Source organism: Halomonas sp. N3-2A, from assembly GCF_002216165.1.
Lineage (GTDB): Bacteria > Pseudomonadota > Gammaproteobacteria > Pseudomonadales > Halomonadaceae > Vreelandella.
Genome location: NZ_CP022286.1, coordinates 2795176 through 3256548 on the forward strand (window position 1 = coordinate 2795176; position 461373 = coordinate 3256548).

General features: G+C 52.8%; 412 protein-coding genes, 6 tRNA genes and 1 riboswitch (1 of these 419 only partly in view). Of the genes, 181 read left to right on the forward strand and 237 right to left on the reverse strand.

What is annotated here, in order from left to right; all coding sequences use genetic code 11:
* Nucleotides 1-59: 59 nt before the first annotated feature.
* Both CEK60_RS13100 and CEK60_RS13105 read right to left on the reverse strand, forming a co-directional pair.
* Nucleotides 60-1103: a threonine aldolase family protein gene (locus tag CEK60_RS13100; RefSeq protein ID WP_038476998.1), complete on the reverse strand. Its 1044-nt coding sequence runs from the start codon at nucleotides 1101-1103 to the stop codon at nucleotides 60-62.
* A 151-nt stretch (nucleotides 1104-1254) separates the two neighbouring features.
* Nucleotides 1255-3276, reverse strand: a complete 2022-nt coding sequence (locus tag CEK60_RS13105) for an NADPH-dependent 2,4-dienoyl-CoA reductase (RefSeq protein ID WP_089039389.1) — start codon at nucleotides 3274-3276, stop codon at nucleotides 1255-1257.
* A gap of 192 nt (nucleotides 3277-3468) precedes the next feature.
* Between CEK60_RS13105 and CEK60_RS13110 the strand changes: the two genes are divergently transcribed.
* Nucleotides 3469-4386 (forward strand): DMT family transporter, encoded by a 918-nt coding sequence (locus CEK60_RS13110; protein ID WP_089039390.1) that lies wholly within the window; start codon nucleotides 3469-3471, stop codon nucleotides 4384-4386.
* Nucleotides 4387-4428: 42 nt separating this feature from the next.
* On the forward strand, nucleotides 4429-5997 hold the full coding sequence (locus tag CEK60_RS13115; protein WP_038477009.1) for a carbon-nitrogen hydrolase family protein: 1569 nt from the start codon (nucleotides 4429-4431) through the stop codon (nucleotides 5995-5997).
* Between the two features lie 204 nt (nucleotides 5998-6201).
* Here CEK60_RS13115 and CEK60_RS13120 read toward each other — a convergent pair whose 3' ends face one another.
* The 3 genes from CEK60_RS13120 to CEK60_RS13130 form a co-directional block, all read right to left on the reverse strand.
* Nucleotides 6202-6501, reverse strand: coding sequence for an MGMT family protein (locus tag CEK60_RS13120; protein ID WP_038477012.1), 300 nt, complete (start codon nucleotides 6499-6501; stop codon nucleotides 6202-6204).
* A 27-nt stretch (nucleotides 6502-6528) separates the two neighbouring features.
* Nucleotides 6529-7134, reverse strand: coding sequence for an FMN-dependent NADH-azoreductase (locus CEK60_RS13125; RefSeq protein ID WP_089039391.1), 606 nt, complete (start codon nucleotides 7132-7134; stop codon nucleotides 6529-6531).
* Between the two features lie 181 nt (nucleotides 7135-7315).
* Nucleotides 7316-8767, reverse strand: coding sequence for an alanine/glycine:cation symporter family protein (locus CEK60_RS13130; protein ID WP_089039392.1), 1452 nt, complete (start codon nucleotides 8765-8767; stop codon nucleotides 7316-7318).
* Between the two features lie 209 nt (nucleotides 8768-8976).
* On the opposite strand from CEK60_RS13130, the gene CEK60_RS13135 reads away from it, so the two are divergent.
* Complete coding sequence (locus tag CEK60_RS13135; protein WP_089039393.1) at nucleotides 8977-9672, forward strand: TVP38/TMEM64 family protein; 696 nt, start codon at nucleotides 8977-8979, stop codon at nucleotides 9670-9672.
* A 9-nt stretch (nucleotides 9673-9681) separates the two neighbouring features.
* On the opposite strand, the gene CEK60_RS13140 is transcribed toward CEK60_RS13135, so the two are convergent.
* Together CEK60_RS13140 and CEK60_RS13145 are read right to left on the reverse strand one after the other, a co-directional pair.
* Nucleotides 9682-11919 (reverse strand): glycosyltransferase, encoded by a 2238-nt coding sequence (locus CEK60_RS13140; RefSeq protein WP_089039394.1) that lies wholly within the window; start codon nucleotides 11917-11919, stop codon nucleotides 9682-9684.
* 51 nt (nucleotides 11920-11970) lie between these two features.
* Nucleotides 11971-12399: a secondary thiamine-phosphate synthase enzyme YjbQ gene (locus CEK60_RS13145; RefSeq protein ID WP_089039395.1), complete on the reverse strand. Its 429-nt coding sequence runs from the start codon at nucleotides 12397-12399 to the stop codon at nucleotides 11971-11973.
* 227 nt (nucleotides 12400-12626) lie between these two features.
* On the opposite strand from CEK60_RS13145, the gene CEK60_RS13150 reads away from it, so the two are divergent.
* Together CEK60_RS13150 and CEK60_RS13155 are read left to right on the forward strand one after the other, a co-directional pair.
* Nucleotides 12627-13142, forward strand: a complete 516-nt coding sequence (locus CEK60_RS13150; RefSeq protein ID WP_089040923.1) for a lipocalin family protein — start codon at nucleotides 12627-12629, stop codon at nucleotides 13140-13142.
* Nucleotides 13143-13159: 17 nt separating this feature from the next.
* Nucleotides 13160-14233 carry a tartrate dehydrogenase gene (locus tag CEK60_RS13155; RefSeq protein WP_089039396.1) on the forward strand — a complete coding sequence of 358 codons (1074 nt, stop codon included), beginning with the start codon at nucleotides 13160-13162 and terminating at the stop codon, nucleotides 14231-14233.
* A 64-nt stretch (nucleotides 14234-14297) separates the two neighbouring features.
* Here the strand turns inward: CEK60_RS13155 and wrbA are convergent, their stop codons facing one another.
* On the reverse strand, nucleotides 14298-14897 hold the full coding sequence (gene wrbA / locus CEK60_RS13160; RefSeq protein WP_089039397.1) for an NAD(P)H:quinone oxidoreductase: 600 nt from the start codon (nucleotides 14895-14897) through the stop codon (nucleotides 14298-14300).
* 315 nt (nucleotides 14898-15212) lie between these two features.
* On the opposite strand from wrbA, the gene CEK60_RS13165 reads away from it, so the two are divergent.
* From CEK60_RS13165 to CEK60_RS13185, 5 genes are all read left to right on the forward strand, one after another.
* Nucleotides 15213-16196 carry a succinylglutamate desuccinylase gene (locus CEK60_RS13165; RefSeq protein ID WP_089039398.1) on the forward strand — a complete coding sequence of 328 codons (984 nt, stop codon included), beginning with the start codon at nucleotides 15213-15215 and terminating at the stop codon, nucleotides 16194-16196.
* A 237-nt stretch (nucleotides 16197-16433) separates the two neighbouring features.
* A complete protein-coding gene (locus CEK60_RS13170; protein WP_089039399.1) occupies nucleotides 16434-17204 on the forward strand; it encodes an ABC transporter ATP-binding protein in 771 nt (256 codons plus the stop codon).
* A 15-nt stretch (nucleotides 17205-17219) separates the two neighbouring features.
* Nucleotides 17220-17921, forward strand: coding sequence for an ABC transporter permease (locus tag CEK60_RS13175; protein WP_089039400.1), 702 nt, complete (start codon nucleotides 17220-17222; stop codon nucleotides 17919-17921).
* A 1-nt stretch (nucleotide 17922) separates the two neighbouring features.
* The gene (locus CEK60_RS13180) at nucleotides 17923-18654 is read left to right on the forward strand and encodes an ABC transporter permease (RefSeq protein ID WP_089039401.1); all 732 of its coding nucleotides are present in this window, start codon (nucleotides 17923-17925) and stop codon (nucleotides 18652-18654) included.
* Between the two features lie 183 nt (nucleotides 18655-18837).
* Nucleotides 18838-19608, forward strand: coding sequence for a transporter substrate-binding domain-containing protein (locus CEK60_RS13185; protein WP_089039402.1), 771 nt, complete (start codon nucleotides 18838-18840; stop codon nucleotides 19606-19608).
* Nucleotides 19609-19938: 330 nt separating this feature from the next.
* Here CEK60_RS13185 and CEK60_RS13190 read toward each other — a convergent pair whose 3' ends face one another.
* Nucleotides 19939-22668: an AAA family ATPase gene (locus CEK60_RS13190; RefSeq protein WP_089039403.1), complete on the reverse strand. Its 2730-nt coding sequence runs from the start codon at nucleotides 22666-22668 to the stop codon at nucleotides 19939-19941.
* 215 nt (nucleotides 22669-22883) lie between these two features.
* Between CEK60_RS13190 and CEK60_RS13195 the strand changes: the two genes are divergently transcribed.
* The 4 genes from CEK60_RS13195 (at nucleotide 22884) to CEK60_RS13210 (ending at nucleotide 28459) form a co-directional block, all read left to right on the forward strand.
* Nucleotides 22884-24176: a serine hydrolase domain-containing protein gene (locus CEK60_RS13195; RefSeq protein WP_089039404.1), complete on the forward strand. Its 1293-nt coding sequence runs from the start codon at nucleotides 22884-22886 to the stop codon at nucleotides 24174-24176.
* Complete coding sequence (locus CEK60_RS13200) at nucleotides 24173-25849, forward strand: ShlB/FhaC/HecB family hemolysin secretion/activation protein (RefSeq protein WP_157698038.1); 1677 nt, start codon at nucleotides 24173-24175, stop codon at nucleotides 25847-25849. Before CEK60_RS13195 ends, CEK60_RS13200 begins: the two co-directional genes overlap by 4 nt.
* Before the next feature lie 57 nt (nucleotides 25850-25906).
* Nucleotides 25907-27535 carry a serine hydrolase gene (locus CEK60_RS13205; protein ID WP_089039406.1) on the forward strand — a complete coding sequence of 543 codons (1629 nt, stop codon included), beginning with the start codon at nucleotides 25907-25909 and terminating at the stop codon, nucleotides 27533-27535.
* 105 nt (nucleotides 27536-27640) lie between these two features.
* Entirely contained in the window at nucleotides 27641-28459 is an 819-nt protein-coding gene (locus CEK60_RS13210) for a TraX family protein (protein WP_089039407.1), read from the forward strand.
* Nucleotides 28460-28512: 53 nt separating this feature from the next.
* On the opposite strand, the gene CEK60_RS13215 is transcribed toward CEK60_RS13210, so the two are convergent.
* A complete protein-coding gene (locus CEK60_RS13215) occupies nucleotides 28513-29688 on the reverse strand; it encodes a 5-(carboxyamino)imidazole ribonucleotide synthase (protein ID WP_089039408.1) in 1176 nt (391 codons plus the stop codon).
* Nucleotides 29689-29700: 12 nt separating this feature from the next.
* Entirely contained in the window at nucleotides 29701-30213 is a 513-nt protein-coding gene (gene purE, locus CEK60_RS13220) for a 5-(carboxyamino)imidazole ribonucleotide mutase (protein WP_038477065.1), read from the reverse strand.
* Between the two features lie 218 nt (nucleotides 30214-30431).
* On the opposite strand from purE, the gene CEK60_RS13225 reads away from it, so the two are divergent.
* From CEK60_RS13225 to CEK60_RS13240, 4 genes are all read left to right on the forward strand, one after another.
* Complete coding sequence (locus CEK60_RS13225; RefSeq protein ID WP_089039409.1) at nucleotides 30432-30704, forward strand: XRE family transcriptional regulator; 273 nt, start codon at nucleotides 30432-30434, stop codon at nucleotides 30702-30704.
* 256 nt (nucleotides 30705-30960) lie between these two features.
* Nucleotides 30961-31737: a sulfate reduction electron transfer complex DsrMKJOP subunit DsrO gene (gene dsrO, locus CEK60_RS13230; protein ID WP_089039410.1), complete on the forward strand. Its 777-nt coding sequence runs from the start codon at nucleotides 30961-30963 to the stop codon at nucleotides 31735-31737.
* Nucleotides 31721-32908 (forward strand): NrfD/PsrC family molybdoenzyme membrane anchor subunit, encoded by a 1188-nt coding sequence (gene nrfD, locus CEK60_RS13235; RefSeq protein ID WP_089039411.1) that lies wholly within the window; start codon nucleotides 31721-31723, stop codon nucleotides 32906-32908. The genes dsrO and nrfD overlap by 17 nt, the downstream gene beginning before the upstream one ends.
* Nucleotides 32901-35996 carry a molybdopterin dinucleotide binding domain-containing protein gene (locus tag CEK60_RS13240; RefSeq protein ID WP_089039412.1) on the forward strand — a complete coding sequence of 1032 codons (3096 nt, stop codon included), beginning with the start codon at nucleotides 32901-32903 and terminating at the stop codon, nucleotides 35994-35996. Before nrfD ends, CEK60_RS13240 begins: the two co-directional genes overlap by 8 nt.
* A 19-nt stretch (nucleotides 35997-36015) precedes the next feature.
* Here CEK60_RS13240 and chrA read toward each other — a convergent pair whose 3' ends face one another.
* The 3 genes from chrA to CEK60_RS13255 all read right to left on the reverse strand — a co-directional run bounded on the left by chrA (nucleotide 36016) and on the right by CEK60_RS13255 (nucleotide 40167).
* On the reverse strand, nucleotides 36016-37209 hold the full coding sequence (gene chrA, locus CEK60_RS13245; protein WP_089039413.1) for a chromate efflux transporter: 1194 nt from the start codon (nucleotides 37207-37209) through the stop codon (nucleotides 36016-36018).
* A 240-nt stretch (nucleotides 37210-37449) separates the two neighbouring features.
* Nucleotides 37450-39126, reverse strand: coding sequence for a dihydroxy-acid dehydratase (ilvD, locus tag CEK60_RS13250; protein WP_089039414.1), 1677 nt, complete (start codon nucleotides 39124-39126; stop codon nucleotides 37450-37452).
* Between the two features lie 144 nt (nucleotides 39127-39270).
* Nucleotides 39271-40167: a LysR family transcriptional regulator gene (locus CEK60_RS13255; RefSeq protein ID WP_089039415.1), complete on the reverse strand. Its 897-nt coding sequence runs from the start codon at nucleotides 40165-40167 to the stop codon at nucleotides 39271-39273.
* Nucleotides 40168-40283: 116 nt separating this feature from the next.
* Here CEK60_RS13255 and CEK60_RS13260 point away from each other — a divergent pair, with 116 nt between their 5' ends.
* The 6 genes from CEK60_RS13260 to recC all read left to right on the forward strand — a co-directional run bounded on the left by CEK60_RS13260 (nucleotide 40284) and on the right by recC (nucleotide 49379).
* The gene (locus CEK60_RS13260; protein WP_089039416.1) at nucleotides 40284-41291 is read left to right on the forward strand and encodes a TRAP transporter substrate-binding protein; all 1008 of its coding nucleotides are present in this window, start codon (nucleotides 40284-40286) and stop codon (nucleotides 41289-41291) included.
* A 23-nt stretch (nucleotides 41292-41314) separates the two neighbouring features.
* Nucleotides 41315-41866 (forward strand): TRAP transporter small permease subunit, encoded by a 552-nt coding sequence (locus CEK60_RS13265; protein ID WP_089039417.1) that lies wholly within the window; start codon nucleotides 41315-41317, stop codon nucleotides 41864-41866.
* A gap of 1 nt (nucleotide 41867) precedes the next feature.
* Nucleotides 41868-43166, forward strand: a complete 1299-nt coding sequence (locus tag CEK60_RS13270) for a TRAP transporter large permease (protein ID WP_089039418.1) — start codon at nucleotides 41868-41870, stop codon at nucleotides 43164-43166.
* Nucleotides 43167-43206: 40 nt separating this feature from the next.
* On the forward strand, nucleotides 43207-44703 hold the full coding sequence (locus CEK60_RS13275; RefSeq protein WP_089039419.1) for a M81 family metallopeptidase: 1497 nt from the start codon (nucleotides 43207-43209) through the stop codon (nucleotides 44701-44703).
* On the forward strand, nucleotides 44703-45590 hold the full coding sequence (locus CEK60_RS13280) for a carbon-nitrogen hydrolase family protein (protein ID WP_089039420.1): 888 nt from the start codon (nucleotides 44703-44705) through the stop codon (nucleotides 45588-45590). Before CEK60_RS13275 ends, CEK60_RS13280 begins: the two co-directional genes overlap by 1 nt.
* A 162-nt stretch (nucleotides 45591-45752) precedes the next feature.
* Complete coding sequence (gene recC / locus CEK60_RS13285) at nucleotides 45753-49379, forward strand: exodeoxyribonuclease V subunit gamma (protein ID WP_089039421.1); 3627 nt, start codon at nucleotides 45753-45755, stop codon at nucleotides 49377-49379.
* 55 nt (nucleotides 49380-49434) lie between these two features.
* Here recC and CEK60_RS13290 read toward each other — a convergent pair whose 3' ends face one another.
* Entirely contained in the window at nucleotides 49435-49899 is a 465-nt protein-coding gene (locus CEK60_RS13290; RefSeq protein WP_089039422.1) for a helix-turn-helix domain-containing protein, read from the reverse strand.
* Nucleotides 49900-50108: 209 nt separating this feature from the next.
* Between CEK60_RS13290 and CEK60_RS13295 the strand changes: the two genes are divergently transcribed.
* The gene (locus tag CEK60_RS13295) at nucleotides 50109-50597 is read left to right on the forward strand and encodes a DUF2938 domain-containing protein (RefSeq protein ID WP_089039423.1); all 489 of its coding nucleotides are present in this window, start codon (nucleotides 50109-50111) and stop codon (nucleotides 50595-50597) included.
* Nucleotides 50598-50614: 17 nt separating this feature from the next.
* Here the strand turns inward: CEK60_RS13295 and pncB are convergent, their stop codons facing one another.
* Nucleotides 50615-51796: a nicotinate phosphoribosyltransferase gene (pncB, locus tag CEK60_RS13300; RefSeq protein ID WP_089039424.1), complete on the reverse strand. Its 1182-nt coding sequence runs from the start codon at nucleotides 51794-51796 to the stop codon at nucleotides 50615-50617.
* 145 nt (nucleotides 51797-51941) lie between these two features.
* Here pncB and recB point away from each other — a divergent pair, with 145 nt between their 5' ends.
* Nucleotides 51942-55640 (forward strand): exodeoxyribonuclease V subunit beta, encoded by a 3699-nt coding sequence (gene recB, locus CEK60_RS13305; protein ID WP_089039425.1) that lies wholly within the window; start codon nucleotides 51942-51944, stop codon nucleotides 55638-55640.
* Nucleotides 55637-58030, forward strand: a complete 2394-nt coding sequence (gene recD / locus CEK60_RS13310) for an exodeoxyribonuclease V subunit alpha (protein WP_089039426.1) — start codon at nucleotides 55637-55639, stop codon at nucleotides 58028-58030. Before recB ends, recD begins: the two co-directional genes overlap by 4 nt.
* A 145-nt stretch (nucleotides 58031-58175) precedes the next feature.
* On the opposite strand, the gene CEK60_RS23045 is transcribed toward recD, so the two are convergent.
* The 19 genes from CEK60_RS23045 to CEK60_RS13415 form a co-directional block, all read right to left on the reverse strand.
* Entirely contained in the window at nucleotides 58176-58334 is a 159-nt protein-coding gene (locus tag CEK60_RS23045) for an IS3 family transposase (RefSeq protein WP_089039427.1), read from the reverse strand.
* A gap of 145 nt (nucleotides 58335-58479) precedes the next feature.
* Entirely contained in the window at nucleotides 58480-60174 is a 1695-nt protein-coding gene (locus tag CEK60_RS13320; RefSeq protein ID WP_089039428.1) for an AIPR family protein, read from the reverse strand.
* 109 nt (nucleotides 60175-60283) lie between these two features.
* Nucleotides 60284-61099: a hypothetical protein gene (locus CEK60_RS13325; RefSeq protein WP_089039429.1), complete on the reverse strand. Its 816-nt coding sequence runs from the start codon at nucleotides 61097-61099 to the stop codon at nucleotides 60284-60286.
* A gap of 204 nt (nucleotides 61100-61303) precedes the next feature.
* Entirely contained in the window at nucleotides 61304-61627 is a 324-nt protein-coding gene (locus CEK60_RS13330; RefSeq protein WP_089039430.1) for a DUF427 domain-containing protein, read from the reverse strand.
* Between the two features lie 145 nt (nucleotides 61628-61772).
* A complete protein-coding gene (locus CEK60_RS13335) occupies nucleotides 61773-62822 on the reverse strand; it encodes a DUF2235 domain-containing protein (protein ID WP_089040924.1) in 1050 nt (349 codons plus the stop codon).
* Between the two features lie 397 nt (nucleotides 62823-63219).
* Nucleotides 63220-63627: a hypothetical protein gene (locus CEK60_RS13340; RefSeq protein WP_089039431.1), complete on the reverse strand. Its 408-nt coding sequence runs from the start codon at nucleotides 63625-63627 to the stop codon at nucleotides 63220-63222.
* Between the two features lie 747 nt (nucleotides 63628-64374).
* Nucleotides 64375-65298, reverse strand: a complete 924-nt coding sequence (locus CEK60_RS13350; protein ID WP_089039433.1) for a phosphatidate cytidylyltransferase — start codon at nucleotides 65296-65298, stop codon at nucleotides 64375-64377.
* A complete protein-coding gene (locus CEK60_RS13355; RefSeq protein WP_089039434.1) occupies nucleotides 65295-65933 on the reverse strand; it encodes a lysophospholipid acyltransferase family protein in 639 nt (212 codons plus the stop codon). The genes CEK60_RS13350 and CEK60_RS13355 overlap by 4 nt, the downstream gene beginning before the upstream one ends.
* Nucleotides 65934-66021: 88 nt before the next feature.
* On the reverse strand, nucleotides 66022-66636 hold the full coding sequence (locus CEK60_RS13360; RefSeq protein ID WP_089039435.1) for a CDP-alcohol phosphatidyltransferase family protein: 615 nt from the start codon (nucleotides 66634-66636) through the stop codon (nucleotides 66022-66024).
* Nucleotides 66637-66818: 182 nt separating this feature from the next.
* Complete coding sequence (locus tag CEK60_RS13365) at nucleotides 66819-67385, reverse strand: DUF6891 domain-containing protein (RefSeq protein WP_089039436.1); 567 nt, start codon at nucleotides 67383-67385, stop codon at nucleotides 66819-66821.
* 369 nt (nucleotides 67386-67754) lie between these two features.
* Complete coding sequence (locus CEK60_RS13370; protein WP_089040925.1) at nucleotides 67755-68156, reverse strand: PaaI family thioesterase; 402 nt, start codon at nucleotides 68154-68156, stop codon at nucleotides 67755-67757.
* Between the two features lie 62 nt (nucleotides 68157-68218).
* Nucleotides 68219-68845 carry a LysE family translocator gene (locus CEK60_RS13375; RefSeq protein ID WP_089039437.1) on the reverse strand — a complete coding sequence of 209 codons (627 nt, stop codon included), beginning with the start codon at nucleotides 68843-68845 and terminating at the stop codon, nucleotides 68219-68221.
* Between the two features lie 287 nt (nucleotides 68846-69132).
* Nucleotides 69133-70557 (reverse strand): bifunctional diguanylate cyclase/phosphodiesterase, encoded by a 1425-nt coding sequence (locus tag CEK60_RS13380; RefSeq protein WP_089039438.1) that lies wholly within the window; start codon nucleotides 70555-70557, stop codon nucleotides 69133-69135.
* Between the two features lie 422 nt (nucleotides 70558-70979).
* Entirely contained in the window at nucleotides 70980-71267 is a 288-nt protein-coding gene (locus CEK60_RS13385; protein ID WP_089039439.1) for a helix-turn-helix domain-containing protein, read from the reverse strand.
* 423 nt (nucleotides 71268-71690) lie between these two features.
* The gene (locus tag CEK60_RS13395) at nucleotides 71691-72026 is read right to left on the reverse strand and encodes a zinc ribbon domain-containing protein YjdM (RefSeq protein WP_089039441.1); all 336 of its coding nucleotides are present in this window, start codon (nucleotides 72024-72026) and stop codon (nucleotides 71691-71693) included.
* 141 nt (nucleotides 72027-72167) lie between these two features.
* The gene (locus CEK60_RS13400; protein ID WP_089039442.1) at nucleotides 72168-73802 is read right to left on the reverse strand and encodes an ABC-F family ATP-binding cassette domain-containing protein; all 1635 of its coding nucleotides are present in this window, start codon (nucleotides 73800-73802) and stop codon (nucleotides 72168-72170) included.
* Between the two features lie 245 nt (nucleotides 73803-74047).
* Nucleotides 74048-75001 (reverse strand): homocysteine S-methyltransferase, encoded by a 954-nt coding sequence (gene mmuM, locus CEK60_RS13405; protein ID WP_089039443.1) that lies wholly within the window; start codon nucleotides 74999-75001, stop codon nucleotides 74048-74050.
* The gene (locus CEK60_RS13410) at nucleotides 74998-76440 is read right to left on the reverse strand and encodes an amino acid permease (RefSeq protein WP_089039444.1); all 1443 of its coding nucleotides are present in this window, start codon (nucleotides 76438-76440) and stop codon (nucleotides 74998-75000) included. The genes mmuM and CEK60_RS13410 overlap by 4 nt, the downstream gene beginning before the upstream one ends.
* 240 nt (nucleotides 76441-76680) lie before the next feature.
* Nucleotides 76681-77829: an MFS transporter gene (locus tag CEK60_RS13415; RefSeq protein ID WP_089039445.1), complete on the reverse strand. Its 1149-nt coding sequence runs from the start codon at nucleotides 77827-77829 to the stop codon at nucleotides 76681-76683.
* Nucleotides 77830-77973: 144 nt separating this feature from the next.
* Here CEK60_RS13415 and CEK60_RS13420 point away from each other — a divergent pair, with 144 nt between their 5' ends.
* Both CEK60_RS13420 and CEK60_RS13425 read left to right on the forward strand, forming a co-directional pair.
* Entirely contained in the window at nucleotides 77974-78861 is an 888-nt protein-coding gene (locus CEK60_RS13420; RefSeq protein ID WP_089039446.1) for a LysR family transcriptional regulator, read from the forward strand.
* Nucleotides 78862-79001: 140 nt separating this feature from the next.
* The gene (locus CEK60_RS13425) at nucleotides 79002-79970 is read left to right on the forward strand and encodes a zinc-binding metallopeptidase family protein (RefSeq protein WP_089039447.1); all 969 of its coding nucleotides are present in this window, start codon (nucleotides 79002-79004) and stop codon (nucleotides 79968-79970) included.
* A gap of 65 nt (nucleotides 79971-80035) precedes the next feature.
* Here CEK60_RS13425 and CEK60_RS13430 read toward each other — a convergent pair whose 3' ends face one another.
* Nucleotides 80036-80929: a dihydrodipicolinate synthase family protein gene (locus CEK60_RS13430; protein ID WP_089039448.1), complete on the reverse strand. Its 894-nt coding sequence runs from the start codon at nucleotides 80927-80929 to the stop codon at nucleotides 80036-80038.
* Between the two features lie 192 nt (nucleotides 80930-81121).
* On the opposite strand from CEK60_RS13430, the gene CEK60_RS13435 reads away from it, so the two are divergent.
* Both CEK60_RS13435 and CEK60_RS13440 read left to right on the forward strand, forming a co-directional pair.
* Nucleotides 81122-81952 carry a helix-turn-helix transcriptional regulator gene (locus CEK60_RS13435; protein ID WP_089039449.1) on the forward strand — a complete coding sequence of 277 codons (831 nt, stop codon included), beginning with the start codon at nucleotides 81122-81124 and terminating at the stop codon, nucleotides 81950-81952.
* 42 nt (nucleotides 81953-81994) lie between these two features.
* The gene (locus CEK60_RS13440; protein WP_089039450.1) at nucleotides 81995-82627 is read left to right on the forward strand and encodes a LysE family translocator; all 633 of its coding nucleotides are present in this window, start codon (nucleotides 81995-81997) and stop codon (nucleotides 82625-82627) included.
* 59 nt (nucleotides 82628-82686) lie between these two features.
* On the opposite strand, the gene CEK60_RS13445 is transcribed toward CEK60_RS13440, so the two are convergent.
* The 5 genes from CEK60_RS13445 to CEK60_RS13465 all read right to left on the reverse strand — a co-directional run bounded on the left by CEK60_RS13445 (nucleotide 82687) and on the right by CEK60_RS13465 (nucleotide 85113).
* A complete protein-coding gene (locus tag CEK60_RS13445; RefSeq protein ID WP_089039451.1) occupies nucleotides 82687-82923 on the reverse strand; it encodes a helix-hairpin-helix domain-containing protein in 237 nt (78 codons plus the stop codon).
* 91 nt (nucleotides 82924-83014) lie between these two features.
* Nucleotides 83015-83374 (reverse strand): VOC family protein, encoded by a 360-nt coding sequence (locus tag CEK60_RS13450; protein ID WP_089039452.1) that lies wholly within the window; start codon nucleotides 83372-83374, stop codon nucleotides 83015-83017.
* 23 nt (nucleotides 83375-83397) lie between these two features.
* Nucleotides 83398-83862: a YpsA SLOG family protein gene (locus CEK60_RS13455; RefSeq protein ID WP_089039453.1), complete on the reverse strand. Its 465-nt coding sequence runs from the start codon at nucleotides 83860-83862 to the stop codon at nucleotides 83398-83400.
* Between the two features lie 79 nt (nucleotides 83863-83941).
* Nucleotides 83942-84262 carry a hypothetical protein gene (locus CEK60_RS13460; RefSeq protein ID WP_089039454.1) on the reverse strand — a complete coding sequence of 107 codons (321 nt, stop codon included), beginning with the start codon at nucleotides 84260-84262 and terminating at the stop codon, nucleotides 83942-83944.
* Nucleotides 84263-84372: 110 nt separating this feature from the next.
* On the reverse strand, nucleotides 84373-85113 hold the full coding sequence (locus CEK60_RS13465) for an ArsR/SmtB family transcription factor (RefSeq protein ID WP_089039455.1): 741 nt from the start codon (nucleotides 85111-85113) through the stop codon (nucleotides 84373-84375).
* 75 nt (nucleotides 85114-85188) lie between these two features.
* Here CEK60_RS13465 and CEK60_RS13470 point away from each other — a divergent pair, with 75 nt between their 5' ends.
* Nucleotides 85189-85539, forward strand: a complete 351-nt coding sequence (locus CEK60_RS13470; protein WP_089039456.1) for an NIPSNAP family protein — start codon at nucleotides 85189-85191, stop codon at nucleotides 85537-85539.
* A 60-nt stretch (nucleotides 85540-85599) separates the two neighbouring features.
* Entirely contained in the window at nucleotides 85600-85947 is a 348-nt protein-coding gene (locus tag CEK60_RS13475) for an antibiotic biosynthesis monooxygenase family protein (RefSeq protein ID WP_089039457.1), read from the forward strand.
* Nucleotides 85948-86120: 173 nt separating this feature from the next.
* Here the strand turns inward: CEK60_RS13475 and CEK60_RS13480 are convergent, their stop codons facing one another.
* From CEK60_RS13480 to trpB, 3 genes are all read right to left on the reverse strand, one after another.
* Nucleotides 86121-86741, reverse strand: a complete 621-nt coding sequence (locus tag CEK60_RS13480; RefSeq protein WP_089039458.1) for a LysE family translocator — start codon at nucleotides 86739-86741, stop codon at nucleotides 86121-86123.
* 154 nt (nucleotides 86742-86895) lie between these two features.
* Nucleotides 86896-87735, reverse strand: a complete 840-nt coding sequence (gene trpA / locus CEK60_RS13485) for a tryptophan synthase subunit alpha (protein ID WP_089039459.1) — start codon at nucleotides 87733-87735, stop codon at nucleotides 86896-86898.
* A gap of 20 nt (nucleotides 87736-87755) precedes the next feature.
* Entirely contained in the window at nucleotides 87756-88961 is a 1206-nt protein-coding gene (gene trpB / locus CEK60_RS13490) for a tryptophan synthase subunit beta (RefSeq protein ID WP_089039460.1), read from the reverse strand.
* Between the two features lie 143 nt (nucleotides 88962-89104).
* On the opposite strand from trpB, the gene CEK60_RS13495 reads away from it, so the two are divergent.
* Nucleotides 89105-90007 carry a LysR family transcriptional regulator gene (locus CEK60_RS13495; protein ID WP_089039461.1) on the forward strand — a complete coding sequence of 301 codons (903 nt, stop codon included), beginning with the start codon at nucleotides 89105-89107 and terminating at the stop codon, nucleotides 90005-90007.
* 13 nt (nucleotides 90008-90020) lie between these two features.
* On the opposite strand, the gene CEK60_RS13500 is transcribed toward CEK60_RS13495, so the two are convergent.
* Nucleotides 90021-90926, reverse strand: coding sequence for a LysR family transcriptional regulator (locus CEK60_RS13500; RefSeq protein ID WP_089039462.1), 906 nt, complete (start codon nucleotides 90924-90926; stop codon nucleotides 90021-90023).
* A gap of 119 nt (nucleotides 90927-91045) precedes the next feature.
* Here CEK60_RS13500 and CEK60_RS13505 point away from each other — a divergent pair, with 119 nt between their 5' ends.
* Nucleotides 91046-91816, forward strand: a complete 771-nt coding sequence (locus tag CEK60_RS13505; protein ID WP_089039463.1) for an NAD(P)H-dependent oxidoreductase — start codon at nucleotides 91046-91048, stop codon at nucleotides 91814-91816.
* Between the two features lie 126 nt (nucleotides 91817-91942).
* Here the strand turns inward: CEK60_RS13505 and CEK60_RS13510 are convergent, their stop codons facing one another.
* Both CEK60_RS13510 and CEK60_RS13515 read right to left on the reverse strand, forming a co-directional pair.
* Nucleotides 91943-92545 carry a glutathione S-transferase N-terminal domain-containing protein gene (locus CEK60_RS13510; protein ID WP_089039464.1) on the reverse strand — a complete coding sequence of 201 codons (603 nt, stop codon included), beginning with the start codon at nucleotides 92543-92545 and terminating at the stop codon, nucleotides 91943-91945.
* A complete protein-coding gene (locus CEK60_RS13515) occupies nucleotides 92545-93765 on the reverse strand; it encodes a YbfB/YjiJ family MFS transporter (RefSeq protein ID WP_089039465.1) in 1221 nt (406 codons plus the stop codon). Before CEK60_RS13515 ends, CEK60_RS13510 begins: the two co-directional genes overlap by 1 nt.
* Nucleotides 93766-93948: 183 nt before the next feature.
* Here CEK60_RS13515 and CEK60_RS13520 point away from each other — a divergent pair, with 183 nt between their 5' ends.
* Nucleotides 93949-94818, forward strand: a complete 870-nt coding sequence (locus CEK60_RS13520) for a LysR family transcriptional regulator (protein ID WP_089039466.1) — start codon at nucleotides 93949-93951, stop codon at nucleotides 94816-94818.
* Between the two features lie 5 nt (nucleotides 94819-94823).
* Here the strand turns inward: CEK60_RS13520 and CEK60_RS13525 are convergent, their stop codons facing one another.
* Together CEK60_RS13525 and CEK60_RS13530 are read right to left on the reverse strand one after the other, a co-directional pair.
* Nucleotides 94824-95423: a class I SAM-dependent methyltransferase gene (locus tag CEK60_RS13525; RefSeq protein WP_089039467.1), complete on the reverse strand. Its 600-nt coding sequence runs from the start codon at nucleotides 95421-95423 to the stop codon at nucleotides 94824-94826.
* A gap of 40 nt (nucleotides 95424-95463) precedes the next feature.
* Complete coding sequence (locus CEK60_RS13530) at nucleotides 95464-96405, reverse strand: LysR family transcriptional regulator (RefSeq protein ID WP_089039468.1); 942 nt, start codon at nucleotides 96403-96405, stop codon at nucleotides 95464-95466.
* Nucleotides 96406-96463: 58 nt separating this feature from the next.
* Here CEK60_RS13530 and CEK60_RS13535 point away from each other — a divergent pair, with 58 nt between their 5' ends.
* Nucleotides 96464-97447 carry an aldo/keto reductase gene (locus tag CEK60_RS13535; RefSeq protein WP_089039469.1) on the forward strand — a complete coding sequence of 328 codons (984 nt, stop codon included), beginning with the start codon at nucleotides 96464-96466 and terminating at the stop codon, nucleotides 97445-97447.
* 24 nt (nucleotides 97448-97471) lie between these two features.
* Here CEK60_RS13535 and CEK60_RS13540 read toward each other — a convergent pair whose 3' ends face one another.
* The gene (locus CEK60_RS13540) at nucleotides 97472-98275 is read right to left on the reverse strand and encodes an AraC family transcriptional regulator (RefSeq protein WP_089039470.1); all 804 of its coding nucleotides are present in this window, start codon (nucleotides 98273-98275) and stop codon (nucleotides 97472-97474) included.
* 92 nt (nucleotides 98276-98367) lie between these two features.
* On the opposite strand from CEK60_RS13540, the gene CEK60_RS13545 reads away from it, so the two are divergent.
* On the forward strand, nucleotides 98368-99762 hold the full coding sequence (locus CEK60_RS13545; protein WP_089039471.1) for an SLC13 family permease: 1395 nt from the start codon (nucleotides 98368-98370) through the stop codon (nucleotides 99760-99762).
* 219 nt (nucleotides 99763-99981) lie between these two features.
* Here the strand turns inward: CEK60_RS13545 and CEK60_RS13550 are convergent, their stop codons facing one another.
* Nucleotides 99982-100371 carry a VOC family protein gene (locus CEK60_RS13550; protein ID WP_038477195.1) on the reverse strand — a complete coding sequence of 130 codons (390 nt, stop codon included), beginning with the start codon at nucleotides 100369-100371 and terminating at the stop codon, nucleotides 99982-99984.
* A 333-nt stretch (nucleotides 100372-100704) separates the two neighbouring features.
* Between CEK60_RS13550 and CEK60_RS13555 the strand changes: the two genes are divergently transcribed.
* From CEK60_RS13555 to CEK60_RS13580, 6 genes are all read left to right on the forward strand, one after another.
* Nucleotides 100705-101253, forward strand: coding sequence for an adenylate kinase (locus CEK60_RS13555; RefSeq protein ID WP_089039472.1), 549 nt, complete (start codon nucleotides 100705-100707; stop codon nucleotides 101251-101253).
* 161 nt (nucleotides 101254-101414) lie between these two features.
* A complete protein-coding gene (locus tag CEK60_RS13560) occupies nucleotides 101415-102350 on the forward strand; it encodes a glycerophosphodiester phosphodiesterase family protein (RefSeq protein WP_089039473.1) in 936 nt (311 codons plus the stop codon).
* A gap of 439 nt (nucleotides 102351-102789) precedes the next feature.
* Nucleotides 102790-103314 (forward strand): hypothetical protein, encoded by a 525-nt coding sequence (locus CEK60_RS13565; protein WP_226912961.1) that lies wholly within the window; start codon nucleotides 102790-102792, stop codon nucleotides 103312-103314.
* On the forward strand, nucleotides 103283-104518 hold the full coding sequence (locus tag CEK60_RS13570) for a hypothetical protein (protein WP_198361364.1): 1236 nt from the start codon (nucleotides 103283-103285) through the stop codon (nucleotides 104516-104518). The genes CEK60_RS13565 and CEK60_RS13570 overlap by 32 nt, the downstream gene beginning before the upstream one ends.
* Nucleotides 104519-104533: 15 nt before the next feature.
* The gene (locus CEK60_RS13575) at nucleotides 104534-107404 is read left to right on the forward strand and encodes a bifunctional diguanylate cyclase/phosphodiesterase (RefSeq protein ID WP_089039474.1); all 2871 of its coding nucleotides are present in this window, start codon (nucleotides 104534-104536) and stop codon (nucleotides 107402-107404) included.
* A gap of 26 nt (nucleotides 107405-107430) precedes the next feature.
* Nucleotides 107431-108234 carry a PEP-CTERM/exosortase system-associated acyltransferase gene (locus tag CEK60_RS13580; protein WP_089039475.1) on the forward strand — a complete coding sequence of 268 codons (804 nt, stop codon included), beginning with the start codon at nucleotides 107431-107433 and terminating at the stop codon, nucleotides 108232-108234.
* A 32-nt stretch (nucleotides 108235-108266) separates the two neighbouring features.
* Here the strand turns inward: CEK60_RS13580 and CEK60_RS13585 are convergent, their stop codons facing one another.
* Both CEK60_RS13585 and nfsA read right to left on the reverse strand, forming a co-directional pair.
* A complete protein-coding gene (locus tag CEK60_RS13585; RefSeq protein ID WP_089039476.1) occupies nucleotides 108267-108896 on the reverse strand; it encodes a hypothetical protein in 630 nt (209 codons plus the stop codon).
* A gap of 142 nt (nucleotides 108897-109038) precedes the next feature.
* Nucleotides 109039-109770, reverse strand: coding sequence for an oxygen-insensitive NADPH nitroreductase (gene nfsA / locus CEK60_RS13590; protein WP_089039477.1), 732 nt, complete (start codon nucleotides 109768-109770; stop codon nucleotides 109039-109041).
* 167 nt (nucleotides 109771-109937) lie between these two features.
* Between nfsA and CEK60_RS13595 the strand changes: the two genes are divergently transcribed.
* Entirely contained in the window at nucleotides 109938-110705 is a 768-nt protein-coding gene (locus tag CEK60_RS13595; protein ID WP_089039478.1) for a class I SAM-dependent methyltransferase, read from the forward strand.
* A gap of 180 nt (nucleotides 110706-110885) precedes the next feature.
* Here the strand turns inward: CEK60_RS13595 and CEK60_RS13600 are convergent, their stop codons facing one another.
* Entirely contained in the window at nucleotides 110886-111311 is a 426-nt protein-coding gene (locus tag CEK60_RS13600) for a VOC family protein (protein WP_089039479.1), read from the reverse strand.
* Between the two features lie 182 nt (nucleotides 111312-111493).
* On the opposite strand from CEK60_RS13600, the gene CEK60_RS13605 reads away from it, so the two are divergent.
* Nucleotides 111494-112366, forward strand: a complete 873-nt coding sequence (locus CEK60_RS13605) for a LysR substrate-binding domain-containing protein (RefSeq protein WP_089039480.1) — start codon at nucleotides 111494-111496, stop codon at nucleotides 112364-112366.
* A 40-nt stretch (nucleotides 112367-112406) separates the two neighbouring features.
* A complete protein-coding gene (locus CEK60_RS13610; protein WP_038477229.1) occupies nucleotides 112407-112619 on the forward strand; it encodes a DUF3820 family protein in 213 nt (70 codons plus the stop codon).
* A gap of 46 nt (nucleotides 112620-112665) precedes the next feature.
* On the opposite strand, the gene CEK60_RS13615 is transcribed toward CEK60_RS13610, so the two are convergent.
* Nucleotides 112666-113016, reverse strand: coding sequence for a hypothetical protein (locus tag CEK60_RS13615; RefSeq protein WP_089039481.1), 351 nt, complete (start codon nucleotides 113014-113016; stop codon nucleotides 112666-112668).
* A gap of 195 nt (nucleotides 113017-113211) precedes the next feature.
* On the opposite strand from CEK60_RS13615, the gene CEK60_RS13620 reads away from it, so the two are divergent.
* Complete coding sequence (locus CEK60_RS13620) at nucleotides 113212-113979, forward strand: DUF1499 domain-containing protein (protein ID WP_089039482.1); 768 nt, start codon at nucleotides 113212-113214, stop codon at nucleotides 113977-113979.
* Between the two features lie 85 nt (nucleotides 113980-114064).
* Here CEK60_RS13620 and CEK60_RS13625 read toward each other — a convergent pair whose 3' ends face one another.
* From CEK60_RS13625 to CEK60_RS13635, 3 genes are all read right to left on the reverse strand, one after another.
* Nucleotides 114065-114427, reverse strand: a complete 363-nt coding sequence (locus tag CEK60_RS13625; RefSeq protein WP_038477238.1) for a ribbon-helix-helix domain-containing protein — start codon at nucleotides 114425-114427, stop codon at nucleotides 114065-114067.
* A gap of 153 nt (nucleotides 114428-114580) precedes the next feature.
* Entirely contained in the window at nucleotides 114581-115150 is a 570-nt protein-coding gene (locus CEK60_RS13630) for a DJ-1/PfpI family protein (protein WP_089039483.1), read from the reverse strand.
* A 143-nt stretch (nucleotides 115151-115293) separates the two neighbouring features.
* Nucleotides 115294-115905, reverse strand: a complete 612-nt coding sequence (locus CEK60_RS13635; RefSeq protein WP_089039484.1) for a flavin reductase family protein — start codon at nucleotides 115903-115905, stop codon at nucleotides 115294-115296.
* 200 nt (nucleotides 115906-116105) lie between these two features.
* On the opposite strand from CEK60_RS13635, the gene arfB reads away from it, so the two are divergent.
* Together arfB and CEK60_RS13645 are read left to right on the forward strand one after the other, a co-directional pair.
* Entirely contained in the window at nucleotides 116106-116522 is a 417-nt protein-coding gene (gene arfB, locus CEK60_RS13640) for an alternative ribosome rescue aminoacyl-tRNA hydrolase ArfB (protein ID WP_038477244.1), read from the forward strand.
* Nucleotides 116523-116589: 67 nt separating this feature from the next.
* A complete protein-coding gene (locus tag CEK60_RS13645; RefSeq protein WP_089039485.1) occupies nucleotides 116590-116811 on the forward strand; it encodes a DUF1289 domain-containing protein in 222 nt (73 codons plus the stop codon).
* Here the strand turns inward: CEK60_RS13645 and CEK60_RS13650 are convergent.
* The 6 genes from CEK60_RS13650 to CEK60_RS13675 form a co-directional block, all read right to left on the reverse strand.
* The gene (locus CEK60_RS13650) at nucleotides 116808-117857 is read right to left on the reverse strand and encodes a proline racemase family protein (protein WP_089039486.1); all 1050 of its coding nucleotides are present in this window, start codon (nucleotides 117855-117857) and stop codon (nucleotides 116808-116810) included. The two genes, CEK60_RS13645 and CEK60_RS13650, sit on opposite strands and share 4 nt — an antisense overlap.
* 11 nt (nucleotides 117858-117868) lie before the next feature.
* Complete coding sequence (locus CEK60_RS13655) at nucleotides 117869-119035, reverse strand: alcohol dehydrogenase catalytic domain-containing protein (RefSeq protein WP_089039487.1); 1167 nt, start codon at nucleotides 119033-119035, stop codon at nucleotides 117869-117871.
* A 132-nt stretch (nucleotides 119036-119167) separates the two neighbouring features.
* On the reverse strand, nucleotides 119168-119746 hold the full coding sequence (locus CEK60_RS13660) for an NnrU family protein (RefSeq protein ID WP_089039488.1): 579 nt from the start codon (nucleotides 119744-119746) through the stop codon (nucleotides 119168-119170).
* A gap of 116 nt (nucleotides 119747-119862) precedes the next feature.
* On the reverse strand, nucleotides 119863-120831 hold the full coding sequence (locus CEK60_RS13665) for a magnesium transporter CorA family protein (RefSeq protein WP_089039489.1): 969 nt from the start codon (nucleotides 120829-120831) through the stop codon (nucleotides 119863-119865).
* A gap of 34 nt (nucleotides 120832-120865) precedes the next feature.
* Nucleotides 120866-122254, reverse strand: coding sequence for a sodium:solute symporter (locus CEK60_RS13670; protein ID WP_089039490.1), 1389 nt, complete (start codon nucleotides 122252-122254; stop codon nucleotides 120866-120868).
* Nucleotides 122244-122351, reverse strand: a riboswitch (TPP riboswitch). (Overlaps the previous gene by 11 nt.)
* Nucleotides 122352-122450: 99 nt before the next feature.
* The gene (locus tag CEK60_RS13675) at nucleotides 122451-123032 is read right to left on the reverse strand and encodes a peroxidase-related enzyme (RefSeq protein WP_089039491.1); all 582 of its coding nucleotides are present in this window, start codon (nucleotides 123030-123032) and stop codon (nucleotides 122451-122453) included.
* A gap of 199 nt (nucleotides 123033-123231) precedes the next feature.
* Between CEK60_RS13675 and CEK60_RS13680 the strand changes: the two genes are divergently transcribed.
* Entirely contained in the window at nucleotides 123232-123927 is a 696-nt protein-coding gene (locus CEK60_RS13680; RefSeq protein WP_089039492.1) for a hypothetical protein, read from the forward strand.
* A 49-nt stretch (nucleotides 123928-123976) separates the two neighbouring features.
* Here CEK60_RS13680 and CEK60_RS13685 read toward each other — a convergent pair whose 3' ends face one another.
* From CEK60_RS13685 to CEK60_RS13705, 5 genes are all read right to left on the reverse strand, one after another.
* Nucleotides 123977-125476 (reverse strand): CoA-acylating methylmalonate-semialdehyde dehydrogenase, encoded by a 1500-nt coding sequence (locus tag CEK60_RS13685; RefSeq protein ID WP_089039493.1) that lies wholly within the window; start codon nucleotides 125474-125476, stop codon nucleotides 123977-123979.
* Between the two features lie 217 nt (nucleotides 125477-125693).
* The gene (locus tag CEK60_RS13690; protein ID WP_089039494.1) at nucleotides 125694-126959 is read right to left on the reverse strand and encodes a TRAP transporter large permease; all 1266 of its coding nucleotides are present in this window, start codon (nucleotides 126957-126959) and stop codon (nucleotides 125694-125696) included.
* 28 nt (nucleotides 126960-126987) lie between these two features.
* Entirely contained in the window at nucleotides 126988-127551 is a 564-nt protein-coding gene (locus CEK60_RS13695; protein WP_089039495.1) for a TRAP transporter small permease, read from the reverse strand.
* Between the two features lies 1 nt (nucleotide 127552).
* Nucleotides 127553-128539: a TRAP transporter substrate-binding protein gene (locus CEK60_RS13700; RefSeq protein ID WP_089039496.1), complete on the reverse strand. Its 987-nt coding sequence runs from the start codon at nucleotides 128537-128539 to the stop codon at nucleotides 127553-127555.
* Between the two features lie 127 nt (nucleotides 128540-128666).
* Nucleotides 128667-129374, reverse strand: coding sequence for a DUF3581 family protein (locus tag CEK60_RS13705; RefSeq protein ID WP_089039497.1), 708 nt, complete (start codon nucleotides 129372-129374; stop codon nucleotides 128667-128669).
* Nucleotides 129375-129481: 107 nt separating this feature from the next.
* On the opposite strand from CEK60_RS13705, the gene CEK60_RS13710 reads away from it, so the two are divergent.
* Nucleotides 129482-132445, forward strand: a complete 2964-nt coding sequence (locus tag CEK60_RS13710) for a hypothetical protein (RefSeq protein WP_089039498.1) — start codon at nucleotides 129482-129484, stop codon at nucleotides 132443-132445.
* Nucleotides 132446-132518: 73 nt separating this feature from the next.
* Here CEK60_RS13710 and CEK60_RS13715 read toward each other — a convergent pair whose 3' ends face one another.
* Complete coding sequence (locus tag CEK60_RS13715; protein ID WP_089039499.1) at nucleotides 132519-133235, reverse strand: trimeric intracellular cation channel family protein; 717 nt, start codon at nucleotides 133233-133235, stop codon at nucleotides 132519-132521.
* 179 nt (nucleotides 133236-133414) lie between these two features.
* Here CEK60_RS13715 and CEK60_RS13720 point away from each other — a divergent pair, with 179 nt between their 5' ends.
* From CEK60_RS13720 to CEK60_RS13730, 3 genes are all read left to right on the forward strand, one after another.
* Nucleotides 133415-133909 carry an NfeD family protein gene (locus CEK60_RS13720; RefSeq protein ID WP_089039500.1) on the forward strand — a complete coding sequence of 165 codons (495 nt, stop codon included), beginning with the start codon at nucleotides 133415-133417 and terminating at the stop codon, nucleotides 133907-133909.
* 14 nt (nucleotides 133910-133923) lie between these two features.
* Complete coding sequence (locus tag CEK60_RS13725; RefSeq protein WP_089040928.1) at nucleotides 133924-134973, forward strand: SPFH domain-containing protein; 1050 nt, start codon at nucleotides 133924-133926, stop codon at nucleotides 134971-134973.
* 296 nt (nucleotides 134974-135269) lie between these two features.
* Entirely contained in the window at nucleotides 135270-137069 is a 1800-nt protein-coding gene (locus tag CEK60_RS13730) for a GGDEF domain-containing protein (RefSeq protein WP_089039501.1), read from the forward strand.
* A 19-nt stretch (nucleotides 137070-137088) separates the two neighbouring features.
* Here the strand turns inward: CEK60_RS13730 and CEK60_RS13735 are convergent, their stop codons facing one another.
* The 4 genes from CEK60_RS13735 to CEK60_RS13750 all read right to left on the reverse strand — a co-directional run bounded on the left by CEK60_RS13735 (nucleotide 137089) and on the right by CEK60_RS13750 (nucleotide 140464).
* On the reverse strand, nucleotides 137089-138441 hold the full coding sequence (locus CEK60_RS13735) for a DUF2252 domain-containing protein (protein ID WP_089039502.1): 1353 nt from the start codon (nucleotides 138439-138441) through the stop codon (nucleotides 137089-137091).
* Between the two features lie 81 nt (nucleotides 138442-138522).
* A complete protein-coding gene (locus tag CEK60_RS13740) occupies nucleotides 138523-138903 on the reverse strand; it encodes a DUF1294 domain-containing protein (protein WP_089039503.1) in 381 nt (126 codons plus the stop codon).
* Between the two features lie 30 nt (nucleotides 138904-138933).
* Complete coding sequence (gene bluB / locus CEK60_RS13745) at nucleotides 138934-139629, reverse strand: 5,6-dimethylbenzimidazole synthase (RefSeq protein WP_089039504.1); 696 nt, start codon at nucleotides 139627-139629, stop codon at nucleotides 138934-138936.
* 199 nt (nucleotides 139630-139828) lie between these two features.
* Nucleotides 139829-140464 carry a glutathione S-transferase family protein gene (locus tag CEK60_RS13750; protein ID WP_089039505.1) on the reverse strand — a complete coding sequence of 212 codons (636 nt, stop codon included), beginning with the start codon at nucleotides 140462-140464 and terminating at the stop codon, nucleotides 139829-139831.
* Nucleotides 140465-140651: 187 nt separating this feature from the next.
* On the opposite strand from CEK60_RS13750, the gene CEK60_RS13755 reads away from it, so the two are divergent.
* Nucleotides 140652-141629, forward strand: coding sequence for a helix-turn-helix transcriptional regulator (locus CEK60_RS13755; protein ID WP_089039506.1), 978 nt, complete (start codon nucleotides 140652-140654; stop codon nucleotides 141627-141629).
* Nucleotides 141630-141637: 8 nt separating this feature from the next.
* On the opposite strand, the gene CEK60_RS13760 is transcribed toward CEK60_RS13755, so the two are convergent.
* Nucleotides 141638-142393: an NAD(P)H-dependent oxidoreductase gene (locus tag CEK60_RS13760; RefSeq protein ID WP_089039507.1), complete on the reverse strand. Its 756-nt coding sequence runs from the start codon at nucleotides 142391-142393 to the stop codon at nucleotides 141638-141640.
* A gap of 88 nt (nucleotides 142394-142481) precedes the next feature.
* Between CEK60_RS13760 and CEK60_RS13765 the strand changes: the two genes are divergently transcribed.
* On the forward strand, nucleotides 142482-143378 hold the full coding sequence (locus tag CEK60_RS13765) for a LysR family transcriptional regulator (protein WP_089039508.1): 897 nt from the start codon (nucleotides 142482-142484) through the stop codon (nucleotides 143376-143378).
* Nucleotides 143379-143433: 55 nt separating this feature from the next.
* On the opposite strand, the gene CEK60_RS13770 is transcribed toward CEK60_RS13765, so the two are convergent.
* Nucleotides 143434-144357 (reverse strand): LysR substrate-binding domain-containing protein, encoded by a 924-nt coding sequence (locus CEK60_RS13770; protein WP_089039509.1) that lies wholly within the window; start codon nucleotides 144355-144357, stop codon nucleotides 143434-143436.
* Nucleotides 144358-144464: 107 nt separating this feature from the next.
* On the opposite strand from CEK60_RS13770, the gene CEK60_RS13775 reads away from it, so the two are divergent.
* On the forward strand, nucleotides 144465-145301 hold the full coding sequence (locus CEK60_RS13775; protein WP_089039510.1) for a PhzF family phenazine biosynthesis protein: 837 nt from the start codon (nucleotides 144465-144467) through the stop codon (nucleotides 145299-145301).
* A gap of 131 nt (nucleotides 145302-145432) precedes the next feature.
* Here CEK60_RS13775 and CEK60_RS13780 read toward each other — a convergent pair whose 3' ends face one another.
* The 3 genes from CEK60_RS13780 to CEK60_RS13790 form a co-directional block, all read right to left on the reverse strand.
* The gene (locus CEK60_RS13780) at nucleotides 145433-146194 is read right to left on the reverse strand and encodes a class I SAM-dependent methyltransferase (RefSeq protein ID WP_089039511.1); all 762 of its coding nucleotides are present in this window, start codon (nucleotides 146192-146194) and stop codon (nucleotides 145433-145435) included.
* Between the two features lie 87 nt (nucleotides 146195-146281).
* A complete protein-coding gene (locus CEK60_RS13785) occupies nucleotides 146282-146755 on the reverse strand; it encodes an NUDIX hydrolase (RefSeq protein ID WP_089039512.1) in 474 nt (157 codons plus the stop codon).
* 50 nt (nucleotides 146756-146805) lie between these two features.
* Nucleotides 146806-147705, reverse strand: a complete 900-nt coding sequence (locus CEK60_RS13790; RefSeq protein ID WP_089039513.1) for a LysR family transcriptional regulator — start codon at nucleotides 147703-147705, stop codon at nucleotides 146806-146808.
* Nucleotides 147706-148012: 307 nt separating this feature from the next.
* On the opposite strand from CEK60_RS13790, the gene CEK60_RS13795 reads away from it, so the two are divergent.
* Nucleotides 148013-149104, forward strand: coding sequence for an alkene reductase (locus tag CEK60_RS13795; protein ID WP_089039514.1), 1092 nt, complete (start codon nucleotides 148013-148015; stop codon nucleotides 149102-149104).
* Between the two features lie 39 nt (nucleotides 149105-149143).
* The gene (locus CEK60_RS13800; RefSeq protein WP_089040929.1) at nucleotides 149144-150160 is read left to right on the forward strand and encodes a zinc-binding alcohol dehydrogenase family protein; all 1017 of its coding nucleotides are present in this window, start codon (nucleotides 149144-149146) and stop codon (nucleotides 150158-150160) included.
* A 242-nt stretch (nucleotides 150161-150402) separates the two neighbouring features.
* On the opposite strand, the gene CEK60_RS13810 is transcribed toward CEK60_RS13800, so the two are convergent.
* Nucleotides 150403-150903: a MarR family winged helix-turn-helix transcriptional regulator gene (locus CEK60_RS13810; RefSeq protein ID WP_089039516.1), complete on the reverse strand. Its 501-nt coding sequence runs from the start codon at nucleotides 150901-150903 to the stop codon at nucleotides 150403-150405.
* A 100-nt stretch (nucleotides 150904-151003) separates the two neighbouring features.
* Here CEK60_RS13810 and CEK60_RS13815 point away from each other — a divergent pair, with 100 nt between their 5' ends.
* The gene (locus CEK60_RS13815) at nucleotides 151004-151939 is read left to right on the forward strand and encodes a DMT family transporter (RefSeq protein ID WP_089039517.1); all 936 of its coding nucleotides are present in this window, start codon (nucleotides 151004-151006) and stop codon (nucleotides 151937-151939) included.
* 43 nt (nucleotides 151940-151982) lie between these two features.
* Nucleotides 151983-152621, forward strand: coding sequence for an NAD(P)-dependent oxidoreductase (locus CEK60_RS13820; RefSeq protein WP_089039518.1), 639 nt, complete (start codon nucleotides 151983-151985; stop codon nucleotides 152619-152621).
* Nucleotides 152622-152677: 56 nt separating this feature from the next.
* On the opposite strand, the gene CEK60_RS13825 is transcribed toward CEK60_RS13820, so the two are convergent.
* The 9 genes from CEK60_RS13825 to fabV form a co-directional block, all read right to left on the reverse strand.
* Nucleotides 152678-153172 (reverse strand): DUF523 domain-containing protein, encoded by a 495-nt coding sequence (locus CEK60_RS13825; RefSeq protein ID WP_226912875.1) that lies wholly within the window; start codon nucleotides 153170-153172, stop codon nucleotides 152678-152680.
* A 204-nt stretch (nucleotides 153173-153376) separates the two neighbouring features.
* Nucleotides 153377-154759 carry an N-succinylarginine dihydrolase gene (astB, locus tag CEK60_RS13830; RefSeq protein WP_089039520.1) on the reverse strand — a complete coding sequence of 461 codons (1383 nt, stop codon included), beginning with the start codon at nucleotides 154757-154759 and terminating at the stop codon, nucleotides 153377-153379.
* A complete protein-coding gene (gene astD / locus CEK60_RS13835) occupies nucleotides 154756-156231 on the reverse strand; it encodes a succinylglutamate-semialdehyde dehydrogenase (RefSeq protein WP_089039521.1) in 1476 nt (491 codons plus the stop codon). The genes astB and astD overlap by 4 nt, the downstream gene beginning before the upstream one ends.
* Before the next feature lie 144 nt (nucleotides 156232-156375).
* Nucleotides 156376-157407 (reverse strand): arginine N-succinyltransferase, encoded by a 1032-nt coding sequence (gene astA / locus CEK60_RS13840; RefSeq protein ID WP_089039522.1) that lies wholly within the window; start codon nucleotides 157405-157407, stop codon nucleotides 156376-156378.
* Nucleotides 157407-158471, reverse strand: a complete 1065-nt coding sequence (locus CEK60_RS13845) for an arginine N-succinyltransferase (protein ID WP_089039523.1) — start codon at nucleotides 158469-158471, stop codon at nucleotides 157407-157409. The genes astA and CEK60_RS13845 overlap by 1 nt, the downstream gene beginning before the upstream one ends.
* Before the next feature lie 35 nt (nucleotides 158472-158506).
* On the reverse strand, nucleotides 158507-159721 hold the full coding sequence (locus CEK60_RS13850) for an aspartate aminotransferase family protein (protein WP_089039524.1): 1215 nt from the start codon (nucleotides 159719-159721) through the stop codon (nucleotides 158507-158509).
* Between the two features lie 100 nt (nucleotides 159722-159821).
* Nucleotides 159822-160796 carry a GlxA family transcriptional regulator gene (locus CEK60_RS13855; protein ID WP_174412707.1) on the reverse strand — a complete coding sequence of 325 codons (975 nt, stop codon included), beginning with the start codon at nucleotides 160794-160796 and terminating at the stop codon, nucleotides 159822-159824.
* 178 nt (nucleotides 160797-160974) lie between these two features.
* Entirely contained in the window at nucleotides 160975-161190 is a 216-nt protein-coding gene (locus tag CEK60_RS13860; protein ID WP_089039525.1) for a hypothetical protein, read from the reverse strand.
* A gap of 69 nt (nucleotides 161191-161259) precedes the next feature.
* Complete coding sequence (gene fabV, locus CEK60_RS13865; protein ID WP_089039526.1) at nucleotides 161260-162465, reverse strand: enoyl-ACP reductase FabV; 1206 nt, start codon at nucleotides 162463-162465, stop codon at nucleotides 161260-161262.
* 158 nt (nucleotides 162466-162623) lie between these two features.
* Here fabV and CEK60_RS13870 point away from each other — a divergent pair, with 158 nt between their 5' ends.
* The gene (locus tag CEK60_RS13870) at nucleotides 162624-163007 is read left to right on the forward strand and encodes a DUF7079 family protein (protein WP_089039527.1); all 384 of its coding nucleotides are present in this window, start codon (nucleotides 162624-162626) and stop codon (nucleotides 163005-163007) included.
* A gap of 16 nt (nucleotides 163008-163023) precedes the next feature.
* On the opposite strand, the gene CEK60_RS13875 is transcribed toward CEK60_RS13870, so the two are convergent.
* Nucleotides 163024-163509, reverse strand: coding sequence for a glutathione peroxidase (locus tag CEK60_RS13875; protein WP_089039528.1), 486 nt, complete (start codon nucleotides 163507-163509; stop codon nucleotides 163024-163026).
* 77 nt (nucleotides 163510-163586) lie between these two features.
* Nucleotides 163587-164204, reverse strand: a complete 618-nt coding sequence (locus tag CEK60_RS13880; protein ID WP_051626348.1) for a LysE family translocator — start codon at nucleotides 164202-164204, stop codon at nucleotides 163587-163589.
* 188 nt (nucleotides 164205-164392) lie between these two features.
* Here CEK60_RS13880 and CEK60_RS13885 point away from each other — a divergent pair, with 188 nt between their 5' ends.
* Nucleotides 164393-165124 carry a YebC/PmpR family DNA-binding transcriptional regulator gene (locus CEK60_RS13885; RefSeq protein ID WP_038477348.1) on the forward strand — a complete coding sequence of 244 codons (732 nt, stop codon included), beginning with the start codon at nucleotides 164393-164395 and terminating at the stop codon, nucleotides 165122-165124.
* Between the two features lie 65 nt (nucleotides 165125-165189).
* Here the strand turns inward: CEK60_RS13885 and CEK60_RS13890 are convergent, their stop codons facing one another.
* Nucleotides 165190-166020, reverse strand: coding sequence for a mechanosensitive ion channel family protein (locus CEK60_RS13890; protein ID WP_089039529.1), 831 nt, complete (start codon nucleotides 166018-166020; stop codon nucleotides 165190-165192).
* An 8-nt stretch (nucleotides 166021-166028) separates the two neighbouring features.
* The gene (locus CEK60_RS13895; protein ID WP_089039530.1) at nucleotides 166029-167243 is read right to left on the reverse strand and encodes a hypothetical protein; all 1215 of its coding nucleotides are present in this window, start codon (nucleotides 167241-167243) and stop codon (nucleotides 166029-166031) included.
* Nucleotides 167244-167382: 139 nt separating this feature from the next.
* Between CEK60_RS13895 and CEK60_RS13900 the strand changes: the two genes are divergently transcribed.
* Nucleotides 167383-167649: a hypothetical protein gene (locus tag CEK60_RS13900; RefSeq protein WP_038477356.1), complete on the forward strand. Its 267-nt coding sequence runs from the start codon at nucleotides 167383-167385 to the stop codon at nucleotides 167647-167649.
* Nucleotides 167650-167740: 91 nt separating this feature from the next.
* Here the strand turns inward: CEK60_RS13900 and CEK60_RS13905 are convergent, their stop codons facing one another.
* The 6 genes from CEK60_RS13905 to ybaK all read right to left on the reverse strand — a co-directional run bounded on the left by CEK60_RS13905 (nucleotide 167741) and on the right by ybaK (nucleotide 174913).
* Complete coding sequence (locus tag CEK60_RS13905; protein WP_089039531.1) at nucleotides 167741-168748, reverse strand: zinc-dependent alcohol dehydrogenase family protein; 1008 nt, start codon at nucleotides 168746-168748, stop codon at nucleotides 167741-167743.
* Nucleotides 168749-168814: 66 nt separating this feature from the next.
* The gene (locus CEK60_RS13910) at nucleotides 168815-170725 is read right to left on the reverse strand and encodes an ABC transporter ATP-binding protein (protein ID WP_089039532.1); all 1911 of its coding nucleotides are present in this window, start codon (nucleotides 170723-170725) and stop codon (nucleotides 168815-168817) included.
* 36 nt (nucleotides 170726-170761) lie between these two features.
* Complete coding sequence (locus CEK60_RS13915) at nucleotides 170762-171802, reverse strand: AbrB family transcriptional regulator (protein WP_089039533.1); 1041 nt, start codon at nucleotides 171800-171802, stop codon at nucleotides 170762-170764.
* Between the two features lie 185 nt (nucleotides 171803-171987).
* Complete coding sequence (locus CEK60_RS13920; protein ID WP_089039534.1) at nucleotides 171988-172845, reverse strand: PA4780 family RIO1-like protein kinase; 858 nt, start codon at nucleotides 172843-172845, stop codon at nucleotides 171988-171990.
* A gap of 50 nt (nucleotides 172846-172895) precedes the next feature.
* The gene (dbpA, locus tag CEK60_RS13925; RefSeq protein WP_089039535.1) at nucleotides 172896-174293 is read right to left on the reverse strand and encodes an ATP-dependent RNA helicase DbpA; all 1398 of its coding nucleotides are present in this window, start codon (nucleotides 174291-174293) and stop codon (nucleotides 172896-172898) included.
* 143 nt (nucleotides 174294-174436) lie between these two features.
* On the reverse strand, nucleotides 174437-174913 hold the full coding sequence (ybaK, locus tag CEK60_RS13930; RefSeq protein WP_089039536.1) for a Cys-tRNA(Pro) deacylase: 477 nt from the start codon (nucleotides 174911-174913) through the stop codon (nucleotides 174437-174439).
* Between the two features lie 151 nt (nucleotides 174914-175064).
* On the opposite strand from ybaK, the gene CEK60_RS13935 reads away from it, so the two are divergent.
* On the forward strand, nucleotides 175065-175235 hold the full coding sequence (locus tag CEK60_RS13935) for a DUF3008 family protein (protein WP_232471523.1): 171 nt from the start codon (nucleotides 175065-175067) through the stop codon (nucleotides 175233-175235).
* A 25-nt stretch (nucleotides 175236-175260) separates the two neighbouring features.
* Here CEK60_RS13935 and CEK60_RS13940 read toward each other — a convergent pair whose 3' ends face one another.
* Nucleotides 175261-176124: a cation diffusion facilitator family transporter gene (locus CEK60_RS13940; RefSeq protein WP_089039537.1), complete on the reverse strand. Its 864-nt coding sequence runs from the start codon at nucleotides 176122-176124 to the stop codon at nucleotides 175261-175263.
* Between the two features lie 107 nt (nucleotides 176125-176231).
* Between CEK60_RS13940 and CEK60_RS13945 the strand changes: the two genes are divergently transcribed.
* Both CEK60_RS13945 and CEK60_RS13950 read left to right on the forward strand, forming a co-directional pair.
* A complete protein-coding gene (locus CEK60_RS13945; RefSeq protein ID WP_089039538.1) occupies nucleotides 176232-177101 on the forward strand; it encodes a LysR family transcriptional regulator in 870 nt (289 codons plus the stop codon).
* Between the two features lie 196 nt (nucleotides 177102-177297).
* Nucleotides 177298-178707: a PhoH family protein gene (locus CEK60_RS13950; RefSeq protein WP_089039539.1), complete on the forward strand. Its 1410-nt coding sequence runs from the start codon at nucleotides 177298-177300 to the stop codon at nucleotides 178705-178707.
* 96 nt (nucleotides 178708-178803) lie between these two features.
* Here the strand turns inward: CEK60_RS13950 and CEK60_RS13955 are convergent, their stop codons facing one another.
* From CEK60_RS13955 to CEK60_RS13980, 6 genes are all read right to left on the reverse strand, one after another.
* Nucleotides 178804-179802, reverse strand: coding sequence for a YihY/virulence factor BrkB family protein (locus CEK60_RS13955; RefSeq protein WP_089039540.1), 999 nt, complete (start codon nucleotides 179800-179802; stop codon nucleotides 178804-178806).
* Complete coding sequence (locus tag CEK60_RS13960) at nucleotides 179803-180468, reverse strand: alpha/beta hydrolase (protein WP_089039541.1); 666 nt, start codon at nucleotides 180466-180468, stop codon at nucleotides 179803-179805.
* Nucleotides 180469-180541: 73 nt separating this feature from the next.
* On the reverse strand, nucleotides 180542-182311 hold the full coding sequence (locus CEK60_RS13965; protein WP_089039542.1) for an SLC13 family permease: 1770 nt from the start codon (nucleotides 182309-182311) through the stop codon (nucleotides 180542-180544).
* 274 nt (nucleotides 182312-182585) lie between these two features.
* Complete coding sequence (locus tag CEK60_RS13970) at nucleotides 182586-182789, reverse strand: cold-shock protein (protein ID WP_009101184.1); 204 nt, start codon at nucleotides 182787-182789, stop codon at nucleotides 182586-182588.
* 202 nt (nucleotides 182790-182991) lie between these two features.
* On the reverse strand, nucleotides 182992-184647 hold the full coding sequence (locus CEK60_RS13975; RefSeq protein WP_089039543.1) for a GMC family oxidoreductase: 1656 nt from the start codon (nucleotides 184645-184647) through the stop codon (nucleotides 182992-182994).
* Nucleotides 184648-184673: 26 nt separating this feature from the next.
* Entirely contained in the window at nucleotides 184674-186185 is a 1512-nt protein-coding gene (locus CEK60_RS13980; RefSeq protein ID WP_089039544.1) for a CoA-acylating methylmalonate-semialdehyde dehydrogenase, read from the reverse strand.
* A gap of 137 nt (nucleotides 186186-186322) precedes the next feature.
* Between CEK60_RS13980 and CEK60_RS13985 the strand changes: the two genes are divergently transcribed.
* The 3 genes from CEK60_RS13985 to CEK60_RS13995 all read left to right on the forward strand — a co-directional run bounded on the left by CEK60_RS13985 (nucleotide 186323) and on the right by CEK60_RS13995 (nucleotide 189532).
* Complete coding sequence (locus CEK60_RS13985) at nucleotides 186323-187225, forward strand: LysR family transcriptional regulator (RefSeq protein ID WP_089039545.1); 903 nt, start codon at nucleotides 186323-186325, stop codon at nucleotides 187223-187225.
* Between the two features lie 89 nt (nucleotides 187226-187314).
* Complete coding sequence (msrA, locus tag CEK60_RS13990; protein WP_089039546.1) at nucleotides 187315-187950, forward strand: peptide-methionine (S)-S-oxide reductase MsrA; 636 nt, start codon at nucleotides 187315-187317, stop codon at nucleotides 187948-187950.
* 199 nt (nucleotides 187951-188149) lie between these two features.
* Nucleotides 188150-189532, forward strand: coding sequence for an NAD-dependent succinate-semialdehyde dehydrogenase (locus CEK60_RS13995; protein WP_089039547.1), 1383 nt, complete (start codon nucleotides 188150-188152; stop codon nucleotides 189530-189532).
* Nucleotides 189533-189630: 98 nt separating this feature from the next.
* Here CEK60_RS13995 and CEK60_RS14000 read toward each other — a convergent pair whose 3' ends face one another.
* The 5 genes from CEK60_RS14000 to CEK60_RS14020 all read right to left on the reverse strand — a co-directional run bounded on the left by CEK60_RS14000 (nucleotide 189631) and on the right by CEK60_RS14020 (nucleotide 196984).
* The gene (locus tag CEK60_RS14000; protein ID WP_089039548.1) at nucleotides 189631-190110 is read right to left on the reverse strand and encodes a phosphatidylglycerophosphatase A family protein; all 480 of its coding nucleotides are present in this window, start codon (nucleotides 190108-190110) and stop codon (nucleotides 189631-189633) included.
* Nucleotides 190110-190883: a tellurite resistance TerB family protein gene (locus CEK60_RS14005; protein WP_089039549.1), complete on the reverse strand. Its 774-nt coding sequence runs from the start codon at nucleotides 190881-190883 to the stop codon at nucleotides 190110-190112. Before CEK60_RS14005 ends, CEK60_RS14000 begins: the two co-directional genes overlap by 1 nt.
* Before the next feature lie 105 nt (nucleotides 190884-190988).
* Complete coding sequence (locus CEK60_RS14010; protein ID WP_089039550.1) at nucleotides 190989-194054, reverse strand: AAA family ATPase; 3066 nt, start codon at nucleotides 194052-194054, stop codon at nucleotides 190989-190991.
* On the reverse strand, nucleotides 194051-195199 hold the full coding sequence (locus tag CEK60_RS14015; protein ID WP_089040930.1) for an exonuclease SbcCD subunit D: 1149 nt from the start codon (nucleotides 195197-195199) through the stop codon (nucleotides 194051-194053). Before CEK60_RS14015 ends, CEK60_RS14010 begins: the two co-directional genes overlap by 4 nt.
* A gap of 144 nt (nucleotides 195200-195343) precedes the next feature.
* The gene (locus CEK60_RS14020; RefSeq protein WP_089040931.1) at nucleotides 195344-196984 is read right to left on the reverse strand and encodes an SLC13 family permease; all 1641 of its coding nucleotides are present in this window, start codon (nucleotides 196982-196984) and stop codon (nucleotides 195344-195346) included.
* 271 nt (nucleotides 196985-197255) lie between these two features.
* On the opposite strand from CEK60_RS14020, the gene CEK60_RS14025 reads away from it, so the two are divergent.
* Together CEK60_RS14025 and CEK60_RS14030 are read left to right on the forward strand one after the other, a co-directional pair.
* A complete protein-coding gene (locus tag CEK60_RS14025; protein WP_089039551.1) occupies nucleotides 197256-197864 on the forward strand; it encodes a CDP-alcohol phosphatidyltransferase family protein in 609 nt (202 codons plus the stop codon).
* 137 nt (nucleotides 197865-198001) lie between these two features.
* Complete coding sequence (locus CEK60_RS14030; RefSeq protein ID WP_089039552.1) at nucleotides 198002-206770, forward strand: GH36-type glycosyl hydrolase domain-containing protein; 8769 nt, start codon at nucleotides 198002-198004, stop codon at nucleotides 206768-206770.
* A gap of 119 nt (nucleotides 206771-206889) precedes the next feature.
* Here the strand turns inward: CEK60_RS14030 and CEK60_RS14035 are convergent, their stop codons facing one another.
* Complete coding sequence (locus CEK60_RS14035) at nucleotides 206890-207219, reverse strand: hypothetical protein (protein ID WP_089039553.1); 330 nt, start codon at nucleotides 207217-207219, stop codon at nucleotides 206890-206892.
* A gap of 244 nt (nucleotides 207220-207463) precedes the next feature.
* On the opposite strand from CEK60_RS14035, the gene sstT reads away from it, so the two are divergent.
* From sstT to CEK60_RS14055, 4 genes are all read left to right on the forward strand, one after another.
* Nucleotides 207464-208699: a serine/threonine transporter SstT gene (sstT, locus tag CEK60_RS14040; protein WP_089039554.1), complete on the forward strand. Its 1236-nt coding sequence runs from the start codon at nucleotides 207464-207466 to the stop codon at nucleotides 208697-208699.
* A gap of 69 nt (nucleotides 208700-208768) precedes the next feature.
* Nucleotides 208769-209299 (forward strand): helix-turn-helix domain-containing protein, encoded by a 531-nt coding sequence (locus CEK60_RS14045; RefSeq protein WP_089039555.1) that lies wholly within the window; start codon nucleotides 208769-208771, stop codon nucleotides 209297-209299.
* Complete coding sequence (locus tag CEK60_RS14050) at nucleotides 209296-210021, forward strand: AzlC family ABC transporter permease (protein ID WP_089039556.1); 726 nt, start codon at nucleotides 209296-209298, stop codon at nucleotides 210019-210021. The genes CEK60_RS14045 and CEK60_RS14050 overlap by 4 nt, the downstream gene beginning before the upstream one ends.
* A complete protein-coding gene (locus tag CEK60_RS14055; RefSeq protein ID WP_089039557.1) occupies nucleotides 210014-210349 on the forward strand; it encodes an AzlD domain-containing protein in 336 nt (111 codons plus the stop codon). Before CEK60_RS14050 ends, CEK60_RS14055 begins: the two co-directional genes overlap by 8 nt.
* 15 nt (nucleotides 210350-210364) lie before the next feature.
* On the opposite strand, the gene CEK60_RS14060 is transcribed toward CEK60_RS14055, so the two are convergent.
* From CEK60_RS14060 to CEK60_RS14095, 8 genes are all read right to left on the reverse strand, one after another.
* Nucleotides 210365-211654 carry a TRAP transporter large permease gene (locus tag CEK60_RS14060; protein WP_089039558.1) on the reverse strand — a complete coding sequence of 430 codons (1290 nt, stop codon included), beginning with the start codon at nucleotides 211652-211654 and terminating at the stop codon, nucleotides 210365-210367.
* On the reverse strand, nucleotides 211651-212157 hold the full coding sequence (locus tag CEK60_RS14065) for a TRAP transporter small permease (protein ID WP_089039559.1): 507 nt from the start codon (nucleotides 212155-212157) through the stop codon (nucleotides 211651-211653). Before CEK60_RS14065 ends, CEK60_RS14060 begins: the two co-directional genes overlap by 4 nt.
* A 76-nt stretch (nucleotides 212158-212233) precedes the next feature.
* Nucleotides 212234-213220: a TRAP transporter substrate-binding protein gene (locus CEK60_RS14070; protein WP_089039560.1), complete on the reverse strand. Its 987-nt coding sequence runs from the start codon at nucleotides 213218-213220 to the stop codon at nucleotides 212234-212236.
* Nucleotides 213221-213359: 139 nt separating this feature from the next.
* Nucleotides 213360-213938, reverse strand: coding sequence for a peroxidase-related enzyme (locus CEK60_RS14075; RefSeq protein ID WP_089039561.1), 579 nt, complete (start codon nucleotides 213936-213938; stop codon nucleotides 213360-213362).
* Complete coding sequence (locus CEK60_RS14080) at nucleotides 213935-214429, reverse strand: CMD domain-containing protein (protein WP_089039562.1); 495 nt, start codon at nucleotides 214427-214429, stop codon at nucleotides 213935-213937. Before CEK60_RS14080 ends, CEK60_RS14075 begins: the two co-directional genes overlap by 4 nt.
* 48 nt (nucleotides 214430-214477) lie before the next feature.
* On the reverse strand, nucleotides 214478-215932 hold the full coding sequence (locus CEK60_RS14085) for an NAD(P)-binding domain-containing protein (RefSeq protein WP_089039563.1): 1455 nt from the start codon (nucleotides 215930-215932) through the stop codon (nucleotides 214478-214480).
* The gene (locus CEK60_RS14090; RefSeq protein ID WP_089039564.1) at nucleotides 215929-217653 is read right to left on the reverse strand and encodes an aminotransferase class V-fold PLP-dependent enzyme; all 1725 of its coding nucleotides are present in this window, start codon (nucleotides 217651-217653) and stop codon (nucleotides 215929-215931) included. The genes CEK60_RS14085 and CEK60_RS14090 overlap by 4 nt, the downstream gene beginning before the upstream one ends.
* Nucleotides 217583-218050: an Lrp/AsnC family transcriptional regulator gene (locus CEK60_RS14095; RefSeq protein ID WP_089039565.1), complete on the reverse strand. Its 468-nt coding sequence runs from the start codon at nucleotides 218048-218050 to the stop codon at nucleotides 217583-217585. Before CEK60_RS14095 ends, CEK60_RS14090 begins: the two co-directional genes overlap by 71 nt.
* A 545-nt stretch (nucleotides 218051-218595) precedes the next feature.
* Here CEK60_RS14095 and CEK60_RS14100 point away from each other — a divergent pair.
* From CEK60_RS14100 to CEK60_RS14110, 3 genes are read left to right on the forward strand one after another with little or no spacing between them, the layout of a single operon-like run.
* Complete coding sequence (locus tag CEK60_RS14100; RefSeq protein ID WP_089039566.1) at nucleotides 218596-219594, forward strand: ABC transporter substrate-binding protein; 999 nt, start codon at nucleotides 218596-218598, stop codon at nucleotides 219592-219594.
* Entirely contained in the window at nucleotides 219588-220592 is a 1005-nt protein-coding gene (locus CEK60_RS14105) for a FecCD family ABC transporter permease (RefSeq protein ID WP_089039567.1), read from the forward strand. Before CEK60_RS14100 ends, CEK60_RS14105 begins: the two co-directional genes overlap by 7 nt.
* Complete coding sequence (locus CEK60_RS14110) at nucleotides 220589-221629, forward strand: FecCD family ABC transporter permease (protein ID WP_089039568.1); 1041 nt, start codon at nucleotides 220589-220591, stop codon at nucleotides 221627-221629. Before CEK60_RS14105 ends, CEK60_RS14110 begins: the two co-directional genes overlap by 4 nt.
* 7 nt (nucleotides 221630-221636) lie before the next feature.
* On the opposite strand, the gene CEK60_RS14115 is transcribed toward CEK60_RS14110, so the two are convergent.
* Nucleotides 221637-223778, reverse strand: coding sequence for a TonB-dependent receptor (locus CEK60_RS14115; protein ID WP_089039569.1), 2142 nt, complete (start codon nucleotides 223776-223778; stop codon nucleotides 221637-221639).
* 213 nt (nucleotides 223779-223991) lie between these two features.
* On the opposite strand from CEK60_RS14115, the gene CEK60_RS14120 reads away from it, so the two are divergent.
* From CEK60_RS14120 to nhaC, 9 genes are all read left to right on the forward strand, one after another.
* Entirely contained in the window at nucleotides 223992-224843 is an 852-nt protein-coding gene (locus CEK60_RS14120; RefSeq protein WP_089039570.1) for an ABC transporter ATP-binding protein, read from the forward strand.
* The gene (locus CEK60_RS14125) at nucleotides 224840-225757 is read left to right on the forward strand and encodes a sucrase ferredoxin (RefSeq protein ID WP_089039571.1); all 918 of its coding nucleotides are present in this window, start codon (nucleotides 224840-224842) and stop codon (nucleotides 225755-225757) included. Before CEK60_RS14120 ends, CEK60_RS14125 begins: the two co-directional genes overlap by 4 nt.
* 473 nt (nucleotides 225758-226230) lie before the next feature.
* Nucleotides 226231-227166 (forward strand): 4-hydroxyproline epimerase, encoded by a 936-nt coding sequence (locus CEK60_RS14130; protein ID WP_089039572.1) that lies wholly within the window; start codon nucleotides 226231-226233, stop codon nucleotides 227164-227166.
* A 109-nt stretch (nucleotides 227167-227275) separates the two neighbouring features.
* Nucleotides 227276-228223 carry a dihydrodipicolinate synthase family protein gene (locus tag CEK60_RS14135; RefSeq protein ID WP_089039573.1) on the forward strand — a complete coding sequence of 316 codons (948 nt, stop codon included), beginning with the start codon at nucleotides 227276-227278 and terminating at the stop codon, nucleotides 228221-228223.
* A gap of 93 nt (nucleotides 228224-228316) precedes the next feature.
* Entirely contained in the window at nucleotides 228317-229327 is a 1011-nt protein-coding gene (locus tag CEK60_RS14140) for an Ldh family oxidoreductase (RefSeq protein WP_089039574.1), read from the forward strand.
* Between the two features lie 50 nt (nucleotides 229328-229377).
* Nucleotides 229378-230955, forward strand: a complete 1578-nt coding sequence (locus tag CEK60_RS14145; protein WP_089039575.1) for an aldehyde dehydrogenase (NADP(+)) — start codon at nucleotides 229378-229380, stop codon at nucleotides 230953-230955.
* A gap of 188 nt (nucleotides 230956-231143) precedes the next feature.
* On the forward strand, nucleotides 231144-231815 hold the full coding sequence (locus CEK60_RS14150) for a GntR family transcriptional regulator (RefSeq protein ID WP_089039576.1): 672 nt from the start codon (nucleotides 231144-231146) through the stop codon (nucleotides 231813-231815).
* A 370-nt stretch (nucleotides 231816-232185) separates the two neighbouring features.
* The gene (locus CEK60_RS14155; RefSeq protein ID WP_089039577.1) at nucleotides 232186-233481 is read left to right on the forward strand and encodes an NAD(P)/FAD-dependent oxidoreductase; all 1296 of its coding nucleotides are present in this window, start codon (nucleotides 232186-232188) and stop codon (nucleotides 233479-233481) included.
* A 43-nt stretch (nucleotides 233482-233524) separates the two neighbouring features.
* The gene (nhaC, locus tag CEK60_RS14160) at nucleotides 233525-234967 is read left to right on the forward strand and encodes a Na+/H+ antiporter NhaC (RefSeq protein ID WP_089039578.1); all 1443 of its coding nucleotides are present in this window, start codon (nucleotides 233525-233527) and stop codon (nucleotides 234965-234967) included.
* 150 nt (nucleotides 234968-235117) lie between these two features.
* Here nhaC and CEK60_RS14165 read toward each other — a convergent pair whose 3' ends face one another.
* Nucleotides 235118-236470 (reverse strand): serine hydrolase domain-containing protein, encoded by a 1353-nt coding sequence (locus CEK60_RS14165; protein ID WP_089039579.1) that lies wholly within the window; start codon nucleotides 236468-236470, stop codon nucleotides 235118-235120.
* An 88-nt stretch (nucleotides 236471-236558) separates the two neighbouring features.
* Entirely contained in the window at nucleotides 236559-237611 is a 1053-nt protein-coding gene (locus CEK60_RS14170; protein WP_198361365.1) for a diguanylate cyclase domain-containing protein, read from the reverse strand.
* Between the two features lie 346 nt (nucleotides 237612-237957).
* On the opposite strand from CEK60_RS14170, the gene CEK60_RS14175 reads away from it, so the two are divergent.
* Together CEK60_RS14175 and CEK60_RS14180 are read left to right on the forward strand one after the other, a co-directional pair.
* Nucleotides 237958-238677 carry a Crp/Fnr family transcriptional regulator gene (locus tag CEK60_RS14175; protein WP_089039581.1) on the forward strand — a complete coding sequence of 240 codons (720 nt, stop codon included), beginning with the start codon at nucleotides 237958-237960 and terminating at the stop codon, nucleotides 238675-238677.
* Nucleotides 238678-238875: 198 nt separating this feature from the next.
* Complete coding sequence (locus CEK60_RS14180; RefSeq protein ID WP_089039582.1) at nucleotides 238876-239592, forward strand: Crp/Fnr family transcriptional regulator; 717 nt, start codon at nucleotides 238876-238878, stop codon at nucleotides 239590-239592.
* Between the two features lie 25 nt (nucleotides 239593-239617).
* On the opposite strand, the gene CEK60_RS14185 is transcribed toward CEK60_RS14180, so the two are convergent.
* Nucleotides 239618-241618, reverse strand: a complete 2001-nt coding sequence (locus CEK60_RS14185) for a TonB-dependent siderophore receptor (protein WP_089040932.1) — start codon at nucleotides 241616-241618, stop codon at nucleotides 239618-239620.
* A gap of 484 nt (nucleotides 241619-242102) precedes the next feature.
* Nucleotides 242103-242471, reverse strand: a complete 369-nt coding sequence (locus tag CEK60_RS14190; protein WP_089039583.1) for a hypothetical protein — start codon at nucleotides 242469-242471, stop codon at nucleotides 242103-242105.
* A 236-nt stretch (nucleotides 242472-242707) separates the two neighbouring features.
* On the opposite strand from CEK60_RS14190, the gene CEK60_RS14195 reads away from it, so the two are divergent.
* Entirely contained in the window at nucleotides 242708-243025 is a 318-nt protein-coding gene (locus CEK60_RS14195; RefSeq protein ID WP_089039584.1) for a DMT family transporter, read from the forward strand.
* A 422-nt stretch (nucleotides 243026-243447) separates the two neighbouring features.
* Here the strand turns inward: CEK60_RS14195 and CEK60_RS14200 are convergent.
* Nucleotides 243448-243524 (reverse strand) — tRNA-Ile (locus CEK60_RS14200).
* Nucleotides 243525-243666: 142 nt separating this feature from the next.
* Here CEK60_RS14200 and CEK60_RS14205 point away from each other — a divergent pair.
* From CEK60_RS14205 to CEK60_RS14235, 7 genes are all read left to right on the forward strand, one after another.
* Nucleotides 243667-244242, forward strand: coding sequence for a hypothetical protein (locus CEK60_RS14205; RefSeq protein WP_232471388.1), 576 nt, complete (start codon nucleotides 243667-243669; stop codon nucleotides 244240-244242).
* A gap of 163 nt (nucleotides 244243-244405) precedes the next feature.
* The gene (locus tag CEK60_RS14210; RefSeq protein WP_089039586.1) at nucleotides 244406-245269 is read left to right on the forward strand and encodes a heme/hemin ABC transporter substrate-binding protein; all 864 of its coding nucleotides are present in this window, start codon (nucleotides 244406-244408) and stop codon (nucleotides 245267-245269) included.
* Nucleotides 245266-246306 (forward strand): FecCD family ABC transporter permease, encoded by a 1041-nt coding sequence (locus CEK60_RS14215; RefSeq protein ID WP_198361366.1) that lies wholly within the window; start codon nucleotides 245266-245268, stop codon nucleotides 246304-246306. Before CEK60_RS14210 ends, CEK60_RS14215 begins: the two co-directional genes overlap by 4 nt.
* A complete protein-coding gene (locus tag CEK60_RS14220; protein ID WP_089039587.1) occupies nucleotides 246306-247070 on the forward strand; it encodes a heme ABC transporter ATP-binding protein in 765 nt (254 codons plus the stop codon). The genes CEK60_RS14215 and CEK60_RS14220 overlap by 1 nt, the downstream gene beginning before the upstream one ends.
* Before the next feature lie 52 nt (nucleotides 247071-247122).
* The gene (locus CEK60_RS14225; RefSeq protein ID WP_089039588.1) at nucleotides 247123-247794 is read left to right on the forward strand and encodes an O-methyltransferase; all 672 of its coding nucleotides are present in this window, start codon (nucleotides 247123-247125) and stop codon (nucleotides 247792-247794) included.
* A gap of 86 nt (nucleotides 247795-247880) precedes the next feature.
* Complete coding sequence (locus tag CEK60_RS14230) at nucleotides 247881-249896, forward strand: TonB-dependent receptor domain-containing protein (protein WP_089039589.1); 2016 nt, start codon at nucleotides 247881-247883, stop codon at nucleotides 249894-249896.
* Between the two features lie 76 nt (nucleotides 249897-249972).
* On the forward strand, nucleotides 249973-250551 hold the full coding sequence (locus tag CEK60_RS14235) for a PadR family transcriptional regulator (protein ID WP_089039590.1): 579 nt from the start codon (nucleotides 249973-249975) through the stop codon (nucleotides 250549-250551).
* Here CEK60_RS14235 and CEK60_RS14240 read toward each other — a convergent pair.
* The 5 genes from CEK60_RS14240 to CEK60_RS14260 all read right to left on the reverse strand — a co-directional run bounded on the left by CEK60_RS14240 (nucleotide 250548) and on the right by CEK60_RS14260 (nucleotide 256474).
* On the reverse strand, nucleotides 250548-252383 hold the full coding sequence (locus CEK60_RS14240; protein WP_089039591.1) for an ABC transporter ATP-binding protein: 1836 nt from the start codon (nucleotides 252381-252383) through the stop codon (nucleotides 250548-250550). The two genes, CEK60_RS14235 and CEK60_RS14240, sit on opposite strands and share 4 nt — an antisense overlap.
* A 74-nt stretch (nucleotides 252384-252457) precedes the next feature.
* Nucleotides 252458-253297 (reverse strand): ABC transporter ATP-binding protein, encoded by an 840-nt coding sequence (locus CEK60_RS14245; protein ID WP_446718631.1) that lies wholly within the window; start codon nucleotides 253295-253297, stop codon nucleotides 252458-252460.
* Entirely contained in the window at nucleotides 253294-254436 is a 1143-nt protein-coding gene (locus CEK60_RS14250; RefSeq protein ID WP_089039592.1) for a FecCD family ABC transporter permease, read from the reverse strand. The genes CEK60_RS14245 and CEK60_RS14250 overlap by 4 nt, the downstream gene beginning before the upstream one ends.
* A gap of 59 nt (nucleotides 254437-254495) precedes the next feature.
* Nucleotides 254496-255464 (reverse strand): FecCD family ABC transporter permease, encoded by a 969-nt coding sequence (locus CEK60_RS14255; RefSeq protein WP_089040935.1) that lies wholly within the window; start codon nucleotides 255462-255464, stop codon nucleotides 254496-254498.
* A gap of 68 nt (nucleotides 255465-255532) precedes the next feature.
* On the reverse strand, nucleotides 255533-256474 hold the full coding sequence (locus CEK60_RS14260) for an ABC transporter substrate-binding protein (RefSeq protein WP_089039593.1): 942 nt from the start codon (nucleotides 256472-256474) through the stop codon (nucleotides 255533-255535).
* 279 nt (nucleotides 256475-256753) lie between these two features.
* Between CEK60_RS14260 and CEK60_RS14265 the strand changes: the two genes are divergently transcribed.
* The 3 genes from CEK60_RS14265 (at nucleotide 256754) to CEK60_RS14275 (ending at nucleotide 263249) form a co-directional block, all read left to right on the forward strand.
* A complete protein-coding gene (locus CEK60_RS14265) occupies nucleotides 256754-258886 on the forward strand; it encodes a TonB-dependent receptor domain-containing protein (protein WP_089039594.1) in 2133 nt (710 codons plus the stop codon).
* A gap of 122 nt (nucleotides 258887-259008) precedes the next feature.
* Nucleotides 259009-260094, forward strand: coding sequence for an efflux RND transporter periplasmic adaptor subunit (locus CEK60_RS14270; RefSeq protein WP_089039595.1), 1086 nt, complete (start codon nucleotides 259009-259011; stop codon nucleotides 260092-260094).
* Nucleotides 260094-263249, forward strand: coding sequence for an efflux RND transporter permease subunit (locus tag CEK60_RS14275; protein WP_089039596.1), 3156 nt, complete (start codon nucleotides 260094-260096; stop codon nucleotides 263247-263249). Before CEK60_RS14270 ends, CEK60_RS14275 begins: the two co-directional genes overlap by 1 nt.
* Before the next feature lie 95 nt (nucleotides 263250-263344).
* On the opposite strand, the gene CEK60_RS14280 is transcribed toward CEK60_RS14275, so the two are convergent.
* The gene (locus tag CEK60_RS14280; RefSeq protein ID WP_089039597.1) at nucleotides 263345-265303 is read right to left on the reverse strand and encodes a ligand-gated channel protein; all 1959 of its coding nucleotides are present in this window, start codon (nucleotides 265301-265303) and stop codon (nucleotides 263345-263347) included.
* Between the two features lie 191 nt (nucleotides 265304-265494).
* On the opposite strand from CEK60_RS14280, the gene CEK60_RS14285 reads away from it, so the two are divergent.
* The 5 genes from CEK60_RS14285 (at nucleotide 265495) to CEK60_RS14305 (ending at nucleotide 271693) form a co-directional block, all read left to right on the forward strand.
* On the forward strand, nucleotides 265495-266418 hold the full coding sequence (locus tag CEK60_RS14285) for a LysR family transcriptional regulator (protein ID WP_089039598.1): 924 nt from the start codon (nucleotides 265495-265497) through the stop codon (nucleotides 266416-266418).
* A 69-nt stretch (nucleotides 266419-266487) separates the two neighbouring features.
* A complete protein-coding gene (locus CEK60_RS14290) occupies nucleotides 266488-267363 on the forward strand; it encodes an AEC family transporter (protein ID WP_038477532.1) in 876 nt (291 codons plus the stop codon).
* 151 nt (nucleotides 267364-267514) lie between these two features.
* Nucleotides 267515-268702 (forward strand): PQQ-dependent sugar dehydrogenase, encoded by a 1188-nt coding sequence (locus tag CEK60_RS14295; protein WP_446718632.1) that lies wholly within the window; start codon nucleotides 267515-267517, stop codon nucleotides 268700-268702.
* 133 nt (nucleotides 268703-268835) lie between these two features.
* Complete coding sequence (locus CEK60_RS14300) at nucleotides 268836-270281, forward strand: sensor histidine kinase (protein ID WP_089039599.1); 1446 nt, start codon at nucleotides 268836-268838, stop codon at nucleotides 270279-270281.
* A gap of 11 nt (nucleotides 270282-270292) precedes the next feature.
* Nucleotides 270293-271693, forward strand: a complete 1401-nt coding sequence (locus CEK60_RS14305; protein WP_089039600.1) for a sigma-54-dependent transcriptional regulator — start codon at nucleotides 270293-270295, stop codon at nucleotides 271691-271693.
* 272 nt (nucleotides 271694-271965) lie between these two features.
* Here CEK60_RS14305 and CEK60_RS14310 read toward each other — a convergent pair whose 3' ends face one another.
* On the reverse strand, nucleotides 271966-272421 hold the full coding sequence (locus tag CEK60_RS14310; protein WP_089039601.1) for a hypothetical protein: 456 nt from the start codon (nucleotides 272419-272421) through the stop codon (nucleotides 271966-271968).
* 376 nt (nucleotides 272422-272797) lie between these two features.
* Here CEK60_RS14310 and CEK60_RS14315 point away from each other — a divergent pair, with 376 nt between their 5' ends.
* From CEK60_RS14315 to CEK60_RS14330, 4 genes are all read left to right on the forward strand, one after another.
* Nucleotides 272798-274000, forward strand: a complete 1203-nt coding sequence (locus tag CEK60_RS14315; RefSeq protein ID WP_089039602.1) for a quaternary amine ABC transporter ATP-binding protein — start codon at nucleotides 272798-272800, stop codon at nucleotides 273998-274000.
* Nucleotides 274000-274836 carry an ABC transporter permease gene (locus CEK60_RS14320; protein ID WP_089039603.1) on the forward strand — a complete coding sequence of 279 codons (837 nt, stop codon included), beginning with the start codon at nucleotides 274000-274002 and terminating at the stop codon, nucleotides 274834-274836. Before CEK60_RS14315 ends, CEK60_RS14320 begins: the two co-directional genes overlap by 1 nt.
* Before the next feature lie 196 nt (nucleotides 274837-275032).
* Complete coding sequence (locus tag CEK60_RS14325; protein ID WP_089039604.1) at nucleotides 275033-275905, forward strand: glycine betaine ABC transporter substrate-binding protein; 873 nt, start codon at nucleotides 275033-275035, stop codon at nucleotides 275903-275905.
* Between the two features lie 260 nt (nucleotides 275906-276165).
* Nucleotides 276166-277806 (forward strand): BCCT family transporter, encoded by a 1641-nt coding sequence (locus CEK60_RS14330; RefSeq protein WP_089039605.1) that lies wholly within the window; start codon nucleotides 276166-276168, stop codon nucleotides 277804-277806.
* Between the two features lie 80 nt (nucleotides 277807-277886).
* On the opposite strand, the gene CEK60_RS14335 is transcribed toward CEK60_RS14330, so the two are convergent.
* From CEK60_RS14335 to CEK60_RS14345, 3 genes are all read right to left on the reverse strand, one after another.
* The gene (locus tag CEK60_RS14335) at nucleotides 277887-278612 is read right to left on the reverse strand and encodes a 3'-5' exonuclease (protein WP_089039606.1); all 726 of its coding nucleotides are present in this window, start codon (nucleotides 278610-278612) and stop codon (nucleotides 277887-277889) included.
* Nucleotide 278613: 1 nt separating this feature from the next.
* Nucleotides 278614-280524 (reverse strand): DUF294 nucleotidyltransferase-like domain-containing protein, encoded by a 1911-nt coding sequence (locus tag CEK60_RS14340; RefSeq protein WP_089039607.1) that lies wholly within the window; start codon nucleotides 280522-280524, stop codon nucleotides 278614-278616.
* A gap of 223 nt (nucleotides 280525-280747) precedes the next feature.
* Nucleotides 280748-281137, reverse strand: a complete 390-nt coding sequence (locus CEK60_RS14345; protein ID WP_089039608.1) for a DUF4168 domain-containing protein — start codon at nucleotides 281135-281137, stop codon at nucleotides 280748-280750.
* Nucleotides 281138-281319: 182 nt separating this feature from the next.
* On the opposite strand from CEK60_RS14345, the gene CEK60_RS14350 reads away from it, so the two are divergent.
* Entirely contained in the window at nucleotides 281320-282219 is a 900-nt protein-coding gene (locus CEK60_RS14350; protein ID WP_443588582.1) for a DMT family transporter, read from the forward strand.
* A gap of 4 nt (nucleotides 282220-282223) precedes the next feature.
* Here the strand turns inward: CEK60_RS14350 and mtgA are convergent, their stop codons facing one another.
* From mtgA to CEK60_RS14365, 3 genes are all read right to left on the reverse strand, one after another.
* The gene (gene mtgA / locus CEK60_RS14355; RefSeq protein WP_089039610.1) at nucleotides 282224-282940 is read right to left on the reverse strand and encodes a monofunctional biosynthetic peptidoglycan transglycosylase; all 717 of its coding nucleotides are present in this window, start codon (nucleotides 282938-282940) and stop codon (nucleotides 282224-282226) included.
* Between the two features lie 10 nt (nucleotides 282941-282950).
* Entirely contained in the window at nucleotides 282951-283805 is an 855-nt protein-coding gene (gene fghA / locus CEK60_RS14360) for an S-formylglutathione hydrolase (protein WP_089039611.1), read from the reverse strand.
* A gap of 75 nt (nucleotides 283806-283880) precedes the next feature.
* Nucleotides 283881-284990 (reverse strand): S-(hydroxymethyl)glutathione dehydrogenase/class III alcohol dehydrogenase, encoded by a 1110-nt coding sequence (locus tag CEK60_RS14365; RefSeq protein WP_089039612.1) that lies wholly within the window; start codon nucleotides 284988-284990, stop codon nucleotides 283881-283883.
* Between the two features lie 173 nt (nucleotides 284991-285163).
* On the opposite strand from CEK60_RS14365, the gene CEK60_RS14370 reads away from it, so the two are divergent.
* Complete coding sequence (locus CEK60_RS14370) at nucleotides 285164-286057, forward strand: LysR family transcriptional regulator (RefSeq protein ID WP_089039613.1); 894 nt, start codon at nucleotides 285164-285166, stop codon at nucleotides 286055-286057.
* Here CEK60_RS14370 and CEK60_RS14375 read toward each other — a convergent pair.
* On the reverse strand, nucleotides 286054-287421 hold the full coding sequence (locus tag CEK60_RS14375) for an L-serine ammonia-lyase (protein WP_089039614.1): 1368 nt from the start codon (nucleotides 287419-287421) through the stop codon (nucleotides 286054-286056). The genes CEK60_RS14370 and CEK60_RS14375 overlap by 4 nt on opposite strands.
* Before the next feature lie 198 nt (nucleotides 287422-287619).
* Between CEK60_RS14375 and CEK60_RS14380 the strand changes: the two genes are divergently transcribed.
* Nucleotides 287620-288270, forward strand: a complete 651-nt coding sequence (locus CEK60_RS14380) for a hypothetical protein (protein ID WP_089039615.1) — start codon at nucleotides 287620-287622, stop codon at nucleotides 288268-288270.
* 140 nt (nucleotides 288271-288410) lie between these two features.
* On the opposite strand, the gene rpoD is transcribed toward CEK60_RS14380, so the two are convergent.
* The 3 genes from rpoD to rpsU all read right to left on the reverse strand — a co-directional run bounded on the left by rpoD (nucleotide 288411) and on the right by rpsU (nucleotide 292836).
* The gene (gene rpoD / locus CEK60_RS14385) at nucleotides 288411-290267 is read right to left on the reverse strand and encodes an RNA polymerase sigma factor RpoD (RefSeq protein ID WP_038477590.1); all 1857 of its coding nucleotides are present in this window, start codon (nucleotides 290265-290267) and stop codon (nucleotides 288411-288413) included.
* Nucleotides 290268-290537: 270 nt separating this feature from the next.
* Nucleotides 290538-292442: a DNA primase gene (gene dnaG, locus CEK60_RS14390; protein ID WP_089039616.1), complete on the reverse strand. Its 1905-nt coding sequence runs from the start codon at nucleotides 292440-292442 to the stop codon at nucleotides 290538-290540.
* Nucleotides 292443-292620: 178 nt separating this feature from the next.
* Nucleotides 292621-292836 (reverse strand): 30S ribosomal protein S21, encoded by a 216-nt coding sequence (gene rpsU, locus CEK60_RS14395; protein WP_007113641.1) that lies wholly within the window; start codon nucleotides 292834-292836, stop codon nucleotides 292621-292623.
* A gap of 220 nt (nucleotides 292837-293056) precedes the next feature.
* Between rpsU and tsaD the strand changes: the two genes are divergently transcribed.
* Nucleotides 293057-294097, forward strand: coding sequence for a tRNA (adenosine(37)-N6)-threonylcarbamoyltransferase complex transferase subunit TsaD (gene tsaD / locus CEK60_RS14400; RefSeq protein ID WP_089039617.1), 1041 nt, complete (start codon nucleotides 293057-293059; stop codon nucleotides 294095-294097).
* A 31-nt stretch (nucleotides 294098-294128) separates the two neighbouring features.
* Here the strand turns inward: tsaD and plsY are convergent, their stop codons facing one another.
* On the reverse strand, nucleotides 294129-294698 hold the full coding sequence (plsY, locus tag CEK60_RS14405; protein ID WP_089040937.1) for a glycerol-3-phosphate 1-O-acyltransferase PlsY: 570 nt from the start codon (nucleotides 294696-294698) through the stop codon (nucleotides 294129-294131).
* Between the two features lie 105 nt (nucleotides 294699-294803).
* Between plsY and folB the strand changes: the two genes are divergently transcribed.
* On the forward strand, nucleotides 294804-295160 hold the full coding sequence (gene folB / locus CEK60_RS14410; protein WP_089039618.1) for a dihydroneopterin aldolase: 357 nt from the start codon (nucleotides 294804-294806) through the stop codon (nucleotides 295158-295160).
* Nucleotides 295157-295702 (forward strand): 2-amino-4-hydroxy-6-hydroxymethyldihydropteridine diphosphokinase, encoded by a 546-nt coding sequence (gene folK / locus CEK60_RS14415; protein WP_089039619.1) that lies wholly within the window; start codon nucleotides 295157-295159, stop codon nucleotides 295700-295702. The genes folB and folK overlap by 4 nt, the downstream gene beginning before the upstream one ends.
* A gap of 20 nt (nucleotides 295703-295722) precedes the next feature.
* On the opposite strand, the gene CEK60_RS14420 is transcribed toward folK, so the two are convergent.
* From CEK60_RS14420 to CEK60_RS14450, 7 genes are read right to left on the reverse strand one after another with little or no spacing between them, the layout of a single operon-like run.
* A complete protein-coding gene (locus CEK60_RS14420) occupies nucleotides 295723-296868 on the reverse strand; it encodes a polynucleotide adenylyltransferase (protein WP_089039620.1) in 1146 nt (381 codons plus the stop codon).
* A gap of 46 nt (nucleotides 296869-296914) precedes the next feature.
* Entirely contained in the window at nucleotides 296915-297730 is an 816-nt protein-coding gene (locus CEK60_RS14425) for a symmetrical bis(5'-nucleosyl)-tetraphosphatase (RefSeq protein WP_089039621.1), read from the reverse strand.
* Nucleotides 297731-297752: 22 nt separating this feature from the next.
* Entirely contained in the window at nucleotides 297753-298130 is a 378-nt protein-coding gene (apaG, locus tag CEK60_RS14430) for a Co2+/Mg2+ efflux protein ApaG (protein WP_089039622.1), read from the reverse strand.
* A complete protein-coding gene (gene rsmA / locus CEK60_RS14435) occupies nucleotides 298127-298957 on the reverse strand; it encodes a 16S rRNA (adenine(1518)-N(6)/adenine(1519)-N(6))-dimethyltransferase RsmA (protein WP_089039623.1) in 831 nt (276 codons plus the stop codon). The genes apaG and rsmA overlap by 4 nt, the downstream gene beginning before the upstream one ends.
* Nucleotides 298958-298983: 26 nt before the next feature.
* A complete protein-coding gene (gene pdxA, locus CEK60_RS14440) occupies nucleotides 298984-300033 on the reverse strand; it encodes a 4-hydroxythreonine-4-phosphate dehydrogenase PdxA (protein WP_089039624.1) in 1050 nt (349 codons plus the stop codon).
* Between the two features lie 12 nt (nucleotides 300034-300045).
* Nucleotides 300046-301083 (reverse strand): peptidylprolyl isomerase, encoded by a 1038-nt coding sequence (locus CEK60_RS14445; RefSeq protein WP_089039625.1) that lies wholly within the window; start codon nucleotides 301081-301083, stop codon nucleotides 300046-300048.
* 39 nt (nucleotides 301084-301122) lie between these two features.
* Entirely contained in the window at nucleotides 301123-303570 is a 2448-nt protein-coding gene (locus CEK60_RS14450) for an LPS-assembly protein LptD (RefSeq protein WP_089039626.1), read from the reverse strand.
* Nucleotides 303571-303640: 70 nt separating this feature from the next.
* Between CEK60_RS14450 and CEK60_RS14455 the strand changes: the two genes are divergently transcribed.
* The 4 genes from CEK60_RS14455 to speD all read left to right on the forward strand — a co-directional run bounded on the left by CEK60_RS14455 (nucleotide 303641) and on the right by speD (nucleotide 306829).
* Nucleotides 303641-304651, forward strand: a complete 1011-nt coding sequence (locus CEK60_RS14455; protein WP_089039627.1) for an aminoglycoside phosphotransferase family protein — start codon at nucleotides 303641-303643, stop codon at nucleotides 304649-304651.
* A complete protein-coding gene (gene murU / locus CEK60_RS14460; protein ID WP_089039628.1) occupies nucleotides 304648-305325 on the forward strand; it encodes an N-acetylmuramate alpha-1-phosphate uridylyltransferase MurU in 678 nt (225 codons plus the stop codon). The genes CEK60_RS14455 and murU overlap by 4 nt, the downstream gene beginning before the upstream one ends.
* 70 nt (nucleotides 305326-305395) lie before the next feature.
* Nucleotides 305396-305815, forward strand: coding sequence for an OsmC family protein (locus tag CEK60_RS14465; protein ID WP_038477634.1), 420 nt, complete (start codon nucleotides 305396-305398; stop codon nucleotides 305813-305815).
* Nucleotides 305816-306034: 219 nt separating this feature from the next.
* Nucleotides 306035-306829 carry an adenosylmethionine decarboxylase gene (gene speD, locus CEK60_RS14470; protein WP_030073826.1) on the forward strand — a complete coding sequence of 265 codons (795 nt, stop codon included), beginning with the start codon at nucleotides 306035-306037 and terminating at the stop codon, nucleotides 306827-306829.
* A 72-nt stretch (nucleotides 306830-306901) separates the two neighbouring features.
* Here the strand turns inward: speD and lpxL are convergent, their stop codons facing one another.
* The 12 genes from lpxL to CEK60_RS14530 form a co-directional block, all read right to left on the reverse strand.
* A complete protein-coding gene (gene lpxL, locus CEK60_RS14475) occupies nucleotides 306902-307816 on the reverse strand; it encodes an LpxL/LpxP family Kdo(2)-lipid IV(A) lauroyl/palmitoleoyl acyltransferase (protein WP_089039629.1) in 915 nt (304 codons plus the stop codon).
* Between the two features lie 12 nt (nucleotides 307817-307828).
* The gene (gene alr, locus CEK60_RS14480) at nucleotides 307829-308929 is read right to left on the reverse strand and encodes an alanine racemase (protein ID WP_089039630.1); all 1101 of its coding nucleotides are present in this window, start codon (nucleotides 308927-308929) and stop codon (nucleotides 307829-307831) included.
* 120 nt (nucleotides 308930-309049) lie between these two features.
* Nucleotides 309050-310021 (reverse strand): RNA polymerase sigma factor RpoS, encoded by a 972-nt coding sequence (gene rpoS, locus CEK60_RS14485; protein ID WP_038477648.1) that lies wholly within the window; start codon nucleotides 310019-310021, stop codon nucleotides 309050-309052.
* Between the two features lie 154 nt (nucleotides 310022-310175).
* Nucleotides 310176-311267 carry a peptidoglycan DD-metalloendopeptidase family protein gene (locus tag CEK60_RS14490; protein ID WP_089039631.1) on the reverse strand — a complete coding sequence of 364 codons (1092 nt, stop codon included), beginning with the start codon at nucleotides 311265-311267 and terminating at the stop codon, nucleotides 310176-310178.
* Between the two features lie 7 nt (nucleotides 311268-311274).
* Entirely contained in the window at nucleotides 311275-312246 is a 972-nt protein-coding gene (locus CEK60_RS14495; RefSeq protein ID WP_089039632.1) for a DUF368 domain-containing protein, read from the reverse strand.
* Nucleotides 312243-312920, reverse strand: coding sequence for a protein-L-isoaspartate(D-aspartate) O-methyltransferase (locus CEK60_RS14500; RefSeq protein ID WP_038477657.1), 678 nt, complete (start codon nucleotides 312918-312920; stop codon nucleotides 312243-312245). The genes CEK60_RS14495 and CEK60_RS14500 overlap by 4 nt, the downstream gene beginning before the upstream one ends.
* Nucleotides 312907-313653: a 5'/3'-nucleotidase SurE gene (surE, locus tag CEK60_RS14505; protein ID WP_089039633.1), complete on the reverse strand. Its 747-nt coding sequence runs from the start codon at nucleotides 313651-313653 to the stop codon at nucleotides 312907-312909. The genes CEK60_RS14500 and surE overlap by 14 nt, the downstream gene beginning before the upstream one ends.
* Before the next feature lie 50 nt (nucleotides 313654-313703).
* Nucleotides 313704-314744, reverse strand: coding sequence for a tRNA pseudouridine(13) synthase TruD (truD, locus tag CEK60_RS14510; protein WP_089039634.1), 1041 nt, complete (start codon nucleotides 314742-314744; stop codon nucleotides 313704-313706).
* Nucleotides 314737-315225 carry a 2-C-methyl-D-erythritol 2,4-cyclodiphosphate synthase gene (gene ispF / locus CEK60_RS14515; RefSeq protein ID WP_089039635.1) on the reverse strand — a complete coding sequence of 163 codons (489 nt, stop codon included), beginning with the start codon at nucleotides 315223-315225 and terminating at the stop codon, nucleotides 314737-314739. The genes truD and ispF overlap by 8 nt, the downstream gene beginning before the upstream one ends.
* A complete protein-coding gene (gene ispD, locus CEK60_RS14520; protein WP_089039636.1) occupies nucleotides 315225-315941 on the reverse strand; it encodes a 2-C-methyl-D-erythritol 4-phosphate cytidylyltransferase in 717 nt (238 codons plus the stop codon). The genes ispF and ispD overlap by 1 nt, the downstream gene beginning before the upstream one ends.
* On the reverse strand, nucleotides 315938-316291 hold the full coding sequence (gene ftsB / locus CEK60_RS14525; RefSeq protein ID WP_089039637.1) for a cell division protein FtsB: 354 nt from the start codon (nucleotides 316289-316291) through the stop codon (nucleotides 315938-315940). The genes ispD and ftsB overlap by 4 nt, the downstream gene beginning before the upstream one ends.
* Before the next feature lie 100 nt (nucleotides 316292-316391).
* Complete coding sequence (locus CEK60_RS14530; RefSeq protein ID WP_089039638.1) at nucleotides 316392-317540, reverse strand: GNAT family N-acetyltransferase; 1149 nt, start codon at nucleotides 317538-317540, stop codon at nucleotides 316392-316394.
* Nucleotides 317541-317699: 159 nt separating this feature from the next.
* Here CEK60_RS14530 and CEK60_RS14535 point away from each other — a divergent pair, with 159 nt between their 5' ends.
* Both CEK60_RS14535 and CEK60_RS14540 read left to right on the forward strand, forming a co-directional pair.
* On the forward strand, nucleotides 317700-319055 hold the full coding sequence (locus CEK60_RS14535; protein WP_089039639.1) for an aldehyde dehydrogenase family protein: 1356 nt from the start codon (nucleotides 317700-317702) through the stop codon (nucleotides 319053-319055).
* A gap of 197 nt (nucleotides 319056-319252) precedes the next feature.
* Nucleotides 319253-320116: a MurR/RpiR family transcriptional regulator gene (locus tag CEK60_RS14540; RefSeq protein WP_038477687.1), complete on the forward strand. Its 864-nt coding sequence runs from the start codon at nucleotides 319253-319255 to the stop codon at nucleotides 320114-320116.
* Nucleotides 320117-320148: 32 nt separating this feature from the next.
* Here CEK60_RS14540 and CEK60_RS14545 read toward each other — a convergent pair whose 3' ends face one another.
* Complete coding sequence (locus CEK60_RS14545; protein WP_038477690.1) at nucleotides 320149-320508, reverse strand: RidA family protein; 360 nt, start codon at nucleotides 320506-320508, stop codon at nucleotides 320149-320151.
* A gap of 71 nt (nucleotides 320509-320579) precedes the next feature.
* The gene (locus tag CEK60_RS14550) at nucleotides 320580-321065 is read right to left on the reverse strand and encodes an Lrp/AsnC family transcriptional regulator (protein WP_083006767.1); all 486 of its coding nucleotides are present in this window, start codon (nucleotides 321063-321065) and stop codon (nucleotides 320580-320582) included.
* A 218-nt stretch (nucleotides 321066-321283) separates the two neighbouring features.
* Here CEK60_RS14550 and CEK60_RS14555 point away from each other — a divergent pair, with 218 nt between their 5' ends.
* Complete coding sequence (locus tag CEK60_RS14555) at nucleotides 321284-322969, forward strand: 2-isopropylmalate synthase (RefSeq protein WP_089039640.1); 1686 nt, start codon at nucleotides 321284-321286, stop codon at nucleotides 322967-322969.
* Between the two features lie 4 nt (nucleotides 322970-322973).
* On the opposite strand, the gene CEK60_RS14560 is transcribed toward CEK60_RS14555, so the two are convergent.
* Together CEK60_RS14560 and CEK60_RS14565 are read right to left on the reverse strand one after the other, a co-directional pair.
* A complete protein-coding gene (locus tag CEK60_RS14560; RefSeq protein ID WP_089039641.1) occupies nucleotides 322974-323315 on the reverse strand; it encodes a TraR/DksA family transcriptional regulator in 342 nt (113 codons plus the stop codon).
* Between the two features lie 18 nt (nucleotides 323316-323333).
* The gene (locus tag CEK60_RS14565) at nucleotides 323334-324188 is read right to left on the reverse strand and encodes a universal stress protein (RefSeq protein ID WP_089039642.1); all 855 of its coding nucleotides are present in this window, start codon (nucleotides 324186-324188) and stop codon (nucleotides 323334-323336) included.
* A 169-nt stretch (nucleotides 324189-324357) separates the two neighbouring features.
* Between CEK60_RS14565 and crcB (CEK60_RS14570) the strand changes: the two genes are divergently transcribed.
* From crcB (CEK60_RS14570) to CEK60_RS14580, 3 genes are read left to right on the forward strand one after another with little or no spacing between them, the layout of a single operon-like run.
* Complete coding sequence (crcB, locus tag CEK60_RS14570) at nucleotides 324358-324744, forward strand: fluoride efflux transporter CrcB (protein ID WP_089039643.1); 387 nt, start codon at nucleotides 324358-324360, stop codon at nucleotides 324742-324744.
* Nucleotides 324741-325127, forward strand: a complete 387-nt coding sequence (crcB, locus tag CEK60_RS14575; RefSeq protein WP_089039644.1) for a fluoride efflux transporter CrcB — start codon at nucleotides 324741-324743, stop codon at nucleotides 325125-325127. The genes crcB (CEK60_RS14570) and crcB (CEK60_RS14575) overlap by 4 nt, the downstream gene beginning before the upstream one ends.
* Before the next feature lie 13 nt (nucleotides 325128-325140).
* Entirely contained in the window at nucleotides 325141-326115 is a 975-nt protein-coding gene (locus CEK60_RS14580) for an arsenic resistance protein (RefSeq protein WP_089039645.1), read from the forward strand.
* A gap of 50 nt (nucleotides 326116-326165) precedes the next feature.
* Here CEK60_RS14580 and CEK60_RS14585 read toward each other — a convergent pair whose 3' ends face one another.
* Both CEK60_RS14585 and CEK60_RS14590 read right to left on the reverse strand, forming a co-directional pair.
* Complete coding sequence (locus CEK60_RS14585; RefSeq protein ID WP_089039646.1) at nucleotides 326166-327023, reverse strand: universal stress protein; 858 nt, start codon at nucleotides 327021-327023, stop codon at nucleotides 326166-326168.
* Nucleotides 327024-327042: 19 nt separating this feature from the next.
* Nucleotides 327043-328533 (reverse strand): SulP family inorganic anion transporter, encoded by a 1491-nt coding sequence (locus CEK60_RS14590; protein WP_089039647.1) that lies wholly within the window; start codon nucleotides 328531-328533, stop codon nucleotides 327043-327045.
* A gap of 528 nt (nucleotides 328534-329061) precedes the next feature.
* Between CEK60_RS14590 and CEK60_RS14595 the strand changes: the two genes are divergently transcribed.
* The 5 genes from CEK60_RS14595 to CEK60_RS14615 all read left to right on the forward strand — a co-directional run bounded on the left by CEK60_RS14595 (nucleotide 329062) and on the right by CEK60_RS14615 (nucleotide 333023).
* Nucleotides 329062-330075, forward strand: a complete 1014-nt coding sequence (locus tag CEK60_RS14595) for an isocitrate dehydrogenase (RefSeq protein ID WP_089040938.1) — start codon at nucleotides 329062-329064, stop codon at nucleotides 330073-330075.
* Between the two features lie 97 nt (nucleotides 330076-330172).
* Nucleotides 330173-330742 (forward strand): sigma-70 family RNA polymerase sigma factor, encoded by a 570-nt coding sequence (locus CEK60_RS14600; protein WP_089039648.1) that lies wholly within the window; start codon nucleotides 330173-330175, stop codon nucleotides 330740-330742.
* Nucleotides 330743-330754: 12 nt separating this feature from the next.
* Entirely contained in the window at nucleotides 330755-330970 is a 216-nt protein-coding gene (locus tag CEK60_RS14605) for a zf-HC2 domain-containing protein (protein ID WP_089039649.1), read from the forward strand.
* Nucleotides 330957-331640, forward strand: a complete 684-nt coding sequence (locus CEK60_RS14610; RefSeq protein WP_089039650.1) for a DUF3047 domain-containing protein — start codon at nucleotides 330957-330959, stop codon at nucleotides 331638-331640. The genes CEK60_RS14605 and CEK60_RS14610 overlap by 14 nt, the downstream gene beginning before the upstream one ends.
* A gap of 123 nt (nucleotides 331641-331763) precedes the next feature.
* Nucleotides 331764-333023, forward strand: coding sequence for a methyl-accepting chemotaxis protein (locus tag CEK60_RS14615; RefSeq protein ID WP_089039651.1), 1260 nt, complete (start codon nucleotides 331764-331766; stop codon nucleotides 333021-333023).
* A gap of 74 nt (nucleotides 333024-333097) precedes the next feature.
* On the opposite strand, the gene CEK60_RS14620 is transcribed toward CEK60_RS14615, so the two are convergent.
* The 5 genes from CEK60_RS14620 to dksA form a co-directional block, all read right to left on the reverse strand.
* Entirely contained in the window at nucleotides 333098-333748 is a 651-nt protein-coding gene (locus tag CEK60_RS14620) for a peroxiredoxin (protein WP_038477728.1), read from the reverse strand.
* Between the two features lie 102 nt (nucleotides 333749-333850).
* On the reverse strand, nucleotides 333851-334888 hold the full coding sequence (locus tag CEK60_RS14625) for a CNNM domain-containing protein (protein WP_089039652.1): 1038 nt from the start codon (nucleotides 334886-334888) through the stop codon (nucleotides 333851-333853).
* Between the two features lie 117 nt (nucleotides 334889-335005).
* Complete coding sequence (gene folE2, locus CEK60_RS14630; protein ID WP_089039653.1) at nucleotides 335006-335890, reverse strand: GTP cyclohydrolase FolE2; 885 nt, start codon at nucleotides 335888-335890, stop codon at nucleotides 335006-335008.
* Nucleotides 335890-336996 carry a CobW family GTP-binding protein gene (locus CEK60_RS14635; protein WP_089039654.1) on the reverse strand — a complete coding sequence of 369 codons (1107 nt, stop codon included), beginning with the start codon at nucleotides 336994-336996 and terminating at the stop codon, nucleotides 335890-335892. The genes folE2 and CEK60_RS14635 overlap by 1 nt, the downstream gene beginning before the upstream one ends.
* Nucleotides 336996-337481 carry an RNA polymerase-binding protein DksA gene (gene dksA, locus CEK60_RS14640; RefSeq protein ID WP_089039655.1) on the reverse strand — a complete coding sequence of 162 codons (486 nt, stop codon included), beginning with the start codon at nucleotides 337479-337481 and terminating at the stop codon, nucleotides 336996-336998. Before dksA ends, CEK60_RS14635 begins: the two co-directional genes overlap by 1 nt.
* A 104-nt stretch (nucleotides 337482-337585) precedes the next feature.
* On the opposite strand from dksA, the gene CEK60_RS14645 reads away from it, so the two are divergent.
* Together CEK60_RS14645 and CEK60_RS14650 are read left to right on the forward strand one after the other, a co-directional pair.
* A complete protein-coding gene (locus CEK60_RS14645) occupies nucleotides 337586-338245 on the forward strand; it encodes a DUF1826 domain-containing protein (protein WP_089039656.1) in 660 nt (219 codons plus the stop codon).
* A gap of 76 nt (nucleotides 338246-338321) precedes the next feature.
* Nucleotides 338322-339029, forward strand: coding sequence for an inorganic diphosphatase (locus CEK60_RS14650; RefSeq protein WP_089039657.1), 708 nt, complete (start codon nucleotides 338322-338324; stop codon nucleotides 339027-339029).
* A gap of 186 nt (nucleotides 339030-339215) precedes the next feature.
* Here CEK60_RS14650 and CEK60_RS14655 read toward each other — a convergent pair whose 3' ends face one another.
* The 12 genes from CEK60_RS14655 to doeA all read right to left on the reverse strand — a co-directional run bounded on the left by CEK60_RS14655 (nucleotide 339216) and on the right by doeA (nucleotide 353519).
* Nucleotides 339216-339683 (reverse strand): S-ribosylhomocysteine lyase, encoded by a 468-nt coding sequence (locus CEK60_RS14655; protein ID WP_089039658.1) that lies wholly within the window; start codon nucleotides 339681-339683, stop codon nucleotides 339216-339218.
* 54 nt (nucleotides 339684-339737) lie between these two features.
* Nucleotides 339738-340085 carry a putative quinol monooxygenase gene (locus tag CEK60_RS14660; protein ID WP_009721375.1) on the reverse strand — a complete coding sequence of 116 codons (348 nt, stop codon included), beginning with the start codon at nucleotides 340083-340085 and terminating at the stop codon, nucleotides 339738-339740.
* Nucleotides 340086-340146: 61 nt separating this feature from the next.
* Nucleotides 340147-340824, reverse strand: a complete 678-nt coding sequence (locus CEK60_RS14665) for a haloacid dehalogenase type II (protein WP_089039659.1) — start codon at nucleotides 340822-340824, stop codon at nucleotides 340147-340149.
* 131 nt (nucleotides 340825-340955) lie between these two features.
* The gene (locus CEK60_RS14670) at nucleotides 340956-342389 is read right to left on the reverse strand and encodes an aspartate aminotransferase family protein (protein WP_089039660.1); all 1434 of its coding nucleotides are present in this window, start codon (nucleotides 342387-342389) and stop codon (nucleotides 340956-340958) included.
* Between the two features lie 70 nt (nucleotides 342390-342459).
* Nucleotides 342460-343956: an NAD-dependent succinate-semialdehyde dehydrogenase gene (locus CEK60_RS14675; RefSeq protein ID WP_038477754.1), complete on the reverse strand. Its 1497-nt coding sequence runs from the start codon at nucleotides 343954-343956 to the stop codon at nucleotides 342460-342462.
* Nucleotides 343957-344203: 247 nt separating this feature from the next.
* Nucleotides 344204-346981 (reverse strand): aminotransferase class I/II-fold pyridoxal phosphate-dependent enzyme, encoded by a 2778-nt coding sequence (locus CEK60_RS14680; protein ID WP_089039661.1) that lies wholly within the window; start codon nucleotides 346979-346981, stop codon nucleotides 344204-344206.
* Nucleotides 346982-347045: 64 nt separating this feature from the next.
* Nucleotides 347046-348029 carry a C45 family autoproteolytic acyltransferase/hydolase gene (locus CEK60_RS14685; protein ID WP_232471389.1) on the reverse strand — a complete coding sequence of 328 codons (984 nt, stop codon included), beginning with the start codon at nucleotides 348027-348029 and terminating at the stop codon, nucleotides 347046-347048.
* Nucleotides 348030-348085: 56 nt separating this feature from the next.
* Entirely contained in the window at nucleotides 348086-349558 is a 1473-nt protein-coding gene (locus CEK60_RS14690; protein ID WP_089039663.1) for a biotin carboxylase, read from the reverse strand.
* A 154-nt stretch (nucleotides 349559-349712) separates the two neighbouring features.
* The gene (locus tag CEK60_RS14695) at nucleotides 349713-350582 is read right to left on the reverse strand and encodes a carbon-nitrogen hydrolase family protein (protein WP_089039664.1); all 870 of its coding nucleotides are present in this window, start codon (nucleotides 350580-350582) and stop codon (nucleotides 349713-349715) included.
* A gap of 193 nt (nucleotides 350583-350775) precedes the next feature.
* Nucleotides 350776-351252 carry an Lrp/AsnC family transcriptional regulator gene (locus tag CEK60_RS14700; RefSeq protein ID WP_089039665.1) on the reverse strand — a complete coding sequence of 159 codons (477 nt, stop codon included), beginning with the start codon at nucleotides 351250-351252 and terminating at the stop codon, nucleotides 350776-350778.
* 8 nt (nucleotides 351253-351260) lie between these two features.
* Nucleotides 351261-352292: a N(2)-acetyl-L-2,4-diaminobutanoate deacetylase DoeB gene (doeB, locus tag CEK60_RS14705; RefSeq protein ID WP_089039666.1), complete on the reverse strand. Its 1032-nt coding sequence runs from the start codon at nucleotides 352290-352292 to the stop codon at nucleotides 351261-351263.
* Nucleotides 352293-352319: 27 nt separating this feature from the next.
* A complete protein-coding gene (gene doeA / locus CEK60_RS14710) occupies nucleotides 352320-353519 on the reverse strand; it encodes an ectoine hydrolase DoeA (protein WP_089039667.1) in 1200 nt (399 codons plus the stop codon).
* Between the two features lie 222 nt (nucleotides 353520-353741).
* Here doeA and CEK60_RS14715 point away from each other — a divergent pair, with 222 nt between their 5' ends.
* The 5 genes from CEK60_RS14715 to CEK60_RS14735 all read left to right on the forward strand — a co-directional run bounded on the left by CEK60_RS14715 (nucleotide 353742) and on the right by CEK60_RS14735 (nucleotide 359093).
* Nucleotides 353742-354677 (forward strand): 2-hydroxyacid dehydrogenase, encoded by a 936-nt coding sequence (locus CEK60_RS14715; RefSeq protein WP_089039668.1) that lies wholly within the window; start codon nucleotides 353742-353744, stop codon nucleotides 354675-354677.
* An 88-nt stretch (nucleotides 354678-354765) separates the two neighbouring features.
* Complete coding sequence (locus tag CEK60_RS14720; protein WP_089039669.1) at nucleotides 354766-355500, forward strand: hypothetical protein; 735 nt, start codon at nucleotides 354766-354768, stop codon at nucleotides 355498-355500.
* The gene (locus CEK60_RS14725; protein ID WP_089039670.1) at nucleotides 355501-356433 is read left to right on the forward strand and encodes a lysine exporter LysO family protein; all 933 of its coding nucleotides are present in this window, start codon (nucleotides 355501-355503) and stop codon (nucleotides 356431-356433) included.
* 79 nt (nucleotides 356434-356512) lie between these two features.
* Nucleotides 356513-357742, forward strand: coding sequence for a nucleoside recognition domain-containing protein (locus tag CEK60_RS14730; RefSeq protein WP_089039671.1), 1230 nt, complete (start codon nucleotides 356513-356515; stop codon nucleotides 357740-357742).
* Nucleotides 357743-357860: 118 nt separating this feature from the next.
* Nucleotides 357861-359093 (forward strand): DUF3422 domain-containing protein, encoded by a 1233-nt coding sequence (locus CEK60_RS14735; protein WP_089039672.1) that lies wholly within the window; start codon nucleotides 357861-357863, stop codon nucleotides 359091-359093.
* A gap of 11 nt (nucleotides 359094-359104) precedes the next feature.
* Here CEK60_RS14735 and CEK60_RS14740 read toward each other — a convergent pair whose 3' ends face one another.
* The 3 genes from CEK60_RS14740 to CEK60_RS14750 form a co-directional block, all read right to left on the reverse strand.
* Nucleotides 359105-360112, reverse strand: coding sequence for a type I asparaginase (locus tag CEK60_RS14740; RefSeq protein ID WP_089039673.1), 1008 nt, complete (start codon nucleotides 360110-360112; stop codon nucleotides 359105-359107).
* A gap of 39 nt (nucleotides 360113-360151) precedes the next feature.
* A complete protein-coding gene (locus CEK60_RS14745) occupies nucleotides 360152-361615 on the reverse strand; it encodes an alanine/glycine:cation symporter family protein (RefSeq protein ID WP_089039674.1) in 1464 nt (487 codons plus the stop codon).
* A gap of 185 nt (nucleotides 361616-361800) precedes the next feature.
* Nucleotides 361801-362016, reverse strand: a complete 216-nt coding sequence (locus tag CEK60_RS14750) for a DUF2798 domain-containing protein (RefSeq protein WP_089039675.1) — start codon at nucleotides 362014-362016, stop codon at nucleotides 361801-361803.
* Nucleotides 362017-362116: 100 nt separating this feature from the next.
* Here CEK60_RS14750 and CEK60_RS14755 point away from each other — a divergent pair, with 100 nt between their 5' ends.
* Nucleotides 362117-363019 carry a LysR family transcriptional regulator gene (locus CEK60_RS14755; protein ID WP_089039676.1) on the forward strand — a complete coding sequence of 301 codons (903 nt, stop codon included), beginning with the start codon at nucleotides 362117-362119 and terminating at the stop codon, nucleotides 363017-363019.
* An 87-nt stretch (nucleotides 363020-363106) separates the two neighbouring features.
* Here the strand turns inward: CEK60_RS14755 and CEK60_RS14760 are convergent, their stop codons facing one another.
* Together CEK60_RS14760 and CEK60_RS14765 are read right to left on the reverse strand one after the other, a co-directional pair.
* Complete coding sequence (locus tag CEK60_RS14760; RefSeq protein WP_089039677.1) at nucleotides 363107-365290, reverse strand: OsmC domain/YcaO domain-containing protein; 2184 nt, start codon at nucleotides 365288-365290, stop codon at nucleotides 363107-363109.
* Nucleotides 365291-365469: 179 nt separating this feature from the next.
* Nucleotides 365470-366111, reverse strand: coding sequence for a TetR/AcrR family transcriptional regulator (locus CEK60_RS14765; protein WP_089039678.1), 642 nt, complete (start codon nucleotides 366109-366111; stop codon nucleotides 365470-365472).
* Between the two features lie 81 nt (nucleotides 366112-366192).
* On the opposite strand from CEK60_RS14765, the gene fabF reads away from it, so the two are divergent.
* Nucleotides 366193-367458 (forward strand): beta-ketoacyl-ACP synthase II, encoded by a 1266-nt coding sequence (gene fabF / locus CEK60_RS14770; RefSeq protein ID WP_089039679.1) that lies wholly within the window; start codon nucleotides 366193-366195, stop codon nucleotides 367456-367458.
* Nucleotides 367459-367681: 223 nt separating this feature from the next.
* Nucleotides 367682-368485: a helix-turn-helix domain-containing protein gene (locus tag CEK60_RS14775; RefSeq protein ID WP_089039680.1), complete on the forward strand. Its 804-nt coding sequence runs from the start codon at nucleotides 367682-367684 to the stop codon at nucleotides 368483-368485.
* Here CEK60_RS14775 and CEK60_RS14780 read toward each other — a convergent pair.
* Complete coding sequence (locus CEK60_RS14780; RefSeq protein WP_089039681.1) at nucleotides 368482-369090, reverse strand: TetR/AcrR family transcriptional regulator; 609 nt, start codon at nucleotides 369088-369090, stop codon at nucleotides 368482-368484. The genes CEK60_RS14775 and CEK60_RS14780 overlap by 4 nt on opposite strands.
* A gap of 218 nt (nucleotides 369091-369308) precedes the next feature.
* Here CEK60_RS14780 and CEK60_RS14785 point away from each other — a divergent pair, with 218 nt between their 5' ends.
* From CEK60_RS14785 to CEK60_RS14805, 5 genes are all read left to right on the forward strand, one after another.
* The gene (locus tag CEK60_RS14785) at nucleotides 369309-370511 is read left to right on the forward strand and encodes an efflux RND transporter periplasmic adaptor subunit (RefSeq protein ID WP_089039682.1); all 1203 of its coding nucleotides are present in this window, start codon (nucleotides 369309-369311) and stop codon (nucleotides 370509-370511) included.
* Nucleotides 370508-373606, forward strand: coding sequence for an efflux RND transporter permease subunit (locus CEK60_RS14790; RefSeq protein WP_089039683.1), 3099 nt, complete (start codon nucleotides 370508-370510; stop codon nucleotides 373604-373606). The genes CEK60_RS14785 and CEK60_RS14790 overlap by 4 nt, the downstream gene beginning before the upstream one ends.
* Nucleotides 373606-375030 (forward strand): ATP-binding protein, encoded by a 1425-nt coding sequence (locus CEK60_RS14795; RefSeq protein ID WP_089039684.1) that lies wholly within the window; start codon nucleotides 373606-373608, stop codon nucleotides 375028-375030. The genes CEK60_RS14790 and CEK60_RS14795 overlap by 1 nt, the downstream gene beginning before the upstream one ends.
* A 16-nt stretch (nucleotides 375031-375046) precedes the next feature.
* The gene (locus CEK60_RS14800; protein ID WP_089039685.1) at nucleotides 375047-375766 is read left to right on the forward strand and encodes a response regulator; all 720 of its coding nucleotides are present in this window, start codon (nucleotides 375047-375049) and stop codon (nucleotides 375764-375766) included.
* A gap of 148 nt (nucleotides 375767-375914) precedes the next feature.
* Entirely contained in the window at nucleotides 375915-376934 is a 1020-nt protein-coding gene (locus CEK60_RS14805; RefSeq protein ID WP_198361367.1) for an alpha/beta hydrolase family protein, read from the forward strand.
* On the opposite strand, the gene CEK60_RS14810 is transcribed toward CEK60_RS14805, so the two are convergent.
* A complete protein-coding gene (locus tag CEK60_RS14810; RefSeq protein ID WP_089039686.1) occupies nucleotides 376931-378034 on the reverse strand; it encodes a helix-turn-helix domain-containing protein in 1104 nt (367 codons plus the stop codon). The genes CEK60_RS14805 and CEK60_RS14810 overlap by 4 nt on opposite strands.
* Before the next feature lie 153 nt (nucleotides 378035-378187).
* Here CEK60_RS14810 and CEK60_RS14815 point away from each other — a divergent pair, with 153 nt between their 5' ends.
* Genes CEK60_RS14815 through CEK60_RS14830 form a run of 4 tightly spaced genes read left to right on the forward strand, consistent with a single transcriptional unit; the run spans nucleotide 378188 to nucleotide 381241 of the window.
* Nucleotides 378188-378541, forward strand: a complete 354-nt coding sequence (locus CEK60_RS14815) for a DUF805 domain-containing protein (protein WP_089039687.1) — start codon at nucleotides 378188-378190, stop codon at nucleotides 378539-378541.
* Nucleotides 378542-378554: 13 nt separating this feature from the next.
* Nucleotides 378555-379202, forward strand: coding sequence for a hypothetical protein (locus tag CEK60_RS14820; RefSeq protein WP_232471390.1), 648 nt, complete (start codon nucleotides 378555-378557; stop codon nucleotides 379200-379202).
* Nucleotides 379171-379872, forward strand: coding sequence for a response regulator transcription factor (locus tag CEK60_RS14825; RefSeq protein ID WP_089039688.1), 702 nt, complete (start codon nucleotides 379171-379173; stop codon nucleotides 379870-379872). The genes CEK60_RS14820 and CEK60_RS14825 overlap by 32 nt, the downstream gene beginning before the upstream one ends.
* Nucleotides 379865-381241 (forward strand): sensor histidine kinase N-terminal domain-containing protein, encoded by a 1377-nt coding sequence (locus CEK60_RS14830; protein WP_089039689.1) that lies wholly within the window; start codon nucleotides 379865-379867, stop codon nucleotides 381239-381241. Before CEK60_RS14825 ends, CEK60_RS14830 begins: the two co-directional genes overlap by 8 nt.
* An 82-nt stretch (nucleotides 381242-381323) precedes the next feature.
* Here the strand turns inward: CEK60_RS14830 and CEK60_RS14835 are convergent, their stop codons facing one another.
* The 4 genes from CEK60_RS14835 to CEK60_RS14850 form a co-directional block, all read right to left on the reverse strand.
* Nucleotides 381324-382832 carry a tripartite tricarboxylate transporter permease gene (locus tag CEK60_RS14835; protein WP_089039690.1) on the reverse strand — a complete coding sequence of 503 codons (1509 nt, stop codon included), beginning with the start codon at nucleotides 382830-382832 and terminating at the stop codon, nucleotides 381324-381326.
* Between the two features lie 9 nt (nucleotides 382833-382841).
* The gene (locus tag CEK60_RS14840; protein WP_022522304.1) at nucleotides 382842-383291 is read right to left on the reverse strand and encodes a tripartite tricarboxylate transporter TctB family protein; all 450 of its coding nucleotides are present in this window, start codon (nucleotides 383289-383291) and stop codon (nucleotides 382842-382844) included.
* Between the two features lie 83 nt (nucleotides 383292-383374).
* Nucleotides 383375-384388 carry a Bug family tripartite tricarboxylate transporter substrate binding protein gene (locus CEK60_RS14845; RefSeq protein WP_089039691.1) on the reverse strand — a complete coding sequence of 338 codons (1014 nt, stop codon included), beginning with the start codon at nucleotides 384386-384388 and terminating at the stop codon, nucleotides 383375-383377.
* Nucleotides 384389-384507: 119 nt separating this feature from the next.
* The gene (locus CEK60_RS14850) at nucleotides 384508-385428 is read right to left on the reverse strand and encodes an alpha/beta hydrolase (protein ID WP_089039692.1); all 921 of its coding nucleotides are present in this window, start codon (nucleotides 385426-385428) and stop codon (nucleotides 384508-384510) included.
* Nucleotides 385429-385694: 266 nt separating this feature from the next.
* Here CEK60_RS14850 and CEK60_RS14855 point away from each other — a divergent pair, with 266 nt between their 5' ends.
* The 3 genes from CEK60_RS14855 (at nucleotide 385695) to dauA (ending at nucleotide 390316) form a co-directional block, all read left to right on the forward strand.
* Nucleotides 385695-386111 (forward strand): hypothetical protein, encoded by a 417-nt coding sequence (locus CEK60_RS14855; RefSeq protein WP_332459872.1) that lies wholly within the window; start codon nucleotides 385695-385697, stop codon nucleotides 386109-386111.
* A 204-nt stretch (nucleotides 386112-386315) separates the two neighbouring features.
* A complete protein-coding gene (gene betT / locus CEK60_RS14860; RefSeq protein ID WP_089039693.1) occupies nucleotides 386316-388364 on the forward strand; it encodes a choline BCCT transporter BetT in 2049 nt (682 codons plus the stop codon).
* A gap of 200 nt (nucleotides 388365-388564) precedes the next feature.
* On the forward strand, nucleotides 388565-390316 hold the full coding sequence (gene dauA, locus CEK60_RS14865; protein WP_089039694.1) for a C4-dicarboxylic acid transporter DauA: 1752 nt from the start codon (nucleotides 388565-388567) through the stop codon (nucleotides 390314-390316).
* A 47-nt stretch (nucleotides 390317-390363) separates the two neighbouring features.
* Here the strand turns inward: dauA and adhP are convergent, their stop codons facing one another.
* Both adhP and exaC read right to left on the reverse strand, forming a co-directional pair.
* Entirely contained in the window at nucleotides 390364-391392 is a 1029-nt protein-coding gene (gene adhP, locus CEK60_RS14870; RefSeq protein WP_198361369.1) for an alcohol dehydrogenase AdhP, read from the reverse strand.
* A gap of 121 nt (nucleotides 391393-391513) precedes the next feature.
* Nucleotides 391514-393034, reverse strand: a complete 1521-nt coding sequence (gene exaC / locus CEK60_RS14875) for an acetaldehyde dehydrogenase ExaC (protein ID WP_009721344.1) — start codon at nucleotides 393032-393034, stop codon at nucleotides 391514-391516.
* 119 nt (nucleotides 393035-393153) lie between these two features.
* Here exaC and CEK60_RS14880 point away from each other — a divergent pair, with 119 nt between their 5' ends.
* Nucleotides 393154-393837, forward strand: coding sequence for a LuxR C-terminal-related transcriptional regulator (locus CEK60_RS14880; protein WP_089039695.1), 684 nt, complete (start codon nucleotides 393154-393156; stop codon nucleotides 393835-393837).
* Between the two features lie 14 nt (nucleotides 393838-393851).
* Here the strand turns inward: CEK60_RS14880 and CEK60_RS14885 are convergent, their stop codons facing one another.
* The 11 genes from CEK60_RS14885 to CEK60_RS14935 all read right to left on the reverse strand — a co-directional run bounded on the left by CEK60_RS14885 (nucleotide 393852) and on the right by CEK60_RS14935 (nucleotide 407927).
* Complete coding sequence (locus CEK60_RS14885; RefSeq protein ID WP_089039696.1) at nucleotides 393852-395264, reverse strand: hybrid sensor histidine kinase/response regulator; 1413 nt, start codon at nucleotides 395262-395264, stop codon at nucleotides 393852-393854.
* A complete protein-coding gene (gene nosP, locus CEK60_RS14890) occupies nucleotides 395236-396423 on the reverse strand; it encodes a nitric oxide-sensing protein NosP (protein WP_089039697.1) in 1188 nt (395 codons plus the stop codon). Before nosP ends, CEK60_RS14885 begins: the two co-directional genes overlap by 29 nt.
* Nucleotides 396377-398629: an ATP-binding protein gene (locus CEK60_RS14895; RefSeq protein WP_089039698.1), complete on the reverse strand. Its 2253-nt coding sequence runs from the start codon at nucleotides 398627-398629 to the stop codon at nucleotides 396377-396379. The genes nosP and CEK60_RS14895 overlap by 47 nt, the downstream gene beginning before the upstream one ends.
* Nucleotides 398619-399158 carry a molybdopterin-dependent oxidoreductase gene (locus tag CEK60_RS14900; protein ID WP_089039699.1) on the reverse strand — a complete coding sequence of 180 codons (540 nt, stop codon included), beginning with the start codon at nucleotides 399156-399158 and terminating at the stop codon, nucleotides 398619-398621. The genes CEK60_RS14895 and CEK60_RS14900 overlap by 11 nt, the downstream gene beginning before the upstream one ends.
* A gap of 211 nt (nucleotides 399159-399369) precedes the next feature.
* Nucleotides 399370-400188 (reverse strand): DUF2189 domain-containing protein, encoded by an 819-nt coding sequence (locus CEK60_RS14905; RefSeq protein WP_089039700.1) that lies wholly within the window; start codon nucleotides 400186-400188, stop codon nucleotides 399370-399372.
* A 318-nt stretch (nucleotides 400189-400506) separates the two neighbouring features.
* Nucleotides 400507-400935, reverse strand: a complete 429-nt coding sequence (locus tag CEK60_RS14910) for a universal stress protein (RefSeq protein ID WP_089039701.1) — start codon at nucleotides 400933-400935, stop codon at nucleotides 400507-400509.
* Nucleotides 400936-400946: 11 nt separating this feature from the next.
* A complete protein-coding gene (locus CEK60_RS14915; RefSeq protein ID WP_089039702.1) occupies nucleotides 400947-403541 on the reverse strand; it encodes a TRAP transporter permease in 2595 nt (864 codons plus the stop codon).
* A gap of 137 nt (nucleotides 403542-403678) precedes the next feature.
* Entirely contained in the window at nucleotides 403679-404653 is a 975-nt protein-coding gene (locus CEK60_RS14920; RefSeq protein WP_089039703.1) for a TAXI family TRAP transporter solute-binding subunit, read from the reverse strand.
* A gap of 427 nt (nucleotides 404654-405080) precedes the next feature.
* Nucleotides 405081-406382, reverse strand: coding sequence for a TRAP transporter large permease (locus CEK60_RS14925; protein WP_089039704.1), 1302 nt, complete (start codon nucleotides 406380-406382; stop codon nucleotides 405081-405083).
* Complete coding sequence (locus tag CEK60_RS14930) at nucleotides 406372-406851, reverse strand: TRAP transporter small permease (protein ID WP_089039705.1); 480 nt, start codon at nucleotides 406849-406851, stop codon at nucleotides 406372-406374. Before CEK60_RS14930 ends, CEK60_RS14925 begins: the two co-directional genes overlap by 11 nt.
* A gap of 65 nt (nucleotides 406852-406916) precedes the next feature.
* The gene (locus CEK60_RS14935; RefSeq protein WP_038477858.1) at nucleotides 406917-407927 is read right to left on the reverse strand and encodes a DctP family TRAP transporter solute-binding subunit; all 1011 of its coding nucleotides are present in this window, start codon (nucleotides 407925-407927) and stop codon (nucleotides 406917-406919) included.
* Between the two features lie 249 nt (nucleotides 407928-408176).
* Between CEK60_RS14935 and CEK60_RS14940 the strand changes: the two genes are divergently transcribed.
* Nucleotides 408177-409043, forward strand: coding sequence for a DMT family transporter (locus CEK60_RS14940; protein WP_089039706.1), 867 nt, complete (start codon nucleotides 408177-408179; stop codon nucleotides 409041-409043).
* 18 nt (nucleotides 409044-409061) lie between these two features.
* Here the strand turns inward: CEK60_RS14940 and CEK60_RS14945 are convergent, their stop codons facing one another.
* From CEK60_RS14945 to CEK60_RS14980, 8 genes are all read right to left on the reverse strand, one after another.
* Complete coding sequence (locus CEK60_RS14945) at nucleotides 409062-409586, reverse strand: DUF192 domain-containing protein (RefSeq protein ID WP_038477864.1); 525 nt, start codon at nucleotides 409584-409586, stop codon at nucleotides 409062-409064.
* Nucleotides 409583-410773 (reverse strand): ABC transporter ATP-binding protein, encoded by a 1191-nt coding sequence (locus CEK60_RS14950; protein WP_232471391.1) that lies wholly within the window; start codon nucleotides 410771-410773, stop codon nucleotides 409583-409585. The genes CEK60_RS14945 and CEK60_RS14950 overlap by 4 nt, the downstream gene beginning before the upstream one ends.
* Nucleotides 410766-411434 carry a molybdate ABC transporter permease subunit gene (gene modB / locus CEK60_RS14955; RefSeq protein ID WP_089039707.1) on the reverse strand — a complete coding sequence of 223 codons (669 nt, stop codon included), beginning with the start codon at nucleotides 411432-411434 and terminating at the stop codon, nucleotides 410766-410768. The genes CEK60_RS14950 and modB overlap by 8 nt, the downstream gene beginning before the upstream one ends.
* Nucleotides 411434-412201 carry a molybdate ABC transporter substrate-binding protein gene (modA, locus tag CEK60_RS14960; protein WP_089039708.1) on the reverse strand — a complete coding sequence of 256 codons (768 nt, stop codon included), beginning with the start codon at nucleotides 412199-412201 and terminating at the stop codon, nucleotides 411434-411436. The genes modB and modA overlap by 1 nt, the downstream gene beginning before the upstream one ends.
* 3 nt (nucleotides 412202-412204) lie before the next feature.
* Nucleotides 412205-413689 carry a pyruvate kinase gene (pyk, locus tag CEK60_RS14965; RefSeq protein WP_089039709.1) on the reverse strand — a complete coding sequence of 495 codons (1485 nt, stop codon included), beginning with the start codon at nucleotides 413687-413689 and terminating at the stop codon, nucleotides 412205-412207.
* Between the two features lie 98 nt (nucleotides 413690-413787).
* Nucleotides 413788-414636 carry a glutathione S-transferase N-terminal domain-containing protein gene (locus tag CEK60_RS14970; protein WP_089039710.1) on the reverse strand — a complete coding sequence of 283 codons (849 nt, stop codon included), beginning with the start codon at nucleotides 414634-414636 and terminating at the stop codon, nucleotides 413788-413790.
* A 92-nt stretch (nucleotides 414637-414728) separates the two neighbouring features.
* Nucleotides 414729-415220, reverse strand: a complete 492-nt coding sequence (locus CEK60_RS14975; protein ID WP_089039711.1) for an ureidoglycolate lyase — start codon at nucleotides 415218-415220, stop codon at nucleotides 414729-414731.
* 112 nt (nucleotides 415221-415332) lie between these two features.
* Nucleotides 415333-416154 (reverse strand): bifunctional allantoicase/(S)-ureidoglycine aminohydrolase, encoded by an 822-nt coding sequence (locus CEK60_RS14980; protein ID WP_089039712.1) that lies wholly within the window; start codon nucleotides 416152-416154, stop codon nucleotides 415333-415335.
* A 281-nt stretch (nucleotides 416155-416435) separates the two neighbouring features.
* Here CEK60_RS14980 and CEK60_RS14985 point away from each other — a divergent pair, with 281 nt between their 5' ends.
* The gene (locus CEK60_RS14985) at nucleotides 416436-417884 is read left to right on the forward strand and encodes a YfcC family protein (RefSeq protein WP_089039713.1); all 1449 of its coding nucleotides are present in this window, start codon (nucleotides 416436-416438) and stop codon (nucleotides 417882-417884) included.
* A 103-nt stretch (nucleotides 417885-417987) separates the two neighbouring features.
* Here CEK60_RS14985 and CEK60_RS14990 read toward each other — a convergent pair whose 3' ends face one another.
* Entirely contained in the window at nucleotides 417988-418863 is an 876-nt protein-coding gene (locus CEK60_RS14990) for a MurR/RpiR family transcriptional regulator (RefSeq protein WP_089039714.1), read from the reverse strand.
* A gap of 22 nt (nucleotides 418864-418885) precedes the next feature.
* Nucleotides 418886-419830 carry an allantoinase PuuE gene (gene puuE / locus CEK60_RS14995; protein ID WP_089039715.1) on the reverse strand — a complete coding sequence of 315 codons (945 nt, stop codon included), beginning with the start codon at nucleotides 419828-419830 and terminating at the stop codon, nucleotides 418886-418888.
* Nucleotides 419831-420139: 309 nt separating this feature from the next.
* Here puuE and CEK60_RS15000 point away from each other — a divergent pair, with 309 nt between their 5' ends.
* From CEK60_RS15000 to CEK60_RS15010, 3 genes are all read left to right on the forward strand, one after another.
* Nucleotides 420140-420895 (forward strand): aspartate/glutamate racemase family protein, encoded by a 756-nt coding sequence (locus tag CEK60_RS15000; protein ID WP_089039716.1) that lies wholly within the window; start codon nucleotides 420140-420142, stop codon nucleotides 420893-420895.
* A gap of 219 nt (nucleotides 420896-421114) precedes the next feature.
* Entirely contained in the window at nucleotides 421115-422485 is a 1371-nt protein-coding gene (locus tag CEK60_RS15005; protein ID WP_089039717.1) for an NCS1 family transporter, read from the forward strand.
* Between the two features lie 67 nt (nucleotides 422486-422552).
* The gene (locus tag CEK60_RS15010; RefSeq protein WP_089039718.1) at nucleotides 422553-424019 is read left to right on the forward strand and encodes an NCS1 family nucleobase:cation symporter-1; all 1467 of its coding nucleotides are present in this window, start codon (nucleotides 422553-422555) and stop codon (nucleotides 424017-424019) included.
* A gap of 86 nt (nucleotides 424020-424105) precedes the next feature.
* Here the strand turns inward: CEK60_RS15010 and CEK60_RS15015 are convergent, their stop codons facing one another.
* The 3 genes from CEK60_RS15015 to uraH form a co-directional block, all read right to left on the reverse strand.
* Nucleotides 424106-424822, reverse strand: a complete 717-nt coding sequence (locus CEK60_RS15015; protein ID WP_089039719.1) for a GntR family transcriptional regulator — start codon at nucleotides 424820-424822, stop codon at nucleotides 424106-424108.
* Between the two features lie 24 nt (nucleotides 424823-424846).
* Entirely contained in the window at nucleotides 424847-426046 is a 1200-nt protein-coding gene (locus tag CEK60_RS15020; protein ID WP_089039720.1) for a urate hydroxylase PuuD, read from the reverse strand.
* Between the two features lie 82 nt (nucleotides 426047-426128).
* Nucleotides 426129-426482: a hydroxyisourate hydrolase gene (uraH, locus tag CEK60_RS15025; RefSeq protein WP_089039721.1), complete on the reverse strand. Its 354-nt coding sequence runs from the start codon at nucleotides 426480-426482 to the stop codon at nucleotides 426129-426131.
* A 164-nt stretch (nucleotides 426483-426646) separates the two neighbouring features.
* On the opposite strand from uraH, the gene uraD reads away from it, so the two are divergent.
* The gene (uraD, locus tag CEK60_RS15030) at nucleotides 426647-427189 is read left to right on the forward strand and encodes a 2-oxo-4-hydroxy-4-carboxy-5-ureidoimidazoline decarboxylase (RefSeq protein ID WP_089039722.1); all 543 of its coding nucleotides are present in this window, start codon (nucleotides 426647-426649) and stop codon (nucleotides 427187-427189) included.
* Between the two features lie 182 nt (nucleotides 427190-427371).
* On the opposite strand, the gene CEK60_RS15035 is transcribed toward uraD, so the two are convergent.
* The 3 genes from CEK60_RS15035 to CEK60_RS15045 form a co-directional block, all read right to left on the reverse strand.
* Entirely contained in the window at nucleotides 427372-427728 is a 357-nt protein-coding gene (locus tag CEK60_RS15035) for a phasin family protein (protein ID WP_038477905.1), read from the reverse strand.
* A gap of 180 nt (nucleotides 427729-427908) precedes the next feature.
* The gene (locus CEK60_RS15040; RefSeq protein ID WP_089039723.1) at nucleotides 427909-428598 is read right to left on the reverse strand and encodes a glutathione binding-like protein; all 690 of its coding nucleotides are present in this window, start codon (nucleotides 428596-428598) and stop codon (nucleotides 427909-427911) included.
* Between the two features lie 93 nt (nucleotides 428599-428691).
* Nucleotides 428692-429384: a glutathione S-transferase family protein gene (locus CEK60_RS15045; RefSeq protein WP_089039724.1), complete on the reverse strand. Its 693-nt coding sequence runs from the start codon at nucleotides 429382-429384 to the stop codon at nucleotides 428692-428694.
* A 453-nt stretch (nucleotides 429385-429837) separates the two neighbouring features.
* On the opposite strand from CEK60_RS15045, the gene CEK60_RS15050 reads away from it, so the two are divergent.
* The 5 genes from CEK60_RS15050 to CEK60_RS15070 all read left to right on the forward strand — a co-directional run bounded on the left by CEK60_RS15050 (nucleotide 429838) and on the right by CEK60_RS15070 (nucleotide 436153).
* On the forward strand, nucleotides 429838-431529 hold the full coding sequence (locus CEK60_RS15050) for an L-lactate permease (protein ID WP_089039725.1): 1692 nt from the start codon (nucleotides 429838-429840) through the stop codon (nucleotides 431527-431529).
* Between the two features lie 236 nt (nucleotides 431530-431765).
* Nucleotides 431766-433265 carry a glycolate oxidase subunit GlcD gene (glcD, locus tag CEK60_RS15055; protein WP_089039726.1) on the forward strand — a complete coding sequence of 500 codons (1500 nt, stop codon included), beginning with the start codon at nucleotides 431766-431768 and terminating at the stop codon, nucleotides 433263-433265.
* Nucleotides 433266-433316: 51 nt separating this feature from the next.
* Nucleotides 433317-434417, forward strand: a complete 1101-nt coding sequence (gene glcE, locus CEK60_RS15060; protein WP_089039727.1) for a glycolate oxidase subunit GlcE — start codon at nucleotides 433317-433319, stop codon at nucleotides 434415-434417.
* 14 nt (nucleotides 434418-434431) lie between these two features.
* On the forward strand, nucleotides 434432-435664 hold the full coding sequence (gene glcF, locus CEK60_RS15065) for a glycolate oxidase subunit GlcF (RefSeq protein WP_089039728.1): 1233 nt from the start codon (nucleotides 434432-434434) through the stop codon (nucleotides 435662-435664).
* An 87-nt stretch (nucleotides 435665-435751) separates the two neighbouring features.
* Complete coding sequence (locus tag CEK60_RS15070; RefSeq protein ID WP_089039729.1) at nucleotides 435752-436153, forward strand: GlcG/HbpS family heme-binding protein; 402 nt, start codon at nucleotides 435752-435754, stop codon at nucleotides 436151-436153.
* Between the two features lie 147 nt (nucleotides 436154-436300).
* Here the strand turns inward: CEK60_RS15070 and CEK60_RS15075 are convergent.
* The 6 genes from CEK60_RS15075 to CEK60_RS15100 all read right to left on the reverse strand — a co-directional run bounded on the left by CEK60_RS15075 (nucleotide 436301) and on the right by CEK60_RS15100 (nucleotide 437741).
* A tRNA-Asp gene (locus CEK60_RS15075) sits at nucleotides 436301-436377 on the reverse strand.
* Between the two features lie 78 nt (nucleotides 436378-436455).
* Nucleotides 436456-436531: transfer RNA gene (locus tag CEK60_RS15080), tRNA-Val, on the reverse strand.
* A 51-nt stretch (nucleotides 436532-436582) separates the two neighbouring features.
* Nucleotides 436583-436659, reverse strand: a tRNA-Asp gene (locus CEK60_RS15085).
* A gap of 36 nt (nucleotides 436660-436695) precedes the next feature.
* Nucleotides 436696-436772: transfer RNA gene (locus tag CEK60_RS15090), tRNA-Asp, on the reverse strand.
* 50 nt (nucleotides 436773-436822) lie between these two features.
* Nucleotides 436823-436898 (reverse strand) — tRNA-Val (locus tag CEK60_RS15095).
* Nucleotides 436899-436991: 93 nt separating this feature from the next.
* Nucleotides 436992-437741, reverse strand: a complete 750-nt coding sequence (locus tag CEK60_RS15100; RefSeq protein WP_089039730.1) for an alpha/beta fold hydrolase — start codon at nucleotides 437739-437741, stop codon at nucleotides 436992-436994.
* A 177-nt stretch (nucleotides 437742-437918) separates the two neighbouring features.
* On the opposite strand from CEK60_RS15100, the gene ccoN reads away from it, so the two are divergent.
* The 11 genes from ccoN to fnr all read left to right on the forward strand — a co-directional run bounded on the left by ccoN (nucleotide 437919) and on the right by fnr (nucleotide 449059).
* Nucleotides 437919-439343 carry a cytochrome-c oxidase, cbb3-type subunit I gene (ccoN, locus tag CEK60_RS15105; RefSeq protein ID WP_038477931.1) on the forward strand — a complete coding sequence of 475 codons (1425 nt, stop codon included), beginning with the start codon at nucleotides 437919-437921 and terminating at the stop codon, nucleotides 439341-439343.
* A gap of 19 nt (nucleotides 439344-439362) precedes the next feature.
* Nucleotides 439363-439971 (forward strand): cytochrome-c oxidase, cbb3-type subunit II, encoded by a 609-nt coding sequence (gene ccoO, locus CEK60_RS15110; protein ID WP_038477934.1) that lies wholly within the window; start codon nucleotides 439363-439365, stop codon nucleotides 439969-439971.
* Between the two features lie 3 nt (nucleotides 439972-439974).
* A complete protein-coding gene (locus CEK60_RS15115) occupies nucleotides 439975-440196 on the forward strand; it encodes a cbb3-type cytochrome oxidase subunit 3 (RefSeq protein ID WP_089039731.1) in 222 nt (73 codons plus the stop codon).
* Nucleotides 440193-441122 carry a cytochrome-c oxidase, cbb3-type subunit III gene (ccoP, locus tag CEK60_RS15120; RefSeq protein ID WP_089039732.1) on the forward strand — a complete coding sequence of 310 codons (930 nt, stop codon included), beginning with the start codon at nucleotides 440193-440195 and terminating at the stop codon, nucleotides 441120-441122. Before CEK60_RS15115 ends, ccoP begins: the two co-directional genes overlap by 4 nt.
* Nucleotides 441123-441339: 217 nt before the next feature.
* Nucleotides 441340-442776, forward strand: a complete 1437-nt coding sequence (ccoG, locus tag CEK60_RS15125; RefSeq protein ID WP_089039733.1) for a cytochrome c oxidase accessory protein CcoG — start codon at nucleotides 441340-441342, stop codon at nucleotides 442774-442776.
* 7 nt (nucleotides 442777-442783) lie between these two features.
* Nucleotides 442784-443308, forward strand: a complete 525-nt coding sequence (locus tag CEK60_RS15130; protein ID WP_089039734.1) for a FixH family protein — start codon at nucleotides 442784-442786, stop codon at nucleotides 443306-443308.
* Nucleotides 443305-445782, forward strand: a complete 2478-nt coding sequence (locus CEK60_RS15135; protein ID WP_089039735.1) for a heavy metal translocating P-type ATPase — start codon at nucleotides 443305-443307, stop codon at nucleotides 445780-445782. Before CEK60_RS15130 ends, CEK60_RS15135 begins: the two co-directional genes overlap by 4 nt.
* Nucleotides 445779-446000, forward strand: a complete 222-nt coding sequence (gene ccoS / locus CEK60_RS15140) for a cbb3-type cytochrome oxidase assembly protein CcoS (RefSeq protein ID WP_089039736.1) — start codon at nucleotides 445779-445781, stop codon at nucleotides 445998-446000. The genes CEK60_RS15135 and ccoS overlap by 4 nt, the downstream gene beginning before the upstream one ends.
* Nucleotides 445997-446692, forward strand: coding sequence for a sulfite exporter TauE/SafE family protein (locus tag CEK60_RS15145; protein WP_089039737.1), 696 nt, complete (start codon nucleotides 445997-445999; stop codon nucleotides 446690-446692). Before ccoS ends, CEK60_RS15145 begins: the two co-directional genes overlap by 4 nt.
* A gap of 128 nt (nucleotides 446693-446820) precedes the next feature.
* Entirely contained in the window at nucleotides 446821-448248 is a 1428-nt protein-coding gene (gene hemN, locus CEK60_RS15150) for an oxygen-independent coproporphyrinogen III oxidase (protein ID WP_089039738.1), read from the forward strand.
* A gap of 58 nt (nucleotides 448249-448306) precedes the next feature.
* Nucleotides 448307-449059 carry a fumarate/nitrate reduction transcriptional regulator Fnr gene (gene fnr / locus CEK60_RS15155; RefSeq protein ID WP_089039739.1) on the forward strand — a complete coding sequence of 251 codons (753 nt, stop codon included), beginning with the start codon at nucleotides 448307-448309 and terminating at the stop codon, nucleotides 449057-449059.
* Here the strand turns inward: fnr and ttcA are convergent.
* From ttcA to CEK60_RS15170, 3 genes are all read right to left on the reverse strand, one after another.
* Complete coding sequence (ttcA, locus tag CEK60_RS15160; RefSeq protein WP_089039740.1) at nucleotides 449046-450011, reverse strand: tRNA 2-thiocytidine(32) synthetase TtcA; 966 nt, start codon at nucleotides 450009-450011, stop codon at nucleotides 449046-449048. The two genes, fnr and ttcA, sit on opposite strands and share 14 nt — an antisense overlap.
* Nucleotides 450012-450077: 66 nt before the next feature.
* On the reverse strand, nucleotides 450078-450728 hold the full coding sequence (locus CEK60_RS15165) for a DNA polymerase III subunit epsilon (protein WP_038486222.1): 651 nt from the start codon (nucleotides 450726-450728) through the stop codon (nucleotides 450078-450080).
* A 5-nt stretch (nucleotides 450729-450733) separates the two neighbouring features.
* Nucleotides 450734-452551 carry a putative nucleotidyltransferase substrate binding domain-containing protein gene (locus CEK60_RS15170; protein ID WP_089039741.1) on the reverse strand — a complete coding sequence of 606 codons (1818 nt, stop codon included), beginning with the start codon at nucleotides 452549-452551 and terminating at the stop codon, nucleotides 450734-450736.
* A 596-nt stretch (nucleotides 452552-453147) separates the two neighbouring features.
* Between CEK60_RS15170 and CEK60_RS15175 the strand changes: the two genes are divergently transcribed.
* From CEK60_RS15175 to CEK60_RS15190, 4 genes are all read left to right on the forward strand, one after another.
* A complete protein-coding gene (locus CEK60_RS15175) occupies nucleotides 453148-453408 on the forward strand; it encodes a DUF4212 domain-containing protein (RefSeq protein WP_038477966.1) in 261 nt (86 codons plus the stop codon).
* Between the two features lie 6 nt (nucleotides 453409-453414).
* A complete protein-coding gene (locus CEK60_RS15180; RefSeq protein ID WP_089039742.1) occupies nucleotides 453415-455196 on the forward strand; it encodes a sodium:solute symporter family protein in 1782 nt (593 codons plus the stop codon).
* 106 nt (nucleotides 455197-455302) lie between these two features.
* Nucleotides 455303-455833, forward strand: a complete 531-nt coding sequence (locus CEK60_RS15185; protein WP_089039743.1) for a hypothetical protein — start codon at nucleotides 455303-455305, stop codon at nucleotides 455831-455833.
* Nucleotides 455834-455928: 95 nt separating this feature from the next.
* A complete protein-coding gene (locus CEK60_RS15190; RefSeq protein WP_089039744.1) occupies nucleotides 455929-459876 on the forward strand; it encodes a hybrid sensor histidine kinase/response regulator in 3948 nt (1315 codons plus the stop codon).
* A gap of 224 nt (nucleotides 459877-460100) precedes the next feature.
* Here CEK60_RS15190 and CEK60_RS15195 read toward each other — a convergent pair whose 3' ends face one another.
* Together CEK60_RS15195 and acs are read right to left on the reverse strand one after the other, a co-directional pair.
* Nucleotides 460101-460763 (reverse strand): response regulator, encoded by a 663-nt coding sequence (locus CEK60_RS15195; protein ID WP_009721286.1) that lies wholly within the window; start codon nucleotides 460761-460763, stop codon nucleotides 460101-460103.
* Nucleotides 460764-461036: 273 nt separating this feature from the next.
* Nucleotides 461037-461373: the 3' end of an acetate--CoA ligase gene (gene acs, locus CEK60_RS15200; protein ID WP_089039745.1), read on the reverse strand. The gene runs 1613 nt beyond the window's last position; only the last 337 of its 1950 coding nucleotides appear in the window; the start codon falls outside the window, past its right edge — the gene reads right to left on this strand; the stop codon is at nucleotides 461037-461039.

Genomic DNA, 461373 nt, shown 5'->3' on the forward strand with positions numbered 1-461373 from the left:
CCTGAAAGGCGGCGCAATGGCGGGCAACAACGTGTCTAGAAGGCACAGTTTAGGCAGTATTATCCCAGCACTTCTTTTACATCTGCCAATAGTTGATCCAGCAATTCAACGGTAGTGTTCCAAGCGCATACAAAACGCGCACCACCCGCTCCAATAAAGGTATAGAAGGTCCAACCTTTGGCTTTCAACGCCTCGATAGCATGAGGAGGGAATTCAACGAAAACACTATTCGCCTGGGTTGGAAACATCAGTGAAACGCCAGGAAGTGCTTGCAGCCCTTCGGATAAATAACGTGCCATGGCATTGGCATGCTCAGCGTTGGTTAACCACGCACCGCTTTCCAACAGCCCTAGCCATGGGGCAGAAACGTAGCGCATTTTCGAAGCCAGTTGACCTGCCTGTTTGCAGCGGTAGGAAAAATCCTCAGCCAAATCACGGTTGAAAAACAGGATCGCCTCACCAAACGCTAGCCCGTTCTTGGTTCCTGAAAAACACAACGCATCGACGCCTACCTGCCACGTTAGCTCGGCGGGGCTTGCGTTAAGGCCAGCGCAGGCATTTGCGAACCGCGCGCCGTCCATATGCAAACGTAAATCGTGCTTGTCTGCCATAGCGCGTATTGCCAGTAACTCTTCCCGAGAGTAAACCGTGCCAACTTCTGTCGCTTGGGTAAGCGACACTACTTTAGGCTTGGGATAGTGAATATCACTACGCTTGGTAACCAGCGCTTCAATGCCCTGGGGCGTTAGTTTGCCGTTAGCCCCTGGCGAGGTCAGCAGCTTCGCGCCGTTAGAAAAGAACTCAGGGCCACCACACTCGTCGGTTTCAATGTGGGCCAATTCATGACAAATAACGCTGTGGTAGCTGCGCCCCATTGCAGAAAGTGCCAGTGAGTTTGCCGCAGTACCGTTAAACACAAAAAAAACATCGCAATCGTAGTCAAACATTTCACGAAAACGATCTGCGGCACGGGCAGTCCAACGGTCATTGCCGTAGGCCAAATCATCAGCTTGATTGGCTTCAAGCAGGTATTCCATAGCCTCTGGGCAGATACCTGAGGTGTTGTCACTGGCTAAAAATCGTGGGGTACACTCCGAGGTCATGACGATAGTCCTTTTATCTGACGATCTTACAGCGCGAGCTGGGTGCCACTCGCGCCTTAATTTGTTAACTGCGGTTAACAGCTACCTTGATCGACCAGTCTATCGCCATTGCAACGCTTACGTCACCCGCCTAACTCGCTTAGCCCTATTGCTACAGCGAAGCGGCAAGACGTGTGCCTTGATCGATGGCTCGTTTAGCGTCTAGCTCCGCAGCTTCATCGGCACCGCCAATCACATGAAAGCATGCTCCCGCCTGGCTTAAGGGCGCGATAAGCTCGCGAACCGACTCCTGCCCGGCGCATACCACGACAGTGTCCACCGCCAGCACCTGCTCCTCGCCATCGCGGCGAATGTGAAGACCGGCATCATCGATTTTCAAATACTCGCAGCCAGTCAGGGTTTTAACTCCCCGCTGTTTTAGTGATGCACGATGTACCCAGCCCGAGGTTTTGCCCAGGTTCTTACCTGGCTTAGAGCTTTTACGCTGAAGCATAATAATGTCACGGGGAGACGCTGGCGGCATTGGCGGCTTTAGACCGCCACGATCGCCCACGGCAAGATCAACGCCCCACTCATCACACCAAGCGGCCACATCCATTTCAGGATGCCCCTGGTCAGCGAGCAGCTCTGATACATCAAAGCCAATACCACCAGCGCCAATCACGGCTACGCGCTGGCCCACACGCTCAGGATGCTCAATCGCTTCAGCGTAGCTAAGCACACTGGCATGGTCGGCCCCCGGTAGCGCAAGTTCACGGGGGGTAACGCCGGTGGCAATCACCACCTCGTCAAATTCAGCTAGTATGTCGAGGGTAGCCGCCGTATTGAGGCGAACATCTACCGCGTGTTTTTCTAACATCACCCGGAAGTAGCGCAACGTTTCGTTGAACTCCTCTTTACCGGGAATTTTACGGGCGTAATTAAACTGCCCACCCAACTCGCTACGTCGCTCAAACAGCACCACATGATGCCCCCGGCTAGCAGCGGCCACGGCGGTGGCAAGCCCCGCGGGACCGCCGCCGACAACCGCTACCCGCTTGGGTGTTTGCGTGGGTTCGAGGGTTAGCTCGGTTTCATGGCACGCCCTTGGGTTAACCAAGCATGATGTGAGCTTGCCCATAAAGGTGTGGTCTAGGCAGGCTTGGTTACAGGCAATACAGGTATTAATTTCGTCTGAAAGGCCCGCCTCGGCTTTACGCACCCATTCAGGGTCAGCCAAAAACGGGCGTGCCATCGACACCATATCCGCATGCCCATCAGCCAACACACGCTCCGCCACCTCGGGCATATTGATACGGTTGGTGGTAATCAGCGGGATGGATAGTGCTGATCTAATGCGTTTAGTAACTTCGGTAAACGCTGCACGAGGCACGCTGGTTACAATGGTGGGCACTCGGGCTTCGTGCCAGCCAATACCAGTGTTGATCACATTCGCGCCTGCGGCTTCAATGGCTTGGCCAAGTTGCACCACTTCTTCCCACGTACTGCCTTCTTCCACCAGATCAATCATCGATAGGCGAAAGATAATCAAAAAGTGCTCGCCCACTGCCGCGCGAATGCGTTTCACAATTTCGATCGGGAAGCGAATACGTCGCTCAAAATCACCGCCCCACGCATCATCACGCTGATTGGTGCGACGGCAAATAAACTGGTTGATCAAGTAACCTTCAGAGCCCATCACCTCAACACCGTCATAGCCCGCCTGCTGGGCAAGCTGTGCACAGCGCACATAGTCGTCTATCTGCTGCTCAACGTCGTCACTTGAAAGTTCCCGAGGCATAAACGGGTTGATCGGCGCCTGCAGCGCAGAGGGCGCTACCAGCTCTGGCGAGTAGGCATAGCGACCAGCATGGAGAATCTGCATGCACAAGTGCCCGCCCGCTTCATGCACAGACTCTACCACTCCACGATGTTCCGCTAACTGACTCTCATCGGTAAGTGCATTTGCCCCCTGGAACACAGCGCCTTCAGCATTAGGAGCAATACCGCCCGTCACAATCAGGCTGACACCCGCACGAGCCCGCTCAGCATAGAAGGCTGCTAGACGCTCAAAACCATTGGGAGCTTCTTCTAAATTGGTGTGCATTGAGCCCATCAACACACGATTAGGCAGCGTTAAATGGCCAACGGTCAGTGGTCGAAACAGATGCGGGTATGCGGGCGTATGGTTCATCACGGTACTCCTTTATATTATTAAGCACATTCAAACAAGCGTATGACATACACCGCCTCACGTACAGTCCTTTACACCCCTTAATCTGTCACCCTTTAGCCGCCTTGCGAAACCATCAACCTTTGTGGCAAAGCACTTGCTCCTCTTGCGAAAGCACGTCACATTACCAGGCTAACGATAAGGGAACGCGCTATGCCATTGATTTACTTTTTACCGCCACTGGCCACTGTGTTGATTTGGTCAGGGAATATGACAATTAACCAATTAACAGTGGGTGCCATTGCGCCCAGCAGTATCGCTTTTCTACGTTGGTTGCTGGCACTGGCGGTAATGACACCGTTTGTGCTTCCTGCGGCATTACGTCATCGCGATGAAATACGCCGCCACTGGCCGAAACTGGCGTTGCTAGGGCTACTTGGCATGGGGCTATGGCAAGGCTTGGCGTATATGGCGGCGGAAACAACGACTGCTACTAATATGGGCATTTTGGCTGCCATGGTGCCGCTTCTCACCGTACTATTAAGCGCTCTGATCTTGCGCGAACCGCCTACCTTAGGCGGTATTGTCGGGGGCGTTCTGGCATTCGTTGGCGTCACGGTACTGCTTGGGCGAGGCAACCCTTTGTCTCTGCTGCAACTACAGGTAGCCACCGGTGACGCATTAATGGTGGTTGCTGCCACCTGCTACGCCCTTTACGGTGTAATGCTGAAGCGCTGGGCGATGAACCTACCCCCTTGGGTCATGCTCTATGCCCAAGTCTGCTTTGCGGTTTTATTCCTGCTACCGCCCTATTTAATGGGCCCGATGACACCGGTAGATAGCCACAATATAGGGTTAATTCTCTACGCAGGCATTCCTGCCTCCATCATTACCACGTTCTTATGGATGCGCGCGGTGCGCCAAATCGGCGCGAACCAGTCGAGTATCTTTATCAACTTAATGCCGCTATTTAGCGCCCTGATTGCCATGGCGTTTTTAGGCGAGCAGGTGGCCGGGTTCCACTTTATGGGTGGGCTACTCATTCTTGCGGGGGTCATCATGGCGCAAACGCTGACACGCCCCCTGGTGCGTACTATCGCGGCGGATAAAACGAGCAACGCACAGCAATGATACAATAGGCTACCTTCATTCGACGGCCGGGAACCCCTGAACATGTCCTTAGAAGAACTGCACCTTAATCTTCGCAATCTCACCAGCGATGACTACGACCAGCTCAAAACGCTGATGGATGCGGTATATCACGACATCGGCGGTGCGTGGCCAAAGCACACTATTGACAAGCTCATTCAGGAATTTCCTGATGGCCAAATTGCCATTGAGGACGATGGTACGCTGGTGGGCGTTGCGCTAACGGTACAGGTCGATTACGACGAGTTTTCTAACCCGCATAAATATGACGACCTGATCGGCCATCGTGAAACCATCCTTAACGACCAAGATGGCGATGCCATGTACGGGCTGGATGTGTTGATCCACCCGGACTACCGTGGCTACCGCCTGGGCCGGCGTTTATATGAAGCCCGCAAAGAACTGTGCCGCTCGCACAACCTGCGTGCCATTCTGGCAGGTGGGCGCATTCCCGAGTACCACCAGCACGCCCAAGAACTGACCCCAGCAGAGTACATCGAAAAAGTCTCTCGCAAAGAGATCTACGACCCGATTTTGTCGTTCCAATTGGCTAACGACTTCCAAGTAAAACGCTTACTGCGTAAATATTTGCCGGAAGACGAGCAATCTCGCGGCTATGCCACTCTTTTGGAGTGGAACAACATCCTGTTCGAGCCTGCTGAGAGCGTGCTAGATACCCGCCCGACTCAGGTACGAGTGGGTGCGGTACAGTGGCAAATGCGTGAGTTCGCTTCAGTGGAAGCAGCCCTTCAACAAATTGAATACTTTGTTGACGCATTATCAGATTATCAAAGTGACTTTGCGGTATTTCCGGAGTTGTTCAATGCGCCACTGATGGGCCTACAAGACCGCTCGGCCCAGCAGGATCAAATGGGCGCGATTCGCTTTTTAGCGGGCTTCACCGAGCGTTTTAAAAGCGAGCTTTCGCGGATGGCGGTGTCGTATAACATCAACATCGTTGGTGGCTCAATGATTGAAGTCGGTGACGATGACCGACTATACAATATTGCCTATTTGTTCCACCGGGATGGCGAAATCGAAAAGCAGTCGAAGCTGCATATTACCCCTCAAGAGCGCCGCGACTGGGTGATCGAAGGGGGTGATAACCTGCAGGTCTTTGACACCGACGCAGGCCGCGTAGGCATTTTGATTTGCTACGACGTTGAGTTCCCGGAACTTGGCCGTCTGCTAGCCGATCAGGATATGGATATACTGTTTGTGCCGTTCTGGACAGATACCAAAAACGGCTATCTGCGAGTACGCCACTGCGCCCAAGCAAGAGCTATTGAAAACGAGTGCTACGTAGTACTGTGTGGCAGCGTCGGCAACTTACCTTCGATTGAGAACCTGGATATCCAGTATGCCCAATCAGCCGTGTTTTCACCGTCTGACTTCGCCTTCCCCCACGATGCAGTGCTGGCGGAAACCACGCCTAACACCGAAATGATCTTCTTCTCAGATCTAGACCTGACTCGCCTTACTGTTGTGCGTGCCGAAGGCTCAGTAACCAACTTGAAAGACCGCCGCAAAGATCTATTTGACCTACGCTGGCGCGACTGGTCCTGGAAGTCTGGGGCTAATCTGGAAGAGTAAGAGGTGTGAGATAATAAAATAGCCAAGTGCACGGCCTCCCACAATATTATTGTGGGAGGCCTATTTATCGGTGGTTCGACCTCTGGGCAGATACCTATTGTAGGAGGCCGATTTATCGGGCGATGGCGGCGTAGCCGCCCTTGGCAAACATAAGCAGCAAAGCCTGAATCATCGCAAACTGAAACTCTCTCTTACAGCGTTGGCTCAATCAGGCCAGACAAGATGGGCAGGAACGCGCCCTTTGCTATCAAACATAACGCCTTCATCGCGCAGTTTCTGATGCTGGCGGTCAGCACCGCCGTGGTCGGCTAGCGTTAGCGACGCAGCAATGACGCGATGCCAGGGTAACTGATGCCCTTCTGGTAAGTGGCGCATCGCCGAGCCAACCATGCGCGGCGTGGCGCCTTCCGTCATCGCCGCGATACGCCCGTAGGTGGTTACCCGCCCAGCAGGAATCTGATCAACAATGGTATAAATCTGTTCAAGCAGTTCAGGGCGCGGCATTACCACCTCTTTTAAATCAACGTGTTACTAGAGTGTTTCGACCAATTGATCGATCGCTTGGAACGCTTCTTTTAGCGCAGCATCACGCTGAGCGTCACCCATATTCAAGCCTTCTGCAAAGACAACATCCACATCGCTAATGCCCATTAAACCGAGTATGGCTTTAAGATGTGGCGTTTGGCTGTCTAATTCAGTCCCTGCGTACTGGCCACCGCGAGCCGCTAAAATAATCGCACGCTTACCTTCAAGCAAACCCTGCGGGCCATTTTCAGTGTAGCGGAAGGTTTCACCAGCGCGCAGCACGCGGTCAAACCACGCTTTCAACTGGGACGGGATACCTAAATTATACAGCGGAACCGCCAGCACCAGGACATCACTCGCCCGCAGCTCTGCCAACAATTCGTCAGAGTGAGCTGCTAATGCCTGCTGATCGGCGTTGCGCTCGTTTGCTGGCGTCTGCCATGCACCGAGCTCTTCAATCGCAAGGTGCGGTAACGCGTTAGCCACTACATCACGATGAGTAACTACTACATCATGGGCTTCCGTTTTGGTTTCAAAATGGTTGGCTAACGCATTGGACTGGCCGTTTTCGCCTAAAATAGAAGAAGTTACAAGCAGTGCACGTGTGGTCATGGATAATTTCCTAACGTATTAGTGGGAACTCTGGTAACCATTTTACGGCGCTTTTCGATTAAAAAAAGCGCAACGTTTCCCCTATCTCATTCGAAAAAATCGAATTTATAAACAACAAAAAGCCCCGCTCTGCTGTGCTCGCAGTAACGGGGCTTTCGTCTATCGCGTCAAAAAATAGCGTTTATTTCCGCTTTGGCCACGCGCTAGGATCTACTTTATTTACCAATTTAGGGAATTTACTGGGATCAAAGACAGGCTCTTGACCTGCTTTCAATTGAGCGTCGTAATCACGGAACAGTGCGAAGGCAATCGGCGACAGCAGTAAAATAGCCACTAAGTTAATCACTGCCATCATACCCATGGAAAGATCGGCAAAATTCCAGATAGCACCTAAGCTCGCAACCGAGCCTATCATCACCATGCCGAGTACCGCCAAGCGATAAATCAGCACCGCAATAGGCGCACGACGGCCTGCCAAGTACTCAATATTAGATTCACCGTAAGAGTAGTTAGCGATCACCGAAGTGAATGCAAACAGCAAGATCGCCACGGCAATAAACATACCGCCCCAATCACCCACATGGCTAGAGAGCGCGATTTGGGTAAGCTGAATACCGTTGTTTTCTTCGCCAGCCAGCAGCTCAGGCCCAGCCATAATGATGATGGCCGCAGTGGCAGTACAAATGACCAAGGTGTCTAAAAACACGCCCAGCATTTGAATAAACCCTTGCGCAGCGGGATGGTCTGGCCGAGTGCTGGCGGTCGCGGCAGCATTGGGCGCTGAACCCATACCCGCCTCGTTAGAGAACAGACCACGCTGAATACCGTTCATAATAGCTTGAGAAATGGCATACCCCATTGCGCCACCGGCCGCCTGCTCAAAACCAAACGCACTCTTAATAATGGTCATAAAGGCAGCGGGCAAATCGCTGATATTGAGCGCCACCACCGTGAGTGCCAACAGCAAATACAACAGTGCCATCAGCGGCACCACTAGCTCAGCTACTTTAGCAATCGACTTCAGGCCGCCAAATATAATGGGCGCAATCACCGCCATCAGAACTAACCCCATGGCCCAGGTGGGAATGGCAAATGCCTGTTCCATGGCCTGGGCGATGGAGTTGGCCTGTACGCTGTTAAACGCCAACCCGAACGCGATAATTAAGCAGATCGAAAACAGTACCGCCAGCCAGCGAAGCCCCAGGCCACGTTCAATATAGCGAGCCGGACCACCACGGAAGGTGTTATCACCGTGATCAACTTTATAGGCCTGGGCTAGAGTGGACTCCACAAAACTGGTCGCCATACCCACCATGGCGGTCAGCCACATCCAAAAGATCGCGCCGGGACCACCAAAATAAATCGCTACCGCCACACCAGCTAGGTTACCGGTACCAACCCGTGCCGCCAGACTGGTAGAAAGTGCCTGAAAAGAAGAGATACCGCCGTTAGATTGACGCGAACTGCGCAGCAGTTTGAACATGTGCCCGAAATAACGTACTTGGATACCGCGGGTCATGATAGTGAAGTAGAGGCCAGCACCGATCAGCAGGTAGATCAGCACACTGCCCCATAGCAGTCCGTTGCCGCGATCAACCATCGCCGTCAACAGAGGAGGAAGAGTAAAATCCATAGGTAACGCGCCTTTTGTATAACAGTGGAGGCGCCTCATTCTTCACGGCTGCACCAAAATGGCAAGAAAAATGGAAAAATTCCTATCAGACAGCCATTACTACTAACTAAACTGATCTCATTAGCCGCGCTTAAACGCCGAATATGATTTCATCCGGTTACGCCTCTAACGTATGCTGTCGCTTTTTAGTACCAGCGACGGGGAAAAAGATGTCACGCACGTTACTAAAAGGCATTGGGCTAGTCGTTGTAGTAGTCATGCTGGGTATCATGTGGCGCTGGCTTCAGCAGCAAGGCTTACTCACCGAAACTCACCTGATCGAGCTAGCGTCCGCCATCAGTCAATGGAAGCAAGCTCCCTGGATGTTTATCGCCGTGATAGTCGTTTATACCGGCTCGCTACTGGTCATGTTTCCGTTAAGCCTGCTAGTCGTCTTGACCGGCCTACTGTTTGGACCGCTGTGGGGGCTGGCTTATGCCACGCTGGGTACGCTTAGTTCTTCGGTGGCGTCTTACTGGGTAGGCCATTGGATGGGGCGCGATGCGCTAATGCGCTATGGCGGACGCCATTTGCGTGGGCTTTCCGGCTATTTATCCAGGCGCGGCATTCGCACCATGACGGTGATCAACCTGTTGCCCTTAGCCCCTTTCACGCTCACCAATATGCTAGCCGGTGCGTTTCATGTTAATTTTCGCGATTACATGATCGGATCGACCTTGGGAATTGTGCCAGGGCTCGCGGCGGTAATACTGCTAGGAAGCCAATTGGGCGCACTATTCACCGCGGCGTCTCATCAAGAATTAGTATGGGCGGTAATAGGTCTTGGCGCTGGCGTGGGACTGCTGTGGTTGCTAAAGCGCGTAGCAACCTCTCGGTCTAACACAAACAACAACGACACGACCTGAAGTGAGGGGCTATTTCGCGTAATACTTGGCCAGTACCTCGGCATAGAAATGCGCGACCGCTCCTGCAAACTTAGCGATATCATAGTCGCTAGCAAATATTTTTGCCTGCTTGCCCAGGGTAACCCTCAACGCATTATCCTCGGCTAACGCCATCACCCGCTGCCCCCACTTTTGCCGATTTTGCGGCGTTTTATAGCCGTTAAAGCCATCACGCACTACGTCATCAATACCACTAGAGCGTACCGCAACGACTGGCAAGCCAGCGGCCATCGCTTCTAAAACCACCATGCCTTGAGTTTCAGAAGCAGATGCAAACACAAAGATGTCGCCTAAGTGGTAATAGCGTGCCATATCCTCCGGCGGCACAGCGCCCACCAAGGTCACCTGCTCCTGCAACGCCAACGCTTCTATATGCTGCTGAATGGTTTGTCGGTCTGGGCCATCACCAATTAACAACAAGCGCAACGACTGGCCCCCCTGGCTTTTCAACTCCGCCAATGCCTCCAGCATAAAACCAATATTTTTTTCTTGGCTAATTCTCGAGACACTCACCAACACCGTATCGGCTGGGTCGATGGAAAGCTGATGGCGCAGCTGTTCCAACGCATCACGATCTGTGTCGGCGAATCGCGCCGCATCAATGCCCGTAGGCTGTATCAGCGTCGGTGTTTTCACCCCAATCATGCGCAGATACTCTTCTGCCGAGTAAGTGGGCACGATGACGCCTTGGCAACGGTTAGAGAAGTGTTTGATCAACGCATGGGAAATCAAATTACGAAACAGAGCCCCAGGAAGCGGCACAAAGTGTGCGTAATGCTCTAACCGTGTGTGATAGGTATAGACAACCGGCACACGTAGGCGCCGCCCCATCCATAGCCCCATCGACCCCAGCCAAAAAGGATGATGGACATGGATAATATCCGGTTTAAAGCGCTGCAGGCAGCGGCGAAAACGTGCACTAAACGGATTGGTCAAACGGAACTCACGCTTTTCACCAAAGGCCATCACAGTGGGTACACGCAAGATCGTATCATCGTCTTGCCACGCTTCTCGATAACGGGGCACCAACAACTGCACCTGATGTTTTAACTCGCTAAGCCCTTGACGAAGTCGCTCCACGGAAACCGACACACCGGATACAAACGGGAAGTAGTTATTCGATATCATCGCCACCCGCAGGGGCTTCTCCAGATACGGTGTTGGATCGATATCAAAATCTGGGTAATAGTGGCGCTCTTCAAAAATCAGTCGGTACAAGCGCATCGCCAATAGTGACAACACTCCGACAATGAGCAGGAAGCGAGGGTAGCTGACGTAAAAAAACGCATAAACCGTTGAGGCAACGCTACTTAGCATACGCCACCAGCCTGGACTATCCACATTCAGCCGAACGGGCGTTATTGTCACATTTTCGCCATTTACCTCGACCACCACATAGTGATGAAACCTGTCATTTGCATCCATCAAAATGCCGCCAGCACCACCCGTGGTGACGTAATCCACTCCGCTCACCGTTTGGTGTGAATAAAGCGACAGGTTTGCCGAAAACACGCTGTCCACCGCGTACTGCTCCGACAGGCGCATAATACCTTCACTCAACCGTGGATCATTGAGGTAATTATCGGCTTCAAATAAGGGCGCATCGCTAATCACGTTATGCAGTGGCAAGCCAATGAACAAAAACCGATGCTGCGCTTCCGAGGCAGCCAGCTCGCGCTCTAACCAATCTAGCTGCCATGAGGTAGACGACTTCCCCGTGCCATCCAAAAAGATAAAATGGCTGTTACCCGCAACGAAGGAATAAAAATGCGGGCCAAAGTATTCATAGAAAAGATAACTGCCAAAATCACTGTTTTCATGGGCACCATACGTCAGCACATACGGCACGTTTAACTGCTCTAGGCTTTGGTAAATCGCCTTGTAACTCTCCTGCTGCCCCCCACTCACCGCGTTCCCCGCTGACACCATAAAATCAATATCGCTGTGGTTCAGCCTGGGAATAATTTCATCCTGAAACACATTCACTGAATTATTGATATTACCTACCACCGCAAAACGGTAGGAGCTTCGTTCAGCGAGTTGCTCACGGATATCCGCCACTTCCCTAGTGTGCAATGCCTCAAATTCAGGCTTAGCGACATAGAGCCATATTTGGTGAGTAATCAGCCCTGCCACCAGCGCGAGGTTGAGCACAAACAGCAGTCTCAGCCAGCGCTGACGAGTCAGGCGAAAAGAGCGTCGAAGCATGTAGAGGCGCTTATTGAAAAGAAGTCGTTAGAAAAGAAAAAAATCGGATGTTCAATTTGCTTCACGGCCGTTTATCGTTGCCAACAAACGACGCGAACCACCCTGCTCACGGTGTTCTCCCATCCATATTCCTTGCCAGGTGCCCAGCGCCAAACGGCCATCACGTACGGCTAGCGTTAGCTGAGTACCCAGTAAGCTAGAGGCGACATGAGCAGGCATATCATCGGGGCCTTCAAGGGTGTGGCGAAAATAGTTTAGTCCTTCAGGTACTAAGCGGCGAATAAAGGCATCCAGATCGTGACGGACGTCAGGATCAGAGTTTTCATTTAATGTAAGTGAGGCAGAAGTATGCATTAACTGCAGGTGCAGTAGCCCTTGACTGCACTCGGCCAAGCACGGTAGTGCCCTAGCGATCTCATCCGTAATTAGATGAAAGCCCCTGGGCATTACCGGTAAGTGAATCTCTTGTTGATGCCACATAAACACTCCTTTGTTGTAGGTATTGTAAGGGCTTATTCGGTACAGAAATACCATAACCTATTTCTGCTTCTTGCCGGTTAAAGAGATGCCACAGGAAACCCTTCATAGCACTCATTTAGCCATCCTGATAGATTTAACACTTATTATCCCATGCAGGTCATTAGGAGCGTGTAATGCTCACTGCCGCACGAACACCAGGCAAGAAAGTGGGGAAAATCATTGGGCTTATGGCCCTCAGCAGCCTTGTATTAACGGGCTGCACCGGCATTCCTGACGGCACTGAGCCTGTCACAGGCTTTGAACTTAACCGCTATTTAGGTCAGTGGTATGAAATCGCCCGCCTGGATCACTCCTTTGAGCGAAACTTAGACTGCGTAACGGCCAGCTACAGCCTACGTGACGATGGCGGCGTGCGCGTTATCAACCGGGGCTACAATCTCACAGAGCAAGAGTGGAATGACGCTGAAGGCCGCGCCTACTTTATTGACGAAGAAAGCATCGGGCGGTTAAAAGTCAGCTTCTTTGGCCCTTTTTATGGCGGCTATAACGTTTTAGAACTGGATGAAGACTATCAGTGGGCGCTGGTATCAGGCCCCAACCGCGATTACCTATGGATTCTCTCGCGTACGCCAGTCATGGAAAGCGCGGTGGAAGAGCGACTGCGCCAGCGCGCCGCCGAGCTTAATTTCCCTACTAATGAATTGATTGACGTCGTACAAGATCATACCTGTCCCGAACGCTAACCACAGAAGGAGCCACTATGGCCCACCGCATTGCAGTCATCGCTGGTGACGGTATTGGCACCGAAGTCATGCCCGAAGGCATTCGCGCCCTGGAAGCTGCCGCACAGCGTTTCAACATTGACCTAGCATTCACAACATTTGAATTTGGCAGCTGTGACTACTATCTAGCGCACGGCAAAATGCTGCCCGACGACTGGTTCGAGCAGCTCAAGGATTTTGATGCACTGTTTTACGGTGCCGTCGGCTGGCCCGACAAAGTGCCCGACCATATTTCGCTGTGGGGCTCGTTGCTACAGTTTCGTCGCCAGTTTGACCAGTACATCAACTTACGCCCCTGCAAACTGATGCCGGGCATCAAAAGTCCATTAGCAGGCCGCGAGCCAGGCGATATCGACTTTTACGTAGTGCGCGAAAACACCGAAGGCGAGTATTCAAGTGTCGGCGGCAAAATGTTCGAAGGCACCGAGCGTGAAATTGTTCTTCAAGAGACGGTGATGAGCCGCGTCGGCGTCGACCGAGTTCTGAAGTATGCGTTTGATCTTGCGCAAACCCGTCCGCGTAAAAAGCTCACCTCGGCCACCAAGTCCAACGGCATCTCAATCACCATGCCCTACTGGGACGAGCGGGTAGCCGAAATGGCCAAGCAGTATCCCGACATTGCGGTGGATAAATTTCACATTGATATCCTAACCGCTAACTTTGTGCTGCACCCAGACTGGTTTGATGTGGTGGTCGGCAGTAACCTGTTTGGCGATATTCTTTCAGACCTTGGCCCCGCCTGCACCGGCACTATCGGCATTGCGCCCTCTGCTAATATCAACCCGGAAGGCACGTTCCCCAGCCTGTTTGAACCGGTTCACGGCAGCGCACCAGACATCGCTGGCAAAGGTATTGCTAACCCGATTGGCCAAATCTGGTCCGGTGCCATGATGCTAGAGCACCTGGGCCATCAAGAAGCCGCCGACACGATGGTGAAAGCCATTGAAGACGTGTTGAGCGAAGGCAATAGCCAAGTACTCACAAAAGATATTGGCGGGCTAGGCAATACGCTAAGTCTAGGTCAAGCGATTGCTGAACGTATTCGCGGCTAACTAAACAATGCCTCACTGTAAAAACAGTGAGGCATTGCGTTTCAAGCGTGTTGGCAAACGGGCGTTAGCTCACCAGCTTCGCAGCAATTTCGGCGACATGCTTACCTTGGAAATGGGCAATTTTTAGCTCGCGATCATCCGGCTGGCGTGAGCCATCGCCGCCGGCAAGCGTGGATGCGCCATAAGGTGTTCCACCGCTCACTTTGGAAATATCAAACTGATCTTCAATACCATAGCCAATTGGCACAATCACCATGCCGTGATGGGCCAACGTTGTCCAAGTGGAGGTAATGGTCATTTCATCACCGCCGCCAGTCCCGGTAGAGGTAAACACACTCGCCACCTTGCCGCGCAGCGCGCCCTTGGCCCACAACCCACCGGTTTGATCTAAGAAGGTACGCATCTGACCAGCCATATTGCCGAACCGCGTTGGCGTGCCAAAAATGATTGCGTCGTAGTCAGCAAGCTCCTGTGGCGTCGCTTCTGGCGTCGTGAAGTCCTGCTTACCGCCAGCGTTCTTGAAGGCTTCTGCTGGCATAGTCTCAGGCACACGTTTAACGGTAACTTCCACACCATCAACGCTTTCAGCGCCCTCTGCCACCGCGGCAGCTAGCGTATCAATATGCCCATACATGGAATAATAAAGAACTAATACCTTTGCCATTACCCACTCCTTGTAGTGTTTTCTGGTAGCGCTGTGTCTTGCCCGTCTCAGGTTTATGAAACGGGCTTATGAAAATCTGTTAATAAAATAGCTCAGCTTAGCGTAGAAAAAAGCGAATGTTTTCGATGCTCTCCTTCGATTTTATCGATTAGCACCCTTTCATATACAACAATGAGCATGGATACTTTTACGCTTAATTTTCATGTTCGCACCTGCGTTTTTCATGCTATCGACGTCCCCCCTTGTGGTTAAGCTTCAGCGTGTTAAAGGTACAACATTACAAAAAGCTGACGCTCCCTGCTCAAGGAACACTTCATGCTTGGCCAATGGCTTGATTGGACTCTCGATGACAAACACCCTTCTCCACGGTCAGGCCGCTTTGGCAGCGGCACCTACCAATTACATGCACCGGGGATTTTAGAGATAACCCCGGCGACCGTTCATCCAGCGGCTCATGCTTGCGTGTTTTCTGCTGCGATACACGGTAACGAAACAGCCCCCGTGGAACTGTTGGGTAACTGGCTATCTGCGATAGAGGCCGGTACGGTCACCATTGGTGCTCCCGTGCTAGTGATTTTAGGTAATCTACCTGCCTTAAAGGCCCAGCAGAGGTTTATTAAGACGAACCTCAACCGCTTATTTCAGCGCGAACTCGCCGAAACAGGCGAGGAACCAGATAGGGCTCGCGAGCTAATGTCAGCGGTAGACAGTTTTTATAATCGTCATCAGGCGCTGCCTAAACTGCACTACGATTTACACACGGCTATTCGCGGTAGCCTCTATACTCGCTTTGTCGTAGAGCCGTTCGCAGAAACCGTGATCAATCCAGAGCAGTGGGAATGGCTTGCGGCGGCGGATATGCAAGCGGTACTACACCAACACCAGCACAGTTGGACGTTTTCTCACTACAGTAAGCACTACCACGCTGCCCAAGCCTTCACTTTCGAATTAGGCCGCGTTGCGCCCTTTGGAGAAAACGATATGGCGGCATTAGCGCCGATGTTAACGCTTATTAGCGCGCTTAGCGCTGGGGAGCAGCCACCTAAAAAGCCCGCTAAAACAATGAGATTTTTCCAAGTTCAACATGAGCTAATGCGTCAGGCAGAAACCTTTTGTCTCTGTTTCGATGAAGATGTCCCCAATTTCAGCCGTTTTGAGCCGGGCACTTGTCTCGCCAAAGATAGCGTCGCAGGTGATTTTATTGTTGGGGACACGCCTTTACATGTGGTATTTCCCAACGCAAAGGTTGAGATTGGCGCACGGGCAGCACTGCTAGTCGCCCCCACTCACGCCAGCTAACGAGTCACGCACCACATCAATAAAATTTGTTAAAAATGCTTTAACAACAATAACGTAGAGGCTTTTCAAGGCTTATCAATGTGTATTAAACAAACGTTTTTCTTATTAATCGCATAAGGAAAGCACGCAATACGCACAAGGCCTGATAGAATCGCCCCTTTTTTCGCGCTAGCCGCCTATCAAGCACATGTTTTAAACCTGTTGCTGTAGCGGCAACCCTGTACTGGAGCCACTGTTATGGCTGATACGCCTACCCCCCTTGAAGTGCGCAATATAAAAAAGCGCTTTGGCGATACAGAAGTTCTCAAAGGCCTCTCTCTCGAAGCTCAAAAGGGTGATGTCATCACTCTGATAGGTGCATCGGGGTCTGGCAAAAGTACCTTCTTGCGCTGTATGAACCTCTTGGAACAACCTGACGAGGGTGAATTGTTCGTTCATGGCGAGCAGATTCGCTTTAAAACGACCAAACATGGCCGCGAACCTGCCGATTGGAAACAAGTCGTGCAAATGCGTGCCAAGCTGTCGATGGTTTTCCAGAGCTTCAACCTATGGGCCCACATGACATTGCTTGAGAACATTATCGAAGCACCTATTCATGTCCTGGGAAAACCCAAAAAAGAAGCTGTCGAACACGCACGTGCACTGCTCGAGCGCGTTGGGCTAAGCGCACGCGCTGATGCCTACCCAGCGCAAATGTCGGGTGGACAGCAGCAGCGCGGCGCAATTGCCCGAGCGCTCGCGATGGATCCCGAAGTAATGCTGTTCGATGAGCCAACGTCGGCGCTTGACCCAGAACTGGTCGGCGACGTTTTGAAAGTAATGCACGGCTTAGCCGATGAAGGGCGCACCATGGTGGTGGTCACTCACGAGATGAGTTTTGCCCGCGATGTATCCAGCAAAGTGATTTACCTGCACCAAGGCTTGGTAGAAGAAGCTGGCGCGCCTGCTGATGTACTGGGCAATCCGCAATCACCGCGCTTAAAGCAATTTCTGGCCCCCAAATATTGATCAGCGAGGCACACCATGCTTGATTTGCAAGGTTATGGCCCCCGCCTGATCGAAGGGGCGGGCGTTACCATTCAATTAGCGGTTCTATCGCTTATTCTAGCCATTGTGCTTGGCTTGTTAACAGCGACTGCCAAAATGTCACGCAGCTGGCTCCTGCACCGCACTGCGACGGTATACACCACCGTTATTCGCGGCGTACCAGACTTGGTGCTGATGATGCTGCTGTTCTTTGGTGGTCAGATCGGTGTTAACGCCATTAGCGATATGCTTTATGACCATTATGACATTGATATCTATATTAATTTCAATGCGTTCGCGGCGGGTGTTCTCACTATTGGGTTCATTTTTGGCGCTTACATGGGTGAAACCTTCCGCGGCGCTTTCATGGCAGTGGATAACGGCCAGATTGAAGCGGGAAAAGCGTACGGTATGAGCAGTGCGTTGGTATTTCGGCGTATTCGCTTTCCGCAAATGATGCGCCACGCACTCCCTGGCTTATCTAACAACTGGATGGTGCTGCTTAAAACAACGGCACTGGTATCAGTGATCGGTTTGACAGATATGGTTCGCGTCGCTGCGGAGGCTTCCCGAGCCACCCATGAACCCTTTACTTTCTTACTTCCCGTCGCAGCGGCTTACTTGCTGATTGCTAGCGTATCCGAGTGGATCTTCGTGCGGCTACAAAAACGTTACGACATTGGCTTTGGGGGGCAATGAGATGCTGGATATTTCTGCGTGGTTCAACGACCTGCTAGCTGGCAACGTAATTTTCACCCCAGATACGTTAGGCTACTACTGGGAAGGGCTAGTCACGACAACCCAACTGGTATTCCTTTCTTTGGTAGCGGGCTTAATACTGGCAGTGCCACTTGCCGTTATGCGCAGCTCAAAGCATAAATGGATTAGTTTACCCATCTATTTTTACACCTATGTCTTTCGTGGCACGCCACTGCTGATTCAGCTATATATCATCTACTATGGCGTGGTGTTTGTTGACGGTATCCAAGAAACATTTTTGTGGCCAATCCTTCGGGAAGCTTTCTACCCCGCGCTGATTGCCTTCACGCTTAATACGGCGGCCTATACGACTGAGATTTTCCGAGGGGCTATCAAAGCGACATCCAAAGGGGAAATTGAAGCTGCCAGGGCTTACGGCATGTCACAAAACCTGATGATGCGGCGTATTATTCTGCCCAGCGCTTTCCGACGTGCCCTGCCCGCCTATGGCAACGAAGTTATCTTTATGCTGCATGCCAGCGCCATTGCCAGCGTCGTCACGCTAATGGATCTGACAGGGGCTGCACGCTTCGTTTATGCCCGCTTCTACGCACCGTTTGATGCTTTCTTATTTGTAGCAGTGATCTATCTTTGCCTCACATTTGCCATTTTGTACTTCTTCCGTTTCCTGGAGAAAAAGCTGTTGGCCCACTTAAGGCCGCAAAATAACTAGCATCACGAGAACCGTATCAAGAGCACTTAACAACAAAAGCATCGAGTGATAAAAACAGCCCCGTTTGTTGCACCGTCAAACAAACGTTGGTTCATAGCAACGCTCCCTCTTTTCGTTCGCCCCAACCTAGGGTACGTTAAAGGGGATCACCTCTAGTGAACCTGCTTTCTACGGAGTATAAGAATGAAGAAATTACTAACAGTATCTGTGCTTGGTTTAGCCATTGCCGCGGCCTCTTCTGCCCAGGCGCGGGATTACGACCATGTACGTATTGGCGTCGACGTTCCCTATGAACCAATGGAATACCGCACCGCCGATGGTGAACTGACTGGTTTTGATATCGACCTTGGCAACGCCCTATGTGATCAGATGGGTGTGACCTGTGAGTGGGTCGAGCAAGAGTGGGATGGCATTGTTCCTGGCCTTCTATCGCGCAACTACGATGCCATTATGTCGTCGATGACCATCAATGAAGAGCGGCGCCAGACACTGCTCTTCTCCGACCCCTATATCACCATGCCCGGCGCTTGGTTCGCTCCAGCAGACAGCGACCTAGAAGAGGCTACAGTGGAAACCCTTGAGGGTTTATCCATTGGCGTACAGCGCGGCACCACCTATGACAACTTCGCCACCGATACCCTCGGCGACACCGCGACTATCAACCGCTACTCCACCGCCGATGATATGGTGCTGGATATGGACGCCGAGCGTCTGGACGCTGTCTTCCTGGAGTTTTCAGTAGGCAAATCTACCCTGCTTGAAAACGAAGATAGCGACTACAAAGTAGTCGGCGAGATGGTTACCGAGCCCAAGGAAGTTTTCGGTGAAGGTTTTGGTATCGCCTTCCGCCAGCGTGACGAAGCACTCGCTGAGAAATTCAACGAAGCCCTTGCTGAATTGAAAGAAAACGGCACTTACGACGAAATTTTCGCTCGCTACTTTGGCGAAGAGTAAGCGCTAGCAGCCTGTGTATGCCTCCCCATCTCGGGGAGGCTTATACCGCGAGAAGCTATCATGCACACTTAGCTTCTTTTCTTCTTTCAGCGCCATTCTGGTTGCAATTGCCAGCTCTAGGCGCACTTCCCCTCCCAGGTACTAGCGGCGATATCACCTGCTTTTAGCTGAACGAATGGTTCGACGAATAGCCTTCCCCTCTTTGCCCCCGTGCCACCTAACGCCTCTAGCGTGATTGTGTAATGCACAATTTTGAACACAAAAGCTGAGATTTAATTGCTGCAAAGCGACTCGTTCCGCAACTGCCGAGGCCAACTTTTGTACCCGCTCTCACGTGACCAGTTCGACCCTGCCCTGCGCCCGCGCTACGGCTTCGGCATGGGCGAGCGCTCGGCTGGCAATATCGGGGCGTCCCGCCTTTTGAGCCAGTCCCGCACGCAGTCGGTGAAGCTCGGCCAAGCACCAGCGTTCGCCGCTCGCCCGGACGATTGCGAAAGCCTGACGCAAGGCATGCATTCCAGCGACTGGATCACCCATATTTCCCGCGACCTCTGCGGCGAGCCCGTGGCCAAAAGGTAGCGTGACCCTCACGCCCATCGAGTTGAAAGCCGAGAGCCCCACTGCAATCCGCGAGGCCCCGACTGTATCGCCGGCCATTGCCTGCGCCCAGCCCGCCAGCATCTCACCTGCGTCGCCCCAAACGGGCACCGCCTCACTCCGGCACAGGGCAACAAGCGCTTCAGCCCGCTCGCGGGTCAGCCCGACATCGCTACGGAGACGCGCACAGACCGCCCCGCACCAGAGCATCTGGGCGCGCCCAAAGGCGGTGCCCAGTCGGTCGGCGCGCGCACTGCCAGCGGTAAAGTGCCGCTCAGCCTCTACCGAGGCACCAGTCAGTTCAGCGACACAGGCCGCGTACTGGCGACATACAACCTCTGGGTCCTCACCGAAGAGGACATTACCGTTCTGTTCGGCATGGCGGGGGGCGATTTCCAGCACGGCGGCGATTTCTGCGGCGCAAGCCGGTAAAGCGCCGGTGAAAAACCGAGTCTGCCCGACAGCGTTATGGGCTACCATCGCCATATGGGCCGGTGCATGCCCTGCGAGAGCCTGCAGCCCTAGCGCGAGATCTTCGGCGCGGGTCAGTTCAGCCCGCGTCAGGTGATCGTTCCAAAGCCCTGCGAGAACCGGGATCGTCGTAGCGGGATCGCCGACCTCGGCAGCTAGTTGCCCCGCGCGGCGGTAAACCTCCCGAAGCTCTTCCGCAGTAAAGCCATCCGAGACAATGAGCGCCGCGCCAAGCCCAAGCAGGGCATCGAGTTCAGTCGCGCGGTCGGCCTCAGGGTTCGTCGTACCAGCCCCGCTGCCTCGGGTCAGCAGGTCCCGTGCTCTGCGGAACTGCTCTGCGGCATCCATGGAGGCACCACGCGCCTGCGCACGCCACCCCGACAGCACACGATAGCGTGCGGCACGCGGCCAGTCGGCGCCGCGTTCAAAGTGATCGGCCAGTACGGGGGCAATCTCACCCGCTGCATTACCGTGGCTGGCCTCCAGCCGCAGACCGACCCTTCGGTGCGTGCCTTGCCTGTTCGCTGCCGGCAACCCATCGTAGAGCGCTTCGTGATGTAGCGCGTGCCGGAAGGCATAGCGCGTGGCCACCGATCCGTCGGGTCGATAGCTGAGGCCCGCACGGGTGATGAATCGTCGGTTTCGGGCGAGGAGTTCTAGCTGCCGCTCCGCCGCCTCCACCCCGTCGCGGTTGTCGGCCAGGTCAATCGCGGAAAAGTTCGATCCCGCTACACTGGCGGTTTCAAGCAAGCTGCGCTCCTCAGCCAGCAGGCGGCTAGTGCGTTCAGTCTCGATCAGGGTACGGACACTGGGGGCGATGGCTGCGACCAACGCTTCAGGAGAGCTGGAAAGCTGCCAGCCAGTCTCGTCGCGCCGCACAAGACCTTGCGCCTGCCAAAAGTCTGCCGCCGCATCAACAAGCATGGCATGACCCTCGGTTCGGTAGGCAAGAGTCTGAGCCAAATCAGGAGGAAAAGCGTTACCCTGGAAGCGCTCTGCAAGGCATCCAGACACTGCCGCCTCATCGAGACCACCAAGGGTGATCAACCTGCAGTCTGGCTGCCGACTTAGCTGACTCAGTGTTGCCGCAAGCGTTCCAGCGCGGTCTAGTTCATCATCGCGATAGCTACCCAGCACCAGTAATCGCGCCGGAGTGCGTTGTAGCCCCCAAGCCGCTAGCCAAGCTAGCGTACTGGGGTCTGCCCAGTGCAGATCCTCAAGCACGAGAATACCAGGGCGGCCACGGGTCAGCCGCTCCATCAGCGCGGAGAATTCCCGCAGCATTGAGTCGCGGCGAGTACGGTCCAACGCTTCCGCCTTCGAGCGACGCCCAGGTTGTTGCTTGACCCAAGAGGGAGCGACGAGTGGCAGAAGTCGCGCCAGCGTCCCCCCCTCAGGCCCGGCCATAAGTTGCGTCAACACATCCATCAGCAGCCCGTAGGGCTCGCGTGCGCCAGGGTGCGCAATGGCCTGTCCCCAGGCGACCCACAGCGGTGTGCGCTGGGGTAAACCAGCCTCAAATGCTTCCAGAAGGCGTGTCTTACCGGCCCCTGCCTCGCCCGAAATAAAAGCCAGCGCCCGTCGACCGCGCTTGGCGGCGTCGGCCCTTTCGCTTAGAACTTCCAGCTCTTTATCCCGCCCGAGGCAGAGTACTGTCGATGCCGTTATAAGATCCTCAGACGCAGCGCCGATCAACGAGATCGGACGCGTCAGCCGGTAGCCCCGGCGACCCACTGTCTCGATCAGCCCGGCGTCTTGGGCGCTGTCGTCCAGCATCCGGCGCAATTCGCGGATGCACTGTTTGGGGCCTGCCTCGTTGCCATGGCTATTGCCCCATATCATGCGCCGCAAATCAGCCGTGCTGACCACTTCGCCTTGTTGCTCCACCAATGCCACCAAAACAGACAGCGTCTTGGGACGCAGGCGCATCTGTACTTCGCCGCACAGCAAAATGCCTTCGCTTAGGTTTACCTTGATATCTTTCGAAATCATGCCGTAGGGGGCCTCGGAACTGACTACCCCAGGCCGTAGCGCACGAATGGCGGCAGCCGTTAGGTAAAGGGCATAAGCGGATTAGTAAAGCGCAAATTATACCCACATTGCACCTTAATTGAACTTTACATTTGTTTGTTTGCAATCATAAATGGGCTATCTTCGCTTTCGAAGCAATCCAAGTAGCAAGTGCATAACAAACAAGGGACAGGCACATGACAGCGATCAGACTCCATCACAGAACGGCCCGCCAGTTTCGGCCCAGCCTCTCGGTCTGTGCTGTGGCTTTTGCCCTCGCGGCCCCGGTTACAGCGCAGGCTCAAGATCAGGCGCAGCAGTTCTGCGTGGCCGACCCGGCAGCGGTAACGGCTCGTGCAGCCATCACGCTACCCGACACGCCGCTGCCTGAGACGCTGGCCGACGCCCTTGATGCGGCCACGCTTGGGGCGCTGGACGGGGCCGCTGCGCCGGGGATTATTGCGGGCGTTGTCACACCCGAGGGCAGGTGGAGCGGTGCTTGGGGCGTTGCGGACCCCGAAACCGAGGCTGCGATGGAAGTCGGCATGCATACCCGGATCGGATCGATCACCAAGACCTTCACCGGTACCGCCCTGATGCAACTGGCCGAAGCTGGCAAGCTATCGCTCGACGATACGATCGACCAGTATGTGTCCGGCATTCCCAATGGCGATATCATCACCCTACGCCATCTGGCCAGCATGACCAGCGGCCTGCTGAGCTATACTCAGGCTGACCCTTTCCTTGATCAGTTCTTCGCAGATCCTAACTTGCCTTATACGCCGCAGGAGCTGCTCGATTTTGCCCTCCCCGGTTCACCGATCTTTGCGCCGGGGGAGGAATTCAATTATTCAAACACCAATACCGTGCTGCTGGGCCTCGTGATTGAGCAGGTGACCGGTCAAGATATCGACACTGTCTTTGCTTCGATGATCCTGGAACCACTGGGCCTGACAGAGACCATCGGTCCTGACGGTGCCACCCTTATGCCGACGCCTTATCCGCAGGGATTTACCCTGCAAGGTGATGCTGCCACGCCGACAGCGCCTTCGAACGCGACGCATTGGAATCCGTCTTGGGGATGGACAGCGGGCGGAATGATCTCAACTCTCGACGACCTGCTGGTTTACGGGCGATCCCTCGGCACAGGCAAAGGCCTGTTAAGCGCCGAGACACAGCACCAGCGCCTGCGGTCCTTCCCCGAACCGGCAGGCTACGGCATCGCCATGGGGTGCGTCGACGGCTGGGTCGGCCACACGGGCGAACTGCCGGGTTACAACACGACGGTGTTTTACGACACGACGACAGACACGACGGTAGTCGTCCAGGCTAACAGCGACATCCCTTCGGGCGATTGCGGGGATGAGGACGTGCTACCGAATAACCCAGACGAACTTGCGTGCAGCTCGCCCGCTAGCCGCGTGTTTGAGGCGTTATCCGTCGCCCTCGGGCATCCGTTTTCTATGCCACCGACGGTTCCGGCAGAGTGAGCGCGTTAACATTGCAGCTCCATCCCAGCTGCTCCTCACCCCTTCGCTTGGGCGCACTGGCACTGCTTTGCGCCTGTTACGCGGGCCCGGCCTTTTCACAGGGCTTGCCGAACGTCGACCGTATCCTCTCCGAGCAAACTGTCATTCTACAACGCTATGAACCGCCGCCACAGGTGGGCAGTGTCGCCATTGGCGTGCAGGACGAACGCGACAAGATCGACTTAGATCGCGCCAAAAGCATCCGTTTTCGCTTGAACTCGGTGCACATTGATGGCGCGCGGACTCTACCCTTGCCGGCGTTGACGCCAATCTGGCTGGGCAAAATCGGCACCGAAATTACGCTAGCTGACCTTTACCGCATGGCAGATGCTGTTGACGCGGCCTATCTCGCTGCGGGCTATTTTTCCAAGACAGTGGTGCCGGTGCAGGATTTTTCTGACGGACAGATCCAGCTGCAGGTATTCGAAGGCTATGTCGACCGTATCGAGATCAACAGCAATATCCCCGGCATCGAGAACCGACTGTCCCCTTACCTGCAACGTATTCTCGACATGCACCCGATTCGGGTAAAGGCGGCCGAGCGCGAACTATTGTTAATGAGTGATCTTGCCGGACTGTCGATTGAAGGCACGTTTGTGCGCCCCGAAGGCGCGACGGGCGGCGGAGTGCTGCGGCTGGAGGTCGCACAGCATCGCAGCGCAGGAATGATCGGGCTCGATAATCTGGGATCCGACGCCGTTGGCCCACTACAAATGGCCAGTATGGTGACCCTAAACGATGTCCTGCGCAGGTTCGAGACCACCAACCTAACCGGCGTCATCACACCGCAACACCCTGACCGGATGACACTGCTTCAAATGATGCAAAGCTATCCGATCAGCTCGAACGGGCTTAGCGCGGGCTATAGCGTTGTTTATCTGCGCCAACACCCCGACGGAGGAGCTGGTGCGCCAGACATCGATGTGACATCAGCCATAGGCACGGCGTTTATGTCCTATCCGTTTCTGCGGACGCTGGACAGGTCGCTCTGGGGGCAGGCTGAGCTGACGGTGCGTAACGATGACGTGGACGTTTTTGGCTCGGCCGCTGCCCGCAGCCGGATCCGCTGGGCGACGAACTCACTGCAATATAGCCAGAGCTTTGAGACCTCCGAGATCAACCTCGAAGGAGCGTTGAATCTCGGCACGAACTCGGATATTGATCTGGGCGCGGTGCCAGATGACTTCCACTTTGTTACCGCCGAACTGGACTACACACAGGCGCTCAGCGAGGCGACGACAATGACATTGTTGGCTCGCGGCCAGTACTCTGGCAGGCCCCTGCCGGGGGCTGTTCAGTTCGGCATTGGAGGCGAGACTTATGGCAGAGCCTTCGATAGCGGTACCATCTCTGGCGACAAAGGTGCAGCGGCCTCGGCCCGGGTAAGCCACGAGGTCGATATCGGGCTGGCACTCCTGCCCACGCTTTCAACCTCGGCCTTCGTGGATTACGGCGCAGCCTGGTCCGACGACGTCACCGGACACATGTATCTTGGCTCCTATGGAGTGGGCCTTGGTGGAACGTTAGAAGAACGGCTGAATTTCCAGGTTATCGGTGCGCTTCCTTGGACCCGTTCTGACATAGTGGACGACAAGGGGGGCAAACTAATTTTCCAACTGGCAATGCCCTTCTGATCCGCTAGGAGGTATCGCCTCACCTGTCGCGCCACCCATCCCACAGGAGATCCTGACATGACCACATCGAAAGCCGCACGCCCCCTTCTGACCTCGGCCTTGAGCGCTCTTAGCGCTGCCGCCGCATTGCTTGCGTTCAATGCTCCGCTCCATGCGGAGACGCTGCCAGCCATCACCTTGCCGGACCCGGCGATCTCTCCTGCGCGGGTGAACCTATTGCCAGTGCCGCAGGCACGGATCGATGAGGCGGTCGCTTCACTGGATGAGTTGGCACAGGATATGTTGGAGCGAACCGGGGTACCGGGCCTCGCCGTTGCCGTGGTACATGGGGAAGAGACACTGCTGATGCGCGGCTGGGGGCTGCGGGCGGAGGGCGCGGAGGAACAGGTTGATGCGGATACAGTCTTTCTGCTCGCTTCGTTGTCCAAATCTGTCGGAGCCACGGTGGTGGCCGCGCAGGTTTCGCAAGGGACCGTCGGTTGGGATGATCCGGTGCGCAACCACTTACCGTGGTTCGACCTGGGCGATCCCTGGGTCAGCAATCATGTCACCATCGGGGATCTCTATGCGCACCGCTCGGGCCTGCCGGACCACGCCGGTGATGATCTCGAGGATATAGGCTATGACCGTCGCGCTGTACTGGAGCGGCTGGCGCAGCTGCCCATGGGGCAGTTCAGAGCCGATTACGCCTATACGAATTTCGGCCTTACGGCTGCCGCAGAGGCGGTAGCCACCGCAACCGGCAAGGACTGGTCAACGCTCTCGCAAGAGGCGCTCTATGGTCCGCTCGGCATGGAGGCAACCAGCTCACGCCACTCAGATTACATGGCGCGCGACAATCGCGCCGCTAGCCATGTGCCGGATGCCAACGGCTTCCGAGTGGCAGACCTGCGCCAGCCCGATGCGCAAAGTCCGGCGGGCGGGGTAAGCTCCAGCGTGCGAGACATGGCGAAATGGATGAAGCTGGTGCTCTCCAACGGGCGCTTTGCAGAGCAGCAACTGATTGCGCCCGAAGCGCTCGTGCCCGCGCTTTCACCACATGCCATCAGCAGCCACCCCGGTGACGCGGCCGATCGGGCTGGTACCTATGGTTACGGATTTGGCGTCGGTGTGCGCCCCACTGGGCGTGTCGTGGTGAGCCATTCGGGCGCCTTCGCTTTTGGTGCGGCGACCTCCTATTCGATGCTGCCGGACCTTGGGCTTGGGATCATCGTGCTGACCAATGCCACCCCCACGGGCCTCCCCGAGGCGCTGACGGCCAGCTTTCTTGATCTGGCAGAGTTTGGTGTGGAACAGCGCGACTGGCTGGCGGCCTACGGGCCACGCATAGCACCGCTCTCTGCCCCGGCCGGAGATCTGGTGGGTGTGACACCTCCGACTGAGCCCACCGAGGCCCGATCTGCCGACGCTTATGCAGGGGACTATGGCAATGCCTATTTCGGGGCGGCTGAGGTGCGTGAGACCGCTGACGGCTTGGTACTCGAAGTTGGCCCCGCGCCACAGCACCTGCGGTTGACCCACTGGGACGGCGATCGCTTTGTCGCCTTCCCGGTGACAGAGAACCAACCAGAGGGCTCGGTTTCGCAGGTCGAATTCACCATGGGCGCGGATGGAAAAGCAGAAACGATGACCGTTGAGCATCTTAACGAGGCGGGCCTTGGAGAATTCCAGCGGCCATTTAGCTGAAACGCTCTGCCAACCCTAGCACTTAAACTAGTACTTAAACCTGTACCGAACTTGCTCAGTCAAATCGAGTCTGTAATCCAGTAAGGAAACTCACAAGGAAGTCTAATGGCTGAACAAACCGATGCAAACGTCTCCGCCGAGGCGGCTTACGATGCGCGCCCCTCGTCTCATTGGACCGCCTGGGGGCAATGGCTGGCGCTATTCACCATGACCGTAGATCACCTTACTCGCTATGTGTTGCCGGGTGACTGGGACTTAAGCTGGGCAGGCTCGTCCATTGGCCGTATCGCCTTCCCCTTGTTTGCGGCAATGGTTGCCTGGCACGGGCTGTTTAATACCCGTAACCCACTACGCTACTCACGCCGCATACTGGTCATTGGTTTAGTGGCTCAGTTGCCTTATATGCTGATGCCACGCGCGTCTGACGATTTTATTCTTAATGTCTGCTTCACGCTTGCCTGTGGCCTAGCGTTGGGTGCGTTGGTTCGCCAAGGTTGGCAGCACTATCAACAGCAGACGCTAGGATTAGCTTGGCTAATGCTTGGAGCAGCGGTAGGCGTCACCGTTTGGTATTTGCTGGGGTTCTGGGTGGAGTACGGCCATAACGGTTTGCTACTGATTCCGCTATTAATGTTTGCCATGCAGGCGCTTAACGAAACCCGCGACGCGCTAAAATCGCGCTTGTGGGCAGGTTTAGCCGCATTTCCCGCGCTTTGGATAGCCGGTCAAATGAACGCTTCAGACATGGCAAAGTCGTTTACCGTTGGCACTTGCGTGGTGATATTGATGCTGGCAGCAGGTGCCGCCCAACGCGTGCCATCCGTAGCCCTGGCCATGCCGCGCCGCCTATGGCTTGCTTGGTATCCAGGACACTTTGCTTTAATTGCGCTGTGGCTATTGCTTAGCGGCCAACTGGCGGGGTAATCAACGACGAAGCCGCCCTAATCAGGCGGCTTCGTAGTGATAATCCATCAACTTTACAGTGAGCGTTCGAAACTCCACGCCACCGGCGGTGCATCAGGTAGTAATGCCTGGCACGCACGCACTTTTTCAAGCAGTTCGGCATGCGTGTCAGCGACGACATTGACATGTGCCAGCTTGCGCCCTGCCCGCTCTTCCTTGTCATAGCGATGCAGATGAGTATTGCCTATCGCCAACAGCGCGGCATTGTCACCTTCCTGGCCAATGACATTCACCATGCAAGTAGGTGCAATAGCCTGGGTGCTGCCGAGCGGTAGGCCCTGCACAGCGCGCAGATGGTTTTCAAACTGGCTAGTGACCGCACCATCCATGGTCCAATGGCCAGAATTATGCACGCGTGGAGCCATCTCATTAGCCAGTAGGCTGCCATCCCGCGTTTGGAACAGCTCCAGCGCCATCACGCCCACATAATCCAACTCATCCAACAGCATGCGAATGTAGCTGTCGGCTGTCTCTTGAACGCTGGTAGCTAAATCCGGCAGCGGCGCAACGGAATAGCGCAAAATGCCATCTACGTGTTGATTTTCCGCCATGGGATAAAACACCACATCCCCATCACGACCGCGCACGGCAATCATCGAGACTTCCCGTACAAAATCAACAAACGCTTCAACGATCAGTTGACGGTGACCAATGCTCTTCCATGCCTCTTCAGCCTGCTCCGGCGCTTTCAGCACCGCTTGCCCTTTACCGTCATACCCCTCTGTCACTGACTTGGCGACCACGGGGCAGCCCAGCTCATTGGCTGCCGCTTCAAGCTGTTCGGCACTCTCAACGACGCGGTAGGCAGGTGTCGGAATACCCAAGCGATCAAATAGGGCTTTCTCTTCAACACGGTTTTGGCAAACGGCAATCGCCCGGCTTCCTGGGTAAACGGGTTTGTGCTGTTCAATTTGCTCAACCAGCGCTACGGGCAGATGCTCAAACTCGTAGGTTACTACATCGACCTTATCGAGAAATTCCGCCAAATGCTGGTTGTTAGGATCGATAACCACGTCGCCAATGCCCGCACTCGGGTTGCCGGTCGTGTCTAAAAAGGTGAAGCGGTTACCTAGCGGGTAGCCAGCCAATGCCAGCATACGACCAAGCTGGCCTGCACCGAGCACACCAATATTTTTAGCGATGCCAGCGCTTTTCGAGCTACCAGAACTTTTCGAGATACCAGAATTCATGGCCGGGATTCCTTAGTTCGCTTCCGCATCGGGGCGAGGGTCTGGGTTATCCAGCACCATTTGAGTTTGCTCAGCGCGGAAAGCCTCGACCGCTTCACGCACGCTGGTGTCTTGCAAACCGACAATCTGTGCTGCCAACAAGCCTGCATTGGTCGCGCCTGCTTTACCAATCGCCAGTGTGCCAACAGCAATGCCACCGGGCATCTGCGCAATTGAAAGCAATGAATCCAAGCCTTTAAGCGCTTTGGATTCCACTGGCACGCCCAGCACTGGCAACGCCGTTTGGGAAGCCACCATGCCGGGCAAATGGGCAGCACCGCCCGCTCCCGCCACAATTACTTGCAAGCCACGTTCAGCGGCACTTTTAGCATAGTCAAACAACAAGTCAGGGGTACGATGAGCGGAGACGACGCGGGTCTCATAAGGGACGCCCAGCCGCTCTAACATCGCCACCGCGTGTTCCATGACGGGCCAATCAGATTTCGACCCCATGATCACGCCCACTTTGGGTGCGCTGTTCGACATGCAAAAACTCCTCGGCCAAAGGGCCTACTAAAGCAATCAAGCGTTTAATGTGCCGTGTGCCGCAAGCGGCTCACCAGGAAATTAGAAGGCGCATAGTCTACCAGAGCTAGTCGCTTAGAGCGCGTTTGTAAATAGATCGAAATTTTAATCAAAGTAGCATTGAAAAGCGCGCGACTTGGCGGCATTGTGTGTTTGTCATTTCAGACTGATGGAGTCCCATGAGTACGGCATACTCAACTGCTCACGCAGAAACGCTAGATCCTCCGCGAAGCAGCCCTGACCTCGATGTCAGGGATTTAGAAAAACGTACGCGCCTAATGCGTATCATTACCCGCCTGATCGCCGTATCAGATCTGGGAAGCCGCGAAATAGCCCGCCGGGCTGGGCTTCCAGTACAAAAGATCAGCGACCTGCTCGCCGGAAGGCTAGAGCACCTAGATATTGATGAACTCAATGTCTTGCGTCGCACGTTAGAGCTGGAGACGCCATAGCAATAGTTGCTACCTAACGTAATCATTCATCCCCTTTGTTTGCTAACAGGCTTGCCCGCTGGGCAGGCCTGTTTTTGTTTCAAAACAGCCAATTAGCGCTCCAGGATTAAGGGAGCATTAAGAAACCCTCGCTAACCCATTGACACGTATCAATTTTTTATAATACCAAAGGCGTAACCTTAGCGTATCCAGATCATTCGCTGTGAAACAACGGCTTGTTTCTATCAGCAACATCTTTATCAGCTAAGGAGGCGTTATGGACGCCGTTCGTCGGTCGTTGCTAGGCCAGTTGGCCCGACTAAGCGCGGGCGCTGCGCTAGTGCCGCTATCCAGTCTTGCTCAAGCTGGCATTAATCAGCAGCCTGCCCGCCGCGAGGGCGACCCTAGCAAACGCTACGGTATGCTAATCGACCTTCGCCAATGCATCGGCTGCCAAGCCTGCACGGTGTCGTGCCATATCGAGAATGCTGCACCGCTTGGCCAGTTTCGAACTACCGTCTCTCAGTACGAAGTGCAACACCAAGAAAGTGGTGAACTAGCAACGTTTATGCTGCCGCGGCTATGTAACCATTGCGAAAATCCGCCCTGTGTGCCGGTTTGTCCCGTTGAGGCGACCTATCAACAGCAAGATGGCATCGTTGTCGTAGATAGCGACCGCTGCGTCGGCTGTGCTTACTGCGTCAACGCCTGCCCCTACGATGCCCGCTTTATTAACGAGCGCACTCAAACTGCCGACAAATGCACCTTCTGTGCCCACCGTTTAGAAGCAGGGCTACTGCCTGCCTGCGTTGAAAGCTGTGTGGGTGGTGCCCGCATTATTGGCGATATGCGCAACCCAGACAGCCAAATCAGCCGTCTAATCAACGAGCATCGCGACGCGCTCATGGTGCTTCAGCCAGAAAAAAACACCCTTCCCCAAGTGTTCTATTTAGGTATGGACGAACGATTCACTACACGCCCCATGGCAGAACCCGTGGCGCTTGAAGTGCTTGACCCCCACGGCCAGGAGATGGGCTATGAATTCCACCATTGAACTACTCGCCCCACGCTATGACATCGCCTGGTATCCCTGGGCAGTTCAGTACTTTTTTATGATCGCGGTCTCCTACGCCAGCCTTTGGCTGGCGGCACCCGCACTGGTGTTTGGCAAGCAATCCTGGTTGCCTACAGCACGTCTGGCAATGATCGCCTGCGTCAGCACAACGTTAGTCGCACCGGTGGCCTTATTGGCAGATCTACATCAGCCACTGCGCTTTTGGCATTTCTACGCTTACGCCAATACGCATTCGTGGATGTCGATTGGCAGTGTGGTACTGCCGCTGTATCTGATCAGCGTTTTAGGCTTCGCCTGGCTGGCTTGGCGACCCGCGCTTCAGGCCCGGCAACAGGCAACTGGGCTAAGCGGGTTGATCGCCAAGTGGCTGAGCATGGGCAGTGGTGTGACACCCAAAGCGCTGGTGGCTCTGGTGGGATTAGCCGCCCTGGTACTCTCAAGCGGCATTATGCTCTACACCGGAGCGGAGTTAGCTATCGTCAAAGCCCGCCCGTTATGGAACACCATTTGGCTACCGCCCATGCTGGTAGCGAGCGGATTTATTGCCGCCGCTGGGCTAATACTGGTCCTCAACCGCGTGAGCAGAATCTGCGCGCCCGATGCCACCCGGCAGATGCTTTATGTCCTGTTAGCCTTCTGTGCGCTAGCGGGGCTTATCGCGCTCAGCTGGCTGTTAGATGGCTTGAATGCCCACGTTGGCTCAGTGGCGGCGGCACTGGAATCTGTCCGTTTCAGCCCCTCTTGGCGTAACACCGCACTTTGGGGTGGCCTTACCGGCGTAGCCCTATTCGTCAGCGTGGTATTTCTGTTAACACGTTCGGCTCAGCGCCAGCTAGCACTGTTTGCCTGGGCATGGTTGCTAGGGCTAGTGGCTATTCACATGGGCTGGATGTTCCGTTGGGTAGTGCTGATGGATGTTCAACATGTGGCTCGTAACAGCGCAGGTTTCCATCACTACGGTATCCCTGCTGGCTCTTCCGGCATCTTAGGTATTGTCGGCACTTTCGGGCTGTGGCTGGCGGCCATTTTACTGATCGAGCTATTTATTCCATGGCGACAGGCCCAACAAGGTAGCCAGCTACCAGGTAACGACCAAGCTGCATCTCGCGCCCCACTCACTGCTAACAAAGGAGCGCCTAGTCATGGCTAAGTCTGCTCAAGATCCCTCACGCCGTCGCTTTCTAAAAGGTGCAGCTGCCGCTGGTGGTGCCGCTACCTTTGCAGTGGGCTACGCCGACCCGTTGGCCAAAATGGCCAACGGCGTTACCGGCAGCGCAGGTGAAAAACCGCAGCATAATATTCATGGCAATTCGTTAACGCCTGAATATCGTGTCGATTTAGCGACCGGCGAACTAACCCTCGCCCCCGATCAACGGGTTGCTTTTACTATTTGCTACGGCTGCACCACCCAGTGTGGAGTGCGCGTGCGAGTCGATGACACGCGCGGCGAAGTGCTGCGAGTAGCTGGCAACCCCTATCATCCACTTTCTGCCGATGACCATTTGCCAATGCGCTCACCGGTAGCGGATGCACTGCGCAGCGTGAGTGCTTATCAAGAACACGGGCAAGTTAACCGCTCCACCGCGTGCGCCCGTGGCAACGCGATGATGAGCCAGATCACCAACCCGTTCCGTATTGATCACTGCCTTAAACGGGTCGGTGAACGAGGCAGTCGCGAGTGGCAAAAAATATCGTTTGAGCAACTTATCGAGGAAATTTGCGAAGGGGGCGACCTGTTCGGTGAAGGGCAAGTAGACGGCCTACGCGACATTCGCGACCACGACACACTGATTGACCCCGACAACCCTGAGTACGGCCCCAAAGCTAATCAGTTGATGGTCATGGAAGCCACCGACTACGGGCGCTCAGATTTGCTTAAACGCTTCACCTTGAACGCTTTCGCGACCCGCAACTATGGCCACCATGGCGCATACTGTGGCCTAGCGTTCCGCATGGGCTCTGGAGCAGTGATGAACAACATCGTCACTAATGCTCACGTAAAGCCAGATATACAGAACGCACGCTTTATCATGTATATCGGCTGCGCACCCAGCCAGGCAGGCAACCCGTTTAAACGCCAGGGCCGCTTGCTTGCACAGGCGCGCGCCGCCGGCACGCTGGAATATGTGGTAGTGGACCCCGCGTTGAACGCTGCGACTTCCCATGCCGCGGACAACAACCGCTGGGTGCCGATCCGTCCTGGCACCGATAGCGCCTTTGCCATGGCAATTATTCAGTGGCTACTGGATAACGACGGTTATGCCAAGGAATTTCTTGAACTACCCGGTCAAGCCGCCGCCGATGCAGCGGGAGAAACCACTCACTCCAACGCCACCCATTTAGTGATTGATACCTTCGAGCACCCGCGCCGAGGCTACTTTTTGCGCGCCAGTGACCTTGGCTTTGCCGAGCCAGGTAGCGATGCCGACCTACCCGTCGTGGTGTCAGGGGGCGACCTCGCACTCAGTGAAGAGGTAATGACCGCCGACCTGTTTGCCGAACGCCCAGTGGAGCTTGCCGACGGCACCACCGTCACCGTCAAAACCAGCCTAGCGCTGCTGCGTGAATCAGCCAATCAGTACGACCTGGACAGCTACGCTGAACATTGCGGTATTCCCAAAGCAACAATCATCGAGCTGGCTCAACGTTATGCTAGCCATGGCAGAAAAGCCGCCGTTAACTGCCACGGCGGCATGATGTCAGGCAATGGCTTTTACGCCGCGTTTGGCGTGCAAATGCTTAACCTGCTGGCTGGCAACTACAATATGAAAGGCGGTAGCGCAGTGGGCGGTGGAACTTATAGCGGCACCGGCGAAGGCCCCCGCTACGACCTCGCCAACTTCCCTGGCAAACGTGGGCCCCAAGGCGTATTCCTCTCTCGCTCACGTTTTCCTTATGAGAAATCATCGGAGTACCAGCGCAAGCTCGCGACAGGCGAAAACCCCTATCCCGCGAAAGCGCCCTGGCGTTCATTGGCACCGCCAACGCTCACCGAGCACTTACCTTCCGCATTGGATGGCTACCCCTACCCGATCAAAGCGGTGATTGGCTGTATGGCTAATCCAATTTATGGTCAAGCGGGCCTGAAAGGGGTAATTGTCGATAAGCTGAAAGACCCCAAACGGTTGGGCCTATTTGTGGCCATCGATGGGTTTATCAATGAAACCAATCGCTATGCCGACTACATTGTGCCTGATTCGGTGATGTACGAAGTCTGGGGCTTTGCAGGCTCCTGGAAAGGCACGCTGGGTAAACTCTCCACCGCTTGCTGGCCAGTCATTGAGCCCCGCCAGCAAAAAACCGCCGAAGGTGAGCCTGTCTCTATGGACAGCTTCTTTATCGCCGTTGCTAAACGGCTAGGGCTGCCGGGCTTCGGCGACAACGCCATTCCCGATGCCGACGGCAATCTTCACCCGCTCAACCGCGCTGAAGATTATTACCTACGGGCGGCCGCCAATATTGCCTTTCAAGATGAACCGCTGCCAGAAGCGAACGCTGCGGACATTACTCACGGCGGCATTACCCCGCTACTGCCCAAACTCGAACGTACACTGAAAGCCGACGAACGCGGCCGCGTTGCCTACCTTTACGCCCGGGGTGGGCGTTTCGAAGAGGCAAGCGAACACTTTGTCGGCGATCACCTGAAACATCAGTGGAAAAAAACGCTGTGCGTTTACAACGAAGCAGTGGGCACCAGCATTGATACCACTAACGGGTTACCCAATAGCGGCGTGCCCTGTCACAAGTTGCCACAGCTCGCCAACAAGCAACCCATGCGTGAGGTATTTTCAGAGCAGGAGTGGCCACTACTAGCGTTTTCATTCAAGTCCAACCTGATGAACTCTTACGCCATTGGTAACGAGCGGCTAAGAATGATCAAGCCGTATAACCCTGTGCAAATGCACCGCCAAGATGCCGAACGCTTCGGCATCCAGCATGGCGACACCATCCGCATTGAAAGCCCAGGAGGCAGCATAGTTGGGCTTGCGCTGGTGAGCGAAAGCGTTGTGCCCGGCGCACTGGGTATTGAACACGGCTACGGGCACAAAGATTTAGGTGCCACGCCACACGTCATTGACGGTCAATCCCAGCCAGATATGCCCTGGATGCGCGCCGGTATCAATATCAACGACCTAGGCTTTCAAGACCCTACGCGCGAGATAGGCGGCACCTGGCTTGAACCGATTAGCGGCGCCAGCGTGCGCCAAGGCCTACCCGTGAGAGTAAGCCGCGTATAAACCGGCTGGGGTAGTGATGCTACAGCGTGATCACTACCCCACCCAAGGCGATGACGATCACCACAATCCACGCCGGTAGCTTCCAGACGGTCAGCAGTAAAAAGCCCGTCAGCGCCAAAACAAATTCATAAGGCCCGATAATCGCGCTGGTCCATACCGGCTGATAAAGCGCCGCGCCTAAAATACCCACCACTGCCGCGTTAGCGCCGCGCATCAACGCCTGAGCGCTCTGCCAGCGGCGAAAATGATTCCAAAAGGGCAACACGCCCACCAACAGTAAAAAGCCAGGAATAAAGATCGCCAACAACGCCAGCAGCGCGCCAACCACGCCATTCATACCGGGTAGTAGCGCGCCTAAGTAGGCAGCAAAGGTGAATAACGGCCCTGGCACCGCCTGGGCAGCCCCATAGCCTGCCAAAAACTCATCTGCGCTAACCCAGCCGGATTGCACCACTTCCGCTTCCAGCAGCGGCAGCACCACATGCCCACCGCCAAATACCAGCGCACCAGAACGATAAAACGCATCTGCCACCGTTAGCCACCCAGCGCTGCCTGCCATTAGCGGCAGTAGCATCAGCAGCGCAGCGAACAGCCCCAACGCCACCGAGCCTGCACGGCGGGATACCGGAAACTGCAGTGGTTCACTGGGCGTAGCAGCGGCAACCATACGGCACAGTGCCAACCCCGCTATACCGCCTAGCACAATCGCAGCGACCTGCCCCAGCGGCCCGCTGACCATCACCACTACAAACACAGCCGCCAGCGCAATCCCCACCCGGGTTTTATCGGGGCAAAGGTTGCGCGCCATGCCCCACACCGCGTGAGCCACAATAGCCACTGCGACAACTTTTAAGCCATGAATAATGCCGCTGGCAATCGGGCCATCCAGAACTGCCGCGCCAAACGCGAACAGCACCAGTACTATGGCGGAAGGCAGTGTGAATGCTAGCCACGCCATGGCCGCCCCCCAAGGCCCAGCGCGCATTAATCCCAAAGCAAAGCCCACTTGGCTACTGGCTGGCCCCGGCAAAAATTGGCACAGCGCCACAAGATCCGCGTAGGCGCTTTCGCTTAACCACTGGCGGCGCTCCACAAAGGCCGTACGAAAATAGCCCAGGTGCGCCACCGGCCCGCCAAACGAGGTCAGCCCCAAGGCTAAAAACGCCCAAAATACTTCGCTTACCCGCTCGTTCAGATGGTGCTTTTCAGCCATAGCGTAAGCTTCCCCGTGTGGACAAAAGACCTAATCTACTGATTAAAGCTGACACAGTGATGACAGTGTGCACGATCATCCGCAGGGACTTCATCAACGCAGGTGCGCTGACGCTTACACCGCGCTACAAAATCTTCCTATTCAATGATTTAAGTAGCGCGTGGTAACGAATCTCGCGAGGCACGAGCGAATGAGGCACCCGCGGGCTGATACAGGCACCTTCACTTATTGATATGCAGGTTAGTCGGTTACTGCACCGGTACTGGCAGAGCTGACCAGCTTGGCATACTTCGCCAGCACGCCTTTGCGGTAGCGCGGTTCTGGCTGCTGCCAGGCGGCGCGGCGGCGCATCATTTCTTCATCGCTGATGTCCACTTCAATGGTGTCGGCTTCAGCATCAATAGTGATGGCATCACCATCCTGTACCAGCGCCAACGGGCCGCCATCGAAGGCTTCCGGTGATACGTGCCCGACAACAAAGCCATGGCTGCCACCGGAGAAGCGCCCATCGGTAATCAACGCCACATCATTACCCAGGCCACGCCCCATAATCGCAGACGTTGGCGTAAGCATTTCGCGCATGCCGGGGCCGCCTTTCGGGCCTTCATAGCGAATCACTACGACATCGCCCGCCACCACGGTACCGTCGTTAATGCGCGCCTGGGCCTCTTCTTCAGAGCCAAACACCCGCGCCGAACCGCTAAAGCGCGTCCCTTCTTTACCAGTAATTTTGGCCACTGCACCTTCCGGCGCCAGGTTGCCAAACAGAATACGCAGATGGCTTTCAGCTTTAAGCGGGTTACCCAGCGGCGCAATAATCTGTTGATCCATAGGATAAGGCTCAACATCTTCCAGGTTTTCGGCCAGCGTTTTACCGGTCACTGTTAAGCAGTCGCCGTGCAGTAGCCCAGCATCCAGCAGAATTTTCATCAACGGCTGAATGCCGCCAATCGCCACCAGCTCGCTCATCATATAGTGGCCGCTGGGACGCAGGTCAGCGACCACCGGTACGCGCTTGCCGATCTCGGTGAAGTCGGCAAGGGTCAGTTCCACGCCAATGGTGCGCGCCATGCCAATCAAATGCAGTACCGCATTGGTAGAGCCACCCAGCGCAATCACCACGGTAATCGCATTCTCAAACGCTTCGCGGGTCATGATGTCAGAAGGCTTGATGTCACTGGCCAGCAGTGCCAGCACGGCCTCGCCTGCCGCTTTACAGTCATCGCGCTTATCTTGGGAAATGGCGTTCTGCGCCGAGCTACCCGGCAGGCTCATACCCAATGCTTCAATGGCAGATGCCATCGTATTGGCCGTGTACATACCGCCACAGGAACCCGGGCCAGGAATCGCGGTTTCTTCGATGTTTTTGAGCTCGATCAGATCAATATCACCACGGGAGTGGGCGCCCATCGCCTCAAATACCGACACGATATCGGTATGGCCTTTACCGGGCATAATGGTGCCGCCATACACAAACACGCTGGGGCGATTCAGCCGTGCCAAGCCCATCACGCAACCCGGCATATTTTTGTCACAGCCGCCAATGGCCACTAATCCATCAAAGCCTTCACAGCCCGCCACGGTTTCAATGGAATCGGCAATCACCTCGCGGGAAACCAGCGAGTACTTCATGCCTTCGGTGCCGTTAGCAATGCCATCGGAAATAGTGATGGTATTAAAGATCACTCCTTTACCACCCGCCGCGTCGGCACCGTCACGGGCGAACTCTGCCAGCTCACCGATGTGGCTATTGCACGGGGTCACCATACTCCAGGTAGAGGCAACGCCCACCTGGGGCTTGGTAAAGTCATCGTCGTTAAACCCCACCGCCCGCAGCATTGCACGGCTGGCCGCCTTGCCAGGGCCATCCACCACCTGGGCTGAATGGCGGCGGGTATTCGTAGTAGGCTCGGTCATGGGGAATTCCTCTTTGCTTGACTCACATCGCGTTACGCACGGTATTCGCATAGCTTGGCGGCGGCTTGTCTCTTGTGCAAGGCAAAATACCCGTCAGAGGACAACGTGAATAAATTTTGCACCCCTCTACCAATTCCCGCCTCGCTACCAATTAAGTGAGCTCATGTGCTCCTCTATTTTGGCTACGAACTCGCGTACATAAATCGTCTGCATTGAAGTACTCGGAGTCAACACACCAATGTCACGGTGAATGGTGGGTTCGGCAACCTCTCGAAACACCAAGCCAGGAATGCCCAGCACGTCAACAGCGGAGCGCGGCACGACCGCCAAACCATCACCACTCTGCACCGTCATTACGGCCCCAAGCATCGATCGAACTTGGTGAAACCAATTAAGTTGGATGGCCTCATCTTCAAGGGCGCGTTGGATTTTCAGCCAATTGCCACTCTGCTGGATATTCGAGGCCATTGGATAGTCGCGCAAATCCCGCCAACGCAGCGCATCACATGTAGCTACTGGATGATTCTGATGACAGACAACTCCTAGTGCCTCTCGAGCCAACGAATTGAACTGCACATTGGGATTGGAGGCAGTGTACATTCCGATACCAAGATCTAGCGTACCTCTCGCCACCTCTTCGACTAATTCGATAGCATTCATGTCCAATACCCTGAGAGCGACGAACGGGTAGCGCTTGAGGAACTCGTCCAGAACCGGTGGAATCAGCTTCATACCCAGCGATGGCAAACAGCCAATACGTATCAGTTCACGTCGGTCTGAAGAAGCTCCGCGCAGACTCGCCAAACTCTCTTCGGTGTCGATGACAATTTTACGAGCCCGCTCAAGAAAATTGCGCCCTGCCGCAGTTAGATGAACCTGACGTGTTGTTCGGGTGAACAGCATCACGCCAATCATCTCCTCCAGCTTGTGAATACGTCGACTCAAGGCCGGTTGGGTAATATTGAGTTGATCAGCCGCCGCATGAAAGGAACTGAGGTCGGCCACCATAACAAAAGCCTGAAGATCGGAGATTCGCAGCATTAATGCCTTTTTGTTATCAATAATGGATATTATTCAATTTATAATATCAAGAAAGCTGTGCCAATCTTTATCAGTACTACCGTTAAAAAAATAACAACCCAACGAGGTAATCTGCGATGCACACGAAACGTTTCTCCCTGCTCATTCTCACCTCTGCAATGCTAGCGGGGGCCTCATCCACCTCTCAGGCTCAGGAAACCCATGAGTGGACGCTCGTCTCGCCGCTAACTCCAGCAATTTCCTATATGGCGCTTTATCAGGAGCTTGCCAACAACATTAGAGAGCGTAGCGACGGCCGCCTGAAAATCAACTTTCTCTCCTATGGCCAGCACCCCTTCAGTGGTGCGGAAATCCTGTCAGCTGTGCGGGATGGTGTCGTCCAAATGGGCAACACTGCCGATGTTTATGTAAGCTCAATGGAGCCTTCCATTGCCTTCCTCGGGCTGCCCTTTTTGTTCGATAACCTGGAACAGGCCAAAGCGGCCTACGCCGAGTTAGAGGATCCTTATTACCGGCAAATCTTCGCCGACAAGTACAACGCTGAGCTAACGACCGGCTTTGTTATCAGTGGCTCAGCGATCCATGCCAATCAGCCACTCAACAGTATTGAAGCAATGCAGGGTCAGAAGATCCGTGTTTTTGGTCATGAGAGCGGCGAGATGATCCGTCTTCTCGGTGGCGAACCCAGCACCGTGGCCTTCGGCGAGCTCTACACGTCATTGCAACGGGGTACCATCGATGGTGCTCTAACCGGCATGGACGGTGCCCGTGCTGCTCGTGTTTATGAAGTAGTCGATAACAACACTTGGTGGAACTGGTCTTATCCGGTGGAATTCACTTTTGTGAACCAAGACGCCATGGAAGCACTTCCCGAAGATCTCCAAGAGATCGTTCGTGAGGAAGCAAACCTGATCAATGAGCGGATTCAGGTCGATCGAGACATTGGCACAATGCGCATCCTCACTGATTCCATCGAACAGTATGGCATCACCGTAAGCGGACTAGATGCCGATACGCTGGAAGAATTTCGCACACGCACCCAACCAATCCGCGATGAGTGGCTAGAGGAGACAGGAGAGCTCGGACAACAAGCATTTTCAATCTATGAACAAGGCCTACAGTAGGCGACCCCAGGAGGGCTAAAGTAATGCACTTTATCCGCGCCTTACGGAGGATCGACACCCTGCTCGACAGGGTGTCTCGCCTGACCTCAGGCATTGGTCGTGAGCTAGCCGTTATCGCCATCATAATGATGATGTTGCTAGTCAGTGTGAATACACTGGCCCGAGCACTCCCCTTTACCAGCAGTCTCTTCTTTGTCGAGGAGTACGTAGGCTATCTGTTCGTTGCTCTGTCCTTTATGGGCTTAGCCGATACCTTCCGAACCAAGGGCCACATCCGCGTCGAGCTGCTGATTCAGCGACTCCCTAACCAGGCAGCGGCCCTTCTTGAATTCGTAGTCACCCTAGTAGCTATTGGCATCATCGTTATTCTCGCTTGGCATGCCATGGAACTCTTCACCAAGAGCTTAAGCAGTGGTGAGCGTGCTCAAACAATGACCCGCACCCCACTATGGGTTCCACGCCTATTTCTCGTGCCTGGCTATGCCTTACTGCTAATCGAACTGATGGCCCATCTCAGTCGTAGCATCCTGCGGCTGCTGCCCAGCACCACCACCACGCTTGCCAAGGGAGGCTAGCATGGAACTCTCCTTCTTCAACCTAACCCTTGCCTTGGCAATATTGGCACTGGTGCTGCTCAGCGGCATTTGGATATCTATCGGCTTGGCAGGACTGGGGTTGGCACTGTTCTACTTCTTTCTTCCCGCCAGTCTTTTCCGTATTGTCGAGACCATTCAATATGAAGTCGTCAATGATTTTGTTTTAGCGGCGATCCCCTTGTTTATCTTCATGGGTAGCTTACTACTCAAGGGGAATATTGCGACCAAGATCTACCAGGGGCTGTCCCCTTTGATGTCACGGCTACCGGGCGGTTTGGTACAAACCAATATCACATCTTGTGCGATTTTTGGTGCCTGCTCGGGATCAAGCCTGGCTGGAGCCGCCACCATGGGAACTCTGGCCGTTAATGAATTAAGAGACAGGGGGTACGACCGGAGCCTGATTTACGGCTCGCTCGCGGCGGGAGGCACGCTAGCCACAATGATTCCCCCCAGCATTCTCTTCATCCTTTATGGTAGCTTCGCCGGACAATCCATCAGCACCCTTTTCATCGCTGGTCTGGTCCCTGCTTTGATCCTCGTGCTCGCCTTTATGGCCTACGTAGCACTTCTCTCGTTACGCCACCCACCGAAGAATACTGACCGCGACAAGCTATCCTGGGGGCAAACCCTGGCAGCGATGAAATTGCTCATTGCTCCACTTACTCTGATCGGGGCAGTACTTGGTTCTATCTATACTGGCTTTGCCACTCCCACCGAATCCGCAGCAGTCGGATCCATGGGCGCACTATTGATCCTAGCTCTGGAACGACGACTAAGCCTGAGCACGATTCACGAAGCAGCAGTGATGTCGATTCGCACCACCTGCATGATCGCTCTAATGATGATCGGCGCCCATATAATCTCGACCGCTCTGTCCTTCATGATGGTGCCTCAACAGATCAGTCAAATGATTCTCGCGTTGGAAATGGAGCCTTGGCACATTGCCTTGATCGTCGGCCTGCTATTCATCGTATTGGGCTGTCTGATAGAAGGCACAAGCATGTTCTTTTTGACCTTCCCAATCATCTATCCGCTGATGATGAGCCTTGGTTTTGACCCTATCTGGTTCGGGGTGATGATGGCGCTGTTCATCGAAATGAGCCTAATCACTCCCCCAGTAGGCCTCAACCTTTTCATCATCAACCAGGTCGCTGGCGAGAGAGGCATGTCGCGCACCATCCGAGGCTCTCTTCCCTTCTTCTTCATCATGGTACTGGTGATGTGTTTACTCATCGCTTTCCCAGGCATCGTGCTCTTCCTGCCCAACCTACTGTGATGCCACACATCACCACACAAACAATGAAAGGAACTGTCTTATGAAGATCGCCATCGCCGGGTTTCATATCGAATCGGTTAGCTTCCTGCCGAACACTGTCCACTATGCCGATTTCGAAGAAGGGGTTCTGCGTGGAGCAAAGGTTGTCACAGGACTCACCGATACCAACACGGTTATCGGAGGTTTCCTTGATATTTGTCAGGCACGCGGCGCAACAACAGTCCCATTGGTTTACGCCTACCAGGGGGCGCTGGGAAGAGTCTCGAATGATGTAATCGAGCGCTACACAGCAGAGATCTGCAAGGGACTAGCCGACATTGATGATCTAGACGGCGTGCTGCTCCATCTGCACGGCGCGGCCTGGGCACCCGGTTACGAAGACCCAGAGCGTTTCATCATCGAGTCAGTACGCCGTACTGTCGGTGAAAGGGTGCGAATTATGGTGGGTTTCGACTACCATGGCAATCTAGATGCCGACAGCATCCGCGCCTGCGATGCTGCTTTCGCCTATCAAAAATCACCGCATACCGATATGGGCGATACCGGTCGGCGCACTGCGAACTGCATGACCCTCACACTTCAGGGCAAGCTCTCGCCCACCTGCCGTCTGGTCAAACCCGGCGTTCTGACGCCCAGTATTTTCAGTGCCACCCAGTTAAATCCACTAGCTAAAATTCTTGCTGAAGCACGACGCCTAGAACATGAGTCAGATAGCTATCTCGACATTTCTCTTATGGCGGGGTTCTCCTATGCCGATGCCACCAATACTGGCTTCTCGGTCATGGCAGTCACCGATGCCAACGCCGAGCGCGCCAACACCATTGCCACCTCACTCTGCGAACGTATCTGGCAAGACCGCCATGAGCTCTACAGACCCGAGCATATCTTTAGCCTTGACGAGGCAGTCAACCATGCCTTGGAAACAGCCCCCCGGGTTAGCAAGCCGATTGTGCTGCTGGAACATGCCGATAGAATGAGCGACTCTACCTACCTGCTCGATGCCTTGATCCGCCGTAATGCTCAGCATACTGCCGTACCTTTCCTATGGGACCCTCAAGCAGCTGAGATAGCCGCTGCCGCTGGTATCGGTGCGACCACTACATTGACCCTAGGAGCACATAGTTCACGTCGGGCAGGTCCTCGCCTGACGGTAGAATGCGAGGTACTGCAAGCCGAACCCAAGAGTTACTATATCTCCGGCGCCATGCTCCAGGGCAGCTACGTCAACCTTGGGCTATCAGCACTGCTGCGCATTGGCGGTATCCTCGTCAGTGTGATCAGCCGTCCAGCCTTCGGCGTCGATGAGGATGCTTTCACTGTCTTTGATCAGAATCCGCGGGACTACGACATCATCGTGCTGCGCTCAAAGACCCACTTTCGCCAGGTCTATCAAGATCTAGCAGAAGAGATTCTGATCGTGGACACGCCAGATTACGGGCCAGCCGACCTAACGACACTGCCTTATGAACGTTTGGACACTCGAAGCGTGTATCCTTTCGTGGAGCACCCAACCATCTCTGTCAAGACGGAGAACTGATGAGCCGCAAACTTGAAGTCAGCCTTGCACAACTGGACTTCGCCCCTCTGGCACCGATAGGTAATGGCGAGCAGTTGATCGAAACCGCCACCTCTGAAGCCAAAAATGGTGCTGGACTAATCGTCTTTCCAGAGCTGTGTAACACTGGTTATGTGGAGCCTTTGGCTCCTGGAGAGGGTTTCCCTTCAGGCGCCATATCCCATACTGAGTATGCCAAGCAGCTGTATAACGCTGCTGCCAATCACGATGGTGCGTTAATCAAGACGCTATCGGCTGTCTGCGCCCACTACGACTGTCATATCGTGATAGGGCTCGCTCTGCGCTCAGCTACTCAATCCGGCAAACTTTATAATGCCTCCTTACTACTGGGCCCCGGAGGCATTCAGGCTTGTTACGCCAAGACCCATCTATGGCATAACGAAAAGCTCTACTTCACACCAGGCCGCAGTATGCCAGTCTGCGATATCCCAGCAGCACGCATCGGCATGCAAGTCTGCTATGACATTCGCTTTCCTGAGGTTACTCGTTGTCTAGCCCTTGGCGGAGCGGAAGTGGTAACGAATATTTGGGCATCATTTCGTCACGCCAACGTGCCCCTTGAAGACACTGATACCTTCCGCCATCGTGCCTACACCCGAGCGCAAGAGAACGGGCTCTTCTTTGTTAGTTGCAACCGAGTTGGACGGCACGGAGGGATGCAGTTTATGGGGCGCAGCTTAGTAGCGCGCCCCGATGGCAGCATCCTCGCTGCCCTGGATCACGAACAGACAGGCATTTTACGCGCCAGTCTGGCGTTAGATGAAATCGCTGAATATAGAATGGCCACCGGCATCCTGAATGATCGTCGACCAGAGCTTTATAGCGCGATAGCCGGTGTTGCTAAATAGGCTAGCTTCACAGCAAAACTAAACAACCAAGCAACAAAGTCAACGCTGCAGTTCAGACTCGGGCAGGAAACATCGAGGCGGTTAAGCTTCAAAACTTAACTTATGGCACCATAGCGCTACGCGCTATTCCCAATGCCTAATGCCGTGAAGGAACACCACCGCATGTCTGCCAATTCACACTGCTCACCAACGCCATTCTCGCCAACGTCGCTTACCCCTGGCTTTATGGTGGTGCACGCTAACCGCCTGGAAGACTTGCGCGGGCTGGCGGTGCAGTGGATGCGCCTGCACCCGTTGGGACCGTTGGAAAACGAGACCATTCTGGTGCAGAGCAACGGTATTGGGCAGTGGTTAAAGTTAGCGTTGGCGGAAGACCCAGAGAATGGCGGCGCAGGCATCGCCGCCGCGCTGGATGTCATGCTGCCTGCGCGGTTTCTATGGCAGGCCTACCGCACGGTGCTCACCCATGTTGATCAAGATGGCGACGCGGTGCCTGAAACCTCGCCGTTTGATAAATCGCGCTTGGTATGGCGGCTACTGCGCCTGTTGCCCACGCTAGCGGGGCAGGAAGTGTTCGCCCCGTTGGAACAGTTTCTGGAAGTTGACCGCGACCAGCGCAAGCACTACCAACTGGCCGAACGGCTGGCGGATTTGTTCGACCAGTATCAGGTCTACCGCGCCGACTGGCTAGATGCCTGGGCCAACGGTGATGACGTGCTGATTACCGCTCGGGGCGAACCCCGCCCGCTGGAAGAGCACCAGCGCTGGCAGCCCGCGCTATGGCGCATTCTGCGCGACGATGTCGCCGCCACCCAAGGCGATGCAGGCATCAACAGTAGCCGTGCCCAAGTGCATCGGCGCTTTTTGAAAGCGACTGAACAATTGGAAGGCCAGCCCTGCCCACACGGCCTGCCTCGGCGGCTGATTATTTTTGGTATTTCATCGCTGCCCCAACAAACCCTGGAAGCCCTGGCAGCACTCTCTCGCTGCTGCCAAATCGTGCTGTGTGTGCACAACCCCTGCCAGTTCTACTGGGCAGATATCATCGAACACAAAGATTTACTGCGCGCCAACCGCTACCGCCAGCGGCGCAAAACCGGTATGCCCGAAGCGTTGGATGTATTGGGCACCGGCGACGCCGACGATGCCCTGCATCTGCACGCTCAGCCGCTACTCGCCGCCTGGGGCAAGCAGGGCCGCGACTACCTGCGCCTACTGGATGAACACGACGATTCAGGCAACTACCAGACCCTGTTTGAGCAGCAGGCGCTACGCATTGATATGTTCGAGCCGTTTAACGGCGTTGATCGCGACTGCCTGCTCAGCCAACTGCAAGATGATATTCGCGAACTGCGCCCCGTGGCGGAAACCCAAACCCACTGGCCCGCGCTAAGCTCGGCAGATGATTCCATGGTGTTTCATATTGCCCACGGCCCTCAGCGGGAAGTTGAGATTCTCCACGACCAGTTGCTGGCCGCCTTTAGCGCCGACCCTGACCTGCGCCCGCGGGATATCATCGTCATGGTGCCAGATATCGACCGCTACGCGCCGCATATCGCCGCAGTGTTTGGCCAACTACAAAACGACGACCCACGGCATATTCCCTATACGCTTTCCGACCAAGCCAGTCGCCACCGCCTACCGCTGATGATTGCTCTGGAAAAGCTGCTGCGCCTACCTGAGCTGCGTCTTTCGGTCAGCGACTTACTGGATCTGCTCGATGTACCCGCTCTGCGCCAGCGCTTTGGACTAGAAGAGCGCGACCTACCGGTACTCGAGCGCTGGATGGAGGGTGCAGGCATTCGTTGGGGGCTGAATGCCAAGCAGCGCCAGACACTTGAGCTACCCGGCGGGTTAAGCCAAAACACCTGGGCGTTTGGCCTGCGCCGCTTGCTGCTCGGCTACACCGTGGGCGAAGGCCACGCTTGGCAAGGAATCGAGCCGTTTGACGATATCGGCGGGCTGGAAGCGGGCCTCGCCGGGCCGTTAGCCACCTTGTTGGAAAAGCTCGAAGAGACCTGGGAAACCTTCTGCCAGCCCACCGATGCGGCCAACTGGGTAGCGCGACTACGCACACTGCTGGAAACCTTCTTCCTGACCGACGACGCCCAAGAAAGCGTAATGCTCAGCAAGCTGGAAAACGGTTTGCAGCAAATGCTGGAAAGCAGCGAGGAAGCCCAGTTAACCGAACCGCTGCCGCTCTCCATGGTGCGCGAACACTGGCTGGCACAGATTGATGAACACAGCCTTTCCCAGCGCTTCCTAGCCGGTGCAGTCAACTTCGCCACGCTAATGCCCATGCGCGCCATTCCGTTTAAGCGCGTGTGCCTGCTGGGCATGAACGACGGTGAGTATCCCCGCTCTCAGCCACCGCTAGATTTTGATTTGATGGGTAGCGACTACCGCCCCGGTGACCGTTCCCGTCGGGAAGATGACCGCTACCTGTTTTTGGAAGCGCTGCTCTCCGCCCGCGACCAGCTCTACATAAGCTGGGTAGGCAGAAGCCAAATCGACAACACCCCGCTACCGCCTTCGGTACTGGTCGGCCAACTGCGTGACCACCTGGAAGCAGGCTGGCAGATCGAGAACGGCACGCCACTGCTGGAAGCGCTAACCGCCGAGCACCCGCTGCAGCCGTTTAGCCGCGCTTATTTTGCTAGCAACCCGCAAGTCACGCGGCTGTTTACCTATGCACATGAATGGCGCGAGGTACACTCACCGCGCACGCCTCAAGCTGCCCAACCGACACTTCCCCCACCGGAAAACATCCCGACCAGCCTGACGCTTGGCCAGTTAGGCCAATTCCTGCGCGAGCCAGTACGCGCCTTCTTCAATACCCGGCTGGGAGTATATTTCGAGCAGGAAGCGATTGCCGAGCTGGACGAAGAACCGTTCGCCCTGGATGGCCTGCAAAACTGGCAGCTGCAAGACCAACTGATCGCCGCCCAGCGCCACGCCATTGATCGCGGCGAGCCACGCATTGAAGCACTGCACACAGCCCTTGAGCGTTTTCAGGGCCAAGGCGTATTGGCCATGGGTGCCTTTGGCGAGCGCATGCGCAATGCCTTAGCAGAACCCATGGAAGCTCTGTTCAGCGACTACGAAGAAGCCCTGGGCGCTTGGCCGATTGCGCTAGGTGACCCAGCAGCCATTCACCTGGAAGGTAGTAACGGTATTACGTTGGAAGATTGGCTGGGCGAGCTACGCCAGGATGATGTGGGCAACCGCTGCCGCCTGTTATTACTCAGCAGTAGCCTGGTCAAGAACAGCAAGTACCAGTGGCATCTGCTGCTACGCCACTGGGTTGCCCACCTAGCGGGTAACCTCAGCGGCCCGATGACCACCCAACTGCTTTCCAAAGCAGGCAATATCACCCTGGAACCTATCGCTGCCGACATCGCCCACGCCCACCTGGAAACCCAGCTAAACGCCTGGCAACACGGCCTGGAAGTACCGCTTCCGCTAGCCCCCCAGGCCTCTTTTGCGTGGCTGACAAAACTGGGTACACCTGACACTGCGATTGAGAAAGGCAGGGAAAGCGACGCCTACGCCGCAGCCGAAAAAGTCTATGAGAGCGGATTTAAAACCACCGGCGAAGCCGACCAGAGCCCTTATCTCGGCCACCAATGGCCCCGCTTCGAACGGCTGTTTTTCGACCGCTCCGCCAACGGAAAGCACACCTTTGCCGAACTCACGGAAGCGCTGTACGCACCGCTGTTTTACGCCGTGAAAGGTAATGCGAAGAAAGGTGATGCGAACAAAGATAACGCCAAGAAAGCGGCATCGTAATGCGTTAAGCGCCTCGTCTAGCCCCTATTCAGTCTCAACCGTGCCCATGGGGTGATCAGGGTTTACTCCCTTTCTGCTTGGCACGGCTGTTTTTCTGCGTAAGGCGCTTTTGCTGCTCAGGCCTTCGCCCAGTCTGGCGAGCCAATGCGATGCGCATAAGACGTTGAAACGTCGGGCACTCCAGATGGCTCGGCGCGGTGCAGGTCGCCACATGACGCAAACCGTCACGAAGGGCTGTCAGTTCGTTAATGTGGCGATCCAGAAGATCTGCCTTAGCACTCACCGCTTCACGGTCGATTTCCGGCTGCCGTTGCGTGCCAAGCATGTCGCGCATCTCGGCCAGTGAAAAACCCGCGACCTGCCCCAACGCAATCAGCGACAAGCGTGTTAAAACGCTGGTCTCAAAAACCCGCCGCAGACCATTGCGCCCCACCGACCTAATCAGACCAACTTCCTCGTAATAACGCAATTTCGAGGCCGGAATACCGCTTTTTCGAGACAGTTCGGAAATATCGAGCATGGCACTTGACTTAAAGTTGACTTGAAGTAATAGGCTACAACGCTTCTCCCTTACGTATCCACCCACACTTCTATCCACACTGTCAGGAGTCTAACAAGCATGCCTGTTTTCAATACGCACAGCTGCCCATACGCCGTTGCTAAACCGTTAAAAAGAGCAGAGATAACAAGCACAGAAACGACCGGGGCAAAAATGCCAGGAGCGCAGCAATGAGTGCGCTGCTGACCGACGCGCTACTGCTCGGCCTGGGAGCAACTGCTTTTATGGACATAGTCGCGCTGCTGCAGAAGCGGCTGTTGGGTATTCCCTCGCTGAATTACGCCATGGTCGGGCGTTGGCTAGGACACTTGCCAAAGGGCAGGTTCATCCACCGGCCGATTGGTGAAAGCGCCCCGATTCGGGCAGAAATGGCGCTAGGATGGCTGGCCCACTACCTGATTGGCATCGCTTTCGCGATCATATTCTTAGTGCTGGTTGGGCCAAACTGGCTGGCACGCCCCACACTCATAGCTGCGTTAGGCTTCGGTGTGATCACGGTAATTGCGCCGTTTCTAATCCTGCAGCCTGGTATGGGCGCAGGGATTGCCGCCCGCAAGACGCCGCAGCCAACCACCGCTAGGCTGCGAAGTCTTTTCGCGCATGCCAGTTTTGGCGCTGGCCTATGGGTGGCAGGCGTCCTAGTGATGCGGGTTCTTTAGGCCAGCATAAAACCAGCTTAAATACTCGTCTCGCTTAACGAGAGTATCCGTTTTGCTAACGAAATCATCTCCGGGTCGCCGGTATGCTTATCCGGCACATCGGAGAGTTTGATCACCGGCAGCCAGCCCTGTCCTTCAGGGCGTGCCTCGACCATTTTGATCACCATATTCATCGGCTCAGCGCCGACATCGTTAGTGAAGTTGGTGCCGATGCCAAACGCCATTCCAATCCGTTCCTGACAAAACGCTTGAATGCGCTCGACTTTTTCCGGCGTTAAGGCATCCGAAAAAATGATGGTTTTGCTCAGCGGATTAATTCCCAAGCGTTCATAGTGCGCGATGGTTTGGGAGGCAAACTCAATCGGGTCGCCGCTATCATGGCGTACGCCGTCGAACAGCTTGGCAAACTTTTTATCGAAGCTGTCGAAGAAAGCGGACGATGTGAAGGTGTCGGTTAGGGCAATTCCCAAATCGCCACGATACACATCCACCCAATGTTCTAGGGCAAGACTGTTAGCCATTTTGAAGCCAAAGCGGGCACCATGGAACATAAACCACTCGTGGGCGTGGGTGCCTATCGGCTTCACGTCGTGACGCATAGCCAACAGCACATTGCTAGTGCCGCTGAAGGCTTCACCACCGTAGTGGCGCAGCGCTTCCACCACTCGATCATGAACCTCAAATGAGAAACGGCGACGCGTGCCGAACTCGGCAATTTTCAGCCCTAAGCGGCGATAAAGCTCAATCTTCTCCTGGGTGCGTTGCTCGATCAGGGCATCGTCATCATGGGTCACCGAGACGCCACGTAGCCGATACCAAAGTTCGCTGATCAACGCCATCAGCGGCACTTCCCATAAAATAGTGCGGTACCAAGGCCCTTCGATAACCACCGACAGCTCACTGCCCTGCTGCTCGATGATTACCTCAGAGGGTTCGTAACGAAAGCCGGCCAGAAAATCGAGATAGGTCGGGTCAAGATAAGGGCAAGTAACTTCCAGGTAGCGCTTTTCCTGATCGCTCAGGCGAAGCGCCGCCATTTTATCGACCTCGTGGCGGAGCGCAGTACCAAAGCCTTCTGGAAACGCGTGCTGGCCACGATTGATAAATGCGTAGCGTGCATGTGCATAGGGAAAGCGTTTGATCACGGCGTTCTGCATCGTGATTTTGTAGAAGTCATTATCCAGAAGCGAGGTCAGCATGAGATCCCTACGTGTAAGTGAACCGAAGCCGCTGGTAGCGTAAACTAAGCGTCCTAAGAGTGGCTTGGCGACAAGATTATCAGGTGGCGGGGCACTCATACAGTCTTGGCCCCGCGCTGGGGCGCTTTACTTTCGGAGACCCGTGATGAGTCAGCCCGCCCCGCTTAACCCACTTACGCTACCGCTTCACGGCAGCCGCTTGATTGAAGCCAGCGCGGGCACGGGCAAAACCTTCACCATCGCACTGCTCTACGTGCGCCTGGTGCTGGGCGGGCAGCACAGCGAAGACGACAGCGCCTTTGTGCGCCCGCTCACCCCGCCGGAAATTCTGGTCGTTACCTTCACCAACGCCGCCACCCAGGAACTGCGCGAACGTATCCGCCACCGGCTGGTAGAGGCCGCCGCAGTGTTTAGGGCCACTGATGATGCTGGTTCAGACTCTCTGCTTATCCAACTCCGCAAGCAATACACAGAGGCCACCTGGCCCGCCTGCGCCCGCCGCTTGGAGCTAGCCGCCGAATGGATGGACGAAGCCGCGGTTTCCACCATCCACAGCTGGTGCTACCGCATGCTGCGCGAACACGCCTTCGATAGCGGCAGCCTGTTCTCGCTCAACCTGGAAAACGACCAGCGCGAACTGGAGCAAGAAGTGGTGCGCGACTACTGGCGCACCTTCTATTACCCGCTGGATGCCGACGCCCTGGGCAGCATTACCCGCTACTGGAAATCGCCGGATAAACTCCACGAAGATGTACGCAAGCTGCTCCACGAAAGCGACGCTCTGGGCAGCCAGCGCCCCGCACCAGCCGACATATTAAGCGCTGCCGAAGCCGAACGCAGCGCCACATTAGGCACGCTAAAAGCTCCCTGGCCCGCTTGGCTAGATGAACTGGTGCCCGCACTGGAAGAGGCCGCCAAACGTAAAGCCTTCAAAGGCCAAAGCTTCAACGCCAAAAGCCGCGTCAGCTGGCTAGGCGCACTGCGCGAATGGTGCGAAAGCGACCTTGAGCGCCCCGCGCTTACCCCCGCCGCCTGGAAACGCCTGACCCCAGACGGCATGGCCGAGATATGGAAAGACGGCGCGCCACCCTGCCCAGCCGCCTGGGAAGCGCTGGCGGACATGCCCGCCGCCCTCAACGCCTTGCCCGAACCGCGCAACGACCTACTGATTCACGCCGTGCAGTGGTGCAAACTACGTATGGAGCGCGAGCAGGAACGCCGCGCTGAAATGGGCCCCAACGACCTGCTCACCCATTTAGACCGCGCCCTGCAAGGCCCCAACAAAGACGCCCTGGCCGCGCAGATTCTGCGCCAGTTCCCCGTGGCGCTGATTGACGAGTTCCAAGATACCGACCCGATTCAGTACCGCATTTTTAACGCGGTCTATGATGTCGCCAATCCCCGCCGCGACGCCGCTATGCTACTGATCGGTGACCCCAAGCAGGCCATCTACGCCTTTCGCGGTGCGGATATTTTCACCTATCTGCAAGCCCGCCAAGACACCGCAGGCCGCCACGTTACGCTGGGCACCAACTTCCGTTCCAGCCGCGCCATGGTGGAAGCGGTCAATCACTGCTTCCACTACGCCGATCAGCACCCGGCTGGGGCGTTTCTATTTCGCGAAGATGGCGGCGAAAACCCGCTGCCGTTCTTATCAGTAGCCGCCAAAGGCCGCGACGAACAGTTGGTCCACCAAGGCCAGCCGCTGCCCGCCATGACACTTTGGCCGTTAACAAGCGAAGAACCACTTTCCAAAACCGCCTACCAGACCGAGATGGCCGAACGCTGCGCCTCTTACATGGTGGAACTGCTCGCGGCAGCTCAAAGTGGCAATAAACAAGGCCAAAGCGGCTTCCAGCAAGGCGATAACCTAAGCCCGCTAAAACCTTCCGATATGGCAGTGCTGGTCAACGGCCTGCAGGAAGCCCGCGCCATTCGCTTAGCGCTGGCCAGCCGAGGGGTGAAGAGTGTTTACCTTTCCGACCACGACAAGGTATTTAGCTCGCCCATGGCCCAGCAGGTAGAACGCTGGCTGCGCGCCTGCGCCGAGCCACTGGCCAGCTCTCGCCAAGCCGAAGCCCACCTGCGCGCCGCTTTGGCCACGCCGGTATTGGGGCTCAGTTTGGCCGACCTTGATCACCTGCAACAAAACGAACTGGCCTGGGAAGCGCGGGTAGAGCAATTCAGCCACTATCATCGCCTATGGCAGCGCCAAGGTGTGCTGCCGCTGGTACGCCGTATGATGGTGGATTTCGACATTCCCGCCCGCCTACTGGGGGAATTCGAAGAGGGTGAGCGCTTGCTCACCGACCTGCTGCACTTAGGCGAACTGCTGCAACAAGCCAGTGCTGAACTGGACGGTGAACACGCGCTGATTCGCTTTCTGTATGAAGCCATTGCCGACCCGGAAAGCCACGGCGACAGCCACAAGCTGCGCCTGGAAAGCGACGCGGATTTGGTCAAGGTAGTCACTATCCACAAATCCAAAGGGCTTGAGTATCCGCTGGTATTTCTGCCGTTTATCGCCAACCACCGCCCGGTGAGCGATAAAGACATACCGCTGCGCTGGCACGACGCCCAAGGCAACCTTCAGCTCAGCCTAAGCGCGGATGAAGAAACTCTGGCCACCGCCGACCGCGAACGTCTGGGAGAAGACCTGCGCAAGCTTTATGTAGCGCTGACCCGCGCCCGCCACGCAACTTGGCTGGGGCTAGCCCCGCTGCAAGGGTTGGAAAATAGCGCCCTCGGCTACCTGATTAGCGGCGGAAAAACGCTGGCACCGGCCGAACTCTCCAGCGCGCTGGAAGCGCTGGCAAACGGCAGTGAGATTGTTGTCAGCGAGCCACCGGCGCCCACTGCCCAGCGCCTTGCCCTCTCTGAACAAAGCGCCACGCTTGGCCACGCCCGCACGCCCACGCGCCCGGCCAAGGAACACTGGTGGATTGCCAGCTACTCGGCGCTACGCCTTTCCGGCACGCTCACTGCCCCCACGGCCACGCCACTGGAGCCCACCACCGCCCAGGAAGCCACCGCGTTTGAAGTATTGGATGAGCCGCAAGATATTTCTCAGCCAGATACTTTCCACCTGCATAAATTTCCAAGGGGGCCAGGGCCGGGCACATTTTTGCATGGCTTACTGGAATGGGCAGGCAGACAAGGGTTTGCAGCCGCTGCTAACGATCAAGATTCACTCAACGACATGCTGTGGCGGCGCGTGCAGCTGCGTGGCTGGCAAGCATGGCAGGAACCGCTGGCTGGCTGGCTTTCAGCGCTGCTCACCACACCGTTACCGCTGGCCGCGCCAAACCAACAAAGCGTCGCGCTCACCGAACTCACCAGCTACCAAGTGGAGCTAGAGTTCTGGCTGGCCGCCAAGCGGGTCAACACCCAGGCGATTGATGCGCTGGTAAGCAAGCACTTACTACCAGGGGTTGAGCGCCCAGCGCTGGATGCCGATACCCTAAACGGCATGCTCAAAGGCTTTATCGATTTAGCCTTCGAGCACCAAGGGCGCTTTTACGTCCTGGACTGGAAATCAAACTATTTAGGGCCGAATGACAGCGATTACGAACCGGAAGCCCTGCGCCATGCGCTGCTAGCCAAGCGCTACGACCTCCAGGCCGCACTTTACCTGCTGGCTATGCACCGGCTGCTAAAAGCGCGCCTGCCCGACTACGACCCGCACCAGCACTTGGGTGGCTCGATGACGGTATTTCTGCGCGGCAGCCGCAGCCCAGGGCGTGGGGTATTTTCCGAGCCAGCCCCGGTTGAACTGATCGAATCACTGGATAGCCTGTTTGCAGGCGCATCGTTTTCAAGCCCCGCACAGGAAGCGACGGTATGAGTAAGCCCAAAGACACCCACACCTTCGACCTGTTTGGCGATGCCGTTGAAACACAGGATGCCCAGCCCACCACAGCTGCCACGCCAGTGAGCGCTCACCCTGCGTTAAGCGATACCGCTGAATTACTAACCCTATGCGAGCGCTGGGTAGCCAGGGGCTGGCTGCGCGATTTAGACCGCGCCCTGGTGCGCTTTCTAGCAACAGAAGCAGCGGATGCCCCCGCGCTGCTGCTGTTAGCCGCCGCCCTGGCCAGCCACCAGCTAGGCCGAGGCCATGTGTGTCTGGATTTAAACGCCACGCTTAACGCACCAGATTTTGCCCTTTCGCTACCGCCCGAAGGGGATGATTTAAGCGACCCGCCACCGCTGCCCAGCGACGTGCTGGCAACGCTCACGCTAAGCGAATGGCAAGCCGCGCTGCATCACCCACTGCTCACCAGCGAAGGCCCTGGCAACACGCCGCTGGTGGTCGTGACCACTCACTCAGCTTCAGACACGCGGCTCTACCTACGCCGCTACTGGCAGTATGAGCAAACCCTACACCAGCAAATCGCCAGCCGCTTAGAAGATGAAAACACCACACACACACAGGCGGTGAATGATAACGCCACGACGGCAACTGATAACCGTTGTAGGAGACCAATTTATTGGGCGATGGGTGACGATAGTCACCCTGGCCTTCTCCCCCAGGCACTGCATATTCTGTTCAAGCCAAGCGACGGCCTCGACTGGCAAAAAACCGCCTGCGCCCTGGCCGCCCGCAGCCGCTTCGGCATTATTACCGGCGGCCCCGGCACCGGCAAAACCACCACCGTGGTGCGCCTGCTCGCCCTTCTGCAAACCCTGCAACTGGCTCACTCGCCCAGCCAGCCGCTGCGCATTCGCCTAGCCGCCCCCACCGGCAAAGCCGCTGCTCGCCTGAATGAATCCATTGCTGGGCAAGTCAGTCAACTCCCCTTCAAAGGATTAGCTACCTTGTTGGAAGGAGCTTTGTCGGAGGGAGCTTTGTTGGAAGGATCTTTGTGGGAGGAAGCTTTGTGGGAGGGAGCTTTAGCTCGCGATGATAAAGCCACAGAACAGCTAAAAGCCGCCATTCCAACTGAAGTCACCACACTTCACCGCTTATTAGGCGCAAGACCCGACACCCGCCACTTCCGCCACAGCGCCGCCAACCCGCTAGCGCTGGACGTGCTGGTAATCGACGAAGCGTCCATGGTGGATATCGAGATGATGGCCGCCGTGCTGAGCGCCCTGCCCGCTAATGCCCAGTGCGTGCTGCTGGGGGACAAAGACCAGCTGGCCTCGGTGGAAGCGGGCTCGGTGCTGGGTGACCTATGCCGCCGTGCCGAAGCTGCCCACTACACCCCAGCAACCGCCCAATGGCTGGAAAGCGCCACCGGCCAGCCGCTGCCGCCAGAGTACCTGAATGCTAACGGCCAGCCGCTCGACCAAGCCATTACTATGCTGCGGGTAAGCCACCGCTTTAACGAACATAGCGGCATCGGCCAGTTGGCCCAGGCGATTAACCAGCCCAGCCATGCCCAAACTGACCGGGAAAAACAGCAGGCCGTTAACGCCGTGCTGCGCCATGGCTACCCAGACTTACACCACCTAACGCTTGCAGAGGACACCGCGCTGGATAAGCTGGTGATTCACGGCAGCGCAGATAAGTTTCTCAATGGCGGTGAAGGCCGCACCAACCACAAACATGAACCCATCGCCCCGCCCACTGGCTACCGCCACTACCTAAAGGTGCTAAACGCACAGCGCCCGCGTGGGGAATCGTTTGAGGAAAATGCAGCGGCCTATAACGCCTGGGCCGCTGAGGTGCTAAGTGCCTACAGCCACTTTCAACTGCTATGCGCGCTGCGCAAAGGCCCCTGGGGGGTAGAAGGATTAAACCTGCATATCGCCAAAACCCTGCGCAGTGAAAAGCTACTTTACGGCAGTGACTACACGCTGGAAAAAGGCTGGTATGAAGGCCGCCCGGTACTGGTCACCCAAAACGACTACGGCCTAAAACTAATGAACGGCGATATCGGCATCACCCTGACGGTGCCGGATCCCCGCAATCCGCAACAAAAGCTGTTGAGAGTTGCCTTTCCTTCATCAAGTGCCACGAGCGATACCGATAACCCCATCCGCTGGGTACTGCCCTCCCGCCTACACGCGGTGGAAACCGTATTCGCGATGACGGTACACAAATCCCAAGGCTCGGAGTTCTTACACACCGCCCTACTGCTACCGCCCACCATCAACCCGATTCTCACTCGCGAGCTGGTCTACACCGGCATCACCCGCGCCCGCGACTGGCTCACGGTAGTGGAAGCCAAACGCGGAGTGTTGAATGAGGCAGCGGCGAGGGAGGTTATGAGGGTAAGTGGGATGTAGAAGGTTGTCATCAAAACCGACATTAGCGGTGCTGGCAATGTCGGTCTTCGGCCGAGGCAGATGTTAAGAAAATGCTGATGTAACGCACAAAGCAACAGTGCGGTGCGAAGCAATGGACTTCCCCCAATAAAATGGACACGCCCCATCAGTTGATTCCTTCGAACTCTAGCGGAGTCCGGTAACCAAGGCCACTGTGCAGCCGTTGGGTATTATAAAAGCCCTCAATATAGGCTTTTATATGTTTCCGTAATTGGCGCATCGTCACGAAACTGGTGGCGTGTAGCAGTTCTCCCTTGAGCGTCACTCCACTGCTTTCACCTTGAACTCAGTGCTGTACTGCTGAGTTTTCTTCCCCGTGATCATTTCCGGCATCGTTTTGCTCCTCCTGCGGAGTTATCGATGCGTGTCTACTAAACTGGGGGAAGTCCACAACCGACTGCTTTTGCTTGTTATAACTGCTTATCTTCACGTAGTTTTGACATCAAGGCCTCTCTCAGTTTTGGACCCTTTGCTATTTTATCTGTACCGCCTAAAGCTCTATAAATATCGTATGTAGTTTCAATAGCATAATTAATAATCTCTCCTGTTAGGCTATTGGAATTCAATTCTGCTAGTTTTTTGCTTCCAGGGTACAAACTGTTTACCATCAGACAAGATGCAACATATAACCCATAAAACTTAATATCTGTTATTTCAGTAGCAGTATACTTCTTTGCTACTTTTAGATTATCTTCAATTCTTCTACCAAATAGCGAAACAATATAGTAAGCATTTAACTCATTGTTTTTATGGAATAGTTTTTCATAAGACTCATCATCTTCCAATAATGTAGACGGTCTTGCTCGAGCGAAATCAGGTTTTTGCATCAATGTTGATATCAAGCATTGAGACATAAATGGGACGCTAATTATCTCCTTGGGTTTCTTGCCTTCATTTTTATAGAAATTTTTTCTTCGATCGTAATATAATCCTCTCGGCTTTAGATAGTCCTCGATCTGCCTATGAACTTGATCTGTTGCACGTAAAGATGATTTAGGGATTGGTGTTTGGCTATTTGTTGCCCTGATAATACGGTCTCGGGTTTCTTCACTTTCAGGTACGATTACTCGAATCAGAATATCTCTTTTCTCTGTTTCAATTCGACCCTGATTGCTTTTATAAAACCGGTGTATCTCAGACGAAGTTTGCAAGCCATTAACTATTTCAGGATTATGCACGACTAGCTCTTTACCGCCAGGAGCAGCCACCTCACTTGCCAATATTGTAACTCCGTTGTTTAGCCACCAAAACTCTTCTCCCCCAGGATTTTCTAACGTATTTTGAATTTCATTGTTTACATTTGTTTTTCCTTGATAGTCACGAACATTCGACTCAAATATATGCCTTATTAACTTACCATGATCATCAGTAATAAATTTGTAGTATTCGGCCAGATTGCTTAGTGCAATAAATACTTGACCAGATGTAGATAGCGGTGACTCAGAGATATTTAATCGAAAGACATCATTTGGCCTTTCTTGAGTCATTTTAACTAATGCCTCTGCACCTAAGAAGAAAACCTCTGATTCTGCGCCCGGCAGCTTTTCTTTAACATCATCGGTTAAATCTTCGGCCTGACCTCGAACATTAGGGTGAACATCTACTCCTTTAGAGACATAGTAAATGCTAATTTTAAGCTTTGGTTTTTTTGTTATAAGTCCAACGTATGTATTCCTGAATAGCTCAAATGCTGATAGCACATGATCGTTGTAACGCCCTTCATAGTCTTGGCGATCAAAATCCAAATCGAATAAACTACGGCACAATCTTGATATTTTTAACAATGGCTCTTCTGAAAAAGAATTCTCGTATTTAGACTGTATTAAAACTAGCTCTATATCGACGTTTTTCTTATATTTCGTTGATGTCTCCTCGTCTTCTTTTACTAAATCCCCATTTACAAAAAGGTAAATAGAATCTGCTCCTCCATCGTGACTTTTGCCACAAATTCCAGAGCTAATCTCGTCATAACTAAGCTCATAATCTTTAAGAACTTGCAAAGCAGAATAGAATTCGAAGAAATCACTTAGTGATAAATCTTCTTCAAAAGCATTCATCTCTTGCTTAATGATTTCGTCAAGCAAAATTTGATTATTTTTTGACATCTATTTCCCTTAATATGAATAACTCTATTCGGGCTGAGATATAAAGTCCGGCTCACGCGCCGGTTTGGAGCCGCGAAGCGGTGGAAATCGGTCGCTATGCAGCCGATTGTTAAGCAAAACCTGCACGAGCCTCGACTTCTGAACAAAGCTCCTGCTGCCGCCTCTCTATTAGCGAGAGATACTCCCCTAAGTGCTCGAGTCGAACAACATCGACTCGGTATGGAGAGTTTTTATAATGTTTCGAAGGGTAATCAAATCTAAAAGCAGCGCTGTTAATCTCCTCTACGACAATCTCACCCTCTTCTGAGAGCCGGGCTCGGAAAAGCGGCGCATTTAGAATCACTAGCGGCTGAACAAAGTGAATTTCGCAAGGATTATTAAGGATATCGCCTGTTTGATTCGCACCGTCGGGTGAAATTGAATCGTAGTAATACTCTGAAGCTTTAGAAACAGACACGAAAGATCCGTACCAACGTGACGGTTGGTCTGGGTTTTTGAACGATTCATGTATCCCACTGCCGAGCCACCCATTTTTCCTGATAGGCGAACTCTTCTTCAAGGCCTCAGCTAACTGACTTGGGTTACCTGGCAAATTAATAGCGGATATTAGATTATTCCAGGCGCACGAGAGTAAGAATGGATGAGAGTGTTGACCAAAAACCACCCATGGTTTTTCGGATTTCTTTACCTCTCCACAGACGTGAAACTCTGTGTGAGTGTACGTTTTCTCGCCATGTTCTAAACCAAGCACTCTCGTTGCGACAATATCAATCTCTCTGGATTTATCCTCATCCTTATCGAGGTAGCCGTACCCGGCACTTACAGACCATCCGGAATCAATGAAAATTTGTTGGGCCCTAAGCTCGGTGCTGAAACCTGATTTTTCAAGGTCTTTTATGATTCTATCAATCAACTCTTTGCTCATAGTTTTAATGCTTAACAGTGATTATACACCCCATTACATAACCTGAATGAACCGGACGGCGCGTTCATTCGGGCTATACAGCCCTTTCCTAATGATTCATCCCATATAGCTAGGCAACATAACACAGATTATCGTGCCGGCTGCATAACACGGCAGAACCAGCATGCCGCTTCTGCCTGGAGGGCAGCCCAGAGTCGAAAGGCATCATTTACTCACTTCCTTATAAAACACCACCCTACCCGCAATAGATTCCATGCCTTCAATCGGCTGCTCATAACTCCAAGCAATATCCCGACGCTCACCCAACGAGAAAGTCACCGTATGCTCTTTGAATGGGCAATAGGTGGTGGTTTCTGAAACGGTGAGTAAATCCATCCGCACGTCTTCGCGAGGAAAGTAGTGACGTGGCGGATAGCCGCGTTCGCGGAGTTCAAGCGTATTGGTGGAATCGGCGATTAGCGTGCCATCAACATGCGCCTGCACGCGTTGGCTAATAGGGTGAAGCTCAATGCGTGGGGCGTTTTGCATTAGGTTTTCCCTGCTACGTTGTTCGCTCTAATGCTTCGATCCTAGCAGTTAAATTATATTTAGCCTACTTTGAGCACTTAGTTTTTAGTCGATATTGGTCACTTCATGACCTAGGTCACTCATCACTTCCACGCTGCCGCCCGGCCTACTCCTCCGGTGGGGAAAGGTGGGCATCGGTCAAGGTACGTGGCCGGTACTTGTACGCGGTATCGGCCCAACGCTTCCAGACACTCTCATCGACTGAAATATTCACCGCTGGCAGCCCCTGCATGCCCTGCGCATACTGCCGGTAAAATCGGCCGTCGCCCTTATATCTAAGGCGTGCATACTTGGCGTAGAGTCCTTTTAGAAAATCAGCAAACGAATCTTTCGGTGCCATTTTCCAAGCATCCTCTGCAGCATTGAAGGAAGCCACTTTTAGACCTGCCTGCTGCGCTTTGGTTAACATCCAGCTCAGCGGTATGTCGGCCAGTGTGTCGTCAGCGCCATAGCCGCCGCCTACATTGGCGTGGGCACCGATAAACCAGCGCTGCTCTACGTTGCGATTGCCCGCTTTCTGCTTGCCATCCTTACTCGTCCAGAGCGATACGTTATACGCCGACCTGTGTTCGTCCAGCGCGACCGCTTGATAGGCATAATCGACAATGCTGGAAAGCTCGGTATCGTGCCAATCGTATTTGCTTTTGAACAGGTTGGTTCCGGGCACGCCCAGTGCGCCAACGGTATCCCACACGCCAATAAAATGAATCCTGGGCTGGCGGCTGAAGCGCTTCTTGAATTCTTTGCACACCTCAGAATCGGGGTGCCAATCACGGTTTCGATAAATACGTTCGGCCTTATCAAGCAGCCCTGGCGTAACGACATGCACTAGCCCGCACTTACGAATCATCCCTACTAGGCTTCTGGCGGTGTAGGCACCGCGGCTGAATCCAAATATCCAGATTTCATCGCCTTCACTGTAATGCCTTGCCAGCCAGTCATAGCCTTCCCGTAGGTTTTTGCTTAGCCCATAACCAAAGGCTCCGCCAAAAAAGCGCTGAAATTTGGATGTCCCTACGCCGGGGTCGTAATAGAACCGCTGCCTGATACCGTCATCGTCATCATGGAGCAGCCGGGTAATACGATAAACATTGGTTTGATCTTCAGGGTCGTTCCAGGTGCCATCGAATAGCAGAATCAATTTTTGCTTTGCCATGGTGCCCCCCATGATGATGCACGCCTTTAAACAGTGCTCATAATCGATTAATGAGGGGCAGACGATGCGCGATGCGCTCTTGGCCAACGCGTACCTGCGACCTCCACATTACTTAATGAAGGTTAGTCGACAATTCATTTCGTCACCTGTTGATAGCCAACTCTAAGCAGCGCTCCCGATGCGGGCGCTGCTTAAGAGGTGTTGGCTCGTAGCATCAAAGGCCTGGGATTGGCTCACGCTGGTCGAAACCAAACGCGGGCTGTTGAACGAGTCGGTGACGAGGGAGGTGATGCGGGTGAGCGTGGGGTGAAGCTTACACGTTCGACTGTTTTGTCGCGTAGCAGGGGGCCGCCCTACGCTACTGATTGAGACTAACGCGTTTGCTTGCTGGCACTGGTTATACCTTTTTTACTTCTGGCCAACCTGACTGACTTGGATAAATTCTAAATTTCGAGTCAGAACGTGGAAAACACTGCCCGCTCAGCCCTGAAAAATCTGCATAGCTTCTGGGCATTTCGTAAAAAGATACGATTCGATCTAACTCTGCAAATACTAGAATCGAAATGCTATCACTGATGAGGATGGCGCTTTTCGATTCCAGGTCATATTCAAAACCAAGCACCTCTGCTGCCATAGAGTTACCGCTGTAAGGGCCAAATATGCAGACTCGCTCCCAATTACCGCTAACTTCGCTCTGGAGGTCAACCAGACCGTTGATGGGCATAAGGTCTAGTTTCATTGCCCTATCACCAGCCTCAGAACACCCCCACAGCATAACTATTGTGGCTATTATCACTAGCTTCATGAGTTCAACGCCTTAAGCTTCGGCGCGGTTCCACCGACGGCGGAGACATCGAGCTGGAAATATGTGTTAAGCAATGACAAGCGCATACCGGATTATCGGAACGGATAGGTAGATACCCACTACCGCAGGAGTGATCACAAGAAGTGCTCTGGCCACGATAGGCAGCCCACGCTGGGAGTAACGTTTGCGCCATAGATTAAAAGCGGAGAACCCAATAACGGGGGCCAGTGGTATGAAAACGCCGAAAGTACTTAAACCAAGGCCGCCGCCAACGTGCAGTGACTGCATTACAGCCAGGAAGACCAACAAGCCCACCAGCAAAAGGTTTACGGTTGCTGATGCGCGCCGGCTAAGGAAGCTCAGGCCTGCGCACGCAACGAGCGCGAGAACTACGATTAAACTATAGACCGTGTGAACTGATACTGGTCCATTCGACATTGACCAGTTGATCATAGACACGTACCAAATAAAGAGACCACAAAGAATGTTCGAAATGTACATGGGCTATCTCGGTGACAAACACTTTGTACAGCGGCAAAAGGTAAGAATGCTCGGCATCAAAGGCGCAAGCTGCTGCACTTTGTTAAAGACTTCCATTAGTTTGAAGTCTCTTGGCACTTTTCTATGATGCATAAGAACCATATAAAAAAATAACATCCAGAGCAGTTACGCGATTTGAATCCCATCTTTGGATCATGCTTTAGCCTATCGCCTTCGGGTATGGCCTGGCAGCTTTTGGGTGGACGATCACGCCCACCAGTAGCGCACCACATGAAAAAACACCGGCGCGGCGAAGCAGACAGAGTCAATACGGTCGAGCATGCCACCGTGCCCTTCTATCATATGCCCCCAGTCCTTGACGCCTCGATCACGCTTGATCGCCGACATCACCAGACCACCGGCGAAGCCCAACAGATTCACAAGCAGTGCAATAAGTGCCGCCTGCCAGGGTGAGAAAGGAGTTATCCAGTACAGGCCAGCGCCCACCATCGTCGCCAGGAATACCCCGCCCAGCAACCCTTCCACGGTTTTGGAAGGCGACAGTTTGGGGGCCACCTTATGTTTGCCGAACAGCTTGCCGCAGCAATACTGCAACACATCCGATAGCTGAACCACGAGGATCAGCCAGGCGATAAGCATCAGGTTGCGCCCTTCATAGCCCGCTATATTCAGCGTCATTAACGCAGGAACGGCAGAGACACAATAAACCGCGATCATCAGCCCCCATTGCACTTTGGCGGTGCGTTCCAGGAAATGGGTGGTGTCGCCGCCGAGTGAGGACAGAATGGGCATTAAAAGAAACAGATAGACGGGGATAAAAATACTGAATAAGCCGTACCAATGTGTGGCTATCAGCAGATACTGTACCGGCAAGGCAAAATAGAAAGCCGCCACCAACGCCAGGTAATCACTATCCCGCGTTGGGGTCAGGGTCAGAAACTCCCTCAGGGCGTAAAACGACACCAAAAAAAACAGCAGAATCACACCATACAGGCCAAACATGAAGGCGATGCCGATGGCGAATACCATCACCCACCAGGCATTGATTCTGGCATTAAGATTAGCAATCACCGCATTGTTGCCCTTGCGCCAGGCCAGTAACCTGCCCGCCAGAGTTGCCACTAACAAGAGCAGCCCAATACCAGCAAACAGCCATAATGTCTGGTTCATACGTCCTCCTGTGACATGTCGAGCAATGCCAGTTGCAGCCGCTCAAGAAAGGCCGCCTTAGTTTCTTCACCCTGAAGCTTGATCGGTGCACCGAAACGCAAGGTACATAGCAGCGGTAAGGGAAGATAACGCCCTTTGGGCATGGCGCGATTCAGGTTGGTAATCCAGACCGGTATCAGTTCCAGGTCAGGGAAGGCATGGGCTAGGTGATAAATACCACTTTTGAAAGGCAGCAGCGGCGCCTCACTCAGGTTACGCGTACCTTCCGGAAAAAAGATCAGCGAGTCGCCATTCGCAAGTGCCTGCTGGACGGGTGCCAGAGGGTTCCCCTCACCTTGGTTCCCTCTTGGAACCAGTACAGCATTGAACACCCGCTGGCTGATAAAACGCTTCAGTGCTGTGTCCTCCCAGTATTCGGCACCGGCCACCGGGCGGGTTCTTTTCCTGAGCAACGCCGGAAGTGAGGCCCACGACAACACAAAGTCGCCGTGACTGCTGTGATTGGCAAAGTAGAGCCTTTGATGATGGCTGGCGTTGCAGCCCAGCCAAAGTGCTCTAGCACCTGTGATAAGCCTGGCGGCTAAGGTAATGCAATAGGCGGTTATGCCCGCGAACCAGCCGATCAACGTATTCATGGGTAACGGTCAACTCCTGTCAGGGAGATAGAAAACCTGGCAACACTTGAATGCTGCCATCGTCCTTGGATGGTTTTGGAGGGATGCCTTAATGCTTGCCATCCGCCTGCGTTAAACCGGACGTTACCCGGTTGAAAATAGTGACGCCTAGCAAAAGGATGACCGCAGAAAAGATCAAATTCAGCCAGAAAGCAGGTAGCCAGCCCAGCGCGACGAGCAGCCCCAGCGTACCAAATATTAGGGCGCGGTCACTTTTGCCCATGGGGCCATCATAGCGACGCTCGGCCCCTACCATCACACCGAGCACACCCGCGTACTCACTGACAATGGCCAGCAGGGTCAGCGCAATGATCAACGCAGGTTCAACCCCGGTCAGCAGGGCGAAAGGCAAATAGAGAATCGCATCAGAAACGATATCGGCCAGCTCATTAAGATAGGCGCCAAGACGGGACTGCTGGGAAAATTCGCGCGCCAACATGCCGTCGATAGCGTTGAGCGCCATTCTTATGAGCATCCAAAGTGGGATAAAGGCAAACAGCCAGGTGTGGGGCAACAGCAATAACAGGGTTCCGAGTAACAGGGAGCCCACGGCTGCCATAACAGTGACCTGATTGGCAGTAATGCCACTGTTATATAGACGAGTCACTAGAGGGCGAAGAAGGTTCTGAAAACGGGATTTCAATTGGTAAACAGACAGGCTCATTGGCGTTAACATCCTGTTAGAAAAATGATAATTCTCACCGCATTCCCTGAAATACCGGGCCATTGCTTAAAAGCCCTGTCCGATACCTCTACACGCACTGTTACGCGCTGCGTGGGTATTGCTTGATAAAATTTCTTAACTGTCGTGGCCCGTGTGATAGCCCCACTTGGGAGATACGACCACTATATGCCGCTACCTGAACGATGCTTCCAGTCAAACGCAGGGATATTAATTCTTTGATTGGCCGTGCCATCCCAGTCCAGGTTAAACCCTGCCCTTTCCAGCTCTTGCTGTATGGTTTGAGCTACTTTAATTTTTTCCGGTACATCACCATTAACGTGATCATAAGCCAACATCAGCCCTGCGCCTGAAACAGCGCGCTCTACATCCTGACCATGATAGAAACAATAGCCGAAGAAGGTACCTTTCGGGTATTCATTCAAGGCTTCGCTTGAATCGGCATGCCCATCAGACATCGTATATCCGGCATAATGTAAACAGAGAACACCTCTGTCTCGCAGGGATTGAAATGCACTATCCAGTCGATCCAGATCTGTCACTCTGGGCCATGTCTTTTCAGCTTCATGTTTCTTCTTAAACTCGCTGTTGACTGACTCACGCAACATATCTTCATCTGCCTCCTCTTCAAGCAGGTCAGAAATTTCTTCCTGAATGTCTTCTCGTGCATGAAACCCACCCCAGACAAGCGTCTTAACAATGTCTAAAGTATATTGATCCACTTTATTCATACTCTTTTCCTTAGTTGCCTGAAGATTGCTGTTACACAATTACGGCATATAAACGCACTGGAATGTGGCTGGCTCAATCCTGAATATTGACCTAAATGCCTTTACGCTTGATGGCTGCTAGAAACTCGTACAGAGAGGCGTTATCAAAGGCGTTCATGGCGAAATCGAGTTTGAAATAATCGCCGTCACTTAGCGCAAACGTCAGCCGGGAGGCGGCGTTGCTTTGAGCGTCGCCCTGAAATGCCCTTCATGATGAGCTGATTACCTCTCAGGGAAAGCTGGTAGGACGACAGCGCTGTCAGCAGCCACTTCACATAGATGTAAAACAGGCCACCCAGTAACAGCAGTCCGCCACAGCGCTTGGTTAGATTACGATGCAGCAATCCTGCTTATCGTGCCAAGAGAAACGGCTACCAGTTTTTCCTCACCATCTGCTTGAGCGTAGACCTTACACTCACAGGTCGCTTGCCGTTTTCCAGAATATAAGACCGTTGACCTAGCGATCAATTTATCTCCGATCGCGGGTCTAACATAGTTTACTTTGTACTCTGACGTGACACAGCTTCCTAACACTGACGCTCCGGCAAAGGTAATACAATTATCCGCCAAATAGCTAACGACACCACCATGCGCAAAACCATTGTTTTGCTTGAGATCATCTCTAATCTCAAGGCTCAACTCAGCACTTCTGGCCTCAAAAGCTTCCAACTTTGTTCCCAACAGCAAGCTGAAAGACTGTTGTGACAGAATCTCTCTTCCTTTCTCTAACATATCGCTCAATGTTCAGCTCCTTCCCCGTACTCTGGAGATCTAACAACTATTAGACAGCGCTTTCACCTCTGCTTCATGAACGCCACAGCCAGACCCGATGAGACAAACGTAACGCCTGCTCCAACATTTAAGCCAGAAACCAATTTGGGTTTGTTTCTCAGCCATTCCGATAATCTAGATGAAAACACGCCCATGAGGCTGAAACCTGCCGCTGTTAAAACCGCAAACCAAACACCATAGCCAATCATTTGCCAAGTCACAGAGCCCAAATTAGGGTTTACGAATTGAGGGACAAATGCGAGCACAAACATACCCGGCTTAGGGTTGAGTGCCGCTGAAAGGAAGCCCGTTGAAAATATCGTTTTTAAAGACTGTTTTTTTGCAGGCTCTAAGGAAAATAGATTTCTAGAGCGAAGGACTTTAACTCCTAACCAAATGAGATAGCCCGCACCAATAATCTTGACCACATAGAACGCCAGCTCAGACGTTTGAATTAAAAGAGTCAGCCCAAATGTCGCCGCTAGCACGTGGAATAGAATTCCCATTCCAGACGATAAGCCAGAAACGGTTGCGGCCAATCTGCCTTGGCTTAAACCTCGTCCTATCGCCAGCATGTTATCTGGCCCAGGGGAAATCACTAACAGCAGACACGCCAGTGTATATGTAGCCAACACTTCTAATGGAAACATGTCATCTCCTTCTACCTGTAACCGAACGTCATCGCCAGCGGGACTTCCTGTTCAGGTGGTGGTTAACAACGCTATTGTTAGGTTCGTTGAGTTATATAGCAGAGAACTCTATTAACTATCTAGCCTGCAGCAGCCCTCCTCGCGGGTGCGCCGGAGGCTTACCACGCGCTACATAACCATAAGTCTTCATCTGTCGCCGCTGTTTCGCACAAACGTCAGCCGTGAGGCAGCTTTACTTTTGCCTTGATGTAAGCTGTTGCATGGATTAGCGCAAGCTTGCGAGCATCTTAATGGATTGTATGAGAGGCAAGACACACACGGTCTCTACCTTCTTGCTTGGCTTTGTACATAGCCTCATCAGCACGAGCCAATAAGCTTTCGGGAGACTCTCCATTTTCCAACATGGCGACCCCAACACTCATGCTTAGCGTAGTAGACTCTCCGCTGCCAAAATCGACCGGCGAAACCGCTAAACGCTTTCTCAGATTATTGCCCAATTTCTGGCTGGCTTCCAAGTTTGCACCGGGTAGGAAAAAGACAAATTCTTCCCCTCCTATACGGCCACAAAAATCAGTTTTGCGCCCTACCTCCGATGCTAAACGAGCAAATTCAGTCAATGCTAAATCACCTGCAGCATGCCCCCATTTATCATTAATCTTTTTGAAATAATCAATATCTATCGAAAGAACACTGAAACTATTACCAAACCGTGATGCTTGGTTTACTAGTTCACTCAGGCGCTCCATTGTTGCGCGTCGATTTGGCAAACCAGTCAATCCATCAATGCTTGCCAGACGCTTCATTTCCTCCTCAGACTGCTTCTTATACAGGAGATAACTAACAGTATCTGAAAGCAACGCAACAAGAATATGATCATCCCTGCAAAATGGCTCAACCGGAGAAGGGCTAGAAAAATTAATAGTTCCATATAGCTGGCCAGACAACCATATCGGAGCTCCTATATACGACTCCAATTTGAAGTTTGCGTAGCATGGATGGTTTTGAATTTCACTTTTCGCCACGAAATGAAAACCGACCGACTTACCCGCACTTAACGTGTGAACACAATAAGTTCCCGATAAGTCAAACGTTGTTAATGGTTCCAGCTCTCCTTTGAGATCAACGCAGTATTCGATGGTGTATTGGCTTCCCACAATACGAGAAACAATCGCTTTTTCGAGACCAAAATGGTCCAGGCCAACCCGAAGCAATCGTTCTATTTTATTACTCTGGCTCAGCGCGACATCTGAAGTTATGTTTTGGATCTTTTGTAGGGTATCCAAAGATTGATCTGTTGAGCGAGCTGGGCGGACAATACCAATAAATCCGGTTACTGTCCCATCCTTAGCCCGCATAACTGCCCCCGTCGTCAGGCCAAAAAACTGCTCTCCATCCGAGCGGCGATATGCAACTCTGTAGTTCTCCGCAGCTATTTTGCTAGAAGTATTAAAACGTATCCGACCTTGTTCGAAAAAATCGTTTTCATCGGCATAGAGTATTTTTGCCTCTTCACCATACAGCGCGTTCTTTGAGTATCCAAACAGCCGCTCTGTCGCAGAATTCACATAAACCATACGACGACTTGCGTCGGTAATGACAACGGCTTCTTCAAAAGCGTCGAATACTTCGGTGAAGAGTGATGGTGAAATCGAATTTACGCCGCCGCCATCAACTAAAGCTTTAGTCGTTTCGCCTAGCTTATCGTCTTTCATAGACACACCTTTCATGAAACCATGCGACTTTATCCAGCAATAGTTGACACTGATTTAAGCGATCATTCGGGCTTCGAAAGTCTCTGGGCTGATCATATCCCGTTAGCACTGTGCCGCCGTTGTTTGTTGTACTCCACGATGTACTCAAACACCTGACACCTCATATCGCCTCGCATTTTAAATGGCTACCCATGGATAGCCATCTCACAGTGCCTTTTAGGATCTGTTCGTCTAACCACCATGATAGCTCTCTAGGCGAGTGAGGGTGACTCAGACAAGTGGTAGCATACAAAATGGCAATTCCCATTAGCAGGCTAATCGATGCTAATAAGCTGTGGCATGGCAGGTAGCCACTTTCACGGCTTTCAAACCTTTGGTGATGGCGAGCATCCGGGCGCCCTTAGCAAAACACATTGTTTTATTTAGTGAAGTTGCTCAAAGACTTCAGGGTGTTGCTCAGCAATTCGCAACAGAGCAACTGCCGGGCCTTGAGGCTCTCTGCGGCCTTGTTCCCAGTCCTGAAGTGTACGTATGCTGACCCCAAGAAGACCTGCAAAGGCTGATTGCGATAGGTTCAGTTTATGCCGAATTATTTGAGGGGGTGAGGGCTCTGCTAACTCATGAGTTCGCAGAGCTACTTTGCCTTTCTTGAACTGTTTGATCTCATTGATACCGTCTAGAATCTCTGCCCCAAGGTTTCTATCAACCATTTTTGATTGCCTCCGCTATTTGCTTGAGCATGTGCCCAGGAATACTGGCACGCTCCGTTTTACTGTACAGCGTGAGCATCCATATCTCGTGATCGGACTTCTTCCAATAATAGATAGCCCTGACACCACCGCTCTTTCCTGAATCTACTGATGACCAGCGAACCTTACGAACACCCCCCGAACCTTTGATGAGGTCTCCCGCGTCCGGTTTCTGTAGCAGATACACTTGCAGCCCACGGTATTCCTCATCCGTGAGGTAGTTCGGTAATAGCTTGGTGAATGTTGAGGTTTCGATGAATAACATCAATAAAATATACGGCCATGCCGTATAAATATCAAGATTGGGTTAGCTAAGCTATCAATAGACCTACCTATCCATTAGCGCAGGTAGAACGCTTTGTGCTAACACAAATTGCCATCTATTCAGGCTTTTTTCACAAACTGGGCGGTGACCATCATGTCGCCAGCGCCATCGACCTTGCAGTCGAGCTGGTGGTCTTTGCCCTCTTTGAGCCGCTTAATGACCGCCTTGGTGCCAATCTTAAGCACGATTGAGCTGCCTTTGACCTTGAGGTCTTTGATAAGCGTTACCTTGTCGCCTTCAGCAAGCAGACTGCCATTGGCATCTTTCACCGTGACGGTATCTTCCGCTTCAACCTCGGAAGGGTTCCATTCGTGGGCGCATTCCGGGCAGATGAAAAGGCTTTGATCCTGGTAGACGAATTCAGATTGGCAATTGGGGCAAGGTGGGCATGACATGGGGGGAGACTTCTGTGGTTGGATTGGCTGCTTATGATACTGAGCCTTTGCAGCCTTGGCGAATGCACACAGGCAGGTTCACTGGGAAGCGGTGCCTGTTGATGGCTCAGTGTTTGAATCGTCGCGGGCTAAAGCCGCCTCCTACGGGGCGTGTGGTAGGAGGTGCAGTACGATCAAACGCCAGCCTTGCTCGGTTGCTAGCAGGCGGTCTGTTAGCGCTAGGTTATCCAGAAAGGCATCGTCGTGGGATACCACCACTAACGCGCCTTGGTAACTGCGCAGCATGGTTTCCAATGCTTGCGCTGAAGGCAGGTCAAGATGGTTATTTGGCTCGTCCAGGAGCAATAGTTGCGGTGGGGAATCGGCGTAGAGGATGCAGGCCAGCGCGCCTTTCAGGCGCTCTCCGCCGCTTAGCCGCCCACTGGGCGTGGTGATTTTTTGCGCGCCTAGGCCTAGTTGGGCAAGCCGCATGCGCAGATCCCCTTCGCTGGCGGTTCGGTTGGCTTGCTGCAGTTGTGCGAGCAGCGTTTTTGCTGGGTCTAAATTCCCCAGTTGCTGGTCGAGATAGGCGCTTTCAGGCGTTATGTTGCGGGCTCCTGACAAGGGCTCAATCTGGCCCGCCAGCACGCGGAGCAGCGTGGATTTACCACAGCCATTCGGGCCGACGATGCCTAGTCGCTGCTGCCCTTTCAGCATTAGATTAATGTGCCGAGTAGCGCCCATAACGAACGGTAGCTCAACCCTTTCTAACTCCGCCAAACAGCGCTTGGCGGCCTGGGTAACGGGTATTTCATGCAGGTTGATTTGTGTCTCGTTTTCAACCTGCTTTGCGGCGTCACGCACACGTTGATTCAGCTGCGCCTGACTGGCCGCCTGCTTTTGGCGCAGCGCGCCCGCCGAGGTTTCGCTGCGCTCTTTCTGGCGATCTAACAGGATCTTAGCCTGGTTGGCCTCCTTGCCCAGCCGGTTGCCGCGAGCCTGGCGTTTCTCCTGACGTTCACGCTGCTTGCGCATCGCGCGCTCTTCGCGTTGGCGTTCGAGCTTTCGCTGGCTGAGCTGATCAAGGGCAGCCTGCTGCTCGTGCGCTTTGGCTTGAGCATAGAACGTGTAGTTGCCGCCGTAGCTGTGCAGCCCTAAGGGGGACAGTTCCACGATACGCTCCATGGCTTCCAGCAGTTGTCGGTCATGGCTCACCACAATCAGCCCACGCGGCCAGCGCTGCAGCTGTTCAATAAGTGCCTGCCGATTGGGTCGGTCGAGATGGTTGCTTGGCTCATCAAGAATCAGGCAATCCGCTCCCGAGAGCATGGCGCCCATTAAGGCCACGCGCATGGCTTCGCCGCCGCTCAATGTGTTCGCGGGTGTGCTGGCCTCAAGATAGCCCAGGCCATTGCGTTCGAGTTCGTGGCGAAATCGCTGGGGCATGTCCCAACGATCCTCGACTGTCTCAAAATCCTCCGGCGCTGTGCTGCCCGCCTCAATGCGTGCCAGCGCATCCAGCGTTGTTCGAACACCGGCAAGATCGGCGACACAAGCGCCCTGCGGCTGCGCCACCTGCTGAGCAAGGTAATGGACGCTGCCGGGGCGCTGACAATGGCCAGTGGTTGGCTGCACTAGGCCCGCGAGGATTTGGGCTAGGACTGTTTTGCCGACACCATTACGCCCCACCAACCCGATTGGGCGGTTATCGAACTGCTCGTGAAGATCAGTGAAAAGCGTTCTGCCATCCGACAGAACGTAGGAAACACCTTTTAAGGTGAGATAGGTATTTGTCATGTGTGATTCCAACGATGCCAAGAACTCTCTCTAGACCCCCTCCCAAGGACCATTTCAAGGACCATTTCAAGGACTATTCCAAGAACTATGCCAAGGACTATCCTTGCTGCTGGGGGGATGGAGACTGGCCGTTATTGCAACGGCGGCATCAATGGTTCATTGGACAAATACCTCTGCTAAACGTGGGAGGACTTAGACCATAATACAAATAACCTTAGTTATCTATATGACTCACTAAGCGGGCGTTACCGCCGCCACTGGGCCAACGCCTGAATATCCGCTGGCGCTGTTCGGCAGCAACCACCTATAGCTGACGCGCCCGCCGCTAGCCATTGTTCGACCCCTTGTGCCAGCGCGGAAGGGCCACTGGCGGTGTGGTCGCATGGGGCCGGGTGCCAGGTTTTGGTCACTGCGTCGTACACTTCCCCTGAATTGGGGTAGACCAATACCGGCAGATCGCACTGACGCCGGATCGCCTGAATCAGCGACTCAATGTGGGGCAAGGCGGTGCAATTCACGCCAATCGCCGCCACGCCTGGGCAATTGGCCAGGGCTGCCGCGCACTCCTCTATTGGCGTACCATCGCTGATATGTTTGCCATCCTTTGCTGAGAAGGTGATCCAGGCCTGTGCGCCGGGATGCTCGGCTAACAAATCGGTGATCGCCAGCGCTTCATCTAATGAAGGCAATGTTTCAGCCGCCAGCAGATCAGCACCTGCCGCTAGCAAGAGTTCAAAACGTTCGCGGTGAAACGCCACCAGCTCTGCACGATCCAGATCATAGCCGCCGCGATATTCACTGCCATCGGCCAGGTAAGCGCCATAAGGGCCAACAGATGCAGCCACCAGCGGTTTGGGGCGATCGGTTTGACCGGGCTGCCAGACCGCATCTCGTGCCTGCTGCGCCAACGTGACCGATAACTGAATCAGCTCCCGCGCTTCCTGCGCTGTTAGTCCTGCCTGCATAAAACCAGGCACCGTGGCCTGATAGCTGGCGGTAATCGCACAATCGGCACCGGCTTCAAAGTAAGCCTGATGAACCTGGCGAATTTTCTCTGGGGCCTGAGCCAACAAGCGCGCTGACCAAAGGGCGTCGTTGAGGTCGCAGCCGAGCGTTTCCAGCTCGGTGGCCATAGCGCCGTCGATAACCATAAAAGGCACGTCAGCCAGCAGGGCTTTGATCGGGTTTAAGTCATTCATACTGGCGTTTCCTCAGCGGCGTTGGACGATTGCGCAAGACGATAAGAGCCCGAACGGTGGCGCACAAAATGCACCAGATAGCACAGACCAATGAAGGGCACACCGAAGTAGAGCGCCACGCGTTGTTGCGGGTCAAAAGCGATACCAATGCACGCTGCCAGACAGGCCGCAAAGGCTATCAGCGGTACCCAGGGGTAGCACGGCGTACGATAAACCAGATCTTTCAGCCGCCCGCCTTCACGCAGGTATTGGCGCCGGAAATTGAGTTGGCTGAGCGCAATCGCCATCCAGACCACCACTACGGCCAAACCGGAGATCGAGACCAACACCAGATAGACGGTTTCAGCGGCATAAACGCTGGAGAACAATGCTCCAAGCCCACCCACCATACTCAGCAAAAGGGCGTTCATCGGAATGCCACGCTTGTTGAGCCGACCCAGCGACTTGGGCAAAGTGCCCTGATCTGACAGCGTCCACAGCATGCGTGCAGAGGCGTAAAGCCCGGAATTGGCCGCCGACAGCAAGGCAGTAATGATCACAAAGTTCATGATATCGGCTGCGCCCGGCACGCCTAAACGCTGAAATACTGCGACAAAGGGGCTCTCACTGAGACCGGCCTGCCCCTGGGGTAATAGCGCCGCAATCACGATGATAGTGCCAACGAAAAACAGTATTAGTCGCCATAGCGTCGCGCGGATGGCCTTAGGCACATTGCGGGCTGGGTCCACCGCTTCTCCGGCGGCAATGCCAATCAGCTCGGTCCCGGAAAACGCAAACATCACCGCCAGCAAGGTGGTGCCAATGGCCAGTAAACTGGGCGACATGGCGCCCTCTCCCCATAAGGCTGATAGCCCTGGTGAAGCAACCTCAGCGCCAGCGGCATCATGCAACGGCACCCAGCCAATGATCGCCATCGCTCCCACCAACACAAACACCACCACCGCGATCACTTTGATCAATGACAGCCAGAACTCGGACTCGGCAAAGAAGCGCGAGGTAAACGCATTCACGCCAAAAACAATTGCCGCAAATAAGCCACTCCAATACCAGCCGGGGATATCGGGAAACCAGCGCCCCATGAAAACCGCCGCCGCGGTGAACTCTGAACCTAGTGCCACCGTCCAGGTGAGCCAGTACATCCAAGCCACCATATAGCCAGTGCCTGGGCCGATATAACGACTGGCATGAGCGCTGAAGGCACCTGAATCCGGCATATGCACCGCCAGCTCGCCCAGGCACATCATCACCAGCCAAGCGACAATACCGCCAACGAGATAGGCCAACACCGCTCCAATAGGCCCGGCCTGCTGCACGGTATAACCGGAACTCAAAAACAACCCAGTGCCAATCACACCGCCCAAAGACAGCATTACCAGATGGCGTGTCTGCATACTGCGCTTGAAGTGCGCACTGTCTTGATCACTTGCTTGCTCACTCATGGTGACATCCCTATCTTTGGCCTAACGAACCAGCATGGCCTCAGGGGCCTGGCTCAAAAAAAGGGGCTCATTTTAGTTCATCACAACCTATCTAAAAAGCATAAAAACAAACATTTATATTCTTATTTTAAATATACAAGCCTGATGTTGGTGATAAGCAACGCTAACTCGATGGATAAGAAGACAGGATGTGAAGACAAATAACGTTCGCTGGCTATGCGGTGTTAGGAAGATTTTCGCTCAGCGCTTTTTAGCGCAATGCCGGGTGCCGATGACTAGGCAAAAGATAACTGCCTGGGCTATCGCTATACTGGTAATTACTCCTTTCCAGGCCCATATCGCAAAGGCATACGCCGCAAGGCTTGCGCCCATTGCGCCGCCTAAATAGTAGCAAGAGAGGTATATGCCAGCGGCAACACCGGCGGGTACGCGGCGCGTGCTGCTTAATAACTGGGTCGTCACTGTTTGGAACATATAGGTTCCTATGGCAAACAGCGCAACGCCCAGCATGATAGACAGGCGTGTTGTGCTAATCAGCCACAGCGATGCCCAAATCAACGCTATGAGTGATATGGCAATCGCTACTTCACTTAGATGGCGCCGCAATAATCTGGCAGTGAGCACGCAGAAAAGTGCGGGCAGACACGCCAGATAAATCGTGCCAATCTGCTGTGAATCCCAATGATAGGGTTCTTGGGCAAGCCATAGACCCAGTGCCGTAAACACCGCGCTTTGCGTGAAGAGCAGCGCAAAACCCGCGAGATAGGCAATGAGCAGCGTATTGTCAGTAAGCGCTCGCCTTGTATATGTCACCGACGTTTGATGCCGTTCCGTACGCTCCATTGGTTCAGCGCCAGTTGTTTTCAGATAAGTAGTTTTCGGAAGAAGATAAATCACCACCGCCGATAGCACCATTAGGCATGCAGAGCTTAAGAACCCCAGTTCCCAACCCATGGCACCAACCGACCAAGCAGGGTAAAACCGGCTGAGTGTGCTGCCAACTATGGTGCCGGTCACGTACAGCGGCACGAAGCTGCTTGGCCGCTGAGAGACCAAATTCATCGTTGCGGTTAATAGAAAGGGAATGACAATGCCTTGGCCTAGCCGCAGTACAAAAAGCACGTCTTGGCTAGTCGTAAATGCCATTGAAGCGTTAATCGCGGCCAATGTGAAAAAGCCAACGACTAATAAGTGCGAGGGGTTGGCATTTTTTGTTACAGCGCCAGTCAGTGGCGCGGTAACCATCATTCCTAGCAACGAGGCCATTGTTAACCAGCCAGCGCCAGTGGCCGTTGTTCCGAACCGCTCTACTAACGCTGGAAACAGCGCCTGAAGCTGGTACAAATTAAAAAAAGCGCCGAGCGATCCAATTATTAAGGCCGTACGCATGGCTTATTCCTGTTTAGACAGGCATTACCATACGTACGCTCAAGGCTCGAATGAAGGTCGGAATCGGTATCGCAGTGATAGCTGTTTCGACAGAGTGCAGCATCAGAAATCAGCGTATGTTGTGGTCACTGGAGGAGCGACAAGATGGTCGAACTGAAACAGATTAAGCACTTTGTTGCCGTTGCTGAGGAGCTTAACTTCAGGCGCGCTGCCGAGCGATTGCATATTACCCAGCCGCCACTGAGCCAGAGCATTAAGTCATTAGAAGAAACCGTGGGTGTGAAGCTGTTTGAGCGCAATACCCGAGGCGTGCATCTCACCAAAGCAGGCGAGGTCTTTCTTGGTGAAAGCTTGGAGATACTCAGTGCTGCACAGCGAGGCATCAGCGTTGCCAGGCAGGCAGCCCAGGGTGAAATCGGCACGCTGCGCCTTGGTTATTCGGCCAGCGCGATTTTCTCTAAACCCCTCACCTCTGCCCTGGCTAAACTGCTCACCGAGCGCCCGCTGATCGAACTGCAGCTGTGCGAAGGGAATGCCCTCTCACATATCGCATCGCTGAAAGCAGGTAAGCTTGACGCTGCGGTACTACGTGCCGACCTGGACGAGAACGCTCTAGCGGGTTTATCGGTTTCCAGGCTGGGAGATGAACCGCTGCTCGCGTTACTCCCCCCAGGCCATCGGCTGCAGGCAAAGCCTTCCATCAATTTTAGCGAGATAGCCAACGAGCGGCTTTTACTACAACCCGCCACGCAAAGAACATTTCTGAGGCGCCAACTGGAGACATTGGCCGATAAAGCAGGGGTTTCTCTCAGCCATGTTGTGGAAGTGCCCGATATCGGCAGTATGCTGTGCTTCGTTGGCGCCGGTATTGGCATTACCATCCTGCCCGCCAGCGCCGCGTCGATGGCTCACGGCCTGATGGCCATACCGCTTGCCGACGGGGGCTCTTCCCCGCCGCTACTGTTAGCCTACAAGAAAGACAACCCTCTGAGTGAGCAGCTTAGGGATCTCGTTGAAGCGCATCCTTCATAAGCTTGGAGAATGGCGTGATAGCAAGCCCCAACACTTGCGCTGCTTTTGCCCAACCACACAGAAATTAAGGTAGATGTGTTTGGCTTAACGCGGCATTGGCTCCTAGACTGAAGTCTCGTTTCTTTTGAGATACCCGACCTATGCGTGTGTTTTCTAATCCGGTCGGTGCCGGTTCACTTTGGTTTGATAATTTGGTGACCGCAGACGGTGTGCCTGTGGCTTACGACCCACAAGCGCGTGCCTTTCTGCCGATGCCGCCCTTCTGCGCCAACCGCGATGTCATTGGCTGCAACTGGATTGCGCCTAAGCAAGGTGGATTCTGCCGTGCCTGCGCAATGACAGCCCTAGCACCCGACCCTTCCATTTCAGATGCCATGCCCAACTGGGCGCAAACGGAGGCAGCTAAACGCTGGGTGATTGACAACCTTGGCCGTTGGAATTGGTTTCGCCCGGAAGATCCTGGCGCGCCACCCGTGTTTCATATGCTGGCCGAAGGGGGAACGCCGGTGCCCATGGGGCATGTGGGCGGTGTGGTTACCATCAGTGTCGCAGAAGCTGATGCAGTGTTACGCACAACTCGCAAAGAGGCATTGGCAGAGCCTTACCGCACGATGATTGGCCATATGCGCCATGAAATCGCCCATATGCTGTGGTGGCGGCTGAGCTTACGGGATGACTTTCTTGATGCGTTTCGTGAGATGTTTGGCGATGAGCGCGAGGATTATCCAGCAGCGTTGCAGCACTATTATCACAATGGCCCGCCTGCGGATTGGCGGCAGCGGTTTCTGTCTACCTATGCGTCCTCCCACCCTCATGAGGATTGGGCGGAAACCACCTCGCACCTGCTGCACCTGACCGATATCACCGATAGTTTTGTGTCGGCAGGCATGACCTCGCCGGCCTTGCCCAACACCTATGGTTGGGATGCTTACGCCGAACCGGACGCTGAGCGCTTAATCCACATCGCGGCATCATTAGTCGCCGGGGTTAACCATGTAAACCGCTCGATGGGGCTTTCGGATCTTTATCCGTTTGTGCTTTCCGACCCGGCGATGCGCAAGCTAGCCTTCGTGCATAATTGGCTACGGCGCGGTGCTCAAGGGCTTTAATCCGCATCTGCAACAGGCCCTGGGGAAGTCAGCGCTTTAGCCAGGGCCTACCATCGATAAACGCGTTAGCTTAGTTGCAAAGCATCAATCACCGCCGCCACCCTTTTCCGCGCATCGCCTTGCAGCGTTTGTAGCGGCTGGGGCAAACAGGGTTGGCTTACTGTTCCGGTAAGTTCTGCAATGGTAGCGACTACCCGCAGGCTGCCGCCGAAGTCACGGTAGAGCGCCCATAACGGTTCAAGCGCAGCGGAAAGCGCGTTGGCGTCTTTTGCGTCTCCCGCTTGGGCGGCACGGGTTAGCGCCAGCGCAGTTTCAGGGTATAGCCCACCAATCACCGAGTACCAAGCATCGCAGCCAGCAAGCATGCCCGTGGCAGCCGCTGGGTCGCCGCTAATGCCGATGGTTACGTCGCTGGGAATTAACCCACGCAGCCGTGCCACGCGCTCCTGTGCGGCGGCTATATCATTCTGCACTGGAGGAATTTTAATCGAGCGAACCTGGGGCAGTTGGGCGATGCGACCATGCAGTTCATCACTGAATTCAAAGTGCGTAGTGCCTGGGTTGTCATAGACACATAGCGGCACACTCAGCGAACGACAAACCGTTTCGAAAAGACCAAATACCTCATCCTCGGTCAGCTTTTGATAAGACACTGGCGCCAACAGCACGCCACTAGCGCCTGCTTGCTGGGCGCTTTCTGCATTGGCCAGTACATCACGGGTGCGGAGCGAACCTATGCCCACCACCACTGGCACGCCGGCGGCATGCTCAACGCACAGCTTGGCTACGCGGGCGCGTTCTTCACTATTTAAATAAGCGTAGCTGCCCGTCGACCCCAGCACGCCGATAGAATCCACCCGCGCTTCCACCAAGCGTTCCACTAAACGAGCAAACTCATGCTCATGTATGCCCTGCTCGTTCATGGGGGTTAGCGGAAAAGCGCTCAAACCAGTGAACATGGTGAATGATCCTTTTACGATGACAGATAAGAGGCTAATAACATACGTGATGCTGCATGATGAGGCTAGAGAGTCTCTCAAGGTTAGTTAGCAATTATGTACAAGCATTTGATACCCAGGAGCGCATAAGCTAGGTGGTAGTACTTAACCAATAACGCTTAACCAAGGGCGCTTAACCAGGAGAGGCTTGGCATGGCGAATACAAGCCGGTTTCAATTCATCAAAAGTCAGCATGTGCCAACACTGACGGTGCTTCAGGCGGCAATTGAAGATTTCAGCTATGACCGTCATGCCCATGAGGAGTTTGCCTTCGGCGTAACGCTGGCCGGGCGTCAGGATTTTTTTAGCGGCGGACAGTTCCACAAAAGCCCACCGGGCAATGTGATCCTGTTCAACCCTGAGGAGGTTCACGATGGCCAACCAGGCGGTGAGCATGCACTGGACTACCTGATGGTTTATGCCCATCCAGAACAGGTCAAGCCGCTGTTCGCTGATGCGCTTGGGCGCGAACATGCCACGGATTTTCGTTCCAACCAAACACTGATTCAGGATGTGCAACTGCGCCATGCCATTTTGGAACTGGCGCGCTTGGTCACCTCCCAAGCAGGTAGCTGTATTGATCAGGAAAATGCGCTTTATCGGGTTATCGAGAGAACCGTTCAACTCGGCGGCATTTCACAACCCAACCCAATCACAAGTCGACCTGATGCCCTGCTAGGTCTGGCTAAGGAGTATATCCACGCCCACTTGGAAAGCGATATGTCGCTGGATGATATTTGCCAGGCAGCGCATTTATCCAAGTACCATTTCTTGCGCCTGTTTCGCCAGCATTACGACATTACCCCTCATCAGTACGTGATTAATTGCCGAATCAATGCGGCGCGTACTGCACTAGACGCTGGAGCCCCACTTAACGAAGTGGCGCTACGCTTTGGCTTTGCCGACCTTAGCCATTTTAATCGGCGCTTTAAGCGCATTTATGGCATGACACCCCACCAATACCAACGCGATATCGCGCGTTAATCCCCAGTTTTAGAACTGCCATTAAACAAACGAGGCTTCACCATGCTAGGAATCGTCGCCTATGCCCTAGGCGCTATGTATACCCCTGGGCCTGTGAATCTGCTGGGCTTAAACGTTGGCATCAATGGCCAAGCCAAAAAATCGCTCGGTTTTTGTCTGGGAGTAGGCACCGCGATGTTTACTTACTTATTACTATTGGGCTGGGCAGGCGCCGCTTGGATCGACAATGAAGCACTGATCGTTGTGAGCGCGTTGGGGTGTAGCTATATTGTTTATCTCGCAATAAAAATTGCCCGTTCAAGTGCTGATTTAAGTAGCGATTTAAACACCCAGTTAAACAACCATGACCACACCGCACATCTGCTGCGTTTTCGTGATGGGTTGGTGATGCAACTGCTTAACCCAAAAGCCATTATTGCCACCCTACCCCTTGCCACACTGCAATTTCCTGCGGCGGGTATTGAGGGGATTAGCTTGGTGGTTTGGGCATTCGGGCTGGCAATATTAGCCGCTGGCGCACCCGGCAGTTATGTCTTGATGGGCAGCTTGGTTGGCCATCGCATTCAAAGCGCAGGGATCATTAAGGGCTTCAACTGGGTAATGGCGGGGCTACTGGTCGCCGTGGCGTTATCGATTGGCTATGAGCATGTTTGGCTGCCGCTTAATGCTAGCTAGCCTGATGACACAGGTAGCGAGCATTCTAACCATTGATTGCTCGCTACATTTGCGGTGTGTCACACACCCTCTTGAGCCCTGGCAATAGCGGCAGAAATAGCTGCCTTTGCCTGCGGGCTGTTTTTCCAGCAGGTAGTGTGCAGCATGGCGGCCACCATTTCTGCTATCTCATCAACTTGGCGGGCGGCCAGCCCAGTAAATGAGTCGATACCAATCTCTTCAAAACGCTTGAGGACGGTAGGGCCAACGCCTTTGACACTTAAAAGCGCATCTCTTTCGGCATCAGAAAAGGCCACTCATGTACTCCTTTCTCACAAGCTCTTCTTTAACAAGCTCGATGGGGTTAAAAAATCGTTGGGGTTAAAAGGCCTTTGGGGCGTTCGCGTTTTAAGTGCGCGCCTCTGACCAAACCGCAAACTCATTGCCACTGGGTTCTAGGAAGTGAAAGCGAAAGCCGCCTGGGAATTCGAAAATAGGCTGGATGACGTCACCACCGCTTTGCTCTACCTTATCGAGCGTTGCGTTAATATCCGCGCTATAGAAAACCAGCAGTGCGCCGCCATTAGCGGTTCGACTGCAAGCATCTGAATGATAAAAGCCGCCATCTAATCCCTGGTTGGAAAACGCGCTGTATTCAGGGCCGTAATCGACGAATTCCCAGCCGAACACCGCCGTGAAAAACGTTTTTGTCGCCGCTAAATCTTTCGCTGCAAACTCGACGTAATTAAGCTTTTCATGCAGGTGCATAGGTCTGTTCCTTTAAACTTAGTCTAGCGTGACTGCTTAATAACCAGTTCAATCGCTTGCTTAACGTACGCGTACATTACCGGGCAAGTGCTGGCTCTGGGGCCTGCCACGTTTAAGACGCTAATGTTGCGATCATGCACAAAGTCAGCCAGCAACATCGCTGCGTGCAATGGGTCTATCAGCTCAATATCAATTAGCTTGTAGGGTTTTGATTGCTGAATACAGAAAAGTGCAGTGGCTTCTGTTCCCCCTTGAAGATAAGACGCATAGAAGATAGCGGTGCCATCCGCGTTCTGTACATTTTGATGGTTGCGCTGACGGTAATCACCGCTGACCTCTTCGAGGGTATAGATACTGCTCATTGGCCCATCTTCGGCCATTCTGCCCACCGGGCACGTTCCACCAATGGGAAAATCTAATGTTAAGGCAGCATCGAGAGCCGCCCTATCAGCGCCTGTTTGGCCGCCACTCATAATTTTGGAAAGCATAAATTAGCCACGTGTCTCTGATCGAGCGGCAAACGCGTTTGCCACGCGGTGTTGTAAGTAAAAACGGACGTTGTAAAACCTACTGCCCGAAGCCTATCCCCAAGCTCAGTGCTTGAAGACCATCGAACTCAACGCTAACGTCGTCTGAAAACACCGGGTGCCCTTGCACCACCATGTTCACTGCTGCCTGAGAACCGCGGTAAGTAACGGTTACTGTCAGTTCTGCAGAGGTGTTAATCGGCGCGAATAGACCATACTCAACGTTATCAACACTCACCGAAGACAGACCGCGATCATCCAATTGCTGCTGCACTTCTTGTTTTACGGCGACACCGTAATAGATATAGATGCCCACGTAGCCAATTGCCAGTAGTACGATCAGTGAAAAGAGCTTCCTCATTATTTCCCCCCGGTGCGACGAAATCCTTATGGTTGCCGCCTTCGGCCAGCAATCACGAGCGCTGATAATGCCTGCGGTAGTAAGTAGCTACAAGCACTGAAAAATGAACATTATTTACAAACAAGCGAGAAGGATTCTAATGGTGAGGTGTCGGGAGTAAGTGGCATGTTGTGCACTGCGAACATTGCCCGCAGCGACGCTTCCCCTTTGGCACTGAAAACGATAACGCGGGAGTCTTCCTCCCGTTTCGCCCAGCCAAGCGCCTGAATTCGAGCAAGCAGCGCCGCCCCGAGCGCGCCGGCAAGATGATTCCTACGCTCGCTCCAATCCAAACACGCTCGACAAAATGATCGCTTCGAAGAAGCCAGCGCGTCTGCATCAATGCCATGTTTCTGGAACCACAGCCGTCCCTGGTTAGTCAGCTGTAGTCCGCCTGGAAGCTGCTGAAGGATATCTGTCTCGAGCATCTGCTCGTACACAAAAACCCCCAATTCCCCTGCAAGGTGGTCGTAACAAACTCGCGCCTTGCGCAGCGCGGGGTCGCGCGGGCCGGTGGACAGATGCTTATCGTCACCTCGGAAAGCGAGGCCCATCAGCGACTCCAAAAGTTCAGCAACATGTGGCCCCGCCAGCCTAAAATAGCGGTGGCGCCCCTGCTTCTCGACCGCGAGCAGTCCTTCCTCTCGCAGCTTTCCGAGGTGGAAGCTCATGGTTTGCTTAGTCACACCGGCCATATTTGCCAGTTCAGTCGCCGTTAGCGCGCGATCAGACATTAAGGCACAGAGCGCTTCCGCCCGAGCGTTATCTCCGATCAGTGCGGCGACGCGCACAATGTTAGGGGCTTCATTCATGGTTCGATCTTAGTCGAACCATTTGGGTGCGGCAATTAGGTATCGTCTCCGTTGCATTTTAACGGAGATAATCAGATGAGCATTACCTGCATCATTCGCTACGAGATCGACCCCTTTCAGCGCGACGCCTTCAAGCAATATGCGGAAAACTGGGGAAAAATAATTCCCTGGTGTGGAGGCCATCTTATTGGCTACTTCCTGCCTTTAGAGGGCACCAACAATATCGCCTGGGGCCTCATTGCCTTCGATAGCCTAGCTTCCTATGAGGCCTATCGCGCTCGGCTGAGATCTGATGAAGGAGGACACGCGAACTTCACAATGGCCCAAGAGCAACGATTCATCCTCAAAGAGGAGCGCAGCTTTGTAGAAGTGGTAGACGGCACCTTGGGCATTGAGGCTGTCGATGTAATGAACGTATCGACGTAACGACGCTGTGAACATAAAGAATCTGAGAATATAAGAACTTATGAATACAAGGAATCTGCCATGATCGCTGTGATATTCGAAGTGCTTCCACATACTGACCGTTATCAAGACTACTTGGATACTGCCAGCGCATTACGCCAAGATTTGGAAGCTATCGACGGTTTTCTATCGATTGAGCGCTTCGAGAGCCTGACGCAGCCCGGCAAAGTGCTGTCGCTGTCTTTTTGGCGGGATGAAGATGCCGTGAAGCAGTGGCGTTCGCTTGAATCTCACCGAGCGGCTCAGAAAGCTGGTCGACAAGATATCTTTGCCGACTACCGGCTGCGTGTCGCTTCCGTCATCCGAGACTACGGAATGAACGACCGGCGCGAGGCTCCTGAGGATTCGCGTCACGCGCACCACTCGTAGAACGATTGTGGTCGGTGGGCAACACAACATGCGCCACACCGACCTCAAGACGTTCAGCCAACTGACTGGATGCCAACGGAGATACTAAGGGTGGTATTGCCCTTTTTCATGCATGCCTCATCACAGTCAGCAAAGGAATTTAGCGTATTTAAACAGCGAGTCTTAACGCTTACTCACCCTTTTTTAGCCAGCAATAGCCCTACCCCGGCGCTGGCTAACAGGCCCGCACAGCCGCGGTTAAATAAGCGCCGCATGGCTGGTCGAGAAAACCACTGGCTCAAAAAGCTACCTGCATAGGCGTAACCAGCAATCGCTACCCATTCCAATAGTAAAAACAGCACACCTAGCACCAAAAACTGCAGACCTACATTGCCGCTAGGTTCCACGAACTGCGGTAGGAAAGCGGTAAAAATCAGAATGGCTTTGGGGTTACCAGCAGCAAGCAAGAACTCTTGTCGCGCCAGCTCAAATAGGCTCATACGTTGGGTTTCAGCGCTATCACTTGCGGTAGTGTCGGCGCCCCATAGCTGATATGCCAGCCATAACAAATAGAGGCCACCAACCAGCTTAATAACGAGGAAGACTTTTTCAGAGGTGTAAAGCAGCGTCGCCAAGCCAGTCGCTGCCAGCGTAATCATGCCGACGAATGCTATTAGCCGCCCAATACCCGCTAAACAAGCTGCCCGAACGCCATAGCGTTTAGCATTGGTTAATGAAAGCAGGTTATTAGGGCCAGGCGCCATATTAAGAGCGAAGCAGGCAGGGATAAAAAGCAGCAGTGTTGTCAGGTTCATAAAAGCCCGTTCCTAGTAGCTCGCGTGAGCTTCCACTCATTATTTCACCATCGATCCAGCTAGATTAACCTTTAATTAGGATTTTGCTCAACGTTAAAAAAAGCAGGCGCTGCTGGCCTGCTCTCTTAACGTATCGTTTTTTACTCTGCTGGTATCAACAAACTTGTGACTCACTCACCTCCCTGCACACCCTGACGCTTTCTGCCAGCTCACTGACTAAGCCATGCACTCGCTCAACGGCTTCATCAGGCGTGCTGGCATGTTCGATGCAGTCAACAAGCGCGGAGCCGACCACCACCGCATCGCTAAAGCGCCCAATAGTAGCGGCTTGTTCGGCGGTGCGAATGCCAAAGCCAACGGCAATGGGTAGCTCGGTGCATTCGCGGAGCTGAGCGACCGACGCCTCTAGCCGTTCTGGTGTTGGCGCACTACCGCCAGTAACCCCCGCCACCGATACGTAGTAGATAAACCCAGAGGTGTTGCTGAGTACTTTGGGCAACCGTTTGGCATCGGTAGTCGGAGTAGCCAGGCGGATAAAATCAATGCCGTGCTGAGCTGCTGGCTGACAGAGTTCTTCATCATGCTCGGGGGGTAAATCCACCACAATCAGGCCATCGACCCCAGCACTGGCGGCCTCCGTTAGAAAGCGCTCAACGCCATAGCAGTAAATCGGGTTGTAGTAGCCCATCAGTACGATAGGCGTGGTGCTATCCTGTTCGCGGAAACAGCGCACCATCTCCAACGTTTTAATTTGGGTTTGGCCGCCTTCAAGTGCACGCAGCGCGGCTTTTTGAATCGCGGGACCATCAGCCATAGGATCACTGAACGGCATGCCGAGTTCGATGATATCCACCCCTGCTTCTGGTAACCCATGTAGCAGACGACGTGAAGTCTCCGCGTCTGGATCACCTGCGGTGAGGTAGCTAACCAGCGCTGGGCGATTCTGCTGCTTGAGCGCGGCAAAGCAGTCTTTAAGACGAGTGGGGGTATTCATAACAGTCTCCTGATTCGCGCTCATTGGAATTTCTCACCTAGATGATGGGCGACGCTCATCATGTCTTTGTCGCCACGACCGCTAAGGTTGACCACCATTAAGTGTTCACGGGGAAGCTGGGGCGCACGCTTAGCCACTTCCGCCAAGGCGTGGGCAGTTTCCAGGGCGGGAATAATGCCTTCCTGACGGCAGCAGATTTGGAAAGCTTCCAGTGCTTCATCGTCAGTGGCGGAAACGTACTCAACCCGTCCCTGCTCGTGGAGCCATGCATGCTCTGGGCCGATACCGGGATAATCCAGCCCCGCGGATATTGAGTGGGCGTCAATAATCTGGCCATCTTCGTTTTGCAGCAGGTAGGTGCGGTTACCATGCAGTACGCCAGGCGTCCCGCCGTTCAAGCTGGCGGCATGCAGGCCGCTTTTAACACCTTTGCCGCCCGCTTCTACGCCAATCATCTGCACATCTGGGTCGTTTAAGAACGGATGGAACAGCCCCATCGCGTTTGATCCGCCACCAATACAGGCCACCAGCGAATCCGGCAAACGCCCCTGCTTTTCGAGCATTTGGCTGCGGGTTTCATGGCCAATCACCGCTTGGAAGTCACGCACCATCGCAGGGTACGGGTGCGGCCCAGCCACGGTTCCAATAATGTAGAAGGTGTCGTCGACATTGGTCACCCAGTCGCGCAGCGCTTCGTTCATGGCATCTTTGAGTGTGCCAGTGCCGGAGGTAACGGGAATCACCTCAGCCCCCAGTAGTTTCATGCGGAACACGTTAGGCTGCTGGCGTTCGATGTCGGTTGAGCCCATATAGATGACACACGGCAGACCAAAACGCGCTGCTACCGTGGCGGTGGCCACTCCGTGCATACCGGCGCCGGTTTCAGCAATGATGCGCTTTTTGCCCATCTGCTTGGCTAGCAGTACCTGGCCAATGCAGTTGTTAATCTTGTGCGCGCCGGTGTGGTTAAGCTCTTCGCGCTTGAGATAAATACTCGCCCCACCGAAGTATTCGGTCAGCCTTTCAGCGAAATAAAGTGGGCTTGGCCGCCCGACGTAATCCCCTTGAAAGTAGGCTAACTGGCGCTGGAATTCAGGATCATTTTTAGCAGCAGCGTACTCATCTTGCAGCTCTAAAATGAGCGGCATGAGTGTTTCAGCGACAAAGCGGCCGCCGAAGCTGCCAAACAGTCCGTTGGCATCGGGCAGGTTCACGAATTGGTTCATCACGACCTCTGAGTGCGGTATGGGAAGCGGTTTTGATTGCAATGAAAGTAGCGCAAGCGCACGAAGATAAAAATCGATAAGATGTCACCAATAGGTGAGTTTTAATCAACTATTAAAACAGAACTATCATTATGGGATCAGCAATGCAGAACAGCATGCCGCCGCTTAGCGCCCTGCGCGCCTTTGAAGCCACTGCCCGATTGGGTAGCGTGACCGCTGCTGCCGATGAGCTAAGCGTTACCCATGGCGCGGTTAGCCGTCAACTTAAAAGCCTGGATGAGCATTTTGGTGTAGCACTATTTGCAAAAGCAGGGCGTGGTCTGGTGCTGACTCACCATGGTGAGCAACTGCAAAGCGGCGTGGGCGAGGCATTTAGCAAACTGCGCAATAGTTGCGCAGCACTCAAGCGTGATGTGGAAGAAGCGCCCTTTACCCTGGCCTGCCCTGGCAGCCTGCTAGCGCGCTGGCTAATTCCCCGCCTGGATCGCCTGAACCAAGAGCTGCCGCAACTGAAGCTAAAAGTCGTAGTAAGTGACAGCGAACTGCCCGGTCAACAGGTAGATACCAGCGCCACCCTGGCGTTTATTGAACCGCCCTGGCCCGCGGATGTGAAGGTTATCGAGCTACTTCCCGAGCAGATTTGCCCAGTAGCAAGCCCACTACTAGCCGCGCACATTGACCCAGCCAAGCCAGAATCGTTATTTGCCAACAAGCTGTTAGTGACCGCTTCACGTCCCCAGGCGTGGCCACAGTGGGTGAGCGCCAAAGGGCTAGAGCAACGTGCATTGGAGGATGCCCTTCAACAGGGCCAAGGGTTTGCCCATCTTTATTATCTGATTGAAGCAGCCGTGGCGGGCTTGGGCGTAGCAATAGCGCCCAAGCTACTGGTGGAAGACGATTTACGCAGCGGGCGGCTTGTGGCCCCCTGGGGAAGTATCGAAACGCCCGCCCGCCTCTGCCTATGGCTGCCGAAACAAACCAACAGCCGCCGCAGCGAGCCACTGGCAGAGTGGCTTAAGCAGGAATTGGGGGCTGGCCACTGCTAGTCTGGCTACTCCTTTAGCGCTTGTTTGCACAAAGTATGTGGGCTATTTGTTCACGCACCCAACGATGTGCACTGTGACCATGGTTACGCTCATGCCACACCATACCGACTTTGAATCCCAGTGATTTAATGGGGGATTCAACAATTTTAAGGTCGGAACGTTGGGCGACTAAACGCCGTGGTACCAGCGCCACAAGAGGCGAGTGAGCAACAATTTCAGGGATGAACAGGAATGAAGCGGTCGATAGCACAACATTGCGCTTATAGCCCAATGTGTGTAAGACCTGATCCACTGGGGTGAAGAAATTGTCTCCACTGAGCGACACAATCACATGCTCAAGTTGGACATAATCTTCAATTGTCATTTCATCACTGAGTCGCGGGTGGTTCTCGCAGCCAACCAACACATAGGTTTCGTCGTACAGGGGTCTTGATCGTAAAGTCTGTGGTGCTTCTTCTGGCGTCATAAGTGCAAGGTCCACTTCACCACACGCCATCAGGGCTTCCAACCGAGGTGGTTCCAGATTACGTATTGCGATCCTGACGCCGGGTGCCTCTCGCCTTAACTCGTTCATGATCGACAAACCAACAACCGTTTGCAGATAGTCGGTACATGCAATCGTGATGGTCAGCTTTGCTTGGGCAGGCTCAAAGTGCTGGTGCGTTGTTAGCGTCTCTCGCACCTGATCTAGTGCAAAACGCAATGGGGAAAGTAACTCCAACGCTTTGGCGGTAGGCATCATTCCACGATGAGCAGGAATCAGTAGCGGATCATTGAACATATCCCGAAGGCGACTCAACTGAGCGCTGACAGCAGGCTGGCTAAGATTCAGCCGCGCGGCCGCTCTGGTGACATTTTGCTCTTCAAGCAAAGCCTCTAATGTCACCAACAAATTAAGGTCAAGTCTTTTGGTATCCATGCTTACGATAGTAAGTCATAAAACTATTAATTTCACTGATACTTCAATCTTGCGCACACTGCCTACTGTATCCACTTAGAGTGATAGTCACTCGCTAACTCGCCTCTAGGAGCAGCAAAGTGTCCAAGACCATATTGATGGTGTATGCCCACCCCGAACCCACATCACTAACCCGCCTATTCGTTACCGAAACGATACGAATACTGGAACAACAAGGCCATGTCGTGCTGCAATCAGACCTATATGGCATGGGTTGGAAGGCGACTTTTGATGAGCAGGATTTCCCCAACCGTATAAACCAAGACCGGCTAGATTTTATCCAAGAGTCGCAGCACGCTTATACCAATCACCAACAGACGTTGGATGTTGCCGCAGAGCAAGACAAGCTGCTTGCCGCCGATGCAGTCATATTTCATTTCCCTCTTTGGTGGTTTGGTATGCCCGCCATTCTCAAAGGCTGGATAGATCGCGTGTATGCCTACGGATTCGCCTACGGATACAAAGGCGAAGGTAACCGGTATCGCTATGGGGACGGTATTCTCAAAGGCAAACGAGCCCTACTTTCAGTAATGGTGGGGGGACCAGAGGAGGACTATTCGCCCCGTGGCATTAATGGACCCTTGGAGGAGTTGTTATTTCCCATCACCCACGGCGCTCTCTTTTTTCCCGGCTTGGATGTACTTCCCACCCATGCCGTGTATGGCAGCGGCAAGCTTTCAAACGCTAACGTAGAGAAAGAACTCGCCACTTGGCACCTTCGCCTCAATCATCTCTTTAATGAATCACCTATTCCCTTCCGGTGCCAAAATGGTGGAGAGTATCAATTTAACATCCTCGCCGATCATATCGCCGCTGGAAAAAAGGGACTGACCATTCACATCGACAATTAGCCGAGCGGTAGAAATCAAGACCATAAATACAAGGACGCTTAACTATATAGCATTACTAACACATGTAACTTTGGAGTCGTGGGGGAAGGCGCAACACATCATGGCCTCCCCCTTCTGACTCTCTCACTACACAAATGCAGTCTGCTGAAAACTATCCCTGTCAATTACTGTGGCATGCCATGCTTTGAGCTGTGGGTACGCTTCCTTCCAGTGCACTTCTGGCAATCTGAAGGCCACGTACTCTAGCGCAACCGCGCAGGCGATTTCACCAAGCGTCATCGACGGCGCCAGCTGACTTTCGTGGAGTTCACTGTCCAGTTGCTCCACTATTCGTTGCATGGCTCGCTGGCGCCTTCGCCCAAGCTCACTGTGATCAATCTCAGCGCCATAGTGCTTTCTGGCGATAACGGTCGTAAACGCAACATCCATCAGATTCTGACCAAGCCCGGCCAGATGCAGTACATTCGCTAATCGAGCTTGGGGAATCATGGGCGAGCTAGTACTGACGCTATCAAGATAAACAGCAATCAACATCGACTCGCTAAGTGTCGTGCCTTCGTCAGTCACTAGCGCTGGAATTCGCCCGGCGGGATTAACCTCTAGCAGCGCTTGGTCATCTGCCCAAGGGTCGCACCAGCGCAATGTAACGTCATCCACCAGCCCCTTCTCAAGTAAGATGATCCGCGCTAGGCGCGCATAGGGTGACGTTGCGTTAAGAAAAAGCTGCATTATGGCCTCCGGTTCTTATTGGAGAGAGGAACAGTAGAGAGTGGGGTGTGACGCTGCTGCTGGCTTCGGCTCAGCAGCACCAGTACAAAGCCGCCTACCAACACCAGGCTGCTAATCGCAAATAGCGGTGAATAAGTGCCCCAGGCAACATAGAGCGCCGACATCGCGTAGCCAGCAAACGCTTGAGCCGCAGCGAAAGCAGCAGTCGCTTGCCCCCAGAGCTTTTTGTGGGCGGTAGGGCCGACTAATTCAGCCAGTCGTCCAGACGTCAGCGCAACAATACCTGGGATCATCGCGCCTACCACAAACGATGAAACTGACTGACTAAGCAATGCGAGTGAAAATACTGGCAGCGACACAGCGGCAGCCTTAGCTAAAAAAGCGAGGGTTAAACCATGGTGCCAGCCCACTTTTCGCGCCAACGTTCCTACTACCAGTGGCCCGCACACAGCGCCCAAGCCGAAAATGCCCCACTGTAGAGAAGCCGCTTGATGCCCTAAGGCATTTTCTCTGGCGAGATAATCCACCCAAAATACGGTATGTGGAACAAACCCGACGGCGTCCAGGGCATACGCCCCGATCACCAGTAGCACAGCGGCATTTATTCCTGCATACCTGGTCTGGCTTGTTGACTTTTCCTGGCTAGCCACCGGCGGTGAGGAGAGCTGAGTAACGCCCCAGTCACATACCAGAGCAGCAGCAATACAGAGCAGACCCAGCGTTGCCCAGGTAACCGTTAGGCTTAGCTCCAGAAGCACTGGCACCACCGATGCGGAAAGCAGTGCACCGAAGCCAATGCCAGTAAATACCAGGGCACCGACACTCGTCCGCCTTTCCGGAGGCGTGGTCGACAGAGCCAACGATGGGCCAACCACCATGAGAATGGCGCCAGCAATACCTGAGACTAATCGCCAAAAGAAAAACCAGCTAAAACTGCCCGCCCCCGCACAGAGGAAAAAGCTCAGTGCGATCGCTACGAAACTTGCCCCCATCACCGCGCGAACAGAAAAACGCTCACTTAGTGTGTGAGCAGACAACGCACCAATAAAGTAGCCGAGAAGATTAGCAGCCCCAAGATAAGCTCCTTGGCTGGCACTGAACCACCCTTCTTGAATCAGTGCCGGTAATAGCGGTGTGTAGGCAAAACGGGCGATGCCTATTCCTGCCAAGGTGGCCATCACGCCGGTCATCAGAGCAGGCAAGTCTTTGCTATTGATCATGTCGTATCCTTCCTAAATCGCTGTGCGGCAAGATTGGCAACAGGCGTATTTACCAGTAGCTTACGCACACCAACAATTCTTTAGAAACGATTTATAGTGATAGCCTCTATCTTTTTTTGAGATAGCTCTTAAGATGGCTATTGAGATGCTTTTTGAGTCGGTGGTCGCTTAAGGGAGATAAGAATGCAGTTTAAATCATTGCAGCTGTTTATGGCGGTGGCAGAAACCGGCAGCTTTATGGCTGCCGCAAAGCAACTGCACACGGTGCAATCTAACGTGACCACGCATATCAAAAAACTTGAGGAGGAATTAGGCGTGCAGCTGGTTCATCGCGCGGGTGGCGTGCGCCTTACGTCTGCGGGGCTAGCGTTACTGGATTATGCAGAACGGTTGCTGGCAGTACATGACGAAGCATTGATGCTGTTTCAAAGCGCAGAGAACGCAACAGGCCAGCTGCGCTTGGGGTCGATGGAAACGACTATGGCGCTACGCCTTCCCCCGATACTGGCGGCCTATCATGCTGACTTTCCAGAGGTTGATATGACCCTGGCGACCGGTCCCACCGCCAGTTTGATCGAGAAGCTGATGGACGGTCAGGCGGATGGTGTGTTTGTGGCCGGCGCTATCGATCATCATCGCTATCATTCGCTCAAAGTCTTCAGCGAACAGCTTGTGCTGGTAAGTTCAGCCCCTATGACGAGCGTACCCAGCTCTGAAGAACTACTGACAGCAACGTTTCTCGCATTTCGCCAGGGATGTAGTTACCGGCAACGTATCGAATTACTGCTGGCATCTCAGGGAATAAATGCCGTGCGTGTTTTTGAGTTTGGCACGCTAGACGCCATGCTTGGTTGCGTAGCAGCCGGGATGGGGTACACCGTGCTGCCACGTATTATCATTGAAGCGCACCAGCACCGCTTCGGCATTCACGCGATGGAACTGCCCTCCGCGATTGCCAATATCGATACCTATTTTGTCACATCGGAACCCGCTACTTGGTCGCCCGCCTTAGCCCGTTTTGTCGATACGTTACACCAGCAAGCCAGGCTATAGACTCTTCATCCCTTCTGAACAATCAAGTACGCGTGCAGTTCAGGATGTTGGTCATACTCTAGGTGCTTGCATACTGTGCCAAGCTTTATCAGCAGGGATAAAAAGCCGTTAGTACCGAGCGATGAGTAGTAAACCGGTGGCCCCATGAAGCTGTCCGTGTGATCACCGAGTTCATCAGTGCCACCGAAGGAGAAGATAAAGACGCCACCTTCGCTCAGGCTATTAATAATCCTGGTTATCACAGCTTCCTGCTGAGCCAATGGAATATGCCAGATGCTATCCCACGCAGTAATGACATCGTATTTGCCCGGCGGTTGCCACTGACAAATATCCTGGTGGTGAAAAGTCACGTCTGGATGTTTCTGTTTAGCCAGCCGCACCATTTCAGCAGAAATATCCACCCCCTCTGGTGTAAAGCCTTCCTGCTGTAGCAGATCAATAAAACGTCCTGTGCAACCACAGCCAATATCCAGCGCCCTGCCTCGATTCTTCACAAACGCTAGCGCTCTTTTGTGCGCGTCTATACCGTTCGCGAGATTAAATTTTTCGCTCTGCCAGAGATGAGTGATCTGGTTGTATGCACGGCCAATATCGGTGGGAGTCATGGGTAGTCTTTGGATACAAAGTGAGAGTTTAGTCACTATATCATCCACTCAAGCGAGTGTGGTTGCTGGCGACCAGATCAATAAGAAAGTCCGCCACGGCACGGGTTCGGCGTGACTGTGTAAGATCTGTTTGGATGACGAGGTAAATAGGCTGGTCCACGCCAAGATCAGCAGCAATACAGACTAATCCAGCCTCCTGAGCCAAAAAGTGCGGTAATACTGCAATCCCCAGCCCAGCTTTAGCTGCCGCGATTTGGGTCGCCACAGAGGTAGTGGTTAACGCGGGTTCTCGCCCTTGTAGAACGCGCTCGACCCACTGTGCTGCAGGCAGGTGCGCTTGCGTCTCCCCCCAGGTGATAAAGGCATCCATGTCGTAGCCGCCAGCATCAAGAGTCGTCTTACGCTGCGCCGCATAGGCTGAGCTAGCGTAAAGCCCATAGCCTAAGGAACCCAAGCGGCGAAGGGTGACATTACCGCGTTCGGGTTTGACCATTCTGAGGGCTAGATCGGCATCACGACGGTGTAGATTGACAGTAGAGATATCCGTCACTAGCTCAAGCGTAATGCCAGGATACTGACGACGAAATTGCGCAAGCGCAGGTAGAATCAATGCCGTTGCCAAATTCTCTGCGGTCGCCAAACGCACTCTACCACTCAGTTGTGAGTGGCGGGACACATCGGTGGTAAACGCCACCGCAGCCGCTTCCAGCGCTTCAGCTTTCTCGACCAGCCCTGCTCCTTCCTCGGTCAGTTGGTAGCCCGACTGCTGGCGCACAAATAGCGGTAGTTTAAGCGCTTTTTCCAGCCGTTCGATACGCCGAGAGAGCGTCGCAATGCCCAAATGGAGTTCTGCTGCGGCACCACTCAGCGTCCCGTGACGAGCCACAGCCAGAAAGGCGCGGGTGTCATCCCACACCCACCCACGGGGCATCTGTTTTTCAAAACCGGAAAATGGCTTATCGAATTCGTTCATTTTTTTCATTATAGGATAGTGCCACGCTGTCACTCCGCTACTCAAGAACGGTTTACGGAGAGACAGCATGCAACAACGTACACTTGGCACCGACCTTTCTATTTCCGCTATTGGCCTGGGCTGCATGGGAATGAGTGAATTCTACGGCCCACGGGATGACAGTGAATCACTACGCGTATTGGCGCAGGCAGTGGAGCTGGGCATCGATTTTTTTGATACGGCAGATATGTACGGACCGCACCATAACGAAGAGCTGATTGGCCGCTTCCTCGCTAAGCATAAGCCGCAAGTGCGTATCGCAACTAAGTTTGGCATTGTGCGCAACCCCGGTGAGTATCAACGACGCCTGGACAACAGCGCCGAGTATGCGCGCAAGGCCTGCGAGGCATCGCTGCGGCGGTTAGGGGTCGAGCAAATCGATCTCTACTACGTCCATCGCGTTACCCCGGATGCGCCTATTGAAGAGACCATGGAAGGCCTCACCCAGCTAGTCAAAGAGGGAAAAATTGCCCATATCGGCCTGTGCGAGGTCAGCGCTGACACCTTGCGCCGCGCCCATGCAGTGCACCCGATTACTGCCGTCCAAACCGAGTATTCGCTTTGGACACGCGACGTAGAGCAGGCGGTGCTCCCCACCTGTAACGAGCTAGGCATCGGCTTTGTGCCCTACTCGCCACTAGGCCGGGGATTCTTGACGGGTAGATTTCAGGATACTGCGGATTTCGAGGAAGGCGATTTTCGCCCTAACTTGCCGCGCTTTTCAGATCAGGCCATGAGCACCAACCGCCGAATCGCCGACGTGATTGGTGAAGTGGCCGCCAACAAAGGCTGCACACCTGCACAGCTATCGCTCGCCTGGCTACTGTCTAAAGGCCCCAACATCGTGCCAATTCCAGGGACTAAGCGGCTGCGCTACCTTGAAGAGAATGCAGCAGCAACGTCGATTACCCTTACCGCTGATGAGCAACGTCAGTTGGAAGCAGCCACCGCACGCATTCCAGTGATCGGTGAGCGCTACACGCCGGAAGGCATGAAAGGGGTTAATGCATGAGTAAACTAACGCCTAATCGCCGCATTATTGGCAGCGGGCGCGGACTTGAGGTGTATAGCCAAACTCCGTTTTGAAGGCAGCCACAAAACTGCTGACGCTTTTATAGCCTACCGTATAGGCCACTGCGGTTGAGCTTTCGCCTCTATCCAGGGCTTCAAGCGCGTTCATCAACTTGAAGCGGGTACGCCATTGGCGAAAGGTCAGCCCGGTGTCGGACTTAAATAGCCTTTCTAGCGTTCGTACGCTCGCCCCGGCAAGGCCCGCCAGCTCAGCTAATGTGTGGCGATTATCCGGGTGGTTGACCATGTGGCTAATGATACGTCGCAACCGCGGGTCAGTCCCAGAAGGTAGCGACAAATTCTCAGCGGGTAGACTATTTAGCTCATCAATCGCGACTAGGCCTAGGCGCGTCGTGCTGGCATCGTCGTCGCGACACTTTAGGGAATCGTTTAGCCTTAGCACAATCTCGCGCATCAACGTGCTCATCGCCACCATCACCACCTGGGTGTCCTGATCACGTGCCCTACAAGTAGGATCAATGTAGAGGTTGCGGGTTTCCACCAGCGTTTCACAACTCACTTGGTGGAGACAGTTACTGGGTATCCACACGCTGTGAGTAGAGGGTACAACCCACACCGCTTGTTCACTGGTAACACGCAGCACGCCGTGTTTAGCCCATAGCAATTGCCCGCGAGGGTGAGCGTGCGGCAATACCCCAGTTTCAGCCTGCATACTGCGAGCGCGAGTCAATACAGGGCGACTAGGATCGAGGACGAACGCTATATCACTGGGTGGCGACATTGTCGCTTTATCGCTATTTATTGTCATATCTTGCCCTCAACACGTCAGCATGCAGGCGCTATTGTAGGTCCAGCTGCGCGCACCGCGCAATTGAGTTCATCGCCACCAGGACCCCCTTCATGCTTCGTTCACTTCGCTTTTCCCACGCAATAACAACAGCGGCTTTATTGGTGGCTTTGTTATTGGCATTTTTTCCCTTAGCGGGCAATCCAGCGTCATTTTCTTACAGCGCTGGCATGGTACTGCTCACGCTGGTGCTGTGGAGTACCGGGATACTCCCCCCATTTCTGACTGGCCTGATCTTCTTTGCGCTGGTTAGCATATTGGGTCTGCTAGCGCCGGAGCAGCTATTCGCCGGGTTTGGCTCGACAGCCGTGTGGATGGTTATCTCCGGATTTGTAATTGGCTCAGCCATTACATCAAGCAAGCTTGGCGATCAACTAGCGGCCGTATTAGCACCACTGCTAACGGCAAGCTATCCACGGCTGATTGGGGGATTAGTGTTAACCGCCGTAGCACTAGGCTTTGTGATGCCCTCTTCAGCGGGTCGAGCGGTGGTATTGATTCCTATTGGTTTAGCATTGGCTGAACGAGTGGGCTTTGAGCCGGGCAGCGCTGGCCGACTGGGCGTAGCCACTGCTCTTGCTGCCGCTTGTAACATGCCAAGTTTTGCGGTGCTTCCATCCAACCTCCCTAATATGATTTTGGCAGGTGCAAGTGAAAGTCTATATGGCATTCATTTTGGCTATGCGGAGTATCTACTACTGCACTTTCCTATTTTGGGAATGCTAAAAGCACTATTGATCGTGGCGCTGGTAATAGTGGTATTCCCAGCCCGCATTGACCCACAGTTCAAGCAAGCCGTCGCTGAAACCAAATTTTCCGGCGATGCGACACAGCAAAAAAAAGTGGCTGTCATACTGGGCATTACGTTGATGTTTTGGGTTACCGATACGCTACACGGCATCAACCCTGCGTGGGTGGGGCTGATGGCAGCGGTAGTGCTAATGATGCCAAAGGTCGGTGTCATGGCCCCGAAATCATTCAATGGAGCGACAGATTTTGGCACCGTAGTATTTGTGGCCGCAGCATTGGGGGTGGGAACACTGGTAAATGTCTCAGGCATTGGCAGTGTTATGGGAAGAGAGTTTAGTCAACTGCTGGAGACGAGCAACAGTAGCCCCTTCTGGGACTTTATGTCGCTTTCATTGATGGCCACCTTGACTGGAGTAGTCGCCACCACACCCAATGTAGCTACCATACTAACTCCCATGGCCACCGAATTCGCCGCGGCTTCAGAGCTGTCACTTTCCACGGTATTAATGACTCAGGTAGTAGGCTTTTCCACCGTCATTTTTCCGTATCAGGTGGCGCCCTTGATTATGGCCATGCAGCTATCTAAAGAGCCTCTGAGCCAATTGTTGAAAATCATCATCCCATTAGCGCTAATAACGATCTTACTATTGATGCCATTAGACTACCTTTGGTGGCGACTGTTGGGTTGGGTGGGTTAGAGACACCCAGTAACGATTGCTCTAGCCCAACGACGGAGCAATTTCCTCAAACAATTTCCTCAAACAATCTCATCAATTGAGCGCCTTCCATCCAGCAGCAGATACTCCTGGTTAGTCATACTAGGAGTTTGCGCCAACGGCGTCGTTATTGCTCCTCTTGATTTGTGCAATTCAACCTTAACAGAGGAGCTGTTTGTTGATTCTGCGTTGGCTTAGCATCTATCGATGAGGATAGACGACAAACGCCAACTTGTTGCCGTCTGGATCTCGTACGTAGGCGGCGAAAAAACCTTCACCATACTGAGGGCGGTAACCTGGTGGACCTTCATCGCTGCCCCCGTTCTGCATCGCTAATTGATAGAGCGTATCGACTTCTTTAGGATCAGCAAATTGAAACGCGGTCATAGTGCCGTTGCCAACGCTAGCGGGATAACCATTAAAGGGAAAACCAACAAAGAACCTTGGCACATTGACATCATCTGGGTCGCCGAAAGAAACGCAGGCATCGTCTTGCCAGCACACATCCAGCCCCATACTGTTAAACAACGGCGCATAAAAGCGAAGTGCACGCTCCAGGTTATGCGTTCCTACCATTGTATAAGCAATCATTGTGGCTACCTCTTATCGTCTATCTCCTTGTTTAGCTACTTAGTTCAGATAGCCGCCGATCGCTGGGCTATCAGTGAGAAGATAAGCAGTCCCCTTTCCCTACTCGCACATCGCAAAGTCACTCTTCTGGCTCTCCAAACCAAATTTCTTATCTTTGGCGCTAATGGCGGCTACTCGTTCAGGCTGTTTGATCATTAACGACATCCTGAAAAGAAGCTTAGCAGTTCCTAGGCGTTGGTAACTCACTGTGAGCCTTTTAGTTTCTTTTCTTAAGTTCACTTGCCCGTGTTTAGAACACTCTTTAAACTACTGCGCCGCTCAGGAGATCCCCCCATGAAAATTAATGTGGTCGGCACTAGTGGTTGTGGCAAAAGCACACTGGCTAAACAACTCGCAGTAGCGCTGAACACCACTCACATTCAGCTTGACCAGCTGTTTTGGTGCGCTAACTGGGAGGGCACGCCCGACGATGTCTTTTTCAGCAATCTGGAGGAGGCACTGTCGGCCTCCACCAATGGGTGGGTATTGGATGGCAACTTTGATCGCACGCGGCCAATTAAGTGGCGCGATGTCGATATGGTGGTGTGGATCGACTTCCCCTTCTGGCGTGTCTTCAGCCAAGCCTGCTCACGAGCCATAAAGCGTATTATTAGCAGAGAAGAGATCTGGCCCGGTACAGGAAACCGCGAAAGCTTTCGCCAAACATTTTTAAGCCGTAATTCAGTATTGCTCTGGTCGCTTAAAACATGGCATCAAAACCGCAAACGTTACTTCGCCGATATGATTGATCCACGCTATGCCCATATCCAGTTTGTGCGTTTAACCTCGCGTAGAGAAGCGCAGGTGCTAGTGGATAACCTCCACCATAATGCCTCTGTCTAAACTATGTAGCTTTTAATGCTTACCTCATGTGTATTTCCTTTGGTAAGCCGAATAGCTGCGCTAATCGGCTGCCAAGGCCCCCTTGGAAGATGTACCCCGTTTGGCATTTGCGTGAGGAGACCTGTAGGATAATTGAACAACTGTTCAACTAAGGAATTTCTATGCAACGTCATCCGCTGATTACTGCCGTGTCACTGGGTCTTTTTGCTGGTGCTGCTACGTCCACTGCACTCGCAGAGGCAACGCCACTAGAGCAGCAGCTAAAGGATCTGGAGTCGTTTCAGGTAATCGCTCATCGCGGTGCCAGCGGACATGCACCGGAAAGCACCATGGCAGCCTATGAACTGGCCCACGAGTGGGGAGCTGATTACCTGGAACTGGACGTTCAGCTCACCTCCGATGGTGAGTTAGTAGTATTCCATGATGATGCCATCGATCGCACCAGTGACGGCGAAGGCCATATTCATGATTACACGCTAGAAGAGCTAAAGGCTCTTGATACCGGTACCTGGTTCAACGACGCCAATGTCGATAAGGCAGATACGGCCTTTGAAGGAGCGCAAATACTCACACTGGAAGAGCTATTTGAGCGCTTTGGTCACGATGCTCGTTACTACATTGAAACCAAGTCCCCTCTGTTGAACCCTGGTTTAGAAGAAGCCTTGGTTGAGGCACTTGAAGAACACGAAATGATTGAAAATGGTCGGGTGCTGGTGCAATCGTTTGAGCAGGGTAGCCTACTCAAAGTACATGAGCTTAATGAACATATCCCCCTCATCCAGTTGGTGTGGTACTCGCCCAGTGAGGAAGATAATGATCGTTTAGTGGAGTGGACAGGTGTTACTCCAGCGCCAGCAGACATCACTGACGAAGACTTTCAGACAATCGCAGCGTACGCGGCAGGTATCGGCACGAATGTGACGTATAACGGCGAAGACGTTATTGATGCTGATTTTATTCGCCAAGCTCAAGAGAACGGCCTTCCCGTTCACGTTTACACCATCAATGAAACTGATGAGATGAAGCGTTTACAGGACTGGGGCGTCAACGGTTTATTTACCGATTACGCTGACCGGCTTCTTGAACTCGCGGACTAACCCAGCATTGGCTCGCCGCTTTTACGCTCGGCTTTGGTCGGGCGTTTTAGTTGATCGAGGTGGACCCAAGCTCTCCCCTCTCAAGCCTGATCGCAATTAGCAACAGCTTAACTATCGAGAAGTAGGTTCATTGAACGCATGTATTTAGCGCTTCAAGCACTGCCCTCGTGTGTCATCGTCAATCAACCTTGCGATGCGATATTTCCAGACGATACATACTTTCATCGCAGAGCATTTCGTTGATTGTTATGTAGGTAAGATCAACAAAATTGATGTAGGGTTTAAAACTGTGCCGTTTCGACTTAGCGTTGCCGAGCCGAGGTTCAAAAGTTTATCTGTCATCACACAAAATATTTATAAAACAAAAATTTGCCTCTAGAGACTGAAGAGGAGTAAGCGTCATCATTTCACACACATATAGCGTGCTAGTACGAATGGTATGCTGCATGGACTGGGCGTTCAGCAGGCGATGGAAAAGACTCGCGCTATGCCGTCTCTTTACTTGATACGTATCGCTTGCCAACAAATCAAACGGGGCCTTACTGGGTTGGTGCTGGCTTTTCTTTTGGCCGGACAAACCCATGCACAATCCGTTGATCAAGACGCAGCCATACTTCTAGTAGCGCACCCAGCGGTAGCCACGCAATGGCTAAACCGTGACACAACGCGGGCGATATTTGCCATGCGCCAACGTACATGGCCTGACGGCGATGCCGTACAGGTATTTGTGCTGCCAAACCGAGATCCTGTACATGCGCGTTTCACCAAAGAGCAGCTCGCCGTTTATCCACATCAGCTACAACTGGCATGGGATCGCATGGTGTTTTCTGGCATGGGGCAAGCGCCTAATCGCGTTGCTGATCAGCTCGAAATGCGCGAGAAGATTGCAAATACTCCTGGCGCGCTGGGATATCTTGAAAGGGAGTATCTGGATGAAAATGTCCAAGTTATTTCAATGGAATGAGCATTTTTCCGTTATCCGCAGGCCCACTGTAGCCATACTCACAAGTTTGCTAGCACTGCCTATTTGCTCGTCCGCCTGGGCAAACGAAAACGTGCTCGACACTCTGCAAGTACATGGTTTCCTGAGCCAGGCGCTTATCATCACCGACGATAATGATTTCTTCGGTAGCAGCAGTGAGAATGCAGGAAGTCTGGAGTATACCGAAATAGGTGTTAACGCCTCTCTCCGCCCTCACCGCAATGTGCTGGTGGCCGCTCAGGTGCTTAGCCGTCGCGCCGGTGGTGAAACTAGCGATGCCATCCCAACGCTAGATTATGGCGTGGTGGATTATCAGATGGTCTCCAACCAGCAGCGTACTCTAGGCCTTCAGGTAGGTAGATTTAAAAACCCCTTCGGCATTTATAACCAAACGCGTGACGTCGCTTTCACGCGCCCCAGCATCTTATTGCCACAATCAATCTATTTTGATCGCACTCGATCGTTGGGAATGGCTGGCGATGGCGCCAGTATTTATCATGAAGAGCGAACCCAGTCCGGCGTTTTTCGCTTTCAAGCAGGCGTTGGTAAAACCCGCATAGAGGACGATGTCGATCAAGCGCTTGGGTTGAAGCGTTTTCCAGGATCGTTACGCGCGGGCTATTCTGCGATTGGCCAAATTCGCTATGAAGACAACGGTGGACACTTTCTAATGGCACTTAGCACCGCTAGTGCTAACGCTGACTATGAAGACGCTCAACCTCCACTAACTAATGGCAGCTTCCAGTTTCAGCCTTGGGTATTTTCATTGCAATACAATGACGAGCTGTGGAGCTTAACCTCTGAGTATGCGCTGAGAACAATTGAACTAGATGGCTTTAATCCTGCCATTGACCAGAAAAAAACCGGTGAAAGCTGGTATGTGCAATATACGCGTCGTATGGACCATGATTGGCAGTGGTTAATTCGCTTTGATCGTTTGGTAAATGATCGAAATGACCGTTCAGGTACTCGCTACGCACAAAGTGGTTTGGGCCCTGCCCATTCTCAATTTGCAGATGACATTACCTTTGGCGTTCAGTGGACACCCAGACCCAACCTAATGTTGGCAGGTGAATATCATCATGTGGACGGTACTGGTTGGCTACCCTTACATAAAGACGCGGATGCATCTGAAACAAGCCGACATTGGAATATGTTGCTCTTCCAGCTTTCACTGCGCTTTTGATCGGGATACGCAGAGATGACCACACGTTCGTCCCCTAAAGCGCGCTACCGGCTTAGTTTGACTTGGCGTGTTATCGCGCTGAGCAGCCTATTACTGCTAGCGCTTGTGGCACTCTTTATATGGTTAGGCCAACACCAGCTCACTCAACAGTTAGAAAGTAGTCGGATGGAAAGCCATGAGCGGCAGCAGCGCGAGATAAGCTTAGCGATGCAACGCTCATCGGATAACTTACGCCAGTTGGCGGGCTTAACCGCTGCGGCGCCGGAACTTGGAAGCGCGCTACAAGAGAACAACCAGGACGAGCTAGCTGATGTGCTCAGAGCACAGTGGCCTTCTCTGCAATTAGAAGCGGGGATTGATGAAATCTTTGTTTTTAATACCCAAGGGGCAAGAGTGGGTTACTCAGGTGCCAACGACCCGCTGATTGATCTGCCCATTCAAGGCTGGATAAGTAGTGTACTAACCACAGAGTCACCCATTACCACACTACGTTGCGCCATAACATGCCAGCAGTTTGCTGCGGTTCCTGTTCTTATGGAAGGCGCTAGCATCGGCATGGTCGTATTATCGCGCTCACTTGCCGATGTTACGCGACAAGCGAAAGAAGTCTCTAATAGCGAAATAGCACTGATGGTGACAGGGCGCATTACTGGCTCCCTCCCCGCCGAGGCGCTTCTACTGGAAGATTGGAACGGCCATATTCTAGCGCTTACAAACCGTGACCAGACACTCTCTGTACTTCAACGCGCCTCTCAAGACGTCTTTCTGAATCAATTGGTTCACATGCCTTTTAGCCTTGAATACATGAACCGATATTTTGAATTAAGTGCCGTATATATGGAGGAAGACGCCGACTGGCGCAGCACTGGGTATTTCCTACTTATTTCAGATATCACTGCTCAGATCGCCGCTATTCGTACAGCAACGAAGACACTACTTGTGGTGGGCTTAGTTGGCTGGTTAGCTGCCGAGCTATTACTGTTGATTATCCTATTGGGTCCAATGGATCGGCTACGGCGAGTCGCGGGCCTATTGCCTGCGCTGGCAAACGGTGAGTTTCGTCTTGTAAGAGATAAACTACCATTGCCTCGGCGGCATTTTTCTAATGAAATTGATCGGCTGGAAGATTCAACCCGTGAGCTTTCCCACCAGCTAGAAGCACTGGAACAGAGTGTCCAAGAACATAGCGGACAGCTAGCCGAACGCGTCGATGAGCTAGCCAAAGAGCGTGATTTTGTTAATAGCCTACTCGACACTGCACAGGTCTTTATTGTTGTTCAAAATAGCACTGGGCGTATCCAACTGATTAATGGCTACACGCTAGAAAGATTAGGGCTAAAAGACGCCGATATCATTGGGCGCCATTTCTCTGACATCTTTGATCAAAGTGCTCACTTGGGATTGCCTAGCAACAATGTGGATGAAGCCGACAGCGAAAGTAATGCTAATGGCAGCACCGTGACTCACCTCAGTGTTTCCAGCCAGGAAGAAAAGACATTTCAAACTCAGGATAGACGCTCTTTTACTGTCGTTTGGTACCACGCTTCTTTGGCCAACAGTAACAATCACAACGCCTCTAAGATATCCGTTGGGCTAGACATCACCGAACGTAAAGCTGCTGAGGCACGTTTAACGTGGCTGGCGGAACACGATCCATTAACGGAACTCTATAATCGTCGCTATTTCCAAGATGCCTTGCAGCGCACTATCGCTAATCAAGCCAAAGGCGCTGTTTTGCTACTAGACCTAGACCAGTTTAAAGAGATCAATGAGCTCAGTGGCCATCATGTAGGCGACCGTCTTTTACGCGAAGTTGCTGATACGCTTTTTTTAAATCTCAGTCAGCGAAGCATTATTGCCCGTCTAGGTGGTGATGAATTTGCCCTGCTGCTGGAAGATATTAGCAGTGAACAAGCAATTAACGTGGCTGAGTATATTGCTCAGTTACTGGACGGCCTTAGCTTTTCAGCCACAGAAAGAAAGCATCATGTTTCCGCCAGCATCGGTATCGCGCTATTCCCTGTTAATGGGCAGACACCGGCTGACCTGTTAGCTAGCGCCGATATGGCCATGTACAAAGCAAAAGAGAGTGGCAACCAGCATTGGTACCTTCTCAAGCAAGCGGAAAATGCTAAAGATGAGCTTCAAGAACGCGTCTATTGGGTAGAGCGACTGCACAAGGCACTAGAAAACGACGAATTTGAACTGTGGGCGCAGCCCATTGTGCGGCTGAAGGACCGCGATATTAAGCATTACGAAGTATTGCTACGTATGCGTAATGGCGATGGTAGCTTAGTCGCTCCGGGACAATTTATACCGGTTGCTGAACAAAGCGGTTTAATTGTTCAAGTTGACCGTTGGGTGCTGCGCCATAGCCTAGCAGCACTGGCAACGCTACAAAAAGAGGGCTTGTCATTGGCTGTAAATTTATCAGGCCAGTCTTTACATGATTTAGGTTTAAAACAGTTTCTGGCAGATCAATTAAAAACCAGTGGTGCTGACCCCCATCATCTCATTTTAGAAGTAACAGAGACGGCGGCTATTACGGATTTCTCAACAGCGCGCAACGTATTGCAAGCCTTAAGGGATTTAGGCTGCCGAACAGCACTCGATGACTTTGGAATTGGATTTAGCAGTTTTCACTATCTTAGTCAGCTCCCGGTGGACTATATTAAAATTGATGGTTCTTTTATTCGCAGCTTACTTATCGATACGGATAGCCACACGCTTGTCAAAGCGATTGCCGATATAGCAAGAGGTTTCGGTAAACAGACTATTGCTGAATTTGTAGATCAAGAAGCACTGATACCTGTTCTTCTTTCGTATGGCATTCAGTATGGACAGGGCTATCATCTAGGGAAACCTGAAAAAATTCGACTTTGGTAAGTGCCGCACTCAGAAGGAAGCAACAGATGCTAGCAGGGAAAACCACCCAAGAGAGTGAGTTTGACGATAAAAGTAATCATAAGGGGATGATTGACAAATTTATCGACGAATATCATTTTTTTATTGCTAACACCGACGACCAAAAACGGCGCGCCTTTCGCCTACGGCATGATGTTTTTTTAAAAGAGTTCAACTATGAGATGCATGAGGATGAGGCGCGTTTGTACGAGTCCGACGAGTACGATAATCACTCGGTTCATTGCCTGATAGAACACAAACGTAGTGGCATTCTTGCAGGGTGCGTAAGATTAGTCATGCCCTTTTCCGGTAACACTAACCCTCCTGATCATTTACCTGTTCAAAACCAAGGGGAGCAGTTACTAAACCACCCTACATTAACGCCGTTTAAGCTACCGCCCCTTGAAACGTGTGAAGTATCACGATTAGCCATTTCTAAAAATTTCAGAACACGAAAATCTAGCACCCCAGAAGAAGTAGCAGGTAATGAAGTCGTTTTATTTTCACAAGATGAGGCAAAGACATTCTCACTCGTCGCCCTGGGTCTTTTCTTATGCACCTACTCTATCGTTGGCTTAACTAATCGCCGACATGTTTTTGCAATGATGGAACCTCGCCTTCCCCGTTTATTGGCGATATCAGGTTTTAAGTTCACCAAAGTTAGTGAGCCGATTGTGTATCATGGTACTCGCCATGCTTACTACATCGACTATCATGTGGCGAAACAAGAGATGAGCGAGCGTCTGATCCCGTTATACGAATATATCGTAAAAACATTAAAGCCTCAGATCGCTCACACATTTATCTCTTAACGCATTTTTTAAAACCCGGCTCGTTCAACGATTTAAGAAAGCGCCGTTTGCCGAAAATCATGAACTGAAATGCTGGCGAATTTTTCTAGAAAAAATACCAGTGTTTCAGGATACTGAAAGTGGCGTTCAAATGTCTCTTGCCCGTTTTTGCCACGCCGCGTCACTTTGGCATGATATTGACTGCCTACCTTAGTAACGTTAACGCTATTTTCTTGTTCACCTTCGTAATGAACAGCAGATAAAGGCGAAGCGCTATCAAGCATTTTTGCAAGCTGCTTTGCAGCATCAGCCTCTACAGGCGTTGCCCATAGTCGCTGATCACGTTTTCCATAGTGAAACAGTACGATGACCAGCATTACGGAGAAGATACTGCTTGTTAGCATCCAGGTAAGTGCAATGCTGGAAACGGGAAGGATGAAGATCACCAGCATCTGACCTACTGCCATGACTGCCAGCACCATGGCTAAGGGCTGCCACATACGGGGATTCATAAACCCACGTTTGAGTACGTAGCCCCACAGCCCTATCACGGCGAGCACTCCCAACACGAGGTGAGCCACAGCAAACGGTGTTCCCCCGCCTGAGAAAATGGCCATTAGCCCGATAAGTGGAAACAGGCTGTAAAAAGCTGCTAGCAGGTAATAAGCGCGCTGAAGATTCATCAATAGCTCCTTTTATTGTTATCGGCACTGCTTTTGGCATGCAACCAGTATAGATGAACGCGATTATCGTGCAGCGCAAGAAACCTGCTCTTTTAAACGCCTTACCCCACGGTGATGAGCTGCTTCATGCTCCGCTCGTTGGTTACTTCATTTCAAAGCCACGCTTCGCTAAAAAGTCACGCATGTGAGGACGCAGTTTTGAATCGAAGAGCGGCGTTAGATTATGCGACCAGTCAGTCGTTTTGTTACCCGTGCTGCGTGTTTGGTAGTAAGCCTGCATAGTGCTGTCAAACGCCTCGACTTGCTCAGTATCTTCACGGTAAGTATCTTCCTTGAGAATAGCCTCTACCGGCAGACGCGGCTTAACCTCAGGGTCATGGGCCGGATAACCAAGGCACATACCAAACACCGGATAAACATGGTCAGGCAAGTGCAAAAGCTCGCTGATCGCCTGAGGATTATTGCGGATACCTCCGATATAACAAATGCCAAGCCCTTCAGACTCGGCGGCCACTGCAATGTTTTGTGCCACTAGAGCAGTATCAACGGTGGCGACCAATAGCTGCTCTGTCATACCTCGTTCAACGTTGGCACCTGTCCGTTCAGACGCCTCTGTCGGGCGCTTCATATCCGCACAAAATACTAAAAAAACCGCGCTACTTGCGACATAACCTTGACCACCGGCGTATTCCGCGATTTTTTCGCGATTCGCTGAGTCGGTGACATTAATAATGGTGTAGGCCTGCACATGGCTTGATGTCGCTGCGGCCTGGCCCGCTTTGATGAGCTCTAACAGCAGCCCACGCGAAATCTTCTGATCGGTAAATTTGCGGATAGAGCGGTGGGATTGAAGCAGTTTGATAACATCATTCATTTCGTCTCGCCTCTTAATACTTGATATAACGGATATGACAACTAGAGTGCCCTGGTTCCATGCGTTTACTCCTGAATTCAGGCTTAACGCATGCTATTGATAGCAAGCTATACTAAATCAAGCCATTGGGTCCCCCTAAGATAAATAACGCCGCTAGGAAGCCGATAATGTCTAACACCCCTCTGACACCGCAAGGGCAGGAATGGAACGCCAGCCACTACGCGGAACACGCGAATTTTGTTCCCACGTTGGGAAGCGATGTAATGAAACTTTTAGCGCCACAGCCCGGACAGCGCATCCTGGACCTTGGCTGTGGTGATGGCGCGCTCACCGAGCGTATTATGCAATTAGGTGCCGATGTGCTGGGTGTCGATGCCTCCGCAGAGATGGTCGCCGCCGCCCAACAGCGCGGGGTCACCGCTAGGGTTGTCGATGGGCACCAGTTACCCTTTGACCAAGAATTTGATGCGGTCTTCAGCAACGCAGCGTTGCACTGGATGCTGGACCCGCAAACGGTATTGGCCGGCGTAAAACGCGCACTAAAACCCGGCGGGCGTTTTGTTGCAGAGTTTGGGGGACATGGCAACGTGGCCGCCATTTGTACGGCGCTTATTGCCTCGCTGCAGTTTCGCGGCATTAGCTCACGTGGCCGTCATCCTTGGTACTTCCCCACCCCGGAAGAGTACACAAACCTACTTCAAACGGCGGGCTTTCATGTCGATTCTATCGAACTAATCCCTCGCCCCACACCACTACCCACGGGTATTGCTGGCTGGCTCGAAACCTTTGCAAGCCCGTTTTTGCACGGATTAGATGAGGACCTGCAGGTAGCCATTATTGATAATACGATTAACCTGCTCTCTCACAGTCTAAGTGATGGGCAAGGCAACTGGACCGCCGACTACGTCAGACTGCGGGTCTCTGCCCACGTGTGATAGCCTCGACACGCAAGAACACTCACGTAGTATTTTAAGCGACTGCGCCTACTTAAGGCGCAGTCGCTTTTATTGCAAAATAGCCACAATGTGAACCAAGCGGCACAGCTAGCCGATTATCGCAGCGTGCCTAACCATACCCGCTAATACTCCCTTGTTGAGATACTTTCCCAGAACACGTTACTTGGCAAAAATCTGTCCCTGATCTTTAAACGCTTTAAACTCCAAGGCATTACCACAGGGATCGAGTAAGAACATGGTGGCTTGCTCCCCTACTTCGCCTTTAAAGCGAACGTATGGCGCAATCACGAAATCGGTATTGCGCGCTTTTAAGCGCTCGGCTAAGGCTTCCCACTCATCCCATTCTAGAATCACGCCAAAGTGCGGCACCGGTACATTATGGCCATCGACCGGGTTAGTGTGAGCACTCTGCTGGCCGGGTGTTTTCGGATGTTCGTGAATCACCAACTGATGGCCGAAGAAATTAAAGTCGACCCAGTGATCGCTAGAGCGTCCTTCTTCCAGGCCAAATACGTCGTTATAAAATGCTCTGGCTAGGGCGACATCGTAAACAGGGATGGCGAGATGAAAAGGGGAAAGACTCATGGTTATCTCCTGTTGCAGCGCATTTATTCGTTGCGTTATTTGCAATGGTCAGCCGCATTACACGGCCACTGTGTAGCCATCCTAGATCGCGCTATGCAAAAATAAAATCAATTGTTTTTTGACTCATTCACAAATATTTTTTATGAGCGTCCTTATGGCAGTTCTTATGACAGAAACAACAAATGATACGAGAACTTAAAACGCTAGTAGCCGTGGCACAGCACGGTACATTTGCGGCGGCAGGCCTCCAGGTTGGCCTCACCCAAGCTGCGGTAAGTGCTCAAATGAAGCGCCTGGAAGAGGCCCTGGGCGTTACGCTATTTGAACGCAGCGGCCGAACAGCGGTGCTTACCCAGCGCGGCGAAGAGACCTTGCTTCAGGCCCAAACTCTACTCGGGTTATACGCCACACTAGGCGCTTCACCGTCAGGCCAAGGGCTTGGTAGCCGTATCACTATTGGTGCCATTGCCTCTATTCAGCGTACCGTATTGCCCGATATTGTAGCGCGCTTTCATCGGCAGTTTTCCGAGTGTCGCACCCGTATCGTGCCAGGTCTTTCCATGGACTTAATGAACCAGGTAGATGCGGGCGAGCTGGATATGGCTGTTATTATTCGGCCGCCTTTTTCGCTGCATAGCGATCTGCGTTGGACGCCCCTTGCCCACGAGCCGTTTCGCTTGCTTGTCCCGCGCGAGCTATCCGGTGATTGCTGGCGGGAGCTGCTAACCCACTCCCCTTTTGTTCGCTACGACCGCGCTTCTTTCGGTGGACGCCAAGTAGACCGTTTTTTAAGGGACAACCACTGCCAAGTTCGCGACCTGTGTGAGCTGGACGAGCTTGAAGCCATTGTGAAGCTGGTGGGTAACGCCGTGGGCGTTGCTTTAGTACCGCAACCGATAGCGCTAAAACGCTGGCCCCAAACAGTTCGCGCCATCTCGTTAGAAGCGCATACGTTTCATCGAGATATTGGGTTAGTGCATCGCGCTGTTGGCCACCTAAGCGAACCTGCCCGTGCCTTTGCCCAGCTTCTAGCTGAATCATCACAGCAGCTCTAAACTGCCACCTGCAACAGCCATTGATAAGGAGATGTAGACCATGAACCCCGAAGACCTTGAGAAACTGGTAACGCGTACCATGCCCTTTGGCAAATACGAAGGCTGGCTTATTGCCGATTTGCCTGGTCCCTATTTAAACTGGTTTGCTCGGGAAGGGTTTCCAAAAGGAGAAATTGGTCAACTCCTGCATTTAATGCATGAAATTGACCACAATGGTTTAAGCGACTTGCTCAACCCGCTGCGCAAAAATTGAATTCTCTCAAAACTGTCTTCTCCTCAAAACTGATTTCTTTTCAAAACTAAGAACGACACCATTCGTTAATGGCTTGCTCACGTTCGGCATAGTAAAACGCTTCTTGCTGGGATGGCGCTGAAGGAAAACGCCCTAATTCCACGGCAAGCTCAAAAAAACCTGCCGCTGGAAGCCCTTTGCCACTTCGGCTAATCACAAGCGTTGCAATAAAAGGCTTTTCTGCGGCGGCGTCTTCTTTCATTAGCTGTTCAAGTGCCTGTGCGATACGTTGAATAGTCTTAGGTGGCGAAAGGCCTAGCGCATTCGCCGCTTGCTGATAGGTTATCGGTAAAGCACTGCTCGGGGTCGTCGCCAGTAACTCTCGCAAGGAGGGGGCTAATGCAGTCGCTAATGTCATGCTTGTCTTAATCTCTCAAATTATAAAAAGCTCAAGTTGTAAAAACTGACGTCCATTTGCGTCACAGCGAATACTTGCGTTACTGCTAACAGCAGCATAGTAGGGTGTCTTAGCCAACTCGTCTAACGAAGACAGATGACCTAGCGCAATCTATGCTAAGTAAATCAACATCGTATTCATAATGAGGGAAGACCTATGGCAAAGGAGCGCTCAGCACGTTCGCGTAGAGGAGGAGTTTGGCCAACGCTACTGGCCTGGTTCAGTGTCATTGCACTGATAGCATCAGCCTTGTTAATGGCTGGTGCAGGGCCAGCCTATCGCTGGGAGTTGATTGGCCTGGGCGACGCTTTCAACCTGATGCGCAATGGTGTCTATGCAGCAACCGCAGCTGTGGCTATCAGTGTCTTGCTGTTGCTCATCAGCGCCTTTACCCGCCGCATGGGTGCTGGCGTAGTGGCTATCTTCGTTATTGTTGCAACCGCTGCCTTGTTATATATGCCTTGGCAACAATGGCAGCGTGCACAGCAGGCACCCGCCATTCATGACATAACCACCGACACCCAAAACCCACCCGACTTTGTCGCGCTAAGAGACGCCCGCGAGGCAGCACCTAATGCCGTTGATTACCCAGGAGAAGCTACCGCGCGTCAGCAAAAAAATGCTTATCCACATGTGCAGCCTTTACAAGTAACTGCGCCTAAAGCGACCGTTCTAGCAGCAGCTCAGGCTGAAGTAGAAGCGTCCGGTTGGCAGATCGCCGCGATAACAGAGAGTACTATCGAAGCGACCGCAACAACCCGCTGGTTTGGCTTTGAAGATGACGTCATCATTCGTCTTACTGAGCAACAAAACGGCGTGCAGGTGGACATGCGCTCAGCCTCCCGGCTGGGAACCAGCGATGTCGGCACCAACGCACTGCGTATCGAAACCTTCCTGGATAATCTAGGTAAGCGACTAGAATAACGGTCTTATCTGATGCGGCTTTCAGCTATTGACCGCTTTAACGATAGAGAGCCAGTTTCAGTGCACTTCTTTCAACACATTTCTTTCAGTGCATTTGGTTAGTACGCGCGGCAGCTTCTCTGCTCAGAATTTGCTGCGCATCTAGCGAGCCAATCGCCACCTCTACATTTTTCGGAATATCACCGCTAAGCTGAAGCGCCTGGTAGCGCAGCGCGCAGACACGCAAAAATGAGGTGAAATTGCCAAGATCGTGGCCAGCATCAATCGATTCATGATAAAGCCGCGTAATCAGTTGAGCCGTGTTCATCCCATCCCGTTGAGCCATCTCTTCCAGCAGATGCCAGAAGTAATTTTCCATGCGAACGCTGGTCACCATGCCATCAATGCGCAGTGAGTGTGTGGCGCTGCGCCATAGCTCCGGGTCGGCATCAATAAACAGCTTGCACATCGTTACGCCCTCTCCGCTATCAAACTCTACTATTAAGCTACTAGGCAAGATCTGCTATAGCGTAAATTCTGCTCTTTAGCATAGCGGCTAACAGACAACGCGCCCAACCGCGTTGAACTCAATATAGCTGGGCGCGGTAGCCTATCAGCAGTGCTACTTATCCAATAGCGCCATAAACTGGGCAAGCCAAGCAGGATGAGCGGGCCATGCGGGTGCAGTGACCAAGTTGCCATCCGTTACTGCTTCCGTGACCTCCAGGTTTGCGAAGTGGCCACCGGCAAGTTCCACTTCTGGCTGGCAAGCCGGATAAGCAGAACACTGCTTGCCTTCAAGCACCTTAGCGGCAGCCAGTAGCTGAGCGCCATGACAGATAGCAGCGACCGGCTTCTGGGTGTCAAAAAAGTGCTTCACCATCGCCAGTACGTCCTGGTTTAAGCGCAGGTATTCAGGTGCGCGGCCACCAGGAACCACCAAGGCGTCGTAGTCAGCGGGGTTAACTTTGGCAAAATCAGCATTCAGAGCGAAACGATGGCCGGGCTTTTCAGTATACGTTTGGTCACCTTCAAAATCGTGAATAGCCGTTGCCACGGTATCACCGGCGACCTTGTCGGGACATACCGCGTCGACTTGATGGCCAACCGCCATTAGCGCCTGGAAAGGCACCATCGTTTCATAATCTTCAGTGAAATCGCCGGTAATCATTAAAATTCGTTTGTTGCTCATCTCACTTCTCCTTGTCGTTATTGGTCGAGGCACAGAGCACACGAAGGGTGTGTTAAATGAGAGTAGCAAGCGTTGCTACGCAGCGGGTAGTAAGCCACTACTACATCCACTCACGACAAGGCTTATGACATCGGTTAGCTAGATTATGCAGGCCGCTCAAGAGCAAACCGGTCACTGATGCGTACATAATCACTGCCTGCCAAGCGCCCTACTGGCTTTAGCACGTCCATATTGATATGCCGACCATCCCATATCGCGTCATCAATATGAATAGCGACAATCTCAGCAAGCACTAACGATCCCGCTAATGGCTGATCGCCAAAACGAATTAAGTCGCGCAGCTTGCAACCAAAGGCGACCGGGGCACCTGCAATACGTGGCACGCTGATTCCCGGCATTTCAGCCTTCTCTAGCCCCGCTAATAAGAACTCGTCTTGCTCGGGAGGAACACTCGCGCTGGTCGTGTTGAGCGCTTCTATCAACGTTTCATTGCCTATATGCACGACGCATTCGGCTAGTTCGGTTAAATTGCGCAGCGTGTCTTTGGGCAGCCCGCTGCCGTCGAGCAGCGGTGAAAAAGCCAGGATGGGGGGATTAACGCTGGCTACGTTAAAAAAGGAGAACGGTGCGAGGTTTGTATTGCCGTTCTTATCTTGAGTTGACACCCATGCAATTGGCCTTGGACAGACACTGCCTGACAGCAAACGGTAGATAACACCAGCACTCAAAGGTTGTTCATCGAGTAAGTAATCCATGGGTATTCCTATGGCAGTGGTTATAAAGAGTAGCAAGCTACTTTAAAGTTGTGCCCCTAGCCGGGCAACCCAACAAGCCCCGTAAGCTATCCATCGCCCGAGCATAGTATTCATGAGACATGCCCTTGATCCGTCTCAAATCGGCTCCTCGACGCTAAGTATGCTAGCCTTACGAGCCACACGCGACATAAAGGAACTGAATGCTCACTATCTCAAATAACGTGACGATAGCGGACTGGGAAATCGATATTAGTCAGATCAGAGCGCAAGGCTCGGGTGGCCAAAACGTCAATAAAGTCGCCTCTGCGGTGCATTTACGTTTCGATATTCAAAGCTCTACACTACCGCCGATTTATAAAGAGCGCTTAATGGCACTGTCTGATCAGCGAATCAGTAAAGAAGGCGTGGTGATTATCAAAGCGCAAAGCTATCGCACCCTGGAATTGAACAAAGAGGATGCCCTTGCACGCTTAAAAGCACTGATTCAAAGTGCTGGCAAGCAGCAGAAAACGCGGCGGCCAACGAAGCCCACCAAAGGCTCACAGCGACGCCGTGTGGACCACAAAACGCGTAAAGGCAAAACGAAGTCACTGCGTGGTAAAGTGCCACTCTCATAAGAAGTGAACAGAGTAAGTAATTCTCGCCTAGCGCCGTTTTCTCACCACTGCATTGAGCTTAGCCATCATGTCCAGCGACTCATCCACTACACTCTGCGCTGCTCGTCCGCTGTCGCCCTGCATTCAGGTATGCAACATTGATCCAGCCTCTTCATTGTGCCAAGGCTGCGGTCGGACGCTAGATGAAATTGCCTGTTGGGGAAGTATGACCGAGGCCGAGAAGACCCCGGTATGGGAGCGACTTGAGCAAACAGGCTATGTCGACGCATTACGCAGAGAAGAGCGCTAGCCCTCTTCTGTATGCCGGTCACTCAGAATGTGATGCAGTTCGCCACACGCTACCATCGGGTCGTCGCAGTTAATCACGATGTTTGATTCTGCCAACACATAGCTACGGCCAGTCGTGGTGTTCTCCACCACTTGATAAGCGCCTTCTTGATGCGTGCCGGTGAAGGTACCAATAAACCCCGTTTCACGTAGTGATACGGTTTCTAACTTATCACCGATTCTCAGCCGACCTTCATAATTCATCAGCGCCAACCGCGCTGAGGTGCCCGTGCCAGTGGTGCTACGACAAATAACACCAGGATGTACATACGTTGTTGAACGCGAGCGAATATAGCCTTCAGCTACTTTTTCTTCCGGCCCCATAAAATGTAAAAACGGCAATGGCCCTACATCTCCCAGGGTGTAATGGGAAAAGCCGCGCTGCGCTTGGATCGCCTCAACAATTTTATAAGCACAAGCGGCAAGCGCCTGCTCCTCACTGCGTACTAGCTTGAAGCCTAACTCTTCGGCATCTACCAAGGCATAAAAGCCACCGCTGTAAGCGACTGAGTAGGTAATTGCTCCAAGTTCAGGAACTTGAATCGTATCGCGATAGGTGTCGATATAGCTTGGCAGGCCTTCACAGGTAACAGACTCCACTACCCCATTGCTCACCTTCGCTTCAATTTGCACCAAGCCTGCGGGTGCTTCCAGTTTAAAGCGTTGAATACCTTCCTGCTTGGGGACCAGCCCACTTTCTAACACAGCAGTGGCTGTACACAGCGTGTTAGAACCCGAATAAATCGGGTAGCCCATGACCTCCATAATGATATAGCCCGCGACGGCGTCCGGATGCGAGGAAGGCACCAACAGATCTACCGACATCTCCGGAATACCATACGGCTCTTCTAGCAACAGCCGTCGCAAACCATCGGCATCATCACGCAGAAACTCCATTTGTTGGCGTACTGTGGCACCAGGAAGCACACCGATCCCCCCCGTCACAATACGGCTAACATCACCACCGGCATGAGTATCCATCAGCTGAATCGTATGCAGATTTTTCATTAGCACTGCTCCTAGGCGGTGGTGAGGGCAAACGGCGCACCATGGGTTTCCCACTGCGCATCAGGAACAATAACTATTTTTCCCAGGTAGTTACTGCCACGGTTTACAAAGTAGCGCTCAGCGTTATGTAGATCCGATAGTTTAAAGGCCGCGTGCAGCACTGGTTTTAGCGCCCCACTGCGAATCCACTCGATCAGTTGTTCAGCCTCTTCGCGAGTGCCATGGGAAACACCAAAAATCTGCACTTGGTACAAGTAGACGCGAGTCCACATAATCTCGCTGATATTGCCACCACTCGCACCTGCAATGGAAAGCCGCGGATAACTGCTACGGCCTTGCATATCAACAATCATGGTATCGATAAACAGATCGGTCATCTGCCCACCGACCAAGTCCATCACTGCATCAATCGGCTTACCATCAGTGGTCGCCAATACACGCTCAACAAACGTCGATAAATCACCCCGATCGATGACGACTTCTGCACCCAACGCCAGCAGCGCATCGGCTTTATCCGGCTGGCTGACAGCGTAAGGAATAGCGCCCACGACCCGACAAAGCTGAATTAACGCCGTTCCGACACCGCCACTGGCGCCTGTCACCAGCACACGTTCACCCGCGCCAATGTTGGCAGACGTCATCATGTGATAAGCCGTCTGATACGAGCACATCCCCATCGCAGCAAGCTCTGCATCGTGCAATTCAGGGTTGGGAACATGATGAAGCTGGTCGGCTGGGACGACGACAAAATCAGCATAGCCACCATCAGCCCCGTGGCCATAATAATCTGGCGTCAGATTGATATCGCGACGCTCATCAGCGTAAATATTAAAATCGAGCAGGCCTCGTTCTCCAATACGTGAAGCATCCACGCCCTCGCCTACTGCCGCCACGCGTCCAGCAATATCAGCCCCTTGAATACGAGGAAATGTCAGTGTGGGCGATCCTCCCATCGCAAACGATGTGACCTCCTCTTTCCCTTTCGTAGGATAAAGCCCTTCACGCGCTTTCCGGTCAGTATTATTTTTGGCCGTTGCTGTTACCTGAACCAGCACTTGCCCCGCCCCTGGTTTAGGGGTCATAACATCCTGCCGGTACTGCAATTTATCTATATCACCATGGCCTGTTAACAACATGGCAGACATCGTTTTCGGTACTTGAGGTACAGCTTCGGCCATAAATTTCTCCGTTGTGAAACGTTGGATGAACCTAGCTGACAATAGCAAACTTTCGCCGCCACTCAAGAGTAATAATAAAAACGGCGTCAACGGATATAAACCATTGACGCCGTTAATATTTATTAATAATTACTAGCTAAAAACAGGTACACCAATAACTAACACATGTAGGTAAAGAGCAAACAAAATATACGCTATCAAGCCAATCACGACGGTGGCTATTGTCGCGGGAGCCGAGGTTGGTACTGGCTTAGCGGGATGTAGGCGATCACGCTTTTTGGCTGCCTTAAAGGCCAGAATAGCCCACACCAAAAATGCTGCAAAAAAGACAATATCGCCCAGTCGTCCATTAGCCAATAAGTGTGAAAATGCCCAAATTTTTACGGCCAACATCATCGGATGACCAAGCTTCGCTTTGATAGCATTACGCGGCACATAGGCTGCTACCAGCATAATAAAGGCAGGCACCATCAGCAGTGCTACCGCATGGCGTAAGCCCGTGGGGGGAAACCAGACGTAGATAGGGTCTAGGCGCATTTGGCCAAAACCGTAAATAGCAATTGCCAGTCCAATCACCGACACTACGGAGTACGCAATCTTCCAGGTGTTTTCGCCGCGTTTAACAATCTGTCGCTGACGCCAGTCTTCAGCAAAGATACGCACAGAATGGCTGCCAAGAAAAATCAGCAGGCCAATAATCATGATGGTCATAAAAGTAGCTCTCAGGTTATTTGCAGGTCATTGGTCGACTGCGAGGATGCCACACTAGCGCTCCAACCACATGACCAACTATCAACTTTTCGCTACCAGCGATCATCTGGCTCATTTTAAAACCAGTTTTTACGCTTAAATAACCAAATTAAACAACCTCCGATACCCAGCATGGCTCCCCAAACAAAAAAGTATCCGTACTGATAGCGCAGCTCTGGCATGTACTCAAAGTTCATGCCGTAAATACCGACAATAAACGTCAGTGGCACAAATATGGCAGTAATCACCGTTAATACGCGCATGGTGATATTTAGCTGGTGAGAGGAAATCGAAATGTAACCATCAATGAGATCACCGCAAATGTCGTAATACATTTGTGTCAGTGTATATAGGCGCTCAAAGCGCTCCTCTACATCCGTGATGGCATGCAGCGTTTCACTTTCTCCGCGTGGCAGATGGGCATAGTCATAGGCAGTAAGCTCTTGGGTAATGCCTTTGTGGTAGCTAAAAATACGGCGCATCTTTACCAATCGTGAACGATAGGCGGTGATTTTCCGCATCAGCACATCATTACCAGCCTCTAAAAGCTCATCTTCTATATCGCTTAGCTCACTCTCAAACTCCAGTAAGCTATCGATGTAGAAGCCTGCTGAGATGTACATAATTTTCAGCGCGACACGCTCGGGAGATAGCGCCAGCAGTGTTTTTCCGTGCTCACTAAAGAGCCGTTCAATACTAAGCGCCTCACCAGCGTGCAGCGTGATTAGAAAACGCTCTCCAATAAAGAGGCACACCTGCTGAGGCACAAAGTTTAGCTGAGCATCAAAAGATGAAATACCTCGGTAAATAATCAGGGTATGGTGCTCAAACTCTTCAATTTTCGGCGGATGGCGCTCTTTGTGGGCATCTTGAATTGCCATTGGATGACAATCAAAACGCTCCAATAGCTGGCGTTCACTCTCCTCAGGCTCACCTTTCATGTCTATCCATAGGTGGCTACCGGGCGTCGTTTGCCAGTCATCAATGAGGCGTTCATCGCCTTCGCGCACATCGCCTTCTGATGTCGTTAGTAGGCTGCGAATCATGATCGTCCCTGTTAATTTGGCTCACGGCTTAACGTTACGGCCTAACGCTTCGTCGATTAGGCAGGTATGCCAGTGTAACGCTGACGACAATAGACGCCAGTAACGCCCCTAGAAAAGGCCCTAACGTTGGGATACTGCCTGGAAAGGTAGCCGCCATAATGCCAGCCGTAACGCTTCCCTGGCTTAGCCACCCCGGCAGTATTGCCCCTGCTAATCCAGCCATGCCGCCACCAATCGCCGCCACTGGCGTCATACGTTGCCACAGGCCAAGCAGCACAGGCACCACGATGGCAGCGCAAAGTAAGTCGGCTATCAAGAAGAGCCGTAGAACTGACAATCCTTGCAGGGCAATAAATACCACCGGCACCATCATTGCGACCGTTATCCAACGTGCGGTCGTTAAAGATGTTGCATGTCGTTCACCGCCACGCCCGACTATCAGCGACGCTATACCGTTTTGCAGCGTATCGACACTTGAGGTCACTAGCGTGACTGCTAACACCAATGCAGGTAACGCCACCCAGGCAGGCGCATCTGTTAACAGCGCAAAGAAAGGAATAGGTGGCTCTCCCAAAGCAACACCGCTCATGGCGGCCATGATGCCGATACCGCCGATCACCATCACAACCAGTACGGTCAGCCCGCCGCCTAGCCAAGCGCCTCGACCTAAGCTCTGGTCATCCTGAGCAGCCCACACGCGCTGCCAATAGCCTTGGTGAAAAAGATTGGCGGCGGTCACCGCAATCACAAGCGTCAGGGCAACACTCAGCGCGCTTGCGATAGGAATAGAGGGCATGACGGCGTCATTCGGCATGGCTGGCAGCCGCCAAATCGCAACGCTACCCACAGCCAATAACAGGGCTAGCAAAAGCCATGCCTGCCAGCGATCCGTTGCGAGGCTTGCGCGCAACCCACCAATCACCGTATACACCAAGGTAGTGAGCGCAACGCCAATAATCACTAGTGCAGGTGGTACATCGGAAAGCAGTGCGGTAATAGCACCTATCGCCGTCAGTTCCGCTGCTAAAAAACAGCCCATGTAGGCTACGGACACCAGCAGCACCCAATGACGCACCCCCTTGCCGTAACAAGCGTGGGCGAATTCGGCAATGCTTCTGCCTTCTGGCAATGCGCGACGAATTTTTGGTCCGTACAACCCCAACACGATAAACGGCAGCGCAGAGCCAATGGCATAGCCTGCCAACGCTAACGGACCAACAAAGGCACCAATTTCAGGCGGCGCAAACAGAATCCAGGCGCCCATTCCCGAGGCTAAAAAGGAGAAGCCAAGTGTGGAAGCGGTTTGCGAATTTCGTGCCGTGACATAGTCATCAAGCGATCCCTGCACATGACGTGCACGCAGGCCCAGAAAAGCAAAACAGAATAGCGCCGCACCAAGTACGGCTGACGTTAGGTAAGGCATGTCGCACTTCCTCCGCCGGTATGAACCGGATCAGGTTCCAGGGTCTGCGCAGTGCGCATTCTCAGCCCAACAGCTGCGGGCTCCCCTGGCGACAGTGAATGGAGACGCTATCCTCGGTGAAAGCGGCTCGTTAGTAAAGGCTGGGCGTTAGTAAAATTTATCCGTGAGTAACGCCTAGATGTGCGTCTGTATCCTGCTAACGCGGTAGGCGGCCCATCAAATAAAACTCCTCATTGGGGGGCGTACCCGTCATGGTAACTAATCGATTCGACATGCCGAAAAAAGCAGCAATGGCGCCAATATCCCAACAGTCCTCTAGCGTAAAACCTACTTTCTCTAAGGTTGTTTGCCACGTGGCAGAGAACTCCCCAACTTCAATCCCGCAGTGCAATGCAAAATCCAGCATGACACGATGGCGTTCGCTTAGCCCTGCCGCTAGATGATTGATAGCGACATTGTCAGCGACTAAAGGGTCTTTACTATAAATTCTCAATAGCGCGCCATGGGCAACAACACAATAGAGACAACGATTGCGAGCACTGGTAGCCACAACAATCATCTCTTTTTCAGCTTTAGTCAGCGTGTCGGATTCACGCTCCATCAAAGCATCGTGATAAGCAAAAAAAGCGCGAAACTCCTCAGGGCGATGCGCCAGCATTAAGAACACATTGGGCACAAATCCCGCCTTGCTTTGCACTTTTAATATTGCATCGCGAACATCGTCAGGCAGTTCATCCAACGTTTCTGGTACACGGAAACGGCTAAGTCGATTAGTCATCGTTACACCTCATTTGCTGATTAAGCTTTAAATTTTTGTTTTGATTAAACAATCATGCTGTTGGATAACGCGATTCGGTAACAAAACACTAAACAAAGTGACTTTCAATCGTGGCTAACGCTGTCCATACTCTCAACTATTCAATGACCTATAAGCCGTGCAGTAAATGCAGCAAACGGCAATTAACAGGGACACCAAAATGCATTATTCCGAAGCCAAAGAGCATACGCCTGGGCGCTTGCATACTCTTTTTGCCGACCCTTATTGCGCGTTTAAAAACGACACCGATGAGCGTCAGCTGCATATCCGGATAATGCTGCACACCCTTCTGGCACTGCCTATGCATCACGCGCGTGCCACGCTCCGGGTTATCCATGGCTGGGAAAACGGCGGCTTCGAGCCAAGTGATCTAAAGCACAAGGACTTCCCGCTTGCCTCTTTAGATGATTTCCACCGAGTGGTTAACGAGGTCTCCCCGAACCCTCAAGAACACGAGACGTCGTTAAGCGCTAGCACGCCGCTCCTCTCAGCACCACTGGCGAGCATATTCGCCAGTGCAGAAGCCGATGGCATCATCGTTTCTGACACGCTGCGCAGCACACCTGCCCGCTGGCCTGCTTTGAAAGGCGGTTTAGCCATTTATACGCTCTTCAAAATGTATCATCGCTTAGTTTATGGCGAAGATGATAACTACCGCTGCTCTCAGTGTGAAACGCCTGATGGCCTGCGTGAGCTGCATGAATTTCATCTTGAAGAAGGCGAATTTGCACTGTTAGTTCCTCACAACGCAAAAACGCAAACGGCCACCCCCACCATTCTCGTTATGCACGCCAGTCAGCTTGGCCCTATCGGCCAACTCCTAAAAAGAAGCCTGCCGTTATTTCAGAATACTTAAGCCGAAACGTTAAAAGCCCCGCTTATCGCGGGGCTTCTCCATGGTGCAATTAACTCAACGAAATAGTGCTATTAATACCGCTAGATACATTTTCTGGCTCAAACCAGCGGGCAGTGACCGTTTTGGTCTGCGTCCAGAAGGTAATTGCCTGCTTGCCATTCGGCCCCAAGTCGCCAAGCTTGGAAGCTCGCGAACCCGTAAAACTGAAGTAAGCGACGGGTACAGGGATCGGCACGTTGATACCAATCTGGCCTACGTCGATATCCGTTTCAAAGCGCCGTGCTACCCAACCTGAGTTGGTAAAGATCGACGTACCGTTGCCGTTAGGGTTAGCGTTGATAAACGCAATCGCGTCATCCAGCGTCTCCACACTGACCACGCATAGCACTGGGCCAAAAATTTCTTCCCGGTACACCGTCATATCAGCGGTCACATCGGCAAATAGAGTTGGGCCAACAAAGTTGCCGTTTGGATAGCCCTCTACCGTGCAACCACGGCCGTCCACCAGCAGCTTAGCGCCCTCTTTCTCACCCGCTGAAATCAGGCGTTCAACGCGCTCTTTCGCTTGTGGTGAGACAAGCGGCCCTAGGTCTGCATCGCGCTGAGTGCCAGGACCGACTTTCATGCTGCGCGCGCCTTCCTCAATATCTTTCAGCCACTCTCGCGCTTCACCGACTAGCACGACAACCGAGTTAGCCATGCAGCGCTGGCCAGCAGCACCAAACGCCGAGCCGAGTAGGCTATCAATCGCCTGACTGCGGTTGGCGTCCGGCATTACAACGCAGTGGTTTTTAGCTCCCATCATCGACTGCATACGCTTTCCAGCGGCGGCGGCACGGTTGTAAAGCAAGGAGCCCACATGGGTCGAGCCAATAAACGAAAGTGCTTTAATATCCTGATGGTCGGCGATTTGGTTGGCAACATCAGGACCGCCATGAACCACGTTTAAAACGCCGGCGGGGACGCCCGCTTCATGGGCAAGTTCAACCAGTCGCATGGTGGAACTAGGGTCTTGCTCAGACGGTTTCAGGACAAAGGTATTTCCCGTTGCGATGGCAAGCGGGAACATAAAACAGGGCAGCATAATCGGGAAGTTGAAGGCGGTAATGCCCGCGCCAACGCCCAGCGGCTGGTGCATGGTGTAAACATCGACTTCATTCGCGGCGTTTTCCGCCAGTTCACCCAACTGCAGCGACGTAATTGAACAAGCGTGTTCCACGACCTCTAAACCGCGCCCTACTTCACCTTCAGCGTCAGGCAAAGTTTTGCCGTGCTCTTCGGTGATTAGCGCGGCTAATTCAGCGGTATTTTCGCGTATCAGTGCCTGAAGTTTCAGCATGATGCGCATGCGCTTGCCAAGCGGCACTTTACGCCACCCTTTAAAAGCTGTTTTAGCGCTGGCAATCGCACGTTCCACCTCTTCGGCGGTACAAAATGGTACACGGGCAACCACTTCCTGAGTCGCAGGATTGACCACATCACGCCAATCCTGGCTTTGTGACATGACTGGCTGGCCATCGATATACATAGGGATTTCACGAACGGACATGACTTCCTTCCTCAACGTTGTGTTTGTTATGAGACGCAAAGATGAACCCTAGGGTATATCAGCAAGTTGACGTAAACGTCAATTAGCCACTTGATAAAGAGTTAGCCAGCTCAGCGCTGAGCAAGCAGCCAGGGGCTGATGTTCCGCCATTAAAAGGCATCATAAACGCCGTGGAGAACATCAGTTCTGCTAGAGGTTGAAATGGGTGTGATAGCGATTAACGCTGGATAAGCCCGTTGGTTAACCACGGCAACCAGGCGAGAAGAACAAGGGTCACTAACGTTGCTAGCAAAAACGGCAGCAGCGAGCGAAATATTTTAAGCGGCGACGCGCCGGTCATTGAGGAAGCGATAAACAGCCCTGCCCCTACGGGGGGCGTTAACAACCCCATTACCAGGGTTAAACACACCACTACACCAAACTGATAGGGGCTAATAGCGAATTGGCTTTGGGCAATGGGCATTAAAATCGGCACCACTAAGATTAGCGCCGCAATGCCATCAATCACCATTCCCACTAACAGCAGTGCGCCAATCACCAGTAGCAAGAACACGAAGGGGTCGCTGGTCAACGCGGCAATCCATGCGGCGGCCATTTGCGGAAGCTGCTCATAAATCACCACCCAGCCAAACACGCCAGCGGCGGCAATCAGCATAATGACCAACCCCGCATTAATCGCTGTGCGCGTTAGCACCTGGGGTAACTGGCTTAAACGCAGGTCACCGTAGACAAAGCGGCCCATGATTAAAGCCGCTAGAGAGGCCAGCGCAGCCGACTCGGTTGGCGTGGCAACCCCCCACAAAATACCGCCAATAATGATCACGGGAATGAGCAGTGCAGGCAGCCCCCAAAGCAGGTCATGAAGCGCCTGAGAGCGAGTAGGCCACTGGCCTTTAGGGTACTGCTGAACCAAACCTACCAAGGCAATCACGATAAAAAAGCTGGTTCCCAAAAGCAGCCCTGGCAACAACCCAGCAATAAACATTTCCGCAATAGGCACTTGGGCCATGACGCCAAACAACACAAACAGCATGGAAGGTGGAATAATCGGCGACAGTAGCCCACCCGCGGCGGTAATCGCTGCGCTGTAGGATTTGTCATAACCTTCCTGCTCCATTGCTGGCACCATTGCACGAGACATAATGGCAATTTGCGAGGCTGCCGAACCAATAATCGCCGCCATCATCATGTTGGCGACTAAATTGATATAGGCGAGTCCACCGCGAAATCCTCCTACTAAAATGCGCGCTAGAGCGATTAAACGGCGGGTTAAACCGCCTTCATTCATTAATTCGCCCGCCAACATAAATAACGGAATCGCCAGTAATCCATAGCTTTCAATGGCGCTAAACAGCTGCTGTGGATACGAATCAAACAACACCGTATTGCCTGACATCTGGATATACCACATGGCAGTCAATGCCAGCACTAGCGCAATGGGCACAGCGCCGAGCAACAGCAGCAAGAAAACAGCAATCGTCATAAACGTACCGTCAATAGGGTAAGCAGGATTAGCGTAGCGTTTTGGCGGTGGGTGCTTGGGTCGGCGTTCGCCACTGTTTGAGTGACTGGATAAGATTCGTCCAGCCATGCAGGCTAAGGGAAAATGCAAACCACGGCACAATTAACCACGCCCAGAATTTTTTAATGCCAAGCGTGGAAGTGTTTTCAGCGTAAATAAAATTGAATGTTTGCCCTTGAAAAGCACGGGTATCAAACCCCGCTTGCACCAGTGCAAGGGGCTGATACCAACGCCAACAAAGCCACGCTAACAGCAGGGCAAATAGCAGCACCATGGCATCTACCCAGACACCTATCAGTTTCCGGCCGGTTTGCGGTAGCAGATCACTCAGCAACGTGACCGCTATCCCCTGGCGGCGTTTAAACACCGTGGCGGCTATCAAAAAGGTCATCCAAATCATGGCATAAATCGCCAGCTCGCTAATCCAGTAAAGCGGGCTACCTAGCGCGCGAAACGCAATATTGGTGAGAATCAGACAGGTAACCGCCGCCGCTAAAGCAGCGGCGGCAATCTCTTCACAGCGTGCAAGCCCTGATGAAAAACGTTGCAGCATATTACTCGTCACGTAACCGGTCAGCTTCGGCGCGTAACGTTTCTAACATAGGTGCCTTAGGCGCCCAGATGTTTTCCCACTGTGCAATGGCGTCAGAGAAAAACTCAGCATCCGCTTCAACGATGTTGATATCCAAGGCGCGAATTTCCTCTTCCTGAGCGGCATCCTTCTCTTCAAAACCCACCAGCACGTTCTCTAGATGCTCAGCCATCGCAGTATCAATCAGCTCACGATCTTGTTCAGAAAGATCGCGCCATACTCGCCCAGACACGACGCCCACCATAGGGAACATCATATGGTTAGAAATCAGCAGGTTTTCCGCCTGCTCGTAGAATTTCAAAATTAAAATAGAGTCGAAATCCATATCAATGGCATCGACCTGACCGTTAGCCAGCGCGTCATACACTTCTAATAGCGGCATGGGCGCAGGGGCAGCACCCGTGGCCGTATAGAAATCCCGAATGGGCTCGAAAGGGGTAATACGTAAGCGCTGCCCCTGCAGATCGTCGGCGCTTTCAATAGGGTCACGGCTGAGCACTTGGCGCATGCCTACCATGCCGTAGCCAACGCCAATTAAGCCAACTTCTTGTGGCATTAATTCGAGTAGTTCCCCAGCCGCGTCAGAACGCAACAGCCGTGCCGCGTGATTAACGTCATCGACCAAGTAAGGCGCGTATAGTGCGCCAAAATCTGGAATACGGTTGGAAATTTCGGCAATCGTCAAGAAAGCCATATCTAACGCGCCGGTTTGCAGCTGCTGAACCATTTGCGCTTCATTGCCAAGCTGCTGAGCTGGAAAAACACTAACGCTATGCTCACCATCAGAGCGCTCGTTCAGTGTTTGGGCAAAGGCTTCTGCCTCGGTAGACCATAGATGCTGTGCGGGCGTGATAAGACCGAGACGAAAATCCCGCGCCTGAGCACTCATGGCTGAAACGGCGAGCGTAGCTGCTGCGCAGGCAAGCGTAAGCGTTTTGATACGATTCATGCAAAGCCTCTTGTATTCAGCGGAAGCGCCTAAAGCGCTTCGCGCGTTTTTTTAATTGATAGGCTTTGAGAATACCTTAGCGTTAGCGTTAATGGCACCCGCCATTACGCTAACGCAACGACACCACCTACACTGCTTCGTAAGCCGCCTTTAAGCGGTAGAACTCATCAACAATCGCTGCCATTTCAGTCGCGTCGTACTCACATAAGCCACTAACCACTAGTTTCTTCGAGCCCACCCCAACCGCTTCTCCAGCAGACTCAATCGAAAACTCAAGTAAGGCATCGGCACGCTTACCTTGAACCTCTAACGAGGAGCTTGTTAGGGCTAAGTTCGGCGAGAAACCGTCTAGACGCTCTAAGGAAAACCCCATGCTGTCGTAAATAACCAAGGGGCGCTTGGGGTTAAACATTACCCCATGCTGCTCCATCAAAGGCTTTAAGTAGTGAGGAAAATTTTTACCTGAAAACGCCACATAGCAGCGGGCAAACGCTTCAACAGCCGCTTCATCGTGAGTTACCTCTCCGCCACGCGTCACCTGCAGGTAGCACTTGCCCCCTTCATCACAGACAAGTAGATCACCATTCGCTTCTTCACTAAACTTGAGAGGAGTGTCAGCTCCCACCATATTGGTGAAGCGAAATTCCATTTGTCGCGACAACCCAAACTTCACCAGCACCAGTGTAAATAGCAGGTCTCCAGGTACGCAAAAACGGCGCGCATCTGGATTGTGAATCGGGTTGTAATCGCCGGCCACGCCTTTGGCGAAACGGCTGGCCTGCTCAGCAGAGATCACAACATACTCTCCGCGTTGCGCGTAAAAATCCTTGAACATGGCTTTGCTGCCTGCCTAGCGTTGAAATCGAAAACCCATTACGGCCCCACGACGCGCATAATGCCATAAAACACGCGCCGACAGGAGTCATCTGCAAGGAAGCCCGTATGCCAAAAGAGAGCCCTAGGTCAAAACGTCTACTCCGCCTCCTGATAATCACGCTGTTAAGCGCTTTGGTAGCGACATTAGTATGGGTACTTGGCAGTACTTGGCTGCTAAATAGTCAATGGCTACCCAAACGGCTGTCTCAGATTGAGGGGGTCGAAGTGCGCTGGACGAATGCAAACAGTCTGCATCCAGGACGCTGGGAGGTAGAGAACCTTTACTTGGCACGGGAGGACGACAGCTTACCGATATCCGTTGAAGCCCAACGTGCAACGCTTTCGCTGTCGTTACTAGCACTTCTGCGCGGCGAGTTGCACATACAGTCACTCGATGCCAACGGGCTTCGCCGCTTGACCGTAGGCGATATTGCTCTCGTGGCACAAGGCCAACTGCAGGTGGCAGATACTCAACTGAGTCGCGCTGCATTAGCCGTTCCAAGTGTGTCGTTGGATATCAGCCAAGGTCACCTAATACGCCTTAGCGACCAAGCCTCGTTAGTACAAAATATCCAGTTACGCGCAGATGCCTCCCTGGACAGTGTTACTACCGCGCAAATTCCCCGCGAAGAGCTCACCGCTGAACTGCTCAGCGCCCTGTCTGCACAACTGACCATCGCAGCGCAGGCAGATGCTTGGGATGTATTCATGCCCTACCTAGAAGCGCTGCCCTGGCTGACACTTGATGGTCACGGCAACTTAACGGGTGAACTTAACCTAAGCGATGGCAAGCTACAGCGTGGTAGCGAGCTAACCTTAAATGCCCCCGAATTGCGCTTAGCGGTGAATGAACAGCGCCTGCAACCCCGGGAAACAGACAACCTGCGTTGGTTGGTTGCAGAAACACCGCCTCCGCTCCACACCGCCATTGGCGAAGGCGCCGTGCGTTTGGCGGTAGAAGACAATGAGCTCAACTTTTCAACGCAACTCATCAATGTCGTCTTGGCGGATACCCGCCCTTATGCCTCCAATACGCAACTTCACCTAGCGACCAGCATGCCCAATCAACGCCTAGACCAGCTAGACCTGCCCACTGGCGCCTCGCTGGAACTACAGGGCGACGTCACTCGTCTGGACATGCTTGATCGCTATCTGGCACACACCTTTGACGGCCAAGGGGTTCGGCTTGAAGGTAACGGTCAAATTGAAGCTAGCGTGACGCTTCGTGACGCCAAGCCTTATGACGCCTTTTTAGCGATTCAAGCACCAACACTTGCGGCTAATTTAGTTGATTTCACGGCTCAAGGAAGCGGCTCGTTGGCCGCACAACTGTCGAACGAAGAGACGATAGACGCGACACTCACCTTCACTGACGCCACCCTTAGCCACCATCAGCGAACGTTGATGGCGGACGCGGCCATTACGTTGAATGCGCTTAGCCCACTGAACCCAGCGCTAGCGCGAGAAAACGCCACTGCCCGCCTAACCTGGCAGTCCGCGCGGTTACCCGACATTAGCGTGTTACAAACTTATCTTAAAGCCGCCCTGCCCGACCCTGCCCCATTGCAATTGCTTAGCGGCCAAGCGACTAGCCGTGGGCAGCTCGACTTCACCACCGATCAAATGCGCGGTGAGATCTTTTTAGCAGGAGAGCAACTAGCCACCCACTGGCAACACACCGAACAGAACGGCGTACTGGAAAGCGACGCACAGCTTAGGTTAGCCATTCGCCAAGCCGCTCTTGATGGCACAAGGCTTGATATCAGCGGTTCACGCCTACGCTGGCAAGTGGCGGATACGCAGTCTACCAACGAGCGACTAGAGAGTATTTTAGTGCTCAATGACGGCCGTTTTCAGCGCAGCGACAGCAACGGTGATGAGGATAAACCGCTCAGTGGCGAGTTTTCACTCGAAGGTAGCGTTCAGCGACTGGGGTTCTTAAATACCTTTTTACCCGACGCCCATGGCTTGGCAATTGCGGGTAACGGCCAACTGTTCGCTCAAGGGGCTTTTCGTAATGACCGTTTACTTGCCCCCACCCGCCTACGAGTGAATGCCAATCAGCTTGAGGTGGCATTTTTAGATTACGTCGCTACTGGGCGCGGCGAACTAACTGCCCAGCTCGACACGTCTGAGCAGGCCCAGCTTTCGTTAGGCATTCCCCACTTTGCACTTATGCGCCAGGGTGATGACCGCCCCCATTTGGAAGGCCGCCACTTTGCCCTCACGACCGAAACTGAACGTTTTAGTGACGTGCTGGAGTCGCCAGAGCCCGATTTCTTCACTACTCGCATCGCACTGCCTATTACGGAAGTGCCAGACTTCACCCGCTATAATCGTTACCTGCCTGAAAATGCCGGGGTTACCTTATTGGGCGGCCAAGCCAGCCTAACCAGTGAATGGTTATTGGATGGACTTAACGCCCAGGGAGACATGACACTACGTGCATTTGGTGCCGAACTAGCGCTACTTGATCAACAGCTTAAGGGCGATGTTGAACTACATCTGCAACTCACCGAGGGTGATTTAGAAACACGCCGCTTCAACGCCAATGACTCGTTTCTACGTCTTGAAAACGTCTTTCGGCAAAGCTCGGAAGGCACACAGGATGCTGGCTGGTGGGTGCAACTCACAATGGAAGAAGCACAGCTTGAGTGGGGAGATCCAATCAGTTTAACCAGCCAACTGCGCCTTGGCATGCGCGACACTGGGCTATTGGCCCGGCTCTTTCTCGCCCGCGCCAGACAAAGTGATTGGCTGGGACGGTTATTAAACGTGCATGACATTAACGGTAGCGCGCAGCTGCAGATCAACGGCGAACGCATACGCCTACATGACCTCACGCTTAGCGGCGGACCACTTTTGCTGCTTTCCGATGTCACCTTGGCTGAAAAAAGCGCCAATGGTGCGCTCTATGCACATCTTGGCGCACTAGGGATAGGTGTAGAGCTGATCGACAGCGAACCCACGTTAAAGGTTCTGCAACCAAGACGCTGGTTTGATCGCTGGCGAGAAGCAAATGCGTTTTGAAAGACAAGAAAAAGAAAGAAGCAGAGGCGAATACGCCTTCCTTTCGCGGCATCGCCAAAGGAAGGCTGCTCAGCTAACGTTTTTTACGCTCTCGCCGGATCATGCGCACCCGTTCTTTGGCTTTCTGAGGGGTCGATAGCGGTGCCGAGGCCTCATCTTGCGTTTTCGGTGGTAACGTCACCCAGGCAAATACCGGTAGCGCCAGGTGCCAGTGAATCGCCGCTAGGCGCAACCCGAGTGTCGCCGTTAATGCAGCGGCAATCGCAACGGTGAGCGGCGCCTGTAATGCATCGAGCGCCACATACACAATCCCCCCCGCCAAGGCTGCCGTGGCGTAGATCTCCTCACGGAGCACCATGGGCACCCGCTGGGCTAACACATCACGGATCATGCCCCCCGCCACGCCGGTCATCATGCCCATTAACACCGCCACAACGCCTGATGTGCCCAGCAACAGTGCTTCATGGGTGCCAATGACAGTAAATAGCGCCAGTCCAAACGCATCAGCGACAGGCAAAAAGCCCCGAGAAAGGCGATGAATATAGTGAAACCCCACCAAAGACACGCCGACTGTGGCTAATATCACCCACAAATAGGTCGGATCAGTTACCCAGAATACCGGGCGAACGCCCAACACCAGCTCTCTGAGTGTGCCGCCGCCAATACCGGTCACCGCCGCCAACACCAGCATACCGAAGGGATCCATTCGCGAACGACAGGCTAAAATCACCCCTGACAAGGCGAATACGATGACACCCGCCATATCTAACCAATAAATCACACCCGACACACGACTCTCCTTAGAGACATGCTCAGTAAGGCAAGTAGGATAGCACTCCACTGCGTATTCAGGTCATCAACGAGAGGATGAGGCCACTAAACAGTGGCTGTTACGCAGTACACAGGCCAATATACGCCGAGTAGGTTACGCTAGTGAACAGCTTCATCCATAGACTGCAAGGAGCACACATGGACTGGAACCCTGCTTATACTTGGCTGGTGATTGCTCTGCTGCTGAGTCTCGCAGAATTGACGTCTGGCGCAATGTTACTGCTTGCACTGGGAGTTGCTGCGGCGCTGACCGCGGCGGTCACAGCACTGGGATTATCACTGCCGTGGCAGTTACTTAGTATGGGAATTTTCGCGGGTGTCTTAGTGCCTTTAGGCATTATGGTTATTCGTCCGCGCTTTTCGCCCAAAGGTGTGGCCTACGGCACAACCGGCACGGGCGTTGAAAAAGGTAACCATTACAAAACACTGGTTCGCGACTTTGACAACGCCACCGGCATTAAAGTGAACGGTGATTTCTACCGTTTGCGTGTCATCGAGAGCGGTGATACCGAATTGCCACCAGGCACCCGAGTCATCTTTAAGCGATTTGAGGGTACCACGGCCTTAGTGACGCTGACACCCCCAGAAAATGCTAGCCCTCAGGATGCAATTTCCCCACGCAAGGAGCCATAAGCATGAATAACCTCATGGATTTATCAATTAGCCCAGGCCTGCTCATCAGTCTGATTATTGTCGTTATTGGCGTGCTCATCATCTCGAAAGGATTGGTCATTGTTCGCCAGTCAGAAGTGATGGTGATTGAGCGACTAGGTTCGTTTCATCGCGTACTTGAAAGCGGCATCAACATCATTATTCCGTTTATTGAACAACCACGCGCAATCACAATGCTGCGCTATCGCAAAATGGGCGAAGATTACACAGCGATTACCAGCGATGAAACACGCATCGATCGCCGTGAAACGGTCATGGACTTTCCTGGCCAGCCGGTCGTCACCACGGATAACGTCACCGTGAGAATCAATGGTGCGCTTTACTATCAAATTATCGACCCTAAACGAGCTGTCTATGAAGTAGAGAATATGAGCCAAGCAGTCGAGGTGCTGGCCAAAACCACGCTTCGCTCAGTGGTCGGTAAGATGGAACTAGATAAGCTGTTTGAGTCTCGTGCCGAAGTTAACAATGAAATCCAGGCAGCGATGGAAGAGCCCGCTTCCAAATGGGGTGTCAAAATCTCCCGGGTAGAGGTGCAGGATATCGCCATGCCAGAAGAGGTAGAGTCTGCGATGCGCCTGCAGATGGCTGCTGAACGTAAACGCCGCGCGACAGTGACAGAAGCAGAAGGTGAAAAGTCTGCAGCCATTGCAATGGCTCAAGGCCAGCGTGAGTCGGCCATTCTTAACGCCCAGGGTGATAAAGAGTCGGCGATTTTACGCGCTCAAGGTGAGCAGGAATCCATCAAACTCGTGCTTAGTGCCATCGGCGATAGCGAAGAGAACAAGCGCACCGTAGTGGGCTATTTACTTGGCCAAAGCTATATCAAAGGGCTGCCCAACATGGCGAAAGAGGGTGAGCGGGTATTCGTGCCTTACGAGTCTTCTGCTCTATTGGGCTCAATGGGCATGTTCCGTGAAATGGCAGGATCACCTGAAGATACTGTCGCTAACCATCTCAAAAATCGCAACAGCAGCGAGAGCAGTTTGCGCAGCGGCATCGTCGGCGGCGCCGCATCCACTTAAAAAGTATGATTTTAATAATACTACGCTAGTTACTATTTCTACCAATTGCGTCTATCAGCTATTCCTATCAGCGACGCAAAACCTACCAAGGCTGGGCCAACAGGGGCCCAGCTCCCTCTGTCACTCTCTAGCAACATTTAGTAACGTTGACGAAACTACCATCGCCTTAGGCATATTTTTAGTTAAACTGGGAAGAATCTTTGCTGCTTGCCTCATGTGCGCCTCAATCAACTCGCAGGCTTTGATTGAAGTACTTACTAGAAGAAGGATCATAATCAGGAGATTAGACGTTCATCATGCTGCCTCGTTGGCTTGCCATACGTCATTACACTCAGTTGCTCCTAATACTGACCACGCTTGTGATGCTTCCAAGTGGGCTTTGCGCTGCTTACCCGCCACAACCCCTGCCAAGTTGGGAGTATCGCTGGGGCGACTCTCCGCAGGATTCTAATAACCGCTTCCTATGGCTACACAGCAACCCAAGCGATTGGCAGGCGATTGATTCTCCATTTAACCCGCCTGGCCGCGAGGGGCGCGAACATCTCTGGTTACGCACAACGCTGCCCGCCGGAGACTGGAACGATCCCGTTCTCTTTATCACTAGCATGAATCTTATCGGACAGGTTTATCTAGGTGACAACCTTATTTACCAATACGGTGAGTTTGACGCTCAGGGTAAGGGGAGTTTTGCAGGTTGGCCCTGGCATATGATCGACTTACCCGATAATGCTGCCGGGCAACAACTCACTTTTCGCTTCTACTCTGACTACACCAGCATTGGTCTATGGGGCCAAGTGCAAGTGATGGAACGTAGTGATGTACTCAATCAGGTTATTCACGACTCCGCTCAAGACCTTGGCGTGAGTGCACTGGTGTTAGTGCTAGCAATTCTGGCAACTATTTTCGCGTTGATAGGGCCACAACGCCAAGGCTTTGGTGCCATTGCGCTGTTTGCCTATGCGTCAGGGTTGATGTTGCTTGCTGAAACCCCTGCTCGCCAGCTAATTTCCGAGTGCGCTCTGGGCTGGGACATGTTGCGAGCAGGCAGCTACTATACACTGCCAGTGGCATTAGGCTTATTGCTCAGCGACTGGCTGAAAGGCACGGCCAAACGCTGGATCACACGGCTATGGGTTACCCATCTGCTATACCTCGTTTTCGCCATGGGGTTAGTTCTGTTGGGCGTGATCAGCCTTTCGCTTACTTTCCCCATCTTTGATGTCATGCTAGCCATCTCGCTCCCTGTCATGTTGGTGCTAGCACTCATACGCTTTCAATGGCTGAATGTGGAACAGCGGCTACTAGTGGTGAGCTTTACTTTTTTCGCCCCACTGCTGTTAGCCGACATGGCCGTTGCCCATGGTTTTATAGCCTGGCGCAGCGTGCCATTAAGCTATGGCACATTAGCTTTCGCAGTCGCTAACGCTGCTATTTTTCTGTGGCACTATCGCCATACTCAACAACAACTTGCCCTTGCAAATGAAACTCTTGAGCAACAAGTAGCGTCCCGTACCGCTGATCTTGACCGACTCGTTCAGGAGTTAGATAGCCTATCCCGCAAAGATCCATTGACGGGCCTGCATAATCGTCGTCACTTCGACTCAGCATTTGAGCACCAGTGCCAGCGAGTACGGCAGCCTACCAGCCAACTCTCTGTACTTATGCTGGATGTGGACTATTTCAAACAGATCAACGACGATTTTGGTCATGATGCAGGAGACACTGTACTGGTGGAAATTGCACAGTTGCTGCGACAGCATCTACGCGATCTCGACGTCATCTGTCGTTTTGGTGGGGAGGAGTTTGTTGCCTTGCTGCCTGCCACATCGCGAACTGTTGCCGAATCCAGAGCAAAAGCACTGCTAATATCCATCTCGCAAACGGCATTTGCTCATCAGAATATACCGCTCCGGCAGATCACGCTTTCCTGCGGGGTGGCCACTTACCCTGATCACACCCAAGACCCCAGGAAATTGCTACGACTTGCCGACGAGGCACTTTATCAAGCAAAACACAGCGGGCGAAACCGCTGTGTTGTTTGGGAAGACTCTCTTGAAGATCAAGGCTTTTTATTCGGTAAACGGCAAACACTATGAACGTTAATGGCGTAGCTTGTTAAGCAGAATCTACCTTCAAAAAGTGCTCCACGAACACCTTATAGTCCTGAGATACGCAGTCGGCATAGGCAATTGCCAGGGTCGTCACTACCTCAATAAACTGCGCTTCGCGACCTTCTAAACGTTGGCATACCGCGTTGGCAAATGGTGCTGACTGACCACGGTGAAGCGCCTGGGCACCGCGCAAATGTTCACGTGCGAGAATTTCACCCCATTGGCGCGCTAATTTCCGGTAAGACTTCCCCCCTGAAAGCTTGTGAGTAGGCACATCTTTTTTAAACGGAGAGCGCTCCCGAACCGAAAACACTTTGCCATTCATGGTCAGCCAACCCAAGTAGGCATCGGGGTGCTCGGCAATGGCATGAAATGCCGCTGCATGGCGAATGCCTTCATTAGGAAATAGCTTTCGCCATGCCTGTTGCTGGGCTTTATTCATCAAGCCATAAGCTTCCGGCGTTACTTGTTCTTTAACATCTAATATAACGTCGTCGTGTTCATGATCCGCGCCACCCTCAATCAAAACATAATAACGCTCTACACCTAACGACCCCGTTCCCGCATCAAGTCGGCGAACGGTGTCTTTTACACGAAAGTGTTTTGGGTCACTCTCTTTGATCGGGTGCTGTAACGTCTGTTGATACTCTTGCTCAATCAAACGACGCAGCTGGCTGGCGACATCTGCTGGTAAGTTCGCAAGCTTCCCAGAGCGCTCAGCGAACATGCGCCCTTTCTGACTATCGAGGGTTGTCCATTTTTCCAGCATACGCGCCCGACTCTGCTTATCAGCGACGTTGCCCATGAAGGCCTTCAGTGGCCCCTTGGCGCTATCCAGAGTCACCGCCTCAATGGGCTGCTCTTTAGTCAGCGTATCTTTTTCATAAGTTTCTTGGCTATAAACAGCTAGCGTATGGATATACCCCTCTAACAGCTTTTTCAGCGCTTTATCCGCCGCTTTAGAACTTAACGCGGCGTTTTCACGACTATCCAGTACCACGCTGATCGCCAACCGCCATACATCGTATTGATAGTCACCTATCAACGCGTCATCGAAGTCATCCATACCGTAGCGCACTTGATCATCGTGGTGACCATAAGCGCCGAAGTTATAAACGTGCGCATCGCCCTGAAGCCACGTTTGGGTATTAAGCCATCCACCGAATAGCGCAAAGCGCCAGTCGTGCCAAACGTCTTGCCAATACAAGTGATTAGTTCCACGAAAGAATCGGTAGGGAGACACGGCCATTTTGGCGTACTTTGCTTGGCGGTGCGCGGCATTGAGCGGCGCATTCACCTGCTGAATTGCCTCAATCACTTGTTGTGGGCGGTTATGCCCGGTTAGTGCATGGCTCATCGCGTTGCCTTTATCGGTGCGTAAAAAGCAGTCTGCTATTAGCGTAGGTGATAAACGTTAACAGAATAAGTCATTCACAAATTATGCCCATGCCCAGCTAACGAGCGCCGCCAGGTTGATCAGCACCGTCATCCAGAATACACGCCTGAAAGCGCGCTTTTGTGTTTTGTGGCGAAGCCATTGCTGTGCAACCATTGCCCCTGGCCAGCCGCCTAATAGTGACAACACATGCAAGGTATTTTCGGAAATCCGCTGCGCGTTTTTTTGTGCAGCGGATTTATCTACCGCATAGGCAAGACACATCACCACACTGACCGCTAGGTAGATGAATAGCAACCACATAGGTAGCTTTTCGATGACGACCGCAACGGCCAGTAGCGCAAAAAATGTCAGCGTTATGACCAGTGACCGCCCCACAGTGCCTTTCACGTGCCGAGGTGCGCTAGCCTTTCTATTCAACATGAGTGTGTTGCTCCTTTCCTTGAGCCTCGATTATTCTAAGGCAGTTAGAAGTGGGCTTTCTGTCAACGAACCGCCCCAGCCATCACAGTGCACCAATTCAGTTAATGAAAGCCGAGAGCGCCACCCTTTTGCTTCCAGCTCGGGCTGATCTAAAAACTCGCTGACGTAGCCAAGGCAAAGATAAGCCAATGGATAAACATGTTCAGGCAACTTCAACGCCGTACTCAGTTGATCTTGATCGAGAATACTCACCCAGCCAACGCCAATGCCCTCTGCCCGCGCTGCCAGCCAGAGGTTTTGCACGGCTAAACACGTGCTGAATAGATCGGTATCCACAATGCTATTGCGCCCTAGCACATGGGGGCCTCCCCGGCTGCGGTCACAAGTAATGCAGAGGTTAATCGGACTTTCTAAAATGCCTTGTAGTTTCAAGCCCTGGTAACGCTCCTTGCGTTCTCCCTCAAACCGCTCAGCGGCTTTTTGGTTTTCTCGCTCGAACATCGCCACTATCGCCGCCCTCACCTCACGGCTTTCGATCGCAATGAAATCCCAGGGCTGCATAAAGCCTACCGAGGGAGCGTGGTGGGCTGCCTTTAAAAGCTTGGCCAGAATCTCGGGGGCAATCGGGTCGGGTAAGAACTGTGAACGCACATCACGCCGTTCATAAATAGCGCGGTATAGCCCGCGCTTCTCAGCATCTGAAAAGTGGTGACTCGGGGTACTCATTGGGTGTAAGGCCTTTGATAATACAAATATAGGTGCAGCCTACCCCAGAACTTCGCTGCGTTCATAAATAGAGCAGCAACAGAGTCAGATTCTAAAACAGCGGTGAGTCAAATGATCTGGAATACATGCTATCAACTGTCGCCTATACGCTAAAGCCCCAGCCCGCTAACATCACCGGCCAGGGCAGTAACCCAGATCGTTAGAATGAAACAGGCTTCATTTTCGTAGCCAGCTCGTCATCTATTGCATTCGCGCGTTTAGCGGCAGGCCTACTTTCCGTGCGTTCTATGTACTCTTTGAATACCTCTTTTGGCGCAATATTTTTCTGCATTATCCCCCACCAGAGATAGCTGCTGAGCACGATATCCGCTGCAGTGAATTGATCGCCACAGATATATGGCGACGTTTCCAGCGCCCTTTCCAGGGTATTAATACTGTCGTCTATATGGCCACAACCAACGGCCTGGGCGTTACTGTCATCAATGTTCCACCCATAGGCGACTGCACTGGTGGCCATTTCAAAGGGACCGGCCATGAAAAACAGCCAGCGATAGTAAGCACCGCGCTCAGGTGATTCCAGCGGCGGCGCTAGTTTTTTACTTGGAAACTGATCTGCAAGATAGGCAACGATGGCCGCCACCTCGGTGACGACGATGTTGCCATGCCTAATCGCCGGTATTTTACCCATGGGGTTAATGGCTAGGTATTCCTGGCTCTTCATCTCAGTGCCGTATTCCATGGTCTTTGTGACGTAGGAAATACCCAGTTCTTCTAGCATCCAGCGCACTACGCGGCCACGGGACATAGGGTGAGTGTAAAAAATTAGTTCTGACATGCTGATCTCCTTTTTCAGTCACTTCTTCAGTCAATGCTTCTTCCGTCAATGCTTCAGATGACGTGAGTTACTGCGAGATCAGGTTAATTTGTAAATAGGTAAGAACTTGTCCTATATAAACGCAATAATTTAATTTGTCTGCAATGCAGAATTAAGGCTTCAAAACTCGTTCCAGGAGGAAGGCCGCATGGCGAACCCCACAACACGCGTGCTTGCTGTGCTTGAATTATTGCAGGCTCATGGACAGCTGGGTGGTGCCGAACTAGCGGAACGCCTCGGCGTCGATCGGCGCACCATCCGCCGTTACATGACACTGCTGGAAGACATGGGCGTGCCGATTATGACCGAGCAGGGACGTTATGGCGGCTACCGATTAGTGGCTGGGTTTAAACTCCCCCCCATGATGTTTACCGACGAAGAGACCCTCGCGATATCCCTGGGGTTGCTAGCCGCCCACCAACTCGGCCTTACGGAGGCAGCACCCGCCATTGCCAGTGCTCAGGCGAAACTTGAGCGCGTGATGCCCGCCAACCTTAAGAGCCGCATGCGGGGTGTCAGTGATACCACTCGGGTAATCCTACCTCGGGGTGCGCCCAGCCTCGATAACCGAGCCCTTGAAACGCTGACCAAAGCCACAGAAAGCATGCGAACCGTGGGGCTTATCTACCACTCTCCACAGCAGGGACCGATAGCGCGTAGGATTGACCCCTACGGCCTGGTTTTTCAACAGGGACGCTGGTATGTCGCTGGTTTATGCCATCTTCGGGGGGCGATGCGCTCCTTTCGTCTGGATCGTATCAGCAATGTTCAGCTTCAGTGCGATACCTTTATCCGCCCAGCCAATTTCGATGCAGCAGATTTTTTAAGTGACAGTTTGTCGTCCTGGAGCCAACCCCATGAGGTGTCACTAATACTCCACACCGATCTCCCCACAGCTAATGCGGTATTCGGTTTCCAGGCTCTGTGCGCAAGCCACCTCAAACAGGTGGAAGGCGGTCTGCTCATCAATACTCAAACCGACAGCTTCGAATGGCTTGCCAGTTGGCTGGCACAGCTCCCGTTTCGGTTCACCATACTGCAGCCAACGGCGTTGAAGGATGCCTTGCGTGAACGAGCCAATGATTTACTGGCAAGTTGTGGACACTCCGTTAGCGGCGCTAGTTAATAGCGAGATCAATTTAGTCGCCAGCGCAGCGGCGCTGTTTGGCCTAAAACACCATCAGCGTCCCAATCATTCCAACCCGTAAAGGGAATGGGTGACTCGGCATCCAAACTTACAACCCGGGAAGCCCAAGCTCCTTTACATGCCTCCAAGTGGCCAATGATTTCGGTCTCCTCTTGATAGCGAATGCCGCCTCCCTGGATACCATAGCTAACCTGGGGAGCCAACACCTCAAAGCCAACGTAGTACAGCGATGAATGAATTGGCCATAGCCAATGAACCATATTGCCAGCGCGGCCAAAGGGCTGAAACGCCTTTTCTGGTGAACCGGTGGTTACCGATAGCATTGCTCGCTTGCCACGATAGTAGCCGCGATCGTAACGCATGCGGCTTGTATAGCGTCCGCCATATACCAGCACACGATCAAACCAACCTTTCAGAATGGCGGGCTGGGCGTGCCACCATAAAGGAAATTGGAAGATCACCAAATCTGCCCACTCCAGCCGTGCCAGTTCCCTCTGAACATCCTGCGCCAAGGTGTTTTGTTCGTAGTGAGCACGTTGCTCGTTAAGAGGGTAAAAATAGTTCTCATCCACTGCTTTGTGCGGATAGAGCTCAGTACGCTCCACTGGATCAAACCGCTCGGCATAGAGATCATCCACTTCGACGGAGTGCCCAGCATCTACTAGCTGTTTTACCGCGATATCCACTAAACCGCCATTAAACGACTGGCGTTCAGGATGAGCCAAGACAACCAATACATTCATACTGCATCTCCCCTGTTGATTGGTTTGATGACAGACTAACCTGTTCACATACGATCAAACATTGGCTAAAAATAAGAGATAGGTTTGCATGAATGAACAGCAAATAAGATGGGACGACCTACAAATTGTGCTAGCGATTGCCGAAACAGGATCGCTATCCGGCGCCAGCCGAGCGCTACGTATCAGTCATGCCACCGTCTTTAGGCGTTTAAGTGATATGGAGCGGCGGTTGGGGGTGACCCTTTTCGAGCGCAGCCGTACAGGGTATACACCGACCTTGGCGGGGGATGATTTGGCCGCTTCAGCCAAACGCGTGCAGAGCGAAGTCAACGGCGCCGAGCGCCGCATTATTGGGCAGGATTTGAGCCTCACCGGCAGCTTGCGAATCACCACTACCGACACACTTTTCGCAGGGTTACTCTCACCGCTACTGGCAAATTTTCGCCAGCACTACCCAGATATCACGCTGGAAGTGGTTATCTCCAACCAGCTTCAAAGTTTATCGCGGCGTGAGGCCGATATCGCTATTCGCCCTACCCGTAAGCCACCGGAAACCCTCGTAGGCCGCAGAGTAAGCGATATCAATCTGGCGATTTATGGACAAAAGGCGCTTTGGCAAAACGCTCCTCTCCTTCTAAACACCCCTCTGCCGCTAGACCCAGTGTCACTACAAAAAGAAACCTGGATAGGCCCGGATGTTCATCTAGGCGACACAGCACTTGAAAAGTGGATGATGGATAAAAGCGCCGCCTACAAGCTAGACAGCATGTTGGGTATGCAATCAGCAGTCCGCCACGGGGCGGGAATTGCAGTACTCCCCTGCTATCTCGGTGATGCCGATGAAGCCCTCCTCAGGCTAAGCGCCCCCATTGAAGCGCTGACCACCCCACTATGGTTGCTCACCCACCCAGACTTACGCCGTGTAGCCAGAGTACGCACGTTTATGGAAGCAATGGCAGAGGGAGTTCGCAACCAAGGACTCTAGCTCCGCACAGCGCTAATAGCGCTCACTATTGCGATTTCACCAACTCGGAAGCTGATCAATGCGCGAAAGGTATTTGAAAATTTTTAATTTCTTCAATTAACCAATGTTTAAATGCCATAACACGTGGATTTTCAATTTCAGCCGGATGTGACACTAGATAGTAAGCGAACTCGTGGCTACGCCAAGGCATAATCGCATGGATTTTCCGATCGAAAAGAAGCTGGCTGGCAATGGAGTGTCGACCAATACAAAGACCAAGACCACCAGCGCAGGCGGATAAGGCTAGACTGCTATCAGAGAACTGTAATTTCTGTAGCGATGAAGGTAACTCAACTCCTACTTCACGCAACCAAGGTTGCCAAGTATTCCAGGGCTCTGTTGGGTGAACACTACTGTCTTCCAATAACAACTGCGAACGTAACAGACTCTCAGGACGAGTATCCTGTAGGCTGCTAATTAGTGTTGAAGGGGCAAGTATCGTCACGGCATCGCCCATCAGGTGTTCAGCATGAAGGTTTGGGTAGTCTCCTGTGCCAAAACGGATTCCGATATCAGCTTGATTATCGCGGAAACTCAATAACTCACTCTCACCACGTAACGTCAGCTCCAGCCCAGGGTAAAGAGCTTTTAAATTGCCTAGCCGTGGAATCAGCCAGTAGTGAATAAAAGAGTGAGGGGCAGATAGCGTCAGCGGACCGTCCACCCCTTGTTGCTTCAGTTCTTTAGTTGCTTGTTCGATCTGGGTAAAGACATTAGATAAACGCCTATAGTAGCGGCGACCAGACTCCGTCAAAAGTACGCCACGTGGTAGGCGTACAAATAACGCAATATCGAGCCTACCTTCTAGCTCTTTAATACGATGGCTGACGGCTGCTGGAGTCAGGTTCAGCTCCTGAGCAGCAGAAGCAAAGCTACCTAACCGTGCGGCGGCTTCAAAGGCTCGAAGCGTGTTTAAAGGTGGAAAAGGGATTCTGCTCATGGCTAAAATTTAGTAACCCTATGGATGACAATAATGCAGTTTCCATTATTATTTTTAAGGTCACAATGATGTTCTCTCTAACATGATTCCTTCCGGAGCAGAACATCGTGAGTAAACCTCTATACCACCTAACAGCGTTTTCAACCGACCCGAGCAAAGGCAACCCTGCCGGCGTTTGGATTGGCGATGAGTTGCCGGATACTAAGACGATGCAAAGCATAGCCGCAGAGGTCGGTTACTCGGAAACCGCGTTTATCGCCCCAGCTAGCGGAAACATTAGAACCATTCGTTACTATAGCCCACTGACAGAGATCAACTTTTGTGGTCATGCCACGATTGCTAGTGCCGTTATGCTAGGGCGCTTAAGTGGTACCGGCACCTACCAGCTGGATACTGCCGTTGGCCGAGTACCTGTGGAGGTTCGCTCGGTCGATGGCCAGATTCAAGCAGCACTAACCTCGGTAGTACCCTCGCATAAACCTGCCTCAACAGCGTTGGTCGATGATGTGTTAGCGCTACTGCAATGGTCATCTGATGAGCTGGATCTAGCGATCCCCCCAGTCCTAGCCTACGGTGGCGTGTGGCACCTTATTTTGGCGGTCAACTCTCAGTCTCGATTGAGCCGACTTGATTACGATTTTGAAAAACTGAAGGCGTTAATGTTACGAGAGGAATTGACCACGCTGCAGCTAGTCTTTCGAGAACATAACGGTTTGTTTCATTCTCGGAACCCTTTCCCAATAGGCGGCGTCGTGGAAGACCCTGCCACCGGCGCTGCAGCTGCAGCACTAGGTGGGTATCTACGAGATGCCAAGCTGATTGATGCACCAGGGAAGTTTCTGATAAGGCAAGGGGAAACAATGGGACGCTTAAGCCTGCTGCAGGTCGAAGTACCTGAACAAGGAGGAATCGTAGTGGCTGGCACAGCCGTAGAAATCACTTAATTATTGCTATGCTGCTCAGAGCTGGGCCGACAAATCCTGCATGCAACACCTCCTCTATTTGGTCGGTGTTGCATCCATTACCTATCGGGACACTGCAGGCTTGAGAGACACTTCCTGGCCCACGTAGCTATTTACAATGAGGCTTCAAAAGTAATTGCGCTAGGTGATTCCACATCGCTATCACTGATTGAAAACGGGTGCTTATAGTCCAACGTAATAGAAACATTTTTAAACCCGGCTTCATGCAACAAGCTTCTGAATTCAAAAACACCCCAAAAGCGTAGAGAAAAAATCTCCAACTCTGAAGAGACTAAACTTCCTGAACGCCAGTGTTCATACCTCAATTGAGAAACTGTGGTCTGATGCAAATAGCTGGTTTTCACCCTTGACTCTGTTAAGGTCAGCATATCCGCGCCTAAATTCCACATGCGCGCTTCAGGCCCAGAAGCAAGCATAAAAGCCGATGAGTCTATATCTACAATAATTTTACCCGATTCTGATAAGCAAGCTTTTAAGCGCTTAAGAAAGTCTAAGCATGCAACAGGCGACTTAATTAACTGAATAGATCCTGCAGGCATCACTACAGCAGAAAACGTCTCTTGGTAGACAAAGTCTTCAAAATTTTGCTTGCTGACATTATCGGTTAAATTCCTTTTAGAAAGCTCCTTCTTGCAGATCTCTAACATATGAGGAGAGGCATCAAAGCCATGGACGACATGACCGGCCTCAAGCAGTGGTATAAGAAACCTCCCATTACCAACCGCAGGCTCTAAAATTGGCCCGCTAGTGTCCTTGAGGCGTGACAAATAAAACTCAATATCTCCAAACGTTCGGCCAATGGGTTTATCCACATGGTAAACCCAAGAGGCTAGAGATCCATACTCATTATCCATAAAGCCACTCTACTCCTTAGGTATCAATACATTAAACGGCGATTCCAAAACATCTTCCTTAGAAGAGTTCAGAAGTTAAAACCAACCTTACTCAACTAGCTCATTTTCATATACAGCCAGAGCTTGTCTCGCCACTTTTTCAACATCTAAGCTAAGAGCCAGGTTTTTTTCGTTTACATCATCCAGATTAAAGAAGCAGGCATCTAGTGCATCATCACCCGCGAAGGGCTCACCTGAAACCCATACACAGAGTACAGCCACAAGCACAAAATGATATTCAAGCTCACTACGTTTATTGAAGTCTAATACGTCAACAGCATTGAACACTCTATGCACGTTGGCGATAACATTTGTTTCCTCGTAAAGCTCTCTCAGCGCAGCTTCTTCTATGGTTTCGCCTCGCTCAATTTTTCCACCTGGGAAGCCCCACCGACCAGCATCAGGTGGGTTAGAGCGACGTACTAAGAGTACTTTATCATCTTTTAATAGAACGGCGATGGTTGCGACCACCGGGCGTTGTTCCGACGTCTCTATAAACTCACAGCCACCCTGACCAGACATCACACCCTCTGTATCGATTAAAAATGACGACTCATATTACACAAAGGAAATCAGGCTGAAAGCTTCTCGAGTCGTGACAAAAGAAACTGTCTCAGCGCCTGAACCGCTGGACTAAACTGGCGACGGTCGGCACAGATCAGATTGAACGGCGTGCGTTCAGTCTCCCAGTCTTCGCACAGAGGAACCAGGCGTCCATTACTCAAATCCTCAATAACATCCAGACGAGCCTTGTAAGCGATTCCTTTGCCGGACAGGGCCCAGCGCCGCACTGCCTCACCGTCATCGGCTACACGGCTGCCCCTCACTTTCACTGACACTTCTTGGCCATTTTTCCAGAAACGCCAGCGGCCATGCACGTCTTCACCGAGCATAAAACAGAGGCAGTTATGTTTCGTTAAATCCTCAGGACGAAGAGGCGTGCCGAACTGTTGGACATAGTCAGGCGAAGCGCAGAGCACGCGTCTGTTGTCTGGCGCAAGCGGCACAGCGATCAAGTTGGAGTCCGGCAATTCACCGTAACGTAAGGCGATATCAACCGGTTGGCGATATATATTAACCAATCGGTCAGACAATTGAATACGCAGGTCGATACGCGGATACAAATCGAGAAACTCATCTAGCCAGCCGAGTAGCAAATTCCGACCTATATCGGATGGCATGGATAGTTGCAGTACATCCTGAATAACGGTTTGACCTTTCTGTATAGCTTGGCAGCCATCATCCAGTAGTTGAAGTGCCTGCTGACAGTGACCAAGAAAGGTCTCGCCCTGATGAGTCAGGCGCAAGTGACGGGTTGACCGGATAAACAGCGGCACGCCGAGTTCGGCCTCCAGCCTTTTCACTGCAGCACTCGTGGCCGCGGGTGATAGGTCCATCTGCCTGGCAGCGGCTGAAAGGCTTCCCTGACGAGCGGTTTCGATAAAAATCTTGAGATCCTGAATAGAGCGCATATTCAAATATTTTTTGAAGGTATTTGTATTGAAGGCTAGTTTTTCAAACCAATAAGGTCAAATAAGCTGCTTCTGTTTTTAGTGCATTCCGCTAGATCAGAAGTCGCCATGTCTCTCTCTGTCTTGAAATGGCGTTTCTATTATCGGTCGCTAGCCAACTTTTAGGCCCGACTGATGGCGATGCACAGCAGTGGAGTCGAACTGTTTTCCCATCCCGGTATGCCGCTGTCTTATCTGTAGATAAGTGAGCTTAGTGGATGGCAATGGCATGCGATCGACACTACCCAGTTAATCAAAGGAGTCACTCATGAAGCTGTTCAGCTCATATTCGCTGCCGGGAAAGTCTCTGCACAACCGTGTCGTCATGGCCCCGATGACACGTGCCCGCAGTACTCAGCCGGGCAACATCCCCAATTCACTTATGGCTCAGTATTACGCGCAACGCGCCAGTGCTGGTTTGATCATTACGGAAGCATCGCAGATTTCTCAGCAAGGACAGGGGTATAGCTTCACTCCCGGCATCCATAGTGCTGAGCAGGTGGACGGCTGGCGCAAAGTGACGGATGCGGTCCATGCCGAGGCTGGGGTTATATACCTCCAGCTATGGCATGTAGGCCGTATGTCACATGCTAATTTTCATCAGGGAGCCTTACCTGTTGCACCTTCGGCCATCAATCCTGAGGCCAGTATCTGGCTAGCCGATGAAAACGGTGTGGGTGGCATGGTGCCCTGCCCAACGCCACGCGCACTGGAAACCGAAGAGATTCAGGGCGTGGTAGAAGACTATCAACAGGCCGCCCGGAACGCCATGGAAGCCGGTTTTGATGGTGTTGAGATTCATGCCGCCAATGGCTACCTGATTGATGAATTTCTACGCACCACCTCGAATACGCGCTCAGACGCTTATGGTGGCAATCGTGACAATCGAATCCGTTTTCTGATTGAGGTTGCCGAAGCAGTGGCAGGCGAAGTGGGAGCTGAAAAAGTGGGCGTGCGTCTGGCTCCGTTCATTACGGCTCGTGGCATGAGCTGCCCGGATATCATCCCCACCATTCTGCATGCGGCAACTCAGCTACAGGAACTGGGTATCGGGTACATCCATCTGGCTGAAGCTGACTGGGATGATGCCCCCGAGATACCGAGCGATTTCCGCCTGGCGCTACGTCAAGTGTATCAGGGCACGCTGATTGTGGCTGGACGTTATGACAAGGAACGGGCCAGTCAAATGATCGATTCTGGGCTGTCTGACCTGGTGGCGTTTGGCCGCCCGTTTATAGCGAACCCTGACCTGCCTATGCGCCTGCATCACTGTTTGCCTCTGGCCAGTTTTCAGAATGACAGCCTTTTCGGCGGTGATGCCGAGGGCTATACAACCTACCCCGCTTACTCGGCGACTTAAAACTTTCAGATAAAACAGGAGTACAACATGGCACAGACAATGAAAGCAATCGGCTACCAACAGGCTCTGCAGATTCAGGAGGAGGCATCACTCTGCGATATCGAACTACCGATACCGGAACCCAGTGGGCACGATGTACTGGTTGAAGTGAAAGCCGTGGCGGTCAACCCGGTGGATACCAAAATTCGCGCCAATGTCGAGCCTAACCAAGGTAGCTGGAAGGTTCTTGGCTGGGACGCTGCAGGTATTGTGACATCTGTGGGAGAGAAGGTCAGCGCTTTCAAGCCCGGAGATGCTGTTTGGTATGCTGGGGATCTCAGCCGTCAGGGCAGTAATGCTCAATACCAGCTGGTGGACGAGCGTATTGTCGGTCGCAAGCCCGGCTCTCTCGATTTTGCCAGTGCCGCTGCGCTGCCGCTGACAGCCATTACCGCTTGGGAAATGCTGTTCGACCGACTGAACATCAAACCCGGTCGGGAGCACGCAGGTGAGAAACTGCTGGTTATCGGTGCTGCTGGTGGTGTTGGTTCCATTCTGGTTCAGCTGGCGAGCCAACTAACCAGTCTGACCGTTATTGCCACGGCCTCTCGGGCGGAAAGTCAGGCCTGGTTGGAACAGTTAGGTGCGCATCATGTTATCAATCATAAAGCATCGCTGAGTAAGCAACTGCAGGAATTAGAGGTTGGAGAAGTTGACCATGTTGTCAGCCTTAACCACACCGAAGAGCATCTTGACGAGATTGTTGCTGCACTGAAGCCGCAGGGTCAGTTTGGCTTGATCGACGACCCTGAAGCACTGAATGTACGTGCACTAAAGAGTAAAAGTCTCTCCTTACACTGGGAGTTCATGTTTACCCGTTCCATGTATAAGACCACAGACATGGTTGCCCAGCAAAAGCTGCTGAATGAAGTCGCCGCGCTGGTTGATCAGGGTATCTTGAAGAGTACGTTGGGTGTCAATGCGGGCAATATCAATGCGACTAACCTGCGTAGGGCTCACGAAAAATTGGAGGCCGAGAGTATGATTGGCAAAGTGGTACTCGAGGGATTCGAATAAACAGCGTTAGCCGAGATGAGCGCTAGCTTCTAATGCGAGAGGAAGCCCGTTTTTAGCGGGCTTCCTCTTGTTCAGCACACGAAAAACACTCAACCCCGTTAACATTAAAAATCGCCCACAAAACATGATTTGGGCTCGCCTTTTATATGTCAGCGCTTCAATGGGGGCGCTTAGCCTGAGCAGTACTGCCCTAGGTAGGATGCTCAACAATATCGATGTGTACGCGGCTATAGCACACACCGCTACTGCTCCAATCCCGCTAAAAACTGCTTCAGCAGAGCATCTAATTGCGCCAGTTGTTCTTCACTTAGGCCACTCACCAGTTGCGCCTGCGCTTCCACATGAGCGGTAACCGCTTCATCAATCAATTCAAATCCACGCTGTGAAAGAGAGATCAAAAAACCGCGCCCATCCTCTGGGTTTTTGACCCGTTCAATCAAACCAGCCTTTTCCAACAGGTTGATACGGTGAGTCATGGTGCCAGAGGTCACCATCGTGGAAGCCATTAACCCCCCTGGCGATAACGCAAACGGGGGGCCTTCTCGGCGAAGGGTCGCCAAAACGTCAAAACTTGCACCGTTCAGCCCGTACTTTGTCCAGGTCTTTTCCAGTTCACGGGTTAAGCAGTAGCTCAGTCGCTTAATCCGCCCAAGGGTGGCCATCGGTGCAACATTAAGGTCAGGCCTTTCCTGTCGCCACTGATTAAGAATTCTATCCACATGATCTCTATCCACATGATCCATAGAAGTACTGCGCTCCTTATTATTGCTTAGCCCATTTATCTTGACGTCAAGAGAACCTGCATATATCTTGATATCAAGACATTAATTGAGAGCATATCTAATGGCATTATCAAACACAATTGCTACACACTCACCAAAAAGGGCCTGGCTTGCACCACTGATTTACCTACTGTCAGGAGGAGCACTACTAGGCCTGTCAACAAACTTGGCTAAATTTGCTGGTGAAATGCAGCTATCTGCACTCGCATTTCTGTTTTGGTCAATCACTGGGGCGGCGTTAATTCTGTTGGCCGTCTCAGCACTGCGTGGTCATTTACCGCCTATAAGCTTGCGCTCGGTTGAGTACTACTCCGTAGCCGCACTGCTTGGCGTGGCTGGCTCTAACTTGATCTTTTTCTCCGCTATCCCACATGTGGGTGCTGGGTTCGTTGCCTTGATCATTACGCTACCGCCGCTGCTCACCTACATTGGTGCGCTGTTATTGAAAATAGAAAAATTTCAATTTATGCGAGCGGCTGGTGTTATGTCTGCGCTGTTGGGTGCCATCACCTTAGCAGCCAATAAGCTATCGTCACCTGATGCCAATCACCTCTGGATTCTGATTGCCCTGGCTGGCCCAGTGCTCTTAGCCATCGGCAACATCTACCGGACTCTGCGCTGGCCTGCAGGTGTGTCGAGCGGTGCTCTGGCCCCCGGCATGCTGATTGCCGCCGTTGTAATCCTGCTAGGAATAGGCTTCTTACCAGGCTTTTCGTTGCGTGTTCCAACTCAACACCACTTGCCCATCATGCTGATTGCACTCCAAGCGCTAGTGTTCGCAGGCCAGTTCTTTCTACTGTTCCTGCTCCAGAAAAGCGGTGGCCCCGTATTCCTGAGCTTATTGGGTTCCGTCGGCGCTGTCGTGGGGGTGCCTGTTGCGATCTTCCTCCAGGGAGAAGCCGCCCCTGAGGGCCTACTCCTAGGCATTGTCTTAATTGGCGCAGGTATTCTCCTGCTCAATATTGGCAAAGCCAAACAGCTTTCTCGTACTAACTGAATATCTACTCAATCAAGATCCACTCAACCAAGGAATAACGATCATGAAAATCGCGATACTCGGTGCCGCAGGTGACGTCGGAACACGCATTATGAGTGAGGCGTTAGCGCGGGGACATCACGTCACAGGTGTAGTAAGAACTGAAAGTCAGCGTCATAAGCTGCCTGCTGAGGCAAGCTACTGTGTCGCCGATATATCAGACCCACACCAGCTAGCGCAGGCGGTCGAAGGCCAGGATTTATTGATCAGCGCTGTTCGCCCACCAGGGGGGCAGGAAGCGCTGATGGTGACACTCACGGATGTGATTCTCAACAGCGCCCTCGCCGAACAACGTGTGCTATTAGTGGGCGGAGCCGCTCGATTACTCATCCCCGGACGCAACGGGGAAACGGTGTTAACAGCCCCCGACTTTCTACCGGCAACAGCTCTAGAAATTGCCAAGGTTTGCCAAGCACAGTACCAACGGTGCCTTGCCGAAACTCGCACAGCATGGACCTACGTCTCTCCTGCCGCCATGCTCGTCCCTGGAAAGCGGACAGGCAGCTTTCGCCTTGGCTCGGACACTCTTGTCATGGATAAGAACGGGGAATCGCTTATTTCAATGGAGGATTTTGCAGTGGCGATGCTTGATGAAGCAGAAACGCCAACACATATTCAACAGGCATTTACCTTAGGATACTAAGCCGATAAGACGCGGTACACCGAGTGCTAGGGAGCCTCTGGTTAGCTCTCGACGCTTTAATCATCATGTTTAGCGAGAAGCGCTTGATTGGCCTCCGCTATTTCATACTGATTAAACACCCGTATACCATGCTGGCGGAGCAGTGCGGCGGTTACTCCCATGCCTGGCACTTTTTTACCGGAAAAACTGCCATCATAGATAGCGGAACTTCCGCATGATGGGCTAGATTCAGCGAGTACCGCGACGCTTATATTAAATTTAAGACATAAATCTAGAGCAACGGAAGCCCCCGCCAAAAACTCGGCAGTGACATTGGCTCCCTCTTTTTCAATCACATCGGCTTCGCCATTTATTACGCTCTGACCATTGCCTTCAAAAATCTCTGCAGGCTGCCTGGGAATACTCATTCCCGCCTCAACCTCAGGGCAGACAGAAACAATTCGTCTTTCAGAATGCCACTGCTCAATAATCTGGTCTGCCACGGGAAGGGCTCGACCATCATAGCGAACCTTTTTCCCTAGAAGGCAGGCACTCATTAATACTTTTTTCAAAATACCGATCTCTAGTTTTGGTGGTTAGTCGTTAGAGCACTTAGCGAATACTAACACTCCCATGCTGACCACTCCCCCTGAGCCGCGAACATTGCGGGTGCGCTGTAGGTTTACCACGCACTACCAACTATTTGAAGCCAATCCGTTGCAGTCATATACGATTAACGCCAAGGCTGTGCCTTGGCGTTTTGCTGGGTGTACTTCTTACCCCAACTGAAATGGGTAAACTGCCCCCACTTTTAGCAATTGCGTCAGCTCATCTAACGCCGTGAGCACTTCTGTGGCGAGCTTAGGATCGGCTAGATCATCTGCCGCAAGGCGATCACGGTAGTGGCGATTGACCCAAGCAGTCAGATCATCGTACAGCGCATCATTCATTAATACGCGGCCGGTCAACGCTGCCCGTTCGGCTTCGGATAGGGCAACCCGCAGGCGCAGACAGGCGGGGCCACCGCCGTTGCGCATGCTCTGTTTAACGTCTTTAACGACCACGTCACTAATCGGATTATTGCCCGCCAGAATAAAGTCCTGGATCGTACGCCAAACCGCTTCACGCTCTTGGCATTCGCTGGGCACGACCAGCGTCATGGTGCCATCCGGGTTGGAAAGGAGCTGGGAGTTAAACAGGTACGATGCTACCGCATCCTCCATGCTCACCGCGTCTAGCGATACCCGCACGGGAATCAGTGGTGTGGACATTTTGCTACGCAGCTCATCTAAGGTGCGCGCTTCATCCAAAAAGGCCATTTCGTGATAGAGCAATACGGGGCCATTACCCACGGCAATGACATCGTTGTGGAAGACACCCGCATCGATAGCATCCGGATGCTGCTGCGCAAACACCGTTTGTGCATCCGTTAACCCGTGCTGGCGAGCCACTGCTTGACTGGCTTCCAGGGTTTGCCGAGCGGGAAAGCGTTTTGGCTCACGCTCGCCGCTACGCACGTCACCAAATGCTTGGCGACCATACACAAATAAGTGAACGCCTGGCTCGCCGTGCTCCCCACATAGCCGAGTATGATTGGCTGCGCCTTCATCAGAAAAAGCAGGCGTTGCTGGCAGTACCGGATGATGAGCAAAGTGCTGCTCATCATGGAAAATAGCCTGCAGCACACGGCCGGTGGTTTGCGGCTCTAGGTAGCGATGAAAACTGGATTGCAGGTTAGCCGGTGTAAAATGCACTCGGCGGTCAGGCGCATCAACACTCGGGGTAACGGTGCCTGCGTTGGCCGTCCACATACTGGAAGCTGAGCAGACCGCCCTCAGCAGTTGGGGTGCCTCTTTTGCGGCACGGTTCAGCACGTCGCTATTGCTACCGCTGAAGCCTAAATCCCGCAGTGCACCCACATCAGGGCGCTGTTGAGGTGGCAATACGCCCTGAGCGTAGCCAGCATCCATCAGTGACTTCATTTTCAGAAGCCCTTGCAGTGCGCCCTCTTTAGGGTTGGACACCAGACCACCATGACTCATCGACGCCACGTTGCCATGGGCCAGCCCTGAGTAGTTGTGGGTGGGCCCAACCAAGCCGTCAAAATTGACTTCTCTGACGCTGTTATTAACTACGTTGTTATTCACCACGTCGCTCATAGGTTGACTCCTGGCGGCAGCGTTTCCGGCATTTCCAAGCTATCGGCCTCCATCGACGCCACTGGGTAAGCGCAGTAGTCCGCCGCATAGTAAGCGCTGGGGCGGTGGTTACCGCTATCACCTACGCCACCAAAGGGAGCGTCGCCAGAAGCCCCAGTGGTTTGGCGGTTCCAGTTCACGATACCCGCACGAATGCGTAGCAGGAAGTCGTCCCAGTCGGCTTTATCACCACCGATAAGTCCTGCAGACAAGCCGTAGCGTGTATCGTTGGCAAGGGCTAACGCCTCATCCCAATCGCTGTAACGATGGATTTTCAGCAGTGGGCCGAAATGTTCTTCATCGGGCACGTCCAACCCTGTGACATCAATCAGTGCCGGGCTTAACAGGCTGGTGTTCTCTTTAAGGCGCTGCATCCGGTTAATTACCGTACCGCCCAGGGCTTCCAGCTCGTCTTGCGCCTTAAGCAAGCCATCGGCAGCTGCCACGCTGACCAAGCCGCCATAGAACGGCGCCGCCGGTGCTTCTTCAAATTGCCCTGCCACGTGTAGCTTGGCGATAGCGTCGGAAAGCGCGTCGATCAGGCGATCGCCAACGTCCCCTTGCGGCACCATCAAGCGGCGGGCGCAGGTGCAGCGCTGGCCACCGGATAAAAACGCCGATTGCAGAATAGTCAGTACAGCAGCACGCTCGTCGTCGACATCCTTCACCACCAGCGGGTTGTTGCCGCCCAATTCCAGCGCCAGGATTTTATCCAACTGCCCGGCGAACTGCTGCTGCAACATGCCACCCACTTTAGCGCTGCCCGTAAACAGCAGGCCGTCAATGCCGGGGTGCGCTGCCAAGGCTTGGCCTACAGCGACACCACCTTGCACTAGGTTAATCACCCCTGCAGGCAGCCCTGCTTCCACCCAGCACTGCAGGGTTAAATCGGCGGTCAACGGGGTTTGGTCGCTAGGCTTAAACACCACGGTATTACCGGCGAGCAACGCGGGTACCATATGGCCATTGGGTAGGTGACCGGGGAAGTTGTAGGGGCCAAAGACCACCATGACACCGTGGGGGCGATGGCGCAGTACGGCTTTCGCACTACCCACTTCTTTTTCCCGCTCACCAGTGCGCTCATGATAAGCCTTGATAGACAACGCCACCTTTCCGACCATCGCGCCAGCTTCAGTGCGTGCTTCCCAAAGCGGCTTGCCGGTCTCAGAGGCAATCGCTATCGCTAACTCTTCACGACGGGCGGTAAGTACCTCAACAAAACGCTCAACAAGTGCTTGGCGCTCAGCAAACGTAGTGCGCGCCCATTCAGGAAAAGCTACACGCGCGGCATCAATAGCGGCGCCAACCTGTGCGCTTGAAGCCGAAGCACCTTGCCACAGCAGTGTTCCTGAAACCGGATCGTGCTTTGTGAAGGTATCGGCATCGCCCGTTACCCAGGCGCCGTTAATCAGTTGCTGCTGTTGGGCGTGCATGTTTATCTCCTTCCCGTATGCGTGCTTGTTGTGCGAGCTTGTTATGTATATTTATTCTGAAAGACTGTTTAAAACCGTTCTTGAAAAGCTGTTCTCGAGAAGCTGTTCTTGAAAGGCTATTTTTGAAAAACGGTTCTTGAAAAACTAGGTTTCCAATAAGCGTAGGTAGTCACCCGTCGTCACGCCCAGGCGATCCGCTTCTTGCGGGTTAAGCACGATGGTGTTTTCCTCGCTGGGTCCGCGGCCTATCCAACTAGCGGTGAAGTTAAGCATCTCGGTAGAGGCTGCCAGCCAGCGACTGACGCTTTCGTCGGGAGCATTTTGAGAAACTTCCACTTGGCAGAGCTGCGAATTACGAATCGCTCGCACGTCGTCAATATAGGCTTCCACCGTGGGGCCACCATCGAAAATATCGATATAGCCTTCCCAACGCAGCCCTTCTTTCTTGAGCATTTCAAGGGCTGGTCGAGTATGGCGGTGCACTTGGCCAATACAGGCAAGTGCCTCTTCCGACATAAACGTGGTGTAGATCGGGAACTTAGGCATCAGCTCACCGATAAAGCTTTTTTGGCCTAGCCCGGTTAACCGATCGGCCTCATTAAAGTCCATGGGGAAAAAGTGTTTACCCAGGCTTTCCCAAAAGGGGCTGGTGTTATTTTCATCAAACACGCCACGCATTTCCGCCAGCACTTTTTGCGGAAAACGATCACGGAACTGAGCCATAAACAGCCAGCGAGCTTTGGAAAGCAGCGCGCCATTACGTAAGTGTTTATTCGCTTCGCCGCGGTATTCAGGGCGTAAGAACAGCGAACATACTTCCGCATCGCCAGTGTGGTCGGAACTTAAAAATAGCGTGTCGATTGTACGGTGCAAGTCCAGTTGTACCGATGAATGGGCCAGTGTTCCCAGGCGGTAGTGGTAAAAAGGCACTTCACGACCTACTTGACCTTCAATAGCGCAGCAACCGGCCAACTCTCCACTTTGCTCATCTTCCAGTACAAAAAAATAGAGTCGATCATCGGCTGGCGTGCGCTCTTCAAAGGCACGGGCAGCGGCTTCAATTTTGCCAGCCAAAAACTCGCGGTTATCCGGCAGTGAGGTAAAGCCAACGCCTGCCTGTTGCGCAAGCGCCTGGAGCCCATCCAAATCGTCGCGGGCAATGGGTCGAATGCGCATTACATCTCTCCTTCATCAAGCGCATCTACCGCGCTTGGCAGGCTTAATGGCGCGGCCAGCACCGCGCGCCCCTCTTCAACACCCAACTGTTTAGCGTGCTGTGGTGAAAGCATTAATTGCCCAGTAGGCGAAAGCGCATAACGCGCTACAATACAGCGGAAATCACCTAAGGTTTGATTGGCAATCATCGCAGGCTCTGCATCGGGCAGTGCGTGTTCAGGGCGTACCCTGACAGGATGCCAAGCGGCACGACGGAAAGTTTCCAATCGCTCACGCTCGGCTTTTACAATCGGCCCTGCGTCGAAAATATCGACATGGCGGGAGCGCACAAAGCCTTCTGCCAGCATTTCTGCTAGTGCATCTTCATGGGCAGGATGCTCTCGGCCAATGGCAGCGCGTGCCTGAGGCGTTAGCAGCGGTAGATAAAGCGGAAATTGCGGCATCACTTCAGCAATAAAGCTTTTCGAGCGAACGCCAGCAATGTGATTCATTTCTTGGAAGCTGCGCGCAAAAAAGTGGCGACCGACGCTTTCCCAAAAAGGCGATTCGTTTTTGCCATCCAGATAGCCCGGAAAGGCGACCGCCAGAATGCGTGAAAAACGCTCGGGGTATTGAGCAATGAACATTAGTCGCGCACGGCGTAACAGACTTTCTGCACTGGTGCCTTTGTAGCGTGGGTTAAGCGATAGCGCACAGAGCAGCGTGGCATCAGAGGCTTCATGAGAAAGCGCCAAGGTTTGCACTTCCCGGCGCACATTCAGCTGTTGAGAAGCATGAATCAGCGTTTCCTGGCGATAGGTGTAGTAGGCTTCAGCTGCGCCTGCCTGGGCGCGAATAGTCGCCGTGCCGAGTACTTCCTCGCGGTCATCATCTGCCAGTACGAACATGTAGTGCTCGTTACCAGGGAACTCTATGTCGCTATTAAAGGCTTCCTGGGAGCGCACAATGCGCTCCTCAAGCCGATCACGGTTGGCGGGCAGATTGGTGAGCCGCGGCACCGCGTGCTCTGCCAACTGCTCCAGGGCTGGAAGATCAGCCATTGTTACCGGTCGAATTACCAGCATCCTTAACGCCCCCTCTTGTGTGGCTTCTTGCCTACTCATGCGCTGGCAACTAGCCGCTCAATAGCACGCTCTAAACGCGCCATACCCTCAGCAATATCCGCTTCCGGAATGACTAAAGATGGCGCCATACGTAGCACGTTGGGACCCGCAACCAGTGCCATCACACCCTCTTCGATAGCCAGCGGCAGAATGTCTTTAGCGCGGCCTTCAAAGGCATCTGACATTTGTGCGCCCATCAGCATTCCCATGCCGCGAATTTCTTTAAATACGCCATATTTGCGGTTAATGGTTTCTAAATGCTCGCGGAACAGGTCGTGACGGTGCTTAACGCCGTTAAGTACTTCAGGAGTATCAATGAATTCCACAGCCGCTAGAGCAACCGCAGATGCCAACGCATTGCCACCGTAGGTAGAACCATGGGTACCAATCGCCAGAGACTTCGCAATCGCATCCGTGGTTAAAGTGGCACCAATCGGGAAGCCGCCGCCCAATGACTTGGCACTGGTGAGAATATCCGGAGTGATACCGAAGTTTTTGTAGGCGTAAAGTTCACCGCTGCGGCCAACGCCCGTTTGTACTTCGTCAAAAATCAGCAGCGCGTTGTGTTCGTCACACAGATCACGCAGGCCCTGAAGGAACTCTTGGGTCGCGGGAACAATGCCGCCTTCGCCCTGCATCGGCTCAACCATAATGGCACAGGTATCGTCGCCCACTAGCTTGCGTACGCTTTCCAGGTCATTGAAGTTGGCATGCAGAATGCCACCTGGCACCGGGCCAAAGCCTTGCGAATACTTGGGTTGACCACCCACACTCACGGTGAAGAAAGTGCGGCCATGGAAAGACTGATAAAACGAGATAATTTTATCTTTCTGCTCGCCATGGTGGTCTACCGCCCAACGGCGGGCTAGCTTCAGCGCAGCTTCGTTAGCTTCGCCGCCGGATGAGCACAAGAACACTTTATCGGCAAAAGTACGCTCAGTGAGTGTTTTGGCAAGCGCCAGTGCTGGCTCGTTGGTGAATACGTTAGACAAGTGCCAAAGCTTTTCGCCCTGCTCTTTAAGCGCATTCACGAGCACCGGGTGACAGTGGCCAAGCGAGTTCACTGCAATACCACCAGCAAAGTCGATATATTCACGCCCCTGCTGATCCCACAAGCGGCTGCCTTCGCCACGCACTGGAATAATCTGTTGTGGCGAGTAGTTTGGCGCCATGTAGTTATCGAAATCCTGACGGCTTGGGGTGTAGCTCATGGGACGATACCTCCGGTGGAGTAAAGGATAGATTCAGTATACGGGGGGCAATAGACGCCGTGCTTTCAGTATTGGGACGGTAAATTATGAAAAGCCGCGCTTATCCAAGCCGTTCTTCCCGCGGTGTAATGCCAAAGTGATTACGATAGGCGGTAGAGAAGTGCGCACCAGAAGAGAATCCGGTCATCAGCGCGATATCACCTACCGGGCGATCGCTCTCTCTTAATTGTTTACGCGCATCTTGTAAGCGTAAATCCAGGTAATAGCGACTGGGCACTGCCTGCAGATACTTTTTGAACAGTCGCTCTAGCTGGCGTCGAGAAATACCCAAATGCTCGGCCAGCTCTAGCGTAGAAAGCGGCTCTTCAATATTAGCTTCCATCAACGTGACGGCATCTACTAGGCTTTGTGGCGCATGGCCAAGGCGATTACGCAGTGGTACATGCTGGCGTTCATCGGCTAAGCGAATGCGATCACAAACGAACTGCTCTGAAACCTGCTCGGCAAGGCGCTGGCCGTGATGCTTACCAATCAGCGTTAGCATCATATCCATTGCCGCAGTGCCACCGGCACAGGTTATCCGATCGCGATCAATCTCAAACAGTTGCTGAGAAAGCGTGACCTGAGGATAAGCCTGTGCAAACGCGTCGAAGCGCTGCCAGGGCAATGTGGCGCGGTAGCCTTCTAATAGCCCGCAGCGGGCAAGCACTTCCGTACCTCCCGCAAGGCCACCAATAGCCACACCTCTGCCCTGATGACTGCGCAGCCACTCATTTAGCTTGGCGGGCAGTGCATAGGGTAGTGGTGTAGGGGCACATACCAACAGCATATCAAGCGGACCGAGCGGCGCGCCTAAGACATGTTGAGCGAGTAAGGAAAGTTGTGCGCCACTGCGCACAGGCTCATCGGTTAAGCTTAACGTAACGGTGTGGTAAAGCATCTGCCCGCTTAGCTGATTGGCCATCTGCAGCGGCTCGATAGCGCTCGCATGGGCCAACAGCGAAAAACCAGGCAGCAACACAAAGGCCACCCGCCGACGTTCACTGGCGGATGACATCAACGTACTTGAGGACATAACAAGTTGCTTTGCTGCATAGAAATCGCCGCCAACTTAGATAAATAGCTAGAGAAAAAGCCATCTTACCCAATTGCGCAAGTGAAGGCAGCGCTATGGCTCTTAAAACTAAAATAGGAGGCATAAATACAAAATTGCCGGGCACTAGGCCCGGCAACAGAAGGAGTATGTGTCTTGGTTAACCGCCGCTATTGCCAAGCCCCAGGATGACAATGCCCGCAACGATAATGCCCATCACGATAATGACTAAAGGAAGCACCTTATGTAGCCCGTTAGGGGACTTTTTCGCTTCTGGCTGCCGTTGCGGCTGAGATGTTTCAAAGTCCTCAGGCAGACGTTCATTCATTACGTGCTCTATCTCTTCTTCCCGGGTTTTGCTTTCCTTGGTATCCATACAACACCTCTCGCTTTCCGGTTAGATGATCAACAGCGCGGCGATTAACCCTCCTCGTCACGCTTAGCGCTATAGCGTAACGACATCAAAGTGAACATCTGGGTTCACATCTGCGTCGTAATCTACGTCATCACGCTCGAAGCCAAACAGCTTCAAAAATTCGTGCTTATATCCAGCATAGTCGGTAATTTCGAACAGGTTCTCTGTCGTGACAGTCGGCCATAGGTCTTGGCAGGCTTGTTGTACGTCGTCACGCAGCTCCCAGTCGTCAAGACGTAGGCGGCCTTGGTCGTCAGTGACCATATCGTCAGGCTGGCCAGAATAAAGGCGCTCTCCAAACAAACGGTTTAATTGATCGATAGTGCCTTCATGCAGGCCCTGCTCTTTCATGATGCGGTAGACCATGGCGATATACAGCGGCATGACTGGAATCGCGGCACTCGCCTGGGTAACGACCGACTTAAGTACGGCAACATTGGCACCACCACCTGTCTCTTTCAGCTTGGCATCAATCGCAGTCGCGGCGCGATCAAGGTCTTCTTTCGCTTTACCCAACGCACCGTGCCAGTAAATCGGCCAGGTAATTTCAGTACCGATATAGCTAAACGCCACGCTACGCGCGCCTTTCGCCAGCACACCCGCGTCGTCCAGGGCGCTCATCCATAGCTCCCAGTCCTCACCGCCCATTACTGTGATGGTATCGTCGATCTCTTGCTGAGTGGCAGGCTCGACTTCTGCCTCGATGATGGCGTCTTTATTCGTATCAATCGCGGTAGCGCGATAGGTTTCACCAATCGGCTTCAGGCTCGAGCGCTTTACTTCCCCAGTATCTGGCAACTTGCGCACTGGTGAAGCGAGGGAGTACACCACCAGGTCAACTTCACCCATGTCCTGTTTGATCAACTCGATGGCTTTTTCACGCGCTTCGTTAGAGAACGCATCACCATTGATTGATTTACTGTACAGGCCCTCTTGCTTGGCAAACTTGTCAAATGCAGCACTGTTGTACCAGCCAGCCGTGCCGGTTTTTTTCTCACTACTAGGCTTTTCAAAGAAAACACCTAGGGTATCAGCGCCATAACCAAAGGCAGCCGTAATACGCGCTGCCAAGCCGTAGCCACTGGAAGCACCAATCACCAGCACCTTTTTAGGGCCTTGGCTTTTATCTAAACCACGCGCACGGGTCGCTTCGATCTGTTCCAGAACGTTTTGCTCGCAGCCTTTAGGGTGAGTGGTGGTGCAGATAAAGCCACGCACTTTTGGTTTAATGATCACATTGGACCCCTTTATCAGATTGATGTCGCTATCAGCATGGCAGTGCCATTACCGTGTGGGGGTATTCTAGCGGTCTAGACGCGCCCTGTCCGCTCTTGAGCTTCTTCGCTATTCACGGCAGGATAGCGACCAGACAACTCCTTGCCGACGAGACCCTGATGAACGCACAGCAGCTAGTCGATGAACGCGGCGACCTATGGCTTGCTCTTGCACCGCTATGGCTGGACCGTGAGCCAAGCGAGCGTGACTACGCCCATATGATTGAGATGATCGAACAGCATGACATGTCGCTGAAAGAGCTAGAGTGGATGTTCCGCTTGGAGCTTGCCCCAGTGATGGCGAGGCACCAGCTGTCTATTGCCAGTGAATGGCGAAAATTCGATGACTATACGCTGATGAAGCAGTTGGTAAGCCACAACCTGCGCCTGAAAGGCTGGCGGCGCAAAAGTTGGGCGCTGTTTTCTGGATTAACCACGATGATGGTTCGTCATCGCTGGGTAGAGTTAATGCAGCGACTAATGGTTACCCGTGGCGAACTCTAACCGTTTAGCTTGCGCTTTACTCTTTATCAAGGGCGGCTTCCAGCGCAAGCCGCAGTGACAGACCATGATCGTTGGGAGCAAACCGCGCGATCACCCTGCCATCACGTCCCACCAAGAACTTGGTAAAATTCCACTTGATCACTTTGGTGCCTAACACGCCCGGTGCTTCCTGTTTAAGCACCACAAACAGCGGATGGGCGTTTGGGCCATTCACTGACACTTTTTCCATGAGTGGAAAGCTGACGCCAAACTGCTGTTCGCCGAAGATACAGAAAGCTTCTGCACTCTCCGGCGACTGCTTACCAAACTGGTTACAGGGGAAGCCAAGCACCGTAAAGCCACGGTCTCGGTAGCGCTGGTACAAACTTTCCAGCTCTTTTAACTGCGGGGTAAAGCCACACTTACTGGCCACATTAACGACCAACAACACCTGCCCGCGCAGCGCCCGCAAGTTAAATGGCTTGCCTTGATGGGTATAACAATCCTGCTCATAAATCATCATCGCAAGGCCCCCTAAATGACTCCACCAGCATAGGCTTTACCATGCCACGGCATTGGCAGTTACACCAGTGCGGCTTATTAACTAATCGGCCCTGCGACAACGCGCAGCGCCAGTGCAATAAGCAGCACCCCCGTGATTCGATTGATCCAGTGGGCATGGCGCTGGAGCCAAGGCAATACGCGAGAGTGTGAAAGCCCTACTGCTACTAAAACGTACCAGCCCCCATCAATAATAATCGCAGTTGCGACGATAATTGCCTTGGCAAGGACACTCATTTCAGGCGTCACGAACTGACTTAATAGCGCCACAAAGAAAATGATCAACTTGGGATTACCCAGCGCCACCAGCACCCCTTCCTTGGCAGCTTGGCGCGGCGTCGTCACTGCGGCATCCGGGGATAGCGCACCACCTCTGCCCGCCCGTAGTGCTTTTATCCCAAGCCAGGCTAAATAGGCCGCCCCACACCATGTCACTAGTTGAAATAAATCTGGATGGCGCACAATAAGCGCCCCTAAGCCCCACACGGTGAGCAACGCATAAAACCCGACGCCCAGCGCATGAAAAATCGCCGCCGTCATGCCGGGTAAGCGACCACCTCCTAACGTATGGCGCAGTACCAGTGCCAGGCTAGGTCCTGGTGACATCGCCCCCATGGCGCAGATAGCGGCCAGCGATAGCCAGAGTGACAACGGCATTTTTCTCTCCTTGAAAGACAACAATGTAGGTTGGCTGAGTATACGACAGTCGCACAAGCGTTTAGCGAATAAATCCATCCCCTTAAATAACGCTGTTAGCATGGTACGCTGTTGGGTAAAATTTTCCCCTTTTTGAAAACGATGACGCCTGCTATGCAGGCGGTTCATGGCTAATAAAGGACTTCAATATGGGTAGGGCGTTTCAAAACCGTAAGGAATCCATGGCCAAAACGGCCGCTGCGAAAACCAAGGTTTACAGCAAGTATGGACGTGAAATTTACGTCTGCGCTAAAGCAGGCGGCACAGATCCAAACGGTAACCTTGCGCTACGCGGTTTAATGGAGCGTGCTAAGAAAGATCAGGTGCCGTCTCACGTTATCGATAAAGCCTTGGATAAAGCGAGCGGCGCAGGCGGCGAAGACTTTTCACCAGCGCGCTATGAAGGCTTTGGTCCCGGTAACGTGATGGTGATCGTCGACTGTTTGACCGACAACCCCAACCGCACCTTTGGTGATGTGCGCGGCTGCTTTACCAAAACGAAAAGCAAAATTGGCACTCCCGGTAGCGTTAGTCACATGTTTGATCACTGCGCGATTTTTTCGTTTGCAGGCAGTGATGAAGAAGCCGTGCTTGAAGCACTCATGGAAGCCGATGTCGACGTTACCGACATTGAGCAGGAAGAGGAGCGTATCACGGTGTTTGCGCCGCATACCGATTACGCTAAAGCCAAACAAGCGCTGTTGGATGCTTTCGGTGAGATTGATTTCGAAGTAGACGAAATCCAATTCTTACCACAAACCCCCACGCCCATCGACGGCGATGACGTGGTGATGTTTGAGAAACTGCTGGGCATGCTCGAAGAGCTGGACGATGTTCAGAATGTTTTCCACAGTGCCGAACTACCGGAAGCAACGGCTTAAACCGTCATTCGGTTAGCCCCCTTGTGGTCGTCGGCACCTATGTCGTCGGCGACCGCAGGTCGTAGTCATTGACTAGCGGCACCCTGTGAGTCCAAGGCTGCATCAGGCGGAAGCAACGCCGGAGTAACGCCCGCTGCGCTTAGCACTTGTTTACCGCGCACGGTCAAATCGGTGATAAACAAAAACTGCTGCCGTGGATCCACCGGATAAGCGCGAATACGGTAATGCGTGCCCCAAGGTTTCTCCTCCGCTACGACAATAATCGGCTTATCAAACTTAAGGTAAGCACTGGTTAACGCGACGTCTCGTAACGCTTTACGCACCCAGCCTGCTTCGTGCTCCGGGTGAAGATAAAAACTTGCCACACACTGAAGACTAACGTCGCCATTGTTAGCGTTATAAATAGCGGAATCCCAAAGTTTAAGATGAGGCACCGCCACCAAATCATCGTCGGGCGTTACTATTTCTACTGTGCGCATGCCAACGTGCTTTACTTCGCCGTAAGTCCCTTCAATGTTGACCCAATCCCCTGGCCGATAGGGCAATTCAACAGCAGATACTACCCCGGCAATCAAGCTACTTACGTAATCTTTTAGGGCAAAGCCAATCGCTAGGCCAATGGCCCCCAGCAGCGTCACCATATTGCGTAATGAAGGCTCAATAACGATAGGAACAGCCACAGCCAGCGCGGTAATTAAAATCAATAACCGGGTGAGTGGCACCAGCGCAAATACTCTAAACCGCACTTGGCCATGCAAGCGATTGGCTAACCAGTTCAACCCTCGCTGGCTGACAATAATCAATAGCACCGTACTCGCTAGAATGACTCCTAAGGTAATCAGCGCTTGACTATCAATATCATTAAACAGCTTGGCGTACTGCTCTTGATCGTCCATATAAGCTCCTAAAGCGGGTCAACTAGATAGTTTCGCGATTCCAGCAGTTGTCGCACGCTTGCGTAGCTTAATGGAGCGACTTGCCAGCGCCCTTGATGGCAACGGAGAATTCCCTGGCGAGCAAGTGCTAACCGTGCGTTTAGCGCTTCATGACTCGAGAATGGCAGCACATACCCTAACGCTTGATCCTCTAGTCCCCCATGAATGAGCAGTGTATGCAGCAACAGCGTTGCCACATCCCCCGTATCCGACGCTAGCTCCGCTTCCGCCAATGCATCCAATAGCCATAGCTCTTTTGAAGACTCTTTTGACGGCTCTTTTGGCTGCCCTTGAGACTGCTCTTGTGAACGGCCACTATCCCCATTTCCCGCCGGTTCGCGCAGTCGCTCTCGCCAGTAGTGCCAAGCAATACCTAAATGCCCTCGACAATGGGCTGCTAGACGTTGCAACTCTTTATAGGAACGCTCACCATCAGCGCTATCTTCACTAACGTCAGCAAGAATCGGCTGCCCCGTACGGGAGCTATACACCGTCGGGCGGACGCCACCATCACCCGCCAACTGGGCAAAATAGTGTGCCAGCTGCTCACCCTCTAATGCCTGCAGGGTAACCACGGGTACGCCTTCCAACCCCACCGCATGCTGCAGATAGGCATACGTCCAGCTATCACAACCAATCACGCCCTGCCCCAAACGACCACTTAACGCCCGCTCTAACAATTCACGGACGCCCTGCAGCCCTTGGGTATGGCGTAAAAAATGCCGCTCTAAGGCGGGGATTACCCACTGACGCTGGGAACCACAGCGCTCGACCCACTCTAGGCAACCCTCTGTGAGCTCGTTGAGGGTGGGTGCAGATATGCAATTGACGCCCTGCTGCTGCGCCCAATGGCTAACGACAGCTGCGTGGCCACCATGAGGTGGCGAAATAAACAACACGACTGGCGCATCAACATACCCTTCCGTTACTTGGCTGAGAGCACGAGCCGCCGGTGTCCAATCAATAGCAGGCACCCAGTGCGAAAGTGCGACTTCAGATAACTTACGCAGCTCACTCTCTTCTTTTGCTTGGTGTTCGGAGGCTTCTCTGCCCATTATCCACGTAGTCGCTGCTCGCCAACTACGCCGCCACTGGCTGGCTTGGGTGTGTTCTGGTGTTTGAAACGACTCAAGTGCCACCATTTCCCATGGCGAAAAAGCAGTCTTCGTTGAGCGCTGCGTCATATGCCGCCTCGAACATAAATTAGTGGATTAAGGTTAGCATGCCTCATATTGTCATTGAGGGGTTAGCCGAACTTATCGACTAAAATAAAGTCGTTATACAGTAGCTAACTAATATGAGAGCAAAGCGCAGGAGGCGACAATGAGCGTAGTTAACGTCACTATGGCAGAACTGCATGAAAAGCTTTCAAAGTGCATTGCAGGCGAACGGGTACTGATCGACCACGAGGGAAATCGATTTAGCGCACGTATTCAACATGTAGGCTTCACGGGGTTAAAAGTCATTCCTGAAACGCAGATCAAAAACAGCACGGGTGACCCAGGCGATATCGACGGAGTAACCGTTCCTTATGATGATATTTGGGAACTTGAAGTCAAAGGCGTCGTGTATAGCCGCTTGGAAACGTGACCTTTTTTGCACACCCACTACTCAGTGGGCGTGCAATGGCAACATTCCAAAACTAAAAAGTTAACTAAAGCCAGTGATAGGCGCTGCCTAGCTAGAAAGTCAGACAAATCTTGCCGAAGTGTTTGCCGGATTCCTGGTGGCGGAAGGCATCGGCAATGTCGCTCAGTGCAAACTCACGGTCAATAATTGGCTTCACATTAGCCGCTTCGATAGCACGAATCATCTCGATTTGATGACGACGACTACCCACAATAAGACCTTGCAGCTTAGCTTGCTTAGCCATCAGCTTGGCTGTTGGTATTTCGCCTTCCCGACCGGTTAGCACACCAATCAGCGCGATATGCCCGCCAATTTTCACCGCCTCAATCGATTGCGGCAGCGTACCAGGGCCGCCTACTTCAACAACATGGTCGACACCTTCACCATTCGTTAACGCCTTAACGGCCTTGCCCCAGTCGGGCGTTTCTTTATAGTTAATGGTGTGTTCAGCGCCCAGCTCGCGCAGGCGGGTCAGTTTTTCATTAGAAGACGATGTGGCAATTACCCGCGCGCCCATCATCTTGGCAAACTGCAGCGCAAAAATGGAAACACCCCCGGTGCCCAGCACCAGCACGGTGTCCCCCGCTTTTAACCCACCATCAACGACTAGTGCCCGCCAAGCGGTCAAGCCTGCGGTCGTCAGCGTCGCAGACTCCGCATGACTATAACCTTGCGGCTGAAGGGTGAACGAGGTAGCGGCGGCCACCACTTGCTCGCGAGCATAGCCATCAGTGCCATCCCCTGGCGTGGTGGTAAAGTCACCTACTCGCGCGGGCCCTTCCAGCCAATCCGGGAAAAAGGTCGATACAACTGCATCCCCGACCGCGAACTCGCTAACGCCTTCCCCAACCGCTTCCACTACACCGGCACCGTCCGACATGGGAATACGGCCATCTGCGGTGGGAATCATCCCCGCCACCACGGCATAGTCATGAAAGTTAAGTGAACTGGCGTGCAGACGTACTTTAATTTCACCGGGTCCAGGCTCACTTGGCGCCGTTAGTTCAACCACGTCCAGTTTAGCTAAACCGCCGGGCTCTCGAAGCTGAATGGCTTGCATCACTACCTCCTATTGAACACATGTCGTCAACAGTGACTAGTATTAAAAGTCTAGTAAACGACTGGTCTAATATGAAATGAGGGCACTGGAGTCAGTATCAAGGCCAAGATCAAGATCGTGCCCCAAAAAGCCCCCGGACTGGCGCTGCCACAAGCTGGCGTAAATACCGTTCTGTGCCAGCAATTCTTGGTGAGTACCACTCTCCACCATACGACCTTCATCGACCACAATTAACCGGTCAAGCATCGCAATGGTCGAAAGTCGGTGCGCAATGGCAATCACCGTTTTGCCTTCCATCAGCGAATCGAGCTGCTCTTGAATCGCGGCTTCCACTTCGGAATCCAGCGCTGAGGTAGCCTCGTCCAACACCAGAATCGGAGCGTTTTTAAGCAGTACGCGAGCAATGGCAATACGCTGGCGTTGTCCACCGGAAAGCTTTACACCGCGCTCGCCCACATGAGCATCCAGCCCGCGGCGCCCTTTCGGGTCGACCAGCTCGTTGATAAACGTATCTGCGTGGGCGCGGCACACTGCTTGCCACACATCATCATCGCTGGCATGAGGGCTACCGTAGCGAATATTGTCTCTCAGCGAACGATGCAGCAACGAGGTATCCTGAGTCACCATGCCAATCTGATGACGTAATGAGGTCTGGGTAACATCAGCAATATTCTGTCCATCAATCAGGATACGCCCGCCCTGTAGGTCATAAAAGCGCAGCAACAGATTGGCCAGGGTGGATTTACCCGCTCCGGATCGGCCAATCAGGCCAATTTTCTCACCTGGTTTAATCGTCAGGCTCAACCCGTCAAAGACGTTTTTACTTTCACCCTTCGCCTGGGCGTACTGAAAGCGCAGCGCATCAAACACAATTTCGCCATTGGGCACCGCGAGCGCTTTGGCATTGGGCTTATCTTTGATCGTGGGCTCCTGGGCGATGGTATTCATACCATCTTGCACCGTACCAATATTTTCAAACAGACCGGCCACTTCCCATAAAATCCAGTCCGACATAAAGCGGATACGCATGACCAGGGCTATCGCAATCGCTAACACGCCCAGGGAAATAGCGTCAAAATACCAAGCGCTGATCGCCATACCTGCCGTTCCCACTAGTAGCAGCGTATTGAGCAGCGTCAGGCAAACGCTCATGATGGTGACTAGCCGCATTTGGCGATGCACGGTAGCCATAAAACCTTGCATCGCATCCTTGGCGTAGCTCTGTTCACGTTCGGTATCAGCGAACAGCTTAATCGTTTGGATATTGCTGTAACTATCAACCACGCGCCCCGTCATCTGGGCTCGTGCATCGGCCTGAGCCATCGAAACATCGCGCAGGCGCGGGACAAAAAAGCGCATAATGCCTAAATAGCCAACCAACCAAATTGCTAACGGCAATAACAGCCACGGGTCTGCACGGCCTAATAAAATTGCCGCCCCAGTAAAGTACACAATGGCGTAAACCATTAGATCCATCACTTTGGTGACCGTCTCACGAATGGCCAACGCTGTTTGCATGACTTTTTGCGACACTCGCCCTGCAAACTCATCCTGATAAAAGGCCAAGCTTTGGCTAAGCATATGGCGGTGAGAAAGCCAGCGGCCGATCATCGGGTAGTTACCGAAGATGCTTTGGTGGGTCACCAGAGACTGCGCCAGTACCAGTAGCGGCAGGCCGATAATCACTAACACGCCCACGCCTGCCAGCCAAAGCCCGTGATCCGACCAGAAATTCGCGCGTTCTACGTTACCCAGCCAATCGACCAAGTCGCCCATATAACTAAAAAACACCACCTCCGCTGCGGAAACCAAGGCAGTCGCGACCGACATCAGCAATAGCCACGGCCATACAGGGCGCGAAAAATGCCAAATAAACGGCAGCAGTCCTTTCGGTGGCGTGGCAACCTCACCTTCAGGATAGGGGTTCACCCGCGTTTCAAAGTAACGGAACAGCGGCGCTAGCGTACGTGACAACATGGAAAGTCCTTTCGTTACCTTAATAGACAGATGTAGTTAAGAAGATTGGCGACGCAATAGCCAACGAGCCCAAAAAGGCGCCACGATCATCAGTGTGACCATACGCAGTAAGTGGTGAAATGCTACAAACACAGGATCGATATTAAGCGCGACAGCAAGAATAGCCATTTCACCGATGCCACCGGGAGCCAGCGCTAATAGGGCTACGTCACGGCGCACGCCCAACAGCTGATGGATCAGTTCAGCAAACAGTGCTAACACCACCAGCGCAAGCAGCGTCGCCACCCCAGACTGCCATAAATAACGCCCGAGCAGGCGCCGTGTCATGCCTTGAAAACGCGAGCCAATCGCGCTGCCCAACACCCATAACATGAGGTTCATTCCCCAACCAGGTAACGTAAGGCTTGCCAGCCCAAACCCAGAGAGCAAGGCCGCCATAATAAGCGGCGCAAGTAACGCCGAACTTGGAATGCGCAGCCACCGGCCCACCGGTAATAAGAAAGGAATAGTGAGCAGCATCCAGCCGTGCTCAAGGGTAGCCTGGGCTGGCCCAATGTCACCAGCACCGCCTTCAAATGCCCAAAACAGGGGAGGCAGAAACAGGATAACGAGAATAATCCGTAGTGACTGGGCAATGGCGATGCGTTGCGGGTCACCGCCACATTGATCGCCGAGCATGATCATTGCCGTCATTGCCCCTGGCGATGCACCAAACCAAGCACTGACCGGGTCGAAGCCACAGCGACGATACCACGCCGCGGCAACCGCGGTGGACGCCGCAACACCTGCCAGCAAGAGTGCTGCCGAGATTGGCCAGTCCAGTACACGATGGGCAAGTTGAGGGGTTACTTGACTGCCCAGTACCAATCCCATAACCGCTAAAAACACGTTGCGCAGCGGCTCCGGTACGCCAACGTTAATTCCTTTTGCCGATACCAGCAGGTTGGCGATCAGTGGGCCTAGCATCCAGGCAAGCGGTAAACCGGCGAGGTGAAAAACGATGCCGCCCACGGCGCCTACGGCAAGCGATGTTACAAGTCCCTTTGCACTTTCTGCGCTGACACGGATGCCTTTCACGCTCTTCTCCACCCTAACCTTTAACGTTAAAACGCAATTGTTAACCTGCTAAGCGTAAACGTTAGCTTACCACTGCTAAGGGCTTTAGGGTGTTAAGAGCTAGGTGTAAAGTGCCTTTTGTTAAGTAGCGATTATTAAGCGCTAGGCTTTAGGTACCTGATGTTAGGCGCTAAGTACCTCTATTTTTAATCTTCGTCATCATCACCGCGCATACGCGCCTGACGATCAGCTTCTTCCTCAATGGCATCATCAATCACTTCCAATAGCTCATCGACATTGGCTATGTGGCTATCAAGCTCAAAATGGCCAGTCAGCTTGCTATCGGGATGTAGCTTGCCTGCTTCATATAAAGCCCACATTTCTTTACCGTAACGGGTAGTCAGTAGCTCAGGGGCGAAACGACCGAAATAGGCGCGCATATTATCCACATCGCGCTCTAGCATTGCCGCCGCGCTGTTGTTACCCGCCGCATCCACCGCCTGGGGCAAATCGATAATCACCGGCCCTTCTGCATCAACCAGCACGTTGAATTCAGACAAGTCGCCATGGATCAATCCTGCGCATAGCATTCGCACTACGTCTTGAATCACTTTGGCGTGATAGCGCAGCGCTTGCTCCTCGGTTAGGGTCACTTCGCCTAAACGTGGTGCTACGTTACCCTCGGCATCGCTGATCATTTCCATGAGCAGTACGCCATCAACAAAACCATGCGGCTCAGGCACGCGCACATCTGCAGCAGCAAGACGATACAGCGCATCGACTTCTGCATTCAGCCACGCCTGCTCCTGCTCTTTTTGACCGTAGCGAGTCTTTTTGGCCATGGCGCGCGAACGACGACTATTACGCTCCTTGCGCCCTTCTTGGTATTGCACGGCCTGCTTAAAGCTACGCTGTTTAGCTTCTTTAAAGACCTTGGCGCAACGTACTTCTTCACCGCAGCGCACGACATACACCTGCGCCTCTTTACCACTCATTAACTGCACCAGCACCTCGTCGATCATTCCATCATCGACCAGGGGCTGTAATCGCTTAGGGATTTTCATGGTTAGCTGCGTCGGCTCCTCTTTACTATCTGTGCACACTCATTAATAGATCAATAGCGAATACGGCGAACGCGGAAAGCGCGCCCTTTAAGCTTGTCACGTTCAAGTTTGGCCTGGGCTTTTTGAACAGCACCATACTCCACCGCCACATAAGCACTGCGGGCCAGCACTTTAATTTTGCCTACCTGATCGCCACGCAGGCCACCTTCGCTGGTTAGTGCCCCCAGGATATCACCTGGACGCAACTTGTCTTTCTTACCCCCCGCCAACTGCAGTGTTGCCATAGGCGGTTCAAAGGGCACTGAATGCTGGGGTTTGGGCAAGGGTTCGGTGGTAATCGACTGTTCTAGCAAGCCTTCCAACCGCTCCAGCCGATAATGCTCTTTAGGTATGACCAGCGTACAGGCAATGCCGCTAGCCCCTGCGCGCCCGGTTCGCCCTACTCGATGCACGTGTACATCAAGCTCACGGGCAATCTGATAATTGAACACCGCATCTAATTGAGCAATATCTAAACCGCGCGCAGCAACATCCGTTGCTACTAGAATAGACGCACTTTGGTTAGCAAACAGAATTAGGCGACGATCACGATCTTTCTGCTCTAAGTCGCCGTTGAGTGCCACGGCACTAAAGCCGGCATCCACCAGCTGCTCAGCCACTGCCTGAGTTTCGCGTTTAGTGTTGCAGAACACCACGCTGGTCGCTGGCCGATAAACCAGTAGCAGCTGTTGAAGGGCCGCGAAACGCGCCTCTTCATTAGCAACGTCATAGAAGTGTTGGTCAATCGTAGTGGCATCGTGAACCTCGGCCACTTTGACCATCACTGGCTCACGCATAATGCCGCGGGTCATTGCAGTCAGGCCACCTGACGCCTGATCGTCTGGGAATGTCGCACTAAACAGTAGCGTTTGGCGATCAGCTGGGGTCTCATCAATGATCGCATCAATGGTGTCTTGAAAGCCCATATCGAGCATACGATCGGCTTCATCAAGCACCAAGGTGGTAAGCGACCCCAGTGTCAACGAGCCTTTGCGCAAATGCTCGTCGATACGTCCCGGCGTGCCCACGACAATATGCGCACCATGTTCCAAGGAGCCTAACTGCGGCCCAAACGGCGCACCGCCGCATAGGGTAAGCACTTTAACGTTGGGCAACCCGCGCGCCAAACGGCGTAGCTCTTCGGCTACCTGGTCGGCGAGTTCTCGGGTGGGGCACAGCACAAGGCCCTGTACAGCAAACGCTTCCACACGCAACTCAGCCAGCAGCGCCAAGCCAAAGGCAGCGGTTTTTCCCGACCCCGTTTTGGCTTGGGCCAACACATCACGCCCCGCCAACATCGGTGGCAGGCTTTGCGCCTGTACAGGCGTCATTGCGTGATAGCCAAGGGAATCTAAATTGCTTAAAAGCGCAGGAGAGAGCGCCAGCGATGCAAAAGAAGTGTCAGACACAAAATTATCCTGAAGGGGCTATATTGCCCAGCAAACCTATAATGTGAAGCACCATACCAGAAAGCGCCAACCTATGCCTTGGCAAGGATAGGCGAACGGTACAACATGGGTGGTTGCTAGCCCGATAGATAGTAGATCAGAGATTAGGAAAGAGTCGTTGCTAGCGCTGCAAAACGCCCCTGGCATAACGCTGCTAAGTCGTTCGGAGTCAGCTCAATCTCCAGCCCACGTCGCCCCGCGCTTACATAAAGTGTCGAAAATGTCTGCGCCGAGTCGTCGATAAACGTAGGCAGACGCTTTTTCTGGCCCAGCGGGCTAACGCCACCAAGCACATACCCTGTGGCCCGCTCCACGTCAGCGGGCGCCGCCATTGCCGCTTTTTTCGCCCCTGCCGCTTTAGCAATTTGCTTTAACCCCAGTTGACTGGTGACCGGTACAATACCAACGGCCAGCTGCTTACCATCTAGGGTAACGACCAAGGTTTTAAACACTTGCTGAGCGGCAACAGCCAGTTTTTCAGCTGCCTCCAGCCCGTAAGATTGCGCAGCAGCATCGTGTTGATACTCATGGATCTGAAACGCAATGCCTGCATGTTTCGCGCTATTAATCGCCGGTGTCATGTAATTCTCTTAAGTTAACATCATCAGCTCGTCTGAAAAGGACACTTCTCTCTACCAAGTTTAATATCGTGATTGGTTTAATAAAGTCAACTGACAGGCGTCAGTGATATTAAAGCAACTTCCAAAACAAAGCAGAAAGCTGCGGGGGGCGGTGCTTTCTGCCAAGCGTGGTGAAACAAAGCCTAGCGAACTTTATGACGCTTCCAAAGGCCTGTCCCAAGATCTGTCCAAAGACATGCATGGCTCCAAGAGCGCAGAGGAACTTGAAGGGATGACAAGCACTCAGCGCAAAGATAAACCTCAAAAGAGAGTAAGTGACTAAACGTTACTAGCAAAAAGCCGGGGGATTAAGTAACTAATGTAATGCTGGTCACTGCACGCAAGTTACGCAGCTTACAATGCTGCTCCACACTTTCGACAATTTCTTCAGCATCATTGATTTGCTGCTTATCTAACTGAATATCTACCATTAAAAAACTACCAACTTGAGCTAAACGCACGTCTTCGTTGGTAATATCAAAATCTGCTACCTCTTGCACTACGTCCTGACGAACGCTGTCTAATGGTTTGCCAAACATCAATTCGCGCAACGCACCGCGTACCATGCGAATAGGAATTGGTAAGAAGTATCCGGCGATAATCAGTACCATCACAGGGTCAGCAAAACGCGCTAGATGAGCCCAAGGGGTAAACGTTAACCCCCACGTAAGCGCAAAGCCCAGCATCACAGCGGCACTCAGCCATGTGTCCATTTGCCACTGGCGCAGCTCGGCGGCCAGCAGTGATGAACGCGCAATTCGGGCATAGCGCTTCAACCACCACCAAGAAAGTAAACAACCTGCCACATTCACCACGCCAAACATCAGCGCAAGATCTAACGTTACCAGCCGCCCGCCTTGTGCAAGGCTCCACACAGCAGACACCATTGAGAACAGACACACTAACGCGATCACTACGCCTTTAAGCAGTACAGCCAACGGCTCTACGGTCAGCCGCCCAAAGGGGTAATGATCATCGGCAGGTTTGCTCGCCTGCTGTAACGCAAACAACGACAGCGATGCCAGCACTAAACTTAATAGCGAATAGCCACTATCGAATAAAACAGTAATTGATCCACTGGCAAGCCCAAGCGCAAGACCGGTAAAGGCAAACAGGCTGGCTGAGACAGCAGAGAATCTGAGCGCACGACGCTCGGCGACAAAGGGGGTCACGCGAAATACTCCAGTAAAGTGTGTTAAACCCAGCGCATAATAGTGAGTACACTCACGTTTCACCAATCGCTCAGCGCCAACTTTTTTGGCTCTCCACGGAGTAACCTATGCGCGCAGAACAAGTGCAGGCGTTTATTGACGTTACTGAACACGGCTCCTTTGCAGCGGCCGCGCGGCACACAGGGATAAAGCGCAGCACCCTCAGTGCCACAGTGAATGCTTTAGAGGATAGCCTAGGGGTCGTGCTGTTCGAGCGCTCAGGCAATAGCTTGCAGCTCACGGCGGTAGGTGAAAGCGTGCTGCCGGACTGCTACCGCCTGCTGACAAGTGCCAGCCGAATAAAAAAACACTGCCAACAGCACCTGCAAGGCGTAGAAAGCCAGCTGTGCATTGCCAGGGATGATGCGTTGCCTGAAGCATTTTGGCGACAAGTCATGCACGATTTAAAGCAGCGCTATCCACTTACGGCCATCTCGGTATATTTATTGCCTCCTCAAGAGCACCCACAGTTCGTCCTTCGCCAAACCGTTGATATCGCCTTTGGCTTGTATACCGCTGAAGGGGCCGACGTAAGTGCGAGTAATCTAGCCCCGGTGAGCATGTGCCTAGTAGCGGCAACCTCGCACCCACTAAGCCGCTTACCCAGCGTTACCCGCGATGATCTCGCCCAATATACTCAGGTGTGCTTAACCTATGAGCAGGGCGATAAGCTAGTCAGTGAGGCACTTTTTTCGACAAACTACCTAGGGCTGACCATGTTCGAGGTCATTCGCGATGCCGCTATCAATGGCACTGGCTGGGCACTACTACCCTATCCATTAGTGAAAGAAGCCATAGAAAGCCATCAGCTTTGCGCGCTAAATCATGATCTCGCCTTGGACAGCCACTATTATCGCTACGTAGAAGGTGAAAGTCTGGGCGTGGTCGCTACCGCGCTGCTAACCAAGGTGTCACGCTTTTTAGGCACGACTCGGTGATACTTTGCCATAACGTTGAAATAGAGCATTGGAAAAAATTGCTTATGCCTTCCACTCTGTTAAGGAACTTGTAAAAAAGTGCTACATAAGGAGATCAAAAGGACACGCTAGAGAACCGGCACAGGTGAGTGTCATCTAAGCGTAAAGTGCATCTGCCAGTGTCGATGTTGCCGTCAACTAAGGAGTAGTTTCCACGATGGTACGACTCGATAAGAAAGCGACTAGGCTGTATGTCCTAGACACGAATGTCCTTATCCACGACCCCGCCGCGCTCTACCATTTTGATGAGCACGACGTTGTTATCCCCATGACTGTTCTCGAGGAGCTAGACAAGCATAAAAACGGCATCAGAGAGATCGCCCGTACGGCGCGCCAAATTAGCCGTACGCTTTCCGATTTAACCAGCCAAGTCACCTTCGACGAAATTCAGAAAGGCATTCCTATTCCTCGCATCAGCGGAGAATCAGGCCGCCTCCATTTTTTGTGCTACAACGACCTTAAACCCTTCGACTCCCTTGATGACAACCCCGACAACCGTATTCTGGCGGAAACCTGCCGGTTACGCGATGAGCGTCCGGATGCTTCCGTCATCCTGATCACTAAAGATATCAACTTGAGGGTAAAAGCTGCCGCGCTAAAAGTGCCGGTGGAAGATTACCTGAATGATCGCGCCTATTCTGACAGCGATGCCATGATTGAAGGCGCACAGGTTTACGCCACTGCCGGACAAGATGGTGCTTCGCTGTGGGAAGCGCTCAATGTCGACGTCACCGTTGAACGTGTCGACCACCACACCTTTTATCAGCTAAGTGGCAACATGCCTCGCCATTGGCATGTCGGCATGCTGGTCTCCGATAGCGAAAATGGCGCTGAGTTTGAAGCCATTGTCCGTGAGCTTTCGCCGTCATCTGCCCGACTACAGCTACTTACCAACTACCGTCACCATGCGGGCGTATGGGGCGTTCATGCTCACGACAGCCGCCAAAACTTCACCCTCAATCTACTGATGGACCCAGACATTGATCTGGTCACCATTGCTGGTAATGCAGGCACCGGCAAAACCTTTATGACACTCGCCGCAGCGTTCCAGCAAACACTGGATGCCAAACTATTTGAGCGCATTGTGTTTACCCGTGCACCGATCCCCATGGGCGAAGATATTGGTTTCTTACCAGGCACCGAAGAGGAGAAAATGTCACCGTGGATGGGCGCCTTCCACGACAACATGGACAACCTATTGCGTAACGAAGAAGGGGAATCTAGCTGGGATAATGGTGCGACTCGGCAGTTAATTGGCTCTAGGGTACAGATTCGCGCACCGAGCTTTATGCGTGGGCGTACCTTAAACGATACGTTCTTGATCATTGATGAGGCACAAAACTTCACCCCCAAACAACTGAAGTCACTGGTAACCCGAGCGGGTCGAAATACCAAAATTGTCTGTTTAGGCAACGTGGGCCAGATCGACACGCCCTACCTCACCGCTAACACCTGTGGCATGGCGGCTGTTGTCGAACGATTCAGGGATTGGCCACATGCAGGGCACATCACCCTGAAAAGCGTTGAACGTTCACGCTTGGCGCTGGCTGCCGAAGAGCTGTTGTAACGCTTGCCGCAAAAACCCTACCGATTTCACACTTCCACTAAACAACACCGCCCAGCTTGGCTGGGCGGTGTTGATTGGTGCACATCGCTGTCGGGGTCATTTATCCTGCAACTGGCGTCGCGCATCAACATTTTCGCTATTCCAGGGGTTTTCCACACCCACCGTGTCGGCAGCAAATGCCTGACGTTCGCCAATAGAGCGAGCAGCTCCCACCGTTGTGTCGTTGCAGGTCTGGCGCTCCATTTCGCAGTTAAGTTCGGCACCAAACAGCACCACAAACGCTGACAGCCAAAACCACAGCATTAGCGCCACAACAGCACCAAGAGAGCCATACAGCTCACTAAAGGTAGAAAAGTAACGTGCGTAAAGCGACAAGCCGCCTGAGCCTAATAACCACATAGTGGTGGCAAACAGCGTGCCATAGCTTAACCAGCGCCACTGGGCAGAACGTCGATAAGGCGCGTAACGATACAGCAAAGCAATAAGCACGCTCATCAGTAACAACAGTGCGGGCCAACGCAGCCATTTCAAAACACTATCCAGCGGTGGCTCAATCGTCAGCGCATCCACCACTATCGGCACAATGGCGATAAACCCCAGTGACACTAGCGTCATTATGATCAAACCAAAGGTCAACGACACCAGCACGACACCACGCAGCAATAACGGGCGCTTTTCGTGTTCGCCATACACTACGTTTAAGCCAACCACTAACACAGAAACACTTTTCGATGCGATGTACATGGCCACTAACAGCCCCGCAAGCGCTGTCATCACATTGCCAGACTCTGTCGTCTCGACCACCTCTTGAGCCTGCTGGTCAATCAATTTTGCCGCATCCGGTGGCATAAAGCGGCTAATTTCGTAAAGCTGGCGGCCTGCCTCAACAGGATCAAACAGCAAACCCCAAAGGGAAATAACGGCGGCAATGGTCGGAAATAGCGCCAGCAGGGCATAAAAAGCGATGCCCGCGGCAAAGATAGTAATCCGATCCCGACGTGCGGCACGCGCTACACGCCAAATAATATCGAGCCACCCCTCACGAGGAATATCACTAGGTACGCCAGCTCTACGACCTCGGTACTGCTTACCCACTTAGCCCAACCGCTCGCTCAACCACTTGCCAATATCATTTACCTGCTGCGGGCATAGCGCATGCGCCATCGGATACTGGCGATAATTAACCGTGTAGCCCATTTCTTTTAGGCGTTCGACACCACTGCGCCCCAGAGTCTCAGGAACGATGGGGTCGAAATTCCCATGATGCACTTCGATGGGTATCTCACGATTGGATTCAGCTACATCGATGCTATCGGCCGTCGCAAAATAGGTCGACATAGCCAACAGTCCGCCAAGAGGCTGAGGGAACGAGAGTGCCGCCTGATAAGCGACTGCGCCACCTTGGGAAAAACCCGCGACGATGATACGACGGCTGTCGATCCCTTGATCAATCTGTTCTTCAATCAGTGCCTGGATACGTTCGGCAGACATTTTCAGCTGCACTTCATCTACCCGACGCCCTAAGTCCATAGCGAGAATGTCGTACCACGCAGGCATCACCATGCCGCCATTAATAGTGACCGGCAAGCGCGGCGCATGGGGCATAATAAAACGCACATGCGCTGAGTCCGGTAGCGTCAGGGCTGGCACTAGCGGCTCGAAATCGTGCCCATCGGCACCCAACCCGTGAATAATAAACACGCACGCATCGGCGGGTTGACCATTTTGCGGTTCAATAATCAGTTCGCCTGGGGCTGTCATGGGCTCTTTCCTTGCTAACGTTAAAAGCGCCACCCTAGCGTAAAGTGACGCGTTGGGCGAGTCATTTGCCTGCTTAAAGCGGCCAAACCAGTGGAATAAGGGTTAAGGCAATGGCGCCTGTCAAAAGGTTTAAGCCACCACCAACACGCAAGAAATCACTCACCCGGTAGCCGCCAGGACCATGAACCATAAGGTTCGTTTGGTAACCAATTGGCGTTAAAAAACTCGCCGAGGCAGCAAACATTACTGCCACTACGTAGGGCATCGGGTTAACCCCCAGGCTTTCTGCTGCTGCCATGACCACCGGAAAAATGATCACCGCAGCGGCATTATTGGTTACCAACTCGGTTAACATTGCCACGACGCAATAAGTGGCAATTAATAGCAACAGCGGGTTACCCGCCACCAACGATAGAACATTGCCCGCCAGGAAATCCGCCGCGCCGGATGTTTGTAGCGCAGCTCCTACCCCGAACGATGCTGCAATGGTCAACAACACTTGCGTATCCAGGCCACGCTTAGCAGCGCCCACGGAACAACAACCGGTTAACAGCGCGAGCGCCGCGGCCAACATGGCAGCATTGAGCATACTTAAGACACCTAATGCCGCCAACAGCACCGCCCCCAACAGAATCGCCCAAGCCAGCGGGGCTTTTTCATGCACAGGCCGCGCTGAGCCGTTCAACTCGCTAATTAAAAGAAAGTCTTTCGATTGGCGATGGCGCTCAATGAACGGAGGGCGCGCTTCTAACAGCAGCACATCAGCAGGTTGCAAACGGACTTGACCTAAGTTGCCGGTTACCCGCTCGCCGCCACGACAGATTGCTAGGACAGCAGCGCCATACAGCGTTCTAAAACGGCCGTCACGAATCCGCTGCCCAATAAACTGGCACTGGTTCGATACCACCGCTTCAACCAAGCGACGCTCTTTAAACTCTTTTTCCAAACTCGACGCGGCGTCACGAGAAGGGATGAGTCCACGAATCTGCTGTAGCTCTACAGCGGCATCCGAGGTACCCACAAAAACGAGTCGGTCACCTGCCTTTAGCTGCTCGCCGGGCCCCACCACACTCACCACATTACCTGCACGCTCAATTTCAACTAGAAAAAGCTCTTGAAGATGGCGTAACCCAGCTTCTTCCACCGTACGGTCAACCAGCACTCCCGCAGGATCAACTTCCATTTCGATAGTGAACTCGCGAGGGTTAGCAAACGCTTTTGACATCCCCTCTCGTGAGGGCAATAAGCGTGGCCCTAAGAAGATAAGATAAGCAAGCCCCACCAGCGCAACAGGGACGCCTACCCACGCTAAATCAAATAGCCCCATCTCAAGCGCGGGATAGCGCTCTACTAACAAACCATGCACAACTAAGTTAGTACTGGTACCAAACAGTGTAATGGTACCGCCGAGAATGGAAGCAAAGCTGAGCGGCATTAACAGCCGTTGGGGAGAAAGCCTTAATCGTCGACTCCAACTCATGACAGCAGGGATGTAGGTAGCCACTACGGGCGTGTTATTGAGAAAGCCGCTCAGCGATGCCACGGGTAACAGCAGCCGAACAAGCGCGCCCCGTTCACTGTTAGGACGACCCAGTACATAGCGAATAATCAGGTCAATGCCGCCCGTTTCACGAATACTGGCAACCAACACATACATGAAGGCCACGGTAAACAAGCCACTGTTAGAAAAACCGCCCAGCGCCTGTTGCGGGTCAATGACCCCCAAGGTCATTAACACCACGACGGCACCAAGCAGAATAATGTCTGGCCCCAGTCGAGACAGTGTCATTAACGGGAAGATAGTCAGCACTACCCCCACGGCTATCCAAGCATCCAGCGACATATCCTGCATCCCTAACCTAAAATCTTAGGAGCATTGTGCCGCCTCGAAGATATTCTAAAAAGTTATTTTTAGAAACACAGTAAGAACAAAAAAGAATATAGACGTGTGGCGTGTGGCGTGTGGCGTGTGGCGTGTGGCGTGTGGCGTGTGGCGTGTGGCGTGTGGCGTGTGGCGTGTGCAGGGTATTGACTAAGCAGCAACAAAAAACCCCGCTTTCGCGGGGTTTTTTAGCATATTAGCGTTAACCGCTAACAGCGAACATCATCGTTTCTAATTAAAGAACTTTGATGTTAGAAGCCTGAAGGCCTTTTTTACCCTGAGTCACGTCGAAGGAAACCTTCTGACCGTCTTGCAGAGTTTTGAAGCCGTCAGCTTGAATTTCAGAGAAATGCGCGAACAGATCGTCGCCATTGTCGTCCGGAGAAATGAAGCCGAAGCCTTTAGTGTCGTTAAACCACTTAACGGTACCAGTTGCCATGATCGAAATCCTCGATGTAGCTTGATGTAGAGCCGGGTAATACCCGAGTTGCAGTGGGTAGAACAAGAAACTTTCACCAGACTAAACGCTTGGGCGTTTCGATACTGCTGACAACGTTCGACTTGCTAACCAACTGCATTCAGCATGCGCTTAACTTAGCCGCACGTCAATACTATAGTTAAAAAAAATGTCAGGGTGATGACTAGTCCGCTGCCACCATCCACCCTGCTGCTTTCTCAGCAATCATTAAGGTAGGTGAGTTGGTATTGCCACTGGTAATAGTCGGCATAATACTGGCGTCCACTACTCGCAGACCGCTCACGCCCTTAACACGCAGCTTGGAATCCACCACGGCCCCCGGATCGTCATCGCGGCCCATTTTCGCCGTCCCAACGGGGTGAAAGATAGTGGTACCGATATCGCCCGCCAATTTGGCCAGCTCTTCGTCGCTTTGATACTGCAACCCAGGCTTAAACTCTTCTGGCTGATACTTAGCGAATGCCTGCTGCTCAGCAATCCGCCGCGTAACCCGTAATGAGTCTGCCGCCACCTTGCGGTCTTCTTGCGTGCTCAGGTAGTTAGGCTCAATGGCGGGCGCCGTCTGTGGATCACGGTTTTTGATCCTTACCGAGCCACGGCTTGTGGGGTTAAGGTTGCAGACACTGGCAGTAATCGCAGGAAACTCATGCAGCGGCTGGCCAAACGCATCCAGACTTAATGGCTGTACATGGTACTCGATGTTGGCGTGCTGATACTCGTCAGAACTGCGCGTAAAGATACATAACTGAGAAGGCGCCATACTCATCGGCCCCCTACGTTTCAGCACGTATTCCAAACCAATCATGGCTTTACCCAGTAGAGTACTGGCCATGGTATTGAGCGTTTTTGCCCCTTTCACCTTATAGACAGAACGAATCTGCAAGTGGTCCTGCAAGTTTTCGCCTACGCCAGGTAGCGCTGCCACCACATCAATACCGTGTTGTTGTAATAGCTCGGGCGCGCCAATACCGGAAAGCTGCAGAATCTGTGGCGAACCGATAGCACCAGCACTCAGCACAGCTTCTTTATTGGCTGTCACGTTGATCGTTGCGCCTTCACGCAAAAGCTCAGCGCCCGTGCAGCGTGGTTGGCCACCTTGTGGTTCAAATAGCAAACGATTGACGTGGGTAGAGTGCCAGATCGTTAGGTTGGTGCGTTGCTTGATCGGCCGCAAAAACGCTTTAGAAGTATTCCAGCGCCAGCCATTGCGCTGGTTGACTTCAAAATAGTTAACGCCTTCGTTATCACCACGATTGAAATCGTCAGTGCGCGGAATGCCCGCTTGCACCGCCGCCTCAGCAAAATCATCTAGCACTTGCCAGCTTAAGCGCTGTTTTTCGATCCGCCATTCGCCACCATGACCATGATAACGGCGATGATCGGCATCGCCTTCACCACCTTCATCCAAACGGTGATGGTCTTCGTGTTTCATAAAATCTGGCAAGCAGTTCTCCCACCGCCAGGCGTCATCGCCGGTCAACTCGGCCCAGTGATCGTAATCGCGTGCCTGACCACGTAGATAAAGCATGCCGTTAATGCTGGAGCAGCCACCTAGCGTTTTACCCCGGGGGTAAATCAGTGAGCGGCCATTGAGCCCTTTGTCAGGCTCGGTACGAAACAGCCAGTCAGTGCGCGGGTTGTTGATGCAGTAAAGATAGCCCACCGGAATATGAATCCAGTGGTAGTTATCCGGCCCGCCCGCTTCAATTAGCAGCACCTTATTATTTGGATTAGCACTGAGTCTGTTAGCCATCAGGCACCCTGCGGTGCCTGCGCCGATCACAATATAATCGAAGTTATTATTAGTAGCATGTGACATGTACGGGCTCCCGTAACGTAATGGCGTTACTTCGCCGTCGGCATCACAAACTCAGCGCCTGAATCAATAGAGTCTGACCAGCGCTGCATAATGGATTTCTGTTTGGTATAGAAGCGCACGCCCTCTTCGCCATAAGCATGCGTATCGCCAAACAGCGAACGCTTCCAACCGCCGAAACCGTGCCACGCCATGGGTACCGGAATGGGCACATTGATGCCGACCATGCCCACCTGAATACGGCGACCAAACTCCCGCGCAACGCTACCGCTCTCAGTGAAGCAGCTCACGCCGTTACCAAATTCATGGTCATTGATCAGTTGAATGGCGGTGGCAATATCCGGCACCCGAATACAGACCAGCACTGGGCCGAATATCTCTTCTTTGTATATGGTCATCTCAGGGGTGACGTGATCAAACAGAGTGCCGCCCATCCAGAATCCTTCGCCACAGCCGTCGCCGGTTTGCGCGGCATCGAATTCTCGGCCATCCACCACCAAGTGTGCGCCTTCTTCTACACCTTTATTAATGTAACCGGTAATCCGCTCATGGGCCTGGCGGGTGACAATCGGGCCCATTTCCGCATCCAACTGCATGCCGTCTTTAACTTTCAGCGCCTTGGCACGTTCCGCCAACTGAGCCACCACGCCATCCGCCACATCGCCCACCAGCACCGCCACGCTGATCGCCATACAACGTTCGCCCGCCGAACCGTAGGCAGCGCCAATCAAGGCATCCACGGCTTTATCCAGGTTGGCATCCGGCATCACTACCATGTGGTTTTTAGCGCCACCCAGTGCTTGCACCCGCTTGCCATGCTTAGCGCCGCGCTCGTAAATCAGGTTAGCAATCGGCGTAGAACCAACAAACGACAACGCTTTAACATCCGGATGGTCGATCAACGCTTCAACGCTGTCTTTATCGCCCTGAACCACGTTGAACACACCATCCGGCAAACCCGCCTGCTTGAGCAGATCGGCGATCATCAGCGAAGCACTAGGGTCAAGCGGACTAGGCTTAAGTACAAAAGTGTTACCTGCAGCAATCGCCACGGGGAACATCCACATCGGTACCATGACAGGGAAGTTGAACGGCGTAATGCCCGCTACCACGCCCAATGGCTGTCGCATGGTCCAGTTATCAATACCGGTGCTTACCTGCTCGGTATAGTCGCCCTTTAACAACTGAGGAATACCGCAAGCGAATTCAACGACATCAATCCCCCGGGCAACTTCGCCCTGGGCATCAGTAAACACTTTGCCATGCTCTTTAGTAATTGCTTCCGCCAATGCATCTTTATGGGTGTTGAGCAGCTCCAAAAACTTGAACAAAACCCGTGCCCGACGAATGGGCGGGGTGTCGGCCCAAGTAGGAAATGCCGCTTTAGCGGCTTGCACAGCACTATCGACATCGTGTGCCGAGGCAAGTACCACGTTTCCGGTGACGTTACCCGTCGCAGGATTAAACACATTTTGAGAGAGACCCGAGCTTCCCTGGCTGATCTGCCCGTTAATGAAATGATTAATAGTGGTTGTTGTCATTTGGCTACCTTTATAAGCAGATTAAAATACCGAATTAAGTACTGACAGATTAACCAGCTCTGTGAGGCAATCAATTGAGTAATTTTTAACCTAGATATAAGCTTTTCAAATAACACAACGACAACAGGTGCTCGCTTATGCAAGAAAACTCAGCGCTACGGGCATTTGTAGCCGTCGCACGTACCGGCAGCGTTTCACGGGCAGCTGACCAGCTATGCCTGACTCAACCCGCCGTCAGCCTAAAGTTGAAGCAACTTCAGCAGCACTTAGGGTTAACCCTATTCACCCGTCGCCCTCAGGGATTAACGCTAACTGCCGACGGCTATGCGTTATTGCCCGCCGCAGAAAATGCTCTGGCCAGCGCCCTGGCCTTTGAGCAACGCGCTAGCGCTTTGCACAGTACCCTGCGAGGAAAACTAAAAATCGGCACGATTGTTGACCCGGAATTTATTCGCCTGGGTAAATTTCTCAGCCGATTGATGGCTCGTGCCCCTCAATTGGAAACCGAGCTGCACCACGGGATGAGTGGCAACGTATTAACGAAGGTAGAGCAAGGCGAACTGGATGTGGGCTTTTTTCTCGCCCCTCCCGGCGAAGGATCAGGAAGCGAAATCCTTGCTTGGCGTGAGCTGACCCACTTCCACTATCACGTCATTGCCCCAGCAGGCTGGGAAACCAAACTGTTAGATACTCGCTGGGAAGCTCTAGCCAAGCTTCCCTGGATAGTCACTCCCCCGGTCTCGGCGCACCACCGGCTGCTAGAGCACGTCCTAACCCCAAGCGGTGCCACGCCTAATAGGGTTGCCCAAGTAGACCAAGAGGCTTGTATGCTGGATTTAGTCCGTGCGGGAGTGGGTCTAAGCTTAGCCAGGGACGCGCTGGCAATGGCCGAACGCCAGGAAAGCGGCTTGGCTGTAGCCGACAATGTTCGCCTGCCCTGTGCACTTAGCATGATATGGCGCAAAGAACGCGCGGCGGAGCCGACTATCAGAGCAGCATTGGATACGTTAGACACCGTATGGCCTTACCGGCTGGGGTAGCGCATAGGTTATGTAAGGTATTAGCCAACGTTGCCACTAAGCGACTCTACATTGAGCGATAACTCACCACGTCCACCGGAGTGCTTACCATGATTCGATTCCAGCTTTTTCGCCCCTTATTTCAGCCCTTAACGCTGTGTGTTATAGCTGCCGCAGGTCTCGCCAGCACGCCACTCCATGCCCAGTCTAATGCGGAAGCCACGTTTGCTGGCGGCTGTTTTTGGTGCATGGAACCGCCCTACGATAAGCAGCCCGGCGTCAGCGCCACCATCTCTGGTTATATGGGCGGCGAGCTTGAAAACCCTAGCTACGAGCAAATTTCTCGCGGCGGAACTGGCCATGTCGAAGTGGTGCAAATCAGCTACGATGCCAGCCAAATCAGCTACGAACAGCTGCTAGAGATTTTCTGGCGCAATATTGACCCCTTCGCCGTAGACCGCCAGTTTTGCGACAGCGGCGACCAGTACCGCTCAGCCATTTTTTACCATAGTGATGAACAACGAGAGCTAGCAGAAGCGTCGAAAGCTGAAATGGAAGCACGCTTTGACCAAGCTATAGCAACTGAGATAGCTCCTGCCAGCGAGTTTTGGGAAGCTGAAGAGTACCACCAGGATTACTATGAAAAAAATCCGCTACGTTACCGGTTCTATCGTTTGAGCTGTGGTCGGGACAATCGCCTGGAAGAGGTATGGGGCGAAGAAGCAGGTGGGCCAATATTTGAGTAGCCTACCCTTAACGCGCAAGTTTAACGGAACATTTTTTACCTACGACTGCCCTAGAGGGAGCGCTGTAGTTAAGACGCTAACAATCAATTTGGGCAAACCGGCGTTTTTCTACTAGAGTGGAGAATCAACATTAATAGACCAGTCGGCTAATAGCTGGTCTATTGTTTAACGCCCCGTTGATCAAAAGATAGGAGATCTTATGAGCAACAGCATCACCACCGTCAACCCAGCCACCGGCGAAACGCTTGAGACTTATGCGCTAATGGATGCCAGCCAAGCCAAGCAGATTGTCAAGGCTAGCCATGAAGCGTTTCTTGATTGGCGACTTAAACCACTTGAGCAGCGCGCTAAGGTAGTCAAAGCCATTGGCGAAGCGCTTAACGCCAATAAAGAAGAGCTTGCCGAACTGATGGTGAAGGAAATGGGCAAGCTACCCAGCCAAGCCCGCCAGGAAGTCGAGCTTTGCGCAGGTATATGCGATTACACCGCGAAGCATGGCCCCACCACATTAGCTGACGAAGAGCGCAACCCCAGCAACGGCGAGCGTGGCATTGTTACTTACTCTCCCATGGGCGTTATCTATGGCATACAGCCGTGGAACTTCCCTGCTTATCAGGTAGTGCGTTACTCCATCGCCAACATTATGGCGGGTAATAGCGTGCTGCTGAAACATGCTGAGAATGTCACTGGCAGTGGCCTACTGCTCGAAAAAATTTATCGTGAGGCTGGCCTACCGGAAAACGTTTTCCGCACGATCATTATCTCTCACGCTGTATCTGATGAGGTGATTGCACACAAGGCGGTTCGTGGCGTCACGCTTACGGGTAGTGATGGTGCAGGACGTAAAGTCGCGGCAAAAGCAGCCGAGCACCTGAAAAAAACCGTACTGGAATTGGGTTCAAACGATGCCTATTTGGTGCTGGATGATGCCGATCTCGATGTTGCCGTCAAAACCTGCGTCACTGGCCGAGTGTTTAATACCGGACAGACCTGCGTGGCTGCAAAACGCTTCGTGGTGACCGATGCCAACTACGAAGCGTTCAAAGCGCGTTTTGTGGAAAAAATGAAGGCGCTGAAAGTAGGCGACCCCAAGGCAGATGACACCGACCTAGGCCCCATGGCGCGGGTTGACCTACGCGATGCTCTTCACGAGCAGGTGGAACAGAGTGTGCGTAAAGGCGCAAAAATCCTCTGTGGCGGCGAAAAGCCATCTGGCAAAGGCGCGTTTTACCCAGTGACCGTGCTGGATAACGTGACACCCGGCCAGCCCGCCTACGATGACGAGCTATTCGGACCCGTCGCGGCGCTGATTCGCGCTAAAGATGACGAAGACGCCATGCGCATTGCCAACGACAGCCGTTATGGCCTCGGCGGCGGCATCATCTCTAAAGATGTGAAGCGTGCTACTGAGCTTGCCAGCAAGTACTTCGACACCGGCATGGTGTTTATCAATGGCTTTGGCGTTGCCACCCCGGAAATGCCGTTTGGCGGCGTTAAAGACTCCGGTTATGGACGTGAGCATGGCGGCTTTGGCATGCTTGAGTTCGTTAACGCAAAGTCGGTCATTGTTGTTAAAGAGTGAGGCGGTAAACGCTCAGAGTCATAGGTCATAAAAAGAGCGCGCCGCTAGCTTTCATCAGGCTAGCGGCGCTTTTTTGGTTACTAGTATTGTTATGGATTTTAGTGTTGTTCAGCGGTTCGGCGCTGCCAAAACTTCACTATTAGGGCCATCACTACCCACGTCACTAACGCCGCAATAACATCGTCTAACACAATTCCGAAGCCACCCTGCACATACTCTGCCAAATGAATTGGCGGCGGCTTCAGCGAATCAAAGAAGCGATAAACTCCAAACGCCAGGGCCATAACGAGTGGATTTCGGGCGGCTGTTAGCCCCAATACCGCTAGCGGGAACGCGACATATTCGTCGGCGACGATGCTGCCATGGTCAGCACCCGCAAAGTGCAGCGAAGCTGCATGGCATACTGGAACAGCTGCAGCAACTAACAGCCCCGTTATGGCCGCTTGCTGACGGGTTGGCTTACTTAACAACCACCACGCTAATGGAATTCCCAGCAGCGAACCTACCGTACCCGGCGCCACCGGCGCTAGCCCCAGCCCAAAGCCGGTGGCTAGCCAAAAATTAATGGTATCCAGCATTAACCGGCCTGCTGCGCCTGGCGTTCAAGTTCGGCAGCCATGTCGGGCGAGAGATTCAGCGCACTTGCCAATTGATCCAACCAAGCGCGCTCCATGGGATTTTGATCATCAGTGACAGCGACGCTGATCAGATACATCTCGCGGGCAGCCTGGGGGGAGTCAGCTTCACGGGCGAGTGTCTGAGCATCCAGCGGGGCGTTGAGCTGCTGCTCGACCCAGCGATGCATCTCCTGATCGGCACCTAGCGCATCGATCTGCTCCGTGATGAGTGCCTGCTCTTGCTCATCAATGTGGCCATCAGCTCTGGCGGCCATAATCATTGCTTGCAACAGCTCAAGGCTGCGCCGCTCTTGATACTCACCGCTAAGCACTTCTACCCGTTCGCCCTCGGATGCATTTTGAGCAGCACTGGACGAGTTAGCAGCATTTTTCCCTTCCTGAGAGCTTTGCCATGCTTTCCAGGCCAGCATGCCCACACCAGCAATTGCGCCGTACTTGAGCGCTTTACCGCCCATGCTACGACCACGCTTAGAGCCAATAAGCATGCCCATTGCGCCACCACCTAACTGGCTCTTCATATCAAAACCGCTAGAGCCGCCCCCTTGCCGCGAGCCCTGGCCTGCGCTACTGCTACCACCGCCTAGCTGGCGCGATAACCCATCAATAACGCCTTTAACATCGAAACCGCTTCCGCTGTTTCCACCACTGTTTCCACTACTTCTACTACCGCTGGCCTGCTTCATCAACTGTTGTAAAATCTTGCTTGCGTTCATCCTTGCACTCCTAAGTGGTTAGTATCTCTAGGGCTCGCTAGACGATTCACTTCCGTTATAAAACATGCTGTATGAACGCAGCATGAATTAACGCCACCCCAGGCATTAAAGAAGCGCGCCCTTCACCTCCACCGAGCTACCAAGTCGGCTGGCACGCACTTCAACACGGACAGGCATTTGCTCTTTGAGTTCGCTGACATGAGAGATAATCCCGATCATTCGCCCGCCCATTTGTAACTCACTGAGCATAGCAATTGCTTGGTCTAATGCATCCTGATCAAGGCTGCCAAAGCCCTCATCAATAAATAGCGTATCCAACTGAATACCGCCTGCGTAGGCCTGCACCACGTCAGAAAGCCCTAGCGCCAGCGCCAACGCCGCCATAAACGACTCGCCGCCGGAAAGCGTCGCTACCGAACGGCTCTTGCCGGTGTAGGTATCGGCCACATCCAACTCCAATCCCGAGGCTTTATTGCCCTTGGATGGGTCTTCGCGTCGTACCAACTGGTAGCGCCCGCGGCTCATACGCACCAGCCGTTCAGACGCTTGGATCAGTACGTCGTCCAGCAGCACTCCTAGCACAAACCGCTGCAAGCTAATGCGATTACCGGTGCGCCCATTAGCCACTTCGCTTAATGTCCCCCACACCCGATACTGGGCTTCAAGCTCGGCCTGGGCCGCACGGGCAGCGGTAAGTTTCTGGCGAACTCCCTGCAACGTAGTTAACCGCCCATCTAGCGCCCGCCACGCATCGAGTTGAGTGTGCTCCTCCGCTTGGGCGGCTTCGGTGAGTGTGGCGAGTGCGGCGAGATCTGGCGGCGTTTTTTCGGCCAGCTGGGCGTGGTAATTGTGTAGCGCGCCGTCAAGCTCAGCCAACCGGCGTTGATACGCCTCTACGTGGCGAGCCAGGTCTTGCCGTTGGCTATCCTCTAGCTGAGCCGCCTGATAAGCAGCTTCGCTGTCAAACGAACTAGCCTGTAGCGCTATTTGCCACTCAGCATGGGACTGTTCAAGCGCTTGCTGGTTACGCGCCAGCTGCTGGTTTGCGCTGCGCAGCTGCTCTTCTGCCCGCGCCTGCTGGGTCTGGCTCGTCGAAAGCACCTGTTGTGCTCGCTCCCAGGCCTGTTCAAGCTCAGCAATTTGGTTATCAAGTTCAGTGAGCGTTTGACGCATGGCCAACGGGTTACGGGCATCTTCTGGCAGTGATTGGCTTAATTGATCGCGCTGGCTCTCTAGCCGTAACGCCTCCTCTTTGGCCTTTTCAACCGCAGGCCGCTGGGCTTTGAGCTGTTTGTCCAGCGTGCCCCAGCCGCTACGTAGCTCGTCACGGGCAGCGCTTTGCCGGTTAATCTCACTCTCGACATGCTGCCGACGCGCGACTTGGCGGTGCAATTGTTCGCAGGCCTGTTGCAGCTCAAACGGCGGTTGGCTGGCCCAATCGCCTAACTGGTGACTAAGGCGCTGCGCCTGCTCAGCGTTGTAGCTAAGCTGCTGTGCTAACTGGTGAGCCTGACGCTCGGCGGTTTGGAAGGCTTGGCGGGCCTGTTCCTCAACTGAGCGGGCTTCTTCTACCTGCGCTTGGGTAACGATATCAGCATGCTGAACCGCTGGGGATGGGTGTTCAAGGCTGCCACACACCGGGCAAGGCGCGTCCTCTTCCAGGGTGAGCGCTAACAGTGCAGCTTGCCCTTGGTGCCAGCGCATCTCTTGCTCAGTTGCGTGGCGCTTAGCCTGTTCTGCTTCGCTGCGCCGACCTTTAAGCGCCGCCGTTGCCTGCTGTTGTTGAGCGACAAGTTCACGCCCCTGCCGCATCAACGCCTCCAACTCCTGCCGCTGAGCTAGCAAGCTCTCGTGGCGGCTCAGCTCTGCAGGGGCGCTGGCCAACTGCTGACTTTCCGTTTGCAGCTGCTCAAGCGTAACGCTTAGCGCTTCACCTTGCTGACGAATACCGTCTAACTGAGCTTCATCACGCTTAAGTATGTCATCGGCTTGCTGCCAAGCGGTTTGCGCCGCTTGCCAGCGCGCTTCAAGCTCACTTAACTGCTGGCTTTTGTGGATAAACTCGCCCAACTGACGATGGCGCTCGCGCAGTGCAGGTAGTTCGGTCTGGCGCTGGCGTGCCGCTTCAAAGGTACTCTTGGCTTGTTCAGTATTCGTACGCTGGGTCGTAAGCGCGGCATCGGCTTGCCGCTGCTCTGCTTGGGCGGTAGTGAGTGCCTGCTGCGCCTGGACTAACGCAGCACTGTAAGGTCGTAGCGCTTGAGCGTGGTCGCTTTGGGTCAAGCGGCTCTGAAAGGCCGTTATTTGCGCCTGCTGCTCAAGGTGGCGTGCTTTCTCTGCGGCGAGGCTGTCCCGCGCTTCAAATTGGCGCTGTAACGCTTGGGCTTCATCTCGTCGCTGTTCAGCACTACGGCGCTGCTGCTGAGCGGTTTCAAAACGCTGACGCGCTTGACCTACTTGCGGGGTTAGCGCCTCTATTTCTTGCGCTAATGCCGCTTCGCTTTCCAGCTCGCCCCCGGCCAAAATGCCGCTGATATGCTGGCGGTGATCATTCACCGCTCGCTCTATTTGATTCGCCTGGGTACGCAGGCGCTCTTCAATGCGCTGAAAAATCTGGGTTTGAAATAGCTGGGAAAAAATTTTCTCGCGGTCTTTCGATTCCGCTAACAACAGTTCACGAAACTTCCCCTGGGGGAGCACCATGACTTGGCGAAATTGATTAGCATCCAGACCTATTAAGGCGTGCAGTTGGCTGTTGGCATCGGTGACCTTACGCGCCACCAAACATTCATCCTCATCACCTTCCGGGGTCAGCCGCCACAGTTGGGCTTCAGCACTTTGCGTGGTAGTGCCTTCACCAGTCGCCTTGGGGCGCTCCTGCTGGGGCACCCGGCGCACTCGGTAAGCACTATCGCGCAGGCGAAAATCCAAGCTCACCTCGGTCAACAAGCTAGCAGCAGCTTGGTCGCAGCGCATTTGGCCGGCATCACGGTCATTTCCGGTGGTTTGGCCGTAAAGCGCAAAACAGATAGCATCTAATATCGAGCTTTTCCCTGCGCCCGTGGGGCCGTTAATCAGAAACAACGGGCTTTTGCCCAGCGCAGTAAAGTCGATCGTTTCGCTGCCAGCAAAGGGGCCAAACGCTTGCATAGTGAGCGTTAAAGGCGTCATGACTGGCTCTCCTGCTCACGGCTTAGGGCGGTGATGAGTTCACGCATGGCGCTGGCCTGCTCATCACTCATGGTGTCCCCACTGGTTTGGGTAAAGAAATCGCTAAACATATCCAACGCGCTGAACTGCAGCCGTTCGCGATCTAACTGCTGCCTCCCTTGGGCTTCCAGCATGCCGGGCTTTTCTAAATGCAGCACGTTGGGGTAGACCTCGCGTAGTTTGCCCATGGGGTCAAGAATCGCGTGGCGGTCGGTCAAACGAACGAGTAGATAGTCATCGGCTTGGGTATCGGTTTTACCTTGTTCTAGCTGCTCGGCCAGTTCGCCCTCCAGCACACGCACCTCTCGGCGCGGCGTCAGCGGGCGGTGTTCGATCTGGCTCACACCCTCGGGGCCAATATCCACCAGCGTGACGCCTTTACGCTGGTTAGCCTCTGAGAAGCTGTATTTAAGCAACGAGCCGCTGTAGCGAATATGTTCACCACCGCGATATTGCGGCCCATGAAGGTGGCCTAAGGCGACATAGTCAAACGACTGCATCGGCTCCCAAGCAACGCTTTCCGCGCCCCCCAAGGTTAACGGGCGCTCTGAATCGCTGGCACTGCCGCCATCCACAAAGCAGTGGCTCATAAGCACAGTAGGTCGGCCCGCTTGGCGCTGGGTATTGATACGTTCGACTAAGTAACGGTGGGCGCTGTCGAAATCGCGGACATCCACCGAAAACTGGCTGCGTACATACTCCGGGTCAGCGTAGGGAATACCGAACACATCCACCTCTTCCCCATTAACCGACAGTGTCACCGGGTGATCGCAGGCAGATAGATCAGACAAAATATGCAGCCCTGCTTGGCGCAGGTGGCGCGCCCCGAAGCCGAGTCGCTCAGCGCCGTCGTGGTTGCCGGAAATCATAATCACCGGTAGGCCACGCTTTTCACACAGCTCACCAAGCACCTCATCTAACAGCGTGACGGCAGCGGATGGCGGCACCGAACGGTCGTAGATATCGCCTGCAACCAGCACAGCATCCACCACATCGCGGTCGATAATATCCAGTAGCTGGTTCAATACATGGCGCTGGTCTTCCAGCAGGGAGAGGTTGTGAAACAGCCGCCCTAAGTGCCAATCGGCGGTATGAAGTAGTCGCATGGCAGGCTCAACGCAAAAAATATGCCCCATCATAGCAATCTGCATTCCAAACTGTCCGTCACGCAGCACAAAAAGCTTGCTACCAAAGCTCCCAACAAAAAGCCCCGCACATGGCGGGGCTGAAGCAACAGTAGTGGCTGTCGGTTAGTCGCGGAACGCGTCCGGATAGGTGGTTAAGTCAATACCCCACATGAGGGGCAATAAGAAATAAACCGCTGCGACGATTAGCAGTAGCGCGAAAATATTTAGCCAGAACCCATTGCGCACCATTTCGATAATTTTGATTTTTCCGGTCGCAAAAATAATCGCATTGGGGGGTGTGCCCACCGGCAGCATAAAGGCGCAATTCGCTGCCATGGCAGCAGGTACCATTAGCACGAACGGATGGATATCCAACGCCAGCGCCAGCGAGGCAAGCACCGGAAGAATCATCGTGGCCGTTGCTGTATTTGAGGTAATCTCGGTCAAGAACAACACCATGCCAGCGGCTAGCAAGATCACCAGCAAGAAGTTAACACCTTCCAGCACACTCATCTGACCACCAATCCAGGCGGCTAATCCAGAGGAACCGAAGCCAGCAGCAATCGCCAAGCCACCGCCAAATAGCAGCAGAATGCCCCAGGGTACGTCTTTGGCAATATCCCACCCCAGCAGGCAGCCGCCTTTGCTTGGCGAAGGAATTAAAAACAGCGCAATTGCCGCCACAATGGCGATCATCGTGTCGTTAATCCCCGGAATAGTGAGTATTTGGCCTTGCCACAGGAAAGAACGGGTAATCCAGAAAAATGCCGCTAACAGGAAAACAACCAACACGGCTTTCTCTTCGAAGGTGATCTTACCCAGCGCGGCCTTTTCCTTAGCAATGAGCGCTTTGCCACCCGGAAGGTTGCTGAAGTTAATCGGGTAAATAAAGCGTGTCAGCATTAGCCAACCAATAAACAGCAGCACCACAACGACCGGGAAAGCAAACATCATCCAACTGGCAAAGGTAATCTCAACGCCAAACAGCTCATTCACAATCGCTGCCAGAATAATATTGGGAGGTGTACCAATCAGGGTACCCAAACCGCCGATAGTGCCGCCGTAACCAACGCCAAAAATCAGCGCTTTACTGAATTTATCGATGTCTTCGCTATGATCACCCTCGCTCTTATTAAGCTCCTGGGTTACCTGATAGACAATCGCGGTGCCAATAGGCAGCATCATCATGACCGACGCCGTGTTGGATACCCACATCGACAAAAAGCCAGTGGCCGCCATAAAGCCGAACACAATACTGTTAATGCTGGTGCCCAATACCGAAATAATGGTTAGGGCAATACGCTTATGCAGATCCCACTTCTCCATCGCCAAGGCAATCATAAAACCGCCGAGGAAAAGGAAGATAATAGGATTGCCGTATGCTGCCGTAACCGCACTACTCTCAAGGGCGCCGGTGATCGGCAGCAATACAATGGGTAAAAGTGACGTAACAGGAATAGGGATGGCTTCGGTAATCCACCACACGGCTACCCAAAGCGTGGTAGCAAGCACCATGCGGCCTTCTAAGCTAAGCTCCGCCGGGTGAAAAAACAGCAACACGAAGGCAAACAGCATCGGCCCTAGCACTAGCCCAACCTTTTGAGCTGTCGTATAGGCAGGTGGCTTTGGCGGTCTGCTACCCGAGTGTTGTTGCTCACCTGACGTAGTAGAGGATGAGCGTCTAGCGCCGGAGGTTGGCAACGCACACATAAGTAGGTTTTTGACTTGGTCATGGGAGTGCCAAAGCGACTCCCAGAGTGTCATGGTGGCAGTTCTGCGCATTATCAAAGTACCGTTCGCAGTCAGGTGATCGAAAGGGGGCTTCTCACAGCAACACCCTATGGCGTATTTAAACCAGCCTAGCTGGCTTTTTGGTGCCCTTTATTCACTGCAGCCAAGTATTAGTCCAGCGAATTGACGAAAACTACAACCAAAGTCTAACAACTTTAGTTGTAGCTGTTAGCGCGCCTTCCCCTGATGTGACACTGCACTTTTATCACGGTAGGTTTGAGTCTTTTTCCAGGGAGGTACTCACGTGCTCGACCGTTTTACTATGCCGTTGACCCATCGCCCACTTGCCGGTATGGCTCGGTATCTCAACCACCGGCAGATTACCCCTGACCAAGTTACCTTAGTGGCTTTTTTAGTGGGTATCAGCGCGCTACCGCTATTAGCCTTTGAATATTATGTTTTGGCACTGATGGCGATTTTATTGAACCGCCTCGGTGATGGGCTGGATGGTGCGCTTGCCCGGCTAAGCGGCCAGCAAAGCGATGCGGGTGGGTTTATTGATATCGGGTTGGATTTTGTCTTTTATGCCGCGGTCGTACTGGGGTTCGCGCTGGCTAACCCTGGGCAAAATGCGCTGGCAGCCGCGGTACTGCTATTCGCATTTATCGGCACGGGAACATCGTTTTTAGCCTTTGCTATTGCGGCGAAAGCACGCAATGTTGAGCGGCCAAACTTTCCACAAAAGGCATTTTACTATTTAGAGGGGTTAACCGAAGGCACAGAAACCGTTATCGCGTTAGTGCTCTTTTGCCTATTTCCTCACTATTTTCCATGGTTAGCGGGGCTATTCGCAGTCGCTTGCCTAATCACGACTGCCACGCGGCTATGGGGAGGCTATTGGACCCTACGCTAGCACTTAAGATCGCCCTATAACGGTTATGCACGCAATGTGCGTTATCGAACCGACAGCAGCGAACGTTAAGCACATCGTCCTGATAGAAAAGCATTGTTTTAAGAGCTGTGCTGTACACATTCATCAGGATGTAACCCGTGACTCTTTTTTTTCAGACGCCTTTATTTCGTCGTGTGCGCCAACACAAAGCTTCTATGGCATTGTGGAGCTCCTCTGCGCCAGTACGTGAAGAGTTGTTTAGTACAGAACGGCTTGAGCAGCACGCAGGTAGTTTAGCGCTGGCGCAGGTTGTGACTGCAAGCCCACCTAAAGTGGCGTCGTTAACGCGCCGCCTAAACGATAATGCACGCGTATTACTTGCCGCTTACCGCGCTTGCGCTGTCACGCTGGCAGAAGGTCGAGATGTCGTTCCCGCTGCCGCTTGGTTACTTGATAATTATCATCTTATCGAAGCACAAATTCGTGAAATACGCGGCGACCTTCCGCCGGGTTATTACCGACAGTTACCAAAGCTTGCAGAAGGTCCCTTTGCGGGCTATCCACGCGTCTTTGGTATTGCATGGGCTTTTATTGCACATACCGACAGCAATATAGAACTCGCTAACTTACGTACATTTATTAAAGCTTATCAACGCATACAGCCACTAACAATTGGAGAGTTATGGGCGGTCGCGATAACGCTTCGCATTGTATTAGTTGAAAATTTACGTCGACTTGCCGATCAAATTATTAGTGAACAAACGGCACGCGATGCCGCGGATACACTTGCGGCTAAATGGATTGCTACTGAAAATAGCTCGCCAAAGAGAAACGACTCCTCCAACCATTATTCAACTTACAACGACTCGGTAAACAACGAATCGGCTAATAGCGTCTCGACAGATAACTGTTCAATGGATGAGGGTTCAATTGATCATCAATTCCCTTCTTTTACGTCTCAGAAAACACCACTGTCGGCGCCCTTTATAGCTCAATTAGCCAAACGTTTACGCGGCGTTAACCCCCATACCAATGCACTGGCCTGCTGGCTTTTCGAGCAGCTTAATCGCCAGGGCGAATCTATTGACGATGTGGTGCAAAGTACCCAACAGCGCCAAGGTGCAGCGAACGTTACTGTGCGAAATATCATTACCAGTATGCGTTTTATCTCCAGCACCGATTGGGCTGAACTTTTCGAAAGTGTCAGCTTAGTAGACGTAAAATTACGCGAGCATAGCCGCTTTGCGCAGTACGATTTTTCAACACGTAATCAGTATCGCATTGCCGTGGAAGAGCTCGCCCGTGGCTCAGCCTATAGCGAGTTGGAAGTCGTTGATCATACGCTAACGCTGTCAGGAGAAGCGCTGCCACTGACCGATGATGTCCATGAGGCAGCACGAGTCGAAGACCCCGGTTATTTTTTAGTGGCAGCGGGTAGGAATACGTTAGAAGAACGCCTTAACTATCGCCCGCCATTGAAACGGCGATTTCGCCAGCTGCTGTTGAAAAATGGCATCAATGGCTACGTCATAATGCTGACAGCGACGTCAGTCGCTTTAATGGTATTGGCCGGGTGGTTGCTGTTATCAACGCATTCAGGCGAGGTGTCGTCACTGTGGTTATGGTTATTGGCAGCCCTGGGCATACTACCCACGATTGAGATCGCTACGTCTATCGTCAATCGTTTCGTTATTTATAATATCGGCGCTCAGCCACTGCCTAGCCTAGACCTCTCCAAAGGTATTCCCCCCTCTCTTCGTACGCTGGTGGCAATGCCAACGCTATTGACCAATGAAGCCGACTTAAAAGAACAGCTTGATCGGCTTGAGGTGCACCACCTGGGTAGTGATGGCGGTGCCATTAGCTATGCACTGTTAACGGATGGTGTTGATGCCCAGCAGGCAGAACTAGCCACCGATGAGGCACTGTTAAGCATTTGTGAAAAACGCATTGAGGAATTAAACAAACGCTACTGTCCTGCTAGCCATGAAAAGCGCTTCTTTTTACTGCACCGCAACCGCGTCTACAACGCAGGTGAACAATGCTGGATGGGATGGGAGCGCAAACGGGGCAAGCTTCATGAGCTCAATAAACTGTTACGTGGCGCAACCGATACGACCTTCAGGGACCCACCTTCCCTGCCAAGAAATGTGCACTATATTCTCACGCTGGACGCCGATACACGCCTGCCAAGAGGAGCCGCCAGCAAACTGGTTGGCAAAATAGCCCACCCGTTAAACCACCCTCGATTTGATCCGCAGCAACGGCGGGTAGTCGAAGGCTATGCAATTTTGCAACCGCGCGTCACTCAATCGATGCCTACAGGCGAAAGAGGCTCTATTTATCAACAGCTGTGCTCTTCTCCAGGCGGCATTGACCCTTATGCCGCCGCCATTTCAGACCTTTATCAAGACCTAGTTGGTGATGGCTCGTTTGCAGGGAAAGGTATTTATAATATTGATGCCTTTGAAGCATCGTTAGAGGGCCGTATCGCTGAAAACAGCCTGCTAAGCCACGATATGTTTGAGGGCATTTTTGCCCGAGCAGGACTGGCATCAGATATTGAAGTCATAGAAGACTTTCCAGACCGTTATGATGTGGTGGCCAAACGCCAACATCGCTGGGTGCGAGGTGATTGGCAGTTACTCCCTTGGCTATTAACAGCTTCGTTACCGCCTTCAGGGCGCTTGAAAATACTCGGCAATCTACGCCGGTCGCTGCTCCCCCCGTTACTATTAGCCTGCCTTGCAGTGAGCTGGCAACTGCCTCTCATGATGGCCGTTGTCAGCAGCTTAATGGTCATTATGACCTTTAGCATACCGGTCTTACTGTCGTTAATAACGTCGTTAGCTCCGCTGCGCGCAGGCGTCAACCTTCGCTACCACTTCCAACAATGGTGGGATGAACTGACGCTGGGATTGAAACAAATTTTGCTGCAACTGATGTTTCTCCCCGACCAAGCGTGGCGGATGCTAGATGCCATTGTTAGCACTCTGATACGCGTTTTTATAACTCGCCGCCATTTACTAGAGTGGACATCGTCGGCCCAGACGATGAAATGCCCACACCTGACCGTTTGGAGATTTTATCGGCACATGGCACCCGGTACGTTACTTGGCGTAGCCATTGCCTTCAGTGCGTTATGGTTTAACAGTAGTGTTTGGCTAGTGGTCTTGCCGATCGCACTACTCTGGGTAGCAGCACCTGCGCTGGCAACTTGGCTAAGTAGTACGGCTAGTATTGCGACCCAACCTCTCATAGCAGAAGAAATCGCCCTTGAGCTTCGGCTTATTGCGCGTAGAACCTGGCGCTACTTTGAAACCTTTGTAACTACATCGACCAATTTGCTGCCGCCGGACAATTTTCAGGAAGAGCCTCGGCCGGTTATCGCCCAGCGCACGTCACCAACCAATATGGGTCTATACCTGCTGTCGATACTGGCAGCGCGTGATTTTGGTTGGATCGGTAACCCCAACGCGCTAAGCCGTATAGAAACAACACTTGCCGTTATGCATACCCTGCCCCGCTATCGTGGCCACTTCTTTAACTGGTATGCAATCGATGATCTACGTCCGCTAAACCCTAGGTATGTATCTACTGTCGATAGCGGCAACCTTGCTGGTCACCTCATTACTCTCGCTAACGCCTTGGAAACCTGGCAGGACACAACGTTTTCACCTGACCCTCGCCAAGCTATAGCCGATACATTGGCATTGGCGTTCGAAGCACTTAAATGTGAAGAGCTTAAGCGCTCCTCCCAAGCAGCAGAAACACCTTCGCCCACCAAACCGCTCACTGAACAGCTTGAGAAAATCGCCACTCTCGTAAGCGCAAATAAAACGTCGCCATTAGACTTGGAAGCCCTCACTAAGCAAACCAAAAAGGCACTTAGTATCGCTGGTGACCTTTTCAATGAGCATCTCGCTAGTGACGATGATAAAGATGTGCTTTTTTGGGTGGCAGCACTACACAAAACGGCTGCACAGCATAGCGGTGACCACACAAACAACACAATCGCCAACGGCACACATGTAAAGCGGCTCCAGCAACTGGCCAGTAAAGCGCGACGGCTTGCCCTCAGCATGGATTTTGCGTTTCTTCTCAACCCTGAGCGGCAGTTACTGTCGATTGGCTTCTCGCTAGATGACGCCAGTCTGGACATCAGTTGTTATGACCTGCTGGCTTCAGAGGCACGGCTGGCCAGCCTGTTTGCCATTGCCAAAGGCGATGTAGCCACTCGCCACTGGTTCCGACTTGGGCGCGCTGCCACCCCCTTAAAAGAGGGCGCGGCAATGATCTCCTGGTCAGGCTCCATGTTTGAATACCTGATGCCGTCGCTAATAATGCGCGCACCCGCTGGCAGCCTATTGGAGCAAACTAACCGTCTGATAGTTAAGCGCCAGGAAACATACGCCGCCCAGTTTTCAGCCCCTTGGGGTATTTCTGAGTCAGGGTATAACGCACGGGACATAGAGCATACTTATCAATATTCCAATTTTGGGGTGCCTGGATTAGGGCTGAAGCGTGGTCTATCGGCCGATTTAGTGGTCGCGCCGTACGCAACGGGGCTGGCGGCAATGATCGACCCGGAGGGGGCCTTCAAAAATTATCGCCGCCTTGCAGAAATGGGCGCGCTAGGACGCTATGGCTACTACGAAGCGCTAGACCTGACCCGCTCACGGCTCCCCAAAGGCGCCAAGCTGGTGATTGTGCGCAGCTATATGGCGCACCACCAAGGCATGACCATCGTCGCCATCGCTAATACGCTCCATCGTGGGCAGATGCGACAACGCTTCCACCGCGAACCGATAATTCAGGCGAGCGAGCTATTGCTTCAAGAGCGCATTCCACGGGATGTGGCTATTGCTTATCCCCGTGCCGAAGAGGTGAAATCAACCGCTAGCCAAACCATCAACGAAGCACAAACCGTGCGCCGGCTATCAACCGGCATCAACGGACCTCCGGTGACTCACCTGCTCTCAAACGGCAACTACTCTGTCATGTTGACCGCAACAGGTGGCGGCTACAGCCGATGGCACAACCTTGCCATCACTCGCTGGCAACCAGATACCACACGCGATCACTGGGGAAGCGTTATTTTTCTCCGCGATACGCGACGTCCAAGCGTTTGGAGTGCAACAGGACAATCACTGGAATCACATACCGGCGCGAATAACGACGACAATCACGTGTTATTTGCTGAAGATTATGCTCGCTATGACCATCGGCACGAATCTATTGCCAGTCACTTAGACATCCTGGTGTCTGGGGAAGATGACAGCGAAGTACGCTTGCTAACACTGACCAACAATGGACGCCAAACCTGCGACATTGATGTTACGGCTTATGCAGAATTAGTACTCACCACGCCGAGTACCGACAACGCCCATCCTAGCTTTGCCAAAATGTTCGTGGTTACTGAATACCTTCCAGCATTCAATGCGCTAGTCGCCACCCGTCGGCGGCGGGACCCCAGCGAAGCGCAAGTGTGGGCAGCTCACTTCGCCGTAGTGGAAGGCGATACTGTGGGAGATTTCCAATATGAGACCGACCGCGAGCAATTTATCGGCCGGGGCAACCGTATTTCCACAGCGACGGCACTTGCTGAAGGCCAGCATTTATCAGGCACGGTAGGCAGTGTTATTGACCCTATTTTTGCATCGCGCTACTGCCTGCGGATCGCGCCAGGTAAAGCCGCCCGCATCGCTTACTGGACGGTCGTTGCCGGCTCACGCGAGGCGCTGATGGATCTCATTGATAAACATCATGATGTTAGCTCCTTTGAGCGAGCAAAAATGCTCGCCTGGACTCAAGCGCAAGTGCAGCTACGTCATTTGGGTACTCAGCCAGAGGAGGCCGCCGACTTTCAGCGGCTGGCTGCCCCACTGCTCTATCCAGACGCACGCTTTAGAGCCCCCCAGAAAACGATTCAAAGCGGCGCAGCTCAACAGTCGCTGCTATGGCAACACGGGATCTCCGGCGATTTACCCATTGTATTGCTGCGAATTGAATCCACTGACGATTTGCCACAATTGCATCAATTACTTCGCGCCCATGAGTATTGGCGCATGAAACGTCTCGAAGTCGATGTCGTCATCATCAATGAGCGTGCGTCCTCTTATATTCAAGATCTACAGCAAGCCATTGAAGCCACGATTCTCAGCAGCCAGGCAAGACCCCGGCTTCACAATGGCTATGCCCAGGGAACGGTTTATGCCCTACGCGCCGACTTAGCAAGCGCCCAGTCACGCTCTCAGCTGCTATCAATTGCTCGCGTGGTGCTGATAGCGCACCGAGGATCAATTGCCGTTCAGCTGTCTGTTATGTTGTCTGGTCAGAGCACCGTCAAGCCTCCGCTTGCCATTACTAAACGCGCCCTCCCCAGACCGTTGATAGATAAGGCTCCTACTCCTCACCAACTTAAGCGGCCAACACTCGAGCTTTTTAATGGTTGGGGCGGGTTTGCAAAGCAAGGACGAGAGTATGTCGCCATCCTAGAAGCGGGCAGTTCAACGCCTGCGCCATGGATTAATGTCATTGCCAATCAACAGTTCGGGTTTCAAGTATCGGCAGAGGGCGCTGGCTATCTATGGGCAGACAGCAGCCGAGAAAACCAGCTGACACCCTGGAGTAATGACCCCGTCATTGACCCAAGCGGAGATGCTGTTTACGTCCGAGATGAAGAGACGTTCGAGCTTTATACCGCAACGGCAAGCCCGATACGTGACTCAGGCCGCTACGTTGCGCGTCATGGCTTTGGCTATAGCCAATTTGAACATCAGAATGACGAGCTTAGCTTAGAACTGTTGCACTTTGTGCCTCTGGATGCCCCGTTGCGCATCTCACGGTTGAGACTGACTAATCATTCAAACCGGACACGCAAACTCTCTGTGACTGCTTATGCAGAGTGGGTTTTGGGCACGTCGCGCAGCACATCAGCTCCCTTCCTGATTACGTCGCAAGTACCAGAAAGCGGTGCGTTGTTAGTTACCAATCCATGGAATGCCGACTTCCCAGGCCGAGTGGCTTTTCTCGATATTGGCGAGCCACCTACGCAATGGACTGGCAATCGCAGCGAGTTTATCGGTTATAGCAAAAACCTGGCCGAACCGGCTGGGTTACGCTGTAAAACGCCACTTTCCGGTACGTTAGGCGCGGGACTAGACCCCTGCGCCGCTCTTCAGCGTCCCGTGACGCTAGCCCCAAGAGAAACAGTCGACATTATCGTATTGCTTGGTCAGGGTGGCTCCAATGACGACGTTGCGAGGCTGATTACCCGTTTTCGTGATGCTGACATTGATGCAGAGCTTGCCAGCATTCATGACCATTGGAATACGCAGCTCAATGCCATACAGGTCAAAACACCTGATCGGGCGATGGACATCATGCTAAACGGTTGGCTGCTGTATCAGACCATCGCCTGCCGTTTAACGGCTCGCTCAGCGTTTTACCAAGCCAGCGGCGCCTATGGCTTTCGCGATCAGTTGCAAGATTGCATGGCATTGACGTTTAGCAACGCCGCTACAACGCGCCAGCATTTACTGCGAGCGGCTTCACGTCAATTCCCTGAAGGCGATGTACAGCACTGGTGGTTGCCACATTCCGGACAAGGCGTGCGCACGCGCATCTCTGACGACCGGGTTTGGTTGGCTTACGCCTGCGCACGCTATATCGCAACGTCCCATGACATAACGGTGCTTGATGAGCCGGTGAGTTTTCTAGACGGCGCACTGCTGTCGCCGCATCAGCACGAACACTTTTTCCAGCCGACCACCTCGCTGGAAACCGCCCCACTGTTTGAACACTGCGCACGCGGACTGGATATCACCCTTTCGCAACTGGGTGAACATGGCTTGCCGCTGATAGGCGGCGGGGATTGGAATGACGGTATGAACCGCGTGGGTGCTGGGGGCAAGGGAGAGAGTGTGTGGCTAGGCTGGTTGCTGCTTAAAACACTTCATCAATTTGCGCCAATTGCCGAGCAGCGCGAGGCCCAAGCCTGCCACTCAGATGATCCTCAACGCGCCGCTCGTTGGTCTCAACATGTCCATGCGCTACGCCTAGCGCTTGAAAACAGCGCTTGGGATGGCCAGTGGTATCGCCGAGCTACTTACGACAACGGCAGCTGGCTAGGCAGCAAACAAAGTGATGCATGCCAGATTGACTCCATCGCCCAATCATGGGCAGTGCTTTCCGGCGCCAGCGACCCTCAGCGGTCGATGCTCGCTATGCACTCCCTGGAGCGCGAACTTATTCTGTACGATCAGCAGTTAGCGCTGCTCTTTTGGCCTCCCTTTAATCACCCGAAGCAGGATCCCGGCTATATAAGCGGCTATCCACCTGGAATGCGCGAAAATGGCGGGCAGTATAGTCATGCATCAATGTGGGCAATTTTGGCCTTTGCCCAGCTGGGTGAAGGCGACAAAGCATATCAGCTGTTTACACTGCTTAATCCCATCAACCATGCCACTACAACGGAAGCGGCTACCCGCTATCGCGTTGAGCCTTATGTGGTCGCTGCTGATGTGTATTCTGTGGCGCCCCATGTGGGACGAGGAGGTTGGACATGGTATACCGGCGCCGCCGGTTGGATGTATCAAGCCGGTATGGAGGGTATTTTAGGCATTCGCCGGGAAGCTAGCTGGCTGGTAATTTATCCCTGCCTGCCAGCGAGCTGGCCGCATTTTACTGCTGACATTACCCTTGCCCAATCGCACTATCATATCAAGGTGATCAACGCGCAAGCTTCTCCAGCGACGTTAAGTCAGAACCTCTTAAGCCAAGCCCTCTTAAGCCAAGCCCTCACTGCAACACTGGATGGCGTTTGCTTAGCAGAAACGGAGGTTGGTATGCCCATTCGAGTGCCCCTAGATAGTCAGCATCATCAACTAGAGATAGTTATCCGGCGATGTGCCCCAGCATCATGACAATGTTATGTGGCGTTAAACGCTGATAACACGGAGTGCTCAACAAAACGGCTTGCCTCTATCCCGAAGAATCATCAGTAAGGGCGCTGTTAGGGGAGGCAAACCGTTGGGAATTTTTATCAGTCTAAATCATCTAGCGTAACCACAAGATCCCGGGTAGATACATCTACCTTCCAGAAGGTGTAACTGTCGTCGTCTTCATCGACTAAACGAATATCGAAGTAGGGACTGTCATACCCCGTAATCGCCACCCGTTGAGTATCACCATCCATCAGGACATCATTACCGAGCACATCCTCTTCCCAGCTTTTTGAATCGACTGGGCTTATATACATGTAATACAAGATATAGCCTGTACGATTAGTGATATCGATATGGTAGTCGGCAGCCATTGCAAGCGAAGAGCTACACAGTATCAGCAGTGCAGCGAATAACACTTTGATGCGCATTGATAAGTTCCCTGTTCTTTTCTCTGTTAAGAGAAGCGATAGATTGCAACTTGGGTATCGCCAAGAGCCAAACATAGCGATCAGCACATTATATCGTCAGTTACTTATCTAATTGGGCGCCCTCCCCAAGTTTTTCACCCAACTGCCCGCGAGATACTCACAGCTGGTAGAATGCTGCCCCTTTCAGGCACGTCCACAGCCTGTCGCCACAACGTTTCCCCTTCTACTACCTGAGAGTCGCGCAATGATCGCCACCATCTACACCGTGTTTCAGCCACTTTTCCGGCTGGGCCTTATCCCACAGATTTTAATTGGCATTGTTGCCGGGATATTCATCGCCCTTTTCACACCGGACATTGCAGGCAATGTGGCACTGCTTGGTCAGCTATTTATTGCCGCGCTGCAAGCAGTAGCCCCTATTTTAGTCTTTGTGCTGGTTACCGCTGCCATCGCTGCACACAAGAAAGGTCAACCCACTCACATTCGCCCCGTGCTCATACTGTATGTGGTAGGCACATTAGTCGCTGCGCTAATTGCAGTGGCGGCAAGCTTTCTATTCCCTACCGAACTTGCATTGAATGCGGGGCAAATTGACGGCAATCCACCTGGGGATATTTTTAGCGTTCTAAGGGATCTGTTATTAAATGCGGTGGCTAATCCGATAAGTGCGCTAATGGAAGCGAACTTTATCGCTATTCTGGCATGGGCCATTGGCCTTGGTTTAATGCTACGCCAAGCCAGCGACACCACCCGCCAAGCGTTAAGCGATTTATCCACTGCTGTCACCCGCATTGTCACGCTGGTAATTCGCTTAGCGCCGATTGGCATCTTTGGCTTAGTCGCGGGAACCTTGGCAGAGTCAGGGGTAGAAGCATTGCTCAACTACGCTCAACTGCTAGGTGTCATCGTTGGCTGTATGCTGTTTGTTGCTCTGGTTAGCAATCCGCTGCTCGTTTACCTCACTACCCGTCAGAACCCTTACCCACTGGTGTTCACCTGCCTACGCGGCAGTGCCATCACCGCCTTTTTCACCCGCAGCTCAGCGGCGAATATCCCCGTAAATTTGGAGCTGTGCCGCCGCCTAAAGCTGGATGCCGACACCTACGCTATTTCTATTCCGCTCGGTGCAACGATCAACATGTGTGGTGCCGCTATCACCATAACGGTGATTACCTTGGCGACCACCCATACGCTAGGCATTACCGTTGACTTCCCCACTGCCCTACTACTGTGCGTGGTGTCTGCACTGGCTGCCTGCGGTGTTTCAGGCGTAGCCGGTGGTTCGCTGATGCTCATTCCGATGGCTGCCAACCTATTTGGCATTCCCACAGAAGTCGCCATGCAAGCAGTGGCAATTGGCTTTGTCATCAGCGTGGTACAAGACGCGACCGAAACCGCGCTGAATTCCTCAACGGATGTGCTGTTCACTGCAGCAGCTTGCCGAGCCCGTCAACCTTCCAGCTCTGACCACACGTTATAACGCAATTTGGTTGACTTCTCGCTGTTCCTTATATAGAACGTTCTATAAAAGGAACAGCGAGATAATAGAATGGATGAGCACTCACTAAGTACCCTAGGCCAGCATTTGCAATCCCTTCGCCAAGCGCGGGGCTGGTCACTCTCCCACCTAGCCAATGCCGCTGGCATTGCCAAATCGAATCTGTGCCGTCTGGAACAAGGTAATGGCAACCCCACCTTGGATACCATCTGGCGGTTAGCAGTACAGCTTAATGTCCCCTTCGGCACCCTGGTTGCGCCTATCTCTGTGCCTTTAGGTGAAGATGGCGTACAAGTTCAGTTAATTGACCAGGGAAAAGGCTCGCCTCAGGTAGATGCCTATTGGATGCGCTGCGCTCCCCATACCCTGCGCCACGCCGAAGCTCACACCCTGGGTACTCAAGAAACGTTGATCCTGATCAGCGGCTGGCTCGAAGTCGGCCCAGAAGGGACGGTTACTGCGCTAGCCCCTGGCGAAAGCATCACCTTTAGCGCTGATAAGCCTCACTTTTACCGCACCCAAGACCAAGAGGCCACCATGCTACTCACCATTACTTACGGCGAACAGGAGGATGCACCATGAACCAAGTTGTCAGCCACTCGCCGTGGCACAGCGCGCTGCAAGGCGTGCAGGAAGCGATTCCGCTATTAGGCGGTTACATACCGGTGGCGCTGTCGTTTGGTTTGGTAGCTAGCCAAGCTGGCTTTAGCACATGGGAAGCCACAGCTATATCTGCGCTGATTTACGCGGGTGCTTCGCAGTTTTTGTTTGTGGGCATGATCGCCACCGGCGCACCGCTATGGTTGGTGGTAGCAATGACATTACTGATTAATGTGCGCCACGTGGTGTACGGCCCTAACCTAGCAGAGCTGCTGCCGCGCAGCCGCCACTGGCCATGGCTAATGCACGGCCTAACCGACCAGGTATTTGCTCTGGCATTAACCAGGCTTCCGCAGTTGCCTGACGCGAAGCGCTTCAGCTGGTTTGTAGGTGCATCGTTACTGGCGTGGGGGGCGTGGGCAGTGGGCACTGCCGTGGGGGCTACCGCTGGCGAAGCATTTACCGCCCGCTGGCCGTTGCTGGGTGAAATTATGCCCTTCGCGCTGCCTGCCCTATTTCTCACCATGGTGGCTCCGCGTTTTACCGATAAACGCTGGGCAGTAGCAATGGGACTCACCATCATTGCTGCGCTTTGTTTAACGCTGACTGGATGGGGCAACGTAGCCATCCCACTAGCGGCCGCCTGTGGCGCGCTGTGCTTCTATCTGGTGAAGTTTGAAAAAAGGAGAGGAAGTAATGAGTAGCGCGTTGTGGTTAGCGGTGATGATATCCGCGATAGGTACGTTGCTGATGCGTGTGGTGCCTTTTCTATGGATGCAGCGCCGGATAAATAGCGAGACCGGTATTAACAATATGCCTCAATGGCTGAGTATTCTCGGCCCGCTGATGATCGCCGCTGTGCTCGGTGTTTCCATCGTGCCAGTGAGCCCGAGTGCCGTTTCATGGATTGCCACGACTATCGGTCTTACCGTCACATTGTGGGTATGGTCGCGGTTACGCTCATTAGGCTGGCCGGTCGCAGCTGGGGTAGCGACATTTGGCATCGTCGAGGTGGGGGTAGCGCTAATATAACGCTACCCCACCTTACTAAAACGCTTTTGGAAACACTAATTGCGGTAAATACAGAAAGACGCTTGGCAGTAGTATCATGGCGATAATGATCGACATAATGAGCACTATTAGCGGTATTACTGCCATAAAAGCACGCGGCATGGAAACTTCGCCAATCTGTGTTGCGATAAGCAAGCAAATACCATAGGGAGGCGTAATCAACCCTAGGGTGAGCGATAAAATCACTACCAGCGCCATATGGATCTGGTTGATATCAGCTGCGATACACAGCCCCTGAATAATGGGGAGGAAGATAATGACCGCTGTCACCGGGCTGAGGACGGTTCCAATCACTAACATGAACAGCATCACCAACAGCATGATGCCCACCCGCGATTGCGTTACGGTGAGGATAAAGTTAGCGACCTCCTGAGCGATCCCCAAGTACGAAATCAGCCACCCCATAATGCCTGCGGAAGCGACAGCAAACATCGGTAACGAAAAGGCCACAACCGAGTCTGACAAAATGCCGGGAAGCTGCCTAAAACGTATCGCTCGATAAAAAACAAAGGCTAACAACACGCCTACCAGAACCGCTACCGAAGCGGCTTCCGTGGCAGTGAATACGCCTAGGGTTATGCCACCTAGCACCACTAGCGGCAGCACCATAGGTGGAGCAGCGGTGATCGCAGTACGCCCCATTTGGCGGAAAGAGAACTTACCCGTTGCTTTAATATCGTGCTTTCTCGCGATGTAATACACATATCCCATCTGCATCAAACCGACGAGTATCCCTGGCAGAATGCCCCCCATAAACAGAGCACCCACTGATACGTTGCCAAAGGCACCGTAAATTACCATGAGAATCGAGGGCGGAATGATCCCCCCCAGCACGGACGATGCGGCCGTTAATGCCACAGCAAACGGCGCGGGATAGCCCGACTTCTTCATTGCAGGAATGAGTACCGCCCCCACGCTGGCAGTATCTGCAGCTGCAGACCCCGAAAGGCTGGCGAACATCATGGATACCATGACATTGATGTGGCCCAGGCCGCCACGGACATGCCCAACGGTACTATCCGCAAAGCGTAGCAGACGGTCGGTGATTCCCCCGTCGTTCATCAGGCGCCCTAACAGTAGGAAGAAAGGCACGGCCAGTAACGGGAATGAGTTAATGCTGGCAAACATCTGATTAACGACCGATGTTAAGGGCAGTCCTAATTGCATGATCGTCAATATGGAAGCCAAACCAATCGCAAAAGCGATAGGGACACTTAGGCCGATAAGAATCAGAAAACTGCCAATCAAGGTAATCAATGGACTCATGATTCAGGGGCCTCTCCACCACTGGCCGCATCTCTACCAGCACGCAGCTTGGCGATATCATCGCGAATAGTCTCAATAGAAAATAGCAACATGGAGATACCTGCTACGGGGATCGCGGCGAACACATAGGCCATGGGCGTACCTAACGCTACCGAGCGTCGGTTCCAGCCCATATCCACCAGTACATTACCGTGCACAATCAGTACATAGATCACGGGCAGACAGGCTAAGCTACCGAATAAGCGTAATACCCGCTGAGTAATAACAAAGTTTGGAGGAAAAACGTCCACCACATAGTGCCTACGCTTACGTAGTGCAATGGCCGCGCCAATAAAGACCGCCCAAATGAAACAGGCCATAGCGACTTCATCGGTCCACGATACTGATATTTTCAGGTAGTTACGTGCCACCACCTGATAGAGCACCGTTAGGATAAAGGCTGCAAACAGCGAGCCTGCGATAAATGTCAGGAGTTTCTCCAACAGATCGTTTATTTTCCGCATTTTTCTGCCCTTACATTGGCGCACTGCTTGCAGATGAGACACAAAGCAGCACGCCAAAGCGCTGATGGATCGCGGCTTACAGGTTGCGAATCGTGTCAAGCAGCTCAGTCAAACCACGTTCCTCAGCAAACTCGTCATGCAGAGGAACGACCGCATCAATGAAGGCCTGCTTGTCGACTTCGGTCACCGTTACCCCCAGATCCTCGAATTCCTGAATAAACTCAGCATCGTACTCCACTCCTTTTTCAGTGCCGAACTCACCCGCATGCTGGGCCGCATTGAGAATGATGGCCTGATCCTCTTCCGAGAAGCGATTAAAGCGGTTCTCACTGATGGAAATATGGCTCATCATCACCTGATGCTCGGTTTTGGCATGATAAGGAGCTACTTCATAAAGGCGGCTTGAGTAATAGCCACTGATGGTGCTCTCGAAGGCCCCCACTACGCCGGTTTGCAGGCCAGTGTAGATTTCTGTCCATGGTAGCGATGTCGTCAACGCACCGACTGATTGCCACATCTCAGCATCCAGGCGCGAGCCTGTGACACGCATCTTGATACCTTGCAGATCCGAAGGCTGGGTGACAGGTCCGGTATTGGTACTTAAATTGCGCGTTCCCCCTCCTGTCAGGCTCAACAACTTCAAGCCTACCCCTGACTCCTGCATAGCGTTGGCGAAGTAGTCAAACACGGGCGAGTCGGGAGAGGTGGCAGCCCGAAATTTATCCATATCTTCAAACAGATAATTAAGACTGAAAATTTCAAACTCAGGGGTATACGGCGAAATATTCATCACACCGCCAATGATCATATCGGTGGTACCGATACGAATCTCATCGACCATTGTCTGGTCATTACCCAATTGGCCACCTGGGAAAATCTGTACATCGATACGCCCATCGGTCGCTTCTGCTACTTCGGCTTTAAACGCTTCAGCAGCATCAATCCATGGGTGAGGAGCACTTACTACCGTGCCCAGGCGTAAGGTTTCTGCCATAGCAGGGGAAATAAAAAGCATGGAAGTTGCGGCTGCCAGGGCCAAGCGCGAAAACGTACGTTTTGTCATGGGGACGTTCCTCTTATATGTTTACTAGCTGTCTATAGGTGCTAACTGTCTATAGGTACTAACTGCCGATAGCGACTAGCTGCCGATAGATACTCGCCAGGGATGTGCCAACGTTTTAAAAAGCGGGTGCTTGCTTAAGCTATGCTCCCGATACAGGTTCACCAAGGGTGTGCATTAGCCGGTTTGCCCAGCCAAATAGAGTGGTTGAGAGGGTAAGATCCAAAATTCCCTGATCATCCAGCCCTACTTCACGTAGGCTGGCAATATCATCTTCGGTTACTTGGGGAGGACACTCAGAGAGCCGCATGCCAAACTTAAGGATGGCACGTTGACGTGCATCGATATCCGCCTTTTCGCCATTGAAGAAGATCTCCTGCATCACCCGCTCATCACGCGTCAGGTTGTTATAACGCTGAGCATGCACGGCAGCGCAGTAGATACAGCGGTTGACGACCGATGCTGCCACCGCTCCCAGTTCCCGCTCTTCACGGGATAAACCACCCTTGTCATACATGATGCCGTTAAATAGAGAAGTGCGGATACGCAGCGGCTCAGGATCATGCGCCAACACCAATACATAGTCAGAAATTTTGGTGTTGGAAGGCGTCTCTTTCAGCGCTTCCCGTTGAGCAGGCGTCGCCTGATCAAAATCAATCGGGGTGATATGGGGACGCCACGTAGGTACCCGGGTGGTGAACTTGTGAATAACACGACTCATTGGCTTTTCCCCATCACACTCAGCACAGCAGCAACGCGCAGCTGGTAGTTAACGAAAGCGACCAACCCGGCTAAGCGGACAATATCTGCTTCATCAATGCCTGCGGTACGTAGTGAACCGACTGTTGCTTCGCTGGCATCCCGTGGTCGCTCGGTGACCAAATCAACGTAATCCACCATCGCTACCAAACGCTGCTCATCTGCAGGCGGCATTTGTCCCGGAAGGGCTAGTTGGTAAGGATCCGCATCATCGCCATACCCGGCAAGCAAATCAGCATAGTGCTGTGTCAGCCCAGCTTGCTGGCAAATTCTCGCCATACGACATGCCAGCGCCGCTCTTAAGCTGGCAGGCAGGTTCCCGGCATCATTGGGTAGCAGTGCAGCTTCATAGGATGCTTGTGTCAGCTCCATCAACTTGCCGCGCATAGTCAGGGCTTCGGCCAGCGGGCCGCTGCTGGGCACGCCAGCGGCTGTTTCAAGTACATGTGACATTTCGGTTCCTTAACATTGCAATACAAAGACGACGTTAGCGCTACGCATTCAAGGCAATGGGGAAGGCTCCCACTCATCCCCCAGTAGTTCCGGCGAGTCGTAGTGTTCGAGTAGCTGCCAGTGGCGCTCAATGTCTTCTCGATAAAAGCCTGCGGCAATTGCACCTGCCAGCCAGCTAGCTCCTTCACTGATCCCAGGAATGTCACCGCTGACTTTGCCTAAACTAATAGAGGCACCATAGTTGAAGCAGTGGATATTACGCAGCCAGGGGGCTGCTCCTGGCTCTCGTTCCTGGAAGGTAAAGTCGCGATCCACGTAAGGAAAATTGCCCAGCTCTTCGTGCTGAAGCTCGGCGGGTGGCTGATATCGATCACGCCACAGCAGAATACGATCGGCATACCCAGCCAGCTCGGTACGAGCCAGTGGGTCAACTTCAAACCCAGTCCCCAGAATCAGAAAGTCGCAGCGAACCTGTTTGCCCTGCTGGGTCGTGATCACCACTTCCGCCCCTTCAACTCGGATATTTTCAATGCCACAACCAAAGTGAAAATAGGCATTCTCATGACGGCTGACGCGCAACGTCGAGCCACGGGGAGGCGGCGTTTGGGTGATAAAAGAGTAGTGCATAATGCGCCAGCGCCACTCATCCGGCAGCGTTGCGTAGCCATGAGTAAAGCCATAGCAGCCAATACCCATCATTTTGTTGATCGTCGGCATCTGCTGACGGCGAATCAGGAAGCGAACCTCGCTGGCTCCATGCTCCAGCGCCTCAGCTGCATTATCAATCGCCGAAGCGCCTACCCCTACCACGACCACGCGCTTCTCTTTAAGGGCAGTAAAATCGATATCGTCCGCCGTGTGCGCCCAGCTAGACGCCGGCAAACCAGCAACGAAATCGGGAATCTTGGGGGCACCGGTACCTTCACGGCCAGTCGCCATAATCAGTTTACGTGTTAGAACACGTTCAGCCGTCGCGCCTGGGCCAGAAAGCTCAAGACTGAGTAGCTCTCCCTCGGGCTTAACATGCTCAACCTTGACACTATTTTCGACCGGCAGGTTGAGAACTTCACGGTACCAGCAAAGGTACTCCATCCAAGTAGGCCGCGGAATCTTGTCAAGAATTTCCCAGGCTTCGGTGCCAAACTGCGCCTCATACCAAGCCCGAAAGGTCAGTGATGCAAACCCATAGCTGGGCCCTGGTAATGTTTTCGGCGAACGCAGTGTCTCCATACGGGCATAGTTCATCCAGGGCCCTTCTTTACCCGCCGGGTTGCGATCAAAAATGCGGATATTGGCGATACCTCCCGACAATAGCGCGAAAGCCGCTACTAAACCGCACTGACCACCGCCCACAATCACGACATCGTAAACGTGCCGCCCATCCTCTCTCTCTAATGAGGGGACCCAATTAGCAGGCGGCAGGTTCAGACAGGCGAGGTCGTGCTTCACGCGTGCATTCAAGGCTTCAAGGCCGGCACCGGCCAAAGAGGGAGTGAGGGTCATGGCATCATCTCGGCTTGTGTCTGCATGGCCTGTTCGGCTTCATGGGGCCACCAGAACCAACGAACGGGTACATCTTCAGCGTGGCGATTAGCGGGTAAAGGCAAGGCTTTCGCCAGCTCAACCAATTCAAGCGCTCTGGCAAAGCAATCAAGCACTGTGGCCTCGTCAGCTGTTCCAACAGATGCATCCTTAGTGAAAAGCGTATCCAATAGGCATGGCGTTACTGACTCTTCGGATTGAGCTGACGCATCAGGGCGCTGGGCAACCCAAACACCACTATGTTCATCCACAGAGTAAAGTTTCATTAATACTGGGGCATAACGCGCAATAAACTCGACCGCTGATATTACATAGTTAGCCGACTCATTGCTAAAAAAGAAGTTAAATCCGAGTCTTACCCAACCTGGGCGATATATGCTTCTACCTTTTTGGACTAACGCTTCATGCGCTGCAGCCGTATCGCTATCAATGGAAAGCAGTTCATGACCATAAGGGCCCGCGCAGGAACAGCCACCTCTAGCCTGGATACCGAATAGGTCATTCAACATGGCAACCACGAGGTTATGGTGTATCGCCCGTTCTCCAGCAGTGATATTAAACGAGAAGATGGCCAACCTGGGCGCATCAAGTGAGCCAAGCAGGTTTAAGTTAGCTATTTTTTGCCAGCGCTCCACCGCCATGGCCACCAATTCTTGCTCGCGCAGCTCAATGGTCTCAGTGCCAACTTTTGCTTTGATACGGAACGCCAACCCCGCGCGAATGTCACCCAAAATATTAGGTGTACCCGCTTCCTCCCGACGCTCGACATTCTGAACATATTGATGATGGGAGGCAGTTACATAGGATACCGTGCCGCCACCCGAAATAGATGGCTTCGCATTGCGGCACACCGCTTTGCGAATCACCAGCACGCCGGAACTCCCAGGCCCACCGACAAATTTATGAGGGGAAAGGAAGACGGCATCCAAATGATCGCCTTGGCCGCTGCCTGCCATATTGATCGCTACATAGGGCCCACTTGCCGCATAGTCGAACACAGCCAAGCCACCATATTGGTGCGCTAACTTGGCTATCTGGGCCACGGGCGACAGAATACCTGTGACATTAGAAGCGGCCGAAAACGCCACGACTTTAACGTCGCGATCGGCATGTGCCTGCAATTGCTGCTCAAGCACCTCCAGATCAATAAGACCATGGCTATCCAGAGGAGTACGTACCAGATCAACATCGCACTCACGCCATACCAGATCATTGGAGTGATGCTCATAGGGGCCAACGAAAACAACCGGCTTAGCGGCCTTCGCTGCCACTTGCCCATGGGTCAGCTCAAGAATGCGACAGCAACGGTCTATCGCCGCGGTTGCACCAGCACCAGCAAAAATGACCGCATATTCGTCATCAGCACCTACAGACTCCGCCACTGCTTGGCGAGCAGCTTCCCGTAGCCGCGTGGTCATTTTTCCGGTGTAAGAGGTTTCAGTATGCGTGTTGGCATAGAGAGGCAATACCTCCTCTTGAATTGCCCGCTCGACGATATCCAACGCCCTTCCCGACGCCGTGTAATCGGCATAGAGCAAGGGGCAGTCTCCAAATGGGCCGGGGATCAAGCGCCCTTCTCCAATGACCCCACTCTGTAGGCGCTCTATCCACTCACGAGAGATCGCCGAGGGGGAGCTCGGTGGTTTTCTTGACTTGTTCCATTGAGAAGCACGATGTGACATTACTGAGCTCTATTTTCGCAATCAGCCTTTTATAAAAGGCATCATAAGATTGGTTATTACGCGTAATGACCTTGAGTAAGTAGTCGTATTCACCTGCAAGGCGATTAACTTCTACGATCTCAGGAAAGTTTTTAACCGTCTCCTGAAATGCATCAAGCCAAGCTTGGTTGTGTTTATCCGTTTTAACCATCACAAACACAGTAAGACTAAGATTCAATTTCTCAGGGTTCAGTACGGCAATTCTTTTTTCTATAATTCCGTCTTTTTCCAGCTTTTGTATTCGCCGCCAACACGGCGTAACAGAGAGACCAACCCCTTCTGCAAGCTGTGCAATAGAAAGACTATCATCGCGCTGAAGCTGTTCAAGAATTTTCAAATCAAAACGATCAATAAGCAATTTATTTCCCCTCTAAGCATTTATAAGGAATTTTATTCTTTATAACCTTTCCTTCATACGGTCAAGAGAAATAATTTTTCACCGGCAATCCAGTTAAAATCAACCAAGTGCTTACTCCGACTAAAAGGGCATCCCAAAACGGTGCAACAAACAATATGCTGCACCACAAAGAGCAATACATAAGAGTTTAAAGTCGAGTCCACTAGGAATTAAAAGCACACAATTGATTAAAACTTCTTGACCGTTCATGAACATATACGCTTTTGAACACACACTCTTGAACGAATAGGCTCTTGAACATATCCGTAGCAAAATGCTTTTTAATCGTTAGAGATATCAGCCTCCCAGTGGCCGCACTTATTCTATGAATTCAGGCCGAATCCGCTACTTTATCAAAGCCACTATCCGCTCGTTGAACTGGTCAACAGCCAGCAGAGCGCACCATGTTTGGGCAGATGGAATATCCATATTTGATAATGCTTTACATTAGCTTTTGACACATGCCATCATTCTGCTTTTCAAACGTCTAGCTACCTGTGACACGTATGCCAACAATACACTCTCATTGCAGCAAGGCCTGGAGACGTGTGTTGCTACTAGCATGCGCGGCGCTGACAGCCTTTTTCGTGCTAACCAATCCGCTGCAAAGCGCTGCTCAGAACGATAATCACGCCCCGTTATCGACGCCACGCATCGTCACGCTCTATCAAGGTGCTACCGATAGCGCTGTCGCCCTGGGCCTTAAGCCGATTGGTGTCGTCGACTCCTGGTTAGAAAAACCGATGTATCGTTACCTGCGTGAACCGTTGGAAGGCGTCGAGCATGTCGGTTTGGAAACACAGCCCAACCTGGAAAAAATTGCCTGGCTCGATCCTGACTTGGTCATTGCCAGCGACTTTCGCCATGCGCGAATAGCACCGCTATTAGCAGCCATTGCACCCACGGCATCTACTAACACCGTTTTCGGCTTTAAAACCACGTTGACGATGATCGCCAATGCCACTGGCCGCGAAACAGAGGCCAGCCAGTTGCTTAGGCTCTGGGATGACCGAGTAAGCGATTTTCGCCAGCAGATAGCCGCTGAGCTGGGCAGTGAATGGCCTCAGAAAGTGGCCGTGGTGCGTTTTAAAAGTGACCACGTGCGCATCTATACTCACGGCTTTGCTGGCTCTATTTTAGATGAGCTTGGCTTCGAGCAGCCGGATACGCTGCATACCCAAGGCTGGGGAATGAAACTTTCCAGCACTGAGAACATTCCTGTCCTGAATGCCGATGTTATGTTTGTGCTGCTAGAGCCGGACGATCCTGCCATTACGGATAATTACCAGCGCTGGACGGCTCACCCACTATGGCAGCGGCTTTCAGCGGTGCAAAACGGACGTGTATTTGAAGTCGACCCCGTCAGTTGGATGATGGGCGGTGGCATCCTGGCGGCCAACGCTATGCTGGATGATCTTTATGACCATTATAAGCTGCCACAGCCTGGAGCCCAGCAACATCAGGTTTGCGCCATCGATCACGGCGGGGAGCACTTTCAATGCTAAACAGCGCTGCTGCAAAAGGCATGGGCTTGGTCATCGGGGCAGTCCTAACGTTTGGTGCTTTTTTCGCTAGCGTGATGTTAGGCACGACGGAGATTGCCCTATCCGCTCTGTTCGACTCACTCACCCACTATGACCCTGCCAACGTATCTCACATCATTCTATTCGCTGAGCGCTTACCCCGTGCCGTGATTGCCGCCCTAGTAGGCGCCAGCTTAGCTATTGCAGGTGCGCTGATGCAAACCATGACGCGCAACCCACTGGCATCGCCGGGTATTTTGGGGATTAACGCTGGCGCAATGTTTTTTGTGGTGGTCGCAGTCTCACTGCTGCCGCTTCACACCCCCGCTCACTATGTATGGGCAGCCCTATTGGGCGCACTGGTCGCCGCAAGCATTGTTGTGCTGCTTAGCCGGGGCCGCCACGGCGAGCTTTCACCACTGCGCGTTGTGCTGGCAGGGGTGGCGGTCACGGCAATGTTTGTATCATTTAGCCAGGGACTGCTGGTGATTGATCAACAAAGTTTTGAGAGCGTTCTTTACTGGCTGGCAGGCTCTGTCTCAGGGCGCGACCTCTCGGTGGTTATGCCCTTGCTGCCGCTCTTCGGCGGGGCACTGCTACTCAGTGCACTGCTGGTACGCCACGCCAATGCGCTGCTGCTGGGAGACGACATGGTCACCGGGCTTGGCATGCAGGCCACCACCATCAAACTGCTGCTAGGGCTGATCGTGATTGTGCTAGCAGGTAGCTCTGTGGCGCTGGCAGGCATGATTGGGTTTGTGGGATTAATTGTACCCCACATGGCACGGGGACTATTTGGCATTGATCACCGCTGGCTGCTACCCGCTTGCGCGGTACTGGGCGCTTGCCTACTACTGCTGGCCGATGTCGCTTCACGGTTTCTAATGCCACCTCAGCAAGTACCTATCGGCGTCATGACCGCGCTTATTGGCACGCCCTTCTTTATCTATCTGGCGCGACAAAAGATGGCAGGCCAATGACGCAAGCAACAGCACTCCCCCTCAATCACACGACAGAACGCAAAAGCGCCCGCCTCTTGAACAGCCTGCTGCTGTTAGGCTGTCTGCTTTTCTTCAGCGTCGGCGTATCCCTCTGCTTGGGTAGCTTTCCCACGCCACCTCTACAGGTTTTACATACGTTGATTGCCCCTCAAAGTAGCGATATCGCTTTTATTATTTGGGAGCTAAGACTGCCTCGCATCGTGTTGGCGATACTGGTCGGTGCCGCCTTAGCGGTGGCAGGTGCTATTCTGCAAAGCATTGTGCGTAACCCGCTAGCATCGCCAGATGTCATCGGCATTACCAGCGGCGCGGCGCTAGCAGCAGTGCTGTTTTTAGCCCTGCTCAGCACGACCCTCAGCATTCGCTGGCTGCCCGTTGCTGCCATGCTCGGTGCGCTGGTGTCCGCTTTACTGGTCGTCAGTTTGGCGTGGAAGAGCGGCATTAGCCCAGCACGTATGGTACTGGTGGGTATTGGCTTGGCAGCGGCCATGGGGGCTGCCACTACCTTATTAATCGTCATTAGCGATGACACTGCGGCCATGACGGCCTATGTATGGCTTACCGGCAGCCTTTACGCGGCGCAATGGGAAGATGTGTGGGGTCTATTGCCGTGGATATTGGTCGCAGTGCCTATCAGCCTTGTCTTCGCTCGGCATGCGGATGCCATGGCGCTGGGCGACCATGTAGCCGAAGGACTTGGCGTGCCTATTCTGCGCAGCCGAATAGTACTGCTGGCCTGCAGCGTGGCATTAGCTGGTGCCGCCGTTGCGTTTGCGGGTGGGTTAAGCTTTGTGGGATTAATTGCGCCCCACTTAGCGGCTAGGCTCGTGGGGCGCAACCTGGCACGGTTGGCGCCCACCTCAGCGCTAGTCGGGGCCTTGATCGTTTTAAACGCCGATTTATTAGGCCGCGTAGCCTTTTTACCCAAAGACTTGCCCGTCGGTATTTTCGTGGCCGGGATAGGCGCGCCCTTCTTTGTGTATTTGCTGCACAAGGCGCGCTACCGTCCTTACTGAACTGGGGTTAAAAATCGACGCGATAACCGAAGGTCACTGTTCTACCGCGTCCGGCAAAATAGCGCTCGTCGTTCACCAGTGCACTTTGTGAGTAATAGCTAACGTACTGCTCATCAAGCAGGTTAGCGATGCCGACGTTGACCTGTCCAACGGGAAGTTGGTAGCCCACGGCGGCATCCATCAACAGATAGCCGTCAAACTCACGATTGGCTTCGTCGAAGGTTTTATCGAAGGCGTAGTTAGCCTGCACAAAGGTGGAAAGGTTATCTGTCCAATTGGCAGACCAACTGGCCGTCAGACGATCTGGCGAGACATCCAGCCCAGACAGCTTGGCGTCTAAACTGCCATCGTCATTACTGTCGTAGCGCCCTTCCATGCGGGAGTATGCCAAACGGCCGGTGTGTTGGTCGGTAAATTGATAATCTACCGAGGCCTCAAAGCCCTTAATTTCAGTCTCCTGACGCTGCATATAAAAGACGTCGTCGACTTCCGTGAGTCGGCTACCGAAGTCGGAGGAGGATTCGTAATAACTAAGCTCAGCGGCTAAGCGGCCATTCTCAAAGCGAACGCCTGTCTCGGTATTGTCGGTAACGATCGGACTTAGGTTCTCAATGCTATTAACCGATTGATTAGGGGTACTAATGCCCCTCAATGCTCGACCTACATCAGGAATAGAAAAACCTTCAGAGTAATTGGCAAACAGGCTCCAATGATCCACAGGTTTCCACACTGCGCCGACGTTATAGAGCGTTTCATTGAAACTGGGGTTACCACCGGCAACATCAACACTATTGTTAGCCGCCACCGTCTGATAGTCATTGATCTTTAGCTTGGCGTACTCATAGCGCGCGCCAGCTGATAGCAGCAGTGAATCCACGGGTCTAAACTCAGCCTGAATGAAAGGCGAAAGATCGGTGTACTCTGTTGGCGGCACATAGGTACGGTCGGACTGATATAGGTACTGTTCGGTTTCATCAAACAGCGTATCAAAACCGCCCGTTAAGGAGAGTCGATCGTTCAGTAGATCATCTTTAGTCAGCGAGACTTTAGTACCAAACTTGCTCGTTGATGCCATGGATTGGTCGTAAAAAGATCCCACTGGGGCAATCGCAGGATCCTGGAAAGTCGCTGAGTTGGTTGCTCCAAACAGCGCTTCATAATCCTGATAGAACATCTGGGCACTTAAACGCATCCCCGCCAAGTCATAATGATCGTAACTTAGCCCTGTGGTCCAAACTCGGTTATAGGGGGCATCTCCCTCGGGAGTGCCACGCTCAGACGTCGTTACCACACCATTGGCACGATCTCCCGTTACGCTCACATAATTATTGTGGCCCTCAATATTGTAGTGATTGAGGGTAAATTGCAGGCGTTGATCGTCGTCAATCCAGTAAGCCAGCTTACCTAAAATATTGAAACTGCGAGAGTCCATCAGGTCGCCCTGGGTATTGTCCACACCCACAGGATCACTATTTCCATCCAGGAATAGCCCCTGATCTTCTAGGCTGGCCGAAAACAGATAATCCACATCACCGCGATTACCACTGACCCCATAGCTAGTTTTATAGCTGAGCGTATCGCTATCTAACTCACTAGTGGGAGTCGTTATCTGAACCTCAGCATGCTGATTAAGCGAACCCGGCTCGGGACGTTTAGTGATCAAGTTAATCACGCCGCCTGCCGCTCCCACCCCATTAGTGGCATTAGCCCCTTGAATCACCTCGATCTGCTCAACCATGGAAAAGTCGATCGTGTGTGCTTCACGACCCGTTGGGCGCAGAGGATTCGACTGCGGAATACCGTCAATCAGAATCAACGGCTTACGCCCACGAAGGGTTTCACCGCTACCAGTCATCTTTTGGCGGCTGGGGGAGTATGAGGGCAGCAGGTTACTTAAAATCTGCGATGAATCGCTGGTTAGCTGTAACTGTTGGCTGATCTCCTCCTCGGTGATAACACGCACCGTTTGAGGAGAATCCTCTTTTGAGGAATTGGTGCGGGAAGCCGTCACCACCACCGTTTGATTCGCGTCTCCTCGCTCACCTTGTGCTTCAGCGATTGCTGGCGACTGAGCATGTGCCTGGGTAGCCGCTACCAACCCAGCAAGCGTTACTGTTGGCCAAAACACGTGGCGTTTTTTTATCGACATCCGCTTATTTTCCCTTGCAGTGAGTGAGTCGCCCAAAAGACAATGCACATCTAAATGATAACGATTAACTTGTGCATATATTACCAACATGGCTTCATCAACGAAACACGTCGTTCGATTTATCGAAATGTACACAGCTGGGACAAAGATTTGAAAATGAGAATATTTTGTCTTACGGTGCTGGCTGCTTAGATCATGCAGGCGATCCTTCCCATGACACTCTCTTCCTGCCTTACACCTCGGCTTAGAGGTGAAAGCCTTCATGCTGGTTATGAAGACAAGCGCGTGCTAGACGGTGTCGATATCGGCATACAGGAAGGCAAGCTAACGGTCCTTTTAGGGCCGAACGGTAGTGGCAAATCCACGCTGTTAAAAACGCTGGCGCGTACACTCACGCCAAGCGCTGGGCACGTTTATCTGGATGGCAAAGATATTCACCGTAGTAATACGCGGGAAGTCGCTCAACGACTTGGTATTCTTCCCCAGGGGCCGGTCGCCCCTGAGGGGCTGAGTGTGCAACAGCTGGTCGGAATGGGGCGTTTTCCGCATCAGCGAATGTGGCAAAAAAATGCCGAACAGGATGCCCGCGCAATTCGCGAAGCCATGGCCTACACCAACGTGACCGAGTTCGCTGAGCGCAACGTTGACGCCCTTTCCGGTGGGCAGCGCCAGCGCTGCTGGATTGCTATGGTGCTGGCTCAGCAAACGGATCTGATCCTGCTGGATGAACCCACTACTTTTCTGGATCTCAAGGTGCAGGTCGACTTACTGGCGCTATTGTCACGTTTGGCCCATGAGCATGGCCGCACACTACTACTAGTGCTTCACGATCTGAATCTAGCCGCCGCCTACGCTGACCAGTTAATCATGATGCGAGATGGAAAGATCATCACCAGCGGCACGCCTAGCGAAATATTTACCGCCGCCAATCTTAAGCGCGTTTTCGATCTGGATGCCCACGTACTTCACGACCCGGTAAGCAACAGCCCAGTGTGCGTTCCCCATAAGTTCACGGCTAACACCCAACAACAGCACACCGACTCGGAAGAGCATATCGCCCTATGAAGCATACTTTCTGCGCCGACCTCAGCCGTGAACAGAATGATCCATTAGCCGGGAGCGCTGCCCATGCCGAACGCAATCTATTAATCAGTTGGCCGCGCGCAAAGTGGCTGCGCAAGTTGCGCCATGCCAGCGACATGAACGACACGCTGAAACAGACACTAGACGACATTGCCGATAGCGGCCTACGTATTAACCTGATTCAGCAACCGGGAATGGATAAACATCAGCACCAAGTATTTCTGATGCCAGAACGACGGCGCTTTCTGATTGCCCGCCATCACTTAGAAGACTTTTTAAGCGCTCTGCAAACAGGCAACAGCCTGGCAGAGTGGGAACAGCCACCGCTAGAAAAAGACCTACTGCTCTGCTGCACCCACGGCACAAAAGACAAATGCTGCGCCAAGTACGGCTACCAAACCTATAAGGCGCTGGCTCAAACGATTGCTGACCACCAGCTACCGTTTGAGGCTTGGGAAAGTAGCCATCTGGGTGGCTGCCGCCTAGCAGCCAGTTTGATTTTGCTGCCCAAGGTGCGCAAATACGGACGCATTACCCCGGCGCAAGCACTGCCCTTCCTGCAAGCAGAAGCGAACGGCCAACGCTACTTGCCTGGCTACCGGGGCAACTCACAACTCACCCCCGCCCAACAGTGTGCAGAATTAGCCGCCCTGACTCACCTAAGTACACAACTAAGTACGGATCAACACCAACCTCAGCTAACGCTGCTGGACGATAGCGGCAGTGAGCAAGAACGCCTGATACGCTGGCAGTGGCAACGGGGAAACGCTAACGGCCAACTCAGCGTGCGCTGCCAAGCAGTCCCCATCATGCGAATTGACACCTGCGCCGACCTTGAGAAAGGGCCCAAGGAAAGTACTGTTTGGCGGGTAATAGCGCCTAGAACGAGTAACTAATTAAGCAATCAGATTTGACGAAACATTTGAGTAGAAGAGTTACTCTCTCACTTGCGCTCAGCACTATTTCATAACTTCCAGCACCGTCTGTAAGCCAGCTATTCTCTGTAAGGCGTTCATGCTGAAGGGCTTCCACCTAGCCTGAGCCTCCTATCGGCGACAACATCGAACTCTCTAACACTCCCCAGCTTATGCGCTTGATGAGCCCTATCAGCTAACGATCCACGTAGCGAACACTATTATTGATCGCTTCAGGCCCACACACCCAGAGAGATTAGCTCTATCAGGCGCCCTGAAGTAAGCACCGCTACCTACCTTTCCCTTACTGGCTCTTATTAAAAGATAGCGTTTTTTTACGTGACGCTTTTCAAATGCCCTCAAAGATTGTATAAAATATAAAAACTACCAATTGATGCTGACATCCGCTGTAGCGCCAGCGTTGATCACCAGGACAAAACAATCACAGGTGTTCCATGAAACGAGTGCATATCATCGACTCTCATACAGCAGGTGAACCCACACGGCTGGTAATGAAGGGATTCCCAACTCTGCCTGGCGCAACCATGGCAGAAAAATGTGAAGCGCTGCGTACTTCTCATGATCAATGGCGGCGCGCCTGCATGTTGGAGCCACGAGGGCATGATGTGTTGGTGGGAGCGCTTTATTGTGCGCCGGAGTCACCAGATGCCACTTGCGGGGTCATCTTCTTCAACAACTCGGGGTATCTGGGTATGTGCGGTCACGGCACTATCGGGCTCGTAGCATCCTTGCATTATCAAGGCCTTATAGAACCCGGCGCCCATAAAATAGACACTCCCGTTGGTCCTATTAGTGCAACTCTTCACAACGACGGTGCCGTTACTGTCCGGAATGTCCTTTCTTATCGCTATCGTCAGCAAGTCCCTGTTGAAGTGCCTGGATATGGACTCCTGCATGGGGATATCGCTTGGGGAGGCAACTGGTTCTTCCTTATCAGTCAGCATGGTCAATCGCTAACGCTTGATAACACCGAAAAGCTAACCGAATTCACCTGGGCCGTACGCCAGGCACTCGAAGCGGCCTCGATTACTGGCGAGGACGGCGGGCTAATCGATCATATTGAGCTCTTCACAGAGGACGAGGCAGCCGATAGTCGTAACTTTGTGCTTTGCCCCGGCAAAGCGTATGACCGCTCCCCTTGTGGTACCGGCACTAGCGCCAAACTGGCTTGCCTAGCGGCAGATGGAAAATTATCGCCAGGAGAGACCTGGGTACAAGCCAGTATTTGTGGCAGCCAGTTCGAAGGACACTATGAATGGGAAGGCAACTGCATTCGTCCCTATATCAAGGGGCGAGCCTACCTAAGTGCAGATGCCACCCTACTTATTGATGAACAGGATCCGTTTGCCTGGGGCATTTCTGACGTGTAAGCACGCGACTCACTCGCCCTGATTCTTCATTAACCAAGCAGCACCGATTACTCCACTATCAACTCGGTGCTGATGTGAGTACTGACAACACCAACCGAAAGGAAAAACAATGAGCGATAACATTTTTACAGGCTGCATTCCTGCGTTAATGACCCCCTGTAATGCGGACCGTCAACCGGACTTCGATGCTCTGGTTGCTAAAGGTCGTGAGTTAATAGATATCGGTATGAGTGGCGTCGTGTACTGCGGCTCTATGGGCGATTGGCCACTGTTAAGCGAAGCACAGCGCCAAGAAGGCGTCGCCCGTTTAGTTCAAGCAGGCATACCAACCATCGTGGGCACCGGCGCAGTAAATACCAAAGAGGCCGTATCCCATGCAGCTCACGCTGCTAAAGTGGGAGCCCATGGTCTGATGGTTATTCCGCGCGTGCTCTCACGGGGCACCTCAGTAGCGGCACAAAAAGCTCATTTCTCAGCCATTTTAGAAGCAGCGCCTAAGCTGCCCGCCGTCATTTATAACAGCCCCTACTACGGCTTCGCGACGCGTGCAGACCTCTTCTTTGAGCTGCGTCATCGTTACCCAAACCTAATCGGCTTCAAAGAGTTTGGCGGTGCCGATGACCTACGCTACGCTGCGGAAAACATTACCTCCCAGGATGACGATGTCACCTTGATGGTAGGTGTAGACACGACTGTCTACCATGGTTTCGTCAACTGTGGCGCCACCGGTGCCATCACCGGCATTGGCAATGCTCTCCCCCGCGAGGTGCTCCAGCTCGTCGCTCTTAGTAAAAAAGCTGCGCAAGGTAATGTCGAAGCACGCCGTTTAGCCAAAGAGCTTGAGGAAGCGCTGGGAGTTCTTTCCTCCTTCGATGAGGGCGGCGACTTAGTTCTCTATTACAAACACTTAATGGTACTCAACGGGGACTCCGAGTACTCCCTCCACTTCAATGAAACTGACACTCTGAGCGATGCCCAGCGTCACTATGTGGAATCTCAATACGCCTTGTTCCGTACCTGGTATGCCAATTGGTCTGCTTCCTTAGAGAACATCTAAGGCTCAGTGGTACACAATTTTTTGCCGCTTAGCAGCCGACTGCTCCAGCACAGCTAATGTGCTGGAGCAAACTCTCTTTGCTAGGAGTTACTCATGCACCGTATGAGTCTGGAGGAAGCCGAGGTACTGGCAAAAGCAGTGCTCAACGCCCAGGGCTTCAATCAAGAACAGACACACGCCCTATCTCAAGCCGTGATAGCGGGGCAACGCGACGAGTGCCATTCACATGGCCTGTACCGTTTACTCAACTGCGTTAAAACGCTAGCGGCAGGGAAAGTGGTCGCCAATGCTCAGCCAGAAGTGCACGATCACGCCCCAGGCATCGTACGGGTTGATGCCAAAGGAGGCTTTTCGCAACTTGCCTTCGAGGCTGGCTTACCCATTTTAACGGCAAAAGCGCGTGAGCAAGGAATTGCTGCGCTTGCCATTAATCACTGCGTACATTTTTCAGCCTTATGGGTTGAGATTGAAGCTATCACAGACCAGGGGCTGGTAGCGCTGGCCTGTAACCCCAGCCATGCCTGGGTGGCCCCCGCTGGGGGCAATCGCCCATTACTGGGTACAAACCCGTTGGCCTTTGGCTGGCCGCGCCCTAATGGTCAGCCACCATTTATCTTCGACTTTGCTACCAGTGCCATTGCTCGCGGTGATATCGAACTCCATCACCGTGAAAATAAACCGATTCCTGAGGGCTGGGGTATCGATCGTTTAGGGCAGCATAGCCAAAACCCTGCTGACGTATTAGACGGCGCGCTCCTTACCTTTGGCGGCCATAAAGGCTCTGCCTTATCGATCATGATTGAGCTTATTGCTGGCCCACTCATCGGTGACTTAACCAGCGCTGAATCGCTGGCATATGACGATGGTGCCGGAGCTTCCCCCTATCACGGCGAACTCATACTCGCTATGGATCCTGAACGCTTCCTGGGAAGTACGCTCGAGGATTATATGGCCCGAGCTGAAGATCTATTCTCGTCGATCATAGCCCAGGGCGCCCGCTTACCTTCGCAACGACGATATACGGCACGGCAACGCACTCAAAAAGAAGGTATTTCAATTCCAGAATCTCTATATCAGGAGTTGTCACGCCTAGCGCGATTATGACGGCTCTTTTCTTACCGACCATTCGCGTTATTCTAACGACGGAGACGAGCATGACATTGCAAGGCAAAATGCTGATTGGCCAACAAGCAGTACAGGGCTCTCGTGACGCCATTTACGCAATCAATCCAGCGAATAATGAACGTCTTGAACCTGCTTATTTAGGTGGCTCCCAGGCAGAGGTAGAAAGGGCCTGCGAGTTAGCTTGGCGCTCATTTGACAGCTACCGCGAAACGCAGCTGGAAGCACGGGCACAGTTTCTCGAAACCATTGCAGATGAGATAGAAGCGCTCGGAGAAACACTGATTAACCGAGCAGTGGCCGAATCTGGCCTTCCTCAAGCCAGGATTCAAGGGGAGCAAGGACGAACTTGTAACCAACTACGGCTATTTGCAAAAACCCTACGCAATGGTGAATGGCTAGATGTTCGAATTGACCCGGCCATGCCTAATCGTCAGCCCATGCCGCGCGCCGATTTGCGTCAACGCCATATCGCGCTTGGCCCAGTCGCTGTTTTTGGTGCAAGCAATTTTCCACTGGCTTTCTCCGTCGCCGGCGGCGATACCGCATCAGCGTTAGCGGCGGGATGCCCCGTGGTCGTCAAGGCTCACTCTGCACATCCAGGAACCAGCGAATTAGTAGGACGTGCGATTCAAACTGCCGTCAAGCGGTGTGATCTTCCCGAAGGCGTATTTTCGCTAATTTTCGGCTCTGGCCGTGAGGTTGGGCAGGCATTGGTTGCGCACCCTTACATCAAAGCGGCCGGGTTTACTGGCTCCCGCAGCGGCGGCTTGGCACTTTGGAAAACGGCGCAGTTGCGCCCTGAGCCAATCCCTTTCTATGCTGAAATGAGTTCCATCAATCCAGTATTCCCTCTACCAGCGGCGCTGGAGTCACGTGGTGCCAGCATGGGGGCAGAATTCATTAGCTCGTTGAATATGGGAGCTGGCCAGTTTTGTACTAATCCTGGGTTAGTCATTGCTGTAAAGTCTAAGGGGCTAGACGCGTTCATTGCAGCGGCACGTCAAGCGGTCGAGAGCAGCAGCGCTCAAACCATGCTTACGCCCGGCATTCATCAAGCCTATACCAACGGTGTGCAAGCCCTTACCTCGACAGGTAAAGTTCACGAAGTAGCTTGCGGTCAAAAAGGAGCTGGCCCAAACCAATGCCAAACGGCTCTTTATGTAACCTCTGCGGCTCATTTTCTAGCTGAGAAAACACTGCAGGAAGAAGTTTTTGGCGCGTTGTCGCTGGTAGTGGAATGCCAAGACCAGAACGAGGTTCAGCGCGTTGCGGAGGCGCTTGAAGGCCAGTTGACCGCCACTCTTCAACTGGAGGATGCCGATCAGGAAGTTGCTCGCAACCTGCTGCCCATTTTGGAACGTAAAGCGGGTCGGCTACTCGTCAATGGCTGGCCAACAGGCGTCGAAGTTTGCGATGCCATGGTCCATGGTGGCCCTTTCCCAGCAACGTCGGACTCGCGCACCACATCTGTAGGTACCGCAGCTATTGTTCGCTTTTTACGTCCTATTTGTTATCAAGATCTACCGGATGCACTTTTGCCAGAGGCATTGCAGCATAGCAACCCACTGTCACTTAAGCGCCTGGTTAATGGAGAACGTGAAGGCTGATCAATAGGAGTTTGAGCCGCTCTCCTCTGGGGAGAGCGGCGCATCATGCATTGAGCCATGCGAGCTGATCAATGGTTCAACGGTTCAGCTACCGACCATTCAACTATCAACCATTCAACTACCAGCCATGGACATCTATATAGGTTTGTATAAAATGTGCAAATTAACTTTCAGGATGGACGTAAACCATGGCGACATTCAAAACACGAGCACACTTCGTCGCCGACGACTTACGCAAACGTATCCTTGGCGGTGAGTTCAAGGGCGGTACTCAACTTCGTCAGGACGCCCTAGCCAGCGACTATGATGTCAGCCGTATCCCTGTCAGGGAGGCCTTGCTAACCCTCGAATCAGAAGGGCTAGTGGAGTTTTATGCTCACCGTGGCGCTTTTACCACCGAGCTTTCCGTTAGCAAAATTCGAGAACTTTTCGAGCTACGGATTCTGCTTGAGACCTATGTACTTAAGCATGCCATTGATAACCTCACTGAAGCAGACCTCGATAAAGCTGAGGATATACTGCGCAAATATGACGACGCTCTAAATCGCGGTGGCGAAGTCGACAATTGGAGTGAGTACAACTATGCCTTCCATTTGGCACTTTATGCGCCAGCCGAGCTTCCAGAAACGCTCGCTATCATTCATCAGTTAAATACTAAATCAGATCGCTATATCCGCATGCAGCTCGTCTACTCCCAAGAGATCACAAAAGCTGAAAAGGAACACCATGAGTTGCTGGAGCTAGCGCGCCAACGCGACACCGACAATGCCTGCCAGCTGCTTAAAACCCACATTGAAGACGCCTGTGGAAGCATTATCGCGGTACTTGGAGAGCGTTCCAACCAAGCAGAGGCACTTTGAAGCATAAGTGCCACTTTAACTACCCGACTCCAACCATAGTTGCCTCTCCCCTCTCTTCTGCTTAAGTTATCAATACTACGTCTAGCACCACTTCCCCTCTTCATATACTTCGGCTAGCTAACACTAGCGTCTTCCGGCTATTCGAATAGTTTTGGCGGATCAGTCCCTGTTCCGATCGTTTCCACTCCATAAGCACCATTGAACTACTAGGTAGTTCCATTTTTACCGCTCGCTGCTTGCCCCCTCGCCATCGCAAGGCGCTCCTCTCCTGCCATTTCTTATCAATATTTGTCGTTGACGGTATTGATCCGATTCATATACCTGAGATATATTTTATACAATCTACAAAAAATAGAATTAAGGAAGCTTCATGAATCCACGAAGCACGAAGAGTAGCGGCTCTAACGAGGATGCCGATGTCATCGTTATCGGTGCAGGAGTGGTAGGTAGCGCTTGCGCCCTATCCTTGAGCCAACAAGGCTTGCGTGTTTTGGTGCTGGACAGCCACCAGCATCCGGGTATGGGTGCCTCGTTTGGCAACGCGGGCCATATGGCAACGGAGCAGGTTTTTCCTATTGCCGATGCAGCCATTGTGAAGCGATTACCCAAAATGCTACTGGACCCAATGGGGCCGCTACGCTTGGATTGGCGCTATGTTCCCAAGGCCCTACCCTGGTTCACTCGGTTACTTTGGAATCTACGCAAGGCTCCTTATCAAGCCAGTGTGGCAGGTATCCGTGCTCTCAATGAAAATAGTCTGGATGCTTGGCGTCGGCTGCTTGACACCATAGATAGCAGGCATCTGCTAAAAGAAGACGGGTCTCTCCTGGTTTATGAAAAGGATAGCGCTGCCGAAGAGTTAGCAGCACTTCACACAAGGATGACCGACCAGCAAGTAGCCGTGGAATACTGGCAAGGCAGTGCAATTAAAGACATTGCTCCTCAATTGTCAGACAGCATTAAAGGCGGGCTATTCTTCCCTGACACCGCACATACGATTAATCCCTCACAGATCGTCGACTTACTCGTATCCGCTGCTAAAGCCAATGGAGTGCAGTTTAGACAAGAAAACGTCATATCAGGCCAAGACCATGGCCACGGTGTGATGCTGAAGACCGCGAGTTCGTCCTCCTTCACGGCCGGCAAAGTTGTTATTTCATGTGGAGCTCATTCTGCCCATCTCACTGCCACACTAACGGGTACTAAAGTTCCTCTTGATACGGAGAGGGGCTATCACCTGATGCTGCCTCATGAACGGCATCGGCTGCCTATGGCGGTTACCTCGTTGGAGCGTCGTTTCATCATGACGCCCATGGATGAGGGATTACGATTGGCAGGCACTGTCGAATTTGCAGGACTCCATCGACCAGCCAATATGCAACGCGCTTGGCAACTGCACAAACTCAGCCAAGGGCTCTTCAAAAACGACTTGGATACTACCGAAGCCAAAACTTGGATGGGCTTTCGCCCCTCGCTACCCGACTCACTCCCTATTATCGATAGCGTTAAAAGTGGCAGAGTCCTACTAGCTTTCGGGCACCATCACCTTGGCCTCACTCAAGCCGCTATTACCGCCGAGATTATTAGCCAGCTGGCCAAGCAAGAAAACCAACAAGCTCAACTGCCCATTGATTTATCCCCCTATCGGCTAAGCCGATTTTCCTAGCACGCGACACCCCAACCCTAAGAACAACGTCATAGGAGCTATTATGTCTTCCCCAAAAGGTCTCGTAAGACTGCCTAACATGATAGAGGTTTTTGCCATCATGTTCGGCTTTATAGCCATCATGTTTGTCAGTATCAGCTTACTTGAACTCCCGATACAACTTGCCTTGTTCGCCTCTTGGTTTTTGATTATGGGGCTGGGCTTAAAGCTTAAGCTTTCCTACGAAAACATGCAGGAAGGGCTTATTAAAGGTATTCATAATGGCATGGAGGCCGTTTTGGTGCTCACTACCGTGGGGGCACTGATTGGCACTTGGATTGCAGGCGGTATCGTACCGAGCATTATTTATTACGGCCTGTCAGTGATGAACCCACAGATTTTCCTTTTCGCAGCTTTTATTATCTGCTCCTTAACGTCTCTAGCTACCGGCACTTCCTTTGGTACGGTGGGAACGGCTGGGGTAGCGATGATGGGTATCGGCCACAGCTTTGGTATTCCGCTACCACTGGTTGCTGGTGCCGTGATATCAGGCGCGTACGTAGGTGACAAAATGTCGCCGCTTTCCGATACAACAGTGATGACTGCGTCACTGTGTAAGGTGAATCTTATAGACCATATTCGCTCGATGATGTGGGTTAGCGGGCCTGCGGTTATCATCGCGTCGATACTGTTCATCACCGTTGGTTTTTTCTATATCAGCGACACAGCAGACACATCTCAAGCAGCAGCGGCTATGCAGGCACTGGAAAGTCACTTCACAATAACGCCTTGGCTGCTGCTTCCAGCGGTCGTGGTTATTATCCTATTGACTCGTCGCTTGCCAGCCATCCCTGTCATCACATTAGGTGCGCTCCTCGGCAGCATCTGTGCTTGGCTAGTGCAGGACATGAGTCCGGTTGATGCGATCCAAACCGCCTATTCCGGCAATGCAATGCAGTCTGATGAAGCGTTTCTCAACACCCTTCTTAACCGTGGCGGAATAGAGTCTATGTTGGGTGTCGTTGCCCTCATCCTTTTCGCGCTTGGTCTAGGCGGTTTAATGGAACGGGTCGGCATTCTACAGGCTATCAGCCAGGGGTTTCTCAGCTGGGCCAACAATCCAGGTCGACTTACCCTTTCAACCATGTTGGGTGGCTTCTTCGGTAACTTCTTTGGTGGCGCAGCCTATGTCTCGCTCATTACCGCCAGCACGATAACTGAGAAGAACTACGACAAACAGGGGATTGATCGTCGCGTTCTCTCTCGTAACGCAGAAGCGGGCGGTACTATTACAACCCCTATGGTGCCATGGACAGACGGCGGTGTATTTATGGCCGCAACCCTTGGCGTTTCGACACTGAGCTACCTGCCATTCCTTTGGTATCACATGCTTGTACTGGTAATCGCTATCTTCTACGGCTATGCCAATATTGCCATTTGGAGAACCTCACCAGCAGATAACGCCGAACAAACAACCACTCATCAACGCAGTGTACCCGTAACTTGATCGCCTAAAATCACCTCAAGCTTTTAGCTTTCCAATAAGCTAAACACGTAGAAAACTCCGGTTTGTAACTAATTCAAACCGGAGTTTTTAGTTTTAATCTCAAGAAAAAATAACCTTATGCAGATATATACAGCAGCGTTTGGCGTATTTCTAAGGTGTCATAGCCGCTTTTTCCATCAAATACTCTGCAACAGCCTGATAGGCGGGGAGTGAGGTAGGGTCATTAGCTGCATTTCCTGCCACCGGGTGCGATGCAAAACGCACAATGACCATCTCAGCGGTGGGGTCAATATAAATGGTTTGTCCATGCACTCCTCTTGCGGCAAAGGCGCCATGCTCGTTATGCAGAGACCACCACATGCCGCGGTAGCTACCGCCCGGTAAATAACGGTATCCCGCGGCGTCAAACGCTTGCCTGTCGCCGCCTTCCCGAATGCGCTCAACGGCTGCGGCAGGAAATAGCCGCTCACCATTCATTACGCCTTCATTAAGCACCAACTGGCCGACTCTGGCCAAATCCCGAAGGCCAGCGCTCAAACCGCCCCCTGCGAACGGCGTGCCAATAGAGTCCACGGTAAAGTAAGCATCCTGCTCCATGCCTAACCGCTGCCAAAGACGCGATGACAACAGTGACGCCACCGATTCACCCGTCGTGCGCGCGATCACCCAGCCAAGTGCATCGGTATTAATCGTTTTATAGCCAAAGACTTGCCCATGTTCCCCTTCCGGTTGCACCGTTGCGAGATACTCATAATAGGTACGCGGCCCAGTGTAATCGTCTGGTTTGGGAAGCGGGCTTGCCGCTGCATTGTAGGCCCAGATCTCAGCGTTGGGGTCACTGTAATCTTCGCTGTAAGCAAGGCCTGTGGTCATTTCAAGCAGTTGCTTCACCGTGGCATTACCAAAAGCACTGTCGGCAAGTTCCGGCAGTATAGCGCCCACGATTGCCTGCTCATCCAACACTCCTTCTGCCACCAAAATCTCACCTAGCAAGCCGGTCATGGATTTAGTCACCGACATAGCGCCGTGCTGGCCAGTTTCATCCAAACAGCCTGAGTAAGTCTCATACACCACCTGGCCTTGGTGAAGAATCAGCAGACCATCGGTGTAGTTTTCATTTAGCGACGCCTGCCACGACATAGGCTCACTAGCGTCAATCGGAGTGAAGGTGACAGCGTTTATCGCGTCATCTAATGCATAGGGCAAAGGAGCAGGTGCGCCCAAGCCACGGCTGACCTGCTTAGTAGGCAATAGCTCGCGAAAGTGACACACCGTCCAGCGCATTTTGGGGAAACTAAAGTAGTTGGAGTCTGGCTGGCCAATCAACTGCTCCGGCGCAGGTGGGAAGCCCTGCATCCAGCCTAACTGGTTCGGGTCAGAAGCTTCAGCACTTAATACCGAAGCACTCGTCTGCGGAGTATCCGCATAAACCATTGAGCTAAGTAGCAAAACGGGCAACGCAAGTGGCAACACCACACTAAAACGGCGATAAAATCGTGTCATAACCAGCTCCCAGGCACACAACGCCACACGAGCGTGAGCGTAACGCTTGAGTCTAGTGAATTCTAATCGAATGGATAGCTAGACGAGTTCAACGTTCTTTATGATTGTATTGTCCGCTGTTGTTTCTCATATCGTGACTAAATACTTGGTATTGGTTTCGACCGCTTTTCTTTGCACGATACATAGCGGTGTCGGCATTCTCGAGCAAACTATGTTCATCTGCCCCATGATCAGGATAGAGGCTGATCCCGATACTGACACTAATGCCTAGTTTATAGTGACCAAGACAGCATGGTATCGCTAATGCCCGAAGGATTTTTTTTGCCACTCTGGCAGCATCGTTTAGTTTTTCAATTTCACTAAGCAGCACTATAAACTCATCCCCACCCTGTCGGGACACGGAGTCTGTAGCACGTACGCATTCACTGAGACAGTTAGCGACGAGCTGCAACAAACTGTCGCCAACAGTATGGCCAAGTGAATCATTGATGAACTTAAAGTTATCGATATCTAAATATAGCAGTGCGAAATAATGGTCGTGCCGTTTTGCTAGACGGATAGCGCGAGCAAAGTGTTCTGCAAATAGAAAACGATTAGGCAGCTTGGTTAGCGCATCATAGTGGGCCTGATAGGCTAGTTGCTCTGCGCGTGTTAAAGAGTGCTTGGCATCATGAAATACAATCACCGCCCCTACCGTAACACCATGGCTATCATGAATAGGAGCCGCCGAATCTTCTATCTCTAGCTGGCTACCATCCTGGCGAATCAGCACACAGTCCAGAGCCAACCCTACCGTGCGATTTTCTTCTATCGCTCTTAGCGCTGGGTTAGGCACGGGCTCGTAAGTTTGGATATGAACGAGTTTCAAGACCTGATCAATTGGTTTACCAAGCGCCTCTAAACTTGTCCAACCGGTTAACACTTCAGCAACGCAGTTCAGATAGGTAATCCTGGCGCTCAAATCGGTCGTCAAAACAGCATCACCGATTGAATTTAGTGTTGCTTTAGCCCAATCCCTTTCTACTTGCAGGGCATTCTCGACACTTCGCAACCGCTCGTCGGCACCTTGCTCGGCATCATTTTCTGTCGTCTGGGCATTATTGTTTTGGTGACCACCGTACAGCATGACGTTTTTATCCATGTGTAGCCTTGCCCAAGGGTAAGGTCGGCGCTGCTTTCCTTGCAGCGCACAGTGCAACATCCTGTTCAGGCATATCCCTTGCCACACTGATAGTGACATTAGGCGGTAGATAAATAATTCACTGTGCGCTAGCGAACACAAGCAGCAAGTTATTTAAATTAAAATTGGCGACACTCATGCCCACAAATCAGTCCTATGTGCGATAGCGTACAGAGATTGTCTCAAGGCGCTCTATACTTGAAAGGAGAATGTCTATCGGCTGGAGGGCGCACATCCACAAGGGCTCCCTTGTAGAAGCGGCGGCTAAAGAAAGCTGCATCTAAGCTTAGGATAATGAGGATATTCAATGCTTGAACCGAATAATTTCAAGCAAAATGCGTTGCTTGGTTTACTTCCCCAAAATGATCTCACGAATCTGCTGCCTCACCTTGAAAAAGTGACGCTGACATTGGGTCAATCACTTAGTGAACCTGGTCAGCAGATGAGTCATGTCTACTTTCCGCTGGATTCCATCGTCTCGCTGCTATGCGTGATGGAGAACGGCGCCTCGACGGAGATCGCTATAGTCGGCTACGAGGGAATTGTAGGCGTCTCGCTCTTTATGGGAGGTGAAACCACCCCTAGCCGAGCGATCGTGCAGAGCGCAGGACATGCTTATCGGCTTAAGGGACAGCTGCTCAAAAACGAGTTCTACCGCGCCGGTGCCATGCAGAGACTACTGCTTCGCTATACCCAGGCCTTACTGACCCAGATGGCGCAGACAGCGGTATGCAACCGTCACCACAGCGTCGACCAACAGCTATGCCGCTGGCTGCTGCTCAGCATTGATCGGCTGCCAGGAAATGAACTGGTGATGACCCAGGAATTAATTGCCAATATGCTAGGCGTGCGTCGCGAGGGAGTCACCGAGTCAGCGGGTAAACTTCAAAGGGCTGGCTTGATCTCATACTACCGTGGGCATATCAAAGTCATCGACCGTCTTGGGTTGGAAGCACGGGTCTGCGAGTGCTACTCAGTGGTCAAACGCGAGTATGATCGGCTACTCAAGCACCATGACGTTATGTGAGCAACATAAGTGAAGCCGCTAATATAATGCCAAAAGCACTAACGCGCTATGTACGCTAGCGTGCCGACACTTAATTCACCTCAGTGTTAATATGTGTATGTACCATTAAAAACAGAAGATGGTACATCTGCAGCCGACATCAAAATGATCGCGATCTTCATTGTGCCGTTTGCCAGGTTCTTTCAACCGGAGAGGCACATGACGTCTATTTTTCACGCTGCTGATGCCAATCAACTTCTTGCTGATCTACCCACTGCTGAGCAAGACGCTTTGATGGCCAGTTGCGAGACTGTGTCGCTTACGTTTGGCGAAGAACTTTACCGCGCTACCGATACAGTCACCCACGCCTACTTCCCCATCACCAGTTTCATTTCACAGATCGTTATTCTTCATGGGGATAGCCGCCTTGAAGTGGCGATGACGGGACGTGAAGGCATGCTTGGTCTCTCACTGATGCTCGGTATCCAAGAAGCGCCTCTGCTCGCAGTTGTTCAGGGAGCTGGGGGAGCACTGCGTATCAGCGCTGCTAGTTTTCAACGGCTGTTGGTAGAGTGCCCAGTATTGCATTTGCGGCTAAAACGGTACCTTTACGTCGTCATTAATCAGCTAGCGAACTCAGCGGCCTGCATCCATTTTCACCGGATTGAGGAACGCCTTGCCCGCTGGCTGCTAATGACCCAAGACCGCGCCAAATCAGATAGATTGCAGCTAACCCACGAGTTCTTGGCCATGATGCTAGGCGTGCGACGGGCAGGGATTACGCTGGCAGCAATTGCCCTGCAAACGCGCGGCCTAATTCGTTACCACCGTGGTGAAATCATCATCCTGGATCGCCCCGGCCTGATCGAAGCGTCTTGCACTTGCTATAGCGAAGATTGTGCGCTGTATGCCCGTGTGCTGACACCACACAGCTAACGGAGCAGTGGCGGAAAACCAAGCGTTACCAACGATACCTCACGCTGCCAATGACACTGCGAGACTCACCGTAGTAGCACCAATATTCACAGCTCGCTACGTACTCTTTATCGGTGAGGTTATTAACGTTCAATTGAGCCTGCCAACCATCAGCAAGCTCATAGCCCACCATCGTATCGACCAGCGTGTAGCTACCCACGGCAGTGTTATCTGCCACACTGGTGTCTATCGTGCTACCCACATAACGCACACCACCACCTAAGGTAACGCCCTTCAAGGCGCCGCCGGTAAAGGCATAGTCCAACCAGGTTGACGCCTGGTGACGCGGGATCAAGGGCGCACGTTGATCATCTTCAAGGCGGGAATCGGTATAGGTATAAGCCGCCGTCACTTTTAAGTCATCCGTTAGGTAACCAACCCCTTCCAACTCAAAGCCCTGAGAAGTTCGTTCCCCCTCTTGCACCTGGAAGCCACTCGGCGAGTTGATCAGCGTATTGCTCTCTTGCAGGTCAAATACTGCGGCCGTGACATAGCCGTCCCAGCCAAAGGGCGCGACTTTGACCCCAGCTTCCCACTGGCGACCTTCGCGGGGCTCGTAAAGATCACCATCGCTGTCCACTCGACCTAACGGGTCAAAAGATTCGGTATAACTGATATAGGGGTTAACACCGTTTTCCCCTAAATACATCGCACCACCAGACCAGGATACTTGGTCATCGTCTGAGCGTTGCGTTGTTCCCGCGGTAACATTCCTGTTTTCGGTATCCGCCTGGTCATAGCGAACCCCACCTAAAAGCACCCAACGGTCATCAATACGCAGCTGGTTTTGGGCGTACAAGCCGGTTTGCTCTTTATCAATTTCGCGGGTTAACAAATCATCCGCCCCTACGGGCGTAAAGTTGCCATAGGTGGGGTTGAAGATATCGATAGGATCGCCGAAGGGGAACGGATCAGCTTCTTGGCCACTCACCCCAAGGTTCTGATAATCCGCCCCCAACAGCAGGGTATTTTCTGTACGATCGGTGTACCAAGTGCCCACCATACGGTTATCAACCGTCAAACTATCAATGGTGCCATCGCGATACACATGCCCGCGTGCCGCTTGACGTTCATCAGCCATAAAGAAGGCGTACGTACTGCGCAGCTCTAAATCCAACTCACTGTAGCGTAAATCCTGCTCGAAGCGCCACGTATCATTAAGCTGATGGCGTAGTTCATAGCCTAACGCCCACTGGGTGCGGTTATCCTTATCGTAACCCGGCTCACTCAGGTTGGTTTGGGGGTCGACACGGCCAAAGGGGGTGTCTTGCACCGTACCATAGGGCAGCTTGAAGGAGTTGACTGGAACACCGTCATCTTTCTGCACGCTGGCCAAAAAAGTAACCGTTGTATCGTCGCTAACATCCACCGCCAAACTCGGCGCAAAGTAGTAACGCTCGTTGTTAGTCGCGTTCAGATCACCGTCACGTTCTTTATAAAGGCCGACCAAACGGTAACGAACATTGTCACTCTCGCCTACCGGGCCACTGGTATCAATGCCCACTTGGCGATGATCGCGATTGCCAAACTGTACATTCACCTCACCCTGAGGCGTTTCTGTTGGGCGCTTGCTAACCGCATTAATCAAGCCTCCAGGAGGCGCTTCGCCGTAAAGGATAGAGGATGGACCTTTGAACACATCCACCCGCTCCAAGCCAAATGGCTCCGGCAGCCATTGGTAGAAGCCTTCACGATAGATCCGCAGGCCATCTTGGTAAGTGGACTGATCAAACCCACGCACCTTGAACCAGTCGGTGTTGTTATCACTGCCGAAATGCCCCGAGAGCACGCCTGCACGATAACGGAAGGTTTCATCTAGTTGCTGGACGTTTCGGGCTTCCAACTCCTCACGATCAACGCTGGATACAGGGCGCGGCGTTTCCACCAGCGGCGTATCCACTTTCAAGGCAGTTGCGGTTACCACAACAGGATCGTTAGCAACTCGCTCTTCTTGAGCAAGCGCCGCCAATGGCGCAACGCTGAGCATTCCACCCAGCGACACCACCAACGAGCGGCGAACCGCCGCAGTCAGCGGCGCGGCAGAAAACGACATGGACGTAGGGAGCATAGGAAGGTCTCACAGGCATGAGGAGAAGTATCGTTATAGTAAGACGAATGATACGGATTTTTATTTGCATGAACAATAACGACAACGACGCAAGCCAATCACGCTCTTAAGCGAATGTTCCGTAGCAATCTAAAACAGCTAGAGATGCGGGAGTAATCAATGAAGGCATTCTGAAATGATTGTTAGCCGATAGTTGCGCCAAGGCGACTGGACACTTTCATCGCCGCTGACTTATAAGCTGTTACACAGCCTCAGTCAGGAACGGTATTTTTAGCCAACATTAATACAACTTTTAAGCTCACCGCCAGCAATGGAACACAGCGGCATTGCCATCCGGTGCAGAGCCTTGCTCAGCATTTTCTTTGTTGGAAATTTCAAGCATCGAACACGTCTGCATTAGTACTCATCCGAAGATATGAAACCCTTGCTGCAGCCTTCCGATGATCGCGAACAAACCGCTTCCCATTACCAGAGCAAGGAGGAACACTCCTGCAATGAGACACACGTAAAGCAATGTCCAAGAACTGGCGGGGGCTGAATCCAGAAGCTCTTTGGAAGCCTTAGTGGAGCACCGGTAGATTCGACTCAAACTTCTTTCCACGCCAAGAACGATGCCACCAATAACGCCAAACAGCAGCGCGACCGCGAAAGTGATGACTCGGGACTGTCCGTTAGTACAACCATCCCACAACAAAATAGCACCGTTAGTCCAAGCCAATACGATGCAACCCCATGAGACAAGTTGATAGATAAACCTAAGCGTGTGGGTCATTGATTGCTCATACCATTGGTTTGCCTGCCGAACATTAATGATACACCTTTCTACATAAGCTGAATGACCCCGGCGATGCCAGTCAGATGGTTGTCACAACATTCCTCAACGAAAAACCCGGTGGATCAACTGCTTCTCGCGAGCTAATATAGACCTCTTCAAAGGAGGACGACCTCCCCCATCCTTGGGCAATAATGACCAGGACGACCTGGCCCCGTTAGATTCCGGAGGGGTCAATGCCTTGGTTCTATCTTCTCGTTGCCGGTGTTCTTGAAGTTGTATGGGCTTACACAATGAAGCAGTCACATGGCTTCAGTCGGCTCATACCATCACTCATCACAATCTCAGCGATGGTGGCCAGCTTCTGGCTGTTAGCCGTTGCCATGCGAACTATTCCGCTCGGAACGGCCTATACGATCTGGACTGGAATAGGGGCTGTCGGGGCGTTTCTAGTCGGAATTGCCTTTTTGGCTGAGCCGGTTAGTGCATCAAGAATCATTGCTATGATTCTTATTGTTTCAGGATTGGTGTTGATGAAGCTATCAAGCGCCTGACACTGAGTTTTTTAACGATGGATCTCGCTGCTGGCATTATTAACCTACTGGGTTATAAAGTAAGGCCCTCCAAATCCACCGACGACGAATGCACTTCCAGGTGAGTGTGCCCGCTCCCATCGCGTGCTTGGAATGTGGCGTGCAGAGTGAGTTCGTGCGGCTCGGCACCGGTAGACCTGCCTAGCCTGCAAGACCACCTATTGAGCCCAGAGGGAGCCCCGCCACAACGACTGTAAGGGAGCACCTATAATAATGGCCGCAAGAACGAAAGAATCAATCTCACGGTTCAAGGAGCAATGAGAACTGCGGCGCAAGAAAATGCCAACAACGTCGAACGCTTAAACATGCGCGGACACTTTATGGACACTTAGAAGAAAAAGTACAGCTAGGAAGAAATAAAGCGAAGATAAGTTATTGAAAAATGGTGGGCCCAGTAGGACTTGAACCTACGACCAAGGGATTATGAGTCCCCTGCTCTAACCAACTGAGCTATAGGCCCGTAAAGCGTGCATATAATAGCGAATGTGTTCGGGCGAGGCTACCCCTTACGGTGCTATCTTGTGGTGATAGCAGCAATTTTTTAGGGGCACTTATTGAAAAGCGTGGGGTCTGGTAGTGAGTTCCTAATGCGGAGACGTGCTGTGAAAGCTTTGATTGCTCTTATCCCGCTATTGTTGGCGGTGCCGGTTCATGCGGATTGGCAGCTAGATCCTGGTCAGTCGCAGGTGCAGGCGTCTATTACTCAATTAGATGGCAATGCTCCGCAAACCCATCACCATCAGGTGAACAATTTGCAGGGTGATATCTCTGCCGATGGCACCCTGCGCCTGCCGTTGCGTTTGAGCCAAACGGATTTGCTGACTCGCTTTGGTGATTTGCCGCCGTGGGTGGGCTTACTTGCCAATACAACGCTAGTCACACTGGTCGCGCAAATGCCACCGGAGCGGTTAGATGGCTTGGATATTGGTGAATCCATGGTAGAAACGCTTACCTTTCGGGTACAAACCGATTTGATCAACCAGGAAGAGTCGGTGCCGCTGCGCTTTACCCGCGAAGGGCTGAACGAGGTGCGTGTTACCCATGCTGAACCGATGGCGATGGATGGCCGCGCGCTGATGGCCAACAGCACGGTGCGAACCGTGCTGTCGTTGCTGGGCTATCAGGAGATTGACGAGCATGTACCAGTCACCTTGAATGCCCTGCTGGTGAACCGTTAAGGCCACTTACCTTCCGCCCCCCAAGACTAGTCATCGCCTATATCGGCTCTATCGTCGGCTTCCTCAGCAGCCGACATTTAACTATATTCATACCCATTCGCCTTTACTATTGATTATGATTATCATTTAAATTATCGTAAGATAAATAGAAAGGGACATCCGCATGCAGCCTCTTAACTTCTCTTATCGTTTAGGCATTTTTAGCCTAATGGCACTACTCGTCAGCACGCCTCTAAATGCGTTGGCTAACGCCTCAATCGAGCGCATTGTGGTGACGGACCCAGGGCACGTCGAAATTATCGACGCGTTAGGCATGGGAAATGCGCTTATATTAGTGCCCGAAGATCCCTCGATGGAAGGCGATTACCCTCAGGCAGAACGCTTCCACCGGACACCTTCTATCGAGAGCATTTTAGAAGTCGACCCACAGTTGGTGTTGGCTGGTAATCCGGGGCGAGCGCTCCCCGTGTTAGACCAAGTTGTACGTTTAGGTATTCCACATCATATGATTGATCGCTCACTGCCTCCTACCGAGCGCATCCAGCGTATTGCTGAACTCATTGGTCGCCAAGCTCAAGGCGAGGCGCTAATTGCCCACATTGAACAGGCTTATCAGCAGGCAGCGACGATCCCACAAACGCAAACACCCCGTGTACTGCACATCTCCAGCAGCGGTGCAGGTAGCTCCGGGGCAGTCACCGGAGCAGGGGCGGAAACTTCTGCCCATGCACTGATTGAGCGGGCGGGAGGTATTAATGTCGGCGCCGAGGCGGGGTTGGAGCGCTACCAAACGCTGAGTGCCGAAGGTGTGATGTCCATGGCACCCGACGCGGTGGTCGTTTCAGACCTTGAATTGGCACAGTTAGGTAACGCTGATGGCATTTGGGAAAATATTCCAGGCCTCGCCCATACGCCTGCCGCTGTGAATAACCACCTGATCGTAATGGATCATGCCGCGCTTAAATTTGACGCCGCCAGCAGCGGAGCTGCCACCCTTGCTCTGGCTGAGGCGCTGCACACACCATGAATATGCAACGCCCCTTCCGTTTTACACCCGGTTCGCATATCTACGGGATATTTGCCAGCCTAACGCTACTCTGCCTAATGCTGACCACAGTGACAGGGGTAATTTCCCTCTCCACCAACGACTTATGGGCCGTTATCTCATCGCCCTTTGCCAGTGTGGAAGAGCACCGAATTGCGCATGCCGTTTTTTGGGAGCTGCGCCTGCCCCGTGCGCTCATGGCGCTATTTATCGGTGCGGCGCTGGCCAGTGCAGGGGCAGCCATGCAGGGCTTATTCGGCAACCCGCTGGCAGACCCTGGTATTGTGGGTGTCAGTGCTGGCGCCTCCCTTGGCGCGGTCGCCGTTATTGTGCTCGGCATCAATACGCTGGGCGCTTGGACACTCCCTGTGGGCGCTTTTGCCAGCGGCTTTCTTACCACATGGCTTATCTATCTGCTGGCAAAACCTTCAGAAGCAGGCAATGACAACGCCCGCTTGCTGCTGATCGGCATTGCGATTAACGCAGTGATCGGCGCGGTCACCGGCTACCTCACCTATCTCGCTAGCGTGGAGCAGTTGGAAAGCCTTATGTTTTGGTCAATGGGTTCTTTGGCCCGCGCCTCCTGGGTGCCGGTAATGATCATTTCCCCCCTCGTGTTAATTAGCAGCGTTTTGTTACATCGCAAGTCGGCCTCTTTGGATTTGCTGGCTCTTGGCGAAAGGCAAGCACGCCACGCGGGAGTCGATGTAAAGCGTTTGCGTCTACAGCTGATAGCTTTAACCGCGCTATTGACCGCAGCCGCAGTCGCCTTTAGCGGTACTATCGGTTTTGTTGGGCTGGTCATTCCGCATTTGGTTCGAACGCTGATTGGCCCAGGCCACCGGCATCTGCTGCCCTTTAGCGCCTTGGGTGGGGGCCTTTTATTGATGCTGGCCGATCTGGGTGCGCGCAGCCTTGACCCTCCCAATGAAATGCCGATTGGCATTCTTACCGCGACGTTAGGTGGCCCTTTCTTCCTATGGCTAGTCGCGAGACAACGCGTGGGGGGCATTCGCTAATGCTCGAACTACACAATGTATCGCTTAACATCGGCTCAAAAACGCTGCTGGATGATGTGTCGTTGACCTGCTCAAAAGGTAGCGTTACCGCATTAATTGGCCCCAATGGCGCAGGGAAATCAACGCTGCTAGGCGTAATGGCAGGCGACCACCTCCCCTCCCAAGGAGACGTATGGCTGAACGGGCAGCCACTCACCAGTTACAGCATTCGTGACTTAGCTGCCGAACGTGCGGTGATGCCTCAAGATAGCGTTCTGCGCTTTGGTTACTGCGTAGAAGATGTCGTTCGTATGGGGCGCGCCATGCGCGATTTGCCACCCGGAGAGGACGATAGCCGTGTTGAGGCCGCCATGCAGCGGGTCGAGATTTTGGCTTTGCGCCAACGCAACGCCATGACGCTTTCCGGCGGCGAGCAGGCACGCACCACCTTTGCCCGTGTGCAAGTACAGGAAACCCCCATCCTACTGCTGGATGAACCGACTGCTGCGCTCGACCTACGCCATCAAGAGCGGTTAATGCAACTAGCCGCTCAGTGGGCAGCACGGGGGCACTGCGTGGTTGCGGTGATGCATGACCTTAATCTGGCGGCGGCTCATGCTGATCAGTTGGCTCTTTTAGACGCAGGCAAGCTAATAGCAACAGGGGCGCCCTGGGATGTGCTCAATCAGAAGTTGCTGGAAAACATTTATCAGCAGGATGTGTGTGTACTCACTCACCCCAAACGTGGCTGCCCGGTGGTCGTGACTGCCCCTTCGGACACCTAATATCCACGACCAATCTCATCAGCCCCATAGTCACTGCCACAGGAGACGCCCCATGAGCTCTACCCTTGATCGCGATAACGTTGTCGCAACCCTTCAACGCGAGCATGCCGCAGCGTTAGAGCAGCGGGCGAAACGCCAAGCCGCCCGCGAGCAATCGGAACAGCAGGCTGCCCCTAAAGGCTGGCGCTCATTTAAAGAGGCCGACCATTTTCAGCATGCTTATCTCGCCATTTCCCCAGGCCAAGGTGCGCTACTTTATATGCTAGCCCGGGCCTGCCATGCTCGCACTATTGTTGAGTTTGGCAGCTCCTTTGGTATTTCTACCCTCTACCTGGCGGCGGCTGCGGAAGATAACGATGGCACTGTCATCGGCAGTGAGTACTATGCCAACAAGCGGGAACATGCCCTGACCAACTTAAACGACGCGGGTCTGGATCATCGCGTTGAGATTCGCTTGGGGGATGCGATGGAGACGTTAAGTGAGCTTCCCACCCCCATCGATTTTGTCTTTCTGGATGGAGACAAGAGCCTTTACCAGCCGGTGCTGGATATGCTTCGACCAAAGCTGAAACCTAACGCTTTTGTTGTCGCCGATAACCTGAACCACTTTGCAGGTGAGCCAGGCGATTTTCGACACACACTTCTGAGCAATCCGGCGTTTACATCGCGAATCATGTCCTTGGAAAAAGGCGAGATCAGCGTATCCCAGTATCACGGCGAATAAACAATAACACCCAATAACCATAAGCGGTTTCAACCGCATACCGTCACTAGCAACTCATATTCATTCAAGGAATCTACGAGTTAGCTATGATTACTACGCCTATAAAACGCCCCTGTGCAACGCTTTTGGCTTCTGGAAAGTTGATTCCACTAAGTAGCCTGATTCTGGGTGGATTGATGCTTTCTCAAGCGCAAGCACAAACCAACAACACGGAGCTATCTACGCTGACAGTGACCTCAGCGGCGGCCTCTGGCTATGCGGTTGACCCCGCTAATGCGCCTGCCAGTATTTCTGTCATTACCAAGGAGGAGCTCGAAGGCCGCTCATTCCGCGATATTACCGAAGCGCTTGAAAGCGTACCTGGCGTGTATTTCGATGACGGGCCTTCTGGCAAAGGGGGCACAGGCGAGATTTCCATCCGCGGCATGGATACCAAATATACGCTAATCCTGGTGGACGGTGTGCCCCAAGGGTCACAGCAGGCGTACTACAACGGTTACGGTAGTGGCGCTGAGTTCGGCTGGCTACCGCCGATTTCTGCCATTGAGCGCATCGAAGTGATTCGTGGCCCCATGTCCACGCTCTATGGGTCGGACGCTCTGGGTGGAGTGATCAATGTTATTACTCAAGGCGCCCGTGAGAACTGGGGTGGTTCGGTCAATGTCGATACGATGGTTCAGCAGGATTCAGCCTCCGGCGACCGCCACCAATCGCAGTTCCGCGTAAGCGGCCCTCTGATCGAGGATACTCTGGCCGCCACGATTACCGGCTCGGTGCTTACCCGGGATGAAGATACGATTGAAGACGGCTATAGAGGCTATGACCGCCGAGATTTAACTGCACAGTTAGACTGGACGCCCAACGACGCCAACCGTCTTCAGCTTGAAGCGGGCTACGGTACGCAGGATACAGAAGGTACGACAGACAAAACCGGCAACGCCAACGAACTGGAGACACGACGTCAGCAACAATCCCTTCGTCATACTTTGCAGTGGGGCGATCGACTAACCACTCGCAGCTATTTACAACGCACCGAATTGCGTCAGGATGACACGTCTTATCGTTCGGTCTATGAGCGTTTGACCGCCAATACATCAACGGTTATACCACTAAGTGACCACTTACTAACCCTAGGTGCTCAAGCGCGTGAACAGCGCACGGAAAATCCAGGACGAGGGTTTGGAAAAGCTAACTTAGAACGCTGGGATATGGCTCTATTTGCTGAAGACGAATGGTTCCTGACCGATCAGTTCTCACTGACCACAGGGGCACGCTGGGTTAACGACGAGAACTACGGCTCCGAGATTGTTCCACGGCTTTATGGTGTCTTCAATGCAACCCCACAACTCACCCTGAAAGGAGGAGTTAGTGCAGGCTATCGCACGCCAGATCTTAAAGAGGGGGATTCCAACTGGATCGAGGGCGGCGGTGGCCCGCGTTGTGCAGACTGCCGCGATGTGGGCAACACCAACCTGGAAGCTGAAAAGAGCACCACGTATGAGCTATCTGCTCTTTGGCAAAGTGAGTCAGGCCTGGAGCTAAGTACGACGTTGTTCCATACAGATTATCGCGACAAGATAGAAAAGCCTACCGTCTGTGATACTCGCGAAGGCGATGCGCTCTGCCTATATCAAGGACAGGAATACACTGCCATTGCGCAATATATGAATGTTGATGAAGCGACCGTCAATGGTGCTGAACTAACACTGGATATCCCCATCGGGGAGCATGTTTCATTGAGCACCAGCTACACGTTCACCGACAGCAAACAGCGCTCCGGTGAAAATAGTGGCCTGCCGCTAAACGACCAGCCGCGGCACCGCGCCACCTTGGGACTCGATTGGGAGGCAACCGCAGATACACAGCTATGGTCGCAAGCGCGCTATAAAGGCGAGGCTGAGCAGATCGCTGGGCGCAGAGGATTAAGCCGTGCTTACCCAAGTTATACGCTGGTAGATGTTGGTATTCGCCACCAATTAAGCGAAACGGTGAGTATTTATGGCGGGATTTACAACCTGCTCGACAAGGATATCAATTTCGATGACTATGGACGGCTACTGGATGGGCGACGCTTTAATGCAGGTCTTAACGTAACGTTCTAAAACATATACGCTGGGCAGCAACTCCCTGCTGCCCTTCTCGCACGACACACTAATAACATAGCGAGACCATCAGCTTATGCAGGATTCTTCATCCGTTGATGCCCTCCAACCCGACGCAGCATTGCCACTTGGAATGCCCGCCACCCGCAAGCTATCTAATCATGAACTGGGCCTTCTGGTGCTTATCCTGTTAACGGACACACCTCGCTACGGAAGCGACTTAGCCCACGCAATAGAAACGCTTTCAAAAGGCTTTTATCGGCCTAGCCCTGGCATGCTTTACCCGGTACTGGCCAAGCTAACCGAACAGCGGTGTTTGGTAAAAGAGCGGCGAGGACGGCGTAAATATTACGCCTTAACCGATGAAGGGAAGCGCTACCTGAATACTCGACGTGATAGTGGAGAACAGATCTATCAGCGACTGCAGCGCGCAGGCCAGAAATTGCAGCGCCTACATGAAGTACTCAGCGAAACGGCTGAATCCCCCAGCCAAGCACTACCCATGGCGCAAGAACTCATGACAGCCCGGATGGATCTTAAGGCTGCTCTTTACAAGACGCAGCACCTCTCCTTAGAAGCGCAGGAAGAGGTGCTAACCATTTTACGCGATGCTGCTGAACGCATTCGTGCCTGCACTCAGCGTCATTCTAATTAATGTTCGAGCACGGCTAAATCGCCTGCCTGGGCAGAGCCAGTTTGTACTCGCCACTGGGCAGCATAGTGGCCATCAACCTCCAGCAAGCTTGAGTGGTTACCGCGTTCAGCAACGCGTCCTTTTTCGATCACCACGATTTCATCGGCATGCACAATGGTCGAAAGCCGATGGGCAATCATAATCACCGTGCGCCCATGGGCGATGCGCTTCAGTGAACGCTGAATGGCAGCTTCAGTTTCGTTATCCACCGCGCTAGTAGCTTCATCCAGCACCAGAATCGGCGGATCTTTCAGCAGCGCCCTGGCCAGCGAAAGCCGCTGACGTTGGCCACCAGAGAGTAATACTCCTCGCTCACCAACCGGGGTTTCCAACCCTTGGGGCAGCGTTTCAATAAAACTCCAGGCTTCGGCGGTTTTCGCGGCGTCAATAATCGCGGCCTCTGAGGCATCGGGCTTGCCGTAAGCAATGTTATCGCGAATGCTGCCTTCAAACAGGTACACATCCTGGCTCACCAACCCTATCGCTTGGCGCAGCGAGTGCATGCTGACCTCTGTGATCGGCTGACCGTCGACCAGTACGCGGCCGCTGACTGGGTCGTAAAAGCGCAGCAGCAATTTGATCAGGGTCGATTTACCGGAACCGGTAGCGCCTACTAGCGCTAGGGTGTTGCCTGCAGGCACGTGGAGATCAACGCCACTCACCCCTACTTGGCTAGCGGCGTAGTGGAAGCTCACTGCTTCGAACCGCACCTCGCCTTTCACAGGCGCAGCGAGAGGCGTCGTACTTTCATCTTTAACCGTAATCGGCACTTCCAGCAGGTCGAGAATCCGCTTGGTGCTGGCCATCGCGCGCTCGAACAGGTCGATCACTTGGGCAAGACCGGTGAGCGGCCACAGCAAGCGCTGGGTAAGGAAAACCAGGACGCCATAAGCACCTACATTCAGGCTGCCGTTCAGCGCCATCATGCCGCCGACAGTAAAGGTGGCGAGAAAGCCCGCCAGAATCGCCATACGGATTACCGGTATAAACGCGGAGCTGACCTTTATCGCCCGGCGGTTGGCTTCTAAATAGGCTTCGCTGGCATCACGGAGGCGCTCGGCTTCCCGTGCTTCACTGGTAAAGCTTTTGATGGTGGCAATGCCGCTTAGGTTGTTGGAAAGGCGGCTGGCAAGATCACCCACCTTTTCACGCACATCGCTATACAGCGGCCCGGCTTTGCGTTGGAAGAAGAAGGCACCCCAGATAATCAGCGGAATCGGCGTGAACGCCAGTAGCGCAATCAGCGGTGACAGTACAAAAAACACGGCGCCTACCGCTATTACCGTCACACCAACTTGAATCAGCGCGTTGGCTCCGCCGTCCAGGAAGCGCTCCAACTGGTTCACGTCGTCGTTCATAGTGGCGACGAGCTGGCCGGAGCTTTTAGATTCGAAAAACGCCATATCCAAGCGCTGGGCGTGCTCGTAGGTGTCCTGGCGCATATCGGCCTGTAGCCGCTGGGCAAGGTTGCGCCAGAGGATTTGGAACAGATACTCGAACAGCGACTCCCCCGCCCAGATAAAGAACGTCAGCACCGCCAGAATGGTGATTTGTTGATGAGGTGTTTCAAACCCCAGCCGCGCGACAAAGCTGTTTTCCTGATTCACCACCACATCAATCGCCACACCGATCAGAATTTCCGGCGCGATATCAAACAGCTTGTTGATAATAGAACAGGCAGTAGCCGCGGCAATCCGCCGCCGATAACCTTTGGCATAGCGCAGCAGTCGCACGAGCGCTTGAAAGCTTTGGTTTGAAGACGTCGCTTGAGCGCGAGGTGGTGAAGAAGCCACATCGGTTCCTTTTAGAAGTTATAGAGAGAATGTAGAGAGAACGAGAACTATGGGCTGAAGTTACTGAGTAGCGCTTATGCCGGCTGAGCCACGCGACGCACGTTAGCCAGCAAGGGGCTGCCGGTATCCGGGTCAAGCAGCAGCGTACAGTCTACCTGGTAAAGCTCGCGTACTAGCTCGGGCGTCACCACCTCAGCGGGCGCTCCCTGAGCAATAATCTGGCCATCGCGCATCGCAATCAGGTTGTCTGAATAACGACAAGCACTGGCGAGGTCATGCAATACCATCACCACCGTGCGGCCATGGCAAGCCAAGTGGCGCACTAGCTCAAACACTTCAATCTGATGGCCTAAGTCTAGCGCAGAGGTGGGTTCATCTAAAAGCAGAAGCGGCGTTTGCTGGGCAATGGTCATAGCGATCCAGGCACGCTGGCGTTGGCCGCCGGAAAGCGCTTCTAACGGCCGGTCGGCGAGGTCTTCCAAACCAGCAGCATCGAGCGCGTACTGCACCACGCGCTGGTCTTCCGCTGACCATTGACGCAACCAGCCTTGGTGGGGCTGGCGGCCAAAGCGAATCAATTCAGTGACGGTTAAGCCTTCTGGAGCCACCGCCTCTTGGGGCAGCAACGCTAGCTGAGTAGCTAACTGACGCGCGGGCAGGCGTTGAATATCCTGGCTATCCAGCAGTACCGCACCGCTATCTGGTTTGTGCAAACGAGCAAGACCGGAAAGTAGCGTTGATTTACCGCAGCCGTTAGGGCCAACAATGGCGGTGACCTGCCCGCTTGGCAGTTTAATACCCAGATTTTCAATCACTCGACGCTGGCCGTAGCTCATGCACAACGCATCGGTGGCAAGCGTTGGTGAAACTTGCTCTGGTGAAATAAGTTCTGGTGAAAGAGATGAGTTGTTCATGGGCGGCTCCGTTGTGGGCGCATTAATATCCATAGCAGCCAGGGCCCGCCAACCACCGCGGTGACAATACCAACGGGAATTTCAATCGGCGCTAAGAGAGTGCGCCCGGCAAGGTCGGCCAGCAACATCACCAGAGCACCTGCTAAGGTGGCGGCTAGAATCGGCACATGTCGAGCGCTGGAGAGCGAGCGGGCAATCTCTGGGCCAATCAGCGCAACCATACCCACAGGCCCCGCCACAGCAACCGCAAAGGCGGTAAGCACAACGGAAAGCATCAGGATCTGTAGCCTGCGGGCTTTTACACGAAGTCCTAGGCCGCTGGCGGTGGCATCTTTAAAGCGCAGCAGCGTCAGTGAACGCGCCAGCGCCAAGGCGGCAATAACCCCCAATGCCAAGCCAATTCCCAACAGTTGTACTGCGCCGCCGGGGCGGGCATTGAGTGATCCTACCGTCCACGGGTAGGCGGCATTGGCGGTGTCAATCGCTACCCGTGCCAGCATTAATTGAGTGACAGCACCAAACACCGCTCCCACGCCAATGCCCGCGACAATAAACCGATAACCCTGAGTACCACTGCCTGCCGCGAGGCCAAAGGTCAGCACAGCGGCGGTCGTTGCCCCTGCCAATGCCATCGCGGGCGGCGCAATAGACACGCTCATGCCTACAATAGAGGCCACCGCAAACGCCGTTGCGCCATTATCAATACCGATAATGCCGGGCGTGGCTAGGCGATTGCGTGCCAGGGTTTGCATCAAAATACCTGAAAGTGCGAACGCCGCTCCGGTAAAGCAAGCAGCGGCCAAACGAGGCAAACGCAGCTCCTGAACCATAAAGGCCGTCATCATGTCGCCCTTACCTAACACGGCAGGAATCACCGCACTGGGCGCCAGCGGTACGCTACCTAAGCTTAGATAGAGCAGGCAAGATGCCAGCAACGCCATCAACAAACCAATATTGACGGCTAGCGCGCGCTTTTCGAGCAGGAAACTATAGCCCCAACGGGGTAGCGCAATATGCCAGTAGCCTTCCGGCGCTGGCACGCTATCGGCATGTGCTGCGGCATCGACTGGCACATTGTTTAAAACATGGCTGGGAGTGACAACATCCGTTAAAGGCGGATGATTCGCCATTATTTTCATATCAACACATCACCAAGATGACACCAAGACGCCCGGGCGGCAGGGTGTTAAAAAAAGCGTTACAGCATCGGTAACCGTTTAGCACGCACCACGGCAATCAATACCGGCGCGCCACATAGCGCGGTAAGCACCCCCAATGGCAGCTCAGAAGGTGCAACGACAATACGCGAGATAATATCCGCCGAGAGCACAATCAATGGGCCTATCGGCAGGCAAAACCACAGCGTGCGGCGAATATCGGGTCCTGCAAACGCACGCGCTACAAATGGCACCACCAGCCCTACAAAGGCGATCGGCCCGGCAATCGCAGTTGCCGCACCAACCAGCAGTGCCACGCAACCTACGGCTACCCAGCGGATCAGTGTGGGGTGATGCCCCAAGCCACTCGCCGCTCGCTCGCCTAGCGCCAGCGCCGCCAGAGGCCGCGCCATAATAACCACCGCGATGGCAGCGATTAATAAGCTCGGCAGCACCGCCACAAGATCATCCAGCCGTCTTCCTGCTAGGCTGCCTATCACCCAAAACCGAATTTCATCTGCAGCGCGCTGGTCGTACAGCAGCATTAATGAGGTGAGCGAGCCTAACAACCCAGAAAATGCCGCCCCCGCCAACACTAAACGCACCGGGTCATTTCCCACTCCGCGAAAACGCGCCACGCTGAGGACACAAACACAACCGATCAGTGCTCCTAACTGGGCAACCGAAATACGTAGCGTGGCAGCGCTAGCCCCTAGTACCAGAGCCAGTGCTACCGCAAAGGCCGCTCCTGCGCTTACCCCCAGCAGACCAGGCTCGGCGAGCGGGTTACGGGAAATGGCTTGAAGCAGTGCCCCGGCAACGCCCAATGCAATACCCACCACAATGCCAATTAAGGTACGCGGAGCGCGAAGCTCCCAGACGATAAACTGCGCCTCACTGTCGCTTACGCCGTGCAGCAAACCCAACACTCGGCGGGGCCCCACCTCGCCAGCCCCAATTAGTAAACTAACGACGCTCACCGCCACAAGGGCGGTGAGCAGAATAAGCATCCATGTACGGGGAGCATAGCGCCGACTGGCGCCGCCCATTGCGTTAGATAGTGATGTCACGGCATCTTTCACGGCAACAATGCGTTCTCGATATCGTCCAGAATGGCTTGAGCGGCCAGCGGGCCGTTGGCACTGCTCCACAGTTGGCCATTCACCGGCACGACCTGATCTTGTTTAACCACGTCCAAACGTGTGAAGGCGGAGCTTTGCTTGGCGGCATCTAACGCCGCTTGGCCATCGGCGTTAAGCGTAGCCAGGAACAGCCAATCGCCGTCCACTTGGGAAAGATTTTCAAGACTGAGTATATCGCTATGGGGGTGACCTTCAGCAACCAGCCCCGCATCCTGAACCTCTACCCCCACTTGCGCCAATAGGCCAGTGGCGATCAGCTCTTTGGACATCACCATCGGACCATTGGGCATCCAGCGAGCCAGCACAGCAGTGCCACCTGCGTTCGCATCATCAATCGCAGCGGCCAGTTCGCTAATACGTTGATCGACGGCTGCAATGGCATCGTCAATTTCCGCTTCACGATTGAGCGCCTGCCCATAAAGCCGCGCTTCCGCTTGCCAATTATCAAACGCTAACGGTTGAGTATGCGGCACCACAGTGGGCGCAATGCGCGATAGCAACTGGTACTGCTCTTCCGATAGCTGAGCAGCGGCCAGAATTAAATCGGGCTGCTGGGCCAAAACCGCTTCAATATTGATTTCACGTGTAACGCCGACAATCTCAGGGCGCTCGCCATTAAAATGGGCTTCCACGTACTCAGCAACATTATCACCACCGCGGGTAGTGACCGCGCCAACGGGGGTCACGCCAGCAGCCAAAGCAGCATCTAACGCACCCTCATACAGAGTGACAACACGCTTTGGCGCATCACTAACGTCAACGTCTCCGTATGCGGTATCCAGCGTGCGCGCCTGAGCAACGCTTGCCAACGACCCGCCTACCAATAACCCGCCTACCACAATACCGACTAGTCCGTTGCGCAGCGATGAGTAACCCATAAGTAACGCTCCTGAGAGTTTGTGGTAATGATAATAACGATTCTCAAAAGCACTTGCATTATTATTCCAACGAATCGAACGTTCCAGATACTGCAACACCTGCTCAATTAGCCATCCAGCAACCTTATAAAGGTATATTTTTCTCATAACATTGTTCGACATTCGGCAACACAATGTTCGATGAAACAAACTCGCATATGGGAACTTTTCTTCTTAGAATCACCACCTCGATTGATAACAGTTTTCATTAGCAAATAAGTTTCATCTCAGGGGATCACCATGCCACGCTTCACTCGCACCGCGTTAGCCAGCGCCGTCGCTCTTAGCGTCACCGCCACCGCGGCCTTAGCTCAAGAATCAGAACAACTAGACAATATCGTTGTATCTGCAAGCGGTTTTGAGCAGGCACTGGTGGATGCCCCTGCCAGTATTTCCGTCGTTTCTCGTGAAGAACTGGAGCGCAAGCGCATTACCAGCGTGGCTGATGCGTTACGTGATGTAGAAGGTGTTGATGTTGGTGGGTCTGTCGGCAAAACCGGTGGCCGCAATATCAGTATTCGTGGGATGCCTAGCGACTATACATTGATTCTTATTGATGGCCGCCGGCAGAACGCGGCTGGCAGCGTCACGCCTAACGGGTTTGGCGAAACGTCTACTAGCTTCTTCCCGCCTGTCTCCAGTATTGAACGTATCGAAGTCATTCGTGGCCCAATGTCGACGCTATATGGCTCTGACGCCATGGGCGGGGTAATCAACATCATCACTCGTCGAGTAGACCGTGAGTGGGTTGGCTCCATAGGCGTTGAAAACACATTTAATGAAGATCGTGATTTCGGTGATCGCCGCGAAATCAACCTGTACACCAGCGGCCCGCTTATTCAAGACACACTAGGCATTCAGGTGCGTGGTCGCTTATACGAGCGGGACGCATCTGAGCTTACTTACACTGACGGCAACGGCAACCCCATTGACGTTAGCCAGCGCGGCCCCAGCCCCGTTGAAGGCGATACCTATAACCTGGGCGGCAAGTTAACCTGGACACCCAATGCCGATCACGACCTTTGGCTGGATGGTGAAGTTAATCGACAGCGTTATAACAATGACGAATGCCAGCTCGGTACTTTAGATGGCCGCACCCGTAGCTGCGCGCCAGATCCTGGCGCCGCCAATGGCTACGCCGACGAATTGCGTTTTGAGCGTCAGCAGGTTGCTATTGGTCACACTGGCCGCTTTGCATCAGGCACGCTCGAATCCAGCTTGATGCGTAACACCACAGAAACTAAAGGCCGTACGATTCCTGGTGAAAATGGCGTTGCCTATGACGGCTTCCCTGGCATCGTGGGCGGCGCGCCTCGCGAGCTAGAAACCACCAATACAGTGTTAGACAGCAAATATGTCATGCCGCTAGGCGACCACATGACCACAGTGGGCTTGCAGTGGTGGGATGCTAAGCTCGATGATGGGTTAGCCAATGAGACCTTTGAGCAAACTACGTGGTCGCTCTTTGCAGAAGATGAGTGGATGCTACGTGACGATTTGGCGCTAACGCTTGGCGGCCGCTACGATCATCATGATGCCTTTGGCAGCCAGTTCAGCCCACGTAGCTATTTGGTGTGGAACACGACGCCAAACTGGACACTGAAAGGCGGCGTCAGTCGAGGCTACAAAACGCCCTCGCTGAATGACCTGCATGCGGGTATCAATGGCGTCACGGGCCAGGGCACCATACTCACTATCGGCAACCCGAACCTTGAACCGGAAACCAGTACTAGCAGTGAAATTAGCGCACATTACGATAGCCTGGCAGGCTTCACCGCTAGCGCCACGCTGTTCTATAACGAGTTCGATGACAAAATAGCCAGCGGCAACGACATTGTTGTTGAGAACAACCCGCTGGTACCCGACGGCGTCTATAGCCAAGACGTCAATATCGATGAAGCCGTTACCCAGGGTGTCGAGCTTTCTACCAGCTATCAGTTCACGCCAGATTGGCGCTTATCGGCCAACTACACTTACACCGATAGCGAACAGAAGAGCGGTAACAATCGGGGCGAACCGCTGACCGATACCCCGGAGCATGCATTCAATGCCACGCTGCGCTGGCAAGCCACGCCTCAGTTGGACACGTGGCTTTCCGCCGAGTACCGCAGCGAACGTTACCGTAACCGTGAAAGCGTTAGGGGCGCGCCCTCTTTCGACGACCTAGGCGACTTCAAAGCCTATTCACTGTTCCACTTAGGCGGCAGCTACGCATTTACCGAGCAATTTAACGTGAGTGCCACCATCTACAACTTGTTCGATAAAGACTTCGTCGATTATCGCGCTTATGGTGACGGCACTAGCTTTGGCAATGTGTATGCCAACAGCGAAGAGGGACGTCGACTGTGGCTCTCTGCACGTTACGAGTTCTAAACGCTACTAGCTAGAAGGTTCTATTTACTGTTTCAATGCTGACTTACTGCCCTGGCCATGCGCCAGGGCTTTTTTACGCCCGCTTAACCGCGAATTCGATGTTGATTAGGGAACTGTCTGTCATGACCGCGCACCCGCTCGTCCGCTATCTTGCCTTGGTTCTACTGTTGCTCTGCGGCCTAATGCTTTCTAGCGCGTCTTTCGCGCAATCAGCCCCCAGGGTTGAGCTGGCGCCCGTCAACCGCGAGCCAATTTATACCGAAACAAACCTGGTCGGCACCGTAAACTCCCTGGAAGATGCCCTCCTCTCAGCATCAGTAGCAGGGCTTATTATTCAGGTAGCGGTTAATCCTGGCGACCACGTCGCCAAGGGAGACACGCTAATCGCGCTGGATGACGAACTGGCTCGTTTTGACGTAGCAGCGGCGGCTGCCGCAGAGCAGGAGGCCCAGGCCACACTAGCGGAAGCAGAGCGACTACTGCGAGAAGCGGAATCGGTGGGCGTGGGGCGTAACATCGCGGCGACTGAAGCGAGTGCTCGTCGTAGTGCCGTTAACGTGGCCCGCGCCGCACGCTCGCGTTTAACGGCGGAGCAAGCGCGTTTAAACGCCTTACTGGCTCGCCATGCAATTAACGCCCCTTTTGATGGTGTCGTCAGCGCTCGCAGCGTCAATCTCGGTGAGTGGGTCACGCCAGGAGATAGCGTTGCGCGACTCGTTAACCTTGATGAGCTGCGCGCTGATTTCCAGGTGCCCGAAGCCTTTTATGCCGCCGTTCAAGACGAAGCGTTTATCACTCTACGTGCGGGGCAACAAACTCACGAGACCACTATCGCCACCCTAGTGCCAATCAGTGACCCCAGCGCCCGCACATTTCTATTACGCGCCCATGTGCCCGAAGCAGCTTCACTGTACCCAGGTAATGCAGTGGATGCCGTGCTGCGAGCGTCGACCGGCAGCGATGGGCTGACGGTTCCCCGCGATGCGTTAAGCCGCTACCCAGACGGGCGAATCACCGTGTGGGTCGCCACACCTAACGAAAACAACACTTATCAGGTTACTGAGCAACGCGTGCAGTTGGGTATTAACTTTGCCGACCGTGTGGAAATTGTCGAGGGCCTCTCTGGTGATGAGCAAGTCGTCATTCGTGGCAATGAATCGCTGGTCGAAGGTGTCAGTGTTGAGGATATCGCAGCGGGGAGCGAGTAATGTTTGCAGCCCTACTGCGCCAGCAAACGCTGGTCACTGTTATCGCGCTAATTTTCCTGCTGCTGGGCATTGCCGCCACGCTGCGCATCCCCGTTCAGATGATTCCCGACATTGAAGCCCGCACAATAACGGTCGAAACGCGCTGGGCGGGAGCGACACCTCAGGATATCGAAAAAGAGATCCTCATTGAGCAGGAGCAGTACCTGCGCAATGTGCCAAATCTTACCCGCATGACGGCGATGGCCGAAAGCGGCAGCGCTGAAATTGAGCTTGAATTCCCGTTTAGCGTGGATATGACGGCTGCGCTGATTCAAGTTAATAACGCGCTCAGCCAAGTATCGTCATATCCCACCAATGTGGACCAGCCACGGATTGTTTCTGCCGCCTTTTCGACAGACGCGTTTTTGCGCTTTCACGTGGGTACACTGCCCGGCAACCCTAAGGCGTTAGATATCCAACTGATGAGCGACTTTATCGACGACCGTGTGCGGCCCCGCATGGAAAGCGTTAAAGGCGTTTCGGAAGTCGGCGTCAATGGCGGCGCTCAGCGGCAGCTACAAATTTTGGTCGATCCTGGCGCGCTGGCTCAGCGCGGGGTTTCACTTACCGAGTTACGCGACGCCATCACCCAGCGTAACCGGGATATCTCCGGTGGTGAATTAGAAGCCGGTAAACGCCGCTACCTGATACGCACGCTGGGCCGCTTTGATGATGCTGAAGCCTTGGCGCAGCTGGTTGTCGCTCGCCAGGGCGATAGCATCGTGCGGCTTGCCGACGTTGCCGAGGTCCGCCAGGGGCAGTCTCGCTTAAGCCAGCTATCGTTTTATAACGGCCAACCGGGCATTGGTATGGACCTGCGGCGGGAAAGCGGTGCTAACGTCATCGATATCAAATACGCCATTGAAGAAGAAATGGCAGCTATTAACGACAGCATTCTGCGCCCGGCGGGTATGGAAATGGTGCTGACTGCCGATGATGTGCGCTATGTGGAAGCTTCCGTCAGTAATGTATGGAGCAATCTGCTACTCGGGGCGGCCTTTGCAACGTTGGTGATGTATCTGTTTTTGCGCTCCGCTCGCGCCACCTTTATTGGCGTTATTGGCATCCCCTTCTGCACCATTGCTGCTTTTTTAGGGCTGATGCTCACGGGGCGCACGATTAACGTAATTTCCATGGCAGGCATTGCCTTTGCCATTGGCATGAGCGTCGATAACAGCATTGTGGTGTTGGAAAATATTGAGCGATACCGCCGTTTAGGCCTCGACCGCATTGAATCGGCGCTACGCGGCGTGCAGGAAGTATGGCCCGCAACGCTGGCATCGACGGCCACCACCATTTTGGTGTTCTTACCGATTCTGTTTATCGAAGAAGAAGCTGGGCAACTGTACTCTGATGTAGCGATTGCCGTTTCCGCTGCTATTTTCGCTTCAATGCTGGTGGCAGTTACCCTGGTGCCGTCACTCTGTTCGCGCTTTAATTTTTCGATGCGCAACGAGCATGAGGATAGCCCCACGGCCTCACGCCCTTCGTGGGCAGGGAAGCGGCTTGATCGATTGATCGCCACCCCTTTTCGGCGCGGAGCGATCCTGGTAACCACGCTAGCGATCAGCAGCTGGACTATCGTTGTGCTCACTCCGCCCGCCGAGTACTTGCCCGAAGGCGAGGAACCTAAAACCTTTGCGGTGATGAGCCCACCGCCTGGCTATAGCCTGCAGGAGATGGCGGGAATCGCCGCGCAAGTAGAGGATTACTTTTTACCCCATGTAGACGCTGACCCAGCAGCTTTTTTAGCGGGCGACACCGAGGTGCCGCCGCTGGCTTATATGAACATGCGAGTCGCCCCGACGCGGCTGTTTATCGTCGCTGAAGCAGCGGACCCTGGTGATATCGAAGCGTTAATGGACGCACTTACCAGCTACTACGAGCGCTTCCCAGGAATGCGCGCCTTTGCCTCGAAAGGCTCGATCATTTCCAGTAACGATGGCGGCACGCGGAGTATCAACCTGGATATCGCCGGCCCGGATTTGGCGACCGTTTATGAAGCCGCCAATAACCTCTACCGAGAAGCCCGCAATGAGTTTGGCAATCCGCGCATTCAGAGCCAGCCTTCTTCGCTGTCGTTGGATCAGCCGCTGATTCAGATTCGCCCAAATTGGGCGCAGGCGTCAGCGCTTGGCTTAGCGGCAGGAGATGTCGGCTTTTCAGTCGCCGCACTCACCGAAGGTGCCTATGTAGATGACTTCTTTCTCGATGACGAGAAGATTGATATTTATCTTTATGGTCCCCAGCGGTCGCTACCTCTGGACCAGCTACCCAACCTTCTGCTGCATACCCCCAGCGGCGCGACGCTGCCGCTTTCTGCCGTCGCCAGCATTGATGAAACTATGGACACCAGTGTTATTCGTCGGGTCGATAGTAGCCGAACGGTGACTCTGAACGTCATCCCACCACCCAGCATTGCCCTGGAAGCAGGAGTTGAACAGGCAGAGAGGATGCTGGAGCGACTTCGCCATGAAGGGGTACTACCATCGGCGGTGGATATTTCGATTTCGGGAGCGAGTGATCAGTTAAATGCCACGCGGGAAGCATTAATGAGCAACTTCTTGATTGCCATTGTGATTGTCTATTTGCTACTGGTAGCGATTTTTTCTCACTGGGGCTACCCGCTGCTGATCCTTACCTCAATTCCGTTGGGCGTGGTGGGTGGCATTATGGGTCTGGCAGCCATGAATGCAGTGGGCAGCCTACTGCCACTCATTGGCATCGCTCCACTAAGTCAGCCCTTCGATATGATTACTATGCTGGGCTTTTTGATATTAATGGGAACCGTGGTGAATAACCCCATCCTGGTAGTCGACCAGGCACGGCGGCGACTACACGATAAGCAACTATCCGTTCAGGAAGCCGTATCTCAAGCGGTGCAAACCCGCCTGCGCCCAATTGCGATTACCACGCTGACAACCCTGTGCGGGCTTTCGCCGCTGGTATTTTTACCCGGTGAAGGCACCGAACTTTACCGTGGTGTCGGGGCGATTGTCTTATTTGGCTTGCTGGGAGCTTCCATCGTGACGGTGACGTTCCTGCCAGCATTGATGATAAGCGTACTGCAGCTTAGCAAACGCAATACGCAGCCTGCCCAAGCCCAACATCCGTGAATAAATATCCGTAAATAAATACGTGGTTCACTCAAAAACACGGCCACCTAATAAGGTGGCCGCAACGTTTAATAGCAAACAGGTACTAACAGGCACTAGAACGCGACATTCAGTCCCAACCAAACACGGCGACCATCGTCCACGTAGCCGTACTCTTCGTAAGTAATGCGCTCATCAAATAGGTTGTAGATACCCGCGTTCACCGTGGTGCTATCGTTGAGCTTGTAACCCATTCCTGCATCAACAAAGGTGTAGGAAGGTGCCACCACCGAGCGGCTGGAGGGGCCGGTAGTGGGCTGGCTCTCCTCGCCACGGTAGCTCACTTTTGTCCATTGGCTGAGTCGCGAGTTGACCTGCCAATCAAGCGTGGCCGAGACCTGATGGCGCGGTAGCTGCGTCAAAGGCTCACCAGCATATTGGCCACTTTTTTGCTCAGAGTCAGTGAAGGTATAGCTAGCCGTTAACGACACTGCATCTGTCAACGGCGCTGCCAGGCTGGCTTCTACCCCTTGCGTAATCGCCTCATCCACGTTGACGCGATAAGTAGGATCACTGCCAAAATCATTAGGGCCATCGGTACAGATATCAACAGGGCAAGCAATACGCGTAATCTTATCTTCAAAGTCGTTGTGGAACAGCGTCAAGCTGCCGCTTAGACCGGCATCATTGGCGTAGAGCAGTGCAATCTCTTTGTTAAGCGACGTTTCAGGTTTAAGGTCCGGGTTACCGTAAATATTGCCACCACGGCTGACCTGCCCCCAATCGGGAGTGATTTCACGTAGGCTTGGCGAGCGATAACCAGTTGAAACGCCCCCTTTAAGGGTCCAGTCGGGTGTTGCATTCCAAACGCTGTACAGGCGCGGGCTGACGTGGCTGCCGAAGTTATCGTCGTCATCGACGCGTAAACCACCGGTCAATGCCCAGGTGTCGGTCAACATCCACTCATCTTCTACAAATAGCGCTCGTTGGCTATTTTCGATTTCGGTCCGGTTAGATATTCGGTTGGTGGTGGTATCGTTCAGCGACTCCTCTTCGTAGCTCGCGCCAACAGTCACTAGGTGCATGCCTAGTGGGATCACTGCACTGGTCTTAGCGGTAGTATTGGTAATTTCAATATCGCGGGATTTGTTATCGCTACGCTCACGCTGTACAAAGGTCTCGCTGGTGCCCCAGTCAAAGCGGCCACTATGGGTAACCGCAACGTGAGTGTTGGTGTATTCGCCGATACTGTCGGTGCAACCACCTCGACACCCTTCAGCAGCACCAGACCGCCCTACCCGCGAGTAACGATCCTGTTCGGTAACGCCAGCTTCGGCGGTGAAGTCGTGATTATCGTTAGCGGCGAAGTTTAGCCGTGCGGTTAGGCTTTGCAGGCTTTTCTCTTCGTAGCCGTTCAAAATATCATCTTCATCCCGCTCTGAGGCACGCCCATAAAGCTGTAGACCTAACCGGTCACCCACTAACGGCCCGCTTAGGTAGAAATTCGCTTGGCGGCTGTCTCCCGAGTTGCTGTTTTCTTGTAGCACCGTGTCGAGCTGTACATTGCCGTGCCACTCATCGGCCACCTTGCGGGTAATTACGTTGATCACCCCACCGATAGCGTCTGAGCCGTAGAGCGTCGACATTGGCCCACGCACTACTTCAATACGCTCAATCGCTTGGAGTGGCGGGAGCCAGTCCTGCTCGAACCCAGCGCTGCCATTCGGGCGTGATTCCCGAGAGTTTTGCGGACGCCCATCTACCAAAATCAAGGTGTATTGGGAAGGCATGCCACGAATTGAAATATCATTGCCACGGTCACCTGCGCCGCCACCGGTAACGATCACACCCGGTACGTCGCGCAGCGCGTCGGTGACATTTTGATAGTGTCCACGCTCAAGCTCTTCCCGAGAAATAACGCTAATAGAAGCAGGCGCACTGGAAATTTGCTGTTCAAACCCCGATGCGGTAACCACAACATCATCTAGCCGAGGTGTTTCTTGTGCCAACACGGCACTACTGGCCAATGAAGAGATGGCACCGGCCAATAGCGTGCGACGCAAACGAGAAGACATAGCAGGGTTCCTTTAGTGTGAAAGAGCACTTGCAATCAAATACGAATCATTAACATTCGTATTTTTGCATAATTCTTACACAAAGAGGTCGCACAGTGCGTTCAGCCATCCGGAACACAAATGCCAATTATTTTCATTAACATCATTAAATGGCACAATAGCGTTTCAATTGTTGCCCAGTGGCCCCGACCATGTACGATTTTGATGAACTCGCCGCCTTTGCCGATGTGATGACTACCGGTAGTCTAACGCGCAGCGCACAAAAGCTAGGACTTGCTAAATCGACACTGAGTCGCCGTATTAGTCAGTTAGAAGCAAGATTGGGTCAGCCACTGCTCAGGCGGCAAGCCAATCGGCTGATTCCTACGGAAGCGGGTCTGCTATTTCATAACTACTGCACAGAACTGCTAGCGATGGCGGCACATAGCCAAGAAGCGCTGGCAGAACTGCGTGAGGAAATCAGCGGAAAAGTAACACTGGAAGTTCACGGGGCATTGGCACGGGGTTGGATGGCAGGTGTCGTTGATGCATTTTTAACCCGCTATCCCAAGGTGGAATTAACCCTCCACACGCGAGAATCTCCGCCTACTAAAATGCACAGTAACAGTGTGCACATCTGGCTAGGGGCAACGCACGAATGCGGTCTCAATCAGGAGCGCTTAGGGCACTTGACTCGCGGCCTTTATGCCAACCCCAGCTATCTTGCCAGCGCTGGTTACCCTCAGCACCCAAGCGAGCTAGAATCACACGCGTGGATTGATTTACTCGATAGTGCTTCTAGCGGCCTGCTATTCCACCATGCTCATCACGACGACTTTCTGTTTAATGCGCCCCGTTCGCGGCTGCGTGTCGATCTAACGGTGCTTCAAATTGATGCCATTGCTTATGGTCAAGGCATTGGGCTACTGCCCCACTGGGTGGTTGAAAAACGCGAGAAGCATCATCCCGGTGATTTAGTCAGCTGCTTGCCCGGCTGGGAACCTGCCCCACTGCCAATCACCATGTTGTACGCTTATGGCCACCATTCGCGCCGAGTTAACGCACTGCTCGATTTTTTACGCGAGCAAGTTCCGGCTGCTTGGCAAACCAACCACACCACCGCTAACGCTGAATAACCAATTCGCCTTGCCAGTTAGCGGCCTAATTAACGACAATGAGCCGCTAATCATCGTCAAGGAATGGTAATGCTCGCCGAACTTTTTGCCGTGATGGCGCCGGTACTCGCCGGTGCTGGGCTGGGATATCTATGGGTACGCTTAGGGCATCCCTACCCCGTCGATTTCATTACTCGTTTGGTGTTTAACATCGGCACACCCGCGCTGGTGCTTGCCTCACTTTCTGGGGCTAATATCGATGCCAATAGCTTTGGGCAGATGATGTTTGCCACGGCCATCGTGATACTTACCATGGGCGCGGCGAGCTTTGTGGTCGCCAAACTATTGCGCCGCAGTTGGCGCGTATTACTTGCCCCGATGATGTATCCCAACACCGGCAATATGGGACTCCCTGTTGTTTTGTATGCCTTTGGCAGCGCAGGGTTTGCCTACGGTATTACAGTGATGGTGACGGTCTCGCTCTTTCAGTTCACCTTAGGGGCCGTTCTCAACAGCAACGGAAGCCCGACTAAAACGCTGCTAAAAACGCCCACCGTCTATGCCATTTTAATCTCAATGGCGCTGCTGTTAACCGACACATCACTGCCCCCTTGGTTAGCCAATACGGTCGACTTAATGTCTGGTTTCACCGTACCGCTTATGTTGATCACGCTCGGGGTTTCCCTAGCCAGCATCCAGGTAAAAAGCCTGCGTTCCGGCATCGGATTTAGCCTAGTACGTATCCCCCTTGCCGCTGGGGCAGCGTGGCTAATTGCGGGTTGGGTTGGCCTGCCCCCACTGGCACAAAGCATTCTGGTGCTACAAATGTGCATGCCTGTGGCAGTGTTTAACTACTTGTTCGCCCAGCGTGCCCAGCGCGAACCGGCCTATGTCGCCAGCCTCGTTTTTTGCTCTACGCTGCTTGCCCTGGTGTATTTACCGATACTGCTGGCATTTCTGATGTAGCGTTTTTGATATAGCGCTTTTGCTATAGCCCGCCTGATTTAGCCCGCCGGATATATGGCAACACAGGGAACCCCGTTCGCTTTAAGCAGTCACTGCTAGGCATGGAACATGATCATCATGATCATCGAAGGCCCCGACGACAGGAGTGACCATGATGCGCCAACCTCAATCACAAGCACGCCAAGCAGTGTTAACGACGCCTTCTTATCGTTGGTTTCTAACAGCTCTTGGTGGGTTAATGTTGGCGGGCACTGTTAGCAATGCTCAAGCAGAAATGGTTCACGACGCGATCGAAACCGAGCAAATGACCTTGTCACTTGAACGTGTGGCGAGTGGCTTGAACAGCCCCTGGGCAGTGGCTTTTTTACCTGACGGGCGTTTTTTAGTCAGCGAACGCCGTGGTCAACTCACCCTGGTAGATCAGGCAGGTAACCAGCAAACGCTCGAAGGAATGCCCACGGTCAGCCACCAGGGGCAAGGTGGGCTTCTCGATATCACCTTGCACCCTTCCTTTGGTGACGGTGAACATGACTGGATTTATTTCACCTGGAGCAAACCAGACGGCAATAACAGTCGCTCAGCACTATCACGGGTTAAGTGGCAAGGGGATTCACTCGGTGAGATCGAGCACCTTTTTGAACAGGATCGCGCCTCGTCACCCGGCCGTCATTACGGCTCGCGTTTGGCTTGGCTAACAGACGGCACACTATTAATGAGTATTGGTGACCGCGGCGTTAACCCATCCCGTGCCCAGGCAAGCGACGACCACGCGGGGTCAACGCTGCGCTTAACGGATACGGGCAGTGTTCCTGACGATAACCCTTTCGTGGGCGCTGATAGCACCTTGGATGAAATTTACTCCACGGGCAATCGTAATATTCAAGGATTGACCGTACGCAGCAATGGAGAACCCTGGGCGACCGAGCATGGCCCGCGCACAGGCGATGAGCTTAATCACATCAAAGCAGGCAGCAATTATGGCTGGCCAGAGGTTAGCCTGGGGAATGACTACCGGACTAATGAGCCGATTGGCGTCGAATCGAAGCCCGGCATGGTCGACTCGGTTTACCGCTTTGAAGGCCGTTTTGCGCCTTCGGGTCTTACCGAAGTCACCAGCAGTGCGTTTGGAGACTGGCAGGGGCAGCTATTAGCTGGCGGTTTAGCCAGCGAAACATTACTGCGTCTGCAGTTGGAAAACGGCAACGTGGTGGATGAAGAGGTTATTCTTGACGGCCACATTGGGCGCATTCGCGATGTGCGCCAAGGTCCCAACGACGCCATTTATTTGCTAACCGATGGTGGTCAGGGCAGCCTTTACCGTTTGCAGGTGGTTAATTAACCCACACTAACGTTATCTGAACCGCGACTCTTTATACTGCCTATTGATGCTGTCTATTTATTTATACTGTCTATCTATGCACGCTGCCAATGCTGTTCACTGCTGAACAGCCGGTACTCATCACGGATACCTGATGCGACTACGTAATTTAATTATTTTGACGGTCATCGTGCCACTGTTTGTCATTCTAGTGGTTTTTAGCCTAGTGGCTATCAAGTCGCTAGAAGATAACGTGCGCTCCAAGCTGCAAACCGAAGTTGAGATTATCACCCGTGCACTGGGCACATCACTGAGTTACGCCGTCACTCGTGATAGCGACACCCCACTAGGAGAAGCGTTGCAATCCGCTTTTTCCTTCCATCGTATCTATGGTGCTTATGTGTTCGACACCCAAGGCCGGGAAGTTTATGGCCTTGGTCTGGGCAAGGACCTGTTTTCGCCGGATGAAATTCAGCAGGTTATCAAACAAGATGATCTGTACAGCAATTACCGCCAGCAGGAAGGCTGGACGTACTACTCAGCATTGATTCCGCTGCGGGCGCAAAACGGCATGGTGAAAGGTGTTCTGCAAGTAAACCGACTTAACACCGGCATCGAAAACTACACGGGTTTTATCAGCATTGTGGCAGTTCTGGTGTTCGTGATCGGAGCGGCCGGTATTGTTTTTAGCATTTGGTGGGGCTTTAGGCACTATATAGAACGACCGCTCAACCGTCTTTTGCACGTGATGTTACTTGTGGAAGATGGCGACCGCAGCCAACGGGCTACGGTAGATGGTCCGACGGAATATCGCCGCTTAGCATCTGGCTTGAACGGCATGCTAGATGCCATGGCAGAAAAAGATCGCGATATTGATGCCCGTCGGCAGCGCGAAATCGAATTAGAAAAGCGCCTGCGCAAATCTAAAAAGCTGGCGGAGTTAGGCGTTTTGGCGGCCGGTGTCGCCCATGAAATTGGCGCGCCATTAACCGTCATCAATGGCCAAGCCCAGCGCTTAGCCCGCAGGGACACCATTGGCGATGACGAACGTGCACGATTAGGCCGTATCCGAGGCGAAGTCGAAAGAATTGTTCAAATTGTCCGCCAATTAATGGAGCTAGGCAGACAACATAACGTAGAGAAAGACACGCAAGCGTTGGATCAGCTTATTCTGAGTGCCAGTGAGTTAGTGGAAGAGGAGCTGGAGCCACGAAATATTCACTTGGATATTGATCTTCCCTCCCCTACCCCCCATTTATTGGTCAATGGGCAGCAAATCGTGCAGGTACTCACCAATCTATTACGCAACGCAGCGCAAGCACCAGATGTTAGCTGCATACGCCTTAGTGCCAAGCAATACAGTGAAGAGTTAACGCTCTGGGTGGAAGATGACGGGCCGGGCATTCCAGCATCGCATCATCAGCAAGTATTTGATCCTTTCTTTACAACCAAACCGGTGGGCCAAGGCAGTGGCTTAGGGCTCTCCATGGTGCATCGCATTATTAACGACCACGGCGGGACGATTGGCGTATTTGATAGCGGCCTTGGCGGCGCTGGATTCGAGATTACGCTCCCCCTTAGTGAAACCGCATCCGCTTGAGGAAAACGTTTGTGACCCATCAGGAACACCTTTTACCTTTATTGGTAGTGGAAGATGACGCCGCTATACGTGAGTTATTAGAAGAAGAGCTCAACGACGCGGGCTATGACACGCTAGGCGTTCCCAGTGCCGAAGACGCCTTGGCGCTACTAAGCCATACAGCTGTGGCGATGATGATTACGGATGTACGTCTTCCAGGAATGACCGGCATTCAGCTACTTCAGCAACTGCGTCAAAGCGGCAGCGAGCTGGGCATTATTGTCATCACTGCCTTTGGCACCATTGACCAAGCCGTCGAGGCGCTAAAGCTGGGAGCCGATGACTTTCTAACTAAACCATTGGATTTAGATGCCATTCGCGAGGCAGTCTTCCGCGTCTTAGAGCGCCAGCGCTTGTCTCTCTCCCACGATACTGAGTTGAGCCAGTTTCACGGCATTGTCGGAAAAAGCTCAGCAATGCAGTCTCTGTTTCATGATGCATCTCGGCTGGCTAAAAGCGATGCGCCTATTTTGATTCTGGGCGAAAGCGGTACCGGTAAAGAGCTATTAGCTCGCGCTATCCATCAAGAAAGCAAACGCCACGAAGCACCCTTTGTGCCTGTTAACTGTGCCAGCATTCCTGCCGATCTAATGGAAAGTGAGTTTTTTGGTCATGTAAAAGGGGCATTCACCGGGGCTAACGAAGCGCGCCGGGGTCTGTTTCATAGCGCTCAAGGCGGTAGCCTGTTTTTGGATGAGATTGGCGAAATGCCGGTTAATCTTCAAGCCAAACTGCTGCGCGCGCTGCAAGAAAAGACGGTACGACCCGTTGGCGGCGAGCGTGAGGAGCCGGTAGATGTTCGCATCATTGCCGCAACCCATCGCAATCTTGAAAAAGAGATCGAACAAGAGAATTTTCGCAGTGACTTGTTCTATCGCCTTGAGACGTTCTCGCTGCGCATTCCTCCACTGCGTGAGCGTGGCACCGATATAGAGCATCTTGTGTTTGCATTAATCGACAAGCACGCCGAAGCGCAAAGTAAGCAGATTGAACAAATCGAGCCCGAAGCGCTAAATAGCCTGTTGAACTACACCTACCCCGGCAACGTACGCGAGCTGGAAAACGCCATTATGCGAGCCGTAACGCTGAGCGAAGAAGGCATATTGCAGCACCAAGATTTGCCAGAGCGTTTACGCGAACAGGCTAACCAACATAACGGCTCAGAAATAACGCCGACACTTACTGGTGAAGTGTTACCTGGCACTCAAGTGCCAGCACCTGCACCTACCCGCTGGCCCAGCCTCGAAGAAGTAGAAAAGCGCTACATACGCAAAGTGTTAGAGGCCACCGGCGGCAATAAACGGCGAACGGCTGAAGTGCTGGGTATTGCTCGACGAACGCTTTATCGTCGTTTGGAAGATAACGAGGAATAAATTAACGCAAATAGCCGGCCACTAACCAGTGAGACCGGCTATCTGTGTATATGCCGACAGGCTATGCACTACATGCAAAAAATGGGGCACACGTTGGATAGCCTCTTTTTAAAGATGGCTTTCCAACTTAGTCTTTTAAACTCAGTCTCTCAAACATAGTCACTGCCACAAAAAAACCCCGCTGGCGCGGGGGAAAAGGATGATAAACCGTGTGGAGCAGCCGCAGGGAACAGACAGCTGGGTCGGCTTATCATCGTAGGGAGCGTTAACGATTACTGGCCGCTATTCATCTCATCGTCATTCTCATCAGCACCTGGCATCGGGTCAGTACCTTCACCAAATCCTGGGGTTTCTTCAGGATCTTCTGGATTGCTAGCCTCTTCATTGGGCATAGATCCTTCGCCGGTCATAGACTCTTCACCGGGCATAGGTTCTTGTGATGCCGCTGCTTCATCACTTAGTCCAGGATCGCCCATGGCGGAGTCATCTGACGCTGCAGGCTCATCGTTCATCATGGGGTCAGAAGTAGTATCCGATGCGGTAGCATCACTTGCAGTAGTTGCCTGTTCAGTAGAGGAAGTCGCATCTTGTTCCATCGTTTCTGGCTGTTCGGCAGGCGGCATGGGTTCTTCATCGCTACCACAACCAGCAAGGGCTAATGTGCTAACGGTAGCTGCTAACATGCACAATGTAAGAACACGGGGGCGTTTGGTAACTTGATTATCCATTAGTCTTACCTTCCTTCTAGCCAAAATATCGATTAACTGCTTAATCTACTGCATAGCTCATACCAAAAAACCAAAAAATATAATTTTTATATAAAAATCAATATCTTATAAAAAACACCAGATTAATTCTATGTCCAGAAAATTGTTGCTAAGGGTTAAAACTGACACATGTGACACCTTTTGACGTTTAGCGGAGGAGGCGTTGTGACACACCCTGTCCACTTATGTATAATAAATATTAATAAATAACCAAACCAAAACTTAAATTCTAATTATGAACCGTTTTGTGTCGCTGTTTGCAGGGAAAGCCATCTGGTACCAGAAAGCGAGCTGAGCAACGACACAAGGCTGCTCATTCACGCAAAAGGCATCGCTGATGGACGAGACTCGCCCTGTCAAAATTCAGGTTCGCGGCTTAAGCAAGGTATTTGGCAAGCAGCCGAAAAAAGCCCTTGAACTTCGTGACCAAGGTTTAAAACGCCCTGAAATTCTTGAGAAAACTGGTCAAACGTTAGGCCTTTCAAACATCTCATTCGATGTCTATGAAGGCGAACTACTCGTCATTATGGGGCTTTCTGGTTCTGGCAAGTCAACGTTAATTCGGTGTTTGAACCGCTTGATTGATACCACCGAAGGCGAAATAATCATTGATGGCGAGAATATTCCCACGTTAAGCGAAAAGGCGCTGTTAGAGTGTCGTCGCCGCCACTTTTCTATGGTTTTTCAAAACTTTGCACTGTTCCCACACCGTACTGTACGCCAAAACGCCGAGTTCGGGCTTGAAATCCGCGGTGTCGATAAAGCTGAGCGTAAGCAAATTGCCCAAAACGCGCTAACCCAAGTGGGGCTAGATGGCTGGGAAGAGGCTTATCCGAATCAACTTTCCGGCGGTATGCAACAGCGTGTCGGCCTAGCCCGCGCCCTGGCGAATGACTCCACCGTGCTATTAATGGATGAAGCCTTTTCAGCGCTGGACCCTTTAATCCGCAAGGATATGCAGCAAGAGCTGTTGCAACTGCAATCTAAAATGCAGAAAACAACCGTCTTCATTACCCATGATTTAGATGAAGCGCTCAATATTGGTGATCGCATCGTGCTGCTTAAAGATGGCGAAGTCGTTCAGATTGGTACACCTGAAGAAATATTAACCCAACCTGCTGATGACTATGTGCGCCGCTTTATCGAAGGTGTCGATCGTTCGCGTGTATTAACCGCCGAGAGCGCCATGCGCCCCGTGCGCTCTACCGCCCGCGAAAGCGACGGCCCGCGCACTGCACTACATCGTATGCGTGACCACAGTATTGATTCAATTTATGTCACTGATCGTGACCGCCGCCTCATCGGCCTGTTAGAGGCCGATGAGGCGAGCAAGGCGATTGATGCCAAGTCAGATACTATTATTGATCACCTGACTCAAGACTTCCGCAAAGTCCCCCCTGAGGAACCCCTGCAAAACCTGTTCGCTATGTTTAGCGATAAAAGCTTTCCCATCGCCGTCATTGACGAGCAGCGGCGGTTGCTAGGTGTCGTTGTGAAGGGCGCAGTACTGGATGAATTAGCACGGGCAGGAGAACAGTAATGGATATTCCAAGCATCCCCCTTGGCGATTGGATCGAAAGTGGCCTGACCTGGTTGACCAGCGAATATTCAGCCGTCACCCGGGCAATTTCCCGCTTTACTCAAACCGGCATTGATGTTTTGAACGATAGCTTGATGTGGCTACCTGAGTGGGCGCTACTTGGGTTAATCGCCCTACTCTGCTGGAAGCTAGCGGGTGCTCGCTTAGCGATTGGTTCAGTCGCCGGGCTAGCCTTGATTTGGAATCTGGGTCTCTGGAACCCGATGATTGAGACGCTCACGCTGGTGGTTTTCGCAACCCTGGTTGCCGTGGTTATCGCATTGCCTGTCGGCATTGCTGCGGCATTGTCTAATCGGCTGTACCGATTGATCATGCCGATATTGGACTTTATGCAGACCATGCCTGCCTTTGTTTACCTGATACCAGCCATTCCGTTTTTCGGCATTGGTTCTGTATCCGCCATTTTTGCAACGGTAATTTTCTCGATGCCGCCTGCGATTCGCTTCACAACGTTAGGTATTCGCCAGGTGCCGGTTGAGCTTATTGAAGCCGCCGATGCCTATGGCGCAACGCGCAGCCAAAAACTTTTCAAGGTTCAGCTTCCGCTCTCGCTACCTACGGTGATGGCGGGTATTAACCAGACCATTATGCTGGCACTTTCGATGGTGGTTATCGCCGCCATGATTGGTGCAGATGGCCTGGGTAGCGAAGTGTGGCGCGCTATTCAGCGACTACGCCCCGGTGATGGCTTTGAAGCGGGTATTGCCGTGGTCATTCTGGCCATGCTACTTGACCGTTTAACTCAGTCACTACGGAAAACGCGCCGCTCACAGTGAACCAAGCTATGAAAGGTCACGCAGCGACAGTCGCGTTGTGTTTATAGGCCATCTTGATTCACTCTTTTTGCATACGCATGCTGGTCGTGCATTCAAATCCTTATATAAAGTGCATTTGAGAACCTGTTTACTACGGTTGTGGCGCTTTCTCGCACGATTGATTAAGGCCGCGACTATTTCCCCAAGGAGCAAGTGAATGAAAACTCGTACGTTGAATCACCGCATCCGCCTCGCCTCATTAGCCCTCATTGCAGGCACTGGCATTGCCGCTGGCAGTCTGGCCCATGCCCAAGATCAGGGCACCGTCAACCTTGCCTATGTTGAGTGGTCGTCTGAAGTAGCCTCTACCAACGTCGTCGCTGCTGTATTAGAGCAAGCTGGTTTCGATGTTGAGCTGACGTCGCTTTCTGCCGCCGCTATGTTCCAAGCACTTTCCACTGGCGACGCCGATGCCATCGTCGCCGCTTGGCTACCCACGACTCACGCTGACTACATGGAGCGTGTAGGTGACAATATTGAAGATCTCGGCATGAACTTGGATGGCACCAAGCTGGGATTGGTAGTACCGGCTTATACAGATGTCGATTCTATTGCTGACCTAAACGACAACGCCGACAGCTTTAACGGCGAGATCATCGGTATTGACCCCGGTGCAGGCCTAATGGCGCTGTCCGAAGAGGTCGTGGATACCTATGACCTCGGGCTGCGCCTGCGTAGCGGTAGCGGTGCCACCATGACCGCAGCACTTTCAAGCGCGATTAACAATGAAGAGGATGTCGTCGTAACTGGCTGGACACCACACTGGATGTTTGCCCGCTTCGACCTGAAATACCTCGAAGACCCGGAAAATGTCTATGGCGGTGCTGAGCAGATTCACACGGTGGTGCGCCAAGGCCTAAAAGATGACATGCCAGAAGCCTACGCCATCCTTGACGCCTTCGAGTGGACACCCGAGCAGATGGGTGAGGTCATGCTGATGAACCAGGAAGATGACAGCGACCCCTACGAAAATGCTAAGCAGTGGGTTGAAGATAATCAAGATGTCGTCGAGCAGTGGCTGAATAGTTAATGTCGTCAGTCTGGCGATAGGGACAACGGAGGGCTGCGGCTCTCTGTTGTCAGCCTAAATATCGTTTTAGCAAAAGCTAATTATCAAGACTGTGTGCAGCCCGTTGAATAAAGCTTAAGCAATATTTGCTATTGTACGGATGGTACGCCCGCCAGCTAATGCTTGCTAGGAGTGAGATGTTGATGTCAAAACGATGTTGATGTCAAAACATAGTACTCCTCGAATGCATAGCCGTTTTTGTTTAACATGGAGAGGCTAAAGTGGATAATCCTGACCCAAAACGCTCCCAAAACGAGCCAGTATCAGAGGGCATACCCGCCCCTGACGGCCCAGCGAATCTAATAGATACCGATTACGTTATCGGTCAAGACAACATCACTACCACCACGATGGGGGTGAGCCTTGATTTACATGGCAAGGTATTCACCATTTCGTCGATTGTGGTGCTTCTGTTTGTCGTATTAACCCTCGCGCTACAAGACACTATCGCACCGGTGTATGACGCCATTTTTAGTTTCTTGACCGGTAATTTAGCGTGGTTCTTTATACTTGCCGCCAATGTTTTCGTTATCCTGTGTCTTGGGTTAATTGTTTCGCCACTCGGTAAAATTCGCATCGGCGGCGCTGATGCAAAGCCCGATTTTACCTATGTGGGCTGGTTTTCAATGCTATTTGCTGCGGGCATGGGCATCGGCCTGATGTTCTTTGGCGTTAACGAGCCATTGACCCACTTTGGTACCTCTTTTGATGGAGGTAGCTGGGCACCATTAGCGGGTGCGGAGGGCGATGCTGCAGGCGCAGCTGCGCTGGGTATGGCAGCGACTATCTTTCATTGGGGCCTTCACCCCTGGGCGATTTACGCAGTAGTAGCGCTGTCACTTGCCTTATTTTCGTTCAACAAAGGGCTACCGCTGTCTATGCGCTCGGTATTTTACCCAATTCTGGGTGAGCGCGTCTGGGGTTGGCCGGGGCATTTAATCGACATTCTGGCGGTCTTTGCCACGCTGTTTGGCCTAGCGACATCGCTTGGTTTGGGGGCGACTCAAGCAGCGGCAGGGTTAACCTACTTGTTTGGCGCACCAGAAAGCGATATCACGATGATTCTGCTCATCATCGGCATCACGATTATTGCTATCGGGTCGGTTATGGCCGGTGTCGACAAAGGCGTTCAGTTGCTTTCAAAAATCAACATCGCCATGGCGGCTTTGCTGCTGTTCTTCGTTATTGCCGTGGGTCCAACACTGCTTATTGCGACAGGCTTCTTTGAAAACCTAATTAGCTACGCCGTTAACCTGCCGGCTCTATCGAATCCGTTCGGCCGTGAAGATGCGAACTTTAGCCAAGGCTGGACGGCCTTCTACTGGGCTTGGTGGATCTCCTGGTCCCCGTACGTAGGTATGTTTATCGCACGGGTTTCTCGTGGCCGCACCGTTCGTGAATTCTTAGTCTCGGTACTGATTGTACCCTCCGTGGTATCGGTACTGTGGATGACCACCTTTGGCGGCACCGCCATTGATCAGTACGTTAGCGAAGGTATTGAAGCCGTGCGCGACGCCGGTGTGGATCTGCAGCTGTTCATCATGCTTGAACAACTACCGCTGTCACAAATCACCTCGTTTGTTGCGATTCTACTGGTCATTATTTTCTTTGTGACCTCTTCTGACTCAGGCTCACTGGTTATCGACTCCATTACTGCAGGCGGCAAGGTGGATGCACCGAAGCCTCAGCGCGTGTTCTGGGCGATTATCGAAGGGGCTATCGCAATTGCGTTGCTGCTTGGCGGTGGTCTGACCGCACTGCAAACTATGGCGGTTTCTACCGGTTTCCCGTTCACCATCATCTTGCTGGTGGCATGTTATGCCATTATCAAAGGGCTGATGAGCGAGCCTAAAGCGGTATGATGTGAATCGCTAACCATTGCACCGAATCGCAAACGGGCAGCCAAATGGCTGCCCGTTTGCGTTAAATAACGCTGCACTGCTCAAACCCAAATATCTTTCAACTGCGTTTCAGGCGTGTAGTGATGACTGATCTGCGCTTGTAACAGTTCGGCTGTCGCCAATGCATCAACCAGCGCGTGATGTCCTTGATAGACAGGCAGGCCATAGCGTTCTCGACTGGCATTTAAACGAATCGAAACAGGCGGACGCCCTAACCAACGGCGAAACCGTGCCCATAACGTTTGTCGATGCATGCGCGCTTCAAGCGACATCGTATCGATCATCGGGAACATCACCCCGTCTCCCCGTCGTGCCTTTACGGCAGCATCAAGAAACGGGCGTTCGATGTTGCGAAAATGTACCACCACAAGTCGCCCTGCCAGCACCGCTAGGAGCTCATCCAGCACGGCATCAAAGTCCGGGGCAGTGGCGATTTCAGAATGAGTGATGTGATGGTAAGCAATGGACGCCTCATCTAAGGGTCGCGAGGGTTTCACTACCCAGTAGCGACGCTGAGCAAGCGGAATGCGATCCAGTGTGAAAGGCACCACCCCAATGCTGACAATCGCATGACGCCGCTCGTCCAAACCGGTTGTTTCCATATCTAACGCAACCATCGGCACTTGCGCGATAGGCGTATCCGGACTAGGTAGCGGTGTTGCGAAAAATTCCCTAAGCGCACCATCATGGGTCTTTTCGGCACGCTCAGCCATATAGCCTATCCAGTTAGCTTGAACTACTTTTTGGCGGGGCCGAATTCCACGCATATTATCGCCCCTGCCGCTGAGTGGGTATTGGGTAGCGGAACTTTAAGAATTTTTGCGCGTTGTTGAGTACTTGGAAAGCATCTTTAAGCGTGTGGCGCTCGCTATCCTCAACATTCTCCGGTTCGATATTGTTATCGGGGAAACGGTCTTCCTGTAGGTCAATCACTTGATGACGAATCCGCGACATGCATAAAAACTCCAGTGCATAGCTCAGTTTGTCGCTAACGCCCGTCGCCAGTAGCTGAGTATTGCTAATATCGTTTAAGCGCTGGAACGAGTTTTGCGCTTTAGACCCACAGGCCAGCGCATGTACCCGAATAAGATCAACCATCGGAGCAGTACCACGCCGCTTTAGGTTGATTGAGTTGTTATGTTTGCCATCTTTTTCCATCACAAACGTGCGGAAGAACCCAAGCGGCGGTGTTCGATTCAGCGCATTACGGGCCATGGCCGCCAAAAACAGTGGCGACTGGGGCGCCGTTTGGGCAATCAAATCCTGGAGTGCTTCAACAAAATGGTCTTCGCCGTAAATGCTGTCTAAATCGAAGAAAATCGAACTATGGAGTAGTCGTTCAGGGGTTGGGTTCGCCATCCAATCTTGGAAATAGCGCTTCCAAACATGCAACGGCTGACGCCACTGGCGGTTAGTCGCCATCACATCGCCTTTACAGTAGGTATAACCGCAGGCATCTAAGCCATCGCTAACAAAGGCAGCTAACGCGTGGAAGTAGTCGTCATGCTCGTCGGGATTGAAGTCGTCTGACAAGACCAGTGCATTATCCTGGTCAGTGACGATACTTTGCTCATTTCGAGCCATGGAGCCGTTAACCATAAAGCAGTAAGGTACCGGCGGTGGCCCCAGCGCTTCTTCGGCAAGCTCTAGCAGTCGCCGCGTAAAACTACGCCCAATGGTCGACAGGGCACTCCCCACCATCTGCGAATTAGCACCTTCTTGCACCATTCTTACAAAAGCTGCGCGCACATCTGGCGCAAGTTTGGCTAACCCCTGGGCGCTGGACTGGTTGAAAATATTGCTTACTAGGTACAGCCCACTTTGCGTCTCGTAACGAATAATATCGGAGAGGTGAACAACCCCAACCGGACGCTGGCGATAAAGCACCGGTAAGTGGTGAACATTGTTACGCAGCATCGTCAGCATGGCTTCGTAAACCGACGCATCCGACTGAATGGTAATTAACCGTTCGGAAACAACCTCGCCAATGGCCGTTTGCGCTGACAGCCCTTCAGCTACAATGCGGGTACGGAAGTCACTATCCGTCAGAATACCGCACATTTGCCAGGTTTTGCCTTCGCTGTCCTGAAAGCTATAACGCGGATTATCGCTGCCTTCATTAATTACTAGCACCGCCGACGCTTGAGCCTCGTTCACTTGCTTAGCGGCTTGCTGGACGGTAGTGGTGGATTCAACCATGACGGGATAACGCGTCACCAATTTGCGTATTCGCGTGACCATCATGTCGTTAGATTTTTTCTGCTGCTCTGCAGCGGTTTCTAAACGGGGACGTTCGAGCTCAACAAAGTCCGCAAAATCGTCATCTTCTTCACATAACCGCTGAAAGACAGCGTTGGGAATAAAGTAAATCAGCGTGTCTTCGATCGCTTTGGCTGGAAAGCGCACTTTATGGTTTCGAAGCAGACTAAAGTGGCCAAAGATATCCCCTTCACCCAAGCGGTTATATAGCTCGCCCTGACGACGATAAACCTCAACGGCACCGCTACGGATAAAGCACAGCTCATCAAGCATATCGTTGAGCTCTAAAATGTCGCTACCGGTTTTGAAATAGCGCACTTCTACTTGCTCAGCTATGGCGTCTAGCAATGCATCCGATAAACCATCGAACGGGGGAAACTGCCCCATATGCTGACGTATTTCTAACAGTTCAACATCCATGCGATCTCCTGCACTTGGCGCGGCAGCATCATCAATAGATGAAGTTTGTCTTGGATAGCGTGTACCGTAAACCCTTCAATCACAAATGAGAGTGAACAAAAGCAAAAAACCCAGCGAAAAACGCTGGGCTTTGTGCAGTAACAGACTGGCAGCAGCAGGACAGAATACTTCGCAGGTTAAGGAAAATCTGTCACTATCCACAACGCTATCTGACGGGGACTAATTATGACTGGTTAGCCATTTCCTGAACACGCTGCATCATTTCAGGATCTTGCTGGATTGACTGACCAATGGCGTTAAAGGTATCAACATCTAGACCGCTATCTTCAACGACTTCGATCATGCGGTCGTTGGCTTCAGCGCGAACTTCCTGTTGGGCGTTTTCATCTTCTGCTTCCTGCAGACGCTGTGTGTACTCTTGTGAGATCACGGCGATTTCTTGAGAAGCATCGGCAAACTGCTGTAGCTGCTCATCAGAGAAATCCTGAGCGGGCGCTTGTTGGGCCGCCATCGGATCCTGAGCGGGGTCTTGGGCTTCCTGTGCATGAGCGGTGCCAGCCAGCAGACCAGTAGCGAGAAGAGCAGCAGAGAACAGAGCAGTCATACGTTGCATAGTAAGAAACCTCATTGATGCGTTATGAATGTGCACCGTGTGACGCGTTGTTCAGGCACAGGTTCAACTTTTTATGTAAAAGTTAGTAACAGAAAAAACATTTAAGTAACACAGAACTAATCAAAAAGGGTCTACGCCGAGGAACTATGTCCAACACTATCAATAGTTTAAAAAATGTAAACATGGCTTCTTTGGGCCTTGCCGCCATGCCTGGATTATTTGTTTTGCTCTGGAGCACGGGGTTCATTGGCGCAAAATTTGGTCTGCCCTACGCAGAACCTTTTACCTTTTTGTTTATTCGTTTCATGCTCACCCTCATGTTGCTTGCTCCGCTGACGTGGCTAATGCGCATAGCATGGCCTTCATCGCCAGCGCTTTGGCTGCATATAGGCGTTTCAGGACTTTTGGTACACGGCACGTATTTAGGTGGGGTTTTTTACGGTATCTACTTGGGTATGCCTGCTGGGCTGGCAGCGCTATTGGTTGGCCTACAGCCGCTGCTAACCGCAGCCTGTGCTGGCCCGCTGCTGGGGGAACGCTTAACCACCCGCCAGTGGCTGGGGCTACTGCTCGGCCTTGTGGGCATCTGTCTGGTGTTGGGCAGCAAGCTAGAGTTCGGCACCTCACTTTTTGCAGGCTTTGGCCTTGGTGCCTTAGTTAGCGTAATGGCCGCGCTAGTGGGGATTTCACTGGGGACACTTTATCAAAAACGCTACTGCACCAGCATGCCACTGCTTTCCGGGGCGGTTATTCAATACATAGCGGCAGGCATGCTGCTGGGCATTGGAGCACTGCTGTTTGAAACCCGCCAGGTCGAATGGAGCATAACGTTTGTGCTCACTCTTGGCTGGCTAGTACTTATTCTGTCTATCGCCGCCATCCTGCTATTAATGGTGTTGATTAAAAAGGGCGAAGCATCCCGCGTTGCCAGCCTGTTTTATCTGGTGCCACCCGTGACTGCGCTACAAGCATGGTGGCTGTTCGATGAACGCCTCCCCCTGCTCGGACTGGCAGGTATGGTCATTGCCATTGCTGGGGTGGTCATGGTGGTACGCAAACCTAGCAGCAAAGGAGAAGCTTAAAGCGCTACAAGCGCTCCAAGTAACGAACACCACCTAGATTACGCATTTGCTGAAGAATCCACTGACTGCGGCGCTCTACCTGAGCATCTGGGCGTGATGCGCTGCGGGTACGCGGACTCGGAAGAATCGCCGCTAGCAGGCTTGCTTGCCGTTCGGTCAATGCACTGCCAGAAGCACCAAAATAGTGCCCTGCTGCCTCTTCTAGTCCAAATACTCCCGTATCCCACTCAGCGACGTTTAAATACACTTCCAGTATGCGTTGCTTGCTCCACAGCATTTCGATTAGCAATGTAAACCATGCTTCTAGCCCCTTACGGGCCCAGCTACGGCCGCTCCATAAAAAAACATTCTTGGCTGTTTGCTGGCTGAGCGTGCTGGCCCCCCGCAACCGTTCGCCATCAAGACTGGCCTTCAGGGCACGCTTCAACTCGACTAAATCAAAACCACGATGCTGAGGAAAGCGCTGGTCTTCAGCAGCGATCACCGCCAATTTGGCATTACTGGATAGATGTTCCCAGCTTCTCCATTGGCGTTGAATATCGATAGGTTCGCTGTTTATCCAGCTTTGAATTTTGCGCTCTACCATCACCATTGAGCCAGGAGGTGGCACAAACCGGAATAGTAAAACCAGCGCAATTGAGAGGACAATAAAAGCCAGCGCGCCACGCCAAATAAGACGCCATATCAAACCAAGAAAACGGCGCAACGCGCGATTGAGCATTTCGATATCCTTAGCGCTTCATGAGGTGTTCTGCATGATAGCGCATATGCTCCTCAATGAACGAGGCGATAAAGAAGTAACTATGATCGTAACCTGGCTGGCGGCGCAACGTCAGTGGGTGATCATGCTCTTCACACACGGCTTCCAAACGCTCCGGCATCAGTTGCTCATCCAGGAACTGGTCGGCCTCACCTTGATCGATAAATAGCCGTTGACGAGAGGCACCATTAGCGACCAGCTCACAGGCATCGTACTGGCGCCAACGCGACTGGTCGTCGCCTAAATAGCTGGTAAACGCGTTTTGCCCCCAAGGACAGTTCATGGGGTTAACAATAGGCGCAAAAGCGGAAACCGAACGGAACCGGCCAGGGTGACGCAACGCCAGAATTAACGCGCCGTGACCGCCCATCGAGTGACCACTGATCGACTCACGCCCATTCACAGGGAAGTGCTGACGCACCACCGAAGGCAGCTCTTCAATCACGTAGTCATACATGCGGTAATTCGATTTCCAGGGGGCTTGAGTGGCGTTCACATAAAAACCCGCACCCGACCCTAGATCGTAACTTTCATGCTCACCGGGCAGCTCAGTGCCGCGTGGGCTAGTATCGGGGCAAACAATCGCCACCCCCAGCTCTGCAGCAATACGGTGCGCGCCCGCTTTCTGCATAAAGTTTTCATCGTTACAGGTTAGACCTGACAACCACCAAAGCAGCGGTACGCGCTCGCTCTCTGCTTGAGGAGGCAGGTAAACCGCGAACACCATGTCGCAATCCAGCGCCCGGGAGTAGTGGCGGTAGCGCTTGTGCCAGCCACCAAAACTGCGATTGGCAGACACTAGTTCTAAAGTTTCACTCATGCTCATGGGCCGGCTCCTTAAAAAGATGAAAACGCGGAGGGTTTCCCCTACCGCGCTCATTTACCCTATTACCAATGATACTCAGTAATGCAGCACGGTACGAATGCTCTTACCTGCATGGAGCAATTCGAAGGCTTCATTAATTTGCTCAAACGGCATGTCGTGGGTAATAAAGTCGTCGATATTCAGCTCACCATTCATATAGCGCTCGACGTAACCCGGTAACTCACTGCGTCCTTTAACACCACCAAACGCAGAGCCTTTCCAAACCCGCCCGGTGACCAGTTGGAAGGGACGCGTGGAGATCTCTTCGCCCGCACCCGCGACACCAATGACAATCGACTCCCCCCAGCCTTTATGGCAGCACTCAAGGGCCGAACGCATCACGTTAACATTGCCGATACACTCAAAGGAGTAATCAACACCACCGTCGGTCATATCGACGATTACCTGCTGAATCGGGTCGCTGTAGTCTTTCGGATTAACGAAATCAGTCGCGCCAAACTGCTTGGCCAATGCAAATTTATCGGGGTTCACATCGATGGCAATAATCTTCGCGGCTTTTGCCATGACTCCCCCTTGGATGACCGCCAAACCAATCGCGCCCAAACCAAAAACGGCGATGGTGGAGCCTGGCTCTACTTTTGCCGTATTCAGTACCGCACCGATACCGGTAGTAACGCCGCAGCCCAATAGGCAGATTTTATCCATCGGCGCTTCTTTGGAGACCACCGCAAGCGATACCTCCGGCAGCACGGTGTACTCACTGAAAGTCGACGTGCCCATGTAGTGATGCAGCATTTTGCCATCTAGTGAAAAGCGCGAGGTGCCATCAGGCATCACACCTTTACCTTGAGTAGCGCGCACGCTGCCACACAGGTTTGTTTTACCGGATAGGCAGAATTTACATTTGCCGCACTCGGCGGTGTACAGCGGAATAACATGGTCACCCGGCTTAACGCTGGTCACACCCTCGCCAACCTCTTGCACCACACCAGCACCTTCGTGGCCCAATACCGCTGGGAAATTACCTTCGGGGTCAGCGCCAGAAAGGGTATAAGCATCGGTATGGCATACGCTTGTCGCTGCCATCTTCACCAGTACCTCGCCCGCTTTTGGACCTTCCACATCGATCTCAACTAATTCAAGCGGCTTACCCGCTTCGAGTGCTACGGCGGCACGTGATTTCATCTATGCATCTCCTTAACGGTCACATAAAACTGAAGGCTGTTTTATCGGACTCGTTTTAATCGAATCAGATTTAATGACTGCAGTGTAGGCCAGCTAGGCGAGTGGGATAAAGCGGGATACACTCACAAGATTATTGCCACTGAGCAACAATCAGAAATTAATTAAGGATAATCGTGCAGCGTTGGGACCGTATCGAGGCATTCGTCGAGGTGGTAAGACTGGGAACATTCTCAGCGGCCGCACGCCATTTAAAGGTATCGACATCGCATATTAGCCGCTTAGTGAGCCAGCTGGAAAATCAGTTGGGTGTTCAGCTTTTGTACCGCACAACACGGCAAATTCGTTTAACCGATGCTGGGGCAATCTACGTTGAGCACTGCCGCCATCTTTTTGATGGCCTGCGCGATGCAGAGCAAGCGATCAGCGAGCTTCAGGCAAATCCACGCGGGCTGCTGAAGCTGACCTCGGCAACAACATTCGGCGAACGCTACATCGCGCCACTGGTGAATGACTTTCAGTGCCTGCACCCGCAGCTTGAAGTGCATATGCACTTCACTAACCGCCCCGTAGAAATTATTGAAGAGGGCTACGATATTGCCATTCGTATGGGGGTACTCAAAGACTCTAGCTTGATTGCTCGGCGGCTATGCGAGCGGCAGGAGTATGTCGTGGGATCCCGGGCTTACTTCCGTCAAGCTACCCGGCCACATACGTTATCGGAACTTAGCCAGCACCGTTGCCTGATAGGTTCGCGGCCTAACTGGTTGTTTGAAGTCAACGGTCAGCGCCGCGAAGTTAAAGTGGAAGGCTGTTGGAGCGGCAATTCAGGTCCTGCTCTACTGGACGCCGCGCTTAAAGGGCTAGGGCTTGCTCAACTGCCGGATTACTACGTTGCCCCTTACCTAGCCAGCGGCGAACTGGTGTCCGTTTTGGAACCTTTCCAACACAACGATACGGCGGTATGGGCGGTATACCCTCGACACCGCCACCTATCACCTAAAATCCGTCAGCTCGTCGATTACTTGGTGGCCAATATTGACGCAACGCTGCCCCCCTCTACTTACTAACACTCAATGGCGTTAACAGCCAAACCACCTTTTGACGTTTCTTTGTATTTATCTTGCATATCTCGGCCAGTGTCACGCATGGTGCGAATCACTTTATCCAACGATACAAAATGATCACCATCACCATGCATCGCCATACGCGCAGCATTGATCGCCTTCACCGAGGCAATGGCGTTTCGTTCAATACACGGCACTTGAACCAACCCCGCCACAGGGTCGCAAGTTAGGCCAAGATTATGTTCTAGACCAATCTCAGCAGCGTTCTCTACCTGCTTTGGCGAGCCGCCCAGCACTTCTGCAAGCCCCGCTGCGGCCATCGCACAAGCAGAGCCGACTTCTCCCTGGCAGCCAACTTCCGCACCGGAAATAGACGCGTTCTTTTTACACAATATGCCCATTGCTCCCGCGGCCAACAAAAAAGCCACTATGTCGTCGTCACAGGCATCTGGCTCAAATTTCAAATAGTACGCCAGCACAGCAGGCACAATACCGGCAGCACCGTTTGTCGGTGCAGTAACCATCCGTTTACCCGCAGCGTTCTCTTCATTCACTGCCAGCGCAAACAAATTGACCCAATCCATCACAGTAAAGCTCGATACAATTAAGCGTTGGTTCTGCGGCGGTGAAAGCAGCTGTTGGTGCAAACCATGGGCGCGTCGCCGAACATTTAATCCACCGGGCAAGTGTCCCGTCGCTTTTAAGCCATTTTCAATGCTGGTGCGCATGGCTTGCCAAATCGTTAGCAGCTCTGTGCGAATCACCTCTTCACCGCGCCATGCTTTTTCGTTTTCAAACATGAGCTCACTGATACGCAAATCATTTGTTTGGCAGAGCGCTAACAACTCATTAGCCGTTTCAAATGGGTAAGGTAGCGCGGTTTTGTCTTCGTCTAACCCACCCTGATCGGCGCAGGCTTGATCGACATAAAAGCCACCACCAAGGGAATAGTAAGTATTTGTCGCAATAACCGTATCGTCCTGATAGGCCGTTAACACCATAGCGTTCGGATGAAATGGCAGGCAGTGGTCGTCCCACTCAATATCCTGGCTGCGATCAAACGATAGCGCTTGCCCATTAGGCAGCGTTAACAAAGCGCCTTCATCTAGCGCTCGTAGCCGCTCAGTCATGGTGTCAGGGTCAATTGACTCTGGCGTTTCACCCATCAAGCCCATGATGACCGCACTATCAGTACCATGCCCGATGCCGGTAGAAGCTAGCGAACCGTGAAGCCTAACCACAATGCGCGTCAGCGACGGTGAGGTAACCGCTTGGCTAAAATCGCGCGCCGCACGCATCGGCCCAACCGTATGAGAGCTTGATGGGCCAATCCCAATTCTGAAGAGATCAAAAACGCTTATTGCCATTGTGTTGCCTGCCCCTCAGCGGTAGTTGTTGATTACCTAATAACCTAGTTACTTTGCAGCCTTAATCCACTATTAGTCGAGCAGCTCACATTAAGTTCGACGTGCGAGCACAGAAGTGTGGCGATATAATGAACATTCTTCTATGCATGTTTTTAAGCATCTCTCTTACAACGTCATCTCTCCGATAAGGATGTTGGTATGCCATCTTCCCCACCGCAGTGGCCACTCAGTTTTGGATATACGCTTCTGCGCGCAACGCTTTATATGCTTTTTGTCGCTGGTATCGCCCAGGGTGGATATTTTGAGGCTCTCTACCTACCCGATGTGCGCTATACCGAACTAGGCTTTACAGAGTTCGCTCAAACCCTGGTGCTGGCCAGCTGTTGTGGCTTACTCATCTACGTGCGCCAGGTACTCAAGGTATGGCCTACTGTTACGCTACTATTGCTGGCGTTTGTGGCTGCATCACTGGTACGCGAACAGGATTACTTTTTTGATTACTATGTTGCAGAAAATACTTGGAAAGTGCTGGTAGCGCTCATTGTCATCCCTAGCCTTGCCTGGGTAGTCGTGCAGCGACGTCGATTTATTGAGGAATTCTCTCATTATAGCAATACGTTCGCATTTGGGCTGTTCACTGCCGGTGTTCTCGTTACCTACATTTTTTCCCGCCTTTATGGTCGCCAAGACTTCTGGCGAGCCGTCATGCAAGACACTTATATTCGCGAGTTCAAAGACGTCGCAGAGGAAGCCATTGAGCTTTTAGGCTACAGCCTGATTCTATTTGCCATGATTGAGCTTCTGCTGATTGCTCGGCGCATTTACAAAGCGCGTATCGCCTCCCAGTAAGCCTTTGATCTAAAGAATAGTGCCGTAACGACAACATCAAAAAGCCCGTCGTTCATAGAACGGCGGGCTTTTTGTTCATGGTGACGACTATCAGTTCACCACTCTCTATTTACTACATACCACTTACCACAGCCTACAAATCACTCATCAAGGAACGAGCGCAGCGGCTCAGAGCGGCTGGGGTGACGTAGCTTGCGCAGCGCCTTTGCTTCGATCTGACGAATCCGCTCGCGAGTAACGTCAAACTGCTTACCCACTTCTTCTAGCGTGTGGTCGGTATTCATATCGATACCGAAACGCATGCGTAGTACTTTCGCTTCACGAGCAGTTAAGCCGCCAAGGACGTTACGCGTTGCTTCGATCAAGCCTTCGCCGGTGGCCATATCAATCGGCAACAGCATAGTGCCGTCTTCGATAAAGTCACCTAAGTGCGAATCGTCGTCATCACCAATCGGCGTCTCCATAGAGATCGGCTCTTTGGCAATTTTTAGCACCTTGCGTACTTTGTCTTCCGGCATTTCCAGACGTTCGCCCAGCTCTTCCGGCGTTGGCTCGCGGCCCATTTCCTGCAGCATCTGACGAGAAACACGATTGAGCTTATTGATCGTCTCGATCATGTGCACCGGAATACGGATGGTGCGTGCCTGGTCAGCGATAGAACGCGTAATCGCCTGACGAATCCACCATGTGGCATAGGTCGAGAATTTGTAACCGCGGCGATATTCGAACTTATCAACCGCTTTCATCAAACCAATGTTGCCTTCTTGGATTAGATCCAGGAACTGCAGGCCACGGTTGGTGTATTTCTTCGCAATCGAAATTACCAAACGCAGGTTAGCCTCAACCATCTCTTTCTTAGCACGACGTGCTTTCGCCTCGCCGATAGAGAGCTTGCGGTTAACTTCTTTGAGGTCGGCCACGGTGAGCTGCACCATGTCTTCTTCAAAGGCAATTTTGCGCTGCGAACGAGCAATATCGGCGCGCAGTGGCTCAAGACGGTCAGCATACTTGGGCTGCGCTTCCTGGAAGGTGTCCAACCATTTTGGATTAGACTCGTACCCAGGGAACGACTTAATGAAGGTTTTGCGCGGTACTTTAGCTTTCTTCACGCACAGCTGCATAACCGCTTTTTCTTGGGCACGCACCTGCTCAACGCTAATACGTACTTGGCCAACCAAACGCTCAAAATGCTTCGGCACCAGCTTAATCGGCGAAAACAGCTCGGCTAAACGCGATTGCTCACTTTTAAGCTCAGCGCTACCACGCCCATATTTCGCCAACGCAGCTTCAACAGCGGCATTCTGTTCACGGATTTGTTCGAAACGAGCTTTCGCTTCTTCCGGATCAGGGCCTCCTTCGCTGGCCGTGCTGTCGTCGTCTTCGTCGTCACCGTCGCTGTCGAGATCATCATCATCGCTCAACTCGGCTTCCGGCTCAGGCTCGGGCACTTCGGCTTCTGCAACGCCTGGAATCCCCTCGTCGGGGTCGATAAAGCCAGAGAACAGATCAGACAAGCGACCAGGCGCTTCTTCATCCTGCGTGGCATCGTAAGCATCCAGGATAGAAGCAACAGCACCAGGCAAATACGCCAGCGCTGACATCACTTCCCGCGTGCCCTCTTCTATCCGCTTGGCGATTTCGATCTCACCTTCGCGGGTTAGAAGTTCAACCGTCCCCATCTCGCGCATGTACATGCGCACAGGGTCGGTAGTGCGACCGACGTCGCTTTCCACGGCGGCGAGTGCCGCGACGGCCTCTTCCGCAGCGGACTCGTCCGTGGAGTGATCCGACATCATCAAAGTGTCTTCATCTGGCGCTTCTTCAACGACACTAATACCCATGTCGTTGATCATGCCAATGATGTCTTCCACTTGATCCGGGTCGGCGATATCCTCGGGTAGATGGTCGTTGACCTCGGCATAGGTCAGGTAGCCCTGTTCCTTGCCGCGCGCGATCAACTCCTTCAGACGTGACTGCTGCTGCGCATTTCCAGCCATAGAAACCCTATCTCGACGAAGAAGAATGAAACACCTGGGGCGCTGAATCGATTAAACTCAACAAGCCGAACAGTATAGCGTAAATAGCAGGAATTTTTCCAGCGAAACGTATTTGCGCGGTCATTCAGGTGTGTTAGGTTGTTCGGTTAGGCCAGCGCCTGGCGACTGACCCTTTATTTGGTGCCAACGTTAGGGAAATTCAACCCTAGCGCCTCAAACTCTACTCATTCCAAACTCTACTCATTCAAAGACAAACGCCGCAAAGCCGATTTAATGTCGTTGAACAAGTTCCATCATTAAGCTTGCCAAACGTTGCCGCTGCGCTTTATCCAGCTTTTGCCCAGAACGTTCTAAATCCAGCAACGCCTGATACTCTTCCTGAGGCGATCGCTTGCGCTGAACCTCTATTAGATGTTCAACCAACCCTGTCAGCTCAGTCTCCCGGGTTCCCTTGGGAATCAGCAACTCCCGTGACGCCAACTCAGCCAAGACCTGACCTTCATGGCTCCCCTGAAAGTGCGCCAACACCACTTGCGGGCTGCGATAACGCCCGGCACGTAGCAACTCAATCAAGTCACGGCATAGCGGTGCTTCTTCACTCTCCGGCAACCAATCCAGGGAATCCGGCAGCGACGTCACTAAACCAGGCTCATGCAACAGTAGCTGCACAATACGCGCCACGGTTGAAAGCACTTGCGGGCGAGGCGACTGAGCGCGCCCCTTTTGTGCCTTTTTACCAGCAGGCTTTGCGCTGACCAGCTGCTCCTCATGGTGCTCAAACGGCATCATGTCGGGCGACTCAAGCGGCTCCCAGTGCACGGCTTCCTGCGAAGGCGCTTTCTGCGCCTCTTTTTGCGCACTGGCGGCCGCGCGTTTATCAAGCAGCGTTTTCAGTTGCGATTGTGCCAATCCACTGCGCTTAGCTAACGCCTCCAACAGTAACGATTTGAGCATGCCTTCAGGCACTTTGTTCAATGCCTCAAGCACCTGACTTGCAAACCGCTCTCGCCCTTCCACGGTATTCAAGTCACGCCCCTGCGCTGCCTGCTCAAAAAGAAACTCAGATAGCGGCATCGCACAGGTAACGCGATCTTGAAATGCGTCGCTACCTTCACGGCGCACTAGCGTATCCGGGTCATCACCTTCCGGCAGAAACAGGAAGCGCGCTTCACGACCGTCAATCATCTGCGGTAAGGCGGTTTCCAATGCCCGGCTGGCCGCTTGACGCCCTGCACGGTCACCATCAAAGCAAAACACCACACGACTGACTAAACGAAATAGTCGGCTTAGGTGGTCTTCTGTTGTAGCCGTCCCTAAGGTTGCGACAGCGTTGTTGATACCGTACTGCGCCAGCGCCACGACATCCATGTAACCTTCAACGATGACGAGCTGCTCAAGCTTGCTTGACGCTTGGCGAGCCTCATACAATCCGTACAGCTCACGTCCTTTGTGAAAGACAGGCGTTTCTGGCGAATTCAGATACTTAGGCTGTTCATCACCCATTACCCGACCGCCAAACGCGATGGTACGCCCCCTTAAATCCCGAATGGGAAACATCACTCGATCGCGAAAGCGGTCATACGTCCGCCCCGTGTCTTCACGGTGAATTAGCAAGCCATACTCTACTTGTACAGGCTCACCAATACCTCGCGCACTCAAGTGCTGCTTCAGGGCTTCCCACCCACCAGGCGCATAGCCAATACCATAAGTACTGACAACATCTGGCGATAACCCGCGTCCTTGCAGATAACGCTGCGCTCCCTGCCCTTCCTGCATTTTTAGCCGTTCTCGATAAAAACTGGCAGCAAGTTCAAGAAGATTAACGCCCTCTTTGCGCTTTTTTTCGCGTTGCTGGGCGCGCGGATCATCGGCACCCTCACGAGGAACATCCAGCCCTAAACGACTAGCCAACTGCTCAACCGCATCGGGAAAGGGTAGTTTGTCGTATTCCATTAGAAAGCGTAGCGCATTACCGTGGGCACCACACCCAAAGCAGTGATAAAACTGTTTATCAGCGCTAACCGTAAACGATGGGGTTTTCTCTTGATGGAAAGGACATAGCCCAGAATAGTTACGCCCGGCCTTTTTAAGCTGCACACGCTCACCAACCACCTCGACCACATCAACGCGGCCTAACAGGTCATCGATAAAACGTTGTGGAATTTGGCCTGCCATGAACTGCGGGCATCCTCGCGCAAAGCGCTAGTTCGCTTGCCTAAAGTCATCAAGCAAATTGCCAGATCACCATAAACAGCGATGAAACAAAACAAAAAACAAACGGCCACCTAGTGGCGGCCGCTTGACATCCCTCTTGAGATGGCCAGCTAACTGCTCCGGCCCCCTCGGGTACGGATCAATAGAGCCGTTCGAAACGCTTTTGCTCACGCTGAATTTTCTTGGCGTGGCGTTTTACGGCAGCTGCCGCTTTGCGTTTACGCTCAGCAGTCGGCTTCTCATAGTGCTCGCGGCGGCGTACTTCAGAAAGAACACCGGCTTTTTCGCAAGAACGCTTGAAGCGACGCAGGGCGACGTCAAACGGCTCGTTATCACGTACTTTTACAGAAGGCATTAAGCACTCACCTACCTTAAGGAGTCTTGAGTTCGGATAGTACGTACACTTTTAGAATACAGTGTACGACCCAGTTTTACAGCGCACAGTAGTCTAGTCGTGGTTGGCGATCTTTGCAAATGCTTACGCGCCTTAAGCATGAGAATGCTAAACTAGGCGACTAATTAGCAGCACTGGTTTCTAACCTGCAACTTTTTAACTTACAACGAGTTCTTCAGCTATGCGCGTACTGGGCATTGAAACGTCTTGCGATGAAACGGGCGTCGCGATTTATGATACTTCGCACACTGGAGGCCGCGGCCTGCTCGCCGACGCGCTGTATAGTCAAATTGCCATGCATGCCGAGTATGGCGGCGTGGTGCCTGAACTCGCTTCTCGCGACCATACGCGCAAACTGTTGCCACTGATCGAGCAAGTATTGCACGACGCCAAGCTGACGCGTAGCGACCTAGACGGCATTGCTTACACTGCTGGCCCGGGGTTAGTCGGTGCACTCATGGTGGGTGCCAGCACAGCGCATGGTATGGCACGTGCGCTGAACATCCCGGTACTTGGCGTACACCACATGGAAGGCCACCTGTTAGCCCCTATGCTGGAAGATGACGCCCCTGACTTCCCTTTCGTAGCCTTATTGGTCTCTGGCGGACACACTCAACTTGTCGAAGTACAGGCCCTTGGACACTACCAGTTACTCGGGGAATCCGTTGATGATGCCGCGGGTGAGGCCTTCGACAAAGCGGCCAAAATGCTCGGACTTCCCTACCCCGGCGGCCCTCACGTTGCTAAGCTTGCTGAACAGGGCAACCCAAAACGCTTCCGCTTCCCACGGCCAATGACCGACCGCCCTGGCCTAGACTTCAGTTTCTCCGGCTTGAAAACCCACACGCTGACCGCTATTCGCCAATTAGAAGCTGCTGGCGAGTTAGACACCCAGGCCAAGGCTGATGTGGCGAGAGCATTTGAAGAAGCCGTAGTGGACACCCTGGTTATCAAATGTCGCCGGGCACTGGATCAAACCGGATTGAAGCGCTTAGTGGTGGCAGGTGGCGTTAGCGCTAATCAACGCCTGCGCGAACGCCTCGCGATTGAAACACAGAAACGCAACGCGCGATCTTATTACCCTCGCGGGCGCTTTTGCACCGACAATGGCGCGATGATTGCTTATGTCGGCGCCCAACGACTGGCGGCGGGTGAGCAGGATGACAACGGCATTATGAAGGCTACGCCGCGCTGGCCGTTGGACACCTTAACGCCTACTTAACACCTATAGCTCCTACATCTATAGCCCCTGACTAGCCGCGTAGATGCGGCTCTTCTCCGCGGCGCAGGCGGCGAATATTTAACCCGTGACGGGCAAGCACCAGCAGGCTGAACCCACTCACAACCACAACATAGTCAGGTGCTAGCCACGCACAAGCCAGTGGCGCGACGAATGCACTAACGAGCGATGCTGCCGCTGCCATGCGTAGCCGCCAGGCAAGCAGCATCCAGCACACCGCACTAAGCAGCGCCACGCTGGGTACCAATATCAGCAGCACGCCAAACGCACTGGCAACCGATTTACCACCGCGAAACCTATGCCATAGTGGATAGCTGTGACCTAGCAGAACAGCAAATCCAACCGCCCCTTGCAACCAAACAGGCAGCCCTAACAATTTGGCTGCCAGCACTGCAGGTGCCCCTTTTAAGGCATCGAGTAAAAGCGTGGCGACGGCTAAACGCGGCCCGTACAGGCGCAGTACGTTCGAAAACCCAGGGTTACATGATCCCCGATATCGCGGATCAGGAACACCTGCTAGCCGGCATACGCTCAGCGCCGCTAACCAGCTTCCGCTTAAGTAGCCCACCACCATCCATATCACTCCGCCCACCATCTTGACTCCTACCCAGCGTTAGATCGTACCTAGCTGTCGTTTCGCGCTATCCTCAAGTACAATCCCCCGCTTGTTGACGCTAGAGGAATAGCTGTGGATCGCATTTTGATCGAAGCGCTGGCAGTAGATACCGTCATCGGTGTGTACGACTGGGAGCGCACTATTGTTCAGTCTTTGAGCTTGGACTTATCGCTCGCAACGGATATTCGTCCCGCCGCTGCTGCAGATGATTTGAGCCTGACGCTTGATTATGCAGCCATTTGCCAGCGAATTCAGCGCTTTGCTGACGAGCACCAATTTGCTCTCGTCGAGACATTTGCCGAGCGCCTAGCTGAGTGCTTACAGCAGGAGTTTTCCATTATCTGGCTGCGCCTTACCGTACGCAAACCGGGGGCCGTTCCACAAGCCGCTAGCGTCGGTCTTGGAATCACCCGCGGCACGCTTCCATGAGCTTGGTTACTCTCAGTTTAGGCAGCAATATCGATCCGGACACTCATATCCGCCTGTGCCTAGATGCGCTCGAAGACACGTTTGGCCCCCTTCAAATATCGCGCATATTTGAAAGCGAGCCGGTAGGATTTAGCGATAATCGCAACTTTTACAACCTTGTGGTTGCCTTTGATAGCGATTGGTCGGTGGGCGAGCTTCAGGCGTGGTCTAAGCAACTCGAAATTGCCCATGGCCGCACTCCCGATATGCTTAAGTGTAGTCCTCGAGCACTGGATATTGACCTGCTCGCAGTAGGCGGTATTTGCGGCACTGTTGACGGCGTTGCCCTGCCCCGAGGGGAAATCACGCACAATGCCTTCGTTCTACAGCCGCTAGCCGAACTGCTACCCGATCAGTATCACCCTATTTATGGCTTGTCTTACGCTGCGCTATGGCAGCGCTTTGAACTGGGGAGTCAACGCTTATGGGCCATCGACTTTCATTGGCGTGGGCGCTGGGTTTCCCAGGCAGACTCTGTGCCAAAGGCGGTGTCCGCTCGCTGAGCAAAGCCTATAACCAGCCCTTAGTGCGTATCCATCAGCGCACTTGCTACTGCCTGTTGGCGGTGTTCACGTAGCGCCTTGCCTAAAGCTGCACCGCGATAACCCGCTTGCAATAGCGCTTGAGGGTCAACGCTTTGTGCAGCCTGCCACGCCCGATCCAGCGGTTCGAGCGTATTCTCTGCTAAACGCTTAATAAGTTGTAACTGTGCCTTAACCTGCGCGGGCTTTCGCCAACCATCCAAACGTTCCAGCCAGTGCAGAACGCGTTCGTCACTTAATGGCTCGGCTAAGATGTCCCTACTCAGCGCTACATGGCGCGCCAGCTGCGTCACCGCATTCGGCAATCGCAATCTTATCGCCAGCGCATCACGCTGAGCATCATTCAATACCGACACCAGCAACGCGTAGCGCCAGTGAGCCAGTGGAAGTGAACTGTCGATAGCCAGCTGTGCAACCGTCTCAAGCGCCATCGCCTCAAGCGCGTTTGCCAGCACAACGTCATCTGTTAGCTCAGACCACCAAGCAGCCAGCGCTTCGCTATCATTTAAGGCGGTGAAGTAACGGTCAGGATTTGGTTCACCCAGCGCTTTTTCGGTTTCGACCCACACTCGCTCCGCAGCAAGGTGGCTAAGCTCACCACTGCGACTTACATCTCGCATTAGTTCGAGGGTTTCAGGCGCGATGGCAAACCCTAAATGTGCATAACGGGCAAGAAAGCGTGCCGTGCGAAGTACTCGTAAGGGATCTTCACTAAATGCCGGGGACACATGGCGTAATAGCCGCTGTTCAATATCCCGCTGACCGTTAAAGGGATCGGTCAACGCACCATCAAAGCGCTGCGCAATCGCGTTGATGGTTAAATCACGTCTTGAAAGGTCTTCTTCTAAGGTCACATCAGGACTTGCGTGTACTTCAAAGCCGCCATAACCGTGGCCAGACTTTCTCTCAGTGCGCGCTAGCGCATACTCTTCGGCGGTATCAGGATGCAGGAATACCGGGAAATCGCGCCCCACTGGTTTAAAGCCCCGCTGTTGCATGACTTCTGGCGTGGCACCGACGACGACCCAATCATTATCCACTACCGGCCAGCCTAACAGCACATCGCGCACTGCCCCACCAACACGATAAACATCGAGTCCTTTGGTTTTCGCATCCACCTGAAACACGGCTATCGCCCTTTTTTCAATGTCTGGTGTTTTAATATCTCGTATTTTAATGTCTAGGCTGACGGCTAGGTACGCTGATGCGCTCACCCGATTCCATATTGAGAGCGGTTAACGACCCACCCCACACGCAACCAGTATCCAGCGCTTCAACCTTTATCTTGGCGTTCGGGGTTTGGCCCTCTAATGCCGCCCAGTGTCCGAATAACAGTTGAAGCGCATCTGCTCTTGGGTATTGAAACCAAGGGGCGAATCCGTCAGGCGCACTTTCCAAGCCTTCTTTGGCAGCGAAGTCTAGCCGACCATTAGCGTCGATAAAGCGCATGCGGGTAAATATATTGACGAGACAGCGCAAACGGTCAATCCCTTCTAGATCCTCATGGAACCGGTCAGGTTGATTACCAAATAGCTGCGTTAAAAAATCACCCGAACGCTCACTAAGCAAGGTCGTCTGCACTTCTTGACTAAACGATACCGCTTGCTCGGCGCACCACGTTGGTAATACACCGGCATGGGTCATCAGCGTATTGTTTTCATAAACTGCCAATGGCTGGCTTTGCAGCCAATCCAGCACCTGTTCGCGCTGTGGGGCCGCAAGAATATCGCTGAGGGTATCGTTTTTTTTCAGTTTGCCGCCGCCACGAGCCACCACCAACAAATGAAAATCGTGGTTACCCAGCACGCATCGAGCGGCACTACCTAACGCCTGCACTTCCTGCAAGCAAGCCAGCGAGCCAGGGCCACGATTGACCAAGTCGCCAACCAGCCAGAGTGTATCGTTTGCTGCATTGAAGCTTAGCTTTTCTAGCAAACTGACAAACTCGGCATGACAGCCGTGCAGATCACCAATGGCATAGGTGCTCATCGCTCCCCCTTTTTGAGAATGGTCAGTGAAGCTGACGCGGCACCGCTAGCCTAAAAGGGGCAATGGGCACTTCAAAAGCTCGCTGGGTGTAGGTGTTAAGCAGCGTGTAAGCGCCTTCCATAACGCCTACCGGCGTTTGCAGAATGGCTCGACTGGTGTAGCGAAAACGCTGCCCCGGGCCAATTAATGGCTGCTGGCCCACCACCCCTTTGCCACGCACCTCTTGGCTATCACCGTTACCTTGGGTAATTTTCCAGTAGCGCGCCATGAGCTGCACGCTATGAGGGCTTTGGTTATGCACCGTCACGGTGTAACTAAACACGAAGCGCGACTCACGGTCATCTGACTCGGCTGCACGGTACTCAGGCGCGACGCTAACCTCAATGGCTAGGGCACTCACGCGTCGGTACTCCCATTACCACCAAGCGCTTCGTCAGTAGCCACTTGGTTGGCAATAGTGACGTACTCTGCAACCGTCAAGGTTTGAGGACGCCGTGCAGGGTCAATGCCTAGTGCTTCTAATGTTTCTGCGCTTACCCTGCCTTTCAGGTTATTGCGCAGTGTTTTGCGCCGCTGGCCAAACGCCAGCTTGACCAGTTCAAACAGCAGCGCTGGGTCATCTGCTGTTTGGGGCAAGCTTTCGTGAGGCGTTAGCCTAACAATGGCGGAGTCAACTTTCGGCCTGGGAACAAAGGCTTCCGGCGGTACGACAAACAGCTGATCAACGTGGCAGTAATATTGCGCCATCACCGACAGGCGCCCCCAATCAGTGCTACCTGGTTCAGCGGCCAAACGCTCAACAACTTCTTTTTGCAGCATAAAGTGCATATCGGCAATCGCATTGCCCATGGTTAACAGGTGCACTATCAACGGCGTCGAGATGTTGTAAGGCAGGTTACCGACCACTCGCAGCGCAGGGCCATCCCCTTTTAGCGCGGCGAAATCAAACTTTAGCGCGTCACCCTCATGAATAACAAAGTCAGGGTAGTTAAAAAACTGCACCCTTAAGCCCGGAATCAGGTCACGGTCTAATTCAATGACTTCAAGCTTTCCTGCCGCCTCTAGCAACGGAGCAGTGAGCGCGCCTTGCCCAGGGCCAATTTCGACGAGTCGGTCGCTTTCGCGAGGCCCAATGGCACGGACAATACGCGAAATGATGCCGAGGTCACGCAGAAAGTTTTGACCAAAGCGTTTACGAGCGCGGTGCTGCTGAGGCACTTGAGACATCTAACAGTGTTCCTTGGAGGGTTGATTCATAAAGCATTTAAGCCATTGGCGCGCTGTGCGGAAAGTCGCTTTGCTAGCGCGAGAGCTACGCCTAAGCTATTGGGGTCGGCAGTACCGCGACCGGCTAAACTGAGCGCGGTACCGTGGTCTACTGAAGTACGCACCAGCGGCAAGCCAAGTGTAATATTCGCCGCCTGACCAAAGCCTGCGTATTTTAACACTGCCAACCCCTGGTCATGATACATCGCCAACACCGCATCAATGCCCGCTAAATGGCGCGGCGTGAAAAGCGTATCAGCTGGCAGCGGGCCTTGAACATCAAGGCCTTCAGCGCGCAGCGCTTTCAGCGCGGGGATAATAACATCGAGTTCTTCGCGCCCTAAATGGCCATCTTCTCCGGCATGGGGGTTTAATCCACACACCGCAATGCGCGGAGCGGCAATCCCAAACTGGTTTTTCAGATCAGTCGCAAGCAAACGGCTAATACGGGTAATTTTGTCGTAGGTAACCGCATCCGCCACGTCACGCAGCGGTAGGTGTGTGGTGACAAGTGCGACGCGTAGGTCACTGCTACCCTGCCAACGGCTCGACTGAGCATGCAGCGCTTGGTCGGTAGCCAACAACATCACGACCTCATCAACCCCACAGGCATCGCGCAGCCATTCGGTGTGGCCAGTGAAGCTAGCAAAGCCGCCTTCGATAATCACCCCTTTATGCAGCGGCGCAGTGACCATGGCCGCTGCATGCCCCTGTAGACAGGCGTCGACAGCGATTTGCAACGTCTCTAGCACATAGCCTGCATTAGCAGGATTGAGCACGCCGGGGAGCGCTGATTCGCGAAGGGTCGCGGGCCACACAACCAAACGCCCTGGCGAGGAAGTCACACTGCTTCCAGGGGCTGCTTCTATCACATCAAGAGGTAGCCCCAGCAGCGACGCACGCTGTTTTAGCAGCTGCGTATCGCCAATAGCCACCGTGTTATTCAATTGGCCATTGGCGGCCAGCATCAGTGTGATTTCTGGCCCGATGCCCGCGGGCTCTCCGGTGGTTATCAGCAGTGGCGCGCTATTGCTCATTAGATTGGCTCATTAAAGGCGAATATCGACAAAAGCCTGTTCACGCATTTCACGCTGCCACGACTGTAGCTCTTCGTTAGCACGACGCTGGAAAATGGCCTGACGAACCTGCTCACGGCGACTTTCATCCGTCACATCCTGACGGCGACGCTCTAGCACTTCAATGACGTGGTAGCCAAACTGAGAGCGCACTGGCTCAGATAGCTGGTTAGTACTTAACGACCCCATCGCTTCTTCAAAAGCTGGCACCGTTTGCCCTGGACGCACCCAACCAAGCTCGCCGCCGTTCATGGCACTACCACGGTCGTCGCTAAACTCACGAGCGACGGACGCAAAGTCTGCCCCCTGCTGTAAACGCTGGCGAGCCTGCTCAGCGCGGGCACGAGCCTGATCTTCATTGCGCGTTGGCGTTAACTCTACCAACACGTGGCGGGCACGTACTTCTTCAATGAACGCTTGTCCCTGCTGAGATGGCTGCTGGCTCAAGAAGCGTTCAACGTCACGCTCAGTCACGGTGACACGTTGACTAATTTGGCGCTGCTGTACTTGGCGCATCAGCATTTCGCGGCGTATTTCTTCACGTACGCCACCCAGGGTCATGCCATCCGCCTCCACGGCATCGGCAAACTGTTCTAGCGTCATGCCGTTAGACTCAGCAATGGAGCGCAACTGGCGATTTAGCTCCGTGTCGTCCACGCTAAGGTTGGCTTGGCGGGCCATTTGCAGCTGGATTTCATCCATCACCATGCGCTCTAGTACCTGCTGAGCCAGTTGGCTACGAGGCGGTAAGTTACCGTCCTGAGTTTGCGCCTGCTGCTCTACCTGGGCAATGCGGTCATCAAGCTCACTGCGCATGATGACGCCGTCATTAACGACAGCCACAACGCTATCCAGTATTTGCCGCTGGGTTGATTCGAAATTTTGGGCGTAAACCGACAGCGGCACAAGCGCAGCACTCGTTCCAAGGCAGAGCGCCATCATGCCGCCCGCAGAAAGCAGTTTTGCCCGCTTTTTCAAGCCATCGGTCAGCAGGGTCTTTCTGGTAGTCATAAAGAATCTCTTTCAGTCAGTCGCCATTTAACAAAATCGTTACAGCGGCGTTGGGCGGTAGCCAGGAATGGCCTGTTCAAAGTAGCCGTCAGCCTGTTGACCAACGCCACCCAGGCCACGGAATACAAAGCGTAAAAATAGCCCGCGATCATTAAAGTCATCACCCACAGGGGCGGTGTCGTTATCGTCTACCCACTCACGCCATACTAGCTGTAAGCCGTAGCAGCAGTCGTTCCATTGAACGCCTGCCAGCCGCTCAAGCGCGCGGTCATTGGTTTGATCGTGCAGATAGCGACCAATCAAATCAATCCTCGGGCTGGCTTTCCAAGCAAGTGACAGATCCCACTCTTCCCGGCTGTAATCTCTAAAGCCGTCATCACCGGGTACGACGCCTGGATCGAAACCTTCGATCTCCCAACGGTAACCAAGGTTCACTACGTGGCCAGCGGGATGGCGATAACGCGCATCAACGCTAGAGCGTTCGGTCTGTTCACGCTGATCGTCGTATAACCATTCATACCCCGTACTCCACCGATCATTAATCTGCCAATCGAGGCGCGTCACCAGCGGAGAGCGATCGCGAGTAGCTTGATAGCGACTAAGCGGATTTACACTGGGATCATCCTCTGGACGAGCAGGCAATGTGTCTGGGTCGCCCTCACTATCGATGCGACGCTCGGATAAATAAACACTTTGCCCAACCCCAAAAGTTAATCGATCCCGTCCGGTGGCGTCTTCAATAAAGCGAGATTGTACGCCAAGCGACACGCGATTGAGATCACCTAAACGATCTGCGCCAGAGAAACGATGAGGAGACCATAGCTGATCCCACGAGAACGCTCGCTCGCGGCTGTCAAAATCAGGCAGTTGTGTTTGATTAGTACGTGGAACATATGCGTAGTTCAAACGTGGCTCAAGGGTTTGGCGATAGTCTCGTCCGCTCAGCTCTAATTCACGCTCAAAAACAAGGCCACTATCTATCGATGTGACCGCCGCACTACGGCTGGGAGACGTACCTCGATCAGTGACGCGATCGCCATAATCCAACTCATAAGCGGTATGCCATAACTCGGTACGCGGCTCGATATAGCCCCAGGGTTGCTCAAAACGCCAACCGATAGCCGGGGTGAGATGCAGGCGCGTGCCGATGGCAGCTTCGCGCTCAGGCACCTGTCGCTCGTCTACATCACGCCAGAAATAGGTCGCGTTAGAGTGCCATTGTGTATAGAGACCGCCACCTAACTGCCAGTCAGAGTTCGCTGTCAAACTTGGCAGACGATAAAATGGCTTATCGGAATCACTCAGCGGATCTTCCAACCGCTGGAAGCCTTGGGCCCGGGCATCTAACTGCCAACGCTCACCGCGGTAATCTACCTGAGCGAGCCGCTCCATACTAACGCGCTCACTATTGCCAAACTCACCACCAAAATCATCGAAATAGCGCCCATCGCTAGCGGCACCATAGCGCAATTGGTAATCGCTGCGTGGCGCCAGCGTTCCTGCATGCTGTGCATCAATATACCAGCGATCATTGCCTTCGAAGCGGTTATCACCATTTTCGCTGCCGTCATCACTATTGATATATCCGCCTTCTACCGTCCCTCGGCTCTCTTCAAGCAGGTAGCGGTACTCACCATTGAGCAGCAGCCCACGGTCAGACATCCAGCGTGGTGTAATGGTGGCATCTTGATTTGGCGCTATGTTCCAGTAAAAGGGCTGTGCATAGTCAAACCCCTCATTGGAAAAGCTAATAGAAGGTGACAGCAATCCTGTATGACGGCGGTCATCAATGGGGAAGCGTAGCCAAGGCCAGTAAAAAATCGGCACGTCTTTTACTTCTAACCGTGCGTGCCGTGCGGTACCAAACCCTTTTGCTTGATCCAGCTTTATATCGCTACTAACGAGCTGCCAGCTATTGGCACCTGGATCACACGTCGTAAATGAAGCATTGTGCAGACGATATTGCTCTTCACCGGTTTGCTCTAATTGACTGGCCTGACCGCGTAAATGCTGTTCGTAAAGCACATAGTGGCTGTTGCGTAACGAGGCTCGGTCATCGTTGAGCATTAACGTGGCTTGCTCGCCGCGCACCAACGCCTGACCATTTCGTATGGCGAGATTGCCTTCTGCATCTACGCGTTGGCGGTCGGCGGGTAAATACATCTGCGCCGCCTGCAACTCTGTGTTTCCACGACGCAGTACAACATCACCGCGCAACAACGCTTCACCATCGGCGGCGTAATCGGCTTCCTGAGTCTCCACCGACAACATTTCAGGGTTATCCACCGCTGGCAAGCGGTAGTCAGGCATCACATATCGCCCTCGACACAGCTGATGCGGTGCTTCATCTTGGCTCCAGGCCTGCCAATCAAGCGCCTCGGCAGGCAGCGTCTGGCCTTGTGCCACCGCTGAAAATGAGGCGCCAGCGAGCAAACTGCCCAACAGCGTGTGCGCAACCGGTACGGTACGCGAGATTCGCTTGCCCATGTTCGTTATCCTTGGCATCCAGAATCGGTATTATACAGCCCGCATGATGCCCGACCAGCAAGGAGCTTGCATGTCCTCTTCTAGAATTGACGCCCTCACCCAGTGGGCGGCTGACCAAAATGGCCTAAATAGCGCCGCTATCCACCTCTCTCCAGCGGGCGGTGGCGCCAGTTTCCGGCGATATTTCCGGCTGACACTGCCCTGTGGCGGTACTCGCATAGTAATGGATGCCCCTCCTGCCCAGGAAGACTCAACGCCGTTCGTCGCTATCGGAAAGCGCTGGTACGCGGCAAAACTGCCCGTTCCGCATATTCACGCCGTCGATCTCGACGCGGGTTTTTTGCTGCTTGACGACCTTGGGGATACCCCTTTACAGGCGCTATTCACTGATGACGCGCGTATTCAACAGAGTCATTTCGATGCACTGTCGTTACTGGCCAAGTTACAAAACCGCGCTAACCCTGCCGCGCTGCCACCTTATGACGCGACGCTGCTGAGTCGAGAGCTCGACCTTTTTCCTGAGTGGTGTTTAAACAATTGGCTATCGTTATCAACGCCAGCCAGTTGGGATGCGCTGCGTGGCCACCTCGTTGAGCAAGCCCTTGATCAACCCGTCGTCAGCGTACACCGCGATTACGATGCGATGAATATCATGGTGCACGACCAGCAGCTTTACATGATTGACTTTCAAGACGCGGTGGCAGGACCAATCAGTTACGACGTTATTTCCTTACTGCGCGGTCGCTACTGCCGCTTTTCTCAGGCGCAGTTTATGCAGTTTGTCGACTCGTTCTATCACCAAGCGCGTCAAGATGGGCGTCTCTCTCACCATGTCAGCAAGGATGAATTTCTTATCCAATGCCAAGCCATGGCCGCTCAACGCTGCCTAAAAGTGCTGGGAATTTTTTGCCGCTTAACGCTTCGCGATGCCAAACAAGGCTATTTATCACGCCTGCCGCATTTTTTAGCGCACTTAGAAGATAGCCTAACCGCGCTGCCCCAGCACAGCGAGTTTGCTGAATGGGTAAGTGGCACACTGCGCCCCGCCATTGCCCTACGTTTAGCGGAAAGCACGTTATGAAAGCGATGATTTTAGCCGCGGGACTTGGCAAACGAATGCGGCCGCTTACCGACCACTGCCCAAAACCACTGTTACCTGTAGGCGATAAGCCGCTTATTGTGCACCATCTCGAACGACTCAAGCGTGCAGGCATTGATGAGGTGGTCATCAACGTGAGCTATCGCGCAGAGCAGATCATGGCAGCACTAGGTGATGGAAACGACTACCAGTTACGGATTCTTTGGAGCCATGAAGAGACGCCCTTAGAAACCGGCGGAGGCATTCAAAAGGCACTACCCCTGCTTGGCGATGCCCCGTTTCTGCTGGTCAATGGGGATGTCTGGTGCGATTACATTCCCTCAGAATCACTGCTACAGGGAAGTGACGTCGCCCATCTTGTGCTAGTAGATAACCCTTCCCACCACCCTAACGGTGATTTTTCCCTTATCAACGGGCGCGTTGGAGTGGAAGGCCATCAGCGTCTCACCTTTGCCGGCATTAGCCTGCTACACCCGGGCCTTATTGCCGATCAGGCGCCAGGAGCGTTTGCCCTGGCACCACTGCTTAAGCAGGCAATGGCAGACAAGCGCGTTAGCGGTGAACACTTTTCAGGCCACTGGGTCGATGTGGGCACTCCAGAGCGCCTTGAGGTTCTTGAACACCACCTGTTGGCGCAACAGATCAGCAAGCGATGAAAAAGTGCGTCTATCGCTAGAAATGTTATGCTTCGCAACTACCTATAGGTGCCTAGATGAGGAGAGCGACGTGAAAGCACGGGTAAAATGGACAGATGGTCGCCAATTTGTAGCAGAGTCCGGTAGTGGGCATAGCGTCGTTATCGACGGCCCTCCTGACCACGGCGGCCGCAACACCGGCCCTCGCCCAATGGAAATGCTGCTGATGGGCATGGGTAGCTGCACCGCCTTTGACATTTTGAATATTCTGGATAAAGCCCGCGCTGATGTCACCGACTGCATCGCGGAGCTTGACGCAGAGCGCGCTGATGAAGTGCCCTCCGTGTTTACCAAAATCCACGTACACTTTGTGGTGACTGGCCGCAACTTAAAAGAGAAGCAGGTACAGCGAGCGGTTGAGCTCTCTGCAGAGAAGTACTGCAGCGCATCTATTATGCTGACACAAGGCGGCGTTGAGATTACCCACTCTTTTGAGATTGTCGACGCTTGAACGACTCGGAGCGCCATCTTCCCTGTTTATTAAAAAAAATAGCGCGGCTGGATGCATACCATGCGCTTGGCGGGCATAATACGCTCGCTTGTTTTTACCCCTACTGCGTAGCAAACAGCCGCTTTGCAGAAAGCGACTACAGCATCACGGTGACAAGTTACTATCGGTTCCGGCGCTGGCTCGTCGGGGTGTCTTCATCTGCCATAGGGAGGTTCGGACGTGTCAGATAATCTCCGACTCCACGGGTTTAATAACCTGACTAGCTCGTTGAGCTTTAACATTTACGACATCTGTTACGCCAAAACCGAAGAGCAGCGTGCGGCTTACATTGATTATATCGATGAGCTTTACAACGCCGAACGTTTGACGCAGATTCTAAAAGACGTCACCAATATTATTGGCGCTCATGTGCTCAATATTGCTCGTCAAGACTATGAGCCCCATGGGGCCAGCGTTACGATTCTGATTGCTGAACACGAGCTGGATGAAGCAAACCCAGAGCAAACTGAACCAGGCCCTGGACCGCTACCTGAAACAGTCGTAGCGCATCTTGATAAAAGCCACGTGACAGTACACAGCTATCCTGAGTCGCATCCTGACAACGGTATCAGCACCTTTCGATTGGATATTGATGTGTCTACCTGTGGCCACATCAGCCCATTGAAAGCACTGAACTACCTAATTCACAGCTTCGACTCTGACATTGTCACCATGGATTATCGGGTTCGTGGCTTTACCCGCGATGTCGATGGTAAAAAGCTGTTTATTGATCACGACATTACCTCGATCCAGGACTACTTGGCAGAAGATACCAAGCACGCCTATCAGATGATCGATGTGAATGTTTATCAAGAAAACATGTTCCACACCAAAATGCTGCTGAAAGACTTCGAACTTGATAACTATCTGTTCGGCACATCGCGCCGCGACATTACCTTCGAAGAAGCACGGGACATTGAAAGCCGTCTGCGCAAAGAGATGTTAGAGATTTTCTACTCTCGAAATCTGGACTAACATCTGCTTTCAAAGTTAACGAAAAGCCGTTTTGCTACTAAGCAGAACGGCTTTTTTTGTTAACGGATATCGCTAGTAAACACTTGGCTCACCTTCCGGACGCGTTTTAAAGCGCCGATGAAGCCATAAGTACTGCTCAGGGTACTTACGAATAGCTTGTTCGATAAACTCATTTACCCGAGTAGCGTCGGCCACTTCATCATCGCTTGGGAAGTTATCAAGCGCGGGCAGGCAGCTGATGGTATATGTCTGGTTATCAGGATTGCGGTGGAACATCAACGGCACCACCGGCGCCCCCGTCATTCTGGCGATTTTTGCGGTCAGCCTAATGGTAGCGGCTTGCTGGCCGAACAGTGGCGCGAACACGCTGACATCGCGGCCAAAGTCTTGGTCCGGCGAATACCACACAACATGGCCCGACTTTATTCGCCGAACAACACCACGCAAGTCATGCCGATCAATCGCCTGACCAAAAATTCGCGAGCGGGCACGGGTCATAAAGCGTTCGAATAAGGGGTTGTTGTGCGGTCGATAAACCACATCGGCAGGTAAAAATAGCGAATGCAGCGCTCCCCCTAAATCCAGTGTGGAGAAATGAATCCCAACCACCAGCACGCCCTTGCCTTGCGCTTTAGCCCGTGCGAGATGCTCTTGGCCATGATAGGCCACCCGGTGCCGTAACCCTTCCGCATCACGGCACCAACCAGTGGCTGTTTCCACTAAGCCAATACCGTTGGCGATAAAAACCTCTTTTACCAAGCGGCGCTGCTCATCAGCACTTTTTTCCGGGAAACAGAGAGCAATATTTGTCTCAGTGATATGCCGCCGGCGCTTTATAAAGCGCCATGCTAACAAACCAATTACTTTCCCCACCCATAACTTAAGCCGCCAGGGAAACCAGGCAACAAGATGCATCGCGCCTATCGCAAGCCAGGTTGGCCAATAACGAGGGTGTGCAAACGACTGCGGATATGAGCTTTTAGACATACTGGTAACCGTTTAAACAAAGGCTCCATGGTAGCGGCGCGGCGCTCTTGGTAGCACTCCCGTTAACAGGGTATAGCTGATGGTATCGCAATAGCGTGCTACCTCATCAATTGACAACACAGCACCGTTGCTAGCAGCTCCCCACAGCACTACCTCACTACCGATAGCAGCCCCCGGCACGTCGGTGACATCTACGGTTAGCATATCCATGGAGACCTTGCCGGCAATCGCACAGCGCTGACCATTCACTAACACCGGGGTGCCGTCTATGGCGTGGCGATCATAACCATCGCCATAGCCTGCCGCAACGACGGCAATTTTAGAACGCCGAGATGCGCGCCAACGGCCACCATAGCCAACAGGCTCACCCTCCTCTAGTTCACGGAGGGCAATAATTTCGGAGCGTAAACTCATCACCGGGCGCAGTTGCCGGGTGGTCTCGTTGGCTTCTTCCAGCGGGTCACTGCCATACAGCATGACACCAGGGCGATTCCAGTCGCCATGGGCGATTGGCCATGCCAGTGTTGCGGGGGAGTTTGCTAGGCATAGGGGCGCATCAAGCGCTTCCGCCAATGCCGTTAAAGCGGCCATTTGCTGATTAAAGTAGCTGCCCTCACGTGCATCTGCTGTCGCAAAGTGGCTCATCAAATGCAGCTCGGTTACCTGTGGTGCGCTAGCTAACCGCTGCCAAACATCAGGTGCCTCGTCTAGAGAAAAGCCTAAACGATGCATACCGGAATCCACTTTCATCCATACCGGAATAGGTTGACGGGGTGAAAAAGCCAATAAAGCCGCCACCTGCCACTCACTGTGGACGCTGATCCAAAAATTGTGCTGATCAACGAGCGCCAGCTCGTCAGCGGTAAAAATACCTTCCAGCAATACAATAGGTTTTTTAATTCCCCCTTCACGCAGGCTAATCGCTTCTTCTATGCAAGCGACAGCAAATGCGGGCACCTCAGCTTCTAGCGCACGCGCGCACTCAAGCGCACCGTGACCATACGCATCCGCTTTAATAACGGCTACCGAGCGACTTTGAGGGGCGCAGCGGCACGCTAGCTGATAGTTATGACGCAGGGCGTCTAAATCAATATGGGCCACCAAGGGGCGCATCACGTTTCTCACTTACACAGTCAATAGTTAACGGTTGATCAACCAATGGGCGTCAAAAACAACGCACCGAGCGATGAACTCGGTGCGTTATGGTCGGTATGACACAATAGCTTACCGCGATTAGCTCTCGAAAATAGCGTTAAGAGAAAGGCCCTGTTTTTCCAATGAGCGGCGCAGTTTCTTTAGTGCTTCTACTTGAATTTGCCTAACACGTTCGCGAGTTAAGCCAATTTCTGCACCAACTTCTTCCAACGTAGCGGACTCATGGCCTCGCAAACCAAAGCGGCGTACCACCACCTCTCGCTGCTTATCACTGAGCTCATCCAACCAGTGGTCTACGTGCTCACGCACATCGCCATCCACTAAGCATGCTTCCGGCCCTAGCACATCGTCGTCGGTTAACGTGTCGATTAACGGCTTATCGCTTTCGCCACCCATTGGGTAATCTACCGAGGAGACGCGCTCATTAAGCCCAAGCATCTTCTTAACCGTTTCTACTGGTTTGTCGAGATGATCGGCGATCTCTTCTGCTGTTGCTTCATGATCAAGCTTTTGGGTCAGCTCACGCGCTGCACGCAGGTAAATATTTAGCTCTTTAACCACATGGATCGGCAAACGAATGGTGCGCGTTTGATTCATTAGCGCACGCTCAATGGTTTGTCGAATCCACCACGTGGCATAGGTAGAAAAGCGGAACCCTCGCTCAGGATCAAACTTTTCCACCGCCCGGATTAGCCCAAGGTTACCCTCCTCAATCAAGTCAAGCAGCGTAAGCCCTCGATTAAGGTAGCGCCTGGCGATTTTAACAACCAGGCGAAGGTTAGACTCGATCATCCTTGACCGTCCAAGCGGGTCACCTTTACGCGCTAAACGGCCGTAGTAGACCTCTTCTTCCGGCGTTAATAACGGCGAAAAACCAATTTCATTGAGATAGATTTGTGTCGCGTCCAAGCTTTGAGTCGATTGACGCTCATCACGGCTCAACGCTTTTTCAAAGGCGTCCTCCTCCGCGGAGACATCATCAACACTATCCAGCGCCTCTTCAACAGCGTCCAGGTCAACCTCCTGTAGATCCTTCTCCAGCATACTCATGGTAGTATCCCCCGTTATTTCGCCTAACCGCCATTTAGAAAGGTAAAGGTGGCCGCACTCCCTGTGCACTTACACCATTTTTGTTATATGACGCCCTAACTCTAGCTATTCGGGTACCCCAAGCACACCAACTGAAAGGTTCGCTTGGCAATGATTAACGGGACGGCAGATAGTCCAAGGGATTTTGAGGCTGCCCATCACGGCGTACTTCAAAGTGCAGTTTGACACTATCTGCATCGCTATCCCCCATCGTGGCAATCACTTCTCCCGCTTCAACGACATCATTTTCTTTAACGCTTAAGCTATCATTATGCGCGTAAGCACTCAGATACTGATCGTTGTGTTTGAGTAGTATTAAGTTACCGTAACCCCGAACGCCGCTACCTGCATAGACAACGATACCAGGGCCTGCCGCCTTGACAGGTTGCCCCTTTTGACCGTCGATATCAATCCCAGCGGTGATAGAGCCCCCCTGGCCAAACTCTCCGGTTACCTGGCCTGTTGCTGGCCATTGCCAGTTAACATTATCAACAGGTGTAAAGGTGCGAGAGGAGCGGTCAACGCGAGCGGTTTGGCTCGGCTGCTCAGCCTCAGCAGGCGGCGTAGCCGCTGCTGGCTCAGGCTCTGGGGTTGGTTCAGGTTTGGGCTCTGGCTCAGGCGTTGGTTCTGGCTCACTCGCGGGCTCTGGCTGAGACGCCTCAACAGTAGACGTCGCCTCGGTGTTAGCGGCACTTGCGCTATCAGCCACTTGCTGCGCGGCGGCCACCGACGCCTGCTCAGCAGCTTGCTCAGCACGTTCCGCCCGCTCAGCCGTTAAACGCTGATTACGCTCAATCGCACTCTCATCAGGCAGTAACCAATCTAGCTGCTGATCGTTACTTGCCACGGAAGTCGTTTGAGGATTCAGACCTGTTGCAACAGCGCCCGAAGCAGGGCGCTCTGGGGCAGAGGAGCCTGCTGACGGGTTACTTGATGCCGCCGCTCCTGCACGCAACGCAATGGTTTGGCCTGGGTAAATTTGATAAGGCGCATCAATATTGTTGATTTGCGCCAACTGACGATAATCAAGATTGTGCTGCCATGCGATGCCATAAAGGGTATCGCCTGCTTTAACAGTATATTGAGGTGAGTCTGCTACCGCGCGGCGCGCTTCACTTAAATCACGCACTTGTGGGGTGTTTTGCTGCTGATTGGCGCAGCCGCTGACAGCTAACGCCAATACTGACATGATGAAAACCTTACGCATGGAAACCCTACTCCTTTTCAACGTCGCGCGCGTTTCCTATTGATCTATGCCCGGCATAGTGCACTGCGCGACGGTTTAATAACACCACCAATAGTGCGCCAACCACCATTAGTGCCACAACGCCTACCGTTTGTGCAGATGCACCAGACAATACCGCATAGTCACTAGGCAACAGATAACGATGAGCCAACGGGATCATTTGCCCATCAGGGCCAAGCTGATAACGTACCAGCTCTTTCCACGGCCATAACACGGGTAACGAGCCAACAATAAACCCGAGCAAAAGCTGTAGCGTAGAATCATGATGGCGACGCAGAAGCCACGACAGTAGTCGCGAGAATAACGCCAAACCAACAACACATCCCATGCCAAAAAGTATGATAATACCGATATCAAAGCTTCGAATAGCCCCTAAAATGGTGCCATAAAGTCCCATCGTAAGCAGCAAGAAGCTACCAGACACCCCTGGCAACAGCATGGCGCTAATAGCAATACAGCCTGCTACCATGACTACCAGAGCTTCATTACCAATAAGTAACACCAGCGGCATCATACCTGGCAGCGACTTGGCCAACAGCAGCCCTCCGACCATCGGCAATAAGTACCAAAATTTCCAGCCTTTTCCCGCCTTGGCGACAACAAACCCCGACGCGGCCACCAAGCCGAAGAAAAATCCCTCTATCAGCAGCGGCTGCGCTTCCATTAGCCAAAGCGCTATATGAGCCACACTGAAAAGGCTAACCGCAACGCCAAGTAGCAGCGGCACTAAAAAGGCCAAATTCAAATGCTGAGCCAGCGCTAGCCAACCACCACGACGCCAAGCGATGAAGGCGCCGGGACCAAACTGTTTGATGGTATTAATGAGTTCCTCATAAATACCGGTAATAAATGCGATCGTTCCACCTGAAACACCGGGCACCGCATCGGCTGCCCCCATCCCTGCGCCTTTTAAAAACAGCTCTACAAATCGACGCTTCAATCCACCACTCCTTGCAATAGAGGTACAAAGCGTACGGGTTCGAGCCGACGCTTTTCAAAGGCACTACCAATGCGTTTTATTTGGGTGAGCCATTGGCTACCGTCAGGCTCTTCCAATGGAGCAATGAGCACACCATCATGGCTAAGCTGCTCCAATAGAGCTTCTGGCAGCGTTTGAGCACAAGCGGTTAACAAAATCACATCAAAAGGCGCAGCTTCTTGCCACCCCTCACCACCATCAGCTACTGCCAGCGTCGCTGGGGCATCAAGCCGCCAAAGCCGCTCTGCAGCGCGTTGATGTAATGCATAAATGCGTTCGACCGAGTAAAGCATTGGCACCAGCCGGGACAGTATCAGCGTTTGATACCCCGAACCGGTCCCTACTTCAAGCACACGCTTTGGATTAGCCCGCAGCACCAGCTCGGTCATGCGCGCAACCGTCAAGGGTTGCGATAGTGTCTGACCAAAACCGATAGGCAGCGCGGTGTCTTCATACGCACGATGCGCCAGCGCTTCATCAACGAACAAATGCCTTGGCTCAACTGCCATAATATCGAGCACCCGCGCATCCTGAATACCCTGCTGCTCAAGCCGCTCTACCATGCGATCTCGAGTCCGCTGAGAGGTCATGCCTCGTCCGCGCAGCTCGTTGGGCGAAAGCTCAGGCAAAAGCATCCAACCAGTCCTGCACGTCGCTGCGCGCGGGATGGCGCGTTAAGTCAGTTTGTAGTGGCGTAATGGAAACATAACCCGCTTCGATTGCAGAGAAGTCAGTATCTTCACCATCATCGGCGTTAGCCGCCACCGGTGCTATCCAGAAGCGCGTACGACCACGCGGATCTTTTACGGGAACAGGTTTCTCTGCTGGTCCGCGATAGCCTAAGCGGGTCACTCTGACGCCTTTAATTTCTTCCCACGGAACATCTGGCACGTTGACATTCAAGAGGGTGCGGGGTGGCAGTGATAGCTGATCGGCAGCACCGATTAAGCTGGCCGCCACTTTCGCTGCCGTCGCGAAATAGCGCTCACCACACAGCGACATAGCAATGGCAGTCATGCCCAAATTGCGCCCTTCCATGGCAGCCGCCACAGTGCCTGAATAGAGTACGTCATCGCCAAGATTGCTGCCGTGATTAATCCCCGAAATCACCAAGTCAGGACGCTCATCCCAGACGCCGTTCACGCCCAGATAAACACAGTCGGCAGGCGTACCGTCTACGCTATAAAAGCCATTATCTAACGCGGTTAAAGAGAGCGGACGAGAAAGCGTCAGCGAGTTACTGGCGCCGCTGCGGTCTCGATCGGGAGCAACCACACGTAAATTCGCATGGGCGACTAGCGCATCATGAAGTGCCCGCAAGCCCGGTGCATGGACGCCATCGTCATTGGAAAGCAGCAGTCGCCGCATTAACGTCTCCTTTATGGATGCCTAGCAAAGATAAGCGCAGGTTAGGCGCATTAAGCAAAATCCGGATGAGCAATTAACTCACTCACCACCGCCGTGGCAAAACTTCCCCGTGGTAAGGCAAATGAGAGTACCACGGCATTAGGTAATATCTCGATACTAGGCGAAATTAACCTTGCTCGCAGCGCCCGATGGGAGCGTTTCACAGCGCTTTTCACCAATCCCTCGCACAGCATTGGATGGCATGCTAGCAACCGTTTTTCGTAGTCTGCCACTTGATACTCAGCGAGTTCCCCGACACCCCACAGGGCACCGGTTGGATGAATATCAAGCGCAGCGGCACGACCGATCAAGTCGTCGTCAACGGCATCAACGGTAAACACGCTGTGTGTGCCATCCAGCATCAGCATATCGCCCGCTAGCGGCTGGCACCACGTTCCATCCGTCAAACGCTCGCTCAGCAACTCGTTAAACAAGAAACTACGCGCGGTGGAAAGCATCATTCCTTGGCGATCATCTCGCTTGCGCCAACCTTTCGCTAGAAGAGCTTCTGCACGCTGTAAATTCCGCCCTTCAGGACCAAAACGCTGGGGTCCGAAATAGTTAGGCACACCGTGGCGACAAAGCGCCTCCCAGCGGTCAAAAAAATTCGGACGTTGAACCGCTTCGCCACTCAGCCGCAACGTAAAGTGGTTCGTGCGATGGACACCGCGTTTGAGTTTTCGGGGATGCCTTGCCTGGGCCAACACCGTAATACCCACTGCCGCTAATGATTCGCTCAAATCACTTGGCGCCTCGCGTCCGGGCAAATGCACGCTTAGCCACTGCCGCGTCACTGCGACACGATCCTTCATCCCGGAGTAGCCCACATCTCGAAGTGTGACACCACAAAGGCGGCTGACGCTTTTTACCACATCTAACGTGGTTTGATGGCGCTTTTCAAGACGTAACCACAGGTGCTCACCATGATTTTCAGGCGTAAAGTCCAGCTGCTCGTCGACGATAAAATCTTCTGGCTGAACGCGATAGCAACCTGGACTAGGGGCACCGAACTCGGCATCTAAGCAGCGCTGCCAAGCGGGTAAATTAAGCATTTAACGCCTCTTGGTGTTCAATCAACACCACTGCTTCAGCGGCGATACCCTCGCCTCGCCCGGTAAACCCAAGCCGTTCAGTCGTCGTGGCTTTAACATTGACCTGCCCAAGGCTAATACCTAAATCTTCAGCGATGACAGCGCGCATCGTATCAATATGCGGCGCCATTTTAGGCGCCTGCGCCATTAACGTGGCATCCAGGTTAACCACACAGAAGCCCTCTGTGTGAACCAGTTGAACCACGTGGCGCAATAAATGGCGACTATCTGCGCCAGCCCATGCTGGATCGGTGTCGGGGAAATGACGCCCGATATCGCCGAGCGCACAGGCACCCAACAGTGCGTCACTGATAGCATGCAGCAACACATCGCCATCCGAGTGGGCAACAAAACCATGTTCGAAAGGCAGCTTAACGCCACCAATCATCAAATGGTCGCCAACGCCAAATCGGTGCACGTCAAATCCGTGGCCAATTCGCATTAACAACTCCTTTCAGATTCAGAGGATTGGGCTACTTGCGATGCCATAATAGCGGCAGCAAGGGCAAGGTCATCAGGATGGGTGATCTTGAGATTATCACGACGCCCACTAACCAGCTTGGGTGCCTGACCAAGCGCTTCCACAGCCGAGGCTTCATCCGTGACCACACAGTGATTAGCAGCAGCGTATTCAAGGGCGCACCGCAAAAGCGCATAGCGAAAAGCTTGGGGTGTTAACGCGTGCCACAGCCGATCCCGAGGCTCTGTTGCGGCGCTTAATTGTTCGGCATTGGCCCGTTTCATGGTGTCAGCAACCGGCATCGCCAAGAGTGCGCCACTTGGGTGCTGCTGAGCAGCGTCATAAAGCGCCAGCAAATCAGATGATGTAATGCAGGGGCGCGCGACGTCATGCACCATCACCATATCGTTTGCTTGCGCATTTATAGCGTGCAGCGCATTTAAAACGCTATCCATTCGCTCCGCGCCACCCGCCACTCGTTGCCACTGGGGAAATGGCACCCATTCAGGCTTGAACCAATGATCATCACTATCCAGGCACAGCACAAGATGCGCAGTGGGGAAGGCTCGGTGTAGTCGACTAAGTGTATGGGCAAGAATGGGCTTTTCGCCCAGTGGTAGGTACTGCTTAGGTTTATCAGCGCCCATTCGCTTGCCTTGCCCAGCGGCGGGCACGATTAGCCACAACGTGTGACTCATTCGTCTGTGTCCTCGCTAGGCGAGCTTGGCTGAGTCACTAGCCCCGCATTGATGCCCACTAGCTCTGCTTCAATGGCAACACCCGGCACCCAAAAGAACTGCTCATCGCTACGCACCATGCCCATGTCGCTACGCGCACGCTCTTCAATCGCATCCAGGCCGGTTTTTAGGTCGGTAACTTCAGCCGCTAACCGAGCATTGCGCTCTCGCATCGGCACATTGGCAGCCTCTTGAACGGCAACGCGCTCCTCTACCAGCTGCAAATCCTCCCAGCCACCATTACCTAGCCAAAGCTGGTATTGGAGAAGCCCCAATACAGCAAGCAGCGCAACCGTTAGCCATTTATGCATCACCGCATCCCTTTGTTTAGGCCTGAACGAGGCGCATTATGCCATCATGGGCTATTTCCAGCGAGTCACGCTTTATATAGCTGGCTTTATAAAGCGATTTTCATTTGAACGGCAATGCGTCGGCCGCCGCCTCGCGATAGGCGCTGATATGGGCTCCCTCTTCTTGACAGAATTGGGCGACGCCGGCCGCTAGGCCTGGGTGTACAAGATAGTGCAGCGAACGTACCCGCTGGGGCGCAAAGCCGCGCACCAGCTTGTGTTCTCCTTGAGTACCGGGGTCGAACAAAGAGAGTCCCTTTGCCAGACAAAATTCAATGCCTTGGTAGTAGCAGGCTTCGAAATGGAGACAGTCGGCAACCACCTCGCTTCCCCAATAGCGGCCGTACAACGTGTTCTCGCCACGAAAATAGAGAGCAGCGGCAACAGGCTGGCCATCCAGCAGCGCCTGAACCAATACAAGCGCCTCAGGCATCGCATGACGTAATCGCTCAAAAAAAACGTCATTTAAGTAAGGAGGACGGCCCCGCTCGTGGTATGTGATCGTGTAGCAGCGAAAGAAATGCGCCATCGCTTCTTGCGTAATTGCCTCGCCCTCTAAACGGCGTAGCGTAAAGCCTTGCTCGGCGACCAAGCGACGCTCACGTTTAATCATTTTGCGACGCTTCGACGTAAGGCTCGCCAGAAAGCCTTCAAAATCACCAAAGGTGCGATCTCGCCATTGGAACTGAACGCCTTCTCGGGCAATTAACGCTGGAAACTGGCGCTGCCAGGCATCCACTTCGTCATCTTGTGCAAACAGGAGGTGCCAACTCGATAACGCTTGCTCTTCACAGTGTGTTTGCCACGTCGCTGCTAATAACCCGCGAACATCCTCCGCGTTGGCATCATCGGCAATTAAAGTACGCGTACCAGGCACCGGAGTAAACGGAATGGCACTTAATGCCTTGGGGTAATAATGGCCGCCTGCTCGCTCCAGTGCATCGGCCCATCCCCAATCAAACACATACTCACCGTAAGAGTGGTGCTTGCGATACATGGGCAACGCGCCAACTAAGCGGCTACCTTGCCATACGCAGAGATGGCAAGGCTCCCAGCCGGTCGCCTCGCAGACAGAGCCACTGCTCTCTAATGCATGCAAAAACGCGTGTCGTAGGAAAGGCTGGTCGCTACTCACCAGTGCGTCCCATTGGACGGCATCCACAGCGTCGATAGCGGGTAGCATAATGCATGACAGTGAGCGCGAAAGCATGATGCCTCCCGAGGCATATCGTTTAAATGGTGAAAGTGTGACCTTACCACCAACCAGACTGTCAGTGCTTTTGTTGATGCTGTCATTTCTATTTAGTGTGAGGTATTCAAGTAGCAGGACAAACGACTATTGTTATTAAGAATTAACCAAGGAGCTGCCATGAAACGCGATTTAATGCGCCTGTTGCACACTCAGCGTCATGCGTTTGGCCAAGCGCCCTTTCCCTCATTAAGGTTACGACGAGAGCGCTTAGCCCGCCTTGCACGAATGACTAAGCATCACCAGCGGGAGATTATACAGGCCATTCAAACTGACTTCGGCAAGCGTAGTGAGACAGAAATACGCTTAGCGGAGATTAACGCGGTGCTGCATGCCATTCGTCATACACGGCGACACCTCTGGCATTGGATGCGCCCATACGCTGCCAACATGCCATGGCGTTTATGGCCCGCCCGCGCCCGCATCGCTCCTCAGCCACTTGGCGTGGTGGGTATTATGTCGCCCTGGAACTACCCCTGGAGCTTAGCACTGATGCCCGCTATTGATGCTGTCGCAGCGGGTAATAGCGTCATGATCAAGCCCAGCGAGCATGCCCCCAATACCAGCGCCCTGCTGGCTAAGCTGGTACCGCAGTACTTTACCGATGAAGAAGTATGCGTTGTTGAAGGCGGCCCAGAGATAGCACAAGCGTTTAGCGCACTACCTTTTGATCATCTGGTGTTCACCGGTTCGACGGCGGTGGGCCGCCAAGTTGCACGTGCCGCTGCCGAGCAGTTAACCGCGGTGACACTTGAACTAGGTGGTAAATCACCCGCTATCGTGGCGAGTGATGCTGATCTGGATCGTGCGGCCGCCTCAATTATATTTGGCAAGGGAATGAATGCTGGCCAGACCTGCATTGCGCCGGATTATGTGCTCGTAGAAAGCCGCCACCTGGAAGCGCTTATTCAGGCGCTAAGTCGAGCTATCGAACAGCAGCGCCCCAACGATAAAGAGGCCACAGGCTTTGTCAGCCCCCATCATCAGAAGCGCAGTGAACGGCTGATAGCACAAGCGAGAGATCACGGCTGCCGCATCATCGATATCGGGCAACACGCACCAGCGCTCGTTATTGATCCAACCCAAAACCTTGAGCTGATGCAAGAGGAAATTTTTGGCCGTGCACTACCGCTTATCAGCGTTAAAAACATCGACGACGCGATTACCTTTGTAAATACCCGGCCTCACCCACTGGCACTTTATGCCTTCACCGACAATAAGTTGCTGCAAACAACCTTGCGTCACACCACTCGCTCTGGTGCGCTGGTATTTAACGAAACGCTGCTTCATCACGCGGTTCCCGCGCTGCCCTTTGGTGGCGTTGGTGAAAGCGGCATGGGGGCTTATCACGGTCGCCACGGTTTTGAACGATTCAGCCATTTACGAGGTATTTTTTATCAATCAAAACGGGCCTCTAGCGCACTGATAAGGCCGCCTTATAAACGCTGGCTATTAAAATTACTCAGGATTGGCTAAAGCTGATGAATAACAGCCTACCATCGGTTTCGAAGCCTCCTTACCCGGAGGCTAAACAAGGCTAGGCAATCGTTTAGCGACGGAGTTTATTCCCCTAGCCGAAGCGAGTGGTGATATTCTTTTAGCCAACGCTTTTTTACCTGGTGCAACGAATTGGGCACCCAACGTTCAAAAAAACATTGCCATGGAGGCTATTGATGGCGCATGACCTGCTTGACCGCTTACGCGAACGCTTAGAAGAATTAAACCGCTCAGAACGCAAAGTTGCCAATGTCATCCTGGAGGACCCAGCAGTAGCCACCAGCTTGAGCATTGCAAGCCTTGCCCAAGCGGCCAGCGTCAGCGAGCCCACGGTCAATCGGTTCTGCCGCAACTTCGGCGCCAAAGGCTACCCCGATTTTAAAATCAAACTTGCCCAAAGCCTCGCAGGCGGAACGCCCTATGTGACGCGCGCTGTCGAGCCTGGCGATACAGCAACGCAGTATACCCATAAGATTTTTGGCGCGACGATTGCCGCCCTGGACGAAGCCCAGCGCGAGGTCGATATGGCCGCTGTTGAGCGCATGGTTGATTATCTTACTCAAGCAAAACAGATCCATTTCTTTGGCTTAGGTGCTTCAGGTGCCGTCGCTCAGGATGCCCAGCACAAATTCTTTCGCTTTAACTTGCCCGTCATGGCCTATGTAGATGTGCTGATGCAGCGCATGGTGGCTGCCGCCTGTCATACCGGTGACGTAGTGGTGATTATCTCGTACACAGGCCGCACCAGAGAACTGGTCGATATCGCACGCGTTGCTCGCGAAGCAGGCGCCGTGGTGCTGGGGATCACCGCCCCGAACTCACCGCTTTCCTTGGAATGTACCTCGACTCTCGAAGTCGCCACCCCCGAGGACACCGACCACTATATGCCCATGACCTCGCGGATGATTCAACTAACGCTGATCGATGCCTTAGCCACTGGGGTTACACTCAGGCGCGGCGAAGACTTCCTACCGCACCTGAAGAAAATCAAAGATAGCCTGCGCGATACCCGCTTTCCTGTGGAAAAGGCAGGTAAGTAATCAGTAAGACAGCTATCGCTGATACGGGCCCTTTAACTGCTGACGGCAGTGGTAACGGTAATTTCTACTTTTAACTCATCAGCAGGCAGCGGCGCGCATACACAGGTGCGTGCCGGTGCATAGCCTTCGGGCACCCAGGCATCCCACACCTCGTTCATTGCTGCAAAATCATTACCGTCTTTAAGGTAGATGGTCGCGCTCAGTAGCTGCTCGCGGCTGGAGCCAATTTCTTTTAGCAAGGCATCGACCCTTGCCAGCATACTCTCGGTTTGCTCCTTAATTCCTTCGTGGCGCGCTTCAGGACCGCTTACCTGACCACACAAATAGGCCACACCTTGATGAATAACGGCACGGCTCATACGGGCTTTTGTATCATGGCGCTGAATTGTCATGGTTCAATCTCCTGAGTAAGACAAAAAAAGCAGTGTAAACCGCCACCGCTTCGTTGCCTATGCCTTCTTAATCAAGCGCGCTCCGTAGGCACGGGGCGATGCTCGAAGACTCGTCGCAAAACAAAGCTGGTGTGAGCTCCGGTGACGCCTTCAATACGGTTGATCACGTGCAGTAAAAGGTGCTGATAATCGTCCATATCACGAACCAGTATCTTGAGCTGAAAATCTGCCGCTTGGCCGGTGATAATCAAACACTCAATCACGTTGGGAATTTTACGAATATGACGTTCGAAGTTATCAAACCGTTCGGGAGTATGTTGATCCATTGAAATGTGCAGCAACACCATCAGTTGATAGCCTAGCTGCCGCGCATCAACATCGGCCCGATATTGGGTAATTAAGCCGTGCTCCTCTAGCGCACGCACCCGGCGCAAGCAAGGTGAAGGGGAAAGCCCAATGCGCTCGGCTAACTCCTGGTTACTAATCCGCCCTTCCTGCTGTAACACATTCAGAATGTGGCGATCAAAACGATCAAGTTCAAGCGGCACGACAGGCATAACAAGCAGCTCCTACCAATAAAAAATAACAATACGACATTTATTGCCAATTATTGGCGATAAAACCATATTTTCGCAATAACCTTTCGCCTTACTTCAAGTAAACTGTATTGACTGTCACAAGCAGTCCCTACACGGTGCCTTACCCAGACACCTGTTAACGCGGCTTACGCCACAAGCGGCCGTCCAACTAACTTACCGCCTTCAGGAAACTCACCATGTCTGCTTTTGATCATCGCAAATACCGCCCTGCTCCGCGTGTTCCCGCCTTCAACCGCCAATGGCCTGACCGCGACCTAACGCAAGCGCCCATTTGGCTAAGTGAAGACCTACGCGATGGCAACCAGGCGCTACTAGAGCCGATGACGGTTGAGCAAAAGCAACGCTTTTGGCAGCAGATTATTAAGGTAGGTATTAAAGAAGTGATGGTGGGCTTTCCCTCAGCTAGCCAACCAGACTACGACTTTGTCCGCTGGCTAATTGAAGAAGACCAAATTCCAGACGATGTCACTATTGCGGTACTCGTGCAGTGCCGTGAACACTTAATCGAGAAAACCTTTGCATCTCTGACGGGCGTCAAGCGCGCCATTATTCACCTGTATAACTCCACTTCGACCATCCAGCGCGAGCGGGTGTTTGAGATGGATCGAGCTGGCATTACCGATATTGCCGTGCAAGGCGCTACCTGGGTGAAGACCTATGCTGCCCAACACCCAGATGCTGACTGGCGCTTCCAATATTCGCCGGAAAGCTTCTCTAGCACTGAAATTGATTTTTCACTGGCCATCTGCGAAGCGGTGATGGATGTCTGGCAGCCAACGCCTGACAACAAATGCATCCTCAACTTGCCCACCACAGTAGAAGTTGCGGGGCCGCATCATCATGCTGACCAGATTGAATACTTTTGCCAGCACATCAGCCGTCGCGATAGCGTGATTATTTCGGTACATACCCACAACGACCGTGGTGGTGCAGTTGCTTCAGCAGAATTGGCACTGTTGGCGGGAGCTGACCGCGTCGAAGGCACGCTACTGGGTAACGGCGAGCGCACCGGCAATATGGACATTGTTACCTTGGCGATGAACCTGTACAGCCAAGGCATCGACCCGCAGCTGGATCTTTCTAACCCGGACGAGATCGTTCAGGTGGTGCATGAGTGTACTGGTATTACTATGCATCCGCGCCACCCCTGGGTTGGCGAGATGGTATATACCGCGTTTTCTGGCAGCCACCAGGATGCTATTCGTAAATCCCTCAAGCATCAAAAGCCCGACGAGCCGTGGCAAGTGGCTTACCTACCCATTGACCCGCATGATATTGGCCGCGACTACCAAGCCGTTATCCGGGTGAATAGCCAGTCTGGCAAAGGCGGCATGGCTTTTTTGCTGGAGCGAGACTACGGCATTAATTTACCGCGTTGGATGATGCTGGCCCTTGCTCCTTACGTGCAACAAGAGAGCGAGCGCCGCAACGGCGAGCTTTCCAGTGAAATCATTCGCCAAGTGATGTTTGATAATTTCACTCAAGATGCGCCACTGGCATTGGCCGATTACCGGCTATCAAAAGGCCAGCACGAGGGAATAGAAATAACCCTTTGGCAAGGCGCTGAAACACTGCGCTTGTCAGGTACCGGCAACGGCGCCATGTCATCCTTCACTGATGCCTGGAAGAAGCATTCGGGCAGCAATGTAGCCATTATTGACTACAGTGAGCACTCCTTGGGTGGCGACAGCGAAGCCAATGCGATTGCCTTTGTGCAACTGAATATTGATGGACAACGACTTTGCGCCGTGGCCGAAGATAGTGACACCGTTAGCGCATCGCTGAAGGCGCTGCTGTCAGGCATTAATATGGCGCAGGCCACCAAGCAGCATCAGCAGAAAGACGCTGCTATTGAGGCCTAAGCGCTTACTCAGCACACTCGATACATGTCAGCACTAACGGGTCCCAGGTGAGGCGTTTGGCACCAATCCATTCGCCACACTTGATGCACTCGCCAAAGTTCTCTTGCTCAATACGCTGCAAGGCGCCGCTAATACGCTTAAGCGTCATTTGGCGGCGCTGCTCTTCTGCCTTTGCCATGGCTTGGCCCTGCAGCGCATCCATACGTGACAGCCGCCCTACCGACGTTTGATCAAGCACCACCGTCTCTCTTGAAGACGCGCTTTCAATGCTCTCCTCTCGTAAAGAAACCTCTAGCGCTAACAGCTTTTGGTGTATCGCGGCTATGTCTACCTCAGGGTGGTTCATCTGCGCCTCCTAGTGACCTCAGCGCAGAATCAGCACCGGCAAATGGGCATTGCGTAGCATGGCGGTCGTCGTACTACCCACTAACAAGTGACGAATACGCGAATGGCCATAGGCACCCATGACCAACAGGTCAATACCGTGCTCCTGCTTGTAAGCGCGCAAGGTTTCTTCCACGTCACCAGCGCGAATTGCGCCTTCAGCGTGGTGTCCAGCAGACTCAAGGACATCGATTGCCCACTCAAGCTGTGATCGGTTTTCTGCCGTCTCAGCGCCCACGATCACAACATGGCAGGCAGCGCCTTCAAAGAGCGGGCTTTTGGCCAGCATCTCAATGCCTTTGCGGGCCGTTTTGCTGCCATCAAACGCCATCATCACGTTTTTCGGCTGCGTAAACTGCTTAGGCACCATCAATAGCGGACGATGCATCTCACGCACGACGCGTTCAAGGTTAGAGCCTAAATGGCCACTGGCTTGATGCGCAGTTTCGCCACGCTTGCCTAACACCAGTAAGCGCATCTCCTTTTCGTTCTCAACCAAGGTCTCTACCAACGTACCGTTACGCTGAAGGCAGAGTGGATCAGCAATACCAGCTTCGATTGCGCGTGCTTTTGCCGCATCGAGCATATAGCGCCCCTGCTCACGGGCAACTTTCGCGCGCTGTTCTTCAATATCAGAAAGCTTTTCAAGCAGATGCTCTCGAGTCCCTAAACCTAAATGACCGGTTAGGTCAGGCTCTGCCACCAGGGAGTGGTTATCCAGGGTATGAATAAAGCTTAATGGCGCACCAAGTGCCTTGGCGGCCCAGACAGCATAATCACAGATACTTTCTGAATATTGAGATCCATCAATAGCGGCGAACACGCGATCAGACATAGAAGCGACTCCTTGAGCGGGTGCGTTAAGATTTTTATTATTCTCACTCTTTTTTACACGAACTTATTGACCAGCGACACCTTAACGCGTTCTTTGTATTCATCCCTATCGTTATGGGGTGGATGGTACACTTAGCAGCCTATCAACGCGGCCAGTTAAAGGAGTTACGATGGGGCATGGTATCGCGAGCATGCTACTGGTAGCACTTGGCGGCGCATTGGGCGGCATGGGTCGCTATGCCGTTTCTAACCTTATGGCCCACCTGCTGGGCAAAGCCTTCCCTTGGGGTACCTTACTGGTGAATGCCAGCGGTGCGTTTATAGCGGGCGGGCTTCTTGGTTACTACGGCGTGCCAAGCGCACAGCCGCTGTGGCTATTTACTGTTGCAGGCTTGCTAGGTGGCTACACCACCGTTTCTTCATTTAGCTTACAAACTATTGAGCTATGGCAAAGCGGCCAAGCGCTGCGTGCCGCCTTAAATATTGCCGCTACCCTAGTGCTCGGCATGGTGATGGCCATGCTCGGTTGGCTGTTGGCTAAGGGGTTGTTGCTATGAACTGGCGAGCTTACCTAGCCGTCGGGATTGGTAGCGGGCTTGGCAGTGCACTTCGCTACGGGGTATCTCTCGTGTCTTTGGCAGCATTTGGTGGCTATTTCCCCTGGGGCACGCTGCTGGTTAACGTGCTGGGTTCTGGGATCATCGGTTGGATTGCCGCTACCGCCTCACGTTTTCCGAACGGCAAGCTTGCGCACTGGCAGCCGCTGTTAGTGGCCGGTTTTTGTGGCGGCTTTACCACGTTTTCACTCTTTAGCCTGGAAACACTGCACCTTATTCAACAAGGGCTTTCTGGGCTAGCGCTGCTTTATGTACTTATCAGCCTACCGCTTTGGTTACTGGCGGCCTGGCTAGGGGAACGCATAGCGCTTTCTCGTCTATAACCATAGGTATTTTATGCGCGAGCAGTTAGAGCGACAGCAGTCCTGGTTTTACCTAGGGTTTATCTGCTTAGGGCTTACATTAGGTCTGATAGCTCCCTTACTAGCGTCATCACTTGAACAGCTGTTATGGCCGCTACTTGGCATACTGCTCTACGCCACTTTTACCCAAATACCGCTATTACATATCAAGCAAAGCGTTACCGATAAACGCTTTATGGCAGCGCTGCTGATTGGCAACTTCATTATCATTCCTGCGCTACTGGGGGTGTTGGTGCTAGGTCTTTTAGTAATGGGGCTACCACTTCCCCCACCGGTAATGGCGGGTGTTTTGCTAGTGCTACTGATGCCCTGCACAGACTGGTTTATTACCTTCACGCACTTAGGCAAAGGCGATGCCGCCCGGGCTGTTGCGGCAACGCCACTGCTGCTGCTCATCCAAATGGCCGCATTGCCCGTTTATCTGTGGCTATTTTTAGGCGGAGAGTGGTTTCAGTTAACCTTTTCTACCAACCTTCTCAGCGCATTTGCTGGACTGATCCTGCTGCCCTTGAGTTTGGCATGGCTGACAGAACTTGCCGCCAAGCGATCTTCAGCTATCAAACGCTCTGTGGGCTGCCTCATTTATTTACCAGTGCCGCTGCTAGCACTGGTGGTGTTCATCATTGCCGCGTCGCAGGTGAATAGCGTGCTAGGGCTTAGCCATGTGCTGTGGCAGGTTGTGTTTATCTTTAACGGCTTTTTAGTCATCGCTGGGTTGTTGGGTAAAGCGTTAGGCAGTCTATTCAAACTACCGCTTACCAGCGCCCGAACACTTGCCTTTAGTTTTGGCACGCGCAATTCGTTTGTCATGCTGCCCATTGCGCTTACCCTGCCCAATGGCTGGCAAGCCGCGGTAGTCGTTATTGTTTTTCAATCGCTAGTCGAGTTATTTGGCATGATAGCGTTGATACGCTGGGTGCCCGGCAAGCTAATTCCGAGCCAGCTATAAAAAACGCCGGCCCCTTAGCGTGGTGACCGGCGTTAAAGCGTACGTATTGATTAACGCAATATCAGTACCGGAATTCGGCTACCGCGTAACATCGCTGTGGTGGTACTGCCGACCAGCAAGTGGCGAATACGCGAGTGGCCATAAGCGCCCATCACTAGAAGGTCGATCGCATGCTCCTGCTCGTACGCTTGCAAGGTGTCGCCTACCTCACCGGAACGGATGGCGCCTTCGGCTTGGTGGCCGGCATCGCGTAGCGTCGTCAACGCCCAATCAAGCTCGCTGCGATGCTCGGCGGTTTCAGCACCCACAATTAGCACATGGCATTCGGCACCGGTAAATAACGGCGAACGCGCCAGCATTTCCACCCCTTTACGGGCAGTTTTGCTACCGTCAAACGCAATCAGTACCTTTTCAGGTTGCTTAAAGGCTTTGGGCACCATGAGCATTGGGCGATGCATTTCACGCACCACACGCTCAAGGTTAGAACCTAGGTGGCCGCTGGCGTGGTGAGCGGTTTCACCACGCTTGCCTACCACCAACAAACGTATGTCTTTCTCTAGCTCTACCAAGGTTTCGACCAGCGTGCCGTTAAGCTGGCGAATAATGGGATCAGCGACTCCATCTTCTACTGCCCGTGCCTTGGCAGCTTCCAGCATAAGCTTGCCTTGTTCACGGTTTACCTTAGCGCGCTGTTCATCAAGCTCAGAAAGCTCTTTCATCAAGCGCTCGCGGGCACCAAATCTTAGGTTACCCGACAAATTTTGCTCTGCTGGCACATCAGAATGATTATCCACCACATGCACAAAGCTAAGCGGCGCATTTAATGCCAAGCTTGCCCAAGCGGCGTAGTCACAGACGCTTTCTGCATACTGGGAGCCATCAATCGCGGCGAGTACGTGTTCAGTCATATCGCTCTCCTTGCGGTGGTTAGTGGCCGCCCATTAGCTTTTCAACTGCTTCAGGGTCGTTGTGTACCGCGTAACGATCTACCACGGTGGCACTGGCCTCACTCAAGCCCACCAGCTCCACCTCAGTACCTTCACGACGGAACTTAATCACCACGCGGTCCAGGGCCTGAACAGCGGTAATATCCCAGAAGTGGGCACGGGAAAGGTTGATGGTGACCTTATCGATGCTCTCTTTAAGATCGAAGGCCGCAATAAAACGCTCAGAAGAGGCAAAGAACACTTGGCCAACTACTTGGTATTCACGCTCTTTACCGGGCTCTACTTCTTTCGAGCCGATATACAGGATGTTGCCAACTTTATTAGCAAAGAACATCGCCGCCAGCAGTACACCGACAAAGACACCAATCGCTAAATTGTGCGTCCCAACAGTCACCGCTACTGTGGCTAGCATAACGATATTGGTACTCACCGGATGTTTTTTAAGGTCGCGAATCGACTCCCAGCTAAAGGTGCCAATCGATACCATAATCATCACCGCTACCAGCGCTGCCATAGGAATCTGCGAGACCCAATCAGCGAGAAAGACCACCATCAACAACAGAACAACACCAGCGATAAGCGTTGAGAGTCGAGTCCGGCCACCGGATTTTATGTTGATGACTGACTGACCAATCATTGCACAGCCTGCCATACCGCCCAGTAAACCCGATCCGATATTAGCGATACCCTGACCTTTACACTCACGGTTTTTATCGCTGGGTGTATCCGTTAAGTCATCAACAATGGTGGCTGTCATCATAGATTCCAGAAGGCCCACCACCGCCAGCATGATGGCGTAGGGAAAAATGATCATTAGCGTTTCTAAATTAAGCGGCACGCTAGGCCATAAGAACATTGGCAGTGTATCGGGCAGTTCGCCCATATCACCTACCGTGCGTATATCCATGCCGCTTACCATATACACCCCGGTAAGCACCACGATGCATACCAGAGGAGAAGGAACCGACTTTCCAATCGCCGGCAAGTACGGGAAGAGATAGATAATGCCTAAGCCTGCTAGCGTCATGGCATACACATGCCACGTCACATTAGTTAACTCGGGCAGTTGCGCCATGAAGATTAATATCGCTAGCGCATTCACGAACCCGGTGACCACCGAACGGGATACAAAACGCATCAGCTCTGCAAGTTTTAAGTAGCCTGCGATAATCTGTAATACCCCAGTCAATAGCGTGGCCGCTAGTAAGTACTCCAGGCCATGTTCGCGAACTAAGGTAACCATCAGTAGCGCCATCGCACCGGTAGCTGCTGAAATCATACCCGGGCGACCACCAGTAAAGGCGATCACTACCGCGATACAAAACGAGGCGTATAGGCCCACTTTGGGGTCAACGCCCGCAATAATCGAAAATGCAATCGCTTCAGGAATTAGCGCTAGGGCAACAACGATGCCTGAGAGCGTGTCGCCTTTGATGTTAGAGAACCACTCTTGCTTACTGAAAAGTGCCATTCAGGGAGTCCATAGTTGAAGGTGAAACACTACGCACTACCGCCACACCGAGGTGAAACGAGAACGCGCAATTAAGCGAATAGGTTGTCAAAACAGTGCTGCATCACGAAGATACGGGGCAGCATCAATAGCCAATGAACGGCCATAGGATGCACAAGCGCCGACATAACGCGATAGGCGTCACGCGCTTATATAAAGGAGGGAATTACTTAGGGCGGAGTCATCAGCCCAGAAAAGATGTGAGTAAATGCAGTCATAAGTAATATTCTGTACGGTTGCAATAAGCAAGGTGCGACAAAGCGCAGCATTCTAACAGCATCACAGCCGCATTGCATCTCACGCCACTCTGGTAGCCCACACTGTGATACGCGCTGATACGCCCCCACCTCTACTTAGGCAGGGTGACCTCGCGACTGATTGTGGCGTACCATTGCGCCACCAGAAACGATGACAATTGCCAACGTTTTATGTTGAAGCGGCACACATAGTCACGTGCCGAATATGCCCGCCAAAGAGGAGAAATAGATGATGAGTCAGTCAATTGCGGTGATTAAAGGCGACGGTATCGGCCCCGAAATTATGGATGCCACCCTGCGCGTACTTGATGCGCTGGAGTGCGGCCTGAATTATGAGTTTATCGATGCTGGCCTGGCGGCGCTTGAAAAACACTGTACGCTGATTCCTCAAGAATCGCTTGATGCCATCGAGAAGTACGGTATTGCTCTGAAAGGCCCGCTGACCACCCCTATTGGCAAAGGTTTCTCCTCCATCAACGTGCAGCTGCGTCGTCATTTTGACTTATATGCCAACGTGCGCCCGGCGATTAGCTTCCCCGGTACGCGTTCGCGTTACAACGATATCGATATGATTACCGTGCGGGAAAACACCGAAGGTGCCTACCTCTCTGATGGCCAAGAGATGATTGACGATGGCAATACCGGCATTTCAGTCATCAAGGTAACCCGCCAGGGTTCCGAACGCATTGTGCGCTATGCGTTTGAGCTAGCAAAAAATAACGGCCGTAAAAAAGTCACCGCTGTACATAAAGCTAACATCATTAAAACCAGCTCTGGCCTGTTTTTGGATGTCGCTCGGGAAGTCGCCAAAGAGTATCCCGAGATCGAATTCCAGGAAATGATTGTAGATAACGCCTGCATGCAGCTAGTGATGAATCCGCACCAGTTCGATGTCGTTGTCACCACCAACCTGTTTGGCGATATTCTTTCTGACCTATGTGCTGGACTAGTGGGCGGATTAGGCTTGGCGCCCGGTGCTAATATCGGCGAAAAGGCTGCTATTTTTGAAGCAGTTCACGGTTCTGCACCGGATATTGCCGGACAAAAAATCGCCAACCCTTGTGCCCTGCTGTTAGCAGCCGCCCAAATGCTTGACCACTTAGGCATGAACGAAAAAGGTGACGCGATTCGTCACGGAATTCGCGCGGTACTGGAGACACGCCGCGATATGGTGACACCCGACATGGGCGGCACCGGCACAACCGATACATTTGCCCAAGCGCTCGTAGAGCACTTAACCGCTTAACTGTTTAAGTGCTTCTCCCATCACCGCACCGCATCTTACGCGGTGATGGGATCCTTGAGCTTTAAGCCTGACTTTTCTTAGCTTAGGGAAGCTCACATTGCCTATCTCCTCACAGCAAGCTGCCGAACACTTCAGCCATATGCGACCTCGCCTGCTTGCATTTGCACGCTTGCAGCTTAGAGAGAGTGCTGCCGCTGAAGATGCCGTTCAGGAAACGTTGCTCACCGCGTTTGAAAAAACCAGTTCATTTGAAGGGCGCTCAGAATTTGAAACCTGGGTATTTGGCATCTTGAAATTTAAGATACTTGACCATCTGCGCCAGCAGAAAAAACAGGGGCGCTGGCAGCCGCTAAATGACTCAATCGACGAGGACACGTTAGACCGGCTATTCAAATCAAATGGGCATTGGCAGGCCAGCGCCCGCCCGCACGACTGGGGAGAACCTGAGCATATTTTAGAGAACCAGCGCTTCTGGCAAGTGTTCGATGCCTGTTTAATAGCACTACCCGACAGTATCGCGCGGGTATTTACCTTACGAGAACTGATGGGATTATCGACACAGGATATTTGTAAGGAACTCGACATAACAGAAACTAACTGCTGGGTTATCTTACACCGAGCACGGTTAAGGTTAAGAGCCTGTTTGGATAACGGCTGGACTCAGTAGGAGCCAATAAAGATGCTAATGTGCCGTGAAGCAACGCGTTTGATGTCACTTAAGCAAGATAGAGCACTCACTTTTCGCGAACGTACTGCACTACGCATACATCTCTCTATGTGTAGCGCCTGCCGCGCCTGTGCCCGCCAATTTGACCTGCTTCACAAAATTGGTGAGCACCACCCCGCTGCACCAAAAAAATCGACAGAAAGCGGTGGTCGTTATGAGCCTCGCTAGTGCTTTTCCCATCAAAGGAACAGCACTAGCTAGCCTATTTTTTAGCCCGTTATTATTTACAACCGCTAGCGGGCAAGAGATACGCTTTACACCTAACCAAATCATGACCTGGCCTACCCGAAGCTTCGAAGGCGAAACACGCTATTCCATTGTTGAGAAATCAGGCCAACGAGTGCTTGAAGCCAATGCTCAGGGCCAGGCCTCTGCACGCTACCTGGAACGCGATATTAATTTAAATGAAACGCCCTATCTTCACTGGTGCTGGCAAGTAGACTCAATCTATCCGGGCGTTGATGAGACAGCGAAAGCGGGCGATGACTATCCAGCACGGGTTTACGTGGCTCGCAAGACAGGGATTCTTCCCTGGCAGGTCGAATCGGTTAACTATGTCTGGTCCTCTACCCAACCTCAGGGTGCCTCGTGGCCAAATGCCTTTACTGACCGAGCACAACTGATGGCGTTGCAAAGTGGCAATAGCGCGGTTGGGGAATGGGTGGCAGAAGTACGCGATGTCCGTGCTGACTACCAAGCTCTTTTTGGCAGTGCTCCTAGCCAAGTCAACGGTATCGCCTTAATGAGTGATGGTGATAATACAGGCGGCAACGCCACCGCGTGGTTTACCCAACTAGGCTTTTCTAGCCTTAGCACTCCCCCTACATGTCCCCAATAGTCAAACAAGGCTAGCATACCATTTATTTATACAAAACCATTACAAACAGAGTGCCTTTTATTAAGATCTGATCTACTATCACCCTATTCTCGGTGACAACAGACTAGATTTAAGGGACTACCAATGCTCGCATATTTCGCTTCTGACGCCTTACGTAGCGCCCTAACCCAACATACTGCGTGTATCTATTTTTCATCGGAAGGCATTATCCAAGAGGCTAGTGAGCCGTTTTTAGCCTCTATGGGGTACTTATTAGCTGACATTAAGGGGCAGCATCACCGTATTTTTTGTTTTCCTGAAGAAACGTCTAACCGTCAATATGATGATTTTTGGAAATCACTTGCAGCAGGTGTAAGCCAGCAGGGGCGTTTTCGGCGCATGAATGCACTTGGCGAAGAGGTATGGCTTGAGGCCACCTATTTACCGATCAAGAACCGTCGTGGCAACGTTGTACAGATTTTAAAAGTAGCCACTGACGTGACTAAAGAGCACCAAAACGCCGCTAGCGAACGTTTCATTCTTCAAGCCCTAAATAGCTCAATGGCAGTCATTGAATTCACAACTGACGGCTTTATTCTGGATGCCAATACTAATTTTGAACAAGTAATGGGTTATCCTCTGCACAAACTTCGTGGCGAACATCATCGACTGTTCTGCGATAACGATTTTTACCGAGAACACTCAGATTTCTGGCAACGCTTAAGCCAAGGGGAGTATAAGCAGGGTAAGTTCTTACGCCTAAATGCCCAAGGAGGCGCCGTTTGGCTGGAAGCTACTTATAACCCTATCTTTGATGACGAGGGTAAGGTGGTAAAGGTCGTTAAGTTTGCTACCGATATCACTCAAGCAATGCTGGCAACTGAAGCGGCTCAAGCCACAGTAAGCAGCGCCCAAGCATCGTCTAGCCAAACCGAGCGAATTGCTCAAAATGGGTTAACCCACTTGCAAACGGTGCTTTCTGACTCACAACATGCTGCCCATACGCTCAACGAAGCACAGCAACTAATCACTGCACTAAACCAACAAGCGGAACAGATTAACAAAATTACTGCATCAATCGCGCAAATTGCCAGCCAAACAAACTTGCTTTCATTAAATGCCGCGGTAGAAGCAGCAAGAGCAGGTGAACAGGGCCGTGGATTTGCTGTAGTAGCAAATGAGGTACGCCAATTAGCCAAAGGATCAAGTGAAGCGGTGAGCGAAATCACTCGAGTTCTAAAAGAAAATAATGCACTTGTCGCCCGCACCACACAGGCAATGCAACAAGTGGTCAAGCAAGGTGAAAGCAGTCAAACGAGTGTTAAAGAAATAGAGTCAATTGTGAGCGAAATTTTGCAAGGCGCGCAGAATGTTTCTCACTCTATCGAACGACTCTCTCTTTAGCACCTTGATAAGAAAAAAACTCGCCATGTTTATGGCGAGTTTTTTAGTCTTAAAACGAGGTAGCGTTAACTTACTTAGCGCAATTTCGTTTTACGCAGGTACGGCAGAACAGCGTCAAATTCACCGAACTTCTGCTTGGCATCTTCATCAGACACGCTCGGCGGAATAATAACGTCCTGACCAACTGTCCAGTCAGCAGGCGTTGCAACACCATGTTTTGCCGTAGCTTGCAGTGCATCCAGCGCACGCAGAATTTCTGCGAAATTACGGCCTACCGTCATCGGGTAGGTCATCGATAGTTTCAGCTGCTTATCCGGCCCGATAATGAACACCGAGCGTACCGTTGCACTATCAGCGGGAGTGCGACCATCTGGCAGATAAGCATCTTCTGGCAGCATATCGAACAGCTTGGAAACCTTTAGGCCTTCATCGGCAATAATGGGGAAGCCTACCGTATTGCCACAAACTTTCTCGATATCGCTTGCCCAGCGTTTGTGGTCTTCAACGCCATCCACAGAGACGCCAATGACTTTGGTGCCGCGCTTTTCCCATTCAGGGCTCAGCGTTGCCACTGCGCCGAACTCTGTGGTGCAGACCGGCGTGAAATCTTTAGGGTGAGAAAAGAGGATCGCCCAGCTATCGCCGATCCAGTCGTGAAAATGAATCGGGCCTTGGCTAGTTTCTGCTTCGAAATCAGGCACTACCGCATTGATACGTAATGACATCGTTCCTCCTCATTAGGGTCAAGTGACCTTAATACCTTATATGACTTTCAACGCCTTCACTATAGAACGTTTCGCGCTATAGCAGTGAAACATTTGCTATGCTCAATCCAGCGACGTGGCGTCTTTCTCTTCCCGTTTGATGCGCTTTACCCAGCGCTGTTTTGCATAGTGGCGCAAGTTCGCCACACTGTCGGTTTCATCGACAATATCTTGACCTAATATCGTCTCAATGATGTCTTCTAGGGTGATAAGGCCCACAAAGGTGCCGTGTTCATCATAAACCACCCGCATGTGCAGGTGATCCTTCAACATTGATGTAAACACCTGCTCGACATTGTTCGATACTTCGACACTACCAATTGGGTGCATCAGTTCACGCATGGTTTTGGCATCATCGGCGTGATACATATCGGCCTTGTGCACATAACCAAATGCCTGCTCACCGTTATCCATCACAGGTAAACGCGTGAATGGCATTTTGCCATACTGCTCGTCAAACTCCTTGACCGTCATGTTAGGCAATACCGTTTCACAGACAGTACGGGGCGTCATCGCTTTATTGACCGCAATTTCATGCAAATTCAGCATGTTAATAATGGTGCGTGACTCATCCGCATCCAACACTTGCTCTTCTAAACCTACCCGCGCCAACACTTTAATTTCATCGCGCAAGTCAACATCATGCTCCGACTTTCCTAAGCGGCGCGTAATCTGTTCAGACATCCAGATAAACGGCAGCAACCCAATGATCATTGGGTTCAGTAACCGTGGCAACACCGGTGATAGACCTCGCCAATAGGTAGCACCAATCGTTTTGGGAATGATTTCAGAAAGAATTAAAATCAGCATGGTCATGACGGCAGACACAATGGCAATAGAGGCTTCGCCAAACACGACCGCGGCCTGCGCCCCCACTGCCGTTGCACCGACAGTATGCGCAATGGTGTTAAGCGTTAAGATCGCGGCCAACGGCCGATCAATATTGGTTTTTAGCTTCGTCAGCGCTACATGAAGCTTGGGATTATCTTCTTTTTGCTTGGCGATATAGCTCGGCGTAATAGACAGCAATGCTGCTTCAAGAATAGAGCACAGAAAAGAGAACGCGATTGAAAGGGTAGCAATCGTGATAAGAAGGAACATGGGAGCTCATAGTGATGGATGATGCATTGTATATAAGGTCACGACTGCTTGGTGTCAATGCGTAAACACATGTTTATTTTCTTACAGCCAGCTAACATCATTTCTCATGAACATTTCTCACCACTGCCATTCACTTCTCGCCACTGCATCGTGGGCATGTAAACTTTCTGCGTGAACTACCTTTAGCTGGAACCCTGAAATATCAGCCATCTTTCTAAGCGCTCCATCCAGACGTTTGGCGGCATCTTCACAGAACATCAGATTCTGACCATTGGCGAGCGCAAATGCCTGCTCATCAATACGTTTAACAGCTGTCTGTAACGCTGTCCCCAGGGCGTTCTCAATACGCTCAATAAGGTCGGCAAGCGGTATGTCATCGTTTCCTGCCAGCCGTATGGAACAGTGGGCAACACTGCGCTGACTATGTGGAGTGGCGAGTACCCCTTCCTCGCTGCCTAGCCACGCGAGTACGGCCTGCTTGGTTAAGGGAATCTCTTCAAAATCTTCCGCAAACGCTTGCTGAATTAGCTGTCTTGCTAATGCCGCTGAGCAGGGGCAAGTTGAGGAGTAACCAACGGATACGTCTAGCTCCACCTTGAAACCTGACGGTGTGAGCTGGCTGTGCAGTGTAAACGGATAGCCTTTCCAACCTGACAAAGGGCTGATCAGCGCGTCACGTTTAAGTAATGCCTCCCCACTGAACGTTAGGTAAGCGTTTTCTGATAATGCGTGGTGACTCTCCAAAAAAGCCGCAAGAACACGATGAAGTAACGTGGGCGTTAGCGCCTGGTGCTCTAATGCATCCAATGCGGTATACAGCCGTGACATGTGGATACCGCGAGCACCGGCTTCTTCAAGGCTAACGCCCGCTGACACATTAGCGTTTACTTGGCTCCCCGCCAGCCTTACTGGCAGCGCCACGCCTTCCATACCAACCCAGGAAAGCGTGCCCGGTAAACGGGCAGGTTGTTGGGCAATATCGGGTAAAGTAAAAGCCGTCATTAAATTGCCTCGTTCGTTGATGAGTTAAAGGGTGTGAAATAACGATAAAGCTGCGCCACAGTGGCAGGCGCGACATTTTGAGTAATGAAGACAAACCGAGAAATGCGGTCATTAACACACTGCATCGGCAGAGGCGTCGGCGGGTGGAAAATGTGCTGGACGCCGTGCAGCGCGAGCGGTTCATCACGATCGGTAAGGTGCACAATCGCTTTAATGCGTAGCATTTTCTCGCCCATCAACGACATCAATAGATCCAGCCAGTTTTCCAAAGCGTCTGGGGTAATTAATTCCTCAACGCAAAAACAAAACGCATTGATATTCTCCCCATGGCGAGTCAACGTTGGCTGGCTAGTGGGCTGCACAAAAGCAGCGTTACTATCGCCCTGCTGCTCCCCCTCGTGCTTAACATCTTCAGCATGGATAACGCTGTAACGTGCTGACTTCAGCCACTGCTCCACCTGGTGTCGTTGAGAATCCCGACGAAAAAGCCCTGCGCCTACCAACAATTCAGGCGAAAGATTACCGTTCACCACCTGCCACTGCTCTGCGGCGGGATTGATAGACGCCAGTTGGTTAGCCAGTGGTGTTAGGCGAACTTCGCCGACCAGGTCAGTTTTGGTGATGAGTAATCGGTCAGCTATCGCAATCTGGCGCTGTGACTCACGATGCGCCTGCAACGTTGCCTCACCGTTCGCGGCATCAACACAGCACACCACGCTATCCAACTGGAAACGGTGGGCAAGCCAATGATCGGTCATTAACAGCTGTAAAATAGGGGCGGGATCGGCCAGTCCTGTGGTTTCAATCACAACACGGGAAGGTGCTGGTTTTCCCTCTGCCAACAGCGAATCAATAGCCTGCTTTAGCGTACGGCTTAAGTCTCCCCTCAATGTGCAGCACAAACAGCCGCTGCTCATCTCCACCACCGCTTGCTCATCACTCTGGGTAATCAGTTGATGATCTAGTCCAATATCACCAAACTCATTAATTACGATCAGCGTGTTTTGCATTGACGCTTGGCGTACCCAGCGATTGAGTAACGTTGTCTTACCGCTCCCTAAAAAGCCGGTCAGTACATTAACCGGTGTCAGCGTGGAGAACTGCATCACTCCCCCCGTGCCTTGCGGAAATGGTGCTCTTTACGCTCCTGGCGCTCCTTTGCCTCAATGCAAAGCTTTGCCGTGGGACGAAAAAGTAGTCGTTGAAGACCAATGGGCTCGCCAGTTTCTTCACAGAAGCCGTATTCACCATTTTCGATGCGCTGTAAGGCTGCATCGATATTAGTGATCAACCGACTTTCACGATCTGCTTGGCGAAGTGACAACCGTAGCTCCTCCTCAAACGAGGCCTGATCAGCCTCGTCGCTATCTCTCTCATGAGAGGCGATAGCCGTTTTCACCTCGCTTAAATGCGCCTCAAGCTCCGCACGTTCGTTTAAAAGCCGCCGACGAAAAAAAGCAAGCTGCGCGGCATTCATGTACTCGTCTGCTGATGAGGCCAACAGCACTGCCTCCTCAGCTTTTTTGGCATCTGGGAATTCAGCGCCACTGTCTGTTCTGGCAGTTACTGACTGAGTGATATCGGGTTGCAATGGTTAGACTCCTTTTGATAAAAACGTTATAACATAACAAATAAAGCTCTGCGACCTAACCTTTCTCAATCCTAATGCACTGCTAAACGTAACAGGAGACCTACATGCCCACTCCACACTCTCATCAAGCAGTCTCTTGGCGACTACCACAACACGCCGCACGGGATACCGACATCAGCGTGCTTCCGCGTATATTTGAAGAGCAGATTAACATCGCTATTCTGCACCGCGCTCTGCCCGCCGATGTGGCGCTTAGCGCAAACGCACAGAGCCAGACATCGCGCGACTGGCAGTACGCATGGCTTGGCAGCCCGGCAGATGACTTTAAAAATGACTTGCGTCGCAAGCTCCCAGAGCCCTCAGCAGGAGATGCGTTGGTTGACGATATCGCAACCATTGCTGAAGCCATCGCATTCCTGTTTGATACCGATACCGTGGGCGTTCGTCTACGCTTATTAACAGCGGCGATGTGCCCACGTTTTCACTGCGACAACTTGCCGGTACGTTTAGTGACCACCTATGTCGGCCCGGGTAGCGAATGGTTACCTGAAAATGCGCTTAATCGCGCGGGGCTGGGTGCGCCAACGCCTGATCGCCCAGAGATTATCAGCGACCCAAGCGCCATTCAGCGGTTGCATGGAGGTGATATCGCGTTGCTAAAAGGCAGCGGTTGGGTAGGCTGTGAAGAGCATGGCTTAGTGCACCGCAGCCCCTCTTTGGAGGCAGGTCAAAAGCGGCTATTGCTAACGATAGACCCCGCTTGATCGACTTACCCCTGTCACTAATTCGTCACTCCCCCCTGATAGGATTTATCGAATTAAATCGCTTACGGGAATGGTCATGGATAACAAACTACTGCTGGCAGGTGTAATAAGCATCTCGATGTTAACGTCGACGGCGTATGCTGAGTCATTAGGCAATCTAGCCTTTTCTGACACAACGCCCTATACCTCAGATATGACCCTAAAAGATGATTTCACCATTGCCGGTGATGACGATTTAATGGCGATGGATGCCATTAATAGCAACGGTTATGCCAACGCCATTATCGAAATACCCACAGGCACGTCTGCCAAATGGGAAGTTAGCAAAGAGGACCCGAACGCGGTTTATTGGGAGTATAAAGACGGCGAGCCGCGCGTTGTAAATTACCTGGGTTATCCAGGCAATTATGGCGCCATTCCGGGTACCGCCCTGCCCAAAGAACTAGGCGGTGACGGTGACCCACTAGATGTGATCGTCTTAGGCCAAGCGTTACCGCGCGGTGAAGTCGTTGATGTACGTGTTATTGGCGTTTTAAAAATGTTAGACGACGGTGAGCAAGACGACAAACTGGTGGCAGTGCTTACCCAGGGTTCACCGTTTGCCCATATTGAAAGCATGCAGCAACTCGATAGTGAGTTCCCTGGTGTTAGCCAGATTGTTGATATCTGGTTCGCGAATTACAAAGGCCCTGACGGTGGTATGGAAGGTCTTGGGTTTGAAGACGCCGAGTCTGCGTTAGCCGTACTAGCAGCAGCTGCCGAGAATTTTTCAGCCGCGCAATAATCTGATTAAATCAAACCGTCGTATATTAAACCGCTTAAACATCACTGCTCGATTGATAGAGCAGTGATGTTCATACCTTTCCCCATGCTTAACGTTATTGGGCGTTTGCCAATGGTTAATGGCCTAACACTAAAACGCCCCCAGAAAGGAGGCGTATTGCTGATATTACGTGCTTACATTTACTGGTTAAGCAAATACGTCGGTCCACTCACTGCGCTTAGCCAGCAAGCCTTTAGCTAGCGCTTGGGCACCTTCCAGGCTGTGGCTGGCGGCCCAGCCGCACTGCATCTCATTACAGGCGGGTACTTCCGTGGCAGTCAGCACATCGTTGAGCGTTTGCTCGATAATGCTTAGCACGCCGTCATAATCGTCGTGGTTAATCATCGCGATATAAAAACCGGTTTGGCAACCCATCGGGCTGATATCAACCACTTTATCGGTGTGATTACGCGACATTTCAGCCATCAGATGCTCCAGGGAGTGCAGCGCAGGCATCTCCATGTGCTCTTTGTTGGGCTGGCAAATACGCAGATCATACTTGTGGATACGGTCGCCATTTTGGCCTTCTTTAATATCGGCCAAACGCACGTAAGGTGCTTTTACCTTGGTATGATCCAAGTTAAAGCTTTCGACGTTCATTTTCTTTTCAGTCATGTTGGCTCCGTCATCTAGGTACAACGCTTACTTATTCTACACCGTTACCGCTTTTCACACCTTGGGAGCGTCGAAATTCCACGGCTCGTCGGTATAAACACACACGTTGGCATCTTCAATATCGCCGTCGGGTGACTCGACGTGCTTAGCGAAAAAATCTTGTATCTCTTTGCGCTGACAGTGGGCTTCAAACTCTTCTCGGCTGGCCCAGATTTCATGAAACACGATCGGGTAGCTGGTGCCCTGGGCAAACGGATTGTCGATTTGCCGAGTCACAGTGTAGTGAATACAAGCATCTTCGCGATGGGTGTTTGGCTCTAAAGACTGCAGCGCTTTAAATACCGCTTCTTCTTTTCCCGCTTTGGGCTTAAAGCTGGCGATACAGTAAATTTTTTCCGACATGGTCATATCCTAAGCGGTTAAGTTGGCATCATTATGCGGCCTGTCGGTGTGGGTTAACAACCTAACGGCTCATTCGTTCAGCCAGCATTTCCAAATCTGGCACTGTCATATCCGGCTCTCCTCCCCAGGGGTCGAACGGCGCATCAGGGTGACGGCGCACCCAAGCGCTATGTAAACCTGCATGCGTTGCTCCAATCACATCAAAAGGATTACTGGAAATCAGCCAGGTATGTTCTGGGCGTGTTTCTAAACATGCGCGTAAGTAGGCGTATACCGCAGGATCAGGCTTGAAGCGCTTAACGTCATCAACACTTACCACCGCATCCATGTGGTTTTCCACACCTGCGCGGGCCAGTAGCTTAGTGACAGCTTCTTGAGTGCCGTTAGAAAACGCCACGCAGCGAATTCCAGCATCACGTAGTTGATCTAGGGCAGGCAGCACATCTGGGAATGCAGGTAACTCCGCATAAACCGCCATTAAGTGGTCATGGTCGTTATCAGAAAGACCGCTTTGCATCGCACGATCAGTGAACACTAATGCCTCCCGGATGCACTCCGAAAACGGCACATAGGCTCCCATCAAACCATGGCGAAAGCTGTATTCCAGCTGTTTTTCCCGCCAGCGCTTAGCAAAATCCCCAGCTTTGGCGGCGTCACTTAGGCGGCGCTCCAGCTCAACCGTTACCCCTTGGGTATCAATGAGCGTGCCGTATACATCAAAAGCAAGTACCGGTTGCATGATAACTCCTAGCCTGATGGGTCGGATAATGGTGGGAGATAAGTGATCTCATGCATTTAGCATAGCTGCCCTGTTCAAAAACAAAAACGCCGCTGCGATAGGCAGCGGCGTTTGGGGAGCGTTAAGCGCTATTAAATCGTAAAGGCGGCTTCTTGCTCACCGGTTTTAAGATCACCGGAACGCACCAGCTCATCCGTCACGCGATCAATGGCGCGTTTGGCGCGACCAATCATTTCGTCAACTTCATCACGGTTAATAGTCAGTGGCGGCGCAAAGCCTAGAATATCGCCTTGAGGCATCGCACGGGCGATCAGGTTTTCTTCCATTGCCGCTGCTGCAACACGCGGGCCAACTTTCAACGCCGGGTCGAAATGCAGGCGCTGTTTGGCGTCTGGTGAGAACTCTAGAGCGGCCATTAGGCCAACACCGCGTACGTCTCCAAGCAACGGGTGACCTTCAAAGGTGGCCTTGAGCTGCTGCTGGAAGTAGCCGCCAGTTTCAGCAGAGTTACCCACTAGGTTTTCGCGCTCGATAATATCCAAATTGGCAAGGCCAGCGGCACAGCCTAGTGCGTGACCTGAATAGGTCCAGCCATGACCGATAGGACCAAACTCGCCAGTACCCTGCTCAAGCACTTTCCATACTTTGTCGCCAACAATCACGCCAGAAAGCGGCTGGTACGCGCTGGTTAGCCCTTTAGCAATGGTGACCAAATCAGGCTTCATGTTGTAGTGGTGGCTACCGAAGTCCGAGCCGGTACGGCCAAAGCCACACACGACTTCGTCGGCTATCAATAGCACGTCATACTTGTTCAGCACTGCTTGAATCGCATCCCAATAGCCTTCTGGCGGCGGTACGATACCACCGGTACCCAGCACCGGCTCACCGATAAATGCTGCGACGGTGTCGGGGCCTTCTTCCAGAATCATTGCCTCTAATTTCTCGGCACAGTAGGCAGAAAACTCAAGTTCTGTCATACCGTGCTGTTCTGCCGCGCGCAGATAGTAGTGCGGCGCTTCAGTGTGGCGAATGGTGTCGATTGGCAGGTCAAAATGGTCGTGGAACGCTTTAAGACCGGTTAGTGAACCAGAGGCGATGCCGGAACCGTGGTAACCACGCATACGCGAGATCACTTTTTTCTTCTGCGGGCGCCCCAGCACGTTGTTGTAGTAACGCACTATTTTGAGCTGTGTTTCATTCGCATCAGAGCCTGACATGCCGTAATACACCTTGGACATGTTCATGCCAGCGATTTTCAGAATACGCTCAGAAAGCTCAATCTGCGGCTCGTTCGAGTGGCCTACATAGGTGTGGTAATAAGAAAGCTCTAGCGCTTGCTTATAGATCGCTTCAGCAACTTCAGTGCGGCCATAGCCGATATTGACGCAGTAAAGGCCCGCAAAGCCGTCGATAAACTCACGGCCATCTTTATCTACGATATTAATACCTTTACCGCCAGTGATAACACGACCCGGCAAATCGCCGTGGGCGAAGTCGCGCAGGTGCGTAGAGGCGTGAAAAGTGACTTTACGGTCGCGTTCGATCAGATCCTGATGCAAGCTCATAACGTTCTCTCTATACAGTCCCTCCCCACCGTGTGGGGAGGATGCTTAAATTAATAAAACCGATTAAATATCAACTTCCCGATACTGAACCTAATGCCCCAAGGCAGTAGTACTTCGTTTCTAAATACTCATCGATACCGGTAGCGCCGCCTTCACGGCCAAGGCCGGACTGTTTCACGCCACCAAAAGGTACCGGTGGGCCAGTCATTTTCACGGAGTTGACGCTAACCATGCCGTACTCCAACGCCCGCATTAACTTCCAGATGCGGCGAATATCATGGGTGTAGATATAGGCCGCTAAGCCGTATTCGGTGTCATTGGCCATTTCAATAACTTCGTCATCGGTACTATAAGCGGTAATGCCGGCCACCGGGGCAAAGTTCTCTTCACGCCAGACTTTCATTTGCGGTGTTACGTTGGTCAACAGCACTGGCATAAAGAAGTTATCGCCCGGTGCTTGGCTCTGGTCACCAGCAATCATCGTGGCACCTTTGGAAATCGCATCATCAACAATCGATGCTGCTTTTTCGACTGCCTGGCGATGAATCAGCGGGCCCAAATCAACCTCTCCATGCAAACCGTTACCCACGGTAAGTGCCGCCATGCGCTCGGTAAATTGCTCAACGAACTCATCGTGGATAGATTCGTGAACCAAAATGCGGTTAGCGGCTAGGCAATCTTGCCCGGCCGTTTGAAACTTGGCCGAGACCGCAGCATAAGCTGCCTCTTTGGGATCCATATCCGGACCAACGATAAACGGCGCGTTGCCACCTAATTCCAGCGATAGCCGTTTAACCGTATTTGCGCTCTGTTCAATCAACAAGCGGCCAACACGGGTGGAACCCGTGAAAGAGAGCGCTCGGATACGCGGCTCGCTGCACAAAATTTTAGAGACTTCTGCAGGATCACCCAGCACGACGTTAAAAATACCTTCCGGAATACCTGCCCGCTCGGCAAGCTCCGCCAGCGCCAGCGCCGAGAACGGCGTTTCATTGGCAGGCTTGATGATCACCGGACATCCAGCGGCCAACGCCGCTGCAGCCTTGCGGGTAATCATGGCCAGCGGGAAGTTCCACGGCGTAATCATCGCCGCAATGCCTACCGGCTCTTTAATGGTGCCCAGTGATGCATTGGGAATATGGCTGGGAATGGTTTCACCGTAGGTGCGTTTCCCCTCTTCAGCGAACCAACGCACGAAACTGGCACCGTACTCTACTTCGCCACGGGCATCCGGCAGCGGCTTGCCCTGCTCCAGCGTCATGATGGTGGCCAAGTCTTCACGATTGGCTTGAATCAAATCATACCAAGCCAGCAAGCGCTCGCAGCGCTCGTCAGCGCGTAGGGCACGCCACTGTACAAAGGCAGTTTCAGCAGCATCTACGGCAGCGGTAATTTGCTCAGCTTCCAGCAAGGGAATGTGGCCAATGGCTTCATTGGTCGCCGGGTCATACACCGCTTCTTCGCGGCCGCCGTCACCATGGGTCCATTTACCGTCTACGTAGGCGTACTGACGGAACAGACGCGGATCTTCCAAGCGCTTAGTGAGCGTGGTCGATAGTGTGGTCATGGGCACCTCCCCAGGTTGCAGCCAGTGACGGTGAAGCCAATCGCTGGCGACAAACCGTTGCACAGAAAATGTTGCTAAAAAATCGATCTACAGCCCAACGTTTCGATGGGCTGTTTCAGTGTGTCTAGCGTAAGGGAGATACCACACGAAGTGTTTTTGAAAGCGCCGGATAATTCCGGCGCTTTTTTTGTGAAAGCATGCTTTATAGTGATTTTTTTTGGCAGCGCCTCTATTTAATCTGCTGCATTTAACCTGCGGCGGGGTTAATCAGAGCCTCCTCAGTAAACACCACTAGCCCTAACTCCGGCCGATAGCCATGGATCTCAGTGACATCCAGCGCCTGCAGAAAGGCTAAAATTTCTTCGCTGATGACCTGCCCTGGCACTAATACCGGAAATCCTGGCGGATAAGGGATGACAAAACTTGCCGATACAACATCGCGTCCAGCACGCATTTGCGACTGCAACTTGCCATTATCGAAGCGTAAGTACTCAGTATTCTCTTCGTCGTAACTCAGAAAGTAAGCACAACGAACATCCCCCTGGGGCGTATCAGGATTCGGCCGGAAGGCGTCATGGAAACGACTGAAGTCAGGTAGTGGCGGCAAATCATGATTCAGCGAATGCACCTGATTCTCGATGATTTTGCGCTCAGGGCGGCTACTGTCTTCCAAGCGATATTCGAACTCTTTCGCCAACTTGATCAGCACATCCAACAAGTAGGCAATAGAGCCCCGTGTCGTGCCGATATTGGTCATAAACAGTACGGTGTTGCGAGATGTCTTGTTGATCTGAACCCCGTACTTATTCATCAGGTATTCATTCTTAAAGGTATCGCCGTCAACGCCCGTATTACCGATGGCAATCGTGACACGGGTAGGATCAACCACAAACTCGTCTCGCGCCCAGGCTTCCTCCATCTTATTCCACCCTGTCACCGGGTCGTAATAGGACTCTACACCCGACTCGCGGTAGGCTTCAGGCACCATGTCGCTATTTTTTAATACGCGGAAATATTTCTGCAGTAATGGGTGGGTGTAGAGCTGTTCGCGAAGCGAAAGCGCTGTCTCTACCTGGGCATGTACCAGTTCGAAACCTTCCATTTCCGCCTGCATTCTTCCCACATCCAGCGATGCCACAATCTGATAATTAGGCGAGGTAGAGGTATGAGTCATGTAGGCTTCATGGAAAGAAGCCTCCACTTTCTGGCGAAAATCCTGATCCCACACGTGAATCATGGAGCCTTGGCGTAACGAGGTCAGCGTTTTATGGGTTGAATGGGTTGCATAGGTGCGAATGCGTACCTCGTCTGGGTCGGGCATCAGTCGCTGGTCAAGCCATGTAGCGTCATCTTCTGGATCGAGCTTATCGAACTCGGCTTTCCAAGCCGCATACTCTTCCCGATAACTCTCACTGCGGTAACGATCCCGCAACGTACGTGCCGTGTTCATAGCGGTACGTGGCCGATACGTCGGGTTAAAACCAGCGAAGGCAAACCATGCTTCATCCCAAAGAAAAACCAGATCTGGTTTAATCGCTAAGCACTCTTCCATCACTCGGCGCACGTTATAGACGATGCCATCGAAGGTGCAGTTGGTCAGCAACAACATCTTAACTTTGTGCAATTGTCCGGAACGCTTGTAGGACAGCAGCGTTTTCTTGATTTCATGCAGCGGCACCGCACCGTACATGGAATAATCATCAAGCGGATAGGAGTCTAAATAACTGACATGTGCCCCAGCTAGCACCATGCCGTAATGATGCGACTTGTGACAGTCACGATCGATCAACACAATGTCTCGCGGCTTAATCAGCGCCTGCACCACAATCTTATTGGCAGTGGACGTACCATTAGTCACAAAGAAGCTACGACGAGCTCCAAAGGCGCGGGCAGCGTACTCTTGCGCCTTTTTGATTGGCCCAAACGGTTGCAACAGCGAGTCTAGCCCCCCCGATGTTGCGGATGTTTCTGCCAGAAAAATATTAATGCCGTAGAAGTCGATCATGTGCCCTGCCCAGTGGGATCGAGTCACCGACTTGCCCCTGGAAATGGGCATGGCATGAAACACCCCTGTGGGCTTCCTACTGTATTCACGCAGAGCATCAAAAAACGGTGTGCGATAGCGATTATCAATGGCGCGTAGAATCGTATGATGCTGCTCGATGTAATCCGTTTCGCGGTAGAAGATACGGTTGAAGTGCTTAATATCTCGACTTGCCGTAGCTTCAACATCACCACTCGTCACCAGAAATTGATCAATTTCCGGGCGCAACTCATGAATCATCGAACTCAGCAGGATACTGCGATCAGCTTCGCTATGGTGCTCCAACTCATTTTCTGAGAGACCTTCCAGATAATTACGCAAAGCACTGAGGTTATACTTGGACTTATACGGAAACTCGTAGCGAATCAGACATGCTTGTATATTAGGATTCACCAATATGGCAATCAACGCATCTTCAAAGCTTTTTACCGTTACAACATCGTAAACAAAGCGATCTTCAGGTCGGCGCATGTTATGAAATGCTTCACGCACCACATCTTCTTCCTGATTAGAAAGATTATCTACGATCAGCAGTTCAAAGTAAGGTTGCGCCGAGCTATTGGAAGCCGGGTGTCCGCGGCGAAGTTGATTAAGGGCGTCCAAAGCCTCCATGTCTTCAGCACCCGCATCCGTCTCAGAAAGATCTACATGCCGTCGACGATAGGACTCACTGATCAACGCCCTTACCAAACGCTTAACGACTTTATCTAACAGCGCATATTCACCGCGATTAAATAGCGTCCAAAGGTGGCGAAAATCCTCTTTAGATGGAAATGCGTGGTAGTCCTCAATAATCTCTAAGCGTGTCAACTTGATGTCGATAGCTTTAATCAAGTTTTTGGCGCGATCCTCTTCTTTAAGGCGCGTCAAAATACCCAAATCACGTTTAAGCTCATTCCAGGTATCAGCACGAAGTTGGGAAATTTTGTGATAAAAACCCAGGGCGGTGTAGGAAGTTTCGGTTGGATTATTCTCTTGCATGACGACACCCATCCTTTTTAGGTATTTATCTGGACAAGACACTTGCCTCAGCAACAGTACTAAATCAGCCGGACAGCCCGCGGGAGCCATAGCGCACGGTAATTTGCTCTTCTGGAAACACATCGAAGTTCAAATCTAATACTCTACCGGGCCAGCGAAACTGGGTAAGCCTTTCCTTGGTGCGATATACCGCGGTATACACTGTGCCCAGGCCACGCCGATAGTCATGGCGAAACAAAGGGGGAGCGGAAAAAGCCGAAATTAGTCGCTCTTCAGTGGTGGCGTCATCGTCCACCAGAATCGAGAGCTGACGCTCGCGAATCAAGGTTTCGGAGGCCAGCGCATGGGCATACCATTCGATTTTCTTTTGATGATTGGTAGCCACCGCCACCCGCCGAATGCTGGCGCGGCGATCCGGTGCAATCATCGCCGTGACATAACGCCCTGAAGCATCTGCCACGGTAATGTTGTAGGCCATATGGGTAGGCACTCTCGCAAGTACCGCAGCAGCTTCGGGCACGGTATCGCAAAATTCGAGAATGTAGCGAAGAATAACCGGCGCACCAAAGCCATCCCCCACCACCTTGCGCCCACCAAAGGCCAGAGAAACAGCAAGCCCAGAATCGTTCATCCCGTCTAGCACGCCCCACAGGCAATCAGACATGGCGATAACACGGCGTTGATTCCAGCGGGTGTAGAGAATGGAGCCCTCGCACAACTCCGGTGGGTAATCATAGTTGCGTGCCAGCACAGTTGACGTCGGCCTTGCTAGTACCGCCTGTGAGCAACCGGTAATATACGGCGGCGGACGATACAAACTCAGTAGCCGTGACGAAAGATCCCCTCCACCGGCTACTTCACACAGCGTGCGGTAAGTCGCCAGCAATTCGGGCATGTGCTTGCGTAAGGCGTTATGACACTCCAGATAAGAGGGACGCTCACGCTCACCTTCGGCCAGATACCAGGGCTCATAGGCAGGCCAGTGGTAATGGAACAACGACTGCCATTTTGGCCCCGCCACCTCTTCATGCACGGTGCGAAACGTCAAGGCTTTGTCCAGCTCCACACCAGGCGCTCGGCCTGCAACAAAGTTGCTGTCCATGATTAAAGAATTTTGAAGTTGCCACCGCCGATAGCATGGCTGACGGCAACTTCCTCCACCACTGGGTCTTGCAACGCCTGTCCGGTGTACTGACCACGGATGCCGTCTATCCAAGCCTTGGCACGCTCATTCAGTTGGAAGTCATCATCCATTAGCCGCCCCCGGGTGATCAAAATACCCAGGTCGGCCCCTTCATACCGGAAGTCTCCTGCGCCACTAATGCGCAGAAAAAAGGCTTCATGCTCGTTCTCTGCCGCGTGGGGGTGATAGCTATAATGATCATAAGCAATTTCGCCCTGAGCATTCATGCGCCATACGCCGGTAGTAGGCGCTTCCGTTAACAGGTCAACGCTTTCATCGGTATGCTTGATAACCAGCTGGCTCCAGCTGTCGACACTTTCAGGGTGCGCCCAACGCTCATTGATATCATTGATGTCCAGGTCAAAATCGACATCCGAAAATTCAAGCAGGTGAAACAGGAACAGTGGAATATCAGAATGAGCAAAAGCCGCCACATTCGTCAGAGAGCTTGCTCCTGTCACACGGGGGTTAAGTTCACCCAGATACACTTCATGGGTATCCATATCAATCAGGAAATCGAGTTCAAAATAGCCTCGATAACCCTCTTCGCGCAGTGCCTCACCAAACTTAAAGGTGTACTCGCGCGCTAAATCACGCACTTCCTGACTAAAGGCGCCGGCGAACATTTCGTTGCCACACCAACCGCCCTTATAAGGAGTCAAGGACTTGAAGCCTACAAGCTCTGTCATCAACGGGCCAACGACCGTACCGCAACGCGTGGCACAAGCTTCTATCGCCGAGCCGCGACAGTTGATGCGCTTCATGATCTTGACCTCGGGTTCGGCTTCGATCTCTTCAGCATGCTTGTAATAGTCTTCTTCACTGGCAATAAAGAAGGTGGTATGACCAGAATCGCCAAACGCGGTCTGTACCACTAAATCGTTACCGAGCGACTCGCTGACCTCTAGAAGCTCCTGATAACTGCCTACCCTGGCCAGCACGTTGGGCACGCTGGGCACGCCCGCTTTATTGCCGATACGCACCGTCTCAATTTTATTATCCATCCGCTTGCGCAGTTCGGCGGGAGGGAAGGCAACCCGCAGGCCCAACTGCTCACAAATTTCTTCGGTGTGCTCATCGAACATTAAAAACGCTGCCACCCCAGCGCTTTCGCCATTGGCTCGTGATTGAATGAAATCAATGACTTCTTTGTGCTCAAGCAGATAGTTATTAATATCTTCAATGCTCTCGAAGTCGCGGGGAAACTTCTGTTTAGGCACGAAGACATTGCGCTGCTTGCCTTCAAAGCAGTCAATATAGTTAATGTGACGGAAGCTACCTACCCAATCACCGATACCCAGAAGATTGAAGTTCGTCGCAGAAATAAAGTAAACCGGCTCTTTATTGTTTAGAAAATATCTACGGACATCTGCAATGGACGTTATTTTATTCATTGTTTTCGCTCCTTGTATGACACGTACTGAAGGCCGTGTTGAACTAGTGCTGCCTAGGAGTTTCGCTAAATATCGCGATATTCGCCTAAATTGATCATCCAGCTTGGCGCGAAATCCATTCTTCTTGTGATGATGGGTCAAGCCACATAGGCTCCTAAAAAATGTCTTGGTCGGTACGTACAGGTTTAGCAAGTGGTCCTAAGGTGTCAAGGAAAGGGGAAGATCCGTTTTCGCTACGGTATAGCGAAAAATCGACTTCACGGTCACGGAAACTTTTCAGTGGCTGGCCCAAACCGCGCAACCCTGTTTCGCGCTCGCGGCGGACGCGGTTGAGGTCAATTTCGATGGGTATGACTTCTTCACCAATACCCGCTTGATGGATCACGTCGCCAGAGGGACCAACGACGATAGAGCGGCCATTCCCCAACGCGCCAGCGCCATTGATATCGAAGAAGTAACACTGGTTGATCGCCGCATTGGTGCGGGCAATTGACAGCTCAATATCTCGGTCAATGGTATCCGTCATCGTGGGGTGGAGAATGACTTCGGCCCCCATTGAAGCCAGGGTACGAGTCGTTTCGGGAAACCACATGTCATAACAAATAGAAACGCCAAAGCGGCCTATCGTTGGCACATCGAAGACCACAAATTCACTGCCGCCCTCGACGCCAGCTTCGTAAGGTCGGAACGGAAACATCTTACGATAACGCGTTACAACTTGGCCCAGAGGGTTAATCACTACCAAGGTATTGTAAGTATGCTCGCCGACTTGCTCGAACATTGATCCCGGAATTAACCAGATGCGGTGTTGCGCAGCCAATTGGCAAAAAAATGCTTCGGTATCGCTGGGCAACGTTTGAGCGTGGAGCGGTGAAGCTCCCATCGGCATTAATTCGCTGAACAGCACCATTTGAACCTGAGGAAAACGATTCATTAGCGCATCGATCTGATGGCGCATAGCCTCGGTATTGTCGCCATGGTGCAGGGCATGCATTTGAACACCGGCAATGGTGAAATATGACATTAGCTTCTCTCTGCGTCAGGCGATCTGACTGTTTCCGCTTAGCAAATTAACTTCTATGGATGTCTTTCACTAAGCTAGTGGTGAGTGGCATTAATTTTCATGTTAAGCCAATGAAACGCTGAAATAGCGTTGATCAAATACCTGGATAAATTGTTAAATTCGATTTAGATAGATCGATTTACATAGACCAACATTACAAAAAGTCGTTTGATCCAATACCTGGTTCGGTCCGCTTAACCGATTTGGTCACGATATAGGTGAAATAACGCTCTATTCCCACGTCCGAGACCAACCAACTATCGATCAAGCGTTGATAACTGTCGATGGAAAACACTTCAAACTTCACCAGATAATCCACACCGCCACCTACCGCCACGCACTCTGTGGCGTCTGGCGTTTGCATGACTAATGCTTCAAAGCGGGAAAAGCTTTCAGCATTGTGCTGTTTGAGCTCGATCTGCACCCATACGGCGTTGCGCGGCACTAATACATCGGCATTAATGCGCGCAGTATATCCTTCGATAACGCCCGCATTTTCCAGACGTTTAACTCGCTCCCAGCAGGGACTCACCGAGAGGTTGATGGCTTCCGCCAGCTTCGACTTAGTGATTCGTCCATCCCGAGAGAGAATATCGAGAATTTTTAAATCATAACGATCCAATTTCATCATGCGGGTTGTCACGCCTCCAGGCGTTCAACAACATCGGCAATCACCGCCAGGGTGTCCCCCATATTGATTAACGATGGCGCACGGCGAGCCATTAAGATGCCGTCACGTTCCGCTTTGTAAGCCACAGGAGCGGTACCGCTGCGGGTCATATCGTAAACATAGGCAATGGTTTGGCCTTTTTTCACCTCATCACCCAACGCCACTAGCAGCTCTAACACCCCAGAATGCTGGCTTTGCACGTAACAGCTGGCATCTGGCATATCGAGGTACATTTGCCCACCCTCGGGCATTTCTACTGTGCCTTGCACCAAACCGTAATGGATCAAAAAATTGCGCACACCGCGCTCAGCAATCGCAATGCTTTGCGGCGTGGACGTACCGCCGCCGCCAAGCTCAGTGGCCACAAACACTTTGCCCTGGCGCTCACAGGCCGTATCGAACAGTTTTTCTGCATCTAGCTCAAACATCACCATCGCATAGGGAGCGCCGAACGCTTTAGCGCCTTCCAACGCCGCCTGCTGTTGGGACTTATCGTCTAAAACGTGAGAAGCGCCGAACGGCAAAATATCCAGCGTACGGCCACCAGAGTGCAAATCGAGCACTACATCGCTAATAGGAACCAGCGCGCGGGTAAAATAATCAGCGATTTGCGACGTTACGGTGCCGTTTGGGTCCCCTGGAAAACTACGATTCAAGTTGCCTTTATCCATCGGCGACGTGCGCTTTCCAGCCATGACTGCTGGCGTGTTCATACACGGTACGATAATGACTCGCCCGCTCACCTCTTCCGCTTTCAACGTGGAAGAAAGCTTCAACAACGACGTTATGCCTTCGTATTCATCGCCATGATTCCCACCCGTTAATAACGCCGTGGGGCCTTCGCCATTTTTAACCACGGTAATAGGTATCATTACCGCGCCCCAGGCAGACTCATCGGTGGAAATCGGCAGTTTTAAAAAGCCGTGCTGTACGCCATCGGCGTCGAAATCAACGGTGGCGGAAATAGGGCTAGGCCGCAGTTGGTTCGGTTGAAGCGTCATTGTATGTCCCTTGTATTGTATAGACAGCTACTTAACAAACAGCTGGCGCGGAAAATTGGCCAGGGTTTCACAGCCATTTTCAGTAATCAGAATGCTTTCGGTAATTTCCAGTCCCCAGTCTTCTACCCAGAGGCCAGGCATGAAGTGAAATGTCATTCCGGGCTGAAGAATAGTTTCGTCAGAGGGGCGCAAGCTCATCGTGCGCTCGCCCCAGTCCGGCGGGTACGAGATACCAATCGGATAACCACAGCGCGCGCCGCCACGGTCAAAACCGTATTTATCCATCGCCGCACCCAGCGCCATGGCAATATCCGCCGTACGATTGCCCGGCTTAGCCACGGCCAAGCCACTCTCAATGCCTTCCAACAAAGCAGATTCAGCACGAATAAAGTCGGTTGGCGGCGTACCTAAAAATACGGTGCGCGACATAGGCGCATGGTAGCGCTTGAAGACACCAGCAATTTCGAAGAACGTGCCTTCACCTTTACGAAATGGCGTGTCGTCCCAAGTAAGGTGCGGCGCAGCAGCGTCTTTACCGGTTGGCAACATCGGCACAATGGCGGGGTAATCGCCGCCAAACACTTTGCCATTCTCGTCAATAAATCCTTCGATGCCGACGCGGTAAATTTCCGACACCAGCTTACTTTTGGGCAGCCCGGGCTCAATAACCTCCAAAATGCGCGTGTGCATCCCTTCAACAATTTTTGCCGCCACACGCATATAAGCTATTTCTTGCGGCGACTTAATCGCTCGGCACCAATTCACAAGTGCGTTGGCATCCATAAAGCGCGCATGAGGAAGCTCACGCAAAAGGCTTTGATAGGCTTTAGCAGAGAAGTAGTAGTTATCCATCTCCATGCCCACCACACCGGTATGCCAGCCCCGGTCGGGCATGATCGATTGGGCAAGATACTCCATTGGATGCATATCCGGATTTTGAACATAGTAATCCGGATAGTAGGTAATATTATCGGGGTCTATCCAGCAGGTGCGCAGCGCGCCGTTGGCATCCATACGGCGGCCAAACCATACAGGTTCGCCTTCAAGGCCCACCAATACGCATTGATGAACATAAAATGACCAGCCGTCGTAGCCAGTCAACCACGCCATATTGGAAGGATCACTGACGATCAGAACGTCAATACCACGGCCCGCCATCTCTGCGCGCACTTTCCAAAGCCGATTAGCGTACTCTTCACGTGTGAAGGGCAGGGAAACCTCAGTCATCGGGCAACTCGCCATCAAAGATCACTAAGAACCAGCGCTATCTATTGTAAGTTAGGCACGCTGGGCCACAGGATCGACCTGGCCACCCCCGCAGTAGGCCTGCCAATGTCGTCTTAGGGCGATACTAGCACCGACCCTTGGTTGCCGGTCAAAGCCTTTATGACAAAAATTGTGGTAAGCCGTGGTAGCGTAACCATAGTTAACATGTAGTCAGGAGGAAAAATGAAAGTAGTCATCCATATTGATGATTCAGCCCAATGGCAAGCCGCACTTGAAAAAGCGTTGCCCCAGGCCACTGTATTGACAAGTGACGCACCTGAAGATGAACGCAAAAACGCCGACTACCTTGCCGTTTGGAAAGCCCCTGAGCATTTACTGCAGGAACAAGACCAGCTCAAAGGCATTATCAACCTGGGTGCGGGTGTTGATTACTTACTGAAAACACCCGGCCTTCCAAGCGATGTTCCTATCGTGAAATTACGTGATGCTGGCATGGGCGAACTCATGGCTGATTACGTGCTATATGGCGTACTGCACTTCTACCGCAGCATGGATCGCTACGCCACTCAGCAGCAGAGCGCTACTTGGAAGCCCCAAGCCGTGCCTGAAAAAACACAGTGGCCAGTTGGAGTATTAGGCCTTGGCGCAATCGGCAGTTACGTAGCCACTCACTTGTCGCAAGCAGGGTTCCCCGTACTTGGCTGGAGCCGTTCACCTAAACAGATTAGCGGCGTACGCTGCCTGCATGGCGATGAAGGGCTTGATGAACTGCTTGGCCAAGTGCAGAGCTTAGTCACTATTTTGCCAGATACCGCGGCTACGGAAGGTATTCTTAACGCCGAACGGCTAGCGAAATTACCCGAAGGTGCCAGTGTTATTAACCCCGGTCGCGGCAGCCTAATCGATGAACAGGCGTTGCTCGCTGCGCTCGGTGAAACGAATAAGCCAGGACATCTGCGTGGTGCCCTGCTAGACGTTTTCTGTGAAGAGCCTCTTCCAACCAGCCACCCCCTTTGGCAGCATCCAAGCGTGGTAGTAACGCCTCATATGGCAGCGCCTACACCACTTAATGACGCCATTGATCAAGTCATTGCGTATATTAAGGCATTTGAAGCGGGTGAATCGTTAGCAACGATTAGCCCAGCAGCAGGCTACTGACGCTTAGCCATACGCACGCTATACTGCACGGGGAACCAAGCGCTAGCTAAAGGCTCTTAGGAAAACACTCGAGAAGGAGGAAGGGCCTTTGCGTTATGTTACAAGAGGCATCAGACACCCTAAGTCTGCGAGCGCAATGTTGGGCGCTTGCCTGTTTTCCCTGTGCGGCTTAGCAACAGCAGATACTCCACAAGGTGAGCAAACTCTGCAGGCCCCACACCCCTTCCAGGCCCAATACCGTTTAGAAATACGCGGCTGGCCCGGCGCAACCATTACCCATACGCTCAGCAATGAGGGGCTCCACTGGCTAAGCAATATGAATTTTGCTGTCGCGATTGCCCGAGGTGAGGAGCGTAGCCGCTTTTCGATAGACGATACCTCGACTCGCTCTTTGCTCTATAACAGCAGTTATTCGCTACTGGGTGTCGGCGACAGTTACCAGCTCAACGAAAGTGATATTAGCTCGCTTGATCGTCAGGCCGCTCTATTCGACCTTTCCCGACGAGCAGGTCATGAAGGCTGCATGGTAAGCACTCCCTGTGATATCGAGTTTGTTGATCACCGCGGACGTGACGAACACTTCCAGTACTATGTCGATCAACAGAATATCAACGAGCCCAACACCATTACCGTTCCCGCCGGTGAGTTCGAAGCCACACGCGTCACGCTGATTGATAAAGAAAAGCCCGACCGATACCTACACATTAGCTTCCACCCAGATTGGCCAGGACTAATCCTCTCGGCAGAATATCGAAAAGAGGGGCGTCGTCAGACGTATCTCACCATGACTCAATTCAACCCCGCAGGGGGAAACGCACCTTAAATGCTTTCTGGATTACTGATTGTTTTATTGCCTCTCTTGTTAGGCTACTTAGTACGCGTTCGCTCTACCCGCTTGCTGAACCTCATCAACCGAGCCGTTAATGGCTCGGTTTATTTGATTCTATTATTGATGGGGGTAAGTCTTGCGGGCCTTGAAAACCTGGGCAGCCAGCTTTCAAGGTTAGGCGGTAACGCGCTGCTGCTGTTTAGCATTACTACCGTGCTCAACTTGGGTGCACTGTGGTGGCTATCACGCCAAGTGGCGTTGAAAGCCGGTAATTCACCAGTGGTGAAGAACGCCCCTACTAGCAAACTGGCGGCTATGCAGGGTTCACTCATGTTGGTAGGTGTGGTGGCCGCTGGCGTGGCATTTGGTTTGCTAATTGGCCCGATGATTGGGGAAACGCTGTTTACCACCGCCGACTGGCTGGCAGAGTGGGTGCTGTACGCACTATTGATGCTGATTGGCTGCCAGCTACGCAATTCCGGCATGCCACTTAAACAAATTTTGCTGAATCGCCTGGGGCTTGCCATCGCGGTTACCCTTGCGCTGAGCTCGCTGCTGGCTGGCTTGTTAGCCGCCCCGCTTCTCTCGCTTAGTTGGAATGAAGGCTTAGCCATGGCATCTGGCTTTGGCTGGTATTCGCTTTCGGCTATTTTGATTGGCGACCAACTTGGCCCGTTAATGGGCGGCGTGGCGTTTTTCAACGACCTTACGCGCGAACTGCTGGCCTTTATTCTGATTCCGCTCGTTATCCACCGCCACGCCGCGCTAGCCATTGGCTATGGCGGCGCTACCTCTATGGACTTCACCCTGCCGGTGATCCAGCAGCACGGCGGCGTGGCCTGTGTCCCTATTGCCGTGGTCAGCGGATTTATCCTGTCACTACTCTCTCCACCACTGATTCTGTTTTTTCTTTCGCTTTCGGGTTAGCGATTGCAGGTAATCATTGGGTAGGATAAGCAGCGTTATAAAAATACAACTGCCTCACTGCCCAGGATGCCTGCCCACCATGCTAAACGGAATTTGGTTAAGCTTTTTCATTGCTGCGTTTGCAGCCTCGTTGTGGCAGTGGTTAGTTGGTGGCGATAGCGAGGTTTTTGCTCGCTTAGTGCAGTCGCTGTTCGATATGGCAAGCGTCAGCGTGGATATTATTTTAGTGCTACTAGGCACGATGACGCTTTGGCTGGGCTTTCTTTCGATTGCCGAAAAGGCCGGCATGATTCGCTTACTAGGCCGCGTGCTTGACCCACTGTTTTCCCGCCTAATGCCAGAAGTGCCCCAGGGCCACCCTGCCATGGGGCTAATTAGCATGAACTTTGCGGCTAACATTCTAGGCTTAGATAACGCTGCCACACCGATTGGCATTAAAGCCATGCAATCGCTGCAGAGTCTCAACCCGAGCCGCGATACCGCCAGCAACGCACAAATTCTGTTTTTAGTGCTCAACACATCATCACTGACGCTGCTACCTGTCACGATCTTCATTTATCGTGCTCAGCAAGGCGCGGCTGAGCCCACCCTGGTCTTTCTGCCGATTCTGCTGGCTACCAGCGCCTCCAGCCTGGCAGGGCTACTCGCGGTTGCACTCGTACAGCGCTTAAAACTTTGGCAACCCGTGGTGCTGGCTTATTTGGTCGCTGCAGCGCTTGCCCTGGGGTTATTAATTACCACGCTGGCAGGCATGTCGGCCCAAGCATTGGCGGCTGCTTCAACACTGGTGGGTAACCTAACGTTATTCACTATTGTCATGATGTTTTTAGTGGTTGGCGCACTGCGTGGTGTCAGGGTGTATGACGCCTTTATTGAAGGGGCAAAAGAAGGTGTCAGCTTTACCGTCACCCTGCTGCCGTATCTTATTGCCATGCTGGTGGCGGTTGGCGTACTGCGTGCCAGCGGCGTTCTGGACGCAGGGCTAAGTGGCATCCGTTGGTTAGTGGAAGGGGTTGGCTGGGACACTCGCTTCGTCGATGCGCTGCCTACCGCCTTTGTAAAGCCCCTTTCTGGTAGCGGCTCGCGGGCCATGATGATCGAGACGATGAACACCTTCGGTGTCGACAGCTTTCCTGGCCTGCTAGCCGCTACCCTGCAAGGCAGCACCGAAACGACCTTCTACGTGCTAGCGGTCTATTTTGGCGCGGTCGGCGTTACCCGTATTCGCCATGGCCTGGGCTGCGCGCTCATCGCCGACGCCGCGGGCATCATCACTGCCATTGCCGTCTGCTACTGGTTCTTTGGCTAACGCCGCTTGGCAACTAGGTTAGCCATCAAGCTGGCTATTCGTAACAACATTCGCCACAACGCTCTTAACAACACTCTTTACAACACTTGTAACAACAATAGATCAGGTAATTTGCTTCATGCATGCTCAACACACGGCATTACATAACGAGCTTCACGCGCGGCCTCCCATCTATTTTGAGGGGCCTGCTTGTCTTCATCACTACGCTTTTACGCTTGAAGGCGATGACGTTACTAGGTTGCTTAATCGCCTAGCAGAGCTGACAGAGGTCACTGTCACGCCCGATCAGGTGCAACAAATAGTCAGTTGCCAGGGTTGCTTAGTAAAGTGGGAGCGGCACACCGAATTTTTTACGCTGACCATTAAGCACGACAACAACAGCAACCCTCGCATATGGCCAACACCACCTACTTTTTTAGCCCGTTTACTTGCGGATGTTGCCGATAAAATAATCAGTGCCAGCGTCTTGCGCGTGGAAACGGCCAATCGATGGGCAGGTAGCGTGGAGGCCTATGGATTAGATCAGCCAGCGGGCTCAAAGGTAGGCGGCGGAGATGCCACGGTTTGGAGCGACTTCAACCTGGATGATCAGCAAAGAAACCGATTGCTAATGGTTAACGATAATCTGGATAGCTATCGACTGGGCAGGATGGCGAGACGCTTATTTGATATTGAGACTTACCGCATAATGGCGATGCTGGCGCTACCGGAAGCCAAAGCACTCAGCAGTGAGCTACAACACTATGAAACGGAACTGTCTGCGCTCTCTCATCAACACGCCGAACAGCACACCTCGCCTGCCGAACCGTTGCTCAACGCCTTAACACTGCTCTCGGCAAAACTCGAACGCTGCGGTGTACAAACACGCCAACGCTTTAGCGCGACCGATGCCTATGCCAGCATCGTGTTGGCACGCATCAATGAGCTGCGTGAGGAGCGTATCGGTAATTATCCTCGGCTTGGCATGTTTATTTTGCGACGATTTGAACCGGCCGTGCGCTACTGCGACGCCATGAATCGCCGCGTAGAAACGCTGGCCACCAGCGCCACACGCTTAAACGACTTGTTGCGTACCCGCACCCAGGTCGAAATCGAGAGGCAAAACTACAAAATTTTGCAGAGCTTAGATGCCCGCGCGAGCAGCCAGCTAAAAATCCAAAAGGCCGTTGAAGGTCTCTCGATCATCGTCATCAGCTACTACATTTTCAGCTTAATGAAACTGGGGCTGGAAAGCTTAAGAGCGCTAGGTGTCGATATCGAACCCAATGTTGCCGCTTCCGTCATAGCGCCACTGAGTGCGCTTATTATCGCGATCTTAACGTGGCGAATTTGGAAGGTTAAAAAGCACTAGAGGGTAAGATGTTAGCTGCACTCGCCTCGTAGTGAGCCGCTAAGTGCCCTGCGCAGTGCAGGGCCGCTCATCCCACGACCTAGCAGCACCGTGAGCTTTGCAACGGCGGCTTCTAGGGTGATATCGCCTCCCGCAATCACACCGGCTTGGTTCAGCGCCGCGCCGGTGGCGTAGGCACCCTGTACGACTTCCCCTTGGGCGCACTGAGTCACGTTAAGCAGTGCGACCCCTCGTTCATTTGCAGCCGTTAACGCCGTTAACAGCTCGCCTTCAAAACTAGGCGGGTTGCCCACGCCGTAGCTATGCAGAATCAAGCCTTTTAAGCGTTCATCGGCCAGCAGCGCCTTGGCGCGGCGCAGCGACATACCAGGATAGAGTGGCAATATCGCAACCGCCTCATCATCCACCTCAATGGGGGCAAAGTCAGGCCGTCCACTCAGCAACGCAGAAGGCTGAGGGTAAGATATGGCAATGCCAAGCTCGGCAAGCCAAGGAAAATTGGGAGAGTCAAAGGCATCTAAGCCCTGAGTGCGTACCTTGCGCGCACGATTACCGCGCAGAAGTCGATCGTGAAAGACCAGACTCACTTCACAAGGTGTCGCGGAGTGAGCCACCAGTTGCAGTGCACTGACGAGATTATTCAGTGCATCGCTACGGGGCTCCCCCAAAGGAATTTGAGCGCCGGTGAAGATCACCGGCTTGTTGAGCGCGCCGAGCATAAACGACAATGCAGCGGCGCTATACGCCATGGTGTCGGTACCGTGTAGCACCACAAACCCATCGTATGCTTGCCAGTGGCTTTCTAACTGTGCCACTAAACGGTTCCAGGCGTCGGGCATTAGCTCAGCGCTATCAATCAGCGGCTGCATTTCTAGCACATCAAACGACGGCAACCTGTCGGCGGCCAGCGCCAAGTGTGCGGCTAAACGATCGGCCAGCCCCGCGCAAGGCACATACCCGTGTGGCGATGGTTGCATACCGATGGTACCGCCGGTGTAGAGCATGAGTACGCGGGACATAGTCTCTCCTAATCGAATAGCGTTAGTGCCTGTGAGGGCTTACTTAGCAGGCGCACTTGCCAGGCGCTGTTTTAGCGCTTCGGCCTCTTCAGGCTCCAGTTCCCACGCCTTGGGGTCTAGCTCAAGATCCGGGTGCTGGTTGGCATCGAAGATCGGCTGTTTAATGCCCTGGCGGCGCTGGCTATCGTAATCGTTAAGAATACGTAGGCCGCACTTGAACAACAGAATCAGCGCCACCAGGTTGACCACTGCCAATAGCCCCATGGTGACATCGGCAAAGCCGAACACAGTGCCAAGATCTGTGGTCGCGCCCCAGCACACCAGCAACACAATGGCGACACGGAAAGCGTTAAACAGATTCTGGTTATCGCGGCTAAAGAAGTTGAGGCTGTTCTCGCCTAGGTAGTAGTTGTACAAAATAGTACTGAACGCAAACAGCAGCAGCGCGAGGCTAACAAAGGTGCGACCCCATTCGCCTACATGGTCGGCTAGCGCCGCCTGGGTCAGGGCGATCCCTTCAACGCCAGCGCCAGCTGTCGGGTCGTACACACCGCTGAGCAGAATCAAAAACGCCGTGGCCGAGCAGATAATCACGGTATCGATAAACACCGAAAACGCCTGCACAATGCCTTGGTTGGCCGGGTGCGGTACGTAAGCAACCGCTGCCACATTAGGCGCACTGCCCAGACCCGCTTCGTTAGAAAACAGACCACGCTTCAAACCCATCATAATGGCCGCACCAATACCGCCACCAATCAGCGGTTCAAGGCCGAAAGCACTTTTTACGATTAGCGTGATAACGCCGGGAATTTCACCAATGTTCATGGCGATGACCAGCAGCGCAATGGCGATATAGCTGACCGCCATAAAAGGCACCAGAAACTCTGAGATGCGCGCAATACGTTTGATGCCACCAAAAATAATCAGCCCTACCAGCATGGCCAGGGCAATGCCACTGTAAAGCACCGGCACACCAAAGGCGTCGCCAAACGAGGTCGCTACCGCATAAGATTGCAGTGCGGTAAAGGCAAAACCAAAGGTTAACAGCAATAGCACCGAGTAAAACGCTGCCAGCCAACGCCACTGTTTACCTAACCCTTTAACAATGTAGTACGCCGGACCACCGCGATAAGTGCCATCGCCTTCCGCTTCTTTGTAGGTCTGCGCGAGGGTACATTCTAAAAAGCTAGTCGCCATACCCATCAGGCCCACCAGCCACATCCAGAAAATAGCCCCTGGGCCACCTAGCGTAATCGCGACCGCTACGCCGGCAATATTACCGCCACCTACGCGCCCTGCCACTGATAGGACAAGTGCCTGAAACGAACTTAAGTGGCCGTGTTTATTACGCTTAAAGGCCTGCCCCGACCCCAGGATGCGAAACATTTGGCCGAAATAACGAAACTGCACAAAGCGGGAAGCAACGGTAAAACCGATGCCAACGCCTACTAGCAGCACTAGCAGAACCTTTCCCCAGAGGAGCTCATTGAGCATATCAAGCATGTGATTTTCTCCGCGTTCTTGTATTAGCGTTATGTTGGAATTCGCGTCGTTTTATTTCGCGCTTCTTAAAACCGCGCCGCGGAGAACGTTTTACCAAGCATGGGGAAGAATTAAATTTGGCGCAGCGATGCAGTTGTGTGCACTCACTGCATCAGCGGGTGCACCAGAGTGCATCAGGCAAGCCGTCAGACTTTCTCGGCAATGCGGTGGGCTAATTTATGCATAAAGGGGCCACAGATAAACGCAATGATCCCAGCAGCTGGCCAAGCAAGCAGCCAAGCGTGCATCCAGATGCCAACAAAATCAGCATGAGTTCCGATATTCACGTACGTCACCCAGGCAGACATAATCAGCGATAGCGTAAACGACATGAGAATAGCGAAGATAATTCTGTGTTTCATGGCAGTACCTGTGAGTGATGTTTGAGTGCGGACAGATTAACAAACACCTATAACGGTAATATATGCCAATATATGAGAATCAATTTTACAGAATTGCAAAATGCAAAAACCCTCTCTTGATGACCTAAACATCTTTATCGTGGCCGCCAACCAACGCAGCCTCACAGCTACGGCGGCAACGCTGAAGATGACCATTGCCACCGTGTCGCGGCGCATAAGCGCACTGGAAGCCACACTAGGCGTAGAGTTGCTCCATCGCTCAACCAAGGGGTTAACGTTGACGCCTCAGGGTGAGTCCTACTTCCGCGAGTGTGAGGAGTTAGTACTCGCACTGGATCAGCGAATTTCAGACCTGGATCAAACACTGTATAGCCTAAGCGGGCCATTGAAGGTTATGGCACCTGTCAACCTGGGCAGCGGGCCACTGGATGCGTTTTGGCGTCACTTTATTGATCGCTACCCTGAGATCGCGCTGACGATCGAACTCGATAACAACGTGGTTGATATTCGCGACCACCAGGCTGATATTGCGCTTCGCTCTGGACCACAAAAAGATTCGACGCTGATCCAAAAACACCTGGGCTATATAGAACCGATTTTGGTGGCATCACCGACGATGAAACACCCTATTCCCAGCACGATAGAAGAGCTACAAGCATGCCCCAGCGTGGCAGCAAAAATGTTTAGCGATTGGCTGCTGTTCCATCAAGACGGTAGTCAGCACGCTTGTCACAAGAGCCATTTCCATATCAGTAACGATATGAATATTGTGCTGAACCTCACAACGTCGGGAGCAGGCGTCTCGTTGATGCCCGCCAGCATGGTGGCGAACAGCTTACAAGCGGGAGAGTTAATACAAGTGCTCCCTGAGTGGCGGGGACGTCACCGTGAGATCTTCTTGGTATGGCCCTACCGGCGCAGCCTTTCAGCGCGTTCAAAGGTGTTCCGCAGCGAGTTAATCGAATTTCTCAGCCGCCAATCTTGGTTCCACGCTGCTGATTAGACCGTCTGTTCGGGCAAAGTGGTGACCTGCTCTGCTGGCGCCGTAACACCAGCAAAACAGTTAACTAGCAGCGCGTTTGGGGAATGCTTAAATGTCCGCTTTCGCCGCCCGTGCCGCATGAAGCTTCTTATAGCTTTCGATCAAGCGCTGGTGGCGCTCCAGGCCTTCTAACTGCATGTTAGTCGGCGTTAGGCCGTGGAAGCGTACTTCGCCACTTACCGAACCCACAACAGCCGCCATGGTCGCTTCGCCGAACATGCGCTGGAAGTTATGCAGATAGTCTTCAAGCTCCAGTTCGCCATCCAGCACAATTTCCAGCACCGCGTTTACCGCTTGGTAGAACAGGCCGCGCTCAACGGTATTATCGTTGTACTGCAGGAACATCTGCACGCAGTCCAGCGCCTCTTCATGGCGTTGCAGCGCAAGGTAAACCAGCAGCTTCAGCTCTAGGATCGTTAGCTGCCCCCACACAGTGTTCTCATCAAACTCGATACCGATCAGCGTGATGATATCGGCGTGGTCATCCATCTGGCTCTCTTCCAGCCGCTCAACCAGATCGGTAAGCTGAGCGTCATCCAAGCGGTGCAGATTGAGAATATCTTCCCGGTAGTCCAACGCTTTATTGGTGTTATCCCAGATTAAATCTTCAATGGGGTACACCTCGGAGTAACCCGGTACCAGAATGCGACAGACGGGTGCGCCCAGGTCTTCGTGGACCGCCATGTACACTTCGGCCCCCAGCTCCTCAAAAATGCCAAACAGCGTCGCGGCCTCTTCCTCATTGCTGCCAGAGAAATCCCATTCGCTGAATTCAAAATCGGGCTTGGCACTAAAGAAGCGCCAGGAAACCACGCCCACCGAGTCGATAAAATGCTCAACGAAGTTGTTGGGTTCAGAAACGGTTTGCGAGTTAAACGTCGGCAGCGGCAGATCGTTCAACCCTTCGAAACTGCGCCCCTGCAGAAGCTCAGTTAGGCTGCGCTCCAGCGCCACTTCAAAGCTCGGGTGCGCGCCAAACGAAGCAAATACGCCGCCAGTACGCGGGTTCATTAGGGTGACGCACATCACCGGGAACTGCCCGCCCATAGAGGCATCTTTGACCAACACGGGAAAACCCTGGGCTTCCAGGGCGTTAATGCCTTCTACGATACTTGGATACTTGGCTAGCACGTCCTGCGGTACATCCGGCAGAGCTAACTCCTGCTCGAGGATTTCACGCTTCACCGCCCGCTCGAAAATTTCCGACAGGCACTGCACCTGGGCTTCTACCAGGGTATTGCCCGCGCTCATACCGTTACTCAGGAACAGGTTTTCGATCAGATTGGAGGGGAAGTAGACCGTCTCGTTATCGGACTGGCGCGCAAACGGCAGTGAGACAATGCCTCTATCTTCACGACCAGAGTTGGTATCGATCAGATGTGAGCCACACAGCTCGCCTTCAGGGTTATAAATATCGCGACAATGGTCGTCGAGAATTTCTGCGGGAAGTTCATCGTTTGGCCCCGGCTGAAACCACTTCTCATTGGGGTAGTGAACAAAATCGCTGTTGGCAATCTCTTCACCAAAGTACTGATCGTTATAGAAGAAGTTACAGCTTAAGCGCTCAATAAACTCGCCCAGCGCCGAACACAAGGCGCTCTCTTTGGTAGCCCCTTTGCCATTGGTGAAACACATCGGTGAGGCCGCATCGCGAATATGCAGTGACCAGACGTGGGGCACGATATTGCGCCAGGAGGCGATCTCTATCTTCATGCCCAGGTCAGCCAGCATCGCGCTCATATTGGCGATGGTTTGTTCTAATGGCAGATCTTTGCCTGGAATATAAGTAGCACTGCCCTCCGGCGCCCCCATCAGCAGCGCCTGGGCGTCCTCGTCGATGTTTTCTACCGTCTCGATCTGGAAATCAGGGCCGGTTTGAACCACTTTCTTAACCGTGCAGCGATCGATGGAGCGCAGAATGCCCTGGCGATCTTTTTCAGAAATATCTTCCGGCAACTCGACCTGGATTTTGAAGATCTGCTTATAGCGGTCTTCTGGGTCAACGATGTTGTTCTGTGACAGGCGAATATTTTCGGTAGGAATATCGCGGGCGTTGCAGTACACCTTTACAAAGTAGGCCGCACACATGGCAGACGACGCTAGAAAGTAGTCAAACGGCCCAGGTGCCGAGCCGTCGCCTTTGTAGCGAATCGGCTGGTCGGAGATAACCGTAAAATCGTCGAACTTGGCCTCTAAGCGGAGGTTGTCGAGATAGTTAACTTTGATTTCCATGAGCGGGCATCCGGATAGATAAATGTGCTGAAGGTCTTGGGGCCATAGGCTGATGGCGGCCATTATCCAGTTTTTTACCCGCCTCGTCTTGGGCAGTCTGCCGAATCACTCATTCAACGTCGCGTAAGAACGGTAACGCTTCAACAACACATCGAGACTCTCTTCAGTAGATGGCCGAACTACTGTGCTTGCATCATACGCTCCGCCTCAGCTTCGCTGACCCCGAGCATCAGTAAAATCTGGCGTTGTGTGGCTAACAACACCTGCTTTCGTTCCACCTCCCCCGGCAAGCTTTTGGCAATCGCAACGGCCCCTACCAGAGAGGCCAATATGACCCGAGACTTATCAGCAATCGCTTTGCGGTCATTGGCAAAGGGAAGTTGTTTCAGCTTACTCAGCGCGATCAAGCGCGTTTCCAGCATCTTTTTCATACTCATATAGGACGCTTCAAACAGGGTGCGAATTTCTGCTTTTTCACTGCCTATTTCATTGAACAGTACCGCTTCAGGCCCCGGCCTATGCTTAGCTTCCAGCTCTTGGAGATTGCAGTAGTTAGCGACTAACTCGGTTAAGTGCTGCAACGAAAGCGGGCCTTTTACCAGCCTAGCCGCCCGACTGTTATCAATGGTCAGGCGAACGGACTCATTGTATAGGGCCTCTTTTGAAGCGAAATGGGCATAAAAGGCGCCATGCGTCATCTTGGCGAGCTTCATGATCTGGCCAATCGAGACCTTTTGAAACCCATAGCGACTGAATAGCTCCGTCGCCGAAGCCAAAATGCGCTCTTTTGTTTTCGATTTATGGCTCTTGGGATAAGGCATAGCTACCTCGTCAGCTAAATATTATCTTGATCATATATTGGCCGTTGCTAGGGTGACCCTATCAATAACTCAGGAGTCACTATGCACTCACCTATCGTGATTACCGGCATGGGTATGGTCAGCCCACTAGGCAACAGCGTCAATACGACTTGGCAGCGGCTGATTAACGGCCAGTCTGGCATCAGCACCATTGACCGCTTTGACACAAGTCATATCCCGATCAAAATTGCCGGGGTGGTACCGAGTATTGACCGAGACCCCACCGGCGGTATTGATCTGAATGAGATAGCCGACCCCAAAGAGCAGCGCAAAATGGACTTGTTCAGCCTCTACGCATTGGCGGCAGCCAAAGAGGCGCTATCACAGGCCAACTGGTTCCCCGTTGAGCAGGCCCAAAAACGCCGAACAGCCACCATTATTGGCTCTGGCATTGGCGGCTTCCCGACCATTACACAAGCTCAAAAAACCCTTGCTGAGCGCGGCTATCGCAAACTCTCCCCCTTCACGGTACCCGCCTTTCTGGCCAATTTGGCTGCTGGTAACCTGTCCATTCGTTATGGCTTTCAAGGCCCTCTCGGTTGCCCGGTGACGGCTTGCGCGGCTGGCCTACAGGCGATTGGCGACGGCATGCGCATAATACGCAACGGCGAAGCTGATGTTGCCCTCGTCGGCGGCGCCGAGGCGTGTATTGACCCGCTGTCACTTGCCAGTTTTAACGCTTTAAAAGCCGTTTCCACAGAAGCCGACAATCCTGAACGCGCGTCCAGGCCCTTTGATAAAGCCCGTAACGGTTTTGTGATGGGAGAAGGCGCTGGCGTTATGGTGATCGAAACACTTGAGCATGCGGTCGCGCGGGGCGCAACGCCGCTAGCGATCATTAGCGGCTACGGCACCAGCGCGGACGCCTACCACCTGACGGCAGGCCCAAAGGATGGGGCCGGCGCAGCAGCCGCGATTCAAGCGGCGCTAGGCATGGCGAACCTTACCACGGATGCTATTGATCACATCAATGCCCACGCCACCTCGACGCCCGTTGGCGACCGGGCTGAAGTTGCCTCATTGCGTAACGTATTCGGTGAGCGTTTGCCTGCCATCCCTATTTCGGCAACGAAAGCCGCCACCGGCCACCTATTAGGCGCAGCAGGGGGCATTGAGAGTATTTTTTCTGTATTGGCAGTCAATAATCAGCAGCTTCCGCCCACCATCAATCTTGAGCACTGCGATGATGATATGCAGGATTTAACCTTCGTCACGGCGACTCATCAGAAGCACGTTACTAAGCATGTATTGTGCAACGGATTCGGTTTCGGTGGCGTCAATGCAGCGCTGATTATCAGCACTGTCTAGACGGTCTAGCATGACTTTTAAGAGCCATCATTAATGCCGAGCGAAGCTTTATATTTTAGCTTTCGCCGGGGTGGGAGCGGCGCTGCGGGTGTCCATCATCTGGCCTCGCAAGATTCTAATTAAAATCAGGCCTGATTGACGTGTTACGTGGCTATTGCACTATGAAGAGCGAAGCGTCACATTAGCCGCACCGTCGCCGACTGAGAACGCTGAAACCGCTCCCATGCATGATGATTTTGTGGCCAATTTACGCCTGCTATGCAGCTACTACCCGTCTATTGCGGACGTTTGCCGCCGCTTATCCATTAACCGTGCTCAATTCAACCGCTACCTCAGCGGTCGCTATTACCCAAGCCATGCCGCGCTGCAGCGTATTTGCCACTTTTTTGGGGTAACGCCAGAAGATATTGCGCTGCCTCACCACGACTTCCGTGCGCTGGTGCAAACCGGACAACTCAATGCAGATACCTCACCGAACACACTACCCTGGCCTAATGCGTTGATTCAGCGGGGTAGCGAAGGTATGGAGCGTTATCTAGGTCGCTACTTCGAGCTTTACCACTCAATGTCGCGCCCTGGGAATTTGATGCGCACGTTGGTGTGCCTAGAAGCCAGAGAAGGAGGTGTGGTGTACCAGCGCACCGAGCGTATGCAAGTCGCCCTGGGAAAGCGGCCCTGTCATAACCGGTACGTAGGAACTGCCGTTAAACTTGCAGACCGACTATTTTTGGTTGACCACGAGACCCTCAATGGCCATGAAATCACCCAAACTATTCTGTTTCCCAGCTTCCAAAGCCAAGTCACACGCTTAACCGGATTGAAAATGGGGGTGGCTGATAATAGTGAGCGTATGCCCTGTTGTGTGCGAGTGGTCTACCAGCGCTTAGATGAACAGATAAGTTTGCGTTCTGCGTTGGCTCAGTGCGGACTGCTGTCACTGGACGACCCGTCGCTAGATGAGTCGCTGCTGGCAGCCGTGTGCAATGATGTGGCTAGCGGAGAGCACCATTTTCGCGCACGTCACTAGCGGCTTGCTTCGCAGGACGCTGATGGCGCCAGCACATGGGCAAATAAAATCGACTCAAAGTGCTCCATAGGAGCGACTGACTTAAGCGTTTTAGCGCGCAATATAGCGCCTTCCCAGCCCGACAATATAAAACTAGCCAGGGCTTCTGGAACAATTTCCTTATCGATATCATTCTGATTTTGCGCTTCTTTCAGGCAGGCGGCTAAACGCTTCTCCCAGCGCTGGAACACCAAGTTAAGTGCATCACGGAAAGTGTCACTCTGGCCCGAAAGCTCCTGCCCCAGGTTACCAATCAAGCAGCCAGTGGTGTGGTCGCAGTCCAACATATGCTCACGCCCTGTGGCGAAGTAACGCCGTATGCGCTCTAGCGGCGGCAACGAAACGTCTTCAAACAGTGTTGCCAAGCGTTCATCATACTGACTGGCAAAGCGCTCGATCACTGCCAGCCCAAAATCCTCTTTGCTGGAAAAGTAGTGGTAAAACGATCCTTTAGGCACACCACAGGTTTTTAAGACGGCATTAATACCCGTCGCATTGTAGCCCTGCTGGGCAATCAGCTCGGCACCGGTTTCAATTAACTTATCGCGAGTGGCGGTGTTTTTCATGACGTCACATTAACCAGTGAATTTAGTGCTTTGCAAAATAATAATGATAGGTATTGTGAGGCCCGTCAGCGGTTAAACCGCACGATGCAGCGATGCTTAATGGGTTGCACACTATTTGCACATTGCTTACCTAATCATTGCTTGCGTATCGGTGATGCTAGCATGATACGCCATTTTCTCTGGAATTTTCGCCCTCAGCCAACGGATGCCGCGCGGTAATGACCTCTTCTCACTTTCACGCACCTTCTCAACAAGGCCGTATCGGTTTCGGTGCCTTGGCAGCACTACTGGTTTTCGTTGGCGGCTTAACCTTGGCTTGGTGGATTATCAGCCAGCCGCCTCGTGTTGAGCGCCGCCCGCCACCGCCCGCCGCGCCACCCTTAGTGGATATCATGACGACTGAAGAGCGCTTGCAAGCGCCGATGCTTAACGGTTTTGGGCGAGTAGAAGCTGAGAAATCCACCATGTTAGCCAGTCGGGTGGCTGGTCAGCTAGAACGCTTTGGCGAAGGCGTTCTTCCAGGTCAGGTCGTCGAACAAGGAGCGCCGGTTGCTTATATCGATCAGGCCGATTTACGTCTGATTCTCGAAGATGCCGAAGCGCAGTTGGCCAACGCGCAGGCGCAGTTAGCGCTAGAGCAAGCGGAGCAACAGCGCGCCCGAAGTGAGTATGAATCGTTTGGTCGCCAGCTCAGCGCTGAGCGCCGTGCATTGGTGCTCCGTGAACCACAGCTACGCCAAGCTCAAGCGCAATTAACGCAAGCACGCGTGGTGCGAGACCAAGCGGCGCTTAATCTTGAGCGTGCCACGTTAACTGCCCCTTGGCGAGCCATGGTGCAAGACCGCTTGGTTGGCGCGGGGACCCTGTTAAGCCAGGGTACTGAAGTTCTCAGCTTGGTCGGCGTCGAACAGTTTTGGGTTCGCGCTTCGTTGCCGGGGGATATTCTGGGTTGGCTAACGCCGGGCAGCCGCGTGACGCTTACCAGCCAAGGCTGGCCGGAAGGAGCAAGCAGAGAAGGTAACTTAATTTCTATTCTGCCAAACCTGGAAGAGAACGGCTTACAGGCGCAGCTTTTGATCGCCGTGAATGACCCGCTGTCGCTTGAGCAAGATGGCCCCGCGCTGCGCCTTGGCGATGTGCTGCGTGTTGCCTTTCATAGCACAACCCAGGAACCGCTCATCGCTCTGCCCTCTGCCGCCTTGCGTCCCGGCGAGCAGGTATGGTGGGTAGATGATGAAGATCGCCTACGCAGCACCCATGTCACCCTGGCCTACCGCGGGCAGGAAACGGCGCTGGTACGCAGCGGTTTAGTCCCCGGACAGCGGGTGGTTATTGCTGGCTTGGCTCAACCTCGTGAAGGCCAGCAAGTCCGCATTCGTCAGCGAGGCGACACGCCAGCCAGTGATGAGGAAAGCCCATGATTCGCCGTGGCCCACTCGCCTGGATGGTCGACCATGGCGTTGCCCCTAACCTGATGATGGTGCTGTTTATCGTTGGCGGCTTAATGGCATCCTTGGCCATCAAGAAAGAGGTTTTCCCGGAATTTGAAACGGAAATCATCCAAGTTAGCATCAGCTACCCCGGTGCCACACCGGAAGATGTTGAGCAAAGTTTGTTACTACCGGTTGAAGCTGCCATTGCCGACGTAGAAGGCATCGATGAATTAACCGCCAGCGCTGGCGAAGGTAGCGGCGTGGTCAGCGCCACGTTGATCGATGGCATTGACGTGATGCGAGCCTATCAGGATATCCAGCAAGCCGTGAATGCCATCACCACCTTGCCTAACGCTGCGGATCCACCACGTTTTACCCTCTCTGGCCGCTCTCGTAGCGTGGTGAGCCTACAAGTGTATGGCTCGGTTGGCTTAGCTGCACTCCATGACGCCGCGGAGGATGTCCGCGCAGAACTACAGGCCACTAGCGGTATTTCCCGAGCAGAGCTCTCCGGCAATCGGGAACGTGAAATCCAGGTGCTTGTGGATGAAGAGGCCATTGAGCGCTTTGGGTTAGACCATCAGCAGCTTGCCAGCCGAATTGCCGAAGAAGCGCTCGACCTCGCCAGTGGCCAGCTCACTACCGCCGAAGGCGAGTGGTTGATTCGCTACCAGGGACGCCGCAATAGTGCGGATGAGTTTGCCGCACTCCCCATTCTCACCACTGCCCAAGGTTCACCCGTTGTGCTGGGCGATATTGCTCGGGTAAGCGAAGGGTTTGCTGAAACCGATCGCGAGGAGTTCTACAACGGCGAGCAGGGCTTATCGGTGGATATCTATCAGATTGGCGATCAAACGCCGACGAGTATCTCTCAAGCCGTTTACGGTGAGCTGGAGCGGCTGCGCGACAACCTGCCCAACGGGATACGCCTGGATGTTTCCAGAGATAGCTCAGAAATCTATGAAGACCGTCTGAACCTGCTGCTAAAAAACGCCTGGATGGGCTTGGCACTGGTGCTAATTCTTATGGCACTGTTTCTTGAGGCACGATTGGCCTTCTGGGTAACGCTAGGCATCCCGACGGCATTTTTGGGTGCGATGCTGTTTCTGCCATGGGTTGGCGTCTCACTCAATATGATGTCGATGTTCGCCTTTATTATTGCTCTTGGCATCGTCGTGGACGATGCCATTCTGGTCGGTGAGAATATTTACAGCTACCGGGAACAGGGCTACTCACTACGCGATGCCGCGGTGAAAGGTGCTCAAGAAATCGCCACACCGCTTACCTTTGCGATTCTGTCTAATATTGTTGCGTTCCTGCCACTCCTGTTTTTACCCGGCTTTTTAGGGCTTATTTTTGCTACCGTGCCAGTGGTCGTTACCACGGTCTTTATTATTTCTCTGGTGGAGGCTCTGTTTATACTGCCCGCCCACCTCGCCCACGCCAGCAAACCCCGCAAAACACCCGCATGGCAACGCCCTATAGAAGCTGTTCGTCTACGTATGCAAAAGGGCTTGCATCACTTTACTTACCAGCAGTTTGAACCGTTTTTACAGCGCGCGCTTACTCAACGTCTGCTGACTGTATCCCTAGGCGTCGCCTTGCTATGTGTCACGCTTGCCTGGGCAATGAGCGGGAGGCTTGGCTTTTCACTTATGCCCAGGGTGGAATCGGACCAAGTTCAAGCCAGCGTTACCCTGCCGATTGGCAGCAACATAAGCGTTAGCCGCGAGCTAAGCCAACAATTGCTCAATGCCGCCGAGCAACTTAGCGAACGCGAGGCAACCCTCAGCTTTAGCAGTACCCGCAGCAGCCTGGATGGTGAGAGCCTGCAAGTGCGCCTGGATATCGCCAGAGAAAGTTTAGATGCCTGGCCTCCATCTCGAATTGCCCAGGAGTGGCGCGACTTAACCGGTGACTTAGTCGGCGCGCAATCAGTGCGCTTTGAATCAGACTTCGGAGGCCCCGGTAGTGGTGCAGCGCTGAGCCTGCGTTTATCCCACCCAAACACCCAAGTGTTAGAAGCGGCCGCTGCGCAGTTAGCTGAACAACTGGCCGAATATGGGTTAACCGATATCGACAGCGGACTGGGAGACGGCAAACCGCAGCTTGAAATGCGCCTGTCTGCTGAAGGGCGCGCGTTAGGACTAACGGGGAGCGATCTAGCCCAGGCGCTACGCGGCCCGCTACAGGGAGCCACAGCCATAGAACAATTTATTGGCCGCCGAGAAGTCAGCGTGGAGGTACGCCTGCCAGAACAAGATCGCGATAGCCTCAATGAGCTTTATCGGCTGCCGATCCAGACGCCTGACGGCCTGAGCGTTCCGTTGTCACGCGTTGCAGATATTACGTTAAGCCAAGCCTCTAGCAGTCTTCAACGTATCGATGGCCGGCGAATCATTACAGTGACCGCAGACTCGGAAGGCGACCAAGCAATTAACCAAGTGCTCGCCACGCTGCAGGAAGATGTTTTCCCCACGCTTAGCAATACCTGGGCAGGGCTTGAAGTGAGCATGGGTGGGCGGCAGCAAGATACCGCCGACAATTTAGCCACACTTCGCAACGCCATGTGGCTAATGCTGGCCGCGCTATATGCATTGCTGGCCATTCCTTTCCGGAGTTACTTTCAGCCACTGCTGGTCCTGGCCGCTATTCCGTTTGGTATTGTCGGGGCCGTTGCAGGCCATATGCTAATGGGGTTCGGACTATCGATTATCAGCCTACTTGGTATGCTGGCACTTTCGGGCGTGGTAATTAACGATGCTCTGGTACTGATTGATTATGCTAACCGTAAACGTCGTGAGGGCATGGATGCCCGTGAAGCAATCGTCGCCGCGGCGACTCGCCGCCTACGGCCAATTATGATGACCACACTCACCACGTTTTTAGGCTTGGCACCAATGATTCTAGAAACCTCTCGCCAAGCGCGCTTTATGATACCCATGGCCATTTCGCTAGGGTTTGGCATGCTATTCGCCACGGTTATCTTGTTACTGGTAGTGCCCTGCCTGTATTTAGGTTTAGAAAATCTACGCGAACGACTCAACAAACCACCCCAACCAAGCCATGAAGGAGCCAGCTAATGAAATCGCTCGCTTCGTTACGCCAGTGGCGCCCTTCTCGACTGGGTCTAAAGCTTTTTGTGGCTATTTTAAGCGTCAACGTAGCCATTGCAGCGAGCGTGTTTCTAGCAGTGACTTACAGTATTGATCGCGGCTTTTTAGAGTATCTCAATCAAGCCCAAGAGCGACGTGCTACGCTGCTGGCGGATGGGCTAATTACTCGCTGGGAAACCCAAGGCAGTTGGGAGTGGTTGGAGCAATCGCCAGAGCGCTGGCCCTATATTGTGCGTTTTGAGCTTGGCCAGGCACACCGTGATCGCCCTTCCCCTCTCGGCGAAGCTCAGGACTTCGCTTTACGCAATAGCGATGGCCGCTTCGTCGTCCCGCCTGCCGAGAGCGCACGCGGTTCAAACGGTTGGCGGTGGCTCACCCTGTATAGCAACGTGACCTCAAGCGGAAACAATGAAGCAATTGGAGAACTGGGGTTTCGTCCTCCGCAAGATATGATGGAGCGCATGGAAAGTCGCTTTCTAGAGCGCCAGCAGCGCAATTTGGGGCTTATTGTTATTTCTCTTGGATTAGCATCGCTGTTACTGGCAGGGGGGCTTTCCTGGTGGTTAGGCCGACGCACCCGAGCTTTGGCAGGCGCAACGCTGCGCTTAACCGAAGGTGATTATCACACTCGATTACCAGAACGCGGCCGAGATGAACTTTCCAGTTTGGCACGCGATTTCAACGTATTGGCGGCCACCCTAGAAGCTAGCCGTGACGCCAGAGCACGATGGGTATCAGACACAGCGCACGAGCTACGTACCCCGTTGGCAGTCCTGCGTGGTGAAATCGAAGCAATGCAGGATGGAATTCGTCCGCTAAACCAGGAAAATCTGAGCTCACTGGCTCAAGAAGTGTCTCAACTGGAACGGTTAGTCACTGACTTGAGGCTGCTTTCGCAAAGTGATGCAGGCGCATTAGATATTCAGCTAGCGCCGATGAACCTTAGCGAAAGCTTGAAAGGCCGTTTATCCGATGCCGACCGCTGGCTAGAAGAGAGCGGCCTGACCCTGTCAAGCCAGCTTACCCCCGATATCATGATACAAGGGGATGCCCAACGCTTACGCCAGCTCTGGAATAACCTGCTGGATAACAGCTGCGCCTATACACAACCACCAGGAGAGCTACGGGTTTCATTAACCTGCGAGGCTAGCCATGCTGTGATTACTTGGGAAGACAGTTCCCCTGGCGTACCTGAAAGCGAGCTTTCACGCTTAACTGAACGCCTATACCGTGTGGAAGGCTCACGTAACCGTGCAAGTGGCGGCAGCGGGCTGGGGCTCTCTATTGCAAGCGCGTTAGTCAATGCCCATGGCGGAACACTTTCGCCTGGTGCTTCTGAGCTAGGCGGCCTGAAATGGACGCTGCGCTTTCCGCTATTTATTGCCTGTTAATCTAAGCGAGCTGACTATGTCTGAGAATAGTTCATCCCAAGACGCCTCACTGCTCATTGTTGAAGACGAGCCTAAAATTGCCCGCTTAATGGCGGACTATCTGGAAAACAATAATTTTGCTCCGACCATAATTGCTAACGGCAACGACGTTATGCCCTGGCTAACCCAGCACGTTCCTGCATTAGTACTGCTAGATGTCATGCTTCCTGGTAAAGATGGACTAACGCTGTGTCGAGAAATCCGTCAACACTGGCCTAATTTACCCATTATTATGGTGACCGCGAAAGTCGAGGAAGTTGATCGTTTACTGGGCTTGGAGCTAGGGGCAGACGACTATGTTTGCAAACCCTTTAGCCCCCGCGAAGTGGTTGCCCGCGTAAAAGCCGTATTACGCCGCAGCCAAGCCGCAGCGCAAGTCGATGACGCCTCCGACACCACCCCGCAAGCACCAGTGACACTCGATGAAGAGGGCTGGCAGGCGCTTGCCAATGGGCACGACCTTGGCCTCACTGCCGTCGAGTTCCAACTATTGCGTGTCATGATGCAGTCCCCGGGACGTATCTTCAGTCGCGAGCAGCTAATGGATCACATGTACCGGGATAACCGCATTGTCTCGGAGCGTACCGTGGACAGCCACATTAAGAAGCTACGCAAAAAAATCCATGAAGCACTCCCCGAGCTAGAGATTATTCGCTCCGTTTACGGGGTTGGATATAAATATCAGCCAGAGGGGTAGTCATCGCTGCTAGTCAGTTGAAGCTATTCCAGAAGTCGTTTAGCGAGCTTTAGACCCACGGATGCGTCCTTGATCCTGTTTTAGGTCGTTGCGTGTCTTGGTGTTCCCCATAGTGATGACGTTGGTAATGACTATGAGGAACAGTGCGATGAAAATACTGCTGGGTTTGATGTTATTGATGCTTTGTATGACGGGCCAAGCATCTGCACAGTCGGCGGTGGGCTTTGATCAAACTATCTTATACGCAGACAGTGATCGCCCTTTGGAAACCAGTGTTTGGTATCCATCCCAAACGACTTCTCCAACTGAAAGAGTGGCTGACAATCCGGCGTTTTTTGGTACGGATGTCATACGGGTCGGCACTCCGTTGGCGGGTACCTTTCCGCTGGTTGTGATCTCACATGGTTATCGTGGCAACTGGCGTAATCAAAACTGGTTGGCCACCATGCTGGCGCAAGAGGGGTTTATCGTTGCATCGCTTGATCACCCTGGCACCACGAGTTTCGATCATTCCCCGCTAGCTGCCGCTCAGTGGTGGCAACGACCTCACGACCTGTCTCGCTTATTGGACTGGCTGTTAAAAGAGTCCTACCTGCTGCCATATATCGATACGCATAACATTTCAGCCCTCGGCCATTCACTGGGCGGCTGGACGGTGATGTTGTTAGCAGGCGCGCAGTTTGATCGTGACCAATTAACAGCAGCATGCTCAATCCAAAAGAATCCACGAGTCTGCGGCCTCATGTCGGAATTAGGTTTAAACACACCCCAAGCAGGCGAACCCACGGGCAGCCTGAGAGATGATCGAATCAAGCGTGTTGTCTCTTTAGACCTGGGGTTGGCACACAGCTTTTCTCGTCAGAGTTTGCAATCACTCACGACGCCGACACTCATCATGGCTGCAGGCGTCGATATAGGTGACACACCACAAGCGGATGAGTCTGGCTTTCTGGCGCAGTACATTCCAACGAGTCAGCAAACGTATATTGTTTATCCCGATGCGACCCATTTCAGCTTTATGCAACGGTGCAAACCGGGGGCGATTGAGTTAATCGAAGAGCAAACACCGGGTGACGGCATTATCTGCCTAAACGGTGATGGCCACTCACGGCAGGAACTTCACCACATCATCTACCAAGATATTCTAGCCTTCATCGGCGCCCATTAGGCCGTATCTTTACCCGCCGCTGCGCGCCGGAACGCGCTGGGCGTTTGACCGGTGACTCTGGAAAATTCCCGATTAAAATTAGATTTGGTCTGAAAACCCGAGTCTAGGTAAATCTGGGTGATGCTGCTATCGGTGGTGGTTAATAATATTTTTGCTCGCTCAATGCGGTATTCGTTAACCACTTGGGAGACATTACGCCCATAAACCTGATTAATCGCAGCGGATATCTGCCGCGCCGGGATGCAGACTTTGCGCGCAAGCCGATCCAAGGTCAGATCGGGATCGAGAAACACTTCTTGAGTAGAGAGCAACACGTCTATCTTGTGAACTATGTTTTCTACATTCAGGTTTTCTACATTCAGGTTTTCTGCATTCTGACCCTCTCCCCCATCGTCATTGAGCTGGTTGTGAGGTTGGTCTTTAGGTACTTCTACGGGCGCTTCTTTGTCATCTTGAGAGGATATTTCGTTAACCCTTGGTGCGATGCTCAGGCTCACCATAACCACTGCAATGGCGAGTATTGGCAGCAATACCGCATGGCCGATAGTGAGAATCGTCAGTGCATGAGCACCCGCAAAAAGCTCAAAATCAACGACTAGAGCGCCATCAATACACGCCGACATCAAAAGCATCACGCCCGCCATGCGTTCTGCTTTTAACGCCTTGTCGATATCGGAAAAGCGCACTTGCTCGGGAGGGAGCGACGTTTTAAACGAAGCATGAATTAACGCGATACCGTATCCCACATAAAGAAGCGTCAACATAGGGTCTAGAGGCGGACGCCAGAATGGGTACGTCAGGGAGCCTAAGGTCACTAATACGGGGGGTATTACATGCCAGATTCGCAGCCTATAGCGTTGATGTGCACTGGAAAAGCAGTACCAAGCCGTAATAGGAATACAGGACGCCAAGATAGGCTGGAATAAGCGCAACAGCGGCCAATCAAATGTCCAACGTAGGCCCACCACCGTCGTTGTTAACGCACATAGGGCGATAAAAACAAACGCCGATGGCGTGGATTCTTCACGGCGCATAAACAATAACACCGCCAATATAGACAACAGCAGGGCCACCACAAAAGGCAATGGAATAGCGATCATTTCCGTTCCGTTGGGTTTATGGATCTTTGCTTAACGCTCGTCATTTTGTCCTACATCCCTTTCCTGGACGTCCTCGAACCTGATCGAGGACGCAGACACGCTAACTAAGCACGTACTTTTTACGCATCAACAGCCTCTGGATAGGAGAAAAGCATGCACTGGTATTTTGATGCTTGGCAGCGTTACGCACAATTTTCAGGAAGGGCATCACGAGAAGCTTTTTGGATGTTCTTCCTAGTGAACATCCTTATATCGGTGGCGTTTTTTTTAGCGGAAACCTTCTATCAACCGACATGGAAAATAGAAGCGATTTACAGCCTAGCAATTTTTCTGCCCCTGTTGTCTTTAACCGTGCGAAGACTGCACGACACTCACCGTTCTGCTTGGTGGTTGTCAGTGGTCTTGATTCCCGCCATCGGCATGGTGATGTTGCTCATCTTACTAGCCTTACCGAGCGAGCCACCTATCAACGATATGGACTATCCACAACATGGTAATACGCTTTAAGTTGGAGAAGACAATGAAAGGTGTTAATAACCTGCACCATTTATTTACCCGCTTGTGCACACTGTTAGTGTTTTTAACGTTGCCAGCTTACAGCCATGCTACTAATAACACAGGCTCGACAGAGCATGATGAGCAAGTGATGCCAGGTGACATAAAAGGCGTGGTGATCATTGAATCACCAAAAACAGGCGCTTTATTACAGCTGCGAGGTATTGCCGGAAGAGGCATGCTCATTAGCAGAGAAACGCCTACCCAACAGAAAGATGAAGCCCACTGTGTATCTGTACCGATGCGTTTCGCCGCGGGTGACTTTGGCGGTTCTAGCATTGGAATTCGCTCAGCAGAGCCGATTCAGCTAGTGATTTATGACGACGAAGTCATGCAAAAACTCACCGTAGGAGACGAAGTTGTCAGTGAAGACTACGACATCACAGGTCAAAATGAAGCCAGGTTGGGTGATATCAAAATCATATCCGGCTTAACACTCAGCTACGGCTTCGTGCTCAACCCAGGCGAATGGTCTTGGCTGTCAGTGTTCGGACAGGCTCAAAATGAAGTGAGCTGTGAGCGTCTCAATATCAATGGTACAGACCCCATTGATACCGCACTGGGTAACAACAGGATTGCTTATGAAAGTGCTAGTAGTAGAAGACAACATTAATTTAGCTAACTCTATTGCAGCCACTCTACTTGAGGCTGCCTTTAGCATTGATGTCGCCGACAATGGAAGAAAAGCACTCCATATGCTTGAGCAAGGTGGATACGATCTGTTGGTGTTGGATCTCGGCCTACCTGAACTGGACGGCATCTCCCTACTGCGCAAGCTACGTCATCAGCAGAATACGATTCCTGTCTTAATCATCTCAGCAAGAGACAGTCTTGATCAGCGCATACATGGCCTTGAAGTAGGTGCAGACGACTACTTATGCAAGCCTTTTTCACTGGAAGAGGTCGCAGCGCGGGCGCGGGCATTAGTACGACGTGCCAAACACTTTGGTGGAGAAACGCTACAATGCGGGCGCTTAGAGTTTCTCCCCGATGCCATGGAGCTGCGCCTAGATGGAAAACCTTTGCTATTGCACCGCCGAGAGTTAGAAGTTATGGAATACCTGCTGATAAACCAAAATCGCCTCGTTAATAAGGATCAAATTATCGACCGATTATCTACCTCCGATGAGTCGGTTAGCTACGCCGCAGTAGAAACGTACATTTCTCGGATTCGTAAAAAGATTGGCTACGATTTCGGCTTAAAAACGGTACGCGGCCTGGGCTATTACCTGGAAGCTAAAGACTGCAAACCTAAAGACATGAAAGCCCCTGGCGATGCATAAACGCCAATCGATCCGCAGTCGGCTGCTTTTATGGATTGGACTGCCTTTCACCGCCCTCGCGATCTTGGCATTGATCTCTAGTCACCTGCTGTTGTCTCGGCAAATTAATGCCACCTTTGATGATCTGCTACTTAACGCAGCTCAGCGGCTGGAGCGTCGAATTTACACGGTGGATGGTGAGCTGCGCATCAATATGCACTATTTCAGCATCAGTACACTTGGCAGCAGAGGCGATGGGAAAATATTCTATCGCATTAAAGAGTCTGAAGGTGGCATGATCGCAGGCTTTAGCGGTTTATCAGATCCTCCCAGAACGTCTCAAGCGCCCATTTTCTATGACGTCGACTATGCCGGTAATGCATTACGCGCCGTGGCGCTTACACTGCCCTTTTACCGAGGTGGTGAATCGGTAGACATTGAAATAGTGGTAGCCGAATCAAAAGAAGCGCGCCACACGCTCACTAATGACTTTATGGTAACGCTTTCAGGGTTAATGGCCGTAACAGGCCTACTGGCAATTTCCATTGCCCTATTAGCCATTCATCTAGGTCTGGCACCTCTCAATACGGCAAGCCAGGCGTTGCGACAACGCTCACCCAATGACTTGCACCCCTTGGATGATGCCGCTCCCAAAGAGATTTTGCCGCTCATCCAGAGTATTAACCATTTGATGCAGCGTATGCGGCGCAGCATTGAAAGCACTCAACAGCTCAATGCCGATGTTTCGCATCAGCTTAGAACGCCCATTTCAGAGATTCGCGCATTAACCGAGGTGTCGCTTAAAACGCCCCTTCCTTCACCAGCGCAGACTAATCTAAAAGAGATTCAACGCATCACCGAACATGCCAGCCACACCGTGAAGCAACTACTTAAATATGCCAAAACGCGCAGCGAGTTGGTTGATATATCTCACTTGGAGAACGTCGATTTAGTAGCGATTTGTCAGGAAGCCTGCGCTCAAACTGCCCCCACTATCTATAAGCTAGGCCAAGAGCTCGCATTTGAAAAACATCAAGCGATACCGAATGTCATTGGCGACCCTATTTTGTTGCGCTGGTTAGTCACCAATTTAATTGAGAATGCCAGCTTGCATGCAGGTGGAGAGCATGTTTACCAAGGCGTCATCACCGTTGCACTAACGGCTGACGCAGGCCAAGTAATATTAACGGTGAGCGATGAAGGCACTGGCGTAGATGAAGCACAAATCTGCAAATTGACCGAACGCTTTTTCCGCCACAACAAACACTCTTCTGGTAGCGGGCTGGGGCTGGCCATTGTAGAGCAGATTGCGATCACTCATTCGGCACAACTGTCTCTGGGCAACCGACCACAGGGTGGGTTTAAAGTCTCTGTGACATTCTCTACATAACAGAGGCATTGGCTACTCGCACCCTACATTGTGAGTGCGAGATAGCGGTTCAACGTCAGACGATTCGTTGCAACATGTCAAATCATTGTTGAATGGCTGCTTGGCGTGCTTTAAGCCGCTTCATGAGCAGCTGGCTGAACAGCGAGATTAGCAACAGTGCAAAAATTGCTAACGTGACTGGGCGCTCAAAAACGTAGGTAATATCACCACCACTGATTTGATAGGAGTGAAGTAACGATTTTTCAGCCAGCGAGCCCAGTAACATGCCGATCACGGCGGCGGGTACGGAGTAGCCATAGTGGCGAAATATCCAACCGATCACCGCAAACACCAGCACCGTAGCGGGCCCAGTCATATTGCCGGTTAGCCCGAAGGATCCCATTATCGCAAGCACCAACACAGAAGGAATCAAGTAGCGCATGGGCACTTTGACAATATTGGCCAATAGCGGAATAAACAGTAAGCCAATAATTACCAATAAAAATACCTGGGCAAAGTTAGCGAAGATGATCGCGTAAACCACATCGGTTTGTTGGCGAATAAACTGCGGGCCGCCAGTGATATTATGCATAGCAAACGCCGCTAACATTACCGCTGTAGCGCCACCGCCGGGAATCCCTAGTGCCAGCAGTGTTGCCATCGAGCCCCCTTCGGAGCTGCTGTTAGCCGCTTCAGACGCCACGACCCCTTTCGGATTGCCCTTCCCAAATGAATCAGGATCCCGATCACGGCGCTTAGTTTCTATGTAAGAGAGCAGGTTAGACACGGATGAGCCCACACCAGGTACCGCTCCTACCAACACCCCGATCAAACCACCCCGAATCATCACAACGGGGTAGCGCATCGCCATTCTGCAACCTTCGAAGATCTCACTCACCTTCACTTTGCGGGCATCGGCAGATTCAACGATGAAGCCTTTATTAGCTAGCTTAAATAGCTCTGAGGCGGCAAACATCCCCATCATGGCAGGAATGACGGGGATGCCGTCCAACAGGTAAGTCTGCCCCATCGTCCCGCGTGCTAAACCAATTTCGCTAAACCCAATCGTCCCCACTAACAGCCCGACAAATCCTGCAATCAAGCCTTTAAGCACCTGTTCGCCTTTTAAGCTCGCAATCAGCGTCATCCCCCAGAGAATCACTACAAACATCTCTGCTGGCCCCAATCTCAGCACCATGTAGGAAAGCGGCTGTATCATAAAGAACAACACCACGTAGCCCATCAGCGCACCAATAACCGAGGAGGCTAACGCGACACCTAACGCCTGGTTATGCTGCCCCTTCCGCGCCATGGGGTAACCATCAAACGCGGTTGCGATTGCCGAAGAGGTGCCCGGAATATTCATCAAAATGGCTGGGATACCGGCACCAAATGAGCCGCCAGTAAAAATAGCGGTAAGAAACAACATGGCTTGAATAAAGTCCATGTACATGGTCATCGGCAGGAAAATAGCCATCGCCATTGATATCTGCAGGCCTGGCGTTGCGCCAAAAATAAGCCCCAGTACGATACCCGGTACTACTACCAACCAAGGGCCAAAATTAGAAAAAAGCAGATCCAAACTCTGCCCTACTGCGCCAAAATCAATCATGGTATCTCCTCAGCTTGGAAGCAGCAGCAGTGTCATTGGATACGGCAGCATCTGCGAGAAAAAGAACGCGACACTCAGCCCAAAAGCGACACTATAGCCACCTACCAACAACCAATTTCGCTCCCCCTTGAGGATCAGGAAAAGCGCCAGAAACGCTACGGTGGCAATATCAAAGCCTATCGCTTCAAGCGACAGCACATAGACGGCGAAGAGACCCACAACAGGTAATGTTTTATGCAGCGGTTCTTCTTCAGAGGAGCGAAACAGCGAGCCGTGTTTAATACGCAGGATCAACTCGAGTGCAATAATCGCTAACACGATAACGGCAAGTGGCAATATAAGCAGCAGGTTTTGCGGTGTGGCGGATACGCGAATGGCGTCTAATAAATACCATAGTGTAAAGCCAGCCAGACCCATGAGAACGATAAAGTCCCCATAGTCACGTTTACATTCAGACATGGTAAAACCCCATACTGGCCCCTCATTAATGTGAGGGGCCAGCTATCATGGAAGGATTAGCTCGGAAAAGCTGTTCGTGAAAACTAGTTAAGCAAGTGAGCGTACTTTTCAAACACCTGATAGTTTTCGCGCATCAGCTCGTTGGAGCGCTCTGGGCCTACCCAAACGCCGCCCATTTCGTTGCGCTCAAGCTGCTCTTGAACATCTTTGCGGGCAAGCGCACTTTGAATAGCCGAGGAGATCTTCTCAAAACGCTCAGGATGCTGGCGCTCCATTTCACTGGTCACTGCAAAGCCGCGCATTGAGCCCTGAAGAACGGGCACCTCAAGATTCATCGGCGCCAGCGCTTCATTTATTGGAAGTGCATCCCACTGCTCAATGCGTTCATCACTTACGATCGCCAATGGGGTTAAAAACTCACGGATCCCCTCACTGCCCTGGGCACTAATAGAGACGAAATCCACCTGTCCACCCGCTACCGCTGAACGAGCTTCGCCACCGCTGTTATAGGTCACCAAGTTGAGGTTATCTTGGGGAATACCTGCTTCATCAAGTAGCAACCGCACCATTAAGTGACCAGCAGAGCCTTGAACCACCGCACCGCGTACTTGACCCTCTTCTTCGCGGATCGCTTCAAGCAGGCTTGGCAGGTCTTCATAACCGCTGTCTTTATTTGCAGCGATTAGATCCAAATCAAACCACTGGAAGTTGATATAGGAAAAGTCGTCGACACTAAACTCTGCATCACCAGTAAGGATCGAGTTGGTTAAGTACGGAGCAAACGTCGAGGCATAGACGGTATAACCATCATCAGGCACGTTAAGAACGTAATTAGAAGCAATCTGAGTACCCGCACCGGGGCGATTAGTGACTTGTACCGGTACACCTAGCTCTTCGGAAATAGGCCCTGACATCATGCGGGTCATACGATCCGCGCTTCCGCCGGTGCCAAAACCTACCACCATATTGAGCGGTCGAGAGGGAAAGTCGTCAGCTACAGCAGGAAGCGCCATTGATAGAGAGGCAATGGCGGCCGTTGCCCCTACCAATATCGATTTGATATCGAACGATAAGGAAGCACTGGAAGTGTTAAACATAGCGTGGCTCTCTTTTTATAGGTTTGTTTGGTTTTCGCACAGATATCTCTCAGTGAGCCTAGAACGCTACTCCCCGAAACTGTCATCAACCTTGCATAAAACCAGAACGCAACTAAAGTCTAATCCTTACTGACTACCTGCCGATTAAGAAACGCGATTCCCGCGTCAATAGCGCTACCACGCAGCAGAAAGCTGGCAAAATGCCCATAGCCACGCTGTAAGTAAAGCTCGCTTTCAGTGCCCTGGGCCTGGAGTGCTTGATAGAAGTCAGTTGCGTGATCAACGGGCACTAGCTGATCCCAACTGCCATGAAACAGAAAAAACGGTGGTGCCTGAGGGGTGATTTGCCGCGCAGGTGAAGCCAGCGCATAGGCCTCTGGTTTTTCGGCGCGGGTGCCGCCAATAAAGTCGACCACCAAGCGGCCGTCATCAAACTTCAGCAGGTCACTGGGTAAACCGCCGACCAACACCGCTGCTAGCTTTGTGTGCTCGCCACCATAAGGATCGCCAAGCGGGCCTTCATCGCCAGCCAAGGCAAGCAGGCTTATCAAATGTGCGCCAGAAGAAAAGCCAACGCCCACGATGCGGTCAGTGTCCACTTGCCAACGCTCAGCGTTACTGTGAATCCAGCTCATCGCCTGTTGCAAATCATGTAGCTGTTCAGGGAATCGGTACTCGGGAGCAAAGCGGTGCTCAATATTCACTGTCACATATCCCTGCTCTGCTAACTGCTCAGCAATCGCCTCCATGTCGTCAGGTCCACGGTTGCGCCAGCCACCGCCATGCACAATGAGCGCAGCTGGTCGACGCTCTGCGTCTGATGCGTTCGGCAATAGCACCTGGGCGCTCAATGTTTGCGCCCAATCATCAGGTGTATAACGTTGGGCGGGTAGTCGAGTAAAGGTCTGCGGGGTGTTCAGCATCCCCTGCTCAATGGCAGGTAGGCCCTGGCTGGCTTGATGCGTTGCACCGCAGCCACTCATCAAGAGAGTCAGCGCGCTTACGCCCAGGTATCGACGCATAATACGTAAATCCAGCATGTAAAATTCCTCAATACGCCCCCTCAATACAGTTTTTAATCACAGGTCTTAAGTCCAGGTCTTAAGTCCAGGTCTTAAGTCCAGGTCTTAAGTCCAGATCTTAAGTCCAGTTGTTAAATCCAGTGAGCCCCCAACCCAAGTGATTGTGACCGTGTAAGCTAAAATAAGGTCACGGTTGTTGCACACTTTGTGCAAACGTTTTACACCAAGCCCCTAGATACTGACATCGATAAACTGCCACTTTTTTAAACGTTTCGAGGTCTGTTATGAACATGTCACTTCGCCAATTATTTGCTCCTGCACTACTTGCCGTTGCCCTTATGCCTTTAGCCTTCAGCGCCAATGCCAGCCACCATAGCAGTGCAGGTATTGACCGCGAAGCAATGCAGGAACGCATGGAAGAGTACCGCCAAGAAGCTTATCAACGCGCCGGTTTAAGCGAAGAGCAGCAAACTGCCTTAAACGAAGCACGCGCTGAACACCGAGATGCCATGCTGTCGCTGCGCGAAGAGCACCAGGCCCAGGTGGCCGAGATCCTAACCGAAGAAGAGCAACAAGCGCTGCGCGATGCCATGCGCGAGATGCATGACGAGCGTCGCCAGGGTGAAGGCGCTCATGGCAAGCGCGATCATGAGCGTCGTGGACACCATAGCGAACCTGCAGAGGAAAGTGCGGCAGAGTAAGCGTTTATTAAACGTCAAACCCTGCTCTAACGCCCGGCCTAGCCGGGCATTTTTGTTTCTATACTCCTGAAAAGCGCTTTATCCGCGGGTCTGAACGCTGCCCCGTGACTTGAAGTGAGCACTTAAACCGCGTATTTTATTTGAACGTTCATTCAAAAATAACGCTGTTTTTAATTCTTGTCTTAACAACAGGAGTCCGCCTCCATGGCGAAAGACAACCCCAACCTCCCCTCACGCGACCGCCTCAATCCCGTGGTTTTCCACGGGAGCGTGGCGGGAATTCTGCTTTTCTTGATTCTTACCATGCTGTTTACCGAACAGGCTGGCGCTTTCTTCGATGCTGGGCTTGCCTGGGTTAGTAAAACATTCGGCTGGTACTACATGCTGGCGATTGTGGCTTATCTGGTATTTGTGGTGATTATTGGCATGTCGCGCTTTGGCAGCATTCGCCTTGGCCCAGATCACTCACGACCTGAGTTTTCGCTGCTATCGTGGTCAGCCATGCTGTTTGCTGCAGGTATCGGTATTGACCTGCTGTTTTTCAGCGTTGCTGAACCGGTCGCCCACTATCTGGCACCCCCTGATCTAGCGCCTGAAAGCCAAGAGGCCATGCGTCAGGCCGTCGTTCAAACCTATCTGCACTGGGGGCTTTCCGGCTGGGGGCTGTACGTGTTGATGGGTATGGCGCTGGCCTACTTTAGTTACCGCCATCGCTTGCCACTGGCGATCCGTAGTGCTCTCTATCCAATTTTAGGCAAGCGTATCCACGGGCCGATTGGTAACGCCGTAGACATTACCGCTGTTGTCTCCACTGTATTCGGTATCGCCACTAGCCTGGGTATTGGGGTGATGCAGCTCAATTACGGCCTCACCTACATGTTTGGTGTGCCTGAAACCCTCACCGTACAGGTGATTTTGATCGTCCTGGTCGTGGTGTTGGCAACCATTTCTGTGGTGACTGGCGTCGAGAAAGGCATTCGCCGTCTTTCTGAGTTCAACATGCTGCTCGCGCTAGCGCTGATGCTATTTGTACTCTTTTCAGGCGATACCCTGGTCCTACTAGATAAAGTGGTCAATAACGCCGGTGACTACCTTTCTGGGTTTGTGGGTGCCAGCTTTGACACCTACGCGTTTGCCGATGAAGGCGCCCAAGAGTGGAAAATGTGGTGGACGATCTTCTTCTGGGGCTGGTGGATTGCCTGGACACCGTTTGTCGGCCTTTTCTTGGCACGTATTTCACGTGGCCGTACCATCCGCGAATTTGTCGCTGGAGCGTTGTTTATTCCGCTGGCCTTTATGATGGTATGGATGTCGGTGTTCGGTAACAGCGGCATTGAGCTGGTGGCCAACCAAGGAGTGGTCGAGCTGGGTGAACAGGCACTCAACACGCCGCAAACCACGCTTTATACACTGCTTGAGTACTACCCTTACGCAGGCCTTACTGCAGCCGTAGTAACGGTACTAGGGATTGTGTTCTTTATTACCTCTGCGGATTCCGGTGCACTGGTACTGGCCAACTTCACTTCTATTTTGAGTGACGTTAACCATGATGCGCCGATCCGTCTGCGTATTTTCTGGTCGGCAGTGATTGGCTTGATCACCATCGCCCTGTTAATGGCTGGCGGCTTAAACGCTCTGCAAAGTGCCGTGGTGATTACCGCCCTGCCTTTCTCATTGGTGATTTTCGCCGTCATGGTGGGAATGTATAAAGCCCTGAAACTGGAAGGCAGCAAGGCCGACGCACGTCGTATGATTGCCGGTGGCGCACCCGGCGGCGACTGGCGCGAGCGTTTGGATCGTGCGCTGGATACCTCTAACCGTGCGGGTGCCGCAGCAACCATTCAGCACTCTATTCGCCCAGCGATGACGCAATTTGCCCAAGAACTTGAAAGCCGAGGCCAAACCGCCAACGTTACCGAAGAGCATCTTGATGGCGAGTCGCTTCCCAATCTGACGTTGCAGGTTGACCTGGGCGATGCCACTAGTTTTGTCTACCAGGTATGTCCGCACCGTATGCGTACCCCCAGCTTTATACCTGCGGATGACGACTTCTATGTCCGTTTGGACGTGTACTTAGCTGAAGGCGGTCAAGATAAAGACCTGAACGGCTATACCCGTGGTCAAGTGATTGGTGATCTCGTGGCAGAGTACGAACGCCATCTACACTTCCTTACTCTGGCAGGCCAACAGATGGGCCATGTGCAAGCAATGCCAGGCACCATCGGCGAGCCGCCCGAAGACTCCCAGATGTAACGGCGTAAGTCTTTAAGTGAAAAGAGAAATCCCAGCCTACGTGCTGGGATTTTTTTATGCCCGAAAAACGCCCTGATGACGCCCCCACAACTAACGCCATATTGTGAGAATCACTGAGCAGGCGTAACGTAAAACTTTGTTTTTCCAATTGCTTGTTTCCCCACTTGCTTGTTTTTCAACTTTATTAGGAGACTTGCCTAATGGCCCGTGCTCATCGACCTTCGGGATACGCCTTTCCAGTGCCAGGCAGTGCACTACTAAGCGCTTGGCGCGAAGGATACACGCTTGCCAAATTGAAGCGTGATGTCATGGCGGGGCTGACGATTGGCGTGGTAGCCGTCCCACTTTCTATGGCGTTGGCGATTGCCACTGGCGTGCCGCCCCAACACGGGCTTTATACTGCGATTGTCGCGGGTGCAGTGATCGCTTTGACGGGTGGCTCGCGTTTTAACATTTCCGGCCCCACCGCTGCCTTTGTGGTAATTCTATTTCCTATTGTCGCCAACCATGGCCTGGGCGGACTGCTGATCGCCACACTGATGGCGGGCGCTATTTTGGTCGCACTGGGGCTTTCTCGGTTAGGCAGTCTGATTCAGTACGTGCCCTACCCGGTTATCCTCGGCTTTACGGCGGGCATCGGGGTAGTTATTGCGCTTTTACAGCTACCTGACTTCCTTGGCTTGGCGGGCGTTGAACTAGGCGATAGTACCCTGCATAACCTGGTATTGATTGGCCAAGCGCTACCCAGTCTTTCCCCCGCAGAAATCAGCGTGGGAGTTGTTACCTTGGCGGCACTACTCATCTGGCCCCGCTTGAATACGCCCATTCCTGCCCCGCTGATAGGCTTGGCAGTGGGCACTCTGGCCGCCGCTTTATTGACGATGAGTGGCGTTGAAGTCGACACGATCGCCTCACGGTTTAGCTGGGAGTTCCAAGGTGAAAGCGGTAGCGGCATTCCCCCCTTTGCACCTAGCGTTGCGGCCCCCTGGCACTTTCCTGGCGCTGACGGTACACCACTTGAGATTAACTTCGCGCTAATTCAAGCGCTGCTTGGCCCAGCGCTAGCCATCGCGTTACTGGCGGCCATTGAATCACTGCTCTGCGCCGTCGTGGCAGATGGTCTAACCCGCACTCGACATGATCCTAATGCTGAATTGATTGGTCAGGGACTGGGCAACTTAATCGTGCCCTTCTTTGGCGGCATTACCGCCACAGCAGCGCTTGCCCGCACGGCGACCAACATCAAAAGCGGCGCCTTCTCACCTATCGCCGCAGTCGTGCATTCGCTGGTGGTGCTACTCGCGGTAGTCGTGCTGGCAGGCGTGCTGGGACACGTACCTATGGCGGCCCTGGCTGCGTTACTATTTATCATCGCCTGGAATATGAGCGAGGCACGCCACTTTGTGCATACACTGAAAAGTGCCCCCGCTAGCGATGTGTGGGTGCTGGTGATCTGCTTTGGGCTAACGGTACTTTTTGACATGGTGATTGCGGTGGCTGTCGGTATTGGCTTGGCCGCCGCGTTGTTTATTCGCCGTATGGCACAGTTGACCCATACTCAACGCTTAGACACCCCCGATAAAGACGCGCACTTCCCACCGGAAGTCGCCCTTTACAAAATTCACGGTCCACTATTTTTCGGTGCCGCTGAAAAGGCGATTGCCACGCTAAGAGTGATTGATCACAGCGTGCGAATTATCGTTCTGGATATGCGCGAAGTTCCCAGTCTGGATACCACGGCCATGGTGGCGTTAGATACGTTGCGTCGTGAGCTGAGCGAACAAGGCGTAGGAGTGATGTTTGTTGGGCTGCAGCCGCGCCTGGCACTCAAAATTAAACGCGCGGGCATTAAGCGTGAAGTGGGCAAATTAGCAGTCGTGAGCAATCTTGCCCATGCCGAGCGTATGGCACAACGCTGGTTGGAAAAGAAAGATTCAGTAGATATTGAATAGACGGCAGGGAATAAAAGGGGGAGCTATCGTCTCCCCCACTTGCTCGCTCAGCTCGCCATATCCAGCACAATACGGCCTTCTATCTTGCCGTCGATCATACGTTGGAAGACATCGTTGATATTGTCTAGCGTGTCGGTCGCCACAGTCGCTTTGACTTTGCCTTCAGCGGCGAAATCCAGCGCTTCTTGAAGATCACTGCGCGTCCCCACGATAGAGCCACGAATGGTAATACCGTTAAGCACCGTGCTGAAGATCGGCAGTGGGAAGTCACCCGGAGGCAAGCCATTGAGCACCAGAGTGCCACCACGGCGCAGCATGTTTTGCGCTTGATCAAACGCCTTCGGCGATACCGCTGTGACCAGTGCCCCATGGGCACCGCCAATAGTTTTCTTCAGATACGCCGCAGGGTCGGTTTTCATCGCGTTAACCGTCACTGTGGCACCTAGCCGTTCGGCTAGGGCTAATTTACCGTCGTCAATATCAACAGCCGCGACGTTCAGCCCCATCGCTTTCGCGTACTGCACTGCCATATGCCCCAAGCCGCCAACGCCTGAAATAACCACCCACTGCCCAGGGCGGGTATCGGTCATTTTCAAGCCTTTATAAACCGTTACTCCGGCACACAGAACCGGAGCTATTTCGATGAAATCAACGGCGTCCGGCAGACGCCCTACATAGCCCGCATCCGCCAAGGTATAGTCGGCAAACCCGCCGTTGACCGAATAACCGGTATTTTGCTGGGATTCACACAGGGTTTCCCAGCCGCCTAAACAGTGTTCACAGTAACCACAGGCTGAGTACAGCCAGGGCACGCCGATACGATCGCCCTCTTTGACATGGGTAACGCCGTCACCCACCGCCACAATATGCCCAACGCCTTCGTGCCCTGGAATAAACGGTGGCGAGGGTTTTACCGGCCAATCGCCGTGTGCTGCATGTAAATCGGTGTGGCAAACGCCAGAGGCCGCCACCTTCATCAGCACCTCTCCCCGCTTGGGACGAGGCACGTCTACTTCTTCTATCGCTAGTGGCTGGCCGAACTCGCGTACGACTGCCGCCCGCATTGTGTTATCCATGATGCAACTCCTGATAGTTGTCGATGTGGCAACTTGTGGTTGCTCTTATCGTTACAGTAAGCGTCAGAGGAGTAGCAAAACGCCCGGCAATGGCCGGGCGATATCACTGCAGAATAGCGTATTAGAAGAAACCTAGCGGGTTAATATCGTAACTCACTAGCAGGTTCTTAGTTTGCTGATAGTGCTCAAGCGCCACTTTATGGGTTTCGCGACCTACGCCTGATTTCTTATAACCGCCAAACGCAGCATGGGCAGGATACTGGTGATAGCAGTTAGTCCATACGCGACCTGCTTGAATGCCACGCCCCATACGGAAGGCGACGTTGATGTCACGGCTCCATACGCCGGCACCCAGGCCGAACTCGGTATCGTTGGCAATGGCGAGCGCTTCTTCTTCATCTTTGAAGGTGGTAACAGCGACCACAGGTCCAAAAATCTCTTCTTGGAAGACGCGCATCTTGTTGTTGCCTTTGAGCAGTGTCGGCTGGATGTAGTAGCCGCCATTGATGCTGTCATCCAGGCTCTCTTTATCGCCGCCAGCAAGGAACTCGGCGCCTTCGTCGCGCGCGATGTCCATGTACGACATGATTTTATCGAACTGCTCTTGTGACGCTTGAGCACCTACTTGCACGTCGGTATCCAGCGGGTTACCGCGCTTGATGGTTTTAGTCCGCTCAACCACCTTGGCCATAAACTCGTCGTACATGCTCTCTTGAATCAACGCACGAGAAGGACAGGTACATACTTCGCCTTGGTTGAAGAATGCCAGCACTAAGCCTTCGACGGCTTTATCAATAAACGTCGGCTCGGCGTTCATGATGTCAGCAAAATAGATATTGGGCGATTTACCACCCAGCTCCACTGTCGAGGGGATAATATTTTCTGCGGCACATTTAAGAATATGCGAGCCAACCGGCGTCGAACCGGTAAAGGCAATTTTGGCAATACGCTTGCTGGTGGCGAGTGCTTGGCCTGCTTCTGCGCCAAATCCATTAACGACGTTTAGCACGCCGGGGGGCAGCAGGTCGCCAATAACCTCCATAACTTTCAATATCGAGGCAGGAGTTTGCTCAGCTGGCTTCAGTATGACGCAGTTACCCGCGGCAAGGGCAGGGCCAAGTTTCCAAGCAGCCATTAGAATCGGGAAGTTCCAGGGAATAATTTGACCAACAACGCCCAGCGGCTCATGGAAGTGGTAGGCAACAGTGTTAGCATCGATATCCGCAGCCGTACCTTCTTGTGAACGCAGGCAGCCAGCAAAGTAACGGAAGTGGTCAACAGCCAGCGGAATATCCGCATTCAGGGTTTCACGAACCGCTTTTCCGTTATCCCACGTTTCTGCGACAGCCAACATCTCAAGGTTTTGCTCGAGGCGGTCGGCAATCTTAAGTAGGATGTTACTGCGCTCTTGAACGGAGGTTTTACCCCAGGCAGGCGCTGCTTTGTGAGCTGCATCTAGCGCTTTCTCAATGTCTTCAGCGCTAGAGCGGGGAATTTCGCAGAATACTTGGCCGTTAACAGGACTGATATTATCAAAGTACTGGCCGTTGACCGGGGGAACAAACTCACCGCCGATATAGTTGCCAAAGCGTTTCTCAAAGGACACAACGGAACCAGCATCACCCGGGTTGGCGTAGATCATGGTAAAGCTCCTGAGTATTATGATTATTAAATAAGGTGCCTACCCAGTGTTAGCCACACACGCCATTTACGATATAGCCCGATGGCAGGACGCACCCTCATCCCTTGGTAGGAGACGCCATGTACTCGTTGCTAGTGGCAGATGACCATCCGCTGTTTCGCGAAGCACTACACGCGGTGATTAGCGCTGGTTTAACAGATACTCAACTGCTGGAGTCGGACAGTTTGGCGGCGGCTATTCACACGATAGGCACCCACGATGAGCTTGATCTGCTGTTGCTCGATTTAAGCCTGCCCGATGCCGATGGACTAGAGGGTCTGACAATACTTCGAGAAAGATTCCCATGGCTCCCCGTCGCTATTGTCTCGGCACATCAGGAGCGCCAGTTGGTGTTAGATGCCATTACCCAAGGTGCCGTGGGCTATATTCCGAAATCAACTCCCCGAGAGCAGCTGTTAGCAGCACTCAACCAAATTCTTCAGGGGCAACTTTATCTGCCTGCAGATATTATGCGCCAGCCGCCCCCACGCATGGAGTCATCAGCGTTGACGCCTTCGTCGGAGGTATCCCGCGAACGGCTAATACGCTTAACCGACAAGCAGTTAGATGTATTGGGTTGCATGGCTCAGGGGATGTCCAACAAACAGATCGCACGAGAACTGTTCATCGCTGAAACTACCGTTAAAACGCATGTCTCGGCTATTTTACGCAAGCTAGGTGCAACAAGTAGAGTGCATGCCATCGTCATCGCAGGTGAAGAGGAGCTAGGCGCTTATCTTGCCAAACGAACCTCTTCCACCTAGCCGCCGACTTCCCGTTAAGCGGAATTCTCTAAGAGCGTTCCCAGTAGCATCTTTAAGCGAAGAGGCTTAAGCGGCTTTAACAAACAGTGCATACCCGCTTCCCGGGTGGCCCGCTTCAAGGCTGCCTCATGGTTGGCAGTGATGACCACAGTGGCTAACCCTGGATAGCGTCGACGCAATCTTGCCGCCAGATCAATCCCATTTTCGCGGTGATCCCCCAGGTGATAATCCACCAACAGCACAGCCGGGCGCTCACCGTCACTCGCTGCTTCCAGCGCACTCACCGTTGCGGCTGCCCTCACCCGACACCCCCAACTGCCCAGCAACGCCTGCATTCCTTCTATAATCGCGGGATCATCATCAATCACCCAAATGACACAGCCTTGTAGCGGATCGTGCTGCCAACGATCAGATCCAGGCAACGCTTTTGGCGCACACGCAACGGGCGATGCACCCGCGCTTGGGGCTGCATTAGGTACTGGCACAGAGAAAGGGACCAGCACAGAAAAAAGCGAGCCACGCCCAAGCTGTGAAGTCAGCGACACAGGGTGCTCTAACATAGTGCTGATACGATCTACGATTGCCAGTCCCAATCCAAGCCCTCGGCTGTGGCCACTTTGGGACTGGTTGGCGCGGCGAAATTCTAGAAAAATTGCCTTACGCTGTGGCTCTGGTATCCCCGGCCCAGTATCGCCCACCATAATTTCAAGACCGTTGGCGCGTCGTCGACAGCCAAGCAGTAAGTGACCATGTTCGGTGTAGCGCACGGCATTGCTGAGGAAGTTGCGCACGACACGCGCCAGTAGCGCTAGATCAGATTCGACCACCACGCTCGACGGCACATAGTGAAGCGTCAGCCCACGTACAGCGGCCACTTGCCGATACTCTTCGGCCAAGGCATCTAGCAGTGTGCTTACCGCAAACGGTGCTTTATCCGCGTGAAGTACGCCGGCATCCAGGCGGGAAATATCCACCAATGTACCTAAAAGCCCTTCAACATCCTTTAACGAACGCCCTATGTGCCCTACTAAAGCCTGGGACGCCTCGGGTAGCGCATGCGTTTCTAAGGCACTGGCGAATAACCGTGCGGCGTTTAACGGCTGAAGCAGGTCATGACTGACCGCCGCTAAAAATTTCGTTTTGGAAAGATTGGCCGCCTCTGCTTCGGCATTCGCCGCCAGCAGTCGTGCATTTACTTGGCTAAGTTCATCTAATGTGCGATGAAGTGCGTCGGTGCGTTCGCGTACTTGCTCTGCCAGCAGCACCGAGCGCTCAAACGCTGCATAAGGAGCGCTGTTGGGGCTTGCTCCGGACTCCACACGCTCCATTAGCGCCTGGCAAACCTTACGCAAACGGCGATTTTCCTCGCGCAGCGTGGCATTATCCGCCGCAGTATCGCTATCCGCCGCTAGTTGGAAGAGCGCCAAAAGCCACCCCCGTAAAGGTTTGGTTTACGTGCATGCCATGATGATGTTCGCCGTAGGTATTAAACCCCACCACTCGTGCCTGACGAAGCAGCGCTGACGCCTGATCCAACTGCTGCAAAGACTCAAGCGCCATACGCCTTAAGAAACAATCGCAGCCTATAATCGAAGGTGTTGCCCCCAGGCGTTGTTGCACGCGCTGTAGCATCACCTCTAGATCTAAGAGTAACGGCGCAGGCCGCATCGCGGTGAGCACAATGCCCGTTTCTACCGCACAGTAAAACGTTAGGCTAGCATCCTCATTCACGCGTTGTATTGAACGAATATAGTGTTGACCGCCGATATAAACTGCCAGCGGGTGCTGGGCAAAAATGGATGGCGATAGCGCATCAACAGAACAGCCGACTAACGCTGCATACACGTCAGCAGCAGGTAACCCGTTGAGCTCTAGCACTCGGCGCTGCTCCCGGTCAGCCTCTGTTACCACTAACTTATGGGCAAGCGGCTCAAGATGATGGGTAGAAAACACCTCAAACGGAAGCCGTGTGTTAAGCATTACCACCACGGCGGCGCGGGTATGAAAATGCCCATTCGCATAAACATGGGTATGGGTAAGGTGATTATCATCACCGGCCGAGCCGCCAAAGCTGGGAATACGGCCAAGAGCAGCATCTAGGGTTGCTAATACCTGTTCTTCACGGCTGGACAAACCATCTAGCAACGTGAGGGCAAAGCTATGCTCGTTCACCGGTGCAACTGCCTGCTGTCGACAACGCTCCAACAAGGTATCGACGAGCGGTTGTGCGCAGCTAAGGTCAAAGTGTTCAAGGTCGTCTACCAGTGCGGTTTCAATTGCAAACACGCGACTATCAAAACCTATCGCAACCACAGAGCCTCGGTCATAGCCTTGCGGTGTAATCTCGCCCGCCGTCGTGCAACCACTCATCGGCACCTTATCAAACGCACCGCCAAGGGCAGTTGCTAGTTCCTCTAACGGATACTCTGCACTGCAAAAAAACAGCACAAAACCTAAGTGCTCATGGCCTAGCTGCTGAGCCAGTTCATCGGCGGCTTGGAAGGGATTTAGCTGGTTGCTGGCAGCGATCTGAATACCGCTATTCTTCGGGGCTATCGTCACGGCGCCATTTCTCCAACGCTGCATGAGTTCGCGAAGCGGTTTGCCTCAACAGGTTCATGGTTTCAGTAAAATCTTGCGGTGAAGACGCGCTGTTACTGGCGATTATTTCGAGCCGTTTAGCCTCAGCGGCCAAACGCTCTGCCCCAACACCGAGCGATTCGCCGCGCAGCTGATGTGCTAAGCGCGCCACTTGCTTGGCTTGCTCTGTTGTCAGCAATTCCGCGTTGCTTAGGTAAGCAGCCAACTGTGCTGAGTAATCACTCACTTGCTGGTAATAAAGCATGATGATCTGATCGACACTTTCAGCTCCCAATGACATAACCAGGGACTCTAGTGTTGCACGGTTAAGGAGTGGCTGTAACTCTTGCTGCTCCTGATCTAAAGGCAACGCCGATAAGGCATCTGGGCGCGAAGCCGTAAACAGCTGCAGTGACAGCACATGGCTAAGGGCAAGTAAGGATAGCGGTTTGGTAATGTAATCGTTCATTCCCGCTGCTAGGCAGCGTTGGCGAACATCTTCCACGCCGCCAGCCGTCATGGCCACAATCGGCACGTTAGCCAGCCAACCGCCTTGAGAGCGAAGCCTTTTGGTCACGGTTATGCCATCGATATCCGGTAGCTGGATATCCATAAAGATAAGGTGCACCTGCTGAGCCTGCACCATGTCCAGAGCATCTTGACCATTTTCAGCACAGACGACATCACATCCAAGGCGCGACAGTAGCCCAGTGGCAACTTTACGATTGACGGCATTGTCTTCCACAAGTAGTAAGGATGTGCCTGTAAAATCCTGCGTTGGTTCGGGCGGCAATGGAGCGGTGACTGGGCTGGCTTCTACAAGGGGCAACTCGCACCAAAATGTGCTGCCCTGCCCAGGAGTGCTACGAACCCCTAGTCGTCCTTGCATGGCTTCGCTTAAGCGTTTACAAATCGCCAAACCTAACCCAGTACCGCCAAACCGACGAGCAACTGACTCATCCGCTTGTTGAAATGGCTCAAACAGTGACGCCTGTTGCTCCTCATTTAAGCCACAACCAGTATCACAAACTTCAAATAACAGGCTCTTTACCGTGGAATAAATACGTATATTGACTTTACCATGGTCAGTAAATTTAATAGCGTTTGTGATGAGGTTAAGCAAAATCTGGCGCAATCGGCTGGCATCGATCATTACCCATGCCGGTACTAAAGGATCAACATATAACGTTAACTGCAGGCCTTTTTCCTTAGCACGAGGCTCAAAAAGCGATATTACGCTGTCGACTAATGGTTTCAGGGCGGTGGGCGCAGTTTCAAGCGTTAGGTGCCCCGCTTCAATCTTTGAAAAATCAAGAATTTCATTGATCATCGCTAGTAGCTGATTAGCGCTGTCATGAATCGTACGAGCATAGTCTTCTACTTGCGCAAGGCTAGATGGTTCACGCAGCAACTCACTCATACCAATAACGCCGTTGAGCGGCGTGCGAATCTCATGGCTAACCATCGCTAAAAAGTCAGATTTAGCGTGATTTGCAGCTTGCGCCTGTGTGGCAGTGACTTCAAGTTGACGACTCAGTTGCTCCTGCTCACGCCGAGCAGCGGCGCTTTCTCGCATTTCACGCACCAGAAACACAATGACCAGCAATACAGCGAAACTCATTCCCACTAATAGAGACATTAAAAGCTTATATAAAATATTTAATAGCACGCGCTCTTCAGTAGCAGACTCCGCTAGATAACCATTAATAGCGATAACAAATCGCTCTGTCAGCCGAGTTAGCACCAACAGCTCTTCCTCTAGCTCAGCAATCGGCAGCTGAGGTAAAGATGCATGAGGTTCAAACATGGGATCTAGCGTATCTAGCTGCTGCTGAATTTGAACTAATAATGCTTTTGCTATGCTGATATTGTCTAACAGCAGGCTCACTTCGCCCTCTTGCAACAGCGTCATTCGACTATAGAGCAGTTCGAAGTGCAGGTTCAGATCGTCCTGATCGGAAGGTGAAATCGGGCCACGGGTGGCCGCAAGTAAGTGGTTGAATAGCTGAATCGCATCGCGATCAAGCTTATAAACTACCCAAGCCGTATCTTCTCTCAAACTTTGTGTCAAATTATCCTGACGCCAAGCCGCTAAGGCTGCCACTACCAGAGCTGCCGCGAACAGCAGGACGGTAATCATAGCAACCACTTTAAAGCGACGCGGATAACGCAGCAGGCGGGGAGCCCGAGAAATAGACTGACTAACGGACATTTATCTGCATAACTTGCCAAACAGCTCTAAAACGCATTTTTTCACTTAAAAGAGCCTCGTCTTGGCTGAAAGGATAAAGCACCCACAAAGGGCCGTACTCTCGGATGGGAATGCTTTGCCCATCCCGCTCTAATGCTAGGATAACGTCATACTTATAAAAATCACTGATCGGTATTTCCGCCTCGAACCCGTTTAAAGCGGAGACATACACACTATTTCCAGCACTATTTCCAGCACTGTTTCTAGAGCCGTTTCCAGGACTATTCTCAGTACCAGGCAGCCCGACATGCTCTAACAATGTGCGCATCAGCGGTCCGCTATAAGTACTACTGCCCTCAGTCCACGGCGTGCCCGTTTCAAAGGAGTGCTGTGGCAAAGCTTGTAACATATCACGGTCAAAGCGTGCGCCCTGGGCTGTGTTGAAATGTGTTATATCACCGTTGACTGTGAGAATAACAGGCCCTTCGGGCATATCGAGGGAGGCCTCTGTCCGCACATGACCCGTCACGGGAATGCTGAGCAACAGCATAATCCCTCCCAGTAAAAACGCTTTCACAACGCTTACCTCACGACACAATATCTTGAAAACAGGACCGTTTCTGTCAACTATCAAGACAGGCAGGACTCTGGATAAAAAAGAGATAGCGCAAAGGTTACGCTATCTCTTTCACATAGTCAGGTTAAGTATGTTTTTACTTAGCAACGCGTATGAGGCTCAGCATTTCAAGGCACTCTGACCGTTAGGTCTCAAGCTTTTCGACTGGTTCAAAGCGCACCAACTCTTCATAAGCATGCCATGTTGCATGGCCTAAAACGGGTAAAATGAGTGCCAAGCCTATGTAAAACGTAAGCACACCAATCAAAACGCAGCCTGTCAAAATAGCAGCCCACAACAGCATCGGACGGAAGTTTTTGGCAACACAGCGCACGCTAGCTTCGATACCCTCCATAAAAGTAAGATCTTGATCCATTAGCGTTGGGATAGCCACTGAACTAATCGCAAACGCACCGAAAGCGAGAATACCGCCCGCCACTGAACCTACTGCAATCATGCCCAAGCCTTCCGGCGTGGTTAGGAGTGATGTGTATAGAGTTTCTGGACTAGGTACTTCAAAGCCAAAGAACAACGCGAACAGCAGCGTCGCAAGACGAATCCAGGCGAGGAAGAAAATCATCATCATCACGCCCATCATCGCCAACTGGCCTGCGTGCGGACGCCAACTACCGAAGGCATCGCCAAGGTTAGGAACCCTTCCCCGCTCAAGGGCAAGACTAATGCCATAGGAGCCTACCGCCACCAGTGGCCCAACAAACATAAACCCAGCGATCATAGGTAATAACCAGTACCAATAGCCGAGTGTTATTGCACCCGCTGTAATGGCTATGCTTAATCCCACCCAAAACATACCGTAGGTTAAACTGATAGCAGTTGCGCGACGAAAGTCCTCGAACCCCGCGGCAAGCCATGCACGCGGCCGATCCATTCCCACCTTATTAATAGTGATTTTTACATTAGGCATATCTGCTCGGCCGTGCGTTTTTGTTGTGGCTGCATTCATAGCATGACTCCTTAGATTTACCCCAATGCAGCGGTGGCCTTTAAACCCCATTCAGGTTGAGATCGAACTTGCCAATACCCTGAAAAAGTTGCCACATGCATGAGTTCGTTAACCATGGGTTAATGGCTTAACGTATCTTTAATGTAGCTGAGCAATGACAAGGTGGGGCTGTCTGGCGGCATCGCGTACAAAAAATCCTGCTTTCATGCCATTAACGCCAATTTATTCGATGCGTTAGCCAGCGTTAATATAACCTCACAAACAAAAACTCCAGGCCAAATGGCCTGGAGTTCGCTTAACAATCAACGAGTGCTGAGATCAGCGCACGATCATCACTGATATCTTGGCATGATGAACCACATGTTCCGCATTAGGGCCCAGAACGTAGTCTACAAATTTACGCTTGGTGTGAGATGCCATGACAATCAGGTCGGCATCTAGCTTTTTACTTACCTGAATGATGGCCTCCCATGGCGAGCCGTCGACAATCACACTCTGAGTCTTAATCTCCTCAGGCACATGTTCCTGAATAAACTTATGCTGCGCCTCTTTCAACGCAGCATGTGCTTTTTCAGAAAAGTTCTTCGGAAAGTAGGCCCCTACCATGGGCATCGTGAACTCCGGGAGCACTGTTACCACATGCAGTGAAGCTCCAAAAGTTTGACACAGAGTAATGGCCGTAGGCAGCGCCTTTGACCAAGAGGCTTCCTCGTTCAGGTCCACCGGCAATACGATCTTGCTGTACATGGCATCCTCCTTTATGCAGCAGCCTTGGCTGACGTATTATTACGACGACGACGCTGCATAACCACGATCAAACCGAACACCAGGAACGCCGGAATCCACATCAACTCCTTGATCCAACGATCCACAGGTGCCAGCACCTCGATGATTTCCTGGTCGAAATCCAGGCCAAGATCGGCCGCGGTGCTGCCGAAGGCCACCATATCGACCACGGCCCGCTCATCCTCGATCAGTAGCTCAAGCCCCAAGTTCTCCAGGCGCTCCTGCCCCGTCTGCCCTTCAGGTACGGGCAGGATCATGTAGGTGGTAAGCGGGTCACCAAAGTCATCTTCACCGCGGATCTGCAGCCGTAGCGTGCTCTCCTCGTCGACATCACCCAGCGTTTGGACGAATTGTGACGGCGGCACCGATTCATAGGGGTCATGGATCATGTCCATCCAGAACCCCGGGCGGAACAACGTGAAGGCGACCAGCAGCATGAGGATCGATTCGTACCAGCGGTTACGCACGATCATGAAGCCCTGGGAGCCGGCAGCAAAGATCAGCATCGCGATCGTCGATATGATGAAGATAACGACACCCTGCAGGAAGCTCACGTCGATCAGCAGCAGGTCAGTGTTGAAGATGAACAGAAACGGTAACGCCGCGGTCCGCAAGCTGTAATAGAAGGCCTGGAAACCGGTCCGTATCGGGTCTCCCCCTGAGACCGCCGCTGCCGCGAAGGAGGCGAGCCCCACCGGGGGTGTCACATCGGCCATAATGCCGAAATAGAACACGAACAGGTGAACGGCGATCAACGGCACCAGCAAACCGTTCTGCTCACCGAGCTGCACGATCACCGGGGCGAGAAGTGCTGACACCACAATGTAGTTGGCGGTGGTGGGCAGCCCCATGCCGAGGATCAGACTGAGCACCGCGGTGAGCATCAGGATCAGCATCAGGTTCCCCATAGAGAGGATTTCCACCACATCGGCCAGCACCAAGCCCACGCCGGTCTGGGAAACCGCGCCAACGATGATGCCGGCTGTCGCGGTGGCGATGCCGATGCCGATCATGTTGCGGGCACCAGTCACCAGACCACTCCACAGATCCAGGACACCCGCCCGAATATCCTCGGCCATCTCGCTCTGCCCGCGGAAGATTGCCGTGATAGGCCGCTGGGTCAGAATGATGAACACCATGAGCACCGTGGCCCAGAATGCCGACAGCCCAGGTGACAAGCGCTCCACCATCAGGCACCACACCAATACGATCACTGGCAGAATGAACTGCAGCCCAACCATCACTGTCGGCCGAGTCTGGGGCAGCTTGTAGATCGGCTCATTCGGATCATCGAGTTCGAGCTCCGGATAGCCTGCAGCCACCTTAAGCAGTGCGATGTAGATCACCACCAGGCCCACACTCACCGCCCAAGGCGTAGCGGAGCCCAGAACGGGTTTTAACCACCCCAAGCCATAATAGACCACCAGCGCCGTTACCATCATCAGCAATAAACCGCCCAAAAAGCCGATCACCTTGCGCACCAGCGGCTTGGGTGGATTGCTGGTTGGCAAGCCCTGCAGATTAGCTTTCATGGCCTCAAGATGGACGATGTAGATCAAGGCGATGTAGGAAATCAGTGCGGGTAGGAAGGCATGCTTGATGACCTCCACATAGGAGATGCCGACATATTCGACCATCAGGAAGGCGGCAGCCCCCATCACGGGTGGCATGATCTGCCCGTTGACAGAGGAGGCCACTTCGACTGCACCCGCCTTTTCGGCGGAAAAACCGACGCGTTTCATCATCGGTACGGTGAATGTACCGGTAGTCACCACGTTGGCGATCGAGGAGCCCGAGATCAGACCCGTCATGCCCGATGCCACCACCGCGGCCTTGGCCGGCCCACCCTTGTAGTGACCCAGCAACGAGAACGCCACTTTGATGAAATAGTTGCCGGCACCCGCCTTATCGAGTAAGGCTCCGAACAACACGAACAAGAATACGAAACTAGTCGATACCCCAAGGGCGATACCAAATACCCCCTGGGTGGTCAGCCACTGGTGGTTGACCAGACCGAAGAGACTTACACCCCGGTGGGAAAGAATGCCTGGCATGTAGGGCCCGGCAAGGGAATAGATAATGAAGATCGTGGCAATGATCATCAGCGGTGGCCCAAGCGCTCGACGTGTTGCCTCAAGCAGCAACAGGAGCCCCGCCACCCCAATGATCACATCCTGTAGGATCGGTGCCCCCGGTCGTTGCGACAACTGTTCATAAAACATGAACATATAGGCACCACAGAAGGCCGCCGCCGAGGCCAATACCCAATCCTGAATGGGAATGCGGTCGCGCGGTGAGCGCTTTAGCGCCGGATAGGCCATATAGGCTAAAAATAGCGCGAATGCCAAGTGAATGGAACGAGCCTCGGTGGCATTGAAGACACCGAAGCCGACCACGAAAGGCAATGGGGAGGCGACCCACAATTGGAACAGCGACCATGCCGCGGCGATGCTAACCAATAGTTTTCCCGGCGTGCCCGCTGGCTTGCGAGCCCCAGTATCACTCGAAGCCACCATATCCTCGAGGTCAACCGCGGATTCCGCGCTCCTGTTCTTGTCCTCAGTCATAAGCTAACCCTGCCTGGTATGTAGTGACGAAAGATCCCATTGGCATTACGCCATACAGCATCTCAAACAGAATGCGCGGCCACTCTAAGTGGCCGCGCATTCCCTCATCGAGGCGAAATCACCTCAGCTTGGCCAACTTACTCGATCCAGCCCTGCTCTCGGTAGTAACGAGCGGCACCTTCATGCAGTGGCGCCGATAGACCAGAGGTCACCATGTCTTGGGGGTCGAGGTTCTCGAAGGCCGGGTGCAGGCGCTTAAAGCGATCAAAGTTATCGAATACCGCCTTAACGGTCTGGTAGATGATGTCTTCGTCGGTTTCCGCAGTGGTCACGAAGGTTGCTGCGACGCCGAAAGTTTCGACGTCTTCGTCATTACCTTTGTACAATCCACCTGGAATGACCGACATGGAGTAGTACGGGAACTCGTCAACAATGCCCTGAACTGTCTCATCGTTGAGAGGCACCAGACGCGAATCAACGGTGGTGGTCGCTTCCTGGATGGCTCCATTGGGGTGACCCACGACATAGGCCATCGCGTCGATGTTGTTGTCAGCAAGCGCGGCAGCCATTTCGGCGGCATCGAGTTGAGACGCTAACGAGAAAGAGTCCTCGGTCCAGCCTTTGGCGCCCATCACCACTTCCATGGTGTTGCGCTGCCCAGAGCCTGGGTTGCCGATATTGACGCGCTTACCTTCCAAGTCATCAAGGGAATTAATGTCGGCATCAGCGCGAGCCAGGATAGTCAGCGGCTCACCGTGAACGCGGAACACCGCGCGCAGGTCTTCATAGGCCTCACCTTCAAAATTCCCAGTACCATTGTAAGCTTGATACTGAACATCCGACTGAGCGACACCCATGTCCAATTCGCCGGACTTGATACCGTTGATGTTGGCCACGGAGCCACCAGTGGAAGGTGCATTACATTTGATATCTGCGTCTTCCAAACGGTTCACCAATCGACAAATCGACTGACCAACTACGTAGTACACACCTGTTTGGCCACCGGTACCGATAGTGATGAAGCGTTCCTGTGCAACCGCCGGTGATGCAAACGTAGCGGCCGCAATCAGCGCGCCAGAGAAGGCGGCAGTGGAAAATACATGGCGTTTCATGGACACACCTCTTTATCTTGATGTTGTGAGCGTTATACGCTTTAACTCCACCTGCTGAACGGTTCCCTCAGGTGTTTTTCTGCCAAAACGTTTTCAAGACAATCTGTTATCAACGCCGACTAATACAGCCGACCCTTACTACTTTAGCGAAAAAAAACATACTTGGCGAAATACACGGCAAGTCATTACCGATATAACGCCCATACACATCCCAGTGCTTGCAATTAAGTCCTACTGTTTAACAGATAAACTTAATGCTTAGAGGCAATGCACTGACTATAGACGACATTGCCTACCACAAGCAGCTCAGACAACAAACTTAGATTACCGATGAATTACGTTTAGTTACCGTTAATAGCCATGCCGTATTCGCATAGCGTATAGCGGATTGAACATCTTATGACGAATGACGTCAGGCATAGGTGTGTTAGACGTTATAACCAAGTACAGATGGCAACCACAGCGCAATACTTGGAAAAATGGCCACAAGAGCAAGCGCACATCCCATCGCCACAACAAATAGCAACGCCCACCCCAAAGTCTCTTCCAAACGGATTTTGGCAACCTCTGTGGTTACCATTAAATTCACCGCAACCGGCGGGGTAAATTGACCAATAGCAATGTTCATGGCTAGCAGAATGCCGAACCAAACGGGGTTCCATTCAAAGTGCTGCATAACGGGTATCAGCACCGGCATCATGATGAGATAGATAGAAATAGCGTCAAGCAGCATACCAGCGACCAATACCGCTAGCATGACCAGCACCAACAGCAAAATACCGTTGTCTGTTAAGCCAATAATCCACTCTGCCAAATGGCGGAAAGTCCCCAGCATTGTTCCGGCCCAAGCAAAAATACCCGCTAGAGCGATAATCAACATCACCACTCCAGAAATAATCGCAGCCTCTCCTAGCAATTCCCATAAGTCACGTAACGAAAGCTCTTTCGTCAAAAACAGCCCCACAATGGTGCCATAGGCAACCGCTACGACGGCGGCTTCTGTCGGGGTAAATAAGCCTGAGCGCAGCCCCCCTAAAATGAGCACTGGAGCAAATAAAGCAGGCAACGCCTGCCTAAACGTCGTACGCACGGTCAGGGTTTCAGCGCCTGCTGCCGGTGTTCCTTCCCAGCCGTAACGCTTAGCAACGATCATCGCAGGCACCAGCAGCGCTAGCCCTGCCAAAATGCCGGGAAAAAGTCCTGCGGCAAATAGCGCGCGCAGATCAACACCGGGCACCACAATCGAGTAAAGAATTAGCGCCACGGAAGGAGGGATTAAGATAGCGGTGGATGCCGATGCTGCAATAAGGGTTGCGGAAAATGGCTTTGGATAGCCCGCTTTTGTCATGCTTGGCAGCATTACCATGGCCACTGCCGCTGCATCCGCCGGGCCCGAGCCACTCATGCCACCCATAATCATGCACACCAGCACCGCGACCAACGCCAGACCGCCATGACGAGGCCCAATAAGTGCCTGAGCAAAGCGTACCAAGCGTAACGCCACACCAGAGCGCTCAAAAATCAGACCTGTCAGTATGAATAGCGGTATCGCAATTAAAGGGTACTTGGCAATGCTGTTATAGGTATTGGTACCCAGCGTTGCCAACATATCTGGCGAAAGCCCAGCCACAATACCCACCGAGCCAGCTAGCGCGAGCGAAAATGCCACGGGCACACCCGCTATCAAAAATCCGGCAAAGGCAAGAATCATCCAAATATCAGGCGTCATTATCCAGCCCTCCGTTTAATCGATCTCGGGTTTGCTGAACGAGACGCCATACCATGGCAAAGGATAATATCGGAAGCCACACTAAGTACCACCACTGGGGCAGCCCTAACCCCGGCGATAGCGATTCCCATTGGTACTCTTGCCAGGCTAGCTTTCCACCATACCAAGTGATCAAGCCCAGAACGACTAACCCGCACAAAGCTTGAAATAGAATAAGGGCGCTGCGCCAGCGCCCTGGTAACGCCCGTTCTAAAAAACCAATACGAATATGGCGGTTTCGCCTAAGCGCCACCGATGCCCCTGCGAAAGTAAGCACCACCAGTAAAAATACGGAAAATTCTTCGGTAAACGAGAATGAGCCGCCAGTCAGGTAACGTGTGACCACATTTCCCAGACTAATCAACGAAATAATAATAAGTGACAGCGCGCCCAACCAGCGTTCAGGGCGTGCATCGGGAAAGCCTTTCATGGCAGCCTCATAACAGAAAAAACTACCGGCCCTGTAGGCCGGCAGTTATAACACCAAAGGAGTCATTAACGTGCGTCGATAGCCGACCGAGCCGCGTTAACCACGTCTTCACCAATGCGCGGCGCCCATTTTTCGTAAACGGACTGCGTGGCTTCAACAAAGGCTTGGTACTGTTCATCGGTTAACTCAGTAACCGTAACACCACGCTCTTGAATAGCCGCCAGACGCTCGCTTTCTTCCTCACGCGTCATAGCGATTTCCCACTCCCCCGCTTCAATGGCAGTTTCACGCAACAGCACTTGCTGTTCTTCATCAAGCGATTGCCATACCTGCTGGTTAACCGCAAAAATTAGCGGGTCATTCATGTAGTTCCAGAGCGTTAAGTGCTCCTGGCCCACCTGATCAATACGCGCGACATCAAATACTGAAAGCGGATTTTCCTGCCCGTCAACCGCGCCAGTGGTTAACGCTGGCTGAGCATCTGTCCAACTCATTTGCGTCGGATCTGCGTTAAGGGCAGAGAAGGTATCCTGGAACAGCGGTGAGCCAACCACGCGGATTTTCAGACCATCCAAATCCTCTGGCTGGCTAATCGGCCCACGGGAGTTTGACACTTGGCGGAAGCCATTTTCGCCCCAGGCCAGCGGCATAACACCGCGAGACTCAATCGCTGCAAAGACCAGCTCACCGGCTTCGCCGCCAGTAACCGCATCCACAGCAGCCTCATCGGGAATAAAGAATGGTAAAGAGAATAAATTCAGTTCAGGAACCTGAGGCGACCAGTTAATCGTCGAGCCTACCGCAGCATCAATTAGCCCCGAACGCATGGCCGAAAACTCACGAGTTTGGTCACCGGAAACCAACTGAGAGTTCGGGTAAACCCGCAGCGTTAGTTCTCCACCACTGCGCTCTTCCACCAACTCCGCCCACTTTTCCGCCGCTTGCCCCCACGGGAAAGCATCAGATAAAACAGTGGAAACAGAGAGTTCACGTGCTTGTGCAGAGAAAGAAGCCGAGAGTAAGGCCGCACCAGCTAAACCTACCGTTAAACGAGCCATAGAGCGTGTCAGCGTCATTATTGTCGATCCTTTTTTATCAGTTGGTATCCAGCGATATCTATTATCTACCCACAGTGCGCCGCTATTGGCTACAACATAAGCGTTAAAGCAGGCAACGCTCTATTGTAGGCACTCATGAGTTTAAAGGAAGTCGGTCGTTAGCATTTCACCGTTAACTGTGGGTAGATGAACACCGCGCCATTACGCTGCAGTAGCGCTTGCTGATATGCTAAAGCCACTGTTAAATCGTTATCAACGGATATCAACGTGCCACTACGCGACCTGTTGTTAGGCCTATTTGTCATCGCCATTTGGGCGCTGAATATCATTGTCATAAAGGTGGGCGTGGCGGAGCTACCGCCACTACTAATGACGACCCTGCGCTTTGTGCTGGTCGCTGTTCTATTGGTGCCTTTCTATCCTGTCGCTCGCGCTCAGTTGCCTTTTTTACTCTTGCTTTCCTTCACATTTGGCAGCCTACATTTTGCGCTGCTGTTTATCGGTTTGGGCCAGGCAGAAGCAGGCACTGGCGCACTGCTGGTGCAGATGGGCACGCCTTTTGCCACGCTACTGGCGGTGGTGTTTCTTAAAGAAAAACTGGGGGCAAAGCGCATCGCGGGGCTGCTGTTCTCTTTCGCTGGCGTTATTGTGCTCGCTGGAGGACCAACGCTGCCCTCACCACTGCCGCTGACGATTCTTTTGTTAAGCGCCTTTGGCTGGGCAGTTTCCCAACTGTTGATTAAGCGCGGCCCGCCTATCGCTCCCTTAGCACTGGCGGGTTGGGTAGCGTTGTTTGCGATTCCTCAGGTCGCGTTAGGGTCTTGGCTATTCGAAACTGGCCAGTGGCAGGCCATTCAGCAAGCGAGTTGGCGCGGGTGGGGAGCGATGACTTACACCGCGGTAATGTCGTCAATTGTTGCTTACGGCATTTGGTATGCCTTACTACGCCGCCATCCTGTGAATCGCGTGGTGCCAATGACCTTGCTGGTACCGGTACTTGCTGTTGGCTTGGGCGCGCTGTTGATGGGCGACAGCCTAGGTATTCATAAGCTGGTAGGCGGGGGGCTTGTGGTAGCCGGTATTGCCCTGATCGTGCTCAACGTTGGTAAGCGTCGCCCAGCAAAGCCACTGTAGTACGCCGATATCGGCACTCTATGCATCAGGGCGGCAAAATCCTGCCAAAGCAGGGACTGATACGCAGTCGCCCACCTGGATACCGCGCTCAGCGAAATAGCCTGCGTTAACCTCCAGCGCGGCATGGTAAGACGCACCGGCTGGGTAAGCGGGGCACTCACGGGGGGTATCAGACGCACAGGGTTGCATGGTGTTGATCGCTACAATGCGCCCTTCACCGTTGATAAAAGCAATATCCAACGGGATTAACGTGCGGTACATCCAAAAGGCGTTGCCAGCGGGCTGTTCGCTCTCAAACCGAAATAGCATGCCACGTGCTTCAGGCAGGTGCTCGCGCTCCATTAAGCCGCGCTGTCGCTGAGCGGCGGTCTCAGCCACTTCAACGTCTAATCGATGAGGGCCTTCCTGGCTGTGAATCGCCAGCGGCAATGTCGAGGCTTGTCGAGATTCATCAGCCCAGGCGCTCAACAGCGGCAACGGTAAGCTCGCCGCTAGTGAAACTCCCAAAGACGTCTTCAGTAGCTGACGGCGAGTAACAGTCATGACAAGTTCCTTTTATGATGAGAGGGCATATTAGTAGAAGACTGGTTATTTGAGGATATATGGCGTGACGACATAGCAACATGCTTTCCTGACATAATATGAATGCCTTCAGCAAGCAGCGACACATATACCGGCTCCCCCAGTGCTAGCTGGTTGCGCCTAGCGGCATGGGTGGCAATATCGAAACGTAGCATATCGCCATGCAAAACACGCAGCGAGATTGAGGTGATACCGCCAAGAACGACCATTTCATGCACAGTAGCAGCCACAGGGTTTTCACGCTCACCCTGTGAAGGTCGACCACGGCGATGCAGCACAATATCGGAAGGCGGTAAGTACCACGTCACCCTCTCACCCTGCGGCAGATCAGAGAGGCCTACGGCAACCTCTAAGTAGCGATCCCCCCACTGCAGCCGTTTCTGGCCATTAACACTGGTCACTTCACCCTCGAAAATATTGTGGCGATCTAAAAGCCTTGCCACCAGCGGCGAGGCAGGCCGCCGAAACAGTGCTTCGGGGCTCCCCTGCTGAAGACTTACGCCGTTATGCAGCACGCAAATTTGATCTGCTAGCGCAGTGGCTTCTTCTAAATCGTGGGTAACCAAGATAATGGGAATCGATATTTGCTGACGCAACAGCGCCAGTTCTCGCTGCAGTCGGCGTCGGGTCACCTGATCAACAGCTGAGAAGGGTTCATCTAGCAATAATACCTGCGGCTCACGCGCTAAGGCGCGTGCCAGCGCCACGCGTTGGCGCTGGCCGCCAGAAAGTTCGCTGGGAAAGCGCTTTTCCAGCCCCTCCAAACGTACATTGGCAAGCCACTGCTTGGCACGGAGCGGACGTTCAGAGTGGGGAAGATGTCCCAGGGCAAGCTGGACATTCGCTAACGCACTAAGATGGGGAAACAGCGCATAATCTTGAAACACTATGCCGATTTTTCGCTGCTGGGGGGTAAGCGAGTAGCGCCGTTCAGTTGCTAACCAAGTGCTGCCCAAACATGCCACATGGCCCTGCTCTGGTTGATACAGGCCAGCGATAGTACGCAGTAACGTGGTTTTGCCACTACCGGACGGGCCCACCAGCGCTAGAAGCTCGCCCGCTGGGCAGCTAAATGTCGCATCCAGTGGTATCGGACTACGCTGCTTGGCCATTACCTCCAGTCCGCTACCAGTGATCACTTTAGCCACGCCCCCACCTGCGCCTGCCTGCAAGCCCGTAGACCAGACCTAGGGTTGTTAACGACACCAATAGCAGCAGCGCTGACATACGGGCGGCCCCCTGTTCATCAAACGCCTGTACCCGATCATAAATAGCAATCGCTAACGTGCGGGTTTCTCCATCAATGGCACCACCGACCATTAAAATCACCCCAAACTCTCCCAACGTATGGGCAAATGTTAATGCGATAGCGGAAAGAATGCCTGGCCATACCAGCGGCAGTTCAATGCGCAAAAAGGTTTGCCAAGGGCTCAGCCCGCTGCACCAAGCAGCTTCACGCAGATTAGTCGGCACATTCTCAAACGCGCGCTGAATAGGCTGAATTGCAAAAGGTAAATTAGCGATTAATGAGGCTAGCAAGATACCGCTAAAAGTGAAGTTGAGCCCGCCCCCTGTGAACGAGGCCCAAACGCTGCCCAAAGGTGCGTCGCGGCCAAATTGCTGTAGCAAATAAAAGCCGAGCACGGTGGGTGGCAACACTAACGGCAACGCCACTAGCGCTTCGCAAAGCCCTTTGCCGCGAAAATGTGCGGTAGCCAATGCACGGCCTAGCCACACTCCAACGGGCAGCAAAAAGAGGCAGGTCAAGCCTGCTAAGCGCAGCGATACCGAGAGCGCTGTCCAGTCCATCAATCTGTATTAAAACCGTACTGTTGGAAAATAGCCTGCGCGTCTGCTTGCTGAAGCCATGCATAAAAAGCCTGTGCCACCTCTCCTGCCTGAGGTGTAAGTACCATACGTTGGCGCAACGGCGTGTGCCACGCTTCGGGAATCAATACAAACTCACTTCGCTCGCTGAGTGTTGAAGCCAGCACCAAAGAGTACGCCACTAACCCACCACGGACATCATCCGACAGGGCAAACTGCAGCGTTTGCGACACATTTTCACCTTGAATACGCAATGGCTCGGTAGTTTCCCACAGCCCAGCCTGTTGCAATACCTCTTGGGCAGCAACTCCGTAAGGCGCATGTTCAGGGCTGGCAATCGCGATACGCTGACGCTGCCCCTCCTCAAGTGTGGCAATCGCCTCATGAACACCAGCAAGCGGCGTGTGTGCATCGGGGGGTGGGTACTTTCCTTTAGGCTGCGCCCACGCCAGCCGACCACGGGCATAAATAACGCCCTCGCTATCGACGTGGCCTTCTTGATAAAGCGCTTGTACAAAGGCTTCGTTCGCCGAGAGAAACAGCTCAAAGGGAGCCCCTTGAGCAATTTGGCGGCGAAAATTTCCGGAGGAACCAAAATTGAGGCGCAGAGCATGACCCGTTTGCTGAGTAAAGCGTTCCGCAGCCTCTTCCAACGCAAACTGCAGATTAGAAGCAGCCGCAATGATAGGTGCGCCTGCAAACGCAGGCGCAGTAACAAACAGTAAACACGTTAATAGCAGGATTCGCATCAATCAGCGCTGCGCTTGCTCAATATGCTGTTCGGTAATTGCCATGATCTTCATGGTATTAGTGCCGCCGTGAGCGTTCATATGATCACCTCGAGTCAGTATCACGTGATCGCCAAGCTTAACAACACCCTGCTTAACCAACAGCGTCAGCGCTTCGTCATTCAACTCTGTGGCGCTCATTGCTGAGGTATCAAACGGCAGTGATACAACACCACGATAAAGCGCCATACGGCGTTGAGCAATGGGGGTGTGAGCCAGCCCTACAATAGGCAAGCCTGAACGAATACGCGAGGCAATTAGCGGCGTATAACCCGAGGAGGTCATACAGGCAATCGCTGTAACGCCTTTCATATGGTTAGCAGCATACATTGCCGAAAGTGCAATGGTTTCGTCTGGCCGTGAGAAGCCTTCATGAATACGGTGTCCTGACTCTTGGGCAGTTTTCTCACGCTCGGCGCCTAAGCATACTCGTGCCATCGCCTCAACGGTTTCCAGTGGGTAATCACCTGCAGCCGTTTCGGCGGAAAGCATTACCGCATCACTGCCATCCAGCACCGCGTTGGCAACGTCGAATACCTCTGCGCGGGTAGGCAGCGGCGCAGAAATCATGCTTTCCATCATTTGCGTGGCGGTAATCACAGCGCGGTTAAGCGAACGTGCGCGCTTGATCATGCGCTTCTGCACGCCGACCAACTTGGCATCGCCAATCTCGACCCCTAAATCACCACGCGCCACCATGACCGCTTCTGATGCTTCAATAATGCCGTCAAGGGTTGCCTCATCCGCTACGGCTTCAGCACGTTCCACCTTGGCAACTAAGCCAATATCTTTACCTGCTTCACCGAGTAAACGGCGCGCCTCTAACATATCTTCCGCATGACGAGGGAATGAGATAGCAAGGTAGTCGACACCAATCTCAACAGCGGTTTTTAGGTCAATTTTATCTTTCTCGGTCAACGCGGGAGCAGAAAGCCCACCGCCCTGTTTGTTAATACCCTTATGGTTGGAGAGCTTACCGCCCACCACCACGTCGGTGTGTACCTGTTGGCCATCTACTCGTGTGACATCCAGTACCACACGACCATCATCTAGCAGTAGGCGGTCACCGGCCGTCACATCTTGCGCCAAGGTTTTGTAGTCGCAGCCCACTTGGTGCACATCGCCCGCATCACCATCAAGCGCCATATCGAGAATAAACGGCTGGCCCTCTTGAAGAACCACAGCGCCCTCTTTGAAGCGCGCGATACGAATTTTAGGGCCTTGAAGGTCACCCAGCGCTGCGACACTTCGGCCCAGCTGAGCAGCAATCTCGCGCACGCGCATTAAGCGTCGACGATGATCATCCGCGGTGCCATGCGAGAAATTTAAACGCACCACATCAACACCCGCCGCTAACATGGCTTCTAAGACACCTTCCCGGTCGCTGGCGGGGCCCAGGGTGGCGACAATTTTAGTACGACGGATCGAAGAGAAGTGCAGTGCGTTCATAATTTTCCTAATTATTAATAGAATGAGAATAAAAACTTAATAAGCGTTCATCAGCGTGGGAGACGACTACCTCTGGCGCATCACCACTCACAGGGTAACTACTGTGCCAACGCCTGCTGGATGAACAGCTCGCAATGCTGCCGTGCAGGGCGGTTTTGCAGCCCCGCCCAGTAATGTTCGAATTCAGGACGGCGTGGAAGAGTTCCAAACTGCATTCCCCATCCAATGTGGGAACCGACATAAACATCGGCGGCGCTAAAAGCATCACCAGCGATGTAGCGGCGTCCATTAACGGCCGCAGCCAGAACCTCAATCACCGTCGCAAAGTCGCCAGAACCTAGCCGCATACGCTGCTCTGCATCAGGTTGGAAGCCCAAGCTATTAAGCGAGGCAGCAGCTTCTAGCGGCCCAGCAGCGAAGAATAACCAGCGATAATAGTCGCCTCTTGCTGAAAGCGGCGGTGCCAAACCAGCCTCGGGGAAAGCATCGGCAAGATAAGCACAGATAGCGGCAGCCTCCGTGACCACTCGCTCACCGTGGCGAATAGCCGGCACCTTGCCCATCGGGTTGATGGCTAAATAGTCTGGCGAATGCATTGTGGACCCATACTCCAGGACCACTAAGCGATAAGGCACACCAAGCTCTTCAAGCATCCAGTGCACAATGCCTCCCCGCGAAAGGGGATGCGTATAGAAAACCAGTTCGTCAGACCGTTCGGCAGCTGGCTCGCTGAGCGTTGGGGGAGGTAATTGAGCGCTAGGCGGGAGAACATAGCCTTGGCCTGGTTCACTAACAATCTCGACCCCAACGGCTCTAAGCACAGCAATATCTTTGTAGAGAACACTCAGCGGTATACCTAGCGCTTCAGCCAGATCCGCACCGCTGACTGGGTCGTCGTAGTGACGCAGCATTTTGAGTAGTTTTGGCAAACGGTGGGCTTGTGACATGCTGGTCTCCTACGCGCAATGTGCGCTCTATTTTTCTCGTTCAGTCAAAAGCTAACCTGAGCAAGATGACAACCGTATGCTGTTAGCGCAAGTTATTCGCCTAGAGTAACGGTAATATCAAGCGAATACTCATCGCAGTTATTGCCATCACCTCCCCTATCTACCACTAAAAACTCGCCCTCACGCTCAAGCACCGACTGAATAGCATGCCAAGTGCCTGCCCGATAATTGACGCCCTGACGGCCATCAGTAACGAACGCGCGTACATCTGCAGCGTTAATGGTGTCACCAGGGGGGGCTACCACCACAATAAAGCGCTCTTGATGCAGCGGCATAAAGGCTTGGCTACCCTGAGGGTGGCGCTCTAAAAAGGTTAATTCCAACGGTAACGTAATCGGCTGGCTGACAAAAATATTAATCAGCGCATGGGCGTTGTCGCCTAATGTTTCAACGCTCGCCAGATCATGATGGCGCTGGGTACGACCAGCATTAATGGGAAACGACGCTGATGTGCGGGCATCTATCACATCGCCAAAAGGCGCAAACGCCTCGGCTGTTAGTGGTTCGGCTATCAATTTAATCATTATAAAATCCTAAAATAGGCTGCTTCTCCGAATAACAACACAGCGAAGCAGCCAACGCCGGAACTTATATACCAGAACTTGTATACCAGAACTTAAACGCCTGATTTCAATGTTAGAGCTTGAGTGCTGCGTGGCGGTTGACGTCTTTGTACAGTAAGTAGCGGAATGGCCCCGGGCCGCCGGCGTAACACGCTTGAGGACAGAATGCGCGAAGCCACATAAAGTCGCCTGCCTCTACCTCAACCCATTGCTGGTTAAGGTGATACACCGCCTTCCCTTCCAACACATAAAGCCCATGCTCCATCACGTGAGTTTCATCAAAAGGAATCACGCCACCTGGCTGAAAAGTCACGATATTGACGTGCATGTCGTGGCGCACATCAGCAGGATCGACAAAGCGCGTGGTTGCCCAACGCCCTTCGGTTCCCGGCATTTCGAGGGGAGCAATGTCTTGCTCATTAGTGACGAAAGCTTGGGGTACGTCTAATCCCTCCACAAACTGATACGCTTTACGCACCCAATGAAAACGTACGGGAGCAGAGGACTCATTGCGCACTTGCCAGTGGCTACCTGGGGGAAGAAACGCATAGCCACCGGGGCGCATGGTATGGCGTTCCCCCGCCAGAGTAAGCGTTAACTCACCTTCCACAATGAACAGTACGCCTTCGGCCTGAGGGTCTAGCTCCGGCTTTTCACTGCCGCCCTCAGGCTGCACTTCCATAATGTATTGCGAGAACGTTTCAGCAAAGCCTGAAAGCGGACGCGCCAGCACCCATAACCGAGTGCCTTCCCAGAAAGGCAAGTTGCTGGTGACGATATCGCGCATCACGCCTTTGGGAATCAACGCATACGCTTCTGTGAACACGGCACGATCAGCAGTTAGCTGTGTTTGTGGCGGATGTCCCCCCGTAGGGGCGTAGTAGTTAGCTGGCATTTTGGAACCTATATGACTTAGTGAAGACACAATACTCTCATATTGTATACAAGATTAACGAGCCACAATAAAGCGATTTAACGAAATACTTGTGAAACAATTCTCCCAAGAGTAAATTATTTGGCAACTTTCGTTTCATAACTCTAAAACTATACGGATATGCCCATATACAGCAACTTTGGTCGACCTGTTCGTTGCTTCCACAGACCATGTCGTTGCTCCAGGTAAGTATTAATAACAATAGCCGTCATCTATGGCGGTCTTATAACGCGAGGCATAACATGTCCCAACGTCCCCCCTCTTCGTCTTCCTCTGATAGCCCTGCGGCTAAAAAAAGCTGGTGTCGGATCCCTGATATTTACGTGGTTCTGTTCATTTTTATCGGCTTAGCAGCAATAGCGACGCATTTTGTGCCTGCCGGGCAGTTCGAGCGTGTTCCTGGCCCCAATGGTCGTATCACTATTGACCCGACCTCTTATGAACAGATCGCCTCCTCTCCGATTGGTATCATCGACTTTATGCTGGCGATCCCGAATGGCTTGATGAGTGCCGGTGAAGTCGTCTTTTTCACCTTCATGATTGGCGGTATGTTCATGGTGCTAAGGCGCACCGGTATTATTGAAATAGGCGTTGATAAGCTGACGCGTCGCTTTGCACGACAGAGCTTACTCACTATCCCCGTATTAATGACGGTATTTGCACTGATCGCGACGGTTATCGGTACCCAGGAGTTGGCGCTGGTCTATGTGCCGGTTATCTTGCCGCTAATGATTGCCTTACGTTTCGATTCAGTCACTGCAGCGGCAGTAGCACTTTGTGCCACCACCGTCGGTTTCACGACAGGGGTACTCAACCCCATCAATACTGGCCTCGGGCAGCAACTCTCAGATCTTCCTCTCTACTCCGGCTATGGCTTGCGCGTCATGGCGTTTGTGGTGATGTTAGCCGCGGCCATTTTCTTCGTTATGCGTTATGCCCGTATGGTGCACCAGACTCCTTCGCTTAGCCTGCTGAGCAGTGACACTAGCGAATCCGAAAAACGTACGCTTTACCAGCATGCTGACAATAGCCCTGCCTTAATCGCCACCGCTCGCCAGAAACTGGCTGCCGTTGCCACCTTCGCCTTCTTCGCGGTACTCGTCTATGGCGTGCTGCAGCAAGGCTGGTTCATGATGGAGATGGCAGGCCTATTTATCATCATGGGGATTGTAGTGGGCCTAATCGCAGGCCTCGATACCGACGAAATATGCGCAGGCTTCAACCAGGGCTTCCGCGATGTACTAGTTGGGGCCATGATCGCCGGCGTCGCGCGGGGTGTTGCGGTGATGCTGGAAGATGGCCAAATCATGGACACTCTGGTGTTTGGGCTTGGCAACCTCGTCGGAGGCCTGCCCACCCTGCTCTCAGCGATTGGCATGTTCTTCGCCCAGCTAGGCTTCAATTTCATTGTCCCCTCCGGCAGCGGTCAAGCGCTGGTCACCATGCCGCTGATGGCACCGCTCTCCGACATCATCGGCGTGACCCGCCAAACGGCGGTGCTGGCGTTCCAGTTGGGTGACGGTATCGGTAATATCATTTACCCAACCTCGGGCTACTTTATGGCGACCCTGGCGCTGGCGGGTGTGCCGTGGCAAAAGTGGGTCAAATTCTTCTTCCCACTTTTTTGCGTCTGGATAGCGATTGCCCTGGGCTTTCTTATTTTCGCTCAGGCAACGCAGTGGACAGGTTAGCGCACGGCAGAGATGAGTTTGTAAGTGAGTATTTTGATCGGGCTCGCGCACGAGGCTATTTTTAACGCCATATTGCCGAGCGCAGACAGTTTTCGTGCAAAGCCTACTGGGCGCCCCTATCCACGCTCATGGAGGGCGCTTCCAACTCACTAAGCTCAGCGTAAACATCGCTGATCGCGCTGATGCGCTCTCGCCCTTCTGCAAGGCGCCGATGCAACACGCCGTTGGCGATCAGGCAGATCAGGCTATTGGCGGCGGCGTAGCTATCGAAAGCGGAGAGACTTTCCAGCGGCGCTTCAAAAAACCACGTTACCTGTGAGGCAAAATTGATCGCGGTGGGGTCAGCCAGTAAGGCCACCTTGGCAGGTGTTCGCTCAAGTGCATCAATTAGCGAAGCAAATGCCGCTGGGCGGCGGCGAAAACCAAACAACACCACCACGTCTTGCTCGGTGAGGTCGACAATCTCTTCCGCTAACGACTGATTTGGGTGAGGAACCACCCGCACCTGGGTACGCGCTTGAATCAACTGCTGGCGAAAATGCAGCGCTAGCGGGTAGCTGTTACGAAAGCCGATCACGACCACATGACGCGCGCTATCCAACCGCTCTACCAGTGCCGCAAATTGATCCGCCGAAATGCCGTTTAAGCAGCGCTGTAGATTATCCTGCTCCCGCTGCAAATGGCGCTGAAACGGTGCCCCGGCCTCTTCCTGCATGGCGTTGGGGTCGATCACCAAAGGCACGCCCAAGTTACGTAGCTGGCGGGCGTGGTCTTTAACGGTGCGGTAGCTTTCAAACCCCAGCCGCTTGAATAGGCGGCTAACCGTCGATTTGGACACCCCAGTCAAACGCGCCAAATCAGCGGCGCTATACACCGCCAGATCATCAAAGTGATCGAGGATAAAGCTCGCCACCCGCTGCTCCTGGGCAGTTAGCGCGTCAAACTGGGCGGTAATCCGCTGTCCGATATGCGGCGTCATAGCATCCTATTAAGCTGCTTAATTAACGAGTTGCAGGGTGATGTTCCGCCCAGTGACGGGCGATATCAACCCGCCGAGCCACCCAAACACGGTCGTGGCTTTCGATGTAATCCAAGAAGCGCTGTAGGGCGCGGAAACGTCCAGGGCGCCCTAATAAGCGACAGTGCATGCCCACCGAAAGCATTTTGGGCGCCTCCTCCCCTTCTGCGTAAAGTACATCAAAGGCATCGCGCAGGTAGGTAAAGAAGTGATCCGCAGTGTTGAAACCTTGCGGCGCGGCAAAGCGCATATCATTGCTGTCCAGCGTGTAGGGCACAATCAGGTGGTTGTGATCACTTCCCTGACTATCGGTCACCTGCGTCCAGAAAGGTAAGTCGTCGCCGTAGTAGTCGCTATCATAAAGGAAACCGCCTTCATCTAGCACTAAGCGCCGGGTGTTGGGGCTATCGCGCCCGGTGTACCAGCCTTGTGGCTTCTCACCGTAAAGACGCTGGAAAATCTCCATGGCTTTCTGCAAGTGCTCTCGCTCAACGTGCTCGGGCACTTCCTGATAGTGAATCCAGCGATAGCCGTGACAGGCAATCTCGTGACCTAACTCTTTAAATGCCTGAGCGACATCAGGGTTACGCTCCAGCGCCATGGCAACGCCAAACACCGTGAGAGGCAAATCACGCTTTTCAAATTCACGCAGAATGCGCCACACCCCGGCGCGGGAGCCGTACTCGTAGATAGACTCCATGCTCAAGTGGCGATCCGGATAAGCCGGTGCGCCGATGATTTCCGACAGGAACTGTTCGGAGCCTGAGTCGCCGTGAAGGACGCAGTTCTCCCCGCCCTCTTCATAATTAAGCACAAACTGAACAGCAATTTTCGCCTTGCCTGGCCAATTAGCATGAGGGGGGGTGCGACCATATCCCACCAGGTCGCGAGAGTAAGCATTCGATGGTCGATTAGATGAATGAGGCATTCAACGGCTCCTTTTATACGATTGTAGATAGCTGGTTGCAGAGCATTTTATTGAAATTAAAGATCTACAATACAGAAAATAATTGTATACAAAATAGCGGCTTTATAGAACAACCGCAATCCAACAACCGCTTAATTAGCTGAGATGGTTAGCATTTTATAGCAGCCAAGTCGCTAACCTGTTGAAACTTGAACATTTGGTCAATCGACGCTGATATTTTAAGCGCATAAAAAGGCTTGCGATCCACGCAAAACCGCCCTATTTTCGTATACAAGATGCTCAATTTTGTCTACTAGCGAGCGATTCAACATGCATATACGCATTATCAATCCAAACACAACAGCCTCAATGACGGCTGCCATTCATCAAGCCGCCCAGCGGCAGGCAGCGGCATCGACAACGGTTAGCGCCACCCAGCCTGATGCGGGACCGGTGTCCATCGAGAGTCATTTTGACGAGGCCATTAGCGCGGTAGGCGTTGCCGAAGAAGTTCTTAAAGGAGAACGTGAAGGCGGCATCGATGCTTACGTGGTGGCCTGCTTTGGCGATCCTGGTTTACTCGCAGCCCGTGAGTTAACCCGCGCACCCGTCATCGGCATTGCGGAAGCCGCCTTTCATTTAGCCACGCTGGTCAGCACCCGCTTCTCGATTGTGACGACGTTAGGGCGTACCGGCATTATTGCAGAACACTTGCTTGAGCAGTATGGGTTCCGCCATCACTGTCGCCGCATACGCGCTGCAGAAATTCCGGTTCTCGATCTTGAACATCACCCTGATGCCGCCTTTACCCGCATTGTCGAAGAGTGCTGCCGCGCCCGCGATGAAGACGGCATTGGTGCCATCGTTTTAGGGTGCGGTGGGATGGCGAATCTGACTGAAGAGATCACCCGCGAGGTTGGCTTACCGGTGATAGAGGGCGTTAGCGCCGCATTAAAGCTTGCCGAATCGCTGGTTAGCCTAGGTCTCTACACCAGCAAACATGGCGACCTGGACTACCCGCGCCCGAAAGCATTTACCGGCAAATTCTCTGCACTCTCCGACCTTCACCTTCCCTCACCAAGGTAAATATCACTAAAAAACACGTAGTAGCCATGACTTAAAAGATTGGCCCTAAAAGACAGGCCTTAAAAACAGGTCTTAAAAACAGGTCTTAAAAACAGGTCTTAAAAACAATAACTTCAAAAATAACTGTACTCCCGTTAGCACGCCATGCCGCAAGCATCGCTTGGGCGCGTAATGCGCTCAAGCTGCCAATAACACCGACAATCTTGCGAGGACGGAAACATGAGCAACTCCAACCCTGCTCTTACGTCAGAAGAACCATCCGTTGCGAACACCGCAATAGCTGACAAAGCCATCGGCGCAGAAAGCCTAGCACCGCAAAGCACGCGAATCATGGGGCGAATGTCCTACTTTTTAGCCTGGTTTGGTGGATGCGTCTCAATTGGCACCTTTGCCATGGGTTCAAGCGTGGTGGGCACCTTAAACCTTCTACAGGCAACACTCGCTATAGCGATTGGCTGCTTTGTGATCGGTATTGCGCTGGCAGTTAATGGCGCAGCTGGCTACAAATATGGCATTCCCTTTATGGTGCAAGCGCGTAGCGCCTTTGGCTTTAGTGGCACCCGCATTCCTGGCTTGGTAAGGGCTGTGCCAGCGGTGGTGTGGTACGGCTTTCAAAGCTGGATTGGCGCAGGCGCGCTCAATATGGTGTCTGCCACACTGTTCGGTTTCGATAACCTGATTTTCTACTTTATTACCTTCCAATTTTTGCAGATTGGTTTGTCAGTGCTGGGCTTTCAGGGGATTAAATGGCTTGAGAATATCGGCAGCGTCTTTATTTTGCTTTCGCTGATGTATATGTTCTACGCCACGGTGCAACGCTACGGCGATGAGCTGTCGGCCAGCATTTTGACCATGGAAGGCTCTTGGGGCTTGCCGTTCTGGAGCGCTACCATGCTGTTTCTGGGCATTTATAGCACCATGATGCTGAATGTTAGCGACTATTCACGAGAGCACAAGAAAGGCACCCGCCAGAGCTTATTAACGACGATCTATGCCATGTCGATTCTGCCCTGCACGCTGTTTATGGGCTTGATTGGCTACATGGTGTCAGAGGCGACAGGCACAGCAGACCCCATTCAGGTATTTGCTAACGCTGTAGACAACACGCCCCTGCTAATGACCACGCTGCTATTCATCGCCTTTGCACAGGTCACCACGAACGTGCTGAATAATGTGGTGCCCCCCACCTACGTATTAATGGACGTATTTAAACTTAAGTTTCCGGTCGCCACCGTTATTGTAGGTCTACTGGCATTTGCCACTTTTCCATGGAAACTTGTTCAGCCTGAGTCGGCGGCTGGTCTACAGCTATTCGTTCAAACGTACTCTGCGTTTCTTGGGCCTATCTTTGCCATTCTCGTCGTCGATTACTACATCATCCGCCGTCGCACACTGGACATTAGTAAACTATACGACCCTTCTGGCCCCTACCAAGGCGTCAACAAAGCCGCCTTAATTGCTACGGTAGTCGGCATTGTGGCCGCGCTGACATTCTCTTCGGTCTCATGGTACGCCAGCCTTATTCCTGCCGGGTTGAGCTATTACCTACTGATGAAGCATTGGCCCGCCTGCCAACGTTTTACCCAGTAACCATGATGCGTGTCTGCCTGCTCGCGGTGCGTGGCAGGCAATCGTTTCCGACAAGAGAGCGTTAACCATGAATAAGCAGCCGTCCAATAGTGATCTCGATATAAAGCAAATTGATCCCACTCTTTACAATGAAGACCTTGCGCCCTTAAAGCCTCAAGACCGTAACTGGGGCGCGTTTGAAATCTTCAACGTGTGGTCGAATGATATTCAAAGCCTGTTTGGCTACACCTTAGCGGCATCGCTGTTTCTGTCCTACGGCCTGAATGGCTGGGCAGTGATGGCAGCCATCATTCTTGCCGGTGTCATTGTCATGTTCCTGGTCAACCTAACCGGCAAACCAAGCGTCAAATACGGCATCCCTTTTCCTGTTATGGTTCGCGCCAGCATGGGAGTACGGGGAGCTAACCTGCCAGCGTTGTTACGCGCTATCGTTGGTATTTTTTGGTACGGCGTACAGACTTACTTTGCCTCAACGGCTGTGACGCTGCTCATCACAGCCCTGTTTGGGGCCGGCAATGGCAGCACTTTTCTGGGCCTTTCAGGGGTCGCTTGGTTGTCTTTCGTGATTGTTTGGTTATTTCAAATCGCCATTTTCTGGCAGGGCATTGAGCGTATCAAACACTTTCTAAACTGGGCTGGGCCGCTGGTTTATGTGGTGATGGTCGTACTGATGATCATTGTATGGTTCCAGGCCGGAAGTGAACTACTGCCCGCAGTGAGCACTATTTTTAGCGGTAGCGGCGAGCAAAGTGGCAGTAGTTTTGGGGCGTTTCTGGCAATTGTTGGCACCATGGTGGCCTACTTTGCAGCGGTAGTGATTAACTTTGGCGATTTCACGCGTTTTGTCAAAACCGAGCGCCAAATGAAACTTGGCAACTTGCTGGGCTTGCCACTAAACGTCGCCTTTTTCTCGTTTATTGCGTTAATCATTACAGCTGGCACATTGGTACTGTTTGGCGATGCACTGACCAATCCCGCCGATATTGTTGAGCGTGTTGATTCACTACCATTAACCATTGTGGCTGCCCTCACCTTCTTCGCGGCCACCGTAGGCATCAACTTGGTCGCTAACTTTATTCCACCGGCTTACGACTTGGCCAACCTGTTTCCCAGCAAAATTAGTTTTAAAATGGGTGGCTTGATTACCGCAGTGATTGCCTTCTTTGTCGGTGCGCTATGGATTTCAGTGATTAGCCAAATCGGCGTACCCGGCTTCGTTAACGCCTTAGGTGCCATAGTAGCGCCGTTTTACGGCATCATTGTGGTGGATTACTACCTGATCAAACGCCAACACCTCAATATGCAAGAGCTATTCTCCTCAGCGCCCAGCAGCGCCTACTACTACGTTAATGGCTGGAATAGCCGCGCCTTGATTGCTTTCGGCGGTGCAGCGTTATTCTCGCTCTCTACGGTCATTGTGCCCGCGTTCGAAAGCCTTGGCGGCTATGGTTGGCTGATTGGCGCCGGGTTAGGTGGGCTGTTCTATTATGGTTTAATGCGCCAGTTTAAGGCCGTCCCAGCACCTGCGGTGTAAGCACTCACACAGCATTAAACTTGCTACCCTCACAAAAAAGCCCAGGCCTAAAGGCCTGGGCTTTTTCACTGTTTATATTTCACTGCTTAACCACCAAAAATTTGCTGCAGGTCTGGCACATTCTCTTCTTCTTCAACCATCGAAAGTGATGCTTCAATCGCTTTGAGATGGCGGCTCATAAACGCTTTCGCACGCTCGCCATTGCCCGCTTCCAGATAGCCGATCAAATCATCGTGATCGTGGGATTCGCAGCCTAAGTGACCACGATGACCGTAAACCGCCAGAATCAACGACGAGCGTGAGCACAGACGCTCAACAAATTCCGCAAGCGTTGCGTTACCCGAAAGCTGGGCAAGGCGCACGTGAAAATCAGCAGACAGGCGGATAGCGATGCTCTGTTGGCCATTGCGCAGCGCTTGACGCTCTTGACGAGCCATTTCCCGTAGTTCAGCGGCTTCTTTCTCTCCAATCCGCTTTGCTACATCAGGCATCAGCCCACACTCAATCATCTGGCGTGCGTCGAACACATCCTTGGCCTCTTCGGCAGTAGGCCGTGTTACGCTGGCTCCCCGCCGTGGCGTGAGCGTTACCAACTGTTCTAATGCTAAGCGCTGCAAGATTTTACGAATACCGGTACGGCTGATACCAAAGACGTCTGACAAGGCGTCTTCGCGCAGCCGAGCACCCGGTTTTAGCCGCTGCTCTACAATGGCGTCGCTAACCGCGCGATAGATTGACTCGTGACGCTCTTCGCCTTCTTTTTCTACGGGTCTTTGCTTTAACGCCGCCTGCGCATCACTCATAGGGTCTCCTGTCTGCGACTTTAATCACTCCTCCCACGCGGCAATAATATCGCGCTCTTCATCACTCATGTTGGTGATGTTGCCAAGTGGCATATATCGACTCGCGACAACTTGCTTAATTTGCGCTTGATGTCCCAGGATTTCATCCCAAGTATCAAACGCGTAGCCTGCAGGCGGTGCTGAAAAACCGGCATGCTCAGGGTTGCGAGCATGGCATTGACTACAATGCTGATCAATTAACCCTGAAATTTGGGCTTGGCTGGGCGCACCAGACGCGCTCGCATTACCAGCACTAGGGCTTGGTGCGGCTACCCAAAACGCTAATAGAATAAGCCCTATCCCTACGGCAGGATAGGCTGGCTGTGTTTTCCCTGCGTGCATTAATACAAAGAATTGCCTAATAAGGGCACCGGCAAAAATAAACAGTACCATGACCACCCAGGAAAGCTCATGGGAGTAGATGAAAGAGTAGTGGTTACTCACCATCAACAGTACTACCGGCAACGTAAAGTAGGTGTTATGTACCGAACGCTGCTTGCCTCGCTTGCCATCCAAAGGATTAGGCGCTTCGCCTGCCTTCATGGCTTTCACCATGCGGCGCTGGCCGGGAATAATCCAAAAGAACACGTTAGCTGACATGGCGGTGGCCATCACAGCCCCGGTTAATAGGAAGGCGGCACGCCCTGTGAACATCTGGGTGCTTAAATAGGCGACCACTATCATCATCACCGCAACGGCAACGCTGAGAAGACCGTCGCGGTCCATGTTAGGGCTTATGCGTTTACAGAGTTCGTTATAAACCACCCAACCGCCGAGCAAGAAGGCCAGCGCCAGTAGATTGGCCTGCCAGCCTGTCATACTCGCCGCCCACGCCCAGTTGCTGTTGGGGTTAACTAGATAGAAGCCTGGGTTTGCCATATACAGAATAACGAACAAGGCAAAACCCGATAGCCACGTCGTATAGGCTTTCCAGAACGACCAATGAAGATCATTCGGCAGCTTGGCAGGCGCAGTAGCATACTTTTGATTATGGTAGAAACCACCGCCATGCACGGCCCACATCTCTCCAAATACGCCTTTTTCACGATCTTCGGCTGCTTTCGGCGTTCTTAAGCCATTATCCAGCATGACAAAATAGATCGACTCACCGATCCAGGCAATGGCTGCTATGACGTGCAGCCAGCGTAACAATAAGTTAGCAAAATCAATAATATATGCTTGCATAAACAAGTCCTAGCAGGTTTACCTGGTAACTCAGCGAGCGAACGTCAGGCTAGGCAAAAATCGGCGAAAAGATAGCCAAGCTCTAGCTACCGCGGTAGGTAGAGTAACTATAAGGGGATAGCAGTAACGGCACATGGTAGTGCTGGCTGGCATCTGCAACGCCAAAACGTAAAGGAACCACGTCCAAAAAGCGCGGCTCTTGAGAAGCGATGCCTTGGGCGCGCAAGTAGTCACCCGCGTGGAAAACCAGCTCGTACTCGCCTACTGTGAGGGCATCACCCTCTAAGATAGGCGCATCACAACGACCGTCGCTGTTGGTAATCACACTGCCCAAGTGTTCGCGCGTGGTGCCTGCTAGGCGGAACACGTCAATGGTAATCCCCTGGCCGGGCTGTCCTTTAGCGGTATCGAGTACGTGAGTCGTTAACCGTCCCATAGCAACTCCTTAATAATCACAGTTGTTGTTGACTGTTGTTGATAATAGTTGTTGGTAACTGCTGTTGATAGCAGTCGACCGACTTAACCTATCGGTCAAAGAGTACCGTTGATACCATTTATTGTATACAGTATTCCCATGATTAAACATACTGGAGAAATTTAGTGGCTACCTCAACATCACTTACCCTTTCGCCCGCTCCTAGCACATGCAGCTTAGAAACCTTTACCCAACATTACGGCGATGTATATGAGCACTCTCCCTGGGTGGCGGAAGCTGCCTGGAAAGAAGGGTTAAGTAATGCGCATGACGCGCCGGATGCGCTAGCTGACCTGATGGGACTTATGCTGCAGCGGGCCACACCTGAACAGCAAATTGCGGTTATTCAGGCCCACCCTGACTTAGCAGGCAAAGCGGCGATGTCGGGTGAGCTGACCCAAGACTCTACACGCGAGCAAGCAGGCGCTGGGCTAGATCAATGTACGCCTGAAGAGTTTGCCCGCTTCGAACAACTCAATGCTGCTTACAAAGAAAAATTTGGCTTCCCCTTCGTCATTGCGGTGAAGGGGCTTGATCGCCACGCCATTTTGGCGGCGTTTGAAGCACGCTTACACAATGGTTTAGCTGAAGAGCGTGAAACAGCAATTAAGGAGATTATTCGTATCGCCCGCTTCAGGCTGAACGTACGGGCTGAACAGCCGTTGTAACGGGCATATCACCACGCAAACGCCAGCGCTACAGCCACTCCTTTTTGCTTGCAGAAATAACGTCTTACAACGCGTTAAAATGCATATAGACAAAAAATGCCGCACCTGACGGTGCGGCATTTCATCGATCAATTAATAGCATTTGATCGTTTACTATCAGTCACTTACCTAATGAAAATAGGTTACTGCTTAGCGGTTTCCACGGCTTTCTTAGTGGTCTCTTCCGCCATTTTCTGGCTCTCTTGCATAAAGTTTTGGCTAATGGAGGTGACTTTTTCAGAGTCTCCTTTCATACGCTCCATTAGGTCAGAGGCTGTTTTTTGCTGGCTTTCCATGGCTTTTTTAAAGCTGTCGGCATCTTTAACGTCTAACCATGTGCGTGCCTGAGCAACCGTCATATCAGAGTATGCACGTGCTGCATCCATTTGCGCGCTGACAACTTGCTGATAATAATCAAGCGCTGCCAGGGTATAAGAACGCATTGGCGATACAAAGACAGACTCAAACTGCTGGGTGGATTTCTCTGCGGCCTTGTTCATCACATAATCTCCTTAAGTGAGCTAGCGATTCGACACGCATCGATAAGCGGTCGATGATCAGGCGGTTGCCTTTACTAACAACAAAGCTAGCAGTGCCTTTTGTGCAGCGCAACATTATTTTTTAACAACATTGCTGCTAACGATTGAAGGCGGCAACCTGATCAACCAAGTAGTGGCTACTTAGCGATTGCCAAACAAGTATTTACGTGCCTGCTCATCTATTTCTCCCCCCGCCTGCGGATTGACGTCTTCGATCAAAGAATAAGCTTTTCGCACAGCTGGGCGCTGTGCTACTTCATCAAACCAACGCTCTAGGTCAGGAAACTCCTCTAACGTTTGGCACTGCTTTTCCCAAGGCACAATCCATGGATAAATCGCCATATCAGCGATGGAGTAACGATCACCTCCCACATAATGCTGCTGAGATAGTCGTTGATCTAGCACGCTGTACAAGCGATACGTCTCGCGCACGTAACGTCCGATAGCATATTCGATTTTTTGCGGCGCATAGTGGCAAAAATGGTGGTTTTGACCCGCCATCGGCCCCAACCCGCCCACTTGCCAATGAAGCCATTGCAGCACGACATAACGCTCTCGCCCCTCAGCGGGCAGATACTGTCCGCACTTATCAGCCAGGTATTCCAAAATAGCCCCTGACTCAAACAGTGCCAGGGGCTGACCACCGTCTTGAGGTGCATGATCCACAATGGCGGGAATACGATTATTCGGCGCAATGGTTAAGAATTCAGGGTCAAACTGCTCGCCACGCCCTATGTTGACAGGTTTTACCCGGTAAAGAAGTTTTGCTTCTTCCAGCATGATGGAGATTTTGTGGCCATTGGGAGTTGTCCAGTAATACAGATCAATCATTGCCATCTCCTCTCACACATACGACATAAGTCGTTTGTGTGGCTTTCCTCGTACATACGATGGATACAGGCGGCATTATTGCCGCCTGACACATTATAGATCACGAATAGTAATGGCCTTACCCGCGACCGCCTCGTGCACCTCCAGCATACGCTTAAACCACTCATCAACCGGATCATTAGCGTCAACTAATGGCTCAAGTGACACTGTATATGCCCACATCATGCTGCCAAATAGTAGGTAATCTGCTCCACTGGGTGCTTCACCATCTAGAAATGGGTTACTCCGAAGCTGATCACGTACAGGAGCCAACAGCTTTTTCAGCTGTGCTCGCCCCTGCTCTGGATTATTGACGTCCTCTAAACGCATACCAAAACGGGCTTCGCGGGTCTCTCTGAAGTAGGCGCGGTCGTCAGGATGTATGGCCGCTAATAAATCCAGCGCGACCGTGCGAAAAAGTGCCGGGGTCACGCTACGCTCAATATAGAGCTTAAAAAAGTGGACTCGTTGATAGCTCACCCCCTCTCCCAATACTGGATTGGCAGGGTAGGCCTTATCTAAGTAGCGCATGATCTCGAAGCTATCAGTGACAACCGTGTCACCATCGGTTAACACCGGCACTTTGTCGTAGTCGGCAAAGGCAAGTGCCTCTTTATCAAGAAAACGCCAAGGAACAGTCGTATATTCCAACCCTTTGTGTGCCAGTGCCATACGAACGCGCCAGCAATAGGGAGAAAAGCGTAAGCGCTCATCGCGTCCGCATAAGTCATAAAGAGTTATTGCCACTGTGACGGCCTCCTTGTAATTAGAAACGTGGTTAAAACCAAACACACGCTGACAACAATGGGCTTAAGCCACCAAGGACGCAAGTAACGGGTTTTACTTGCTCTGAACCCACCCCGAAGGTCTTCATATCAGCTAAGTAAGCGAGCGACTTTTGCTCCATTCATTTGCCCTGTACTGCCTTTTTAGATGGAAACTGTACTGTCTATTAGTCTAATGGGTTGCAGGCATCCCTACTGCATTGTGGAAATTTAAAAGCAAATAAAAACAATTCGTTAAATTTAAAAGAGTGGTTCAACGCCTATACATACAACCACTCTTAATTGGTCTTACCAATTATCCAATATAGCCATTTTTTCTACCTAACCGTATCTTTCGCACTGATCCAACCAGCATTGCCACGATCGCTGGCATCTGCCGAGCACACCAAATCAATAACAAGGGGCCATTCCTAAAATGAATGAAACTACACTTGCACTTCTGGCATTTCTGCCGCTGCTGCTTGCCGGTATTTTGCTCATTGGTTTTAAAATACCCGCAAAAATAGCGATGCCGATTGTTTTCCTGACCGCAGCCGTCATTGGTCTGACCGCTTGGGATATGTCGTTTAGCCGCGTTGCCGCGTCTACCATTCAAGGGCTGATTCAAACAGCAGGCCTTTTATGGATAATTTTTGGCGCCATCTTGCTGCTAAATACGCTTAAGCATTCTGGCGGCATCACTGCGATTCGTAACGGTTTTTCAGGCATTAGCCCTGACCGTCGCGTTCAGGCGCTAATTGTTGCTTGGTTATTCGGCTGCTTCATTGAAGGGGCTTCTGGCTTTGGTACGCCTGCAGCAGTAGCCGCACCGCTCATGGTAGCGCTTGGCTTCCCTGCCCTGGCAGCCGTTGTTGTCGGCATGATGATTCAGTCCACTCCGGTCTCTTTTGGCGCCGTCGGCACCCCAGTTGTAGTGGGTGTCGGTAGCGGGCTGGATCGCGCTGGCATCACTGCCCAGTTGGAAGCTAGCGGCTCTACGTGGGACGTTTTTTTCCAGCAAATTACTAGCTCTGTAGCCATTACTCACGGCATCGTAGGCATATTGATGCCTCTGATTTTGGTCTTGATCATGGTGCGCTTCTTCGGTGCGAATCGCTCCTGGAAAGAAGGTCTATCCATTGCGCCCTTTGCGATCTTTACTGGCATTTCGTTCGTCGTACCTTACATGCTGGTCGGCGTTTTCTTAGGTCCAGAATTCCCGTCAATGATTGGGGCAATGGTGGGCTTAGCGATTGTAGTGCCCGCTGCTCGTAAAGGCTTCTTACTGCCGAAAGACACCTGGGACTTTCCTGAATCAACATCTTGGCCAGACGAATGGATCGGCAACCTGCAGATCAAACTGGATGACGTTGTTGGTAAAGCGCCAATGTCGACCTTCAAGGGCTGGATTCCTTACGTCCTACTCGCGATATTCTTGGTTGCTTCACGCATCGTTGAACCGCTGAAAGCTGCGCTGACCTCCGTTAACCTAAGCTGGAGCAACATTTTAGGCGAAGCCGGTGTCAGCGGCGGTGTACAGCCGCTTTATTTGCCAGGCGGCATTATTATCGCGGTGGTCATCGTCACCTACTTCTTGCACCGCATGAACCCGCAGAAAATCAGCGCTGCCGTGTCTGAATCCACTAAAACCATCTTCGGTGCTGGCTTTGTCTTGATCTTCACCGTTCCCATGGTGCGCATCCTGATTAACTCTGGCGTGAATGGTGCTGACCTTGTGTCAATGCCCGTCATGATGGCCCAAGCGGTAGCTAACAGCGTAGGGGGAATTTATCCCTTCTTTGCACCTGCGGTTGGGGCTATGGGTGCCTTTATTGCCGGTTCCAATACCGTTTCTAATCTGATGCTAGCGGAATTCCAGTTTAGCGTTGCCGAAACACTTGGGCTGTCCACCGCGATGATGGTCGCGCTGCAGGCCGTTGGTGCCGCAGCGGGTAACATGATTGCGATTCACAATGTTGTCGCCGCATCAGCGACGGTTGGCCTACTGGGTCGCGAAGGTACAACGATTCGTAAAACAATTATTCCCACGATCTACTATCTGATCTTTACTGGGATCATTGCCCTTATTGCTTTTTATGTGATTGGCATTACCGATCCACTGATGTGATGGGAAAACGTTAATCAAGAGTGAGTCTCCCCTGCTGGGTAGCCTAAGGGCAACCCAGCAGCCTCTTCACAAGAGGTGACTCCCCGGCAACCTCAGCAGAAACGGTAAAGCACTAACACGTTATTAGCATTTTCACTGTATGCAAAAGTTTTCCAGCACCGAATTAGTTATTTATGGAAAGATTTTCCATAAAGTGATTAGATAATTTTCTGCTCTCCTCACCCACAGGAGCTAACATGAACTTTCTTTTCGATGAACGCCTCGACGGCGAATTCATTCACCGCGATAAAGCAGATGTTTTAGATGATCTGCAAAACGCAGTGCCGTCTTTAACGCTGCTGCACCGTGAAGAGGACTTGCATCCCTTTGAGTGCGACGGCCTTGCCGCTTATCGCATCCTGCCGATGCTGGTTGCGTTACCCGAGACGCTGGAACAAGTCGAAGGTCTTTTAAAACGCTGCCACGCCCTGGGTGTTCCGGTGGTTACTCGTGGTGCAGGCACGGGACTTTCAGGCGGTGCTTTACCGCTTGAACGAGGCGTCCTGCTAGTGATGTCACGTTTCAACACAATTATTAATGTTGACCCGGATGCTCGCATTGCACGTGTACAGCCAGGCGTGCGCAACTTAGCTATTTCTGAAGCTGCTGCTCCTTACGGGCTTTATTATGCACCCGACCCATCGTCACAGATCGCTTGCTCCATTGGTGGCAACGTGGCGGAAAATGCGGGTGGCGTGCACTGCCTCAAGTATGGTCTCACCGTTCATAACGTGATGCGTGTTGATGTCATGACGATTGAAGGCGAGCGTATGACGCTGGGATCCGAAGCGCTGGATGCACCAGGCTTTGACCTCCTCGCGTTGATGAATGGCTCTGAAGGCATGTTGGGTGTGGTCACTGAAATCACCGTAAAGCTGCTGCCCAAACCTGAAACCGCCAAGGTACTCATGGCCAGCTTTGACGACGTAGAAAAAGCGGGCCGTGCTGTTGGTGACATTATTGCTGCGGGGATCATTCCTGGCGGGTTAGAAATGATGGATAAGCTGGCCATCAAGGCTGCTGAAGATTTCATCAAGGCAGGTTACCCCGTTGAAGCAGAAGCCATTCTTCTGTGTGAGCTAGATGGCGTTGAAGCCGATGTGGACGACGATTGCCAAACCGTTCGTCGCGTCTTAGAAAAAGCGGGGGCGACCGACATTCAACAGGCTCGCGATGAGGCTGAGCGGGCCAAATTCTGGGCAGGGCGAAAAAATGCTTTCCCCGCGGTGGGGCGCATGTCGCCTGACTACTACTGCATGGATGGCACCATCCCTCGCCGCGAACTCCCTCGCGTTCTCAAAGGTATTGCCGCCCTGTCGGAAGAGAGTGGCTTGGCGATTGCCAACGTCTTCCATGCCGGTGACGGCAATATGCACCCGCTGATTCTATTTGATGCCAATAAAGAGGGAGAGCTGGCTCTTGCAGAGGACGTCGGCGGAAAAATTCTCGAGCTATGCGTCGCGGCGGGCGGCTCCATCACTGGCGAACATGGTGTCGGCCGCGAAAAAATTAATCAGATGTGCAGTCAGTTTCAATCCGATGAGCTAACGGTATTCCATGCCTTGAAAGCCGCTTTTGACCCACAGCGCTTACTCAACCCAGGAAAAAATATTCCTACCCTGGCGCGCTGTGCTGAGTTTGGCGCGATGCATGTGCACAACAACGAACTACCGCATCCGGAACTACCACGCTTCTGATGCGACTCCTAGTCGACTAACCACTAGGAAGCATAATGATTAGGAATCACCATGACTGAACTAGCGATACATGCTGCCGATCAAGATATCGCTGACGACCTGTGCGAACAGGTGCGCAGCGCCTATGCCAACCGCACGCCACTGCGCATAGTTGGTGGCGATACCCGCGCTTTTTACGGCCGAGCGGTAGAAGGCAACGCCTTAAACATGTCGCCCCATAGCGGCATTATCTCTTATGACCCGGTAGAGCTTGTAATTACTGTTCGTGCCGGTACGCGGTTAAGCGCACTCAACGCAGCTCTAGCCGAAGAAAATCAAATGCTGGCCTTTGAACCACCCGCATTCAGCGATGCCAGCACCATTGGCGGTGCTGTTGCCACCGGCATGTCCGGCCCACGCCGCCCATGGGCTGGCGCAGCAAGAGACTTTGTCTTGGGCACACGCGTGATCACCCAAGAAGGCAAGTTGTTGCGTTTTGGCGGTGAAGTCATGAAAAACGTCGCCGGATACGACCTCTCACGCTTAATGGCAGGTGCTCAGGGGACGCTAGGCGTGCTAGCGGATATCTCGTTTAAAGTCCTGCCTATTCCTACTGCCACTCACAGCCTACGCCTAAGCATGAGTCTTGAAGATGCCTTGGGTAAGCTCGCCGAACTAGGGCGACAGCCGCTGCCCATTACCGCAGCCGGATGGCACGCAGGCGAGCTATTTATTCGTTTAGAAGGCGGCGCAAGTTCCGTTAATGCGACCAAGGAACGCCTGGGTGGCGAATCACTTTCCAGCGATTTCTGGCAGCAACTGCGCGACCATCAGCATCCTTTTTTCAGTCTGAATGAAGGGCAAGCACTGTGGCGCTTATCATTACCCCCCAATACGCCGCCGCTAGCCTTGGATATCCCTCAAAGCGATATCTTCTATGACTGGGGTGGCAGCCAGCGGTGGATAAAAACCAGCGCGGCAGCTGATACGTTGCGCACGGCTTGCCAGCAGGCAGGTGGTCATGCCACTTGCTTTACCCCCTACGCCCAAGGCGGAGCAGAGTCACCCTTCACTCCGCTCAACCCCGTGGTCGAAAAGTATCATCGCAACCTGAAGGCCGAGTTGGATGCCTACGGCATTTTCAACCCAGGCCGTCTTTATGCGGCGTTTTAATCAGGAGAGTAGACATGCAGACGCACTTTACCGATGCTGATCGCCAAAAACCGCATATTCAGGAGGCCGAGCGCATTCTGCGCACCTGCGTACACTGCGGCTTTTGTAATGCCACCTGCCCCACCTATCAACTGCTAGGCGACGAACGGGACGGACCACGCGGGCGCATCTATTTAATGAAAGAGCTGCTGGAAAGCCGCGATGATAATGATCAGGTCACCGAAGAGACACGCCTGCATTTAGACCGCTGCTTGACCTGTCGCAATTGTGAAACCACCTGCCCTTCAGGTGTGGAATATCACAAACTTTTGGATATCGGTCGTGCAGAAATTGACCGCCGGGTTCCTCGTTCCATGGCCGAACGCGCCCAACGCTATGCGCTGCGTAAGATGCTGGTAGACCCTAAGCGCTTCAAAGCACTTCTGTCCTTAGGGCAAACCTTCAAACCCCTGGTGCCTGGCAAGCTACGCAGTAAGATGCCACCGGCACCAGTCGACGCAGGCCAACGCCCGGATAGCCAACGTCATTCTCGCAAGGTGCTAATATTAGAAGGATGCGTTCAACCAGGTCTATCGCCGAACACCAATGCAGCGACTGCTCGACTGCTCGACCGGCTTGGGATTAGCGTGACGCCCATCAGCGAAGCAGGTTGTTGTGGGGCCATTGATTTTCACCTGAATGCCCAGGACGATGGTCGCGCTCGTATGCGTGCCAATATCGATGCTTGGTGGCCACAGATCGAACAAGGGGCTGAAGCCATTGTTCAAACGGCCAGCGGCTGCGGCGCTTTTGTCAAAGAGTATGGCGACATGCTCAAAGACGACCCAGCCTATGCCCAGAAAGCGCAAAAAGTCAGCGCACTGGCGAAAGATATTGTCGAAATACTGCGCGAAGAGCCAGTAGAGAAACTCGAGCTGAAAGAGCACCAACGTCTGGCGTTTCACTGCCCTTGCACACTGCAGCACGCCCAGAAGCTCAATGGTGCGGTTGAAGGCGTGCTCAGCAAGCTGGGGTTTTCGCTAACGCCGGTACAAGATGCGCATCTATGCTGTGGCTCAGCTGGCACCTACTCGGTTACCCAGCCAGCACTTGCCACACAGCTGCGCGATAATAAGCTCAATGCGCTGGAAGCTAGCAATCCAGAGGTTATCGTCACTGCCAATATTGGCTGCCAAACCCACCTTGCTAGTGCCAATCGCACCCCGGTACGCCACTGGGTGGAAGTGGTGGATGCAGCCCTGGTATAAACACTAATTCACTTTGCCGCGCTAACAAGCTTTGACAAGCAAACAATAGCGCGGCACTTTACTCCCCTTGATCAAAAGGAAAGTTTGATGCAAAGCAAAGCTGTTCTCGACCAAGCCGATGTCATTCAGGTACTAGATGCTGCTCAAAAAGAAGCCGATAACAACGGCTGGCCAGTCACCATTGCCGTAACGGATGATGGCGGGCATCTACTCGCTCTGCGCCGCTTAGACGGTGCTGCGCCCTTCAGTGCCGATGTGGCAACACATAAAGCGCGCAGTGCAGCACTAGGCCGCAAAGAGACCCAAGTATTTGAAGAAATGATTAACGGTGGGCGCACGGCATTTGTCTCTGCGCCGCTGCAAGGCCTACTGTCAGGTGGCGTTCCTATCATCGTAGACGGCAACGTCGTGGGTGCTGTCGGCATCTCAGGCGTAAAGCCTGACCAGGACGTACAGATCGCCAAAGCGGGGGTAAGCGCTATCGCCTGATACTACCGTGCAGCTTTATGGCTGCACGTTATGGCGCTAGAGAGTGAGTCTAGAGAGATAAATTATACGCAACAAAAAGCCCAGATCATTGATCTGGGCTTTTTTAGAATTCGTTCGACTAAAGCTTTTAGTCGATGAGTGCTTAAATGGCGGACCGGACGAGACTCGAACTCGCGACCTCCGGCGTGACAGGCCGGCATTCTAACCGACTGAACTACCGGTCCACTTTAAGGCACTTATTTCTAACCATAAAACTAGCTATTTAAAAGCGGTTCAGAGGCGCTTAAAAACATTCAGTTAAATGGTGGGTGGTACTGGGTTCGAACCAGTGACCCCCAGCTTGTAAGGCTGGTGCTCTCCCAACTGAGCTAACCACCCAGGGCATTTAAAGCAATAGTGCTTTAAATGGTACAACTTGATAAGTTATCGTGGCGGACCGGACGAGACTCGAACTCGCGACCTCCGGCGTGACAGGCCGGCATTCTAACCAACTGAACTACCGGTCCGAATAGCGATAACTTTTATGCGGTAATAACTGATGATGGCGGACCGGACGAGACTCGAACTCGCGACCTCCGGCGTGACAGGCCGGCATTCTAACCAACTGAACTACCGGTCCACTTAATGCATCAATTGCTACTGCTTCACGTTTCCAAACGACCAAATAAATGGTGGGTGGTACTGGGTTCGAACCAGTGACCCCCAGCTTGTAAGGCTGGTGCTCTCCCAACTGAGCTAACCACCCGCTGGTCACGTGGCGCTGCATTCTACAGGAACTTGGTGAGATGTCAACACGGCGCGTTCAAATTTTCGATTCAAACCAGCGTATTGCCACTCCTCACACATACCGTGCTTGGTGAGCGCGGACGAAGGATGCCGCAAGTATGGCCGCTTCGTCAATCAAAACTTGCTGATTTAATCCAGAAACACGTCTAGGTTTAAAATCATGATCGCCATCAGCAAGCCAAGCAACGTTAATATTATTAGGCAGGTTATAGCCTGAAACCTCATCTACATTGCCAAAGGGATCTCGTTCCCCCTGGAGAATCTGCACGGGGCAACGAATAGCGGGAAAATGTTCCAAACGGGTTTTGTCTGGTTTTCTGGGTGGATGAAATGGATAGCCTGCGACAATAACGCCAGGGCCATGCACGTCATTGGTGAGCATTTCACTGGCAAATAAAGTGGCAACACGCCCACCCATCGATTTACCGCCCACCCACAAGGGCTGATCGCTCAAAGGCGTCAATAGCGCGTACCATGAGGCAAAGTTAGCCACCGTTTGCTTGATGGGGGGTGGAGGACGGCGTTTACCCAGCTCGTTAATCTGCTGCATGTAGGGAAAATCAATTGCCAATACCTGCATGCCTTGCGCTGCTAACGTCGCGGCAAATTGCCGCATAAACACAGAGCAATGCCCCGCCCCAGCGCCATGAGCAAGTAGTATTCGGCCCACCTTGGGCGACCCCAAAACTGAAAGCGGGCCGTGCCCAATCACTATTAACCGCTGTACGCTGGGATTAGCTAACGCATCGTTTAAAGCGGCTGGGTGTATCTCGACGAAACCAGAACCAGCGTAATAAGACACGATTAACTCCTAATAATTCAGTGTTACTTCTATTGGCGTGTTCAGCTTAAGGCGCGGCTGCGATAGAATCTCTATCGGATCTTGACCTGCATCATCAAGCGGGTGGCCGCACCCGGGCAAAATGCTAATGCAAAATGCTACGGGTTACCCCCTAACCGCGTTCGATGGGAACATGAAATGAGCACAGCACTGGAACACCCGACCTACAACTACAAGGTAGTTCGGCAGTTCGCGATCATGACCGTTGTGTGGGGCATTGTAGGTATGACGCTTGGCGTTATCCTTGCCTCCCAGCTAGTTTGGCCGCAACTGAACCTTGGCTTACCTTGGACAAGCTTCGGGCGCCTTCGTCCGTTACACACTAACGCTGTTATCTTCGCCTTCGGTGGCTCAGCGCTATTTGCGACGTCTTACTATGTCGTACAGCGTACCTGTCAGACTCGCCTGTTCTCTGACAAGCTCGCAGCGTTCACCTTCTGGGGATGGCAAGCGGTTATTCTCTCGGCTGTCGTGTCATTGCCGCTAGGCTATACCACGACAAAAGAGTATGCAGAGCTCGAATGGCCGATCAATATTTTGATTGCGGTCGTTTGGATTAGCTACGCTATCGTTTTCTTAATGACGATTAAAAAGCGCACCACTTCCCATATTTACGTGGCGAACTGGTTCTTTGCAGCGTTTATTTTGACCGTCGCGGTGCTGCACATCGTTAATAATGCGGCCATTCCGGTCACCCCCATGTACTCCACTTCGATTTATGCGGGTGCGGTAGATGCGATGGTGCAGTGGTGGTATGGCCACAATGCGGTCGGCTTCTTCCTTACGGCAGGCTTCCTGGGCATGATGTACTACTTCGTGCCAAAGCAAGCCGAACGCCCGGTCTATTCCTACCGCCTCTCCATCGTCCATTTCTGGGCGTTGATTATGATTTATATGTGGGCAGGCCCTCACCACCTGCACTACACAGCGCTGCCTAACTGGGCACAGTCGCTGGGTATGATTATGTCTATCATCCTGCTGGCGCCTTCTTGGGGCGGTATGATCAACGGCATGATGACCCTGTCTGGCGCTTGGCATAAACTGCGCACCGATCCAACACTTCGCTTCCTGGTGGTGGCGTTGTCGTTCTACGGCATGTCGACGTTTGAAGGGCCAATGATGGCCATCAAGACCGTCAACGCGCTATCGCATTACACCGACTGGACCATTGGTCACGTGCATGCTGGTGCACTAGGTTGGGTAGCGATGATTACCATTGGCTCTATGTACCACCTGATCCCGCGGGTCTTCGGGCGTACCGAGATGTACTCCGTCAATCTGATTGCGGTGCATTTCTGGTTAGCCACCATTGGTACTGTGTTGTATATCGCCGCTATGTGGGTCAACGGCATCATGCAAGGCCTAATGTGGCGCGCGATTAATGCTGACGGCACGCTGATGTACACCTTTGTAGAGTCTGTCGAAGCCAGTGGCCCCGGCTACTTTGTGCGTATGATTGGCGGCCTCTTCTGGGTAACCGGCATGCTAATTATGGCATTCAACGTTTACATGACCGTAAAACGTCGCGAAACGATTAGCCATTCAGCGCCACAAGCCGCTTAAAACGGGGAAGTTGAGACCAATGAAACACGAGATTGTTGAAAAGAACGTTGGCCTGCTCGCCGTGTTGATCCTGGTTGCGATCAGCTTTGGCGGCCTGGCCGAGGTCGTACCGCTGTTCTTTCAAAAGCAAACAACCGAGCCAGTTGAGGGCCTCAAGCCGCTCACCGCACTGGAGCTGGAAGGACGCGACATATACCGCCGCGAGGGCTGCGTAGGCTGCCACTCCCAGATGGTTCGCCCCTTCAGGGCAGAAACCGAACGTTATGGCCACTATAACGTGGCAGGCGAACAGGTTTACGAACACAACTTCCTTTGGGGTTCCAAGCGCACCGGACCGGATCTTGCTCGCGTAGGTGGACGCTATAGTGATGATTGGCACCGCGCCCACCTCTATAACCCACGAGACGTGGTACCCGAGTCAGTCATGCCTGAATATCCTTGGCTGTTTGAAAACACCTTGGATGGCGAATCGACACCGGCAAAAATGCGCACCCTGCGTCAGTTAGGCGTGCCATATACCGATGAAGATATCGCCACTGCGACAGAAGACGTTCGCGGCACCCAGGAAATTACTGCACTGGTGGCCTACTTGCAGCAGTTAGGCACCGTGCTTGAGGGCACTCGTTAAGTTATGGATACGGGAACTTTCCGCGGCCTTATCACGCTGATATTGATTGTCGCTTTTATTGGCATCTGTTTATGGGCTTATTCCAAGCGACGCAAGCCAGACTTCGACGAAGCAGCTAACCTGCCTTTCGCCGATGACGATGATAAGCAACCAACCCGTGACAAGCATGCTTCGTCTGAGCACGAAGCGGATTCCCGCCACGACAGGGGAGATAAAAATACATGAATAATTTATGGGGTGACTCCCTATCCAGCTTCTGGAGCGCCTGGATCATTGTCGTCACACTGGGCACTATCGCTCTGAGCGTTTGGATCTTATTTTCCAACCGCCGTACCGATAAAGCACCTGATGCTGATGGCAATATCGAAACCACTGGCCACGCGGCTGATGGGATCGAAGAGTACGACAACGCACTACCCCAGTGGTGGTTCAAGCTGTTTATCCTCACCGTTATTTTTGCCCTGGGCTACTTAGTACTTTACCCAGGCCTAGGTAACTATGCAGGCATTTTGGGCTGGTCCCAAGAAGGCCAGTGGGAAGAAGAAGTTGCTGATGCCGAAGAGCGCTTCACACCGATTTTTGCTCAGTATCAGGAAATACCTATTCCTGAATTGGCAAAAGACGCTGAAGCAATGCGGGTAGCAGAGCGTGTTTTCCTGAACAACTGTGCGGTATGTCACGGCTCTAACGCCCAAGGTGGTTACGGCTTCCCGAACCTCACCGATGACGACTGGCTGTATGGCGGTGAGCCGGAAAACATCATGACGACACTGAATAATGGCCGTAATGGATTAATGCCTGCCTGGCAGCAGCTTGGCGAGAACAACATTGAGAACCTCACTCAGTACGTTCTCTCAATGTCTGGCGAAGAGCATGATGCAGACCGTGCAGCCAGTGGCGAAAGCACTTTCCTCGCAGCATGCGCGGCATGTCATACACCCAGTGGAACGGGAAATACCGCGCTTGGCGCACCTAACCTGACTGATGATGTATGGCTCTATTTGGCACCGGGACAAAGCGTTGCTGATTCTGTCCGCCAAACACTGCGCAATGGTCGTAACGGCCACATGCCAGCACAAGCAGCTTATATCGGTGAAGAGCGTGTTCATCTAGTTGCCGCTTATGTCTACAGCCTACGCTTCAACGACTAATCGCTTAGTTAGTAGCAACCGCTTGTAGGTAGTAGCACGAGGGTGCGGTTTCATACCGCACCCTTTCTTCATCCACCGCCCATCCAGACACCCTTGCTATCCGTTACACTACTATTTAGCGACACGGCATACAGTTGTGTTATCTAGCGTCGCAGGTTTAACGCCACGATATCCATGCTGCCGCCCATTCCCGCCTTAGTGAGCTGCGATCATCGCCATGGAAAAAATACCTAGCCAAGATATTACGCCGCCGCCCGTTGGGCACCATACCCCTGGGGAAAGTACAACTCAGAGCATGTATGCCAAGCGCCGACATATTTATGTGCGCGAAATTAAAGGGCTCTTCCAGAAAGTAAGGCGCAGCGCCAACTGGGCGCTTATGCTCGGCTTCTTCCTGCTTCCATGGCTGAACTGGGGCGACCGCCCTGCCATCTGGTTTGACCTTCCAGGCCGAGAGTTTCATATTTTTGCTGCCACATTTTATCCCCAAGAGTTCGTATTACTTTCGTGGCTGCTTATTATCTGCGCCTTTGGGCTATTTTTTATTACTGTTTTTGCTGGACGCGTTTGGTGCGGCTATACCTGCCCACAAAGCGTCTGGACATTCTTATTTATTTGGCTTGAGCACCGCATAGAGGGATCTAGAAACCACCGTATTAAGCTCGACAAGCAGCCAATGAATGCTGACAAAGCATGGCGGAAAGGAGCTAAACATTCCGCTTGGTTACTGATTTCTTTGGCTACTGGCATTACTTTTGTGGGTTACTTCACCCCCATCCGCACGCTAGTGACGGAACTGCCTACGCTAGAAGCCCATGGCTGGTCCTATTTTTGGGTTGGCTTCTTTTTAGTATTTACCTATTTAAATGCAGGCTGGCTGCGCGAGCAGGTGTGCATTTACATGTGTCCCTACGCGCGCTTCCAATCAGTCATGTTTGATCGCGACACACTGATCGTGTCGTACGACGAAGCACGCGGCGAGCCAAGAGGTCGGCGGAAGAAGTCACTTAGCCATACTCAGGCGAGAGAAGCTGGCTTTGGCGACTGTATAGACTGCGAGCTATGCGTTCAGGTTTGCCCAACAGGTATTGATATTCGTGATGGGCTCCAGTACGAATGCATTACCTGCGCAGCCTGTATTGATGCCTGTGACAGCGTCATGGACAAAATGGGCTACCCCAAAGGGCTTATTCGCTATACAACGGAAAATGCGCTAGAAGGCAAGAAAAGCCACATCTTACGGCCTCGACTGCTGGGCTACTTTGCCGCGCTGATTATTATGGTCGTTGCGTTTGCCTGGGCGGTTAACGACCGCATACCACTTAGTTTCGACGCCGAGCGTGAGCGCACGCAGCTGTATCAAATGACCCGAGAAGGGCAAATCAGCAATGTTTACAGTCTCACGGTACGCAACCTTGATAACGCGCCACACACTTACCAAATCAGTGTGTTAGGCCTACCCAGCTTAACGTTAGATAGCGCGTCGATTAGCGTGCCGGCAGGCGAGTCTCGCATTCAGGTCATCACTGTACTGGCGAACCCTCAAGACCTAAGCCAGCCCAGTCACCCCATTACTTTTGTGCTGCAAGCACAACAAGATGAGCAAATCCGTCAGGAGCGTGAAGCCCGCTTCTTAGGTAACGCCAGGAGATAAATGCGTTATGTCAGACCCTACGATTACGCCGTGGTACAAACAGTTCTGGCCATGGTTTTTGTTAGGCTTGCTGTTCTCCTCCATTATTGTCAGCACGACCTTTGCGGTTATGTCGATCAAAAGCTATGACGGTATGGTGGTACAAGAAGATTACTACGAGCACGGCAAAGCCATTAACATGGTATTCGCCAAGCAAGAGCAAGCGCGCACTTTAAATTTAAGTGCCGAGTTACGCATTGATCCGCTGACCAGCGATATTGTTGTTGATCTTGCTGGCGATGCTCGCCCAGACAAGCTCTATCTAGATCTTATTTTTCCCACCGAAGACGATCGTGACCAGTCGTTTGTACTAGAGCATGTGCGCGAAGGTCGCTACATCACTCAAGGACCTGACAATCTGCGCTATCGCTGGTATCTACAGCTGCAGCCAGAGCAAGGCGATGAATCAGCATGGCGCCTTATTGGAGAAGCACGCTTTCCTAACGAAAACACCATTGCACTACTACCTGGCGGGCGCTCGGAGAACGAATGACCACGACCGCCCTTAGCTGCTACCACTGCGGCAACCCGGTGCCCGAAGGGGCACCGTGGCGAATTAGCATTGACGACACATCCAAACCACTATGCTGCCCAGGTTGCGAAGCCGTCGCCCACGCCATCGTTGATGGCGGTTTGGAGAGCTATTATCGCTATCGCACAGAAATGCCAGAGCGCCCTGACGAGCGCCAAGCTGCCAAAGCAGAAACCTGGTCGGTATTTGATGACCCAGGGCTACAAGCGCAGTTTGTTCACCCAGAGGGTGACGAAGGACAAGTACGCGCCACACTCGCAATAGACGGTATCACCTGTGCAGCCTGCGCCTGGCTCATTGAACATCGTTTGAATGCACTTGATGGCGTTACTTCTAGCGCGGTTAACCTTACCCATCATCGCCTACGGGTGAGCTGGGACCCCACCGCCATCAACCTTTCACAGCTGTTCGCTGAACTAGCGGCCATTGGCTACGATGCGCAGCCCTATGAACCTGACCAAGCCCAAACACGCTTGCAACATGAAGAACGCATGAATGTGCGCCGTCTGATTGTCGCAGCCGTCGGGATGATGCAGGTCATGATGTTCTCCATTCCCATTTATGTATCGGGGCCTGGTGAGCTTAGCGAAGACTTTTATGCTCTGTTTCACTGGCTATCGTTTGCCCTAGCCACGCCCGTGGTATTTTTCTCAGCGCAACCTTTTTTCCGTAACGCATTGCGTGATCTGAAAACCGGCGTTCTTGGCATGGATGTGCCGGTCTCGCTAGCCATTGGCGGCGCCTATTTAGCGAGCAGCTATGCAGTGCTGTTTAACGTTGGCGATGTTTATTTCGACTCGGTCGCCATGTTTACCTTTTTCTTGCTATTTGGCCGTTATGTAGAAGGTAGGGCCAGGCGGCGCAGCGGCCACAGTGGCAATGCGCTGAGCGGCGTTTTGCCAGTGTCCGCTATTCGCCTTGAAGCTGATGGCAGTGAACGCATTCTGCCTGCCAGTGAACTTAAAGAAGGCGACCGCGTGCTCATCAAGCCCGGTCATGGCGTTCCCGCTGATGGCATTATCGAAGATGGCGAATCCAGCCTTGATGAGTCGATGCTGACCGGTGAGTATTTGCCAGTGACTCGACGGGTAGGCGAAAGCGTGGTGGGTGGCAGCCAAAACATGGAAAACCCGCTCACCATAAAGGTAACCCATGCTGGCAATAGCGCCAGAGTGGCCGGTATTGTCGACTTAACCGATCGCGCCTTTGCAAGTCGCCCACGACTTGCCCAGATGGCGGCGCGTATGGCGCACCTGTTTGTATTACGGCTGCTGATCGTTACCGCCTGTGTCACAGTAGCATGGTGGTTTATTGATCCATCTCGCATGCTATGGGTGCTACTCTCGGTATTAGTAGTCACTTGCCCTTGTGCACTGGCACTGGCCACCCCCACTGCGCTGACAGCAGGACATGGCCAGTTGCGCCAGCGAGGCGTACTCATTACACGTGCTGACGCGATCGAATCACTCTCCAACGTCACTCGGGTGATTTTTGATAAGACCGGTACGCTGACTCGCGGCGAAATGCAGCTGACCCAAACGCATCCTATTGACCAACAGCATCCCGCCCACAGCGATACGCCACTTAGTGCAGAGCATGCTCAAGCCATCGCAGCGGCGCTAGAAGCACACTCTGAACACCCCATTGCTAGGGCTTTTCGCCCATTTAGAGATGCCACTCTGCAGGCACGCAACCTCAAAAGTGTGACCGGAAGCGGGCTGGAAGGCACTTTGAACGGCGCAACATGGCGATTAGGTAAACCCGATTTTGCGACGACAACCGCACTGCCCCAGCCAGGCACCGGCCAGTGGCTTTTGCTCAGTGAAAACAACGCACCACGTGCTTGGTTCAAGCTGCACGATGGCATTCGCGAAGATGCGGCCCAAACCGTTGCCGCACTTCAAGCCCGTGGATTGGAAGTAGAGCTACTTTCTGGTGACACGCAAGAAGCGGTAGAAAGCTTGGCAGAACAGCTCAATATTACCACGTGGCACGCTGGCAAATCGCCTGAGGGCAAGCTGGCGCGATTGCGTGAGTTACAAGCCAGCGGTGAGCGTGTCGTAATGATCGGTGACGGTATCAATGATGTGCCGGTATTAGCTGGCGCTGACGTTGCCATTGCTATGAATGGCGCCACAGACCTTGCCCGTACCCGCGCCGACGCGATATTGCTCAGTCCACGCCTAATGCGTATTTTTGAGGCGATTGATATTTCCTGCGCCACACGCCGCATTATGCGCCAAAATATGATGTGGTCAGTTTGCTACAATTTTTCAGCACTGCCTTTAGCAGCAATGGGGTTAATTCCCCCCTGGCTCGCTGCGATTGGCATGTCGCTAAGCTCCCTGATTGTGGTAGGTAACGCGCTGCGTCTCACTCGCTGGCGTACCCCGCTTGCCCCTCAGATTGCCCTATCAACACCGGTGACGGCATGACGATTTTATACTTACTGATACCCCTTTCACTCACTCTTCTGGGCCTCGCAGTGTGGGCGTTTTTCTGGGCCGTGAAACACGACCAATTTGACGATTTGGAAGGCCCAGCCCACCGTATTCTATTCGACGATGATGAGAATGACCTGACTCCCGAGCAGCGTGCCGCGCGTAAAAAAAGCGGCTCTTCTTCTCAACATAACCAAGAGCCACCCGCATGAACCCGACGGGACTTGATTTACCGCCCCTGCTGGCCGCGTTTGTCTTTGGCTTAATGGGCGGCGCCCACTGTATCGGCATGTGTGGTGGCATTATGAGCGCGCTGACCTTTGCCGTACCGCCTAGCATGCGACACCCTGCCCGCATGGGTGGACTGCTGATTAGCTATAACGTGGGACGTATTCTCAGCTATATGGTGGCAGGTGCTATTGTTGCTGCACTTGGCACACTTATCTCACTTTCACCGTCTGCACGTATTGCGCTGCAGGCTTTCGCCGCATTGATGCTCATCTTAATGGCGCTTTATATCGCCAACTGGTGGAAAGGGCTGCTGAAAGTAGAAACGGTGGGAAAGCACCTTTGGCGTTATATAGAGCCAGTGGGAAGACGCCTGATGCCTGTCGTGCATCTTCCTCAAGCCTTCGCTCTAGGGACGCTGTGGGGCTGGCTGCCCTGTGGTCTGGTTTACTCCATGCTAGCCTGGAGCTTAGCGATTGCAGACCCACTCGATGGCGCGCTTCTAATGGGTGCTTTTGGCCTGGGTACACTCCCTGCCCTGCTGGCAACAGGACTTGCAGCACAGCAGTTAAGCCATTTAATTCGCCACCCTGCCACTCGCAGCGTCGCCGCACTGTCGATTATCAGTTTCGCCCTTTGGCAACTATGGACGCTTATCTCCCTAACAGCGCATTAGTCAGACCCTCCGATAGCTTGATATAGCTCAACGCATTCCAAGTGACACCAACGTAGCATGCCGAGAGAACACTGAGCGACGGCGCTCAGTCACTCCTTTTGTTTACTTCTCACTTCGGAGCGCTCGCCATGCCTGTTCATGCCACTGCTGCCTTCTCACCTACCAACAAGGAAGTGTCTGGGGCTAATGCCTGGGATGAAGCGCTACTGCGTCGCTATGACAAAAGTGGCCCACGTTACACATCCTACCCAACAGCTCTCGCGTTTCATGATCAGTTCAGCGCCGATGACTTTACTCAGGCGCTAGCGCGCAGTAACGAGAGCCACCGTCCGCTATCCCTGTATGTGCATGTGCCCTTTTGTCGAAAAATTTGCTTCTACTGTGCTTGCAATAAAATCGCAACGAAGAATACCGCCCTTGCAGAACCTTACCTTTCTCGGCTAGATCGGGAAATGGTGCTCACTGCCCGCCATTTAGACACTTCACGCCCGGTGCAACAGTTACACTGGGGCGGTGGTACGCCCACATTTCTAACCTTGGCACAGATGGGGGACCTGATTGACCGCCTAGATGCCCGTTTTGGTTTATCTAGCTCAGCCGATCGCGATTACGCTATTGAAATAGATCCTCGTGAAGCAGACGTATTTACGTTACGCCACCTACAGTCGCTCGGCTTTAATCGGCTAAGCCTTGGCGTACAGGATTTAAACCTGCAGGTACAAAAAGCTATCAACCGCGTACAACCCCGGGTGCTCACCGAAACGTTGATGGAAGAAGCACACCGTCTTGGCTTTCGCTCACTCAATCTTGATTTGATTTATGGGCTACCATTTCAAACCGAAAAAAGCTTTGCCGAGACGCTAAGTCAAGTCATCGAACTCAACCCGGCACGGCTGTCCGTCTTTAATTATGCGCACATGCCCACCCGCTTTGCGCCACAGCGACGCATTAACGAAACCGACCTCCCCAGCGCTGATGAAAAGCTGGCTATTCTGCATACCACCATAGAAATGCTGACTAACGCAGGCTATGTGCATATTGGCATGGATCACTTTGCACGACCTGACGATAGTCTAGCGATTGCACAGCGCAACGGCACACTACAACGCAATTTTCAGGGCTACTCTAGCCATGCACAGTGCGATTTAGTTGGCTTAGGCGTATCCGCTATATCACGGGTTGACGACGTTTACGCACAAAACCCGACCCAGCTTGGCCAATATGAAGCAGCCTTAGATCAAGGTAAGCTGGCAACCGTCAAAGGATTAAGGTTAAATAAGGACGACCTAATACGAAGAGACGTGATTGAACGGCTAATGTGCGACATGCACATTGATCTAGCGGCAGTTGGAAAGCGTTGGCACATCGATGCTAGTGATTATTTTTCCACCGCAATTGAGCAATTGAAGACAGCTGAGCAAGACGGCTTAATCACTCGCCATCGGCAAGTGATTAGCGCCACTCCCACTGGGCGGCTGCTGATTCGCCATTTGGCGATGGCCTTTGATGCTCGCCTAGCTGACCAGCCTACTAAACGCTACTCTAAGATTGTATAAGCTTCTTGAGACGTCTTGCCTCTGGGCCTATGATGGCTAACGAGAAAGGGAGAATGATATGCCACAACCCGCCAGCCAACGACGCTCACTGCTGCAAGAGGCGCGCTGTCAAACCTGTAGCCTAAGCTCGCTGTGTCTGCCGCTTGCCTTAGAGCTTGAGGATATGGGCCAGTTTGATGCCATCATTCGCCGCCGCGCACCGCTCAAAAAAGGCGAGCCCCTGTTTCGCCAGGGCGATCACTTCACCAGTGTGTATGCCGTCCGCTCAGGCAGCCTGAAACAGGTGACCAGCGAAGGGAACGGCAATGATCAGCTAACAAATTTCTACCTTCCCAGCGAACTAGTGGGATTGGACGGAATTGATGAAGAGCACTACCCCGGTAGCGTCATTGCACTGGAAACCACAACAGTATGTGAAATTCCATTTGATCGCTTGGACCTGCTTTCCGAAGAACTGCCCGAACTACGTGGCCAGCTTTATCGGAGCATGAGCAAAGAATTGCGGGATGACCGGCGCATGATGCGCTTGCTATCGCGCAAGACGGCCGATCAGCGACTAGCCAGCTTTTTAGTCACCCTATCAGACCGTTTTCGTCGACGTGGATACTCGCCTTATAGCTTCAGACTCTCCATGTCCCGCGCCGACATCGGCAATTACTTAGGCTTGGCGGTAGAAACGGTCAGCCGTATTCTTAGCCGCTTTCAACAGCAAGAGGTGGTGGCTGTTTCAGGGCGCGAGGTTAATATTTTAGATATGCGGCGCCTCATCACGCTAGCTGAAGAGGAAGAACAGTCGGCTAGTCCACGCTAAGCGCCTGAATACGCCCTTCCATCAACGCCGCTTGTTTGGCTTCAAGGCCAGCAAAGTCAAATAAACCGCGGTCTGCTAGCTGGGAAGGCGCTACATTGGTCACCGCTTTAAACATGCTTTCTAGGCGTCCTGGGTGTTTTTTATCCCACTCAGCCAACATATCTTTGACAACTTGACGCTGGAGATTGGGCTGAGAGCCACATAAGTTGCAGGGGATAATGGGGAATTCCATTAGTCGAGAAAACTCTGCAATATCAGCCTCTTTACAGTAGGCAAGAGGGCGAATAACAATATTCTTGCCATCGTCAGATAACAGCTTGGGAGGCATTGCTTTCAAAGTGCCACCAAAGAACATGTTAAGAAATAACGTTTCTAAAATATCTTCACGATGATGCCCTAGGGCAATTTTCGTTGCCCCAATTTCCTCGGCAAACCCATAGAGCGAGCCACGTCTTAGTCGTGAGCAGAGCGCGCAGGTCGTTTTTCCTTCCGGGGTTTTCTCTTTCACCACTGAGTAGGTGTCACGCTCTAGAATGTGGTATTCAACCCCCACTTTATCTAGGTACTGGGGCAACACATGCTCCGGAAAGCCTGGCTGTTTTTGATCCATATTGACGGCGACCAGAGAGAAATTAACCGGCGCGTTGCGCTGCAGGTTAAGCAGTATCTCCAGCATCGTATAGCTATCTTTGCCGCCAGACAGGCACACCATCACCTTGTCACCCTCACCAATCATTTGATAATCAATGATGGCGTTGCCAACCTCTCGCCGTAAGCGCTTTTGTAGCTTATTAAATTCACGCTTTTGTTTAGCGGCGTGATGCTCGGATGGTGTCTGTGCGCTATTAACAGCAGGGCTGTCAACAGAAACAGTATCAGGCGCTGCGGGGTCAAAATAGTCAGGTTGTAGCATGGTGTAGGCACTGCCGATGGTAGAAGAAGCAGCGGGCATTCTAACAAGACTCACCACGTCCACCCAAGATAAACCCGTGGATTCATCCCGTGAGAGTAGTACCGACTATCCCTGCTGGGCGATCTCGCGCTGCAAACGCAGATATAAAAGCGCGCTTGCGGTTGCATCCCCCAGCACTCCCATCCATTGAAGAGCGGGTATTTGCCAACGAGCGAGCGCTTCGGTTAGGCGGCCGCTCGTCTCACACTGTGGATGTAAGCGACGCAGTTGGCGATAGTGTAGCTTTCCAACATCGACCTGGGCATTGGGCAAACCAAATCCCAACCCGGCTTTAAACAAAAGATTTAGGTGTTCCACCGAGCGCCCTAACTGCCAACCAATTAGCGGCCGATTACCGATGAATTCCGCTAGCGCCCCAAGATGCTCAGCGTTAGGCGCCAGCACCGTATCCGTCGCATACAGCTGATGATGTCGCCGCAGCGCAGGGGCGTTGTTGTTCTGCTCTTCTGCCAGGGTAGCCACCCAGGCTCGGCTGGTCTGCACTCTCCCTGGGCTTAAGACAACAGCAGCGACGCTGACCACCGGCGCTTGGCCTGGGCTAACCTGGCAGGCAAGCGCCACCATTTCTTCCCCCATGTAAGGCTGAAACAGCCATGCGTAGGGGGAGTCTGCCCAGCGTCGACGGTCGCTTTCGCGCTGCATTAATGTACGCAGCGAGCCACTGAGCAGCGACATATGCCGGTCTAACAAGCGCATTCCGCTCACGAATACTCCAAATGATAACGATGGGAGAGCCGCTGCTTAAAATCTTTTACGATATGCAGCGCCTCACGCAACAGGTCACGCTCAAGGGACGAGAGTTCTTGCACCACCACACGGTTACTACGCTGCTGAGTCGACGCTTCCGCTGTCTGTAGCTGCTGTTTTAAACGTAGTTCGGTAAACAGTGCCAGCGCCTCGCCCAGGTCATCCGCAAAACGGCGATCAAGACGACCATCTTCTGCTAAAGCGTCCAGGCGATCTAAGGTGGAAGTAGCATTAATGCGTCGCTCGAGGGCCATTGTGCGCACCCCATGAACAATGGGGAAAATACCGCCTTTTTTAATATCGATCCCATGCTGGGGCTTTTTTAAGGAGCCAAATAGCGTTAGCGGTGTTGAGAAACGCAGTGCAGCGCGAGCAAAGTAGGACAGCAATAGCTCATCCCGTGAGCAGCGTTCAAACAGCTCTGCTCGCACGCTGTCTAGCAATTGCGGATTACCAGCCACACCATGGGCATCCAGCAAAATCGCCAGCTTCATTAGGCTATCGCCATCTCTTGCACTCACCCACTTAGCAATGTTGTTTTTCCATTGCGACACAGTGCCAACCCATTCAGGATTAGACACCATGATATTACCTGGGCAGGGTGGGTAGCCGAGCTGAATCAGCGTTTGGGTAAGCGCATTCATGTCTTCGGCAAGCGAAGGCCATTGGCTGTCATCGGCTAAAATCAAACCATTATCTTGATCTGTTTTAAGAATTTGTTCGCCGCGCCCTTCGCTACCCATCACCATTAGGCAACTTTGGGAGTGATACTGCTCAGGAATAACAAATGACCACGCTTTATTGATAATTCGGCCATTCAACGCGGCCAGTAGGTCCATGGCAAAACGTAGTTTGACCCCTTGCGCCATAAGCGCATTCACCAATTCTGGCGTGCGTTGGCTGGCAGCCGCCAATGCTTCTAAGCTATTCGCCTGCTCCACCTGCAGACTAACGACATAGCTACGGCTCGAAAAATAGCTAAGGACATCCGTTAGCTCCACCACCCCTTTCAGGGCGCCCTGTTCCATCACCACCACCCGCGTTACTTTATGCCGCGTCATCAGCACGAGCGCTTCAAATAAGTACTGATGGGGGGTAACGGTCACCAACGAGAAATGGGCCACATCCTCAACGGGCGCTGTATGCTCAAAGTTGTTCAGCACGACACCATTGAGCAAATCGGTTTTGGTGACAATGCCAAACTCACCCTGGGTTTTGACGAGCAAACTATCTGCATGACTATCGTTGAGCTGACGCACCGCGCTGGCAATATCTGTCGATGCATCCATGATAAGAGGTTCACGCATACATTCGCTGACTTTAGCCAACATAAAACCGGCCATGGTCACGCCGCCTTCGGCACGCTTTTCAGTCATTAACCGCGCTTTGTGAGATAGCGACTGTTTGAAGAAATTTTCGAAGTCAGGATGATGACGGCATAGTTTTATAAATAGCGCCTTCGGCATCACATAGCACAAGCATTCTTGCTCAGCCTGGAAGCGATAACGGCTTTTACCGTTCAGAATACTAATGGCACCAAACAGATCACCAGCCGTGTAGTGCCCAATCCGTGCACTGGACGCTGGCAGGGTAGGGTCCAGTTCAGCAACTTCGCCCTTGTGAATCAAAAATACCGATTCACCCGCTTGCCCCATCTCGATAATAATTTCATCACGATCAAAATAGGCGATGTCCATACCACGACGAACGTGGTCACGCCCTTCATCATCAATTAATGTGAAGGGCAATTGGGAAAGATCAACGTCAATCATGAGTGACCCCAGTTAATCGCGATGAAGAACACAATGGCTTAAGGTTTGATTGCTTTTTAACCAGCGCCTTTATTATACCTTTTGCTATACCGCTAACGTCGCAAAGACGTTTGTTTAGCGACCAAAGTAGCGACACGAACTAGCAAACTTGGCCACTTAATATACCACCTATTAAAAGTAGCAAACATTGCTTTTAAGCGACCCATAGACCATCGTCCTATCACCCAGACAGAAAAGCTAAAAAAAACTTTAAAAACAGGTATTTATTTTCAAAAACAAACATCAAAATACGTACTGAAAGCTTATTGATACCAAAGTCTGGGATTTATTTTTTGCAATTATTGCCCACTATTAACAACGGGCTATACAGGATGTTCACGTGACACTTGTTAAACATTTATCAAGGCACTGAAGAAAACCTTGCCAAACCATTAACCAGCAGAGCAACTTAACCAACAAGGTGATATGCGTCTAATCGCACTAAATCATCGCAGACAACTAAAAGAGCGGTTTTCTATGAAGGATTGCCCTAATGGATCACACGCTATCCTGAGTTAACTTTCCAACCCTAAAAATCACAACTGGAGAGCACCACAATGGCAGATGACAAATCCAACGCTGCTGAATACTGGAAAGCCAACGTCCGATTAATCTTTGGATGCTTGGCCGTTTGGGCGTTCGTTTCTTATGGATGTGCCATCCTCTTTCGTCCGCTGTTAGCGGGCATTCCCGTTGGTGGGACTGACTTGGGCTTTTGGTTCGCTCAACAGGGCTCCATCCTCACCTTCATCGTACTGATCTTCTTCTATGCCTGGAGAATGAACAAACTCGATGCAAAATTCGGCCTTGGGGAGTAAGCCAGTATGAGCCAGTTTGCCATTAACTTACTGTTTGTCGGCGCGTCGTTTGCGCTCTATATCGGGATTGCGATATGGGCACGAGCCGGGTCGACTAAAGACTTCTACGTTGCCGGTGGCGGCGTTCACCCTATCACCAACGGTATGGCGACTGCCGCTGACTGGATGTCAGCGGCATCGTTTATTTCGATGGCCGGTCTGCTAGCGTCTGGCGGGTATGCTAACTCCACCTTCTTGATGGGCTGGACAGGTGGTTACGTTATCCTGGCAATGCTGCTAGCGCCTTACCTGCGTAAGTTTGGCAAGTTTACAGTGCCCGACTTTATTGGTGACCGTTTCTACAGCAACACTGCGCGCTTCGTCGCGATTGTGTGTTTGATCGTTGCCTCTGTTACTTACGTTATCGGTCAAATGACCGGTGCTGGCGTTGCTTTCTCGCGCTTCTTGGAAGTGAGCAACACCTGGGGTATCTGGATCGCAGCGCTGATTGTGTTCCTATATGCCGTTTTTGGCGGCATGAAAGGCATTACCTACACGCAGGTCGCTCAGTACGTAGTGCTTATCATCGCCTACACTATTCCGGCGGTGTTCATTGCCATGCAATTAACCGGCAACCCGATTCCGATGTTCGGTATGTTCAGTACTCATACGGAGTCTGGTATTCCGCTACTGACCAAGCTGGACGAAGTGGTCAATGCACTTGGTTTCCGCGACTATACCGCCGACGTCGATAATAAGCTGAACATGGTGCTGTTTACCCTGTCGCTAATGGTGGGTACTGCTGGTTTACCCCACGTTATCATTCGCTTTTTCACTGTGCCGAAAGTTGCTGATGCACGCTGGTCCGCTGGCTGGGCACTCGTGTTTATTGCGCTGCTGTATCTCACCGCTCCTGCGGTTGGTTCCATGGCGCGTCTGAACTTGGCTACCACCGTCTATCCAGAAATGGCAGGACAAGTAGAGAATTACGAAGAAGCCGCCCGCAATCCGATTCTCTATGAAGATCGTCCTGAGTGGGTACGCACGTGGGAAGAAACCGGGCTTATCACTTTCAACGATCTTAACAGTGACGGCCGCATCCAAATGTACAATGATGCTACCGACTATTCTGATCGTGGCTGGGAAGGTAACGAGCTAACCGTTAATAATGACATTCTGGTATTAGCAAACCCAGAAATTGCTAATCTGCCAGGTTGGGTTATCGGTCTGATTGCAGCAGGCGGTATTGCTGCGGCCCTCTCAACAGCGGCAGGTCTACTATTGGCCATCTCGTCAGCCATTAGTCACGATTTGATCAAAACAATGATCAATCCGAAAATCTCTGAGAAGGGTGAAATGCTGGCAGCGCGTATTTCAATGGGCGGCGCGATTCTTCTGGCTACCTACCTTGGGCTTAATCCACCCGGGTTCGCAGCGCAGACGGTTGCACTTGCCTTTGGTATCGCTGGTGCCTCACTGTTCCCAGCGCTGATGATGGGCATTTTCTCCAAGCGCATGAACAGCAAAGGCGCGATTTGCGGCATGCTGGCAGGTCTGATCTGCACCTTGCTCTATATCTTCACCTATCTCGGTTGGTTCTTCGTTCCCGGCACCAACATGCTGGCTAACACGCCAGACAACTGGATCTTGGGCATTTCACCACTCTCCTTCGGTGCAATAGGCGCGATGATTAACTTTGCGGTTGCGTTTACTGTCTCTAGCGCAACGGAAGAGCCTCCGCAGGAGATTCAAGACCTGGTAGAAAGCGTTCGCTACCCGAAAGGTGCTGGTGTCGCGGTCGACCACTAAGTCATAATCGAATCCTCCTCTTTGGCACACTGCCATTAGATTCGGAATCGATACTTCTCATCGGGCTTCCTTAGGGGAGCCCGATGTCATTTAGAAAGGATATTTTATGATCTGGCATCTTGTTGCCGCTGTATTTGCAGGGCTTGCCGCCGCAGGGATAGGCCTATTACTTAGGACGCTTAGCCGTAAACGGCTGCCTAAATGGATTGTGCCCGTTTTTGGTGGCCTGGGTATGCTGGGGTATCAGGTCTCAACCGAATACAGCTGGTTTGAACACAAGCGCTCTCAACTACCTGAAACTGCCATCGTCATTTCCAGCGATACGTCTAGCGCCGTGTGGCGACCATGGACCTTTGTGTTTCCGATGACGACTAAATTCAGCATCGTTGATAGCGACAATGTGCGCGCTCGTCACATTGACGATGAGTTAATTGCCGAATTTATTCTCTATCAATTCGAACGCCGCCATACCGATATACTGACCACTCAGCCTTATGTCTTGAACTGCGCTCACCGCGAGATAGTCCCCCTGAATCCAGAGACGGGCGACGCTGAATTAAACGAGCGCCGCACACTGAGGGAAACCGCGCCTTTGTTAACAACCGTTTGCCAACTTGCCGCCGACCAGCAGACGTGATGCCCCTCCTTCGCCTAGAATAGGGTCTTTATTTAGATGATCGTTACTTGATATTAGATCGTCGCTAGGCGAAGCCTTCAACGTGGGGAGACGACATGTTTCATGGCGGTCTGCTGGTCGCGGTATCACTGCTTTACATTGCGGTGCTGTTTGGAATTGCCTGGTTCGGTGATCGCCGTGCACGGACTCACGGCGCCAGCCGCCGACGGCCAATCATCTACAGTTTGGCATTGGCCATTTACTGCACCTCGTGGACGTTTTACGGCGCAGTGGGGCAAGCAGCCACGGCTGGCTGGTCATTCGCCAGTATCTTTGTCGGGCCAATCTTAACGTTTTTACTGTTTTGGCCTGTTCTGGCAAAAATGATTCGTGTTGCCAAGCACCAGAACGTCACGTCAATCGCTGACTTTATTGCTTCCCGCTACGGCAAAACCCAATCCCTTGCAGCGTTTGCTAGTTTAGTCGCCCTCATTGGCACCCTGCCCTACATTGCCCTGCAGTTAAAAGCGGTGTCTACCACCTTTAGCGTTCTTACCGACGCAGCGGATATGACCCATACGCCGCTGTTTGGCGACACAGCGTTTTATGTCGCTATTGTCATGGCAATCTTCGCTATCCTTTTTGGCACTCGCCATACGGACGCGACAGAGCACCACGAAGGGCTGATTCATGCGGTAGCATTTGAATCGCTGGTAAAGTTGTTGGCTTTTGTCGTCCTTGGCGCTTTTGTTACCTGGGGCATGTTTGATGGCCTAGGCGAACTGATGGGCCACGCCGAAAGTCAACTGGAGTTGCAGCGCCAACTAGCCAATCAAGATTTTGGCCAAAGCTTCTGGGCGCAAACGCTGCTCGCCATGCTCGCCATACTTTGCCTGCCTCGCCAGTTTCATGTGGCAGTGGTGGAAAACACCCACCCAGATGATGCAACGAAAGCACGCTGGCTATTTCCTCTTTACCTACTCGCAGTCGCCTTTTTTGTGGTGCCTTTGGCGGCAGCCGGTCTACTGCTGTTTTCGGAAAGCGGGGTTGAGCCTGATACTTACGTACTTGCTCTTTCGATGGCGTCTGGCCAGCAGTGGCTGACCCTGCTCACCTTTATTGGCGGATTTTCTGCCGCGACAGGCATGGTTATTGTGGCGGCAGTGGCAGTATCCATCATGATTTCTAATGAAATTGTGATCCCAGCACTATTTAGGTTGCGTTGGTTCGACACAAAAGCTCGTGACTATGGCCGCTTAGTACTCCGCGCGCGTCGCCTGACGATTGTTGCTGTATTGGCAATGGCTTACGGCTTCTATCAGCTCATTGCCGAATTCACCTCGTTGGCCTCAATTGGCATGCTGTCCTTTGCGGCCGCCGCTCAGTTTGCCCCCGCACTCATCGGCGGGCTGTATTGGAAGCGCGGTAACCGCCTCGGCGTTATTGTTGGCATGAACGCAGGCTTTGCGATTTGGGCATACAGCTTGTTAATGCCGGCTATGATCAATGCCGGAGTGCTGCCTCAAGCATGGCTGGCGGGCGGCCCCTTAGGGCTTAATTGGCTATCGCCGACAACCCTCTTTGGCTTAAACCTCAGCGATCCATTTACCCACGGAGTCATGCTGTCGCTGGGTATCAACTTGTTCTGCTATATCTTTGTGTCACAGGTGACTTCTCAGCGGGTCGTCGAGCGTATTCAAGCATCGCTGTTTGTCGATAGCGTAGAAACTCGTCAAACATCCGTAAACCGCCCATGGACAGGTGCCACCACTGTCGGTGACCTTAAAGTGCTGTGTGAGCGTTTTCTTGGGGCAGACCAAGTGGATCGTGCATTTGAGGATTACGCACGCCGCGCGGGAAAACCCATGGAAGATAGTTCACGGGCGTCTATCGACGTCATCCAATTTACCGAGCGCTTTCTTGCGTCAGTGTTAGGCGCATCGTCAGCACGCATAGTCGTTAACTCGGCGCTTCAGGGGCGCGGCATCGGCATTTCAGATGTCATTTCAATCGTTGATGAAGCCTCTCAAGTCTTAGAGTTCAACCGCGCACTACTGCAAGCCACCATTGAAAACATCAACCAGGGTATTAGCGTGGTTGACCAGAATTTGCGCTTGGTGGTGTGGAACCAGCGCTATTTAGAGCTGTTCCGCTTCCCTGATCACTTGATACGGGTCGGCGCCCCCATAGATCGTATTTTTCGCTACAACGCGCACAGCGGCGAATATGGCCCAGGAGATCCGGAAGAGCACGTCCAACTGCTGCTCGACAACATTCGCGACGGCCAGCCTCACCGCTATGTGCGCTATCGCCAAGATGGCAGCGTATTGGAAGTCCAAGGCAACCCGATGCCTGGTGGTGGTTTTGTCTATACCTATCAAGATATTACTCAGCAGAAGCGCATCGAAGAGGCGCTGATCCGCTCTGAAAACAACATCCGTATCTACACCGATAATGTGCCAGCGCTGATTGCCTACTTTGATAAAGAGTGCCGTTATCTATTTACCAACCGCGCCTACGAACAAGCTTTCGACATAGATCGTAATGCCGTGATTGGGCGCCGCTACGAAGACGTATTACCGGTTAAAAAAGCCGAAGAGCGCATGCCGTGGGTTCAACGAACACTGGCAGGCGAACGCGTTAGTTTTGAAGTCTCAATGCGCGTTAATGATGCCATGCGCTATATGCTGGTCACCTATACGCCCCACTTTGGTGATAGCCAATCGATTTTAGGCTTCTTCGCGCTTTATCAAGACATTACCGAGCGCCGCCAAGCCGAAATCGCCTTAAAAGTGACCAACGAAACCCTGGAAGAGCGCGTTCGCGAGCGCACGCAAGCACTTTCCGAGGCCAACGCGGCGCTGCGCCAAGAGAACCGTGTGCGCGCTGAAGCAGAGCAAGCGCTGCGCCAAGCGAAACAGTTAGCTGAAGATGCTAACGCTTCCAAAACGCGCTTTTTGGCTGCCGCTAGTCATGACTTGCTACAGCCGCTGAACGCAGCCCGGCTGTTTACTTCTGCATTAATGCAGAACGTCACCGCTAGCGACACCCAGCGCACCATCAGCCATATTGATAACTCACTTCAAGCCGCTGAAGAGCTGCTTGGCACTCTGCTAGATATTTCAAAGCTTGATGCGGGTGCGCTTACACCGCGACGCAGCCATTTTGCACTCGCAGATATTATTCGCCCATTGCGTGCCGAATTTGAAGTGATGGCCGATGACCGTGGGCTGGATCTTGTCGTCGTACCGACGCAACAATGGGTAGATTCCGATCCTCAGATGCTTCGCCGAATTGTACAAAACTTTCTATCCAACGCGATCCGCTATACCCAAGAAGGTCGTGTACTTCTAGGCTGCCGCCGCCAAGCGGGACGGCTTTCCATAGAGGTATGGGATAGCGGGCCAGGTATTCCTGAATCTAAGCTAACGGAAATTTTCCAAGAGTTCCGCCGGTTGGATCAAGTTTCACGCCATAAAGAGAGTGAGAAAGGGCTCGGCTTAGGCCTCTCAATCGCCGATCGTATGAGCCGTGTACTTGACCACCCAATTAAGGTTCGATCCTGGGTAGGGGTGGGGACTGCATTTTGCGTCAGCGTTCCTATTGTTGCCGCCCGTGAAGTGACTTTAGCGGACCAAGAACCTCAAAACCGCCGTAGCGGTAATAAGTTAGCGGGTACCCGCATTGTGTGTATCGATAACGAAACGCTCATTTTAGAGGGCATGACGGCCATGCTGAGTGGCTGGGGGTGTGAAGTATTCACGGCGACCAGCATTGGCGGTGCAAAATCGATTCTGCGTAATATGGACGGCGACCCCGACGCTATTTTGGCCGACTATCACCTGGACAACGAAGTCACGGGCTTGATGGCACTCGAAGCACTCAGCGAGCGCTTTGAGGGAGCCGTACCGGGCATTGTGATTACCGCCGACCGTACGGAAGCGGTGGCCGAGGAGATCAAGCGTGCGGGTTATCAACTGCTGCTTAAGCCGGTCAAACCCGCCGCGCTACGCGCGCTTTTAACTCGCACCCTTCAGGCTAGCCGAGCAGGAGGGAAAACGTAATGATACGGCGGATTGATGCATCACATTGTCATTCCCGAAGGGGGGTTATCGGGAATCCAATTTGACCTTTCTCGCTGATGCCTAGGAGCCTGCTTCAAAATGGATTCCCGCTAAAAGCATGCGGGAATGACACAGTGGTGAGGAACGCGGGAATGACGGAGCCGCGAGATAGACGCACCACACCGTCATTCCCGAAGGGGGTTATCGGGAATCCAACTTACCCTTCAAGAAGAAACTTTCGGCGGTTCCACTTCAAGTTTCTGAGCAGCAATAACAGCCTGGGTGCGCGAGTGCACTCCCAGCTTGCGCAGAATAGCCGTCACGTGGGCCTTAATAGTGGCTTCTGAGACGCTAAGCTCATAGGCGATCTGTTTATTTAGCAAGCCTTCCGTCAGCATATTGAGCACACGAAACTGCTGCGGCGTCAGCGAGGCAATTGCCTCCGCAAAACGCGACTCTTCTTCGCTGGTTTCATCTAAGACGTTCGCCAACGCTTCTGGCAGCCAAACTTCCCCTTGCAGAATTTCCCCCACCGCTTCAGCAATCAACTGTAGCGAGGAAGATTTAGGAATAAAGCCTGACGCGCCATAATCGATTGCACGACGTACTACATAGGGCTCGTCACTGCCTGAAACAACCGCCACCGGAATATCGGGCATCTGGCCACGCAATTGAATCAAACCTGAGAAGCCATGCGCTCCTGGCATATGGAGGTCTAGCAAAATCAAATCAGCATCAGGATGTCGATTAACGACCTCAGTGGTGGCTTCCATGGTGTCGGCTTCGACAATCTCAGCCTGGGGGGCTAACTGGCGCAACGCCTGAGTGAGCGCTGCACGAAACAGCGGATGGTCGTCTGCGACGATAAACTTATGGGCTACTGCCATGGATATTCCTCCGGTTCCTCGAGCAGCGGGGTTGACTACCGCCGCGACGCTAGGCTCATACGGTTGAAGCATGGTACCCCATGGGCTTCGTCATTCCCAAGCATCACATGCACTATTTGTCATAGATACGTCATCCAAACAGAAATAACAGTGCCGGCTCCATGGCCGGCACTGCAACGGATCTGTCCAGTTTGCCTTATTTAACATAGCAAATGAATGACATCCGTCATTTAAAAGTGCCCCCATTAGAAAGATAACTGGGGGCAAAGAGCATTACTGGTTGGCACGATGCTCGATGAGTTCGTCCACCACCGACGGATCAGCCAGCGTGCTGGTATCTCCCAGGCCGTCACACTCATTAGCTGCAATTTTACGTAAAATGCGCCGCATAATTTTACCAGAACGTGTTTTTGGCAGCCCTGGCGCCCACTGAATTACATCTGGCGATGCAATCGGGCCAATATCTTTACGCACCCATTGAGTTAGCTCTTTCTTGAGTTCATCCGTGGGATCAACATCATCATTGAGCGTTACATAGATATAGATGCCCTGGCCCTTAATATCGTGCGGGAAGCCAACGACGGCGGCTTCTGCCACTGCCGAGTGAGCA

What these genes read in the sequence shown, in the direction of transcription:
- CEK60_RS13100 (WP_038476998.1), bottom strand. Translation starts at nt 1,103, where the DNA reads ATGACCTCGGAGTGTACCCCACGATTTTTAGCCAGTGACAACACCTCA.
- CEK60_RS13105 (WP_089039389.1), bottom strand. Translation starts at nt 3,276, where the DNA reads ATGAACCATACGCCCGCATACCCGCATCTGTTTCGACCACTGACCGTT.
- CEK60_RS13110 (WP_089039390.1), top strand. Translation starts at nt 3,469, where the DNA reads ATGCCATTGATTTACTTTTTACCGCCACTGGCCACTGTGTTGATTTGG.
- CEK60_RS13115 (WP_038477009.1), top strand. Translation starts at nt 4,429, where the DNA reads ATGTCCTTAGAAGAACTGCACCTTAATCTTCGCAATCTCACCAGCGAT.
- CEK60_RS13120 (WP_038477012.1), bottom strand. Translation starts at nt 6,501, where the DNA reads ATGCCGCGCCCTGAACTGCTTGAACAGATTTATACCATTGTTGATCAG.
- CEK60_RS13125 (WP_089039391.1), bottom strand. Translation starts at nt 7,134, where the DNA reads ATGACCACACGTGCACTGCTTGTAACTTCTTCTATTTTAGGCGAAAAC.
- CEK60_RS13130 (WP_089039392.1), bottom strand. Translation starts at nt 8,767, where the DNA reads ATGGATTTTACTCTTCCTCCTCTGTTGACGGCGATGGTTGATCGCGGC.
- CEK60_RS13135 (WP_089039393.1), top strand. Translation starts at nt 8,977, where the DNA reads ATGTCACGCACGTTACTAAAAGGCATTGGGCTAGTCGTTGTAGTAGTC.
- CEK60_RS13140 (WP_089039394.1), bottom strand. Translation starts at nt 11,919, where the DNA reads ATGCTTCGACGCTCTTTTCGCCTGACTCGTCAGCGCTGGCTGAGACTG.
- CEK60_RS13145 (WP_089039395.1), bottom strand. Translation starts at nt 12,399, where the DNA reads ATGTGGCATCAACAAGAGATTCACTTACCGGTAATGCCCAGGGGCTTT.
- CEK60_RS13150 (WP_089040923.1), top strand. Translation starts at nt 12,627, where the DNA reads ATGGCCCTCAGCAGCCTTGTATTAACGGGCTGCACCGGCATTCCTGAC.
- CEK60_RS13155 (WP_089039396.1), top strand. Translation starts at nt 13,160, where the DNA reads ATGGCCCACCGCATTGCAGTCATCGCTGGTGACGGTATTGGCACCGAA.
- wrbA (WP_089039397.1), bottom strand. Translation starts at nt 14,897, where the DNA reads ATGGCAAAGGTATTAGTTCTTTATTATTCCATGTATGGGCATATTGAT.
- CEK60_RS13165 (WP_089039398.1), top strand. Translation starts at nt 15,213, where the DNA reads ATGCTTGGCCAATGGCTTGATTGGACTCTCGATGACAAACACCCTTCT.
- CEK60_RS13170 (WP_089039399.1), top strand. Translation starts at nt 16,434, where the DNA reads ATGGCTGATACGCCTACCCCCCTTGAAGTGCGCAATATAAAAAAGCGC.
- CEK60_RS13175 (WP_089039400.1), top strand. Translation starts at nt 17,220, where the DNA reads ATGCTTGATTTGCAAGGTTATGGCCCCCGCCTGATCGAAGGGGCGGGC.
- CEK60_RS13180 (WP_089039401.1), top strand. Translation starts at nt 17,923, where the DNA reads ATGCTGGATATTTCTGCGTGGTTCAACGACCTGCTAGCTGGCAACGTA.
- CEK60_RS13185 (WP_089039402.1), top strand. Translation starts at nt 18,838, where the DNA reads ATGAAGAAATTACTAACAGTATCTGTGCTTGGTTTAGCCATTGCCGCG.
- CEK60_RS13190 (WP_089039403.1), bottom strand. Translation starts at nt 22,668, where the DNA reads ATGATTTCGAAAGATATCAAGGTAAACCTAAGCGAAGGCATTTTGCTG.
- CEK60_RS13195 (WP_089039404.1), top strand. Translation starts at nt 22,884, where the DNA reads ATGACAGCGATCAGACTCCATCACAGAACGGCCCGCCAGTTTCGGCCC.
- CEK60_RS13205 (WP_089039406.1), top strand. Translation starts at nt 25,907, where the DNA reads ATGACCACATCGAAAGCCGCACGCCCCCTTCTGACCTCGGCCTTGAGC.
- CEK60_RS13210 (WP_089039407.1), top strand. Translation starts at nt 27,641, where the DNA reads ATGGCTGAACAAACCGATGCAAACGTCTCCGCCGAGGCGGCTTACGAT.
- CEK60_RS13215 (WP_089039408.1), bottom strand. Translation starts at nt 29,688, where the DNA reads ATGAATTCTGGTATCTCGAAAAGTTCTGGTAGCTCGAAAAGCGCTGGC.
- purE (WP_038477065.1), bottom strand. Translation starts at nt 30,213, where the DNA reads ATGTCGAACAGCGCACCCAAAGTGGGCGTGATCATGGGGTCGAAATCT.
- CEK60_RS13225 (WP_089039409.1), top strand. Translation starts at nt 30,432, where the DNA reads ATGAGTACGGCATACTCAACTGCTCACGCAGAAACGCTAGATCCTCCG.
- dsrO (WP_089039410.1), top strand. Translation starts at nt 30,961, where the DNA reads ATGGACGCCGTTCGTCGGTCGTTGCTAGGCCAGTTGGCCCGACTAAGC.
- nrfD (WP_089039411.1), top strand. Translation starts at nt 31,721, where the DNA reads ATGAATTCCACCATTGAACTACTCGCCCCACGCTATGACATCGCCTGG.
- CEK60_RS13240 (WP_089039412.1), top strand. Translation starts at nt 32,901, where the DNA reads ATGGCTAAGTCTGCTCAAGATCCCTCACGCCGTCGCTTTCTAAAAGGT.
- chrA (WP_089039413.1), bottom strand. Translation starts at nt 37,209, where the DNA reads ATGGCTGAAAAGCACCATCTGAACGAGCGGGTAAGCGAAGTATTTTGG.
- ilvD (WP_089039414.1), bottom strand. Translation starts at nt 39,126, where the DNA reads ATGACCGAGCCTACTACGAATACCCGCCGCCATTCAGCCCAGGTGGTG.
- CEK60_RS13255 (WP_089039415.1), bottom strand. Translation starts at nt 40,167, where the DNA reads ATGCTGCGAATCTCCGATCTTCAGGCTTTTGTTATGGTGGCCGACCTC.
- CEK60_RS13260 (WP_089039416.1), top strand. Translation starts at nt 40,284, where the DNA reads ATGCACACGAAACGTTTCTCCCTGCTCATTCTCACCTCTGCAATGCTA.
- CEK60_RS13265 (WP_089039417.1), top strand. Translation starts at nt 41,315, where the DNA reads ATGCACTTTATCCGCGCCTTACGGAGGATCGACACCCTGCTCGACAGG.
- CEK60_RS13270 (WP_089039418.1), top strand. Translation starts at nt 41,868, where the DNA reads ATGGAACTCTCCTTCTTCAACCTAACCCTTGCCTTGGCAATATTGGCA.
- CEK60_RS13275 (WP_089039419.1), top strand. Translation starts at nt 43,207, where the DNA reads ATGAAGATCGCCATCGCCGGGTTTCATATCGAATCGGTTAGCTTCCTG.
- CEK60_RS13280 (WP_089039420.1), top strand. Translation starts at nt 44,703, where the DNA reads ATGAGCCGCAAACTTGAAGTCAGCCTTGCACAACTGGACTTCGCCCCT.
- recC (WP_089039421.1), top strand. Translation starts at nt 45,753, where the DNA reads ATGTCTGCCAATTCACACTGCTCACCAACGCCATTCTCGCCAACGTCG.
- CEK60_RS13290 (WP_089039422.1), bottom strand. Translation starts at nt 49,899, where the DNA reads ATGCTCGATATTTCCGAACTGTCTCGAAAAAGCGGTATTCCGGCCTCG.
- CEK60_RS13295 (WP_089039423.1), top strand. Translation starts at nt 50,109, where the DNA reads ATGAGTGCGCTGCTGACCGACGCGCTACTGCTCGGCCTGGGAGCAACT.
- pncB (WP_089039424.1), bottom strand. Translation starts at nt 51,796, where the DNA reads ATGCTGACCTCGCTTCTGGATAATGACTTCTACAAAATCACGATGCAG.
- recB (WP_089039425.1), top strand. Translation starts at nt 51,942, where the DNA reads ATGAGTCAGCCCGCCCCGCTTAACCCACTTACGCTACCGCTTCACGGC.
- recD (WP_089039426.1), top strand. Translation starts at nt 55,637, where the DNA reads ATGAGTAAGCCCAAAGACACCCACACCTTCGACCTGTTTGGCGATGCC.
- CEK60_RS13320 (WP_089039428.1), bottom strand. Translation starts at nt 60,174, where the DNA reads ATGTCAAAAAATAATCAAATTTTGCTTGACGAAATCATTAAGCAAGAG.
- CEK60_RS13325 (WP_089039429.1), bottom strand. Translation starts at nt 61,099, where the DNA reads ATGAGCAAAGAGTTGATTGATAGAATCATAAAAGACCTTGAAAAATCA.
- CEK60_RS13330 (WP_089039430.1), bottom strand. Translation starts at nt 61,627, where the DNA reads ATGCAAAACGCCCCACGCATTGAGCTTCACCCTATTAGCCAACGCGTG.
- CEK60_RS13335 (WP_089040924.1), bottom strand. Translation starts at nt 62,822, where the DNA reads ATGGCAAAGCAAAAATTGATTCTGCTATTCGATGGCACCTGGAACGAC.
- CEK60_RS13340 (WP_089039431.1), bottom strand. Translation starts at nt 63,627, where the DNA reads ATGAAGCTAGTGATAATAGCCACAATAGTTATGCTGTGGGGGTGTTCT.
- CEK60_RS13350 (WP_089039433.1), bottom strand. Translation starts at nt 65,298, where the DNA reads ATGAACCAGACATTATGGCTGTTTGCTGGTATTGGGCTGCTCTTGTTA.
- CEK60_RS13355 (WP_089039434.1), bottom strand. Translation starts at nt 65,933, where the DNA reads ATGAATACGTTGATCGGCTGGTTCGCGGGCATAACCGCCTATTGCATT.
- CEK60_RS13360 (WP_089039435.1), bottom strand. Translation starts at nt 66,636, where the DNA reads ATGAGCCTGTCTGTTTACCAATTGAAATCCCGTTTTCAGAACCTTCTT.
- CEK60_RS13365 (WP_089039436.1), bottom strand. Translation starts at nt 67,385, where the DNA reads ATGAATAAAGTGGATCAATATACTTTAGACATTGTTAAGACGCTTGTC.
- CEK60_RS13370 (WP_089040925.1), bottom strand. Translation starts at nt 68,156, where the DNA reads ATGTTAGAGAAAGGAAGAGAGATTCTGTCACAACAGTCTTTCAGCTTG.
- CEK60_RS13375 (WP_089039437.1), bottom strand. Translation starts at nt 68,845, where the DNA reads ATGTTTCCATTAGAAGTGTTGGCTACATATACACTGGCGTGTCTGCTG.
- CEK60_RS13380 (WP_089039438.1), bottom strand. Translation starts at nt 70,557, where the DNA reads ATGAAAGACGATAAGCTAGGCGAAACGACTAAAGCTTTAGTTGATGGC.
- CEK60_RS13385 (WP_089039439.1), bottom strand. Translation starts at nt 71,267, where the DNA reads ATGGTTGATAGAAACCTTGGGGCAGAGATTCTAGACGGTATCAATGAG.
- CEK60_RS13395 (WP_089039441.1), bottom strand. Translation starts at nt 72,026, where the DNA reads ATGTCATGCCCACCTTGCCCCAATTGCCAATCTGAATTCGTCTACCAG.
- CEK60_RS13400 (WP_089039442.1), bottom strand. Translation starts at nt 73,802, where the DNA reads ATGACAAATACCTATCTCACCTTAAAAGGTGTTTCCTACGTTCTGTCG.
- mmuM (WP_089039443.1), bottom strand. Translation starts at nt 75,001, where the DNA reads ATGAATGACTTAAACCCGATCAAAGCCCTGCTGGCTGACGTGCCTTTT.
- CEK60_RS13410 (WP_089039444.1), bottom strand. Translation starts at nt 76,440, where the DNA reads ATGAGTGAGCAAGCAAGTGATCAAGACAGTGCGCACTTCAAGCGCAGT.
- CEK60_RS13415 (WP_089039445.1), bottom strand. Translation starts at nt 77,829, where the DNA reads ATGCGTACGGCCTTAATAATTGGATCGCTCGGCGCTTTTTTTAATTTG.
- CEK60_RS13420 (WP_089039446.1), top strand. Translation starts at nt 77,974, where the DNA reads ATGGTCGAACTGAAACAGATTAAGCACTTTGTTGCCGTTGCTGAGGAG.
- CEK60_RS13425 (WP_089039447.1), top strand. Translation starts at nt 79,002, where the DNA reads ATGCGTGTGTTTTCTAATCCGGTCGGTGCCGGTTCACTTTGGTTTGAT.
- CEK60_RS13430 (WP_089039448.1), bottom strand. Translation starts at nt 80,929, where the DNA reads ATGTTCACTGGTTTGAGCGCTTTTCCGCTAACCCCCATGAACGAGCAG.
- CEK60_RS13435 (WP_089039449.1), top strand. Translation starts at nt 81,122, where the DNA reads ATGGCGAATACAAGCCGGTTTCAATTCATCAAAAGTCAGCATGTGCCA.
- CEK60_RS13440 (WP_089039450.1), top strand. Translation starts at nt 81,995, where the DNA reads ATGCTAGGAATCGTCGCCTATGCCCTAGGCGCTATGTATACCCCTGGG.
- CEK60_RS13450 (WP_089039452.1), bottom strand. Translation starts at nt 83,374, where the DNA reads ATGCACCTGCATGAAAAGCTTAATTACGTCGAGTTTGCAGCGAAAGAT.
- CEK60_RS13455 (WP_089039453.1), bottom strand. Translation starts at nt 83,862, where the DNA reads ATGCTTTCCAAAATTATGAGTGGCGGCCAAACAGGCGCTGATAGGGCG.
- CEK60_RS13460 (WP_089039454.1), bottom strand. Translation starts at nt 84,262, where the DNA reads ATGAGGAAGCTCTTTTCACTGATCGTACTACTGGCAATTGGCTACGTG.
- CEK60_RS13465 (WP_089039455.1), bottom strand. Translation starts at nt 85,113, where the DNA reads ATGAATGAAGCCCCTAACATTGTGCGCGTCGCCGCACTGATCGGAGAT.
- CEK60_RS13470 (WP_089039456.1), top strand. Translation starts at nt 85,189, where the DNA reads ATGAGCATTACCTGCATCATTCGCTACGAGATCGACCCCTTTCAGCGC.
- CEK60_RS13475 (WP_089039457.1), top strand. Translation starts at nt 85,600, where the DNA reads ATGATCGCTGTGATATTCGAAGTGCTTCCACATACTGACCGTTATCAA.
- CEK60_RS13480 (WP_089039458.1), bottom strand. Translation starts at nt 86,741, where the DNA reads ATGAACCTGACAACACTGCTGCTTTTTATCCCTGCCTGCTTCGCTCTT.
- trpA (WP_089039459.1), bottom strand. Translation starts at nt 87,735, where the DNA reads ATGAATACCCCCACTCGTCTTAAAGACTGCTTTGCCGCGCTCAAGCAG.
- trpB (WP_089039460.1), bottom strand. Translation starts at nt 88,961, where the DNA reads ATGAACCAATTCGTGAACCTGCCCGATGCCAACGGACTGTTTGGCAGC.
- CEK60_RS13495 (WP_089039461.1), top strand. Translation starts at nt 89,105, where the DNA reads ATGCAGAACAGCATGCCGCCGCTTAGCGCCCTGCGCGCCTTTGAAGCC.
- CEK60_RS13500 (WP_089039462.1), bottom strand. Translation starts at nt 90,926, where the DNA reads ATGGATACCAAAAGACTTGACCTTAATTTGTTGGTGACATTAGAGGCT.
- CEK60_RS13510 (WP_089039464.1), bottom strand. Translation starts at nt 92,545, where the DNA reads ATGCAGCTTTTTCTTAACGCAACGTCACCCTATGCGCGCCTAGCGCGG.
- CEK60_RS13515 (WP_089039465.1), bottom strand. Translation starts at nt 93,765, where the DNA reads ATGATCAATAGCAAAGACTTGCCTGCTCTGATGACCGGCGTGATGGCC.
- CEK60_RS13520 (WP_089039466.1), top strand. Translation starts at nt 93,949, where the DNA reads ATGCAGTTTAAATCATTGCAGCTGTTTATGGCGGTGGCAGAAACCGGC.
- CEK60_RS13525 (WP_089039467.1), bottom strand. Translation starts at nt 95,423, where the DNA reads ATGACTCCCACCGATATTGGCCGTGCATACAACCAGATCACTCATCTC.
- CEK60_RS13530 (WP_089039468.1), bottom strand. Translation starts at nt 96,405, where the DNA reads ATGAAAAAAATGAACGAATTCGATAAGCCATTTTCCGGTTTTGAAAAA.
- CEK60_RS13535 (WP_089039469.1), top strand. Translation starts at nt 96,464, where the DNA reads ATGCAACAACGTACACTTGGCACCGACCTTTCTATTTCCGCTATTGGC.
- CEK60_RS13540 (WP_089039470.1), bottom strand. Translation starts at nt 98,275, where the DNA reads ATGACAATAAATAGCGATAAAGCGACAATGTCGCCACCCAGTGATATA.
- CEK60_RS13545 (WP_089039471.1), top strand. Translation starts at nt 98,368, where the DNA reads ATGCTTCGTTCACTTCGCTTTTCCCACGCAATAACAACAGCGGCTTTA.
- CEK60_RS13550 (WP_038477195.1), bottom strand. Translation starts at nt 100,371, where the DNA reads ATGATTGCTTATACAATGGTAGGAACGCATAACCTGGAGCGTGCACTT.
- CEK60_RS13555 (WP_089039472.1), top strand. Translation starts at nt 100,705, where the DNA reads ATGAAAATTAATGTGGTCGGCACTAGTGGTTGTGGCAAAAGCACACTG.
- CEK60_RS13560 (WP_089039473.1), top strand. Translation starts at nt 101,415, where the DNA reads ATGCAACGTCATCCGCTGATTACTGCCGTGTCACTGGGTCTTTTTGCT.
- CEK60_RS13565 (WP_226912961.1), top strand. Translation starts at nt 102,790, where the DNA reads ATGCTGCATGGACTGGGCGTTCAGCAGGCGATGGAAAAGACTCGCGCT.
- CEK60_RS13570 (WP_198361364.1), top strand. Translation starts at nt 103,283, where the DNA reads ATGAAAATGTCCAAGTTATTTCAATGGAATGAGCATTTTTCCGTTATC.
- CEK60_RS13575 (WP_089039474.1), top strand. Translation starts at nt 104,534, where the DNA reads ATGACCACACGTTCGTCCCCTAAAGCGCGCTACCGGCTTAGTTTGACT.
- CEK60_RS13580 (WP_089039475.1), top strand. Translation starts at nt 107,431, where the DNA reads ATGCTAGCAGGGAAAACCACCCAAGAGAGTGAGTTTGACGATAAAAGT.
- CEK60_RS13585 (WP_089039476.1), bottom strand. Translation starts at nt 108,896, where the DNA reads ATGAATCTTCAGCGCGCTTATTACCTGCTAGCAGCTTTTTACAGCCTG.
- nfsA (WP_089039477.1), bottom strand. Translation starts at nt 109,770, where the DNA reads ATGAATGATGTTATCAAACTGCTTCAATCCCACCGCTCTATCCGCAAA.
- CEK60_RS13595 (WP_089039478.1), top strand. Translation starts at nt 109,938, where the DNA reads ATGTCTAACACCCCTCTGACACCGCAAGGGCAGGAATGGAACGCCAGC.
- CEK60_RS13600 (WP_089039479.1), bottom strand. Translation starts at nt 111,311, where the DNA reads ATGAGTCTTTCCCCTTTTCATCTCGCCATCCCTGTTTACGATGTCGCC.
- CEK60_RS13605 (WP_089039480.1), top strand. Translation starts at nt 111,494, where the DNA reads ATGATACGAGAACTTAAAACGCTAGTAGCCGTGGCACAGCACGGTACA.
- CEK60_RS13610 (WP_038477229.1), top strand. Translation starts at nt 112,407, where the DNA reads ATGAACCCCGAAGACCTTGAGAAACTGGTAACGCGTACCATGCCCTTT.
- CEK60_RS13615 (WP_089039481.1), bottom strand. Translation starts at nt 113,016, where the DNA reads ATGACATTAGCGACTGCATTAGCCCCCTCCTTGCGAGAGTTACTGGCG.
- CEK60_RS13620 (WP_089039482.1), top strand. Translation starts at nt 113,212, where the DNA reads ATGGCAAAGGAGCGCTCAGCACGTTCGCGTAGAGGAGGAGTTTGGCCA.
- CEK60_RS13625 (WP_038477238.1), bottom strand. Translation starts at nt 114,427, where the DNA reads ATGTGCAAGCTGTTTATTGATGCCGACCCGGAGCTATGGCGCAGCGCC.
- CEK60_RS13630 (WP_089039483.1), bottom strand. Translation starts at nt 115,150, where the DNA reads ATGAGCAACAAACGAATTTTAATGATTACCGGCGATTTCACTGAAGAT.
- CEK60_RS13635 (WP_089039484.1), bottom strand. Translation starts at nt 115,905, where the DNA reads ATGGATTACTTACTCGATGAACAACCTTTGAGTGCTGGTGTTATCTAC.
- arfB (WP_038477244.1), top strand. Translation starts at nt 116,106, where the DNA reads ATGCTCACTATCTCAAATAACGTGACGATAGCGGACTGGGAAATCGAT.
- CEK60_RS13645 (WP_089039485.1), top strand. Translation starts at nt 116,590, where the DNA reads ATGTCCAGCGACTCATCCACTACACTCTGCGCTGCTCGTCCGCTGTCG.
- CEK60_RS13650 (WP_089039486.1), bottom strand. Translation starts at nt 117,857, where the DNA reads ATGAAAAATCTGCATACGATTCAGCTGATGGATACTCATGCCGGTGGT.
- CEK60_RS13655 (WP_089039487.1), bottom strand. Translation starts at nt 119,035, where the DNA reads ATGGCCGAAGCTGTACCTCAAGTACCGAAAACGATGTCTGCCATGTTG.
- CEK60_RS13660 (WP_089039488.1), bottom strand. Translation starts at nt 119,746, where the DNA reads ATGACCATCATGATTATTGGCCTGCTGATTTTTCTTGGCAGCCATTCT.
- CEK60_RS13665 (WP_089039489.1), bottom strand. Translation starts at nt 120,831, where the DNA reads ATGATTCGCAGCCTACTAACGACATCAGAAGGCGATGTGCGCGAAGGC.
- CEK60_RS13670 (WP_089039490.1), bottom strand. Translation starts at nt 122,254, where the DNA reads ATGCCTTACCTAACGTCAGCCGTACTTGGTGCGGCGCTATTCTGTTTT.
- CEK60_RS13675 (WP_089039491.1), bottom strand. Translation starts at nt 123,032, where the DNA reads ATGACTAATCGACTTAGCCGTTTCCGTGTACCAGAAACGTTGGATGAA.
- CEK60_RS13680 (WP_089039492.1), top strand. Translation starts at nt 123,232, where the DNA reads ATGCATTATTCCGAAGCCAAAGAGCATACGCCTGGGCGCTTGCATACT.
- CEK60_RS13685 (WP_089039493.1), bottom strand. Translation starts at nt 125,476, where the DNA reads ATGTCCGTTCGTGAAATCCCTATGTATATCGATGGCCAGCCAGTCATG.
- CEK60_RS13690 (WP_089039494.1), bottom strand. Translation starts at nt 126,959, where the DNA reads ATGACGATTGCTGTTTTCTTGCTGCTGTTGCTCGGCGCTGTGCCCATT.
- CEK60_RS13695 (WP_089039495.1), bottom strand. Translation starts at nt 127,551, where the DNA reads ATGCTGCAACGTTTTTCATCAGGGCTTGCACGCTGTGAAGAGATTGCC.
- CEK60_RS13700 (WP_089039496.1), bottom strand. Translation starts at nt 128,539, where the DNA reads ATGAATCGTATCAAAACGCTTACGCTTGCCTGCGCAGCAGCTACGCTC.
- CEK60_RS13705 (WP_089039497.1), bottom strand. Translation starts at nt 129,374, where the DNA reads ATGTTCAAGGATTTTTACGCGCAACGCGGAGAGTATGTTGTGATCTCT.
- CEK60_RS13710 (WP_089039498.1), top strand. Translation starts at nt 129,482, where the DNA reads ATGCCAAAAGAGAGCCCTAGGTCAAAACGTCTACTCCGCCTCCTGATA.
- CEK60_RS13720 (WP_089039500.1), top strand. Translation starts at nt 133,415, where the DNA reads ATGGACTGGAACCCTGCTTATACTTGGCTGGTGATTGCTCTGCTGCTG.
- CEK60_RS13725 (WP_089040928.1), top strand. Translation starts at nt 133,924, where the DNA reads ATGGATTTATCAATTAGCCCAGGCCTGCTCATCAGTCTGATTATTGTC.
- CEK60_RS13730 (WP_089039501.1), top strand. Translation starts at nt 135,270, where the DNA reads ATGCTGCCTCGTTGGCTTGCCATACGTCATTACACTCAGTTGCTCCTA.
- CEK60_RS13735 (WP_089039502.1), bottom strand. Translation starts at nt 138,441, where the DNA reads ATGAGCCATGCACTAACCGGGCATAACCGCCCACAACAAGTGATTGAG.
- CEK60_RS13740 (WP_089039503.1), bottom strand. Translation starts at nt 138,903, where the DNA reads ATGTTGAATAGAAAGGCTAGCGCACCTCGGCACGTGAAAGGCACTGTG.
- bluB (WP_089039504.1), bottom strand. Translation starts at nt 139,629, where the DNA reads ATGAGTACCCCGAGTCACCACTTTTCAGATGCTGAGAAGCGCGGGCTA.
- CEK60_RS13750 (WP_089039505.1), bottom strand. Translation starts at nt 140,464, where the DNA reads ATGTCAGAACTAATTTTTTACACTCACCCTATGTCCCGTGGCCGCGTA.
- CEK60_RS13755 (WP_089039506.1), top strand. Translation starts at nt 140,652, where the DNA reads ATGGCGAACCCCACAACACGCGTGCTTGCTGTGCTTGAATTATTGCAG.
- CEK60_RS13760 (WP_089039507.1), bottom strand. Translation starts at nt 142,393, where the DNA reads ATGAATGTATTGGTTGTCTTGGCTCATCCTGAACGCCAGTCGTTTAAT.
- CEK60_RS13765 (WP_089039508.1), top strand. Translation starts at nt 142,482, where the DNA reads ATGAATGAACAGCAAATAAGATGGGACGACCTACAAATTGTGCTAGCG.
- CEK60_RS13770 (WP_089039509.1), bottom strand. Translation starts at nt 144,357, where the DNA reads ATGAGCAGAATCCCTTTTCCACCTTTAAACACGCTTCGAGCCTTTGAA.
- CEK60_RS13780 (WP_089039511.1), bottom strand. Translation starts at nt 146,194, where the DNA reads ATGGATAATGAGTATGGATCTCTAGCCTCTTGGGTTTACCATGTGGAT.
- CEK60_RS13785 (WP_089039512.1), bottom strand. Translation starts at nt 146,755, where the DNA reads ATGTCTGGTCAGGGTGGCTGTGAGTTTATAGAGACGTCGGAACAACGC.
- CEK60_RS13790 (WP_089039513.1), bottom strand. Translation starts at nt 147,705, where the DNA reads ATGCGCTCTATTCAGGATCTCAAGATTTTTATCGAAACCGCTCGTCAG.
- CEK60_RS13795 (WP_089039514.1), top strand. Translation starts at nt 148,013, where the DNA reads ATGAAGCTGTTCAGCTCATATTCGCTGCCGGGAAAGTCTCTGCACAAC.
- CEK60_RS13800 (WP_089040929.1), top strand. Translation starts at nt 149,144, where the DNA reads ATGAAAGCAATCGGCTACCAACAGGCTCTGCAGATTCAGGAGGAGGCA.
- CEK60_RS13810 (WP_089039516.1), bottom strand. Translation starts at nt 150,903, where the DNA reads ATGGATCATGTGGATAGAGATCATGTGGATAGAATTCTTAATCAGTGG.
- CEK60_RS13815 (WP_089039517.1), top strand. Translation starts at nt 151,004, where the DNA reads ATGGCATTATCAAACACAATTGCTACACACTCACCAAAAAGGGCCTGG.
- CEK60_RS13820 (WP_089039518.1), top strand. Translation starts at nt 151,983, where the DNA reads ATGAAAATCGCGATACTCGGTGCCGCAGGTGACGTCGGAACACGCATT.
- astB (WP_089039520.1), bottom strand. Translation starts at nt 154,759, where the DNA reads ATGAGCGACGTGGTGAATAACAACGTAGTTAATAACAGCGTCAGAGAA.
- astD (WP_089039521.1), bottom strand. Translation starts at nt 156,231, where the DNA reads ATGCACGCCCAACAGCAGCAACTGATTAACGGCGCCTGGGTAACGGGC.
- astA (WP_089039522.1), bottom strand. Translation starts at nt 157,407, where the DNA reads ATGCGCATTCGACCCATTGCCCGCGACGATTTGGATGGGCTCCAGGCG.
- CEK60_RS13845 (WP_089039523.1), bottom strand. Translation starts at nt 158,471, where the DNA reads ATGCTGGTAATTCGACCGGTAACAATGGCTGATCTTCCAGCCCTGGAG.
- CEK60_RS13850 (WP_089039524.1), bottom strand. Translation starts at nt 159,721, where the DNA reads ATGAGCTACACCCCAAGCCGTCAGGATTTCGATAACTACATGGCGCCA.
- CEK60_RS13855 (WP_174412707.1), bottom strand. Translation starts at nt 160,796, where the DNA reads ATGTCCTCAAGTACGTTGATGTCATCCGCCAGTGAACGTCGGCGGGTG.
- CEK60_RS13860 (WP_089039525.1), bottom strand. Translation starts at nt 161,190, where the DNA reads ATGGATACCAAGGAAAGCAAAACCCGGGAAGAAGAGATAGAGCACGTA.
- CEK60_RS13870 (WP_089039527.1), top strand. Translation starts at nt 162,624, where the DNA reads ATGAACGCACAGCAGCTAGTCGATGAACGCGGCGACCTATGGCTTGCT.
- CEK60_RS13875 (WP_089039528.1), bottom strand. Translation starts at nt 163,509, where the DNA reads ATGATGATTTATGAGCAGGATTGTTATACCCATCAAGGCAAGCCATTT.
- CEK60_RS13880 (WP_051626348.1), bottom strand. Translation starts at nt 164,204, where the DNA reads ATGCCGTTGTCACTCTGGCTATCGCTGGCCGCTATCTGCGCCATGGGG.
- CEK60_RS13885 (WP_038477348.1), top strand. Translation starts at nt 164,393, where the DNA reads ATGGGTAGGGCGTTTCAAAACCGTAAGGAATCCATGGCCAAAACGGCC.
- CEK60_RS13890 (WP_089039529.1), bottom strand. Translation starts at nt 166,020, where the DNA reads ATGGACGATCAAGAGCAGTACGCCAAGCTGTTTAATGATATTGATAGT.
- CEK60_RS13895 (WP_089039530.1), bottom strand. Translation starts at nt 167,243, where the DNA reads ATGACGCAGCGCTCAACGAAGACTGCTTTTTCGCCATGGGAAATGGTG.
- CEK60_RS13900 (WP_038477356.1), top strand. Translation starts at nt 167,383, where the DNA reads ATGAGCGTAGTTAACGTCACTATGGCAGAACTGCATGAAAAGCTTTCA.
- CEK60_RS13905 (WP_089039531.1), bottom strand. Translation starts at nt 168,748, where the DNA reads ATGCAAGCCATTCAGCTTCGAGAGCCCGGCGGTTTAGCTAAACTGGAC.
- CEK60_RS13910 (WP_089039532.1), bottom strand. Translation starts at nt 170,725, where the DNA reads ATGTTGTCACGTACGCTAGCGCCGCTGTTCCGTTACTTTGAAACGCGG.
- CEK60_RS13920 (WP_089039534.1), bottom strand. Translation starts at nt 172,845, where the DNA reads ATGAAAATCCCTAAGCGATTACAGCCCCTGGTCGATGATGGAATGATC.
- ybaK (WP_089039536.1), bottom strand. Translation starts at nt 174,913, where the DNA reads ATGACACCGGCGATTAATAGCGCGAAACATGCAGGCATTGCGTTTCAG.
- CEK60_RS13945 (WP_089039538.1), top strand. Translation starts at nt 176,232, where the DNA reads ATGCGCGCAGAACAAGTGCAGGCGTTTATTGACGTTACTGAACACGGC.
- CEK60_RS13950 (WP_089039539.1), top strand. Translation starts at nt 177,298, where the DNA reads ATGGTACGACTCGATAAGAAAGCGACTAGGCTGTATGTCCTAGACACG.
- CEK60_RS13960 (WP_089039541.1), bottom strand. Translation starts at nt 180,468, where the DNA reads ATGACAGCCCCAGGCGAACTGATTATTGAACCGCAAAATGGTCAACCC.
- CEK60_RS13965 (WP_089039542.1), bottom strand. Translation starts at nt 182,311, where the DNA reads ATGTCGCTGGATGCTTGGATAGCCGTGGGGGTAGTGCTGACTATCTTC.
- CEK60_RS13970 (WP_009101184.1), bottom strand. Translation starts at nt 182,789, where the DNA reads ATGGCAACTGGTACCGTTAAGTGGTTTAACGACACTAAAGGCTTCGGC.
- CEK60_RS13975 (WP_089039543.1), bottom strand. Translation starts at nt 184,647, where the DNA reads ATGTCACATGCTACTAATAATAACTTCGATTATATTGTGATCGGCGCA.
- CEK60_RS13980 (WP_089039544.1), bottom strand. Translation starts at nt 186,185, where the DNA reads ATGACAACAACCACTATTAATCATTTCATTAACGGGCAGATCAGCCAG.
- CEK60_RS13985 (WP_089039545.1), top strand. Translation starts at nt 186,323, where the DNA reads ATGCAAGAAAACTCAGCGCTACGGGCATTTGTAGCCGTCGCACGTACC.
- msrA (WP_089039546.1), top strand. Translation starts at nt 187,315, where the DNA reads ATGATTCGATTCCAGCTTTTTCGCCCCTTATTTCAGCCCTTAACGCTG.
- CEK60_RS13995 (WP_089039547.1), top strand. Translation starts at nt 188,150, where the DNA reads ATGAGCAACAGCATCACCACCGTCAACCCAGCCACCGGCGAAACGCTT.
- CEK60_RS14000 (WP_089039548.1), bottom strand. Translation starts at nt 190,110, where the DNA reads ATGCTGGATACCATTAATTTTTGGCTAGCCACCGGCTTTGGGCTGGGG.
- CEK60_RS14005 (WP_089039549.1), bottom strand. Translation starts at nt 190,883, where the DNA reads ATGAACGCAAGCAAGATTTTACAACAGTTGATGAAGCAGGCCAGCGGT.
- CEK60_RS14010 (WP_089039550.1), bottom strand. Translation starts at nt 194,054, where the DNA reads ATGACGCCTTTAACGCTCACTATGCAAGCGTTTGGCCCCTTTGCTGGC.
- CEK60_RS14015 (WP_089040930.1), bottom strand. Translation starts at nt 195,199, where the DNA reads ATGCGACTACTTCATACCGCCGATTGGCACTTAGGGCGGCTGTTTCAC.
- CEK60_RS14020 (WP_089040931.1), bottom strand. Translation starts at nt 196,984, where the DNA reads ATGACACTCTGGGAGTCGCTTTGGCACTCCCATGACCAAGTCAAAAAC.
- CEK60_RS14035 (WP_089039553.1), bottom strand. Translation starts at nt 207,219, where the DNA reads ATGCGCATCAAAGTGTTATTCGCTGCACTGCTGATACTGTGTAGCTCT.
- sstT (WP_089039554.1), top strand. Translation starts at nt 207,464, where the DNA reads ATGATCGCCACCATCTACACCGTGTTTCAGCCACTTTTCCGGCTGGGC.
- CEK60_RS14045 (WP_089039555.1), top strand. Translation starts at nt 208,769, where the DNA reads ATGGATGAGCACTCACTAAGTACCCTAGGCCAGCATTTGCAATCCCTT.
- CEK60_RS14050 (WP_089039556.1), top strand. Translation starts at nt 209,296, where the DNA reads ATGAACCAAGTTGTCAGCCACTCGCCGTGGCACAGCGCGCTGCAAGGC.
- CEK60_RS14055 (WP_089039557.1), top strand. Translation starts at nt 210,014, where the DNA reads ATGAGTAGCGCGTTGTGGTTAGCGGTGATGATATCCGCGATAGGTACG.
- CEK60_RS14060 (WP_089039558.1), bottom strand. Translation starts at nt 211,654, where the DNA reads ATGAGTCCATTGATTACCTTGATTGGCAGTTTTCTGATTCTTATCGGC.
- CEK60_RS14065 (WP_089039559.1), bottom strand. Translation starts at nt 212,157, where the DNA reads ATGCGGAAAATAAACGATCTGTTGGAGAAACTCCTGACATTTATCGCA.
- CEK60_RS14070 (WP_089039560.1), bottom strand. Translation starts at nt 213,220, where the DNA reads ATGACAAAACGTACGTTTTCGCGCTTGGCCCTGGCAGCCGCAACTTCC.
- CEK60_RS14075 (WP_089039561.1), bottom strand. Translation starts at nt 213,938, where the DNA reads ATGAGTCGTGTTATTCACAAGTTCACCACCCGGGTACCTACGTGGCGT.
- CEK60_RS14080 (WP_089039562.1), bottom strand. Translation starts at nt 214,429, where the DNA reads ATGTCACATGTACTTGAAACAGCCGCTGGCGTGCCCAGCAGCGGCCCG.
- CEK60_RS14085 (WP_089039563.1), bottom strand. Translation starts at nt 215,932, where the DNA reads ATGACCCTCACTCCCTCTTTGGCCGGTGCCGGCCTTGAAGCCTTGAAT.
- CEK60_RS14090 (WP_089039564.1), bottom strand. Translation starts at nt 217,653, where the DNA reads ATGTCACATCGTGCTTCTCAATGGAACAAGTCAAGAAAACCACCGAGC.
- CEK60_RS14100 (WP_089039566.1), top strand. Translation starts at nt 218,596, where the DNA reads ATGCCAACAATACACTCTCATTGCAGCAAGGCCTGGAGACGTGTGTTG.
- CEK60_RS14105 (WP_089039567.1), top strand. Translation starts at nt 219,588, where the DNA reads ATGCTAAACAGCGCTGCTGCAAAAGGCATGGGCTTGGTCATCGGGGCA.
- CEK60_RS14110 (WP_089039568.1), top strand. Translation starts at nt 220,589, where the DNA reads ATGACGCAAGCAACAGCACTCCCCCTCAATCACACGACAGAACGCAAA.
- CEK60_RS14115 (WP_089039569.1), bottom strand. Translation starts at nt 223,778, where the DNA reads ATGTCGATAAAAAAACGCCACGTGTTTTGGCCAACAGTAACGCTTGCT.
- CEK60_RS14120 (WP_089039570.1), top strand. Translation starts at nt 223,992, where the DNA reads ATGACACTCTCTTCCTGCCTTACACCTCGGCTTAGAGGTGAAAGCCTT.
- CEK60_RS14125 (WP_089039571.1), top strand. Translation starts at nt 224,840, where the DNA reads ATGAAGCATACTTTCTGCGCCGACCTCAGCCGTGAACAGAATGATCCA.
- CEK60_RS14130 (WP_089039572.1), top strand. Translation starts at nt 226,231, where the DNA reads ATGAAACGAGTGCATATCATCGACTCTCATACAGCAGGTGAACCCACA.
- CEK60_RS14135 (WP_089039573.1), top strand. Translation starts at nt 227,276, where the DNA reads ATGAGCGATAACATTTTTACAGGCTGCATTCCTGCGTTAATGACCCCC.
- CEK60_RS14140 (WP_089039574.1), top strand. Translation starts at nt 228,317, where the DNA reads ATGCACCGTATGAGTCTGGAGGAAGCCGAGGTACTGGCAAAAGCAGTG.
- CEK60_RS14145 (WP_089039575.1), top strand. Translation starts at nt 229,378, where the DNA reads ATGACATTGCAAGGCAAAATGCTGATTGGCCAACAAGCAGTACAGGGC.
- CEK60_RS14150 (WP_089039576.1), top strand. Translation starts at nt 231,144, where the DNA reads ATGGCGACATTCAAAACACGAGCACACTTCGTCGCCGACGACTTACGC.
- CEK60_RS14155 (WP_089039577.1), top strand. Translation starts at nt 232,186, where the DNA reads ATGAATCCACGAAGCACGAAGAGTAGCGGCTCTAACGAGGATGCCGAT.
- nhaC (WP_089039578.1), top strand. Translation starts at nt 233,525, where the DNA reads ATGTCTTCCCCAAAAGGTCTCGTAAGACTGCCTAACATGATAGAGGTT.
- CEK60_RS14165 (WP_089039579.1), bottom strand. Translation starts at nt 236,470, where the DNA reads ATGACACGATTTTATCGCCGTTTTAGTGTGGTGTTGCCACTTGCGTTG.
- CEK60_RS14170 (WP_198361365.1), bottom strand. Translation starts at nt 237,611, where the DNA reads ATGGATAAAAACGTCATGCTGTACGGTGGTCACCAAAACAATAATGCC.
- CEK60_RS14175 (WP_089039581.1), top strand. Translation starts at nt 237,958, where the DNA reads ATGCTTGAACCGAATAATTTCAAGCAAAATGCGTTGCTTGGTTTACTT.
- CEK60_RS14180 (WP_089039582.1), top strand. Translation starts at nt 238,876, where the DNA reads ATGACGTCTATTTTTCACGCTGCTGATGCCAATCAACTTCTTGCTGAT.
- CEK60_RS14185 (WP_089040932.1), bottom strand. Translation starts at nt 241,618, where the DNA reads ATGCTCAGCGTTGCGCCATTGGCGGCGCTTGCTCAAGAAGAGCGAGTT.
- CEK60_RS14190 (WP_089039583.1), bottom strand. Translation starts at nt 242,471, where the DNA reads ATGACCCACACGCTTAGGTTTATCTATCAACTTGTCTCATGGGGTTGC.
- CEK60_RS14195 (WP_089039584.1), top strand. Translation starts at nt 242,708, where the DNA reads ATGCCTTGGTTCTATCTTCTCGTTGCCGGTGTTCTTGAAGTTGTATGG.
- CEK60_RS14210 (WP_089039586.1), top strand. Translation starts at nt 244,406, where the DNA reads ATGCAGCCTCTTAACTTCTCTTATCGTTTAGGCATTTTTAGCCTAATG.
- CEK60_RS14215 (WP_198361366.1), top strand. Translation starts at nt 245,266, where the DNA reads ATGAATATGCAACGCCCCTTCCGTTTTACACCCGGTTCGCATATCTAC.
- CEK60_RS14220 (WP_089039587.1), top strand. Translation starts at nt 246,306, where the DNA reads ATGCTCGAACTACACAATGTATCGCTTAACATCGGCTCAAAAACGCTG.
- CEK60_RS14225 (WP_089039588.1), top strand. Translation starts at nt 247,123, where the DNA reads ATGAGCTCTACCCTTGATCGCGATAACGTTGTCGCAACCCTTCAACGC.
- CEK60_RS14230 (WP_089039589.1), top strand. Translation starts at nt 247,881, where the DNA reads ATGATTACTACGCCTATAAAACGCCCCTGTGCAACGCTTTTGGCTTCT.
- CEK60_RS14235 (WP_089039590.1), top strand. Translation starts at nt 249,973, where the DNA reads ATGCAGGATTCTTCATCCGTTGATGCCCTCCAACCCGACGCAGCATTG.
- CEK60_RS14245 (WP_446718631.1), bottom strand. Translation starts at nt 253,297, where the DNA reads ATGAACAACTCATCTCTTTCACCAGAACTTATTTCACCAGAGCAAGTT.
- CEK60_RS14250 (WP_089039592.1), bottom strand. Translation starts at nt 254,436, where the DNA reads ATGAAAATAATGGCGAATCATCCGCCTTTAACGGATGTTGTCACTCCC.
- CEK60_RS14255 (WP_089040935.1), bottom strand. Translation starts at nt 255,464, where the DNA reads ATGCTTATTCTGCTCACCGCCCTTGTGGCGGTGAGCGTCGTTAGTTTA.
- CEK60_RS14260 (WP_089039593.1), bottom strand. Translation starts at nt 256,474, where the DNA reads ATGGGTTACTCATCGCTGCGCAACGGACTAGTCGGTATTGTGGTAGGC.
- CEK60_RS14265 (WP_089039594.1), top strand. Translation starts at nt 256,754, where the DNA reads ATGCCACGCTTCACTCGCACCGCGTTAGCCAGCGCCGTCGCTCTTAGC.
- CEK60_RS14270 (WP_089039595.1), top strand. Translation starts at nt 259,009, where the DNA reads ATGACCGCGCACCCGCTCGTCCGCTATCTTGCCTTGGTTCTACTGTTG.
- CEK60_RS14275 (WP_089039596.1), top strand. Translation starts at nt 260,094, where the DNA reads ATGTTTGCAGCCCTACTGCGCCAGCAAACGCTGGTCACTGTTATCGCG.
- CEK60_RS14280 (WP_089039597.1), bottom strand. Translation starts at nt 265,303, where the DNA reads ATGTCTTCTCGTTTGCGTCGCACGCTATTGGCCGGTGCCATCTCTTCA.
- CEK60_RS14285 (WP_089039598.1), top strand. Translation starts at nt 265,495, where the DNA reads ATGTACGATTTTGATGAACTCGCCGCCTTTGCCGATGTGATGACTACC.
- CEK60_RS14290 (WP_038477532.1), top strand. Translation starts at nt 266,488, where the DNA reads ATGCTCGCCGAACTTTTTGCCGTGATGGCGCCGGTACTCGCCGGTGCT.
- CEK60_RS14295 (WP_446718632.1), top strand. Translation starts at nt 267,515, where the DNA reads ATGATGCGCCAACCTCAATCACAAGCACGCCAAGCAGTGTTAACGACG.
- CEK60_RS14300 (WP_089039599.1), top strand. Translation starts at nt 268,836, where the DNA reads ATGCGACTACGTAATTTAATTATTTTGACGGTCATCGTGCCACTGTTT.
- CEK60_RS14310 (WP_089039601.1), bottom strand. Translation starts at nt 272,421, where the DNA reads ATGGATAATCAAGTTACCAAACGCCCCCGTGTTCTTACATTGTGCATG.
- CEK60_RS14315 (WP_089039602.1), top strand. Translation starts at nt 272,798, where the DNA reads ATGGACGAGACTCGCCCTGTCAAAATTCAGGTTCGCGGCTTAAGCAAG.
- CEK60_RS14320 (WP_089039603.1), top strand. Translation starts at nt 274,000, where the DNA reads ATGGATATTCCAAGCATCCCCCTTGGCGATTGGATCGAAAGTGGCCTG.
- CEK60_RS14325 (WP_089039604.1), top strand. Translation starts at nt 275,033, where the DNA reads ATGAAAACTCGTACGTTGAATCACCGCATCCGCCTCGCCTCATTAGCC.
- CEK60_RS14335 (WP_089039606.1), bottom strand. Translation starts at nt 278,612, where the DNA reads ATGCGTGGAATTCGGCCCCGCCAAAAAGTAGTTCAAGCTAACTGGATA.
- CEK60_RS14340 (WP_089039607.1), bottom strand. Translation starts at nt 280,524, where the DNA reads ATGGATGTTGAACTGTTAGAAATACGTCAGCATATGGGGCAGTTTCCC.
- CEK60_RS14345 (WP_089039608.1), bottom strand. Translation starts at nt 281,137, where the DNA reads ATGCAACGTATGACTGCTCTGTTCTCTGCTGCTCTTCTCGCTACTGGT.
- CEK60_RS14350 (WP_443588582.1), top strand. Translation starts at nt 281,320, where the DNA reads ATGGCTTCTTTGGGCCTTGCCGCCATGCCTGGATTATTTGTTTTGCTC.
- mtgA (WP_089039610.1), bottom strand. Translation starts at nt 282,940, where the DNA reads ATGCTCAATCGCGCGTTGCGCCGTTTTCTTGGTTTGATATGGCGTCTT.
- fghA (WP_089039611.1), bottom strand. Translation starts at nt 283,805, where the DNA reads ATGAGCATGAGTGAAACTTTAGAACTAGTGTCTGCCAATCGCAGTTTT.
- CEK60_RS14365 (WP_089039612.1), bottom strand. Translation starts at nt 284,990, where the DNA reads ATGAAATCACGTGCCGCCGTAGCACTCGAAGCGGGTAAGCCGCTTGAA.
- CEK60_RS14375 (WP_089039614.1), bottom strand. Translation starts at nt 287,421, where the DNA reads ATGGCAATAAGCGTTTTTGATCTCTTCAGAATTGGGATTGGCCCATCA.
- CEK60_RS14380 (WP_089039615.1), top strand. Translation starts at nt 287,620, where the DNA reads ATGCCATCTTCCCCACCGCAGTGGCCACTCAGTTTTGGATATACGCTT.
- rpoD (WP_038477590.1), bottom strand. Translation starts at nt 290,267, where the DNA reads ATGGCTGGAAATGCGCAGCAGCAGTCACGTCTGAAGGAGTTGATCGCG.
- dnaG (WP_089039616.1), bottom strand. Translation starts at nt 292,442, where the DNA reads ATGGCAGGCCAAATTCCACAACGTTTTATCGATGACCTGTTAGGCCGC.
- rpsU (WP_007113641.1), bottom strand. Translation starts at nt 292,836, where the DNA reads ATGCCTTCTGTAAAAGTACGTGATAACGAGCCGTTTGACGTCGCCCTG.
- tsaD (WP_089039617.1), top strand. Translation starts at nt 293,057, where the DNA reads ATGCGCGTACTGGGCATTGAAACGTCTTGCGATGAAACGGGCGTCGCG.
- folK (WP_089039619.1), top strand. Translation starts at nt 295,157, where the DNA reads ATGAGCTTGGTTACTCTCAGTTTAGGCAGCAATATCGATCCGGACACT.
- CEK60_RS14425 (WP_089039621.1), bottom strand. Translation starts at nt 297,730, where the DNA reads ATGAGCACCTATGCCATTGGTGATCTGCACGGCTGTCATGCCGAGTTT.
- rsmA (WP_089039623.1), bottom strand. Translation starts at nt 298,957, where the DNA reads ATGTCTCAAGTGCCTCAGCAGCACCGCGCTCGTAAACGCTTTGGTCAA.
- pdxA (WP_089039624.1), bottom strand. Translation starts at nt 300,033, where the DNA reads ATGAGCAATAGCGCGCCACTGCTGATAACCACCGGAGAGCCCGCGGGC.
- CEK60_RS14445 (WP_089039625.1), bottom strand. Translation starts at nt 301,083, where the DNA reads ATGACTACCAGAAAGACCCTGCTGACCGATGGCTTGAAAAAGCGGGCA.
- CEK60_RS14450 (WP_089039626.1), bottom strand. Translation starts at nt 303,570, where the DNA reads ATGGGCAAGCGAATCTCGCGTACCGTACCGGTTGCGCACACGCTGTTG.
- CEK60_RS14455 (WP_089039627.1), top strand. Translation starts at nt 303,641, where the DNA reads ATGTCCTCTTCTAGAATTGACGCCCTCACCCAGTGGGCGGCTGACCAA.
- murU (WP_089039628.1), top strand. Translation starts at nt 304,648, where the DNA reads ATGAAAGCGATGATTTTAGCCGCGGGACTTGGCAAACGAATGCGGCCG.
- lpxL (WP_089039629.1), bottom strand. Translation starts at nt 307,816, where the DNA reads ATGTCTAAAAGCTCATATCCGCAGTCGTTTGCACACCCTCGTTATTGG.
- alr (WP_089039630.1), bottom strand. Translation starts at nt 308,929, where the DNA reads ATGCGCCCCTTGGTGGCCCATATTGATTTAGACGCCCTGCGTCATAAC.
- rpoS (WP_038477648.1), bottom strand. Translation starts at nt 310,021, where the DNA reads ATGAGTATGCTGGAGAAGGATCTACAGGAGGTTGACCTGGACGCTGTT.
- CEK60_RS14490 (WP_089039631.1), bottom strand. Translation starts at nt 311,267, where the DNA reads ATGCGTAAGGTTTTCATCATGTCAGTATTGGCGTTAGCTGTCAGCGGC.
- CEK60_RS14500 (WP_038477657.1), bottom strand. Translation starts at nt 312,920, where the DNA reads ATGCTTTTGCCTGAGCTTTCGCCCAACGAGCTGCGCGGACGAGGCATG.
- surE (WP_089039633.1), bottom strand. Translation starts at nt 313,653, where the DNA reads ATGCGGCGACTGCTGCTTTCCAATGACGATGGCGTCCATGCACCGGGC.
- truD (WP_089039634.1), bottom strand. Translation starts at nt 314,744, where the DNA reads ATGCTTAATTTACCCGCTTGGCAGCGCTGCTTAGATGCCGAGTTCGGT.
- ispF (WP_089039635.1), bottom strand. Translation starts at nt 315,225, where the DNA reads ATGCGAATTGGCCACGGATTTGACGTGCACCGATTTGGCGTTGGCGAC.
- ispD (WP_089039636.1), bottom strand. Translation starts at nt 315,941, where the DNA reads ATGAGTCACACGTTGTGGCTAATCGTGCCCGCCGCTGGGCAAGGCAAG.
- ftsB (WP_089039637.1), bottom strand. Translation starts at nt 316,291, where the DNA reads ATGCATAAATGGCTAACGGTTGCGCTGCTTGCTGTATTGGGGCTTCTC.
- CEK60_RS14530 (WP_089039638.1), bottom strand. Translation starts at nt 317,540, where the DNA reads ATGCTTTCGCGCTCACTGTCATGCATTATGCTACCCGCTATCGACGCT.
- CEK60_RS14535 (WP_089039639.1), top strand. Translation starts at nt 317,700, where the DNA reads ATGAAACGCGATTTAATGCGCCTGTTGCACACTCAGCGTCATGCGTTT.
- CEK60_RS14540 (WP_038477687.1), top strand. Translation starts at nt 319,253, where the DNA reads ATGGCGCATGACCTGCTTGACCGCTTACGCGAACGCTTAGAAGAATTA.
- CEK60_RS14545 (WP_038477690.1), bottom strand. Translation starts at nt 320,508, where the DNA reads ATGACAATTCAGCGCCATGATACAAAAGCCCGTATGAGCCGTGCCGTT.
- CEK60_RS14550 (WP_083006767.1), bottom strand. Translation starts at nt 321,065, where the DNA reads ATGCCTGTCGTGCCGCTTGAACTTGATCGTTTTGATCGCCACATTCTG.
- CEK60_RS14555 (WP_089039640.1), top strand. Translation starts at nt 321,284, where the DNA reads ATGTCTGCTTTTGATCATCGCAAATACCGCCCTGCTCCGCGTGTTCCC.
- CEK60_RS14560 (WP_089039641.1), bottom strand. Translation starts at nt 323,315, where the DNA reads ATGAACCACCCTGAGGTAGACATAGCCGCGATACACCAAAAGCTGTTA.
- CEK60_RS14565 (WP_089039642.1), bottom strand. Translation starts at nt 324,188, where the DNA reads ATGTCTGATCGCGTGTTCGCCGCTATTGATGGATCTCAATATTCAGAA.
- crcB (WP_089039643.1), top strand. Translation starts at nt 324,358, where the DNA reads ATGGGGCATGGTATCGCGAGCATGCTACTGGTAGCACTTGGCGGCGCA.
- crcB (WP_089039644.1), top strand. Translation starts at nt 324,741, where the DNA reads ATGAACTGGCGAGCTTACCTAGCCGTCGGGATTGGTAGCGGGCTTGGC.
- CEK60_RS14580 (WP_089039645.1), top strand. Translation starts at nt 325,141, where the DNA reads ATGCGCGAGCAGTTAGAGCGACAGCAGTCCTGGTTTTACCTAGGGTTT.
- CEK60_RS14585 (WP_089039646.1), bottom strand. Translation starts at nt 327,023, where the DNA reads ATGACTGAACACGTACTCGCCGCGATTGATGGCTCCCAGTATGCAGAA.
- CEK60_RS14590 (WP_089039647.1), bottom strand. Translation starts at nt 328,533, where the DNA reads ATGGCACTTTTCAGTAAGCAAGAGTGGTTCTCTAACATCAAAGGCGAC.
- CEK60_RS14595 (WP_089040938.1), top strand. Translation starts at nt 329,062, where the DNA reads ATGAGTCAGTCAATTGCGGTGATTAAAGGCGACGGTATCGGCCCCGAA.
- CEK60_RS14605 (WP_089039649.1), top strand. Translation starts at nt 330,755, where the DNA reads ATGCTAATGTGCCGTGAAGCAACGCGTTTGATGTCACTTAAGCAAGAT.
- CEK60_RS14610 (WP_089039650.1), top strand. Translation starts at nt 330,957, where the DNA reads ATGAGCCTCGCTAGTGCTTTTCCCATCAAAGGAACAGCACTAGCTAGC.
- CEK60_RS14615 (WP_089039651.1), top strand. Translation starts at nt 331,764, where the DNA reads ATGCTCGCATATTTCGCTTCTGACGCCTTACGTAGCGCCCTAACCCAA.
- CEK60_RS14620 (WP_038477728.1), bottom strand. Translation starts at nt 333,748, where the DNA reads ATGTCATTACGTATCAATGCGGTAGTGCCTGATTTCGAAGCAGAAACT.
- CEK60_RS14625 (WP_089039652.1), bottom strand. Translation starts at nt 334,888, where the DNA reads ATGTTCCTTCTTATCACGATTGCTACCCTTTCAATCGCGTTCTCTTTT.
- folE2 (WP_089039653.1), bottom strand. Translation starts at nt 335,890, where the DNA reads ATGACGGCTTTTACTTTACCCGATATTGCCCAACAACCTGCCCGTTTA.
- CEK60_RS14635 (WP_089039654.1), bottom strand. Translation starts at nt 336,996, where the DNA reads ATGCAGTTCTCCACGCTGACACCGGTTAATGTACTGACCGGCTTTTTA.
- CEK60_RS14645 (WP_089039656.1), top strand. Translation starts at nt 337,586, where the DNA reads ATGCCCACTCCACACTCTCATCAAGCAGTCTCTTGGCGACTACCACAA.
- CEK60_RS14650 (WP_089039657.1), top strand. Translation starts at nt 338,322, where the DNA reads ATGGATAACAAACTACTGCTGGCAGGTGTAATAAGCATCTCGATGTTA.
- CEK60_RS14655 (WP_089039658.1), bottom strand. Translation starts at nt 339,683, where the DNA reads ATGACTGAAAAGAAAATGAACGTCGAAAGCTTTAACTTGGATCATACC.
- CEK60_RS14660 (WP_009721375.1), bottom strand. Translation starts at nt 340,085, where the DNA reads ATGTCGGAAAAAATTTACTGTATCGCCAGCTTTAAGCCCAAAGCGGGA.
- CEK60_RS14665 (WP_089039659.1), bottom strand. Translation starts at nt 340,824, where the DNA reads ATGCAACCGGTACTTGCTTTTGATGTATACGGCACGCTCATTGATACC.
- CEK60_RS14670 (WP_089039660.1), bottom strand. Translation starts at nt 342,389, where the DNA reads ATGAGCTTGCATCAGGATCTGATCGAACGCGACCGTAAAGTCACTTTT.
- CEK60_RS14675 (WP_038477754.1), bottom strand. Translation starts at nt 343,956, where the DNA reads ATGACCACACTATCGACCACGCTCACTAAGCGCTTGGAAGATCCGCGT.
- CEK60_RS14680 (WP_089039661.1), bottom strand. Translation starts at nt 346,981, where the DNA reads ATGCAAGAGAATAATCCAACCGAAACTTCCTACACCGCCCTGGGTTTT.
- CEK60_RS14690 (WP_089039663.1), bottom strand. Translation starts at nt 349,558, where the DNA reads ATGAATAAAATAACGTCCATTGCAGATGTCCGTAGATATTTTCTAAAC.
- CEK60_RS14695 (WP_089039664.1), bottom strand. Translation starts at nt 350,582, where the DNA reads ATGTCATATTTCACCATTGCCGGTGTTCAAATGCATGCCCTGCACCAT.
- CEK60_RS14700 (WP_089039665.1), bottom strand. Translation starts at nt 351,252, where the DNA reads ATGATGAAATTGGATCGTTATGATTTAAAAATTCTCGATATTCTCTCT.
- doeB (WP_089039666.1), bottom strand. Translation starts at nt 352,292, where the DNA reads ATGACGCTTCAACCGAACCAACTGCGGCCTAGCCCTATTTCCGCCACC.
- doeA (WP_089039667.1), bottom strand. Translation starts at nt 353,519, where the DNA reads ATGACTGAGGTTTCCCTGCCCTTCACACGTGAAGAGTACGCTAATCGG.
- CEK60_RS14715 (WP_089039668.1), top strand. Translation starts at nt 353,742, where the DNA reads ATGAAAGTAGTCATCCATATTGATGATTCAGCCCAATGGCAAGCCGCA.
- CEK60_RS14725 (WP_089039670.1), top strand. Translation starts at nt 355,501, where the DNA reads ATGCTTTCTGGATTACTGATTGTTTTATTGCCTCTCTTGTTAGGCTAC.
- CEK60_RS14730 (WP_089039671.1), top strand. Translation starts at nt 356,513, where the DNA reads ATGCTAAACGGAATTTGGTTAAGCTTTTTCATTGCTGCGTTTGCAGCC.
- CEK60_RS14735 (WP_089039672.1), top strand. Translation starts at nt 357,861, where the DNA reads ATGCATGCTCAACACACGGCATTACATAACGAGCTTCACGCGCGGCCT.
- CEK60_RS14740 (WP_089039673.1), bottom strand. Translation starts at nt 360,112, where the DNA reads ATGTCCCGCGTACTCATGCTCTACACCGGCGGTACCATCGGTATGCAA.
- CEK60_RS14745 (WP_089039674.1), bottom strand. Translation starts at nt 361,615, where the DNA reads ATGCTTGATATGCTCAATGAGCTCCTCTGGGGAAAGGTTCTGCTAGTG.
- CEK60_RS14750 (WP_089039675.1), bottom strand. Translation starts at nt 362,016, where the DNA reads ATGAAACACAGAATTATCTTCGCTATTCTCATGTCGTTTACGCTATCG.
- CEK60_RS14755 (WP_089039676.1), top strand. Translation starts at nt 362,117, where the DNA reads ATGCAAAAACCCTCTCTTGATGACCTAAACATCTTTATCGTGGCCGCC.
- CEK60_RS14760 (WP_089039677.1), bottom strand. Translation starts at nt 365,290, where the DNA reads ATGGAAATCAAAGTTAACTATCTCGACAACCTCCGCTTAGAGGCCAAG.
- CEK60_RS14765 (WP_089039678.1), bottom strand. Translation starts at nt 366,111, where the DNA reads ATGCCTTATCCCAAGAGCCATAAATCGAAAACAAAAGAGCGCATTTTG.
- fabF (WP_089039679.1), top strand. Translation starts at nt 366,193, where the DNA reads ATGCACTCACCTATCGTGATTACCGGCATGGGTATGGTCAGCCCACTA.
- CEK60_RS14775 (WP_089039680.1), top strand. Translation starts at nt 367,682, where the DNA reads ATGCATGATGATTTTGTGGCCAATTTACGCCTGCTATGCAGCTACTAC.
- CEK60_RS14780 (WP_089039681.1), bottom strand. Translation starts at nt 369,090, where the DNA reads ATGAAAAACACCGCCACTCGCGATAAGTTAATTGAAACCGGTGCCGAG.
- CEK60_RS14785 (WP_089039682.1), top strand. Translation starts at nt 369,309, where the DNA reads ATGACCTCTTCTCACTTTCACGCACCTTCTCAACAAGGCCGTATCGGT.
- CEK60_RS14790 (WP_089039683.1), top strand. Translation starts at nt 370,508, where the DNA reads ATGATTCGCCGTGGCCCACTCGCCTGGATGGTCGACCATGGCGTTGCC.
- CEK60_RS14795 (WP_089039684.1), top strand. Translation starts at nt 373,606, where the DNA reads ATGAAATCGCTCGCTTCGTTACGCCAGTGGCGCCCTTCTCGACTGGGT.
- CEK60_RS14800 (WP_089039685.1), top strand. Translation starts at nt 375,047, where the DNA reads ATGTCTGAGAATAGTTCATCCCAAGACGCCTCACTGCTCATTGTTGAA.
- CEK60_RS14805 (WP_198361367.1), top strand. Translation starts at nt 375,915, where the DNA reads ATGAAAATACTGCTGGGTTTGATGTTATTGATGCTTTGTATGACGGGC.
- CEK60_RS14810 (WP_089039686.1), bottom strand. Translation starts at nt 378,034, where the DNA reads ATGATCGCTATTCCATTGCCTTTTGTGGTGGCCCTGCTGTTGTCTATA.
- CEK60_RS14815 (WP_089039687.1), top strand. Translation starts at nt 378,188, where the DNA reads ATGCACTGGTATTTTGATGCTTGGCAGCGTTACGCACAATTTTCAGGA.
- CEK60_RS14820 (WP_232471390.1), top strand. Translation starts at nt 378,555, where the DNA reads ATGAAAGGTGTTAATAACCTGCACCATTTATTTACCCGCTTGTGCACA.
- CEK60_RS14825 (WP_089039688.1), top strand. Translation starts at nt 379,171, where the DNA reads ATGAAAGTGCTAGTAGTAGAAGACAACATTAATTTAGCTAACTCTATT.
- CEK60_RS14830 (WP_089039689.1), top strand. Translation starts at nt 379,865, where the DNA reads ATGCATAAACGCCAATCGATCCGCAGTCGGCTGCTTTTATGGATTGGA.
- CEK60_RS14835 (WP_089039690.1), bottom strand. Translation starts at nt 382,832, where the DNA reads ATGATTGATTTTGGCGCAGTAGGGCAGAGTTTGGATCTGCTTTTTTCT.
- CEK60_RS14840 (WP_022522304.1), bottom strand. Translation starts at nt 383,291, where the DNA reads ATGTCTGAATGTAAACGTGACTATGGGGACTTTATCGTTCTCATGGGT.
- CEK60_RS14845 (WP_089039691.1), bottom strand. Translation starts at nt 384,388, where the DNA reads ATGTTTAACACTTCCAGTGCTTCCTTATCGTTCGATATCAAATCGATA.
- CEK60_RS14850 (WP_089039692.1), bottom strand. Translation starts at nt 385,428, where the DNA reads ATGCTGGATTTACGTATTATGCGTCGATACCTGGGCGTAAGCGCGCTG.
- CEK60_RS14855 (WP_332459872.1), top strand. Translation starts at nt 385,695, where the DNA reads ATGAACATGTCACTTCGCCAATTATTTGCTCCTGCACTACTTGCCGTT.
- betT (WP_089039693.1), top strand. Translation starts at nt 386,316, where the DNA reads ATGGCGAAAGACAACCCCAACCTCCCCTCACGCGACCGCCTCAATCCC.
- dauA (WP_089039694.1), top strand. Translation starts at nt 388,565, where the DNA reads ATGGCCCGTGCTCATCGACCTTCGGGATACGCCTTTCCAGTGCCAGGC.
- adhP (WP_198361369.1), bottom strand. Translation starts at nt 391,392, where the DNA reads ATGGATAACACAATGCGGGCGGCAGTCGTACGCGAGTTCGGCCAGCCA.
- exaC (WP_009721344.1), bottom strand. Translation starts at nt 393,034, where the DNA reads ATGATCTACGCCAACCCGGGTGATGCTGGTTCCGTTGTGTCCTTTGAG.
- CEK60_RS14880 (WP_089039695.1), top strand. Translation starts at nt 393,154, where the DNA reads ATGTACTCGTTGCTAGTGGCAGATGACCATCCGCTGTTTCGCGAAGCA.
- nosP (WP_089039697.1), bottom strand. Translation starts at nt 396,423, where the DNA reads ATGCAGCGTTGGAGAAATGGCGCCGTGACGATAGCCCCGAAGAATAGC.
- CEK60_RS14895 (WP_089039698.1), bottom strand. Translation starts at nt 398,629, where the DNA reads ATGTCCGTTAGTCAGTCTATTTCTCGGGCTCCCCGCCTGCTGCGTTAT.
- CEK60_RS14900 (WP_089039699.1), bottom strand. Translation starts at nt 399,158, where the DNA reads ATGCTGTTGCTCAGCATTCCCGTGACGGGTCATGTGCGGACAGAGGCC.
- CEK60_RS14905 (WP_089039700.1), bottom strand. Translation starts at nt 400,188, where the DNA reads ATGAATGCAGCCACAACAAAAACGCACGGCCGAGCAGATATGCCTAAT.
- CEK60_RS14910 (WP_089039701.1), bottom strand. Translation starts at nt 400,935, where the DNA reads ATGTACAGCAAGATCGTATTGCCGGTGGACCTGAACGAGGAAGCCTCT.
- CEK60_RS14915 (WP_089039702.1), bottom strand. Translation starts at nt 403,541, where the DNA reads ATGACTGAGGACAAGAACAGGAGCGCGGAATCCGCGGTTGACCTCGAG.
- CEK60_RS14920 (WP_089039703.1), bottom strand. Translation starts at nt 404,653, where the DNA reads ATGAAACGCCATGTATTTTCCACTGCCGCCTTCTCTGGCGCGCTGATT.
- CEK60_RS14925 (WP_089039704.1), bottom strand. Translation starts at nt 406,382, where the DNA reads ATGACGCCTGATATTTGGATGATTCTTGCCTTTGCCGGATTTTTGATA.
- CEK60_RS14930 (WP_089039705.1), bottom strand. Translation starts at nt 406,851, where the DNA reads ATGAAAGGCTTTCCCGATGCACGCCCTGAACGCTGGTTGGGCGCGCTG.
- CEK60_RS14935 (WP_038477858.1), bottom strand. Translation starts at nt 407,927, where the DNA reads ATGACGCTGACACGCTCTATGGCTCGTTTAACGGTAGGTTTAGCTGGT.
- CEK60_RS14945 (WP_038477864.1), bottom strand. Translation starts at nt 409,586, where the DNA reads ATGACTGTTACTCGCCGTCAGCTACTGAAGACGTCTTTGGGAGTTTCA.
- modB (WP_089039707.1), bottom strand. Translation starts at nt 411,434, where the DNA reads ATGGACTGGACAGCGCTCTCGGTATCGCTGCGCTTAGCAGGCTTGACC.
- modA (WP_089039708.1), bottom strand. Translation starts at nt 412,201, where the DNA reads ATGCGAATCCTGCTATTAACGTGTTTACTGTTTGTTACTGCGCCTGCG.
- pyk (WP_089039709.1), bottom strand. Translation starts at nt 413,689, where the DNA reads ATGAACGCACTGCACTTCTCTTCGATCCGTCGTACTAAAATTGTCGCC.
- CEK60_RS14970 (WP_089039710.1), bottom strand. Translation starts at nt 414,636, where the DNA reads ATGTCACAAGCCCACCGTTTGCCAAAACTACTCAAAATGCTGCGTCAC.
- CEK60_RS14975 (WP_089039711.1), bottom strand. Translation starts at nt 415,220, where the DNA reads ATGATTAAATTGATAGCCGAACCACTAACAGCCGAGGCGTTTGCGCCT.
- CEK60_RS14980 (WP_089039712.1), bottom strand. Translation starts at nt 416,154, where the DNA reads ATGCCAGCTAACTACTACGCCCCTACGGGGGGACATCCGCCACAAACA.
- CEK60_RS14985 (WP_089039713.1), top strand. Translation starts at nt 416,436, where the DNA reads ATGTCCCAACGTCCCCCCTCTTCGTCTTCCTCTGATAGCCCTGCGGCT.
- CEK60_RS14990 (WP_089039714.1), bottom strand. Translation starts at nt 418,863, where the DNA reads ATGACGCCGCATATCGGACAGCGGATTACCGCCCAGTTTGACGCGCTA.
- puuE (WP_089039715.1), bottom strand. Translation starts at nt 419,830, where the DNA reads ATGCCTCATTCATCTAATCGACCATCGAATGCTTACTCTCGCGACCTG.
- CEK60_RS15000 (WP_089039716.1), top strand. Translation starts at nt 420,140, where the DNA reads ATGCATATACGCATTATCAATCCAAACACAACAGCCTCAATGACGGCT.
- CEK60_RS15005 (WP_089039717.1), top strand. Translation starts at nt 421,115, where the DNA reads ATGAGCAACTCCAACCCTGCTCTTACGTCAGAAGAACCATCCGTTGCG.
- CEK60_RS15010 (WP_089039718.1), top strand. Translation starts at nt 422,553, where the DNA reads ATGAATAAGCAGCCGTCCAATAGTGATCTCGATATAAAGCAAATTGAT.
- CEK60_RS15015 (WP_089039719.1), bottom strand. Translation starts at nt 424,822, where the DNA reads ATGAGTGATGCGCAGGCGGCGTTAAAGCAAAGACCCGTAGAAAAAGAA.
- CEK60_RS15020 (WP_089039720.1), bottom strand. Translation starts at nt 426,046, where the DNA reads ATGCAAGCATATATTATTGATTTTGCTAACTTATTGTTACGCTGGCTG.
- uraH (WP_089039721.1), bottom strand. Translation starts at nt 426,482, where the DNA reads ATGGGACGGTTAACGACTCACGTACTCGATACCGCTAAAGGACAGCCC.
- CEK60_RS15035 (WP_038477905.1), bottom strand. Translation starts at nt 427,728, where the DNA reads ATGAACAAGGCCGCAGAGAAATCCACCCAGCAGTTTGAGTCTGTCTTT.
- CEK60_RS15040 (WP_089039723.1), bottom strand. Translation starts at nt 428,598, where the DNA reads ATGATTGATCTGTATTACTGGACAACTCCCAATGGCCACAAAATCTCC.
- CEK60_RS15050 (WP_089039725.1), top strand. Translation starts at nt 429,838, where the DNA reads ATGAATGAAACTACACTTGCACTTCTGGCATTTCTGCCGCTGCTGCTT.
- glcD (WP_089039726.1), top strand. Translation starts at nt 431,766, where the DNA reads ATGAACTTTCTTTTCGATGAACGCCTCGACGGCGAATTCATTCACCGC.
- glcE (WP_089039727.1), top strand. Translation starts at nt 433,317, where the DNA reads ATGACTGAACTAGCGATACATGCTGCCGATCAAGATATCGCTGACGAC.
- glcF (WP_089039728.1), top strand. Translation starts at nt 434,432, where the DNA reads ATGCAGACGCACTTTACCGATGCTGATCGCCAAAAACCGCATATTCAG.
- CEK60_RS15070 (WP_089039729.1), top strand. Translation starts at nt 435,752, where the DNA reads ATGCAAAGCAAAGCTGTTCTCGACCAAGCCGATGTCATTCAGGTACTA.
- ccoN (WP_038477931.1), top strand. Translation starts at nt 437,919, where the DNA reads ATGAGCACAGCACTGGAACACCCGACCTACAACTACAAGGTAGTTCGG.
- ccoO (WP_038477934.1), top strand. Translation starts at nt 439,363, where the DNA reads ATGAAACACGAGATTGTTGAAAAGAACGTTGGCCTGCTCGCCGTGTTG.
- CEK60_RS15115 (WP_089039731.1), top strand. Translation starts at nt 439,975, where the DNA reads ATGGATACGGGAACTTTCCGCGGCCTTATCACGCTGATATTGATTGTC.
- ccoP (WP_089039732.1), top strand. Translation starts at nt 440,193, where the DNA reads ATGAATAATTTATGGGGTGACTCCCTATCCAGCTTCTGGAGCGCCTGG.
- ccoG (WP_089039733.1), top strand. Translation starts at nt 441,340, where the DNA reads ATGGAAAAAATACCTAGCCAAGATATTACGCCGCCGCCCGTTGGGCAC.
- CEK60_RS15130 (WP_089039734.1), top strand. Translation starts at nt 442,784, where the DNA reads ATGTCAGACCCTACGATTACGCCGTGGTACAAACAGTTCTGGCCATGG.
- CEK60_RS15135 (WP_089039735.1), top strand. Translation starts at nt 443,305, where the DNA reads ATGACCACGACCGCCCTTAGCTGCTACCACTGCGGCAACCCGGTGCCC.
- ccoS (WP_089039736.1), top strand. Translation starts at nt 445,779, where the DNA reads ATGACGATTTTATACTTACTGATACCCCTTTCACTCACTCTTCTGGGC.
- CEK60_RS15145 (WP_089039737.1), top strand. Translation starts at nt 445,997, where the DNA reads ATGAACCCGACGGGACTTGATTTACCGCCCCTGCTGGCCGCGTTTGTC.
- hemN (WP_089039738.1), top strand. Translation starts at nt 446,821, where the DNA reads ATGCCTGTTCATGCCACTGCTGCCTTCTCACCTACCAACAAGGAAGTG.
- fnr (WP_089039739.1), top strand. Translation starts at nt 448,307, where the DNA reads ATGCCACAACCCGCCAGCCAACGACGCTCACTGCTGCAAGAGGCGCGC.
- ttcA (WP_089039740.1), bottom strand. Translation starts at nt 450,011, where the DNA reads ATGCCCGCTGCTTCTTCTACCATCGGCAGTGCCTACACCATGCTACAA.
- CEK60_RS15165 (WP_038486222.1), bottom strand. Translation starts at nt 450,728, where the DNA reads ATGCGCTTGTTAGACCGGCATATGTCGCTGCTCAGTGGCTCGCTGCGT.
- CEK60_RS15170 (WP_089039741.1), bottom strand. Translation starts at nt 452,551, where the DNA reads ATGATTGACGTTGATCTTTCCCAATTGCCCTTCACATTAATTGATGAT.
- CEK60_RS15175 (WP_038477966.1), top strand. Translation starts at nt 453,148, where the DNA reads ATGGCAGATGACAAATCCAACGCTGCTGAATACTGGAAAGCCAACGTC.
- CEK60_RS15180 (WP_089039742.1), top strand. Translation starts at nt 453,415, where the DNA reads ATGAGCCAGTTTGCCATTAACTTACTGTTTGTCGGCGCGTCGTTTGCG.
- CEK60_RS15185 (WP_089039743.1), top strand. Translation starts at nt 455,303, where the DNA reads ATGATCTGGCATCTTGTTGCCGCTGTATTTGCAGGGCTTGCCGCCGCA.
- CEK60_RS15190 (WP_089039744.1), top strand. Translation starts at nt 455,929, where the DNA reads ATGTTTCATGGCGGTCTGCTGGTCGCGGTATCACTGCTTTACATTGCG.
- CEK60_RS15195 (WP_009721286.1), bottom strand. Translation starts at nt 460,763, where the DNA reads ATGGCAGTAGCCCATAAGTTTATCGTCGCAGACGACCATCCGCTGTTT.